Below are 461373 nucleotides of genomic sequence, written 5' to 3' on the forward strand. Positions count from 1 at the left end.
GTACGGGATCGTCTTCGAAGGCCACCCCGACCTGCGCCGCATTCTGACCGACTACGGTTTCATTGGTCACCCGTTCCGTAAAGATTTCCCTGTCTCCGGTTACGTCGAAATGCGTTACGACCCGGAAGAAAAGCGCGTCGTCTATCAGCCGGTGACGATCGAGCCGCGGGAAATCACGCCGCGCGTGATTCGCGAAGATCGCTATGGCGGTCTGAAACACTAAGAGAACGCCATGGCAGAGATCAAGAACTACACGCTCAACTTCGGCCCTCAGCATCCGGCGGCGCACGGTGTGCTGCGCCTCGTGCTCGAACTCGACGGCGAAGTCATCCAGCGCGCCGATCCGCACATCGGTCTGCTGCATCGCGCGACCGAAAAGCTCGCGGAAACCAAAACCTTCATCCAGTCCGTGCCGTACATGGACCGTCTCGACTACGTGTCGATGATGGTCAACGAGCACGGCTACGTGATGGCGATCGAAAAGCTGCTCGGCATTGAAGTGCCGCTGCGCGCGCAGTACATCCGGGTGATGTTCGACGAAGTCACGCGCGTGCTGAACCATTTGATGTGGATCGGCGCGCACGCGCTCGACGTCGGCGCGATGGCGGTGTTTCTGTACGCGTTCCGTGAGCGCGAAGACCTGATGGACGTGTACGAGGCAGTGTCCGGCGCACGGATGCATGCGGCCTACTACCGTCCGGGCGGCGTGTATCGCGATCTGCCCGAAGCCATGCCGCAATACAAGGCTTCGAAGATCCGCAACGCGAAGGCCCTGTCGAAGATGAACGAGAACCGTCAAGGTTCGCTGCTCGATTTCATCGACGATTTCTTCACGCGCTTCCCGACCTGCGTCGACGAATACGAAACGCTGCTGACCGACAACCGGATCTGGAAACAGCGTCTGGTCGGCATTGGCGTGGTCAGCCCGGAGCGCGCGCTGAATCTCGGCATGACCGGCGCGATGCTGCGTGGTTCGGGTATCGAATGGGATTTGCGCAAGAAGCAACCGTACGAGGTCTACGACAAGCTCGATTTTGACATCCCGGTAGGGGTCAACGGCGACTGTTATGACCGATATTTGGTACGCGTCGAGGAAATGCGTCAATCCACGCGGATCGTGAAACAGTGCGTTGAGTGGCTGCGCAAGAATCCTGGCCCGGTGATGATCGACAATCACAAGGTCGCGCCGCCGTCGCGCGTCGGCATGAAGTCGAACATGGAAGAGCTGATTCACCACTTCAAGCTCTTCACGGAAGGCTTCCACGTGCCGGAAGGCGAAGCCTACGCCGCGGTCGAACATCCGAAGGGCGAGTTCGGCATCTATCTGGTGTCGGACGGGGCGAACAAGCCGTATCGCCTGAAGATCCGCGCGCCGGGTTATGCGCATCTGTCCACGCTCGACGAAATGGCGCGCGGCCACATGATCGCCGACGCCGTGACGATCATCGGCACGCAGGACATCGTGTTCGGCGAAGTGGATCGCTAGGACGTATTCATCGCCGCGCGTCTTCAGATCGTACCGAGGCGCGCGTCAAGCAAAGGAACGCCGGGTCTGTCGCAGTATGGGTGAGCGACGGGTTTTCGTTCGGTAGGAATTGAAAGAGTCGTGTCTGAAAATGATCTCAGCTGAAGGCCTGAAAGAAATCGATCGTGCGATCGCGAAGTATCCCGCCGATCAGAAACAGTCCGCCGTGATGTCGGCGTTGGCCACTGCTCAGGAAGAGCATGGCTGGCTGTCGCCCGAACTCATGCAGTTCGTCGCGGACTATCTCGGCATGCCGGCAGTCGCCGTGCAGGAGGTCGCGACCTTCTACACGATGTACGAGACCTCGCCGGTCGGCAAATACAAGATCACGCTCTGCACGAACCTGCCGTGCCAGCTCGGCCCGGACGGCGGTTCGGACAGTGCCGCCGACTATCTGAAGCAGAAGCTCGGCATCGACTTCGGCGAAACCACGCCCGACGGCAAGTTCACCCTGAAAGAAGGTGAGTGCATGGGGTCGTGCGGCGACGCGCCGGTGATGCTGGTGAACAACCATCGCATGTGCAGCTTCATGAGCCGCGCGAAGATCGACCAGCTGCTCGAGGAACTTTCGAAATGACGTCTTTACACGATCGTCACATCAAACCGCTGATTCTCGCCGGCCTGAACGGCGACAACTGGCATCTCGAAGATTATGTGGCGCGCGGCGGTTACGCCCAGCTGCGCCGTATTCTGGAAGAAAAGATTCCGCCCGAGCAGGTGATCGCGGACGTCAAGGCGTCGGGTCTGCGCGGTCGTGGCGGTGCGGGCTTTCCGACCGGTTTGAAGTGGAGCTTCATGCCGCGTCAGTTCCCTGGCCAGAAATACCTCGTCTGCAATTCGGACGAAGGCGAACCGGGCACATTCAAGGACCGCGACATCCTGCGCTTCAATCCGCATTCGCTGATTGAAGGCATGGCGATCGGCGCCTACGCGATGGGTATTACGGTCGGCTACAACTATATCCACGGCGAAATCTGGGAAGTCTACAAACGCTTCGAACAGGCGTTGGACGAAGCGCGTGCCGCCGGGTTCCTCGGCGAAAACATCATGGGCTCGGGTTTCTCGTTCCAGCTCCATGCGCACCACGGTTACGGCGCCTACATCTGCGGCGAAGAGACTGCGTTGCTCGAATCGCTGGAAGGCAAGAAGGGGCAGCCGCGCTTCAAGCCGCCGTTCCCGGCGAGCTTCGGCGTGTACGGCAAGCCGACCACGATCAACAACACCGAGACGTTCGCGGCGGTGCCGTTCCTGCTCGCGATCGGTCCGCAGAATTACCTCGAAATCGGCAAGCCGAACAACGGCGGCACGAAGATTTTCTCGGTGGCCGGCGACGTCGAACGTCCGGGCAACTATGAAATTCCGCTCGGCACGCCGTTCTCGACGCTGATGGAACTGGCCGGCGGCATGCGCGGCGGCAAGAAGATCAAGGCTGTGATTCCTGGTGGCTCGTCGGCGCCGGTGATTCCAGGCGACATCATGATGCAGACCGACATGGACTACGACTCGATCGCCAAGCAAGGCTCGATGCTCGGTTCCGGCGCGGTCATCGTGATGGACGAAACGCGTTGCATGGTGCGTTCGCTGTTGCGTCTGTCGTATTTCTATTACGAAGAGTCGTGCGGTCAATGCACGCCTTGCCGCGAAGGCACGGGCTGGCTGTATCGCGTCGTGCATCGCATCGAGCACGGGCTCGGCCGTCCGGAAGATCTGGATCTGCTGAACTCGGTCGCCGAGAACATCATGGGCCGCACGATCTGCGCGCTCGGCGATGCGGCGGCCATGCCGGTGCGCGGCATGCTCAAGCACTACTGGGACGAATTCGAATATCACGTCGCCCATAAGCATTGCCTCGTCGGCGGTCATGCGGGACATGCGGCAGCGCCGGAAACCGTCGCGGCTTGAGCGCATCGGTACGCCGAGCGCACCACGTCGATACGCAGAAGAACACGTCATCCGCGGGATGCGGCGCCTGAAGCAGGCGCCCAACCGGGCGAACGATTGAGCGGTAACAGGTTAAGGAAGATTGACCATCATGGTTGAACTTGAAATAGACGGCAAGAAAGTCGAGGTGCCTGAAGGCAGCATGGTGATCCAGGCTGCGCATAAGGTCGACACGTACATTCCTCACTTCTGCTATCACAAGAAGCTGTCGATTGCGGCCAACTGCCGGATGTGTCTGGTCGATGTCGAAAAGATGCCGAAGGCCGTGCCCGCGTGCGCGACGCCGGTGTCGCCCGGCATGATCGTGCGCACCAAGTCGGATAAGGCCGTGAAGGGCCAGCAATCCGTGATGGAATTCCTGCTGATCAACCATCCGCTGGACTGCCCGATCTGCGATCAGGGCGGCGAATGCCAGTTGCAGGATCTGGCGGTGGGTTACGGCAAGTCGTCGTCGCGTTACAGCGAAGAAAAGCGCGTGGTGTTCCACAAGAATGTCGGCCCGCTGATCTCGATGGAAGAGATGTCGCGCTGCATCCACTGCACGCGTTGCGTGCGCTTCGGCCAGGAAGTGGCCGGCGTGATGGAACTTGGCATGCTGGGCCGCGGCGAGCATTCGGAAATCACGTCGTTCGTCGGCAAGACGGTCGACTCGGAACTGTCCGGCAACATGATCGACCTGTGCCCGGTCGGCGCGTTGACCAGCAAGCCGTTCCGCTACAGCGCCCGTACGTGGGAACTGTCGCGCCGCAAGTCGGTGAGCCCGCACGATTCCGTCGGCGCGAACCTCGTGGTGCAAGTCAAGAACAACCGCGTGATGCGTGTTCTGCCGTTCGAAAACGAATCCATCAACGAATGCTGGATTTCGGACAAGGACCGCTTCTCGTACGAAGGCCTGAACAGCCCCGAGCGTCTGACGCAGCCCATGCTCAAGCAAGGTGGCAAGTGGGTCGAAACCGACTGGCAAACCGCGCTCGATTACGTGGTCAAGGGCCTGAAGGGCATCAAGGGCGACCACGGCGCGAATGCGCTGGCCGCACTGGGTAGCGCGCACAGCACCGTCGAAGAACTGTTCCTGTTGAAGCAGCTGGCGCAGGCCGTCGGTACGCCGAACGTCGATTTCCGTCTGCGTCAGTCGGATTTCTCCGCGCCGGTGAACGGCGCGCCGTGGCTCGGCACGAACATCGCCGAACTGTCGAACCTCGACGCCGCGCTGGTGATCGGTTCGGATCTGCGTCGCGATCATCCGCTGTTCGCCGCGCGTCTGCGGCAAGCCGCGAAGAACGGCGCGAAGCTGACCTTCGTGCAGGCCAGCAACGATGACGCGCTGATTCCGCAGGCGCAGCGTGTCGTGGCCGCCCCGTCGGCATGGCTCGATGCGTTGGCGGGTATCGCTGGCGCGGTGTCGGAAGCGAAGGGTGCGGCGCTGCCGGAGGCGTTCTCCGGTACGCAGTCCACGGACGCTCACAAGCAGGTCGCGAAGTCGCTCGCCACCGGCGAAAGCCGTCTGGTGCTGCTGGGCAACGCGGCGGTCCGTCATCCGGATTTCGCGGCGATTCACGCCGCCGCGCAATGGATCGCGGAAGCGACCGGCGCGACGCTCGGCTTCCTCACTGAAGCGGCCAATACGGTCGGCGCGCATCTCGTGAACGCGCTGCCGGGCGAAGGCGGCTTGAATGCGCGTGAAGTGTTCGAGCAACCGCGTAAGGGCTATCTGCTGCTGAACGTCGAACCTGAGTTCGACACGGCCAATCCGGCGCAAGCTTTGGCCGCGCTGAACCAGGCCGAAATGGTCGTGGTGATGTCGCCGTTCCAGACCGGCGCCGAATACGCCGACGTGCTGCTGCCGATCGCGCCGTACACGGAAACGGCTGGTACGTTCGTCAATGCCGAAGGTACCGTGCAGGCGTTCAACGGCGTTGTGCGTCCGCTGGGCGACACGCGTCCGGCATGGAAGGTGTTGCGTGTGCTGGGCAGCCTGCTGGGCGCGCCGGGCTTCGAATTCGATACGGCCGAAGAAGTCCGCGCGGCGGCACTCGGCGACGGTGAACTGAATTCGCGTCTGTCGAACCGCACCAGCGTCGCGGTTGCACGCGGCAAGGCGGCCAAGGCGGCGGAAGGCAAATTCGAGCGGATCGCAAATGTGCCGATCTATCACGCCGACTCGCTCGTGCGTCGCGCGGAATCGCTGCATCTGACGGCGGCGTCGCGCGCGGCGAACTCGGTCGGTCTGCCGGCCGCGCTGTTCGACAAACTGGGTTTGAAGGAAGGCGACGCGGTGCGCGTGCGCCAGGGCGAGCAATCGGTGCAGTTGCCGGCCGTGCGCGACGCGAATCTTGCGGAGACGGTCGTCCGCGTATCGGCGGCTACGCCTGCCGGTGCAGCGCTGGGCAGCCTGTTCGGTGAACTGCTGGTGGAGAAGGCGTAAATGAGCTTGTTCGATACGATCAACTCGGGCGGCAGCCAGCTTCTCGGTGTGGCATGGCCCACGGTGTGGGCGCTCGTGCGCATCCTGGTGGTGGCCGTCGTGATCCTGCTGTGCGTGGCCTACCTGATCCTCTGGGAACGGAAGCTGATCGGCTGGATGCACGTGCGTCTCGGCCCGAACCGCGTCGGTCCCGCCGGTCTGCTGCAGCCGATCGCCGACGTGCTGAAACTGTTGCTGAAGGAAGTGATTCAGCCGGCGCAGGCGAGCCGCTGGATCTACATGATCGCGCCGATCATGGTGGTGGTGCCGGCCTTCGCGGTCTGGGCGGTGATTCCGTTCCAGGCGGGCGCGGTGCTCGGCGACATCAACGCCGGTCTGCTGTATGCGATGGCGATTTCGTCGATCGGCGTGTACGGCGTGATTCTGGCCGGCTGGGCGTCGAACTCGAAGTACGCGTTCCTCGGTGCGATGCGCGCCGCCGCGCAAATGGTCTCGTACGAAATCTCGATGGGCTTCGCGCTCGTCGTCGTGCTGATGACCGCCGGCACGCTGAACCTGTCGGGCATCGTCGGTTCGCAGGAACACGGCTTCTTCGCTTCGCACGGCCTGAACTTCCTGTCGTGGAACTGGCTGCCGCTGCTGCCGATGTTCGTCGTGTACTTCATCTCGGGCATCGCCGAAACGAACCGTCACCCGTTCGACGTGGTGGAAGGGGAGTCGGAAATCGTCGCGGGCCACATGATCGATTACTCGGGTATGGCGTTCGCGCTGTTCTTCCTCGCCGAGTACATCAACATGATCGTGATCTCGGCACTGGCTGCAACGCTGTTCCTTGGCGGCTGGAGCGCACCGTTCGGCTTCCTGTCGTTTATCCCGGGCATCTTCTGGCTCGTTCTCAAGGTTTTCCTGTTGTTGTCGGTATTCATCTGGGCGCGTGCCACGTTCCCGCGCTATCGCTATGACCAGATCATGCGTCTGGGCTGGAAGGTGTTTATTCCGGTCTGCGTGGTATGGCTGGTGGTGGTCGGCTTCTGGATCATGTCGCCGTTGAATATCTGGAAATAAAGGGCGGATGAACCCATGACCGCAATCCAAAACTTTTTCAAGACCTTCTTCCTGACGGAACTGCTGAAGGGTCTCGCGCTGACCGGACGTTACACGTTCCAGCGCAAGGTGACCGTGCAGTTCCCGGAAGAGAAGACTCCGATCTCGCCGCGTTTTCGTGGTCTGCACGCACTGCGCCGGTATGAGAACGGCGAGGAACGCTGCATCGCCTGCAAGCTGTGCGAAGCGGTGTGCCCGGCGCTCGCCATCACGATCGAATCGGAAACGCGCGCGGACAATACGCGCCGCACCACGCGCTACGACATCGACCTGACCAAGTGCATCTTCTGCGGCTTTTGCGAAGAAAGCTGCCCGGTCGATTCGATCGTCGAAACGCACATTCTCGAGTATCACGGCGAGAAGCGCGGCGATCTGTATTTCACGAAGGACATGCTGCTGGCCGTTGGCGATCGCTACGAAACCGAGATCGCCGCGAACAAGGCAGCCGACGCACCGTATCGTTGAAGCGCTTCACCCCGTACAGTTTCAGTTGTGGCGGTAAATGCGCAGTCAATGCGGCAGTAAATGCATGAGTAAAACGGCCTGTTGTCGGGCCGGGCGCCGCGGCTTGAACGCCGCGGCACGGCGCACCTGTGCGGCAGTTCCGGCGGTTCGTCCGCATGAACGGCCCCGAGTGCCAAAGAACAATGCCTGACGATGGCCTAACGATGAACCGGTAATCATGGAATTCACGACCGTACTGTTCTACATCTTCGCGCTGCTCCTGGTGGTTTCAGGGCTGAAGGTGATCACCTCGCGCAACCCGGTGTCGTCCGCACTGTTTCTGGTGCTGGCGTTCTTCAACGCAGCCGCGATCTGGATGCTGCTGCAGGCCGAGTTCCTCGCAATCCTGCTGGTGCTGGTCTACGTCGGCGCGGTGATGGTGCTGTTCCTGTTCGTCGTGATGATGCTGGACATCAACATCGACGTGCTGCGCAAGGATTTCAAACGCTTCGTGCCGATGGCGACCTTCGTCGGCGCGATCATCGTGATCGAAACCGCGCTGATCCTGTGGCACGGCTACGGCGCGACCGCCACCGTACTGCGCGATACCACGGCCGCCGCGAACGGCATGGGCGACTGGTCGAACACGCGCCTGATCGGCAAGGTGATCTACACCGATTACATCTTCGCGTTCGAAGTGGCCGGTCTCGTGCTGCTGGTCGCGATCATCGCGGCAATCGCGCTGACCACGAGCCACAAGAAGGACAGCAAGCGTCAGACGGTCAGCGAGCAGGTCAAGGTACGTGCTCAGGACCGTGTGCGTGTCGTGAAGATGAAGTCGGAAAAGACCGCGGCGACCCTCGCGGCGGAAGAAGCCGCCGCGGCAGCAGCAGCGGCGGCAGCAGCAGCCGACTCGGCGCCCGCGAAAAACAGCTGAGCGGACAGGAGATAGAAATCATGTTGACCCTTGCCCATTACCTCGTCCTCGGCGCGATCCTGTTTGCGATCAGCATCGTCGGCATTTTCCTGAACCGCCGCAACGTCATCATCATCCTGATGGCCATCGAACTGATGCTGCTGGCGGTGAACACCAATTTCGTCGCGTTCTCGCACTACCTCGGCGACGTGCATGGCCAGATCTTCGTTTTCTTCGTGCTGACGGTAGCGGCGGCGGAGGCGGCGATCGGTCTCGCAATTCTGGTGACCCTGTTCCGTAGCCTCGACACGATCAATGTCGAGGATCTCGATCAGCTCAAAGGTTAATTTCAGGAAAAGCGGTTATGTCCACGATACTCAATGAAAACCTGTTGCTGGCGATTCCGCTGGCACCGCTGGCCGGTTCCCTGATCGCAGGGTTGTTCGGAAAAGCGGTAGGACGAGCCGGTGCGCATTCGGTCACGATCCTCGGCGTCGCGATCTCGTTCATCCTGTCGGCCGTGGTGTTCTTCCAGGTACTGGACGGCGCGAGCTTCAACGCGACCGTCTACCAATGGATGACGATCGGCAAGACCAACTTCGAAATCGGCTTCCTGGTCGATTCGCTGACGGCGATGATGATGTGCGTGGTGACCTTCGTGTCGCTGATGGTGCACATCTACACGATCGGCTACATGGCCGACGACGACGGCTACCAGCGCTTCTTCTCGTACATCTCGCTGTTCACGTTCTCGATGTTGATGCTCGTGATGAGCAACAACTTCCTGCAACTGTTCTTCGGTTGGGAAGCGGTGGGCCTGGTCTCGTACCTGCTGATCGGCTTCTACTTCACGCGTCCCACGGCGATCTACGCGAACATGAAGGCGTTTATCGTCAACCGCGTCGGCGATTTCGGTTTTCTGCTGGGTATCGGTCTGCTGTTCGCGTTCGCCGGCTCGATGAACTACGGCGACGTGTTCGCGAAGCGCACCGAACTCGCGGCCTTGTCGTTCCCGGGCACCGATTGGGGCCTGCTGACGGTGGCGTGTATCTGCCTGTTCATCGGCGCGATGGGTAAGTCGGCGCAGTTCCCGCTGCACGTTTGGCTGCCGGATTCGATGGAAGGCCCGACGCCGATCTCCGCGCTGATTCACGCGGCGACCATGGTGACGGCCGGTATCTTCATGGTCACGCGCATGTCGCCGCTGTTCGAGCTGTCGGATACGGCGCTCTCGTTCGTGATGGTGATCGGTGCGATTACCGCGCTGTTCATGGGTTTTCTCGGCATCATCCAGAACGACATCAAGCGCGTGGTCGCTTACTCCACGCTGTCGCAGCTCGGTTACATGACGGTCGCGCTCGGCGCATCGGCCTATTCGGTCGCTGTGTTCCACCTGATGACGCACGCGTTCTTCAAGGCGCTGCTGTTCCTCGGCGCGGGTTCGGTGATCATCGGCATGCACCACGATCAGGACATCCGCAACATGGGCGGCCTGCGCAAGTACATGCCGATCACGTGGATCACGTCGCTGGTCGGTTCGCTGGCATTGATCGGCACGCCGTTCTTCTCGGGCTTCTACTCGAAAGACTCGATCATCGACGCGGTGAAGCTGTCGCATCTGCCGGGCTCGGGCTTCGCATACTTCGCGGTCGTGGCGAGCGTGTTCGTCACCGCGCTGTATTCGTTCCGTATGTACTTCCTGGTGTTCCACGGCAAGGAGCGCTTCCGTGGTCCGAAGCATCCGGAATCGCCGATGGGTATCGCCGCTGCCGCTCACGCGCATGACGGTCATGGTCACGACGCGCACGGTCATGATGCGCACGGTCATGATGCGCACGGCCACGGTCACGACGACCACGCTCACGAGCCGCACGAAACCCCGTGGGTAGTGTGGCTGCCGCTGGTGCTGCTGGCGATTCCGTCGATCGTGATCGGCGCGATCGGGATCGGCCCGATGCTGTACGGCGATTTCTTCCAGCACGGCGTGGCGTTCGACAAGGTGATCTTCATCGGCGAAAACCATCCGGCGCTGCATGAAATGGCGGAAGAGTTCCAGGGCTGGGCGTCGATGGGCCTGCACTCGGTGTCGGGTCTGCCGGTCTGGCTGGCTCTTGCCGGCGTGGTCGTGGCGTGGTTCCTGTATCTGGTCCGTCCGGATTTGCCGGCTGTCATCAAGCGCGCGTTCGGTCCGATCTACACGTTGCTCGATAACAAGTACTACATGGACAAGATCAACGAAGTCGTGTTCGCGCGGGGCGCCGTGGCAATTGGCCGTGGTCTCTGGAAGGAAGGCGACGTCGTGGTGATCGACGGTATCGTCAACGGCAGCGCGCGCTTCATCGCGTGGTTCGCCGGCGTGATCCGCTTCCTGCAATCCGGCTATATCTACCACTACGCGTTTGCCATGATTATCGGCATGTTGGGGCTCTTGACCCTGTTTGTAACGCTCGGCGGCAAATAAGGCGAAGACACTAATGCACGCTTATCCGATTCTCAGTATCGCTATCTGGTTGCCGATTCTCGTTGGCCTGCTGGTTCTGGCTATCGGTTCCGACAACAATCCGGCGCCGGCGCGCTGGATCGCGCTGATCGGCTCGGTCGTCAGCTTTCTGGTGACGATCCCGCTGATCACGGGCTTCGATTCGAGTACCGCCGATCTGCAATTCGTCGAGAAGGCGAACTGGATCGAGCGTTTCAACATTACGTATCACCTGGGTGTCGACGGCATCTCGATGTGGTTCGTCGTGTTGACGGCATTGATCACGGTCATCGTGGTGATCGCCGCGTGGGAAGTGATCACGAAGAACGTCGCGCAGTATCTGGCCGCGTTCCTGATCCTGTCGGGGATCATGGTTGGCGTGTTCAGCTCGGCCGACGGCATGCTGTTCTACGTGTTCTTCGAAGCTACGCTGATTCCGATGTACATCATCATCGGCGTGTGGGGTGGGGCGAACCGCGTGTATGCGGCGTTCAAGTTCTTCCTCTACACGCTGATGGGCTCGCTGTTGATGCTGGTCGCGTTGCTGTACCTGTATATCGAAACCGGCACGTTCGACCTCGCGACGTGGCAGCACGCGCCGATCGCGATGACGCCACAGATATTGATCTTCATCGCATTCTTCATGGCGTTCGCCGTGAAGGTGCCGATGTGGCCGGTTCACACGTGGTTGCCTGACGCCCACGTGGAAGCGCCGACCGGCGGTTCGGTCGTGCTGGCCGCGATCATGCTGAAGCTCGGCGCGTACGGTTTCCTGCGCTTCTCGCTGCCGATCGCACCGGACGCCAGCCATTTCCTCGCGCCGGTGGTGATCACGCTGTCGCTGATCGCGGTGATCTATATCGGTCTGGTGGCGATGGTGCAGGCGGACATGAAGAAGCTGGTCGCGTATTCGTCGATCGCGCACATGGGTTTTGTGACGCTCGGCTTCTTCATCTTCAATCAGCTCGGCGTGGAAGGCGCGATCGTGCAGATGATCTCGCACGGTTTCGTGTCGGGCGCGATGTTCCTGAGCATCGGCGTGCTGTACGACCGTATGCATTCGCGCCAGATCGCCGATTACGGCGGTGTCGTCAACGTGATGCCGAAGTTCGCGGCGTTCGTGATGCTGTTCTCCATGGCGAATTGCGGCTTGCCGGGTACGTCCGGTTTCGTCGGCGAATTCATGGTGATCCTGGCATCCGTCCAGTACAACTTCTGGATCGCGGGCGGGGCGGCGGTCACGCTGATTCTCGGTGCGGCCTACACGCTGTGGATGTACAAGCGTGTGTATTTCGGCGCGATCACCAACGATCACGTGAAGAGCCTTGTCGATATCAACCGACGCGAATTTTTCATGCTGGCAGTGCTCGCCGCACTGACGCTGTTCATGGGCCTGTATCCTAAGCCCTTTACCGATGTGATGCACGTATCCGTGGAAAACCTCCTCTCCCACGTTGCGCAATCGAAGCTGCCGTTGCCTCAGTAACGCCGAGCGGAGGAATTTAAACACCATGCAAAACGCCCCTATGACTGCTCTGTTGCCCGACGCGCTGGTGATGCTCGCCGTTGTCGTCGCGTGGCTCAACGACACGTTCGTCGGCCAGGCCGGTCGCCGCACCACCTACTTCATTGCGTTCTTCTCGACGCTCGTCGCCGGCATCTGGTTCGCGATGAACGCGTTCGATCCGCAGGTGCGCTACTACTTCGGCCACATGTACGTGGTGGACTCGTTCGCCAACGTGATGAAAGCGGTGGTGACGCTCGGTTATGCCGTGTCGATCGTCTATTCGCGCCGTTACCTCGAAGATCGCGGGCTGTTCCGCGGCGAGTTCTTCCTGTTGGGGATGTTCTCGTTGCTCGGCCAGCTCGTGATGATCTCCGGCAACAACTTCCTGACGCTGTATCTCGGGCTGGAACTGATGTCGCTGTCGCTGTACGGCGCGATCGCGCTGCGCCGTGACGCGGCGCCGTCGAACGAAGCGGCGATGAAGTACTACGTGCTTGGCGCGCTGGCTTCGGGCTTCCTGCTGTACGGCATCTCGATGCTGTACGGCGCGACCGGTTCGCTCGACCTGAACGAAGTGTTCAAGGCGATCGGCACGAGCCACTACGACCCGAGCGTGCTGCTGTTCGGCGTAATCTTCATCGTCGCTGGCGTGGCCTTCAAAATGGGCGCGGTGCCGTTCCATATGTGGGTGCCGGACGTTTATCAGGGCGCGCCGACGGCCATGACGCTGCTGGTCGGCGGTGGCCCGAAGGTTGCCGCGTTCGCGTGGGGGCTGCGCTTTCTCGTGATGGGGCTGTTGCCGCTGGCGGTCGAGTGGCAGGAAATGCTGGTGATTCTGGCGGCGTTGTCGCTGATCGTCGGCAATATCACCGGTATCGTGCAGCGCAACATCAAGCGGATGCTTGCGTATTCGGCGATCTCGAACATGGGCTTCGTGCTGCTGGGCCTGCTGGCCGGCGTGGTCGACCACAAGACGTCCGGCGCCGCCAATGCGTACGGCTCGGCGATGTTCTACAGCATCGTCTACCTGATCACCACGATGGGTACGTTCGGCGTCGTCATGCTGCTCGCACGCCGCGATTTCGAGGCCGACACGCTCGAAGACTTCAAGGGCCTGAACCAACGCAGCCCGGTGTTCGCGTTCGTGATGATGGTGATGATGTTCTCGCTCGCCGGCATTCCGCCCGCGGTCGGTTTCTACGCGAAGCTCGCGGTGCTGCAAGCCACCATGAATGCCGGTCTGACCTGGCTGACGGTGCTGGCGGTGATCACGTCGCTGTTCGGCGCGTTCTACTACCTGCGTATCGTCAAGCTGATGTACTTCGACGATCCGCAAGACAAGTCGCCGATCCACGCGGACGGTGGCACGCGTGCGTTGCTCGCATTGAACGGCGTGGCCGTGCTGGTGCTGGGTATCGTGCCGGATCCGCTGCTGAAGACCTGCCTGCAGGCCATCCAGCACACGCTGCTGCTCTGATGTCGGCTGCGGGTTGGTTTATCGTGTTGTTGGCGCTGGTCGGCGCCAACCTGCCGTTCCTGAATCAGCGCCTTTTCGCTGCTGTGCCGTTGAAGGCCGCGAAGAAAAGCGCGTGGATCAGGATCGGCGAATTGATCGTGCTGTATTTCGCGGTCGGCGCGCTCGGCTTTCTGCTCGAAGCGCGCGCGGGTAACCGCTTCGAGCAGGGGTGGCAGTTTTACGCAATCACGTTCGCTCTGTTCGTGGTCTTCGCGTTCCCCGGCTTCACCTTCCAGTATCTCGTCAAACGGCGCTGACGGCGTCCCGCCGTCGCGCACCAAGCTGTCCAGAGGTCCGCACATGGCTGAACTTCCCAATCACGACGCGGCGCTCAAAGAGACCTGTCTCGAGAGCGAAACGATTCATCAGGGTCCGTTTCTGACGTTGAAATGCGATACCGTCGAACTGCCGGACGGCAAGCAGGCCACGCGCGAATACGTTCAGCACCCCGGCGCGGTGATGGTGATTCCGTTGTTCGACGACGGGCGCGTGTTGCTGGAGAGCCAGTATCGTTATCCGATGGGCAAGGTCATGGTCGAATATCCGGCCGGCAAGCTTGATCCGGACGAAGGCGCGCTCGCGTGCGCGAAGCGCGAACTGCGGGAAGAGACTGGGTACACCGCGCGCGAGTATGTGTACCTGACGCGTATCCACCCGATCATTTCCTATTCCACCGAGTTCATCGACATTTATCTGGCGCGCGGGCTGACCGCCGGCGAGCGCAAGCTCGACGAGGGTGAGTTTCTCGAATTGTTCACCGCGAACGTCGCCGACGTTTCCGAATGGATTCGTACCGGCAAGATCACCGACGTGAAGACCGTAATCGGCACGTTCTGGCTGGAGAAGGTGTTGTCGGGAGCATGGCCGCTGGCACAGGCGCAATGAGGCGATAAAGCTACAACGGCTGAGTGCGAGCCGATCCGTTCCGTCAGGAAGTTGGCTGAAGCCCCTGTTGGTCTATGACCATCAGGGGCTTTTTGTTTGCTGCGCGGGACCTGTGTGAAGCCGAAGCTTTGCGCCGTGTCTGAAAAAATGTCTGCTCGTCCTATGCCATCCGGCAGACTCGCTCTGAGACACGCGCCACTCTAGTATGGATGCCGGTGATCGTCCTTGCGATTTAATTCGGATAGCGAATGGATCGCAGATGGTTGTTTTGCAATCGACAGTTTGAGTTGTCACTTGACAACCAGAATTGAACGCATTAAATTGGAGGGTATGGATGGCTCGTGGAACCCACTCCAAAAAGGAAATCGAAGCCGCACTGGCCTACGCCGAACTCAACGGCTGGCGTGTCGTGAGCGGCGGGAAAGGTCATGCGTGGGGAAAGATGTACTGTCCTCAGAACAGTGCGGAATGTCGCTGCGGAGAATTCTGTATATCCAGTGTCTGGAGCACGCCTCGCAGCCCAGGCAATCATGCCAGGCAGTTGCGGCGCATTGTCGATAACTGCACTGCGTCGCGTTGAAGTCAACGGCTTGGCATAGAGAACGGCAGCATCAAGAAAAGTAGGAGTCGCTATGGAATATTCGTTCACGTTGAAATTCAAACTCACCGCCGAAGACTGTGATCTCGACGCAATCGTCGAGCGTCTTGGTGAGGCTGGTTGCGACGACGCGACGGTCGGCGTCGGGCAACCAGGTCGTCTTGCGTTGTTTTTTTCGCGCGAAGGTTCGTCAGCGTTCGCTGCGCTCATCAGCGCGCTCGGAGACGTCAAGCGCGCGGTGCCGACCGCGCGTCTGGTGGAAGCGGGCCCGGATTTCGTCGGTCTGACGGACGTGGCGGAACTTGCCGGTGTATCGCGACAAAACATGCGCAAGCTGATGTTGAGTCATGCAATCGATTTTCCTTCGCCTGTTCACGAAGGCAGCGCTTCCGTATGGCACCTGTCGGACGTCCTGGCGTGGCTGATGGCGCGCGGCGGCTATGACATCAAGGCAGATGTGCTCGAAGTGGCGAAATCGGCGAAGCAGGTGAATCTCGCGAAGGAGGCGCGCGAGTTGGAGCCGAAGCTCAACCGGCAACTCGAACCTCTGGTTGCGTAGCGCTGAGGTGTAGGGCGCTTGGGCCGGCATCGCGGCAAGTCGAGCCAGTCATTGAACGAAACGTCATGGGATGATCAGATTCGCTTGGGCAGTCCTTTTCCCGAAGCGTTAAAATCGCCCACCGCGCCCGGAATCGTCCCGAGCGTCGAACTCCGGCGAGTCGAGCGTAATTAATGCGAACGACCGTTCACAAATTTTAGTTTTGCGCTAAACTGGCACGCAAGCCCTGATTCCCACATGAAGGTCCTCGACTTACAGTGTCCGCATGGCCATCGGTTCGAAGGCTGGTTCGCTTCGGCTGATGACTTCGAATCGCAGCAGTCCCGCAAGCTTGTCGAATGTCCCATTTGCGGTGCGAACGAGGTAAGCCGTTTGCCGTCGGCTCCGCGTCTGAATCTCTCGGGCGCGAGCGAGGCGAAAGCCCCGGCCGCTGCTGACGGTATGCAGGCGCGTGTGATGCGTGCGTTGCGCGAGGTACTGGAAAAGACCGAGAACGTGGGCGACCGCTTCGCCGAGGAAGCAAGGCGCATGCATTACAACGAAGCGCCTGCGCGCAATATTCGCGGTGTCACCACACCTGAAGACGCGCGAGCCTTGGTCGAAGAAGGCATCGAAGTGATGCCGCTGCCGGTCCCGGCCGCGTTGAAGGAACCGCTGCAATAGCGCAGTGGCTCACTGGCGGCGGGTGGTGGCGGCCAGGAGACACGACGCATGAATCTGGACTATTCCTCCGCTGATAACGCGTTCCGCGCGGACATCCGCAACTGGCTCGAAGCAAATCTGCCTCGCGAGCTCAGCGACAAAGTTCTCAACCACAAACGTCTTTCCCGCGAAGATTTCGCCGGCTGGCACAAGTTGCTCGGCACGCGCGGCTGGTCGGTGGTCGCCTGGCCCAAGGAATATGGCGGCCCCGGTTGGGATGCGACACAACGGCATATCTGGGACGAAGAGTGCGCGCGGATCGGTGCGCCATCCGTGCTGCCGTTCGGCGTGTCGATGGTCGCGCCGGTTCTGATGAAGTACGGCAGCGAAGCGCAAAAGCGCCACTACCTGCCGCGTATTCTCGACGGTACAGATTGGTGGTGCCAAGGCTACTCGGAGCCTGGATCGGGTTCGGATCTCGCGTCGCTGCGCACTCGTGCCGAACGCGTCGGCGATCACTACGTCGTCAACGGTCAGAAGACCTGGACCACGCTCGGGCAATACGCGGACATGATGTTCTGTCTTGTCCGCACCGACAGCGGTGCGAAGAAGCAGGAGGGCATTTCGTTCCTGCTGATCGACATGAAAACGCCGGGCATCACCGTGCGGCCCATCATCACGCTCGACGAAGACCACGAAGTCAATGAAGTCTTCTTCGAAGACGTGAAAGTGCCAGCCGACAATCTGGTCGGCGAGGAGAACCGGGGCTGGACTTACGCGAAATATCTGCTCGGCCACGAGCGTACGGGTATCGCACGCGTCGGCCAGTCGAAGCGGGAACTGGTATTCCTGAAGCGGCTCGCGCTGGATCAGCGGAAAAACGGCAAACCGCTGCTGCAGGATCCGGTATTCGCCGCGAAAGTCGCGAGCCTGGAAATCGAATTGATGGCGCTCGAAGTCACCGTGCAACGCGTGGTGGCCAACGAAACCGGCGGCCGCGGACCTGGCCCGGAGGCGTCGATGCTGAAAATCAAGGGTACGGAAGTCCAGCAGGCGCTGACCGAATTGATGTTCGAAGCGGTCGGGCCGCTTGCCGCACCTTTCGACGTGCCGTTCCTCGAAGGCGAACGCGCGCACAGCCTCGCCGGCGACGACGATGCCGCGCCACTGGCCGCGTACTACTTCAACTTCCGCAAGACGTCGATCTACGGCGGCTCGAACGAAATTCAAAAGAACATCATCGCGCAGATGATTCTCGGACTTTGAGGAGCGGCGCATGGACTTCACTTTCAACGACGAACAACAGCAACTCGCCGATGCACTGCGCCGCTACCTGGACAAAAACTACGGATTCGAAGCGCGTCAGGCGATCGTTCAGTCGGACGCAGGCGTTTCGGACGCGCAGTGGACCGCATTGAGCGAATTGGGCCTGACCGCATTGCCGGTGCCCGAGGCGCAAGGCGGTTTCAACGGCGGCCCGATCGACATGCTGGTGGTGATGCAGGAACTCGGCCGCGCGCTGGTCGTCGAGCCCTATTGGGCGACGGCGGTCGGCATCGAAGCGTTGCGGCTTGCCGGCAGCGGGCAGGGCGAGGACGCCGCATTGCTGGAGCGCGCGGCTCAAGGCGAGATCAAACTGGCGGTCGCATTTCACGAGCCACGCGCGCGTCATGACCTGTTCGAGGTCGCGACAACTGCGCACGGCGACGGCGCGCAGCAGACGTTGACGGGCACGAAATCGGTCGTCCTGCACGGCGCGCAGGCGCACTACTGGATCGTGCCGGCGCGGCTGGGTGGCGACATCGCGCTCTTCGTCGTCGCGCGCGATGCGGCGGGCGTGAAAGTCACCGATTACCGCACCATCGACGGTCAACGCGCCGCCACGCTCGAATTCAACGGCACGCCCGCGCGACGTTTGACCGGCCAGCATGCCGGTGCCGCCGCGCTCGAACATATCGCGGACTACGGCACGCTTCTGTTGTGCGCGGAAGCAATCGGCGCGCTGGACGCGCTGAACCTCGCCACTGTCGAGTACACCAAGACCCGCCAGCAGTTCGGCCAGCCGATCGCGCGGTTCCAGGCGCTGCAGCATCGCATGGTCGAGATGCTGATTCACGCCGAGCAGGCGCGTTCGGTCACGTATCTCGCCGCCATGCGCTACGGCAGCGAAGACGCCGACGAACGTCGCCGCGCCGTATCGGCTGCGAAGGTGCGGGTGGGGCAGGCCGCGCGCTTCGTCGGTCAGCAGGCGGTGCAGTTGCACGGCGGCATGGGCGTCACGAACGAAGTCGCGGCGGCGCATCTGTTCAAGCGGCTCGCGATCATCGAGACCACCTTGGGCGACGTCGATCATCATCTCGCGAGATTTGCCGCGCTGCCCGGTTTCATGAACGCCGAGGCCTGAGCGCAACGCCATCCGTAATCCGATCGCACGGCCATACCGCCCGATCGAAGACCGCGCAACGAACGGACACGAAGGAGACAGACAAATGGGTTTCAGCTACGAAGACATGGTTGCCGGCACGCGTTTTGAAGTCGGCAAACACACGTTCACGCGCGAGGAGATCGTGGAATTCGCGCAGAAGTTCGACCCGCAACCGTTTCATCTGGACGAAGAGGCGGCGGCCGCGTCGCCGTTTCGCGGGCTGGTCGCGAGCGGCTGGCACACATGCTCGGTGATGATGGGCATGCTCGTGCGCAATACGCTCGCCGGTTCCACGTCGATGGGCTCGCCCGGCATCGACGAGATTCGCTGGTTGAAACCGGTGCGCGTCGGCGACACGATCACGATGATCAACGTCGTGCTCGACAAACGCGTGCTGGAGAGCAAGCCGGATCGCGGCATCGTGCAGACACAGTGGGAAGGGATCAATCAGCACGGGGAAACGGTGATCACGGTGCGCTCGAAGGGCCTGTTCGGATTACGCAATCCGGGAGCCGCGTCATGACGGCTTCGACCGCGAGTACCGCGGCTACGGCCACCAACGCGACCATTCGTGATGCCGCCGCGCTGCGCGCGCTAGTAGGTGCCGCTGCCCTCGTCAGCGAATGGTTGATGGTCGATCAAGCCAATGTCGACCGCTTCGCGCAGGCCACCGGCGATCATCAATGGATTCACATCGATCCCGAGCGCGCGCGGCGCGAATCGCCCTTCGGTGGCCCGGTCGCGCATGGGTTTCTGACGTTGTCTTTGATCCCGGCGCTACTGGAAAAAACGGTGCCGTTGCGGCAGCGCATGGGCGTGAACTACGGCCTGAATCGTGTGCGTTTCACGTCGCCGGTGCCGGTGGGTTCGCAGTTGCGTGCGAGTTTCGCGGTGGAGTCCGTGAGCGATGTCGATAACGCCGGTGTGCAGGTCGTGTGGAATGTGACGCTGGAGCGGCAGGGCAGCGAGCGGCCTGTCTGTGTCGCGGAGTTCATCACGCGGCATTATTTCTGACGCGCAAACATACGGCGAACTCGAACGGATACATCAACGAAAAGCGCGGGCGGCCATGCATGTCGACACCGCCCCGCGCATTTTTTATGCGATCTAAAAAGCCGGTGAAACGCAATCAGGCGCGCCCGGCTAATCGCATCGCCGCACAATCACCGCTTCGCGTATTGCGTCGCGCCGAACAGCATTTCCTTCGCCTTGTCATCCATCACCGGCTGACGTTCGGACGCCAGCACGTCCACGCCGCGCACCGCCGCCGGCCGCGCCGCGATATCCTCGTGCCAGCGCTTCACGTTCGGAAACGCATCTAGATCGATGCCTTGGTTTTTCCACGAACGCGTCCACGGAAATGCCGCGATGTCCGCGATCGTGTAATCGTTGCCCGCGAGATAGCGCGTCTTGCCGAGTTGCGTATCCATCACGCCGTACAGACGCCGCGTCTCGTTCGTATAACGGTTGATCGCATAGTCGATCGGTTCCGGCGCGTAGACGCGGAAGTGGTGGGTTTGTCCGAGCATCGGAGCCAGACCGCCCATCTGGAACATCAGCCATTGCAGCGTCGCATAGCGGGCGGCCGGATCGGTCGGCAGGAACTGGCCAGTTTTCTCGGCGAGATACAGCAGAATCGCGCCGGATTCGAACAGTGCGAACGGTTTGCCGTCGGCGCTCTTCGGTCCTTCCGAATCCACGATCGCCGGAATCTTGTTGTTCGGGCTGATCGCGAGGAATTCGGGTTTGAACTGGTCGCCCGTGCCGATGTTGACCGCGTGCGCGGTGTACTCGAGACCGGTTTCCTCGAGCATGATGTGAACCTTGTGGCCGTTCGGCGTAGCCCAGCTATACACGTCGATCATTGTCGCTCCTTCGTTTCGTGAAAGCGGCGCCACGTAGGGCGCCGCTGTTGCCGAAAATTAGAGCATAGTTCGCGCGATGCTGCTGGCGGCGTCGCTCAACTCCGCGTGACCGGCGTTTCCACACGCGCGGCCGCATCCGCATCCTGATACCGCGCCAGTTCGAGTTTGGCGATCGCATTGCGATGCACTTCGTCGGGACCATCGGCGAAACGCAGCGTCCGCGCGCACGCATAGGCGTACGCCAGCGGAAAGTCGTCGCTGACACCGCCGCCGCCGTGCGCCTGGATCGCCCAGTCGATCACCTGACACGCCATGTTCGGCGCGACCACCTTGATCATCGCAATTTCGCCGCGGGCGCCCTTATTGCCGACCGTGTCCATCATGTACGCGGTTTTCAACGTGAGCAGCCGCGCCTGTTCGATCATGCAGCGCGCCTCGGCGAGCCGTTCCTGGGTGACGCCTTGCGCGGCAACCGGTTTGCCGAACGCGATACGCTGCAACGACCGTTTCGCCATCAATTCGAGCGCGCGCTCGGCGAGACCGATCAGGCGCATGCAGTGGTGAATCCGTCCCGGTCCCAGGCGGCCTTGCGCGATCTCGAAGCCGCGGCCTTCGCCGAGCAGCATGTTGCCGGCCGGCACGCGCACGTTATCGAGCGTGATTTCCATATGGCCGTGCGGCGCGTCGTCGTAACCGAACACGGAAAGCGGACGATGCACGGTGATGCCGGTCGCGTCGGCCGGCACGAGGATCATGGACTGCTGCGCGTGGCGCGCCGCTTCGGGATCGGTCTTGCCCATCACGATGTAGATCTTGCAGCGCGGATCGCCCGCGCCCGACGACCACCACTTATGACCGTTAAGCACGTAGTAATCGCCGTCACGCACGATGCTGGTCTGGATGTTGGTCGCATCCGACGACGCCACCTCCGGCTCCGTCATCAGAAAGGCCGAACGGATCTGGCCTTGCAGCAGCGGTTCGAGCCATTCGCGCTTGTTGTCCTCGCTGCCGTAGCGCTCGATGGTTTCCATGTTGCCGGTATCGGGCGCGTTGCAGTTGAACACTTCCGGCGCCCAGGGCACGCGTCCCATGATCTCGCACAGCGGCGCGTATTCCAGATTCGTTAGCCCCGCGCCGCGCACGGATTCCGGCAGGAACAGATTCCACAAGCCGGCGTCGCGCGCCTTCTGCTTGAGTTGTTCGACGAGTTCGGTCGGCTGCCACGCGTTGCCGTTGTGGCGATTGCGCGCGATCTCCGCGTAAAACGCCTGCTCGTTCGGGTAGATGTGCTCGTCGAAGAACGCGAGCAGTTTTTCACGCAACGCCTGGACCTTCGGGGTGTAATCGAAATTCATCTATGACCTTGCGAATCGTGGGATGTAGCGGGGTGGTGCGAGCGATTGCCCGCAGCGTCGATCAACCTGAATCGACGGAATGCTTCAACGTAATTCCATGCAACCCGGCGCGCTTTCGCGCAGCGTCGCATTCATCAATGCACTTTCTGAGCGTAACGCCAGGCAAGCTCCGCCATCGGCTTCGCGCGGCGCCCGGCATCGATCGCCTGCGCGCTTGCCGCGGTGCCGTCGACCACGCGTTTCATGATCCCTTGCAGGATCGCGGCGATACGGAACATGTTGTACGCGAGATAGAAGTTCCAGTCGCCCTGAATCTCGAAGCCGGTGCGCCTGCAATAGCGTTCGACATAGTCGGCTTCATCCGGAATGCCGAGCGCGGCCCAATCGAGTCCCGCGATGCCGCGAAACTGTGTTGGATCGACGTGCCACGCCATGCAGTGATACGCGAAGTCGGCGAGCGGATCACCGAGCGTCGACAGTTCCCAGTCGAGCACCGCGAGCACCTTCGGCTCGCTGGGGTGGAAGATCAGATTGTCGAGCCGGTAATCGCCGTGAACGACCGCGACGCGCTCGTTCGCCCCGGCCGGCATATGCTGCGGCAGCCAGTCGATCAGGCGCTGCATCGCGTCGATCGGCTCGGTTTCGGACGCGACGTACTGCTTGCTCCAGCGTCCGATCTGCCGGGCGAAATAGTTACCCGGTTTGCCGTAGCCGTCGAGGCCGGCGGCGCCTGCGTCGACGCCATGCAAGGCCGCGATCACGCGATTCATCTCGTCGTAGATCGCCGCGCGTTCGGTCGCCGTCATGCCGGGCAGGGATTGATCCCACAGCACGCGGCCCGCGACGAACTCCATCACATAAAACGCTCGGCCGATCACGCTTTCGTCCTCGCACAGCGCGAGCATGCGGGCGACCGGCACGCCGGTGCCGGCAAGCGCATGCATCACGCGATATTCGCGCTCCACCGCATGCGCGGACGGCAGTAGCTTCGCCGCCGGTCCGGGCTTCGCGCGCATCACGTACGCACGCGATGGCGTGACCAGTTTGAAGGTGGGATTGGACTGGCCGCCGGCAAACTGCTCGACGGTGAGCGGCCCGGCAAAACCATCGACATGCTGGGCGAGCCAGGCGGCGAGCGCGTCATGGTCGAAACGTTGCCGCTCGTTGACCGGGCGCGTGCCTTCGAACGCCGAGTAGTCGGTTTGGCGCGCGGGTTCGCCGGCGTGCGGGTCTTGGGCCATCTTGTCTCCTCCAGTTCGGGATCGACTACGGGGCATCTGCGCTTGTACCGAAAGACAACGCGGCGTCAGGACTATCGAACGATCGAAAGGCCGACGCCGCCCGCGCACTCACTTATAAACCGGCGCGCGCTTTTCGAGGAACGCGGAAATCCCTTCCAGACCGTCGCGATGATGCAGCGACGCGACGAAGCTGTCGCGCTCCGCGACCAGATGCGTGGCGAGCGTCTGCGAATTCGCCGCGCCGACCAGCCCCTTGATGCGCGCAACCGAGTTAGGCGAAATCTTGCCGATCTCGTCGGCCCATGCGACAGCGGCGTCGCGCACCGCGCCCGGTTTCGCCAGCCTGTTGACCACGCCGAGTTCATGCAGGCGCGCGGCGCCGATCGGCTTGCCTTCGATCAGCACCTCGGTGGCGAGCTGGCGCGGCAGCGCCTGGGCGAGGAACCACGAGCCGCCGCCGTCGGGCGTCAGGCCGACGCGTGCGTAGGACATCACGAACTTGGCGTCGTCGGCGGCGACGATCAGGTCGCAGGCGAGCGCGAGCGAAAAGCCGGCGCCGGCCGCGGCGCCATCGACGGCGGCGATCACCGGTTTCGACGACAGACGCAGCGCCGAAATCCACTCGCCGAGCAGATCGATGCTTTCAGCCTGCACCGAGGGATCTTTCGCGCGGTTTTCCAGCAGACGGTTCAGATTGCCGCCCGCGCAGAAAAAGTTGTCGGCGCCGTTGATCACGACGGCGCGAATCGACGGATCGCGCTCCACCGATTGCAGCGCCTCGATCCCGGCGGCGTACATGTCCGGATGCAGCGCGTTGCGCGCGCCCGGGTTCGACAGCGTGAGAATCAGCGTCGATTCGCTTTCGGTGGGGCGCGAGGTCAGCAGTTCGGCGCTCATGCGTGTGTCTCCGTTTGAATGTCGGCGGCGTCGCCTTGTGTGAGTGAGAGGCCCAGTTGGGCGCGCCGCGACAGCCACGGCGACGGGCGATAGCGCGGGTCGCCGAGGACCGCGAACATATTGCGCAGAATCGTGAGGATATGGGGTGCGCCGAGCGCGTCGCCAAGCGCGAGCGGTCCGCGCGGATAACCGAGGCCGAGCGTCACCGCGAGATCGATATCCGCGGGCGTGGCGATCTGCTTCTGCGCGATGTCGCAGCCGATGTTGACGATCGTCGCCACCACGCGTTGCGCGACGAAGCCGGTCGAATCGCGGATCACCGTGACCGGTACGCCGTCGGCGGCGAACAGCGCGTGCGCGGCGTCGCGCGCGGCGCGCGTGGTGGCGGGCGTGGTCATCAGCGTGCGGCGTGGCGCGGCGACGAGCGGGAAGAGGGCGTCGATCGCGACGGTGCGGCTGGCGTCGAGCGCTTCGTCGACCGCGGCCGTGGTTGCGTCGTGACCGAACGGCGTGACCACGATCAGCGAGCCGGAGGCGGGCGTCGCGTCGTCGTCGAGTTGTACGCCGGTTTTGGCGAGCAGTTGCACCACCGCGTCGCGGGCGTGCGGATAGCGCCGGCTGATCCACACGCTCGCTGGCAACGCAACGGCCGGCGCGGGCGCTTCGGCGGGAAGCTGCTGTTTGCCGTCTTCGTAGCGGTAAAAACCTTCGCCGGTCTTGCGGCCGATCAATCCGCCCGCGAGCCGCGTGCCGGTGACCGGCGACGGCGTGAAGCGCGGCTCTTCGTAGAACTGGTGGTAGATCGACTCCATCACCGGATGCGACACGTCGAGCGCGGTCAGATCGAGCAGCTCGAACGGGCCGAGGCGGAAGCCCGCCTGCTCGCGCATGATGCGGTCGATGTCGGCGAAACTCGCAACCCCCTCGCCGGCCACGCGCAGACCTTCGGTATTCATGCCGCGCCCGGCATGATTGACGATGAAGCCCGGCATGTCTTTCGCGCGCACCGGCGTGTGACCCATGCGGCGCGCGAGGTCCATCAGCGCGTCGCCCGCGGCGGGGTCGCCGCGCAAACCGTCGATCACTTCGACGACCTTCATCAACGGCACCGGGTTGAAGAAGTGAAAACCGGCCACGCGCGACGGATCGGTGCAGCCGGCGGCGATCGCGGTGATCGACAGCGACGAGGTGTTCGAGGCCAGCACGCAGCGCCCGCTCACCACCGTTTCGAGTTCGCGAAAGAGCGCCTGCTTCACATCGAGCTTTTCGACGATCGCCTCGACGACCAGATCGCAACCGGCCAGCTCGCCGATACCCTGCGCCCCGCTCACGTTGGCCAGCGCGGCGAGCGAGCGGGCCTGGTCGAGCTTGCCTTTGGCCGTCAGTTTCGCGAAGGTGTCCGCGAGGTAATCGCGCGCGGCGCCGACCGCCGCCGGGTTGGCGTCGTACAGACGCACCGTGAGCCCGGCCAGCGCGGCGATCTGCGCGATGCCGCGGCCCATGGCGCCGGTGCCGACAATGCCGATAGTCTCGATGCTGAAAGTGCGAGAGGTCATGGCGATGCTCGACTCCGTGGTTATTTTAGAATGGCACGTCCGTGCAATTTACCTGACGATGGCATGATGGCCGCCGCACGGAGGTTCCGGTGCACGGTCTCACACAATCGAACAAAGGAGAGTCCCGATGCTCAAGCTGTGCGGTTTTGCGCTGTCCAACTACTACAACAAGGTCAAGTTCGTGCTGCTCGAACACGGCATTCCGTTCGAGGAAGTCTTCGTGAAGCCGAGTCAGGACGATGCCGTGCTCGAGCATTCGCCGCTCGGCAAGGTGCCTTACCTGCAGACCGAGGACGGCGATCTGTGCGAGTCGCAGTGCATCGTCGAATATCTGGCCGCGCGCTATCCGGACAAGGCGATCTTCTCCGCCGATCCGTGGGCGGCGGCCAAGGAGCGCGAACTGATCACGTTCGTCGACGTGCATCTGGAATTGACCGCGCGCAATCTCTACAAGGAAGCGTTCTTCGGTGGCACGGTGACGAACGCGACCAAGGGGCGCGTCGAGAAACTGCTCGCGCATCACATCGCGGGTTTCAAGCGGATCGCGAAGTTCGCGCCGTATCTGGGTGGCGAGCGTTTCGGCGTCGCCGACATGGCGGGCTTCGTGAGCTTGCCGCTGGTGGGCATGACCACGCAAATCATCTACGGTCGCGATTTTCTGCTGGACGCGGGCGTCGACTGGAAAAGCTACGTGAAGACGATCGCCGCGCGCCCAGCCGCGCAGCGCGTGACCGACGACCGCAAGGCTTACGTTGCCGCGTCGCAGCCGACCTGATGCCGCGCGCGATGGCGGACAACATGGCGCTGTTCGCGGCATCGCGCGGGGCATGCTAGAGCCGCGCCAGCCGTTCGAGCGCGGTGGCCAGCGTACTTTCCTGCTTGGCGAAGCAGAAGCGCACCACGCCGGATTCATGCGCTTCGTGATAGAAGGCCGATACCGGAATGGCCGCCACGCCGATCTCGCCGGTTAGCCATTGCGCGAATTCGGCCTCGGGCAAGTCGCTGATCGCCGAGTAATCGACGCACTGGAAATACGTGCCCGTGCACGGCAGCAGCCTGAAGCGCGATTGCGCGAGGCGTGCGCGGAAGAAGTCGCGCTTGTGCTGATAGAACGCGGGCAGATCGAGATACGGCGCCGGGTCTTTCATGTAGTCGGCGAGGCCGATCTGCATCGGCGTATTGACCGTGAACACGTTGAACTGGTGGACCTTGCGGAACTCGGCGGTGAGCGCGGCGGGCGCGGCCACGTAGCCGACTTTCCAGCCCGTCACGTGATAGGTCTTGCCGAAACTCGATACCACGAAGCTGCGCCGCGCGAGTTCCGGATAGCGCGCCATGCTTTCGTGCGGCGCGCCGTCGAACACCATGTGCTCATACACCTCGTCGGAGAGAATCAGCACGTTGGTGCCGCGCACGATCTCTTCCAGCTTGCGCATGTCCTGCTCGCGCCAGACCGTGCCGGTCGGATTGTGCGGCGTGTTGATCATCAGCAGACGCGTTTTCGGCGTGATCGCGGCGGCGAGTCTGTCGAACGGGATCGCGTAGTCGGGTGCTTCGAGCGTGACGAACACCGGCTTGCCGCCGGCCAGTTCGATGGACGGCACGTAGCTGTCGTAGTTCGGCTCGATCACGATCACTTCGTCGCCCGGGTGGACCGTGGCCAGAATCGTGGTCAGCAGCGCCTGGGTGGCGCCGGCGGTGACGGTGATCTCGCTGTTCGCGTCGTAGCGGCGTCCGTACAGCGTGGCGATCTTGTCCGAAATCGCCTGACGCAGCGGCGCGGCGCCGGCCATCGGCGGGTATTGATTGTGGCCGTCGCGCATCGCGTTCGAGACCGCGTCGACAATGCGCGGATCGCAGCCGAAGTCCGGGAAGCCTTGCCCCAGGTTCACCGCGCCTTTCTCGGCGGCGAGCGCGCTCATCACCGTGAAAATGGTCGTGCCGACGTTCGGCAGGCGGGACGGAAACGAGGGCGTGGGCGTGTCGTGCGGTGCATTCATGGCGCGGTCCGGAGCGAGGTCGGGTGAAGAGGAGAATCGGTGGATGCGGGGTTCGCGGCGCAGACGGCTTCGACGAACGGCGCCGGCTGCGCGATCTGGAAACCGAAGTCGCGCGCGATCCGCTTCGCGAGTTTCAATACCGCGCGGTCTTTCGAGACGAGCCAGTCGGCCTGTGCCGCATGCGCGAGTTCGAGAAATTTCTGGTCGTCGCGGTCCTTGCATTTGGGCAAGGGCTTCGCGTCTTCGGCGGGCGCGGGCGGTTCGACGAGTTGCGCGAGCCGTTCGACGATCGCGAGCGCGGCCGCCTTGTCCACGTTCCGGTGCACGAACTGCGGATAGTCGAGCACGTAGGTCAGCTCGGCGAGACAGCGCGCGTCGATCAGCGCGGCGAGCGTGCCGCTTTCGAGCGCGGCGCGGATCGGCCGCGTATGCGGGTCGTCGAACACGAGAATATCGATCCACACGTTGGAATCGAGGACGACGCGCAAGGCGCCGTGTGAGGCATGAGAACCGGGCATTCGTTACAATCTGGCTTTCGTCTTTGACCGCCAGGCACGGCGTGCCTGCAAGCCTCTATGATAATCGTTCTGTCGCCGGCGAAATCGCTCGACTACGACACGCCTGCGCACATCAAGAAACACACCATCCCCGATTTTGTCGATGACGCGGCCGAATTGATCGGCGGATTGCGGCGTTTGTCGCCGCAGCAGATTGCCTCGCTGATGGATATCTCCGATCAACTCGCGCATCTGAATTTCCAGCGCTACGCCGACTGGTCGCCGAAGTTCGACACGCACAACGCCAAGCAGGCGGTGCTCGCGTTCAATGGCGACGTGTACGAGGGCTTCAACGCGAAGACCTTGTCGTCATCCGATCTGGATTATGCGCAGAACCATGTGCGCGTGCTCTCGGGCCTGTATGGTTTGCTGCGGCCGCTCGATCTGCTGCAACCGTACCGGCTAGAAATGGGAACGCGCTTCGTCAATCCGCGCGGCAAGGATCTGTACGCGTTCTGGGGTGAACGGATCACCCAGGCGCTGAACGCGCAACTGAAGAAGAACGCCGCCGCGTCGCGCGTGCTGGTGAATTGCGCGTCCACCGAATATTTCAAATCGGTCAAGCCGAAGCTGCTCGACGCGCCGGTCGTCACGCCCGTGTTCGAGGACTGGAAGGGCGGACGCTACAAGATCATCAGCTTCCACGCCAAGCGCGCGCGCGGGCTGATGGCACGCTACGCGGTGGAAAACCGCCTCGACCGGCCCGAGCAGCTGAAATCGTTCGACTCGGATGGCTATGGGTTCGACGCCGAGGCGTCGAACGACTCCACTTACGTATTTCGCCGCCGTATCGCCGACTAGGCAAACCCGGCGCGGCGCAACCAGGCAGGGAAGAACACGATGACGCTATCCATTACGAGCAACTTCGACGCGGGCGCGATCGACGTGCTGTCCTGCGAGAACGCGGGCAACATCCGTTTGCGCGTGCGTCCCGACACGCATGCCGACTTCGCGCAATGGTTTTATTTCCGCTTGTCCGGCGCGGCGGGCGAGCGCTGCGTGATGACGTTCGAGAATGCCGCCGAGTGCGCGTTCGCTGAAGGCTGGCGCGACTATCAGGCAGTCGCGAGCTACGACCGGGTGAACTGGTTTCGCGTGCCGACCTCGTACGACGGCCGCGTGCTGACGATCGATCACACGCCGGATTTCGACCGCATCTATTACGCGTACTTCGAGCCGTATAGCGAGGAACGTCATTCGGAGTTTCTCGGCGCGGTGCAGCAGTTGCCGCACGCCACGCTGACGGAGCTCGGCAAGACCGTCGAAGGGCGCCCCATGTCGCTGCTGACGCTCGGCACGCCGCCCACCGGCGACAAGCCGAAGAAGAACGTATGGCTGATCGCGCGCCAGCATCCGGGCGAGACGATGGCCGAGTGGTTCATCGAAGGGCTGGTCAAGCGTCTCGCGGGCTGGGGCGATTGGGCGGGCGATCCGGTCGCGCGCAAGCTCTACGACCATGTGGTGTTCCACATCGTGCCGAACATGAATCCGGATGGCAGTGTGCACGGCAATCTGCGCACCAATGCGACCGGCGCGAATCTGAATCGCGAATGGATGGAACCGGACGCCGAACGCAGTCCCGAAGTGCTGGTGGTGCGCGACGCGATTCACGCGATCGGCTGCGATCTGTTCTTCGATATTCACGGCGACGAGGCGTTGCCGTATGTGTTCGTGGCGGGCTCCGAGATGCTGCCGGGTTTCACGGAGCGGCAAGGGCGTGAGCAGAAGGCGTTCATCGAGGCGTTCAAGCATGCGAGTCCCGACTTCCAGGACAAGTATGGCTATGCCGCGAGCAAGTATCGCGAAGATGCGCTGAAGCTGGCGTCGAAGTACATCGGCAACGAATTCGGCTGCCTGTCGTTGACGCTCGAAATGCCGTTCAAGGACAACGCCAATCTGCCCGATGAACGCGTGGGCTGGAACGGCGAGCGTAGCGCGTCGCTGGGGGCGGCGATGCTGCAGGCGATCCTGCGGCACGTGGAGACGTTCGATTGAGCGGGTTCGGGCGGGGCTGATCTGCCCTGAGCGGAATGCCTCTTTGCTTTTTGCGACGCTGCTGTGTGCGTGTGCGTGTGCGCATGCGGACTTCGTGGCGCGACGGATTGCCGAGCGCCTGCGCGCCGCATGCGGTTGTTTTTTCTACTGGCTCTTCTTCTTCGCCGTGCTCTTTTTGGCGGTGGATTTGCCCGACGTCGCTTTCGACGTTTTACCCGAGCTCGCCTTGGACGATTTCGCGCTGCCTTTCTTCGTGCTCTTGCCGCTCGCCGTATGCTTGCCCTTCGCGCCCTTGTGTTTTCCCGCCACCGCGCGCGATCCCGAAGGCTCGCCGCTACGTGCGCGAGCTGGCGGCACCGGATCGTTCCAGCTGAACGCCAGCATCTGATTGCCGACGTAGCCGCAGCGGAATTTCAGATCGGACGGATCGCCGCTGCCGCCTTGCGGAATGCCGAGCCCTTCGACGATCACGATGTTCTCCACCTTGACGCGCTGCTTGCCCTCGTCGAACGAATCGTTCCACGGCGTGACGGAGGCGTGCGCGCTGTCGAAGGAGCTGGGTGGGAATTCGACGTGGTCGAAGGCGGTGGAGGTGCTGGCGACAAAATTGCCATGAGCGGCGCAGTCCGCGACGAGCGGATCCGCATGCATGTCATTGACAAATCTGTTGACGAGATCGTTGTGCTGTTCGAGTTGATCGGCGAATGCGGGCGCGGAGCAGATGAGCGAGAGACTCGCTGCAAGTGTCGCGAACCGGCCGACCAGCCGCAGCAATCGGCGCGGTACGTTGGTGCGATCCATCTAGTTCGTTAGACGCTAATGTGACATGAGGCACGTAAGATGCCCCGCGATAGGGTGGAGTTCAATCCTGACACAAATATTTTGCCGTCGAGCGCCGCTACGCGATCAGGTGCGAGGTCCGCCCAAACGATAGCGGCGCACGTCGTACGTGGTGACCCACGCGGGACGATAGACGGCGATCAATGCGGTCGACATACCCGTGAACCAGGCTTCGCCGGTGGCGAGCAACAGCACGCTGAACGCGTAACCGACAGGCACCACGGTCAGCGAGCCATCGGCGAGCGTGATGTGAATGCCAAGCGCCGCGGCGGCGGTCAGCGACACGACGATCGCCGGCGACACGAAACCCTGGCCGAAGATGAACATGAAGAGATTGCGCGGCAACCACCTGATGCTGGCCCGTTGCAGCAGCGTCGATATACCGACCGGCAACGCGCCATACACGAGGAACGTCAACGCGATGCCTTGCCAGGGTGCGTCGAAGACGACGGCCGCGAGCCCCGTGACGACCGCCATGGCGATCAGCGCGAGCGCCCAGTCGAACAATGTGACGACGAGCGTCGCGCCGAGCAGATGCATGACCGTGCCGTCGTCGAGCCACGCGTTGCTTGCCCACAGCACCGACACCGCGACGATGATCGCGAGCCAGACGTGCTGCAGGGTGCCGTCCTGAAGTCGTTTGAAAGGATTTTTCCACAGCGCGAGCGCGACCACTATCGCAGTGGCGATCCAGCCACCGACAGCGACCCAGAACGGAAGCGGTGTGTAGAGGAAACCCATGTATCTCATATTACTCGTTGGATGACAAAAGGTGTGAGCGGATTCCATGCCAGCGCGCGCGAACGCAATCGGGACGCATGTGTTCGCGGGCCGGCTCGCTCATCGTCGCGGCTCAGGCGTTCATGCGGAGCTGGGTGCCGGCAGGCTGGGTAGTGGTAGCGGCGGGTTGGCGGTCGGGTTCGGGTTCGGGTCCGGCGGCGGCGCGTCGCCGTATGGCGCAGCAGGTTCGGCGGCCATCGGCAGGGGAGCGGCAGTGTCGCTGGCGGGCAACGCATACTGGAAGCGCCGCCTCAGACGGCGCCGCAACGGCACGACGCTCGCCTGCCCCATGATCGGCCGCGCGCTGCCGTCGCGGCTATGGCGCAGCACTTCGAGCTGGCTCGACAGCCAGCCGTTGTACAGCGCGACCGCCGCCGCGCGATTCGGCGCGCCGAGTTGCTGGAATATGCTGGTCAAGTGAATCTTGACGGTGCCTTCGCTGATGCCGAGCGTGCGCGCGATCATCTTGTTGGTGCTGCCCATGTGAACGCAACGCATGATCTGCTCCTGGCGCGGCGACAGCACGCTGGACAATTTGGCGCGGCGCGGCGGCGGCGTCTTGACGTCGAACGGACGGATCACGAGATCCGGCGGCAGCGGCGGGTCCAGCGCCAGCGCGCCGGGCGGCACGTAATGGCCGCCCAGCAGCACCATTTCGAACGCGCGCACGATCAGGCACGGATCGGTTTCGCGCGCGACAACGCCGAGCACGCCTTCGTCCATCAGCGCGCGCACGTGGCTTGGCGAGATCTGATCGGTGAGTACCGCGATGCGCAGATCGGGATAGTGGCTGAGCAGATGGCGGGTATCGGCGACCGACATCCAGTCTTCCCAGTCGATCACGAGCAGATCGAGCCGTTGACGCTTGAGCGCGCGTTCGACCTGACGCCAGTCGTGCGCCTCGTGAAAGCGGGCGAGCCGGTCGATTTGCCGCAGCAGCACTTTGAGCCCATCGCGCCGTTCCGCGTCTGAGTTGAGAATCGAGAATCGCATGCATGTCTCCAGATGAATCGTGCGAGGTGGCGCGATGCGCGCACCCGGCAAACCGGCCGGGTGAACTGCGATGCGTCGCCGTGACTATGATGACAAATTCCCTTCAATTTGACGGCCTGTCCAAAAGGCATAGGAAGACTCAGGCAAAACTCAGACGACGTAAAAAAACCCCGCGCAGGGCGGGGTTCGTCGATCTCGTTGGCGGTCTGCCGTGGCGGCCGCGGTGGCGCGGAAGCGTCAGTGGAAGTGCGGCTGCGCGGGCTCCGCGTCTTCCGGCATTTCGGCATGGACGATTTCGCCGAGCGGATCCGCATAAAGCGGTACGCCGCAGTCGTCGCAATATTCAGGCTCGAAGCGTCCGGCATGGCGGCGCACATCGGTCACGCCGGTGTCCTTGAGCAGCGCGACGATTTCCTCGAGCGGATCGTCCGACGCGGCGGTTTCCTGCGGTTCCTCGTCGATGCCGGGCTCGCCGTTCTCGCGGCCGTAGAGCGGCCACACGACGCCGTAGATCACGTCGTTGCTGCCGCGGCGCGTGAAGCCGACGCGATACTCGTCGATACGACGCTCGCCGAAGCCCGCGACCACCGCGCGCAATTCCTGCGGCGCCGCGCCGATCGTGTCGAACAGATAACGCACGGCGGTGCGCACCGTGTGCGGACGTACGCGCTCATCGGCGTCGCGGCAGGCCGAGTAGTAGGCATCCGGCAGCAGGCATTCGAATTCGCAGCCCGGCAACACCAGCGACAGATTGGCGCCGCCTTGCGTGGTCCACTGTTCGAGACACTGACCACGCTCGATCCGGCTGCCGTGCTCCTCTTCCTGCCAGCGGAAGGTCGCCTCGCCGACCGGCGCCGCCACCACCGCCAGCAGGAAACGCGGGTCGGCCAGAATCGGCGAGGTTTCCGGCAGGTCGCCGAAATTGAGCTTGACGTTGCCGCCGCTCATTGCACCCTGCGCGAGCTGCTGCGCCAGACGCCACGTTTCGACGTGATGGCGCGGCAACTGGTCGATGCTGTACAGGAACGGCGCCATCGCGACGCGCGTGTTGGCCGCGAGCACGTGCGCCTGCAGATGCGCGCGCAGCGCGTCGGCGGCATCGGTCTTGAGCGGGCCGGACGGGATCATGTAGCGCGTCCACGCAAGCACGGGCGCCGCGATCAGCAGCGCTTCATAAGGCACGCCTTCGTGTTCGACGATGAACGACTCGCTGTGAGTTTCCGCCATATCGGCGAGCGCGCCGTAGGCATCGGGATGATTCTGCTGCAGATGATCGAGCGCGGCGTCCAGCGTGGTCTGGTTGGCATTGCGGACGATCCTGGCCAGCAGCGTGTCGAGCTTCGCTTCCCAGAAGCGGTCTTCGGTTCGGCTGCCCGACGCGAAAAGCGCGAGCGAGAGACCGACGAGCTTGTCGGCATCGGGGGGGAGACGTTTGGCGATTCGCGAGCGCATAAATCCGAGAGTTGGTGTGCACAGAACCTTATATTCTAGTCGTTTCCATGCCGCCATATCTTTTGACTGATTATGCGTGGCGAATATAGTCGTTTGCCGATCGGCAATCCGTTTGCCCGGCAGCGTGCAAAGCGCTTTGCCGATGGGCCTGGCCGGATGTTATAAGACGCCCCCGGAGGCAAGACTCGCTCCTATACTGATCGCTTTCAGCTGCTGGCTGACACGTGTGGGTTCATGCGTCGCCGTGGTCTGGCGCAACTGGAGATTCATTGTGAAATCGGACCAACTGATCGAACGTCTCGCCGCGGTATTCGCGTTGATTATTCTGGTGGGCGGATCGCTGCTGGTGCTCGCGCCTTTTACGACCGCGCTACTGTGGGGCGCCATTCTCAGTTATAGCTCGTGGGGCTTGTACCGGCGGTTGACCGCGGCTGTCGGCGGACGGCGCAAGTGGGCTGCCACGTTGATCGTGTTCATCATTCTGATCGTCGTGCTTGGGCCGTTCGTCTATGCGGGTTTTGCATTCGGTGCGCATGTGCATGAAATCGTCGCGCTGGTGCAGCGGCTTTTCGAGGCGGGGTTGCCGGATTTGCCGTCCTGGGTAAGCGGTTTGCCGCTGGTCGGTCCGAGTATCGAAACGTTCTGGGGGCATCTGACCAGCGGAAACTCCGAGTTGATCGCGCAATTGCATACACTCGCGGCGCCGGCCGGCAAATGGATTCTGGCCGCCGCGCTGGCGGTAACGCATGGGTTGGGGCTGCTCGCCTTGAGTATCGTGCTCGCGTTCTTCTTTTATACGGGGGGCGAGGGTGCCGCGGCCTGGTTGAATGCCGGCATGCGACGAATCGCCGGCGAGCGTGCCGACTATCTGCTGGCGCTGGCGGGCAGCACCGTGAAGGGCGTGGTGTACGGCATTCTGGGCACGGCGCTCGTGCAGGGGATTCTGGCTGGATTCGGCTGCTGGATTTCAGGCGTGCCGGCACCGGCGCTGTTGGGGCTCGCTACGTTCTTCCTCTCGGTCATTCCAGGTGGCCCGGTGGTCGTGTGGTTGCCCGCGGCGATCTGGCTGTATCACGGTGGCGCGACGGGTTGGGCGATCTTCCTGGTGGTCTGGGGCGTGCTGGTGGTCGGTATGTCCGACAACGTCATCAAACCGATCCTGATCGGCAAGAACAGCGACATGCCATTGATCCTCGTGATGCTCGGCATTCTGGGCGGCGCGTTTGCGTTCGGTTTCCTGGGCGTCTTCATCGGGCCAACGTTGCTGGCGGTCGCCTATACCGTTCTGCACGACTGGACGATCGGCGCACCGGCCGCCCGCGCGCTTGCGCCTGATGCGAAAGCACCGTTAGTCGACGAATCGGTGCATATAAAAAAGGCGCCTTGAATAAATTCCAGATAACGCTTGCAAGGCCCGTCCTGGGTCGCTAGAATCTCGCTCTTTCGTGCTCCGGACAGCGGGGCACGGAGAGCGGGAAAGCCAGTGATGGCAAGGCTTCCAGCGGTTTCGACAGGTTCAGTCAGTAACAAAAACCTGTTGACGGCGCAGCGGAAAGTCTTCATAATCTCGTTTCTCTGCTGCTGATGCAGCGACGCAGGAAGAAGTGGGCGGTGCAAGCCACCTGAATCTTTCCGCGAACGATCTTTAAAAATTAACAGCCGATAAGTGTGGGCGCTTGATGCGGAACGCGAGCCGGATTCTCCGGAGTCTGGCGTAAAGCAAAAGTATCAAGTCTCACACAGTAATGAAAGGAAGGTTTGACCGTCGAGAGATGGATCGAACAATTCGTCAGTACGTTGAGTGAGCGACCGGGTTCGAAAGAGCCCGAAAAACAGTAACAGGTTTGAACTGAAGAGTTTGATCCTGGCTCAGATTGAACGCTGGCGGCATGCCTTACACATGCAAGTCGAACGGCAGCACGGGAGCAATCCTGGTGGCGAGTGGCGAACGGGTGAGTAATACATCGGAACGTGTCCTGGAGTGGGGGATAGCCCGGCGAAAGCCGGATTAATACCGCATACGCTCTGTGGAGGAAAGGGGGGGATCTTCGGACCTCCCGCTCAAGGGGCGGCCGATGGCAGATTAGCTAGTTGGTGGGGTAAAGGCCTACCAAGGCGACGATCTGTAGCTGGTCTGAGAGGACGACCAGCCACACTGGGACTGAGACACGGCCCAGACTCCTACGGGAGGCAGCAGTGGGGAATTTTGGACAATGGGGGAAACCCTGATCCAGCAATGCCGCGTGTGTGAAGAAGGCCTTCGGGTTGTAAAGCACTTTTGTCCGGAAAGAAAACCATCGCCCTAATATGGTGGTGGGATGACGGTACCGGAAGAATAAGCACCGGCTAACTACGTGCCAGCAGCCGCGGTAATACGTAGGGTGCAAGCGTTAATCGGAATTACTGGGCGTAAAGCGTGCGCAGGCGGTTCGCTAAGACAGATGTGAAATCCCCGGGCTTAACCTGGGAACTGCATTTGTGACTGGCGGGCTAGAGTATGGCAGAGGGGGGTAGAATTCCACGTGTAGCAGTGAAATGCGTAGAGATGTGGAGGAATACCGATGGCGAAGGCAGCCCCCTGGGCCAATACTGACGCTCATGCACGAAAGCGTGGGGAGCAAACAGGATTAGATACCCTGGTAGTCCACGCCCTAAACGATGTCAACTAGTTGTCGGGTCTTCATTGACTTGGTAACGTAGCTAACGCGTGAAGTTGACCGCCTGGGGAGTACGGTCGCAAGATTAAAACTCAAAGGAATTGACGGGGACCCGCACAAGCGGTGGATGATGTGGATTAATTCGATGCAACGCGAAAAACCTTACCTACCCTTGACATGTATGGAACCCTGCTGAGAGGTGGGGGTGCCCGAAAGGGAGCCATAACACAGGTGCTGCATGGCTGTCGTCAGCTCGTGTCGTGAGATGTTGGGTTAAGTCCCGCAACGAGCGCAACCCTTGTCCCTAGTTGCTACGCAAGAGCACTCCAGGGAGACTGCCGGTGACAAACCGGAGGAAGGTGGGGATGACGTCAAGTCCTCATGGCCCTTATGGGTAGGGCTTCACACGTCATACAATGGTCGGAACAGAGGGTTGCCAAGCCGCGAGGTGGAGCCAATCCCAGAAAACCGATCGTAGTCCGGATCGCACTCTGCAACTCGAGTGCGTGAAGCTGGAATCGCTAGTAATCGCGGATCAGCATGCCGCGGTGAATACGTTCCCGGGTCTTGTACACACCGCCCGTCACACCATGGGAGTGGGTTTTACCAGAAGTGGCTAGTCTAACCGCAAGGAGGACGGTCACCACGGTAGGATTCATGACTGGGGTGAAGTCGTAACAAGGTAGCCGTATCGGAAGGTGCGGCTGGATCACCTCCTTTCTCGAGCTGACGTGTTCAACGTTGAGCGCTCACGCTTATCGGCTGTGAATTGCAGCAGTCTGGATGGACAATCCTCAGTGCGCAGTGTTCTGTGAAGAGCAGAGTACTTCGCATTGGCGATTGAGCCAGTCAGAGCGGGACGTGGTTATAGCAACCACGCGATCGGCTGTCGTTCTTTAACAATCAGGAAGAAGTAGTAAAGAGATTCACGAAAGCATACTTAGAGATGGGTGTGCGAGTAGGTGAATCAGGGTTGTGATTGTATCAATGTATGAAAAGGTGATCGAAAGATCGCCTTGGAATACGGCGCAACACGAATACTCAACCTGTAACGATGTGGCGAAGGCCGTGTTCCGAGTGAATGCGCCGAAGACACACCCGTTATAGGGTCAAGCGAACAAGTGCATGTGGTGGATGCCTTGGCGATCACAGGCGATGAAGGACGCGGTAGCCTGCGAAAAGCGGTGGGGAGCTGGCAAACGAGCTTTGATCCACCGATATCCGAATGGGGAAACCCACTCCTTATGGAGTATCCGTAGCTGAATACATAGGCTACGCGAAGCGAACGCGGTGAACTGAAACATCTAAGTAACCGCAGGAAAAGAAATCAACCGAGATTCCCAGAGTAGTGGCGAGCGAAATGGGACCAGCCTGTACTCTTTATCTTCATTGTTAGTCGAACGCTCTGGAAAGTGCGGCCATAGCAGGTGATAGCCCTGTAGACGAAAACAGCGAGGAAGAACTAGGTGTACGGAAAGTAGGGCGGGACACGTGAAATCCTGTCTGAAGATGGGGGGACCATCCTCCAAGGCTAAATACTCGTGATCGACCGATAGTGAACCAGTACCGTGAGGGAAAGGCGAAAAGAACCCCGGGAGGGGAGTGAAATAGATCCTGAAACCGCATGCATACAAACAGTCGGAGCCTCGTAAGGGGTGACGGCGTACCTTTTGTATAATGGGTCAGCGACTTACATTCAGTGGCAAGCTTAACCGATTAGGGCAGGCGTAGCGAAAGCGAGTCCGAACAGGGCGATTCAGTCGCTGGGTGTAGACCCGAAACCAGGTGATCTATCCATGGCCAGGATGAAGGTGCGGTAACACGTACTGGAGGTCCGAACCCACTAACGTTGAAAAGTTAGGGGATGAGCTGTGGATAGGGGTGAAAGGCTAAACAAACCTGGAAATAGCTGGTTCTCTCCGAAAACTATTTAGGTAGTGCCTCGTGTATCACCTTCGGGGGTAGAGCACTGTCATGGTTGTGGGGTCCATTGCGGATTACTACGCCATAGCAAACTCCGAATACCGAAGAGTGCAATCACGGGAGACAGACATCGGGTGCTAACGTCCGGTGTCAAGAGGGAAACAACCCAGACCGCCAGCTAAGGTCCCCAAATATGGCTAAGTGGGAAACGAAGTGGGAAGGCTAAAACAGTCAGGAGGTTGGCTTAGAAGCAGCCATCCTTTAAAGAAAGCGTAATAGCTCACTGATCGAGTCGTCCTGCGCGGAAGATGTAACGGGGCTAAGCCATATACCGAAGCTGCGGATGCACATTTATGTGCATGGTAGGAGAGCGTTCCGTAAGCCTGCGAAGGTGCATTGAAAAGTGCGCTGGAGGTATCGGAAGTGCGAATGCTGACATGAGTAGCGATAAAGGGGGTGAAAGGCCCCCTCGCCGTAAGCCCAAGGTTTCCTACGCAACGTTCATCGGCGTAGGGTGAGTCGGCCCCTAAGGCGAGGCAGAAATGCGTAGCTGATGGGAAGCAGGTTAATATTCCTGCACCATTGTTAGATGCGATGGGGGGACGGATCGCGGAAGGTTGTCCGGGTGTTGGAAGTCCCGGTCCTTGCATTGGAGAAGGCGCTTTGGCAAATCCGGGCGCGGAATTCAAGGGTGCGAGGCCAGTGATCTAGGTCACGAAGCAATCGGAAGTGGTTCCAGGAAAAGCCTCTAAGCTTCAGTCTAACAAGACCGTACCGCAAACCGACACAGGTGGGCGAGATGAGTATTCTAAGGCGCTTGAGAGAACTCGGGAGAAGGAACTCGGCAAATTGGTACCGTAACTTCGGGATAAGGTACGCCCCTGTAGCTTGATGCGCCTGCGCGCAGAGGGTGAAGGGGTTGCAATAAACTGGTGGCTGCGACTGTTTAATAAAAACACAGCACTCTGCAAACACGAAAGTGGACGTATAGGGTGTGACGCCTGCCCGGTGCCGGAAGATTAAATGATGGGGTGCAAGCTCTTGATTGAAGTCCCGGTAAACGGCGGCCGTAACTATAACGGTCCTAAGGTAGCGAAATTCCTTGTCGGGTAAGTTCCGACCTGCACGAATGGCGTAACGATGGCCACACTGTCTCCTCCCGAGACTCAGCGAAGTTGAAGTGTTTGTGATGATGCAATCTCCCCGCGGCTAGACGGAAAGACCCCATGAACCTTTACTGTAGCTTTGCATTGGACTTTGAACCGGTCTGTGTAGGATAGGTGGGAGGCTTTGAAGCTGGAACGCTAGTTTCAGTGGAGCCGACCTTGAAATACCACCCTGGCTTGTTTGAGGTTCTAACCTTGGTCCGTAATCCGGATCGGGGACAGTGCATGGTAGGCAGTTTGACTGGGGCGGTCTCCTCCCAAAGTGTAACGGAGGAGTACGAAGGTACGCTAGGTACGGTCGGAAATCGTGCTGATAGTGCAATGGCATAAGCGTGCTTAACTGCGAGACCGACAAGTCGAGCAGGTGCGAAAGCAGGTCATAGTGATCCGGTGGTTCTGTATGGAAGGGCCATCGCTCAACGGATAAAAGGTACTCTGGGGATAACAGGCTGATACCGCCCAAGAGTTCATATCGACGGCGGTGTTTGGCACCTCGATGTCGGCTCATCTCATCCTGGGGCTGTAGCCGGTCCCAAGGGTATGGCTGTTCGCCATTTAAAGAGGTACGTGAGCTGGGTTTAAAACGTCGTGAGACAGTTTGGTCCCTATCTGCCGTGGGCGCTGGATATTTGAAGGGGGCTGCTCCTAGTACGAGAGGACCGGAGTGGACGAACCTCTGGTGTACCGGTTGTCACGCCAGTGGCATCGCCGGGTAGCTATGTTCGGAAGAGATAACCGCTGAAAGCATCTAAGCGGGAAACTCGCCTTAAGATGAGATATCCCCGGGGCTTCGAGCCCCTTGAAGGGTCGTTCAAGACCAGGACGTTGATAGGTCAGGTGTGTAAGCGCAGTAATGTGCTCAGCTAACTGATACTAATTGCCCGTAAGGCTTGATCCTATAACAGGTGTGTGTCGGCAGCCGTTAGTGCTTCAGCACTTATGGATGCCCCACCCTGCGCTACGCGCAGGGTCTTATGCAGACCACACACAGGTTGAGATCAGTGTTGTGCCAGATAAAACAACACAACCCCCGCCACTGATGTCACATCATCAGAAACTACTTCTTCCGGATTGGTCGTGATGCCCCAAAAGGCGCCACGGCAACAAGTCATGCCTGATGACCATAGCGAGTCGGTACCACCCCTTCCCATCCCGAACAGGACCGTGAAACGACTCCACGCCGATGATAGTGCGGATTGCCCGTGTGAAAGTAGGTAATCGTCAGGCTCCCCAGCAGCACACTGCAGCAAACAGAAACCCCACCTACAACGGTGGGGTTTCTGCGTTTACGCGCCTGAAAGCACGACTTCAGAATGTAGTCAGGGGGTATCCGTTCTCACGCGACGACGGCAACCATTACCGGCCCCTGGCGACGCAGAGAACAACGCGACCACCTCCAGCGTCGAGCCCCGGTTGCAGAAAACCTCCGCCCTCACGGCCCCGGGCCCCCGATCCACAGTCTCTCGGCATAACCGGTCAATTCCAGATACGCCCGTCCCACATCCGCGCCATTCCGGCTTACGCGTACCGCTCCCTCCAAGTACACCACACCCTCCCAGTACACGCGCACCAGTCGATTGCCGCGAGTCGAGTTCCTGATCATTCATTCGTCACGCGCGAATCGAAGCCTGTCAGATCGAACAAGCGGTTAAAAAGAGCCAGATTGCGATCGACCGTTTAAGTGTAAAGTGCTGTATGCATATACAGTATTCGATCGCACTAAATGTCAGCCGCTGCTATCCATACCGAAGATATCCACCCATCGCTTTGGCGAGCTTCTCAGCTCGCGGGTGGGGGGGAGCGTACGGTGGATACAGGCTACCCCGTGCTGTCGACGGAATTGCCAGGCGGTGGCTGGCCGGTTGGCGTACTGGTCGATCTGCTGGTTCAGCAAGCAGGCGTCGGCGAAATGCGGCTTTTGCGGCCTGCGCTCAGTGCGTTAACTGCTCGGCCGGTCGCGTTGCTCCAGCCACCTCATATCCCAGACGGACTAGGGTTGGCCTACATAGGGCTGTCGCTCGATCGTCTGTTGCAAATCAAGACGGCTGGATCGGCCGACGCGTTTTGGTCCGCTGAACAGATTCTGCGAGCAGGAAGCTGTGATGCGCTCATTCTCTGGGCACAACACGCGAAAGCGTCATCGCTACGGCGTTTGCATCTGGCCGCCCAGTCATCCGGGACGCTGTTTGTCATGGTGCGGCCATTGACGGCGGCTCAAGATTCCTCGCCGGCCGTACTGCGACTGGCGCTGAGACCAGCGGCAGATGGCCTGATGGTCGAGATCGTGAAACGACGAGGTCCAACACGCGCAGAACCTCTGTCGATTTCTCTTCAACCCACTCCAGTTCTGTTTTCCCACCATGCGCGTCTTCCTCGCCGTCTACCTGCCGAAGTTGTCTCTCGAAGTCTTCCGGCCCAAGTGGTTGTCTGAACTGGCGCACGGTAGCGTGGTATTCGAGAAAGACAAGGTCGTCATCGCGGACCGCGCGGCACGGGTGGCCGGCGTACAGCCGGGCATGAAGCGCGGTGGAGTGATGACGCTATCGCCCGAAACCGTCTTGTACGAGCGCGATCTCGCACGCGAGACCGCGGCGCAATGCGAAGTCGGCATGTCGTTGATGAAGTTTTCGCCCAATGTCGCGCTGCTCGACGAGGCCACGATCATCGTCGAAGTCGGCGCAAGCCTGCGGCTTTTCGGCGGCCTGTTGTCGCTTTGCCGGCAGGTGAGGGCGCTGCTTGCCACGGTCGGCCTGACCGCGAACCTCAGCGCAGCCCCAACCGGCCAGGGCGCGTGGCTATTGGCGAAGCAGTACGCGAGTCGATCGGGTGTGCAGCGTGTATTGAAACTGGCTTCGCTAGAACGCGCGCTGTTGTCGTTGCCCATGTTCGCGGTGCCCGAAATTCGCCTGTTCGCGGACCTGTTTGATGGACTGGGTTGCAAGACGATCGCCGACGTACGCCGTCTGCCACGCGCCGGACTGCAGCGCCGCTGCGGCGAGCATCTGCTGGATTCGCTGGATCGCGCTTTTGGCACCGCGCCTGAACTGTACGACTGGCTCGAACTTCCCCCCACTTTTTCCGCGCATATCGAGTTGCCGGACCGTCTCGAACACGCGGACGGGGCATTGTTCGCCGCGCATCGTCTGATCGTGCAGCTCTGTGGCTGGCTTTGCGCGAAGCAGTTGGCGGTATCCGCAATCAGGCTGTCCATCGAACACGAACGGGGCAGGCAGGCCATTGCGCCCACGGTGATCGACATCGCGCTTGCTGAGCCTGCGTGGCGCGAAGAGCATTTGCTACGTCTTCTGAAAGAGCGACTGCATCGCGTGGAGCTTGCGGCGCCGGCCATTGCGTTGCGCCTTGATTCAGCGAAAGTCGATCCGGTCGAACCGGTTTCGGACAATCTGTTTCCCGAGCCCGGCGGAACGCCCGAGGATCTCGCTCGCTTGATCGAACTCTTGATTGCGCGTGTTGGAGACGAAAACGTGCTGCGTCCCGCACCGATCGCGGATTACCGTCCCGAGATCGCCAACCGCTGGGTGCCGGTCAGTCAGGCCACGAAGAAGATCAGGCTGCCCGACAGCCTGCCGAGGCCGACGTGGATGCTGGCCACGCCTGTGCGTCTGCTGATGCGTCGACATCGGCCGTTTTACGGTTCGCCGCTGCGGATAATGTCGCCGGCCGAGCGCATCGAAGCCGGCTGGTTCGACGGCGAACTCGTCACGCGCGATTACTTCGTCGCGCAGGCCGACGACCGCAGTTGCTACTGGATCTATCGCGAGAGGATCAGCAGCCGCGATGTCGAGGAAGAGCCGCGCTGGTTTCTTCACGGTCTGTTCGGATGACGCGCCATGGAAACGACCTTCACCACGCTGCCGGCGTATGCCGAACTGTTCTGCTTTTCCAACTTCACGTTTCTACACGGCGCGTCGCACGCGCAGGAACTCGTCGAGCGCGCGAAGCAACTCGGCTACTCGGCACTGGCCGTCACGGATGAATGTTCGCTTGCGGGCGTCGTGCGTGCGCATGTCGCAGCGAAGGAGGTGGAGCTGCCCCTTGTCATCGGCTCGTACTTCCGCTTGCGCAACGCGGATGGCTCGCCCGCATTCGAACTGATTCTTCTTGCGCAGAACCGTGAGGGCTACGGCAATCTGTCTGAGCTGATCACGCTTGCGCGGACCCGCGCGCCAAAAGGCGAATACCGGTTGACGCCGCAGGACCTGTCACGGCCGGACCGGGACAACGCGCATCTGCGCGGCATGCCCGATTGTCTTGCGATTCTGGTGCCGGCCTTTCCCGCGCAGGAAGAGATACTCGACGCGCAAATCGAGTGGCTCGGCGAGACTTTTCCCGGGCGGGCATGGGTGGGTCTGGTGTTGCATCAGCGTGCAATGGATGACATTCATCGCGGCGCGGTCGAATATGTCGCGGGGCAGCAGAACATGCCCGTCGTCGCGTTGGGCAACGTCGTGATGCACGTCCGTTCGCGCAAGCCGCTACAGGACACGATGACGGCGATCCGCGCCGGCAAGCCGCTGAACGAATGCGGCTACGAACTCGCGCCGAATGCCGAGCAGCATTTGCGTTCGCGGCTGCGCATCGCGAATCTTTACCCCGATCAAACGTTGAGCGAGACGATCGACGTAGTGGCACGCTGTGCGTTTTCTCTCGATGAACTCAAGTACGAATATCCTGACGAGCTCGTGCCGGCAGGCCATACCCCCACTTCGTATTTGCGGCAGGAGACGTATAGCGGCGCGCAGCACCGTTTTTCCGCGGGAATCCCGGATAACGTCCAGACACAGATCGAACGCGAACTGAAATTGATCGCGGAACTGCAATACGAGCCGTATTTTCTGACTGTCTACGACATCGTTAAATTTGCGCGTAGTCAGAACATTCTGTGTCAGGGGCGAGGGTCGGCCGCCAACTCGGTCGTGTGCTATTGCCTCGGCATTACCGAGGTGGACCCGGCGCGAATCAACATGCTGTTCGAGCGGTTTCTCAGCCGCGAGCGTAAAGAGCCGCCGGATATCGACGTCGACTTCGAGCATCAGCGTCGCGAAGAGGTGATCCAGTATATCTACGCGAAGTACGGCCGGCATCGCGCGGCGCTGGCTGCGTCGCTGATCACGTATCACGCGCGCAGTGCGCTGCGGGACGTCGGCAAGGCGCTGGGGCTCGACGCGTCGTTGATCGAGCGGATCAGCAAATCGCAGCAGTGGTGGGACGGCCCCGACGCGATCGCTACGCAGCTGGCGGAAGCGGGCTTCGACATCAACTCGCACATCACGCGCAATCTGATTCGTCTCACGAAGGAGTTGCGCGCGTTTCCGCGTCATCTGTCGCAACACGTCGGCGGCTTCGTGATCGCGAAGGACAAGCTGTCGCGGCTCGTACCGATCGAGAACGCGACGATGAAAGACCGCAGCGTGATCGAATGGGACAAGGACGACATCGACGCGCTCAAGCTGCTGAAAGTCGATGTGCTGGCGCTCGGCATGTTGTCGGCCATTCGGCGCGCGCTGGAATTCGTCGCGCTGAGGCGCGGCTTTCCGCGTTTCCGGATGCAGGACATTCCGCGTGAAGATCGCGCCGTCTACGAAATGTGCGGACACGCCGATACGATTGGCGTGTTCCAGATCGAGTCGCGTGCACAGCAAAGCATGCTGCCACGCCTGAAGCCGAATCAATACTACGACCTGGTCATCGAGGTGGCGATCGTGCGGCCCGGTCCGATTCAAGGCGGCATGGTGCATCCGTATCTGCGCCGCAAGCAAGGTCTCGAACCGGTCGACTATGCGAAGGAGGAGCTGAAGCCCGTGCTCGAGCGCACGCTCGGCGTGCCGATTTTCCAGGAGCAGGTCATGCATCTGGCGATGGTCGCGGCGGAATATACCGGCGAACAGGCCGACCAGTTGCGTCGCGCGATGGCCGCATGGCGGCGCAGCGGCAACCTCGCGAAGTATCAGCAGGATCTGAGCGATCGCATGTCGGCGCGTGGTTATGAGAAGCCGTTCATCGATCGCATCTGCAAACAGATCGAGGGCTTCGGTGAATATGGTTTTCCGGAAAGTCATGCGGCGAGTTTCGCGTTGCTCGTCTATCTGAGCGCGTGGCTCAAGCGTTACGAACCGGCGGCTTTTCTGGCGGCTTTGCTGAACAGTCAGCCGATGGGTTTCTATTCGCCGTCGCAACTGGTGCAGGACGCGAAACGCCACGGCGTCCAGGTGTTGCCGCCGGATGTGACGTTCAGCGATTGGGAGTCGACGTTCGAGCGTCGCGGCCACGAAGGGCGGCGTATTTCAGCGGAAGAGACCGGCCTGCAGCGTCAGTATGCCGAGTTATCCGCGCGGCGCTTGCGCGAGTTGGCGCCGCGTCATCTGACGCTGAGCCGGACGGTGCGCCGCGCGGCGCAGCGCATGAGCGGGCGCGTGTATCAGCCGTCGAATACGTATGGCGCGCGCGGTCCCGCGGTGCGCATCGGTTTGCATCTGATCAAGGGACTCGCGCAGGACGCCGCCGAACGCATCATGGCGGCTCGCCGCGACGCGCCGTTTACCGGCGTCGACGATCTGGCGCGGCGCGCGGCCTTGACGCGGCGCGATCTCGCCGCGCTGGCCGCGGCCAATGCACTGGTCAACATCGCAGGGCATCGGCGCGAGGCGTGGTGGGCCGTGACCGCGCAGCACACGGTGCCCCGCCTGCTGCGCGACGCGCCGATCGACGAAGCGCCGCTTGCACTGCCGCACGCCTCCGAGAGTCGCGAGATCGTCGACGATTACGCGAGCATCGGCCTCACGCTCAATCGCCATCCGCTTGCGTTGCTGCGCGGGCGACTGGCCGCGCAAAGGTTTCGTCCGGCCGCCGAACTCGCCAACTGTCGGCACGGCATGCTGGCACGCGTGTGCGGCATCGTCACCGTGCGGCAACGGCCGGGGACGGCGAACGGCACGGTATTCGTGTCGCTTGAAGACGAGACGGGGGCCGTGAATGTGATCGTCTGGCCGTCGCTGGTGGAGAAGCAGCGCAAGGTGTTGCTGGGGGCGTCGTTGCTGGCGGTGTACGGGGTTTTGCAGCGGGACGACGGTGTCGCGACGGGGAATGATCCCGCGCATTCCGCTGAACGCGAGAGGCGGGCGGCGAATGCCGCGGGGCGTGCCGCGGAAAAAGAGCGGGGCGCGAGACGCCCGGAGCGCGGCGGGCAGACAGGCAACGCGAAACGGAAGAATCAAGGCGAGGTGATTCATCTCGTTGCCCATCGTCTCGAGGACCTCAGCGAATGGCTAGGCGAACTCGCGACGACGAGCCGCGATTTTCATTGACGATGCGTCCCATCCCCGCGCCACGGAAATGCCGTCAACACCTGGCGGATACCTGCATCGAACGGCGTGCGCCGGCCGATGCCGAGCGCTTCGAGTTGCGTCGAGGCGAGATGGCAGTTATGCGGACGCGGTGTCGCATCGGCCGGCGTGTACTGCGGCGTCAAACGGGCGTCGACCTGCAAGGCTTTAGCGAGACGCAGCGCGATTTCGTACTTGGTCATCGGCTCGTCGCCCGACCATTGCACGATGCCGCGAATCGCCTCGCCACGCGCGTGACGCGTGAGCATCTGGCGGATCACGAACGCGACGTCCGGCGTGAAGGTCGGATAGCGGATCGCCCAGGCATCCATCACGGCGGGCTTGACCTGCGGCGCCGCGGATGCAGATGTCGATGCCGATGTCGATGCAGACGCAACGATCGCCGGCACCAGACTCGTCACCGCCGACTCCGTCCAATCGACGATCGGTCCATACAGCAGCGGCAAGCGCAGCACGCAGCCGAGTCCGGTCGCCTCCAGCAGCGCGCGTTCGCCTTCGAGTTTGCTGCGGCCATATGCGTTGATCGGCGACGGCGTGGCGTCGTGCCGGTAGGTGGGATGCGCGCCGTCGAAGACGTAGTCGGTGGAAATCGACAGCGTCCATGCACCGCGCCGGCCGGCTGCGGTGGCCAATGTGCGCACCGCATCGACGTTCAATGCGTGGGCCAGCGCCGGGTTGTGCTCGCACACGTCCGGGCGGCGTTCCGCCGCGGCGATCACGAGCGCGTCCGGCGCTTCGCGCTCGACGAATTGCTCGACCGCCTGCGCGTCGCGGATATCCAGCGTGAGCGTGTTTTGCGCCGGGCGGCTGAATGTCGTGGCGACGACTTGCCAGGCGGGCTCGCGCGCGAGTTCGTCGACGAGCGCGCGGCCGAGCAATCCGGACGCGCCGATCACGGCTACCTTGAACATGAGGCGAGCCCGCTTAGCCGAGCGACGCGCTGGGCGCGCCGCCGTCCGAGTTGCTGGCCGCCTTGACCGTATAACCCGCCTCGTCGATGGCCGCCTTCAGCGAGTCGAGCGACTGCGCCGATTCGACCACGACGCACCCCGAGGTCAGATCCACCCGAACCTGCGCGGCATCGTCGTGTTCGCGGATTGCGTTGGTCACCGCCGCGACGCAGTGCTGGCAGCTCATGCCTTCAACCTGAAGTTCGATGGTCATCGTGAAAGTCTCCGAAAAGTGATCAGGGCAATAGCCGGATTATGCCTGTCGATCCGTTCCCGAGTGGCTGACCTTCCCATCGTAGGAAGGTGTACGATCGACCCAGATCTTTGGGGGAACACTCATGAATATCGGCGAAGCGGCCCGCGCGTCGGGCGTCACGGCGAAAATGATCCGCTATTACGAGAGCGTTGGCTTACTGATGGCGAAGGCGCGCACGAGCGCCGGCTATCGGGTTTACGGCCCGCAGGAGGTTCATTCGCTGCGCTTTATCCGTCAGGCGCGCCGACTCGGCTTCCTGGTCGAAGACATCCGCCGGTTGCTGGCACTGTGGCACGACCGCTCGCGCGCCAGTGCCGAAGTGAAGGCGATCGCGCTGGAGCATGTCGCGGAACTCGATCGCCGTATCGCGGAACTCACCGACATGCGCGACACGTTGGCGCATCTCGCCGATCACTGCCATGGCGACGACCGGCCGGACTGTCCGATTATCGAGAGATTGGCCGACACGGATGTGGTGACAGGGCACGGGTGTCACCCGATAGAAGAGGCGTAAACGGTGCGGATACGACCTCGGAGCAACCGAAGTGGTTGCGCAGGTGCAACCCATGTTCAGTTTGCACATAAAAGGTGCAAAAAAAACGAGGGTGCGATTTGAACTGAGCTGAATTTTGCGTCGAAAGCAAAAAAATCAAAGACTTAATTGCACCGTTGTCGTGCACCATTCCAAAGCGGAATGCACGTCATGCGGGCATTTCATTGGTCAGGTTGCACCGGAGGGCTATAATTCGGGTTAACCCTTTTACGGGAAATCCCTGATGAAACGTGCACCGGGGATTCAATCTGATCCTTGGAGAACATCATGTTTGCATACATTCTTGAAAAGCTGAGCACCTGGTTTGAAGCTGCGGAACGTAACCGCCGTGAAGCCTACCTGGCATCGTCGTCGGATATCGTTCAGCTTGAGCAACGCATCCGTACGCTCGAAACCAATGGTTATTCGCTGTAAGCTGCACCCGCTTCACGTTTGACCGGCAGCGCCTGATTGCGCAGCCATCGCAGTAAGTGTTGAGCCCCGTATTGACGGGGCTTTGTCACATCTGGAGCCTGGAAAATCTCACGAGACGGCCGGTATGGCGTGCTCATGGCGAATCTCGACTAGCCTGACGCTGCACTGCGCGGTAAGGTAAGACGTTTGCGGCGCAGCCTGTTATCCGATTGATGATCTACCGCCAACGAAGACGTCTTCAAACCTAACCGGTCCGTTCCATGTCTACCGCCCGTTCGCTCAAATCCATCTTCGCCATGATCGTTGCGGTTTCGCTGACGACAGCGTGGGCCGAATCAAGTGCCTACGCCACGTCCAGCGCGAAGGATACGAAGAGCACCACAAAGCGAACGAAAAGTGCCAAGAGCACGAGGAACACGAAGCACGCGGAAAGCACGGAAAGCGCCGAAAGTGCGGCGCGCAAACCGCTGATTCTCGATTCGCAGAACGGCATCAGCGACGGTCAAAGCGGTACCGTCCTGCAAACCGCGCCGTTCTCGCACCAGCCGATCGTCGGCGCGCAGTCGATCGCAGCGCCTGCCGAACTCGCGCCGAACTCGTCGACGCCCTACGTCGTTGCGCCTTATATCGAACTGCCTACCGGCGGCGGCACATCGCAGCCGCCGAGGCCGCAGCCGCGACCCGTTCAGCGCTCGCAGTAAGCCCCGTCAGCGCTCGCGTGGGGCAGTGCGACGCGGCGCGCGAACTCAATCGCCGCGATACTCGACCTTGAACTGCGCGGCCTTATCCACGCCAAGCGCCTTCACCAGCCACGGCATCTGATCCTTCAGCGACTTCGCCAGCGTATACGGCGGGTTCAGAATGAACATGCCGCTGCCGAACAGTCCGAAACCGTCTTCCGGCGGATTGCTCACCGTCAGACTCACATGCAGCCAGTTGCGCTCCTGAAGCTTTTTCAACTGCTCGGGAAAGCGCTGCGACTCGGGGCGCCGCACCTGCGGATACCAGACCGCGTACATGCCGGTCGGAAAACGCTTCAGACTTTCTTCGACGCAACGGATCGTGCGCAGGTAATCGCGCTTGTCTTCATACGACGGATCGAGCAGCACCAGCGCCCGGCGCGGCGCCGGCGGCAGCAACGCGATGATGCCGTCGAAGCCGTCGCCGGCGTACAGCATTGCGCGGCGGCCGGCATCGCGAAAGTTGTGGCGCAGCACGTCGATTTCGGTGGTGTGCAGTTCGAACAGACGCAACCGATCCTGTTCGCGCAACTGCCGCCATGCAATGTACGGCGAGCCGGGGTAGTAGCGTAGTTGACCGTCCGGATTCAGCGCGGCGACTTCATCGACGTAATCGGCGAAGATCGGCGGCAGATCGTTGCGTTCCCAGATTCTGGCGATGCCGGTCTCGAATTCGCCCGTTTTGGTCGCGTAGCCTTCCTTCAGCGAGTAGACGCCCGCGCCCGCGTGCGTGTCGATATACCAGTAGGCTTTGTCCTTCTGGCCGAGATAGCGCAGAAGCTGCAACACGACGGCGTGTTTCAGAACGTCGGCGTGATTGCCTGCATGGAAGGCGTGTCGATAGCTGAGCATGATGAGGAGACGCTGAAAGAGGGCGTGCCGGGCCGAAGCCGGTTCCGGCGCTGCGGGTGCGGATGGCGGCAAACGCGGCTGCAAAACGCTGCAGCAGAAAAACGCGGCTGCAATACCGCTGCAATACCGCTGCGATACCGCTGAAATGCAAGGCTGCGCGGCGGACAATGAGCGCCGACGCGCAACGCGGCCGCGTATTGTACGCGACGCCGCGGCCTGTACCGTGCCAAACGCCGAGCGCGGTAACGCTTCGCTCCGCGTGACCGCGTATTTCACGGCACGGCACGACGCGGCCCACGCATGCAACGCGACGTATTTCAATCCACCCGCGCCATCCGCTGCATCGTGGATTACCTACCAACCGTCGCGTTGCCGCCGGCCCGCTCAATCGTACGCGTCGCCGATGATCTCTTCGATCTTCTGTTTGATCTCGGGCGTGATGCGCTCGGCCACCTCGGCGGACTGCATGTTTTCGCCAATCTGCTCGACCCGCGACGCGCCCGTAATCACCGTACTCACGTTGGGATTCTTCAGAATCCACGCGATCGCCAGTTGCCCGACCGTGCAATTCAGTTCATCGGCCACTTCGCCGAGCTTGCCGACCACATCGTTCCTGCCCGAGTCGGTCAACTGTTTGCGCAGCCAGTCGTAGCCCTGCAATTGCGCGCGGCTACCGGACGGCACGCCGTCGCGATACTTACCGGTAAGCAGGCCGGAAGCGAGCGGACTCCACGTGGTCAGGCCGAGACCGATGTCCTCGTAAAGCCGCCTGTATTCCTGTTCGACGCGCTTGCGATGAAACAGGTTGTACTGCGGCTGTTCCATCACGGGTTTGTGAAGATGATGCCGCTCGGCAATCTCGTAGGCCGCGCGGATCTCGTCGGCGCTCCATTCGGACGTGCCCCAGTACAGCGCCTTGCCGCGCGCGATCATATCGCTCATCGCCCACACGGTTTCCTCGACCGGCGTGTTCGGGTCGGGACGATGACAGAACACCAGATCGACATAATCGAGTTGTAGCCTCTTGAGCGACGCGTCGATCGCGTTCAGCAGATATTTGCGGTTCAGCGTGTGGTATTGATTCGGCTCTTCCGCAAGTCCCCAGAAGAATTTCGTCGACACCACATAGCTCACGCGCGGCCATGCCAGTTCCTTGAGCGCCTGACCCATGATTTCCTCCGACTTGCCGCCGGCATACACCTCGGCGTTGTCGAAGAAATTGACGCCGGCGTCACGCGCCGCGGCGAGCGATTCGCGCGCCGCGCCATGATCGACCTGATTGCCGTACGTGACCCATGAGCCGATGGACAGTTCGCTGACTTGCAGGCCTGAGCGGCCCAGACGTCGATAATTCATGCGTTGCTCCTTGTAGACGAGGCCGCAGGAAGGCCGCCGAAACATCCAGTTTAACGAGAGAAGTTTCGATGTGCGTTTTACCGGTGTAGTTCACACGCTTCATGCACAATAGCAGCGTTGGCCGCAGTGCAGCATTCAGCCGGATGGCCTATGCCGTTTGGCTGACTTCACGCCGCCCGCGGTCCGTGGTCTCATTGCTCATCAACTGCACGGAGGTTCTGGATGTCGTCACTGAACACGAATCTGAATGGCAAGGTCGCGGTCGTCACCGGCGCCGCGAGCGGCATCGGCAAACAGATCGCCCTCACGCTGTCCGCGGCGGGCGCGGCGGTCGCGATCGCCGACCTGAACCAGGACGGCGCGAACGCCGTCGCTGAGGAAATCAAAAAAGGTGGCGGCAAGGCGATCGGCGTGGCAATGGACGTCACGAACGAGGACGCCGTCAACCAGGGCATCGACAAGGTCGCGGCCGAACTCGGTTCGGTCGATATCCTGATCTCCAACGCCGGCATTCAGATCGTTAATCCGATCGAAAACTATTCGTTTTCCGATTGGAAGAAAATGCAGGCGATTCACGTGGATGGCGCGTTCCTTACCACCAAGGCCGCGCTCAAGCACATGTACAAGGACGATCGCGGCGGCATCGTGATCTACATGGGTTCGGTCCATTCGCACGAAGCATCGCCGCTGAAATCCGCTTATGTGACGGCCAAGCATGCGTTGCTGGGACTGTCGCGCGTGCTGGCGAAGGAAGGCGCGAAGCACAACGTGCGCTCGCATGTGGTGTGTCCGGGTTTCGTGCGCACGCCGCTCGTCGACAAGCAGATTCCCGAGCAGGCCAAGGAACTCGGCATCAGCGAGGAAGACGTGGTCAAGCGCGTGATGCTGGGCGGCACGGTGGACGGCATCTTCACCACGGTGGAAGACGTCGCGCAGACGGTCCTGTTCCTCTCCACGTTCCCGACGGCGGCGCTGACCGGCCAGTCCTTCATTGTGAGCCACGGCTGGTACATGCAATAAGGAGCCGCCCATGGCGCAACGCAATCTGAAGCGGGCGCGCGTGGGTGCGCCCGGCGACGGGGAAGGCGAGGGCGCCGGTCCGGCGCCCTCCGCGCATCCGGGCCGGCACCTTCATGTGCCCCATTACGAAACCGTCGCGGTGTTGCTGCAAGGCGGTGGCGCGTTGGGCGCTTACCAGGCCGGCGTCTATCAAGGGCTTTACGAAGCCGGCATCGAGCCTAACTGGCTGGCGGGGATTTCGATCGGCGCGTTGAACACGGCGATCATCGCCGGTAATCCGCCGGAGAAGCGCGTCGAGCGGTTGCTGCAATTCTGGGAAACGATCTGCCAGCCGGCGTTCGGTTTTCCGTTGCCGCCTTCCGTCGAACACGCGCTGTTCAATTCCAGCGAGGCGGTGCGCAAGGCGTTCACGGCCACTCAGGCGTTGGGTGCGATCGTCGAAGGACAGAAGGGCTTTTTCGTTCCGCGCTTTCCACCGCCGTTGCCCACCGTGTCCGGGCCGCCGCAAATGGCAAGCTACTACGACACCACGCCCCTGAAAGCCACGCTCGAAGCGCTGTGCGATTTCGACCGCATCAATTCGCGGGAGATGCGCGTGTCGGTGGGCGCGGTGAATTGCGGCACGGGGAATTTCGCGTACTTCGACAACACGCACATCACGCTGCGGCCCGAGCACTTCATGGCGTCGGGTGCGTTGCCGCCGGGCTTCGCGGCGGTGGAGATCGACGGCCAGTATTACTGGGACGGCGGCCTGATGTCGAATACGCCGCTCTACGAAGTGATTCAGTCCACGCCGCGGCGCGATACGCTCGCGTTCCAGGTCGACCTGTGGAGCGCGATCGGGCCGGTGCCGGATAACATCACCGACGTTCAAGGGCGCATGAAGGACATTCAGTATTCGAGCCGCACGCGTCTCGTGACCGACATGCTGCAACGTTCGCAACGGTTCCGGCACGTGCTGCGCGAGGTGCTGGATCGTGTCCCGGCCGAGTCGCGCAACGACCCGTGGTGCAAGATGGCCGACGATCTATCGTGCTCGAAGCGCTACAACGTGATCCACCTGATCTACCGGCAGAAAGAGTACGAAGGGCATTTCAAGGACTTCCAGTTCGGCCTGTCGACCATGCGCGAGCACTGGCAAAGCGGCCTCGAAGATATCCAGCGTTCGCTTGCGCAGCCCGACTGGCTGGAGATGCCGGATAACGATGCGGGATTCGTCACGCACGATATCCATCGGGATTCGCGTTGAGCGAAGACGGGTAGGTGGGGCGAGCAAGGACGCGACAAACGCGGCAAAGGCGATAAACGAACGGACACATCGCCCATTCGCAAACCCGCCCATTCGCAAACACACAAGCCCCAAAACGAAAAACGGCGCCCTGAAATTTCAGGGCGCCGTTTTTTTACCTGCGATCCGGAAACACGCGTCGATCGACGCGCGTACCGGCATCTGCCTATTACTTCAGCACGTGAGCGATCGCGTTCGCCACCGCGTCGAGGTTGCGCGTGTTCAGCGCAGCCACGCAGATACGACCCGTGCTGACGGCGTAAATGCCGAACTCTTCACGCAAACGGTCCACTTGCGGCGCCGTCAGGCCCGAGTACGAGAACATGCCGCGCTGCGCGTTCACGAAGCTGAAGTCGCGATCCACGCCGCTTGCCTTCAGACGCTCGACCAGACCGTCACGCATGGCGCGGATGCGATCGCGCATTTCGCCGAGCTCCGTTTCCCACGTCGCGCGCAGTTCCGGCGACGCCAGCACCGCGGCGACCACCGAGCCGCCGTGCGTCGGCGGGTTCGAGTAGTTCGTGCGGATCACGCGCTTCAGTTGCGACAGCACGCGGCCGGCTTCTTCCTTGCTCGACGTGATGATGGACAGCGCGCCGATACGCTCGCCGTACAACGAGAACGACTTCGAGAACGACGACGATACGAACACGTTCAGTTCCGATGCAGTGAACAGGCGCACTGCTGCCGCGTCCGCTTCGATGTTGTCGCCGAAACCCTGATAGGCGATGTCGAGGAACGGCACCAGATTGCGCGCCTTGACGACTTCGACGACCTGCTTCCATTGCTCGACGCTCAGATCCACGCCGGTCGGGTTATGGCAGCACGCGTGCAGCACGACGACCGTGCCGGCCGCGTAGCCGTTCAGCGCGCTCAGCATGCCTTCGAAGTTCACGCCGTGCGTGGCTGCGTCGTAGTACGGGTACGACACGACTTCGAAGCCGGCGCCTTCGAACAGCGCGCGGTGGTTTTCCCAGCTCGGATCGCTGATTGCGACCTTCGTGTTCGGGTTCAGGCGCTTCAGGAAGTCCGCGCCGATCTTCAGCGCGCCGGTGCCGCCAAGCGCCTGCGCCGTCACGACACGGCCGGCCGCGATCAGCGCCGAGTCGTTGCCGAGCAGCAGCGTCTGAACGGCGGCGTCGTAGGCGGCGATCCCTTCGATCGGCAGATAACCGCGCGGCAGCGCGGCTTCGACGCGCGCGCGCTCGGCGTCGCGCACGGCGCGCAGCAGCGGAATCTTGCCTTCTTCATTGAAGTACACGCCGACGCCAAGGTTGACCTTGGTGGTGCGCGCATCGGCGTTAAAAGCTTCGTTCAGGCCCAGAATCGGGTCGCGGGGAGCAAGTTCGACGGCGGAGAACAGAGACATGATGGGTGGGCAGCAGTAGTGAAAGAAGGACGGCGGCTTCGAGCGCGATGCGGTCCGGACGGCGGCGTCTGATGAAAAACACCGGCGGGCGATGGACGGCCGCGAGCGAGCGCAACTTCGTATTGTAACGAATTCATGGGCGTTTTTCGGGCGCCGCAGCCTGCCGCGGCCAATTAATTGCTTGAAAAACAGGCATTCCAGTGCCATGTGAGGATGACCCATCCCCGCCGGAAAAGCCGCGCAGCGGCCGCCGACACGGCCAAATGCACGCGCGCCCGAGACCACGACCGCGTATTCGGCACGCTCCGCCGACCCGCTCCGCCCGGCTTCCCGCAACCCGTTAGAATGATCCTTTGCCCAAGGCCCGATGCCGCTCCCCATGTCCGAACAACATCTGACTGAAGCCGACGACGCGCTCGACGAATCGAAATTCGTCACCTTCGAAGGCTCGCCGTTCCAGCTTTATCAGCCGTATCCGCCGGCCGGCGATCAGCCCACGGCGATCGACACGCTCGTCGAAGGCGTCGAGGACGGCCTGTCGTTCCAGACGCTGCTCGGCGTGACCGGCTCCGGCAAGACCTTCACGATGGCCAACACGATCGCGCGGCTCGGCCGCCCAGCTATCGTGTTCGCGCCGAACAAGACGCTCGCCGCGCAGCTCTACTCGGAGTTCCGCGAGTTCTTCCCGCGCAACGCGGTCGAGTACTTCGTTTCGTACTACGACTACTACCAGCCAGAAGCGTACGTGCCGCAGCGCGATCTGTTCATCGAAAAGGATTCGTCGATCAACGAGCACATCGAGCAGATGCGGCTGTCGGCCACCAAGAGCCTGATGGAGCGGCGCGACGTGGTGATCGTGGCGACCGTGTCGGCGATCTACGGTATCGGCAATCCGTCCGAATACCACCAGATGATCCTGACGCTGCGCACCGGCGACAAACTCGGCCAGCGCGACGTGATCGCGCGGCTGATCGCGATGCAGTACAACCGCAACGAGGCCGATTTCCAGCGCGGCTCGTTCCGGGTGCGCGGCGACACCATCGACATTTTCCCGGCCGAACATGCCGAGATGGCGGTGCGCGTCGAGCTGTTCGACGACGAAGTCGAGACGCTGCAACTGTTCGATCCGCTCACCGGCCGCGTGCGGCAGAAGATTCCGCGCTTCACCGTGTATCCGTCGTCGCACTATGTGACGCCGCGCGACACCGTGGTGCGCGCGGTCGAAACCATCAAGAGCGAGTTGCGCGAGCGGCTCGAATTCTTCTATAGCGACGGCAAGCTGGTCGAAGCGCAGCGGCTCGAGCAGCGCACCCGCTTCGATCTGGAGATGTTGCAGGAGCTCGGTTTCTGCAAGGGCATCGAGAATTACTCGCGGCATTTTTCGGGCGCGGCGCCCGGCGAGCCGCCGCCCACGCTGGTCGACTACCTGCCGCCGGACGCGATCATGCTGCTCGACGAGTCGCACGTGCTGATCGGGCAGTTGAACGGCATGTACAACGGCGACCGCGCGCGCAAGGAAAACCTGGTCGATTACGGGTTCCGGTTGCCGTCGGCGCTGGATAACCGGCCGCTCAAGTTCAACGAGTTCGAGCGCAAGATGCGCCAGGTCGTGTTCGTGTCGGCCACGCCGGCCGATTACGAGAAAAAGACCGCGGGGCAGGTGGCCGAACAGCTGGTGCGGCCAACCGGTCTCGTCGATCCGGAAATCGAGGTGCGGCCCGCGCGTAGCCAGGTCGACGACGTGCTCGGCGAGATCAACGAGCGCGTCAAGGCCGGCGACCGTGTGCTGGTGACGGTGCTGACCAAGCGCATGGCCGAGCAGTTGACCGAGTTCCTGGCCGATCACGGCGTCAAGGTGCGCTATCTGCATAGCGACATCGATACGGTCGAGCGGGTCGAAATCATCCGCGATCTGCGTCTGGGCACGTTCGACGTGCTGGTCGGGATCAACCTGCTGCGCGAGGGCCTGGATATTCCGGAGGTATCGCTGGTCGCGATTCTCGACGCGGACAAGGAAGGCTTCCTGCGCGCCGAGCGCTCGCTGATCCAGACCATCGGCCGGGCGGCGCGTAACGTGAACGGCAAGGCGATCCTGTACGCGGACAAGGTGACCGACTCGATGCGCCGCGCGATCGACGAAACCGAACGGCGGCGCGCGAAGCAGATCGCCTTCAACCTCGCCAACGGGATCACGCCGCGCGGGGTGGTGAAGCGGATCCGCGACATTATCGACGGCGTGTACAACGTCGACGACGCGCGCGCCGAACTGAAGGAACAGCAGACCCGCGCGAAATTCGAGGACATGTCCGAGAAGCAGCTCGCGAAGGAAATCAAGCGCCTCGAGAAGCAGATGATGGAGCACGCGAAGAATCTCGAGTTCGAGAAGGCCGCGCAGACTCGCGATCAGTTGGCGTTGCTGCGTCAGCGCGTATTCGGCGCGAACGTCGGCGATCACGTGTCGGGCGTTTGAGCGTCGCTTACGTCACCAACGTCACGTACTTCGCCGACATCGCGTAAGTTGGCATGAGCGCTTCGGGGCGCGGCTGATCGCCGCGCCTTTTTTATTGGGCCGGCCGCCCGCGATGCCTCGCCTGAAACCGCGCGCTTGAACCTCCACTTGCGCGTAGCCGACATCGCGCCGACATCCGCCCTACACAATCCCGCCAGGTACCGACAACCGCCCGACGCGCCGCCGTCGCGGCATCGCGCGACCGCTGTAGCCTTTGCTTAAGAAAACCTTAAGACCCCTGCTGCCACAAGGCTTTGCGCACGGCCTGATTTGTTCCAGCTAGCGATCGATGATAAACTCGCCCAATATTGAGAATGGTTCGCATTAACGTTCCGGTATGCGATTTGCTTACGATGGGTCGCTGATCTGAAAGGTCGCGGCACTCGCCGGAACAGGCGCGAACCTCCAGTTCCAACGGCTTTCCATTCCAGTCTCGTCTGATAAAAACAAGGAGTTTCGATGCGGATTTCTTCATTCGTGCGCGGCGGCGCAGCAGCAGTAGCCACGGTCGCGGCGCTTTCGGCAACGGCCGCCGAATACCCGATCGGCAAGCAGCAGATTCAGGGCGGCATGGAAATCGGCGCCGTCTACCTGCAACCCATCACGATGGAACCCGAAGGCATGATGCGCAAGGCGTCGGACTCGGACATCCATCTGGAAGCCGACATTCACGCGGTCAAGAACAATCCGACCGGTTTCGCGGAAGGCGACTGGATGCCGTACCTGCAGGTGCGCTACGAGCTGACCAAGGCCGGCTCGAACCAGACGCAGAAGGGCGACATGATGGCGATGGTCGCCAACGACGGCCCGCACTACGGCGACAACGTCAAGCTGCAAGGCCCGGGCAAATACCACCTGAAGATGATCGTCGAAGCGCCGATGCAAACCGGCCACATGGCGTTCGGCCGTCACGTCGACAAGGAAACCGGCGTGGGTCCGTGGTTCAAGCCGATCACGCTCGAATACGATTTCACGTTCGCGGGCATCGGCAAGAAGGGCGGCTACTAAGTCTTGCCTGAGCATCGCCTGAGCGCTGTGGCTGGAGCATGTACGTGCGTGGTTGCACCTGGTCTGCACCTGCACCGAAATGCGACCGCCAGCCTTGAATGAATGCAGCAGACGGCGCGCCGGAATCCGTTTCCCGGCGCGCCGCGTTTTCCGGAAAGGCCAATGAGAATTCATCGAACGATCGCGCTTGCCGGCGCCCTCCTGCTGGCGGGTGTGGCGCAGGTAGCGCAGGCAGCCGACCTGCCGACCTTCAAGCTGGAAATGAACGACGGCAAGCTGAACCCGGCCCGCATCGAAGTGCCGGCGGGGCAGCGCATCAAGATCGAAGTCCGCAACACCGGCAAGGGCGCGGCCGAATTCGAAAGCGTGCAGTTGCGCAAGGAGAAGGTATTGGCGCCGGGCGCCGATTCGTTCGTCGTGATCGCGCCGCTCGAACCGGGCGAATACAAGTTTTTCGACGATTTCCACCAGCAGGCGCAGGGCGTGATCGTCGCGAAGTAGCGGATTGAAATGCGGGCGTGCGCCGTCACCGGCGGCGTTGCGCTCGCCGCAGTCGTGGAGGAAAACCGGATGGGTCAGATTCTATTTATCGTGTGGCGGGAGAGTGTCGAGGCGCTGCTGGTCGTCGGCATCCTGTACGCATGGCTGAAAAATGGCGACGACGACGCGCGCCGCGGCTTGCCGTACCTGTGGGGCGGTGTGGCGGCGGGCGTGATCGCCGCCATCGCGCTCGGCGCGGCGCTGGTCGGCTTCACCGAGGTGCTATCCGGTGACGCGCAGGATTATTTCCAGACCGCGATGGTGCTGGTCGCCTGCGTGCTGATCGTGCAGATGGTGTTGTGGATGAAGCAGCACGGCCGCTCGCTCAAACGGGACATGGAGCAGTCGCTCGCGAAGAGTCAACGCGATTCGAACTGGTGGGGCGTCGCGTTGCTGGTGGCGTTGGCGATCGCGCGCGAAGGCAGCGAGACGGTGATCTTCCTCTACGGTCTCGGCTTCGGCCAGTCCGGTCATGTGGACGGCAGTCAGATGCTCGCGGTCGTGATCGGCCTCGGTCTCGCGTTCCTGACCTTCTACGTGCTGCAACTGGGCGGCAAATTCTTTTCGTGGCGGCTCTTTTTCCGCATCACCGAAATCATGCTGCTGTTTCTTGGCGCGGGTCTGTTCCAGACCGGCGTCGACAAGCTGATCGACAAGGAATTCCTGCCGACGCTCGTCGACCAGATGTGGAATTCGTCGGCGATTCTCGACGATTCGAGCACCTTCGGTTCGCTGGTCGCGACGCTCACCGGTTATCGCGCGCATCCGGCGTTGATGAACCTGCTCGCGTACGCGGTGTATTGGGCCGTCGTCTATCTGCTGGTGCGGCGCGCGAATCGCAAGCCGGCGCAGCAGGCGGCGGGGCGCGCGGCATGAGCAGCGTGATGTCCCGCCCTGGTCGCCTCGCGGCGGCCGGGCAATGGATGCAGCGCCACGGTGCCGTGATTCGCGGCATCCAGTGGATCGTGGTGGCCGTGTACGCGTTTCTGATCGTCGTGCCGGCGGTGATGCCGCTGCCGGACGACACCGCGCACCTGTGGACCAATCTGACGCTCGCCGCGCAGTTCGTGTTCTGGGGCATCTGGTGGCCGTTCGTGCTGCTGTCGATGGTGATGCTCGGGCGCGTGTGGTGCGGCGTGCTGTGTCCGGAAGGCGCGCTCGCCGAATTCGCCAGCAAATACGGCCGCGGCTGGGCGATTCCGCGCTGGATGCGCTGGGGCGGCTGGCCATTCGTCGCGTTCGGCATCACCACGATCTACGGCCAGATGGTGAGCGTCTACCAGTATCCGAAAGCCGTGCTGCTGGTGCTGGGCGGCTCGACTTTCGCGGCGATCGTCATCGGCTTGCTGTATGGGCGCGAGAAGCGCGTCTGGTGCAAGTATCTTTGCCCCGTCAACGGGGTTTTTTCGCTACTGGCGCGTCTCGCGCCGTTCCACTACAAGGTCGATGAAGAGGCATGGCGCCGTTCGTACACGAACGGCGAGCATGGGCATCGCGTGATTCCGATCAATTGCGCGCCGCTGGTGCCGTTGCGCAACATGAAGGGCGCGTCCGACTGTCATATGTGCGGCCGCTGCAGCGGTCATCGCGATGCGGTCGCGCTGACGTGGCGTGCGCCGTCGGCGGAAGTGGTGCAGATGGGCGACAAGCAGGCGAATGCTTGGGACACCGCGTTGATCCTGTACGGCCTGCTCGGCATCGCGATCGGCGCGTTTCACTGGACTGCGTCGCGCTGGTTCGTCGATCTGAAGATGTTCTTCGCGACGCGGCTGGTCGATCACGACATCACCTGGCCGCTCGACACCAACGCGCCGTGGTTCCTGTTCACTCATTACCCCGAGCAGAACGACGTGTTCTCGTGGCTCGACGGCTCGATGGTGATCGGCTACATCCTCGCGACGGGCCTGGTGTACGGGACGCTGCTGCTGCTGTTGCTGGCCGGTGCGACGCGTATGCTCGGGCGTTTTAGCGCGGTACGTCTGCATCATTTGACGCAGGCGCTGATTCCGATCGCCGGCGCCGGCGTGTTCCTTGGGCTATCCGCGACGACGTTGTCGCTGCTGCGCGCGGAACATGTGCCGCTGTGGTGGGCGTCGGATTTGCGCATCGCGATTCTGGCGATTGCCAACCTGTGGAGCGCATGGCTCGCGTGGCTCGTCACGCGCCGGTACAGCGAGCGTTTCGTGCGGCGTGGTCTCGCCATGCTGTGGTTCGTCGCGGCGCTGGCCGTGGTCGATAGCGCGTGGTGGTTGATGTTCTGGGGTTGGGCGTCGAAGTAAGCCGACCCCGCTGCTAAAAACCAGCCGGGCAACAAAAAGCCGTGAGAGGGAAACCCATCTCACGGCTTTGTCATTTCCTGAATGCGCGACACACGACGTTTCGTGTTGCCGCTTAGAGCGAGGACCAAAAAAGCGGCCTGGCTGGCTGCGACGGCTGGCTTGGTGTCTGCACGAAGGGGTCTAGTTCTCACGTGCAAGCCGTCGTTGCTGGCTAATGCCTAACACCTCTCGAGGAGGTGGTCCCCACAATACCCGGTACTTACTGCTGTGTTCGGTGTTACTTCGTCAGAATCAGCTTGCCGAGGCGCGTTGCCCGCAACTGATAGGTCTCGCCGTTGTGCAGGATGCTGATGTGGCTGTTGCCTTGGAGCAAGGCATCGCTGCGTAGGACCCGTTCCGTCGCGCCGGTCGAACCGTTGGCACGTTCCGCGCTGGGCTTCGCCGCGGGGGCCGGGGCCGCCGATGCTTTCGGGCGGCTGGTCAGCGCGGCCGCCGGACGGCGCAGGCTGAGTGTGGAAGGGCGCGTGAGATCGGTCATTCGTATTTTTGCTGTTCGTCGATTCGATGGATTAATTCTAAATGATAACTATTCCCATTTACAAGAAAGAGAAATTGATCGGTTTCCTGTTTCGATAGGCAAGTGGGAAGTGGGACGAAGACGAGGGTGAAGGGGAAGCGGAAGCGACTGGCCACTTCAGCCGGAGTGGCATCGTTCAGCGTTGTTGGACAGACGCGGACCACACGTCCGCGTCCATTCAAGATCTTCAATGCAAGGAACCCGGTTCCTGTCTGGTCTGCACATACTGACGGATCAGCCGCACGGTGTCGATATCGTTCTCGCGATACGCCGACTTGACGATTTCCTGGGTTTGATGCGCGTCGGGATCGGTCGATTCCGGCAGTGTCGTCGCGTATTCGAAGCGCAGGAACAGTTGCAATTCGTCCGGCTGCTCGATGGTCATGGTCAGCGAACCGCCGACGTGATCCGCCGTCGGCAGGATGTCGTAGCGCACGCTCTGACTGTCCTGCAACGTCACGCGGTCGCGCACGGTCGCCTGACCGTAATGCAGCTCGCGTTCCATGACATTGCCCTCGCGCGACAGAATCGTGCAGCTGTCGAGGCCCATCACGAACAACTGCGGCTGTTCGGCGCGGAGCACCAGACCTTCCCACAGTTGCTCGCGGGTCATCGAGTCGACAAACGGATTCAACGGATCGTTGATCTGGATAAGGTGTTCGAAATTCAAAACGACGGCTTCCTATGAAAGCGTTGCGATGCGCGATACGGCGGCGACGTCACGCGACGGCGAGACCCGAGCGTATCGAGATCGGATGCGTGAGGATCTTGTGAACTGGGCACGCATTGGCGATTTGCAAGAGACGTTCCCGCTGCTCGTCGGACAGATCGCCTTCCAGCACGATCTTGCGGTCGATGGTCGTGCCGGCGTCGCCGGTTTCGAGCGACAGCGTCACGTGCACGTCGGCGAGGGGCCAGCCCTTGCGCTGCGCGTACATCTTCAGCGTGATCGACGTGCAGGCGCCCAGGCTCGACAGCAACAGCGACACCGGCGCCGGGCCGCGATCGCCGCCGCCGAGCGACTCGGGTTCATCGGCGAACCACGTGTGTCGACCGTCGTCGAAAAGGACCTGGAAATTCGTCGAGCCGATGTGGGCGGTGACGTTGGACTCTGCCATGCGCGCTCCTGAACAGGGACGGAAATCGCCGCGCATCGCGCCGGTTTCCGTACGGCTGGAAAGGGCGGCGCGGCGCGCGGCATGAGTCGCTATTGTGAACGAAATCGGCAGGGTTGGCGGTGGGGAGCGGGCAGAGGCGGGCGCGGTGGCCGAGGCGGCCGACGCGAGCGGCGTTGCGCGCCGCTCCATGCATTCAATGCGTGATTGCGCCCATGCGTCCCGATTGATAGTCGATCACCGCCTGGCGGATTTCGTCTTCCGTGTTCATCACGAACGGGCCATAGCGCACCACCGGTTCCTTCAACGGCACGCCGCCGAGCAGCAGTACGTCGAGCGGTTCGTCGCCGGCTGTCAGCGTGACGGCATCGCCATCGTTTTCGAACACGACCATTTTTTGCGCGTCGATTTCCTGGCGTGCGTCGCCTTCGCCATACAAGCCCTTGCCCGCGAGGCTGTAGGCGAACACGCGATAGTCGGCCGGCACCGGCTGGCGGATCGTCGCGCCCGGTTGCAGCGTGAAATGCTGATACAGAATCGGCGTGCGCGTCTCGATCGCGGCCTTCACGCCGAGCGCTTCGCCGGCGATCACCTTGACGCGCACCCGGCCATCCGCCGAGGTCGCCACCGGAATGCTGGACGACGGAATCTCCTGATAGCGCGGCGCGATCATCTTGTCGCGGCGCGGCAGGTTGACCCATAACTGCAGGCCATGCACGCGGCCGCCCGTGCGCACGAACGACGGGTCCGGCATTTCGCTGTGCACGACGCCCGCACCCGCGGTCATCCATTGCACGTCGCCGGCGTGCAGCGTGCCGGAATGGCCCGCCGAGTCCTTGTGGCCGAACTGGCCTTCCAGCACATACGTGACGGTTTCGAAGCCGCGGTGCGGATGGTCGGGCGCGCCCTTGGCCTCGCCTGGCGCGTAGTCGATCGGGCCCATTTCGTCGAGCAGCAGGAACGGGTCGAAATCCATCAGCAGACGGGTCGGGAACGGACGGTGGACGATAAAGCCGCCGCCCTCGGTCGTGCGAACCGCTGGAAACGTGCGTTCGATCGTGCGGGTCGTGCTCATCAAAGTCACCTCAAAAAATGGGGAATAGCGTTATTTTTGAAACATGGAGCTATTATAGGGACCGTTTTACGGCGTGCCAGCCGCCGCCACGCAATGGATTGTTCTATTACTGGAACGATGAGATGAAGATCGATTCACACAATCTGAATGACCTGATGTATTTCTCCCAGGTCGTCGAACACGGCGGGTTCTCCGCGGCCGAGCGCGTGCTGGGCATCTCCAAATCGCGCTTGTCGCGCCGTCTGACCGAGCTGGAGGCGTCGCTCGGCGTGCGGCTGTTGCAGCGCTCCACGCGCAAGCTGGCGCTCACCGAGGCGGGCCAACTGTTCTATCAGCATTGTCAGGCGATGCTCGGCGAGGCTCAGGCGGCCGTCAACGTCGTGCAGCAGTTGCGCTCGTCGCCGCGCGGCACGGTGCGCGTAAGCGTGCCGGTGACGGTCTCGCAGACCATTCTGTCGACGATCCTGCCGGAGTTCATGCATCGCTACCCGGAAGTGCGCGTGGTGATGCGCGTGACCAATCGCGTGGTCGATCTCTTCGAGGATTCGATCGACGTCGCGTTGCGCGTGCGTTCCGATCCGCCGGAAAACGCCAACATTGTCGTACGGCCGCTGTGGCGCACCCAGCAGATGCTGGTCGGTGCGCCGAGCCTGTTGCAGCAGAATGCGCCGCCGCTGCTGCCGTCTGACCTCAGCCGCTTCGAGACGCTCGACGTCCCGAGCAGCGACGGGCGCCACGTCTACAACCTGATCTCGCCCGACGGCACGCGCCACGCGCACGAACACGAGCCGCGGCTCGTCACCGCCGATCTGATGATGATTCGCGAGGCGGCGTTGTCCGGCGTGGGCATCGCGGCGTTGCCGGAAATGATGTACGGCGCCGCGCTGCGCGCCGGCCAGTTGTCGCCGGTGATGCCCGGCTGGACCTTCCCGACGCCGCAGTTGTACGCGGTGTTCGTATCGCGCCAGGGCATGGTGCCGGCGGTGCGCGCATTCGTCGATTATCTGGTCGAAATGCTCGATCCGGACGAGGGCAAGCATATTGCAGGCGAGTGTCCGGCGCGCGAGGAAAAGGCCGCGGTGCGGCCGGTGCTCGCGATCGCATCCTAGCCGGCGCGCGCAGGCGCAGTTGTGCTCATGTCACGGCATCGCTTTTAGCATTTAAGCGCGGCCTGTCATGAGTACTTTCAATGACCGTTTCCTTGCTTGCGCGCGCTCCCGGACCTATATTGAAATCCCTTCGCTAAGGAGTCTCTTATGCGGAAACTCATGGCCGCTATCATAGCGAGCCTGATAGGGCTGACCGCGCTGTCCGTGTCGATCACGGCTGTCGCATGCAACGACGCGAGCTATCAAACTTCGAACGATGGCAAGTAGTCCTGCCGCCCGAAGGCGCCGAGTGCGCGCAAAAAAAGGCCTTCATCTGACGATGAAGGCCTTTTACTTTTAGCCCTTGTTTCAAGGACTATTTGCACGTTTTCCGAAGACGCTGCCGAAGCGCGGGGCGTGTCGCACCATGCAAGCGCCGCGGCGGCGTCATTTGCTTTTCGGCTGGGTCACGAATCCGATCTTCGTCAGGCCGCCGGCTTGCGCCGCCGACATCACCTGCGCCACTTTCTCGTACGCCACCTTGCGGTCGGCGTCGAGATGCAGTTCCGGTTGCGGCTCCGTTTGCGCGGCTTGCGCGATCTTCGCGGTCAGCGCGGCTTCGTCGACTTTCTGGTCGTCCCACAGCACGTTGCCGTCCGCGTCGATCGCGACCGTGACCTGCGCGGGCTTCGTGTCTTCCTTCTGACTGCTTGCATGCGGCAGATCGATCTTGACCGCATGACGAATCACCGGAATCGTCACCATGAAGACGATCAGGAGAACCAACATCACGTCGACGAGCGGCGTCATGTTGATTTCGTTCATCAGGCCGTCGTCATCGTCGCCGGCGAAGGGGCTCATTGCCATTCGGTGCCTCGTCGATCAGTTGGCGCGGGTCGCGAGACGCAGGCCGTCGCCGCGCTTGGACGACGACAGGCGCGCGCCCGTCACGAAGAATGCGTGCAGACCGTGTGCGAAGCGGCTCAGCTTGGCGACGATCGCCTTGTTCGCGCGCGTCAGCGCGTTATAGCCGAGCACCGCCGGAATCGCGACGAACAGACCGAACGCGGTCATGATCAGCGCTTCGCCGACCGGACCCGCGACCTGATCGATCGACGACTGGCCGCTCGCGCCGATGGCCAGCAGCGCGTGATAGATGCCCCACACCGTGCCGAACAGACCGACGAACGGCGCCGTGCTGCCGATCGACGCGAGAATCGCGAGGCCGCTCTGCATGCGCGCGACGCTTTCGTCCATGGTGTCCTTCAGGCAGCGCGTGACCCAGTCGGACACGTCCATGCGGTCATGCAGATGCGGCTGCGTCTGATGATGGTGATCCGCCGCTTCCTGGCCCGACAGCGCCAGCGCGAGGAACGGGTTGTCGAGCGGCGTCGACGATTCGGCGCCGAGTTTCTTCACGCCGTCGGCGAGATCGTCGGAATGCCAGAACGCCTGCTCGGCGTTCTTCGTGAGGCGTTTCAGGCGCATCACGTTCCAGCCCTTGATGACGATCACGCTCCACGACATCACCGACATGATCAACAGCGCGAGCGCGATACCGCGCGTCACAAAATCCCCTTGCGCCCACACGTGCGCCAATCCGTAGTTTTGCATTGCAATTCCTTGTTTTGAAATCTGCTTCAATCGTCGAGATTGAAGTTGTAAGGCTGGGTGTATGCCGCGCGAACCGGCTGACCGTTCTCGAGATAGGGCTTGCAGGTGCTCGCATGGACGGCGGCGATGGCCGCGTCGTCGAGCCGGCTGAAGCCGCTGCTTTTCTTCAATTCGATGTCTTCGATCCTGCCGCTCAGGCCGACCACGAACTTCACGTACGCGGTGCCGGTTTCGCCGCGACGCTTCGACAGCATCGGGTAGTCGGGCTTCACGATGTTGCAGTCGAGGTGCGAGACGTTTTTCGGCGCGGTGATTTCCATTGTCGGACGCGCGGCAGGCGGCGCGGCGGCGACCGGCGGCGCGGCTGGCGCAGCCGGTGCGGGCGGCGTCGGGTCTGGCGCGGCCACGGGCGTCGGCGACGGTGCGGCGGCTTGCGGCAACGGCGTCGGAGTCGGCTTGGGTGTCGGCGTTGGTTTGACCTTGGGCTTGGCGTGGACCTGCGGCGTCGGCTTGGGCGGCGGCGGTGCGATCGACTGCAGCGCAACCGGCGCGGCGACCGGCGCCGGTGGCAGCAACTGCGCGGTCATGACGTGCGATTCGAGAACCGGCTGGACCGGGTCGTGACGCAAGGTCAGAACCACCGCCAGCAACGCGATGTGAATCGCCGCAACCGCGGCGGTCGCGGTCAGCGCGCGTGAATTCATTCGGACGGATGACGCCGGCGTGACGCCGGCTGATGCGGTATGCGAGGCCTGCATGTTAGCGGAGTGGCGCGCCGCCGGGGCAGCGCGTCAGACAAGACATCGTCATGTTCGGAAGATCAGCAGCGAGATGAACAAAGTAGTCACGAAACCAATCAGCAATTCCATCTCAAACTCCTTTGACGGGTGAGCGGGGGTAGCTGGCTGGTACGGATACTGGCTTGCTGACGGCAGTGGGATAAAACGTGAAGCAGCGTGAAGCGTCTGAAACGGCGGGGCGGCTCGCGATACGGCGAACGCTCCGTGGCGCGGCCTCAGGCGGCCTTGCGCTCGTAAAACGTCAGCGGTACCGCCTGCGGGTGGTGCTCGAAACCGCAGCGGCTCGCGCATACGCCGCTTTGCATCATGACATCGCGCACCGACTCGGCACACTTGCCGCAACAGGACGCGACGCCGAGCTCGAATTGCAGCTCGTCGAACGAATCCATGCCTTCCGCGATCGAGGCACGGATCTTTCGGTCGGAAACAGACTTGCAGACACACACAATCATGGCAGGGCGCGATAGCTAACGTTAATGCGAATTATTATCATTTTGTTTGGAGCGTTTGGCAAGCGTCCTGCATGATTTTTTGTAACAAAACCAGACTCTTAGAAGGGTTTCGTCTATAGGTCGGAAACCGGCTTGTAGGGCTATTGAAGTGATGCAGGGGCCGATTTCGCAAGAAATCGCTCGAAAGCGATGGGCCGGGCGCGCCCGCGTCGCGAAAGACGGCAGGCTTGGGCAGATTTATGCGGCCTGGGAATCCGGCGCGGCCGTGCGGCGCGATGGGATGACCACTTGTGTGACCTCGGCGTCGAGGTGCAGCAAGGTGGCGGCGAGCTGCTTCTGGTGCTGGCCGTCGTCGGTGGAATAGAAGCGGGGGAGCGCGGCGGGGATGCCGGTGGCGGCGCGCAGGCCGTGCTGGTCCAGCACCCGTTCGAGCTGGCGGGCGATCGCCACGCTCGTGTCGATCAGCGTCAGCCGGTCGCCGACCAGATCGCGGATCGTCGCGTCGAAGAACGGGTAGTGGGTGCAGCCGAGCACCAGTGTGTCGGCGCCCGCATCGAGCATGGGCTCGAGATAGCTGCGCAGCAGCGCGCGCAGTTCGGCCGAACCGACGTCGCAACGCTCCACCGCCTGCACGAGACCATGGCCCGGCTGGCACAGAAAGCGGCAATCGGCGGCGTAACGGTCGAGCAGCGCCTGAAAGCGCGCGCTACGCAATGTCACCTGGGTGGCGAGCACACCGGCGACGCGCGTTTTCGATTGCAGCGCAGCGGGCTTGATGCCCGGTTCGACGCCAATCAGCGGGATGGACAGCTTTTCGCGCACCAGCGCGATGGATTGCGCGGTCGCCGTGTTGCACGCGACCACCAGCGCCTTCGCGCCTTGCTTGACCAGCCATTCGCCGATCGCGAGGGTGCGGTCGGCGATGAAGTCGTCGTCGCGTTCGCCGTAGGGGGCGTACAGCGAGTCGGCGACATACAGTAGCGCTTCGTCCGGCAGTTGCGCGCGCACCGCCCGCAACACCGAGAGTCCGCCCAGCCCCGAATCGAAGATGCCGACCGGCGCGGCATTCGCCTGCGCGTTCAGGTCGGCGCTAACGGTTCGAACACTCGGGGACGGCGTTTCGGTGGACATAGGCAAAACGGACTCGCGTGGCGCGGTGCTCGACGAAGTCACGGCGAAGTCGCGTTGAAAATTCGACCACGACCCGACGAAGATCCGGCACAAACCCGGCGAAGCATCGCAAAAACAGAAAGGTGCGCAAGTATATCGCCCGCGCGGCGCCGGTCGTGGCGAATGCCGTCGAAAACGCAAGCACTCGTGCGCCGCCGCGCGTCGTGACAGCCTGAATCGATCAGGACTCGATCGAGCCCATCGCGGTTTGCTGGTAGTTCTGGATGCCGACCTTGCCGATCAGATCGATCTGCGTTTCGAGCCAGTCGATGTGTTCTTCGGTGTCGTCAAGAATCTTCGTGAAGAGTTCACGCGAGATGAAATCGCGCACCGATTCGCAATAGGCGATGGCTTCCTTGCAGGTGCTCTGCGAAATCTGTTCGAGCTTCAGATCGCATTCGAGGATCTCTTTCGTTTCCTCGCCGATCAGCAGCTTGTGCAGGTCCTGCAGATTGGGCAGGCCGTCGAGCATGAAAATGCGTTCGATCAACCAGTCGGCGTGCTTCATCTCGCCGATCGACTCGTCGTACTCGTGCTTGCCGAGTTTTTCGAGGCCCCAGTGGCGATACATGCGTGCATGCAGGAAGTATTGATTGATCGCGGTCAGTTCGTTTTTCAACTGGGCGTTGAGATATTCGATGACCTTCTTGTCGCCTTGCATGTTGTGTCCTTGTAGGGGATTTGAATTTCCCAGAACAATAAACGGCGAAGCGCGAAAAGCCAAGGCAAAAATGCAGATTTATGCTTGATTTTGAAGGTTATTTTGCGTGATGAGTACCGTTCTCATTTCAGCAGAAAAAAAGCCGGGGCACGAGGCCCCGGCTTGCGGTTCTGGCGGACAAATCTGCCGGCGAGTCGATATCAGCGAGTCGAACCGCGAGCCGATCCGTCAGCGTGGTACGCCGATGCTCAAACCGTCGCGACCGGAATCTTGCCGATCTTCGCCTGCCATTCCTTCGGGCCGGTCTGATGCACGGAGGTGCCGTTCGAATCGACGGCGACCGTCACCGGCATGTCCTGCACGTCGAACTCGTAGATCGCTTCCATGCCGAGGTCTTCGAACGCGAGCACCTTCGCGCTGCGGATCGCCTTGGACACGAGGTACGCGGCGCCGCCCACGGCCATCAGATACGCGGCCTTGTGCTTCTTGATCGCCTCGATCGCGACCGGGCCGCGCTCGGCCTTGCCGATCATCGAGATCAGGCCGGTTTGCGCGAGCATCGTCTCGGTGAACTTGTCCATGCGCGTGGCGGTGGTCGGGCCTGCCGGGCCGACGGCTTCGTCGCGGACCGGATCGACCGGGCCGACGTAGTAGATCACGCGGTTCGTGAAATCGACCGGCAGCTTTTCGCCCCTGGCCAGCATGTCGGCGATGCGCTTGTGCGCGGCATCGCGGCCCGTGAGCATCTTGCCCGACAGCAGCAGCGTCTGGCCCGGCGTCCACGACGCGACCTGCTCCGGCGTGAGCGTGTTCAGATCGACGCGCTGGCTCTTCTCGGTGTCCGGTTCCCACTGCACCTTCGGCCATGCGTCGAGCGACGGCGCTTCGAGCTTCGCGACGCCCGAGCCGTCCAGCGTGAAGTGCGCGTGACGGGTCGCGGCGCAGTTCGGGATGATCGCGATCGGCTTGCTCGCGGCGTGCGTGGGCGCGGCCATGATCTTCACGTCGAGCACGGTGGCGAGGCCGCCGAGACCCTGCGCGCCGATGCCGAGCGCGTTGACCTTCTCGTGCAGTTCCACGCGCAGCTCTTCGATCCAGTCCTGCGGACCGCGGGCGATCACGTCCTGAATGTCGATCGGGTCCATCAGCGATTCTTTCGCCATCACCATGGCTTTCTCGGCGGTGCCGCCGATGCCGATGCCGAGCATGCCCGGCGGACACCAGCCCGCGCCCATGGTCGGCACGGTCTTCAGAATCCAGTCGACGATCGAATCCGACGGATTGAGCATCGCGAACTTCGACTTGTTTTCCGAGCCGCCGCCCTTCGCCGCGACCTGCACGTCGACCGTATTGCCCGGCACGATCTCGTAGTGGATCACGGCCGGCGTGTTGTCCTTCGTGTTCTTGCGGCCGCCTTCGGGCGGGCTCACGATCGACGCGCGCAGCACGTTGTCCGGGTTCAGGTAACCGCGGCGCACGCCTTCGTTGATCATGTCGGTGACGCCCATGGTCGCGCCGTCCCAGCGCACGTCCATGCCGACCTTCACGAAGACGGTGACGATGCCGGTGTCCTGGCAGATCGGCCGCTTGCCTTCGGCGCACATGCGGCTGTTGGTGAGGATCTGCGCGATCGCGTCTTTCGCCGCCGGGCTCTGTTCGAGCTCGTAGGCGCGGCCCAAGGCCTGGATGTAATCGAGCGGATGGTAGTAGCTGATGTATTGCAGCGAATCCGCAATGCTCTGGATCAGGTCTTCCTGTTTGATGACGGTCATGGCTAGCTCAGTGGGGAGTGGCGCTTGTTGTACCGATCGCGGGGCAGCGCGGTCAGTCGTGCGCCTTCAGGGGAGTGGAACCGGCGGAACCGAGCGCCTGCAAACTGGCGGGTTCCTGAAAATGTTTGGGATGCGTGCTGGTGGTGAGGCGGTCGACCGCCGCCATCACGAGCGCCGACACCAGGAAGGCGACGTGGATGATCACCTGCCACATGATGGTGTGCGTGGAATTCTGGTCGGGGCTGATGAAGGTCTTCAGCAGATGGATCGACGAGATGCTGATCAGCGCCATCGACAATTTGACCTTGAGCACGCCGGCGTTCACGTGGTCGAGCCATTCCGGTTCGTCCGGATGGCCCTCGACGCCCAGGCGCGACACGAAGGTTTCATACCCGCCGATGATCACCATGATCAGCAGGTTCGAGATCATCACCACGTCGATCAGACCGAGCACGACCAGCATGATGTTGGTTTCGTCGAGCGTCATGGACGCGGTGACGAGATGCCAGACTTCTTTCAGGAACAGCACCACGTAGACGCCCTGGGCGACGATCAGGCCCAGATAGAGCGGCACCTGCAGCCAGCGGCTCATGAAGATGATGGCGGGCAGCGGGCGCATGGGGCGGCGCTGACGGTCTGAGTCGGGGCGCGGAGCGGACATAGGCGGAGTCGACGGAACGCAGGTGACGGAAATGCGCCTCGCTGCGCCGGCCCGCCGCACGCAGCGCGCGGACTGGAGACGCAAACGGAAGACACTGACAAAACGCGGAAAGCGCGGACTGCCGGACAGACCAGCGCGCGGGGTCCGCGCATGGCCGGCCAGTCTCACGGCAGGCGCGCTATTGTACAGCGTCGCCGGGCTTTGCTGCCGTGCGGCGGGCAGGGCGCGAGCAGTGTGCGGCGTGCGCCTGGCGCGCCTTCACGACGCGACCGGCGGCACCCGTTTGACCTTCAGGCTGGCAAGCCCGATGCCCGTGACGACGCAGGCCAGCGCGACACCGTGCGCAAGCGTCGGCCGTTCGCCGAGAAACGCGATCCCATAGATCGCGGCGGCTACCGGCAGTACCGCGCTGAACACGCCCGCGAGGCTGCCCGGCACGTGCCGGATACCTTTCATCCACAGCCAGAACGAGAAGATGCTCGCCGACAGTCCGTACCACAGCACCAGCATCCACACGCCCGGCGGCACCGCGCGGTAGTCGAAGTGGAGCAGCGTGCCGGCGCCGAGCGGCAGCATCAGCAACAGACCGAAGAGATGCGTGTATGCGCAGATGTCGAGCGGCGCGAGCGTCTGCGTGAGACGGCGCGACAGGATGATGTAGAGCGATTCGCAGCACACCGCGCCGAGAATCATCAGATTGCCCGCGAACGAACTCTCGCCGCCCGCGTTGGGATCGGCATGCGCGAGATTGATCACGACCACGCCGGCGATCGCCAGCGCGATCGACGCGAGTGCGCGGCCGTTCGGCCGCTCCTTCAGGATCAGCCACGACAGCAGCGCGACGACCGCCGGAATCGTGCTGGTGATCACGCCGGCCGCGACCGCGCTGGTGCGCTGCACGCCGTTGAGCATCAGCAGCGTGAAGCCGAAGGTGCCGAACAGCGCCTGCAGGAACAGATTGAACCACTCGCCGCGCTTCACGCGCCGCAGTTTGGCGGCGCGCAGCAGCGGCCCCAGTACCGCCATCGCGATCACGAAGCGCAGCAGCGCGAACAGCGGAACGGGGACGAACCCGACGATCGATTTGCCGATGCCGACGTTGCTGCCGACCAGCAGCATCGAGGTGATGAGAAGCAGGGAATAGCGGTTCAAAACGGAAAGCCCGGATAGGTGGTGCGCGGCTGGTGCGCGGCGCGTCGCAGTTTACCGGAGTCAGCTCACGCGTGCGCCGCCGAACAGGTCGTAGCATGCCGCGCACGGCGCATCCGCGCCTGTATCCGCGGCCGCGTGCGCGAAGTGGACGATCGCGCGCTGCCGGCCGTCGCCCGCCGGCGCGGCGATCGCCACGAGGCGCAGCGCCTTCACGCGCAAACGCGTGCCGGGCGGCACGACGACGAGGTCCGTGCAGGCATCGGTGGAGAGATTCTTCTGCGGGACCGATTCGTCGAAGATCGAGTACAGCTCGCACAGACCGGCGTGTTGCGCTGGACGCGTCGCGCGCAGCGCCCAGGCGGCGGCGTTGCGCGGCAGCACGAATGCGCATTGCGCACCGAGATCCGTGAATTGCCGCGCGTGGCCGCGTTGCAGCGCGGCGAGCGCGGCGCGCATCACGTACGACACGCGATACGACGTGCCGGTGTAATCGGCGGCCTGCCGCAGTTCGTCGAGAAAACGGCGCACGGGATCGGAAGGTGGCGACGCGGCGCGCAGCACGCCGTTGATGGCGTGAAAACCGCCGGTGATGAAAGCGGTCAGCGCGGTTTGCGACTGCGCGTTGGCTTGCCGGATGAGAGCGTCGAGACGCTGGCGATCGGCGGGGTCGAGCCCGCGGAGAGTATTCATCGTGTTTCGCGTTGGAGGCGGGGGAGGCTGGGAAAAAGCGGAGTGGTTGCGGGTTACGCCCGGGGCGGCGTTGCGCCGCCCCGGATGCGGCCGCCGGCGTGAGCGCGGCGGCTAGTCGGTCTGCCTGGGCCGAGGCAGCGTTCAGGCGGCGCCGGCCCCTTGAGCGCCCTGGCCACCGATGCCGCCGATCATCGAACCGACCATGTTGAGCAGCGGGGGCGCGATTTGTGCGGCAGCCGTCAGCGCCGACTGAAGGATGCCGAGGAGGCCGCCCATCATCTGCGCACCGTTTCCACCGCTGCCGGCGCCACCCGCTGCGCCGGCAGCGTTACCGCCGCCGCCCAACGCGTGCGCGACGAGGCCCAGACCCTGGCCGGGCATGGCCAGCCGCGAAACTGGCGCACCACCCGCACCGCCCATGCCGCCGATACCACCCATGCCACCCATGCCACCCATGCCACCCATGCCACCGAACCCGCCCTGGTCCGGCGAATAGATAGGCACCGAGCGGATCTTCGCGTCGAGCTGGAACCCGCCTTGCGGTTGCGTCGCGAGCGTGTTGAAACCGGCCGGCATGCCTGCGCCGAAGTTGTTGATCGTATTCGTCATAGTCAAATTCGTTGATTGAAAAGTTAAACCGTTCCGTGGCGTTTCTTGCCTGAGCAATTGCGCGTGGTGATCGATTGCTGTCGTGTGCCGACATTCGGTTCTGTGATGGGATCGCTTCGATAGGTCTCCTTGTGTCGGAAAGTGTTAGGGGTTCGGGCCAGCAGACATTAATCATGCAAAACGAATAAATCACTCGGGCGCGATCGTTTTCATATCGATCGGGTAAGTGCGCTCGAGTATTTGCGTCACGCAGATAATTCTGATGAAGCCGGTGAAATTACAGATGGTTTCCTGCGTCATATCGATTTCAAGCGCCCATTTTGAAATCAGTTTCCCCACTGTCAGAGATTCCTGACGCGCGATTTCCTCGATGATTCGCCAGTAGATTTCTTCCAATCGCAAACATGTTGCAAATCCGTTAATCCGGATCGAACGCAATTTGGGGCGGGCAAGCCGAGGCGCGAAATTGCAATACCGTGTCAGCACCATAGGTAGATGCTTGTAGGAATCTGACATGATTCTGCGCTGTTTAATGCCGCTGTCTCGGTCAGATCATGGAGTAACAGCGAAAAGCGCAGTCTGGCGGAAAGCTTGTTCAGTGGGTCGTCGGTCATGATCGGATTAATCGGTGGGTTGGTTTGTCAATCCTCTCTCTCTGCGAACGAAGCGGGTCATACATGAATAAGACTTGCAGGTTTTTTCGCGGGCTTCGTGTTTTCAGGATAATTCGGCGTCTTTGCGGGGCGGACCGATATGCCGGCGACTTAAGCGTCAATAAAATGCGATAAACGCGTATCGGCGAATTCGCTGATCCGTTCCTGTACTACATGTGTAATACCTGGAATAGCGACGCCACCATTAAATTCCCTACAACGCTGTCAATCAACGTGGCCAGGGATTTTTAATGTTTATGATGTGGCGCAACTCCTCGATGATCAGAAAAGGCGACGCGATGGCACTCCGGTTGCCGCGTGCGACTCGCGCCGCCATGCGTCACCTCGCGGGTCCGTTCGGCGTCGTGTGCGTGCTGCTACCGCTGCGGTTTTCCACGGCGCAGGCCGCGACGCCGGACTGGCACGGCGCGCCGATGCACTACGCGGTCAACGGCGCGGCGCTGCCCGACGTGCTGCGCGACGTGCTCGCCGTCGAAGGTTTGAGCGCGAACATCGGCCGCGACGTGAAGGGGGTGGTCAACGGCCGCTTCGACGACACGCCGGGCAACGTCTTCACGCAACTGACCGAGGCCTACGGGCTGGTCTGGTATTTCGACGGCCGCGCGATGCACGTCGCGACCGCGGCCGACGTGCGCAGCCGCGTGATTCCGTTCGCGCCGATGACCCGCGAAGCGGTCGCGTCTTTGCTGCGCAATCTCGATCTCGACGACGCGCGTCTGCCGATCCGCTATTCCGCGACCACGATCAAGGTCGCGGGACCGTCGCGTTTCGTCGATGCCGTCGCCGATGCGATCGACAAGGCGCAGCGTCAGGCCACGGTCGAACCGGGCCCGGAAGAATCGACGATCCGCATTTTCCCGTTGCGTTATGCGCAGGCGCAGGACATTCGCTACATGGTCGGCACACAGGAGCGTGTGTTGCCGGGCGTCGCGTCCTTGCTGCGGCAGTTGATGTCGGATGCGGGGCAGGGTGGCGCGGCGCGCGCGCCGTCGGCCTCGTCCACGCCGCGCTCCGGAATCGACGACTCACGTGCCGCTGCCCGCACCGATGCCCGCGATGCACGCGGCGGGCCGCCGCCGCTGCCGAGCCTGCTCGGCCTCGGCCTCGCCGGCATGCCGCCGCCCGCCGACAACGCCGCCGCACCGCTGCCTGGCACCGATTCGAACGCACCGGGGGCACCGGGAGCGCCGGGCGCCGCATTCGCCCATCGCAACATCGTCGCCGATGCGCGCACCAACGCGGTCGTGATCAGCGACCTCGCGTCGATGATGCCCGCCTACGAACGCGCGATCGCGATGCTCGACCAGCCGCAGGAGCTGGTGGAAATCGACGCGTTGGTGATCGACGTGTCGTCGAACGCCGCGCGCTCGCTCGGCGTGGCCTGGGGCGGCGCGACCGGGCGCATCGACGGCGCCGTCGGCACGGCCGCCGCGCCGCTGTCGTTCGGTGCGGCGGCGCTGACCACCGCGGCGAGCGCCGCGAGCGGCCTGAATCTGGCGACGCTGGTGGGCAACTCGGCCCAGTATCTGTTCGCGCAACTGCATGCGCTCGAAACGAACGGCCAGGCGCGCGTGCTGTCGCGTCCGCGCGTGCTCACGCTGAACAACACCGAGGCCGCGCTGACTTCGCGCAGTTCGCTGTACGTGCGGGTGGCGGGCAATCAGGCGGTCGATCTGTACAACATCGATACCGGTCTGATGCTGAAGGTGACGCCGAACATCGAGCCGACGGGCGAGGCGCGCCGCAACATCCGGCTGAACATCCAGATCGACGACGGCGCATTCAATTCCACGACCTCCGTGGATGGCATTCCGCAGGTCGACAAGCACTCGGTCGTCACGCAGGCGATCGTGCGCGATGGCGAGAGTCTGCTGATCGGCGGCTACCAGTACGAACGCAGCGAGCGCACGACCTCGAAGGTGCCGGTGCTCGGCGACGTGCCGTATCTCGGCGCGCTGTTTCGCGATACCGGGACGACGCATGAGCGGCTGGAGCGGCTGATCCTGATCACGCCGCGATTGAAGCGGGCGGGCGGGGAAGGTGTGCCGAACATCGGTGCGGGCAGTTTGCCGGGCGCGATGACGGGTTCGATGGGCGGTGGACCTGAAGCGGTGCCCGCGTTGTCGACGTTGACGCCACCGGCAAGCGGCGGCATGGCGGCTAATGCGGCGACCGACGGCGCAGCGCCCAACGCTGCCGCCCCCGTGCCGCCGCGTAACGTCGACGCGGCGCTGCGCGCGCTCGCACCGGACAACGCGTCTGCGCCGTCGAGCTTGCCGGATTCGCCAGGCTCGTCAGGCTCGTCAGGCGCCGGGCAACTTGCACCGCCCCTGTTCCTGCCAGCGTCGCGGCTTGAGCCGCAGTCCGCGTCTCAGCCAGCGTCGCGGCCGGCGCCGCAGCAGGCGCCTGCACTCGTAGTCCAGCAAGCGTTACAAGCGCCGTCACCACCGCCGTCACCGTCGACGTCACCACTCCCGGCCGCGCATGCCTCATCCGCGCTGCCGCCCATGCAGACGTTGCCCTGGGAGCGTCGCGATGACCGCTGACGCGCAGATCGTCGTGCTGGACGGCGTGCACACCGGCGCGAGCATCGTGCTGTCGTCCAACCAGCCGCTGCGGATCGGCAGCGGCGCCGATGCCGAACTGCTCGTGATCGACGAAGGCGTCGAACCGTTGCACGCCACCGTCGAATTGCAGGGCGCGACGCTCGCGCTGTCCGCGCAGCATCCCGGCGTCGCGGTGTTCGGCCGGCGCGTGCTACCCGGACGCCGCGTCTCGCTGCGCTACGGCGCGTGGTTTTCCGTAGGCGGCGTGAGCTTCCGTTTCGGCGGCCGCGACACGCCCGGGCCGAACGTCGCGCGCGATGCCGAGCGGGCCTATCTGCTGCGCCACGCACCGCTCGCGTATGTCGGGAAGCGCTGGACCGATGCGTCGCCGGTGACGCGCGCGACCGTCCTCGGCACACCCGTCGCGTTCGCGATGCTGGCGTGGCTCGGCTCGCTGCCGCCGGCCGTCACGCCGCGTCCGGCGCGCCACGACGACACCTTCCGGCTGGTGAAGGCGCATCCCGACGCGAAGACCGGCACGCTGGTCTACGAGGGTTATGTGCAGTCGGCGGCGGATCTCGCTTCGTTGACCGCCTATGCATGGTCGCGCCAGCGCGCGCCCGTGATGCACGTGTTCGTGCTCGCGCAGATGCAGGAACAGCTCGGCGAATTCCTCGCGCGCTATTACCGCGGCGCCGAAGTGCGTCCCGCGCAACCCGGCGCATTCACCGCGCTGCTGCCCGACGCGCACGGATATCTATCGCCCGAGGCGTGGGACTACGCGCGTGTGACGCGGCTCGCGCAAGCCGAGATCGGCGGGCTGCGCGGTCTTGTGTTCCCTGGGCACGAGCCGTCCGGCGAACGGGTGCGCGTGCCGCTCGACGCGCTCGGCCTGAACCTGCTCGCGAGCCGCCACGCGGCCTGGCTGACCGATGCGCAAGGTGTGCGCTACTTCGTCGGCGCGCGCGTGCCGATGGGCCGCATCAGCCGGATTTCGGCATGCGCCGCCGAGATCACGCGCGACGACGACGGTTCGATCTACGAGTTCGTCGCGGAGGCCGGCCATGCCGCCAAAAGCTGCCGGTAAAAGCACGCTCGGCTCGTGCGGCGACCTGCCGCTCGAAGCGCAACTCGCCGAAGGCGGCGGCGCGGGCCGCGCGGCGATCGTCGCCCGGCTCACGGAAGAAATGGAACGGTTGAGCGCGGCGCTCGCGAATGCGCCGCCGGACGCACACAAGGAAGGAATGCTTCTCGTCGAGTGTTTGCGCGCGGCTCGGCGGGTGGTGGAACGAAGCGCGAGCTTCGTCAATGCGCGCGGTAAATCGTAAGGAGTCTCAACAATGAACGTAAGTGGAATCGGCAATTTTTATGGAGCAGGTGGCGGCAATTCGTCGATCAGCCCGAGCGGCAGCCTGTCGACCGGCGGCTTGCTGGGTCTGCTGGAGAAGATCCTTGCCAAGGAGAACAACAAGGTCAACGGTACGTTGCAACAGGCGGAAAACGCCGACGGTCTTCAGCAGGGCGGCGGCAACGCGATGGACGGCACCGGCGGCAACAACCAGGGCAACGTCGAAATGCTGCGCGCCCAGCAGGCGGTGGGTGAGCTGAGCACGTTCAACACCGCCGCGACCAACATGCTGCAGACGGTCAACGATTCGCAGAAGTCGGTCGCGCAGAACACCAAGTAATCCACCGGGAAATCCTCCGGGTAATCCTCATTAACCAGGACGAAGACGCCCGCGCGGCGTCTTCGCAAGCACATGAATACGCAGACGGGGCTACGGGAAGACACGCTGGAACTGCTGATCGCGATCGGTCATCTGGCGCGCGTCTACCGGTATTTCGACGAAGCGCGCTATCTGTTCGAGCGGCTCGCGACGGTGTATCCGCAGCGCGCCTTTCCCTATCTCGGGCTGGGGCTGATCGAGGTCGATCGCGCGAATTATCGCGGCGCCGCGCGGCTGTTCGGCCACGCGCTCGAACTCGTGCCGGACAACGCGCAGGCCTGCGCGTGGCTCGGCGCGTCCCAGGTGCTCGAAGGCCATTTCGCGCTCGGCGTGCGCACCTTGCTGAACGTGATCGGCAGCGACGAGCCCAGCGCGGCGGCGATGGCCGAGGCCTTTCTCAAGCTGCCGGAATGTGCGCCTTTCACCCGCGGCGTGCGCATCCATCGAGCCGCGCAGTCCGCGCCCGTGCCGTCGTTCTCCACCCTCAACCGACTGAATTTTCGAGGCCGTCACTGATGTTGCAACTTCCTCCCACCACGCCGCCGGCCTTTACCGGTGCATCGGATCCCAGCCTGTCCCTGCAGGCCAGCACCGGCGATCCGGGTTCGATGATGGATCGTCTGCTCGCACGCGCGCAGGACGCGCAGGACCTGTCGATCCAGCAATTGTCGAATCACCTCGACCAGCTCGGCTCCGGCCGCGTGTCGACCATCGACCTGCTGCGCATGCAGGCCGACATGGGCGCCTACTCGGTGCGCGTGCAGATGACGGTGCGCGTCGCCGACCAGATCGGCAACGCGATCCAGACGCTGTCGCAGCGAAGCTGATGCGCCGCGCCCTGTACGTGCTGCCGGTCCTGATGCTGCTCGCCGGCTGCAAGATCTCATTGTTCGAGGGACTGGACGAGGACCAGGCGAACCACATCGTCGCCGCGCTCAGTCATCACGGCATCACCGGCTACAAGGAGCGTAACGCGGATCGCACGTGGAACGTGTCGGTCGACGACGCCGACGCGGTGATCGCCACCGAACTCGCGAGCGCCTATGCGCTGCCGCGCGGCGGGCATGCGAATCTTGGCGACCTGTTCAGCCGCCAGGGCCTGATTTCGAGTCCCGAGGAAGACCGCGTGCGTTTCGTGTACGGCTTGTCGCAGGAGCTGTCGGAGACGCTCGAGAAGATGGACGGCGTGCTGCTCGCGCGGGTGCACATCGTGCTGCCGGAGAAGGACCCGATGGACCCCGCGCAGGACACGTTGCCGTCCGCGTCGGTGATGATGCGTTACCGCAGCGACTACAACCTCGAGCTGATGCGCGACCGGATTCGCTCGATGGTGGCGGGCAGCGTCGAAGGTCTGACGCCGGCGCGCGTGTCGTTGACGCTGCTGCCGGTGACGCCGGTGCTGACGTTTCCCGGCAATTGCGGTGGCGATGATGCCGACGGTCCTGCCGCCGCGGTGCCAGCGGGCGGGGTCGCCGCGACGGATTGTTCGCGCGCCGGTGGCGCGGGCATGTCACGCGTGACGGCGCTGCTGGCTGCGCTGGCGCTTGCGGTGATGGCCGGTAGCGGTTTCGCGTGGCTATGGCGGTCGGGACGGCGTAGCTGGTTCACGCGCAAGCCGCGCGGCCCGGCGGGTGGGGCCGCCGATGGTGCGAATCGGGCGAACCGGGCGAATGGCGGTAGCGGGGCGGGCGATCGGCCGGCCAGCGCTGCTGCGCAAACGGCGGTCGCGGTCGATGCCGATACCGCCGCTGCGAATGCCGCCAACGCTGCCGCTGCTGCCAACGCCGAGGCTGGTGCCAACGCCAACGCCAACGCCAACGCCAACGCCAACGCCAACGCCAACGCGCAAACCGAGGCCGCCGGCGGCACAGACCCCACCGATCCCACCGATCCCGCACCCGGCATGCACGCCGGAGGTCACGCATGACGCCCGCTCGAACACATCCCTATTTCCACGCTCCCGCGTGCTGGGCGCACCACAGTTGGCTGGAATCCGGCCGCCCGGTCCGTCACGAGTGGACCCTGCGCGCCGCTCACGCCTTCCTGTTCGACCGCTATCCGCAACTGCGCCAGGCGTTACCGGCCGACGCACCCGACGCGCTCCCCGCATGGTCACGCCCAGCCTGCGCGCGGCTGTGTCGCATCGCCGCGTCGCTGGCGCTCGCGCCGTCGTTGCGCCGCATCGTCGCGGCGTCCGCGCGCACGGCCTTCGCGGCCAGCGTCGCGCCGCGCGTGCTCGAAGCGCTGCAACGTCATCCGCGGGCCGCCTCGCGAGAACTGACGGTCGAGCCCATGCCATCGCCGTTCGACCGGCGCGAGATGACCGCGCTCGGCCTCGCGCTTGCGCAACAGGCAGGCACTGGTTCGGGTCACGCGTTCTGGTGGAGTCTGCGCTTGCCGCGCGAGATCGCCCAACGTGCGCTGACCTATCGCACCCCCCATTTGACGATGGCCGATGCGCGCGATCTGCTGATCGACGCACGGCGCTTGATGGAGACAACCCGATGCTGATCTGCCGGATGGGCGCATGGCATATCGAGTCCGACGGACATCTGAGCGCGCGCGAACTCGCGTCGCTCGACGGCCTGCGTGCCGTCGAGGCGCAGCGCGCGGCCGAAGCCGAACAGGAACGCGAACGCGTCGACGAACGGGCGCGCGAAATGAAACGGCGCGCGTGGCGTCACGGGCACGCGGCCGGCAAGCTCGAAGCGCTGCGCGAACACGCGGGACGCGAGGCCGCGGCGGCGTTCGTCGCGCATCGGCTGGAGGAGCGGCTCGCGCAGATCGTGCTGGGCGTGGTCAACGACATCGTCGGCGAATTGCCGCCGTCGGCCGCGCTTACGCATCAATTGCGGCGCGTGGTGGCGGTCGCGCAATCGCAGCGGCTCGTGTCGATCCGCGTGGCGCCGGCCGTGTTCGACGACACCGCGCAGCTCGCGTCGACGCTCGAACGCGAGTTCGGCGCGCCGCTGTGCACGGTGCTCGCCGATGCGGGATTGCCCGCGCATTCCTGCGTGGTCGAGACGGAGGCAGGCGTGATCGACGGCGGTCTGGCCGTGCAGTTGCGGGCGCTGGAACGCGGCGTTCGCGAGGGCATCGCCGCGGTGTTGCGTCGCTACGACCTTGCGGACAGCGCGGGACGCACGACGATCGACGTGATCGAGGAGGGCGTGCGCGAGACGCTGGTGGCGCTGGCCGCGCCGATGCCGATGCCGATGTCGATGCCGATGCCGGTGCCGGTGCCGATGCCGATGCGAAGGGCCGGGCATAAGGCCGAACACAACGCCGAACACAACGCCGAACACAACGCCGAACACAACGCCGAACACAACGCCGAACACAACGCCGGGCACATGGCCGGACTCGAGGCTGGACACACGGCTGGACACCAGGCCGTGCCTACCCCGCCCGCCACCTCGATCGACCCCCAAGCAATCCACGCGCCGCCGCGACCACGGCGATCCGGCGTCTTCATCCGGGGCGTCGCATGACCCTCTGGCCCGATCTCCCGACCCTGACGCGCGCCGACGCCGAACGCCACAACCTCGCGCTGCAACACTTCGGCCGGCCGCGCGCGGTGCGCGTCGGCGCGCGCGCATTCACGCTCGAATTCGAGCCGAGCCGCGCGCGCTATCCGCTGCGTCTGTCCGGCACGGCGGCGCAGGCGCCGTTCAGCGCGGTCTGCGATGTCGGCGCGTTGCTGCCCGAACTTGCGCCGACGGTGCTCGACGCGCTCGGCGACGCGGCGCCCGCGCACGTCGCCGCCGCGTTGAGCGAATGGCTGTGCGCGCTCGAAGGCCTGTTCGGCTTCACGATCGAACTGAACGCGATCGGCTTCGACGCGCTACCCGAAGCGGGCGCCTACGGCCTCGCCGTCACGCAGACGACGAGCGGCCGCACCGCCCACTTCTCGTTCCATTGCCCGGCGGTCGATGCGTGGCTACATCGCCACGTACTCGCCGCACCGCCCGGCGACGCGCTGCTGCGCCGCCTGATGGTGCGCATGCCGATCTGCATGCCGGGGCCGTCGCTGTCGCTGCCGCGTCTGCGCCGGCTCGCGGTCGGCGACGCGCTGCTGTTCGACCGTCACGCGCGCTATCTGCGGCTGCCGCTGCGGCTCGGCGCGTGCCGGATTCTATTGAAGTTCACTGAGGAGCACACCTTGATAGACCAAGTCCTGAATGATGAAACGCCTGCCGTCGAAGTGACCAGCGAACTGCTGCCCATCGACTCCCTGACCTTCGCGTTCGACGCGGTGCTCGGCACGCTGTCGCTGTCGGTCGCCGAACTCGCGCATCTGCGTCAGGGCTCGATCGTCGCGTTCCGTTTGCCCGCGAGCGAACGCACGGTGACGCTGCTGTGCCAGGGCATTCCGTTCGCGCGCGGCGAGCTGATCGAGATCGAAGGCTCGCTCGGCGTGCGCGTGACCCGGCTCACCCAGGAGGACCGCCCGGCATGAACGGTCCCGAACTCGACCAGTTGCCGGTCATCAGTCTGTTCTTCATGCTGGGGCTGCTGCCGCTCGCGGTCGTGATGACCACCTCGTTCACGAAGTTCAGCATCGTGCTGACGCTGCTGCGCTCCGCGCTCGGCGTGCAGCAGGCGCCGAGCAATCTGGCGATTTCGGGCATCGCGCTCGCGGCGACCCTGGTCGTGATGGCGCCGACCGTCGCGAAGATCGACGCGGCCTTACCCGCGACCGACAACGGCGAGTTCAAGCTGCCGCGTCCGGGCGAACTGGTGCAGGCGGTGCGCGGACCGCTCGGCGAATTCATGCTCGCGCATTCGCGGCCCGACGAGCGCAAGTTCCTGGTGGGCGCGGCCAAACGCATCGACCCCGCGCGCGACGCGCGGGAGACCGACCTCAGTCTGCTGATTCCGGCATTTCTGATCGGCGAGATCTCGAGCGGTTTCGAGGCGGGCTTTCTGCTGTACATCGCGTTTCTCGTGGTGGATCTGGTGGTCGCCAACGTGCTCACCGCGATGGGCATGGTGATGCTGTCGCCGAGCACGGTATCGATTCCGTTGAAGCTGTTCATCTTCGTGTCGGTGTCCGGCATCTCGAAGCTGATGCATGCGCTGATCGTCGGATACGTGAAATGACCGCGCATCCTTCTCTTGCGACGCTCTCGGCCGACGCGCTGCTGCTGGTGTTCTGGCTGTCGCTGCCGGCGCTCGCGGTGGCGACGATCGTCGGTCTGCTGGTCGGGCTGTTGCAGTCGATCACGCAGATTCAGGATCAGAGCCTGCCGTATGGCGCGAAGATCATCTGCGTGGGCGTCGTGCTGATTGCGACCGGGCCGTGGGCGAGCCGCGAACTCGCGCGTTTTCTGGCGCACGTGTTCACCTACGTCGCGGCGGGGCGTCTGCATTGAACCCGGACTTCATCGGCTATCTGCAGGGTTTCGCGTTCTGCACGATCCGGCCCGCCGTCGCGCTGTTCCTGATTCCGTTCGGACAGAAAGGCTCGCTCGGCATTCTGCTGCGCGTGCCGATGCTGCTCGCGCTGGCGATGCTGCCGCAACAGACCGGCTGGCCGGCCGAACCGTGGCCGGCGTTCTGCATGGAACTGGCGACCGGCGCCGCGCTCGGTCTGCTGCTCGGCACGATCTTTCACGCGGCGGCTGCGGCCGGCGCGGTGCTCGATCAGCAGGGCGGCTATTCGAGCGCGGCGATCTACGACCCGCATTTCCAGCAGGAAGCGGCGCTGTTCGAAACGCTGTTCTCGCAGTTCGCCGCGCTCGTCGTGTTCACCGGTCCCGGCATGCCGCTCGTGTTCGGCTTCTTCGCCGATGCCTGGGCTTTGTGGCCGCCGGGCCGCTGGCGCACCGATCTGCTCGACGTGTTTCAACGCATCGCGCTCGACGGCACGCGCGCGTCGCTGGCCGGGTCGTTCGCGCAGGGCGTGCGGCTCGCGAGTCCGCTGCTCGGTCTGGTGTTGCTGATCGACGTGGCGTTCGGACTGATGACGCGTCACGCGAAACGGCTCAACCCGTTCGCCACCGCGCGCGCGGTCAAGGCGATGGTGCTGTCGTTCGCGGCGATGCTCGGCGTGCCGCCGCTGTTCGAACAATTGCGGCTGCTGTTCGAGCGTCTGATTCATCTGCCGTGAGCGAGAGCAATGAGCGACAAGACCGAAGCGCCTACTCCCAAGCGACTCCGTCGTGCCCGTCAGGACGGCGAGACCGCGAAGAGCTCGCATCTGACGATCGCGTTCAGCGGGCTGTGCTGGTGGCTGTATCTGTTCATCGCGGCACCGCATCTGTATGGGTTGCTCACGCGCCTGATCGAGGGCGCGGCGACGCTCGACGCGAGCCTGCCGTTCCGCGCGCGGCTCGCGTCGACGATCGGCATGTCCGCGTCGTTGCTGCCGTCGCTGCTGGGCGCGCTGGGCGTCGGTGCGCTCGCCGTGCTGGTGCCGGAACTCGCGCAGACGCGCGGCCTCGTGTCGCTCAAGCGCGCGATGCCCGATCTGAAGCGTCTCGATCCGGTCAAGGGATTCAAGCAGATGTTCAGTCTGCGCCTCGTGTGGGATACGGCGCTGACGCTGCTGCAATTCGCCGTGCTGCTGTTTCTGTTCGGGCAGGCGCTGATCGCGTGGCTGCGGCAACTCGCGCCGCTTTACGGCTATGCGCTGCCCGCGCACCTCGGCTTTATCGCGGCCGCGCATTCGCATCTGCTGGTGTGGATGGCCGCGTCGCAGATCGCGCCGGCGGTGGCCGATTTTGTCATTCAACGGTTCTTGTGGCTGCGCAACCTGCGCATGGACAAGAACGAAATCAAACGCGAATACCGCGACGACGAAGGCGATCCTTACGTCAAGGGCCGGCGTCGCGCGCTTCATCGGGAGCTTGGTCAATAACATGCTGAACCGTTCCATTCTGAGCCGCTACGACCTGTCGGCGTTTTTCGCGCGGCATGCGGACCTTGCCGTCGCGGTCGGCTTGCTGGCCGTGCTCGCGCTGCTGATCGTGCCGGTGCCGCCGTTCGTGCTCGACCTGTTCATCTGCGTGAGCTTCGCGTCGAGTCTCACGATGCTCGCCACCACGCTATACGTGACGAAAGCGGTGGACCTCGCGAGCTTTCCGTCGCTGCTGCTGATTACCACGCTGTTGCGCCTGTCGCTCGCCATCGCGTCGACCAAGATGATCCTGCTGCATGCCCACGCCGGGCAGATCATCGGCGCGTTCGGCGAACTGGTGGTGGGCGGCAACGTCGCGGTTGGGCTCGTGGTGTTCATCGTGCTCGCGGCGATCCAGTTCATCGTGGTGGCGAAAGGCGCGGACCGGGTCGCCGAAGTCGGCGCGCGCTTCACGCTCGACGGCATTCCCGGCCGGCAGATGAGTATCGACGCGGATCTGCGCACCGGCGTGATCTCGCCCGCGCAGGCGAGCCGGGCGCGCGCGGCGCTCGAACGCGAGACGTATTTCTACGGCTCGCTCGACGGCGCGATGAAGTTCGTCAAGGGCGATGCGGTCGCGGGGCTCGTCGTCGCGCTGGTGAACATCGTGGGCGGCCTCGCGGTCGGGATCGCGCAGCGCGGCATGTCGTTCGGCGATGCATTGCGCGCGTACACGATCCTGACCGTCGTCGATGGTCTGGTGTCGCAGATTCCGTCGCTGATCGTGTCGGTGTCGGCGGGCATTCTGGTCACGCGCGTAGCGGCCGCCGACAGCGCGAACGCGCATCTCGGCGGCGACATCTACCGGCAGTTGACCGTGCATCCGAAGGCGCTCGGCATGGCCGGCGTGGCGTGCTGTGCGCTCGCCGCGATTCCGGGTTTTCCGCATCTGCAGTTCCTGCTGGCCGGCGGGCTGCTGGTCGTGCTCGCGCTCACACTGATGCGCAACAACACGCTCGCCACCAACTCGCAGCGCGCGCTGATGCCGGGCATGACGCGCGACGGCGGCAACTACGTGCCGCGCATCCTCGACGATGTCGAACTGGGCACGAGCGCGTCGCTGCGATTGCGGCTCGGCGTGCAGGCGTTCGAAGCGCTGCGTCCCGAGGCGCTGAACCGTCAGCTCGGGCAGTTGCGGCGCCGCCTGATGGTGGAGCTGGGCGTGCCGTTTCCGGGGCTCGCGTTGCTGCGCGACGCGCGGCTCGCGCCGGAGCGCTACATCGTCGATATCGAGGACGTGCCGTTCGCGAGCGGCACGCTGGTCGCCGCGCACACGCTGGTCAGCGGCGACGCGGGCCGGATCGGGTTCGATGGTGTCGGCGGCTATCGTCCGCATGCGGAAAAATCGGTGTGGGTGCCGAACGCGCAGGCCGCGTCGATCGACGACCCCTCGATTGCGAAGGCCAGCGTCGACGAAGCGTTGTGCGAGCACCTGGGCGAAGTGTGCGAGCGCTCGGCGGCGGATTTTCTCGGCACCCAGGAGACGCGCTTTCTGCTCGATCAGCTCGGCATCGAGTTTCGCGAGCTGGTCGGGCAGGCGACGCAATCCGTCAGTGTCGTGCAGATTGCGGGCGTGCTGCGGCAACTGTTGCAGCAGCGCGTGCCGATCCGCAATCTGCGCGCGATTCTCGAAGCCGTGGTGCGTGTGCCGGGCGGCGAGCGCACGCTCGACCGGATGGTGCGCGATGCCCGCATTCAGCTCGGCCGGCAGATATCGCGCATTTATGCCGATCTGGAAACGTGGACCATCGTCGCGGCCGTGCTCGATCCCGCGTGGGAAGCGAGCCTCGAAGCGCAGATACGCAGCGGCATGGACGGCGAGCCCGTGTGCGTGTTGTCGGCGGAGGAACTGGAGCGCGCGCAGCAGGTGCTCGGCGGCGATCTCTCCGGGATCGGACTGGTGGTCACGAACGCGGTGCTGCGCCCGCATCTCGCGCGGTTGTTGCGCGACTTCGGCTGGCGTATCGACGTACTCGCGGTCGAGGAGATTCCGTTCGATATCTACCGGATCAGGACGATCGCGACGTTGGGCGCGCAATGATGGAGGGCGGCATTGAAGCGAAGTATCGAGGTATCGACGTCTCGACGTATCGACGTATCGAAGGAGAAGCGGATGAAAGCGTCGCATGAGAGGGTGCCGGTTTTTTCCTCCACGCCGTCCTTGCGTGGACGGGTTGTCGAAGCGCGCGGCGTGATCGCGCGCGTGGTCGGCGTGTCGTTGCGGATCGGCGAGAAGGTGCGATTGGTGCGGCCCGATACGCTCGAAGCGCAATACGGCGAAGTGATCGGCTTCGCGCAGGAAGGCGCGCTGGTGATGCCGCTTGCTGGGCTCGCGGGACTGTCGGATATCACCGAGGTGCAGGGTTGCGGGACGAGTTGGGGCAGTGTGGACGCACTCGGCTTGCTTGGGCGAGTGGTGGATGGTCTGGGTAATCCGCTCGATGGCGGCGCGTTGCCGGCGGCGGTTGGCGTGGCGAATGCGGAGCGCGTCGCCGCGGACGCGCTCGCGCGTGTTGCACGCGGCAGGGCTGGCGCGATGGATACGCGGCGTTCGTCAGGTTCATCGCGTTCATCCGGCGACGGCGAGACGAGCCTCAATCTGCTCGAACGTCCGGTGATTTCGACGCCGTTCGCGACGGGCGTGCGCGCGATCGATGGTCTGTTGACCTGCGGCGTCGGCCAGCGCACGGGCATTTTCGCGCCGGCTGGCGGCGGCAAGAGCACGATCATGGGCATGATCGCGAACGGCGCATCGACCGATGCGATCGTGGTCGCGCTGATCGGCGAGCGCGGCCGCGAGGTCGGCGAGTTCATTCACGACCACCTCGCGCATCGGCGCGAATCGACGGTGGTGATCGCGGCCACTTCGGACCGGCCGGCCGCCGAACGCATCAAGGCGGCCGAACTCGCTTCCCAGGTGGCGGCGGGCTTGCGCGCGAGCGGCCGTCACGTGCTGCTGCTATTCGATTCGCTCACGCGTTACGCGCGGGCGTTGCGCGAACTGGGCCTCGCGGTCGGCGAGCCGCCGTTGCGCGGCGGTTTTCCGCCGAGCGTGTTCGCACGGTTGCCGCGTTTGATCGAAACCGCGGGCGTGACCGCGCAAGGCAGCATCACCGGTTTCTACACCGTGCTCGCGGACGAGGCCGATCTGTCCGATCCGGTGGCGGAAGAAGCGCGCTCGCTGCTGGATGGGCATATCCAGTTGTCGTCGAAGCTGGGGGCGTCGGGCCACTATCCGGCGATCGACATTCTGCGCAGCCGTAGCCGTTTGATGAATCGTGTCGCCGAAGCAGGGCATCGTGACGACGCGAATTGCGTGCGCGACTGGCTCGCGCGTTATGAGGAGGTGGAGATGCTGCTGCAGATCGGCGAGTACGAGCACGGCCACGATACCGCGACCGATCTGGCGATCGCGCGGCGTCCCGCGATCCAGCAGTTCCTGCGGCAACCGTATGACCGCAGCAGCGAGTGGGGCGATTCGCTCGCGCAGTTGCATGCTTTGTGCGCCGATGGTCGTGCGGCGTGATGCGCGACGCGACGCGGGAGGTGGCCTTGTGGCGTCTGCTCGTCAGGGTGCGCGGTCTGCGGGTGCGGCGCACGCTGCGCGCGCTGGCCGGGATGCGGCGAAACGAACGGCAGGCGGCGGCCGTCGTCGAGCAACAGGTCGCGGCGTTGGAACAGCATGCGCGGCAGCGGTTGCATGTGCTGGACTTCTGCCGGCGCGACGTGCGTGCCGGCGCACAATGGCACGCAACGTTACGCGCGCACGACGCGCAGTTGCCGGCGCTGCGTCAGCGCCGCGACGAAGCACAGGCGGCGCACGACGCCGCGCGCGACGAGGCGGCGCGGGCGTTGCGCGCGTGGCAGGTCGAACGGACCCGCGCCGACGATGCGAAGGACAGGTTGAGAGCGGCGCTTGCGGCCGTTGCCGTGAGAGGCGCGCACAGTTAAGGACTGCGGGTGTGAATGGGCGCGGTGATGTTCGCTCGCGCGATGGGACGTCGTTTGCGTTTCCGTCCAATGGTAGCCACCGTGCCGGTTTTTTCGACTGACGGATTGCCGCGAGCCTGTCTTCCGATTGGCTCGCGGCAATCCCGAGGCTGACCGCCGTCGCTGTTGACCCCGTTTCGCGCGGTCCGCCTAGCCCGCTTTCTTCAGGTCGGCGGCGGTCGGTTGCCGGCCGGTCGCCGGGTCCACGAAGCCGTTGCCGTTGGGATTCGCCACCACGGTGTAGCCGTGCGGCGTGGCGTTATCCAGCGCGCGACCGTCGTTGCTCCTCTGCACGGTGAGCGGCGCCGAATTCTGCTGGCTCAGCCCCTTCACCTGATATGCCTGATTGCCCTTGGTGATCGTCACGTTGTCCGCGAACGAGACCTTCGAATTACCCTTGGCCGGCTGCGTGCCGACCGTGACCTTGGTGCTGTCGGGCAACTGGAATGTCATCGTGCCGTTGAACATATTCGACGTCTTGCCTTTGCTGTTCGCATGCTGATCGAGATGCGGGTCGCCGTGAATACTCGTTTGATCGCCGGTCCTCTTGTCAGTCAGGAGCATCGACGATTTGGCCTTGTCGAAATCGAGCTTGTAGTCGCCGAGGTCGATGCTGGCTTTTTTGCCGGACACGCCGGTGTCGGTCCATTGCGTTTGATTCGTGCGGTCCGACCGGTCGCAGTTGCCGCGCTGCATCGGCGGCATGTGCGGCACTTGCGACGAGGCAGTGCCGCAACGTGACGAACTGAACGAACTCTGGGTGTCGAAGTTGCCGGCATTGCCGGCATGGCGGAAGCCGGCCTGCATCTGACTCGCGCCGGGGCCTCGGTTGGTGATGGTGGTCTTCGCGTAGTACGACGAGGTCTGCCCGTTCGATGTGTTCTGTCCGCTGAACGTGAACGAGGCGCGCGAGTAGTTGTCGGCCATCTGCGACATCGGGCGCGATGCGTTGAAGCCGTTGTTGAAGCTACCGTTGAAGCCGCCGTTGAAGCCTTTGTCGATGCCGCCGGCGCGGGAGTTCGACTGTTGCGCGCCGTCGTACGGCGAGTACAGATTGGGGTTGAACGTCTGCGCGAAAACCTGATGCTGCGTCACTGTCTGCATGGTGTGATCTCTTGAGTGAATAAGTCGGCGTGAGAGTCGACGTGGTTCGATATTTTTCCTGCGCGGCGAAGCCCGTCCAGTCGCATCGAAACGAATGCGATTCGACGGCGGCGTGCAAGCGCCGGACTGCGCCGCCGGACGAGTCGTGTTCGACCGTTCGCGCGGCGAGTCGATGCGATATCGAACCACCTCGTGTCGGGCGGTTCGCCTAGCCGGCTTTCTTCAGGTCGGTAGCGGTCGGCTGCTTGCCGGTGGCCGGGTCCACGAAGCCGCTGCCGTTGCGATTCGCCACGACCGTGTAGCCGTCCGGCGTGGCGGCATCGAGCGCGCGGCCGTTGTTGCTCTTCTGCACGGTGAGCGGCGCCGAGCTTTGCTGGCTCAGACCGCTCACCTGATACGCCTGATTGCCCTTCGTGATCGTCACGTTATCCGCGAACGAAATCGACGCGTTGTTCTTTGCGGGCTGCGTGCCGACCGTGACCTTGGTGCTGTCGGGCAACTGGAACGTCATCGTGCCGTTGAACATATCGGACGTTTTTTTGCCGCTGTTCGCGTGCTGCTCGAGGTGCGGGTCGCCGTAGATGTTCGTTTGGTCGCCGGTCTTCTTGTCGGTCAGCAGCATCGACGAATTGGACTTGCTGAAATCCAGTTTGTAGTCGCCGAGGTCGATGCTGGCTTTGTTGTTCGACACGCCCGTATCGGTCCATTGCGATTGATTCGTGCGGCCGGAGCGGTCGCAGTTGCCGTGCTGCGTCGGCGGCATCTGCGGCACTTGCGAACCGGGATACGCGTGTTGGGTGTGCGCAAATGGGCCTTGATTGCCGATGTTGCCGAAGCCCGGCTGCATCTGACCGGCACCTGGACCGCGGTTGGTGATGGTCGTTTTCGCGTAGTACGACGAGGTCTGGCCGTTCGACGTGGTTTGTCCGCTGACCGTGTACGAGGCCCGCGAGAAGTTGCCGGCCATTTGCGACATCGGGCGCGATGCGTTGAAGCCGTTGTTGAAGCCGTTGTTGGCGCCACGGCTGAAGCCGGTGTTAAAGCCGTTGTTGAACCCACCATTAAAGCCGTTGTTGAAGCCGCCGATCCGCGAGTTTTGTGGCTGCTGCGCACCGCCGAACGGCGAGTACAGATTGGGGTTGAACGTTTGCGTGAAGAACTGGCTTTGCGTCACTGTCTGCATAGTGTGATCCCTTGAATGAACGAGTCGGCGTGAGGTTGCGAGCCGGGTCCGCGTTGCCGACGGTCTTGATGCGGCTCCGGGAGTTCATTAGTAGAGAGATCGGAAATTGATTCGAGATACTTATTTATAGTTTGGGAGACGAAGATGAATTTCTCTGCGCTGGGTCGCGAAACGAGTGTGGGCGCGCTGAAATAGATACGACCTGTCGATGTTGCAGATGCGTTGCAATGACCTGCCCAGGTAGCCGTTTTGACTGTTTAACCGAAAAGGAAGCAGCGCGATGAAAATCTCTTCTGGTAGTCATTTGCCGCACGAACGCAGTCCAATCGAAGGCGGGCGGCGCGATGCGGGTGAGGGTGTCGATGCGTCGTCCCGACCTGCGACGCTCGATGCGCCAGGCGAAATCGGCGCGCGCCTGCCTCTGCGCGGCACGGATCGTAGCCCGGAGCAAGGCGCTGACGTAGCCTCGCAAACCTACGCCGTGCTGCAAAAGTATGCGAGCGCGCCGGCCGCGGACCTGCGCGCCGATTCGCGGACAGCAGGCCTGTATCGGGACGGCAAAGGTAACGCGTACATCAACGCAAACGACCGGGCATACGCGGTCAGATACGACCGGGACAACGGCACGTGGCGTCTTCATCACTCCGCCGAGCCGGCGAAGGCACAGTATCCGGTTAGAAGCGACGGGCGGGGCAACTGGGAAATCCACCACGAAGTCGGTTTGCTGGGCGGCGGCCCGCGAATATCCCACGAGATAAAAGATCAGATTGCGGCGTTGCTGCGTGACGGATGGTCCAACGCCGCCGTGATGAAGATGTTTTCAATCAGCCAATCCGTGGTCTACGCGGTAAGGGACAGGATTGCCATGCCGCCAGCAGTGCCTCTCGCTTCGTTCGAATTCAGGGAAAACGTCGCGACACGACTGGCCGCCGGGACGCCGGCAGCGCAGATCGCGCGCGAGCTCGGTGTGCATCCGCGAACGGTGCTGTTGATAGAGGAGGCGCGGCGAGCGACGACTCCGCGACTGAGGGATATCCGACTGCCGGGGCCGTCAACCGGTGGCGAAGCGAGTGTCCGTGGCGAAGGAGACGGGACCGTATCGCCGACGCAAGCCACTCGTCGTTTGCAGATGCACGAAATCCTCGATCGTAATATCACGCGCCCCCCGCCGCGTGTCGCGACAATTTCGGATGTATGCGCGATGCGCAATGGCGGCTGGAGTGACACTGCCATTAGAAATGTACTGAAGTTATCCGACGAGCGATGGGAGGCCTTGGGGCTGCGTCGGCCCTCGGGCAGTAGCACCCCGTCGGCGCCACAGCAGTTGCGCCCCGACCTGGTTGCCGGGACAAGCGGTCGGATGTCCGACGCACAGGTAGCGCGAGAATTGGGCGTGCAGCAGCAAATGGTCCGTTTGCCGGGCGATGCGCAGCCGGAGCGAACGCCGGCTCTGGCGTCGCGAATGCCGTTGGCCCCGGTGGGCGCGTTGCCGGCTCGTGCCGTGCCCTCATCGACCGTGTCGCGGCGGCCGCCGTCGCCTCAGCCAGGCACCTCGACGGGCGGCGAGACGTATCCGCGACTGGGAAGCGGAGGTAGCGGACAGTCCGATTCCGCGCCGCCACCAAAACGTTTGCGGACCGAAAGCGTGCCGCCGGACGGGGCGCAGGCGCTGAACTTCGCGGTCATCAAGCGGCTGGGGCAGGGTGTCGAGAGCGGGCAGGTCGCACGGGAACTGCGCATTCCAGAGCGTGACGTCGTGCGCATGGGCATCGCGCATCTGGAACGGTTGATCGGGATGCACGAAGGGCCGGGCCACGATGCGCGCCCCGGCGATGCCGCGCGATCGCACACCGTGTCTCGTGCATCGACGGAGCCCGAGCCGCAGCGGATGCGCGTGCCGCCAGAGGCGGTCGCGAGAAGCGATCGTGCGATGCTGGACCGGCTGCTCGACGAGGAATTCTCGGATCTCGACATGACGGCGTTCAAGGCGTTGATCGGCGAGTCTCCTGAACATTCTCCCGAGCAGGGTTGAGCAACTGGCCCTGACCGACGTTGTGCTTCGCGGCGGATCGACCGGTCACCCACGGGTTAACACGGAGCGGCGCGAAGAAAGGCCGCTCGCCCGTCCTCCGGTTTAACCCTGGTATCCATCACGCGCTTCGCGCCAGGCCGCGCATGCCGCATCCCCCAGCCCCGCGCCATTGCCGGCCTGCATCAGCTAACATGACAATCCCAGCGTCTCCAACGACGCCTTGCCTTGCGGCGCATGTAAGTGACGGGTAAGTTGCGGCCTTTATTTTGGCGACATGCCGTCCCGTTTGCATGACGCGGCGCGCCACGCGCGCCGCCACAGGTTTTACGTTTCATCTTCACCAAGGGGTTGTCGATGTCTGCGATTGAATCCGTTCTTCAGGAACGCCGTGTTTTCCCGCCCTCCGCCGAAGCAGCGGCGGGCGCCGCGATCTCCGGCATGGATGCGTACCGGGCGCTCGCCGCCGAGGCGGAACGCGATTACGAAGGTTTCTGGGGGCGCCTCGCCCGCGAAACGCTGAGCTGGAACACGCCGTTCACCAAGGTGCTCGACGAGTCGAACGCGCCGTTCTATACGTGGTTCGAGGACGGCCGGCTGAATGCGTCGTACAACAGCCTCGACCGTCACGTCGAAGCCGGCAACGGCGAGCGCGTCGCGATCGTGTTCGAGGCCGACGACGGCACCGTCACCAATGTCACCTATCAGGATCTGCTGCAGCGCGTGTCGCGTTTCGCCAATGCGCTGAAGGCGCGCGGCGTGAAGAAGGGCGACCGCGTGGTGATCTACATGCCGATGTCGATCGAAGGCATCGTCGCGATGCAGGCCTGCGCGCGGATCGGCGCCACGCACTCGGTGGTGTTCGGCGGCTTCTCGTCGAAGTCGCTGAACGAACGTCTGGTCGACGTGGGCGCGGTTGCGCTGGTCACCTCCGACGAACAGATGCGCGGCGGTAAAGCGCTGCCGCTGAAGAACATCGCCGACGAAGCGCTCGCCATGGGCGGCTGCGACGCGGTGAAGAGCGTGATCGTCTATCAGCGCACCGGCGGCAAGGTCGCGTGGCACGAAGGCCGCGACGTGTGGATGCACGAACTCACGCAGGCCGAATCGGATCAGTGCGCGCCCGAGTGGGTCGAGGCCGAGCATCCGTTGTTCATCCTGTACACGTCCGGTTCGACCGGCAAGCCGAAGGGTGTGCAGCACAGCACCGGCGGCTATCTGCTGTGGACCGCGCAGACCCTGAAGTGGACCTTCGACTGGAAGCCCACCGACGTGTTCTGGTGTACCGCCGACATCGGCTGGATCACCGGCCATAGCTACATCACGTACGGGCCGCTGACGCTCGGCGGCACCCAGGTCGTGTTCGAGGGCGTGCCGACCTATCCGAACGCCGGCCGCTTCTGGGACATGATCGCGAAGCACAAGGTCACGCTGTTCTATACGGCGCCCACCGCGATCCGTTCGCTGATCAAGGCATCCGAGGCCGATGCGAAGGTGCATCCGAAGAGCTACGACCTGTCGTCGCTGCGCATCATCGGCACGGTCGGCGAGCCGATCAATCCGGAAGCGTGGGTGTGGTATCACGAGAACGTCGGCGGCGGCCGCTGCCCGATCGTCGATACGTGGTGGCAGACCGAAACCGGCGGCCACATGATCACGCCGCTGCCGGGCGCCACGCCGCTGGTGCCGGGCTCGTGCACGTTGCCGCTGCCGGGCATCATGGCCGCGGTCGTCGACGAAACCGGTCAGGACGTACCGAACGGGCAGGGCGGCATTCTGGTGGTGAAGCGTCCGTGGCCGTCCATGCTGCGCAACGTGTGGGGCGATCCGGACCGCTACCGGAAGAGCTACTTCCCCGACGAACTCGGCGGCAAGCTGTACCTCGCGGGCGACGGCGCGGTGCGCGACAAGGAGACCGGCTACTTCACGATCATGGGCCGCATCGACGACGTGCTGAACGTGTCGGGCCACCGTCTCGGCACGATGGAGATCGAGTCGGCGCTGGTGTCGAATCCGCTCGTCGCGGAAGCGGCGGTGGTGGGCCGGCCGGATGCGACCACCGGTGAGGCCGTGTGCGCGTTCGTCGTGCTCAAGCGCGCGCGTCCGCAGGGCGAAGAGGCGGTCAAGCTCGCGAACGAATTGCGCGCGTGGGTCGGCAAGGAGATCGGTCCGATCGCGAAGCCGAAGGACATCCGTTTCGGCGAGAACCTGCCGAAGACGCGTTCGGGCAAGATCATGCGCCGCCTGCTGCGTTCGCTCGCGAAGGGCGAGGCGATCACGCAGGACGTGTCGACGCTGGAGAATCCGGCGATTCTCGATCAGCTCGGCGAGTCGCTGTGACCCTCGAACCGGCGTAGCCCGCTGACGCGGACCACGCCACTCGCAAAGCCACCGCGCGGACAATCCCGATTGCCTGCCCGGTGGCTTTTTGATACATAGGCGCATGGCCGCGCCGCACTCCTCCTCTCACGCAACGCTGAATCCCACGCCCGAACCGCCGACGGTCTCGGCGGCGATGGCGCACGCGCATCGAAAGTACTGGCGCTTCAACGTCGTGCTGATCGCGGCGTTGATGACGCTCGGCTTCGTCGTGTCGTTCGTGGTGCCGTTGATGGCGTCTTCGCTGGATGCGGTGCGAGTCGGCGGCTTCAGGTTGCCGTTCTATTTCGGCGCGCAGGGCGCGATCCTGATCTACGTGGCGCTGATCGTCGTGTATATCGTGCTGATGCAGCGCGCGGATCGTCGTTTGCAGCGTGCGTTCGAAGCGGATGCGCGAAACGTTGGCGAGATGCGTGATGACGGCGATGCGGGTGCCGACTTGAGCGCGGCGACTTCCAACTCTGTCCCGGCTTCCACCGCCATGCAAGCTCGCGCCGCGGCGCCGCGCGGACGCCGAACCGAATGAAGCTCACGAACCGGCTGATCCGTTCCTACGCGTTCTACACGCTCGGCTTTCTGCTGTTCATCTATGTGATGTGGCGGATCGAGCGCACCACCGGTCCGGGCGTCTGGATCGGCTATGTGTTCCTGTTCGTGCCGATCGCGGTGTATGCGGTGATCGGTCTGCTGTCGCGTACGTCCGATCTGGTCGAATACTACGTCGCGGGGCGACGCGTACCGTCCGCGTTCAACGGCATGGCGACGGCGGCCGACTGGTTGTCGGCAGCGTCGTTCATCGGGCTTGCCGGGTCGATCTATGCGACCGGCTACGACGGCCTTGCGTATCTGATGGGCTGGACCGGCGGCTATTGCCTCGTCGCGTTCCTGCTCGCGCCGTACGTGCGCAAACTGGCGCGCTATACGATTCCGGATTTTCTCGGCACGCGTTTTTCGAGCAATGCGGTACGCGGTCTTGCCGCGTTGGCGGCGATCCTGTGTTCGTTCGTCTATCTGGTCGCGCAGATTCAGGGTGTGGGCTTGATCGCGACGCGCTTCATCGGCGTCGATTTCGCGGTGGGGATTTTCTGCGGACTCGCGGGGATTCTGGTGTGCTCGTTTCTCGGCGGCATGCGCGCGGTCACGTGGACGCAGGTCGCGCAGTACATCATCCTGATCGCCGCGATCCTGATACCGGTGTCGATGATCGCGCACAAGGACGGCCTCGGCTGGCTGCCGCAATTCAACTACGGCCGCTTGATGGAGCGCGTGGAGGGTCTCGAGAAGCAGGTGCGCGACGCGCCGCTCGAACAGACCGTGCGCGACGACTACCGGCGCCAGGCCGCGCAGATGCAGACGCGGCTCGATACGCTGCCGCAATCGTTCGTCGCGGAGAAGGCGCGGCTCACGCAGGAGGTCGCGGACATGCGGCGGCATAACGGGCCGTTGCGCGACATCAAGGAACGCGAGAAAGCACTCGATCAGTTTCCACGCGATGCCGCCGCCGCGCAGATCGTCTGGACCCAGCGCCGCGACGAGATGCTGCTGCGCGCTGCCGCGCCGGTGCCGATGCACGAGCCGTTTCCCGCCGCCGGCGACGACGAGCGGCGCATTCACGAACGCAATTTTCTGTCGCTGCTGTTGTGTCTGTCGCTCGGCACGGCGAGCCTGCCGCATATCCTGACGCGCTACAACACGACGACCTCGGTCGCTTCCGCGCGACGTTCGGTGGGGTGGACGCTCTTCTTCGTCGCGCTGTTCTATCTGACGGTGCCCGTGCTGGCCGTGCTGATTAAGTACGAGATGCTGACGAACCTGGTGGGGCATCACTTCGCCGATCTGCCGCAATGGTTCACGCAGTGGAGCAGGGTGGAGCCGCGGCTGATCAGCCTGAACGATACGAATGGCGACGGCATCGTGCGCTGGAGCGAAATCCAGATGCAGCCCGATATGGTGGTGCTCGCCGCGCCGGAAATCGCGGGGCTGCCGTACGTGATGTCGGGCTTGATCGCGGCGGGCGCGCTGGCCGCGGCGCTCTCGACGGCGGATGGTTTGCTGCTGACGATCGCCAACGCGTTATCGCACGATGTGTACTACCACATGGTCGATCCGAACGCGTCGAGCCAGCGGCGCGTGACGATCTCGAAGATTCTGCTGCTGGGGGTGGCGTTGTTCGCGTCGTATGTGGCGTCGCTGAATACGGGGAACATTCTGTTCCTGGTGGGCGCGGCGTTTTCGCTGGCAGCGTCGAGTCTGTTTCCGGTGCTGGTGCTCGGCGTGTTCTGGAAGCGCACCACGCGGGCCGGCGCGGTCGCGGGAATGGTGGCGGGGCTGCTGGTGTGCATCTACTACATCGTGTCGACGTATCCGTTCTTCACGCAGATGACGGGTTTCGCGGGGCCGAGGTGGTTCGGCATCGAGCCGATCAGCTCGGGCGTGTTCGGCGTGCCGGCGGGGTTTCTGGTGGCGATTGCCGTGAGTCTCGCGGACCGTCCGCCGGATGCTTATACGCGGGCGCTGGTGGACTACATCCGGCATCCTTAGGGCGGTTTGCAAGAGGGTGTGGCGCAGGGCGCGAAGTTTGCTATAATTCGGCTCCCCGCCGGAGAGATGGATGAGCGGTTTAAGTCGCACGCCTGGAAAGCGTGTATAGGTTAATAACCTATCCGGGGTTCGAATCCCCGTCTCTCCGCCAGAAAAGTATCCAAGGCCCTGCAAGTTCAACGACTTGCGGGGCTTTTTGTTTTTCAGCCCATCAGCGGGCCCATCATCGAGCATCAGCTTGTCAACTGTCCACCTAGCCCATCGCTCAGGCGGTGAAGGGCAGGCCGTTGGCGAACTTGCTGTGCGTGTGCGTGGCCAGTTTGGCTCGAGGAGGACGTCGGAACATTCCCGCTCACTTATACTCGCAGAACTCACGAGAACAATCCAACGGGGTCCAAGTGCAAGGTCGCGTCAAACTTCCATCCGGTCCGCTCATCGAGTATTGGAGCTTCTGCATGGCCATTGCCGAGGCTGTGCGTCCAACGAGCGAGGCGCACTACCGAGGTATCGAGTGCATTGTCGGCAAGCTGGTGAAGCATCGCGGTTGGATGGCGCCGCCAGCAGACAACGAGAAATGGTCGACCCCGGCCGAATACCAGCCGGTACTCGTCCCCGATGGTGGGCGAACGCTGGATCAACTGCTTCCGCCTGACACGGACCAAATGAGCGCACTCGAATTTCCGGTTGACGCGGCCTCGCCGCGTCAACTGGTTGAGCTGCCGGCGCCTTATTCGCTTAACGAAGACGATCGGCGCATATTGCGGAAGATTTTGCCCGGCCTGCCTCCCCTGCGACATCCGGTTTCGGACGCCGAAAAGGCGGCGTTTCTCGATGCCTGGTTCGATTCAAATGAGCGACCCTTGTGGGAGCCTATTCTGGTGACGGCCGCGGATATCAAGCGATACGAGATGGAGCAGAAGGAGATTCAGAAGCGCCATCAACAGGCCTTACGCGACGAGCTTGCGCGCGGTCAGCTCAAGGCTGTCGATGCTGGATATGCCCCCGTAGCGTCACTGGTGCCGGACAGCTTCATTCCGAGAGAGTCTGCAATTGCCTATTTGAACCGTTGTGGCCTTATGCCCGACGACGGTGATGTAGGCGTCGATATTGAGCGCAATGACCAATCGCCGGAGTCGACGTACCGTCGGCCTCCGGCGATTATGCCCGTTGCGGGTCAAGCGCTGGCGGTAGAGGAATCCGTGGCGTCGGAGAGGGATGAGTCTGAACGCCTCGTTGTCGCTGTCAAAGAGAGCGGCCTTGGTTCGAGGAGTGGTCGAGCTGATGCGACTGGATTGCTGCAGCCTACCCCCAGCCCCGATAGGCGGAAGATCGGCAAGGTTGCGCGATTGCCGCGCGTCATTGAGCTAACCGGCCTCGGGCGCAGTTCGATCTACAATCGCATGGATTCACATTCGCGGTACTACGATCCGACTTTCCCTCGGTGCTTTTCTCTCAGTATCAGCGACACCGGCGCAGTGGGATGGGACGAAGAGCAGGTCTGCGCGTGGGTGGCGGCACAAGCGAAGCGCGCGCGGGGTTGAGCAGCGCGAACCGTTCCTAATGTCGCTAGGTGGACTTCGACTGATTGGCTGCGTTTCAATCTTCTGGCTTGCTGACGTAAGTTCTCTTTTTTCTAACTTCGACCTTTACGTGTTCACGATTAGTATCGTGTTCCTTGGGCTTTCCGGGTTGCCGTTCCAGTTGAATCGGGCGATGAGGCGCTGCCGGTTTGTCGCCACGTGATGACGAGTTCGACGCAGGGGCGGGCGATTGATTTTGTTGCGCGTCCGTCCGGCGAGCGGGCTCGCGCGAATTCATTGGACTTCCTCCGACATCGTAGCTCGGGTTATTGGACTCGTCGTTGGCGGCGTCGATCCGCGCGAAGCGAACTGCCGTCATGTACGTCGGGACAGGTGCTGATGCCGTGATGTTTTGGCTACCCTTTCGCCGTGAGCGCGTCTTGGCCGCTTTTTTTCTTCTCTCCGCAATCTTTGCGCCGTGTCTCTCCCTCGCCTGTACCCAGCGGGGATCAAGCATAAGCTCCCGGTTGGCCAGCGCGGCTTCCTGTAGACGGCTTACTGGCGAGCTTGGAGCCTTGGCGGCACGCTTCTTTTCTGTTTCCCGGCGTTTGTTTTGTCTTGTCCGTTCGGCAAGCTTTCCAACCGGTGACTGCGTGCACCAGAAGCGATGCAGACCTTCCGCCGACACCCGGCAATAGAAGTTGGGTTCGGTTACAAGGACGATTCGTTCCAGGGTCTGGCTGTAGCGCTTATCGGCGCCCGAGTGTGCTTGAAATAAAATTTCGCCAACGCAGCCTGCGCGGCCCAGACCGATCTCGCCGTTCCAGCGGTTGACGAGTTTAGCTAATACATCCGCGTCCTGTACGAGGGCGTTCTTGGTAAAAAAAACGAACGTTTCCATCCAGCACCCCAATATCGCGTCCCGCTTGAGTAGGATTGCATGCCCAAGATAATCGCTGTCCGGAATCTCGCGCTTGATGTGCTTGACGAGTTTTTTTCGCAACTCTTCGGATTTACTTCGGGATATAGGCGGGTCCCCACCGATTACCTTAATATCTCTTCGGATCGTAAGATGAGCAATGACAGTCTGCGATTCGCCATCCAGCAAATGACACGCAAATTGCATCAAGCTGCGCCTATTATCGAGTGGCGTTCGACGGAAAGATTTTGCCTTCTCCCTCGAATTTCGAATTGATTGATAAAAACCCGCAAAGAAATAATTGAGATCGTCGCGAATTTGATAGATGCGAGTGTGATTAAAAAATCGCTGGCGTGATTGCTCAAAAAAATACTCGTCGGCGATTTTTTCAACTTCATAGTGCCAACCATCAATTTCAAAACTTGGTCGGGAGCGGAGCGCGTCCAATAAGATCTGAAAATAAGGATGTAAATCACATCCTGGAAAATGCTCCATGACTGTAAGAAGCCTACTGCAGGCAGCCTTGGTAAAAAGTTCGAACATCAAGATGCCCGGCGGCCTTACGTCAAGATACCGATTTCCTTTTGCGTCAATAGACACCGAAAAAAATCCCTGTTGCCAGCGTTGCACGCTGGCGAGTTTCTCCAGTCGCTGAACGATATTCCGGATGGAGATCAATAAATCGAATCTGTCGGCCCCATAACGGTCCGCTATTTCCCGAGTCGGGAGCCTTAGGCTCTCCCATGCGTTTTCTTCGGCCGCGAACGAGGCCTTGCCCGTCAGAAGCTGATATGCAGCGCCGGGCGGCGCTGTTCGCTTTTGTCTGATTGGAGGGCGCGGCAGCCTTATAGCGGCGCGATGATCGGGCATGGGATCAAAAAAGTGATGGTTCGCAAGGATTGTAACCGGACGGCGAACGTGCAACAACTATGTTCCCCTTTGCTGAATAGTTACTTCCCTTAGTCTATCTGAAGGGGTAAAGCTCGGATTTCCTTCTGACGATCATTTGCGCGAGCTGGCTGGGCTAGGACTAGGAGCGGCTCACGAAAATCGGGCTCCGTCGGGTATCGGTGAGAGGGACGCCGCTGCTGCAGCTCCAGTGAGCGAACGTCGATGGTTGATATTAGTTGCCATCTCCGCACGGATGGCGTTGCAGGCATCGGCGGGGCGATAAACGAGCGTCCGTCCGCACCCGCACGTGGCGAGTGGATGTTGTAAATAATCAGCGAAGCAACCTGAAGTGAGGAAGGGGGTCCTATTGATCTTGAGAACGTATTTTGCGCGCAGGCCCAAAGATGTGGGCAAAAATTGACTGGATAATTCCGAATAGTATGTGAGGTAAATAGTCGCGTGGTTGACGGAGTTTCTGGGGTCGAACGCCTGGTGCTGTCGAGGTATTAATTTCGATTGAATTTAGGTATGTAGTAAGGTTACTTATTATTCTAATCAAGAAAATGATAGTTCGAGTCATCGTAACCATGCAAACGTATAGATCTTCCTATCTCCGTGAATGTATCAATGGCATCTGAACCGCTGATATTGCTAGGTGAATGGCGAGCATCCCGCGAAGCAAGGAGATGCACGTCATGCGAGAGTAAGCTACCTCGTCATGCGATAACCTCACAGTGCGAGATAGCGCTCCTTAGGCGCAATTGGTCTTTACATTGATGTCGAATTTTATATCGACGCTAAGTTATTTGAGGTGACATCATGAGCTTTGCTCTACGAGAGCAGGTTTTTGCGAACACATTGACCTTTGAGAATCTGGGATACGGTGCTTGGGACGTAATTGGAATCGGAGATCGTGTTTGGGCCCGTGGTGAATATTCCGCCGTGTTCACGAAGTTGACTACGTTTCTGAAGCTCGTACTGAACACTCACGACATCGCCTACGATGTCGTGATGAAGGGAAGGCGAAAGCATGTGCGCAAACTCTCGGCGGGATTGGCGAGTTGCTTTCAGCGGCTGAACTGGCTTCCAGACATCTGTCTGCCAGGCTGGGCGTGCTCGCCCGACATCAGGCTGTTTCTCGACTGTTACGCCTCGCATCCCGATATTAGGCGCTGTGCGTGTATCGATCCCGCTGAACTGGTCAGAAACGATCTGATCGAGGCGGAGGTGTTCAATGATTTTGTCGTCTACGTGCGTAGCGAGGCGAAGCAGCGTGGCGTGAAGAAGGCGATGCGCAACTGGGTGTACGGAGGGACTGCGGTAGAGAAAAGGTCGATCCAGCACTACTTGAAGACCATGCCGAACGCCTCGACGAAGCTGTTGACGGTCCGCGCCGAGTTCCAGTACCGGGAGGAGGCGGTGTCTGAAGCCGACGTCATGATTCGCCCTTCGCTTACGTCGTTGTCGGGGCAGTTCCACGATCGTCGTCGGGAAAGGCGCGTGCCGGAGTGCGCGGCTCGGTTCGATCCGGAGCGTGCGATGGCGGACCGCGATAGTTTCGTTGCGAATCAGTTCGGCAAGGACAAGGAACTGTTCGCACGCCTTGTCGGCTATGTGTGGAAGATCGAGCAGGACGAGAGCGGGATTATTCACCACCACGTTCTATTCATCTTTGACGGTCAATGGGTCAAGGACGAATTCGCAGCCCTCGATCGGATGGCTGTCCGGTGGGAAGCAATCACGAAGGGGGCGGGCTACCTGAGTAGCAGCCACTACCGCAAAAAGTCTTTCAAGGAGAAGGGCCGGTGGTATTACGGATTCATCGATTGCCACAAGCCCGGGCTGCTTGAACTGATGATCGAGGACGCGTCGAGCTATTTCACGAAAGACAAGCAGTTGCTGCGATTCAAACCGACGCTCGGTTCTCGGACGTTGACAAAGGGACGGCGCCGCAAGCTGCGGGAAGGCGGCCCTGGGCGACCACGCAAGCAGGGCGAGGTTGTCTAAATGCTTTGCGGATTGGATTGGTTGCAAGTAGTTTCATTGGACTTCAAAATGCTGAAATTGTTTGCAATCAACTCGCCGTCATGTCAACAAAAGAAGCTTTATTGGAAGGACTTCGCGATCTTGAGCAACGGGAGATGCCGGGAACAGCGATGGCGCAGCTCAGGCAGATCAAGGATGAGATCAAGGCCCTTCGAACGAAAGGCTACACTCAGAAGCAGGTGTGGAGCAGCTTGAAGAAGCAGGGACTGGAGCTGACGTTCAGCGGCTTCAAGACCTTTCTGTACCGGATGCAGGAAGAAGTCGATCGGTCGCAAAAAGTTTCAAAGAGTCTCAAAAAGTGTCCGCACTGTGGTAGTGAGATAGTCGGCGTCGCGAGCGCCGTCGATGAACAAGCTGGCGCTGCATCGGCAACGGGCGTAGAGACGCTGGTTCAGCCTACGGAGCAGTCCGCTAATGTGAACGAGCGGGGGGAGAGTATGGGCAGCGTCTTTGCCCAACGCCTTGAAGACGGCAGCTTGAATAAGGGGTTTGGGGGTGGTGACCGTCGCTCGGACTCTGGTAGCAACTAAGGTGTAGAGATGCCGCGCGGCGTATCGCGAATTCACCCGGCATTGCACATATCCGCAGGTCGCTGATGGCCAGAGATGACAATGTACGACGTGGGGTGTCGAAATGCTCGCGACTCTATAGAGCCTGCAATACCCGGTTGCCGCGGATGGTTTGGGAGGCCGGCGGCGTGCGTCGTTTGAAGTGGGCCGGCCGTCTGCAGCGATTGCGATCAGTCGAGCCCGGCGCGCCGCAGCCCGATCGGCAGATACTTCGACAGTGGTTTTCCACTGAGGTTGGTGATTGCGCGATTGCGTCCGTCCGCGTCGTTCACCTGCTGATGGGCGTCGTCAAGCAGTTCCTGAAATGTAGCCTGCTCGGCGGACGATGCGTTTTCGGCGCCGTACGTTGTGAGCGCCATGACTATCGCTAGATCCTGATCGTAGAGGCTGCTCAGCAGGTCGGCAATTCGATTGAGTTCGCCGAAGCGAACATTTCGCATCTGGAGACCATCGGGTGAGAGGTGAATGCTGCTAATGATTCCGTCCGCTCCAGATACTTGGCGCGAAGCATCGGCAGCAATTAGCGCGTCAATTGCTTGACGGAGGCTTGTGGTTAAGTTCATGCGTTGTTCCATGTAAGGTTTTCGGAAGGCCGAACATGGACCCTAAATCGCACTTTTCAAGGGCGAGATAGATTGCGGACAGGAGCTCGCTCCAGATATCTTGTTGTTCATCAAAACCGCTAAGTTCTTTCCTCTCGGAGGGACGCCTGAGCGGCAGCACCAGCGGCGTCGCATTTGATGACCCATTATTGTGCCTCGACGATCGGTGCAGCGCGTTGCGAAGCGACTGGCTATCGAGCCTGCACCCCGATGAGCTAGCGCCACGGCGGACAACAATATAGAAACGTAGCGCGGAGAGGGTAACGAAGCGGAAAGCCGCCGCAGCAACCGTTGTTCCGAGCAAAGATGTTATCCATTTTCCCTAAGAGGACTCATTGGTACCGGCGTGCGTGGTGCATCGCGCGATTTTGATTCATCAATTCGTTCCAGTTGCCGGTCAGCCGGGAAGCGAAAAGGCTGGGACTACCACCGCGGGAAAGAAAATGAGCGAGACCTGGAAGAACAACGAATGGCCCATCGAGCGGATCAGAACGCTGACGCGCGAAAGCGTCAATGTTCTTCGAGGGAATTGCCTCACACGTAATCGGGCTGTCGCGGAACTCTGTGATCAAGTGCTTGCCGATGGTTCCTATGCGCCTGATCCGGGGAAGCCGGTCAGGAGGAAGCGTGGTGCGTCGAAAACCACGATCAAGGATGGCAAAAGGGGCGGAAAACAGTCGGAGTTCGTCCTGCCGCTCAACGCTGTCGACTTAGTCTCACAATTGCTCCGCAAGCTACCGTTCGCAGATACGGTCGCTAACGGACGACAACGCCGAGAGCTGCAGCAGTCGCCCGTGCAGACGCTTGGTGACCTCTGGAGGCTCTTCGTTGTATGTGGCTTCTCCAGTCAGGAGAACGCCGAAGACGACGGCAAGCTGGCGGCTTTTCTTCACGCGGACGGTCCGCTCCTGCGTCTTGACAAGGTTCGAGCAAACTACTGCGACCCCGCTTGGGTCCTATCCAAAATTAGCGGGCGTGGGCTACGCTTTCCCGAGAAAAAGGCGGATCTCGTGATCGGCAATTATGCTCACTTTGTCGAGGCTGGGATGGAGAGCGAGCGACTTGCCGACCGATGCTACGACAATGAAAAGCTCAAGATTTTCTGTGAACTCGCGCGTGGCACAGTGGATGATCATGATCTTGCAGGATCGGCGGTGTTCAGCAAGCACCTCAAGGCCGAACCGTTCGTGCAAATTGGCCCCAAGCAGTTGCGAAACATCCTCGTGAACGGTGGCTTGGCGCACAACATCGTGCCACTCGATTCCCGTTGGCTGGCATACCTAAAGGGGATCGTGCCGGAGGACGGTGCTCTTACACTCGCACGCTACCTCCTCATTGAAGACCTGTTGCGTCAAGCGCTGCTGAGCGTACAGGATAAACGCGCTGATTTGACCAACCTTGCCGTGCTTGATGCGGTTGTTTTCGCCAGCCAATCAAAGAAAGGCATTTCGCCAACGGCATGGTACGGAATGCCTCGTTCGGATGATGGGGCGCTTACGGGACTCGGCGAGGCGGCAGCAGCTTAACTTCCGAGACAGTACGCACTGATTGGAAGCGCGCACTCTTCACGAGGTGCAAGGCGGTTGCGCCCGAGAGATATGGGTGCGTGCGGCCGGTCTGCGTAGATATAGTGCGGCGGATTCGAACCGATCGAGGCCTAATCGGATTCGACCGGTCAAATGACCAACCCTTACAATAGCAGCGGTTCGGCACGGGGCTCGGGCGATGACACCCGGGACGTTTTTAGGAACCACACAGCCTTATAACGACTACGAGACTGCCTTGACAAGTCGCTTTCACTATTGGCTCCCCAAGCCGCGAGCCATGGCCTCCACATCAACTAAGACGAAGACGTTCCCGTCCCACTTTCCCAAGGATTTCGATTCGATTAAGACATGCCCGTTCGACGCAACACACAAACCACAAGTGCGCTCGCGCGTGTCCCGCGCCGAAGTGGCTCGTGCGGCGTTCGAGACTGGGTACGGCCCAAAGAAGGACTGGCCATCAACGCTCCTGATGAGCGGGCCGGAACGCGCTGCGCTCTGCTCGTTTCTCGGGGCGCGGGTCGCATGGGTGTTGAGCATGTTCGAGTTTTCGGCCGGCACGGTCGTGCCGCAGCAGTTCTCTCGATATGTCGAAACGTCTGAATGGAGTACCGTGTCCTATTACATGGGACAGATCGCGACGCGACTTGCTGCGGATCGTTGGTTGCCGCCGGCCAGGAGGCCTTGCAAGGTGCTGCATCAAGCGATCTTCACTTCAGCCGCGTTCGTTCGATCGGCTGCGGTAATCGGGACTAGAGGCAAGAAGACTGTCGCCACGCGCGCGCGCCCGAGCGCCCGCATTGGCAAGGTTCCGGACTTGCTTGTTCTGGACCAACTTGACGAGTGGCACCTTTTCGAAGCCAAGGGAGGGCGCACCAACTATCGCTCACCGGCGGTCATCAAGGCTCTGGACCAGTTGGACGCAATAACACGGATTGGGCGACCGGGAGCGCTTTCCAGGCCGGTCAGTAGCGTATGCGCATTTGCGAAACTAAACCGGCCGCGCAAAGCGGCGAAACCGGTCGAGTTCGACGTAGTCGACCCACCTTCCAGCGAAACTGGGGACGAAGGACTCGAGGTATTGGTCGAGGTTGTGGAACTGCTCACAGCATCGTTGCAATACGACATCCTCGAGACGCTCGTACGACCGCCTGAACCGCCTGATGTACTTGCGGACTTCATCGGCTCATGGGACATTCGCCAGATCGGTCTTGGCGACGCCTATATCGCACTACCTGATCGAGCGTTGATCGACGCGTTCGCATTCGAGATCGGAATTTACCAACGTGTGCGTCAACGCTTGGAAGTGCCGGGCGGGTTCGATGATCTCGCGAAGCCGGAATGGATCGAGGAGACGTTTCGGGCGGCGGCATCTCCTACGCGACGTGCGAACGTAGTGCCGGAGCGCGGTCAAAAGGCGCGAGAGGCGATTAACCAGTCCATGAAATCTGCGCAAACGGACCGGCAGCAGCCCGACGTATTGCTGGTTGAATTGGTCAAGCACCTCGACATCGCGAGCCTTTACACGCAGTTCGACGAGCAGCGCAGCAACTACTTTCGGCAATTTAGCGAGAAGATTCCGCCTGCGGCCGGCGCTGCGCCGGTACTAGGCCAAAGCGGCGCCGTATTTTTTGCTCCCAATGACCGGGACACAATGTCGGAAGATTCGCAAATCGCGACGCGGCGGTTACGCCGGCGCCAACGCAGTTGACAGCGCTTGGGGCCAATGGCGCCAAGCCGTATCGGGCATTGATCTTTACGAGCTCAAGCAGTTGATTGAAGCACTTGCAATTTCGAAAAGTGCCGACCAGTTCCCCTGGGCGGCAAAACGGTTCCGGCGAATCCGAGGGCTTATACCGGAACCGGTGCTGCACTTTAGAGCCGTCCGGTCCGAGCAAAAAAATGGTGGGTGGGTACGAGGCGCGCCTCGATATGTCGGCTTATCGTTGAACTCGCGTCTCGGGAGGAGTTATTGCGGGACTCCTTACCGATCCTCTTGCCAACCGTTGTCTGTTTTCGTCATCGCGATTTTGCCGTTGAAGATTTCTTCGATTCCGTCGGCGTACGCTTCGACCGGCTCGTTCCCATTGAAGAAGTTGTCGAGCAGCGACGAGTTGACGTTGGGGCAGCTTTGCCGCATGGCGCGCTCCATCGCCGCCTTGGCTGTTCGCGGAGCATTGCTCACGAGTTGGTCACCGCCGAGAAGCAGTGGCACGACCTTCTGATAGTCGGCCCAGCCGTCCTGATGGGCGACTTCGTATGCGCTCGCATCCTGGCCGGGGTTGGCCTGTATCCACGCCTGCTCTGCGGTCTTCCATGCGTTTTCGACGTCATGTGCGTGAGCGACCTGCTGCTTCAGATTGTCGACCTCCTGCGCATATTTTTCACCGGAGTATGCCTTGATGTCGGGCGTTGGCTTCATCTTGATCGTGTATTTCACGTCGACCAGATAGCGATTGTCACCCTGTGGCGTGCCGTTGACCTTTTCGAAGTGATCGACGGAAAGGTATTCACAGCCGCCAAGGGATGTCTGGATAGCGGCCTTCGCATCGTTCTCGGATGGACCGTTCGAGCAGGCGGAAAGTGCGACAGCGGTGGCGAGCATGAGAGGTGTAGCGGGAAGACGAAAGAACTGTTTCATGATGATCGGATATAGAAAAAGAAATCGCTTTGTAGTCTTCTGGAAGCGAGTGAGAGACCTGCGCGCTCAAGGGTTCTGCGGGAATGCCCGGACTCGACGCCGCGGCCAGCATCGAGGCCGCGATGGTGTCGGTGAAGGCAGCCAGGCAATCATGTTTGTCCTCATCAGGACAATGGAAGAAAGCGCAGGAAGGGAGGGGCCGAAACCCCTCCTTCCCTATGCATGACTCACTGCGGTGAGGTTGCTGACTGCACGCCTGCGAGCAGTTGTGCGTTGAGCGCACCCGTGAACTGATAGGTGCGTTGCGCGTAGGTCGACGGGTAAAGCCAACCCATGCGTAGATGGCCATTGCGCAGCGCGATCACGAGCTTCGCGCCATCGTTCAGCGGGGAGAGTAGCGGGTCCGTACCGATAGCCGACAGGGCAGCGCTCGAGAGATCGAGCACGAGGACATTGCTGTTGCGGCTGTAGACCGACCACGTACCACCTTGATTTACGGTGGCGGTGCCGCTTTGGTCATACGTGGTGTAAGTGATCTTGCCATCGGCCGTGATGGTCATGCCAAAACCACCGGCGCGACCTTCCAGCGAGAGACCGACAGCCTGTTGCACAGAGGTATAGGTCGTAGCTGCATCGCCAGTGATGAGAGAGATTACGCCGTCTTCGATCACTGCCGGTTGCGAATCGTCGCAAACCTGACCATTAACGATCGTGGGATTGTCGCAAGCAGGCGTCCACACCGGCAGGATGACCTGATCGGCGCTGTAGGACAGCAGACCCAGATACACCTTCGTACCGCTTGCAAAGGTGGTCGTGGTCAGCGGCGGTAGTTGCCACAGGTTATTGATCGCGTAGTTCGTCGGCACAGCCGTTGCCAACGTCTGGCCTGAGAGGTCGGCTTGACGGAACTCGTCCGTGTAGGTGATACCAGTCGTTGCGTCCGTGCCCGAGAGCACGGCGCCATTAACCGTCACCGGCAGCGGAGCGCGATATGTCGACACCGGAACAAAGTTCGACCAGGAAGCGTCGCTCTTCATTTCGTACGCGCCGTACATCGTTTCGTACTTGCCGTTCGTAACCGGCTGCCATGTGCCCGAGGAAAGCTCCTGCTGCTGGGTCACGACGGTGCCGTTGCTGATCGAGCGCACGTCCTGCACGATCGATTGCACCGGTGAGCTGTTGTAGTTCGCGAAGTATGGCAGGTAGCCGTAGAGCGCGTACGTCGTTTGCGAAAGCACCTGCGAGGCGTCAACGCCGGCGCAGACCGGCTTCGACGCTTGCGCTGCGATCTGGTCAGCCGTGACGTCCGTGGTGTTGTTCGCGACCATGGCGTTCGCTGCATTGCGAACCATTGCCGGATCGGTGACCCCATTCGTCGCGAGCGAGGTCAGTTTGTTCACGATCGCCGTCGCCGTCGAGAGAGCCTGAGCGTTACCCGATGCGATGTAATCGGCGTTGGGGTCGATGCCGCCGAGCATTGCGGTCACTGCCGCCGTTGCCTGTTGCTGCGAAAGGCCCGTTTCCATCTGGGCCGTGATCAGTGTCGACAAGGGGCTGATGTTCTGCGAACCCGTAGCCGTCACGATCTGGCTGAGCGTGATGGTAGCCGGGAAGACATAGTTCGGGCGTGACAGGTCTTTGGTCTGCGGCGTGATGATCACGAGCAGCGTCTTGCCGAGCAGGCCGCCGGTATCCGGCAGACTGTAATTGCCGTTGGCATCAGTCGTCGCGGTGGGTAGAGATGCGTCACATGCACCCTGCCCATTGTCGAAACAGACGGTCGCGCCCACGAGGTAGCCGTCGATCGCCTTACCGGTGAGTTGCGCATTCTGCGTCGGATTACCAGCGCTGCCAATTGAAGAGGGGGCGGAAGGGCTCCCGCCTCCGCCTCCCCCACACGCGACAAGTGATGCGGTAACCGATGCGCACAGCATCAGTTTCACAAATCCAGCACTCTTCGGAGTCTTCATTTATTGCCCTCGTTTGGGTTTATCTGTGTTCGTACAACCAGGCCGTCAGGCTCTCTCTCGCATCTATCCATCAACCGGACATCCAGGTTGCCTTGCGAAATGTTCGGCGCGCCGGCCATGTGGGTCGGGCCGTATTGCTCACTGGCTGCGCTGACAGACTGGAGCGCCGTGGACAGACGGTATAACGGCAAATAAAAAAGAGTCTTAAATACCGTGGTCGTAAAAACACTAAAAATTCATGTGTTAGCCCTAAAAGCTGCAAGTGCCGGGGTGCGCTCCGGTGTTTGTGGTCAAAGCTGCCCCAGCTCCGGCCGTTCTTGAAACACAAAGGATTCGCTAGCACAATTTCATTTGGTCCGTAAATACCGTGGTCGAAAAAACCCTCTCGACCGAGGATACGGGCTATGAACAGAGTGTCCGGAAAGCAGGATAAAGACCGTTACCTCGTCCGATTCGGCGAGGCGGTCCGCGCTCGCCGGAAGGCCTTGGAGTTGTCACAGGAAGCGCTAGCTGACTACGCGGATATCGATAGATCTCATATGGGAAAGATCGAACGGGGGGAGCGCAACATAACGTTTCTCAATATCGTTCGGATCGCGGCAGCCGTCGAATGCAAACCATCCGATCTACTTATCGACGCTGGCCTGTAATCGGAGCAGCTTCGAGTTGCCAATGAAATGCGCTGAGGACGTTTTAACCAATTGACGCACTCATCCTGTCGTTTTTTCTCCCCCGTCCGTAAAGCTTTCACAATTCTGCGCAAACCGTCAGTAATCGTCCGGCAGCAGGATAGTTGTGACCGTGCGGTCGGCCTCGGTGATGACCCAGACCCTCCCGCCTCCCGGTATCACATAGCTCGACAGCAGGCGTCTGTGAATCAGCAGGGCCAGCTCGTTGCTGGCGATGTCGGCAATATCAAGCTCACCCCAGTCCCCACGGAGATGCCGTTCCAGCAGGATGGTCGGCGAAATCCCGGCTTCTTCCAGCATGGACTGGGCGCCCGGAGTAATGACGGGTTGGCCCATCAGGAAGCGTGGGCGGTTGCTCATACCCGCCTCCCGACCGGGTAGCCGGTCATCGGCCACTTCGGGTAACAGCCATGAACAGGTGCGGGTGCGCGCGGCGGTTCATGACGGGATACCAACTGTCCGATCAGCTCAATAGTAGTGTTCGAACGATCCCATTCGGTGACCACGATGATGCGCGCGCCATCTTGCAGCGGGTAGATCGACAGCAGGCGCAGGCCGTTCGCGATCGACAGGTCGTTCTGCGACTTGTCATCGTCGGACACGATGCCCCAGTCGCCGACAATGTGGCGCAGCATGACGCTGATGACGGGAATCTGGCTGGCGCGTAGTTTTTCCAGTGCTTCGGGCGTGACCAGCAGCCGGCCCGGATGAAACCGCGGTTTGAGACGGATGGTGTTGCTCATGGAGGTGACTCCAGAATCAGGACGAACACGGGCCTCCGGAAGAACCGGATGCGTGATCGCAGAATGTGAAGGGAGGGAGACCGGGCGCAGTGGCGCGCCCGGTTTATGCAGTTCGCTCGATGACCAGCTTGCGCAGCGCGGCGGCTTTCGCCTGCGAGCAGCCGAGATGCTTGCGGATGCTCGCGACGGTCGGGCGCAGGAGATCGGCCTCGATGTCGCGTCGCAGCTTCGTGACTTCGGTTTCGGGTTCGGTCATGACAGGGGCCGGCGGCGCGTCAGCCGTAGTCACGTCGGATAGGTCGGCCGTGACTGTGGGTACGGCTTCGGGATGATTCGTGACGGACGATGTGTCCTGCGGCAGCAGCGCAATCGACCACAGCAGGCAGGCCATGCCTTCGAGAACCGCCGCAAACACGAGACTCGTGAGCAGTTCGAGCCGTGCATCCGCGACGCCTCGCAGCGCGGCCATCCACGCCGTGACCGGATCGTCACGGGCGGCGTCACGATGCGACGCGTTACTGTCTTCGATGACCTGATACCGGCGCACGTCAGTCGCTTCGGCGTCAAGTGCATCGAGCCGGACAGCCAGCGAGGTTCGCCGCACCCGTAGCGCCGGACAGTCGCGAATGCAGTGCCGGGCATCGGCCGTTGCCAGATCGGCCGCAACCGATGCGCGCTCCGCCATTACGGCCGTCAGTGCGCGATGAGCCGGCACGCTGGCGACTGACATGGCCGACACCCTGACCTCGCCCGCATGAAATTGCGACAGCAGGAAGAACGTCGCGTGTCCCCATGATGCGGCAGCCATGCAGCCGAGCCATAGCAGCGTACCGATACCGCGTACCGCGAGCGGCGCGGACCGGCATAGCGCGGGCAGCAGGTGAGCGCCGGCAATCAGCACGACGCTCACCGCCACCCACACGAGACGTTCCGACAACCACCCGCCGCGCTGCCAGCCGGCAAGCACCGACATGCAGACAGCCGTGGCGGTTGCCGCGACGGCCAGCGCGAGTTCCAGACGACGGATCATGCGGCCTTCCCGCGGAGCAGCGTGGCACGCTGATCCAGCCGGTCCTTCAGACTGGCTGCCGCAGGTGCTCCGCCACCAGCATCGGCATGAGCGCTAGAGTCACCTTGACGATGACCGTCACCGGACTGGGTCGGATAGAACTCGTCCGCGACTGCGGCGACATCCTCGATACTGTCCTCGAATGCACCGTTACCGAAGCCAGCCCGTGCGGCGGTATCGAGTGCGATCTGATCGAACCCGGCCGCGCGACGTCGCGCATCAAGCTCGCGCGCTTCGGTGATAGCTGTTTCGAGCGAGCTGCCCGCGCGCACGCAGAGATCCACGTAGTAGATCGCCGAACGGTAGCTCTGCGTGGTGGACTTGCCGCGCAGCTTGAGTTCCAGCGGCAGGCAGGCGAGCAGGTTGCCCGATACCGCCGCGAAGTAGTCAAGGCGCGCGGCGAGCGTGCGGATCGAGTTGTACGAGGTGGTGCGGAAGATGAACGAGCCCATCTCGTCTTCATCGCCGATCAGCACATTGAGCCGGCCGTAGGGCTTGCAGGCGCCTCCCTGACCGAACGCACAGCCGTCCGGCGACGGGCATGGCAGCTCCTCGATACCGGCGTCACCCGCCCGGCGGCAGGTCTCGCCGTTACCAACGCATACTGGCCGCCCGGTCTCGCGGTCGAAGCACGAGTATTCGGCGCGCAGGTTCAGGTCGGGATCTTTGAATAGGAATCGGACAGGGATCGAACGGAGCTTGCCGGCATTAGCCTTGCGCAGCGATTCATTGAGCGGATGCAGTAGCCATCCGTCGCGGTTCTGGATCTGGGTGGTAAGAGTGAACTGGTCGTCCTTCTCGGGTAGTCGTTTGCCGTTCTTCTCGACAAGTTTCCCGATACTGATGCGGCCGATAACGGGCGGAGTGATGCTCAAGCCTTTCAACATGGACTTCTCCTGTATACGTAAACAGAGGGGAATGAGGCAGGGAGGGGAGCGGCGGAGTTTCAGGTATTCACGAGAAACCGGCGCGAGCCGGGTTTCGTGATGGCGTACTGCGCGGCAAGCTCGGGGTGATCGGCTAGCAACTGCTGCAGGTCGATGCCGGCGCTGTCCCTGCTGCGTCTGAACGACACCGAACCCGTCTCGAACTCGGCTCGGTCGGCGTCTCTCATCGCCTGCTGGATGGTCTGCTTCAGCTTCGCCTCGATGGCCTGGTGGCCCTCGATCTCGGCACGTACGGCGACCAGATCGGAGAACACCGACGACAGGTGACGGTCGTCTGTGAAATCGACCGCGCCCCCTGAGCCCGGATACAGACAGCGCAACGCACGATCGGCGGATTCCGATCCGTCGGCGGCCGGCGGCGTATCGGTCTCTACGTGCCGCCAGAACGCGGCTTCGAGTTCGATCAGGTGGCCAATGAGTCCGTCGTCACGCTCGATTCGATGCACCTCAAGCTTCTGGCCGCAGATCAGCACGGCCACGTCGGCAGAGGACTTGCCCGTGACCGCGAGCTGGTGCTGAACCTGCAACTGCACGTACTCGGGCACACCGTCGCGCCACAGCGGTGCCCCGAACGCGCCCGCTGTCTTGCATTCAAGCAGTTGCACGTCGCGGTTGCCGACGACTTCCCGATCTACGTTAGCCAGCATGAACGGCACCGTTGGATGCTGGAGTACCGCATTGACCCGTCGCACGCGGTTGCCGGTCTGTTTCGTGTACGACGCGGCGACAATCGGCTCCAGCAGCGTCCCCCAGTACACCGGCTCGGTCGTGTCGTTCGCGTCTGGCTTCGGCAGGTTCGCATCGCGGCCGGTCTTGATGAGCCACAGTTCAAGTGGGCTCAAGTGCGGCGACAGCCCCACGGCGGCAGCCGCATCCGAGCCACCGATCCCGTTCTTCCTTACCGACAACCAGTCCTCGCGCGAGAGAGATTTTGTGTCGACTAGCCGTAGCGCAGGCCGATGCCGACCGCGCCCGGCCGATTCAGACAAGGCCATTTGCATCCTCCAGAAAGCAGAAGGCCCGGCGGGAAGATCCCGGCCGGGCCGTATGACGTCATGGACATGGGTTCAGGCAACCAGCTTCATTGCCTCGTCCCACGCGCGCAGTTTGATCGCGGCACCAGCGCCGAACCAGGCGGCGTCGCGCCGGTGGTCTTCGCTGCGCGCACGGCGCTGGTGATCGACGAATTCCGTGATCGAATTCACAAGACCCCATGCCGTACCGGACGCCGTGCAGAGCGTCGCGCCCTTGCCGCGACCGGCATACAGGCATTGCACCACCTTGATCGCGCTGTCGTTGGTGGCCGGCATCGGGACACTGGAACTGGCCGGATAGGTCAGCACGCGGCGGAAGAACGCCTCGGCCGCTGCGTCGTCCACTTTGCGATCTGCCAGGGCTTTCATGCGGACCATGAAACCGTCCCACGAGGACGTAGCGATTCCCAACTGGCGCTTGACTGCGGCAGCGTCGAACTGGGTGCGGTGCGGTACCTTCACGCAGCCTGCAGAATCGTCGAGTGCGACTTGTAACGTATTCGAGCAGACCACGCGAATTGACGTGAACTGTGCGGTGGTCGCGAGGGTGCCATCGCAGGCGGTAGCGAGCAGCAGGTAGCCATTCACCTCGTCGCGCCCCTTGAGCGAGACGGACTGGCCGGTACGGGCGAGCGCCCACAGTTTCTTGCCGTCCTTGAGCACGCCGGCCGTCTCCAGCTCGAAGCCGCCGACCTCGGTAAGGTCGCGATAGAACTCCAGCACGTCGCGGGGCTGTACGACCTGATAGCGCGACGACACGACGGACAGTGGAGCTTTCGTATCGCTTCGGTACAAAACGCGCTGTTCGGGAAACGCGTGAATCGAACCGAGGCCGGAACCGGCTTGTCCTGCGACAAAGCGAACATCGGCCGATTCGATCGTCCAGTCCATGCCGGCCTGTTTCTGCCAGGTCTCGATCGACTGTTTCGGGGAAAGCGGATTGCCAAGGCCGTGCCACGGGGTGTCGCCGACATAGGCCATCGATTGAACCAGGTGCATTTAAAACCTCCAGACAAGTGCATAAAGCCCGGCACACGGCCGAGCATTAAGGGAAACGACAGGAAAGAGGAAAGTGGAAGCCCGATCAGTCTGGACAGGTTGAGAAGAGATGCCCGCACGCGCGGCAGCACCGGTTAGCGAGCACTTTCCGGTCGATGGTTTCGCCAAGAGCCGCGCCTGTCGCGCAACCCGCAGCCGCGCCGGCCAGGCCCGCGATAATTGCGCCAGCGATGCTGCCGCACAGTGCGCCGAAGGGGCCGCCGAACGTGCCGGCCGCCGCGCCTACCTCAGCACCGGACAGTGCTGCTGCGGCGGCGCTCGTTGCGCCGGCAGCAGCGCCAATCGCACCGCCGATGCGTCGCGCAACATGGCGGGGCTCCGTGCGGAGCGATTCACAGGCCGGACAGGCGTAGATCATGTCGTCCGCGCGGGGGAGGTAGCGAGGCCGCTCCTGGCCAAACGGACGGTGCGGTGACTGCTCGGGCTCGCGCTCGTGCAGATACAACTGTTCGGCTAGCCATTCGTCTTCGTCTTCGTCGTCATCGTCGAACGGTGGATAGGGCAGGCGGCGATCAGGCATGGCAGGCCGTTGCCTTTCGCCGGACGTGACCGACGTAGCAACCGGCGCACATCGCCCACAGTGTGCCGAGCGCGAAGCAGATCACGTATGCGACCAGATAATCGAGGGGTGGGGTGGGAAGCATCACCGGACTCCTGAGGAGGGTTCGCCGGTGCGCAGTCGCAGCGGCGGAGCGGCAGGCTGCTGCCGTGCTCGGGTCGGTGATATAGGTTTGATTTTCGTTTGGATCGAGACTGGTAAGCGGCGTAGGTGCTCTGCCTCAGTCCGACCCGGAGCAGTAGTCGGACAATGTCCCGCCAACGTCCGCTTCCGTTAAAAAAACGACCTCACTGCCAAGCGCTAACTTCGCGGCCGGCCATAAGCGAGATCGCTAACAGCGCAATCAGAACATTGCGGCCACGGCGCGGCGCGACTGTCTTGAGGACGAACGCGGCCGAATCCTTCGCACAGTCGTCGCGGCGGGGTCCTTGGCCGAGTCGCTGCATCGCAGTAATATCGCTGTTCCACAGAAGAATTAGACAGAGAGCGAGAAATGAGATATTCGATTGGGGATTTCTGGCAGGCGCATCTGAGTGCCGTCCAACCGCAGCAAGTTGCACAGTCCATGACTGGATGGATTGCTCACTGCGAACAGCTTGACTCCTATGTAGAGGCAAACCTTGTGCTGCGTTCCGATAAGTCGTCCCTCAACGAGCCGGTCTGGTTGATAGCAGCGCCCGGAGCCGTCGGCAAATCGACTCTCGCAAAGGAGATCTGTTCCGTTACACGCGCAGTTTACGTCGACCTCGCGGCAGCGGCGACAGTCGCTGGCAACTATTTGACCGGTGGCTTGGTAAATGCAGGACTTCTCGCAGCGTGGCAGGCCGGCGCCACGACTCTTTTGATCGATGCGCTCGACGAAGCACGGCTACGCGTTACCCAAGCCTCCTTTGAGGATTTCCTCCGGGATGTCGCACAGATCGCCCGTGGCCGCTCCTTGCCAGTTATCTTGCTTGGGCGTGTCGGTATTGTCGAGGAGGCGAGGAAGTATCTCGATGAGCAATGTGGGCTCTCTTCCCCAATTTTCGACATTGAGCTCTTCGATCTCGACCAAGCTCAGGCCTTCGTCTGGAGCGCGCTCGGCCGACTTGCAAAGCTCAATCTGGCGTCCTCAAATCGCCTCGCTTATCCGCATTTGGCTAGCGCGAAGAAACAACATGCGGACGTATACCGAGGTGCGATAAAAGACTTCGTCAACCACCTTGCCGAAGCGACAAGCAAGGACGGGCGGCAGTTCGTCGGGTATGCTCCGGTGCTCGACGCTGTTGCGACTGTCATCGCGGCTGAAAGCAATGTGGCAAAGGTGGCTAACGCGGTGGAGGCAGTCCTTGCCGGGAAGGTGCTCACGGGCGTGACGCGTGAAATCATGGAGCGCGAGTCAAAGAAAGTCGCAAACCAAGTTGCGGCTGCCGTTCCAGGGCTTGCAATTGATGGCCTCTACGGCTCGGAAGAGCAGCTCGAACGTCTCGCATCACTCCTGTTTCAGGTCGGAAAACCGGTTTCATTGCCACCGGGACTACCGGCCCATGCGATTTCTGCGTACGAAGAGGCTGTCGAGAGCCTGCTTCCACAGCACCCCTTCCTAGATGGCATTGATCCGCCCTCTCCCTCGAGCGCAGTGTTTGGTGCATTCATTGTCGCCGCCTCGCTGCGGAGTGCGGAGACAACCGTAATTCGATCCGCCGAACGCTACGCCCAGACGGGGGCGCACGCGCCAAATCCGTTTCTCTTGGACTTCTACAAGGCCGACGTAGCGTCGGGCTCGAGCAGCATCCCTGCGGCGCACGTAGGCCTTCTATACGAATCGCTACAGGCGAAGACTAGTGCCGGCGAGGTCGCTCGGCTATCGGTAGAGGGTGACTCCGCAGGAGAAACATTGGAATTGGACATGGCACTTGTGTCCACGGAAACAGGAAACCTCTCTGACGAATCCGCATTCACCGTGGTCGTTGACGGCCCTCTGAAGTTTGGTCGACGCGTGAGCGGTATCAACATCGATGCAGAGAACGCTGACGTTGAAATCGGGGGCGGCGGCCAACTTGAAATGATCGCTCCGATTAGCATCCGTGCGAGCAGTCTGATACTGACTTGCGATCAGATGGTGGTCAAACCCGACATGTCTCCTGGGGCTCGAGACCAAGTTGTGCTTCTGGAGGCAGCTGAAGCCTTGACCGACATCTCCAGAGGCGCTCCCATTGTGAGGCAGGGAGCAGAACTGTTGGTTTCCTGGCCAGGAAACAGCGGTTATCCCTGGTCAAACTTCGCGTCTCAAGGAGGGGAAGACGATGACCCGCGAATCGCTGATGCTCAGAGAGCACTGCGACGGCTGTGTATATCCTTCCGCTCGCATAGTAAAGGACAACTCGCGCGCTACGTCGGGAAAGTTGAGCACTTTCGGATGACAAAGGGCGACCTTGGTGTGGCGCTTCGCGAGAAGCTTCTCGAAGACAAGGTTCTAAGCATCTTAGGCACGATGTACATACTGGACCCGGATGCGCTCGGAGCGATGGTCGGCCTCAGTTTTCAGGACCTAAAGCTAAAGCGCTACCCAGCGGCCACGAACGCTTACTTGTCGGGCTTGCTTGCCGATTGAGACGGTGCTGCGCGGTAGAGGCCGACTATGGATTTTTGCTAGTCAGCGGCGGCATTCATGCCTAGGCAAGTGGAAGGTGCCATCTCAGGTGGGCACAACCATCTGAGATGATGCATGTGCTCTTTTTGGCATGCACGCGCGCTCGTCGTTAGCTGACAAAAGACGAGCGCTGCATGCAAGCCTGGAGCGGACGTTCGATGACGTTAAGTCAATGCCCGCTCCTGTGGCGCCTACCGCCGCCCGGCTGGGTCTATAGCCTCGCGCGGGCTCAGTGCAAGCGGCACAATCCATCCCTTTTTTGCTGTTCGCAACCTCTCATCTGGCCAACAGCAGCTTCTGAAGGGGGCAACCGCGACAACTGGATAACGAACTCAACGCCTGATCGCCTACGCCGAGGAACGCGGCCACGTCGTGGTGCTATCCGTCGCCGGCCTATGCGGAGCAATACTCCCGCGTGTTCTCGTGCCCGGTGCGGTTCGAACAGGAGCAGAACCTGTTTTCATTTGACGCCGCGTTCGGCAACCGCCCGATCGCAGTCGACGATCCGCTCGCCCATCGCCAGGTGCTCGAGGTCCTGCAGCACGTGCTGCCGCCCGAACCTGAAGGCACTGAATTTCTCGAATCGATCGAACGAACTATGCGGCGCGACCTGCGGCATGCTCCGTCGCTCGCGGCAATCGCCGCGCAATTGTGCATGAGCGAGCGCACGCTGCGGCGGCGACTCGCCGATCAGGGCGTGTCGTACCAGACGGTGATCGACACGATCCACCGCAAGCGCGCATTTACGCTGCTGAGCAACCCGAGGCTGTCGATCGAGGACGTCGCGCGCGAAGTCGGGTCAGCGACGCACACAACTTCCGGCGCGCGTTCAAGCGGTGGACCGGGCACGGGCCGCGCGAGGGGCGGTCCGAAACGCGTGTTCATCTTCCAGAGATCCGTGTGCAGCCCACCGAAACGGTTCCTCACTCCGCCGAAATGCGTGTTCGGTGGACCGAAACGAAAGACGCGGTTCGGTCGGTGGTACTGCGGATAGCGCAATTGGCTAGCGGTTAACGTGATTCTTTTTTGAGGTTATCCTCGACGAGGAACCCGGCTTCCTGGAGGCATGCGGCGCTCAGGCCGTTAGCTGTCAGGTTGAAGCTGCCGACCGCTGCGCCGTGCTCTCCGAGGTAGATCTTGGCATGCAGGTTGTCGAGGAAGTGGACATGTTCCCAGCCGATTGCCTCCGCGATCTCGACGATCGCAACGGGGTTGGTGCCGATGGTTGGCGACAGTACGATGTCTTGGAGCTTCTCGGGAAGAATATAGGCTTTCCAATCGATGCCGACGTATGCAACTGCAATCTGGCTCGGTGAAATCTTGCGCAGCCCGCGCTGAATGTCGTTACCGTGAACGAATTTCATGTTGTAGAACCCCGTATAGCTCGATATGTTGTCGTGTTGCCTCGATGGGCTTGCTGCCAATCGTCAACAGCCCGCGGCACAAGAAAGGGCGACTCCACGAGGTCGGCGGGAGAGTCGCGAGTTGATCCGGTCGCGACCCTAATGATGCGTCATGAAGTGCCGTCCGACAGGCAAGTGCCCAACGAAGTAGATCCGACGAATCGACTATAGAATCGTGGCGGTGCTTTCCCCGATGCTGTGCCGGCGCCTCGCGAATTCAATGTGCTCAACCATGATGCTCACGCTGGGACATTGCGATGCTGAAGCGACATTTGTAGCATGTGCGCGTAGATCTGTTGATGTCGGGAAGATCGCATGCGGGTCGCATATGGAAACGGGGGGAAAGTTGTCTATCGACCAGTTGGAAAGACTACGCGAAGCGCTCGTGCCTTACGGACTTGATCTGATGGAGTCAGAATGGCGCGGCTGGACCGCCCAGTACCAGTTTCGTTGCGAATACGGACACGAGCTGTCGCGCTCGGGATCGCAATTGCTCTACAAGCTTGTGGAATGCCCTGGCTGCCGGGATGATCGTGCGCTTGACCGATTAGCGGAGCGCGCGCGTCGTGTGGGCGGACGCTGTACTAGTGAGTATTACGCTGGAAGATCGGCAAATTACCAATTTGTCTGCCGGGAAGGGCATGTCTTCGAAAAGACGGCCGTCAATCTCCTGAAAGGCTCGTGGTGCGTCCAATGTGCACGTGCACGGCACACGAAATTCATGACCGATTCCGCAGGTCTGAAAGGTTTGAGAGCTATTGCGAAGGCGCGCAGTGGCCGATGCCTGTCAAAACAGTTCACAAAGCTGACTGACCGCTACAGGTTCCGGTGCGGACGCGGACATGAATGGACTGCTTCCGGTTACGAAGTCAAGCGGGGTGCGTGGTGCCGCATATGCGCCAACGTGCATAAGGTTCAGGCGTATAGGGACCCGGATGGGCTCACGCGGTTACATCGATGCGCGGCAGATCGCGGCGGAGTCTGTCTTGCTCCCGAGTATGAAGGAAGCAAGGCGTATTACATGTTTCGTTGCAGCGAAGGCCATGAATGGGAGACACAGGGAGCGAGAATTGTGCGAGGTTCGTGGTGTCCGCGATGCCGGTATCAGGCGTTGAGATTTGGAATAGACATGATGCACACGATCGCCAGTGAGCGCCTTGGCCGCTGCCTGTCTACGACTTATCACAATACGTCGACCCGGCTGGAATGGGAGTGTCAGCAAGGTCATCGCTGGTGGGCGCTCCCGAGCGCAATTGTTCGAGGACACTGGTGCGCAACGTGCAAAAGTGAATCACTCAAACTTGGCATTGAACTGATGCGAAACATTGCGGCGGAGCGAGGTGGATTGTGCGTTGCTGACGTCTATGTGAACAGCTCCACCCGCCTCGAGTGGGAGTGCGCCCGCGGGCACCGCTGGCTGGCGACGCCAAACACAATCCGGAGCGGGCATTGGTGCGCGCGCTGTCATTTCATTACAATCACCACAAATCCGAAGACCCGACGCAGGAGGCGACACGAAGCGGTGTGACGATGGGAGCAGGGACTGGTATCCGGTATCCCACAAATGTTTATCGTGAGCTTCTTTCGCCTCGTGCCTTTCATGATCGTCCAAGGTAAGAAGAGGCTAACAGGTTGAGTAAATCCAAGCGCAATGATTATTGCAGATGCTGCTGTTCAGTTGGATACCTCCGAATTTTTTCGGTCTTTTCTGATCGCCGGTAATCGAATTGCGGGTGCTGGTTTCCTGCGGTCATTCGGCAGTGGCAGCCTCGGGACGGGATACGGAAAAAGCCGACGCGATAATGCTTCTCGTTATCGACTCAGCAAAGACGAATGGATGGGCGAGCTCTGCATCAACGGGGATGTTGTTGCCTCAGAGGATCGGGGATGTGCCCGCATGCGGGAGCCCGCGAATCAGTACATGGTCCGAGCCGGCCTCCCGAATTACACACTGCACAAAGCCGTTGGTGGACGCGTAATGGGCAAAAAACGGTTCGAGCAGGCGATTGCATGCGTACAGACTGACGGTGGCAAGCGCCGATGTTTCGATCGTCACCGTGATTTCAAGGCCGCGAACGAACGTTGGCATCGGTGGGATCGACAGCCATTGCATGGCCGATTTATGCGAGACGTCCGTGATAGCGTCGACGAGAGTGCGTGAGCCGTTGATGTCGGAAGACAGCAAACGGAGCAGTTCCTTGAACGCCCCGACACTCACCGATCGCAACATAAGCACGTGTGGCGAAAGGCCGGCAATTAATTGCCATAGTGCGCCGTGCTCTTTTTGACTGGCATGGACGCTTGTGGGCGCACGCAATAGCGAGACCGGGCCCGGAAGATTTTCTGCCTCGTTGTACAGATCTCCATCCGGGTGGCCCACCGGTAGGGTCTGCGGAAAATTGCCATTGGTACAGGTCAGGCGGACCAGAAGCTGGCCTGCGGCATGCGGAGCCGGCTGTCCGTCGAGATCGACAAGCATTATCCGTGTGCGGTGCCGGACTTCACGCATTTCTGCCTGGTCACATGCCAGCCAGTAAAGCGACGTGGTATTGCTTGCATATTGGTGAACAAAACCGTGATACGGAGATAGAGTTGTTTCCCCCATGGCGTCCGGCGAAAGGTCTTTTGTCCACCGGACGGCATCGATCGAACGCACGGTGATATCCCGCATGCCCAGCATTTGCGGCGCGACCGTGTAAGTTGCTGCTTCTGACGTGAGGGTAACGGGCGTGGCATCGCGACCGAACGCATTCACGATAGGGGTGCAGCCGAGCTGAAAGTGATCGACTGTAACGGCATCGAGCTGCGAGCGCAGGCGTGTGGCTTCGGCAACGTCGATCACCGGAAGGTGCAAGGTTATTTGCCGACACGGTCCTGCGACACGCGCCAGCATCGCCATATCCAGATCCACGAAAGCAAATTTGTCCGGGAAAGCGAAGTATTCGCGTAACAGTCGCCATGGGGCATGTGCCTGCCCGCTGTCAGGCATCAGGGCGTCCTGCTCCTCGTAGCCGGCGGCGGCGAGCGGTACCTTCGTCAAGGCTTTCCATCGATCGTTCGTGTCACTCTCGATAAAAGCCTTGGGCACGTGTAGCAGGAGCGCGTCAGTCAACGCGGCAACGAATGCCGGTGCGCCATGAAGGTGTAGACGCAGCCAGTCCGGCATGGCATCACGAAAGGCCGTCTCGTCTGTCAGTGACGCGAATGTGATCGAGAGCAGGACTGAGGTGTTCGAAGGAAGTTGTCGCGCCGGTGATGCGGCGGACGCAGGCGTGACGCGGACCGCCTTGATCGTGATGGGCGCAAGCGTGACGTCGTACCCGGTCCGGAACCGGCAGGTGCCATTGCGATCCTCCAGTTCGGTGCCGCGCGGCACGATCAGCGGCGCAGTCAACTGGCTCGCTGTGGTACCGATATGGAACTGTGCAATCGAGCAGGATGGGACAGGACGCAGCTGTTCGGGAAAGAGCGTGTCGATCAGCGCTTCACTGAACTGCGGGTAGTCGTCATCCAGCCTGGCGCTTATCCGGGCGCCGAGCAGCGCAAAGGACTGCAGCAGCCGGCCGACATGCGGATCGGCTATCTCGCCGTCCGTTAGTCCCAGTCGCGCAGCGATTTTCGGATAACGCCCGGCGAAATCGTGCATCGAGCGGCGTAGGAGCGCCAGCTCGCGCTCGTAATGGGGCAGCAGTTCATCCATCGGCGATCAGTTCAGCGCTGCCGGAACGGCGGCTCCCATTCATGGGGTAGCGAATCGGGGTCAAGCCAGCGCAATTGGCGGAACGCGCGATAGATCACGACAAGACACGGCAGTTTGACGACGGCGAAAGCAAACATCACCCAGGCGAGATCCGCATCGACAGGTGTCGGCCCTGACTTCAGATAGAAGGCTAACGCCAGCAACGGCAGATAAAGTGCCATGGCGCCAAACGATAGCCAGCGAAAGAAGCGGACCGCCCAACGCTTGCCGCTTCCGACGCCGATGCCGACGGTAAGCATGAGAATCGCGAGAACGATCCAGGCCGGCAGGAAAATGTCGTCGTCGGTCATGCCCTTCAACGCGGCGGCGCTATCGACGAGCTCGACGAACGTCAACCCGGCCCCGAGGAAAAAGGCCCCTCCGGCGACGGCTGCCTGCTTCGGCGCGCCCGGCGGCCGATTACCCGGTCGCTCGGTCGGAATGGCCTGGCCGGTGTCTGTCGCAGCGCGTTGATCGGGGGGCGTCATTGAACGTACTCCGGATGGTGGCTGACGCCAACCTGAAATTGCAGAACGGGCGCGGGCTGGCCGGTCCGGTCCGCGTTGTTCAGACGTTGCGGCATGAGCAGATGGGCTGGGTGATCGGAATCGCGCCGTGAAGGCTCGGTTATCCACTCGAGACTGTGCGTGAGCATATCGGGCGGATCGACGCCGTACACGCCGGTACCATAGATCGTGGCCATGTAAGCGGGTGCTTCGATGGTTCGTAGCAGTATCAGCTCGTGACGGGCGGCGAGGAGCTTTTGCTGCGCTGTGCGTACGCTGTTGGCGAGGCTGCTGGCTTGTTGCCGCATCTGGTTGGCCTGCTGGCGCATCTTCAACTGATCGGGATTGTCGAGGTTTGCGTGAGTGAAGCGATCGATGGCCTGGCGTTGATCTGCCAGCCGCCGGCCTGCCTGGGTGACTTCTTCGGCTGCTTCACCGACTTCGCGGGCAGCTTTGGGCATTGACGCGAGCGTGCGCGCGCCACTAACCGCGAGATCCGGTAAGACCAGAATCGGGCCGACCGTCTCTACCATCTTGTAGTGCCAGGAGTTTTCGAGCTGCTTTTTTCGTACCTCGTCACCCCGTAGTTCGTAGGTGAGCATCCTGCTGTCTTCTGCCAGCAGCAGGAGCGCTGCCGCCCCGGCGACCACGCCGAGAACCGGCGCAAGCGCGACACCGGTCGCAAACAGGGCGCCTAACGAGACGACACCTGCAAGGACACCGAACGTGTCGCCTGCGACCGCTGCGGCATCGAAACCAGTCTTGTGGTTTTCGATGAAGGTGCGTGCTTTCGCCAGGCCCTGTCCGAAGCCCGAGGGGCCATTTGTACTGCCGCTCGCTGCCGATGTAAGCCGTTTCGTCCACGCCTGTGACAACTGATGGATGGTTTGCGGATCGGCGCTGCTGAGCGGATCGGGGACACCGAGGGGAAGACGCGACGACGTGACGACGAGGGTCACCGCATCGCCGTCACGATCCGGGACGGAAGGTCTCAACCGGACGGCACACAGGCCATCAAAGAAAATCACACCGGCTTTGGCGCCAAGCACGCGGTCAGCAAATTTCGACAAATGAAATTCGGCGTCAGGTCGATGACAATATGGTTCCCACAATGCGACTGACTTCGGCATGGCGTCGAATTAATAATGCTGAATAGATGGCTTTGAAAATAACTGCGTTTGGCGAGCCGGTCCGTTAGCCGCGGACGTCAATATAATCCGGAGTCGCCGGGGAGGCTAGCTGTTAGCCTAACTCGGGCGTTAAATTTCGATGACACCGGGCGGTCAGGGTAAAAATGCCGAATATTTCTGAAAGCCGGAAATTATTTCGATGTCTGTTTCGGTAGCATGTGAAGATGCATTTTGAATGGGAGATGTCAAATATTTTATCCTGATACCCCGCGCGCGCGATTCGTGGATTATCATTTCGCCGCTTGAATGCCATTAACAAGGACGAAGGCATTCTGAGGGGGCCATGTGCAGCTGTCAGATATCGCGGGTTTCATGAATCTGCAAAACAGTCGTTTGCTGACTGTCAAAACACCGCTCTCGGGGACGTCGGAACTTGTTCTCGGGGACTTCCAGTGCAGCGAAGGGCTGTCGACGCTGTTCGACATACAGCTTGGGCTGGCGTCGCGCAATGCCAACATCGAGCTGAAGCAGATGATCGGCCAACCCGTGACGGTGTCGCTGCAATTGACGAACGCGTTGAGCAGCAGTGAGGCCCGGTATTTTCACGGCTACGTGACGCATTTTGCGCATGTCGGTACTGACGGCGGACTCGCGAGCTATACCGCATCGGTGCGCCCGTGGCTCTGGATGCTATCGCGACGCGTCGATTCGCGCATCTATCAGGATCAGAATGTCCAGGACATTCTCGGCAAGGTTTTTTCCCAGTACGCGAAGCTCGCGTCGTACGAGTTCCGGGTCCCTCGCGCGATCAAGCCTTATAGCTATTGCACGCAGTACCGCGAAACAGATCTCAACTTTGTCCTGCGCCTGATGGACCAGGAAGGGCTGTACTTCTATTTCGAGCATACAAAGGATGGCCATAAGCTGATCGTGACGGATACGTCTACCAATGCGAAGCCGATCGACGGGCAGGTCGCACTGCGCTATGCGGCCGGCGAGACGTTTGAAGATGAAGCGGTAATCACACAGTGGGTCTCACAACGCCAGCTTTCCTCGGATACCGTTAGCGTCAAGACATTCGACTACAAGGTGCCGAATGCGCGGCGCTACGTCTCGGGTGATACGCCGATCGAACAGGGCGACGTCGACCATTACGAGGTGTATGACTACCTGGGATTGCACGGCTTCGATTCGACGGATCGCGGTGAGGAACTCGCGCGCTTTCGCCTGGAAGCGCTGGCGGCTAGCGGCAAAGCGTTCTCGGGTTCGACCAATAGCCGCACGATGGCCCCGAACCGGTATTTCGAGCTAACCGATCACTACGACCCGGGCAGTGGCAGCAAGGAAGACCAGCAGTTCCTGATCACGGCCGTCCGGCATCATGGGGTGAACAACTACCAGTCGAACGAAGGTTCCGCGTCTTACTCGGCAAGCTTCCAGTGCATCCGCAAGAAGATACCCTACCGGATGACGTCGTCGATTCCCCGTCCTGTCATTGCGGGACCGCAGACAGCCATCGTGGTAGGCCCCAAAGGCGAAGAGATCTTCACCGACAGCCTCGGGCGGGTGAAAGTGCAGTTCCATTGGGATCGGTTGGGCCAGAAGAACGCGAGCAGTTCGTGCTGGGTGCGCGTAGGGCAACCGTGGGCGGGTGGTGGTTTCGGCGCAGTTCAGATTCCCCGCATCGGTGACGAGGTGGTGGTTTCATTCCTCGACGGCAACCCTGATCGTCCCCTCATCACATCAAGGGTTTACAACGCGCAGAACATGCCTCCGTGGACACTGCCGGCCAACGCGACGCAGAGCGGCTTTCTGACGCGTTCTAGCAAAGGGGCGACGGCCGCGAACGCGAATGCGATCCGCTTCGAGGACAAGCTTGGGCAGGAAGAGGTCTGGATTCATGCGGAGAAGGATCAGCGCATCGAGGTTGAAAACGACGAGTCCCATACGGTTGGGCGTGATCGGAGCAAAACGATCGATCGGGATGAAACCACCCAGGTCTTACGGAACCGTACTGAAACGGTGGACGGTAACGAAACCATTACCGTGCACCAGAATCGTACCGAGCGAGTCGATCTGAACGAGACCATTTCAATTGGCGAGAACCGGACCGAAACGGTCGGTGCCAATGAAACCGTGACGATCGGCGGCGCGAAGGCCGAGACCGTGGCGTTGGCCAAGGCGGAAACCATCGGACTCGCCAAGGCCCTGACCATCGGCGCGGCTTACCAGGTGACTGTGGCCGGCGGCATGAATACGAGTGTCGGTCTCGCTCAAGGAGAAGAAGTCGGGCTCAGCAAGCAGACTATGGTCGGCAAGACGTATGTCATCGAGGCCGGCGACCGCTTCGAGGTTCGGGTGGGTAAATCGGTGCTCGTCATGACCTCGGATGGAACAGTCACGATCAACGGCAGTACCTTCGATTTTTCCGCGAGCGGGCCCGTGCAGATCAGCGGTAAGGACGTCGACATCAACTGACCGACCCATCGCATGGAATTCCGTAATCTCACACCCTTTGATGCGCTGTGCTTCAGTGCGCTGGATGTCGACGACCGCGAACATCGCGTCATCGCGATGAAGGTGGGTTACAGACTGGCTGCGCGGGACGGTGCTGGTTTCGTGGCCGAAGCGCTCGACGAAGAACCCGTTCCCCTCTGCATGGCGGACGAATACGAAGGCGAAGTGGGCGAATCCTGTGTGCGTGAGGAGAGCGACCTCGCTCCGTACAAGCCACGCTGCGATGTCGTGCTGCGCGGCGCGGCTTATGCACCTGGCGGACATCCCGTGCCACGCTGGGATGTCCGGATACGCGTGAGCGAACCGTTGCCCGAGCCCGCAACATCCGTCGATGTTCCCCACCCGTTGTCGCCAGGCATGGCTTTGAATGCGCGGCAACGCGATGAGCTTGAACGTGCACGAATCGACGAACAGCGTCGACGTGACGAAGCGCCGCGGTTTCGCGCTTTGCTGGACAAGACGCTACGCGTGACCGGACCGCGCCGCTTTCAGCGCGACGCGTTCACCCTGTGGCGTGGATGGCGATTGATGGAGCCGGAAGCCACGTCGAGTGTATCCATGACGTGGGAGCATGCCTTTGGTGGGCGCAGCGTCGTTCGTAACCTCGAGCATTCGCGAGATCCGAAGTTGCCGGAGTTCCTGCTCAACGAAGTGTGTTTCAGTAATCCGCTGGGCTGTGGCTGGCTCGACCACCGGTATTTTCAAACAGCCGGAAAGAACGGGCAGGCCTTGCCACGCGCGATACCGGCGCCGCGGATTGAAGCGATCAACGCACCAACGCGGCATTTGCTGTTTTGCAAACACCCCGAAGGCGATTCGACCGCGGCGCAAATGGCCGAAATCGCCCGGACCTACGGTGCAATACCGGCGGGATTCGGAGCCGTGGGGCGCGCCTGGGCGCCCCGCCTCGCCCTCGCGGGAACCTACGACGACGCGTGGCTGAAGCATCGGTGGCCTTATCTCCCGAAAGATTTCGACTTCGGCTACTGGAATTGTGCTCCGGCGGATCAGCAGATTCCGTATCCGTCACCGAACGCTCGCATCGAATTGTGGAATCTCACCTCCCCCGATCTCACGCCGGATGGTCGTCTTTCGGTGGCGTTGCCTGGCCACCGGCCGTTCGTCTTACTGCGCTTCAAGAATGGCTACATGCTGCCGTTCCGGATGCTGCTCGATACGTTGATCGTCGATACCACGCAAATGATGCTGGTCTGTACCTACCGGATTCGCGTCCCCGCCGATGCGCCGGTGCGCGTCGCCGAGTTGCGCTATGAGACCGACCCGGCGGCGCCGCTCGTCGCCGCGCCAGCGCCGGCGAATGCGAACCTGACCCAGCAGGAGACCGTCTAGTTATGGCCGAAAACTATGTGGCCCGCCAGGAGAGCGGATGGCGTGTCGTCAGCATTGTTCCTGATGTCTGCAAGACCCCGATGGGCGGCGCTACACCACCTGTGCCGTATCCCGTCGTCGCGGAGCTCGGCGATGCGGTCCAGGTCGCGAAAAGCGTGCGCGCCAATGGATACCCAGTGGTGGTGTTCGATATGAGCAAGGTGCCGAGCACCAAGGGCGACGAAGCCGGCAAGGCAATGGGCGTGAAGAGCAACACGGACGCGGGCAACTGCTATCCGAAAACGCACAGCTCGACGGTACGTGCCGAGGGAAAACTCGTGATTCGTCACGACGACCTGTTCTGGATGAATGGGCCATAAGAAGAAATGCCAGACACGATACCGACACTCAATATCACGATCAGCAAGGGGTTCCGGAAGTTGCCGAATGGCAACACGCTGGGCTTCTGGCCGGAACCGGACGGCGTGGTTATGCAGGAGTGGCAGGGGCAGGATGGGAAGGGAGACCTGCTGAGTCAGGAAACCTACGATTACGGTAAGTACGCGCAATACCGGGCGCAGCATCCCGATCTGAAGTTGCCTGACCTGTCTGCGCCGAAGACTGGCAACACCGTCGGCAAGGTGGTGGGCGAGACGTCGGTGACGTTGCCGACCATTACGGTGACCGCTAACCCGCCGCCCAAACCCGAGACGGCTACCGAAGTTGGGTTTTGGGGGGCTGTGGGTGGATGGGTGCACGGCGGGCTTGATGCGGCCGGATTGATTCCCGGGCTGGGTGCGGTTCCTGATCTGCTCAACGCGGGTATCTATGCTGCTGAAGGCGATTTCGTCAATGCGGGGATCTCCGCCGTGGCCGCTATTCCGGTTGTAGGCGATGCGGCGTTGGCTGGAAAATATGCGGTGAAGGGCGCGGAGCTAGCCGTCAAGGAAAGCGAGAAGCTTGCTGCCAAGGAAACAGAGAAGCTGGCGGCACAAGCCGCAAAAGAAGCTGAAGAAAAAGCAGCGAAGGAAGCCGAGGAGAAAGCGGCGGAGCAGGCGGAAAAGAAGGCAGGAAAGGACGCAGAAAAGGAAGCGGGCGAGGAGAAGACCGGTGACGGAAAGAAGGTCAAGCAAAAGAAGAAGATGAAGTGCGGCGAGTACGGTCGCTACGGTAAGCTCAAGCAGAAGACAGGCGACAACAAATTCGACCGCGATCACATTCCGTCGAAGGCAGCGCTAAAAGAACGCGCGAAGAGTCTGCTACCGCCGGGTAAAGAGCTATCGCCGAAGCAGGCCAAGGCCATCGACGACTGGGGCGAGGCGATTGCCATCCCTCGTCAGGCGCACATCGATGTCAGTCCGACCTACGGTCAGACGCTGAAAGAAGCGGCTGGCGATGCAAAGGATCTGGCCGGCTCCGCGAGGCGAGATGTAGAAGCCATGTTGGGCCAGATTGACGAGTACGATGCAGATGGAGGGTGTAGGAAGAAATATCAGAAAGCGGCCGCCAAAATTATGCGAATGGATAACGCCGCCTTCGACAAAGCGCTCAAGGAAATCGTCAAGCGGGTGAAGTAAGCTGTTCGCGTTGCGCGAGCGCCTGATCGATGGCAAATTTGACGCCGGGAATGTGTGGCACTGCAGTGCCAACTTTCGGTTGCTAAAAACGCACCGCATGCTCACCTGCAAGTAGGAGTAGATATGTTGGAAATGGATAAACTGGTAGAAATCGTCGGCAAGCAGGCAAACCATCCTGCCGTGCAGGCTTTTTTGTCGCTTGCGCAACTTCCGTTACGCCCAAAGATTCCCCGTTCCGATTCGAGTGTTTATCTCAACAAGGAATCCGTGGGACTGAGCGCACTGTTCAAAGAAGCGGACTATGTCGCGGAGGAGCATGGACTAACGATTGAAGGAGATGCACCGATCCTGACCGCGATTTTTCTCTATGGACCTGGTGACGACGATTTCGCCGCGTACCCAGGGGCGTTATTAAATGGGATTTCGTTCCACATGGATCGTGCGGCGATCGCGAGTCGCTTGGGCCCGTCGGTGTTGTTTGACGAAGAATTCAACACGGAAGCTTGGGATATTGAGAAGGGCGTGAGAATTTTTCTTGATTACGACGACGCACGTCAACACGTTCGGCTGATTCAGATCGGCCTTACACCCGCATCCTGATCGGCTCCGGTGAATGGTCATGTCGATACCGGATCTTGAGCGCTTCCTGGGATTGTCGGCTGAGTCGATGGAGGCGAACAATTTGTTTGACGAACTCGGTACCTTCCAGCGTCCCGAACTGGACGTTTTAGACGAGTACATGTGGTATGACTGGTTATTGTTGAAGAAGCACGGCGTTGAGCTGGGTTTTGTCAGTCAGCCATATTTTGATGCTCAGCCGCGCTATGACTGGAAGCGTGGTCCACTGCTGTGTCATCAGGTGTATTTCTATTCGGAAGGCTTTAACGGTCGAAGCGATATTCGTGGCTATGCAGGTTCGCTTCCGTTCGGACTCGGCTTTGACGATTCCCGCGACGTGGTGCGTGGGAAGATGGACCGCTTTTCATTGCGTGGCGCGGCGCAAACAGATTGTTGGCATACCGATTCCCATGAATTGCACGTTCGATATGCGCCGCCGAATAATGCGATCGACAGCGTGGTCGTCACACTGCCGATTCGGCCATGGCCGGAGAGTGGACGAACCGCGCTGTTTCTTGGAGCTGGCCGTTGGCGCGCTCTGTTTGGCGAATCTCCGTCGTCCCCCGTTCTAGCCGAGGCGCTCTCACCGCTGAACATTGCGGTGCGCATGCAGGAAAACGAAGACGAGCGCGAAGCGGATTTCGTCCGTGAATGCGGGCTTGAACTGTATTTTGAAGACGTGCGTCAATTGCGGTTGCCTGCGAAAGGTGCGGGGAAACTTGGCTTAGGCGCTGTCAAATTCTTTCGTGCGCGCGACCGCGAGGCACGCGAATGGCAAGGTGAACTGCCGAACGGTTTGTTTTTCGATGACAGCCCAGATGAGCTTTTGGCGAAACTAGGTCGTCGCCCCGATTTGCATCGGGACGGCCGGCTCACAGGCTTCGCACTCTGGCATTTCGACGACGTAAGTCTGCACGTGCTGTACAGCAATTTCGAAAATCATATTCTGCGGGTCACATTAATGTCGGCGGGGTATTGGTTGGATTCAATGGAGCTGAATGACCGTTGAGTGGGTGGTTCAGATAAGTATGTTTCACCGTCACGTTGTGGTGATGTGTCCGGTGGTTTTCGACTCAATGACCCGCTACGCTACCTGCTTGCCTTGCCACGAGCAGCGGGTATGGAACGATCATGTGCTGCCTCTTCAACCTCGCTCGAGGAGAAGCGTAACCCGGTCGCCATTCTCCGGAGCCTGAATTTCCTGCACAGCGTGTACTACACGACGCCTGCCTAGCTCGAACGCTAGTAATAGCTGGCTGTGCGTATCATTCGCTGCGCCGAGTTCTTTGCGTACGATTTGGGCGGGCAAGGCGAAAGCACAATATCCCCACCCGAATCCATACGCGGAAAACACATTGAACAGTCATCCCGGACAATAGGTAGGGTGAGGCTAGGCAGCGTCAGATCCATACTTATCCTCGCCTTTTGTCAGTGGAATTTGGCTCTCGCACTAGGCCACTAAGAAGCAACGGTCACATCCGAGTTGTGGCATGCAGCGCTGTGAAAGGCGGCTAGGGTCGTGTTTTCGATATCAGCGCAATAAACGAGAAAAAGGCCGCCGAAAGGGGCTCTCGGCCTCGCGACGGTTCTCGGTGCGGCCATAAGTGTGCGGGCATCCCGGATTCGCCAGCCTGCGAACAGATGTAGCGCGCCTGCGAAGGCGGGTTCCGCTTGACATTTTCGTGTGGAAGGCTGACTTCCAGGCGGTACCGCGCGCGATAGCGATACAGGTCGAGAGGGACGGAAACGCGGGCCTCGGCCTTGCCGCGAAAGACCCTATGGCGAAGTTGTATTGCCTATCGGACAAACCTGATGCCTTCGACGCGGGCGGCCTTTATGAACACTGCGGTCCGTCTGCGCGCGGCGCGGTACATCCGCATGTCGACGGAGCACTAGGAGTACTCGCCGGTTTTCCAGCGGCAAGCCATCGCTGAGTACGCGGCGGCCCACAACTTTCGTATCGTGCGCGACTATGAGGATGCCGGCATCAGCGGCCTGACCCTGCGTGAACGCCCGGCTCTTGGTCAGTTGCTGCTTGACGAAGAGAATCCACCGCGCAAATTTGCCACCGTGCTTTTGTACTATGTAAGCCGGTAGGGACGCTTCCAAGACGTCGACGAGGCGGCTTTCTACGAATATGCATGCCGCCGGGCCGAGAAGAGCTTGGCCTTCGTCTACTATTCGCCAAATCCGGCACTGGCTCGCAGTGCCACCCTACAGTACGGATGGTTCGAACAAGACGAGGTCGAACAACTGAATCGACGCAGCCTATCCCGTAGCGACTGGTCTGCAAGTCGCTCGCTATTTCAGGGGCGTCAATAAGCCATTGAAGAAAAAGGCAACCTTCCATGAAACGCCAGCTGTCTCGTTGTCTTACGACCTATTTTATTCAAAATGAATTTTAGGGTGTTGATGATTTAAAATTCTTGTCGTGCGTAATATTTTTGTAAATATTTTCTCAAAAAATTCTGGCCACTTCCCCTAAAGAACTTGCTGATTCACGTCGATATTAGTCTTATGAAAGACGCAGCTTGTTGTAAGCCGCGCAAAAAGACCACACCGATAAAGCGAGCCCGCAACGAAAAGTTGCGTGAAAACAAGAATGTACCGGAGTATTCGGGGAATCGGCGCAGGCGTCGGGAGCCTGCGTTCGCACTGCCATCCAGCCAGACTGACCGTTGTGCTGCTGACCGCCGCGCCCTTGTGCGCAGGAGCGGTTGGTATTGCTGTGGACGGTGGAACGGCCACGTCCGTTTCAACCAGCGCGAATGGGCATCAAACGGTCAATATCGCACCGGCTTTCGCGGGCGTGTCGAATAATACCTACAGCAGTTTCAGCGTCGACGCGGCCGGGGCGTCGCTCAATAACGTTGGTATCAATGCGCGAACAATTGTCAACCAGGTAACTAGCACCAGTCCCAGCATTATCAGTGGGCGGATCGACGTGCTCGGTCCGCGGGCGAACGTGATATTGGCCAATCCGAACGGCATTACGGTCAATGGCGGTTCGTTCGTTAATACGGGCCGCCTTGCCCTTACCACCGGCCACGTCGGTTTCAAGGACACCATACCGGTGGCCGGTTTGCCGGAACGGGACATCGTGCTCGATACGAGCACGGGGACCATCGTGGTCGGTCCGCAGGGATTAGCGAGCGCGCTGATCGGACTCGATCTGATCGCTAAAAATGTGCAGATCAACGGCCCTCTCGCCAATACCTTCGACAACGGCAATGCCTATACCCGTATCGTGGCCAGCACCAGCAACGTCACGCTGAATACCGCCGTGTCGCCGAACGACAACGGCAACGACTGGCTCACGCTGAGTCCGTCCACCAACCCGGCCACCGCGAGGTCGTTTGCCGTCGACATCACCGCCGCCGGCAGCCTGTCGAGCGGCCGCGTGCAGTTGATCGTCACCGACAAGGGGCCGGGCGTGCGCAGCGCCGGTCCGATGAACGCGACTTACGGCGACTTCACGCTGGCATCGAACGGCTCGGTGCAGTTCCTGAATACGTCTCTGACCGCGGCGAACAATATCAACCTGCAGGTGCAGGACGGCATCGCGGCGACCGATACGAAGATGAAAGCGAACGGCGGCTCGGCAACGTTCTCCGCCACCGGTGCGGTCACGCTGACGGGCAGCAGCCTGCTGACGAACACCGGCATCGACATCAGCGCGGCGAGTATTGCGTCGCTGCAGGATGCGTTCGCGCAATCCGTGATCGCATCGACGACCAGCGGCGTGGTGTTGGCGAGCGGCAGCGACATCGTGAACGTCGGGTCGCTGATTCAAGGCCATCAGACCAACAGCGCCGATCCGGCCTCGCTCGGCGCGGTGACGTTGAATGCGAAGGGCAACGTGCTAAATCAGTCGCTGGCCGGCGCCGCGCTCGGGAACGTCTACGGCGAAGCCGGCGATATCTCCGTGACTGCCGGCGGATCGGTGACGAACCACAACGCCCGCTTCGGCGCCAACGGCAACATCGCGATCACGGCGGGCGGCGACTTCGACAACATCGTCGATCATTCGAGCGGTACGAACGGCGGCGCGCCGGTGAGCTACGCGGACAGCAGCTGGCGGCTGATCTTCGTCAAGCATCGCGATAACGGCTTCACGATCGACTATGGCGAGCTGGCCGATCCGAACGAGCTGGCGTATGTGAACGCCGGCATCGGCAACGTGACCATCGCGGCGCAGAACGTGCATAACGTCGGCGGCACCATTCTGGCGGACGTCGACAAGACGACCGGCGCCGGCGGTTCGGTCACGATTACCGCGCGCGACCAGTTGCTCACGCAGGCCATCTTCACCGGACAGGCGTCGTTCCGGCAAACCTGCTTTTTCTTTTGCAGTTCGAGTTCGTCGAGCACGGTCGCGGCGTATGGCGGCGTCATCGAGGCGACGGAAAACATCAAGCTGAAAGCGGGTACGCAGATCACCAATACCGGCGGCGTCGTGGATGCCGTCAACGGCACGCTCGCGCTCGATGCGCCGCGCACCCTCGCGCAAGCCGTGCTCGGCTACAGCGCGATCAACAGCACGCACAACCTGAAGGCGTGGTTCGGCAATTCGTGGTCGGCGATTTTCGCGTCGGACACTGGGGGCATATTCAGCGGCGGCAGCGGCCAGGTCGAGCTGACCGGCGAAGCGGACATCGAGGGCGGTTCGTTCAACGCGCCGGCGGGCATCAAGGCGGCCGGCGGCGTCAACACGATCCGCGTGCCGTACCGCATGCCGGTCACGATCGGCAATCACAACCATCTCGGGCTGGTGTCATGGTTCGGGCTGTGACGCGCGCCATCAGCCGCTCGCTGAAATGCGGCATCACGAGGACGGTCGAATGCGCGGTCAAGCGCCGTGCGCCGCGTCTCGCGCATTGCACGCTTGCGATCCTCGCCGGCACGGCCGCGGCGCGCGGTTTCGCGCAAACGCCGCCAGGCCTGCCGAACGCCGGGGCGCTGGCCGGCTTGCCGTTCGGCTCGCGCGCCGAACAGGACCCGGCGCAACGTCTTCTGCAGGAACAGCGCGACCGCCAGCGGCGCGACGAAATCCAGCAGCCGCCGGCGCAGATCGAAGTCCAGCAGCCGCCCATCGCGAATCTGCCGGAAGGCGCGGACGTCGAAACGCTGCCCGACGTCGAGCCGCTCTTCAAGATCGACCATATCGAGTTCACCGGCGATACGGTGCTCGGCAAGAGCGCGCTCGATGCGATCGCCGCGCCGTTCATCGGCAAGCACCTCGGCCGCAATCGCATCAACCTGCTGCTGCGACGCGTGACCGAGGCGTTTATCGCGCGCGGCTATATCACGACGCGCGCCTACCTCGGCGCGCAAAATCTTGCTTCCGGTACGCTGAAGATCAATCTGGTCGACGGCAAGGTGTCGGCCTTCACGTTGAACGGCCACCCGCTGCGTCCGCGCGACCCGAACGAGCCGTGGTACCGCACGCATGGCGGCGGTCTGCTGACGGATGCCGGCACCGCGTGGGCGTTCGCCGATAGCAGCGGCGACGTGTTGCGTCTGCCCGATCTCGAACAGGGCGTCGACCAGATCAACCGGCTGCGCCGCAATCAGGCCGAGATCCAGATCATGCCGGGCGAAACGCCGGGCGACTCCGTCGTGGCGATCACCAATCACTACGGCGACCGGGTCTTCTGCGATCTCGGCATCGACAACTACGGCAGCTCGCAAACCGGCACGCTGCGTTATCGAGCGGGTGTGGAGGCGGACAACCTGATCGGCCTGCAGGAGTCGCTGTCGTTCAACTACGTCGGCACGGAAGACAGCAATGCGGTGGTGTTTTCCGCCGCCGCGCCGTACGGCTATCAGACTTTCAGCTATACGACGTCGATCTCCGAATATCAGCAGACCATCAGCGACGTCGCGCTGCTCCAGGGGCGCACCTTCAGTCAGATTCTCGGCTGGAACGACGTGCTGACACGCTCGCGTGCCGGGCGCACCAGCGTCGACGTGACGTTGACCAAAATGCGCACCGAACGCTCGCTGAACGGCATGGAACTGACGCCGCAGGATCTCACGGTGCTGCGCGTCGGCGTGAACGGTTTGCGCCGCTTCGTCGCGCACGATCAGCCGGCCGCCGCGACGTGGGACGTCGGCATCTCGCAGGGTCTGCCGTGGCTGTCCGCGAGTCACGACGGTTCCGACATCGACGAGAGCGATGCGCACAGCCAGTTCACGAAGCTCGATGCGACCGCCACGCTGCAAGTGTCGCTCGGCACGCTGGCGGGCACGCAATGGGGCTATCGGGCCACCTTGCGCGGACAGTACAGCCATGTCGCGCTATTCGGCAACGAGCAGATCTTTCTCGGCGGCATGGACTCGGTGCGCGGCTTCACCGAAGGCGGTATTGCCGGCGACTGCGGCTTCTATCTGCGCAACGAGGCCGCCTGGCAAAACGTGCCGGCGTGGCATGACGTGCAGCTGGAACCCTACGTTTTTCTCGACGGCGGCAAGTCGCACCTGGTCGCTCAGGGCGGCTGGCCGACGCTGATGGGCACCGGCGTCGGCACACGCCTGCAATGGCGTCACAACGCACGCACCGTCACCAGCGAGGTGCTGCTCGGGCAGGCCTTGCTCCAACCGGCCGCACTCGGCAAAAAAGCCACGGTGCTGCTCGCCACACTCAACTGGTCACTCTGAAGAGGTTCATATGAAACATCGTCCGTTTGCTGTCGGAATGCGTCGCGCTGCGCTGGTCGTCGCGCTGGGTCTGGGCGCGGGTGTGTTGCCGGCCGCTCAGGCAGCCAACAAACCGAGCCCGAAACCTTCCGCCGACAAGGCCGTCGATGCGGCCGGCGGTCCGCTGCCGGCCAATGCCGTGGCACGCGTGAACAACGTGCTGATCACGCAGGATCAACTCGACCAGGCCGTTCACGCGGTGAACGCGCCGGATACGCCGGCATTGCGCGCGTCGCTGAAGAATCAGCTGATCGCGCGCGAGTTGTTCCGCCAGGCTGCCGAGAAGCAGCACTACGAGTCGCGTCCGCAGGTCGCGGCCGCGGTCGAGCAGGCGAAGACGGCGGCGATGACCGCTGCGTATCTGCGCGACCAGGTGAAGCCGACGCCGGTTACCGATGCCGACGTAAAGGCGAAATACGACGCGATCGTCGCGACGCTGGGCGAGAACGAATACAAGCCGAGCGCGATTGCGGTGAAGGATGCGGACACCGCGCAGACGGTGCTCACGCAATTGAAGAAGGGCACCGATTTCGCGCAACTGGCCAAGCAATACAGCCAGGGTCCGGGCGCGGCGCAAGGCGGCGCGCTCAACTGGATTTCGTTCAAGACGCCGATTCAGGCGGGCAACACGCAGAACTGGCCGCAGCCGCTGGCCGAAGCGCTCGTCAAGCTGCCGCAGGGCGGCGTATCGAGCGCGCCGGTGCAGATCGGCGACGCGTACTGGATTCTGCGCGTCGACGAAAAGCGTCCGACGCAGGTGCCGCAATACGACCAGATCAAGGACGTGCTGCGCAAACAGCTCGAACAGGTCGCGCTGGAGAAGGCGACCGCGCAGGTGGTGGTCGATCTGATGAAGAACGCGAAGATCCAGCAGCAGTAAAGGCGGCGCCGATGCCGCCGCGAAAGTGCTGCGGCGGCACAAAAAAATAGTCCTTCAACAAACCGGACAGACAGGAATCGGGGAAATGAAATTCAACGTCAAAGGAACGCTTTTCGCTCTTGCGACCGTGGCATGGGTATCGACGCTCGCGGGCTGCACGACCGCTTATCAGGCGTCGGGCGCGACGGGCGGCTACAAGGACAGACAGATCGACGACCAGACGCTGCACGTCGAGTTCAGGGGTAACGGGTACACGACCCGCGACACGGTCCACAAGTACTTTATGTATCGATGCGCGGAGCTGACGCAACAGCACGGTTTCAAGTACTTCATGATTATTCCGACGGCCTTGACAGGCGCGCTTGCGCCGACCGACAACCTGGTCGGAAGCCGTGGTTTCGACCGCAGCATGATGCGCAAGGTCCATAGCGCCGCGCCGATCGTGATTTACAGCGGCGGAGTCGGCAGTGTCTCTTACCCCAGCGACGCGGGGGACATACGCATGTTCAACGACGACGCCGTGATGCCCGCGAAGATCACCGGTTGGGATGCCGCGGAGATAGTCGATCAACTGGGGACGTTCGTTCACAGCAACGGCAAGACGCCCGCCGCGCTTCCCATGGGCTGGGTATTTGAACCCGGTCATCCGAAGGTGCGTGCGCAGGATCTGTTGCCGAGCGCGCCTAAAAGCAGTGTGGTTTCCGGAGCCTGATCCGGACGACGGGAGCGGCGGCCGCGGAATGCCGCCGTCATCCCCGGGGCAGGCAGGCCAGCCTGCGGCACGTTAAAAAACGAAGAAAAAAGAGAACACCATGAACAGGTCAGTGCGTAACGCGTTGAGGCAGCTTGAGCAGAGTCGCCGGGTGCGGGATGAACAGGTCGACATCGATCGCCAGCCGGTACGGCCGTGGTGGTTCGTCGGCACGTCGCCGCGTCCGTACGGTCTCTGGCAGCGCGCCGTCTCCGCGCTGGTCGCGCTGACGCTGTTCGCCGGTCCGCTGTCGATCACGTTCGAACAGAGCCGCGACGCGGCGGGCGTGCTGGCTGCCGGCAGCCGTCGTCTGGATGACGATGCATGGCAACGCATCGTCGATCTGAGCGCGGTGCGTATCCGCTTCGAGATGCAGATGGCGCAGGCCACGCCGATCGTCGATCCGAACGCGCCCATCACGTTTCAACCGAGAATCACGCAGACCACCGGCGCCAACGGCGGCGTGCCCGTGGTCAACATCACCGCGCCGAACGCGGCCGGTATTTCGCTGAACAAGTTCCAGACCTTCAACATCGACCCGGTCGGGTTGATTCTGAACAACAGCCTCGTGGGCGGCACGTCGCTCACGGGCGGCAATCTGCAGGCCAATCCGAACCTGGCGGGACGCACCGCGAGCGTGATCGTCAACCAGGTGACGTCGACGGGCAGCGCATATGCGAGCCTGTTGAACGGTCCGCTCGAAGTATTCGGCGCGCCGGCCACCGTGATCATCGCGAACCCGAACGGCATCACGACGAACGGCACGGGCTTCACCAATACCATCGGCGTGACGTTGACGACGGGCACGCCGCAATTTCTCAGCGACCTGAAAGGCACCGTCACCGACTTCGATCATGCTCAGGCGATCGGCTACAGCGTCGCGGGCGGTCATATCCAGATCGAAGGCAACGCGGGCGTGAACGGTCCCGGCGCGGGTATCGAGGGAACGGTCGGCACGATCGACCTGATCGGCGAGACCATCGGCATCAATGCGCCGCTGTATGCCGGGTCGCGGATCAACGCGATTGCGGGAGGGCAGTTCGTGTTGCCGTCGGCGGTGGGCGATAACGGGACGACGTACGCGACATCGTCGAACGGATCGACCAATACTGCTGCTGCGATCAACGGCGCGAATGGCCGCGCGAACAACGGCCTCGCGATCGATGCCACCGCCTTCGGCGCGATGACCGCCGGCCAGATCCAGGTGATCGGCACGGCCGCGGGCATGGGCGTGCGCACCGACGCGCAGATGGCTGCGAACACCGGCGATCTGCTGTTGTCGTCGAACGGCGATCTGACGGTGAACGGCTCGGCCGCGCAGCAGCAAGCGACGCTCCAGGCGAGCGGCAATCTGTCGATGACCGGCGCGCACGTCGGCATCGCCGGCTACACGATCAACGCGAACGGCGACGTGAGCTCGACGGGCACGATTCAGTCGGGCGGCAAGCTGGCGGTGACGGCGGGCGGCAACGTCGATCTGGCCAATACGCAATCGACTGGCGATACGTCGGTGACGGGCGGCGCCAGCGTCACGCTCGGTAACGTGCAGACGGGTGGTGTGCTGGCGGTTAGCGCGCAAGGCAATGACGGTAGCGGCGATATCAACCTGAACGGCACGTCGGTGATGACCGGCGCGACGAGTTTGCAGGCGGCGCGCGATGTCAATGTGAATGGGCAGACGAGCGGGAGCACGTTGCAGGTGGTGGGGCAGCGCAACGTCAACGTGAGTTCGAGCGGCGCGATACGCGCGACTGGTGATCTGACGGTGACGGCCACGCAGGGCAGCCTCACGTCGAGCGGCAGCATCGCGAGCGGCGGTCAGGCGACGTTGACGACGGGCCAGGACGTGCTGTTTACCGGCGCGTTGCAGGCGAATCACGACTTGCAGGTGAACGCGGGCAATAACGCGACGTTCGCGGATACGCAGGTCGGCGGCGCGTTGCGGGTCACGGCAAACGGTGCAAACAGCGGAGCGGCAGGCGGCCCAGCCACCAGCGGCGACGCGACCTTCAACGGCAATACGCAGATCGCGGGTGCGGCGACCGTGCAGACAGCTCGCGATGTCGTCGTCAACGGCACGCTTGCGGGCGGCGCACAGGTCGCACTGACCGGCCAGCGCAACGTCACGATCGCGAGCACGGGGACCGTGCAGGCCGGTGGCGATCTGAATATCACCGCGACGAACGGTAACGTCACCTCCGCCGGCACGCTGACCACCGCCGGCAATCTGAACGCGACGGCGGGGCAGGACGTGGCGCTGACCGGCTCGACCGGCGCGGTCGCGAATACGACCTTGCAGGCCGGCCGCGATCTGACGATCGGCGGCACGCTGGCAAGCCAGGGCGCGGGCAAGCTGACAGCCGGGCGCGACGCCGTGCTCGGCGGCACCAGCGGCTTCTCGCACGACGTGACCGTCGATGCGGCGAACAATCTCACCGTGAGCGGCACGCTGGTCGGCATGGCCACGCTGACGCTAACCGCCGGTCAAGCGGCGACGCTGAACGACGTGCAATCCACCTCGGCCTTGCAGATCGCCGCGAACGGCGGTCCGTTGACGGTCAACGGCACGGTGACGTCGCTGGCGGGCGCATCGCTGACGTCGGCGGCCGATTTCACGGTGAACGGCACGTTGCAGAGCACGGCCGCGCTGAGCGTGGCGAGCGGCGGCAATCTGTCGGTGGCGGGCACGGTCAACACGCTTTCGACGGGCGCGTTCACTGCCGCGCGCGACTTCACGATAGCGGGCACGTTGCAGACGAGCCAATCGCTCAGCGTCACGAATGGCGGCAACACGGTGATCGCGGGCACTGTCAATTCGCTGGCGGACGCGTCGATCACAACGGGCGGCAATGTCGCCGTCAATGGTTTGCTGCAAGGCGTGGGCGCGCTGCTCGTCGCGAGCGGCGCCGATACCTCGGTGGGCGGGACGGTGCTGTCGACAAGCGACGTCACGTTGCGCAACGCGACCGGCTCGATGACGAGCACCGGCACGTTGCAGGCGGGCGGCAAGCTGCTCGTCGATGCCGCGCAATCGGTCGACCTCGGACACGGCACGACCGCCGCGCAAGGCGATCTCAGCATCAAGGCCGGCCAGAACCTGACCCTGAACGGCACCGTGACGGGCCAGGGCAACGGCACGCTGACGGCGGGCGGTGCGCTGGCCGGTTCGGCGGTGGCGGCTTTTGCCGGCGCGGCGACCTTGCAGTCCGGCGGCGACACGACGCTGACCGGCTCGCTGCAGGGCAACACCGTGCAGACCAACGCGGGCGGCTCCGCGTCGCTGCACGATGTCACGGCGGCATCGACGCTCGCGCTTTCCGCGGCGAACGATCTCGCCACCACCGGCACGGTGCTGAGTCACGCAACGGTCGATCTGAACGCGGGCCGCGATCTGACGACGAGCGGCGCGGTGCAGTCGATCGGCAACACGACGTTGACGGCGGGCCGCGATCAGAACGCGACCGGCGCGCTGACCGTGCAGACCGACGATCTGCGTATCACGGCGGGCAACAACGCGAGCATCGCGGATGCGCACGTGGGCGGCGCATCGACGATCGTCGCGAACGGCGTGAGTGGCGTGGGTGGTCCGAACGGCGTGAACGGCGGCGACGTGACCTTCAACGGCACGACGACGATGGTCGGCACGCTGACCACGCAGGCGGCGCGGGATGTGGTCGTCAACGGCAAGGCGTCGGTGGGCGGCGCGACCGCTTTGCAGGCGGGCCGCGATGCACTGATCAACGGCACGCTCGCGAGCGCATCGTCGACCATGCTCGACGCGCAGCGCAACGTGAATGTCGCGGCGAGCGGCACCGTGCAGGCCGGCGGCAATCTGGCGATCACGGCCCACACCGGCAACGTCACCTCGACCGGCACGCTGCAAGGCGCGGCGCAGCTCAATGTGAACGGCGCGCAGGACGTCGCGCTGACCGGCTCGACCGGTTCGATCGGCAACGCGACCCTGCAGGCGGGCCACGATCTGACGATCGGCGGCACGCTGGCCGGCCAGAGCGGTGCGACGCTCAACGCGGGTCACGACGTGACGGCGGGCGGCAGCATCGGCTATATGGGCGACGTCGGCGTGACGGCGGGCAATAACCTCTCGGTGACCGGCTCGATGGTGGGCGCGGGCGTGTCGCTGACCGCCGCGCAGGCGGTGACCCTGAACAACGTGCAATCGGATCGCGCGTTGCAGGTTGCGGCCAATGGCGGCGCGTTGACCGTGAACGGCACGGTCACGTCGTTGTCCACGGCCACGCTGAATTCGGCGGGCGATTTCGCCGTGAACGGCACGCTGCAAAGCGCCGATACGCTCGCGATGACGAGCGGCGGCAAGACCTCGATCGGCGGCACGGTGACCTCGCTCGCCACGACTTCGCTGAACTCGGCCTCCGACGTGAGCGTCGGCGGCGCGTTGCAGAGCACGGGCGCGTTGAGCGTCGTCAGCGGCGGCAATACGTCGATCGTTTCGCCCACGGGCGTCGTGCAGTCGAACGGCGATCTGACGCTGCGCAATGCGTCGGGCTCGCTGACGAGCGTCGGCACGATTCAGGCGAACGGCAATCTGCTGATCGATGCCGCGCAGTCGGTGGATCTCGGCACGCAAAGCACGACGGCGCTCGGCAACCTGACCGTCGATGCCGGACAGAATCTGACGATGAACGGCGCGGTCGGCGCGCAAGGCAACGGCACGCTGAACGCGGGCGGATCGATCGCGGGCGCGGCGAGCGCGGCATTCGGTCAGGCAGTCAACGTTAACTCCGGCGCGAATACGACCCTTAGCGGATCGCTGCGTGGCAATACCGTGCAAACGGTCGCGGGCGGATCGGCATCGCTGAACAATGTGGTGTCGGCATCGACGATGTCGCTCGCCGCCAACGGCGACCTCGCGACGACGGGCGCGTTGACCAGCGGCGCGACGCTGGCGCTCAACGCGGGCGGCAACCTTGGCGTCGGCGGGCCGGTGCAGGCGATCGGCGATACGAGCTTCATCGCGCAGAGCGGCAATGTCGTATCGACGGGAACGGTCGCGACGAACGGCGCGTTCAGCGCGCAGGCCGGCACCGACATCACGATCGGCGCGGCGGCGGCCGCATCGCTCGGCATGACGTTGACAGCCGCGCACGACGTGAACGCGACCGGTGCGCTGAGCGTGCTGGCCGGCGACATGCAGGTCACGGCAGGCAACAGCGTCACGCTGACGGATACGCATGCGAGCGGCGCATTCGGCGTCGTTGCGAAAGGCGTGAACGGCGCGGCGGCGGGTGGCGACGTGACGTTCAACGGCACCTCGATCGCGCTCGGCGCGACGAACGTGCAGGCCGCACGCGATGTGATCGTGAACGGCACGCTGGCCGGCGGCGGCGACGGCACACCAGGCGCAAGCGCGGCGAGTAACAGTCCGACGACTGTGCAGGCCGGCCGCGATGTGAACGTGGCCGGTTTGCTCGCGGGTGGCGCGCAACTCGGCGTGACCGCGCAGCGCAATGTCGCGGTGGCTTCGACCGGCACGGTCGAAGCCGCGAGCGATCTGACGGTGGCGGCGACTACCGGCAGCGTGACCTCGACGGGGACGCTGAACAGCCAGTCCAACCTCAAGGTCAACGCGGCGCAGGACGTGGCATTGACCGGCATCGCGAGCGTGGTCGGGAACACGAATCTGGCGGCCGGTCACGATCTGACGGTCGGCGGCACCTTCGTCGGTCAGGGCGGTGCAACGCTCGACGCGGGGCACGATGTCACGCTGGGCGGAACGAGCACCTTCTCCGGCGACGCCACGGCGAACGCAGGCAACAACCTTGCGGTCAGCGGCGCGCTGGTCGGCGCGAACGTGTCGCTGACGGCCGCGCAAGCGGTCACGCTCAACAACGTGCAATCGAACAACGCGTTGCAGGTCGCCGCGAACGGCGGCGCGCTGGCGATCAACGGCACGGTGGCGTCATCGTCCACGGCGACGCTGACTTCCGTGGGCGATCTGTCCGTCAACGGCATCCTGCAAAGCGCGGGTGCGCTCAACGCGACGGGCGGCGGCCAGTTCAGCGTTGCCGGTACGGTCAATTCGCTGACCGGCGGCACGTTCAAATCGAACGGCGATTTCACGGTGGCCGGCAGCTTGCAGACCACCAGCGCGTTGGGGATCGTCAGCGGCGGCAATACGTCGATAACAGGGGCGGTCAATTCGCTCGCGGGCGGTACGCTGAACGCGGCCGGCAACGTGTCGGTCACGGGGACTTTGCAGACCGCGCAGGCGCTCGACGTGACGAGCGGCGCGAACACGACGAACGGCGGCACGGTCCGTTCGACCGGCGGCAACGTCGGCCTGCACAACGCGGCGGGCTCGCTGACCAGCACCGGCACGCTGGAAGCCGGCGGCAATCTGGCGATCGACGCCGCGCAGTCGGTGGATCTTGGTACGCAGGGCACGACGGCGCTCGGCGACGTCACGGTCAACGCCGGCCAGAATCTGACGATGAACGGTTCCGTCGCGGCGCAGGGCAACGGCACGTTGACGGCCGGCGGCGCAATCACCGGCGCGGCGAATCTCGCGTTCGGCCAGGCGGCGGTACTCGGCTCGGGCGGCGATACGAATCTCACCGGCTCGCTGCGCGGCAACACCGTGCAGACGAATGCGGGCGGGTCTGCTTTCCTGCACGACGTGCTGTCGGTATCGACACTTTCACTGGCGGCGAATCAGGATCTCAACGTAAGCGGTGCCGTGACGAGCGGCGCGACGGCCGTGTTGCAGGCTGGCGGCAATCTGAATCTCGGATCGTCGAGCGTGGTCCAATCCGCCGGCGACATGACGCTGGGCGCGACGAACGGCAGCATCACGGCGACGGGCACGTTGACAAGCAACGGCGCGCTCGGCGCGAAGGCCGGCACGGACATCGATCTCGGTGGCTCCGCCAACGTGACGCGCGATACGACGCTGAACGCGGCGAACAACGTCAATCTGAACGGCGTGTTCGCAAGCAACGGCGCTTTGACGGCGCAGGCGGGTTCAGCGATCAACCTTGCGAGTACGGCCAGCGCAACGACTTCCCTCGATACGACGCTGAAGGCAGGCAGCGACATCAACCTGGCCGGCACGCTTACCAGCCACGGCGGTTTGAATGCGCAGGCCGGTCGCGATGTCGTCGTGAGCGGCACGACCACCACGGCGCTCGATACGAGCGTCAATGCGGCGCGCGACGTCAACGTCACGGGGACGCTTGCCGGTGTCGGCGCGGGCAATGTCGCGTCGGGGCGCGACATCAACGGCGCGGGGACGATCGCGTTCGGCCAGGCGGCCACGCTCGGCGCAGGGCGCGATGTCGTGCAGGGCGGTTCGATTCAGGGGCAAACGGTTCAGGTCATCGCAGCGGGCAATGCGACCGTGACCAACATCACGTCGGGCGGGACGCTTTCGCTTGCCGCCAACGGCACGAACACGGCGACAGGGCCGGGCAATCTTGTCGTCAATGGGACGGCGACGGCGTTGGGCGCGGTGACCGCGACCGCGCAGAATGATGCGTCGATTGCGGGCAAACTCGAAAGTGGGTCGAGTCTTGGCCTTAATGCTCAGCAGGACGTGACGATTGCCGGCGCGATGCAGTCCGTCGGCGACATGAACGTCACCGCGCAGTCGGGGAGTTTGACGGCGACGGGCGGCATCAGCAGCGGCGGCAAGCTGGCCGTGTTGACCGGCCTCGATCTTTCGCTCGGCACGGCGTCGAGCACCAGCGCCGTGAGCGACATGACGCTCAACGTAGGCCGCGACGCGACGCTGAACGGTCTGCTGATCGGTGGCACCAGTGGCGTGATCGATACGGGCCGCGATCTTGGCGGCGCGGGTACGCAAGCCTTCACGGGCGCTGCCACGTTGAATGCACAGCGCGAGCTTGCATTGAGCGGCGCGCTTCAGGCGAACGCGATCAGCGCGACGGCCGGCGACAGCGCGAGCCTCCACGACGTCAATTCGGCGACGACGCTTGCGCTCACCTCGCAAGGTAACGCCGGCGCGGGCGATGCGTCGATCACCGGCACGGCGACGGCAGCGGGTACGGCGAATGTCAACGCCGCGCGCGACGTGCTGGTGAGCGGATCGCTCGCCAACGGCAGCACGCAGACCTTGAGCGCAGCACGCAACGTTTCGGTGACGGGTACGGCGCAGGCGGCCGGCGATCTGAATGCGACCGCGACGAGCGGCAGCATCGCGCTATCCGGTACCGCGACGACGGCGGGCGCGCTGAATCTCACGTCCGGACTCGATACGCAACTCGGCGGCCAGGTGGCCGCGGCGAATCAGGTCACGGTGCAGGCTGGCCGCGACATCGATCTGAATGGCGTGCTGGCAGGACAGATGGGCGCGACGCTGAACGCGGGCGGCGATATCGCGGGCGCGGGTTCGACCGCGTTCTCGCAGGCCGCGACGCTGGCGGCGTCGAACAACATCGCGCTGACGGGTGCACTGCAAGGCGGCAGCCTCACGCTGACGGCCGGCAATAACGCGGCGCTTGCTGGCATCCAGGCGGTGACGGGCGACCTTAGCGTGAAGGCGAACGGCACGGCGGGCGGCGGGGACATCACGGTGAGCGGCGCGGCGACCGCGTTCGGCGCGCTGTCGATGCAGGCCGCGCGCGATGCGAGTGTGAGCGGCGCCATCAATACCGGCGGCACGACCACGGTGAACGCGGCGCGCAACGTCGCGCTCGCCGGCGTCAACTCGTCCGGCGATATCGCGTTGACGGCGACGAGCGGCAATCTCGGCACCGGCAACCTCACGACACAAGGCAACCTGAACGCGATCGCCGGGCAGGCGCTGACGGTTGCGGGTACAACGGTCGCGGGCGGTGGCGCGCAACTGAAGTCCGGCGGCGACATGACGCTGACCGGCAGCATCGCCGCGCAGAATGCCGGTTCGTTGAATGCGGGCGGGTCGATCAACGCGGCATCGGTCGCGTTCGCGCAGCAGGCGACGCTTAATGCAGGCGGCAGCATCGGCGTGACCGGCAGCGTCGCGACGAATGGCGCATTGAGTGCGACGGCGGGTAACGATCTGTCGGTCGGCTCCGCGCAAGCGGGCGGCACGTTGTCGTTGCAGGCACAAGGGCACAACGGCGCGGGCGACGTGACCGTGGGCGGCACGCTGGCTTCCGGCGCGGCTACCACGGTGACGGCGGCGCGCGACGTGACGCTCGGCGGCAACGCGACCAGCGCCGACAAGTTCAGCGCAACGGCTGGCCGCAATCTCAGTGCGAACGGCACGATCGGCGCGAACGGCGATGTTGCATTGACGGCGACGAGCGGCAATCTCGGCGTGGGCGGTGCGATCACCACGCAGGGCAATCTCGGTGCGAACGCGGGTGGCGCGTTGTCGCTGGCCGGTGAACTGGTCAACGGCAACACGACGCTGAGTTCGGGCGGCAATACGAACCTCAGCGGCGCATTCCTCGGTCTGGGTACGGCGACGTTCAACGCGGGCGGATCGGTGGCGGGCGGCGGCGCGTCGTTGACGTTCGGCAAGGACATCACGATCGGCGCGGGTGGCGGCGTGACGCTCGGCGGCATTCAGGGCGCGGGGCAGTTCAGCGCGACATCGAACGGCGACATGTCGCTTGGTGCGACCACGGCCGTCGGCAATGTGACGGCGAAGTCCAACGCGGGCAGCGTGAGTTTTGGCGGTGCGGTGCAATCGGGCGGCAATGTGCAGATCGTCGCGGCGAATAGCGCGTTGGTGGCGGGCGCGGTGTCGTCGATGGGTACGGTGAATATCACCGGCACCACAGGTAGCGTGAATGTGGCGGGCGTGTCGTCGAACGGCGATACGACACTGACTGCGGGGCAGACGCTGACGTTGAGCGGCACGACCACGGTCGCTGGGCAACTCGCGTTGAACGGCAACAACGTCACGTTGACCAGCTCGCAAAGCGGCTCGAAGAACGTGACCGTGAAGGCGAACGGTACGCTCGATGCGAGCCACAGTTCGCTGGTGTCGACGCAGAACATGCAGTTGAACGGTGCTTCCGTGCTGCTGGGTAATACGGTGGTCGGCGGGACGTTGACGGCGGCCGCGACGAATCAGTTTTCGATCGCGGGGAACAGTGCGGTGGATGTGGTCGGTGCAGCGACGTTGACTTCGCAGAGCGGGTTCTATAACGCCGGGAATGTGCTGGCGGGCGGGAATCTGTTTGTGTCGGCGCCGAATTTGACGAATGCGGCGAATTCGTCGCTGGCGTCGACGGCGGGGACGACGGTCAATGCGACGAATTTTACGAATGCGGGGTTGGTGAATGGTGCGACGACGACGGTCAACGTCGCGAACAATCTGACTAACACCGGCGGCTCGTTGATGGGCGTGAACGCGTTGTCGATCACGGCGCTGTCGATGTCGAATCAGAACGGCGTCGTGTTCGCCGGTAATCCGAATACGCCGAACGGTCCGACGACCGGCGATGTTTCGTTGACGATCAACGGCGGCGCTGGTTCGTTCTATAACGCGGGCGGTCAGTTGCTCGCGCAACGGAACATGACGCTTGGCATGAATGGCGTGACGTTCGATCTGTCGCAAGGGACCATTAGCCAGGGCGGCGCGCTTTCTATTTCCGCGGCTCAGATCAGCAATAGCGGGACGTGGAATTACGGTGGGCAGAGCGTCAGTATTTACGGCGTGTACGGGATGACCAACAACGGCGTGATGACGGGCACCGCGCCGTTGACGCTGGGAACGGGTGGGCAGTTTACGAACTACGGGCAGGTCACGGGTAACAACGTCACGTTCAATGGGACGCTGTACAACGTTGCCGGCGCGGTGATGCATGCGGACAGTACGCTTGCGCTGAATGGGAATACGACTAATCGCGGGACGGTCGAGGCCGGCGGCACGCTGTCGGTGACGGGTGGGAATTACGATAACCAGGGGGCGACGACGCAGTCGAAGGGGGACGTTAACTTCAATATTGGGGGGACGCTTACTAATACCGGCGGGTCGATTTTCGCGGGGAATAACGTCAATATCAATGCCGGGGCGGTGGTTAACGACCAGACGGCGCCGACGGGCGCCAGCACGCAGTCGACGACGGTCGTCACGAATCCGGCCCTGTTGTGGTCATCTGCCGCGGGTACCCAAACCAACTGGTACGACCAGACTTACGGTGGAGAAAATGGCTTCCTGCAGGTCGCTTCGAGCACGGTTAGCGCAACGCTTGGCGATATTCTCTCTCCGACGGGAACCCAGGCAACCGGTGTCAACGCGTCAGCTCCAAACGCGTCTCAACCGGTAACGGGCTCCGGCTCGGTGACGTTCTATGAGCACCAGGTTCAGGTTGGGTCGAGTGGAGACAACAGTAATCCCGTCTACCAGAACTTCTGGTTCGTCGGCACGGGGCCGGACCCGACGGCGCTGGCGGCCGTCACGCTCAACCTGCCGACGATTTACCAGACGACGACCACGCAGCAACCCGGCACGTCGGGCGTTATTTCCGCCGGCAATTCGATTTCGCTGACGGCTGGCTCCTTGTCCAACCGTGGCGGCCAGATTGCCGCTCAGGGCAATGTGACGTTGAACGTGCAGTCGCTGAGTAATGGCGCGGTCGCGTCGGCATCGTTGAATCAATCGATTCAGACCATCGATCAGGGGCAATACTCCGCGTTCTTTGCGCAACTTAAGTCGCTCGGTACGATAGGTGTGCAAGGGACGGGGAATTCGACCGGCACGAGTTGCGATAGCCAAAACTATTGCGCCATCGTCGATTTTCTTCCGCCAAACGAATTTAATATCGCGCCTGGCGCGGCACCGACTGCTAGCGGCTATACGACGAGTGCTTTCCCGACCGGCATGATTGCGGCGGGCAGCAACCTGACCGTGTATGGCGGCAATCTGGTCAACGCCGGGTTGCTGTATGCCGGCAACAACGTGCAGATCGGCGCGGCCAGTTTGACCAATCAGGGCGGCAACCAGCAAAACTATTCGACGCAGACGGGTTGCGCGGCAGGCGTGCCGAACTCGGCATGCGGTACTGCCGGCTATACGCGAGGGGCCAACCCGACCACCACGACTTTCGGTTACACCCAGAACGACGCGACGATTTACGCGGGCAACAATCTGGTGATTGCCGCAGGCCAGATCAATAACACCTTTGGCAATCTGCTCGCGGGGCACGACATCGTGATCGGTGGAGTCGGCTCGACCGCGAGTTCCACGACACCGGCTACCAGCCTGAATAACACGTCGGGCAACATCGTCGCGGGCAACAACATCACGCTGAATGTGTCGGGCGCGATCACCAACAACTTGCCGCCGCCGGTACCGGTGCATGAAAACTATGGCTCGAAGGAACAGTACTCGGGCTGTATGACGGCGGGTGGTTACAAGGAAAGTTACTGCGAAGGGTACGTCGATCAACAGTCGGGTAGCTCGTCGGTAATCAGCGCAGGGAATAACCTCCAGATCAACGCAGGCAGTCTCACGAATATCGGTAGCCTGATCGCGGCGGGTAATAGCGCGACGATTTCCGTTGCCGGTCCGGTGGTGAACGAAGCGCAGACGCTGAATGCTTACTGGCACTCGCATTGGGTGCAGGAAACCAGCATGTTCAGCAGCGACAAGCGCCATGACGTGTGGGCTTGCGGATCGCCGGAGGAGTGCACTGCACTTTACGGTAGCGCATACACGAGTACGGGTGGCACGATCGATCCGCCGCAACCGGTAGGCAATATTGCCGCGACGATTCAGGCGCCAAATCTATCGGTTACTTCCGGTGGTCAGATTCAGAACATCGGTAACGTGATCGGTACGTCCGTCACTTTGACTGGGCAAAAGCTGATCAACGGTATCACGACGCCGAACACTTACACGCCACGTGTCAATTCGCCGTCGCAGGTGATTTCGCTCAGTCCGGTGAGCTTACCTGGACTGAATCTGTCCATGCCGCGCGCGGTGGGAGGGACGCTGCCGACGCCGGTCGCCGGTAAGGCGTCGTACGTCGACAATTCGCTCGGTGCGTCGGCACTCGGAAATCTGGGGCCGCAGGATCTTTTGACGGCGCTGCCTCCCAACTTGCAACCAAGTTCGACGCTGTTCTACTACAACCCGCAGGAAGAAGATCTGATGCTGCAGCAAGCCTCGCTGCAGCAAACGGGAAAGGCGAGCTTCATCGATGGGTTGACGTACGACAGCAAGACCAATACGTCGGTGACGGAGCAGGAGAAGGAATACCTGTATCAGAACTCGCTCGATTACGCGAAGGCGAACAACCTGCAACTCGGCGACGCGCTGACGCAAACGCAGATCAATGCGCTCGACAAGCCAATGCTCTGGTATGTCGAGCAGACTGTGCCGGACCCGTCGTGCACGACCACCGGTACGGCTACGTGTCCGACGATCACCGCGTTGATGCCGCAGGTTTATCTGCCGAGCAGTACGAGCGCGATGTCGGCGGGCGGGAATATTACCGGTCAGGATGTCACGCTGAACTTCGGTAAGGGAGACGGCGGTAGCGTTCTGAATACGGGCAGCATCGATGCGTCCGGTACGCTGACGGTCAATACCGATTCGCTGACTAACCAGGCCAATCAGGTCGACGTCGGCCAGATCTGGAGCAAGGTCAAGGGCGGCTACGTCGACACGACGGGGACGACGGTGCAGCCGGGCGGCTTCATGAGTGCGGCCAACATGGATCTCAACGTGCAGACGTTGAGCCAGATTGGCGGCGCGTTGCAGAAGCTTAATCCCGATGGGACGGTTGATCAGGCCGGTACGCAGCAGATGCTGGCTGCGCTTCAGCAGCAGCTCGGCGCTAACTTCACGCAGACTTCGATTAGCGACAACCTCCATACGGACTTCGTGAAGGAAGGGGGGCTGGGCGTTTTCGGACAGATCGCGGAGATGGTCGCCGCTATCGCACTGTCTTACTTTTTGGGGCCGCTAGCCGGCGCGATGTTGTCAGCCGCGCTCGACGACGTGGTGAACACCGGTAGCCTGAATTTCGGGGATGTGCTGAAGGCCGGCGCGCTTGCTGTTGCAACTTACGGTATTAATGAGGTAGTTCCTGACAGCGGTAGCCTTGTGCTGAATATCGGCGAGCGTAGCGTTGCCCAAGCGGCGGCCTCGACTGTCGTATACGGCGGTAGTTTCGGGCGGGCTCTTGTCAACAACCTGGCCACGAATGCTGCGGCAGCAGGAGCTAATTTCATTGGAAATGCTGCGACGAATCCGAGTTCTACCATTGCTGTTGGAACGCCGGGTTACTGGCTTGCTCACGCGGCATTGGGGTGTGCCGCCGGAGCAGCGGAAGGTACTGGTTGCGCCGGTGGTGCCATCGGCGGCGCCACGAGCGCATTGGTTGCGCCGTTGCTTGTTCAGCAGGCAGGTGGCTTGGAAAACCTGACGGACGGACAGCGCGTAGCGATCGCTGGGGCTGCGACGTTGCTGGGCGGGTTGACGGCTGGCCTTGCCGGGCAGAATGCAGCGAGCGGTGCAAACGCTGCAACGAACGAGTCGCTGAACAACTCGACAAACCCCGAAGATATCGCTCATGGCAAAGATCTGATACCACTTGAGAGCGGTGGCGGAAACGGGATTGGTACTGGTGGTAACAGTAGCGATAATGCAGCGCTGGGAGATATCGCCAGTGAGCTTGGCAGCGCCGTAAGCAGCAAGGTCAGCAGTGCATGGAATTCAGCTGCTGAATGGGTACAGACCGAGTTCGGATTTACTACCACTCCCGCACCAAACAGCGCAATGTCAGCGTCGCAGGAGCAGGCCTATGCAGCGGGGCGTGCAGCACAACTACAATCAGAATTGCCTGCTGGTTCACAAGGTAGAGTCACGATGGGAGTTGGAGTCTTGCAGGACGCCAACGGCAATCAGATTACAGTCGTTTCTACGAGCGAGCCGAATGGCTATCTGCGACCGGGCGTGACATTAAATCCTGGCGAGGTTGTTGTGCCGGGAACGGGACATGCCGAGGCAGACATCGTAAACTGGGCTGCTCAGAACGGTTATACAGTCCGAACGATTGGTGCTGGAAGACCTATCTGTCCTTCCTGTGCTTCGGCGATAGGCGGAGCCAATGCGGTACCTGCAACCCCGTTGAAGGTTACAAAATGAACACGAATACGCGGCTAACTACCGTAGCGCCGGATCTGGTCGAACTTGGAAAAGGATTGCCCGCGAGCAAGCGAAAGGCCTTAGCTCGCCTAATCGCAGAATGGGCTTGCCGCGAAACCGGCACAATGACTTTGTTAGGCGAGGATCGAGTAAAGCTCTTGCTAGACGATGCACATACGGTTACGCAACAAGATAGAGATCGTCTCGCTGGCGATGTGGACGATCTAGATGAAAAATACTTCGCCATTGTTGAGCAGCACGACGGTCTGGATGATGAAGGAGATGCTTTAAAGTGGTTCCGCAAAGCAAGAGCTGCGGCTTCATTGCTTTATTCGCTCGATTCGGACTCGGTACCAGAATTCTGCGAAACTCTGTACGAAGCACAAGCGGCGACGGACGATCTGGACAATCTGAAGGCGTTGTGCCGACGATAGACTCGTTTGGGCAATTTGCCTAGTCAGTGGAATTGATCGGAGTAAACCAAACCCGGCGCGTGCGCTGGGTTGTTCATTATGGCGTCGGAGACCGCCGCGGAGATGTTGCCCGATTCGTGCAATTCGTCGTCGGTCGAGCGTTCGTCGTACGGTGCTAAAAAATCCTTTGTGCGACTTCCCTGCGGGCGTCCTCGCTGCTGTGCATTTCCCTGATTCCGTTGATCGTGCGCCTTAGCCACTCGTCGGCAATAACGCGATGCGCATCGTGTTGCCGGTCGGCCGGTGGAAGCGCTGCATGGCGCAACTGCCCGTCGCGGTTTGCCATCGAAGTCGGCCTGTTTAGAGTACAGACATTACGCATGCAACAAAGCGCGTGCCGATCGGTCTGCAAACCCTGCCGGTATTGGGTTTGAGGAGTCACACAAAAAAGTGTAGCAGGCCGGTACCGGGAGCGGGCGAATTGCCCGAAGCTCAGACGGGGTAACGACTGGCCGGGTGTTTCAGATTGAAACGTCAAGTGTTCGGCGTGGAATGCGGATGGCGTGCCGCACGCCGGCGCGCGTCGCCCATGCTGTTTCCCTTTGAATGGCAGAAAAGCCGTCCCCAACTTCGGCTGTGCCATTCCTTTGGCGGCTAGGAGCCGCGGTGTAGCCGGTCAGCGCTGCGCCTGTGCGAGCACCGAATCGAGCCCTTGGGCGACGAACTACTGTTTGGCCTTAGGCCTGTCGCGAGATGGCCTCGATCTGCGTCTGCCACTTCGGTGCGGAGCTGCGTTTGCGCGGTGAACGGTCCGACTTACTGAACAGGTCTGCCAGCGAAACGGACAGCATGCGCGCGATGATGGGCAGCGTGAAGCATTCCGTATCACTAGGGCAGGATAGGCATGTGGTGCCAAAGTGTCGGACAAGGGATGCTGTTTCGCTGGAAGCGCAACGTTCATTGCGAGCGTTGAGTGAATGTCTTTAGAGAGTAGAAAGACATCCTCCCCCCGGACCCGAGCACCGGGAGGTAGCCGCTACAGGAAGGCGCGGCGCGCAGTGTAGCTTCTCCGATGCACTTCGATCAATCCGACGCGCGGCGTGCTCGGCACTGACTTGACACGGTTCGGCTCGCAGATCCAACCCCGTCCAGCTCTATCCGAACTGCTTGGTCGACGAGGCCAAGGTCGACCAGAACATCGGTGGCGTACGTTTCTCGTCCAGTCGGAGTAACGTGCAGTAGCCGAGCTGGTCACGGCGAGGCCGCAGACACGGAAAAGAAGATGCAATGCCGGCACCCGCCGATTCTCACGGAACACGCATTGGTGAAGCGCCTGGCGGCGAAAGTCGACCCCAAGCACGCGACGCATCGTAGCGCCACACGGAGGGCTTTCTCCTGGCGGCAAGGAAATACATGGTCGCCGTTATGGCGTCAGGTGGAATAGACGTGTCTCGCCCAAGCTTCCATAAGCGGACGACGCTGTTCAAGCAAATCGGTGCGGTGGTACGCGGCCTCGACCTTGTTCGCGACGGTATGTGCGAGGGCACGTTCGGCGAGGTCGCGCGCGTAGCCCTGTTCGCTCGCCCAATCCCGGAAGCTTGAACGAAAACCATGAGCGGTTGCCACGCGTCCGACTGTGTCGCTCTCGGCCTTGACGCGGCGAAGCAAAGCGGTCAGCGTCATGTCACTCAGTACCTTCTCTCGCGGCGATGGAAATACCAGAGTGTCATGCAGCCTCTGTTCCTTGAGCGTTTTCACCAGCAAGGTGGCCGCGGCTGACAAGGGCACACGATGCGGCTCTTTCGCCTTCATTCTGTCTGCAGGAATTCTCCAGATTCGTCCTTCAAGGTCAAATTCACCCCATGTCGCACCTCGTACCTCACCACTACGCGTACTCGTGAGGATCAACAACAGCAGGGCTGCGCGAGTGCTGTCGGTCGGTTGATGGCCGGCAAGATGTGCCGTGACGAATTTTGGAATCGCCGCCCATGGCATTGCGGGTTGGTGCTCCGGCTTGCTCGACTGTTTGGGTAGGATGTGGTCCACAACGGTAACCGGATTTGCCGTGATGTGGCCGTGCGCCCACGCCCACTGCATCACAGCGTGCATCCTCTGCCTTGTGCGACTGGCAGTTTCAGCTTTGGTGAGCCAGATGGGGCGCAGCACATCAGCACAATCACCGGGGTTGATCGCGTAAAGCTTACGGTTTCCGAGTTTGGGAAAGACGTAGGTCTCAAGCGTGCTGATCCATTGCGCGGCATGCTTTTTGTTCTTCCAGCCTGGCTTGAGTTCTTCGTGAACTTTTCGGGCAGCTTTCTCAAACGTGAGCGCTTCTATGGCGACAGCGGCCGCTTCGCGCGCACGGTTGCGCTGATCAATTGGGTCTTCGCCATTGTCCACGAGCTTGCGCATGGCTAGCGCTTTTTCGCGGGCTTCGGCAATAGACGTTTCAGGATAGGTGCCGAGGCCGGCGTCGCGCCGCTTGCCCGTTAAGGGACTGGTAAAGCGCAGGGTCCATTTGCAGCCGGATTTGGACGGCGTCAGAAGTAAGCCGGTGACTTTTCCATCAAAGACCGGTTTGCTATCCGGTTTGAGTGCTTTTGCTTGTTTGTCGGTTAGCATCGATATTCAGCCCATCATCTAGCCCATCGCAAAGTGTCGGATGGGTTTGGAAAATTCTAGCGTAAATTGGATGGAGGGATGCGGCAAGTCATTGAATAAAATAAAATTATTGAAGTGGATTTGGATGGAATTGGAGGCCATTGGATTTGTATTTGGCGGCCCGTCTCTCCGCCAGAATACCAGCAAGGGTTTGCGGCATTTTTCAAACTGCCGCTGTACCCTTAAAACCTCGCTGTACCCCAAATCAGCCTATCGGAGTGGTCTTGCGCGCTCCGGTTTTCGGCGATAAATCCTCTGTGTCAGCTTGGCATCTGCGTGCGTAAGCAGCGCTTGAGCGTGCTCCAGTATCTCGGCGTCGCTGGCGCATTTCGCTCGCATGTCGTGCTCCGTGAAGTGATCTTTCAGGTTCGTTTCCCGTAAAACGCCGGTCATGAATCACGTGGATTCCGTCGTCGAGGAGGTCGGACATCGTTAGGCGCAACAGATCGCCGCGGCGCATGCCGGTCAGCAATTTGATGCGCTTATACGCCTGGACCGCCAGCACACTGCCTTTCTTCCGTCGCGAGTCGATCGACAGGTATTCGACAATCTCCCAGTCTTCAACATATCGGGTGCGCGCTTTCTCACCATCCAGCCGTACTTCGCCTTTGAACGGATGCCGGTCAAGGTAGCCCGACTGGACGGCCTTTGTGTACGCGTGCGACACCACCTCGATCTCCCGATATGCAGCAACCCTGACGGGCTCAAGCGCTCACATCAGTGCGCGGCAGACCGGGGTGGGGTGTGTCTCGTTTCCGGGTACGAGAGTGGCAAGGCGTATTACCTGTTTCGTTGTAGCGAAGGGCATGAATGGGAGACACAGGACGCGAAAATTGTGCGCGGTGCGTGGTGTCCGCAATGTCAGTATCAGGCTTTGAGATTTGGAATAGGCATGATGCGCACGATCGCCAGCGAGCGCCGTGGCCGCTGCCTGTCAACGACTTATCACACTACGTCGACCCTGCTGAAATGGGAGTGCCAGCAAGGTCATCGCTGGCGGACGCTCCCGAGCGTAATGGTTCGAGGATACCGGTGCGCAACGTGCAAACGTGAATCTCTCAAACTTGGCATTGAATTGATGAGAAACATCGCAGCGGAGCGAGGCGGCTTGTGCGTTTCGGACGTCTATGTGAACAGCTCTACCCGCCTTGAGTGGGAGTGCAGCCGCGGGCACCGCTGGCTAGCTACGCCGAACACGATCCGGAACGGACATTGGTGCGCACGCTGCCGTTTCATCGCAATCACCACAAACCCAAAAGACGCAGCGCAGGCGGCGGCACGAAGTAGTGCAACGATGATCGGAACGACACGTTGCAACAGATCGTCGACACGATTGCGGGTATGTCTCGGCAATGCGGGTAATGACATGCCGCGATGCGGGTATTCCTCGGGATCAAGGCCATTCATGGCTGCGTTACTACTATGTAGCTTATTACTCGTGTCGGTGCGTATCGCTAAGCGACTACGTGGATATCGTCAAGTAAAGTGCTTCGATTTCTCTTGAACATTAAATTGCTTTGGAAATCCAGTCGCAGGATGGGGTATGGCCGCCTCATAGCAGCGCAGATGTGCCTGGATGCGGGAGCCCGCGAATCAGTACACGGTTCGAGTCTGCCTCCCGGATAACGCATTGTACATAGCCGTTGGCCGGCGCGAAGTGGGCGAAAAACGGTTCGAGCAGGCGACTGCATGCGTACAGACTGACGGTGGCGAGCGCCGATGTTTCGATCGTCACCGTGATTTCAAGGCCGCGAACGAACGTTGGCATCGGTGGGATCGACAGCCATTGCATGGCCGATTTATGCGAGACGTCCGTGATAGCGTCGACGAGTGCGCGTGAGCCGTTGATGTCGGAAGACAGCAAACGGAGCAGTTCCTTGAACGCCCCGACACTCACCGATCGCAACGTAAGCGCGTGTGGCGAAAGGCCGGCAATTAATTGCCATAGTGCGCGGTGCTCTTTTTGACTGGCATGGACGCTTGTGGGCGCACGCAATAGCGAGACCGGGCCCGGAAGATTTTCTGCCTCGTTGTACAGATCTCCATCCGGGTGGCCCACCGGTAGGGTCTGCGGAAAATTGCCATTGGTACAGGTCAGGCGGACCAGAAGCTGGCCTGTGGCATGCGGAGCCGGCTGTCCGTCGAGATCGACAAGCATTATCCCCGTGCGGTGCCGGACTTCACGCATTTCTGCCTGGTCACATGCCAGCCAGTAAAGCGACGTGGTATTGCTTGCATGTTGGTGAACAAAACCGTGATACGGAGATAGAGTTGTTTCCCCCATGGCGTCCGGCGAAAGGTCTTTTGTCCACCGGACGGCATCGATCGAACGCACGGTGATATCCCGCATGCCCAGCATTTGCGGCGCGACCGTGTAAGTTGCTGCTTCTGACGTGAGGGTAACGGGCGTGGCATCGCGACCGAACGCATTCACGATAGGGGTGCAGCCGAGCTGAAAGTGATCGACTGTAACGGCATCGAGCTGCGAGCGCAGGCGTGTGGCTTCGGCAACGTCGACCACCGGAAGGTGCAAGGTCATTTGCCGACACGGTCCTGCGACACGCGCCAGCATCGCCATATCCAGATCCACGAAAGCAAATTTGTCCGGGAAAGCGAAGTATTCGCGTAACAGTCGCCATGGGGCATGTGCCTGCCCGCTGTCAGGCATCAGGGCGTCCTGCTCCTCGTAGCCGGCGGCGGCGAGCGGGACCTTCGTCAAGGCTTTCCATCGATCGTTCGTGTCACTCTCGATAAAAGCCTTGGGCACGTGTAGCAGGAGCGCGTCAGTCAACGCGGCAACGAATGCCGGTGCGCCATGAAGGTGTAGACGCAGCCAGTCCGGCATGGCATCACGAAAGGCCGTCTCGTCTGTCAGTGACGCGAATGTGATCGAGAGCAGGACTGAGGTGTTCGAAGGAAGTTGTCGCGCCGGTGATGCGGCGGACGCAGGCGTGACGCGGACCGCCTTGATCGTGATGGGTGCAAGCGTGACGTCGTACCCGGTCCGGAACCGGCAGGTGCCATTGCGATCCTCCAGTTCGGTGCCGCGCGGCACGATCAGCGGTGCAGTCAACTGGCTCGCCGTGGTACTGATGTGGAACTGTGCGATCGCGCAGGATGGGACAGGACGTAGCTGTTCGGGAAAGAGCGTGTCGATAAGCGCTTCACTGAACTGCGGATAGTCGTCATCCAGCCTGGCGCTAATACGGGCGCCGAGCAGGGCAAAGGTCTGCAGGAGCCGGCTGACATGCAGATCGGCGATCTCACCGTCCGTTAGTCCGAGTCGCGCGGCGATCTTCGGATAATGTCCCGCGAAGTCCTGCACCGAGTGACGTAATAGCGCCAGCTCGCGCTCGTAATGGGGCAGCAGTTCATCCATCGGCGATCAGTTCAGCGCTGCCGGAACGGCGGCTCCCATTCATGGGGTAGCGAATCGGGGTCAAGCCAGCGCAATTGGCGGAACGCGCGATAGATCACGACAAGACACGGCAGTTTGACGACGGCGAAAGCAAACATCACCCAGGCGAGATCCGCATCGACAGGTGTCGGCCCTGACTTCAGATAGAAGGCTAACGCCAGCAACGGCAGGTAAAGTGCCATGGCGCCAAACGATAGCCAGCGAAAGAAGCGGACCGCCCAACGCTTGCCGCTTCCGACGCCGATGCCGACGGTAAGCATGAGAATCGCGAGAACGATCCAGGCCGGCAGGAAAATGTCGTCGTCGGTCATGCCCTTCAACGCGGCGGCGCTATCGACGAGCTCGACGAACGTCAACCCGGCCCCGAGGAAAAAGGCCCCTCCGGCGACGGCTGCCTGCTTCGGCGCGCCCGGCGGCCGATTACCCGGTCGCTCGGTCGGAATGGCCTGGCCGGTGTCTGTCGCAGCGCGTTGATCGGGGGGCGTCATTGAACGTACTCCGGATGGTGGCTGACGCCAACCTGAAATTGCAGAACGGGCGCGGGCTGGCCGGTCCGGTCCGCGTTGTTCAGACGTTGCGGCATGAGCAGATGGGCTGGGTGATCGGGATCGCGCCGTGAAGGCTCGGTCATCCACTCGAGACTGTGCGTGAGCATATCGGGCGGATCGACGCCGTACACGCCGGTACCGTAGATCGTGGCCATGTAAGCGGGTGCTTCGATGGTTCTCAGCAGTATCAGCTCGTGACGGGCGGCGAGGAGCTTTTGCTGCGCTGTGCGTACGCTGTTGGCGAGGCTGCTGGCTTGTTGCCGCATCTGGTTGGCCTGCTGGCGCATCTTTAACTGATCGGGATTGTCCAGGTTGGCGTGAGTGAAGCGATCGATGGCCTGGCGTTGATCTGCCAGCCGCCGGCCTGCCTGGGTGACTTCTTCGGCTGCTTCACCGACTTCGCGGGCAGCTTTGGGCATGGACGCGAGCGTGCGCGCGCCACTAACCGCGAGATCCGGTAAGACCAGAATCGGGCCGACCGTCTCTACCATCTTGTAGTGCCAGGAGTTTTCGAGCTGCTTTTTCCGTACCTCGTCACCCCGTAGTTCGTAGGTGAGCATCCTGCTGTCTTCTGCCAGCAGCAGGAGCGCTGCCGCCCCGGCGACCACGCCGAGAACCGGCGCAAGCGCGACACCGGTCGCAAACAGGGCGCCTAACGAGACGACACCTGCAAGGACACCGAACGTGTCGCCTGCGACCGCTGCGGCATCGAAACCAGTCTTGTGGTTTTCGATGAAGGTGCGTGCTTTCGCCAGGCCCTGTCCGAAGCCCGAGGGGCCATTTGTACTGCCGCTCACTGCCGATGTAAGCCGTTTCGTCCACGCCTGTGACAACTGATGGATGGTTTGCGGATCGGCGCTGCTGAGCGGATCGGGGACACCGAGGGGAAGACGCGACGACGTGACGACGAGGGTCACCGCATCGCCGTCACGATCCGGGACGGAAGGTCTCAACCGGACGGCACTCAGGCCATCAAAGAAAATCACACCGGCTTTGGCGCCAAGCACGCGGTCAGCAAATTTCGACAAATGAAATTCGGCGTCAGGTCGATGACAATATGGTTCCCACAATGCGACTGACTTCGGCATGGCGTCGAATTAATAATGCTGAATAGATAGCTTTGAAAATAACTGCGTTTGGCGAACCGGTCCGTTAGCCGCGGACGTCAATATAATCCGGACTCGCCGCAGAGGCCAGCAGTTAGCCTCGCTCAGGGGGAAATTCTCGATGATACGAGGCGGCCAAGGTAAAGATACCGAATGTTTCTGAAAGTCGGAAATTATTTCGATGTCGATTTCGATAGCAGATGACGATGCATTATAGATGACAGTGTCAAATATTTATCCTGATGCTCCGCGCGCGCGATTCGTGGATTATTATTTCGCCGCTTGAATGCCATTAATAAGGGCGAAGGCATTCTGAGGGAGGCATATGCAGCTGTCAGATATCGCAGGTTTCATGAATCTGCAAAACAGTCGTTTGCTGACTGTCAAAACACCGCTTGCAGGGACGTCGGAACTTGTTCTCGGGGACTTCCAGTGCAGCGAAGGGCTGTCGACGCTGTTCGACATACAGCTTGGCCTGGCGTCGCGCAATGCGAACATCGAACTGAAGCAGATGATCGGCCAGCCCGTGACGGTGTCGCTGCAATTGACGAACGCGTTGAGTAGTAGTGAGGCCCGGTATTTTCACGGCTACGTGACGCATTTCGCGCACGTCGGCACTGACGGCGGACTCGCGAGCTATACCGCATCGGTACGCCCGTGGCTCTGGATGCTGTCGCGACGCGTCGATTCGCGCATCTTCCAGGATCAGAATGTCCAGGACATTCTCGGCAAGGTTTTTTTCCAGTACGCGAAGCTCGCGTCGTACGAGTTTCGCGTCTCGCGCGCGATCAAGCCGTACAGCTATTGCACGCAGTACCGTGAAACGGATCTCAACTTTGTCCTGCGCCTGATGGATCAGGAGGGCTTGTACTTCTATTTCGAGCACACGAAGGACGGCCACAAGCTCATCGTGACGGATATGTCCACTAATGCGAAGCCGATCGACGGACAGGTCGCGCTGCGCTATGCGGCCGGCGAGACGTTCGAAGATGAAGCGGTAGTCACACAGTGGGTCTCACAACGCCAGCTTTCCTCGGACACCGTCAGCGTCAAGACTTTCGACTATAAGGTGCCAAATGCGCGGCGCTACGTCTCGGGTGATACGCCGATCGAGCAGGGCGACGTCGACCATTACGAGGTGTACGACTACCTGGGATTGCACGGCTTCGATTCGACGGATCGCGGTGAGGAACTCGCGCGCTTTCGCCTGGAAGCGTTGGCGGCTAACGGCAAGGCGTTCACGGGCTCGACCAATAGCCGCACGATGACGCCGAACCGGTATTTCGAGCTCACCGATCACTACGACCCGGGCAGTGGCAGCAAGGAAGATCAGCAGTTCCTGATCACGGCTGTTCGGCATCATGGGGTGAACAATTACCAGTCCAACGAAGGCGCCGCGTCGTACTCGGCGAGCTTCCAGTGCATCCGCAAGAAGATTCCCTACCGGACTACGTCGTCAATTCCCCGTCCTGTCATTGCGGGACCGCAGACAGCCATCGTGGTGGGCCCCAAAGGCGAAGAGATCTTCACCGACAGCCTGGGGCGGGTGAAAGTGCAGTTCCATTGGGATCGGTTGGGCCAGAAGAACGCGAGCAGTTCGTGCTGGGTGCGCGTGGGGCAACCGTGGGCGGGCGGTGGTTTCGGCGCCATCCAGATTCCGCGGATTGGCGACGAGGTGGTGGTTTCATTCCTTGACGGAAATCCAGACCGGCCCCTAATTACATCGCGCGTCTATAACGCGCAGAACATGCCGCCTTGGGCACTGCCGGCTAACGCGACGCAGAGCGGCTTTCTGACGCGTTCGAGCAAGGGGGCGACAGCCGCCAACGCCAATGCAATCCGCTTCGAGGACAAGCTTGGCGAGGAAGAAGTATGGATTCACGCGGAGAAGGATCAGCGCATCGAAGTCGAGAACGACGAATCGCATACGGTAGGCCGTGACCGCACCAAAACGATTGACCGGGATGAAACCACCCAGGTCTTGCGGAACCGGACTGAAACGGTGGATGGTAACGAAACCATCACGGTGCACCAGAATCGCACCGAGCGGGTCGATCTGAACGAGACCATTTCAATTGGCGAGAACCGGACCGAAACGGTCGGTGCCAATGAAACCGTGACGATCGGCGGGGCGAAGGCCGAAACCGTAGCGTTGGCGAAGGCGGAAACCATCGGACTCGCCAAGGCCCTGACCGTCGGCGCGGCCTATCAGGTGACGGTGGCCGGTGGCATGAATACGAGTGTCGGCCTGGCCCAGGGAGAGGAAGTCGGGCTCAGCAAACAGACGATGGTGGGTAAAACGTATGTCATCCAGGCTGGCGACCGCTTCGAGGTTCGGGTCGGTAAATCGGTGCTCGTCATGACGTCGGATGGCGCGGTCACGATCAACGGCAGTACCTTCGATTTTTCCGCGAGCGGGCCGGTCCAGATCAGCGGTAAGGACGTCGACATCAACTGACCGGCCTGCTCATGGACTTTCGCAACCTCACGCCTTTCCAGGCGCTGTGTTTCAGCGCGCTGGATGTCGACGACCGGGAGCATCGCGTCATTGCGATGAAGGTCGGTTACAGGCTGACCGCGCGGGACGGTGCCGGCTTCATGGCTGAAGTGCTCGACGACGAACCCGTTCCGCTTTGCATGGCGGACGAATACGAAGGCGAAGTAGGCGAGTCCTGTGTGCGTGAGGAGAGCGACCTCGCTCCCTACAAACCGCGCTGCGACGTCGTGCTGCGTGGCGCGGCTCATGCGCCAGGCGGACACGCCGTGCCGCGCTGGGATGTCCGGATGCGCGTCAGCGAACCGTTGCCCGAGCCCGCAACATCCGTCGATGTTCCCCACCCGTTGTCGCCAGGCATGGCTTTGAATGCGCGGCAACGTGATGAGCTTGAATGCGCACGAATCGAGGAACAGCGGCAACGTGACGAAGCCCCCCGGTTTCGCGCTTTGCTGGACAAGACGCTACGTGTGACCGGACCGCGCCGTTTTCAGCGCGACGTGCTCACCCTGTGGCGTGGATGGCGCTTGATGAAACCTGAAGCCGCCTCGAGTGTATCCATGACGTGGGAGCATGCTTTTGGCGGGCGCAGCGTTGTTCGTAACCCGGAGCATTCGCGAGATCCGACGGCGCCGGAGTTCCTGCTCAATGAAGTGTGTTTCAGTAATCCGCCAGGCTGCGGCTGGCTCGACCAGCGGTATTTTCAAAGGGCTGGGAAGAGCGGCCAGGCTCTGCCACGCGCGATGCCGGCGCCGCGGATTGAAGCGATCAACGCACCAACGCGGCATTTGCTGTTTTGCAAACACCCCGAAGGCGATTCGACCGCGGCGCAAATGGCCGAAATCGCCCGGACCTACGGTGCAATACCGGCGGGATTCGGAGCCGTGGGGCGCGCCTGGGCGCCCCGCCTCGCCCTCGCGGGAACCTACGACGACGCGTGGCTGAAGCATCGGTGGCCTTATCTCCCGAAAGATTTCGACTTCGGCTACTGGAATTGTGCTCCGGCGGATCAGCAGATTCCGTATCCGTCACCGAACGCTCGCATCGAATTGTGGAATCTCACTTCCCCCGATCTCACGCCGGATGGTCGTCTTTCGGTGGCGTTGCCTGGCCACCGGCCGTTCGTCTTACTGCGCTTCAGGAACGGCTACATGCTGCCGTTCCGGATGCTGCTCGATACGTTGATCGTCGATACCACGCAAATGATGCTGGTCTGTACCTACCGGATTCGCGTCCCCGCCGATGCGCCGGTGCGCGTCGCCGAGTTGCGCTATGAGACCGACCCGGCGGCGCCGCTCGTCGCCGCGCCAGCGCCGGCGAATGCGAACCTGACCCAGCAGGAGACCGTCTAGTTATGGCCGAAAACTATGTGGCCCGCCAGGAGAGCGGATGGCGTGTCGTCAGCATTGTTCCTGATGTCTGCAAGACCCCGATGGGCGGCGCTACGCCACCTGTGCCGTATCCCGTCGTCGCGGAGCTCGGCGATGCGGTCCAGGTCGCGAAAAGCGTGCGTGCCAACGGGTACCCAGTGGTGGTGTTCGACATGAGCAAGGTGCCGACCACCAAGGGCGACGAAGCCGGCAAGGCAATGGGCGTGAAGAGCAACACGGACGCGGGCAACTGCTATCCGAAAACGCACAGCTCGACAGTCCGTGCCGAGGGAAAGCTCGTGATTCGTCACGACGACCTGTTCTGGATGAATGGGCCATAAGAAGAAATGCCAGACACGATACCGACACTCAATATCACGATCAGCAAGGGGTTCCGGAAGTTGCCGGATGGCAACACGCTGGGCTTCTGGCCGGAATCGGACGGCGTGGTCATGCAGGAGTGGCAGGGGCAGGATGGGAAGGGAGACCTGCTGAGTCAGGAAACCTACGATTACGCTAAGTACGCGCAATACCGGGCGCAGCATCCCGATCTGAAATTGCCTGACCTGTCTGCGCCGAAGACTGGCAACACCGTCGGCAAGGTGGTGGGCGAGACGTCGGTGACGCTGCCGACCATTACGGTGACCGCTAACCCGCCGCCCAAACCCGAGACCGCTACCGAAGTTGGGTTTTGGGGGGCTGTGGGTGGATGGGTTCACGGCGGGCTTGATGCGGCTGGGTTGATCCCCGGGCTGGGTGCGGTTCCTGATCTGCTCAACGCGGGTATCTATGCTGCTGAAGGCGATTTCGTCAATGCAGAGATCTCTGCGGTCGCTGCGATTCCAGTCGTGGGTGATGCAGCCTTGGCAGGCAAGTATGCCGTCAAGGGTGGAGAATTGGCGGTAAAGGAAGGAGAGAAGCTAGCTGCCAGGGAAGCAGAGAAAGTGGTGGCAAAAGAGGCCGAGGAGAAGGCGGCGAAGGAACTGGCCGAGAAGGAAACCAAGCAGGCAGAAAAGGATGCCGAGAAGTCTGCTGGTGAAGAAGCTTCCAAACCGCCATCGGGTAAGGACGGGGGCAAGGTCAAAGGCGGCCCGTGTGATCATCTGAAACAGGGTTCTGGGAAAGGTCCGTACCGCGGCGGCGCGCACAGTAAGACCAGCAAACCTGCCAATGACGGCAAGGACTCGCATCACATGCCTGCCGATGATGTGAGCTCACTCAAACGAAGCGACGGCCCCGCGATTCAGATGGAGCCTGACGACCATGCTGCGACTAGTAGCAATGGCCAGAACGGCAATTTGGGCAAAGCCTACCGAAACATGATCAAAGGCCTTTTGCAGGATGGCAAATGGCGCGAGGCGATGCTGAAGGAAATTCTGGATGTCCGTCGAATTGCCGCAGGAATTGACGATCCCCGAAAGTACAATGAGGCGATGCTCGAAATGCTGGAGTATTTCAAGTGTCTGGAGAAGAATGGTTTGTTACCAATGAGATGAGCCATGGATCGCAAGAAGGTATATGAGATTTTCCCGCAAACCGGTGTTGCCGAGATTCGCTTCGGCATGTCGCCTGACGAAGTCGAACGCTTCTGGGGTGCGCCGTCGCGCAAGTTGAAAAATTTCCTAGGAAACAGATCCGAGGTGCGTGATGCGGAGTTGATGACCTATGCCGCAGATGAGACCGTGGCAGAGATCGGTTTCCCGTCGTCGTATGCAAACGTGACCGTCCAAGGGGTGCAGATTTTCCAACAGGCACACAGCCGAACGATTTCGGAATTGCACGCCCTCGACTCTGATGCGTACGAGGGCGATGGCTTCATTGTCTTCAGGACGCTCGGTGTTAGTCTTTCGGGCTTCCGCGGAGATGATTTCAAGGCGCTCACCGTGACAGCGTTCAGGATCGGATGGTGGGATGAGTCATTGAAAGACATGGCACCCATGACCGCTTAACGTTCCCGTCGACAGTTTGAGTGCCCGCTCGAAGCTACGGCGGTCGATTGGTCTTTGAAGAGCGTTTAGATTACGTTCGTTTCCTGTTATGCGATCAACGGCGATATGTTTTCTGTTTCAATGCTTCCAGTGTCGGACACGTTCGTTTGGATAGCGGGAGTAAAGGCACCCTTCTGAAAGGCAATGCTCATGACGGATGCAACGCGGTCGCGCGGAAAAATTTAGCCACGGATTTTTACTCGTTGGCGACATTTCAGGGGTGCCTTTTTATTGGGGCTAGAGATGGAATCTACGAGCTAGGAGACGCGGGGCCGTTCCGCCTGCCTGCGAGCGATAAATGCCGTCTTGAAGGGGTTGCGAGCATGGAGTCAAAGGATGGTGTGCTTTGCGCGTTGTCTTCGCCCAAGCTGGCAAGGTATGACGGCAATACATGGGAGATTTTTGAGAATCCCCACAATTTTCCCTGATTGCGTCGGTGGCGCTCATCTGCGTGGATGCAATGTCGAGGAATTTTATTCTTCGGCGGATCCTCAATTGAATAAGGGACCAGTCGCATGGGTACCTGGATCGTCGATGAAGCGAAGGGCAGCAAAAATTCGTAATCGTCTTCAACGTCACAAGGCGGGCGAAAATTTTCTGAGAAAATATGAGGGATGGACTGTTAAGATAATTAACGCGTGAACTTGTCGCTTGCGCAACTTCCGTTGCGCCCAAAGATTTCTCGCTCCGATTCGCGTATTTATCTCAACAGAGAGAAAGTGATATGCAAGTTCAAGAGTTGATTGTTTTTTTTTTGGATTACCGGCTCAAAGTCTGAATTTTGATAAATTCTTGACGGAGCATGAAATTTATGAAAGGCCGGTTTTTGACCACGAGTCAGGTAATCCCGCCGAGCGAATTTCATTGGAAAAGCTGGGCTTGTCTCTTGAGTTTATGCGGCCTGGTGCTTACAAGGAGCAATACGGAAGCACTCGGGAAGATGGTGAAATGATATTTTCATCAATTTTTATCTATGCCGTGCCGGAGGATGGTTTCGATGCCTATTCCGGTGAGGTTTTTCCCGAGTTATCGATAAGCGTGACCCAGCAAGAAGCGGTGAAGCAATTTGGGCCGGCAGCGCGTGTCAGGGATGAAGGTGATCGATTCGGGCGACCGAATAACATCGAGCTTACATGGAATGATGTCAATGGCTTTAGTATTTTCATCCGCTTTCTGAAGAATCCACCTGCCGTGAGGCATATGGTTATTTCGCCGGCCGAAATCTGACGGGAAATGTCGAGAGGTTCTATGAATATTCAAGAAATCACGAATGCTCTCGGGGTGAATGTTGTTGATGCGGTACAGACACTCGGGCTTGTTGCCACGCAAGGTAGTAACCCATCCTTTGCTTTCGAAGGGGAATGGGTAGGGTACTCGTTTTTTCAACAGCAGGGATTTGCATTGTCGTTCTGTGATGGCTCTTTCTATCGAGACGATGATGCAGTTTTGGGTGATGAAAAAATACTGACCACCATTCTGTTTTACAACGATGAGAGTTACTACCATCACAAAAATTACCAGGGTGGCTTACCGCAAGGTGTTGTATTCACCGACGATCACGTCGGGGTGGTGGCCAGGTTGGGCCCACCCCAGTGGCGATTCGTCGAACAGGGATGTGTCGTTTGTGCTCGATGGGATGTCGAAAACTACTGGATATTGATTTTCTACGACGTGTCAGGCAGCGCTATCAAACATCTTCAGATCGGCTGGATTCTGCCGCTGCCTCCGGCGCCGAGCGCCTTGAGAGTCCAGTTGCACGGCCATCCCGAATTTGATCTGGCTCGTTCGCTTTTCAGAAAGCCCGTGTCGGACGCAGGACTTGCGCGCGCCCTGTCAGGATTTGACCTGTCGGACGTCGCGTCAGCCAAGCCAACTGACTGGTACGTACAGATAGATCACACGGCTGACAAGGGGGGCGAGCTGTTTTTTGATCAGCCGCGCTTTCCCGACCCGCCGGGGAGTTTTTTGTTCTCGGGCATCAAGTATTTCCGCCGAGGCATATTTGGCTCCCCGGGGTTCGTGGGACAGCTTCCACATGGGATCCATTTTTCCTTCAAACCAGAAAACTTCTCGATCTGCTGGGCAAGCCAGTGACGGGTAGCGTGAAAGAGTACTCCGGGTACTATGTCTGGAATTTTGAAAGCTATCTGCTTCACGTTATGTTCAGCGTCCAGGAGCAGCGGGTGGATCGCGTGACGATCATGCTTCATCTATACCACTCAGAGAGTTTCTTGACGGATCACCCAATTGTTGACGCTCAGACTTGATCCTTTAAAAGTATCGAAACAAACAAGCTTATGTTGGAAATGAATAAGCTGGTAGAACTCGTCGGCAAGCAGGCGAGTTACCCTGCCGTGCAGGCTTTTTTGTCACTTGCGAAACTACCATTGCGTCCAGAGATTCCCCACGACGATTCAAGTGTTTATCTCAACAAGGAATCCGTGGGCCTGAGTGCACTGTTCAAGGAAGCGGACTACGTCGCGGAGGAACATGGACTAACGATTGAAGGAGGTGCACCGATCCTGGCCGCGATTTTTCTCTTTGGACCTGGCGATGATGATTTCACCGCATACCAGGGGGCACTATTGAATGAGATTTCGTTCCACATGGATCGTGCGGCGATCACGAGTCACTTGGGCCCGTCGGTGTTGTTTGACGAAGAATTCAACACGGAAGCTTGGGATATTGAGAAGGGCGTGAGAATTTTTCTTGATTACGACGATGCACGTCAACAGGTTCGGCTGATTCAGGTCGGCCTTACACCCGCATCCTGGCCGGCACCGATTGACGATGCCACGAGATAAGCGAAGAATGTCGGGGAAGTATGAAAAATAGACCGTTGAGGTAGGCGGGGAGGCGAACGCGGAATATTGAAGTGATCTCATCAAGCTAATCGAGCAAGTTTTTACAAAGAGAAATCATCGTGGGAATCGATGATTTGCTGAAATATTTTGGACGGCCAGTAACCAATCCGGCATTCGACGATTTCCTTTCGAGGAACGGCGTCGAGGAGCGCTTCGAGTACTCCTCTGATTCCGGAATACCCTTTGCCTTGCTGGAGATTCCCGTGTCTGGAATTTCCATGGAATTCATCAAGCCGCGTGAATTTGCGGATGACTTCGGGGCGGTTCAGGAGGACGGTGATCTGCTTTTCTCGAAAGTATTTCTCTACATAGCAGCCGAGGATAACTATTACGCATATTCTGGTGCCTGGCCGAGTGTGGTACCGAAACCGACATTGCCGGAGGCATGCATTTCGAAACTTGGTCACCCCGACTTCATTCGGGACGAGGATGATGATTTTGGTCAGACGAATACCGTTGAATACACATGGGACCAGACGAATGGATACTCGGTTTTCGTTCGTTTCACCAAGCAGCCTCTCGCCGTCCGACACATCGTCATCACGCCTGCCAGGGTTAGAGGAACGTTGAACGCGAGTCACCATGATTGAACTGTTGTCCTTTCTTGGACACGCCTCCGCCGATCCGACCTTCGATGACTGCCTGTTGAGCATTGGGATCGAGGCACGGCCAAAAAAGAATGAGAGCACGGTTTACGTCGATTCGAATGACGGCAAGCTGGTGCTCACTTTTCAGGGCTATAAGTTTTACGAAGAAGAGAGCCTCGCTCCGCCGAGGAGCGAAGGGAAATTCATTTTTCGGACGGCCACCTTCAAGCGGGGGTTCTCCGATGCGCTTCCTTACGGGCTTAATTTTGACAATGATCCGGAGTTTGTTACGGCGCTTCTTGGTCGACCCAAAAGACTTTAAGTTTGGCAAATGGCGAGAAATCAATTACCTACTTCTATGATGCGTTGGTTATCGCGATTCGATTTGCCAGTGGCGGTTGGGGGCATCGATTGGGTGTCGGCTGGAATTCCGGACGTTTATAACAAGGAACACGGTCTTGTAGATTAGATACTTGTTCGATGCCCGTCGCAGCAACGGCGATCAAGGTGTCAATCAATGTCTGCTTTGCAGTACCGAACGACATACCTACAGGTAACTGAGCAGAGTAGGGCTCAAAGTCATCAGTCTTAATCCCATAAAAACGAACGTTGGATAGCACGAGCGCACCCTCTGGATATTCACGGGTAACGATGTCCAACGCCTCGGAATCTCGAAATGTAACCTCTATACCTGCATCTCCGTTGGTAACGATGGCAGTCGTATCGCCACGCTTCAGCTTCGGCGTGTCAGTGATGCCAACGTTCGATAAGAATCCGGTGATTTCGTCTTCACCAGGTAGTGGCCGAGCAGGCTCGGCAGATCATTTACGCCAGTCATAAACACCTCACTGCAACTTTTGCAAAGTCTTGGTTAATGCATTCGTCGAATGCTTTGTTATCCGTACGCATGATCTTTGCAGTGGCCTTCTGATAGGCACTCTTACAGCCTCCGTCAGCATCATATTCTTCAATCTTACCTAGCATGGCTTCCACATCCCGACGTGCCGAGCCGGCCGGATTCTTCGCATCCTTCGCTGCTTCAGCGGCCGTTTGACCGTAAGTCGGGCTAACATCAATATGCGGCTGGCGCGGAATTGCAATAGCTTCACCCCAATCGTCGATCGCCTTCTTCTGCGCAGCAGTCAGATCCTGACCATCATTCAGAGACTTCGCCCGCTCTTTCAACGCTGCTTTGGATGGAATGTGATCCCGATCGAACTCGTTGTCGCCCGTCTTCTGCTTAAGTTTGTCGTAGCGACCGTACTCGCCGCACTTCATCTTCTTCTTTTGCTTGACCTTCTTTCCATCACCGGTCTTCTCCTCGCCCGCTTCCTTTTCGGCGTCCTTCCCTGCCTTCTTTTCCGCGTGCTCCGCCACTTTCTCATCGGCTTCCTTCGCGGCATTTTCTTCGGCTTCTTTTGCGGCTTGTGCCGCGAGCTTCTCTGTTTCCTTGGCGGAAAGTTTCTCGCCTTCTAAGCCACGCTAAGCGTAGTTGCCAAACTACTCGATCGGTTTTTTTCAGCTTATGCGCCGGTAAACGGCTACGTGCAACTGATCCTGCTTTCCTCACAAAGCGGTAACGAACTACCGCGTTGCGCTCCGCAATCGCGAACGCGACCGCTTATTTAACTGCCGCTGTGAAGTGGATATGCGCTGATGGCTTCGTGCAATAGGGGCGATTTGTTATGCTTGAACTATCGCAGTTAAAAACCGTAGAGAGGCGACACAGCTAATGGAAGACATCGAAAAAATTGGCAACGCCTCGAAGGGAATCATTTTTTTGCTCATCGGCGCGGCGGCCCTCGCTGCCGCCTGCATGTCGACCTCGGACACAATTGATTTTCTCAGGACATCAATCGTCGCACCTGCGCAGGTAGTCACCCTGAATCACGGCGGAAGTCACCCAGAAATCGCCTTTGTAACGACTCGGGGACAAAACGTTTCCTATCCGCAAGGCGGCTTTGTTTTTGGCATGAAAGTGGGTGATCAAGTTCAGGTACGTTATCTTCCCGACGCGCCCAGAGCGACAGCCAGACTCGACCAGTTTGGCGCCATCTGGTCATGGCCGATTGGTTGGGGCCTGCTAGGAATTCCATTCATGTTCGGCGGCTTAGGCTATGTAATGAGGCTTCGGTCGAAAGGAGCCCGGTAATGTTCGCACTAAGGCCCAGCAACTGGAGTTATGACACGGGGCAACACGCGGACTGGGAGTAGGAATGCTTCTCGCGTCAGGCGGCACTATCTTTCTCCAAGATCCGTCCGGGCAGGATCAACGGTTCCACTACGGTGGTTGCGGCATTGGGTTGGGTGGAACCTGGCGGATACCGAAAATACCGGAGATACGCCTTCTCAATCTTTTGTCGAAACCACGTGAGGGAGCAGGCACCAGTTCTGCCACAACCTTTAGTAGAGACGGCTCCGTCTATATGACCAGCACCGTTCGCGGCGAGGAATTGAAACGTTCAGATCTCGCGGGCGGCACTATCTATATCGACGCAGGCGTGGGGATCATGGCCGATGGATACGGTGCTTCCGTCATGTTGCTGGGCCGTAACCCCGCACTGCTCATGATGGGGATCGGCATGCCGCAACTGCCGTTTTTCAGGCTGGCGATCAGCCAGGCAACTGCGGTGCTGGTCATGCGCGGTCGAGACAGTCCTCGATTCGGCGGACTTTGGTCTGGAATGCACAATGTGCAGACCCGCACCGAGCCGGCATTTTCAAATTGCCAACCTATGTTTTCGACAACCGTAATGACCGAACGACTGCGCCTCAATATTGCCGCGCTTCGTGCGCTTGAAACAGCTGAACGCTGCCGCAGCTTCACCCCGGCCGCGAATGAGCTGAGAAGGCACGATCACCCTGGCCGCGCCGCCGACACCACGCCCCCATTCCCGCCCTTCGACCGCCCCACAAACGGCCGCTCCACCACCACATAACTCACAAAACTCAGCACAAACAACCCCGCAAGAAACAGCATGGCCATCGGCAGCTTCTCGCGGGGCGTTCGATAAGCGCTCGCATCGCTCCAGACCTGCACGAACACCCAGAAAATCGACACTACGATCAGATGCAGCATGTAGATGCTGAAGCTGACCTCTCCCAGCAAGCGCAACGGCTTGATCGACAACAGCGCGCGATGTCCGAACAGCAGCGCGGGAAAACCGATCGTGCACAAGGCCATCTGCTTGAGCCCATAGATCGGCGCATCGAGACTCAAGGAAACGACGAACGCAAATACACCGATCATCGTCAACACAACCCGCGTAGTTCCAGCAGGCCGGACCCGTTTCTCCAGCAACGCACACACAATGCCCGGCAGAAAGAACGCGCCCGGCAGCAAACTGCCGTCGAACGTCGCGACCAGCGACGCGACGATGACCGCCAAAGCCGCCATGACCCACCACGGACGCGCGAGCAGCGCGGCCATGAACGGCACGAGCGCATAGAACCACCATTCCCAGCCGAGCGTCCAGATCTGCCCCAATTGCCCGCCAACCGACATGCCGGCCACCGACGGCATGCGTGGCGCGACGAAGCCGAACGCGTACACGCTCACGACTTCCCGCACCGTCGCTGCCGGTGCGCCGGGCACCGAGCGCGCGATATAGATCGTCAACGTAATCCCGAGCGTCATGGCCACGAGATAGAGCGGCATGATGCGTCGAACGCGCGAGGACATCAGGGCATTCACGTCGACGGGACCGTTCATCGCTTTGCGCGTGAACAGAAAGCCGGTAATGCAGAAGAAGATCTGCACGCCGACGGCACCGAAAGTCAGGCCGAGCGCGTTGTCGACGGGCCGGTCGATCACCATGCCGGCATGCGGCAGATAGTGCGCGCAGACAACCATCAAGGCGGCCATTGCGCGCATGCCGTCGAGATGCGTATAGCGGCCGGGAAGCAGATGAACCTTGAACAACCAGCCGAGCGGCACGGCAAGCAGAACGGCAGATCCAAAAATAAATGCAATCGCTAGAGCAGTAACCATCGCTTAATCATGCGGCCGAATAGAGTCGCACGCAAACGATTGGGCGAGAAAATTTCAGATGAATTCTTTAGCACCCGGTCGCGTGTTTCGTTATTACGTCGAGATGTTTTTGGGTACGCGCTTAACGGTAATACGTGCTGATGCCAGCTGAAAACGCACAAGGCATTTCGACCGAAGAACGCCTGCTCGTCCACAAGAGAATCAGTTTTACCGGCGCTGCATTCGAGCGCCCATGTCGGTGTATCGCCAGTGCGCGAAGGCCGGTGCCGTCGGTTCACGCGAACCGATTCTGCCCGCGTCGTAGCGTCTCGCCAGACCTATCGCCGTCGCGTCATTCCACCTCGTCGACAATGCTCGCAAATTGCGTATCGCTTGACGGCGATTTCATCGAATCGACCGCTGAAAAAGCATTTAAATATGCTATTCGCATAACTAAAGGCAAACCCGCCCCGCATCGAACGCCGCTTTGAAATCGCCCGCTTAAAAGAAACCATTTTCCGCAGTCAGTCTCCCGCGCTTTTCCTGACAAGTCATAAATGACGGGCTCACTATGGACCCGCTGACCGCTACTGGCAGCTAAACCATTAGGAGCTGATATGAAAAACGTTTCCGATTCCCTGGTACAAGGGCGAGGATATCAACACGCCGCATTGCCGGAATTCGTGACCTCGCGCGTCGAACGTTACTACCACGAGCGCGTGCGCGAGACATGGGCCGGCGGCCACATCATGCGCGGCCGCATGCCTGGAGCTGACGCATTGCATCTGTCGAGCAACGACTACCTGGCGATCGCGCGTCATCCAGACATCATCAACCGGATGGCGGACACGCTGTACGCGGATGGCAGCGGCCTCTTGATGTCGGCGATCTTTCTGCACGGCGACTGTCCGCTGCTGCAGTTCGAGAACCGTCTGGCGAGGTACATGCGCGCGGAGTCCGGCGTGCTGTGCCAGTCCGGCTACGCGGCGAACACCGGCCTGATCCAGTCGATCGCGTCGGCGCGTACGCCGGTCTACGTCGACATGAAAGCGCACATGTCGTTGTGGGAAGGTGTGCGTAGCGCGGGCGCCGAGCCGGTCGCGTTCCGTCACAACGACGCGACCCATCTGGAGCAGCAGATCGCGCGGCACGGGCAGGGCGTCGTGCTGGTCGATTCGGTCTACAGCACGGACGGCAGCGTCTGTCCGCTCGTCGAGTTCGCGGATGTGTGCGACCGCACCGGCTGCGTGTTCGTGGTCGACGAATCGCATTCGCTCGGCACGCATGGTCCGCGCGGCGCGGGGCTCGTTGTCGAACTCGGACTCGAATCGCGCGTCGCCTTCCGTACCGCGAGTCTCGCGAAGGCGTTCGCCGGACGGGCGGGTTTCATCACCTGTGCCGCCGATTTCCAGGAGTACTTCAAGTTCGAGTCGAACCCTGCGATCTTCAGTTCGACGTTGCTGCCGCACGAAATCGCCGGACTCGACGCGACGCTCTCCGTGATCGAAAACTCGGACGACCGCCGCGCGACGTTGAGCGCGAACGCGGCGTGGCTGCGCGAGCGCCTGACGGAATTGGGCTACAACCTGAACGGCAGCGAGACGCAGATCATCGCGCTCGAAGCGGGCACCGAACAACGCACGATCATCTTGCGTGACGCACTGGAAGCGCGCGGTATTTTCGGTTCGGTGTTTTGCGCGCCGGCTACCGCGCGTAATCGTGCGCTGATCCGGCTGTCGATTCACGCGGCCTTGACGCACGCGCAGGTCGAGAGAATCGCGACCGTGTGCCGCGATATCCGCGACGAGGTGGAACTCGACAAGTGGGCCTCGACGCGGCGGCTGGGCGACGAACTGTCGCCGCGTCGTCGTGGTCGCGAACGCGCTGGCGCGGATAACGCCGTAGCGGCCTGATAGGTAGCGGACGTGGGGCTCAGCTTTTCGAGCTCCATGTCCGCTCCATGTCGCGGTCGAGCTTGTCGAGGTAGGCGTCGTAGCTGGTGACGCGTTCGAGGTCGAGCCCCGGCGGATTCGAAATCACCGCGTACACGTAGTCCTGGCGGCCGCTCAGTGTCGTCGCGGGATGCATGTAGTCCTCCCACGACGCGCACTGATCGGGGTAGTTGCCCTCGGTCTCCCAGAAATACGGCACACTGCGCCGGCTGTCGAGCGCCGCGAGGAACGCGGCCGGCGCATCCTGCTCGACGGCGATCTCGCGCACGCCGCGCAAGGTCTCGGGCGTATGGATGATCAGCAGATACGCGTGCCCTCGATTGTCCAGCATCAGCAGTCCGTTCGGGCAGTACGAGATGTAGTGCTCGACGATGCCGAGCGAAGCGGACAGCTCGGCCACGCGTTCGGCCAGTACTTCGTCGCGCAGAAACGCGTATTCGGACAGCGCGAGCGTATCGACGATCGAATGGCAAACGTTGTCGAAATAGGCGCTCTGCAATTCGCGCACCGCGCGGTTCAGCGCCGGAATCGCCGCCGCATCCTGCTTGCGGATGAAGCGATGAATGATCCCTTCGTTGAAACTTTGCACCGCGATGTGCTCGTCGGCCTTGCCCGTCAGCATGATCTTGCGTACGGCTGGGTCGGTCATGCGGCGGCAGAATTCGAGGCCGTTCATGCCGGGCATGTCGTAGTCGACCACCACCACCGACATCGCGCGAAAACGCAGCGGGTTGTACACCTGATTGCGCACGGTGTTTACGCTCAGCGAAATGACCTGCTGCGCGACGTCTTCGTCGGTACGGTCGCGAAACGGCGCGAACAGCGGCTCCTCCGCCGAACCGGGCCGCGGCGCGTTGTTCACCGCCTGCAGCGCTTCGGCCGGCGAGCTGAACAGTTGAAACGCGAGTTGCGGGTCGAGTTGCAGACAGAGATTCGACAGAAACGTCGGACTGTCGTCGACGAACGTCGCCGTCGTCGGAAAGTAGAAAGGCTTGATCGTGCTCATGTAGCGGCTCGGGGGAAGGTCAAGGTGAATTCGGTGAACATGCCTTCGACGGACTGGCAGTCGATGGCGCCGCCCATCGCGCGCATCACGTCGCGGCAGAAGGCAAGGCCGATGCCGGTGCCGATCGACGCGTCGTCGATACCGGCCGGCGAGGTGTAGAAGCGCGTGAAGATGTGCGGCACGACATCGGGCGCAATGCCGACACCGGTGTCGCGAAACAGCAGCTGATTCGCGCGCGGCCCCGTGACGAGGCGGATCGAGATCAACGCGCTGTCCACGCTCGCCATCCCGCGCAGCGCGTTCTTCAGCAGATTGAACAGCACGTGGGTCATCAGCATGTCCGAGCCATGGAAGGTGAAGTCCGTGGCGAGATCGGTGAGCACGCGCTCGCGTTCGCCGTCGCGAAACGGATAGCGTTCGAGCGCGGTCCGGACCGCCTCGGCGATCGAGCAATGATCGGCGCCGTGCGAGAAGCCGCCGGTGAATCGCGCATTCGCGAGCAGCATGTCGATGATCGCGTTCGAATGCAGCGCTTCCTGTTCGATGCGCGAGATCACGCCGTCCATCGACTGCAGATGCACGCGGCGGATCTTCGGCACCGGCATTTCGCCTTGCTGGGCGATCGAATACGTTTCGAGCAGCGCCGGCAGATAGCGGCCAAGACCCAGCGCGCCCGCGCGAATCGCCAGCAACGGGGTGCGCAACTCATGCGCGATGCTGCCGGCGGTGGCCAGCATCGCGCGCTCCTGTTCGATGCGGATGCGGTCCATGTCGTAATTCGCGACCACGCCGATCGCGACCGCGAACGAAAAGATCGCCAGATGCGCGGAGTAGGTCGCGGCGAAAAAGACGGGATCGGTGGTCAGCCAGTAGGCGAGACACGCGACACCGATGCCGAGCACGAAGTTGAGCATCAGCATCAGCCAGTCGAGCAGCAGCACCATCACGAACGCGGCGATCAGCGCGCTTTCGATCCACACGTTGGAGCCGTTGTTCTTCAACAGCATGAAGGTGAAGAAGAACGGCAGCGAGTAGAAGACGGTCGCGTACCAGTAGTACGGCAGGAACTTCTTCAGCGGCGTGGGCCAGCGGTCGGAGAACAGCATCGGCACGAACAGCGCGGAACCGACGAGCCGCAGCGGCAAATTCTCGTACGTCTGCGGAAACAGGTTGTGCCAGATGTAGTAGTAAAGCGGGAAACCGACGATCGCGATCGCCGCGAACGGCCGCATCCTGCGCTGCATGTATTGCAGATTACGTGCAGCGGGGACGAATGCCTGCGCGAGAAAGGCGCGCAGCGACGTGAGCTTGCGCATGCCCCACGGCGAAACTCGGGTTGTACTCATCTGTATGGAATTGAAATCTGCCTGCCATGTGCGGAGCGGCGCCCGGCCCAGTCTCCTTTTCTCTACCCCGCGCATTGCGAACGGCGGAGTAGGTCGCCGTGGCGCCCGATCCAGCCATTACATCATATTTAATCCACTTTTTTGAGGACGAATGATGGGGCGATTCACCGCGTAATGAGTCAATCGATGAACGTTGATGCAATTTGCATGAAATTGTTTTAAACCGGATTAAAGCGGCAGGGGAAGATCAGGGAAAGCCGCGTCCCGGGGCCGGACGCCGCCGACAGCGCGTTGGCCGGTCATGCTCTACACTAGCTGCCGCCCGCCAGCCACGTGAAGAGCAAGACCTCGATGCCCGACGAACCTCCTTTATCCGCCGAACCCTCATCCATCAGTTTGCCGAAACACCCCGCGTTTCAACGTTTCTGGTGCACCCGGATTCTTTCCTCGCTGTCGTTCCAGATGCTCGCCGTGGCGATGGGATGGCACATCTACGCGCTGACCCATAGCGCGTTCGCGCTGGGCCTCGTCGGCCTCGCGCAGTTCCTGCCGATGTTCGTGCTGACCCTCGTGGTCGGCCAGGTCGCCGACCGTTACGACCGCCGGCGTATCGCGGCGATCTGTCAAAGCCTGGAAGGCATCGCCGCCTTGCTGTTCGCGTGCGGCACGTTCGGCGGCTGGTTGAACGCGCCTGTCATCTACGTGCTGGCGGCCTGCGTGGGCGCGGCGCGGGCGTTCGAGTCGCCGGCGGTCGCGTCGCTGCTGCCCGCCGTGGTGCCGCGCGGCCAGTTGCCGAAGGCGACCGCGTGGGCCACCTCCGCGAATCAGACCGCGCAGATCGCCGGGCCGGCGCTCGGCGGTCTGCTCTACGGCATCGGTCCGGGCGCGGCGTACCTCGCGTGCATGCTGTCGTTCGCGGCGGCGGCCACGGCCGTGTGGGGCATTCCGTTGCAGGCGAAGCCCGCGCAGCGCGCGCCGGTCACACTCGATTCGGTGTTCTCGGGCATCGCCTTCATCCGCAAGGAACCGGTGATTCTCGGCGCGCTGTCGCTCGATCTGTTCGCGGTGCTGTTCGGCGGCGCGACCGCGCTGCTGCCGGTGTTCGCGCGCGACATCCTGCACACCGGGCCGCTCGGGCTCGGCTTGCTGCGCTCGGGCACCGCGATCGGCGCGCTCGCGGGCACCATCTGGCTCGCGCATTTTCCGCTGCGCAACCGGCCCGGCGCGGCGATGTTCGGCGGCGTGATCGCGTTCGGCGCGGCGACGGTGGTGTTCGGGCTGTCGCACGATTTCCTCGTGTCGCTGTTCGCGCTTATGGTGCTCGGCGCGTCGGACACCATCAGCGTGGTGGTGCGGCTATCGCTCGTGCAATTGCGCACGCCGGAGGAGATGCTGGGACGTGTCAGCGCGGTCAACTCGCTGTTTATCGGCACGTCGAATCAATTGGGCGAATTCGAATCCGGCGTGACCGCGGGTTGGTGGGGCGCGCAACCGGCGGTGCTGGTCGGCGGCGTCGCGACGATCGCCGTGGCGCTGCTGTGGATGCGTCTGTTTCCGGCGCTCAAGCGCACGCGGTCGCTGGACCGGGAAGAGCAGGAGGAAGGGCTGGCGGCGAGTCATTGAGTGTTGCGGGTCAGGGCGCGCGGCCACGCCGGCGCACCGCCACGGCGCCACGGCACAACGGCACAACGGCACAACGGCACAACGGCACAACGGCACAACGGGGCCAGGTAGCCATGCCACCGCGCGGCCCCGCCGCCAGGCAACTACCGCTTCAGGCGTTCGCCGCGCTCACCCGCCACGCGCGCCAGCGCACCGTCGCGAGCACCGAGGCCGCGACGATCATCGCGCCGCCGATCCACGCCGTCAGCGAAATCCGCTCGCCCAGCCAGAGCCAGGCGAACAGCGCGCCGAACGCCGGTTCGCTGCCCATCAGCAGTGATACGCGCGTCGGACTGCTGCGCTTGATCGCGAAGTTTTGCGCGAAGAACGCGAACAGCGTGCACGCCAGCACCAGATAGACGATGTAACCCCAGAACGCCGGGTGCCCCGCCAGCGACGGCAGCGGCCGCCACTGACCCGCCGCGAACAGCCACGCCGCCGCCGCGCTGCCGAACGCCACCACGCCGGATTGCACCGCCGTCACCGACAGCGGCGGCAACGCCGAATCGCGCATCACCCGCTTGGTCACGCAGACGATCAACGCACGCAGCAGCGCCGCCGCCAGAATCAGCGCATCGCCGGGATTGAAGGCGAACGTACCGTCGCCAGCCAGCAGCCACGCGCCCAGCAGCGACAGCGCGACCGCAATCCACTCGACGCGGCTCGGCCGGCGCTTGAGCATCCACCATTCGACCAGCGGCGTCAGCACCACGCACAGGCTGATCAGAAACGCCGCGTTGGCCGCGCGCGTCAACAGAATGCCGAAGGTTTCGCACAGGTAGATACCGAGCAGCAACGCGCCGGCGAGCGTCACGCCGCGCAGCGCGCGGAAATCGGCGGAACGCAGATGACGCAGCGCTGGCGACAGCAGCACGAAGGTGATGCCGAAGCGCAGCGCCAGCAGCCCCAGGACCGGATAGAACGCGAGCGCGCTTTTGACGACGCCGTAGCTGGTGCCCCACACCACGGCGACTGCCAGCAGCATCAGGTCGGACATCAGGAGCAGGCGTTCTTGCTGGGACTGGCGGGGCATGGCGGTTCTCCTACGGATAAGCGCGTATTGTCGATCTTTGCTCCTGGCGCGATAATCGGGTCGCCGTGCACAACGTTTATGTTTTGAATGCATTAATCATGCATTGGTCGCGCATCGGTCGCGCGTTCACGACGCGCTGGCAATGCATTCGCGATCCGACCCACCGCCAACCAGGTTGCCGCGCCATGACGCCCACCGAATTGTTCGATCTGCTGCCGGACATGGCGGTCTTCGCGCGCGTCGTCGATGCGGGCAATTTCTCGCTGGCCGCGCGTCAGCTGGGCAGCACGCCGTCCACCGTGAGCCGCCAGATCAAGCGGCTGGAAGAGGCGCTCGCCACGCGCCTGCTCGAACGCTCGACGCGTAGCGTGCGCGTCACCGAATCGGGCGCCCAGGTCGCGCGCTATTGCCGCGACATGCTGAGCGCGGCGGCGGCCGCGGTCGATGCCGCTGGGCAACTCGCCGCGCATCCGCAAGGCAAGGTGAGCGTGAGCGCGCCGACGCAGTTCGCGCGCAGCGTGCTGCATCCGCTGATGCCGGCGTTTCTGCGCATGTATGCCGAGGTCGACGTGCAACTGCTGTTCGCCGATCACGACATCGATCCGCTCGCCGACGATGTCGATCTGGTGATCCGGCTGACCGAACATCCGCCGCAGACGCTCGCGGGACGGCGCGTGGGCGTGGTGCGCTGGTTGCTGGTGGCGTCGCCGGCGTATCTGCGCGAGCGTGGCACACCCATGCAACCGCGCGATCTGGCGCGGCACGCGTGCATCCACCTCGGCGAAACCGCCGACGACAACCGCTGGCGTTTCCGGCGCGGCGAGCAGACGCAGAGCGTCGAGGTGAAGGGGCGTTACATCGCCAATCATGCGGGCGCGCGGCTCGAAGCGGCGCAGCAGGGGTTCGGCGTGGCGAGCGTGCCGGAGTTCGCCGCCGCGGACGCGTTGCAGCGCGGCGAACTCGTGCAGGTGTTGCCGGAATGGCGGCTCGAAGCGCGCGCGTACGAGGGCTCGGTATGGCTGCTGTATCCGCCGAACCGCTTTCTGCCGCCAAAGGTGCGGGTGCTGATCGATTATCTGGTCGAGCATCTGCGGGAGGCGGCGTGAGCGGTGGTGCGAAGCGCGCGGTGGCGCATGCGCGGACGCGGACTCGGACGCGGACGCGGCTGTCAGGATATCGATGGCATGCGGCTTCTTGCCGGCACGCGGCAGGCGCGTGCAACGTGCGACACCGGTAAGCCGCGCCCATCATTCAATCAATGTCGATCGCAACGCTCCGGCGATCGGGAGGAGACGGAACATGAATGTGCAGTCACGGGCGCCGATCGCGGCGACGGTCTATCGCGGCGACATCGTCGAGAACACGCATGTCGCGCACATCGCGGTGGTGGATGAAGCGGGGCGTTTGCTGTATTCGTTCGGCGATCCGTCGCGCGTGACGCTGGTGCGCTCGGCGGCGAAGCCCGCGCAGGCCCTCGCGCTGATCGAGACGGGCGCGCTGGCGCGCTTCGGGTTCGACGAAGCGGATCTGGCCTTGATGTGCGGCTCGCACAGCAGCGAGCCGCGGCATATCGAGCGAACCCAGCGGATGCTCGCGAAGGTCGGGGCGAACGAAAGCGATCTGCGCTGCGGCGGCCATGCGCCGCTGTCGGATGCGGTGCATGAGGACTGGCTGAGGCGCGGCTTTACGCCCGGCGCGGTATGCAGCAATTGCTCGGGTAAGCACGTCGGCATGTTGGCGGGCGCGCGCGCGATCGGCGAATCGTTCGATGGCTATGAACGGCCCGAGCATCCGTTGCAGGCGAGGGTGAAGCGCACGGTCGCGAGCGTCTGCGATCTGCGCGAGAACGACGTGCATTGGGCGACGGATGGCTGCAATCTGCCGACGCCCGCGTTTGCGCTGGACCGGCTCGCGCGGTTGTTCGCCAAACTGGCCGATGCGCAGGATCGCGTGGACGCGGCGGATAGTGCGGGGGAGCGTGCTTCGGACACCGCTTCAGGTACTGCCGGGGGCAACGCGGCAAGCAACGCAGCAAGCAACGCAGCAAGCAACGCAGCAAGCAACGTAGCCACCAACGCAGCGACCAACGCAGCCACCAACGCAACCACCAACGCAGCCACCATCGACGCACACACCGCCGCGCTGTCGCGCATCTATCGCGCGATGACCACGCATCCGGAACTGGTCGGTGGCGAAGGGCGTTTCTGTACCACGTTGATGCAGGCGTTCGACGGCGCGCTGGTAGGCAAGGTCGGCGCGGAAGGCAGTTACGCGATCGGCGTGCGGGCTTGCGCGCAGACTGCCGCGCTCGGCGCGCATGGCGCGCTGGGCATCGCCGTGAAGATCGAGGACGGCGGGATCGGCGTGCTGTACGCGGTGGTCGCCGAATTGCTGGAGCGGCTTGCCATCGGCACCGCCACTCAACGCGCGGCGCTGGCGCGTTTCCGGGCGCCGAAAGTTCTCAGCTCGACCGGCGTCGAGACCGGCAGGCTGGCCTGCCATTTCGAACTGGACGGCACTGCCGCTACGAGCCCGCCTCGTTCCAGTCCAGCGGCTTGACCTCGCGCTGCAACTCCTTGAACAGCCAGTCGCGAAACACCTTCACCGTGCGCGTGCGGCTTTTCTCCGGCGTGCAGACGAAGTGAAAATAAAGGCCGGTCGCGATCTCCGGCCCGAACGGAATCGTCAGGCGTCCGGCCCGCACGTCCGGCGCGGCCAGCACGCGCCGGCCCAGCACGATGCCCGTGCCTTCCACCGCGGCCTGCAGCGCGTGATCGGCGTGATTGAAGAACATGCCGCGCGTGGCGTCGCCTTTCACGCCCGCATGCTTGAACCACTCTGACCAGCCGGTGGCTGCCGGATCGACCATGCGCAGCGACTCGTCGTGAATCAACGGCATGCCGGCGAGATCGGCGGGCGTCAACGCGCCGCCCTGCGCGTTACGCAGCGCCGGACTGCACATCGGCGCCACGGATTCCTCGATCAAGCGTTCGACATGCAACCCGGCCGCGTCGATCCGGCCGAAGCGGATCGCCACGTCCACGCCTTCCTTGACGAAATCGCAGAGCGCGAGCGAAGCGGAGACCCGGGTCTTGATCTGCGGATGCAGGTCGGTGAAGGTGGACAGGCGCGGCACCAGCCATTTGGTCGTGAAGGCCGGTCCCGCCGTGATGACGAGCCGCTCGGCATCTTGCGCCGTATCGACCCAGGTCATGGCGCGCGTGAGATGCGTGAAGCCGAGGCTGACTTCCTGAAAGCAACGCTTGCCGTGTTCGGTCAATTCGATCGAACGGTTGGAGCGGCAAAACAATTCGACGCCCAGGTATTCCTCGATGGTGCGGATCTGGTGACTGACGGCGGCCGGTGTGACGCACAACTCCTCGGCGGCCTTCTTGAAACTCATGTGACGCGCGGCAGCTTCAAACGCACGCAACGCATTCAACGGCGGCAATCGATATTTCATCACACCCGGTTTAGCCAAAGTATCGCAAGCGCAAGGATTATTGACGTTTTTCCAAAGATTAGAAAGTGATATTTAAATCGCATAATGCGATAGCCAAACTAATCCGATAACGAGAAAAAATCACTTTTATGCACCCGGCAAAAAAAGCACACTGCGATGCGCCGTGGCTGACCGCCTTGCCACGCGGATAACACGAACGAGCTTGCGCAACATCCAATCCTTCTTCGGGACTCCCATGGTAACAACCGTTCTTCGCGATCTTGATCCGGTGGCGACTGCCCACAAACGTGCCGGCCGTGTCTCCGACATCGCAGATTTTCACGTACTGCAAATTTCCAATGCCGCTCGCGCGCTTGCACAGCAAGGTCACGACGTGATCCGGATGGAAATCGGCGAACCGGATTTTTCGACGCCGAAACCCGTGATCGCCGCCGCCGAGGCCGCGTTGCGCGATACCCCGCTCGGTTACACCTGCGCGCTGGGGATTCCGGAGTTGCGCGAGGCGATTTCTCGCTTTTACGCGACCCGCTTCGGCGTGGATGTGCCGGCCAGTCGCGTGGTCGTCACCAGCGGATCGAGCGCGGCGCTGCTGCTGGTCTGCGCGATGCTGTTCTGCCGCGACGACGAAGTGCTGGTCTCGGACCCGAGCTACCCGTGCAACCGCCAGTTCATCCGCACCATGGAAGCGCGTGCGGTCGGCGTGCCGGTCGGTCCCGAGTCGCACTACCAGTTGACCGCCGAACTGATCGAGCAGCACTGGAACGAACGTACCCGCGCGGCGCTCCTGACCACGCCGTCCAATCCCACCGGCGCGCTGATTCCGCAGGACGCGCTCGAACGGATGGCGGCCGTGGTGCGGGCGCGCAAGGGCGCGCTGATCGTCGATGAAATCTACCAGGGGCTGGTGTACGACGGCGCGGCATCGACCGCGCTCAGCGTGACGGACGACGCGTTCGTGATCAACAGCTTCTCGAAGTACTTCAACATGACCGGCTGGCGTCTGGGCTGGATGGTCGTGCCGGACGGCGCGCAGAAGGACATCGAAAAGCTCGCGCAAAACCTGTTCATCTGTCCGCCGACGCTCGCGCAGAAGGCCGCGCTCGCGTGCTTCGAGACGGAGACGCTCGAAATTCTCGAATACCGCAAGAGCCAGTTCCGCGCGCGGCGCGATCTGCTGGTGCCCGCGCTGCGCGAACTCGGCTTTCGCATTCCCGTCGTGCCGGGCGGCGGCTTCTATATCTACGCCGATTCGTCGGAGCTTGCGACCGACAGCCAGGCGTTCTGCGCCGACATGCTGGCGCGCACGCACGTCGCGTTCACGCCGGGGATCGACTTCGGCACCTATCGCGCGCGCGAACACGTGCGCTTCGCGTACGCCGCGCCGTTTCACAAGCTCGAGGAAGCCGTCGAGCGCATCGAACTCGCGCTGCGTACCGCGGTGCCGTGCTGAAAACCCGTCGCCTTACGCCATCCAGCTTCAATTCAACTTCAATCAGAAAAAACGTCCGATATGGAAGTCATTGCCTTTCTCGACCGTAGTACGTTGCCTGGCCCGATGCGCATGCCGGAGCTGCCGCACGAATGGCGCGAGTATCCGCTGACCGCGCCCGCGGAATTGATCGAACGGATCTCCGACGCGACCATCCTGATTTCGAACAAGGTCACGCTGAGCGCCGACGTGCTGGCGGCCGCGCCGCGGCTGAAGTTCATCGCCGCCTGCGCGACCGGCACCAACCATATCGATCTGAACGTGTGCCGCGAGCGGCGCATTCCGGTGTCCAACATTCGCGACTACGCGTCGGACGCGGTGCCCGAACACGTGATGATGATGCTGTTCGCGCTGGCGCGGAATCTCCTCGCGTATCGCACCGATCTGCAACGTGGCGAGTGGCAGCGCTCCAGCAACTTCTGCATCGCGACGCACCCGATTCGCGACCTGTCGAGCATGACGCTCGCCGTGGTCGGCGCCGGCAGTCTGGGGCGCGGCGTCGCGCGGCTCGCGAAGGGCATCGGCATGCGGGTGTGGCAGGTCGAGCGCAAGCATGCGAAGGGCGTGCGCGACGGTTATGTGTCATGGGATCGCGCGATCGCCGAGGCCGATGCGATCACGCTGCATTGCCCGCTGACCGCGGAGACGCACAACCTGATCGGCGAGGCGGACATCCGCGCGATGAAGCCTGGCGTTCTGCTGATCAACACGGGCCGCGGCGGACTGATCGACGAAGCGGCGCTGGGCGAGGCGCTGCTGAGCGGGCGCATCGGCGGGGCGGGTCTGGATGTGTTGCAGGAGGAGCCGCCGCGGCGCGGCAATCCGCTGCTGGATCTGAATCTGCCGAATCTGATCATCACGCCGCACAACGCCTGGACCTCGCGCGACGCCGTCACGCGCATGGCCGATCAACTGACCGCGAATCTGGAAGCGTTCGCCGCCGGCTCGCCGCGCAACTGCGTGTGCTGAAAACGCGCTGGAGCGTGCGTGCGCCGGCTTCCGTGGCGGCGCGCGCACGGTAACGGGCGGTCGGCAAAACCCGTGAGCAAAACTAACCCGAGGCTGCGAATTCCTCGCTTTTCCGGCTCACCGGCGAATGCCATAGTCGTACCTGTCCGGCGCCATCGTGGCGCCGCTTCGGATAGAGAGTTCCGTCATGTTCGGTTTCGCGTTTTATATCGCCATGTATCTGGTCGGCAATTACCTGTCGACGCGCTTCGCGCTGCCGGTGCCGGGCGCGATCATCGGACTTGGCCTCGTGTTCGCCATGCTGAGCGCGCGCGGCAGGATCGACGCGCCGCTCAAGGCGTCGTCCGACACGTTGCTGCGCTATCTCGCGCTGATGCTGGTGCCGACCTGCGTGGGCGTGGTCAAGCTGATTCACAGCGTGCCGCCGGGCATCCTGAGCCTGATCGTGGTGCTGGTGCTCGCGCTGGTGGCCGGCTGTCTCGCCGTCGCGTGGATCGCCAATGCGCTGCTCGGGCGCCGTCATGCGGCGGCGCGGGCGGTGACGCCCTGAAGCACAGTTGAGTTGCCTCTGAATGGCGGACGGGTCGCTGCGGGGTCGAACCCGCCCTGCACCCAGCCGCACCCAGGTTTCAACGGAAATTACGCCATCAATCTGGAACAACCGATGTTCGCCATGCCCATATTCGCCAGCTCGCTGGGTTTCATCGCACTCACCATCGCCGCCTATTCGGCCGGCAACTGGCTATATCTGCGCTCGGGGAAACTGCCCGTGCTGCAACCGGTGATGCTGGCCACCGCCGCGCTCGTCGCGTTGCTGCTCGGCACGGGTTTGCCGTACAGCCAGTATTTCGACGCCACCAGTCCGCTGCATACGCTGCTGGGACCGGCGGTGGTGGCGCTGGCCGTGCCGCTTTACGAGAACGTTCACAAGGCGCGCGCGGTGCTGTTGCCGATTCTCCTGGCCACGCTGCTCGGCGGTCTCGCCGTGACCGGCAGCGCGCTGCTGCTCGGGCATCTGTTCGGCTTGAGCCCGCTGATGGAGCGCGCGCTCAGCACCAAATCCGTGACCACGCCGATCGCGCTTTCCGTGGCCGACAAGATCGGCGGATCGGTGCCGCTCACCATTCTCGGCGTGTTCGTCACCGGGCTGGCCGGCGTCACCCTGACGCCGTACCTGCTGAAGGCGATCGGCGTCGACAGTCCGGCCGTAAAGGGCTTCACGCTGGGCGTGACGGCCCATACCTTCGGCATCACGCGTGCCGTCGAATTCGGCTCGGAGGCGGTGGCGTTCGCCACGCTCGGCATGGCGCTGATGGGTTGTGCGTCGGCCGTCCTCGTTCCCGCGATTTTCCGCTTGTTCTGACCGACCAAGCCGGGCTTTGCCCTTCGATCGCGAGCTAGCCACCGCGATCGGAGGGCGGCCCATCTCTCGTGGTTTCCCGGCGCCGTTCGTGTCTGTCTGCTCTTTTCAGGCGGCAGGCTGGGCGCCGCTTTGTCTGCCGTCACGTCGACCCGTCGCCATGCCGTTGCGTCGTATGTCGCCATGCCGGTGGGTTCACCGGCATATCTGGAGTCGGGATGACATCCCATTTCGAGCAGGAATATCAAGCGCTGTTCACCGCGGAGCCGTCGGCCGCGAACGGCAAGCAGGTGCTGGACGATCCTTATCTGCATCGTTTGCAGCGCCGACATTTTTATCTGTTCGACGTGCTGCCGACGATCGGCACGCTGGTCGCGCTGGCCTCGCTCGCATGGCGAGCGCCCGGCGTGGCCGAATTGCTGGCCTGCTTCACGCTGTGGCTGGTCTCGGGACTCGGCATTTCCGCCGGCTACCACCGGCTGTTCGCACATCGCTCGTGGCAGACCGGCCGCGCGATCCAGACGCTGCTGGCCATCGCCGGGTCGATGGCGGGGCAGGGCGGCGTGATCTCGTGGGTCGCGATGCACCGGCGGCATCACGAACGCGGCGACCGCGAGGGCGACATGCATTCGCCGAACCTGCACGGCAACGGCGTGCGCAATAAATTGCGCGGTTTCGTGCATGCGCACTTCACGTGGATGATCGCGCATCCGTATCCGAACGTGCTGCACTACGCGCCGGACCTGCTGCGCGAGCGGCATCTCGTGTGGGTCGGCCGTCGCTATCACCTGTGGGTCGCGCTGGGCTTCGTATTGCCGGCGCTGGCGTGCGCGCTGCTGGAACGGTCGTGGAGCGCTCTGGTGGGCGGGTTTCTGTGGGGCGGCATGGTGCGCATGTTCATCCTCGCGCAGGGCATCTGGTCGCTCAATTCGTTTTGCCATCTGATCGGCCGGCGCTGTTTCGTCACGCGCGATCAAAGCCGCAACATCGGCTGGCTGGCGCCGCTGATTTTCGGCGAGTCCTGGCATCACAACCATCATGCGTTTCCGGGCTCGGCGTCGTTCGGTCTCGCGTGGTACCGGATCGATCCGGGCTACTGGTTCATCCGTTCGCTCGGCGCGCTCGGTCTCGCGCGCCGCATCAAGGTGCCCTCGCGCGAGCAGATCGGCGCGCGCGTCGTGACTCACGCAGCCTCGTGGCCCGCTCACGCCGAATGACGAATCGCACACAGGCGGGCACGCGCGCCGCGCGAACCCGCCACGGCTTCAATGGAGAGGAAATCAGATGAACGCGGTCATGCAGGACAGTCAGCAGCAACGCATCGTTTACTGGTGCGCGGATTTCATCGGCAAGGTGCTCAACGTCGATCCGATCTCGATCGGGCCGGATGACGAGTTCGATTCGTTCGGTCTCGACTCGGCGTTGACGACGTCGATGATCATCGAAATGGAGAACTGGCTGAATGCCGAGGTGTCGCCGTCGGTGTTCTTCGAGCAGGTCACGCTCGGCGATATCGCGGCCGAGATCGCGCGGCGCGTGCGGGCCTGACGCGCTTCCACACCGACGCGCACATCACAGGAGACGAGCTTGCACGCAACCGACGCAACCGACGCCATGGAAACATCCGGCACCACCGCCGCAACCCGCACGCCCGGCGCGGCCAGCACCGGCCGCGCGCCGCTCACGGCGACGCTCACCGGTCCCGCGACGCTGGAGCCGGCCTACGGCGGTTCCGCCGACGCGGTGAAGTACCACTACGACGTGAGCCGCGCGTTCTACCAGCTCTGGCTCGACGACACGATGAGCTACTCGGCCGCGCTGTGGGACGAAGCCGCCGGACCGGCGGACACGCTCGAAGCGGCGCAGCGCCGCAAGATCGCGTTTCACCTGGACCACGCGCGCGCCGGTTCGGCGCGGCGGCTGCTCGACATCGGCTGCGGCTGGGGCGGGCTGGTCGGCGCCGCCGCCCGCCTGCCGACAATGCGCGAGGTCGTCGGCCTGACGCTCAGCGACGACCAGGCGCACTACGTCCGCGCGATGCAGCTCGCCAACGCCGACATCCGGCTGGAGAGCTGGGTCGATCACGCGCCCGCCGAACGCTACGACTCGATCGTGTCGATCGGCGCGTTCGAACACTTCGCGAAGCCTGCCGATACGGTCGAGGAAAAGATCGCGGTGTATCGCGACTTCTTCGAGAAGTGCCGGGGCTGGCTCGCGCCCGGCGGCCGCATGTCGCTGCAGACCATCGCTTACGGCAGCATGCGCCGCGAGGAGGCGAGCGCGTTCATCAACAACGAGATCTTCCCGATCGCCGATCTGCCGCGTCTCGCCGAGATCGCGCAGGCGGCCGACGGCGTGCTCGAAATCAGCGCGGTGCGCAACGACCGCCTTCACTATGCCCGCACGATGGAGCGCTGGGCGGGTAATCTGCGGCAACGTTTCGGCGAAGCGGTCGAGCTGGTCGGCGAGACGACGGCGCAGCGTTACCTGACTTATCTGACGCAATCGTCGGTGGGGTTCTACATGGGCAAGATCGGCCTGCTGCGCATCGCGTTGCGGCCGATCTCGACGCGTTCGACCGAAAATCGCGAGGCCTGAGTGTCGAGCCGCTTCTCTTCGAACCCGGCGCCGCCGGCGGCCGACGCGACGGAGCGTCTGCGCTTCAATCCGCTGGAGGCCGGCTTCCGGCAGGATCCGTATCCGCTGTATGCGCGTCTGCGGGACGAGGCGCCGTATCTGCGCACGCTCGGCATGCTGGTGCTGACGCGTCATGCCGACGTGCGGGCGGCGCTGCGCGAGCGGCGCCTGAGCGTGGACCTGATCCCGGCGACGCTTTCCGCCGGCGCCGCCCGGCTGAAGATCGACGGCGCGCAGCAGGTCGAGCGCTTCATTCGTAATTCGATCGTGTTCACCGATAGTCCCGAGCATCTGCGGCTGCGCCGATTGATCAACCAGGCGTATACGCCCGCGGCGCTGGCGCGGCTCGATGCGGTCATCGCCCGCGAGGTCGATGCGCTGCTCGCGCCCGCGCTCGCGGCGGGCTGCGTCGAGGCGATCGGCGAGCTGGCCGCGCCACTGCCGCTCCATGTCCTATGCGCGTGGATGGGCGTGCCCGCCGACGCGCGCGCGTCGATCGGCACGCGGATCGGCGCGCTGCGCGCACTGCTGGACCCCGGCATGATGACGCGCGCGCACTACGGCCAGGCGATCGCCTCGACCGCTGATCTGACGCGATGGTTCGTCGCTCACGCGCGCGACGGCGCCGCGTCGCGCGACGGCGACTCGCTGATCGCGCGGCTCGCCGCGGCACGCAGCGACGGCGACCGTCTGAGCGAAACCGAGGTGGCGTTCGCCTGCATCATGTCGTTCGTGGCGGGCAACGAAACGACGCAGTGTCTGGTCGGCAATACGCTCGACATGCTGCTGTCGCGTCCTGACGACCTTGCCCGTCTGCGCGAACGGCCCGAGCTGATCGATGCGGCGATCGAAGAGAGCATCCGTTATCAAAGTCCATTGCAACTGACCAAGCGGGTCGCGCCGCAGGCGCTCGAAATCAATGGTCATGGGGTCGCACGGGGCGAGCAGATCCTGCTGTGTCTCGGCGCGGCGAATCGCGACGCGAGCGTGTTCGACGCGCCCGACGAGGTACGTATCGAGCGCGAGCCCGGCGCGCAACTGGGCTTCGGCAGCGGCATGCACGCGTGTCTGGGCGGCGCGTTGGCGCGGCGCCAGGCGCGGGCGTGTCTCGTCGCGTTGCTGGAACGCACGGAGACGATCGAGCGGGCCGGCGATGCAGGGCGTTGGCAGACTCGCAGCCTGATTCTGCGTGGGCTCGACGGGTTGCCGATACGGCTCGTGCGGCGTGGTGCCAGTCTGGGTGCGGGCACGTATATGGGCATGGGCGCGGTTGCGGACGTGGACGTGGACGTGGACGCTGGCGGACGCGAACGGGCCGGATGCCTGGTCGGGGAGAGCGGTGCGGATATGAGGCCGCCGCTTCTGTGCGCGGCCGGTAGCGCCGCTACGCCGAGCACGCTGGCGAGCCTCGCGCGGTATTGGGCCACGCATCGGCCTGAACGGCGCGCATTCGTATTTCTCGGTGCGGACAACCAGGAAATCGAAACCTTGAGCTTCGCGCAACTCGACGCGGCCGCGCGCCGGGTCGCGTTGCAACTGTCGACGGGCGCCGCGCCGGGCAGCCGTGCGTTGTTGATGTTTCCGTCGGGACTGTCGTTCATCGTCGCGTTTTTCGCCTGTCACTATGCGGGGCTCGTCCCCGTGCCGCTCGCGGCGGGGCAGGGGCTACGCCTGCGCGATGCGGTGCTGTCGATCGCGCTCGACAGCCAGCCCGCGCTGCTGCTGACCACGCCCGCTTCGCTCGATGCGTGCATCGCACGCTTTGCCGACGAACCCGCATTGCGGACAGTGCGCTGCATGAGCGTCGCCTGGCGCGATCACGCTGATCGCGCCGAACACGCGCGCGTCCGTGAACACGTCGAAAACGTCGAACACGAAAATTGCGCCGATCGCGCGATCAACGTCCCATGCACTGAAGTCTGGCGATCCGGCGCGTCGTCAAACGCCTCGGCCGCCGACGACGATCTCGCGTTCATTCAGTACACCTCGGGCTCGACGTCCGCGCCGAAAGGCGTGTGCGTCACGCATGCGAATCTGTTCGCCAATCTGCGGATGCAGCGCATCGCGATGGGCCATGCGTGGGGATCGGCCTTTGTCGGCTGGGCGCCGCTTCATCACGACATGGGGCTGATCGCGAACGTGCTGGAGCCGTTCTATCTCGGCGGTCTCGCCGTGCTGATGTCGCCGGCGCAATTCGCGCAGTCGCCATGGTTGTGGCTGCGCGCGATTTCCCGCTATCGCGCGCGCGCCAGCGGCGGTCCGGACTTTGCGTTTGCGCTGTGCGTTGCGCGCAGGCAGCGGATTCTCGACGAAGCGCCCGACCTGTCGTGCTGGCGGCTCGCATTCAACAGCGCGGAACCGGTGCGAGCCGACACGCTGCGCGCGTTCGCCGCCGCGTTCGCGCCGCTCGGCTTTCGTGCCGAAGCGCTGTACCCGTGCTATGGAATGGCCGAGGCAACCTTGCTGGTCTCGGGCGGCGCGCCACGCGCGTTGCCGGCGATCGTCGCGTTCGACAAGGCCGCGCTCGAACGAGGCAAGGCGCTCGCGGCGCATGACGCGTCGCCCGCGCGCGAACTGGTCGGATGTGGACAGGCTTTGTCCGGCGAGCGGCTGGCCATCGTCGAGCCGCGCACGTCGTGTCGTCTGCCCGAGGGCAGGATCGGCGAAATATGGGTGCACGGTCCGCATATTCCGCACGCGTACTGGAATCAGCCGGCGGCGTCGGGCGCGACGTTGCGCGCGCGGCTTGCCGACGAAAACGCATCGGCCGACACGGGGTCTGCCGCAACAGCATCTCCTTCAGCCAACGCTCCCACCTGGCTACGCACCGGCGACCTCGGTTTCCTGCTCGACGGCGAACTGTTCATCACCGGCCGTCTGAAGGACGTGCTCGTGCTGCGCGGCAGGAACCTCTATCCGCAGGATGTGGAGCGGCATGCCGAGCAGGCTTTCGCCGGACTCAGGCCGAATGCATCGGCGGCGATTGCGGGCGATGCCGGGCAGATTGTGCTGATCCAGGAAGTCGAGCGCTCGGCGCGGCGAAACATCGATGTGCAGGCGGCCGTTCGCACGATCCGGCGTGCGGTGCTGCACGAGTTCGAGTTCACGCTGCACGACATCGTGCTGGTCGAGCCGGGTTCGATTCCGAAGACATCGAGTGGAAAAATCCGCCGCGCCGAGACACGCGCGCGTCTGCTGGCGGGGACGCTCGACCGCCTCGCGCCGATACGGACCTCCCCAGCGATGTCCACGCGCGCGCCGCCGCAGGTTTTCACGTATGCACCGGCGCATGAGCCGGCAGACAAGCGGGCGGATCAGCCAACGCACGACGCGCCCGACGGCACGCGTGCAACGATTCAAGACGCCGCCTGAGGCGGCCAGACGACGGGGGACAAGGGCATGGAAAGCGTTCAGCGGAGCCGGGCACCCAGCCCGGGAGAAGTCCACGTGTTGCCGGTCGCGCGCGGAGCGGCGGCGTGGCGCGGCGGGCCCGAGGCCGGCGGCTATTCGCGCGAGCAACTGGAGGCGGTGATCGCGCGCACGCCGTTCGCGAGCTGGCTCGACGCGAAGCTCGAAGCGTACGGCAATGGTCACGTCGCGCTATCGGTGCCGTTGCGGCGCGAGTTGACGATGCATCACGGTTTCGCGCATGGCGCGGTGATCGGTTTTCTGGCTGACAGCGCGTGCGCATGGGCGGCCACTTCGCTGGTCGGTGACGTGCTGACCGCCGAGTACAAACTCAATCTGATGGCGCCCGGCGCCGGCGACGTGCTGATGAGCGTCGGCGATGTGATCGACGTTTCGGGCCGCCAGGTCGTGTGCCGCGCCGACGTGTTCAGCGTACTCGGCGAGCGCACGCGTCTGGTTGCCACCGCGCTTGCCACGCTGGCCCGCTACAAGTGAACGCAAGGGCACGCGGCCATACGCCGATCACGCTGTCCGGACAAAAACCATCGAGAACCCCATGATCGCTTTCGAGGAAATGCCGCCCACCGCACCGCACGCGCCGCTGGTCTGGCACATCACGCACGGCCAGCATGCCGATGCGGCAACCGTGCGTGACTGGCTCGCCACGCAGCGCACGCTGTACGACGCGCGGCTCGACCGCTACGGCGCGGTGCTGATTCGCGGCTTCGCCGCGCTGCGCGCCGCGGAAGATTTCGCCATCGTGCTCGGCGCGACCGGCGCGGATCTGCTCGACTACGTGGGCGGCACGTCGCCGCGCCGCGCGGTGTGCGGACGGATCATGACCGCCACCGAGGTGCCGTCCGACTACTCCATTCCGATTCACCAGGAGATGTCGTACACCGCGCACCCGCCGGCGCGGATCGCATTCTTCTGCGAGCGGCCGGCTGATGCCGGCGGCGAGACGACGCTCGCCGACATGCGCGAAGTGACGCGGCGCATCGGCGAGGACGTGTTGCAACGTTTCGCGTTGAAGGGCGGTGTGCAGTTGCGGCGCAATCTGCCGCTGCCGGAGCAGGCGGTATTGCGGCCCGGCGTGCCGAAACCGTGGACGGAGGTGTTCGGCACGACCCGGCGCGACACGGTCGAGACGACGGCCGCCGCGCGCGGCTGGCGCACCGGATGGCTCGACGACGGTTCGCTGCAACTGTGGCAGGAGGTGTTGCCCGCGACCCGCGTGCACCCGCGTACCGGCGACGAACTGTGGTTCAACCAGTTGCATATCTTCGCGCCGCTCGCGGCGCTGCGCTGGGCGCGCAAGGACGGCCGCCACGCGCTGGCCGGCCGGCTCGACGCCGCGTTGCGTGACACCCCCGAACGCGTCGACGGGATACTGCACGGCGACGGCACGCCGGTCGCTGACGCCGACGTGCTACATGTCGCGGAAGTGCTCGACGCGTGCGCGTTGCCGCACGCGTGGCAGGCCGGCGATCTGCTGATGCTCGACAATCTGCTGACCGGCCATGGCCGCAGGCAGTACCACGGCGCGCGCTCGATACTGACCGCGTTGATCGGTCCACGCGACCTATGCGATGCACGCGGGCCTGCCGATCCACCCGATGCGAACAGTCACGTGAACAAGGACTATCCGAACCCGGCGCACCGGACCGCAACCGCGCTCGACGAGGCGAACGCATGACACACGCATGGAAAACGCCCGGCGCCGGTCCGGTCGACGCATGGCTCGCCGACGATCACGCGGCGATCGACCCGGACTACGCGCACTCGCTCGCCTTGCTCAATCGCTGCCGGGCAGGCCAGAGCTGGCACAAGCACGGCACCTTCCGCGACCATCTGACGGGCGTCTACCGGATGCTCAAACTGTGGGGGCAGGACCGCGAGACCTGTCTGTGCGGGCTGTTTCACAGCGTGTATTCGAACGAGTACGTGGACCTCGCGCTGTTCGATCCGCAACACGGGCGCAGCGTGCTGGCCGAACATCTGGGCGCGGATGTCGAAGCGACCATTCATCTGTTCTGCACGATTCCACGGACCGCGTTCGTCAACGAACTGCTCGCGTGCGATGCGGTCCCCGCGCAAGGGCTACGGCTCACGCGTGCCGACGGCGAGACCTTCGGGTTGACGCGCCGGCAAACGGCGATGTTTCTCGTCGTCACGGTCGCCGATCTGGTGGAGCAATGGTATAGCTGGCAGGAGGATACGATGGCCGGCTATCCGCATACCGGCCACGTACCGGCCGCGCCATTGTGGAGCGTGACGCTGTGGCCGGGGCCGTTCCGTCCCGGTTCGTCGGCGTTGCATCTCGCGTCGCGGCTCGCGCGTCATCTGCCGGCGCTCGGCGTGCCGGTGCCACCGGTTTTCGAGGCCTGCACGCGGACGCTCCCGCAAGCGGACGAAGCCGCCGCCAGCGCACTCTACTGGCAGGTCAGCGCCCAAGGCATGCCGCTGGTGCAGCCGCGTGCCGCGCGGCATCTGCTCGAGGCCGCCATCGAGCGGAACCCGTGGGTCGGCGAGCCGTATCTGCTGCTCGCGCAGCTCGATCTGATGGCAGGGGAATTCGATGCGGCGCGCGAGGCCGCGCTTCGCGGACTCGCGCTGTTGAGCGGATGGGGCGTGTCGTGGGATAAACGCGTGTCGTGGCAGGGATGGATCGTGTGGGGGCGTTTGCTCGCGCAGAAGGCCGCTCGCCGCGAGTGGCCCGACACGCTGCGCGATTTCAACAACCTGGGCTGGGTCGATCCCGAGCCAGTGGTGCAGGCGTCGTAGCCACAACGGTAGCGATAGCTTTCGCCATCGCCATCGCCATCGCCATCGCCATCGCCGAAAAACTCAGCCCGCCGCTTCCACCAGCGCGCCACGCCCGAGCGCGTTGCGAATCGCCTCCGCGAGTTCGGCGGCGGCGAACTTCGCCACATAGCCGTTCGCGCCCGCGTTCTTCACGTGCGCTTCGTTCGCCGCGCCAGTCAGCGACGAATGGATGATCACCGGAATGTCCCGCGTCCTTTCGTCGGCCTTGATCTGCCGGGTCAACATGAAGCCGTCCATCTCCGGCATTTCCAGGTCCGTCAGCACCAGCGCGATCGAATCCTTCGCGCGTCCGCCGTTCGCCTGGGCTTCGCGCGCGACCTGCTGCAACGTGCTCCACGCTTCCTCGCCGGTCTTCGTCATCACGTAGTCCGCGCCGATCGCGGTCAACGCCTGCTCGATCAGCTTGCGTGCGAAGCCGGAGTCGTCGGCTGCAAGAATCTTCGCGCCGCGCCGGATACCCAGCGCATCGCCCATCACCGATTCCGGATCGACGCTCGGATGCTGCGACGGGAAGACGTCGCGCAACACCTGCTCGACGTCGATCACCTGCGCGAGGCGCGAATCGCCGGTGTTGCCGTCGATCCGCGCGATGCTCGTCACCAGATTGCCGCCCGCCGCGCCTTCGGCCGACAGCACCTGGTTCCATTCGAGCCGCACGATATCGTCGACTTCTTCCACCGCAAACGCTTGCGTCGACCGCGCGAACTCCGTCACCAGCAGAATGTTCAGACCGCGCGTCGGCTCGCAACCCATCAGGCGCGGCAGGTCGATCACCGGAATGATCTGCCCGCGAATGTCCACCGCACCCATCACGAACGGCGACGAACCGGCGATCGGCGTCACCTGCGGCATCGTCGAGATTTCCCGCACCTTGAAGACGTTGATGCCGTAAAGCTCGTGCTGATCGCTGCCGGGAACCGAACCCAACCGGTACAGCAGCAGCTCGAATTTGTTGGAACTCGTCAGGTTGGTGCGTTCGTCGTTCGCGCGGTGATCTACTGCCATCGGCTTTCTCCAGAATTGCGGTGCGCGTGGTTACGCCAGTCAGCCGCGTCGTTCGGCGCTGGTGCGCGCCCTACCTTTCCGTTATCGGCGTCGGCGGCAAAAAATTCAGCGCTCGCGAGCCGTTTCGCGTGCATTTTCAGTATTTCTGATGGTTAACACCCAGGCGGCTCGAAGCGGGTCCGGCAAATTGCCGCGAAGGCCATGCCGATAAGGCTGTAGCGGCCTATTCATATGAAGGTTACCTAAGGTTACAGAAGCGACAGCGTCGTATCACATGGTGCGCAACGCGCCTCCTAGAATTTCCAGCGAATCGGGGCGTGGCGCAGTCAGTGTCTCGCAAGCTGACTGCAAGGTCCGCGATGTGTTCGCGCGTCGTTCGGGCCTGCAGGCCGCGCCATCGCTTTCACCGGCTTCCGCCTGCTTTCACTACAAGGAGAACATATGATCCGCCTGCCTCTCGCCACCCTCACCAGTGCCTGCATGGCCAGCCTGCTCGTCGTCGCCACGGCGGCCCACGCGCAGAATGCCGCACCGGCCGCCGACGCGAGCCGTCTGCATGCCGCCGATCAGACCTTCATCGCCGACGGCACCCAGGTCGTCGCCACCCAGCGCGACGCCGCGCGCATCGCGACCGCACGTTCCAGCGACCGCGACGTGAAGGCCTTCGCCGAACGCGTGTCGACCGACAACGCGAAGATCACCGCCGCGTTGCGCGCCGCCAGCCCGCGCGGCGTCGACGTGCCGAAGAACGATCCCGATGCGGCGACGCTCGCGAGCATCAACAACCTGCGCGGCGCCGATTTCGACAAGGCGTACATCGAGCAGGTCGCGCTCGCCGGCGAGCAGAAGGCGCTGTCCGCATTCCAGGCTGAAATCGCCTCGGGCCGCGACGAACAGTTGAAGGCGGTCGCGAAGCAGTCGCTGCCGGCCATCCAGGCGCAATACGCGGCGGCGCAGGATCTCGCCAAACGCAAGCATCTCGCCACGAACGCGCAATAAGCGGCGAGGCCGCGCGTCGCGTTGCGGCGTGACGCGCGGTTTTGCCTGATGGGTGTGACGCGACGCGTCGCCCATTTCGGCGATAATCGGCCTCTTTCTTTCGATGCCGATGCGCACGCGAAGCTGATGTCGAGTTCGTGTGCGCCGTCCTGGTAGAAGGAAAACGCCCTCAACGTTTCCATCGCATTCACTTCAAGCTCACCGTATGGGCAAGCCTGCCAATCTGCCGCAACAGTTGGACTCGATGCTTCGGCAAGCCGTCGCGCTTCAGCAGAACGGCGCACTCGCCGAAGCCGGAGAACTCTATCGCGAGATCCTCGAACTCAAACCGCGCCACTTCGACGCGCTGCAACTGCTCGGCGCGCTCGCGCTGCAGGCGGGGCGTCTGGAAGAGGGCGTCGAGTTGCTGAAAAAAGCGCTCGCGGTCAACGCGAGACAGGCGCCGATCCATTCGAATCTCGCCTATGCGCTGAATGCGCTGCGGCGCTTCGACGAAGGCCTCGCCAGCGCCGAACGTGCGCTCGCGTTGCAGCCGGATTTCCCCGATGCATTGAACAATCGCGGTAACGCCCAGGCGGGCCTCGACCGCCCGCTCGACGCGCTCGGCAGCTTCGATCGCGCGATCGTGCGCACGCCGGCTTTCGCGCAGGCCTGGAACAATCGCGCGTGCGTGCTGCGCGATCTCGGACGGCCGGAAGATGCGCTTGCCAGTTGCGACCGCGCGCTCGAATTGCAGCCCGGCTATCCGGACGCATGGAGCAATCGCGGCAACGCGCTCAGCGACCTGAACCAGCCGCAACAGGCGGAGCAAAGTTACCGGCGCGCGCTCGAACTCGCGCCGTCGTTCGCGGATGCGTGGAATAACCTGGGCCTCACGCAGATCGATCTCGACCGCCATGCGGACGCGCTCGCGAGCTACCAGCGCGCATTGGCCGTGAATCCCGATGCCGCCGAAACGCACTGGAACGAGTCGCTGTGTCTGCTGCAGATGGGGCAGCTCGAAGCGGGCTTTCGTGCATACGAATGGCGTTGGGAGCGCGATCGCATCAAGGCGGGCCGCCGCGTGTTCGCGCAGCCAGTATGGCTCGGCGATTTTCCGCTGGAAGGCAAGACGATTCTGTTGCACGCGGAGCAGGGGCTCGGCGATACCTTGCAGTTCTGCCGCTACGCGGCGCTCGTGTCGAAGCTCGGTGCGAAGGTCGTGCTCGAAGTGCAGCCGGAGTTGCTGCGTCTGCTGACGACGCTCGACGGTGTGGATCAATTGATCGAAGCGGGCCAGCCGTTGCCGCCGTTCGACTGCCATTGTCCGCTGCTGAGTCTGCCGCTCGCGCTTGGCACGAAGCTCGATAGCATTCCGTCGGCCACGCCGTATCTGTTCGCGCAAACGCGCGCCGCCGAAACCTGGCGCGTGCGGCTGAACGACGGCGCGCAAGGCCGGCTCAAGGTCGGACTCGTATGGGCGGGCGGCAACCGGCCGCACGTCGCCGAGCTGCGCAAGAACGATGCGAGACGTTCGATCGCGTTCGAACGTCTGGCGCCGCTGCTCGACGTGCCGCACGTGCAGTTCTTCAGCCTGCAGAAAGGCGCCGCCGCGCGGCAACTGGCGGACAGCGGCATGGGTCATGCCGTGATCGATTACACGGAAGAACTGCACGATTTCGCCGACACCGCCGCGCTGGTCGCGCAACTCGACCTGGTGATTTCCGTCGACACGTCCACCGCGCATCTGGCCGGCGCGCTGGACCGTCCGGTGTGGATCCTGAACCGCTTCGACACCTGCTGGCGCTGGATGCTCGAACGCAGCGACACGCCGTGGTACCCGAGCGCGCGGCTGTTCCGTCAGCCGGAACTGGGCGACTGGGGCAGCGTGATTCTCGCCGCGCGCGACGCGCTGGCCGGGCTGACCAGGCTGACTGCAACGCGAGCCTGACCTGCCGCGCTCGCCGACGTGTGCGGGTGGACGCGCGTAGACTGGACGTCCGTTCATCGACGGCTAGGCCACGGAGATTCATCAATGGAATACAGACATCTGGGTGCTTCCGGCTTCAAGGTGCCGGTACTGAGTTTCGGCACCGGCACATTCGGCGGCAAGGGCGAGTTTTTCGAGGCATGGGGCAACAGCGACGTCGCCGACGCGCGTCGTCTGATCGACATCTGTTTCGACGCGGGCGTCACCATGTTCGACACCGCGGACATCTACTCGAGCGGCGCTTCCGAAGCGGTGCTCGGCGAGGCGCTGAAGGGCAAGCGCGATCAAGCCATCATTTCGACCAAGGCGACCTTCCGTTTCGACGACGGTCCGAACAACGTCGGCTCGTCGCGCTTCCATCTGATCCAGGCGGTGGACGCCGCGCTCAAGCGTCTGCAAACCGACTACATCGACCTGTTCCAGCTGCACGGTTTCGACGCGCGAACGCCGGTCGCCGAAGTGCTGTCCACGCTCGACGATCTGGTGCGTGCGGGCAAGATCCGCTATACCGGCGTGTCGAATTTTTCCGGCTGGCATCTGATGAAATCGCAGGATGTCGCCGATCGTTACGGCTATCCGCGCTATGTCGCGAATCAGACGTACTACTCGCTGGTGGGACGCGATTACGAGTGGGAGCTGATGCCGCTCGGCATCGATCAGGGCGTCGGCGCGGTGGTGTGGAGTCCGCTCGGCTGGGGGCGTCTCACCGGCAAGATCAAACGCGGCCAGCCGTTGCCCGAGACGAGCCGTCTGCACAAGACGGCCGACATGGGGCCGCCGGTGCCGGAAGACTATCTGTTCCGCGTGCTCGACGCGATCGACGAGGTCGCCGCCGAAACCGGCAAGACCGTGCCGCAGATCGCGCTGAACTGGCTGCTGCAGCGTCCCACCGTGTCGACCGTGCTGATCGGCGCGCGCAACGAGGAGCAACTGCGGCAGAACCTCGGCGCGGTAGGCTGGAATCTGACGCCGGAGCAGGTCGCGAAGCTCGACGCGGCGAGCGCCGTGCGGCCCGTGTATCCGTACTGGCATCAGGAAGGGTTCACCGAACGGAATCCGAAGCCGGTCTGAGCGCCGCCTGATTAGCGGCCGTCATTCAGCGCGTCGCCGCGCGCTCCGCTCGCACGCGATCTCGCGTGATCGGGTGGGGCGCGCGGCGATTTCGTTTTTCCGCCGCGGCGCGTATGAAGGGCACGCGCTGCAAGGGTGACGCGATCAGTTGCGGTAGCCCCGGCTGGCGAAGTGTCTGCTATGTGGCGTCGATATGACGTGACGGCGTGGGATGATACGCGCCGTGCCGGACCATGCGGGGTGTTGGATCCGGCAAACATTGAATACGACGCGCCCTGACGGCGCGTCACGACAGGAGCAGGGCGATGATAGATGGACTGGTGGGCGGACGTTTGTATGGCGAAGCGCAGATCCGCACCGGACAGAACGGCAGCCGTTACGTTACGTGCAAGGTCCGCGCGACGACCAACGACGGCGACACGATCTTCGTCAACGTGATCGCGTTCGACGAGGGCGTGCAAACCGCGCTGCTCGCGTTGAGCGATGCGGACAGCGTCGCACTGAGCGGCACGCTGACGCCGAAAGTGTGGACCGACAAGAATGGGCTCGTGAAACCGGCGATCGACATGGTCGCGCACCGGGTGCTGAGTGCCCACGAAGGGCGCCGCGACGACGAAGCCTGAGCGACGCTGCGCGGCTCGCCGCCGCGCCGCTTCGTTATGGCGGAAATACGCCGAAATGTGTTCTTCGTGGTTAACCCCACGTCATACTCGCGCGACATAGTGTCATTCTCGAACGCGCAAGAAATCGTCCGCGTATCGAGGGACGAGAAAAAATGACCGCACGCGGGTGCACGGAATCGGCGCCGGCGGCAGCGTTGAAAACGTCAATGCGTTGCAACGCTTGTCGCCCACCGGCCCCGCGTGATGCATGGGGGAAATCATGAATCGCAATCGTTCGCTCGGCGTCGTGACCGGCGCGGCGCAACTCGCCAGCGCCGACGTGCTGTGCCGTATCAGCGCGGCCTCGCGCCGGCCCGGCGCGGTTAAACCGTTCGATCTGCTGCTGGAACAGCGAAGCTGGCAAGGTCCGGCGTCGCAGAGCGCGGCGAGCGCCGCGTTCAAGATTCATGTGTTCGATGCACTGCGCGCTTTCGAGAAACGGGGCGTCGATGCGATCGTGCTGCCGTGCTTTCTCAGTCATACCTTCATCGACGAACTGACGGCGAATCTCGCCGTGCCGGTCGCGAACCTGATGAGCGCGCTGGCGGCGCATGTGCGCCGCACGTTTCCGACGGCGCGCCGGATCGGCGTGCTGACCTCCGACGCGATCCGCGCGGACGGTCTCTTCGAACGTTATTTCGATGCACGCAGTTACGACGTGCTGCATCCGCTGAACGAAGCGGGCGTGGACTGCGTGACGAGCGCGGTGCATGGCGACGACGGCATCAAGCGCGGCTGTTTTCACGGCCGGCCCATCGCGTTGTTGCGCGCGGCTTGCACGGACCTGATCGCGCAGGGCGCCGATCTGATCCTGCCGGGGCTCACGGAAATCGCGCTGCTCGCGCGCGCAATCGGCGAGCTGCCGGTGCCGTTCGTCGACGTCAATCTGGTCTACGCCCGCTACATCGCCACCGCGCAATTCGCGCAGCCCGCCGAGCTGCAGCGGCGGCGTTTCAAGGTCGGCGTGCTGGGCGGCGTGGGGCCGGCGGCGACCGTCGACTTCATGGACAAGCTGGTGCGCAATACGCCCGCCGCGCGCGATCAGGATCATCTGAAGGTGATGGTCGAACAGAATCCGCAGATTCCGGACCGCACGGATGCGCTGCTCGGCCGCGGCGCCGATCCCACGCTCGCGCTGTACGCCGCGTGCCGAACGCTCGAGGAGGGCGGCGCGGATCTGATCGCGATTCCGTGCAATACCGCGCATGCGTTTGTCGAACGGATCCAGCCGTCGCTGACGATTCCGATCGTGAATATGCTCACCTGTACCGTCGATTTCGTGCGCAGTGCGTTTCCGGACGTGCGCGAGATCGGCGTGCTCGCGACCAGCGGCACGCTGGCGAGCGGCGTGTACGCGGCGGCGCTCGACGCGCGCGGCTGTGTGCAGGTGGCGCCGCGCGCGGCCGCCCAGGCGCGCCTGATGAACGCGATCTACGGGCCGCGCGGCGCGAAGGCGGGTTTCTGGTCGGGTGAGTGCCGCGACGACTTCCGCGCCGCGATCGACGATCTCGTCGCCCAGGGCGTGCAAGTGATCGTGCTGGGTTGCACGGAGCTACCGCTGCTGATGGACGACCTGTCGACGCTCGACGCGCTGGGGCAGGCGGTGCGCTTCGTCGATCCGACCGAGGTGCTGGCGCGGCGTTGCGTGGCTTATGCGTTGGGGGCGGATGCCCCCGCGCCGGCGGTTTTTGCTTTGGAGCCGTCGGCTTTGCCGGGCGTGACGATGACGCCCGCCGTCGCGCCCGCGCCGGCGCTGGCGCCCAGAACGCGGCGTGGGCGTGTTCGCGATGGGGTTTGCGCACGTTCCCGCGTGCGTGCCACCGGACTGTTCAGCTAGTCCCGCTGTCCGGGCCGGCCGTTCGGACGGGGCCGCGCAACGCGGCTGGACGAACCGGATCGGGATGCGGGTCGGGATGCCCTACATGGCGCAAGGACAATCGTGCGGCGTCATGGAAAACTGTATAAACATACAGTATAGTATCCCGTTGCAACCGGGCGTCCGGCGTGTGATTCCGCCGGCCCGGCTGCCCCGAACTTGCGCGGTCGCGAGGCGTCCGTGAGAGGTGGCCCACTCCTTCAGACGGTCGGACAAATTGGCATCCAACGGTATTAACGGCAAAAGCGGCGGCAAAAGCGGCCGCAAGAGCGAAAGCGGCGGCGTGAGCGGCAAAAACGGTGCTGGCGGTGCTGGCGGCCCGGACCACGCAACCCGCGCCAACGGCATCATCAGGATTCGCGGCGCGCGCCAGCACAACCTCAAGAACGTCGACCTCGACGTCCGCACCGGCGAAATGACGGTCGTCACCGGGCCGTCCGGCTCCGGCAAGTCGAGCCTCGTGTTCGACACGCTCTACGCGGAAGGACAGCGGCGCTACGTCGAAACCTTCAGCGCGTACGCGCGCCAGTTCCTCGACCGCATGGACCGGCCGCAGGTCGACAAGGTGGACGGCGTGCCGCCCGCCATCGCGATCGACCAGACCAATCCGGTGCGCAGTTCGCGCTCCACGGTCGGCACCATGACGGAGCTCAACGACCATCTGAAGCTGCTGTACGCGCGCGCGGCCGAGCTGTTCGACCGGCAAACCGCGCTGCAGGTGCGTCACGACACGCCGGAAACGATCTACGCCGAATTGCAGGAGCGCATCGCGCGGCACGGCGAGGAACCGCGTCTCGTCGTCACGTTCCCGGTGGAATTGCCGGAGTCCGCATCGGAACAGGAGGTGGAGCAATGGCTGTCGGCAAGCGGCTATACCCGCGTGCAGGCACAGCGCGAAGTCGATTCGCCGACCGGCCGGCGCAAGCTGCTCGACGTGGTGGCCGACCGCTTCCGGCTGAGTTCGGTCGACAAGGCGCGCGTGGTCGAGGCGATCGAGGCGTCGCTCAAACGCGGCGGCGGGCGCGTGAATGTCTATGTGCTGCCGGCGTCCTCATCCGCGGCGGATGAAGCGCAGGGCGGCTCGGCGGCCGAGCCGGTCATCTGGCGTTTCTCCACCGGCCTGCATAGCCCGGAAAGCGATCTGCGCTACGCCGACCCGCAGCCGGCGCTGTTCTCGTTCAATTCGGCCTACGGCGCATGCGAAGTCTGCCGCGGCTTCGGCCGGGTGATCGGCGTCGATCTCGGGCTGGTGATTCCCGACGCGCGCAAGACGCTCAGCGAAGGCGCGATCAAGCCGATGCAAACGCCCGCGTGGAAGGAGTGCCAGGACGACCTGATGCGCTACGCGGCGAAGGCCGGCATCCGCCGCGGCACGCCGTGGGGCGAGCTGACCGACGCCGAGCGCGACTGGGTGATCAACGGCTCGCCGGACTGGAACGGCACGTGGCAGACGCATTGGTACGGCGTCAAACGCTTCTTCGATTATCTGGAGTCGAAGGCGTACAAGATGCACATTCGCGTGCTGCTGTCCAAATACCGCAGCTACACGCCGTGCGAAACCTGCGGCGGCGCGCGGCTGAAAACGGAATCGCTGCTGTGGCGTCTGGGCAGCAAGGCGAATGCCGACGAGGTGCTGCCCGAGGGCCGGCGCTTCATGCCGCGCGGCGTCGAATGGAACCGTGCGCAACTGGAGGCGCTGCCGGGCCTGACCGTGCACGATCTGATGCTGTTGCCGATCGAGCGCATCCGCCGTTTCTTCGACGAAATCAGTCTGCCCAGCGCGTTGCTCGACGACGCGCTGAAGCTGTTGCTCGCCGAGGTGCGCACGCGTCTGAAGTATCTGTGCGACGTCGGCCTCGGTTATCTGACGCTCGACCGGCAAAGCCGCACGTTGTCCGGCGGCGAGGTGCAGCGGATCAACCTGACCACGGCGCTCGGCACGTCGCTGACCAAGACGCTGTTCGTGCTCGACGAGCCGAGTATCGGTCTGCATCCGCGCGACCTGAACCGGATCGTCGAGGCGATGCACCGGCTGCGCGACGCGGGCAATACGCTGGTGGTGGTCGAGCACGATCCGTCGGTGATGCTCGCGGCGGATCGTTTGATCGACATGGGGCCGGGCCCGGGCGAACGCGGCGGCTCCATCATTTACGACGGCGCGCCGGAGGCGATCCGTTCGTCCGGCACGCTGACCGGCGAGTATCTGGGCGGGCGGCGCCACGTCGCGGATGCCGCGCACTGGGCGCGCCGTCCGGTGGATGACACCACGCCGCGCATCGTGCTGGAAGGCGCGACCGAACACAATCTGCGCGACGTCACGGTCGAGATTCCGCTGCAACGGCTCGTCTGCGTGACGGGGGTGTCCGGCTCCGGCAAGTCCACGCTGCTGCAGGACGTGCTGTATCCGGCCATGGCGCGGCACTTCGGCATTGCCACCGAATCGCCGGGCGCATTCCGCAGTCTGACGGGCGCGGATCAGGTGACCGACGTCGTGTTCGTCGACCAGTCGCCGATCGGCAAGACCGCGCGCTCGAATCCGGCGAGCTACGTCGGCGCATTCGACGAAATCCGCAAGCTGTTCGCCAAGGCGCCGCTCGCGCAGCAACGCGGCTACGGTCCCGGCATGTTCAGCTTCAACTCGGGCGACGGGCGTTGCCCGACCTGCGGCGGTTCGGGCTTCGAGCACATCGAAATGCAGTTCCTGAGCGACGTGTATCTGCGCTGTCCGGATTGCGATGGGCGCCGGTATCGCGCGGAACTGCTCGAAGTGAAGATCGAACGCGGCGAGCCGGCGCGCGCGCTGAGCATTGCCGACGTGCTTGAACTGACCGTCAGCGAGGCGGCCGCGTACTTCGCGAAAGACGCCGAGGTGTTGCGCGTGCTGCAACCCATCGTCGATGTCGGTCTCGAGTACGTGAAGCTCGGCCAGCCGGTGCCCACGTTGTCCGGCGGCGAAGCGCAGCGGCTCAAGCTGGCCGGTTTCCTTGCGGAATCGGCGCAGGCGGGGTCCGCGCGCAGCGCAAGGCAAGCGGTCGCGAAACGGTTGTTCATGTTCGACGAGCCGACCACCGGTCTGCATTTCGACGACATCGCCAAGCTGATGCGAGCGTTCGGCAAGCTGCTCGCGAGCGGTCATTCGCTGATCGTGATCGAACACAATCTCGACGTGATCCGCGCGGCGGACTGGCTGATCGACCTCGGGCCCGAGGGCGGCGACGGCGGCGGCCGGGTGTTGTGCGCGGGCACGCCCGAAGCGGTCAAGCAGTGCCCGGAGTCGCATACCGGCGAGGCGCTACTGCACTACGACCAGGCCATGGATGCGGCGGCCGAACCGGTGTCGCAAGGTCTGCCGTTGCAGAAGGCGCTGAGCGCGGCGCGCGCGCGCCGGGCGATCGAGGGCGAAGACGTGGTGCGCATCGTCAATGCGCGCGAGCACAACCTGAAAGCGCTGGACGTGGACATTCCGCACGGCAAGTTCAACGTGATTACCGGCGTGTCCGGTTCGGGCAAGTCCACGCTCGCGTTCGACATCCTGTTCCACGAAGGGCAGCGCCGTTATCTCGAGTCGTTGAACGCGTATGCGCGCTCCATCGTGCAACCGGCCGGGCGGCCCGAGGTCGACGCCGTGTACGGCATTCCGCCGACCGTCGCGATCGAGCAGCGGCTCTCGCGCGGCGGCCGCAAGAGTACCGTCGCGACCACGTCCGAGGTGTGGCACTTCCTGCGTCTGCTGTATGTGAAGCTCGGCTTGCAGCATTGCATTCACGACGGCACGCCGGTCACGTCGCAAAGCGTCGAGTCGATCGCCGCGCAACTGTTGCGCGATCACAAGGGGCAGCACGTCGGTTTCCTCGCGCCGCTGGTGGTGAACCGCAAAGGCGTGTACACCGATCTCGCGAAATGGGCGAAGGCGCGCGGCAACACGCACCTGCGCGTGGACGGCGAATTCGTGCCGGTGGACCCGTGGCCGAAGCTCGACCGTTTCCGCGAACACACCATCGAATTGCCGGTGACCGACCTCGTCGTATCGGCGGATCATGAAGCCGAGTTGCGCGCGGCGCTCGACCAGACGCTGGAGATCGGCAAGGGCGTAATGCATCTGCTGGCGCCGCTCGACGGTCTGCACGCCGCGCTCGGCGGCGGCAAGCCGACCGCGGCGCTCGGCGAAGTCAAGGTGTTGTCCACCAAGCGCGCGTGTCCGGTATGCGGCACCAGCTATCCGGAACTCGATCCGCGCATGTTCTCGTACAACAGCAAGCATGGCTGGTGTACGACGTGCGTCGGCACCGGCCTGGCGTTGACGCGCGAACAGCGTGCCGCGTACGACGACACGATCGTCGTCGACGACAATCGCGGGCGCGAGCAGAGTTTGCCATCGGAAGAACAGGAGCCCGAAGGTCTCGTCGACGAGCCGTGTCACGATTGCGGCGGCACGCGTCTGAATCCGACCGCGCGCGCGGTGACGTTCGACGCGCACGCGATCGTCGACGTCGCGCAATGGACCGTGTCCGATACGCGCGCGTGGATCGCCACGCTGGAAATGACCGGCCGCGACGCGGAAATCGCGCGTGACGTGATCAGCGAAATCGGCAGCCGGCTGCAGTTTCTCGAAGAAGTCGGGCTCGGCTATCTGAGCCTGGATCGCGCGGCGCCGAGCCTCTCCGGTGGCGAAGCGCAACGTATCCGCCTGGCCGCGCAACTGGGCAGCAATTTGCAAGGCGTGTGCTACGTGCTGGACGAACCGACCATCGGTTTGCATCCGCGTGACAACCAGATTTTGCTGAACGCGCTGCGCAAGCTGGGCGATAAGGGCAATACGCTGGTGGTCGTCGAGCATGACGAAGATACGATTCGGCGTGCCGACCATATCATCGATATCGGCCCCGGCGCGGGTAAGCGCGGCGGGACGCTGGTCGCGCAGGGCAGTGTCGCCGATCTGTCCGCGCAACCCGATTCGCTGACGGGTCAGTTTCTCGCGAACCCGATCGTGCATCCGTTGCAGCCGCGTCGCGAAGTCGTCGCCGCGGGCAAACGCGCGGCGGCCGTGCCGGACAACTGGCTCACCGTGCATCGCGCGAATCTGCACAATCTGCGCGACGTTACCGTGGGTATCCCATTGTCGCGGCTGGTCGCGATCACCGGCGTCAGCGGGTCCGGCAAGTCGACACTCGCGCGCGACGTGCTGATGACCAATCTGCTGGATGCGGTGGGGCGCTCGGTGCTGTCGTCGCCGGCCACGCGCCGGGCGCGCGCGGCGGCCGAGGACAAGCCGGCTGCGAACCGTCGTTCGAGCGTGCTGGCGCGGTCGGCGCCGCGCGCGCAATTGAACGTCACGCATGCGTGGCAAGGGTGCGAATCGATCACGGGTTGGGAGAGTATCGACCGTGTGCTCGAGGTCGATCAGACGCCGATCGGCAAGACGCCGCGTTCGTGTCCGGCCACGTATATCGGCGTGTGGGACGCGATCCGCAAACTGTTCGCCGGCACGCTCGAGGCGCGTGCGCGCGGCTATACGGCCTCGCGCTTCTCGTTCAATACCGGTGAGGGCCGCTGCCCCGCCTGCGAGGGGCAAGGCGTCCGCACGATCGGCATGAGCTTCCTGCCCGACGTGAAGGTGCCGTGCGACGTGTGCCACGGTCAGCGCTTCAATCCGGAGACGCTTGCGGTCACGTGGCGCGGCAAGAATATCGGCGACGTGCTGACCATGGAGATCGACGAGGCGGTCGAGTTCTTCGCGCCGATCTCGAACATCGCGCATCCGCTGCAATTGATGAAAGATGTCGGGCTGGGTTATTTAACGCTGGGGCAGCCATCGCCCACGTTGTCGGGCGGCGAGGCACAGCGGATCAAGCTGGTCACGGAACTGAGCAAGGTGCGCGACGACATCACGCGGCGCGGTCAGAAGCCGCCGCATACGCTGTACGTGCTCGACGAACCGACGGTCGGTCTGCATATGGCGGACGTCGCGAAACTGATTCGCGTGCTGCATCGTCTCGCGGATGGCGGCCATAGCGTCGTCGTTATCGAGCACGATCTGGATGTGATCGCCGAGGCGGACTGGATCATCGACCTGGGTCCGGAAGGCGGCGTCGGCGGCGGCGCGATCGTCGCGGCTACCGATCCCGAAGGGCTGGTTCGCGCCGCCGCGAGCCATACCGGCGCCGCGTTGCGGCCTGTGCTTGCGCGAACGCAGAACGGCGAGACGTCGGCGGTGGGCGAAGGCACGAACGGTTGAGGCGGCGCGGGCGATTCAGGCGGTCGTGGCGATTGATACCGCTGCAGAAGTTGTGGCGACAACGCTGACAAAGCAGAGCAGGGCGGTGCGATGGCAATGCGAATTGCCGTTGCACCGCTGCGCTTCAGTCCGCCAGCGCGAATCGCGAGTTGCGTCGGGAATGTCATCCGTCACAGGGCAAAAAACCAATACGCATCACGCAGCAAACGGATTATCTGTTCTGTCGGCTATATGTAATAAATCCGTATAAATTTGTAATTTAATAGCGTGCGCAATTGAAAACTTTATTCGCGGTGTCGTAAATACCGCTAAAAGTTTTTTCAAACACGCTTTCCGTTCTGCTATCTTCTCGCCTTCGGTGGCGGCGTCGTTCCGTCGACCGGTCATCAATAGTCCTTGCTGTTCACGCATCACGACGGTTACTTTGTGATCGTCGAGAAAGCCAAGCCTGACGGGCGTTGCAGCCCGATGGCAAGGCGTCGCGAGAACCCTCGAAGGACACCTCAATGCCGCTTGCATGAGCTGCGGCATCGCTATTGTCGGGCGTCGAAAGTCGCTTTTATATCCGTTCGACATACGCTAATTCTTTTAAAGCGGTGCAATTCCGGCATGAGTTAGAGTTACCTCTCTAAACTTAGTATGCTGACATCAAAAAAAGTTTGACCGCGCATTTTTTGTCCTGCTATCGTTCCCTCCCATGAAACGCATGTGACGTTGGCGCGGAAAATTCCTCGCGCCGCAGCGAACCTCGTTCGAGTCGTCGGATGCGTGGATGCGAAAAAGAAATCCGCGAGACAAATTTAATCTATTAGTACATCTACTTAGACTGGGCGAAGAATATCGCGGGACTCGTTACGTCCGTATCCCGTGACAGCTTGTGTATGCCGGATCTGAGCTGGAGAGCATGACAGTCGTTTTGTACTGCAAAGCGACTGCGCGTGCTATCGACCGGCTCGGCCGAAGTGAATGGAGAACGGTGCATGGTGGTCGCGGCACCCAGGCTCACTGCAGTTACAGCAATGGACGGTTCACGCCGGAGGAGTAAAGGTGGGTACGAAAGTTGAAGCACGATTTCCGGCAGCAGCGGCCCGCATGGAAAGGCCGGGGCGCCCGCGCGAGTTCGGGCGCAAGCAGCAGAATCCAGTACGCCGCTTCGGCGGCATCGCCGTCGTTCTGCTGCTGCACGTGGTGCTGATCTACGCACTCGTGAATGGCCTCGCCACCAAGGTCGTTCAGGTCATCCAGCATCCGATCGAAACCAAGATCATCGAGCCGGTGAAGCCGCCGCCGCCGCCTCCGCTGCCGACCGTGCAGTTGCCGCCGCCGAAGTTCGCGCCGCCGCCGCCGCCGTTCGTGCCGCCACCGGAAGTGCAGGTTCAGACGCCGCCGCAGCCGACCATCACGCATCAGGCCGCGCCGGTCGTTTCCGCGCCGGCAGTGGCTGCACCGACTCAGGCGCCGCCCGCGCCCAGCAAGCCGGTCAGCACCGAGGTCGGCGTGGTGTGCCCGAATTCGGATCAGATCCGCTCGTCGATCAAGTACCCGAAAGAAGCGCAGGAAAACAACGTAACGGGCGATGTGCTGGTCGAGTTCGTCGTGGACCCGCAAGGTCATATCACGAACGAGCGTGTCGCCAAGTCGTCGGATGATTCTTCACTCGATCGTGCAGCGTTCAACGCGGTCAAGCAGTTCACGTGCGTTTCCCAAGGCCAGGCTGTCCGTGTGCAAGTTCCGTTCTCGTTTAATCTGAACTGAGTGCACAGGCTGTTCGGTACCGGTAGCGATTTATCAGTCTTGGTTTAGCAGTTGTACTAATGAACATGGAGCAGGCATGAAGAAGCGTACTCTCGCCGCACTGGCGGCAACCCTGTTGTTCGCCGTAACCACGGTGGATACCTTTGTCGCACCGCATATGGCGCAGGCGCAGGCTAGCGACGCCACCGCGTCGGCAGCCGCCACGGCTTCGGCGGCTCCCGCCACGGCGGCCACCGCCGCGCCGCAGACGGCCGGCTCGGCCACGGATGAAGCCGTGCCGCCGCCGCAACCGGCCGCGAACGAAACCGTCAACAACCCCTACGGCCTCGGTGCGTTGTGGAAGAACGGCGACTTCGTCGCGCGCTTCGTGCTGATCCTGCTGGTGCTGATGTCGATGGGCAGCTGGTACATCATGATCACCAAGTTCTTCGAGCAGTTCCGTGCGAACCGCCGTGCGAAGAGCGCCGACGAGCAACTGTGGACGGCGCCGTCGCTGGTCGAAGGCACGAAGCTGCTCGACGAAGCGTCGCCGTTCCGCTTCATCGCCGAGACGGCGATCGAGGCCGGCGAACATCACGACGAAGCGCTGCTCGAAGCCGTCGATCGCAATACGTGGATCGACAACTCGGTGGAGCGCGCGATCACCAACGTATCGAACCGTCTGCAGGACGGCCTGGCCTTCCTCGGCACGGTCGGCTCGACTGCACCGTTCGTCGGTCTGTTCGGCACGGTGTGGGGTATCTATCACGCGCTGACCGCAATCGGTATCGCTGGTCAAGCATCGATCGACAAGGTCGCGGGTCCGGTGGGCGAGGCGCTGATCATGACCGCGATCGGTCTGGCGGTCGCGGTGCCGGCGGTGCTCGGCTACAACTTCCTGGTCCGCCGCAACAAGTCGGTGATGGAGCGGGTGCGTGCGTTCGGCGCCCAACTGCATACCGTGTTGCTGGCCGGCAGCCGTCGTTCGGCGCGTGCCGCATCGCGTGAAACGTCGCTGGCCCAATAAGCGGAGTCCGTCATGGCAATGAGCGTCGGGCAGGAAGACAACGACGAGGTGATCTCCACGATCAACACCACGCCGCTCGTGGACGTGATGCTGGTGCTGCTGATCATCTTCCTGATCACGATTCCGGTGGTCACGCACACGGTGCCGGTGCAGTTGCCGAAGGAGACGATCCAGCCGTTGCAGACCACGCCGAAGAGCATCGTCATCGCAATCAACAAGGATGGCGATCTGTTCTGGAACGAGAAGCAGGTCGATGCGCCGACGTTGCTGGCACGCCTGAAGACCGTGTCGGTGCAGACGCCGCAGCCGGAAGTGCACGTGCGCGGCGATCAGATGACGCGGTATGAGTTTATCGGCCGGGTCATCACGCAATGCGAGCGTGCGGGGATTGCGAAAGTTTCGTTCATCACGGAGCCGCCGGCGCGCGGCGAGTGAGATCGACAGGAGTCAAGAATGGGAATGAACGTATCCTCGGGCGGCGGCGAGCCGGACGTGATGGTCGACATCAACACCACGCCGTTGATCGACGTGATGCTGGTGCTGCTCATCATGCTGATCATCACGATCCCGATCCAGACGCACGCGATCAAGATGAATCTGCCGGTCGGCAATCCGCCGCCGCCGATCACGCAGCCGGAAGTCGTCCAGATCGACATCGATTTCGACGGCACCACCACCTGGAACGGGCAACCGGTTCCGGATCGCGCCGCGCTCGAATCGCGGCTCGCGCAGGTCGCGGCCGAGCCGGTGCAGGCGGAAATTCATCTGCGGCCCAACAAGCTGGTGCCGTACAAGGACGTCGCGGCTGTGATGGCGTCCGCGCAACGACTGGGCGCGACCAAGATCGGCCTGATCGGCAATGAGCAGTACATGCAATAGGAAAGGGCAATGCTAACGATCCATCAACGGTTCAGGCGCGCCGTCATCACGGCCGCGGTCGGCGGGTTCACCACGCTCGCGTTGCTGCCCACCGCCGCGCACGCGGCCGATACGTTGCGGCCGGATGTCGCGAAGCCGCTGAACGCCGCGCAGGATCTGTACCGCGCGCACAAGTACAAGGACGCGTTGACGAAGATCGATCAGGCCGCGGCCGTGCCCGGCAAGACGCCGTACGAAAGCACGATGATCGAGGAGATGCGCGGCGCGGCTGCCGCGGCCGCCGGCGAATCCGGCGTCGCCGCCCAGGCGTACGAAACCTTGCTGAGCTCCGGCAAGCTGAGCGGCGCGGACGAGCAGCGCACCAGCGCGGCGCTTGCGGGCATCTACTTCCAGGAAAAGAACTACGCGCAGGCGGCCAAGGTCGCGCAGCGCTATCTGAAGGCGGGCGGCGGCGATCCCGACATGCGCACGCTACTGGTTCAGTCTTACTACCTGTCGAACGATTGCGCGAGCGTGGTGGGTTTGCTGAAGCCCGCCGTCGACGCACAGGTGCGCGCCGGCCACGCACCGGATGAATCGCAACTGCAATTGCTGGGCACGTGCGCGCAGCGCGTGAAGGACGACGCGACGTATCGCGGCGCGCTTGAAAAGCTGGTGGCGTATCACCCGAAACAGTCCTACTGGGACGATCTGTTCTCGGCGATCCGCAACAAGCCGGGTTATTCGTCGGCGCTCGACATCGATACGTATCGTCTGCGGCGCGCCACCGGTTCGCTGAGCAGCGCGGACGACTACATGGAGATGACGCAACTCGCGATCGTTGCGGGCACAACCGCCGAGGGCAAGCAGGTCATCGATCAGGGTTTCTCGTCGGGTGTGTTGGGACATGACGCGCAGGCCGACCGAGAGAAACGCCTTCAGGCGCTCGCGGCGAAACGCGCGCAGGCGCCGGCCGATCCGGCCAATCCCGTGCCGCCCGTCAACGCCGGCTTCAATCAGGTGTTCGCGGGCCAGGCGAAGCAAGGTCTGGCGGCCATGGATGCGGCCATCGCGAAGGGCGGTCTCGATCATCCGGACCAGGCGCAACTGCATCTTGGCGAAGCCTATTACATCGCCGGCGACAAGACCCGCGCGGTGCAAACCTTCCGCGCGGTGAAGGGCACCGACGGTTCAGCGGACCTCGCGCGTTTGTGGGTACTGGTGGCGTCGAAGTAACGAACGTGTAGCGGGCCGGTTCGAACGGGCGCTGCGCGCTCGATCGAACCCGGTCGTAACGAGGCGCGAAAAACGCACTCGCTGGTTAGTGCTCAGGTACTCGCTGCTGCCTGAACATGGTTGGGCGCGCAACGATCGCGCAACGATCGTGCGAATCGCGAAGAGCGTGGATGTCCCGGTCATACCCATCCGGTCGACTGATCCATGGCGGCATCTCATCACGCTTATCCAGCGTGTTTAAACGGAGGGTGTTGCAAACGATGAAACATAATTAGCTTTTATCAAACTATTTTTGACTACGGGATTCTGTCTTGCTATGGTTTTGCCACTCGATAACAAGGCACAGGTAGCAGTCTCAATAGGCAGCAAAATCCGCGCGCTTCGCCAACGGCTCAAGCGCACGCTGGACGAAGTGGCAACGACCGCGGGGATATCCAAACCCTTTCTGTCGCAGGTGGAGCGGGGTCATGCAACCCCGTCGATTACATCGCTGGTCGGTATCGCGCGAGCGTTGGGCGTCACGGTGCAGTACTTCGTCGATACGCCGACGGAAGACCGTTCGGTACGGCGAGGCAGCGAATTGAAGTACTTCGGCTTCGACGGAAGCGCGAATCTTTTTGGACGGCTGACGAACCTGTCGGTCGGCAGCAAGCTGGAAGTCATTCTCGTCAGAATGCCGGTGGGGCAGAACCCGTCGGAGGTCACGACGCACGCGGGTGAAGAGTTTCTGTATGTGATGAGCGGCGAAATCGCCCTCACGCTGGAGGGTAAGACCTTCGTATTGCAGGCCGGTGACACCGCGCATTACGAGTCCACCGTGCCGCATGCGTGGGCTAATACCGCCGGAGAAGAAGCGGTGATCGTCTGGGTGGGGACGCCGCGATTGTTCTAGTGCCGTAGTCCACGTTTTGTCGAAAACCTGGTTTATTTATATCTGTAAGCATGCCTTAAGGTGTCGTGGCTGGATCGACCGTCTGGAATCGCCCGTCGCCCCACATACGTTGTATTGAACAAGAGCTTGAATAAATTAGAAAGCGCTGCGCATTTCGTTTGTAATAAATAAGTAGTCCGACATTGAGCATTTGAAGTGCTCCGTGTGTCCGGCTGTTTTTTCATTCCGGCAGATCGAATGCCGGTTCGAAAGGACGGCAATGGGCATGGGGCGGCTTTAACGGAGCGCGGCGCAATGATCGCCGTATATCGAGTGGAGAGGTTCATAAGACCTCGCCTCACATACAGCTGTGGCCTTACTGACGAGCGAGAAGGGGAAAAATGAAACAAAGGGCATTGGCGTTGGCCATCAAAAGAATAATCTGGGCGGAACTGGCGTTGTCGGCCGCAATCGCCGTTCCGGCGTTTGCGCAAAGCCAGCCGGCCGCGACCGGTTCCACGGCGGGCACCGCCACCACCAGCACGCCCGCTGCTGCTGCACCGGCTTCGGGCGCGGCGGCCGCTGCGTCCGCGGACAATTCCACTGCGACGACCGGCAAGGGCAACGTCCAGCAGTTGAAGAAGTTCGAGGTGACGGGCTCGCTGATCCGCCAGTCGGACAAGACCGGCTTCCAGGCGATGCAGGTGGTCTCGCAGAAAGACATTCAGGCCAGCGGCGCCGCCACGGTGTCCGACTTCCTGCGCTCGACGGCGGCCAACTCGGCCAGCAGCTGGGGCGACAACTATACGTACAGCACGGCGCCGGGCGGCGCGGGTATCGCACTGCGCGGCCTGAGCGAAAAGTACACGCTGGTGCTGATCGATGGTCAACGTGTCGCGCCTTACGCGCTCAACACGAACTTTACCGACTCGTTCGTCGATCTGAATTCGCTGCCGTTGAACATGATCGACCGCATCGAAATCGTGAAGACGGGTGCGGTTTCGCAGTACGGCTCCGACGCAATCGCGGGTGTGGTGAACATCATCACCAAGCACAACTACCAGGGGCTGCAACTGGACGGCAGCCTGGGCGGCGCGCAGCACGGCGGCGCAGGCACGGACAAGTTCAACATTCTGGGCGGCTTCGGCAACCTGACCTCGGACGGCTATAACTTCACGGCCGCCGCCAGCTATTCGCACACGAGCGGCATCGACCTCTCGCAGCGCGATACGACCTCGGGCCAGATCTTCCCGTACGGCAACAATCAGCCGACCTCCTACTGGCTGACGGGCAACGGCCCGGTCGCGGTGGGCAATTGCGCGGGCGGCAAGACGATCTCGACCGCGACCTCGACGACGGCGGCATTCCAGCCGGGCACCGCGTGCGCGTACAACACCAGCAGCATCGATTCGCTGGCGCCCGAGAACGAACACGCGAACGTGAAGATCCACGGCGACTTCAAGATCAACGACAACGTCCAGGCGTTCGCCGACATCTGGGACAGCTATTCCACCAGCTCGATCACGACCGGCGTCGCAGGCTTCAACGGTCTCAGCTCGCCGCTCTCGTATTCGCCGGCAACCGGCCCGGTGGCGAACAACAACTCGGTGGCAGCCACCAATCCGTACAACCCGTTCGGCGTCGCGACGCCGATCAACTACACGTTCCCGAACGTGCCGGAAGGCATTCAGTCGACCGCGAACTTCTGGTCTTTCTCGACCGGCCTGAAGGGCCAGTTCGACACCACGAAGTGGGGTAGCTGGAACTGGGCGACGAGCTACGGCCATTCGCAAAGCGTGGTGGCGGTCACGGACACGAACGTGATGAACGCGGCCGCGTATCAGAACGTTCTGGCGGGCGGCTTCGATTTCGCCAATCCGTCGGCCACGCCGAATGGCTTGAACGGTCTGTTCAGCAACGCCGAGTACCTCGCGATCTCGAAGCTCGACGTAGTCGATGCCACGATTTCGACGCCGAACCTGTTCCACCTGCCGACCGGCGACGTGGGTATCGGTTTCGGTTCGCAGTTCCAGCATCAGAGCGAATCGATCGAGAATCCGACCGGCGTGGGCACGGGGCAGAACCTGATCGCCGGCATTCCGCTGCAGCAGGCAGACGCGAGCCGCAACGTGGCCGCGGTGTTCTACCAGATCGATATTCCGATCATCAAGAACCTGACGTTCAGCCAGGCCGGCCGGTACGACCACTACAACCAGTTCGGCGGCGCGTTCTCGCCGCGCTTCGCCCTGCGCTATCAGCCGCTGCAGGCATTCACCGCCTACGCGTCGTATAACCGCGGCTTCCGCGCGCCGACGCTGGTCGAATCCGCACCGGGCGCATCGCTGGGTTCGCAGTCGGCCATCGATACGTACGCAGGCAGCGCGCAGTACAACCAGAACGTCAACGTGCCCGAGTTGATGCACGGCAATCCGAACTTGCAACCGGAACGCACGCGCAACTACAACGTCGGCTTCGAGTTGTCGCCGGCGCGTAACACGGACTTCGGCTTCGACTGGTACAAGATCGACGTGTCGAACGTGATCGGGATCGCCCCGTTGCAGCCGACGGTGGATGCGAACAACCCGGCCAACGTGATCCGTAATCCGAACTCCGGCACGATCGACTACATCAACTCGCAGCTGGTCAACTTCTCGTATCTGCATACGGACGGTTTCGAGGCCAACTTCCATCAGGCGCTGCCGACCAAACTCGGTACCTTCGCGCTGTCGACGGACTGGGGCTACATCTGGCACTTCCAGACCAGTGGCCTCGCCAATGGGTCGACGGATGCCGCGGGCAACAACAGCTCGCTGTCGCTGTCGTTCGGCGGTTCGTTCCCGCGCTGGAAGGGCAATACGACAGTCAGCTGGCAGTCGCCGAACCGCAAGTGGAATACGGCGCTGACGTGGAACTACACGGGCCCGTACAACAATACGACGCTCGAAGGTCTGGTCGGCTCGACCCCGGGCATTCCGGCGGAAATCGGTTCGCTCAGCGTGTTCAACCTGACGGCAAGCTATACCGGCTTCAAGAACTGGACCATCTACGGCGGCATCAACAACATCTTCAATCGTGCGCCGCCGTACGATCCGAACTTCGTGCAGTACCCGTACTATCAGACCGGGTACGACACGTCGCTGTACAACTTCATTGGCCGTTACGCGCAGATTGGCGCAACCTACAAGTTCTGATCGCTTGATTCCTGAAGCCTGACGAACGGTCCCGCTCCGGTTTTCGACATTGAAAGCCGGAGCGGGTGTCTATCGAGTACCCGTCTTTCGGACGCATTCGGCCGGCTCGCTACCGCGAGCGGACGAATCGTGCCTTTGGTCATAAACCGGAGCATCCGTACCGAGCGATGAAGTCACAACCGATGTGCCAGCATTCGAGCACGCTAACGAACACGTTCGTGGGCGTCGTGGCGAACCTGCTCGCGGCCAACCTGGTGGAATGAGGACAACCATGCTTGACCGCCTCAACTCGAGATTCGCGCTGACAGCGGCGGCGTGCGTCGCGCTGTTCGGTCCGCTCGGCCCGCTTGCGGCGCCGGCTCACGCGAAGCCCTCGATCGCGCAATACGATCAACCGAAATATCCCGCCGGTTTCACGCACTTCGATTACGCGAACCCTGATGCGCCCACTAACGGCTCGCTCAGTTTCGAGAACTACAACGAACTGCAAACCTACGATTCGCTGAATCCGTTTCTGCTACGTGGCGCGCCCGCGCCCGACATCCAGATTCTGATGTTCGACACGCTGATGCAGCGCAGTTGGGACGAACTCGCCTCCGAATACCCGTTGATCGCCGACGACGTGGACGTCGCGGCCGATCTGACTTCCGCGACTTTCCACATCAATCCGGCCGCGCGCTTTTCGAACGGCGATCCGATCACGGCAGCGGACGTCAAGTACTCGTTCGACACGCTGACGAGTTCGAAGGCCTCGCCGATTTTCAACGCGCAGTTCTCGGTGATCAAACGCGCGACCGTGATCGACAACAGCACGATCCGCTTCGACTTCAAGCACGCCGAACGCGACGCGCCGCTGATCGCCGGCGATCTGCCGATCTTCTCGCCGAAGTGGGGCATGGGCGCCGATGGCAAACGTCCGGCGTTCGACCAGATCGCGACCGTGCCGCCGATCGCGAGCGGCGCGTATCTGATCGAGGACCGCAAGAACGACAAGCAGATTTCGTATCGCCGCAACCCGGACTACTGGGCGGCGAATCTGCCGTCGCGGCGCGGCATGTTCCGTTTCGAGCGCATCGTATTCAAGCTGTACCGCGACCACTACACGCAGCTCGAAGCATTCAAGGCCGGCGACGCCGACGCGATCGTCGAATACAGCGCGGCCCAATGGGCGCGCAAATACGTCGGCAAGAACTTCGACAACGGCTTGCTGAAGAAAGGCGAATTCGCCGACGGCCCCGCGCAGATGCAGGGCATGCTGATGAATCTGCGCAAGCCGATGTTCCAGGACCCGCGCGTGCGTCATGCCCTGTCGCTCGCGCTGGACTACGACTGGATGAACCGGATGATGTTCTACGGACAATACCGGCGCACCAACAGTTATTTCGAGGCGAGCCCGTTCGGCGCGACCGGCATGCCGGGGCCGAAGGAACTGGCGCTGCTCGAACCGCTGAAAAACGAGGTGCCGCCGGAAGTGTTCGGTCCGATGCTCAAGCAGCCTGGCACGATTGCCCCGGACTCGTTGCGCGCCAATCTGCGCGCCGCGCGCGATCTGCTCGCGCAGGCCGGCTGGCACTATCGCGACGGCGCGTTGCGCGACGCCAACGGCACGCCGATGACGATCGAGATCATGGACGATCAGCCCGGCATGGACCGCCTGATCCTGCCGTATATGCAGGCGCTCGGCACGCTCGGCATTCAGGCCCACATGCGCGAGATCGACAGCGCGCTGTACGAGAAGCGGTTGAATAACTTCGAGTACGACATGACCACCTTCATCTATCCGCCGGTGACGATTCCAGGCGCGGAGTTGACGCGCCGCTTCGGCAGCGCGGCGGCGTCGGAAGTGGGTTCGGAGAACTACCCCGGCATCCGTTCGAAGGCGGTCGATTCGCTGATTCACGCGGCGCTGTCGGCGGATAACCTCGACGACCTGGAAGCGGCGACCAAGGCACTCGACCGCGTGCTGTCCTATTCGTTCTATCTGGTGCCCGAGTACTACGCGCCGAATGCGCGGATCGGCTACAAGACCACGCTCGGTCATCCGCCAACCGTGCCCATGTCGTACCAGTACGAAGATTGGGTGATCAACTACTGGTACGCGAAAGACCCGAAAGACCCGAAAGACCCGAAAACGCCGCCGGTCCCGAGCGCGTCGAACTCCACCGCAGTCGTGACTGTCAGCGCCACGACAGCGGCTACGGCTCACTGAGGCTCCGCATGCTTGCCTACATTCTCAGACGTTTGCTTTTGATGGTGCCGACGTTGCTCGGCGTGGTCACCCTGACCTTTGTCGTCACGCAGTTCGTCCCGGGTGGGCCGGTCGAACAGGTGATGACGCAACTCCGCCACGGCACTGGCCGTGGCGGAGAGGCGGGGGCGGGCGGGGGCGGCTACCACGGCAGCCAGGGCGTGGACCCGCAGCAGATCGAGCAGATCAAGAAGCAGTTCGGCTTCGACAAGCCGCCGCTCGAACGCTATCTGCTGATGCTCAAGCATTACGCGACCTTCGATCTCGGCCAGTCCTACTACGAGCACGAAAGCGTGTGGGGCGTGATCCGCTCCAAGCTGCCGGTGTCGATCACGCTCGGTCTATGGACGGTGCTGCTCACCTATCTGATCTCGGTGCCGCTGGGGATTTCGAAGGCGATCCGCAACGGCTCGCGCTTCGATGCCGTGACGAGCGTGCTGGTGCTCGCCGGCTACGCGATTCCCGGCTTCGTGCTAGGCGTGCTGCTGCTGATGCTGTTCGGCGGTGGCACCTTCTGGCAGGTGTTCCCGATGCGCGGCCTCACGTCGGATAACTTCGGCGATCTCAGCGTGTTCGGCAAGGTGCTCGACTATCTGTGGCATATCGTGCTGCCCGTCACCGCGTCGGTGGTGGGCAACTTCGCGATCGTCACGATCCTGACCAAGAACACCTTCCTCGAAGAGATCGGCCGCCAGTATGTGCTGACCGCGCGAGCGAAGGGCGCGCCGGAGCGCGACGTGTTGTGGAAACACGTGCTGCGCAACGCCGCGATTCCGCTGCTGACCGGTTTGCCGGCGGCTTTCGTCGGCGCGTTCCTGAACGGCAATCTGCTGATCGAAACGCTGTTCTCGCTCGACGGCATGGGCCAACTGTCGTACGACTCGGTGATCCGCCGCGATTACCCGGTCGTGCTCGGTTCGCTGTTCCTGTTCACGCTGATCGCCCTCATCACCAAACTTATCGCAGACGTCTGCTATGTCCTCGTCGACCCCCGCATCCAATTCAACCGGCTGGACCGCTGACGCGGCCGGCGCGGCGCACGCGGCGTCGCCGTCTCCCTGGCGCCGGACGTGGCTGCGATTCAAGCGGCAGCGTCTGGGCTACTGGAGCCTCGTGATCTTCGTGACGCTGTTCGTCGTCAGCCTGTTCGGCGAGGTGCTGTCCAACGACCGGCCTTTGCTGGTGCGCTACGGCGGCCACTACTACTTCCCGATCGTGAAGGAGTATCCCGAGACGCTATTCGGCGGCGACTTCCCCGCGAAGGCGAATTACCTCGATCCGTATATCCGCTCGCGGCTCGAATCGAACGGCAACTTCGCGATCTATCCGCCGAATCATTTCAACTACGACACGATCGACTACTTCGCCGCGCATCCGTATCCGGCGCCGCCGACCGCGAGCAACTGGCTCGGTACCGATCAGTTCGGCCGCGACGTGCTGGCGCGTCTGCTGTACGGCTTTCGCCTGTCGGTGCTGATGGCGCTCGCGCTGACGGTGTCGGGCGTATTGATCGGCGTGCTGACCGGCGCGGTGCAGGGCTTTTACGGCGGGCGCACCGATCTGATCGGCCAGCGGCTGATCGAAATCTGGAGTTCGATGCCGGACCTGTATCTGCTGATCATCTTCGCGTCGATTTTCGAACCGACGCTGTGGCTGCTGTTCATCCTGCTGTCGATGTTCGGCTGGCTCGTACTTTCCGACTATGTGCGCGCCGAATTCCTGCGCAACCGCTCGCTCGATTACGTGAAGGCGGCTCGTACGATGGGACTGTCGAACTGGCAGATCATGTGGCGCCACGTGTTGCCGAACAGCCTCACGCCGGTCATCACGTTCTTGCCGTTCCGCATGAGCGCGGCGATCCTGTCGCTGACGAGTCTGGACTTTCTCGGCCTCGGCGTACCGCCGCCGACGCCGAGCCTCGGCGAGTTGCTGCAGGAGGGCAAGAACAATCTGGACGCGTGGTGGATTTCGGTGTCGGCATTCGCGGCGCTGGTGATCACGCTGTTGCTGCTGACTTTCATGGGCGACGCGTTGCGTAACGCGCTCGATACCCGCTCGCGGGGTTCCGCTTTCGGTGGAGGTCCGCGATGAGCGCCACTCAAACCCCGGCGGCAAAAAGCCGGCCACTGCTGGAAATCGACCGCTTCTCCGTGCGCTTCGGCGACAAGGTCGCGGTGCAGGATCTCAGCCTGTCGATCGCGCGCGGCGAACGCGTCGCGCTCGTCGGCGAGTCGGGATCGGGCAAGAGCGTCACCGCGCTGTCGATCCTGCGCCTCGTCGAACATGCCGAGTTGAGCGGCCGCATGTTGCTCGACGGCGAAGACCTGCTGCAAAAAACCGAGCAGCAGATGCGCGGACTGCGCGGCGCGGACGTGGCGATGGTCTTCCAGGAGCCGATGACCGCGCTCAATCCGCTCTACACGATCGGCAAGCAGATCGCCGAGAGCCTGCGACTGCACGAAGGCCTGCGGCCCAATGCGGCGCGCCAACGCGGCATCGAACTGCTCAGGCGCACGGGCATTCCGGAACCGGAGCGGCGCATCGACAGTTTTCCGCACCAGCTGTCCGGCGGCCAGCGTCAGCGCGCGATGATCGCGATGGCGCTCGCGTGCCGGCCGCGTCTGCTACTCGCCGACGAGCCGACCACCGCGCTCGACGTCACCGTGCGCCAGCAGATCGTCGACCTGCTGATCGCGTTGCAGGAACAGGAAGCCGCGGCGCGCGGCATGGCCGTGCTGCTGATCACGCACGACCTGAATCTGGTGAAGCGTTTCGCGCAACGTGTCGCGGTGATGGAGAAAGGCGTGCTGGTCGAGACGAACACGACCGAAGCACTGTTCTCCAATCCGCAGCATCCGTACACGCGGCGTCTGCTCGACAGCGAGCCGAGCCGCGCGGTCGAACCGGTCGAGGCGAACGCGCCGCGTCTGCTCGACGTGATGGGACTGGCGGTCGACTACCGGATGGCCGCGCAAGGCTGGCGCTCGCTGTTCGGCCGCTCGACGTTCCGTGCGGTACAGGATGTCGATCTGAGCGTGCGGCGCGGCGAAACGCTCGGCATCGTCGGCGAATCCGGCTCGGGCAAATCGACCCTGGCTGCGACCGTGCTCGGTTTGCAGCAGCCGGCGGCCGGCGCGATTCATATCGACGGACTGCCGCTCGCCACGCTGAAAAACGCGAAATCGCGCCGTGCGCTCTATGCGCGCATGCAGGTCGTGTTTCAGGACCCGTTCGGCTCGCTGTCGCCGCGCATGACGGTCGAGCAGATCATCGGCGAGGGGCTGAGCGTGCATCGGCCGGAGGTCGATGCGAAAGCGCGGCGCGCGCGTATCGGCGGTTTGCTGGAGGAAGTCGGCATGCCCGCCGACGCGATGCTGCGCTATCCGCACGAGTTTTCCGGCGGGCAGCGGCAGCGGATCGCGATTGCTCGCGCGCTTGCCGTCGAGCCGGAACTGCTGGTGCTCGACGAACCGACCAGCGCGCTCGACGTGTCGATCCAGAAACAGGTGCTGAATCTGCTGACGAGGTTGCAGAAAAAGTACAAGTTGAGTTATTTGTTCATCACGCACGATCTTGCGGTGATGCGGGCCATGGCGCACCGCGTGATCGTGATGAAGTCGGGGCGCATTGTCGAAGCCGGTGATACGCTCGACGTGCTGCACGCGCCGTCGCACCCCTACACGCAGGCGCTGCTGGCTTCCTCGATGATCGAGGCGGAGCCGGCCGCGCGCTAGTTTTTGACGAGAGCACTGAATGATTGACGAACGTTGGGCGCAGGCCGCCCGTACGCTGACCAGCCGCGCGGCGTTCTGGTCGCTGCGCATTGTCGACGAACAGATCGACGATCACGAGATCCGCAACGACATCGCGCAGCCGCTGCGCACCGTGCGCGATCGCGGCGCGATGTTGATCGCGTGGGTCGGCGCCGGCGCGGGTTACGCGGCGACCGCGAATCTCTCGGCGGCCGGTTTGCAGGCCGCACTCGACATCGCCACCGCGCGCGCCGAGGCGTGCGCCGCGTTGTCGCTGATCGATCATCGCGAGGTCGCGCGACCCGCCGCGAGCGGTGAGTACGTGTCGCCGAATGCGCAACGCGCGTTGCCGAGCCGCGCCGAATGGCTCGACCTGCTCGGCGCCGAATGCGCGGGCGCGAAGCTCGGCGAGGCCATCGTCGAGCGGGTGGCGAGCGTGCAGATCATCCGCACGGATCAGTTCTATCTGACCAGCGACGGCGTGCGCATCGACCAACGTTTCCGCTTCGTGATGCCGCAGTTGAGCGTCACCGCGCACGCGGACGGCGATACGCAGATGCGTACGCTCGGCGGCCATTACGGCACGCTGGGGCAGGGCGGGATCGAAGTGCTCGCGCGCTTCGGCTTCGAAGGCTCGGGCGCGCGGGTCGCCGACGAGGCGCTGCAACTGCTGGCCGCGCCGAATTGCCCGTCGGGCAAACGCGACCTGTTGCTGATGCCGGACCAGATGATGCTGCAGATTCACGAGTCGATCGGACACCCGCTCGAACTCGACCGCATTCTCGGCGACGAACGCAACTTCGCCGGCTGGAGTTTCGTCAAGCAGGACATGTTCGGCTCTTACCGTTATGGTTCGGAGCTGCTGAACGTCACGTTCGATCCGGAACTGCGCGAGGAAGCCGCCGCCTATGCGTTCGACGACGACGGCACCGTCGCCGACAAGCAGTACCTGATTCGCCACGGCGTGCTCGAACGGCCGCTCGGCGGCGCGCTGTCGCAGCAACGCGCGCACCTGCCCGGCGTCGCCAATTCGCGGGCCTCGAACTGGAACCGTCCGCCGATCGACCGCATGGCCAATCTGAACATCGAGCCGGGCGACAGTTCGCTCGCGCAGATGATCGGCAACATCGAACACGGCATTCTGATGCGCACCAATACGTCCTGGTCGATCGACGACCATCGCAACAAATTCCAGTTCGGCTGCGAGTTCGGTCAGTTGATCGAAAACGGCCGGCTCACGCAGGTCGTCAAGCAGCCGAACTATCGCGGCATCTCGGCGAATTTCTGGCGCAGTCTGAGCGCGGTCGGCGATGCCGGCACGCGCGAAGTGTTCGGCACGTCGATGTGCGGCAAGGGCGAACCGGCGCAGATCATTCGTGTCGGGCACGCGTCGCCGGCATGCGTGTTCAGCGACATCGACGTGTTCGGAGGCGCCTGATGAGCGAGCCGATCAAAGCCGTCGCCTGGCAGGCGCATTTCACCGCACTCGCCGACGCGCTCGACGAATTGCAGCGCGAGGGCGAGACCACGCTCGCGTCGTTTGCCGGCGAGCAGTCGGACTTCATCCGCTTCAACGCGGGCAAGGTGCGGCAAACCGGCAGCGTGTCGCAAGGCAAGCTGACTTTGCGGTTGATCGACGGCGCGCGTCAGGCGTATTCGACGCTGACCGTGTGCGGCGATCTGCACCAGGATCTCGACGACGTGCGGGCCGCGCTGTCGACGTTGCGCGAGAGCTTGCGCGACGCGGCGGACGATCCGCATCTGCTGTTCGACACGTCGAGCTGGACGCGCACCACGCAGCGCGCCGGCAGATTGCCTGACCCGGACGGCTTGCTGGGCACGGTCGCGCAGGCCGCGGAGGGTTTCGATTTCGTCGGCTTTTACGCGGGCGGCACCATCGTGCGCGGCTTTGCATCGACACGCGGCAGCCGCGGCTGGTACGAGGTCGACAGCTTCAACTTCAGCTGGTCGCTGTACGACCCGAGCGGCCGCGCGATCAAGACCAGCTACGCGGGCGACGACTGGAGCGACGCGGTATTCGCGCGCAAGGTCGAACAGGCCGCCGCGCGTCTTGGCGTGCTGGCGCGCGCGCCGCGCGTGCTGGAGCCGGGACATTACCGCGCGTGGCTCGCACCGGCCGCGCTCGCGGAACTGCTGGGCGTCACTGCATGGGGCGGTTTCTCGGCGCGTGCCCAGGCCAACTCGCGTAGCGCGTTGTACAAGCTGCATGTGGGAGAAATCGTAGTCGACCCGCGCGTATCGATCAGCGAAGATCTGAGTCTGGGCATCGCACCGGCTTTCAACGACGACGGTTATCTGCGCGACAGCGTGCCGTTGATCGCAGCGGGTCGCGGCGCCGAACGTCTGACCAACGCGCGCAGTGCGCGCGAATACGGGTTGACGCCGAACGGCGCATTGCCGGACGAATCGCCGGTCGCGTTGTCGATGCAGGCGGGCGATCTCGCGGAAGAAGAGGTGCTCGCGAAACTCGGCACGGGCATCTACATCGGCAATCTCTGGTATGTGAATTTCTCGGACCGGATGAACTGCCGCCTCACCGGCATGACGCGTTTCGCGACCTTCTGGGTGGAGAACGGCGAGATCGTCGCGCCGCTCGAAGCGATGCGTTTCGACGACAGCCTGTATCGCGTGCTCGGCAGCGAACTCGAACAGATCGGCGCGCAGGCCGAACTGCTGTTGAGCGATTCGACCTGGGGCGAGCGCGCCACCGGCGGCATGCAATTGCCCGGCATTCTGGTGAGGGCGTTCGAATTGACGTTATAGGCCGATATGGATCGACAGGATTCCACCCCCTCTCTCTGACCGGATCACTGCGTGCCTTTCTTTTTCATCGACCGTCCGGTTTTCGCGTGGATCGTCGCGCTTGCCATCGTCGTGGCGGGCGCGCTGGCGATTCCGCAACTGCCGGTCGCGCAGTATCCGCGTCTCGCACCGCCACGCATCGTCATTTCCGCGACCTATCCGGGCGCCTCCACCGAGGTGGTGGATGCGAACGTCGGCAGCATCATCGAGGAAAGTCTCGATGGCGCCGACAACATGCTCTACTACGAGACCACCAGCGACAACCTCGGTGAACTCGAAATCGACGCGACATTCGCACCCGGCACCAATCCCGACATGGCGCTGGTCGACATCCAGAACCGTCTGAAGCAGGTCGAGCCGCGTTTGCCGCAACAGGTCGTGCAGCAGGGCATCAGCGTGTTCAAGGCCGCCAACACATTCCTGATGCTGGTCGCGCTGACCTCGACGGACGGCACGCGCGACTCGGTGCAGTTGAGCGACTACCTGAGCCGCTACGTGTTGCGCGAACTGAAGCGCGCGCCCGGCGTGGGCGCCGCGGAACTGTGGGACGCCGACGAAGCGCTGCGTGTCTGGGTCGATCCGATGAAGCTGCGCGAATACGGCATCGGTCCCGCCGAGGTGAACGCCGCGATCGCCGCGCAGAACGCCACCGTCACGGCGGGCGCGCTCGGCGACGCGCCGTTCGTGCCGGGTCAGCAGCTCACCGCGTCGGTGAGCGTGAAAGGGCAGTTGATCTCGGCTGACGAGTTCGGCCAGATCGTCATCAAGGCGCGGCCCGACGGTTCGTCGGTGCGGCTGCGCGACGTCGCGCGGGTCGAACTCGGGCGCGACAACTACACGTTCTATTCGCGGCTGAACGGCAAGGCCTCCGCGACGGTCGGCATTCAGCTCGGGCCGCGCGGCAATGCGCTCGAAACGTCGAACGCGATCCGCGCGCGACTCGCGGAACTGTCGAAGGGATTGCCGCCGGGCGTCGCCGTCGAGATTCCCTTCGACAACGCGCACTTCGTGCAGATCGCGATTCACGAGGTACTGGTCACGCTGGTGGAAGCGGTGGTGCTGGTGTTCTTCGTGATGTGGCTGTTCCTGCGCGATCTGCGCTATACGCTCGTGCCCACCGTGGTGATTCCGGTCACGCTGATGGGCGCGTTTCTCGCGATGTACATCTGCGGGCTGTCGATCAACGTGTTCACGCTGTTCGGGCTCGTGCTCGCCATCGGCATTCTGGTCGACGACGCGATCGTGGTGGTGGAAAGCGTGCATCGCGTGATGGAAGACGAAGGCCTGCCGCCGCGCGAGGCGACCCGCAAGGCGATGTCGCAGATCGGCGGCGCGATTGTCGGCGTGACCGCGGTGCTGACCGCCGTGTTCGTGCCGATGGCGTTTTTCCCCGGCGGTGTGGGCGGAATCTACCGGCAGTTCGCGGTGGCGATGATCGCATCGATGCTGGTGTCGTCGTTCATGGCGTTGTCGTTGACGCCCGCGTTGTGCGCGAACCTGCTTAAGCCGCATTCGAAGTCGGTGCGCCAGCGCGACGCACGCATCGGCCTGCTGGGTTTCGCGGCGCGCGCGGCGAGCCGTTTCACCACCGGTTTCGATCGCGCCGCGAGCGGCTATCGCGGCCTGACCGCGCGCACGCTGCGTCGCATCGGTCCGATGCTGGCCGTGTATGTCGTGCTGGTCGGCGTGTGCGGTGCGTTGTACTGGCACATGCCAGGCGGCTTTCTGCCGAGCGAGGACGAAGGCCAGTTGCAGGTGATGGTGCAGTTGCCGGCGGGCGCCACGCAGGCGCGCACGCTGGCGGTGGTCAAGCGCATGGAGGCGATCCTGCACGCGGAGCCGGCCATCGCGAACGTGACCAGCGTGATCGGCTGGAGCTTCGCCGGCAGCGGGCAGAACGTGGCGATGGGTTTCGTCGAACTCAAGGACTGGGGCAAGCGCGACACCAACGCGCTGGATCTGCGCGAGCGGCTGAATGCGAAATTCGCCGACATTCTGGACGGCGACGTGGAAGCGCAATTGCCGCCGTCGGTGCCGGGCATCGGACATTCGGACGGTTTCGTGTTCCGCCTGGAAGATCGCGGCGGCGTCGGGCTCGACGCGCTGAAGGCCGCGCGCGAGCAGTTGTTCGCGCAGGCGAAGGCGAGCCCCGTGCTGGCCTCGGTGCATTCGGAAGATCTGCCAGACGCGCCGCGCGTGGAACTGGTGATCGACCGGGCCAAGGCCTACGCGCTCGGCGTGCAGTTCGAGCGCATCACCGACGTGCTGGGCAGCACCTTCGGCTCGACCTATATCGACGATTTCCCGACCGGCGGCCGCATGCGGCGCGTGGTGATTTCCGCGGACGCCGCGACCCGCATGACGGAAGACGATCTGCTCGCGCTCGCCGTGCCCAACACGACGGGCGGCATGGTGCCGCTGTCGGCGATCGCGACGCGTCACTGGACCATCGGCCCGGTGATGCTGACGCGTTATAACGGCTACCCGTCGCTCGATGTGAGCGGCCACGCGGCGCCGGGCTACAACTCGGGCGCGGCGATGGCCGAGATGGAACGGCTTGCGGCGTCGCTGCCGGTGGGCGTGCGTTACGACTGGGTCGATGCCGCGCGCGAGGAAACCGCGGCGGCGCAACTCACGCCGCTGCTGATCGGTTTGTCGCTGCTGGCCGTGTTCATGGCGCTCGCCGCGTTGTACGAAAGCTGGACCATTCCGCTCGCGGTACTGATGGTCGTGCCGCTCGGCGTGATCGGCGCGGTCGGTGCGGTGCTGTTGCGCGGCATGCCCAATGACGTGTATTTCAAGGTCGGCATGATTACCGTGATCGGCCTTGCCGCGAAGAACGCGATTCTGATCGTGCAGTTCGCGCGCGATCTGGTGCGTGGCGGCATGCCGTTGACGCGTGCCGTCACCGAAGCGGCGGGCGCGCGTTTCCGGCCGATCGTGATGACGTCGGCGGCATTCCTGCTTGGCGTGGTGCCGCTGGTGGCGTCGAGCGGCGCGGGCGCGGAAAGCCGCCGCTCGATCGGCACCGGCGTGTTCGGCGGCGTGCTGGCCGCCACGCTATTCGGGCTGGTGTTCGCGCCGGTTGCGTTTCATGCGGTCGCATCGCTCACGCACGGCAAACGGCGGCTCGCCGAGTTGCGGCGGCGGCGCGCGGAGCGGCGTGCCTTGCGTGCTCGTCCGGACGATAGCGGGAAGGGCGAGCGCGGGCAGTTGACGAATGGCCGTTAAGACCTCCCGTAAAACCCACCCGTAAAGCCGCGCGCTTCCCGTCTCCTCAACCTGCCGGCTGATTCGCCGTCGATGCGGCCGGCGCCTGCGTCTGCCCCGCGCTCGCCGACACATGCGGCGCGGCCGGCATGCAGTCCGCGTGATATTCCGCCTGCAACTTCTGTTCGGCCGTTTCCAGATCGTTCGGATAGTTGTCGTCGTCGTTGCTCGGGCTGTAGCCGACCGCTTCCAGTTCGCCGAGTTCATTCATCAGCTGCTTGTGCGTGACTTCGCCCTTCAACTGCTTGAACGGGTAGTCGTTGCATTGCTGCTGCGTGAGGCCTGGGGCGGCCATCGCCGAGGCGCTGCCGATCAGCAGCAGGGACGTGAGCAGGGTTCGGGTTACGAGCTTCATTGTTTGCCATCCACGATAAGGGTCGAGTCGGACCGCCTGATTGCGTGATTCAGCGGCGGGATGACGACAGGCTAGTGGAGGCGATATACCGAAGCGGCGTCGGCAAAATGAAATTTGTTTTATCGTGCGCGACGCCCCGGCTGACAAGGGGTTTAACGAAGCTTGCGGCGAACTTAAATATTTCTTCATGAAGCGGACAGGCTTGCGTCATGCGCGCACGCGTAGCCTGCTGAACTGTACCTGGGCACAGCGCCGGCAGCCGCCGCTGCGCGCGCCGGGGTTCTGAATGCGCAAGCCGAATATGGCATCATGTCCTTCTACTGATAACCGGTCGCGCCCGCCGCTTGCATCGGTAGAGCTGGCTGCGGCGCATGCATTGATCATGTCGCGAGTACTGACGATCGAAGACGATGAAATTACCGCGAATGAAATTGTCGGTGAATTGAAAAGCCGCGGCTTCACCGTGGATTGGGTCGCCAACGGCCGCGACGGCATGGCCCGCGCGATCAGCGAAGACTACGACGTGATCACGCTCGACCGCATGCTGCCCGGCGTGGACGGTCTGACGATTCTCACCACCATGCGCAGCATCGGCATTCAGACGCCGGTGCTGATGCTGAGCGCGCTCGGCGACGTCGACGAACGGGTGCGCGGCCTGCGTGCCGGCGGCGACGACTATCTGACCAAGCCGTTCGATCCCGAGGAAATGACCGCGCGCCTCGAAGTGCTGCTGCGCCGCAGTCAGACGCCGGCCGCGCAACTCGAAACCCATCTGCGGGTCGGCCCGCTCGAACTCGATCTGATTTCCCGCAAGGTGCAGCGCGACGGCGAGGAAATCGTGTTGTTGCCCACCGAATACCGCGTGCTCGAATTCATGATGCGCCATGCGGGTCAAACGATTACGCGCACCATGCTGTTCGAGGCGGTGTGGGGCTATCACTTCGATCCGGGCACCAATCTGATCGACGTGCACATGGGCCGCCTGCGCAAAAAAATCGACCCCCCCGGGCTTACGCCGCTGATCCAGACCGTACGCGGCTCGGGCTATATCCTCGCATGAGCGAACCTTCCTGATGGACACGACCTTACCCGCTCAATCTGCGCTCGGGCGGCGCTGGCATTCCACCACGTTTCGCCTCGTCTCCGTTTACGCCGTGATTTTTTCCTTGTCGGTGATGCTGCTGCTCGGCTTCATCGGCTGGGCCGTGACCGGCGACATGGAGCGCGAAACCGACACGGTGATGAACTGGCAGCTGATCTATTTCAACTCGCTGCCCGACTCCGGTCTTGCCGACGCGATTCACCGGCGCATCGAACATGAGCGCATGCACACCAACTACTACGGCCTGTTCGCACCGGACGGCCGCCTGATTGCGGGCGACGTGCTGGTGTATCCGTCGCAATTGCCGACCACGCGCAAGGGCAAGACGCTCGACCTTGCGTTGTCGATGGGCCGCAACGATCAGGCGCCGGTTGTGCGCGCGATGGCCGAGCGCCGCAACGACGGCTCGACGCTCGTGATCGCGCGCGACCTCACGCATATTCTGCGGATTCGCGAGGCGGTGATCGACGCGCTGGTGAGCGGCGGCATCGTCTGCCTGCTGGCGGGCGTGGCCGGCGGTCTCGCGTTGAGCGTGCGGCAGATGCGCCGGCTGAAGGCGATCCGCCGCGTCACGCTGCGCATTGCGCAGGGCGATCTGGCGCAGCGTCTGCCGATCGGCGGACGCGACGAAGTGGATATGCTCGCGCATCTGGTGAACCACATGCTCGCTGAAGTGGAGCGCCTGATGAACGAAGTGAAGGGGGCCTGCGACGGCATCGCGCACGACCTTCGCACACCGCTGGCGCATGTCCGCACCTTGCTCACGCATGCGGCCGAGCACACCGGGAAGCTCGACGACGGCGAACTGTCGCAACTGGTGGAGCGTGCCCGCACCGAGACCGATGCGTTGCTCGACCGTTTCCGCGCGATGCTGCGGATCTCGGAGATCGGCACCTTGCAACGGCGCGGCGGTTTTGGCGAGGTGCAACTGGAGACCTTGATTCAGGAAGTCGGCGAGTTGTATGAACCGCTCGCGGAGAGCCGGTCGATTCAATTGACGGTGCACGCGCAGACGGTGGATGCGATTCACGGCGACCGTGCGTTGCTGTTCGAGGCGTTGAGCAATCTCGTGGACAACGCGATCAAGTTCACGCCCGAGGGTGGCGCGGTGCGGATGGAGCTTCGGCAGACTTCCGCGGGACCGCAGGTCGACATTCTCGACAACGGTCCCGGCATTGCGGCGGATGAGCGCGATGCGGTGTTGCAGCGCTTTTATCGCGGCGAGAGCACCCGGCATCTATCGGGGTCGGGATTGGGGTTGAGTATCGTGTCGGCGGTGATGCGGGTGCACGACTTTACGTTGAAGATCGGCAACGCCGAGCCTGGCGCGAGGATATCGATCGAATGCTGGTCCAGGACGTTGGCATGAGTATGGGTTGTATTGCAGTCGTGATGGAGGAATGAATGCGCGTCCTGTTCGTGGGGCCGTCTCATCCGGAAGCGGCATGGTTATTCAAGGCGCTGCAGGAGAGCGCGCACAGTTTGCAGCGGGCCGATGATCTGCGGGACGGGGTTTTTCTGGCGGGGCAGGAGCCGTTCGACGCGATCGTGTTGATGGTGCTGGAGGCGGGGGCTTATTCGTCGCTGCTGGAATTTGTGACGGAGTTCGCCGCGATTGGGAGTGGGGCGGCGATCGTTGCCGTGATGGGGAGCGCTTCCGCGCAGGAGCGGACGCGGGTGTTGCGGGCGGGCGCTGACGCGTGTTTTTGCCAGCCTTACTCGTTTATCGAAATGCACGAGAGGATGCAGGCATTGCAGAGGATCGGCGGGGGTGGGGCTGCAGCGCCTTCCGCTGGGGTGGTTGCGGGTGGTTTTTCTTCTTCTTCTGGCGAAGTGCCGGTGCTTGATGCCGCTACGCGGGAGCTGGTTTTTCGTGGGCGGCGGGTGGCCGTCACGCGGCGGGAGTTTTTGTTGATCGAGTGCCTGCTGAGGCAGGTTAATGCGCCTGTGGCGCGGGATCAGCTTATTCGCTACGCGTGGCCTGAGAAGGATGATGTGGATCCTTCGTCGGTCAATCTGGTTGTTTCCAGGCTCCGCAGGAAGATTGATGCGGTTGTGCCTGAGGTTAGGATTGAGACGGTTAGCCGGTTTGGGTATCAGGTTTGTGTTGGTTAGTGATCTGGATTGTTTTTCTGGTTTTCTGATTTTTTTTGGCCTTTCCTTGTGTTCTTAGTGGTCTATTAGCATTGCCCCTGTGCGGGGCGGCACCTACTTCTCTTTGCCGCGGCAAAGAGAAGCAACCGTATTGGAAGTCAAGCGACGGGTATCGGGTGGGCGGCGGATCACATGTCGATCCGCCGGCGACGTACAGGCGAGCGCATGCCGCACGATCTCCGATCGCGCCTTCGGTAAGAACGCTTGAAGAAGTTCAGATGATCGACGGCCTCCAGTGCGTGTCATGCTGGACCATCGTATTGAGTGTGACGATGAGCTTGCGGATGCACGCCGTGATGGCGACCTTGAACGGCTTGCCCGCCTCGCGTAGCCGGTCATAGAAAGCGCGAATGGTCGGATTGAAGCGCAGCGCGGGCACGCAGGCCATGTAAAGAGCGCGCCGTACGACGGCTCGCCCGCCCTGAATGCGACGCCTGCCGATGTGTTTGCCGCTGTCGCTATTGAACGGAGCGACGCCGGTGAGCGCGGCGATCTCGCGGCGGTTCAGCGAACCCAGTTGCGGCATGAAGGCGATCAGCGTTGCGGCGGCGCCGGGACCGATACCGGGCACGGAGCGCAGCAGATCTTCCTTCTGACGCCACGCGGGAGACGAGCGCAGGAACGAGTCGATATCGTTGTCCGCGATCCTGATCTGCTGCTTGAGCCATTTGATGTGGTCATTCAGGCTTTCGCGGGCGGCGGCGTGGGCGCGCTCAAGACGGGCCTTCTCGGCCACGAGCATGTCCACGAGCTGGGCGCGGCGCAGCAGCAGGGCCTGCAACTGCTCGGTCTGCACATCGGTGAGCGGGCGCACCACGGGCTTGATGACCGCGGCGAAACGGGCGATGGCAAAGGCGTCGATGCGATCGGTCTTGGCCCGCATGCCGGTCGCGCGGGCGAAGTCGCGCACCTGCCGGGGATTCACGGCGACAGCGGGCAGACCCGCCTCGCAGAGGGCTCTGAGCACGGCGAGTTCGAGCTTGCCGGTGGCCTCCATCACGATCAGGGTGGGGTTCAACGCGATGAGACGTTGTACCAGTTGATCGATGGCGGTCTGCTCATTGTCGACACGAAAATGGTCGGTCGTGTCGTGAATGGCGATGTCGAGCGTTGTGCCGCTGACGTCGATGCCGATATAAACGGAAGAAACAGGATTCATCGTGGTACCCATACTTGCAGGAAAATACGAGCTCGAGGCTCCGTCAACTGTTCGGGTTATGAGGATGAAAAGGACAGTCGCTCAAGCTTCTCTGCGTGCTCGAAGCACTGAAGGCAGACGAGCTGACTGTCCCTGTGGCGACAACTGATCGGGTCGTCGTCACAGGAGGGAATATACAAGTAGGCAAGAGAAAGCCGCTCACACCGCTAATTCTTAAGCGGGCCCCTCGCACAGTATTGTTAGTGGTCCATCTGGAATCCGTGCCCTCGCACACTCCGCGCTCGTGACACAGGGCTCATTCATCCCGTCTCGCGCTGCGCGCGCGCCGGCGCGGTGCATCCAAAAACAGCGGGATCGTTTTTCGTAGGGGGGCCATCGGCTGCGCCTCGGCGAAGCGCTGAAAAAGCGGGGGGAGAAGTGCCGCCCAAAATCTGGAGGGCGGCGTTTGGTAAATGCGGGGGCGCGCGCAGCGCCGCCGGAAGAATGACTGCTGTGTCACGAACGCGGAGTGCGCGAGAACACGGATTCCAGATGGGCCACTACTGTGGCTGTGCGGGGGACCCGCTTAAGAATTAGCGGTGTGAGCGGCTTTCTCTTGCCTACTTCTCTTTGCCGCGGCAAAGAGAAGTAGGTGCCGCCCCGCACAGGGGCAACGCTAATAGACCGATAAGACTACAAGGAAAGGCCAAAATTCCAGACCAAAAAAATTCCAGAACAACAACCAGACCAACACCCACCCCCAGGTCAACGCCCCCGTAATAAAAACCCAACGCAAAAACTGAAACACAGCCTTGCACCTACAAAAAATAAAGTCCTAGCTATATTCCACCCCGTGGCAACAAGAAAAAAACCACCAAAACAAACCCATCAGCGATCCTTATTTAAACAGAAAAGGCATTTCATGAACCAGAAGATGAAACTGGCGAAGCTCTCCGCAGCAGCGCTGCTATTCACGACAATGTTGTCCAGCGCGCACGCGCAAAGCAGCGTGACCCTCTATGGCATCCTCGACACCGGCATCGACTTCGCCAGCAACGTCAACGGTAACCACCTCTATCAAATGGCCAGCGGCGTCAGCGCCGGTAGCCGCTGGGGCGTGCGCGGCAAGGAAGACCTCGGCGGCGGTCTCGCCGCGATCTTCGATCTCGAAAGCGGTTTCAATTCCAGCAACGGTAACCTCGGCAGCGGCCTCGCTTTCTCCCGTAACGCCTACGTCGGCCTGAAAAGCGATACCCTCGGTACGCTCACGCTCGGCCGTCAATGGGACCCGCTCGTCGACCTGATCGAACCGTACTCGCTGAACGACAGCTACGGCGGCTGGTATTTCTCCCACCCGAACGACATGGATAACCTCGACAACGGCTTCGCGATCAGCAATGCCGTCAAGTACACGAGCCCCACCATCGGCGGCTTCACCGGCGAAGCGCTCTATTCGTTCGGCGGCCAGGCCGGCCAGTTCTCCAACAACTCCGCGTATAGCGCCGCGGCGTCGTACACCAACGGCCCGTTCTCCATCGGCGCGGGCTATCTGCGCGTCAACGATCCGGAACAATCCATCCAGAGCTATCAGAACGGCGCGGGCTTCACCAATGCGGTGTACGGCAACTACCTCGCCAATGCCCGCAGCCAGGGTATCTTCGCGGCCGGCGCTTCGTATGCGCTCGGTCAGTTCAAGCTGATGGGCAACTTCACCAACGTCGACTTCCAGCAAGGCGACGCCGGTCAGGACGTCAAGTTCCAGAACTACGAAATCGCCGGCACGTTCGCCGCGACCAGCCAGCTCAATCTCGCCGCCGGCTACACGTACACCGACGGCCGTGATCACGCGACCAATCAGGAACCGAAGTATCAGCAGCTGAACCTGAGCGCCGAATACGAACTGTCCAAACGCACCGCAGTCTATGTCCTCGCCGCGCTGCAGAAGGCAAGCGGTGGCGCGGTCGCACAGATCGCCGGTTTCGATCCGTCGTCCAACGGCAAGCAGGTGGTCGGCCGCGTTGGTCTGCGTCACTCGTTCTGATAGCACCGTCAGCGTCGATTGATCGACGCTTCAAGCAAAAAGAGCGCGATGCCGGAAGGTATCGCGCTCTTTTTTCATGAACCAAAATAAATGTTGCAGTAACTGGGCGGACCCACGCAATTGTCGGCGGAAGTCGGTGTCGGGTTCGTCGCACAGCCGGACAACAGCAGTCCGGCGACGACCGCGGCGGCGGTAAGCGACAGGCGCCATGCGGCGCGCCGTCGCGTCTGTTTCTGTGGATGCATCTCAGTGTGCGTACAGGGTCGAGTTCAGGTAAGCGAGTTGGCCGTCCTGCTCCGCATGCACCAGTTCCTGATAGACCTGCGCGCGCGTCTTGCCTTGCGTCGGCTGGCCGTACGGTGCGACCCACGAGCCCGTCGCATTCGACGTGGTCGGCGTGGGGTTGGCCGCGACCTGCATCGCCGGTGCGCTGTTCTGCGTCGGCGCGGTGGTCGTTTGGGCGAAGGCCGATGCCGTTGCGGTGGCACCGATGAAAGCGATGGCGAGCGTCAGAGATTTCATGTCGTAATCCTCATAAATCAGTTTGGTTGGGACCGAGGCGCGAACCGCGTTGCGTTCGTGGATCGGTTGATGAGAAGGATAGTCAACCGGCTTTAGCGGATCGGCCGTGTGTGCATGAAAAGATATTTATCTGTTATCGCGGCGGCGAAGCGCTGATTCACACGTCTTTCAAGGACGTGTCGCAAACATAAAAAACGTTTCATGAAACGACCGGTTTTGATCACGGGTGTGTCATTGCCGCTATTTACATTGCGGCTACCCGTACGGCGTGCGGGACCGGTTCTCTCTGCATGGACCGGCGCCTTCTCTTACCCGGAATCAAACATGAATAAAGCATTCGCAACCACACTTGTCGCGCTGGCCAGCGCACTCAGCACGGCAGCGCACGCGCAAAGCAGCGTGACGCTCTACGGGACGCTCGACACCGGTCTCGACTACATCAGCAACCAGAAGACAGCGAACGGCGGCAAAAGCAACTGGCTGATGGAAAGCGGCAACGTCAGCACCGATCGCTGGGGCCTGCGCGGCAACGAAGATCTGGGCGGCGGTCTCAGCGCGGTGTTCGATCTGGAGAACGGTTTTAATGTCGACAGCGGCAAGTTGAACAACGGCGGCGATCTGTTCGGCCGTCAGGCATGGGTCGGTATCGCGAGCAAGCAGTGGGGCACGGTGACGCTCGGTCGTCAGTACGACTTCCTCGTCGACTTCGTCGCGCCGTTGTCGGCGACCGGTTCGGGCTTCGGCGGCAACATCGCCGATCATCCGTTCGATAACGACAACCTGAACAACGATCTGCGCATGAACAACGCGCTGAAATTCCGCAGCGCGACCTACGGCGGTCTGACGTTCGGCGGCGCGTACGCGTTCAGCAACGCGGCCGGCGGCTTCAGCGACAACAACGCATACAGCCTCGGCGCGCAATGGGCAGGCGGTCCGTTCAACCTGGCACTCGCGTACCTGCAGATCAACCAGCCGGGCGGCGTCAATCAACCGGCCAATGCCGGCGGCGCGGTCAGCAGCAGCGACGGCGACGCGGTGTTCACCGGCGCGCGTCAACGCGTGCTCGGCGCGGCAGGCCGCTACACGTTCGGCGCGGCGACGCTCGGTCTGGTGTTCACCCGCACCATGCTCAACGATCCGCACCAGATCACCCAGGGCGGCGCGTATTCGACGCTCAACGGCAACCTGCTGACCTTCAACAACTACGAGCTGAACGCCCGCTATGCGATCACCCCGGCGATCTCGCTGGGCGGTTCGTACACGTTCACGGATGGCCACTTCAGCACCGGCGGACAGAGCTACGCGCCGAAGTGGAATCAGTTCATGCTGCAGGCGGACTACGCGCTGTCGCGCCGCACCGATCTCTATCTGGAAGGCACGTACCAGCACGTGAGCGGCGCGAACGGCGTCGCGGTGCTCGGCAATGCGTCTATCTACTCGCTGGCGGCTTCGTCGAGCGACCGGCAGGCGGTCGTGGCGGTGGGCGTGCGTCACAAGTTCTGATCGAGGAGACGGGCGCGGCATCGAGCGCGCCCGAAACGGAAAAAGCGTCGCGGGTTCGAAAGAACCGGCGACGCTTTTTTTCTTGCACCCACAACGAGCCACAACGATCGATGTGCGAACGCGTACTTTAAGGAGCCGCTAATCCAGCCAGGCCATCAACCCGCGGAGGGGTGAGCGACCGAAGCGCCGGAAGCATTCGAAGCACTGGACGCGGCCGTGGCGGCGTCCGTCGACCAGCCGCCCCCCAATGCCTGGATCAACCCCACCGAGGCCAGCAACCGCCGCGTATTGAGGTTCAACGCATCGATCTGCGTGGTCAGCTCGGTGGTCTGCGAGGTCACCACGTCCAGATAGCTGACCACGCCGTCGCGATAACGCGACATCGACAGCGTCAGCGTGCGCTGCGCGGCAACCAGCGCGGCATTCTGCTGCGTGGCTTCGTCGCCGAGATGGTGCAGTTGCGCGAGATTGTCCTCGACCTGCTGGAACGCGAGCAGCACCGTCGCCTTGTACTTCGCGCCGTTCTCGGCGAGCTTGGCGCGCGCCTGCTGGGTCATCGCCTCGCGGCGTCCGCCGTCGAACAGCGTGAACACGAGGCTCGGGCCGACCGACCAGATTTCGTTCGGCGCCATCAGCCACGGCGACAACGTATCGCTTTGATAGCCGCCGTCGAGGCCCAGCGAGATATCCGGGAAGAACGCCGCCTTCGCGACGCCGATCTGCGCGTTCGCCTGCGCGACGCGCCGCTCGGCGGCGGCGATGTCGGGCCGCCGTTGCAGCAGCGCGGCCGGCACGCCGGCCGGAATGGACGGCAGATACGCCGCCGTGGTATCGGATGCGAGCGCGAAGTTCGACGCGGGTTGACCGGTGAGGCTCGCGATCGCGTGCTCGTAGAGTGCGCGGCGCGCGGCGATGTCGTCGGCGGAGGCGCGTGCGGTGTCGAGCTGCGTTTGCGCGCGCGACACGTCGAGTTCCGACGCGATGCCGCCCGCGTGACGGCTCAGCGTCAGCGTGAGCGCACGCTGATAGGTGGCGATGGTGTCGGCGAGCAACTGCTGCTGCGCATCGAGGCCGCGCAGATTGAAATACGCGCTGGCGAGGTTCGCCTGCAAGCTCAGCCGCACCGATTCGAGATCCGCCTCGCTGGCCTGCGCGGCCGCGCTGCCGGCCGCCACCTCGTTGCGGACCTTGCCCCACAGATCGAGGTCGTAACTGATGCCGACATCGACGTTATTGGTGCCGTACACCGAAGGCTGACCCGCGCCGCGCAGCGGCCGGTTGTCCGACTGCCGCTGACGTTCGACCGAAGCCTCGGCGCCGATGGTCGGGAACAGACCCGAGCGGGCCTGCGCGACATACGCGGTGGCTTCGTCGTGACGCGCGACGGCCGCGGCGACGTTCGGATTGGCCGCCGCGACCTGCTGTTCGAGCCGGTCGAGCACGGGGTCGCGATACACCTGCCACCACGCGTCGCGCGGCGCGCGATCGGCGGGGCGCGCGAGTTGCCATGCGCCGCCTTCCTTGAAGGTGGTCGGAATCGCGGTGGGCGGCGCGTGATAGACCGGCGCGAACGAGCAGCCGCTCATCAGCAGCGCGGCGGCCACCGCCACGCAGAGTCGGCGTTTATCCATGGGCGCTCTCCGCCGCGCGGTGTTCGGCCAGCGCGGTGCCGGGCGTGCCTTGCAGGCGCACTTCGTCGCCCGAGGACAGCGAGTCCGGCGGATTGTCGATCACGCGGTCGTCCGGGTTCAGACCGGAGGCGATCTCGACGTGCGTGCCGAGATCGGTCGCGATCGACACGGGCTTCAGCACCGCGCGGTTGTCCTTGCCGACCACGGCGACCTGCAAGCCGCTTTGCCGGAAGATCAGCGAACTCGCCGGAATCGACAACGCGTGCGCGTTGGTCGGCAAATCGAAGTGCACCTCGGTGTACTCGCCGGGGATCAGCAGGCCGTCCTTGTTGTCGACCGCGAGCTGCACGAGCAGCGTGCCGGACGACGGCGTGATCGCATCGTCGGTATCGACCAGCTTCGCGCTGAACTTCATGCCGGGACGCTCCGGCACGGTCAGCGTCGCATTCATGCCGGGCTGGATCGCCGCCGCTTCATCCTGCGGCACGCTGACGTAGACACGCAACTGCCGCGCGTCCGAGACCGAGAACAGTTCCGGTCCGTTGCCGCCGCCGGCGTTGATCAGCGCGCCGATGTCCGTGGTGCGCGCGGTGACCACGCCGTCGAACGGCGCGGTGATGCGCTTGAACGATTCGAGCGCTTCGAGTCGGCCGACATTCGCCTGCGCGGCCGCGACGGTCGCCTGCTTGGCGACGAGGTCGCTGGTCTTCTCGTCGGCATCCTGCTGCGAGACGGAGTCCTGCTTCAGCATCGCCGTCCAGCGATGCGCGGTGGACGCCGCGAGTTTTTCGTTGGCGACCGCATTCTGCAGATCCGCGCGCGCCTGCTGCAACTGCTGATCGAGATCGGGCGTATCGATCACGCCGAGCAGCTGGCCGGCCTTCACGTGCGTGCCGATATCGGCGTACCACGCATGCAGATAGCCGGACACGCGCGCATAGATCGGCGCGTTGACGAACGCCGACAGATGGCCGGGCAGCACCAGCTTCTGCGCATCGAGGTCGTGTTTGGGCGTGTACGCCACGACCGTCGGCACCGCCTGCTGCGCGGACCAGGTGGTCAACTCCTGCCTTGCGTGCACGCGGCTCGCGATGCCGCTCGCCACGATGCCCGCCGCGACCAGCAACGCGACGATGCCGGCCAGCTTCAGATGACGCAGGCGTTTGGGCGAATTGATCTCGATCTCAGTGGACATGTTGGACTCCGGATTCGGAAGAAGAGTGGTCGTGCGAGTTGTCGTGGTCGTGCGAATGGCCGTGACCGTGCTCCGCGTCGTGCGGCGCGCCGTCGCGCCGGTGCACCAGGCTGAACACCACCGGCACGAACAGCAGCGTCGCGAAGGTCGCGCAGAGCAGGCCACCGATCACCGCGCGGCCGAGCGGCGCGTTCTGTTCGCCGCCGTCGCCGAGACCGAGCGCCATCGGCGCCATGCCGATGATCATCGCGAGCGCGGTCATCAGCACCGGGCGAAAGCGCGTGAAGCCGGCTTCCATCGCCGCGACCAGCGCATTGCCGTTGGCGGCGAGCCGTTCGCGCGCGAAGCTCACCACCAGAATGCTGTTGGCGGTCGCCACGCCCATGCAGAGAATCGCACCGGTCAACGCGGGCACGGAGAGCGGCGTGTGCGTGGTGAACAGCATCCACACGATGCCGGCCAGCGCCGCGGGCAGCGCGCTGACGATCACGAACGCATCGCTCCACGAATGGAAGTTGACGACGATCAGCAGGAAGATCAGCAGGATCGCGCCGAGCAGACCGAGCGACAGACCCGTGAACGCGCTGTTCATGGTCTGCACCTGGCCGCGCAGCGTGACGACCGACCCTTTCGGCACGTCCTTCGCGGTGGCGTGCACGATGGTCTGGATCTTCGCGGCCACCGCGCCCAGATCCTGGCCCTGCGTGGTCGCGTACACGTCGTACAGCGGTTCGATGTTGTAGTGCGAGACCACCGAATCGCCGACGCCGCGCGTGATCGTCGCGATGCCGCCGAGAATCTGCGCGTCGCCGCTCTTGCCGGTGACCGGCAGGTTGCTGAGATTCGACAGCGAGGTCATCCGGTATTGCGGCGTCTGCGCGACGATCGGATACGACACGCCGTTCTTCGGATTGAGCCAGTAGGTCGGCGACACCTGGCTCGTGCCGGACAGGCTGGCCACCACGGAATTGGTGACGTCCTGCTCGGTGATGCCGAGCTGATCCGCACGCGAACGGTCCACGGATACGGTGAATTGCGGATACGTGGAAGCCTGCTGGATGCGCGTATCGGCAATGCCCGGAATCATGCGCATGCGTCGCATCACCTCGTTCGCGTAGCGATGGTTGGCCGCCTGGTTCGGCCCGGCCACCTGCAGATCGATCGGTGCAGGCGCGCCGAAGTTCAGGATCTGGCTAACGATGTCGGCCGGCAGGAACGCGAACGAGGTGCCCGGAAATTCGCGCGGCAGCGTTTCGCGCAGCGTGCGCACGTAATCGGCGGTCGGCTGGTGGTTCTCGTTCAGCGAGATCAGAATGTCGCCGTCCTGCGGACCCGCGGTGCCGCTGTTGTTATAGGTCAGGTTGATGCCGCTGTTCGGCAGGCCGATGTTGTCGACGATACTGCGCAACTGGTCCGGGGGCACCGCGCGGCGCACCGCGTTTTCGATCTGGTCGAACTGCGCGGCGGTGTCCTCGATCCGCGTGCCGATCGGCGCGCGCACATGAATCGCGATTTCACCCGAGTCGATGTTGGGGAAGAAGTTGCGGCCGAGCCACGGCACAAGCAGGAACGACGCGCCGACCACGATCAGGAAGCCCGTCACGAAGCGCTTGCGATGCGTGAGCGCCATCCCGAGCACGATCCGGTAGACCCCGCGCACGCGTTCGAAACGGTGCTCGAAGCCGCGCTGGAACCGCACCAGCGGATTGCGCGACGGCGGCGCACGATGGTGGCCGCCGTGCGGGTCCATCGCCGCGGCGAGTTCGCCGGATGCGTGGCCGCCCGAGGCGTGCGGGCGCAGCAGATACTGCGCCATCATCGGCACGAAGGTGCGCGACAGCACGAACGACGCGATCATCGCGAAGATCACCGCCTCGGCCATCGGCACGAACAGGAAACGCGCGATGCCGTCGAGCAGCAGCATCGGCACGAACACGATGCAGATGCACAGCAGCGACACGAAGGCCGGCGCGACGATCTGCGCGGCGCCGTCGAGGATCGCGCTTCGCACGTCCTTGCCTTGCTCCAGGTGCCAGTTGATGTTCTCGATCGTGACGGTCGCGTCGTCGACCAGAATCCCGACCGCGAGCGCGAGGCCGCCTAGCGTCATCACGTTGAGCGTTTCGCCCATCGCCGCGAGGCCGGCGATCGCCGCGAGCACCGCGAGCGGAATGGAAGCCGCGATGATGAGCGTCGAGCGCCAGCTGCCGAGGAACAGCAGGATCATCAGCGAGGTGAGCGCGGCCGCGATGATGCCTTCGCGCGCCACGCCGCTCACCGCGCCCTTCACGAAGGTCGATTGATCGCCCATCGTGACGAGCTTGAGCCCCGGCGGCAAGGTCGCCTCGATGCGCGGCAGTTTCGCCTTCACGCCGGCGATGATGTCGAGCGTCGACGCCGAGCCGTTCTTCAGGATGCTCATCAGCACCGCGCGGTGACCGTCCACGCGCACCACGTTGCCTTGCGGCGGATAGCCGTCGCGGACGTGGGCGACGTCGCGAATATAGATGGTTGCGCCGTCCACCGTCTTGATCGGCAGATTATTCAGTTCGTCGAGCGCGAGCGGGCTGTTGTTCAGCTTGATGTTGTATTCGAAGCGGCCGATCTTCTCGGTGCCTGCCGGAATGATCTGGTTCTGCTGCGCGAGCGCGGTGGCCACATCGTTCGCCGACAGCTTCTTCGCCTGCAACGCCTGCGGGTCCAGGTCGATCTGCACTTCGCGCGTCTTGCCGCCGTACGGCGTCGGAATCGCGACGCCCGGCACGCTCAGCAATTGCGGGCGGATGAAGTTTGTCGCGTAGTCGGCGAGCTTCTGTTCGTCGAGCGTGTTGCTGGTCAGCGCCAGTTGCAGCACCGGCACGGTGGACGCGTTGTAGTTCAGGATCTGCGGCGGCGTGGTGCCGGGCGGCATCTGCTTGAGCACCGTCTGCGAGACCGAGGTGACCTGCGCGGTGGCGGTGCGGATATCCACGGTCGGCTGGAAGAAGATCTTCACGATGCCGTAACCGCGGAACGACTGCGACTCGATGTGCGCGATGTCGTTGACGGTGGTGCCGAGCGTGCGCTCGTAGTAGGTGACGATCCGACCGGACATGTCGTCCGGTTGCAGACCCGCGTAGTTCCAGACCACGCTGATCACCGGAATGCGGATGTCGGGAAAGATATCCGTCGGCGTGCGCAGCGCGCTCAGCGGGCCGATCAACAGGATCAGCAACGCGAGCACGATGAACGTGTAGGGCCGGGTTAATGCCAACCGGACTATTTTTAACATCGAAGGCTGCTCCGTTCAGAGGCGCGATTGAATCTGCGCGGGCGTGTGTCAAGTGGGGATCGCCCTTATCGCGCGACCCGGTACCGGCATTCTGGAGAGCGGGGCCTAACAGGCGCGGACTATTCAAATGAAACTAGTTTTAGGAAGCGGCGGCGGCTCTTCCTCATGCGATACGTGCGCGCGAATACGGCTTTAGCGCTGCATGCAGCGCTAAAGTCCGTCGCTCGAAACAGCGGGAACGTGTCAGCCGAACAGATAGCCCGAGCCGCGTATCGTGCGGATCAGCGGCCGTTCGCCGGGCATCTCGACTTTCTTGCGCAAGCGGCCGACGTGCACGTCGATCAGGTTCGTCCCCGGATCGAAACGGCAACCCCACACGGCCTCGAAAATCATCGTGCGTGTGAGCACCTGGCCGGTGTGACGCATCATGAATTCGAGCACGCGGAATTCGGTCGGCTGCAGATCGAGTTCGCGTTGCCGGTGCATCACCTTGCGGCGTACGAGGTCGAGTTCGAGCGCGCCGCTGCGCAGCAGGGTTTCGGCTTTCGCGTGACGCGGGCGGCGCCGCAGCAACACTTCGATGCGCGCGAACATCTCCTCGGGCGAGAAGGGCTTGGTCAGATAGTCGTCGCCGCCCGCGCGCAGACCTTGAATGCGCTGATCCACGTCGGACATCGCGCTCATCACCAGCACCGGCGTTTCCATGCCGACGCCGCGCATCGTCGCGACGATGGTGAGGCCGTCGAGATCGGGCAGCATGCGATCGAGCGTGACGACGTCGTAGTCGCCCGCCATCACTTTCGCCATGCCTTCGCGGCCGGTGCGCGCGACCTCGACGGAGAAGCCGCTGGCGCTGAGCGTGCGCACGATGTCGTCGGCAATCAATTGATCGTCTTCGATCGTCAGGATTCTGGGCATGATGCGCGCCCGCGTCAGGCCACGGCGCGCAACGCGACCTGACGATCCGGCGCGCGATACTGGGCGACCGCGAAATCGATGAAGCTGCGCACGCGCATCGACAGATAGTTGCGGCCGGAATAGAGAATCGAGATCTGTCGCGGACCGCCGTTGATCTCGAACTGTTCGAGCACCGGCACAAGCGCGCCGCGCGCGAGATCGTCGGCGATGATCGGCTGCGGCAGCAGTGCGATACCCATGTGGCTCAACGCGGCCACGCGCACCATCGCGCTGCTGGTCGCGGTAAGCGCGCTGCCGGTGTTCACGCGATATACGCCGTCGGCGTCGCTGAATTCCCACGCGCGCGACGTGCCGTCGGACACCGTCAGCAGGCCGTGACGGTTCAGCGCGGACGGATCGCGCGGCGTGCCGTTGCGCGCCAGATAAGTGGGGGACGCCACCGTGATTTCGTCGACGCTCGTCAGCGTGCGGCTTACCAGGGTGGAGTTGGTCAGGCGCCGGTCGTCGGAGAAACACACGTCGAAGCCGCCTTCCACCAGATCGATATGCGTGTCGAACGTCGTGACGTCGAAGTCCACGCGCGGATGCAGCACGCGGTATGCGGCGAGCAATGCGCCGAGGCCGGCGCTCGCGAAGGTCATGGGCGTGGCGATACGCAGCGTGCCTTGCGGATCGCGCGTGGTCTCCAGCAGATTCGATTCCATCTCGTCGAGCTTTTCGATGATCGCGCGGCAACCGTCGAGGTATTCGCGGCCCACGTCGGTCAGCGACAGACTGCGCGTGGTGCGGTTCAACAGACGCATGTTCAGATGCGCTTCCAGCGTGCCGACGCTGCGCGTGACCGCTGCCGCGGACATGCCTAGCTGACGGGCCGCGAGATTGAAGCTGGCGAGATCGACTACGCGGGTGAAGACACGCATCGCTTGTAGCTGGTTCATGTTGGAACAGTAGAGAAGGGCGATGGGATGCATCATCGGCGATCGCGAGTAAAACCGGACAGCTAGGTGGATTAAGTCTTTTTTAATTTTATGAAATGTTCATGAAGCGAGGCTGACGTCTAGCTGTCGGCCATCTCGCAAAATATACGGATGACTAAATGAGTGGGCAAAAAAAGAGCGCGGACGGAGCCGCGCTACGGAAAGAGACTTGAATGAAAGTAGCCGCTGCCACGCGGCTGGGCCGAAGTATAGGCGGGATGCGCGGCGTGTGGAGCGTGGATTCTGAAACGCTGTGCTGCGTGAGTTGCAACAAGCTATGCAACGAGCTGTGCGACAAGCTGTGCAACGAGCGGTGCAACAAACGTCGCGACGAACGCGGCACGATGCGCGTCGTGGCGTGTCGTCAGTTCAGCATGCCGTGCTGCACGTCGAGCGATGCTTCCAGATGCCGGGACAACGCGTGATGCATCTGCGCGAGACTTTCGACGGGCAAGGCGAAACCGGCCCACCCGAGTCCCGAATGACGCAGGAACAGCATCGCGCCGTCGTGCAGCGGATGCTTCTCGGTGTGCCAGCATGGATCGACTTCGATCACATATTGATGCGTGCGCACCGGTGTCTTGGGCACTTCGGGGCGCATCATCGCGCGCAGTGCGCTGAGGTGTTCGATCACGGCGTCCAGATCGGACGCGTCGAGCAGAACGGCGCGGCCCTCGATGTCGATACGAACCGCGTTGTGTCCGTACTCGTTGACCTTCTCGATGTTCATGGGGCGTGTCATGGCGATGCTCCTTGCGGCTGTCACGGTCCGCGGATTATGGCGCCGCGTTCCTTAGACGAGTCTTAAAGTGCACGATCAGCGGATGAAACTTTGTTTAAGGAGCCGCACGAGCGTGCGCATTTCGCGAGGTGCAAGCGCCTGACCCCGTGGCGGATAAATGCTTTATCGCGCGCTTAAGTCAGACGTAATACAACTTCGATGTTTCAGAATAGAAACGTTTTTAATCGTGCCAGAAAATCCCGCCGAAATGCGTCGCCAGATAATCGAGGAAATTAACGGGGATGAATCGGCGAACGAATGGAAAACTTCCCGCTTTGCGAATAAAAAAGGCCATTGAAACTCATTATTTGCGAAGTCCGGTGTTCAGGTTTGAAACGTTTTTGAACGCGCTGTGAGGCCGTAAGCGCCGTGAGGTGGAGCTTCGCGTTTCATATGAAACGCCGGATAAGATTTATCTTCATACATGGCCTTTTTCGATGAAGATTTGTTTTTCAAATTTACTATAGCGAAGCATTCCGCTAACATCACGATTAATCCGTTAAGCGGCGTTATCGGCGGTTTCTTTCTTTTAATAACATGGGTTGCCGGTGTGAGGGGCTAGCGGAGCGGCGGGGTCGACAATGCACGACAGTTTGAGGAAGAATCATGCCGCACATGCATCTGGATTCTGCGAGGATCACCTGGTTACAGTCGCCTGCCTTGAATGTGCGCACCGCGGCGCGGCGAATTGGCGTATTGCTGTTCGACGGGTTCTGGCTGTTAGGGCCTGGCACCGTGATCGAAATGTTCCAGACCGCCAATGAACTGTCGGGTTCGCCCGCTGGCGAGGAACCACCTTACGAAGTGCAATTTTTGTCGATGGACGGCGGCAGCGTCGCCAGTTCATCGTCGGTGCGCATCTGGACCGACCGGATCGACACGCGTTACGGCAACGGCTTCGACGTGCTGTTCATCGCCGGTGGTCAGGGCGCGCAGGCCGCCGCGCGCGACGAGCGTTTGCTGAACTGGCTGCGTTCCGTGCAATCGCGCACCCGGACCATCGAAACGATCGGCGAGGGCCGTCTGGTGCTGGACGCGGTGCGGCCCAGCGAGTCCGACACGCCGCCGCTGAATGGTCTCGCGCACGGCGCAGTGTCGGACCGTGCATTCGGCAACGCGAACGACCGCAATGACTGCGCACGCAGCGCGCTGATGTTCATCAAACGCGATCTGGGCGCGGAACTCGCGCGCAGTGTCGCCGATCGCGTGATGCCGGGCATGGCGGCAACCTGGGTGCCGCTGCCCGCGGAGGGCGGCACGCTCAGCGTCGCCGAGAAGATCCGTGCGGCCGCGCGCTGGATGGAGGCGAACTGCGATCGTCCAGTATCGGTTGCCGACGCCGCGCAGGTCGCCGCGATGAGCGAGCGCAATTTTCTGCGGCGCTTCAAGCATGAGATGCAACTCACGCCGTCCGACTATCTGTTACAGGTGCGGTTACGGATTGCCTGCAACTTCCTGACCGAAACCGAATTGCCGGTGGACAAGATCGCCCGCCGCAGCGGCACCGGTAATGGCGATCGTCTCGCGAAGATCTTTCGAAAACGGATGGCGCTGTCGCCCACCGAGTATCGCGCGCGCAGCCGGGTAACGAGTGAGGCTTAGCGGCGAAGGTTAGCGCAGGTTTTTTACGAGTACAGCGGTAATGGGCAACAAGGTCATCGCGACGGCATTGCCGGAGGTGAAACTCATCGAGCCCGAGGTGTTCTGCGACGAGTTCGGGTTCTGCTTCGAAAGCTTCAGCGCGGACGAGTTCAGCGAAGAGGTCGCGCAGGATTTCACGTTCTTGCAGGACCGGCATCTGCGGGCGGTGCGCGGCGTGTTGCGCGGCCTGCACTATCAGGTGCAGCGTCCGCAGGGTCGTCTGATGCGGGTGGTGGTCGGCGAGGTGTTCGACGTCGCCGTCGACGTGCGCCTCAATTCGCCGAGCTTCGGCAAATGGACCGGCGCCTATCTGAGCGCGGCGAATCATCGGCAGATGTGGGTGCCGCCCGGGTTCGCGCATGGCTTCGTGGTGCTCTCGCCGGCGGCCGAATGCCTGTGGAAGACGACCGAGTACTGGTTTCCCGAACTCGAACGCTGCATGCTGTGGAACGATCCGGACATCGGCATCGAATGGCCGATCGATTTTCAGCCGACCCTGGGCGTCAAGGATGCGGCCGGGCGGCGGCTTTACGAAGCGGAGAATATTGCGTGAGGGGTGCTTGAGCGGTGCGGTGCGAGTGCTCGGCTTCGACGCGCGTTTCGCGCCTCAGTGGCAGCCCAGAGGTAGCGCAGCGCCGGATTCGCGGCCGGAATCGACACTCGCTTCGACACCGCTTCAACGCTGCTTTCCAACACTCACCCTATCGCGCGGCCACCACCGCGCCGACACTCGCCGTAACGACCAGCAGCGTTCCCGCGATCTGCAACACCCCCATCGGTTGATGCAGCACCACGAAACCGGCAAGCGCGCCGATCGCCGGCTCGACACTCATCAGTATCCCGAACGACGCCGCCGGCATGTGCCGCAACGCCACCATTTCGAGCGCATACGGCAACAGCGGCACCAGCAACGCGAGCCCCGCGGTGGCGGCGATCTGCGCGACCGCGGGATGCCCGGCACTTTGCGCGAGGCCGAACGGCGCGGCGATCAACGCGGCGGCGAGCAGGGACACCGAGAGTCCTTCGAGTCCCGCGAACAGCGCGCCGGTCTTTTTCATCAACACGATATAGCTGCCCCAGCCGAGCGCCGCGTCGCACGCGAGCAGCACGCCGAGCGGTTCGCCGATCCAGCCGCCGCGATCGCGCGACAGCAGCAACACGCCCGCGATGGCCAGCGCCGGCCACAGCAACGCACGCGCACGGCGCACCGCGAAGGTGGCCACCGCGAGCGGCCCGAGAAAGTCGATCGCGACGGCCAGCCCCAATGGAATCCGCTGCAGGGCCGCGAAGAAACACAGCGTCATGCCCGCCATCGCCGCGCCCAGCGCACCGGCGGCGAACCAGTGCGCGCGTGAATACCGCGTGAGACGCGGGCGCACCAGCACGAGCAGCACGATCGCCGCCCAGCTCAGGCGCAGCCATGTGGTACTCAGCGAGCCGTAGCGCGCCATGGTCGGCGCGGAGAGCGCGGCGCCGAACTGCACGCTCGACATCGACAGCACGCACAGCAGCACGGCCCACGGCGAGCCGGCGGGTTTCAGCGCGGCGGGCGAGGGATGAGCGGGCTGAGCAGCGCTCAGCGCGGGTTCGAGAGTGGTGTCCTGCATGGTCATGAGGTTGCGTCGTCGCGCTCGTTCGGGTGGCTGAACGCTATCTTATCGGCGCGCCGGGTATTAAGATAACTTGATAATTCTTATGGCCACTTCAGGAAATCTGATGACCCGCGATCTCGACAGCAGTCTGCTGCGCGCCTTCGTCACCGTGGCGGAGACCGGCGCGGTGGGCGTGGCGGCGGCGCGCCTTTCCCGCACGCAGGCGGCGGTCAGCATGCAACTGCGCCGTCTCGAGGAGGAGCTGGGCGTGCGCTTGCTCGACCGCTCGCCGCGCGGCGTGCAACTCACCGAGGCCGGGCATCTGTTGCTGCCGTACGCGCACACCATCCTCGGTGCGGGCGCCGACGCGCGGCGCGCATTGAGCGCGGGTCTGGTGTCCGGCACCGTGCGACTCGGGCTGCTCGAAGATATCGCGGTGGGGCGTTTGCCGCGAGCGTTGCAGCGGTTTTCGAGCGCGAATCCGCAGGTCGCGCTGGAGATCGTGGTCGACAGCAGCGAAGTGTTATCGACGCGACTCGCGGAGGGCGCGCTCGATGTCGTGGTCGGCGATCCCGCGCTCGTCGACGCGACGCCGCTGCTCACGTGGACCCAGCCGCTCTTCTGGGTCGGCGCGCGCGGCTTCGTGCGCGATGCGCGGATGCCGTTGCCGGTGGTCGCGTTCGGTGGTGCGTGTCTATGGCAGCAACTCGTGCTGACGGCGTTGCGCCGCGCGGAGATCGCGTGGCGGATCGTGTGCACGAGCACCAGTTTGCCGGCGGTGCAATCGGCGGTGGAGGCGGGGCTGGGCGTATCGGTGCTGCTCGACGGCAATATCCGCGCGGAGTCGATGCGCGTGCTCGGTCAGGCCGATGGTTTGCCTGAGGCGCCTACCGCGGACTTCGGTCTCTTCATGCGCGAGGTGCCGGGCGCGCACGCGGCGGCCGTGCGGACACTGCTGACGTTTTTACGCGAGGAGTGGCATCTCGGTCAGCGCGACAGCGAGCCGATGCTCGCGGCGGCGAGTTAGGGAAGGGACATCGAATCGGGAAGGCTCCACGAACCGCGGGAGCCGATGCAGGAAAAAAAGCAGCAAAAAAAGCAGCAAAAAAACTGCACAAGAAAAAACCGCATAAGAAAACCCCGCCGCGGCCAGCAACTATTGCAATGAATCGTGGCAACTATTGCAACGCGCATTGCAACGAGCCGCTGCCCGCGGCGGGGCCTCGCGCATCCGCATCGGCGACATCAACCTCGCATCGCCGTTGCGAACGCGGACGCAAGCGCCGCCTTCAGCGCCGCATCACGCCCATCAGCAAGGTGACGAGGAAGATCACCACGAAGATGAAGAACAGCACCTTGGCGATTTCCGTCGCGCCGGCGGCAATGCCGCCGAAACCGAATACCGCGGCGATGATCGCGATGATGAAGAAGATGACAGCGTATCGAAGCATGGGGCCTCCCACCGATGGATTGCTGGATTGAAGAACGGCGACGCGTCGCGAGCACGGAGAGTCCGGTTGTGCTTTGACGCTTGTGTGCCGGCGTGCGGAGTCGAGCAATAGGTGTGCCCAGCAGGTGCGCCCCACCGGTGCGCCGGCGCCGATCGCCAGGGAGTGGCCCGGATCGGCCTGCCTGCCGCGTGCTGTTACCATCGCGAATCGTCGATTTCCGCACTCCTTCGCCATGCAATCCAATCCGCTCAGCGAGATCTCCCTGATCCGCAAGCTGAAGCTCAATCAGCTCATGATCTTCGAACGCGTGCTGGAGACCCGTTCGGTCGTGCGCGCGGCCAACGAAATGCGTCTGACGCAACCGGCCGTGACCAAGGTCATTCACGAACTCGAATCCTGCTTCGACGGCGCGTTGTTCGCGCGCTCGAATCGCGGCGTGGTGCCCACCGATCTCGGCCTGCTGCTCGGGCGGCGTGTCAAGTCGCTGATGGCCGAGCTGCGCTATATGACCGACGAGCTGAACGATTTCCGCCTCGGCACCAGCGGCCATGTGATCGTCGGCACGCTGATCTCGGCGTCGGCGCGGCTGTTGCCCACGGCCATCGCGATGCTCAAGGCGCGCACGCCGAACGTGCTGGTGACGGTGCGCGAGGGCACCACCGCCCATCTGTTCCCGGCGCTCGCCACCGGCGATCTGGACATCGTGGTCGGTCGTCTGCCGGAGCGCGAACTGCCGATCGCCAGCGCGTTTCCGCTGACGCACGAGGCGCTGTTCGACGAGTCGCTGTGCGCGGTGGTCGGCAAGGGCTACGGCCCGGCGCCGGCGGGCGTCACGCATCTGTCGGAGCTGGTCGGCTCGCCATGGATTCTGCCGACGCCCGATTCGCCCGCGCGCCTCTCGGCGGAGCATCTGTTTCGCGCGGCCGGTCTGCCGCTGCCTACCGATATCGTCGAGTCGTTGTCGCTGCTCACGAATATCGGCTTGCTGCTCGACACGCCGCGCATCGCGCTGATGCCGCGCGCCGCGGCGCAGCAATTCGAGGATGCGGGTCTGCTGCGGATTCTCGATCTGCCGGAAACCGGCTCATTCGGCACGGTCGGTTTTTCGGTGCGCACGCACAAGGAGCAGAGCGCCGCGTGCCAGGCTTTCGTCGCGTGCCTGCGCGAGGCGGTCAGCGTGGCCGCGCCGGCCGTCGATACCCCGCTGTAAGGGCCGCCGGCAGCGTATCCGGCGGCCCGTTTCTGGTATTCCCCTTTAGCATACCCACCGTCCAATCTTTGATTACCGCCGCGCGCGGCCCCGACCGTAGACTCCTGCCCATACTTCAATCGAGCAGGAGACGTCGTGACCTTCATCCCGGCCGCCGCGCAGCGCGCTCAATCCTCATCTTCCGCGGTTCCGCTGCTGCGCCATTACGTCGATGGCGAATTCATCGCCAGCGCCGCCACCTTCGCTAACATCAGCCCGGTCGACGGCCGCGAACTCGCGCAGGTGTGCGAGGCCGACGCCGCCACCGTCGACGCCGCCGTGCGTGCCGCGGTGGCCGCGCAGCGCGCCGGCTGGCGCGACACCACGCCGGCGCAGCGCGCCGACTGGCTGCACAGGATCGCCGACGGCATTCAGGCGCGTTTCGACGAATTCGTCGCCGCCGAAGTCGCGGACACCGGCCGCCCGCTCGAGCAGGCGCGCAAGCTCGACATCGCGCGCGGCATCGCCAACTTCCGCACTTTCGCGGACCTGATCCGCACGGCCAACAGCGAGTTCTTCGAAACCCACGCGGCGGACGGCAGCGAGCTGATCAACTACGTGACGCGCAAACCGCTCGGCGTGGTCGGCATCATCTCGCCGTGGAATCTGCCGCTGCTGTTGTTCACGTGGAAAGTCGCCCCGGCGCTCGCGATGGGCAACTGCGTGGTCGCCAAGCCTTCCGAGGAAACGCCGGGCTCGGCGACGCTGCTCGCCGAGGTCATGCACGACATCGGTCTGCCGCGCGGCGTGTTCAATCTGATCCACGGTCACGGGCCGAATGCGGCGGGCGAATTCCTGACGCGTCATCCGAAGATCGACGCCATCACGTTCACCGGCGAATCGCGCACCGGCAGCACGATCATGAAGACCGTCGCCGACGGCGTGAAGGGAATCTCCTTCGAACTCGGCGGCAAGAACGCGGCCGTGGTGTTCGCCGACGCGGACTTCGACGAGGCGGTCGCCGGCGTGCTGAAGTCGAGCTTCACGAACGCGGGCCAGGTGTGTCTGTGCAGCGAGCGCGTGTATGTCGAGCGGCCGATCTTCGAGCGCTTCGTCGCGGCGCTGAAGGAGAAGACCGAGGCGCTGCGCGTCGGCGCGCCGGACGATCCCGCTACCACGATGGGGCCGCTGATCTCGCGCGGCCATCGCGAGAAGGTGCTGTCGTATTTCCGTCTCGCGGTCGAAGAAGGCGCCACGGTCGTCACGGGCGGTCAGGCGCCGCAATTCGGCGATGCGCGCGACCACGGCGCGTTCGTGCTGCCGACCATCTGGACCGGTCTTGCCGACGACGCCCGCTGCGTGAAGGAAGAAATCTTCGGACCGGTGTGCCACATCGCGCCGTTCGATAGCGAAGACGAAGTGATCGAGCGCGTGAACGACAGCGCGTACGGTCTTGCGGCCAGCATCTGGACCACGCATCTCGCGCGCGGTCATCGCGTGGCGCGGCGGATCGAAACCGGCATCGTGTGGGTCAACGCGTGGTTCGTGCGCGATCTGCGTACGCCGTTCGGCGGCACCAAGCTGTCGGGGATCGGCCGCGAGGGCGGGCGTCATTCGCTCGACTTCTATTCGGAACTGACCAACGTTTGCGTGAGGATCGCATGACCACCGTCGACCTGAAAGCCGCGCTCGAGATCGCGACGGCGCTGTGGCAGGCACAGCAGAGCGGCGTGCCGGTCGCGCCGGTGCGCGGCGCGATCGAGGCGCTCGGCGGCGATCCGCTGGAAGCGGCGTACGCGGTGCAGCGCCTGAACACCGAGCGCAAGCTCGCGAGCGGGCGGCGTCTCGTGGGCCGCAAGATCGGCCTGACCTCGAAGGCGGTGCAGACGCAACTCGGCGTCGCTCAACCGGACTTCGGCATGTTGTTCGACGATATGTCGATCGCCGACGGCGAAGAGATCGACATGTCGCGCACGCAGCAGCCGAAGGTGGAGGCGGAGATCGCGCTGGTGCTCGGCCGCGATCTGCCGCACGAGCGTCATACGATAGCCGACCTGATCGGCGCGACGGCCTACGCGTTGCCCGCGATCGAGATTGTCGGCAGCCGCGTCGCCAACTGGGATATCCGGTTGACGGATACGGTGGCCGACAACGCATCGAGCGGCCTGTTCGTACTCGGCAACCGCCCCGTCAAACTCGACGCGTTCGACGCGATCCAGTGCGGGATGGTGATGGAACGGCGCGGCGACCAGGTGAGCGTCGGCGTCGGCGCGGCCTGTCTCGGCAATCCGCTGTACGCGGCGGTGTGGCTCGCCAACACGATGACGCGCGTCGGCGCGCCGCTACAAGCCGGCGACATCGTGCTGACCGGCGCGCTCGGTCCCATGGCGGCCGTCAATGCAGGCGACGTGTTCACCGCCCATATCGAAGGACTCGGCTCCGTGAGCGCGAGTTTCGCCCACCATTCCAACGCGCAGTCGTGACCGGAAACGCCATGCTCGATCAAACTCAACAGGACAAACAGGCCGTCGCCATCATCGGCTCCGGCAATATCGGCACCGATCTGATGATCAAGGTGCTGCGCCACGCGAAGCATCTGAAGATGGGCGCGATGGTCGGCATCGACCCGGCCTCGGACGGCCTCGCGCGCGCCGAGCGGCTCGGCGTGCCGACCACCGCGAACGGCATCGACGGTCTGGTCGCGCTGCCGGATTTCGGCGACATCCGCATCGCGTTCGATGCCACCTCGGCCGGCGCGCATCACCGGCACGCGGCGGTATTGCGCGAGCACGGCGTCACCGTGATCGATCTGACGCCGGCCGCGATCGGACCGTTCGTGGTGCCGGTGGTCAACCTGTTCGCGCATCTCGATGCGCCGAACCTGAACATGGTGACCTGCGGCGGCCAGGCGACGATTCCGATCGTGCATGCGGTGTCGCGCGTCGCGCCGGTGCGCTATGCGGAAATCGTCGCATCGATCGCGAGCCGTTCGGCCGGCCCCGGCACGCGCGCCAATATCGACGAGTTCACCGAGACCACTTCGAAGGCGATCGAAACGGTGGGCGGCGCCGCGCGCGGCAAGGCGATCATCGTGATGAATCCGGCCGAGCCGCCGCTGATCATGCGCGACACCGTGTACTGCCTGACCGACGAAAACGCCGATACCGACGAGATCGAAAGCTCGATCCACGCGATGGTGGCGGCGGTCGCGAGCTACGTGCCGGGCTATCGCCTGAAGCAGGCCGTGCAGTTCGACCGCTACACGGCGGCGAATCCGCTTGCGCTGCACGCGAACGAGCGCCGCGCGGGACTGAAGGTCAGCGTGTTTCTCGAAGTGGAAGGCGCCGCGCATTACCTGCCTTCGTATGCGGGGAACCTGGACATCATGACGTCGGCGGCGTTGGCCGCGGCCGAACAGATCGCGGCCAGCCGCGTCGCGGCGTAGCGACGCCCGGCGTAGCGACGCCGGGCGTCGCTACGCAAACAAGGACATGAGGACGAAGGCAATGAGCGATAGCAACAAGAAAATCTACGTGTCGGACGTGACGCTGCGCGACGGCATGCACGCAATCCGCCATCAGTATTCGCTGGACCATGCACGCGCCATCGCGCGGGCGCTCGACGAAGCGGGCGTGGACAGCATCGAGGTCGCGCACGGCGACGGTCTGTCGGGGTCGAGCTTCAACTACGGTTTCGGCGCGCACACCGATCTCGAATGGATCGAGGCGGTGGCCGCGACCGTGCAGCGCGCGAAGGTCGCCACGCTGCTGTTGCCCGGCATCGGCACCGTGCACGATCTGCGCGCGGCGTACGACGCCGGCGCGCGCGTGGTGCGGATCGCCACGCACTGCACCGAGGCGGATATTTCGAAGCAGCATATCGAGTACGCGCGCTCGCTCGGCATGGACACTGTCGGCTTCCTGATGATGTCGCATATGACCACGCCCGACGCGCTCGCGAAACAGGCGAAGCTGATGGAGAACTACGGCGCGCAGTGCGTGTACGTGGTCGATTCGGGCGGCGCGCTGAACATGCGCGACGTCGCCGAGCGTTTCGACGCGTTCAAGGCGGTGCTCGATCCCGCCACGCAGACCGGCATGCACGCGCACCACAATCTGTCGCTCGGCGTGGCGAATTCGATCGTCGCGCTCGAACGTGGTTGCGACCGCATCGATGCGTCGTTGACCGGCATGGGCGCGGGCGCCGGCAATGCGCCGCTCGAAGTGTTCATCGCCGCGGTGGACCGCATGAAGCTGAATCACGGCTGCGACGTGAAGAAGCTGATCGACGCCGCCGAGGACATCGTGCGTCCGTTGCAGGAGCGGCCGGTGCGGGTGGACCGCGAGACGCTGGCGCTGGGTTACGCGGGCGTGTATTCGAGCTTCCTGCGCCACACGGAAGCGGCGGCCGCCAAATATGGCCTGTCGGCGTTCGAGATCATGGTCGAACTGGGCAAGCGGCGCATGGTGGGCGGCCAGGAAGACATGATCGTCGACGTCGCGCTGGATCTGCTGAAGGCACGCGAGCTCGCGCAGGAGGCCGCATGATTTCGCTGGACGCACTCGCCGAGCGCATCGACGACGCCGCGCGCCACGCGGACCCGATCGCGCAACTCACCACCGGCACGCCGTTTTCGCTCGACGACGCGTACGCGATTCAACGCGCGTCGATCGAACGGCGCATTCATCGCGGCGAGAGCATGGTCGGCGTGAAGCTCGGCTTCACGAGCCGCGCGAAGATGATCCAGATGGGCGTGGATAGCCTGATCTGGGGCTGGCTCACCGACGCGATGCTCGACGAAGACGGCGGCCGCGTTGCGCTCGACCGCTTCATCCACCCGCGCGTGGAACCCGAGGTCTGCTTTCTGACGAGCCGCGAGATCGACCGGCCGCTGACGCTGCTCGAAGCGTCGCGCTATCTGGAAGCCGCCGCGCCCGCGATGGAAATCATCGATTCGCGCTACCGCGACTTCAAGTTCACGCTGGAAGACGTGGTGGCCGACAACTGTTCGTCGGCGGGGCTCGTGGTCGGTCCGTGGAGCCGCCGTTTCGACGGCTTGCGCAATGCGGGCGTGACCATGCGGATCGACGGCCGCGTCGTGCAGGCCGGCTCCACCGCCGCGATTCTCGGCGATCCGTTGCGCTCGGTCGTGCAGGCGTCGCGGCTGATTTCACAGAGCGGCCTCGTGCTGCCCGCCGGTTCGCTGATCATGGCGGGCGCCGCGACCGCCGCTCATCCGTTGCCGCGCGACGCGCACGTGCATTGCGTGGTCAACGGCCTCGGCAGCACTGAATTCACTACCCATCGACTGTCATGAACAACGCACAAAAAACTGAACTGAAAGGCGAAGCCGCGGTGCAGGGGCGCGTCGTGCCCGGCAAGGCGAAACCGCGCGGCCGCTTTCCGCACGTGACGCGGGCCGGCGACTTCCTGTTCGTGTCCGGCACCAGCTCGCGCCGTCCCGACAATACGATCGCGGGCGCCAGCGCCGACGAACTCGGCACCGTGCAACTCGATATCCGCGAGCAGACGCGCGTGGTGATCGAGAACATTCGCGATATTCTTCAGAGCGAAGGCGCGGATCTGTCGAACCTCGTCGAGATCTCGTCGTTCCTCGTCAACATGAACGACTTCGGCGGCTACAACGCCGTGTACGGCGAGTACTTCGACGAAACCGGCCCGACCCGCACCACGGTCGCCGTGCATCAATTGCCGCATCCGCATCTGTTGATCGAGATGAAGGCGGTTGCGTACGCACCGAAACGCTAGGCCCGCCCCGCGCGCACAAAAACCAGATTAGAGACAGCCATGCTCACGTACGGCAAACCGTTCAATTTCCAACGCTGGATCGACGATCACGCCCATCTGCTGAAGCCGCCCGTCGGCAACCAGCAGGTCTGGCAGGACAGCGACTTCATCGTCACGGTGGTGGGTGGACCGAATCACCGCACCGATTATCACGACGATCCGCTGGAGGAGTTCTTCTATCAGATGCGCGGCAACGCGTATCTGAATCTGTGGGTCGACGGCAAACCCGAGCGCGTCGATCTGAAGGAAGGGGACGTGTTTCTGTTGCCGCCGCACGTGCGCCATTCGCCGCAGCGTCCGGAGGCGGGCAGCGTGTGCCTCGTGATCGAGCGGCAACGTCCGGCGGGCGTGCTGGACGGCTTCGAATGGTATTGCGATCACTGCGGCGGGCTCGTGCATCGCGTCGAGGTGCAGTTGAAGAGCATCGTCAACGATCTGCCGCCGCTGTTCAACGCGTTCTACGCGTCCGAGGAACAGCGCCGCTGCGCGCATTGCGGTCATGTCCATCCCGGCAAGGCCGCCTGACTCAATCGATACCCGACAGAATCACGATGACACTTCGAATCGACATGCATTCCCACTTCTTTCCGCCGATCACGCGGGAAGAGGCCGCGCGCCTGGACGCGGACAACGCGCCGTGGCTGAAGATCGACGCGGACGGCGAACGCGGCATGATCATGACCGGCGAGAAGAGTTTTCGCCCGGTGTATCGCGCGCTGTGGGACCCGGCGCTGCGGATCGCCGAAATGGACGCGCTCGGCGTCGACATCCAGTTGATGTGCGCGACGCCGGTGATGTTCGGCTATCGCCATGACGCGGCCGCCGCGCACGCCTGGGCCGAGCGGATGAACGACCGCGCGCTCGAACTCTGCGCGTACGCGCCGCAACGGTTGATGGCGCTCGCCCAGGTGCCCTTGCAGGACGTCGATCTGGCGTGCCGCGAAGCGAGCCGTGCGCATCGCGCCGGGCATCGCGGCGTGCAGATAGGCAACCACCTCGGCCCGCGCGATCTCGACGACGAACATCTCGTGACCTTCCTCACGCACTGCGCGAACGACGGTATTCCGGTGCTGGTGCATCCGTGGGACATGATGACCGACGGCCGCATGAAGAAGTGGATGCTGCCGTGGCTCGTCGCGATGCCGGCGGAAACTCAACTGAGCATGGTGTCGCTGATTCTCTCGGGCGCATTCGAGCGGATTCCGACAACGCTCAAGCTGTGTTTCGCGCATGGCGGCGGCAGCTTCGCGTTCCTGCTCGGCCGCGTGCAGAACGCGTGGGAACAGCGCGATATCGTGCGCGAGGATTGCCCGCATCCGCCAGTGTCGTATCTGGACCGCTTTCACGTGGATAGCGCGGTGTTCGACGAAGGCGCGCTGCGTCTGCTGGTCGACACGATGGGCGAGGACCACGTGCTGCTCGGCTCCGACTATCCGTTCCCGCTCGGCGAGCAGAAGATCGGCGATCTCGTCGCGCGGCATCCGCGGTTGAGCGAGACCGCGAAGACGAAGATTCTCGGCGCGAATGCGCAGCGGTTCTTCGATCTGCCGGTCAGTGTCGCGAGCGCGGTCTGAAGCACAGACCAGAGCGCGAACTGAAGCGCGGCCTAAACCGTTTCAGGCAAGGCGGCGCGTCGCGTCTGCTTTGCCTCAATCGAATCATTGCAACAAGACATCACAGGAAACAAGCCAGATGATCACCCGGGAACACTGCGCCGCGCTCGATGCGGCCGATACCTTGGCACACTGCCGCGCGCGCTTCGATCTGCCGGCGGACACGATTTACCTCGACGGCAACTCGCTCGGCGCGATGCCGGCGAATGTGCCCGCGCGTATCGAGGTGGCCTTGAAACAGGAATGGGCGCATGGCCTGATCCGTTCATGGAACGACGCCGACTGGTACCCGGCGCCGCAACGCACCGGCAACAAGATCGCCAGGTTGATCGGCGCGGGGCAGGACGAAGTGATCGTCGCCGATTCGACCTCGGTGAATCTGTTCAAGGTACTGGTGGCCGCCACGCGCATGCGCCCGGGCCGCAATGTGATTCTGGCCGAGCGCACCAATTTCCCGACCGATGTGTATATCGCGCAGAGCGTCGCCGAGATGACCGGCTGCGAATTGCGCTGCGTCGATCCGGACGAGATCGTCGGCGCGATCGACGACAGCGTCGCGATCGTTTCGCTCACGCACGTGAACTACAAGAGCGGCAAGCGCTACGACATGGAAGCGGTGACGCGTCAGGCGCATGAAGCAGGCGCGCTGATCGTGTGGGATCTGTGCCATTCGGCGGGCGCGATGCCGGTGAACCTGAACCGCTGCGACGCCGACTTCGCGGTGGGCTGCGGCTATAAGTATCTGAACGGCGGCCCGGGTGCGCCCGCGTTCGTGTTCGTGGCCTCGCGCCATATCGAGGCCGTGCGTCAGCCGCTGACCGGTTGGCATGGTCATTCGAAGCCGTTCGAGTTCACGCACGATTACGCGCCGCATCCGGGTATCGACCGGATGTTGACCGGCACCGCGCCGCAGCTCGGCGTGCTGGCGCTGGAGAGCGCGCTCGAAGCGTTCGACGGCGTCGATCTCGACGTGCTGCGCGAGAAAAGCGTGGCGCTCGGCAATCTGTTCATCGAACTGAGCGATCAGGAATTGCAGGGTCTCGGCTGCACGCTGGCGTCGCCGCGCAACGCGGACGAGCGTGGCAGCCAGGTGTCGCTCGCGCATGCGCAAGGCTACGCGATCATGCAGGCGCTGATCGATCGCAACGTGATCGGCGACTTCCGCGCGCCGGATATTCTGCGCTTCGGTTTTGCGCCGCTGTATGTGCGTTACGTGGACATCTGGGACACCATCGCGCAACTGAAGGACATCATTGCGAGCGACGCGTGGAATACCGAGGCGTTCAAGGCACGCAAGTCGGTGACCTGAGCAGGAAGAAGCCGCGGGGCATGAACGGAACGCGAGCGCCGCGGCTCGACGAATAACGGCAACACGACAGCGCGACACCGGCGCGCGCGTGCAAGACACGCGGGCGCAACCAGGAGGAGACACGAAATGACGCAAGAGCAGCGAGGCTTCGACACGATTGTCGAACGCGAGAAGGGATTGCACCGCGGGTTATCGACGGGGCAGTTGTCGATGATCGCGATTGGTGGAGCGATTGGGACCGGGCTCTTTCTCGGCAGCGGATTCGCGATCGGATTTGCCGGGCCGAGCGTGCTGGTGAGCTATGCGATCGGCGCGCTGATCGCGTTGCTGCTGATGGGGTGTCTGGCGGAGATGACGGTTGCGCATCCGACTTCGGGTTCGTTCGGGGCGTATGCGGAGCACTATATCGCGCCGTGGGCCGGGTTTCTGGTGCGCTACGCGTATTGGTCGTCCATCGTCTTCGCCGTGGGGACCGAGGTGACGGCGATCGCCGTCTATATGAAGTACTGGTTTCCCGCGGTGCCTGGGTGGTATTGGATCGTGGGGTTTTCGGCTGCCCTGATCGGCGTCAATTCGGTCAGCGTGAAGGTGTTCGGCGCAGTCGAGTATGTGTTTTCGATGCTGAAGATCGTGGCGATCGTCGGGTTTATTCTGCTTGGGGCGTATGTGGTTTTTGGTGCGCCGGCAGGGTCGCCGATCGGGTTCGGTAACTATTCTTCACATGGCGGGTTCTTTCCTAAAGGCATGTGGGGGACGTGGGTTGCCGTCATCGTGTCGATCTTCAGTTACCTCAGCATCGAGATGATCGCCGTTGCGGCAGGCGAGGCGCGCGATCCGCAGAAGGCCATTACCCAGGCGTTTCGGGCGACGATGTTCCGGTTGGTGTTCTTTTATCTGCTCACGCTGGCGTTGATGCTCGCTATCGTGCCGTGGAATGCGGCTGGGACCGATGAGAGTCCGTTCGTGCGTGTGATGGCGGCGACGCATGTGCCGGGGGCGGCTGGGGTGATTAACTTCGTGATTCTGGTTGCTGCCTTGTCTGCGATGAATAGTCAGCTCTATATCACTACCCGGATGATGTTCTCGCTTTCGCGAGCAGGGTATGCGCCTCGGCGGCTTGGCGCCTTGAGTGCCAAGGGGGTGCCGGTTGCGGCTTTGTGGCTTTCTACTATCGGGATTGCTCTCGCTACCGTGCTGAATGTGGTTTATCCGGATGCTTCGTTTGTTTTGATGATGTCCGTCTCTATGTTTGGGGCGATGTTTACCTGGTTGATGATCTTTGTTACGCATCTGTTTTTTCGGCGCGTTCATGCGAAGGAGTCGCTGGCGTTTCGGATGTGGGGGTTTCCTTTTACTTCGTTGCTTGGGGCTGGGTTGATGGTCGCTGCGCTTGTGACTACCTGGTTTACTCGGGAGTTCAGGTTGACGTTGGTGATTGGGGTGCCGTTTGTTGTTGCGTTGTTTGTTGTTTATTTTGTTTGGTATCGGGGGAGGGTGGTTGCCGGTGGGCAGGTTGAAGTGGTTTGATTTCTTTTTTTCTCTTGTGGTTTGCGTGGGTTGCCCCTGTGCGGGGCGGCACCTACTTTTCTTTGCCGGCCGTGTATGGACCGGAGACATAGGTAACGGGTGTACGGAGACATGGGTAACACTCTTGGCGAGCGAATTGCCTGGAGCCGGTCATGCCCTGGAATCCGAGAGACACCATGAATCTGCGTCTGGAATTCGTCCATCTGGCCTTGCAGGAAGGCGCCAACCGTCGCGACCTGTGCCGGCGCTTTGGCATCAGTCCGAAGACCGGCTACAAGTGGCTTGAGCGCCACGCGCAGGGCGGCGTTGCCGCGCTGACAGATCACTCGCGCCGCCCCCTGCAGAATCCGGCGCGCACGCCACCGTCAGTCGAGCAGCAGGTAGTCGAACTGCGGCGGGCACACCCCGCCTGGGGTGGACGCAAGATCAGCCGGCGTCTGTGCGACCTGGGCCACAGGGACGTGCCGGCCCCGAGTACCGTGACGGACATCCTGCATCGTCACGGGCTCATCGACCCGGCTGCCTCCGAGGCCGCCACGGCCTGGCAGCGCTTCGAGCATGCACAGCCCAACGATCTCTGGCAGATGGATTTCAAGGGCTGGTTCGACCTGCAGGACGGCCGCCACTGTTCGCCCCTGACCCTGCTGGACGATCATTCGCGCTACAACGTGACGCTCGATGCCTGCATTCGCACCGACACCCGGATCGTGCAGCATCATCTGCAGCGCACCTTCCGCCGCTATGGGCTGCCGCGGCGCATCAACGCGGACAACGGTTCGCCGTGGGGCAGCCCCAGCCAGCCGGGCCAGTTGACCGAACTGGCCATCTGGCTCATCCGGCTGGGTGTGCGCCTGTCACACAGCCGCGTGGCGCATCCGCAGACCAACGGCAAGGAGGAGCGGTTTCACCGCACGCTGAAGGCCGAGGTGATCGCCGGACGCCACTTCAGGAATCTGTCCAGCGCGCAGCAGGCGTTCGATGAGTGGCGCACGGTCTACAACCATCAGCGCCCACATCAGGCGCTGGACATGGCGACCCCGGTTACGCGTTATCGACCGAGTCCGCGCGCCTATCCGGAGATCCTGCCGCCAATCGAGTACGGCGAAAACGATCACGTGCAGTGCGTGAAGTGGAACGGCGAACTACGCTTCAGGAACCGGCGATTCAAGGTATCAAATGCATTGCAGAACCTGCCCGTGGCCATCCGCGCGCGCGTCGATGAAGAGAACTGCTACGACCTGTTTTTTGCGCATCACCGCTTCGGAACCATCAACCTGAACCAGCAGGAATGAGCGGATCATGTGTTACCCATGTCTCCGCACATCTGTTACCTATGTCTCCGGTCTAAACACCGGCCGCAAAGAAAAGTAGGCAAAAGAAAGCGGCTCACACCGCTAATTCTTAAGCGGGTTTCTTGGTCTGCTTCTGGTAGTGGTGCATCTGGAATCCGCGCGCTCGCACACTCCGCGTTCGTGGTACAGCCGTCATTCATCCCGCCTTGCGCGGTGCGCGGCGGTTGGGTTTGCTGGAGGTGGTTGGGGTTTTTTTGGTGGATTCTCCTTTTTGGGTTGGGTGCTGGGCGTGATGTTTTTTTTCCGCTGCGGTGCATAGGGTGTCGAATTCGCTTGCGAGGTCCGCCAGCGAAATCGTGCCCAAGCGGGTCGTCAAGATTGCTTCCGCTTCCCTTAACGCGCCGTCCAGCGCTGCATTTACCACACGCTCCACCCCGCACTCGGGATTGTCTGTCTCGTTTCCAATCGCGAAAATCTTCGGGCCCCCCACCGCTCGGTGCACGTCCAGTAACGTCACTTCCCGTAAATCGCACGCTAACGTCCATCCACCCCCGTGCCCCTTCTCGGAACTCACGTATCCCGCCGTTCGTAATCCCGCCATCGTCCGGCGTACCACCACCGGATTCGTATTCAACATCCTCGATAACGCCTCCGAGGTGAACGGCTCATCCTGTCGCGCCATGTGCAACAACACATGCAACATCCGCGATAACCGGCTGTCACTTCTCATCTGCTTTCCTCCCGTCCCTCATGCACGCGTGGTTCGTCTTCTTCAGTCATGCAACATTATAAGTTGCGCAAGTTCGGCGCTCTGTTTTATCATGCAACATCAAGAGTTTCGTGAGATGGCGCTGAGAGGTTTTGTTCGCGGCGGGGTTGTCGCGGTTGATGCGACTCGTCGGGCGGGCGTCATTTCGTGCGTTTTTTTTGTTTGCGGGCGCAACTGTCCGGAGGAGCGGCATTCATGGAGTACGACGTTATCGTGGTGGGTGGGAGTTATGCGGGTCTGGCGGCAGCCATGCCGCTCGCGCGGGCGCGGCGTCGGGTGCTGGTCGTCGATGGCGGTCTGCGGCGCAATCGCTTTGCTCATCATTCGCACGGCTTTCTCACGCAGGACGGAACGCCCGCCGCGGCCATCGCGGCGACCGGGCGCGAACAGTTGCTCGCCTATGACACCGTTCAGTGGCTCGATGGTAAGGTCATCCACGCCCAGCGTATCGAGCACGGGTTTCGTGTCGAGATCGAAGGCGATGGGCATCGCGAAGCAAAACGCCTCGTGCTGGCAACCGGTGTCGTCGATCACCTGCCACCCGTGCCAGGTCTTGCCGAACGCTGGGGCACGCACGTGTTTCATTGCCCCTATTGCCACGGCTACGAGCTGAATCAGGGAAAGATCGGCGTGCTGGCAACGTCGCCCGCGTCCATGCATCAGGCGCTATTGCTGCCGGAATGGGGCCCCACGACGTTTTTTCTCGACGGCGCTTTCGATCCCGACGACGAGCAACTCGCGAAGCTCGACGCGCGCGGCGTCACGGTGGAACGCGAGCGTGTCGAACGGATCGATGGTGAACTCGATGTCGTCCTGTACAGCGGACGCACCCTTGCGCTCGCGGGACTGTTCACGATGCCGCGCCTCGACATCGCCAGCCCGATCGCCGCGATGCTCGGCTGCGAATTCGACGACACGCCAATGGGCCGCACCGTCAAGACGGATTTCATCAAGGCGACCACGGTCCCCGGCGTGTTCGCGTGCGGCGATGCGGCCCGCCTCGGTGGCTCGCTGCCGCTCGCCGTCGGCGACGGTACGATGGCCGGCGCAGCCACGCATCAGTCGCTCGTGTTCGGGCAGATTTGATCGGCGTGCGAGTCCGGCGTGACGGCTATTTCAAGGAGGCACGCGGTTGTCGTTCAAGGTGACCGGTTTGTTTGTCAGGCGGCGTCGTTGACGTCGCACATTGCCCCTCGCCGGCGTCAACCGAAACGGTAGCCGGAACCCCGCACTGTCCGGATCATCTGCCGGGCGCCGAGTTCGCCGACTTTCTTGCGCAGACGCGCGACGTGCACGTCGATCAGATTCGTGTCGGGATCGAAGTGACGATCCCAAACCGCTTCGAAAATCATGCTGCGCGTGAGCACCTGGCCGGCGTGGCGCATCATGAATTCGAGCAGGCGGAATTCGGTCGGCTGCAACGCAAGCTTGTCCTGCTGGAATGTCAGGGTTCGCCTGATCAGATCGAGCCGAAGCGCGTCGACGCGCAGCGTGGCCGGCATGTCCTTGCGGATCGCCGGGCGTGCGCGTAGCAGCACTTCGACGCGCGCGAGCAGTTCGTCGAACGAGAAGGGCATCGACATATAGTCGTCGGCGCCCGCTCGCAAACCTTCGATGCGTTCGTGCACGTCGGCGGTTCGACTGACCATCAGCACGGGCGCCTGCGCGCCGATGCCGCGCAGCATCGCGAGTACATGGAGCCCGTCGATATCGGGCGGCGTCCGGCTCAACACCACGGCCGCATAGTCGCCGTTCATCAGACGCGCGATGCCGTCGCGGCCGCGCGTCGCGACATCGACGCAGAAGCCGCCCGCATCGAGCGTATGGACGATGGGCTGGGCGATGCACGGGTCGTCTTCGATGATCAGTAGAGTCGACATATCGGCGTAATGGCGTGAACGAGCTTTAACGTACTTGAACGCAATCGGAACGAAGAGCCGCCCGGGAGAAAGGGCGGCCCACATAGCGCTAAACACAGGCTGCCGGCTTTTTATTCCACCGCGACGAATCAGAAGCCGTTTCTTCCGCACGTCTTGACGGTGGCGAGAGCGTCGTTGACCTTGCCGGTGAAGGACGCAAATGACGGTGACTGCGGCTTGAACTGTTGGGGCGAGTTATCCATGTTGCTGACGCTTCCCACGTAACCGGTGACAGGCAGGCCGGTACGATTGGCGAGCATCTGGGCGTTCGAGAAGGGACCGCCGGTTGCGCTATGGCAGGAAAAGAGGTCGATACGGCGAGTATCGGAGGGAACGTCCTTGGCCCACTCTTTGGCGGCTGAATATCCGCTTGCACAATCGTGCGACTCCAGACGCTTCTCGACGACAAACGGTGCGCCATGAACGGTGATTCTGTGTGTGTACATGTCAGGTTCCTTGTTAGTGCGACGCTGCCATCGGAAGATGAAGGCATTGAAAACGAATTGCACGTCGACGGAGCAAGCCTAACGAGCCAAGGTGCAGGCAAGGTGCTAAACAGGTAACGTGACGTCGATGGAAGGCGTTCGTTCGAGCAGTCAATAAAAAAGACCGGCCCGTTGCAGGCCGGTCTTTCGTGCGTGCAGCGCTGCTATGCGCGCACGAAGTCGGCGCGTTGCCGGACCGGTGTCGAAGTCATGCCGATCACACGTCCGGAAACCCCGATCACGTCAGCCCAACTTCGACAGACAGACGTAGACGAAGGGACCGCCCGCGCCGCGGTTGAGGTCACCGGTTGCACGCTGGAAGCCGTACGGCGGATCGGTATCGGGACTCGCCGAGCCGTACGCGGTCACGTCCTTGACGGACGTTTCCGGCTTGTAGTCGTCCAGTTTGTAGCAAAGGTAAATGAAATCACCCCCCGCGCCCTTGGTCACGTCGACGTTGATTTTTGTATAGCCGACCGGTGGCATCTCGTCGTTGTAGACGGCGGTAATGTCCACCACCGCCGGTTTGTTGCCGCCGTAGGGAGAATAGGACGACTTGTGGAAGCACAGATAAATGAACTGTCCTTTCACACCGGTGTTCAGATCGTAGGGAACCTTGGTATAGCCGGTGGGCGGCGCGATCGACGAGCTGTCGCCATCGATGACCGTGAGCGCGTCGATGTAGTCGCAATACAACTGGTTGAGCTTCGACTGCTTCAGTCCCCATGTCTGGAAGAAATAGTCTTCCAGCTTGCTGGCCTTGTCGTCGGTTTCGCAGAGAACCCAGATGCCGGCCAGCGGGTTTTTCGACACGAAGTCGATGAACGCCGGCAGATCCTTGACCGACTCCTTCCATTCGCTAAAACCTTTTTTCCCATCGAATGCGGACAACGCCTTGACGCCATCACCGCCTTTCACGCTTCTACGGCTCTCGGACGTACTGTTGAAACTGTCGATCGAATTCGAGTACTTGGTCTGGTCTTTTACATCGAGCTGGCCCACCAGACTTTTATAGCTGGCTTCGGCGGTCACGCCGATCGAGTAGCTGCGATCGACAGTGAGCTTGTTGGTCGACGACGACAGAACCGCCCGGCCACCCATTTCGATGGCACTCAGAAAATGACTGCCGTACTGATCGAACAGCGCATCGCGCTTCGCATCGGTGTCTGCACCGTCCAGTGCCGCGAGGAAATCGGGTCTCGCGTACTGACGCAACGAGCGCGCCGGATTGAGTCGCAACGCCCAGAGTTTGACCGTCTGTTGCACGCGCGAAAACGAATTCTCGCTCTTGACCAGCGATTGCGACGAAAAGTCGACCTCGAGCGATCCGCTGAAATAGTTGTAGCTGCCACTGACGCTCGTGCTGGTCGCGAGATTGGTTTGATACGAACTGATCGTCTCGCCGGTGATGGTGAACACGTCGGCGGACTGGTCAGTCGTCACGTCGAGTACTTTGGGGTACCGATAGACTTTCCCTTCGATCGTGACCGACGCGGTGTCGACCTTGCTCCAGTCGAACAGCGGAAAGGTGGCGCTTTCGTCGTCCGCATAGTTGCCGAAGATATCGTATCCATATCCCATCCATGCGACGCCCGGTAGTGCGTCTTCGGACAGATGTTGCTGGAGTTCGACCAGACGTTGCTTCTGGTCGCCTTTGAAACTCACTCGATTCGCTACGGTTTTCATATTTTTTCCCGTTGGATTGAAGTCGGCTGGCCAGGCCGTAAGCGGTTCGTGTTCGAGAACCGCCGGACACGGCAATTCACTGCCGCCCAGGAAAAATATCGCAGCCGCAGGTTCAGGGTAAATACTGCATATGTAGTATTTTTCAGAGGAAAGAGCCGGCCCGGCAAATGACGATGCTCGGCGTATCCGGCGAATGCTTCAGTCGGCAAGCGCGTCGATCAACTTTTTGAGTTCTTGCGGATCGAGGGGTTTGTGCAGCACCCGGAAACCGCTCGATAGTGCTGCGTTGATGCCTCTGCTCGACGTATCGCCGGTGATGATGACGGCAGGCACCGCACGCCCGATGGTGTGGAACACCGAGTGAACGACGTCGGTGCCATTCACGTGCCGGGCCAGTCTGAAGTCGGTCAGGACCATTTCCAGTTCGCCGCGATACGAGCTGGCGGCGGCGAGCGCCTGTTCCCGCGACTGCGCGGCGATCACGGTATGCCCCCATGCGCGCAGCAGGGTCTGCATGCTGGACAGGACGTCGCAATCGTCGTCGATCACCAGAATCGTTTTGGGCGCGCGGGCCGAAAGCGGATCGCGGCGCGGTTCGACCGTTGCGGCCTGTGGGTATTCGACAGGTTGGTGGGCCGGCAGCCGCACTGAAAAGCGTGAACCACGGCCGGGTACCGATTCGACCTCGATGCGGGCGCCGAGCAGCGTGGCCGTGCGCTGCACGATCGCGAGGCCGAGCCCGAGACCCTGCTCGCGGTCCCGGGCGGCGTTGCCCACTTGATAGAACTCGCGAAAGATGTTCTTGAGTTGACTGTCCTCGATGCCGATGCCTGTATCAAAGACCTGGATATCCACATCGTTCCCGCGACGCCGGCAGACGACGAGGATTGCGCCCCGGTCGGTATAACGCACCGCGTTCGACAGCAGGTTGGCGAGCACGCTATGCAGCAGCACGGCGTCTGTTCGCAACCAGACCGGCGTCGAGCGGATGCGTAGATGGAGCCCCTTGGATGCCGCGGCGTGGGCGAACTGGTTCTCCAGGGCCAGAAACTCGTGCTGCAACGAAAACACGCGCGGTTCGACATCGACCACGCCCGCATCCAGCCGCGAAATATCCAGCAACACATTCAGCAATTGGGACATGCCTCTCAACGCGGTCTGAAGTCGTTGCGCGATGTCGTTTACCGCGGCGCGTTCGATGGTCGGTGCCTGGGCGATGGCGCGCAGTGTCGCGAGATAGAGCCCCAATGCGTGTGTCGGTTGACGCAGATCGTGACTGGCTGCCGCGAGAAATTGCGATTTGCTTTGATTGGCCGTTTCGGCGCGTTCTTTTTCCTCGGTCAACTGCCGGATCAGGCTGACGTTTTCGAAGCGCAAGCGCACGGCGTCGCGCACCGTGCGTTGCAGGGTTCGGCTGAACGCCAGGTTGACGCCCAGCAGGAACAGGGAAAGAAATCCGAGCACGGAGAAAAGGGCATTGCCGTATAGAAACGAGCGAATCGCAAACGGCAGCACGGTCGGCAATACGAAGGCGAGATAGGTGGGCCACCAGGACGATAACGAGGCGACTGAACCGCCGGTCATGCCGGCAAGCACGATGCAGATCAAAGCTGTGACGGTCGTATTGCCGGGCGAGAAAAACAGAATGCCCATGGAACCCCACAGACAGCCCGACAAGGCGGACAGCACAACATAGCGCCACGCGCGCCGGCTCGCGGTGCCGGCGAGGTGAGGCGCAGTGCGACGGTCCCGCCATACGATAGCCGCGCGGATAGTGGTGAGGACATAGATCGACATCGCCCACGCCAGCAGATCGCGATGCGAGACATCGCCCCAAAGCAGGAAGACGGTGAGACTGACCACGGCGATATTGCCGACGAGGATAGGCGGCGACTGACGATACAGCGTGTTGACAAGTTCCAGCCGCACGTTGGCATCGGATTCCCAGGCGATTTTTTTCCCCATATTGAACGTGGACCTTCGATCTTGATTAAAGTCGGGTTTCTTGACCATCCGCTCGTCATTCATGATGCATAAGACGATCGGAGGTTATCTGTCATTGGTGGGAAATAGGGGGTTCGCGAGTACTCGGGAAAGCGATGAAAGAAAAATGAAAAGAATTGTACTTGCGGAAGACCACGCCATTATTCGCGACGGGTTGAAGCTCTTGTTGATGACGCGGGGAAACTGGTGCGTATCGGCCGAGACGGGGGATGGGTTACGGGTGGTGGGGATGGTATTGGAGACGCGAGCGGATCTGGTTTTACTGGATCTGGACTTACCGGGATGTTCGGGCATGGGGCTGATCGAGCAGATCAGGGCGCGGTCACCGCAGACGAAGATTCTGGTTTTGACGGCCAGCCAGAATCACGCGACGGCGAGACTGGCGATGGCGGCCGGCGCGGACGGATATATGCTCAAACACGAGGAGGGGGATGAACTATTCCATGCGATTTCGCTGGTCTTATCGGGCATCCGGTACGTGAGTAAGGCGCTCATCCAGTCGACAGAGCCGTTGGAGATCGGAGCATCACCATCGATCACCACGCGGGAGAAAGAGATTTTGGGTTTGATAGCGAATGGCTACTCGAGCCAGGACATTGCGGTAAAACTGAACGTAAGCGTATTGACGATCCGCAAGCACCGCCAGAACCTGATGACGAAGTTATCGCTACACAACGTAGCGGAGGTAACCGCCTACGCGATCCGAGACGGCCTCTCAGTAAAAAGAAGAGGAGAAGAATAACAAGGCTACGACGCCCGAAATCGCCCAGCGGAGCGGAACTAACCGCCACGGCGCGCGCAGCGCCGCCGGAAGAATGACTGCTGTGTCACGAACGCGGAGTGTGCGAGAACCCAGATTCCAGATGCACCACTACCAGAAGCAGACCAAGAAACCCGCTTAAGAATTAGCGGTGTGAGCCGCTTTCTTTTGCCTACTTTTCTTTGCGGCCGTGTATGGACCGGAGACATAGGTAACGGGTGTACGGAGACATGGGTAACACTCTTGGCGAGCGAATCGCCTGGAGCCGGTCATGCCCTGGAATCCGAGAGACACCATGAATCTGCGTCTGGAATTCGTCCATCTGGCCTTGCAGGAAGGCGCCAACCGTCGCGACCTGTGCCGGCGCTTTGGCATCAGTCCGAAGACCGGCTACAAGTGGCTTGAGCGCCACGCGCAGGGCGGCGTTGCCGCGCTGACAGATCACTCGCGCCGCCCCCTGCAGAATCCGGCGCGCACGCCACCGTCAGTCGAGCAGCAGGTAGTCGAACTGCGGCGGGCACACCCCGCCTGGGGTGGACGCAAGATCAGCCGGCGTCTGTGCGACCTGGGCCACAGGGACGTGCCGGCCCCGAGTACCGTGACGGACATCCTGCATCGTCACGGGCTCATCGACCCGGCTGCCTCCGAGGCCGCCACGGCCTGGCAGCGCTTCGAGCATGCACAGCCCAACGATCTCTGGCAGATGGATTTCAAGGGCTGGTTCGACCTGCAGGACGGCCGCCACTGTTCGCCCCTGACCCTGCTGGACGATCATTCGCGCTACAACGTGACGCTCGATGCCTGCATTCGCACCGACACCCGGATCGTGCAGCATCATCTGCAGCGCACCTTCCGCCGCTATGGGCTGCCGCGGCGCATCAACGCGGACAACGGTTCGCCGTGGGGCAGCCCCAGCCAGCCGGGCCAGTTGACCGAACTGGCCATCTGGCTCATCCGGCTGGGTGTGCGCCTGTCACACAGCCGCGTGGCGCATCCGCAGACCAACGGCAAGGAGGAGCGGTTTCACCGCACGCTGAAGGCCGAGGTGATCGCCGGACGCCACTTCAGGAATCTGTCCAGCGCGCAGCAGGCGTTCGATGAGTGGCGCACGGTCTACAACCATCAGCGCCCACATCAGGCGCTGGACATGGCGACCCCGGTTACGCGTTATCGACCGAGTCCGCGCGCCTATCCGGAGATCCTGCCGCCAATCGAGTACGGCGAAAACGATCACGTGCAGTGCGTGAAGTGGAACGGCGAACTACGCTTCAGGAACCGGCGATTCAAGGTATCAAATGCATTGCAGAACCTGCCCGTGGCCATCCGCGCGCGCGTCGATGAAGAGAACTGCTACGACCTGTTTTTTGCGCATCACCGCTTCGGAACCATCAACCTGAACCAGCAGGAATGAGCGGATCATGTGTTACCCATGTCTCCGCACATCTGTTACCTATGTCTCCGGTCTAAACACGGCCGGCAAAGAAAAGTAGGTGCCGCCCCGCACAGGGGCAACCCATGCAAACCAGAAGAAAAAAAAGAAAACCCCCTTCACCGAACACTCAAAACCCACTTAGCAAACCGTTCAGCCTCAGCAACAGAAACATCATTAGGTGGCATCTGCGCCCCGGTATTCCACTTCCCGGCACTCCCATGAAGAATACTGAATTGCAGCTTGGCAACTGCATCAGCCTGCCCACGATACCGTTCAGAGATAGCCCGAAAACCCGGCCCAACTTTAGTTGAATCGATGGTATGACAAGCCCGGCAGGTTTGTTCACTAGCAGAAGCCGCAACATGGGCGGCCGAAGCACTATCAGCGGAAGCAGCGTACGCCCCCTGAGCCGCGACCAGAACAGCCATCAAAATCCCAACCGAAATCCCCTTCACAACGCCTCCAAAAAAAGCAGAGAAAAACAGAAAAAAGCAGAGAAAAACAAAAAACCCTGCCAACGAATCCCGCCGGCAGGGCAAAGCGCTCACTTCAAGGAAAAGAACACAAAAAGATCAGCCCACCTCACCGCGGCGGCCAAGGCTTAGCCGGCGCCCCCATCACAGGCTTGCCGAGCAGCGGCGTAGACAGCGCATAAGCCCCATTCTCGGTAAACGCCCAGATGATATTCCGGTCGTACTCCGTATAAATAGCAAGCACCCCCTTACCAAGGGTATAGCTGGGCAACTCACTTTCATCAGCAAGCGCAGGCACAAAATACCCGGCAATCGTCGGCTTCTCCGGATTGCGCACATCGAAAATCTGCACGCCGGCGTTATAGAACGAGTAAGGAATCACCCCTTGCCGCGAGCCGCCAGGCTGCCCGATCGCATTCGAGCGCTTCGGCCCGAAGTTCCCGCCGCGCTGGCAGAAGCTGGTGAACGGCGCACCTTCAGGCGGCGTAGGCTGCGGCAACTTCGCCGCGACCTTCAGATGCGAAGGATCGCGCGCATCGACGACGAAAATATCCTTGTAGGGCTCATAGCAATCCCGATTCATCGGATACCCGCTCGTCAGCACGAAGCCGGTGCGTTCGTACTGGCTGACGTCGGCGTTGTCATACTCGGTGCCCGCGAAACTCGGTGCCGTGTTCACATTGCCCAGCACCTTCGGCCTGGCCGGATTCGACAGATCGAACGAGTAAAGCCCCAACCCACCCATCGCGCCGAAGCCGATCTTGCCGCCTTGCTCCAGCGGCTTCGGCAGGAAGATGGGAATACGCGAGCCCATCCACGACGTACGATTGCCCGCGCGCGGATTCTGCAGATAAGCCTGCTCGTGCGCTTCATTGCCGACGATCTGCCCCGGCACCGCGATCTGCGACACGAACTTCGGGTCCGCCGGGTCCGACATGTCCCACACCTGATAGCCCGGCGAATACAGATAGTTCGGGTACTCGGTCAGCGCATAGCTATCGTCCGGCGCGGCCGAGAGAATCATGTACTTGCCGCCGTAGTACTCCGGCGCGTCGAGCGAACCCGAACCCTGCTGCTGGCCGACCGGTGCATCGGGATGCTTGTAGTCGGTCGTGCGCGTCGCGATCAGTTTCCACTGGCTCGGCAACGGGCCGTCCATTTCGAAGACCTTGAAGCCCTTCAGCGAGTTGTAGTGACGCTGGGCTTCGACCTTGTCCGGCTGGTCCATCTTTTCCGTCATCAGACCGTAGCGGCCGATCTCGAACGACGCGACCAGCACCGGCTTGCCGAGCTTTTTGCTCCACGCGATGGTGGCGCCGCCCAGATAGTTGTGCACGTTGTTCGGATCGAAATGCTCGGTCGGGCCTTTCGGGCCCCACGTGCCGCCTTGCGAGAACACCACCTTGCCGTTGGACGGATCGGTCACGTCCATGATGCGCAGATAGTCGCGGTCATGAATGTACAGATAACGGCGGCCGTCGAAGTCGGCGATGTTGTTCCACGCGTGAAAGGGCGAATCGACCAGCGGATAGAACGCCAGCACCTTCACGTCCTTCGCGTAGCTCTTCTTGTCCCAGGTCGTCATTTCGCCGGGGAAGTGCTGGCCCTGATGCACTTCGGGCGTCGCCTTCGGCCACACGAACTGGCCGGTCGCCGGGTCCATCCCGTAGTCGACGCCGGGCTTCAGCGGCGCGGGCCGGCGATCGGGCGTCAGACGCAGCCATTGCGCGAGATACGGGTCCTTGACCGCCGGCGTGCCGGGCGTCAACTGCGCGCCGGAAGCGGCCGCAGCCGCGGCATCCGCGCTGGGCGCCGAGGCCGGCGCCGCCGCTTCGCCGCTCGCGTACGCGGCGGCCGACAGGAACGCCAGCAGGGCGCCGGTCGCGAGAGTTGATTTCAGAGTGCTGGGTCGAAGCATGGGCTTCCTCCTTTTTGTATTAGAACGCGTGACGGATGCCGAACTGGAAGCCGCTCGGATTCTGTCCCGCGTTCGGGTAGACCTGGAAGGTCACCGGGTACGCGACAGGCACGTCGTGCTGACTCTTGACGTGCGCGAATGTCGCGTACAGGTCGGTGCGTTTCGACAGGCCGTAGATGTAGCCGATCACCCCGCCGGTCGCGCTGGATATGCTGGTGTTGTTGTCGTCGTGACGATGCACCACGCTGACATACACGCGATTGCGTCCGTCGATATTCCAGCGCGCGCCGACCTGCGCGTCCCAACCCTGCGAGTTGAACGCGACGTACGGCGGATACGCGTAATACCCGTTATACGTGTGATAGATCAGCGTCGGTTCGAAGCCGCCGAACTTGTAGACGGCGGCGAAATAGTTGTCGCGCGACGAGTGGATCTGCGACGAGCGGAAGATGTCGCGCGTGTACTGCAGCTCGCTCACGGCGCCGAGGAAAAGCGGCCCGTGGCGATAGTCGATGCTGGTGCTCAGGAAGCGTCCCGCGCGCGTGCTGTCGCCCACGCCGGTGGTGGCCATGATGCGGCCGGTGAAACCGTAGAAGCTCGGCGTCTTGTACTGGATCGCGTTATCCACGCGGTACGACGCGTAGAAAAACTCCATGTTGTTGACCATGCTGAAGTCGGCCGCCCACGTCGGATCGGCGTAACCCGCGATCCAGTACGACGGCGTGAATTGACGCCCCATCGTCACTTCACCCCAGTTGCCTTTCAGGCCGACGAACGACTGGCGGAACTGCGTCGACTGCACGCCGGTGTTCGCGGAGAACATCGGCTCGATGGTGAACACCGCCTTGTTGCCGCCACCCAGGTCTTCCACGCCGCTCAGGTTGAAGCGCGAATTGTTCAGCCCGCCGCTCGACATGCGCGTGACGTTGCCGCCCGAGCCTGACGAGATCAGATGTTCGATGTTCATGTCGACATAACCGGACAACCAGACGCTGCTCGACTGAGCATGTGCGCCGGCACACGCGAGCATCACGGCGCCGGACAACAGAGTCTTCTTTTTCATTCCATCTCCAAACAAATCGTCGTTCTTTTTCGTTTCGTAGAGAGTGCTGTCGTCGCGCGCGACAGCCGCGGTTGCTTCCGTTTTGTCGTGTATACACAAACTGGAAAAAATTATACGCATAGCAAAATTTGGATTCGTAGCTTTATTTTTTTATACAAAACGGCGGTTTGGTTATAGCGGGTTGACCCGAATGGCATAGCGCGTCAAAACAGATGCCGGATTCCGGTCGCATAGGTCATCGCCGTGCCATTGCCGGAAAGCCGGTCGTAGACGGTGAGCAGGTACAGATCGGTGCGCTTGGAGAGGAAGTAATCGAGCCCTGCGGAGCCCGTATTGCGCCCGCTGACGGCGTTTTTCGGCCCGCTGCGGCGCGTATACGCCCATTCGGCGAGCGCGCTCAGCTGTGCGGTGAGAGGCACGAACAGGCCCGCTTCGAAGGTATGCGCGCCGAGACCGGCCGACGCGGTGCGCAGTCCCTGCAGCGCGCCGTAGAGTTTGAACAGGGAAAAATCGTACGAACCGCCGAGCAGATACGCGTTCTGTGTCGGCGACGCGACACCGGCCACCACGCGCGTACGTTGCACGGTCGCGACAGCGCTCAGCGCGCCGCCGTTATAGGTGGTCGACAAGGCCGCGTTGTACACGCCGTTCGAACCGGCGAAACCGCCAGGCGCATACACGGCGGTCGCGCTCAAGCCGCGCAGGTTCGGGCTCGTGTACTGGATGCCGTTGTTCCACACCGTATCGCCCGCGATGGCGCCGCCGTACGGGGCCGTGAAGGTCTGCATGACGAGCGGCGAAAACAGGATCGATGCCTGAAACGGATTGACCGCCTGTTCGGCCAGGTAGAGCAGATTGGTATGGCGGCCGAACGTCACGCGGCCGAACGGTCCGGCGATGCCGACATAGGAATTGCGTCCCCAGAACGGATCGGCGGCGGTGCGGCCAAGGCCGCCGTTGGCCGGCTGGAAGAAGCTTTCGAGCACCGCGATCGCGCGATAGCCCGCGCCGAGATCCTCGTTGACGCGAATCCCCCAGAACGGCGCGGTGAGGCCCGGGCTCTGTTCGGCCAGCGCGGCGGCCGGTCCGCCGCTGCGTTTGGTGTCGGCGATGTCGAGGCCGACGAGCCCATACAGCGCGACGGACGTCTGCGCGCGGACGGCGCGGGACGCGAGGCCCCAGGCGGTGACGCAAATGAGCGCGAGCGCGCCCAACGATCGAACGTTCATGGCGGATCCTTTCCTGTGCGAGTGGCGATGACGGGGAACGGCGGAACAACGGAACAACCGAACAACCGAACGAAGTGGGCAGGCCGGTATGACGGCAGGCGGCGCGCGCACGCGCCGCCTTCGTTCAGGCCGTGGGGACGGCGAATTCGACGGCGGTTCGCGTGAAGTGCTGGTCGAGGCTTGCAAGCAACGCGTCGCGCTGCGCGAGCCACGAAGCGGGCGAACGTCCCGCGATATGCGGCGTCAGCAGCACGCCGGGATGATCGAGCAGCGCGCGCGGCACCTCCGGCTCGTGCTCAATCACGTCGAGCCCCGCGCCCGCGAGCGCGCCGTCGGCGAGCGCGTCGATCAGCGCCTGGGTGTCCAGCACGGAGCCGCGCGCGACGTTGACCACGTACCCGTGTGGCCCGAGCGCGCGCAGCACGTCGCGATCGATCAGATGATGCGTCGCCGCGCCGCCGTTGCAGGCGATCACCAGAAACTCGCTGGCGCGCGCGAGTTCGAGCAGGTCCGCGTAGTGACGGCCCGGCGCGTCGTCGTACGCGCGGCGCGTGTGATAGCCGGTCGTCACGTCGAAGCCCCGCAGGCGCGCGGCGATCAAACGCCCAATCCGCCCCATGCCGACGATGCCTACGCGCGCGCCCGTCAGCGTCGGCCGTTCGGCGCGCGAGCCGCGCCAGCGGCCGGCGCGCACCGCGTCGGTGAGCGGCGCGTAGCCGCGCGCGAGCGCGAGCAGCAGGCCGATCGCGTGATCGGCGACGGTCGCCGCGTTGGCGCCCGGTGCATGCGTGACGACGATTCCGCGCCGTTGCGCGGCGGCGACGTCGACGTTTTCATAACCCGCGCCGAATGCGCTGATGATTTCCAGCGCGGGCAAGGCGGCCATCTGCGCGTCGGAGAAACCGGTCGAGCCATTGGTCACGACCGCGCGCACGGCTTGCAGTGCGGTCATTGCGCCGGGAGCGTCCGCCGTCAAGCCGTCCGGATGGTAGTGCAGCGTGTAATCGCGCCGCAGCGCATCCAGCGTCGCGTCGGGCAGCGCGATCAGCGCAAGCACGGCGATCGCGTCGATGCCCGCGCTCACGGCTGCGAACCGGAAGCGGGCGCGTCGGCGGAACCCGCCGCCGCCGGCGCCACTTCCTTCACCGCGCCTTTCCAGCCGTTCTCGGTGATGTCGAACACCGTGCCGTCCGGCATCCGGTACTTCACTTCGTAGAACACGTTCGGATCTTTCTCGTGACGTCCCGTCAGATAGGTGCCGCCCGCGGCGACCACGCGCGCGGCGGTGTCCTCGACGTTGTCCACCCACATGCCGAAGTGGATCACGCCGCGCACGTCCTTCAGGCCCGCGTAGCCGGGCACGGTCTCGTCCTTGAAGTTCAGCAGCGCCACGTTCATCGTGCCGTCGGTCATATAGATGCCGCGCATCGCGTTGCCCGCGCGACGCATGCCGAACGCCTGCTCGAAGAATTGCGCGGCGGCCTCCGGATCCTCGACCGAGAGCGCGATATGACGGAGCTTGTCCATGAAATGTCCTTAGGTTGTCCTGACGATGAATCGCCCGCAGGCGAAGGGAGGGTTGTCGTGACTGTGAATCAAGTGTGTCCGCAACTTCACCAGGTATACTACGGATAACAAATGTATACACAAAAACAAATTGATATACCAGAATGGTCTTCATCCGAGGAACGGGGCGGGTTGCAGGTGACCGGCCCCGTTCCAGCGCCGCGATGTATGAGGACCACCGATGCACATCTCGCAGGAACCGTTGGGTAGTCTGTCCGCCGCTCTCAGGGAGCGCTTTGCGCGGATCGGGCCGGTCTGGGGCAGCGATATCAATGCGCACCGCGATCTGGTGATCGCGGCGTACTCGCCGCTGGTGGCGGCGGCGCGCGATGCGGGCCCGACGCTCGAAGCGGCGCGCGACGTGCCGTATGGCAGCCACGAACGGCAACGGCTGGACGTGTTCGCGTCGGCGGAAACGCAGCGCGCGGGCCATGCCGACGTCGTGCTGTTCGTCCACGGCGGCGCATTTCTGCGCGGCAGCAAGAGCTTCAATGGACTCATCTACGACAACGTGGCGCGCTGGTTCGCGCGGCAAGGCTGCGTCGCGCTCAACGTCGAATACCGGCTCGCGCCGCAAGCGCCATATCCCGCGGGCGCGGACGATGTCGCCGCCGCGCTGGCGTGGGCGCGAACGCATGTCGCCGGATTCGGCGGCAATCCGGAGCGGATCTTTCTGGTCGGCCATTCGGCGGGCGGCGCGCACGTCGCCACCTATCTGTGCGATCCGCTGTTCGCCGATGTGCGCGATGGCGAAGACGCACGCGCAATCGCCGGCGCGGTGCTGATCTCGGCGCGGCTCGCCGCCGACGTCTTTTCCGACAACCCCAATGCGGCCGGCGTGCGCGCCTATTTCGGCGACGACGAATCGCGCTATGCGGCGCGCTCGCCGCTGACGCACGCGCAGCATCTCGACACGCCGCTGATGGTGGTGGTCGCCGAATACGAAAACCCTTATCTGGACGCGTACGGTGCGGCATTTTTCGAGCGCGTGCTGATGGCGCGCCAACGCGCGGGCGACGCCAGGCCGCAACGCGCGCCGCGTTTCGTGCAGATGCCGCGGCATAACCACACCTCGGTGGTCGCGCACTTCGATTCGGGCGAGACGCTGCTGGGCGACGCGATGCTCGATTTTTTCCGCGCGTGATCCGCTCGCGCTTTCATTGACCGACAGGGAGTACCGCATGGCCAGCCAATCGTCCGCGACGTTTGCGACATCCGCCACGTCCGCGAGCCGTTCGTCCGCTTTCGCGAAACCGCGCGTTTTCGCGCCGGTGATCACGCCGTTCAACGCGGATGCGAGCGTCGACGCGCCGCGCCTCGTCGCGTTCTGCCGCTGGCTGGTCGGGCAGGGCGCGGGCCTCGCGCTGTTCGGCACCAATAGCGAGGCGAATTCGCTGAGTCTCACGGAGCGGCATGCGTTGCTGGATGCCGTGCTCGACGCCGGACTCGATCCCGCGCAGATGCTGCCCGGCACCGGCGCCTGCGCGCTGCCCGATGCGATCGCCCTGACGCGTCACGCGAGCGAGGCCGGCTGCGCGGGCGCGCTGATGCTGCCGCCGTTCTTCTACAAGGGCGTCGGCGACGACGGTCTGTTCGGCTATTACGCCGACGTGATCGAGGCGGTGGGCTCGGCCCGTCTGCGCGTGCTGCTGTATCACATCCCGCAGTTCACCGGCGTGCCGATCACGCACACGCTGATCGAACGGCTGATCGCCGCGTATCCAGACACGGTGGTGGGCATCAAGGACAGTTCGGGCGATTGGGCGAATACGGCGGCGATGCTGGAGAAGTTTCCCGGTTTCGCGGTGTTTCCCGCATCCGAGGCGCTGCTCGGCAAGGCGCTGCCGCTCGGCGCGGCGGGCTGTATTTCGGCGACCGCGAATATCCAGCCGCATGCGATCGCGAGTCTGCTGAACGCGACGACGGCGGAGGAACGCACCGGGTGGGAAGGGAAGGTGGCCACCGTGCGCCTCGCGGTGCAGGCGCAGCCGATGATTCCCGCGCTGAAAAGCATCGTCGCGCATTACACGAACGACGCCGCGTGGCAGCGCGTGCGTCCGCCGCTCACGTCGATGGGCGGCGCGCAGTCGGGCGCGTTGTTGCAGCAGTTGGAGACGTTGGGGTTCGCGATGCCGTCGATCGCAACGGCGCTGAAGACGGTGGCCGCGTGAATGGCCTACTCGGCGGGCGACGCGGTGGCCAATGCCATGGCCGCTTCAGCGGTCACCTCGGCGGCCACTTCAATGGCCACTTCAGCGGCCGGTTCAGCGGCCGGTTCAGCGCGCGACGCCGCGCGCCCGCCGCCTCACGCGTTCTCGCGTTCCGCGCGCTGGCGCTTCAGACGCCCGAGCACGACGATCGACAGCCGTGCGGTGTGGTCGCGCATCGCGTTGTATGCGCGTTCCGGTTCGGAGTTGAGGATCGCGTCGACGATCTCGCGGTGCTCGTCGGTCGCGGCTTCGAAGCGCGACGGCGAAGCCGGCTGTGCCGCGCGAAAGCCCGCCAGACGCTGGCGCTGCACCGCCATGATCGACGCCAGCGACTTGCTTTGCGCGCCCTTGCAGATCAGTTCGTGGAAGTCGCGATTGAGTTCGAAGTACTCCGCTTCATCGCCGCGCGCGATCGCGGCGTTCATTTCCGTTTGCAGTTCTTCGAGCTGTTTCTTCTCGACGAGGCTCATGCGCTGCGCGCTCAGGCGGCAGCACAGCGCTTCGAGTTCGCACATCGCTTCGAGCATGTCGGCCAGTTCGTCGATGCTGAACTGCGCGACCACCACGCCTTTGCGCGGGGTCAGCTCGACCATGCCGCGTGCCGCGAGTTCGCGCAGCGCCTCGCGGATCGGTGTGCGCGACGCGTTGAAACGTTCGGCGAGCGCGGCTTCTTCGAGCTTCTGGCCCGGTTCGAGCGTGCCGTCGATGATCTCGTCGCACAGCAGGCGGTAAATCTTGGAGGAGAGCGTGGTCATCGTGAGGGTCGTGGGGTGAGCGAAACCGTGGGCAGGCGGCCCACATTATGCGCCAGCGACCTAACCGCCTCAATCGCCAACGCGCATATCCGGCCTGTGCAAGCTCATGCAGTGTACGCGCGAACGTGTTTTGCTCCCGATAAGTGTATACGAGGATTTTAATAAGAATACATGAGTGACTGAATGTATACGAGTGGCGGAGACAATCCAGTCCGCTTCTTTCGAGTCCCGGCAAGCAGACGAATCACCCCTACAAACGCAAATAAGCGAGGCAACACGTGACCTGGTTTGGTATCGCAACTTACGAATCGAATGGCCGCCGTGCCACGGGACTGGCGGTCGGCGGCAAGCTGTACGACGCGCAGGCCGCGCTGGCGCAGGCGGGTCTGGCGGCGGGCAGCGCCGCCATCGCCGAGCTCGGCAATGTCGCCGAGCTCGGCAGCCTTATCGCCGCGTGGCACCGCGACGGCGCGGATGTCGTCGAACGCTTCGGCGCCGCCGCGCGCGCGATCGAGGACGGCAGCTCGACGCTCGCGCCGCTCGCCGGTCATACGCTGTGCGTGCCGTACCAGCCGCGGCGGATTTTCGCGGCGGCATCGAACTACTACGAGCACGCCCGCGAGATGGGCACCGAGCTGGCGCCGCGCGAGGAAAGCACGCCGTACATGTTCATGAAGGCCGAAACCAGCGTGGTGCCGACGCTCGCCGACGTGGTGATTCCGCCGCACGCGGAACGGGTCGACTGGGAGGTCGAGCTGGCCGTCGTGATCGGACGCAGCGGCCGCCATATCGCGCAGCGGGACGCGTACGACTACATCGCCGGCTACACGATTCTCAACGACGTGAGCGCGCGCGATCTGAATCGCCGCAGCGACTATCCGTTCAAACACGACTGGTTTCGCGGCAAGAGTTTCGATACCTTTGGTCCGCTCGGGCCGTGGTTCGTGCCGCGCGCGTGCATCGCCGAGCCGCAGAATCTGCGCATGCGCCTCGCGGTGAATGGCGAGACCATGCAGGACGGCAATACGTCCGGGATGATCTTCAACATCGCCGAGCAGATCGAATATCTGTCGACGATCCTCACGCTGCAGCCCGGCGATCTGATCGCGACGGGCACGCCGACCGGCGTCGGCATGGGGCGCGGCATCTATCTGAAAGCGGGCGACGTGATGGTGGCGTCGATCGACGGCATCGGCTCGATCGAGAATCCGCTGGTGGCGGGCTAAGCGTCGCGGCGCGGGCCGCGCCTCCTTTTTCACTCCATTGACGGACGGGAATACGACATGTTGCAGCGGGTATGGCGCGCGTTGTCACGGCGGATCGTGCAGCGGATAGAGGAGGGACGCGGAGCGCGGCGGCCCGGGATGGCCAGGGCATCGCGCGGAATGCTGGAAACGGGCCGGGGCACGCTTGCCGTGGTCGCGCTGCTGGCGGCCACGCACGCGCAAGCCGCGGACGCCGTGCGCGTCAATCTCGCGTGGCTGCCGCAAGGCAGCACCGGCGGCATCCTGCTCGCGCTGGCGAAAGGTTACTACCGCGACGCGGGCCTCGACGTCAGCGTGATGCGCGGCTACGGCGGCCAGCGCACCGTCAACGAAGTGGACGGCGGCCTGTTCGAGTTCGGCTACGGCGACCCGGTGAGCGTGATGTTGAATCGCGCGCACGGCGGCCATGCGGTGATGGTCGGCGCGATCAACACGCGCTGGCCGGGCGCGATGTGCTATCTCGAACGGCCCGGTTTCAAGGTCAACTCGCTGAAGGATCTGGCCGGGCTCACGCTCGGCGGCGGCGGCGCGTCGCCGGTGCAGAACATCATGCCCGCGTGGTTGAAGCAGAACGGCCTCGCGCCCGATGCGATCAAGACCGTGCGGCTCGACCCGGCCGTGATCAACACCGCGCTGCTGCAGAAGCGGATCGATCTGTCGGAGTGTTGGGAAGGCGCGAGCCTGCCGGTGCAGGCCGCGCTCGCGAAGCGCGCCGGTCAGCAGCTCGGCCGCGTGTTCTATCGCGACTATGGGCTGGACATGATGGGCAACGGCCTCGTCACCACCGACACTTACGTGGCCCAGCATCCCGATGTCGTCAAGCGCTTCGTCGCCGCGACGTATCGCGGTTATGCGCTGATGCGCGAGCATCCGCAGGAAGCCGCCGACGCCATCGCCGCGCAGTATCCGGTGCTGGACAAGGCGATCCTGCTGCAGCAGATCGTCGAGACCAATGGCCTGATCGCCGACGATCCCGCCGGACATAAGACCGGCTGGCTGCGGCCGGCGCGCATGGAGTCGACGGCGGCGTTCGTGTCGCGCGCGTTCGGCACCGGCGCGAAGGTGAAGGCCACGGACGTGTACACGAACCGGTTTGTGGAGTGAAACCCGATCGGGGGCGTGCGTTTCGCCGAAGCGAAGGCGGGCGGGCGCCCCAACCAGCCCGCTAAAAACATGGGCAAAAGCCATCGACACATGGCATGGAGAGACAACGATGAACAGTTTGCGTCCGAAACGGCTTGGACACATGGTCCTGATGGTGCGCGACATCCACAAGTCCGCGCAGTTCTATACCGACGTGCTGGGCCTCAAGGTGTCCGACTGGATTGGCGACCAGATGGTTTTTCTGCGCGCCGGCAGCGATCACCACGACCTGGCGCTCTCGCAGTTGCCGAAGGATTCCGCCGACTTCGACGACCTGCCGCGTTATTCGCGGCCCGGTCTCGAACACTTCTCGTATCTGATCGACAGCTACGAGGAAATGGAGCGCTCGGTGAAGGTGCTGCAGGAGCACGGCGTCGAGATCGTGCGCGGCATCGGCCGGCATGGGCCGGGCAATAACCTGTTCCTCGTGTTCAAGGACCCGGACGGCAACAACGTCGAGGTCTACTGCGAGATGACGCAGATCGGCGAGCGCGATGCGTACGAACCGCAGGTGTGGGAGCGCACGATCGAATCGTTCGATCAGTACCGTTTCGAGCGCTTCGTCGTGCCGCCGCCGCCGCATCTGGTCGCGCAGAAAGCGGGGCAGGCCGCGGCCGGCGAAGCCGCCGGGCACGCCGCCGGGACGCCGGCCGCGGCGAGCCCCGACGCGACCGATCCGTCCGCCCGCTCATAATTCGGAACCCTCATGAAACGATTGCTCGAAACCGTGGCGTTCTGGATCGTGATCGGCCTGATCTGGGAATTCGGCGTGCGCTGGACCGGCACGCGCGATTACGTGCTGCCGGCGCTCTCGCAGGTGTTCGCCGCCGGCTGGGAAATGCGCGGGCAGTTGCTGTCCGACACGCTTGCCACCGCGTGGGAAGTGTTCGCCGGTTTCGCGCTCGCGCTGGTCGGCGGGCTGACCATCGGCCTGTTCGCGAGCATGTCGAACATCGCGCGGCGCACGTTGTTTCCGCTCGTCACCGCGTTGCAAAGCATGCCGAAGATCGCGCTCGCGCCGTTGCTGATCGTGTGGTTCGGGTATGGCTTCGCCTCGAAGCTGGCGGCGGCCGTGCTGTTCGCGTTCTTCCCGATCGTGATCGCGACGATGGGCGGTCTCGCGGGCGTGCCGCGCAATCTCGACGAACATTTCCGCGCGCTCGGCGCGTCGCCGGCGAAGACGTTCTGGCATCTGCGGCTGCCCGCCGCGCTGCCCGCGCTGATCGACGGACTGAAGATCGCGATGCCGCTGGCGGTGATCGGCGCGATCGTCGGCGAGTTCATCGGCTCGGAATCGGGGCTCGGCCATCTGATCGTGTTCGCCACGTCGAATGCGCAAACGGCGCTGTCGTTCGCGGCGATCCTGATGGTGACCGTGCTGGCCATGCTGTTTTACTGGGCCGTCGAACTCGTGTCGCGCGGCGTGTGGTGGAGAGGAGTGACGGTCTGATGGCAATGGTCGATAAATTGCGTATCGTGCAGCGGGGGCCGGCCGGCGCGCAGGCCACTGCGCTGGCAACTGATGTGGCAACCGGAGTGGCAACCGGTGTGGCCTCGCAGGCTTCGCGGGACAGCGGCGCGGCGCCCGCGCTGATCGCGGTCGAGCAGGTCGGCAAGCGGTTCGCGGCGCGCGGCGGCGCACAGGCATTCAGCGCGCTCGACGACGTCTCGATGACGATCCGCCAGGGCGAGTTCGTGTCGATCCTCGGACCGAGCGGCTGCGGCAAGAGCACCTTGCTGCGGATGGTGGCGGGTCTCGTGCCGTGCGACGCGGGCCGCATCCTGCTCGGTCCGGAGCCGGTCGCGAAGCCGGTGCCGGACATCGGCGTGGTGTTCCAGACCAGCAACATGCTGCCGTGGCTGACGGTCGGCGCGAATATCCGGCTCGGCGCGAAGCTGCGCGATCTGCCGCGCGCCCAGGTCGAGGCACGGCTGCCCGCGTTGCTGGAAACGCTGGGTTTGACGGCTTTCGCCGATCGCTACCCGCACGAGCTGTCCGGCGGCATGCGGCAACGCGCGGCGATCGGCCAGATCCTGCTGCTGGAACCGCGCGTGATGCTGATGGACGAACCGTTCGGCGCGCTGGATGCGCTCACGCGCGACCGTCTGAACGTCGAGTTGCTGCGCATCTGGCAGCAGAGCACGCTGACGGTGCTGCTGGTCACGCATAGCATTCACGAGGCGGTGTTTCTGTCGGACCGCGTGCTGGTGATGTCCGAACGGCCGGGCCGCGTGATTCACGACGTGCGCATCGACCTGCCGCGCCCGCGCGAGCCGGATCAGGTGAAAAGCGATCCGGCGTATGGGGAGTATGTTGCGCAGTTGTCGAAGTTGATGGGAGTGTTTTGAGGTCTTCGGAGAAGAGGCCTTTGGGCGGGTAGCGTGAATCGACGAAGACGCCCGGGTGTCCGAAGCTGACGAAGCCGCTGGGCCACCGCTGCGGCCGAAGTTCAGGCGCGAGGCCTTACAATCCCCCACCCGAACTCCGCCGCGCGGCGCGCAAAAAAAGCAGCGCGCCTGTTCACCCCATGCTGAAAATCCTCGTCAGCGCCTGCCTCGCCGGCTATCCCGTGCGCTACAACGGCGCGGCCAAACCCACGCGCGACGCGTGGCTCGCCCGGTGGCGCGCCGAAGGCCGCCTCGTCACCGTGTGCCCGGAAGTCGCGGCCGGTTTCCCGACCCCTCGCCCGCCCGCCGAAATCCAGTTGCATCGTGGGGGCGCCGACGTGCTCGCCGGCCGCGCGACGATCCTCGACAACACCGGCGCCGACGTAACCGCGCTCTTCATCGCCGGCGCCCGGCACGCGCTCGAACGCGCGCTGGCGGAAAACTGCCGCTACGCGTTGCTGGCTGACGGCAGCCCCTCGTGCGGCAGCACCTTCATCCACGACGGCAGTTTCAGCGGCCGCACCCACCCGGCGACAGGTGTCAGCGTTGCGCTGCTGCAACAGCACGGCATCCGGGTATTCGCCGACTCGCAGATCGACGAACTGGCGGCGGAAATCGCCCGCGAACCGTCGTGCTGAGACGCCCGGTCAAGCCGTCCCCAAACTATGTGCTAGTGCCGCATCGAAATCGATTGATTCGGTAACGTTTGCGAGTTTTAATCAGCAGACCATTAAAGTTTCCGATTTGCGAATGTTAAATGTTAAATAAAACTTTGCGGTTCGCGAATTCAGGTAATTGTTTTTCGCTTTAAACGCTTGCAAGAACGTAAGGAAAACGTTTGCTTCTGGATAACCGCCTGTCTACGGCAGCAAACGTGCCTGTTTGCACCGGACAGCCTAGTGTGCGGGAGCCGGCATATAGTCACAATCGGTCACGAAATTGGGCAAAAAGCGCGTTAGAATGCGCGTCGATTCACGCTGCATGGCCTGACAGGGTGCAAAACAGGCAGCGCGAATCGCGCAAATTTTTTGCATCCGATCGATGTGTTCCCGCGTAATGGGAACTGCCGGTAATATCGGCCGGGGGGCAAAAGTCGGACCGGTAAATGTGGGGCGCGAGTAAATACACTCCTTTCCCGCAAAGCCCACCACATAAAACCATTCAAAAAAGACCACGACTTATGGCACTGAGGATTCTGTCGATATTTGGCACGCGGCCGGAAGCTATCAAAATGGCGCCGCTGGTCAAGCAACTGGACGCCTGTCCCGAAATTGACTCGGTTGTGTGCGTGACCGGCCAGCATCAGCAGATGCTGGATCAGGTGCTCGATCTGTTCCAGATCGTGCCGCATCACAATCTCGCGCTGATGACCGGCAACCAGACCCTGAACGGTCTCGCATCGCGTCTGATCGCGTCGCTCGACGACGTGCTCGCGACCGTGCAGCCCGATCGCGTGCTGGTGCACGGCGACACGACCACCGCTTCGGCGGCGGCGCTGGCGTCGTTCCATCGGCGGATTCCGATCGGCCACGTCGAGGCGGGTCTGCGCACCGGCAACCTCATGCAGCCGTGGCCGGAAGAGATGAACCGGCGCGTGGTCGATGTGATGAGCGACCTGATGTTCGCGCCCACCGCGAGCTCGAAGGCCAATCTCGAACAGGAATCGCTGCACGGGCGGATCATCGTCACCGGCAACACGGTGATCGACGCGCTGAATCTGACCACCGCGCGCATCGACGCCGATGCGGCCTTGCGCGCCGAACTCGACGCCCGTCTGCCGTTCCTCGACGGCGCGTTGCCGGTGCTGCTCGTGACCGGCCACCGGCGCGAGAGCTTCGGCGAAGGCTTCGCGAACATCTGCGCGGCGCTCGCGGATCTCGCGAAAACCAACACGGTGCAGATCGTCTACCCGGTGCATCTGAATCCGAATGTGCGTGGCCCGGTGCAGGAAACCCTCGGCGCGGCGCGCAACGTGCACCTGATCGAGCCGCTCGATTACCTCGGCTTCGTGCGTCTGATGCAGCGCGCGTCGATCATTCTCACGGACTCCGGCGGCGTGCAGGAAGAAGCGCCGGCGCTCGGCAAGCCCGTGCTGGTGATGCGCGACGTGACCGAGCGTCCGGAAGCGGTGGAAGCGGGCACGGTTCGTCTCGTCGGCACGCAGCGCGAAGCGATCGTGCGCGCGGTGAGCGGCCTGCTCAGCGACGCGCGCGAGCGCGACGACTTCGCGCATCGCATCAATCCGTACGGCGACGGTTACGCGTCGCAGCGGATCGTCGCAGCGCTCACCGGCCGTCCGTTCGATGAATTCGCGAGCGCGGCGCCGGGCGCCGCCGCTCAGTTGCCGCGCGTCCATCACGGCGCGACGGTGCACTAGCACCGCGCGCGGGCGCCTCGCCCGCGGCGCGCACCCGCCGGTCTGCCCGACGCAGCCGGCGCGCGCCGGGCGGGCGCACCACGCACCGCCCGTCGAGGCGAGTCCGCTGAAGTCCCGCCGTGTAGGCCACGGCCGGGGCAGACGGACAACACCGCCGGGCCAACCGCCGGGCCAACCGCCAGGCCGACCGCCAGGCAAAGCGCCGGTGAAACGACGCCGGCGGGAACCGCCAGCGAAAACCGCCGGCAAAAAACACCGGTCAGATCCGCGCGGCGCATCCCACCGCGCCGGGCTGACCACCCCAGACAATCGCTGTCGCGCATGCCGGCTTCGCCGTTTGCGCGCCAATTTAGAGACAAGACGACGTGACCTCCGATCAACCTCTGCGCCGCCTCGCGCATCCCCGTTTGACCGCGCTTGCCCTGCTGCTGACGCTCGCCGGCGCCGTCCACGCCCAACAACCGGCCGATCTCGCCGGCAGCTTCGCGCAGCTCGGCAGCGGGCGGCTCGCGACGCGCACGGTGTCGCTCGCCGAACTCGGCATGCGCGACCCGGTCGTGCTGCGCGCGCCGGATGGACGTCAGGAACTCTATCTGCCGGTGCCGGCCGGCGTGCCGCTGACCGACGCGGCCTTGCAGATCGACGGTAGCTATCTGCGCGGCAACGGCGGTCGCACGACCATGCTGGTGTCGCTGGACGGCTCGCCGGTGCTGTCGCGCACGCCGACCCAGGATCAGGGCGATGCGTCCGCGAGCCTCGGCGTCGACGGCGGCGCGCGTCCGACCGGTTTCGTGCGCGTGGGGCTCGACTGGTCGTCGGTGATCAGCGACAACATCTGTACCGATCAGACCGCGATCGGCAACGTCTGGCGGATCGCGCCGACCTCGCGTCTGACCTATCACTACGATCCGGACGCGATCGTCGATCTGCGCGGCGCGTGGAGCGCGCTGTCGAACAAGCCGGTGGTGATGCTCGGCGCGCGCACGCTCGGCGCGCCGGCCTTCGATGCCGGCTGGCGCGTCGAAGCGCTGCTGCAACGCGAAGGCCGCACGCCGGCGACGCGCACGTGGCCGGCGGTCGGCGATACCGTCGATCTCGGCAACGTCGAGGTGCCCGCGCCGCTGCGCGCGCTGCCGGCCTTCGCCGCCCTGGCCGCCGGCGGTTCGCACAAGCTCGCGAATCCGGCGGAAGTCGGCGCGCTGATCGCGCTGACGCCGCGCACGGCCTTCGCGCCCGATCTGATCGTGGCCGACGACGCTTTGCGTAACGCGCTGAAGAGCTCCCTCGACGCGCTGCGCGAGCAGGCGGCCAGCGCCGGTCCCGGCGCCGCCGGGGCGTTCGACGCATGGCGCGCCCGCTCGTTCGACGCGATCGCCAAACCGCTCGCCGCCGGCGAAGTGCGCCTCGCGCACCTCGGTGGCCAGACCGCGATCGTGGTCGGCGACAACGACGCGGTCGCGGTGCTCGCGCGCGCATGGCGTCCGATCGACGTGACGAGCCGCCTCGTGGTTCACCAGATCGACGGTGCGCCGAACGCACGCGGCGACGAAATCGCGCTGTCGCTGCTCGGCGGCGAACCGCGCACGCTCGACGTGCAGGGCCGCGCCACCTGGGACGCGAACTTCGACCTCGGCGCGGCCTCCGGCAACGGCAAGCTGCCGAGCGCCGTGGTGCTCGACGTGGCCGCCTCGCCGACCGCCAACAACACCGCGCAGACCGCATCGATCTTCTTCAACGACGTGCTGATCGGCTCGCAACTGCTGAGCGCGAACGGCAAGCCGCAGCGCATCACCGCGCGCGTGCCGCACTACGCGCTCGCACCGAACAACCTGCTGCGCGTGGTGTTCCAGCGCCAGCCGGAAGGCGGCTGCCAGCCGCGCAGCCTCGGCCATCCGATCGCGGTGCTGCCGAGCAGCCATCTGACGCTCGCCGATGCCAAGGTGGACGACGACTTCACCGGCATGGTCGCGCGCTTCGCGACCGAGGCCAACGTGATCGTGCCGGCCGCCTATCTGAACGACGCCGCGGACGTCATGTCGCGCGTCGCGCGCCTCGCCAACGCGAGCGGCATCGCGCCGACCCGCGCGAACTTCAGCGTCGCGCCGGACGGCCAGGCGGTGACGCCGAAGGGCGCCTTCCTCGCCGCCGACGTCACGCTCGCCGACGAAAAGAGCCTCGCGCAACTGTCGAAAGACCGTCTGACGCTGACCGACGCCTCCGGCAAGATGCTCGCCGACGTGTCGGGCCTGAACCGCGTCGGCGTGATCGAAGCGGTGAAATCGGGCAGCGTGCCGGGCATCGTGTACCGCACGGTGGGCGACACCGCCGCGATCCTGCCGGCCACGCTGCAACTGTCGCGCGGCGACGTCGCGATCGTCGACGGCAGCGGCACGCTGCGTCAGTTCGACACGCGTCATCCGGGCGAAGTGCTGGATAACGACGACGTCGCCGGCCCGTGGTACATGCAGACGTGGGTGCGCTGGGGCGTGCCGGCGGCGCTGATCGCGTTGCTGATCCTGCTGCTGCTGGTCGCGAACGTGGCGCGCGGCAGGAACAAGGACAAGTCGTGAGCATCGCGGCGCTTAAATGGTATGCGGGCTACGGGATAGTTCACTACTACCAGTGGCTCGAATACGCGGCCGCGCTGGTGGCGGTGATCATCCTGCTGTCGAGTCTCGACGATCTGTTCATCGATCTGTGGTACTGGACCCGCACGATCTATCGCCGCTTCACGGTGCAGCGCACCTACAAGCCGCTCACCAGCGCGCAGCTCTATCAGCGCGACGAGCAGCCGATCGCGATCATGGTGCCCGCGTGGCACGAGTACGACGTGGTCGCGGCGATGATCGAGGACCTGGTGCGGGTGATGGACTACCGCAACTATGTGGTGTTCGTCGGCACGTATCAGAACGACCCGCAGACCATCGCCGAGGTCGAACGGATGCGCCGCCGCTACAAGCAGCTGCGCCGCGTCGAAGTGCCGCACGATGGTCCGACCTGCAAGGCCGACTGTCTGAACTGGGTGATCCAGGCGATCTTCAAGTACGAAGCGGAAGCCGGCATCGAATTCGCCGGCGTGGTGCTGCATGACAGCGAAGACGTGCTGCACCCGCTCGAACTGCGCTTCTTCAACTACCTGTTGCCGCGCAAGGACATGATCCAGCTGCCGGTGGCCTCGCTCGAACGCAACTGGTTCGAGCTGGTGGCCGGCACCTACATGGACGAGTTCGCCGAGTGGCACGCGAAAGATCTGGTGGTGCGCGAGAGTCTCGCGGGCGCGGTGCCGTCGGCGGGCGTGGGCACGTGTTTCTCGCGACGCGCGCTGCTCGCGCTGAACGCGGAAACCGACAACCAGCCGTTCAACACCGAGAGTCTCACCGAGGACTACGACGTCGGCGCGCGTCTCGGCAAGATGGGCATGCAGTCGATTTTCGCGCGCTTTCCCGTGCAGTTCGCGACGCGCCGCAAGGCGTGGTTCGGACTCGGCAAGGAACGCGATATCACCGTGACGATGCCACTGTGCGTGCGCGAATTTTTCCCCGACACGTTCCGCACCGCGTACCGGCAGCGCGCGCGCTGGACCCTCGGCATCGGTCTGCAAGGCTGGAAGCAGACCGGCTGGAGCGGGTCGCTCGCGAATCGCTATCTGCTGTTCCGCGATCGCAAGGGCGTGGTCACCGCGTTCGTCGGAATTTTCGCGTACGTGCTGGTCGTGCAGTTTCTACTCTTCGCCGGCGCGGATCTGCTCGGCTGGATGCCGGATCTGATCGCCTCGCCGTTCTCCGATTCGGGCTGGCTGCCGACGCTGCTGCTGCTCAACGGCTGCGCGCTGCTGCTGCGCGTGGTGCAGCGGGTCTACTTCGTCACGCGTTTGTACGGCTGGGAACACGGCGTGCTATCCGTGCCGCGGATGGTGGTGGGCAACTTCATCAACTTCATGGCGGTGTCGCGTGCGTGGAAGATGTTCCTCACGCACCTCGTGACGGGCAAGCGTCTCGCATGGGACAAGACCATGCACGACTTCCCGTCCGCCGACGGCTTCAACAACCGCCGTCAGCGGCTCGGCGAACTGCTGCTGTCGTGGCAGGCGATCGATTCCGACAAGCTCGAACAGGCGCTCGGCGAAAGCCATGCGCGCGAGGCGCCGCTCGGCCGCGTGCTGATGGCCAAGGGCTGGCTCGACGAGGAAACGCTCGCGGAAGCGATCGCGTTCCAGGCCGATCTGCCGCGCGGCCGGTTGCGCGTCGAACAGCTTCACGCCGATGCGACGCGTCTGCCGCTCGATGCGATCGTGCGGCATCGCGTGTTGCCGCAGGCGGATGCGAGCGGCGAGCGCACGATCCTGCTGGCGGCGAGTCCGCTCGCCGAATCGGCGCTGGCCGAATTGAGCGCGTTGATCGCCGGGCCGGTCGCTCAGGAGATCGTGCGGGAAGGCGAAATCGCGGCGGGTCTGCGGGTGTTGCGCGGCGTCGAGATCGGCGTGCCGGTGAACTTGCAGACCGAACCGGCGGTCGATGCAACGGGCCAAGCCGTAGCACATGCCGCTCATGCCGCACACGCCGCTCATGCCGCCGACGGCGCGCCCGCGCCAGTGCCGGTACGCAGCGTGCCCTTGATCGGCGATCTGCTGATCGAGAACGGCTTCGTGCGGCGCGAGGTTTTCGAAGCGGCCATGCAGCACTACCGTCCGGATCGCCATGGTTTGATCGGCGACTACATGGTGGCGTGCGAGGTGATCTCGCGCGCTTCACTCGAGAACGTAATCCAGCAACAGCGCCGCCTGCAAAGCGCTCTGACGGCATCCGAATGATCGAAAAATTTTGCATCCGGCGCGCGGAAACGACGCGCGCTTTTGGGGTTGACGACTTGCCGGGGACGGGGAACGCAGCATCGGCGATGCGGCGGGACGAGTCGTCGGCGGCGCGGTCGCGGGCCGGCGTTGCCGCAGCGGCGGGTTTGACGACGACGTCGCGCGCGGCTTCGGTCCTGACTTCGGCGTGCGCCGGGACAGCAGGGCGCGCCTTGCGTCCGGCGCTGCGCGCGCTGATGGCCGCATGGCTTGCGGGCGCGCTGGGTGTGAGCGGCGCGGCGTATGCGGCGCCCACGGCATTAACCTCGCCGACGGCATCGGCATCGGCATCGGCATCGGCATCGGCATCGGCATCGGTTCGCACGCCGACACCGGCCGCCGCCGACGTCTCGACCGCGCAGAATCCGCTGCCCTTGAGCGGCGCCGCCTATCGCGTCGCGCAGGAGGCGTACACCGCCTACGGCAGCGGCGACTACACGACGGCCGTCGCGCGAGCCCGCGAAGCGATTCGCCAGCGGCCCGACGTGGTGTCGTTGCGCGTGCTGCTCGCCAACGCGCTCGCCGCGCAACGCCGCTACAGCGAGGCGAGCCGTTCGCTGAACGACGCGATCGCGAAGCTCGGCCGCAATCCCGAACTCGTGTCGCGCCGCAAGCAGATCGATACGCTGAGCGCGTCGACCCGCGCGGTCGCACGCGGCGGCAAAGCACTGCCGGCCGATCCGAACGCGCTGACCGGCCCCGCGCTGGTCGCCGCGCAGCAGGCTTACAAGGCGTACGCGGCGAAGGACTTCGCGGGCACCGTCAAGTACGCGAACGAAGCGATCGCGCTGCGGCCCGATCTGCTGCGTCTACGCCTGTTGCTGGTCGATGCGGCGAGCGCCGCCGGCCAGGACGCCGATGCGTGGACTGCCGATCTCGACGCCGTCAAACGCTTCGGCGACAACGAGGATCTGCGTGTGCGCCGCAGCTTCATCGGCAGCCGGCTGGCGCCGAAGTCGTCCGGCGCGTCGTACGCGGCACGCAAGCAGGGCGATTTCACCCGCGCGACCGCGCTCGCGCGCGAGGCGGTGGCGTATGCGCCGGATCTGGTCGGCTACCGCATTCAATTGATCGACACGCTGTTCGCCGCCAACGACCTGCCCGGCGTGCAGGCCGCGGCGAGCGACGCGATCGCCGCCGACGACACCGAAATCATGCCGTTGACGCTGCGCGGTTACGTGCTGGCGGCGCAGGGCAAAGACGACGCGGCGGAAGCGGACTTCGCCAAGGCGCTGCAGGCGAAGGATGCGACCCAGCGCAACAAGCGCGTGGCCCGCGTGATCATCGCGGATGTGTGGATCGCCGAAGGGCAGCCGCAACGCGCGCTCGATCTGCTCGCGCCGCTGAAGACCAACGGCGACGACACCGATCCGCCGATCGCGCTGCGGCGCGCGCAGGCGCGTCGACTGCTGGCGCAAGCGTCGATTCCCAAAACCCAGCTCGACCCGACGCGCCGTCCGATCATCGACTGCGTGGTCGATCAGTTCGGCGCCAGTTGCGACGTCTACGCGGCCGACCCCGGTTTCGCCGCCGCGCGTGCCTACGTGAGTGCCGCCGCTGCCAACGACAAGACCGGCGCGGTCGGTTACGCGCGCGAAGCGGTGAAGGCCGCGCCCGACGATCCGCAGCATCGCGTGGAACTGATCAACGCGCTCAGCACGGCCGGCGACGATCGCGCCGCCTCGCGCGAGGCGCAGCGCATGATCGATTCCGGCATGCTCGACGCGATGCCCGACATGAGCGCCGCGTACATCGCGCAGCGCGCCGGCAACAATCGCGTCGCGTACCAGCGCTTCAGCATGGCCGACAAGGCCGGCTCGATGCCGACCAGCGCCTACGCCGATGCAGGCTATGCCGCTGTCGACGCGCATCGCAACCACGAAGCCGCGCAGTACTTCGAACGCGCGATCGACGCCAGCGCGAAGCCGAGCGACGACGGCACGCCGCCCGCGACGCCGGCGCAACTGAACGAGATGCGCAGCGCGCATGCCGAGGCGACCCGCAACTGGGGCTTCGACACGTCGCTGAACTATCGCGGCGCGGGCCTGCAGCCAGGCTATGTGTCGTCGCCGACGCCGTCGGGCACGTCGAATAACTGGCAGGCCGGCGTGGAAGCGTACTGGCGTCCGTTCGGCAGTCTCGGCGACCGCATGTTCGAGGTCTACACGCGCGGCTACGAAAGCTTCGGCGTGAAGAACGGCAGCCCGAGCGGCGTCGATACATTGCAGGCCACGCTCGGCGTGCGCGCGAAGCCGCTTTCGCAGCTCGACGCGATCGTCGCCTTCGAACGGATCTTTCCGATCGGCTCGCAGGTCAATCCCGACTGGCTCGCGCGTCTCGCGTATTCGGGCGGCTACGGGATCGAACGGCGCGTCGACGTACCGTCGTGGTGGACCGCGCAGGTCTACGCGGAAACCGGCACGTATCTGAACGCCGGCTCGGTGTACGCGACCAGCAACATCGAAATGGGCCGTACCTTCCGCATGGATCGCTACAGCCCGAAGTGGACCGTGTTCCCGTATGCGGTGATCGGTGCGGACTACGACTCGAGCGTGGACCACAGCATTCCGCTCGGCGCGGGCGTGGGCATTTCGACGCGTTACTGGTTCCGCGACAGCAAGTACGACGCGCCGCGCTCGTACGTCGATCTGTCGGTGCAGTACCGCTGGAAGATCACCGGCGACGATCGTGCGCGCGGCGTGTTCTTCGGCGCGATTTACTCGTATTGAACTGGATGGTGCTTATGAAAACGGTTGAGCGGGATCACTTCAGGCAGGCTAACTTCAGGCGCGCGGTGCCGGCGCTGTTCGTCACGGCGGCGGCGCTGTGCGCGGCGAACGCGGCACATGCCGCCGCCGACGACGTCGCGAGTCTCTACGGCCCGCAGCCGCCCGCCAACGCGTCGTATCTGCGCGTGTTGAATGCGTCGTCGCAGGCGGTGCGCGTCGCGCTCGCCGGCAGCGAGGCGCCGCAATCGGTCGCGCCTGGCGCGGCGACGCGCTTCAGCGTACTGACGCAGGGCACGCCCGCGCGCGTGAGCGTCGACGGCAAGGTGCTCGCCGAGGCGAGCGGCGCACCGGCCAACGCCGGCGATGCGGTGACCGTCGCGTTGCGCCACGATGCGCAGGGCTGGCACGCGACGCGGATCGTCGGCCGCTATGAACGCGCGGATGGCCTGAAGGCAACCTTGCGCGCCTTCAATTTCGCCACCGGATGCAGCGCGAAGATCGGCCTCGACGGCAATGGCCCGACGGTGTTCGCGCAGGTCGCGGCGGGCGCGCAGGATTCGCGCGCGATCAATCCGGTCAGCGCGAAGCTGGTGGGGCAGTGCGGCGCGGCCGCGAGCGCCGCGCTGGCGTTGCCGACGCTGGCCGCCGGCGACAGCTACAGCCTGTTCGTGACCGGCGACGCCGCTAAGCCGGTGTTGAGCGGCGTGCGCGACGCGCTCGCGTGGCCGCCGGCCGCGAATTGAGCGCCCGGCGCGCAACGTAAACGGTTCAGCGGGAAGCCGGCAGCAAGCATGACGCACGGCATCGCGTAGTAACACGACACGTAGTACCGCAGTACCGCATTACCGCAGTACCGCAGTACCGCAGTACCGCATTACCGTAGCATCACGAGAAGATCGCAACGCGAGCCGTGACGGAGGGTCCGACTGTCCGCGCCGCCGCCGCCGTTGCGTCACGAGAGAAGCTTTACATCAGTCACGGGGTATCACGACATGACCGACCACAGCCATACGCTCTTTCAACCGTCCGCGCAAAGCGGACCGATCGACGGCACGCGTCGCCGTCTGCTGCTCGCGCTCGCCGCGGCGCCGCTTGCCGGCACGCTGTCGCTACTGCCGCGCCGCGCCAGCGCCGCCGCGTCCACCAGCGTGATCGAAGGCCGCAATCTGTGGCTCTATCCCGGCTGGGAGAGCCTCACCGACGACGCCACGCCCGCCTGCCTGAAGGCCGTCGACCTGATCCACGAGACCACCGGCAAGCTGGCCGCGCACGGCATTCAGAGCGTGATCGTGATCGCGCCGCTGAAGGCGCGTTGCTGCGCCGAGAATCTGCCGGACGGCATGACGATGTCGGCGGGCGTCGCGGCCCGCTACGACGCGATGCGCTCGCACGCCACGTCGATCGGCTTGCCGCTCGTCAACGCGGTCGAAGCGATCGCCGGCGTCGATGCCGCGCAGGAAAAATACATCCGCGCCGATTACCACTGGAGCGGTCACGCGTCGGAAGCGGTGGCCGCGCGCGTCGCCAAACGTCTGACCTCCGCCGGTCCGCTGAAGGGCACGGCGGGCGCGGGCACGCGCCTGGGCAAATGGAACGAAGAGGTCCGCTACGGCGATCTCGCGGCGCTGCTGCCGCCGGATCGCAAGAAGGCGGTCGGCAAGGATCACTTCATCGTGCGCACGGCGGGCGCCGCGGCGGGGCTCGTCGATGGCGGGCCGCCGGTCGTGCAGGTGGTCGGCAACAGCATGGTGCAGCCGTACCTCGGTTTTCCGCAGAAGCTTTCGAATGCGATCGACCGCACCGTGGGCTTGACGTGGACGTTCGGCGATACCGGGCCGTGGAAAACGCTGCTCAATTATCTGGAGTCGCCGGCTTTCAAGGCGAATCGCCCGCAAGCGCTGGTCTGGCAATTCAACGAAGGGCAGATGATGAATCTGCCCAGCGCGGCCGGTCAGTGGGACGCCGCATCGGTGATGGCGGACGACGCCTTTCTCGACCGCGTGTCGAAGGCTATCGCCTGATGAGCGAGTCGGTCGGACAACGCGCGGCGCGCGCCACGGGCACGGAAGGCGGGCAGGGAGGCTCGGGCGCGGCTTCGGCCGCCGGCACGGGGGCGAACACGAACACGAGCGCGAGCGCGGCGTCGGCGAAGACGGCAGGCTCGACCACGGCCTCGCGTCCTGCTCCGGCCGCGGATGCGCCCTCGCTGCTGCGCGCGCACACGCGCGTCGCGTGGCTGGTCGGGTTGCTGCTGGCGCTCGGCTTTGGCGGCGCATTGACTTCGCTCGTCGTGCAAACGCGCGACGGCGCGTCGTTCGACGCGCACGGCTGGCGCGACGGTAGTCTCGGCCACAGCCTCGATCGCGCGATCGACGTGCCGTACGCGCCCGCCTTGCATCGCTGGCAGGCCGCGGTGCGCTACACGCTGTTCGGCGATCTCGGTCATCAGGTGCGCGAAGGCTGTCCTGGCTGGCTGTTCTACGCGGACGGCTTGAGCGCGCCGGTGCAGCCGGGCCACGATCCGGTCGAACGCGCGGATGGCGGCGACGTGCTGACCGACGCACGCATCGCCACGCTGCGGCGTTATGCGACCGCGCTGCGCGGCATGGGCATCCAGCTCGTGGTGGCGACGGTGCCGGACAAGGCGCGCGTGCAGAGCGACAGGCTGTGCGGGCTGCGCCAGGACGCGCGCATGACGCAACGTCTGACTGTCTGGAATCGCGCGCTCGACGCGAACCACGTCGCGCACGTCGATCTGTTGCCGGCGCTGCAGGCTGCCCGGCCGTCGTTCTTCCGTACCGACGTGCACTGGAATGCGCGCGGCGCGCAGGCCGCTGCCCAGGTCGTCGGCGCGGCCGTTTTGCCGCTGCTCGATAGCGGCAAGCCCGGCAAACCCGGTGATACGAAATTCACGCACACGACGGCCGCGCCGGCCCCGCGCATCGGCGATCTGCTGACGCTCGCCAATCTGGATCGCGTGCCGGACGGCTTGCGTCCCGCGCCCGACGTGGTTGCCGCCGAAACGTTGCAGGCGCAACGAAGCGGCGGCTTGCTCGACGACGGTCCTTCCGCCGACGTGCTGCTCGCCGGCAGTTCGTTCTCGCGTCGCAGCGCGTTTGCCGAACGCCTCGGCGAACAGCTCGGCGGCGAAGTCTGGAACGTGAGTCTCGACGACGGCCAGTTCGACCGCGCGCTGGCCGCCGTCTGGCGCGACCGCGCGACGTGGCCCAAGAGCGTGCGCGTGGTGGTGTGGGAGATGTCGGAAGACGCGCTGTCGATGCCGCTCGATGCGGCAGCGACGGCAGCGCAGGGGGCGCAGGGCGCGGTGACGAATCCCGCGGCCGGCGTGCCGACCTCGACGGAGAGCGGTGCGGGTGCGAGTGTGGGCGTGAACACGAACACGAACACGAACAAAGCGGCCGCCGCGCCCGCCGCCTCCACGACCGCGCGGCAGGACTGACCACGATGCTATTCAACTCCTTCATCTTCCTCACGCTGTTCCTGCCGCCCGCGCTCGCCGGCTACTACCTGCTCGGCCAGCGCATGCCGCGCGCGGCGGCAGCGTGGCTGTGCGGCGCGTCGATCGTGTTCTACGGCTGGTGGAATCCGGCTTTCGTCGGTTTGCTGGCCGGCTCGATCGTCTTCAACTACGCGATGAGCTGCGCGATCGTCGCCGCGCCCGCGCAGTCCGCGCGCCGCCGCTGGCTGCTCGGTCTGGCGATCGCCGCGGACCTCGCCCTGCTGGTGCGCTACAAGTACCTCGCGACGCTGCTCACCGCGCTGGTCCACGCGAGCGGCGTGGCCCCCGCCGACTGGCTCGCGCAGGGCATGCACGACGTGGTGCTGCCGCTCGGCGTGTCGTTCTTCACGTTCACGCAGATCGGCTATCTGCTCGACTGCAACGCGGGCATCGTCAAGGAACGCGACGCGCTCGGCTACGTGCAGTTCGTCACTTTCTTTCCGCATCTGATCGCCGGTCCGATCCTGCATCACAAGGAAATGATGACGCAGTTCGCGCAGCCGTCCACCTACCGGCTGCGCGCCGAAAATCTGTCGATCGGCGCCTTCGTGTTCACGATCGGCCTTGCGAAGAAAGTGCTGTTCGCCGACACCATCGCGCCGTTCGCCGATGCGGGTTTCTCCGCGCCGCACGAGTTGCAGTGGCTCGCCGCGTGGGGTACCTGCCTCGCGTACGCGTTGCAGCTGTACTTCGATTTCTCCGGCTACTCGGATATGGCGTTGGGGCTCGCGAAGATGTTCGGCGTGCGCTTCCCGCTGAATTTCAACTCGCCGTTCAAGGCCGCGAGCATCATCGATTTCTGGCAGCGCTGGCATATGACGCTCACGCGTTATCTGACCGCCTACCTGTACTATCCGCTGGCGATGCGCATCAACCGGCGCCGCGCGCAACGCGGTCTGCCGATCGGCCGTCTCGCGCAGCGTTCGACGAGCGGTTTTCTCGCGACGGTCGCGCTGCCCACGTTCTATACGATGGCGCTCGCCGGTATCTGGCACGGCGCGGGCTTGCAGTATCTGATTTACGGCTTGCTGCATGCGTCGTATCTGACGGTGAATCACGCGTATCGCGCGTGGCGGGCGAGTGCGGCCCCAGCGGCGGGTGCTGCTGGTGGTGCCGGTGCTGCCGGCGCGGTGAAGGCCGCGGGCGCGGCGGCTTCGTCGAACGGCGCGCAAGCCGCGCCTGCTTCGTCCACCTCGTCCGCCGCGCGCTGGACCCGCGCCTTCGCGGCGCGTGCGCGCCACGCGGGCAACGTGCTGCTGACCTTCGTCGCGGCGCTGGTCGCATTTGCGTTCTTCCGCGCGCACGGCGTCGGCGATGCGCTCGCGCTGTTGCAGGGCATGGCCGGCCTGCGCGGCATCGAAGCGCTCGACTGGCCCGCCTGGGACGCGTCGAACCTGGGCTTCGGTGCATGGCTGCACCTCGTCGCCGGGCGCTCGACGCTCGCGTTGCAGATCGTCGCGCTGCTGGCGATCGTCTGGTGCACGCCGAACTCGCATCAGCTGATGGGCCGTTTCTCGCCAGCGCTCGAACGCGCGGCCGAGGGGCTGCCCGCCGCATTGAGCTGGCGGCCGTCGCTGCGCTGGAGCGTCGCGATGCTCGGCGTGCTGGTGTTCTGCGTCGCGCAGTTGCACGGCGAAGTGCGTTTTCTCTATTTCCAGTTCTGATTGCGGGGCAATCGGAACGTATCGAACGACGTGTGCGTAAGGACGACAACAATGACTCAAAACGAAACGTTACATGCCGAAGTGGCGGCGCTGGTCGAATCCGTCGTGCTGCGGCCGGTGAGCGGCGACGAAGCGCTGCTCGAAACGGGGCTGGTGGACTCGGTGCTGGCCGTCGAGATCGTGATGGGCGTCGAGATGCAGTTCGGCGTGCGGATTCCGCCGACCGAAATCGCCGAACATCTCGCCTCCGTCGATGCGCTGAGCGCATTCGTCGCCGCGCACCGCTAGGCCGCGCATCATGCGATTCGATCTGACGGCGAGCCGCTTCGTCGACACCGACGTACGCGCCGATGCCTGGGCGGTGATCGGCGCCGACCGCTCGTTGCGCTGGCATCAACTGGCGAGCGAAGCCGAGGCGTGGGCCGCGTCCGCGCGCGAACAGGGTTTCGCCGCCGACGTGCCGGTGATCGTGCGCGGTCACAAGGAAGCGGCGTTTTTCGTCGCGATGGCGGGCGCGCTGCTGCTCGGCGCGCCGTTCGTGCCCGTCGATACGATCTATCCGGATGAACGGATGCGGCGTATCGCGGCGACGCTCGCCGCGCGCACCTATTTCGACGCGCAGAGCGGGCGCTTCGTGTCGCTGGACAGCGGGCCGGGCACGCAGATCGCGCAGGACGATCACGGTGAAGATGGCGGCGCCCACCGCGCCGCCGCGCCGCTGCACGAGAAAAACCTCGCCTACGTGCTCTTCACCTCCGGCACGACGGGCGAGCCGAAAGGCGTGCAGATCGGCCGCGAAAGCGTGGCCGCGCTCACCCGGTGGATGTCGGCCGATTTCGCGCTCGGCGACGCCCCGGTCTTCCTGAACCAGGCGCCGTTCAGCTTCGATCTGTCGATGTACGAGGTGTTCGGTACGCTCGCGCTCGGCGGCACGGCGGTGCTGGCGTCGCGCGCGTTGACCGCGCAGGGCGCGGCCTTTCTTGCGACGATCGAACGCCACGGCGTGACGACATGGGTGTCGACGCCGTCGTTCGCGCAGCAGCAACTGCTGAACCCGCAGTTTTCGCAGGCGGGTTTGCCTGCGCTGAAGACCTTCCTGTTCTGCGGCGAAGTGTTGCCGGTCACGCTTGCGCGTCAGTTGCGCCAGCGCTTTCCGGCGGCCCGCATCGTCAATACGTATGGCCCGACCGAGGCGACGGTGGCGACCACCTGGATCGTCGTCGACGATGCGGTGCTCGCGCAGCACGCGCGCCTGCCGATCGGTCACGCGAAGCGCGATGCCGAGGTGTTCGTCGAGTCCGGCGAGCTGTGCATTGCCGGCGCGCACGTGATGCGCGGCTATCTGAACCGCGACGACCTGAACGCGGCGCGTATGTTCACGCACCACGGTCAGCGCGCATTCCGCACCGGCGATCTCGGCGCGGTGGAAGGCGACGGCCTGCTGTTCTGTCATGGCCGTATCGACGATCAGATCAAGGTGGGTGGTTACCGGATCGAGCTGATGGAAATCGACGCGGCGCTGCGTGCGCTGCCGGGCGTTTCGAGCGCGGCGGCGGTGCCGTTGCGGCGGCCGGACGGTTCGGTCGCGCGGATCGTCGCGTTCATTGCGACCGGCCACGACGACGCCCGTTTACCCGACGCGCTGCACGACTGGAAGGCGCTGCTCGGCGCGCGTCTGCCACCGTATATGATCCCGTCTGAATTGCTCGCGTGCCGCGCCTTGCCGGTGTCGGTCAACTTCAAGATCGATCGCGTGCAGCTTGCACAGGATTACCGTGACTCACATCTCAAAGCACAGCGGCCGGCGAATGCATGATTCGCTAGACGTTCACGCATCGCACCCGGCGCTTGCCTCACCGTCATCGTTCGCGTGTGATGCGGCGGGTCCGTGCATGGACCGGCCGCGTTCGCCGCGCCGGCGCAGCCTGCTCGCCGCGGGCGTGGGCCTGTGCGCGGCGCTGCTCGCCGGATGCTCGGCGCAACCGGGTTCGGGCGACGCCGGCGCGCTCGCGCAGGGCGTCGTGTGGCAACTCGATACCGATCACGCCAATCCGCACGGCGACTGGAACCGCCTCGGCGTGACCGACCTGCTGGTGCAGTGGACGGGCGTCGACGACACCGCGTTTCTGGCCGGCAACGATCCGTCGGCCACCGGTCTGCAAACGGCCGACACGCTGCCCGACTGGACGCGGATCGCCGGCGAGCCGTGGGCGCGCAACGTGATCGTCGGTCTGGCGGGTCGTTTCGACGAAACCACCGCGCGCGCGCAGGTGGCGCAACTGATCGCGCAGTCGAAGAAGCTCGCCGAGGTGCGGCCGCCGGTGCACGTGGACGGCTATTACTTTCCGGTGGAAGTGGACCCGACGTGGAAGGATGCGGCGACGCTCGGGCTCCTGCTCGGTCAGTTGCCGCGGCCGCTGTGGATCAGCGTGTACGACAACTCGAACATCGGCGGCGCCGCGCTCGCGGCTTGGCTGGACGGCTGGCTGCCGAAGGACGTCGGGGTGTTCCTGCAGGACGGCTGCGGCGTCTATGCACGCGGCCCGGTGGCGGCGCGCGAATACGCGGATGCGCTGAGCGCGCGGCTCGGCAAGGAGCGCGTGCGGATCATCGCGGAGGCGTTCCGGCCGGCGGCGGGTGGGCTGTTCCGTGCGGCCACGGCGGCTGAGCTGGAGCCGCAACTGCTTGCGTATCGTGGGTACCGGACCTATCTGTTCGACGGTCCGCACTATGTGTCCGCGCAACTGGTGCAGGATCTGCTCGATTTACAGCAGAAACAGAACCGGCAGTAGCGCGATAAAAGTGCGATAAAGCGCGATAAAAGCGCAGCAAGGCGGTGCAGTGCGGTGGGGCGACAAAAGACAGTCAAGCGGTGAGGCGCGCAACGCGCCCCGCCGCGCCTACCGCAATTGCGTCACCGCGAGCAGCAGCACCATGCTGCCGATCGCGCCGTCCAGCACGCGCCACGCGGTGGCGCGGCGAAACAGCGGCGCCATCGCCCGCGCGCCGTAACCCAGTCCGACGAACCAGACGCCGCTCACCGCCATCGCGCCGAGCGCGAACGCGACCCGTGCGCCTTCCGGCTCGCGCGCGCCGGCCGTGCCGATCAGCAGAAACGTATCCAGATACACGTGCGGATTGAGCCACGTGAACGCGAGTGTCATCAGCACGATGGGCAGCGCGCGTTGCACGGGCGCCGCGCCGCTCGCCTCGGCATCGAGCGCCGCATGATCGGGGCGCACCGCGCGGCGCAGCGCATTGAAGCCGAACCACGCCAGATACGCGAGCCCGACGTACAGCATCGTATGCACGAACACGGGGAAGCGCTCCACCAGCACCGACGCGCCGCCGACGCCCGCGCCGATCAGAATGAAGTCCGACAGCGCGCACAGCGCGACGATCTTGCCGACGTGCGAGCGCATGATGCCCTGGCGCAGCACGAAGGCGTTCTGCGCGCCGATGGTGACGATCAGCGAGGCGCACAAGGCCGCGCCATGGGAAAAAGACAGCCAGTTCATGAGTCGATCCAGTAGACGGGAGAAGCGTACGGCGCTAGTCTGCTGGGTTGAAAGACATAAGAGAAGCTAATTTACTTAATGCCGATTAAGGAACGCTAATGCTCGACTACGCCTTGCTCGATGCACTCGCCGCCGTGGTGCGGCACGGTTCGTTCGACCGCGCGGCGAGCGAGCTGAACGTGACGCCGTCCGCGGTGTCGCAACGCGTGAAGCTGCTGGAGGAGCGCGTGGGGAGCGTGCTGGTCAAACGCGGCCAGCCGTGCGTGGCGACCACCTCGGGCGCGCTGTTGTGCCGCCACACCGAGCGGGTGCAGTTGCTGGAGGCGGAGCTGAACGGCCGTCTGCCGGCCCAGCCCGGCGCGCTGGTCGAACCGTGGCCGGCGTTGCGCGTGGCCGTCAACGACGACAGCGTCGGCACCTGGTTTATCGACGCGGTGGCGCCGTTCTGCGTCGAACGGGAGATGCTGCTCGACCTCGTGATCGACGATCAGGACCATACCGCCGAGCGGATCCGCGACGGCAGCGTGCAAGGCGCCGTCACCACGCAGGCCGAGCCGGTGCAGGGTTGCCGCTCCACGCGGCTTGGCCGCATGCGCTATCTGGCGGTGTGCGCGCCGGCGTTTCGCGAGCGCTACTTTCCCGACGGCGTGACGCGGGAGAGTCTGCGCCGCACGCCGTGCGTCGACTTCAATCCGAAGGACCAGTTGCAGAAGCGCTTCATGCGCCGCATCACGCGCGCCGAACTCGATCCGCCGCTGCACTGGATTCCCCACGTGGCGGGTTTTCTACGCGCGTGCGTGACCGGTCTCGGCTGGGGCATGTGCCCCGAACGGATGATCGCCGCGCATCTGGCCAGCGGCGAACTCGTCGAAATCGCGCCGGGCAAGCATATCGACGTCGATTTGTACTGGCAGAGCTGGCGTCTGTCGATCGGCTGGCTCGACGATTTCGGCGCGGAGCTGCGCCGCCGCGCCACGGAGTTTCTGGATTGATGCGGCGAACGCTTCGGCAATCGCGCGTCGCGCGTCAATCGGCCGCGCGTGGTTCCAGCGACGGGTCGCGCTCGTCGAGCACGTAGCCGACGCCGCGTACCGTGTGAATCAGCTTCGGCTCGTAGTTGGCGTCGACTTTCGCGCGCACGCGGCGGATCGCCGCTTCGACCACGTTGGTTTCGTAGTCGAAACTCATGTCCCACACCTGCGAGGTGATGGTCGAGCGGGCGAGGACTTCGCCGCGCCGGCGCATCAGCAGCCAGAGCAGCGAGAACTCCCGCGTGGTCAGCTGGATCGCATCGCCCTGGCGGATCGCCTTGCGGCCCAGCAGATCGAGCGCGAGGTCGCCCACGCGCAGCGACGAGCCGGTTTGCGACGGATCGCGCAACAGTGCGCGCACGCGCTTGAGCAGTTCCTCGAAATCGACGGGTTTGACCATGTACTCGTTGGCGCCCATGGCGAGTCCGCGCGCCTTCTGGTCCGGATGATCGTCGGCGTTCAGCAGGAAGACCGGCGTGGGCAACTGCACGCGCAGCTTGCCGAGAACGGTCCAGCCGTCCAGCACCGGCAGCGCGACGTTCAGCATGATCAACGCGTAATGTCCGGTCAGCGCCAGCTTCAGGCCGGTTTCGCCGTCCTGTACCCAGTCGGTGACGTAACCCACATCGGACAGTCCCTTACGTACATGGATGCCGATTCTCGTGTCCTCGTCGACGATCAGAATTCGCATGATATGACGGTATCCTTATTGAAGTGAGTGTCGTTATGCCACGGTGGAATCCGGGCGGGTCGCCTGCGGCGCGCTGGCCGGCACGCAGAAATTCTCGCGCCGCGGCACCGCGCCGTCGAACAGGTGATCGGGCTGGTTGAGCCAGAACGCGAGCGCGCCGATCACGATCGCGGCAATGCTGCCCGCGAGCGAAAGCGTCTCGCCCAGGCGTTCGCGGATCAAACGGCGCATCGCCGCCGATGCCGATGTCGATGCCGATGCGGCATGGCCGGCCGAGGTGTCGTTCGACGGGCGCGGCGCGAAGCCGCGGGTGGGCTGCGTTGGTTGCATAAGTTTCACCCCGAAGTCACATACATTCATCGTAGGAGGTGAGAGGGGGGACATGGATGAAATGAACATGACATTTTCGTCATTTGGGCAAAAAAGGCGGATTCTCGCGATCCGCATCGACGTTTGCCGCCGGCAGCGCCCGCCGAAGGTCCTGGAACGGTCTGTCGGGTGCGCCTGAAAGCCTTGCTGGCCGGTCGTTCCGGCTTACATCGCCGGATATCGAAGTGAAGGTTGGGCGGGCGGTATTTTTGCCTGCGCGGATTGTCTTTACAGTGGCGTCCAGACATCTCAGAAAAGTGGACGCCGCGGCCCCGTGGCGAGCCATCGTGATTGACCTGGCCGTCACAGGAGTCGGAGACAATGAGCAGCAACGGCATTACCCAAGTCGAAACATTCGGTTTCGAACGTATCCCGGACCGGTCGCGCTATGCGCGGCCCATCGATCTGTTCCGCCTGCTGTTCGGCGGCTGCAACACTTTTTCGACGTCGGTGCTGGGCAGTTTTCCCGTGCTGCTCGGACTGTCCTTCAAGGCCGGCGTCTACTCGATCGTGCTCGGCGTGCTGATCGGATCGTGCATCCTCGCGCCGATGAGTCTGTTCGGCCCGCGCAACGGCACCAGCGACCCGGTGTCGTCCGGCGCGCATTTCGGCATCCACGGGCGGATCGTCGGCTCGTTCCTCGCGTTGCTGACGTCGGTGGCGTTCTTTTCGCTGGCCGTGTGGAGTTCCGGCGACGCGCTGGTGGGCGGCGCGCATCATCTGCTCGGCTTGCCGGTGAACGGGTTCACGCTGAGCCTCGCGTACGGGCTGTTCGCGGTGCTGGTGCTGACGGTGTGCATCTACGGCTTCCGCTTCATGCTGTGGGTCAACAAGATCGCCGTATGGGCCGCGAGCCTGCTCTTCGTGGTCGGCATCGCGGCATTCGCGGGACCGTTCGACAGTGCCTACGCAGGCAAGGTCGCGCTCGGCTCGGTGGGTTTCTGGCCCGCGTTCGTGAGCGCGGTGCTGGTCGCGATGAGCAACCCGGTCTCGTTCGCGTCGACGCTCGGCGACTGGGCCCGCTATATTCCGCAGAACACGCCGCGGCGCAGCACGATTGTCGCGGTGATGCTCGCGCAGCTGGCCACCTTCGTGCCGTTCTTCTTCGGTCTCGCCACCGCGACGATCATCGCGGACAAGGCGCCGCAGTTCATCGCGTCGAACAACTACGTGGGCGGTCTGCTCGCGATCTCGCCGAACTGGTTCTTTCTGCCGGTGTGTTTGATCGCGATCATCGGCGGGATGTCGACGGGCACCACCGCGCTGTACGGCACGGGGCTCGACATGTCGAGCATGTTCCCTAAACTGCTGAACCGCGTGCGCGCCACGCTGCTGATCGGCAGTCTCGCGATCGGGTTCATCTTTCTCGGGCGGTTCGTGTTCAACCTGGTCGAGAGCGTGTCGACGTTCTCGGTGCTGATCAACACCTGTAGCTGCCCGTGGATGATGATCATGATCATCGGCTTCGTCACGCGGCGCGGTTTCTATCTGTCCGACGATCTGCAGGTGTTCAATCGCGGCGGACGCGGCGGCCACTACTGGTTCACGCACGGCTGGAACTGGCGCGCGATGGGCGCGTGGATTCCGAGCGCGTTGATCGGGCTGTGCTTCGTGAATCTGCCGGATCAGTTCGTCGGTCCGCTCGGTCAGATTGCGGATGGACTCGACATCAGCATGCCGGTTTCGCTGACGCTGGCCTGCACGCTGTATGTGATCCTGCTGCAGTCCTTTCCGGAACCGGACGGCGTGTATGGACCGCAAGGACGACGCTGGCTGCGTGGCGGATCGATGGGGAATGCGGGCGTGCAACCGGTCGTGCCGGCGGCTAAGCTGGACAGTACGCGCAAGGCAGCGGCTGCGGGCGCGCGGGTGCAGACACCGGCGGCGCAACCGGGACGCGCAGCGCGCGCCGGCCGCGACTGCGAGCGCGAAACCGCGCTGGACACGCAGGACGCGGGCTGACCGGCGAGTCGCGTTGCAAGCGCGTCGCGAAAGCGCTGAAGCAGCCGGCAAGGCAACGAGGCGACAAGCCACCAGGCCGACACGTATCAAGAACACGCATCAAGCAAACACGTATCAAGCAATGGCATTCAAGTTGAGCAGGCACACAAGATGAACGACCCGATAAAGCGCGCATTCGAAGGAGTCAAACTGTTTCCGTTCTGGCTGGACAATCCGCGTGCGCCGGCGGTGGAACGCGAATTGATCGGGCCGACCTCGGCGGATCTGGTGGTGGTGGGCGGCGGCTTCACGGGCCTGTGGGCCGCGATCCAGGCGAAGGAGGCCGACCCGTCGGCCGATGTCGTGCTGATCGAGGCGGGCAAGATCGCGTACGGTGCATCGGGACGTCCGGGCGGCATCATTTCGACCTCGGTGATGCACGGGCTGCCGAACGCGACCCGCGTGTTTCCGCAAGACCTCGACGTGCTCGAAAAACTCGGGCAGGACAACCTCGACGAGTTCAAGGCCTCGTTGACGCGCTACGGCATCGAGGCGGACGTCGAATGGAACGGCGAGATGACGGTCGCGGTCGATCCCGGTCACCTCGATCATCTGAAGGGCGACTACGACCTGCACGTCGCGCATGGTCACGACGTGGTGCTGCTCGATAGCCAGGGCGCGCGCGAGCAGCTCGATTCGCCGCTGTTCGCCGGCGCGATGTGGTCACGCAACCGCAGCGGCACGATTCATCCGGCCAAGCTCGCGTGGGGATTGAAAGCGGCCGCGTTGAAGCTCGGCGTGCGGCTGCACGAGCATTCGCCGCTCACGCGTCTCGAGGATCGCGGCGCGACGATGCTGGTGCATACGCAGGCGGGCTGCATCGAAACGCCGCGCGTGCTGCTCGGCACCGGTACCGCCGATGTCGGCGTGACCGACATCAAGCGCCGCGTGATGCAGGTGCGCGATCACATCATCGCGACCGCGCCGCTCACCGGCGAGCAGATGGCGCGCATCGGCTGGAAGAACCGGCAGGGCATCTACGACACGCGTACGCAGCTCAACTATTTCCGGCTGACCCAGGACAACCGCATCATCTTCGGCGGCCGCGTGAGCTATCACTTCGGCGGCGATCCGAATCCGGCCGCGGATCGCGACGAAAGCACCTATTACAAGCTCGCCGAAGCGTTCTATCGCACCTTCCCGCAACTCGACGACGTGCGCTTCACGCACGCGTGGGGCGGTCCGATCGACTACTGCTCGCGCGGCGCGGTGTTCGCGCGCCGCTATCACGGCGGCAAGAGCGTGTTCGTCGCCGGGTACACGGGCTTCGGCGTGGCGGGCAGCCGCTTCGGCGCGAAGATGGGGCTCGACATGCTGTGGAATCGCGACACGGTGATCACGTCGCTCGATATTTCGCGCAAGGGGCCGTCGTATATTCCGCCCGAGCCGCTGCGCTGGATCGCCGCGAAGATCACCTTCAACGCGTTCGACGGCGCGGACGATCGCGGCGGCTGGCGGCGTCTGTGGATCAACTCGATCAAGGCGCTGGGTTTTCCGATGTAACTCGCGCAAAAAAACCGCGCCCGGAAAGGCGCGGTTTCATGGTTTCACCGTCTCACGATGACAAGCGACGCCGCGCTAAACGCGGCGCCCGCCTCAACCGCAGTAGACGATGCTGTACTTCTTGGTGGCGACCGGCATATGCCACGTACCCGAGAAGCCCTTGTGCAGAATGAAGGCATCGCCGGCGGCATAGCGTTCGCTGCGGCCGTCGTCGCTGGTGATCACGACTTCGCCTTCGATCAGCACGCAGACTTCATGGATCGGCAGGTCGGCGAGCTTCAGCGTGCCCGCGTCGCATTGCCAGACGCCCGCGGACAGCATGTTGGTCGCGTCGGAGTACGCATTGAGCGCGTGGGGCGCCTTGGCGCCTTCCAGAATGACATCGGCCGGATCGTGCAGGGCCGGATTCAGACCGGTGGCGCCGGGGCCCCTGGCGTCGATGCGGGTGAACGTGATGGTGCTCATGAGTCTCTCCTCGTGAATGGATGGGGGGATTCGATGCGCCACGGAACACGCGGAACTGCGGCTGGATCGAAGCTGAACGGGAGTCTGAGCCAAAGCGGCGTAGCGGTGAATTTCGATTTGAAGACATTCAGATTGAGCGGCGTCGATGTAACGCAGTCGAGGCCGCCATCCGACTCACAACATTTCAGGTAAGGGGCACACCATGCAACACGCCAGGCAGTTTTATATCGACGGTCAATGGGTCGATCCGCTCGACGCGGGCGAGGCCGCCACGCTCGACGTGATCGATCCGTCCACCGCGCGCGCGTTCGAACGCATCGCGCTCGGCAGCGCGGCGGACGTGGACCGCGCGGTCGCCGCCGCGAAGCGCGCGTTCGTCACCTACGGCGAGACCACGATCGCGCAACGCATCGACCTGTTGCAGGCGATTCTCGACGTGTACCGCAAGCGCTACGACGACATGGTCGACGCGATCAGCCGCGAGATGGGCGCGCCGCGTCAGTACGCGAACGACGCGCAGGCCTGGACCGGCGTCGCGCATCTGGAAACCATGATCCGCACGCTCGACAGCTTCGAGTTCGAGTCGCTGAAGAACGGCATTCTGATCCGCAAGGAAGCGGTCGGCGTGTGCGGTCTGATCACGCCGTGGAACTGGCCGGCCCTGCAGATCACGACGAAGGTCGCGCCGGCGCTCGCGGCCGGCTGCACGATGGTGCTCAAGCCGTCGGAACTCGCGCCGCTGTCGGGTCTGATCTTCGCGGAGATTCTTCACGAGGCGGGCGTGCCGGCCGGCGTGTTCAACCTCGTGAACGGCGAGGGCCGCACGGTGGGCGAGGCGATGTCGCGTCATCCGGACATCGACATGATGTCGTTCACCGGTTCGACGCGCGCGGGCGTGCAGGTCGCGAAGGCGGCGGCCGACACCGTGAAGCGCGTGCATCAGGAACTGGGCGGCAAATCGGCCAACCTGATTCTCGACGACGCCGACCTGAAGCAGGCGGTGATGCGCGGCACCCGCGCGTGCTTCGACAACAGCGGGCAATCGTGCGATGCGCCCACGCGCATGTTCGTGCCGCGCGCCCGCGAAGCCGAAGCGCTTGCCTACGCGAAGGAAGCGGCCGGCGCACTGAAGGTCGGACCGGCGGATGCCGACGGCGTCGACCTCGGCCCGGTGATCAGCGACGCGCAGTTCGACAAGATCCAGCGTCTGATCGGCGTGGGCATCGAAGAGGGCGCGACGCTGGTGGCCGGCGGGCTGGGTCGTCCGGAAGGGTTGAACGACGGCTACTTCGTGCGCCCGACCGTGTTCGGCAACGTCACGCCGCACATGACGATCGCGCGCGAGGAAATCTTCGGCCCCGTGCTGTCGATCCTCGCGTACGACGCCGAGGACGACGCGATCGCGATGGCCAACGACAGCCTCTACGGCCTCGCGGGCTATGTCCAGTCGGCGTCGATCGAACGGGCGCGCGCGGTGGCCCGGCGTCTGCGTACCGGCACGATCTACCTGAACTACGCGGACTACAACCCGGATGCGCCGTTCGGCGGCTTCAAGCAATCGGGCAATGGCCGCGAGTACGGCGAGTTCGGCCTGGAAGACTTCCTGGAGATCAAGGGCGTGGTGGGTTACTGATCGACGTGCTCGCCGATCTGCTCGCGTGCGTATTGATCACAGCAGCAGTTCGATCGAATGAAACAGGCGGCGTTGCTCGGGTTCCCGCGAGCGCGCCGCTTCGTCGATCGCCTCGCGCAGACATTCCAGAAAACACGCGGCCGCCGGACTCGTCGGCGCGCCACGCCGCGACGTGATGCTGACGATGGTTTCGTCGACCGTCTCGCGCAACGGCAACGCCCACAGGTTTTCCTTCGCGAGCGTCACCTCGGCGAGCGGCCACGGAAAGATGCTGAGCATGTCCGTGTGCGCGAGCAGGCCCAACACCACCGCCAGCGAATGCGCGAGATGGATGGTGTGCGGCACACGCATGCCGCGCTTGCGGAACAGGTTGTCCGCGATCGATTCGCGGCTGGCGGGGTCCCAGTTCAGCACCCACTCAGAGTCTTCCAGTTCGAGCAGCGAGCGGCAACCCGCCTTCGGATGATCGCGCCGCGCAACCACCGCCGAGTGCGTGGAGAACAGCGGCACGTTATGAAACTCCGATTGCGGCGATGCGGGTGGCGGCCGGCCGATCGAAAAATCCAGACTGCCGTCGCGCAGACGCGGTTGCACGACCGCGAGCAGACCTTCGAAAAATTCCAGCTGCACTTCCGGCATGCGTTGCCGGAAGCGGTTCACGGCGGGCGGCAGAAACGTCAGCGCGACCCAGGGCGTGACGCCGATCGACAGCTTGCCGGCGGCCGCGCCGCGCAATGCGTCGATCTCCGATTGCGCGCGTTGCAACTGCCCCAGCACGACCCGCGCATGCACGACCAACGTGCGGCCGAATTCGGTGAACGCGACGCCGCTCGCGCTGCGGATCACCAGCGGCGCCTGCAGGTCCGCTTCCAGTTCGCGCACCGCCTTCGTCACCGCGGCCGGCGACAGGCCTAGCGAGCGGGCGGCGGCGCGGATACTGCCGGTGTCCGCGATGGCCGCGAGCGTGCTGAGTTGATGCAGTTTCATCCGATGAGTCGCGCAGAGGGTGGCAACCACAGGTTGCCGGCGCAACGATTCTACGCCTGCCGCTGGAAATTCGGCGTCGCTATGCTGGGTCACGCATTCATCGATGGAGACGACACGTGAACACCATGGCCATTCCGGCGGGCATCGCCGAACTCGAAGACGAAATGATCGCACTGCGCCGCCGTATTCACGCGCAGCCGGAGCTGGCGTACGAAGAGTTCGCCACTGGCGATCTGGTCGCCGAACGCCTGCGGGAGTGGGGCTATACGGTGCATCGCGGGCTCGGCCGAACGGGCGTCGTCGGGCAACTGAAAGTTGGCTCGGGCAGCCGCAAGCTGGGTCTGCGCGCCGACATGGACGCGTTGCCGATTCACGAAACCACCGGCCTGCCGTACGCGAGCAAGGTGCCCGGCAAGATGCACGCATGCGGCCACGACGGCCACACCGCGATGCTGCTGGCCGCCGCCAAACATCTGGCGCGCGAGAAAGATTTCGACGGCACGCTGAATCTGATTTTTCAGCCGGCCGAGGAAGGCCAGGCCGGCGCGCGCGAGATGCTGAACGACGGGCTGTTCGAGAAGTTTCCGTGCGACGCCGTGTTCGCGATGCACAACATGCCGGGCTTTCCCACCGGCAAGTTCGGCTTTTTGCCGGGCTCGTTCATGGCCTCGTCGGATACGGTGATCATCACGGTGACGGGACGCGGTGGGCACGGCGCCGTGCCGCACAAGGCGGTCGATCCGGTGGTGGTGTGCGCGCAGATCGTGCTCGCGTTGCAGTCCATCGTGTCGCGCAACGTCGCGCCGCTCGACATGGCGATCATCACCGTCGGCGCGATTCACGCGGGCGAAGCGCCGAACGTGATTCCGGAGACGGCCGAGATGCGCCTCTCGGTGCGCGCGCTGAAACCCGAGGTGCGTGACTATCTGCAGGAGCGCATCACGGCCGTGGCATGCGGCCAGGCGGCAGTGTTCGGCGCGCGTGCGCACGTCGATTATCAGCGCCGCTATCCGGTGCTCGTCAACGATGCCGGCATGACGTCGCTGGCACGCCAGGTTGCCGTCGACTGGCTCGGCGAGGACGGCCTGATTCAGGACATGCAGCCGCTGACCGGCAGCGAGGATTTTGCGTTCCTGCTCGAACGGTGCGCGGGCAGCTATCTGATCATCGGCAATGGCGATGGAGAAGGCGGCTGCATGGTGCACAACCCGGGCTACGACTTCAACGACGACTGCCTCGCGACGGGCGCCGCGTACTGGGTGCGCCTGGCGCAGACGTTCCTCGTCTGAACGGGGTGAGGGCGGCGGGCCAGGGGCTCGCGCGTGCGCCTTGCGGTTCAGGCGCGGACATCATGCATGGCATGGAGACACAGATGGGTTATTCAGGCACACCGTCGACCACATCACTTTCCGCCGACGCCCAGGCACCGGCAGGGCAAGGCGCGACGACAGCGCAGCCGGCTGGAAAAGCGGGCCACGCGAAAGCGATTGCCGCGATCACGCTGGGCAATGGCCTGGAGTTTTTCGACTTCACGATCTACAGCTTCTTCGCGACGATCATCGGCAAGCTGTACTTTCCGGTGGAGGGGCAGCTTGCGCAGTGGATGCTGGCGGCGGGCACGTTCGGCGTGGGCTTCATCATGCGGCCAGTGGGCGGGATCGTGCTGGGCGCGTATGCGGACCGTGCCGGGCGCAAGGCCGCGATGAGTCTCACGCTGTGGCTGATGACGCTCGGCTCGGCGCTGATCGCGTTTGCGCCGACGTATGCGGCGATCGGCCTCGCGGCGCCGGCGCTGATCATCGTCGCGCGGCTGGTGCAGGGGTTTGCGCTGGGCGGCGAGGTGGGGGCATCGACATCGCTGTTGCTGGAATATGGCAGCGCCAGAACGCGCGGCTTTTACGGCAGCTGGCAGTTCGTGAGCCAGGGGTTGAACACGGTGGTTGGATCGCTGCTTGGGGTGGCGTTGGCGGCGGCGCTGTCGACGGCTGCGCTGGAGAGCTGGGGGTGGCGGGTGCCGTTCGTGATCGGCATGGCGATGGGGCCGATCGGGATCTATATCCGGCGTCATCTGGATGAGACGTTGCCGGGGGTGGAGGGGGCGTCTTCGGTTGAAACTGTTGCTGCCGCCGTCACTGCCGCCGAGGTTTCGATGCCGGTGCGCAGGTTGTTTCGCGAGCATTGGCGGGTCATCGCGACGGGTGTGTTGACGACGATCGGCGGGACGGCGGCGAACTACATCGTGCTGTTCTATCTGTCGACGTACGCGATCCGGATTTTGCATCTGCCGATGTCATCGGCGTTGTGGGCCGCGTGGACGGCGGCGATCGTGACGGTGATCTGTTCGCCGTTCGCGGGGGCGTTGTCGGATCGGGTGGGGCGCAAGTGGGTGCTGGGGGTGTCGCGGGTGATGTTGATACTGGCGGTTTATCCGGCGTTTTTCGTGATCAATGCGATGCCGACGGTGCCGGTTTTGCTGGCGGTCGTTGCCGGGTTGGCGGTGTTGGTGGCGTTTACCGCGGTGCCGAATATCGTGATGTTGCCGGAGATGTTTCCGAGGCGGATTCGCGCGACCGGGATGTCGGTTGTTTATTGTCTTGGGGTGTCGATTTTCGGTGGGTTTGCGCAGTTTTTTGCGACCTGGTTGATTCAGGTTTCGGGGAGTCAGTTGGCGCCAGCGTGGTATTTGATTGCGTGTGGTGGGGTTTCTTTGTTGGCGTTGCCGTTTGTTGGTGAGACGGCTGGGCGGGATATTGGGTAGGGGGTTTTGCCTGTTCGGCGTTTTGGTGGGTTTTGGTGTTGGTTTTGGTTTTGGTGTTAGTTTTGGCCTTTCCTTGAATTGTTAGTGGTCTATTAGCGTCGCCCCTGTGCGGGGCAGGCACTTACTCTCTTTGCCGCGGCAAAGAGAGTAAGCAGAGAAAGCCGCTTCACACCGCCAGCTCATAAGCGGGCACCTCGCACAGCCACGGTAGTGGCCCATCTGGAATCCGTGTTCTCGCGCACTCCGCGCCTGTGACAAGGCAGTCATGCTTCCGGCGGCGCTGCGCGCGCCCCGGGGTCCATCACACGCCGCCCTCCGGTATTCGGGCGGCGGTGCTTTTTGCCCCCGTCTTTTTTCAGCGCGTCGCCGAGGCGCAGCCGATGGCCCCACCGCAAAGGACGAACCCCTGGTTTGGGATGGACCGGGCCGGCGAGCGCGCAGCGCGAGGCGGGATGGATGAGCCCTTTGTCACGAGCGGGGAGTGTGCGAGGGCACGGATTCCAGATGGGCCACTACCGTGGCTGTGCGAGGTGCCCGCTTATGAGCTGGCGGTGTGAAGCGGCTTTCTCTGCTTACTCTCTTTGCCGCGGCAAAGAGAGTAAGTGCCGCCCCGCACAGGGGCAACGCTAATAGACCACTAACAATTCAAGGAAAGGCCAAAACCAACACCAAAACCAAAACCAAAACCACCAAAGCGCCGCGCAGGCAAAAAACAAAAAAACTACCTCACAGCCTCCCCATCCACAGCCCCCCCTTCAACCCTCACCGCATCGCGAGTCTCCGGCATAGCCGCCCAAACCAGCAACACCGCCAAGGCGCCAGCCGCAGCCAACCCAAAGAAACTCACCGCATTCCCAAAGTGATCCGCCACAAACCCCGCCGCCGTGGTACTGAGCGTCGCCCCAATCCCGGCGGCCAGCCCAAACAACCCGATACAAAGGTTATACCGCCCCTTACCGCCCGCAACATCGGCGGCAATCAACGGCAACATCACGCCGAACACCGCCGCGCTCAATCCGTCGAGCACCTGCACCGGCACCAGCAGATACGGACTGCTGATCCCCGCAAACAGCAACGCCCGCACCGGCAACGCCGAAAACCCCAACAGCAGGATCGGCCTGCGTCCCCAGCGCTCGGCGGAACGCCCCACCCACGGCGACATCATCGCGACGATCGCCTGCGGCACGATAATGCACGCGGCAATCACGAGCTGAACGTTATCGCCCATCCCCGCGGTCACTTCGCCCGCGGCCAGATTCAACATCGCCGCGTTCGACAGATGGAACAACACGATGCACGCCGCGAACAACAACATCCGCCGGTCGCGCAGCAACGCCCGCAAACTCTCGCGACGCTCGACCTGCTGCGGCGTCGGCGCGGACTTCGGCAATTCGATCGTGTCGGTGCGCTGGATCATCGTCAGCGCAATCAAGGCGGGGACGGCCAGCGCCGCCGTCAGCCAGAACACCGCGCGCGGCGAATAGTATTCGCCGAACACGCCCATCAAGCCCGCCGCGACCGCGCTGCCGATCGACGCCCAGCGCGCGTTGCGTCCCAGCCGGTCGCCGAGATTCGCCCGTCCGACCAGCGCGAACGAAATCGCCGCCAATGCCGGCGTCAACATGCAGCTGGCAAAGCCGTGGAAAACCTCGGCGGCAATCACCGGCAGCACCGTCGGACTCACGGCCAGCAACACCGCGCTCAGAATGATCGCGAGAATCGCCCACGCAGCCGCGCCTTTCTTGTTGCGCAACGCGTCGACGGCGGCGCCGCCCGGCACCTGGCTCACCATCGCGGTGATCGTGCCCACCGACAGCGCCATGCCGATCTCGCCCTGGGTCCACTTGTGCGACGCCAGGTACGACGCGATGAACGGCCCGAACCCCGTCTGCACATTGGCGACGAAGAAGTTCATCCAGTCGAGAGCGCGCAGGCTACGCGCGGTGACCATCGTGCGGCCGGTCATCGGGCCGCCCGTGCATTGGAACCGGCCGCGGCAGGCGCGCCGGACGCGCTTGCCGCTGGTGCCGCCGTGGCGGCCGCGGGCGGCGGCGCGGGCGACACCGCGCGCACCGGTTTGTCGCTCGCGTACGGCGGCGTCGCGTTGATCTGCGCGTCGCTGAGATCGATCTGCGGATGCAGTTCCTTGTCCTTCGTGACGAAGCGCAGCGCGGACCAGTTCGCGGCAATCGTGCGGCGCTCGGTGCTGACCATGCCGTTGACGTCGAGCACGACCGCCTGCGGTTGCGCGTTGCCGTCGATCAGCACGTCGATCACGCGGCCCACCTTGGCGCCGTTCGCGCGCTCGACCGTCGCGTCGATCAGCGGCAATTGCACGCCGGCCGGTTTGGCCGCGTTGGCGGGCACGGCGGACGCATTCAGCGTGACGGGCGCCGTCTTCGCGCCCGGCGTGAAGCGGATCGCGCCCCACGGGAAATTCACCTTGCGGTCGCCCACGCCCAGAAAGCCCTGCAGATTCACGACCATCTCACGCGGCTTGCCGGCCGCGTCCGCGATCAGATCGACCGCGCGGCCGACCACCTTGCCGTCGGGCTTCTGCACTTCGCTGTCGAGCAGCGTGCGCGCCTCGCTGCGCTCGATCGTGCGCAGCACGATCAGCGGCGCGGGCGGCGGCGGAGGCGGCGGCGTCACCACCACGGGCGGCGGCGGCTCGACCTTGTGCGGCTTCACCACCGGCCTGGGCGGTTTCTTCGGCTGCTCGGGACGGGCCGCCTCGGTTTCGACGGGTTCGGGCTCGGAGGCCGCCACCGGCGCGCTCGCGGGCTCGACGGGCATCACCGTGGCATCGACGATCGGCGCCTGCTGCGGGCCCCACAGCGGGCTGCAACCGGACAGCGCGAACAGCGCGAATACAGCAAGAATCAGCCAACGCCAGGCAGGACGCGAGAAACCGCCACTCATCAAAAAGGACTCCATGGGCCAGTGCGGACGGCGGCCGGAAACCGCCGGGATCAGGACAGATACGGGCCAGAGTGTAACCCGCGAGGCCGGGCGCCCCCGGTTTTGCAGGCTATCCGACAGGTTTGCGCCAGCAGGGTTCATGCCGCGAATAGGGCGCCCACGCCGGAATCGATTTCATTTCGCGCCATGCAGGCCCTTAAAACACGCTCACAGCTTCATGACAGGACGTAGGTGTAAACGCTCGGACGCCCTGCCAGATTTGCCGCTGCGCAAAAGTTATAAGCATCTCGACATGTCCGGCATGCCATTCATGCGATGGGAGACATATTTGAGTTGCCCTACATTTCGAGACAGCAAAAAAAGACGACATTCCCCAATAAACCAACGCAACGAGACGAACCTGATGGTGGTCATCGCAATGACCGCTTCAGCACGCTGATAAAGGAGGCACTCATCATGATGGAACCCCACGCCCAACCGATTTCGGAACCTGTCGAATCCTTCGACGGCAAGGGCTTTCTGGACCGCTACTTTGAAATTTCCTCGCGCGGCAGTTCGCAGCGCCAGGAAATCGTCGCGGGTATCACGACCTTCCTCGCGATGGTCTATTCCGTATTCGTCGTGCCGGGCATGCTCGGCAAGGCGGGTTTCGACACCAGCGCGGTGTTCGTCGCCGTGTGCCTGACCACCGCCTTCGGCTCGCTGCTGATGGGCATCTGGGCGCGTCTGCCGATCGCGATCGGCTGCGCGATTTCGCTGACGGCATTCACCGCGTTCGGACTCGTGCTGGGCAAGGGCCTGCATCCGAACGTCGCGCTCGGCGCGGTGTTCCTGATGGGCGTCGTGTTCACCGCGATCTCGGTGACGGGCGTGCGTTCGTGGATTCTGCGCAATCTGCCGACCGGCATCGCGCACGGCACGGGGATCGGCATCGGCCTGTTCCTGCTGCTGATCGCCGCCAACGACGTCGGTCTGGTCGTGAAGAACCCGGGCGCCGGTCTGCCGGTCGCTCTCGGCAACATCACGGCGCTGCCGGCGATCATGTCGGTCGCGGGTCTCGCGGCGATCTTCGGTCTGGTGCGCCGTCGCGTGCCGGGTTCGATCCTGATCGTGATCATCGCGATCTCGGCGATCGCTTTCTTCATCGATCCGGGTATGTCGTTCCACGGCGTGTTCGCGGTGCCGTCGCTGAGCGCGCCGGGCCACGCTTCGCTGATCGGCGCGATGGACATCAAGGGTGCGCTGTCGATGGCGGTGCTGCCTAGCGTGCTGGCACTGGTGATGACGGCGGTGTTCGACGCCACCGGCACGATCCGCGCCGTCGCGGGCCAGGCCGGTCAGCTCGACGAAAACGGCCGCATCATCAACGGTGGCCGTGCACTGACCGCCGACTCGCTGAGCTCGATCTTCTCGGGCCTGCTGGGCGGTGCGCCGGCTGCGGCGTACATCGAATCGACGGTCGGCGTGGCGGCGGGCGCGAAGACCGGCATGGCGGCGGCGGTGGTCGGTCTGCTGTTCCTGGTGGTGATGTTCTTCTCGCCGCTGGCCGGTCTGGTGCCTTCGTACGCAACGGCGCCGGCGCTGATGTACGTCGGTCTGCTGATGCTGTCGAACGTGAGCAAGCTGCACATGGACGACATGGTCGACGCGATGTCGGGCCTGATGTGCGCAGTGTTCATCGTGCTGACCGCGAACATCGTCACGGGCATCATGCTCGGCTTCGCGACGCTGGTGATCGGCCGCGTGATCAGCGGCGAGTATCGCAAGCTGAACATCGGCACGGTGGTGATCGCGGTCGTGCTGGTCGGCTTCTACCTGGGCGGCTGGGCGATCTGATCCGCTCGCTGTACCCAGTCCTGATTCAATCGATGTTTGTTCTATTTTTGCTGTAGCGGGAGAGCGGGGTCGTCCTTCATGGGCATCCCGTTCGAACGTGTAGTCGTTGTTCTCCACCTTGACGCGATGCGTCGCAGGGATGTTTCTGCGGTGCGTCGCGTATCTTTTTTTGTGGCGGCGTGTTTGTCGTGCCGGCCGATTCCGTCGTGTCGACAGTCTCAGGTGTTCTGACGTCCCGCTTGTCCCCCTTCGTAAAACAGCGCGAACAACTCCGACTGCGAGTTGACGTTCAGCTTCGTATAGATGTGCTTCTTGTGCGCGCGCACGGTCTCGAACGAGATCGCGAGTTTCTCCGCGATTGCGCGCGTCGAAAAACCGCTCAGGGTCAGCATGGCCACTTCGACTTCGCGCGCGGTGAGCGCCGCGCGTCCACCCGTCGAGGCGACCTGATTGAAACGCGCGGCGTAGGCGGGCGTGTCGGCGGACATCGATGACGGCGTCGCGTTGCCGGTCGCGGTTTCGTCGGGCGACGGCGTGTGTTTGCGCGCTGTGCCGGTGTTCGCGGTGGTTGCGTTCGCTGCGTTCGCCGTGGCCGTGTCGAACCTCTCGAAGGTCTCGTACGGCAGACGTTGCCGCAACAACGCGATCACCCACGGCGCGCATAGCGCCAGCACCGCGAGGTCGCGCTCGCCGTAGCGCTGCGTCGCGCCGAGCGAGAACGCCAGCGTGTGACGTGCGTCGATCATGTAGTTGAAATGCACCTCGTCGCCGACGATGTTCTTGCGGAAGTAGCGCTGGTAGTACTCGGTCATCGTGAAGTTGTCGGGCGCGACGTCGGCGAGCGTGACGAAGCCCGATGCGGGCCGGTCGGTCGCGGCGAGATAGAACGGATCGAGTTGGTATAGCGCGGCCAGATAGTCCTGGAACATCGCGTCGACGGTGCCGTCGGGCGTCGGCGATTCGGCGCAGACGAGCGGCGCCTCGCCGGCGGTGAAGCGCAGCGCGACCCAGTTGTCGAAGGCGACGTAGCGTTCGAGCGCGCGCGTGAGACGGGTCCAGAATTGCGCGCTGTCGAGCGCTTCGATGACCGCGCCGATCTCGCGATGAAAGGCCAGATCGCGCCATTCGAGTTCCATGCGTGCTCCGATGAGGGTAACCCTGCCGGGTAATTACAGACAAAAATATGTCTGGTAATAATAGGCCCACACATCGGTCAGGAAATAGCGGAGACAAAATTGCTGCAACTAGAGCTAGCCCAGATCCCAGTCACAGACGGCCTCTCAGGCCCCGACAGCGCGAACGTGCAACGCGTATTGCACACCATCAATCAACGCGCCGCGGGCACCGATCTGATCGTCTTCCCGGAAACCACGCTGTCCGGTTTCCCGACGCGCGAGAACATCCACACGGTCGCGGAGCCGCTCGACGGCCCATCCCTCACCGCCGTGCGTCAGGCGGCGCGCGAAGCACGCGTCGGCGTCGCGGTCGGTCTCGCCGAGCGCGACGGTCAGCGTTTCTTCAATACCACCGTACTGATCGACGACCACGGCGAGATCGCGCTGCGCTACCGCAAGACGCATCTCTGGGCGTCCGACGTGGGCGTGTTCGAACCCGGTGACCGCTACGAAGTGTGCAGCTTCAAAGGCCTGACCGTTGGCCTGCTGATCTGCTACGACATCGAGTTTCCCGAAACGGCGCGCGCGGTCGCGTCGCTGGGCGCGGATCTGCTGATCGTCACGAACGGCAACATGGACCCGTTCGGCCCCGTGCATCGCCGCGCCATCGTCGCGCGCGCGATGGAAAACCAGATGTTCGCGGCGCTCGTCAACCGCATCGGTTCCGGCGACGACAACCTGACGTTCCCCGGCGAATCCGCGCTGATCGATCCGCTCGGCGACGTGGTGAGCGACGCCGGCCAGCAGGAAACCGTGCTGCGCGCCACGCTCGACCCGGCACGTCTCGAAGCCGCCCGCGAGCATTACCGCTATCTGCACGACGCACGCATCGCACTCGACCTCGCCACCGAAGACAGTACCGACGGCCAGCGCATCCGCGTGATCCGCCCGCGCTGAATTTCACCCGCAAGTCCGCACGACCCGGCTCGACCGATGCGCCACAAGCCGCGCATCGGCGACGCTCGCCCATTCGCATGAGGAGACACCGTATGACTGCACCCTCCACCGCCGATGCGTCGGCCTCTCGAAGCGGGCACGCCGCCCACCTGAAGCGCACGCTCGGCCTGCCGTCGGTGCTGCTGTTCGGCCTCGCCTACATGGCGCCGCTGATCGTCTACGGCACCTACGGCGTTCTCGCGGCGGCGAGCAACGACACCGCCGCGCTCGCGTATCTGATCGCGCTCGTCGCGATCGCGTTCACCGCGCTCAGCTACGGCAAGCTCGCGCGACGCTTTCCGGTGGCCGGCTCCGCTTACACGTACACGCGCAAAAGCTTCAACCCGCATCTGGGCTTCATGATCGGCTGGGCGACGTTGCTCGACTACTTCTTCCTGCCGATGGTGATCTGGCTGATCGGCGCCGCGTATCTGAGCGCCGCGTTCCCGCATGTGCCCAGCTGGATCTGGATCGTCGCGTTCATCGTGTTGACGAGCGCACTGAACATTCTCGGCATCGAACTCGCGAACCGCTTCAACATCGTGCTGATGGTGGTGCAACTGGCGATCGTCGCGTTGTTCGTCGTGCTGTGCTGCCACTACGTGACGGCGGCGGTTGGCCCCGGCGGACTGCTGTCGGCCGAGCCGTTCTTCAAGCCGCACGTGCCGCTCTCCGCGACCATGGCGGGCGCCGCGATCGCCGCGTATTCGTATCTCGGCTTCGATGCGGTCTCCACGCTCACCGAGGAAACCATCGCGCCGGAAAAGACCATGCCGCGCGCCATCGTGTTGATCGCGCTGATCGGCGGCGCGATCTTCGTGATCGCGGCCTACACCGTGCAACTCGCGCATCCGGGCGCGGTCTTCAAGGACCCCGATTCGGCCGCGTTCGAAGTCGCGCGCAAAGTGGGCGGCGATCTGTTCGTCACGGTGTTTCTCGCCGGGCTGATTCTCGCGCAGTTCGCGTCGGGCATTTCGGCGCAGGCGAGCGTGGGGCGTTTGCTGTATGCAATGGGGCGCGACGAAGTACTGCCCAAACGCATCTTCGGTTTCGTGCATCCCAGGTTCAAGACGCCGGCGCTGAACATCGCGATCGCGGGCGCGATCGGTCTCATCGCGTTGAAGCTCGACGTGGCGACCTCGACGTCGTTCATCAACTTCGGCGCCTTCCTCGCGTTCACCGCGGTGAACCTGTGCGTGATCCGCCAGTTCTTCAACGCGAAGGGCACGGCGGATGCCATGGGCGTGGTGGGCGGCGTGCTGTTTCCGCTCGCCGGCGCGATTGCCGATTTGTGGTTGCTGGTGAGTCTGGAGAAGACCGCGCTCGTGCTCGGCGCGGTGTGGTTCGTGCTGGGCTTGTGCTATCTCGGCTGGATCACGCGCGGGTTTCGCGAGGCGCCGCCGGAAGTCGCGGTGTGACGATGCACAAGGCCGTGAATGTGAAACTCGTGTGACGTGGCGCGCGAACGAATCCTCGACCCGGTATTCAAAGCGCCATGTCGAAAGCGGGTTTGAGAAACAGCTCCATCGCCATCACGGCGAGTCCCATCGCAGCGGCTGCGAGCGTCAACGTGCCGTACTCGTCGTAGCGTGCATCGTATAGGCACGCGACGACGAACAGAATCGCCAGCAGGTTGGTCAGCCAATCGAAATTCAACGCCAAGGTCATCGCTCAAATCCGGGCTCATGGGCGGCTCGCACAATCGGATCGCCCCATCAGATGAGCGCGATTCTAGCGAGTTGAGCTTACGGATTCGCAACGGCGGCGCTTACACGGATTACGTTTTCGCGGGGACGTCCCCCGCGAAAACCGGCCCGGCGGTCTCGCGGCCGGGCGTTACTGCATCTCGTGTTCGATCCAGTCGATCACCGAGTTGCGCTTCGGCTGCCAGCCGAGCAGTTCGCGTGCGCGCACGCCGCGCACGCGGCTGTTCGAACCGAGGCCGTACGAGGCCATTTCATAGCCCCATTCCTGTTGCGCGTCGGCGAGCGGCCAGTCCTGCGCGTCGCCGAGTTTCATCACGCGCGCGATAGCCGCGCTCATCTCGCGGAACGAGGCTTCGCCGCTTTCGACGAAATAGAACATGCCGGCCGGCGTTTTCTCCAGCGCGAGGCGATACAGTTCGGCGACATCGTCGATATGCACGTTCGACCAGATGTTGCCGCCGCTGCCCACATGGCGCACCACGCCGCTCTTCTGCGCCTGACGCACGAGACGCGGCAACTGCAAGCTCGCGCTGCCGGCCACCGCGCCGTTGCCGTAAATCAACGTATTGCACAGCACCGCCGAACGGATGTTGCGCCGAGCCGCGTCGAGCACCTGCTGGTCGATCGCGACGCGCGCCGCTTTATCCGCGGTCGGCGTGGGCAGCGCGTCTTCGCGATAGATGCGCGCGTCTCCCGCGGTGCTCGAAGCTTCCCCGCCCGACGCATCGCCGACGATGCTCGAACCGCTCGTATGCAGCAGCACCTTGCCGGAACCGGCGAGGCCTTCGATCAGCGCCTGCACCGCGCCTTCGTGGTCGCTGCTCGCGGCGTTGATCACCGCATCGGCGGCGTGCGCCTCGGCGATCAGCAGGGCGCGATCGTCGAGCGTGCCGATCACGGGTTCGATGCCGAGGCGTTGCAATTCGGCCGCCTGGTCGGGTTTGCGGATCAGGCCGCGCACTGCGTGACCGGCGCGCACCAGATGCGCCGCGATCGATCCGCCGATAAAACCGCCGGCGCCGGTAATGAAAATCTTCAAGACGTTCTCCTGATGGGAAGGACGAGGGAAACATGCGGGAAGCACGATGACAGGTCAGCAGTATCCGTCGTCTGGATTTTCGCAAAAAGCGTGTTAGTCTCAAATCAATATTGACTGGGAATCAACAATGAAGACGTCCACGGACGAATTGCTGGTGTTCGCCACCGTGATCGACAGCGGCTCGATCACCGCGGCGGCGGAGAAGCTGGGGCAGACGGTGTCCGGCGTGAGCCGCGCGTTGACGCGTCTGGAGCAGAAGCTCGACACGGCGCTGATACGCCGCACGACGCGCCGTCTGCAACTGACGGAGGAGGGCGATGCATTCCTGCAGCGCGCCCGCGCGATTCTTGCCGCGATGGAGGAGGCGGAGGAATCCGTCACGCGCGGGCGGGGGCGGCCGTCGGGGCGCTTGCGGGTCGATGCGGCGTCGCCGTTCATGCTGCATTGCGTGGCGCCGCATATGAAGGCGTTTTCCGCGCTTTATCCGGAGGTGCGGCTGGAGTTGACCAGCAACGAGCGGATCGTCGATCTGCTGGAGCACAAGGTCGACATCGCGATCCGCATCGGCGCGCTGCAGGATTCGACGCTGCATGCGCGCGCGTTGGGCGCGAGCCGGTTGCGCGTGCTCGCGAGCCCGGCGTATCTGGCGGAATACGGCGAGCCGAAGTCGGTGGAAGCGTTGCGCGCGCATCGATTGATCGGCTTTACCGCGCCCGAGCATCTGAACCGCTGGCCGCTGCGCGAAGGACGCAAGGCGGGCGCCGAAGCGCCGCGGATCGAACCGTCGATCACCGCGTCGAGCGGCGAAACGCTGCGGCAACTGGCGCTGTCGGGCTGGGGCATCGCGTGCCTCGCGGATTTCATGACCACCGCCGACGTTCGCGAGGGACGCCTCGTGCCGATTCTCGGCAACCTGCTGCGCGACGAACGGCAGCCGGTGAGCGCGGTGTATTACCAGAGCGCATCGCTGACGGCGCGCGTGCAGTGCTTTCTGGATTTCATCGCGGCGCACGTTCTCCTATAACTCCACCATCGGAGAACGAAAGCGCACGTGCCCGCCGATTTTTGTCCGCATGGCGGCGCGCATTTTGGACGTGTATATACAAGTTACGGCGAAACCGGCCGGGCGACGGGCCGCATCCGCAAGCCCCCGCGCCAGCCGGGAAACGTGCGAAGCAGGCTCTTGATACGCGTCCCTAATGGAAACCCCTAAGCCCGACCGGTTAAAAACAAGTTGTATATACAAGGCCGGGTCGCTAGACTTCTCTGAAATTGTATAGACAGGAACACACACCATGATGATTCTGAAGCCCGGCCACCTGACCCTCCCGCAACTGCGCCAGATCGCACGCGAACACGTCGCGCTGCAACTCGATCCCGCCAGCCACGCCGCGATCGACGCCTGCGCGCAGGCCGTCGCCGACATCGCCGCCAAGGGCGAACCGGCCTACGGCATCAACACCGGTTTCGGGCGTCTGGCCAGCACGCACATCCCGCACGACCAGCTCGAACTGCTGCAACGCAATCTGGTGCTGTCGCACGCGGTCGGCGTGGGCGAGCCGATGTCGCGTCCGGTGGTGCGTCTGCTGATCGCGCTGAAGCTGTCGAGCCTCGGCCGCGGCCATTCGGGCATCCGCCGCGAAGTGATGGACGCGCTGATCACGCTGTACAACGCCGACGTGCTGCCGGTGATTCCGGTCAAGGGTTCGGTCGGCGCATCGGGCGATCTCGCGCCGCTCGCGCATATGTCGGCGGTGCTGCTCGGCGTCGGCGAAGTGTTCGCGAAGGGCGAGCGCATGGCCGCCACCGAGGGTCTCGCGCTGGTCGGCCTGAAGCCGCTCACGCTGCAGGCGAAGGAAGGTCTGGCGCTGCTCAACGGCACCCAGGCATCGACCGCGCTTGCGCTCTACAACATGTTCGCGATCGAGGACCTGTACCGCACCGCGCTGGTGGCGGGCGCGCTGTCGGTCGACGCGGCGGCCGGCTCGGTCAAGCCGTTCGACGCGCGCATTCACGAACTGCGCGGCCATCAAGGCCAGATCGACGCGGCGGCGGCGTACCGCTCGCTGCTGCAAGGCTCGGCGATCAACGTCTCGCACGCCGATTGCGACAAGGTGCAGGACCCGTACAGCCTGCGCTGCCAGCCGCAGGTGATGGGCGCCTGCCTCGACCAGATGCGTCACGCGGCCGACGTGCTGCTGCTCGAAGCCAACGCCGTTTCCGACAATCCGCTGATCTTCCCGGACACCGGCGAAGTGCTGTCGGGCGGTAATTTCCACGCGGAGCCGGTGGCCTTCGCGGCCGACAACCTCGCGCTCGCCGCCGCCGAAATCGGCGCGCTCGCCGAACGCCGCATCGCGCTGCTGATCGACGCGACGCTGTCGGGCCTGCCGCCGTTCCTCGTGCGCGACGGCGGCGTCAACTCGGGCTTCATGATCGCCCACGTGACGGCGGCCGCGCTCGCGTCGGAGAACAAGACGCTCGCGCATCCGGCGTCGGTGGATTCGCTGCCCACCTCGGCGAACCAGGAGGATCACGTGTCGATGGCGACGTTCGCCGCGCGCAAGCTCGGCGACATCGCCGACAACACGGCCAACATTCTTTCCATCGAACTGTTGGCCGCCGCGCAGGGCGTCGATCTGCGCGCGCCGCACAAGACCAGCCCGAGCCTGCAGAAAGCGATGGACGTGGTGCGCAAGGACGTCGCGCATTACGAACTCGATCACTACTTCGCGCCGGACATCGCGGCAGTCACGCGTCTCGTGCAGGACGGCACGATCGCGAAGCTGAGCCCGTTCTCGTTCGTGTCCGAACAGTAAGAGTAAGCCGCACGACCTCACGCCACCCACTTCGAGCACGGCAATGAACGCACCCGCCTATCAGGGCATCAAGGACTTCATCCTCGCGCGCATTCATGCGGGCGAATGGGCGGAAGGCGACCAGGTGCCGTCCGAAAACGAACTCGCGCGCGAGTTCAACGTGGCGCGCATGACGGTCAACCGCGCGTTGCGCGAGTTGACCTCGGAGCAGGTGCTCACGCGCGTGCAGGGCTCGGGCACGTTCGTCGCGCGGCCCAAATACGAATCGACGCTGGTGGCGATCCGCAGCATCTCCGACGAGATCGTCGCGCGCGGTCATCGCTATCAGGCGAAGGTGCTGCACATCGGCGCGAGCATCGCCGACGCGGCGCTGGCCGAGGAAATGCAGGTGAGCGCGGGCAGCCCGGTGTTCCACTCGCGCGTGCTGCATTTCGAAAACGACGAACCGGTGCAGCTCGAGGAACGCTGGGTCAATCCGGCGGTGGCGCCGGAATACGCGTTGCAGGACTTCACCAACACCACGCCGAACCAGTACCTCGTGCGGGTCGCGCCGTTGCAGCGGGTCGAGTACCGCATCGAGGCGCTCGCCGCCGACGCCGACACGCGCGAGCTGCTGACCATGGACGAACTCGAACCCTGCCTCGTGCTGCATCGGCGCACGTGGTCGCAAAGCCAGGTCGCGTCGATCGCGAATCTCTGGCATCCCGGCAGCCGCTACCGCTTCACCGGACATTTCTGAAACACCGTAATTCGACCGCTTTCCCGAACCTCTCCCGACCATCTTCAAGCTTTTGAGGGCCATCATGAACAACCCGAAGCACATCGACCCGCGTCTCGATCCGACCCGTACCATCCGCGCACCGCGCGGCGCGGACAAGACCTGCAAGACCTGGATCGCGGAAGCCGCGTACCGGATGATCCAGAACAACCTGGACCCGGAAGTCGCCGAGCATCCGCACGCGCTGGTCGTGTACGGCGGGATCGGCCGGGCCGCGCGCAACTGGGATTGTTTCGACCAGATCCTCGCGTCGCTGAAGGATTTGAACGAAGACGAGACGCTGCTGATCCAGTCGGGCAAACCGGTCGGCGTGTTCCGCACGCATGCCGACGCGCCGCGCGTGCTGCTGGCGAATTCGAATCTGGTGCCGCACTGGGCGACGTGGGAACACTTCCACGAACTCGACCGCAAGGGCCTGATGATGTACGGCCAGATGACGGCGGGCAGCTGGATCTACATCGGCAGCCAGGGGATCGTGCAGGGCACTTATGAAACCTTCTTCTCGGTCGCGAACCAGCATTTCAACGGCGACCCGACGGGCCGCTGGATTCTCACCGGCGGTCTCGGCGGCATGGGCGGCGCGCAGCCGCTCGCCGCGACCATGGCCGGCTTCTCGATGATCGCGGTGGAATGCGACGAGACGCGGATCGACTTCCGTCTGAAGACGCGCTACGTCGATAAAAAGGCGACCACGCTCGACGAAGCGCTCGCCATGCTCGACGAAGCGAAGCAGGCCGGCAAGCCGGTATCGATCGGTCTGCTGGGCAATGCCGCCGACGTGTTCGCCGAGTGCGTGGCGCGCGGCATCACGCCGGACTGCGTGACCGACCAGACCAGCGCGCACGATCCGATTCACGGCTACCTGCCGCAAGGCTGGAAGCTGGAAGACTGGCGCGAGCGTCAGAAGACCGCGCCGGACAGCATCGTCACGCCGGCCAAGCAGTCGATGGCGAAGCAGGTTCAAGCGATGCTGACCTTGCAGGAGCGCGGCGCGGCCACGCTCGACTACGGCAACAACATCCGCCAGATGGCGCTGGAAATGGGCGTCGAAAACGCGTTCGATTTCCCCGGCTTCGTGCCCGCGTATATCCGGCCGCTGTTTTGCGAAGGCAAGGGTCCGTTCCGCTGGGTCGCGTTGTCGGGCGATCCGGAGGACATCTACAAGACGGACGCCAAGGTCAAGGAACTGATCCCCGGCGATCCGCATCTGCACAACTGGCTCGACATGGCGCGCGAACGCATCGCGTTCCAGGGCTTGCCCGCGCGGATCTGCTGGGTCGGTGTGAAGGACCGCTACCGCCTCGGCCAGGCGTTCAACGAGATGGTGAAGAACGGCGAACTGAAAGCGCCGATCGTGATCGGCCGCGATCACCTCGACACCGGCTCGGTGGCGAGCCCGAATCGCGAAACCGAATCGATGAAGGACGGCTCGGACGCAGTCAGCGACTGGCCGCTGCTCAACGCGCTGCTGAATACGGCGGGCGGCGCGTCGTGGGTGTCGCTGCATCATGGCGGCGGGGTCGGCATGGGCTTCAGCCAGCACTCGGGTGTCGTGATCGTCGCGGACGGCACGGACGCCGCGAAGGAACGCCTCGGCCGCGTGCTGTTCAACGATCCGGCGACCGGCGTGATGCGTCACGCGGATGCGGGCTATGAACTCGCGCAGGAAACGGCTCGCGAAGCGGGTCTCAACCTGCCGATGCTGGGCCGCTGATCGTGGCGCGCCTGGGCGACATGAGTGACATGAGTGACGTGAGCAACGTGAGCACGGTCACGCTGATTCGCGGCGTCGATCTGGTGGCGGCGCCGTGGAAGAACGGCGGCGGCGTCACGCGCGAAGTGGCGGCCGTGCCGGAGCAGGCCGGGCTCGACAGTTTCGTCTGGCGCGTGAGCATCGCCGACGTCGCGCAGGCCGGGCCGTTTTCGCGTTTCGCGGGCATCGACCGTACGCTGGTGCTGTTGTCCGGCGCGGGCATGATGCTCGACGAAATCGCGCAGCCTGACCACGCGGCGGCGGATGACGCGACGAGCGTCGCGCATACGCATGCGTTGACCCGTCCGCTCGACGTCGCGCGTTTTGCCGGCGAGACCGCGATCGATGCGCGACTCGTCGACGGCGCGACGCGTGACTTCAACCTGATGGTGCGCCGTGGCGCGGCGCGCGGCGAACTCGACGTGTGGCACGGCCCCGCGCACCATGAACTGAGCGCCGACGTGGCGCTGTTGTACTGCGCGCAAGGCGCCGTGTCGATCAACCTTGGCGACGCGCCGCCGCACGCGCTCGCGGAAGGCGACACGCTGCGCGTGAACGCGCCCGACGCGCTGCATTGCGCGATCGGCGGCACGGGCGCGCTGCTCGCCATCCGCCTCCATTACGAACGATGATCTCGCGACGCGCGTCGGTCTGACCATGGCATGGCGCGCGCACGCGAACCCCACGGACACGCAACGAGCTGCAATGAGCACGCGATGAAGCAAACCGTCTGGCATCACCTGAAACTGTGCCCGCAGGGCGACCCTCATCACACGCTGGCGGATGCCGCGATCGCCGTCGAGGACGGCCGCATCGCGTGGCTCGGCGCGGCGTCCGGACTTCCCGGCGATTACGCCGCGTGGCCGCGCGAAGATTTGCAGGGCGCGTGGGTCACGCCGGGTCTCGTCGACTGTCATACGCATCTCGTGTACGGCGGCCAGCGCGCCGATGAATTCGCGCAACGGCTCGCGGGCGTCAGCTATGAGGAGATCGCGCGGCAGGGTGGCGGCATCGTGTCGACGGTGCGGGCGACGCGCGCCGCCGACGAAGCGACGCTGTTCCGTCAAGCGGCCGCGCGGCTCGAACCCTTGCTCGCCGAAGGCGTGACGGCGATCGAAATCAAATCCGGCTACGGCCTCGATCTCGCGAGCGAACGCAAGATGCTGCGCGTCGCGCGGCAACTCGGCGAGCGTTATCCGGTGACGGTCTACACGACGTTTCTCGGCGCGCATGCGTTGCCGCCGGAATTCGCGGGCCGCGCCGACGCGTATATCGACGAAGTCTGCAACGTCATGCTGCCCGCGCTCGCCGACGAAGGACTCGTCGATGCCGTCGATGTGTTCTGCGAGCGCATCGGCTTTTCGCTCGCGCAGAGCGAGCGCGTGTTCCATGCCGCCGAACGCTACAAGCTGCCGGTGAAAATGCACGCCGAGCAACTATCGAACAGCGGCGGCACGGCGCTCGCCGCGCGTCATCGCGCGCTGTCCGCCGATCACCTCGAATTTCTCGACGAAGCCGGCGTCGCCGCGATGCAGGCAGCCGGCACGGTCGCCGTGCTGTTGCCGGGCGCGTACTACTTCATCCGCGAGACGCAGTTGCCGCCGCTGGAATTGCTGCGGCGCTATCAGGTGCCGATCGCGATTTCGACCGATAGCAATCCGGGCACGTCGCCCACCACGTCGCTGCTGTTGATGATGAACATGGCGAGCACGCTGTTCCGCATGACCGTGCCCGAGGTGCTGCAAGGCGTGACCGCGCATGCGGCGCGCGCGCTCGGCAAGGCGGACGTGCACGGAGCGCTGGCGGTCGGACGCGCGGCGGATTTCGCCGTGTGGCCGGTCGATACGCTGGCCGAGCTGGCTTACTGGATTGGACGTCCGCTGTGCGCGCGCGTGGTGCGCGCGGGCGAGACCGTTTATACGCGGCGGGAGTCGAGCTAGGGCTCGCCGGATGATTTAAACGACCACGCAACCGCAACCGCAACCGCAACCGCTGATGCAACCGCAAACTCAAATGAACACGCAGGCACACTCGCAAACCACTCCATCGAATCGCGCGCTGTTCGCCGGGCATGCGTATCTCGCGGACGGCTGGCGCCGCAACGTGCTGCTCGAATGGGACGCAAACGGCACGCTGACCAAGGTCGCGCCGGATACCGACACGGCACCCGCCGGCGTACCGCAAGCCGCTGGCCCGATCCTGCCCGGCATGCCGAACCTGCACTCGCACGCGTTCCAGCGCGCGATGGCCGGCCTCACCGAATATCGCGCGAACGCCACCGACAATTTCTGGAGCTGGCGCGACCTGATGTACCGCTTCGCCGCGCGCATCGCACCGGAAGGGCTCGCGGCGATCGCGCAGTGGCTGTACATCGAAATGCTGAAGGCGGGCTATACGTCGGTGTGCGAATTCCACTACGTGCATCACACGCAGGACGGCAGCCATTACGCGAATCAGGCCGAACTCGCGCAGCGCGTGGTGGACGCCGCGACGGCGAGCGGCATCGGCATGACGATGCTGCCGGTGCTGTATCAGTACAGCGGCTTCGGCTCGCAACCGCCGCGCGACGATCAGCGGCGCTTCCTCAACACGCCGGAGAGTCTGCTCGATCTGCTCGGCACGCTGCGCACGGCGCGGCCCGAGAGCGCCGCGCTGCGCTACGGCGTGGCGCCGCATTCGTTGCGCGCGGTGTCGGCGCAATCGCTGCATACGCTGCTGGGCGGAATCGATGCGAGCGCGCCGGTGCATATCCATATCGCCGAACAGACCGCCGAGGTCGACGCGTGTGTCGAGACCGAGGGCGCGCGGCCGGTGCAATGGCTGCTGGATCGCTTCGACGTCGATAGCCGCTGGTGCCTCGTGCACGCCACCCATGTCGATGCGAACGAAACGCTGGCGCTCGCGAAGAGCGGCGCGGTGGCCGGTTTGTGTCTGACCACCGAGGCCAATCTCGGCGACGGTATTTTTCCGGCGCAGGACTATCTCGACGCGGGCGGACGTATCGGCGTGGGGTCGGACAGCCACATCGGCGTCGACTGGCGCGCGGAATTGCGGCTGCTCGAATACGGCCAGCGCTTGACGCGCCGGCAACGCAACGTGCTGGCCTCGGCACAGGCGACTCATGTGGCCGACCGTCTGTTCGACGCGTCGCTCGACGGCGGCGCGCGTGCCACGGGCCGCGCGGTCGGCGCGTTGCAGGCCGGACATCGCGCGGACTGGCTGGTGCTCGACGCGGATCATGCGAGCATTGCCGAGCATGCGCCTGACGCGTGGCTGTCGGGCGTTGTATTCTGCGAGCACGGCGAGACGCCGGTGCGAGACGTGTACGCGGGCGGCGTGCGGGTGGTCGAGAACCGCCGGCATCGTGACGAAGCGGGCGCCTACGCGCGCTATCGCGCGGCGCTCGCCGACCTGCTCAAGTGAACGGCTCGACTCAACCTCTCAATCGATTCCGGACTGACATGACTGCCTCGACCACTTCGCCGGTTTTCTCGCTGCAACGAGGAAGCCTGCCGCTCCTGATCTCGATCCCGCATCTGGGCACGCAAATTCCCGCCGATATCGCCGCGACGATGACGCCGGTCGCGCAACGCACCGACGATTGCGACTGGCACCTCGACCGTCTGTATGGCTTCGCGAAGCGCATGGGCGCATCGATTCTCGCGCCGGTCAACGCGCGCTACGTGATCGATCTGAACCGTCCGCCCGACGGCGCCAATCTCTATCCGGGGCAGGACACCACGGGTCTGTTGCCCATCGATACGTTCGACAAGGAACCGCTGTACCGCGACGGCTATTTGCCCGACGAAGCGGAAATCGCCCGCCGTCGCGATGCGTACTGGAAGCCGTATCACGACGCGCTCGTGAACGAACTGGCCGCGCTGAAAGCGCAACACGGCAAGGTGCTGTTGTGGGAAGCGCATTCGATCCGCTCGCACGTACCGCGTTTCTTCGAAGGCCGCTTGCCGGATTTCAACTTCGGCACGTCGAACGGCGCCAGCGCCGCGGCGGGGCTCGGTGAAGCACTGACTGCGGTGGTCGAACGTCACGGCGGTTATTCGGCGGTCGCCAATGGACGCTTCAAGGGCGGCTACATCACGCGCGAATACGGCAAGCCCGCGCAGGGCGTGCATGCGGTGCAGCTCGAACTTTCGCAGATCACGTATATGGAAGAGCAACATCCGTATGCGTATGACGAAACGCTGGCCGCGAAGGTCGAACCTTTGCTCGAAGCATTGGTGACGACCGCGCTGGAGCGGGTCAGGGCGGCTTAGACGACGGCTTAAGCGCTCGCGTAGGCATTCGCCGATCGCGTCACGCATACTGCGCGGAAATCTACCGCGCGGGATTTGACAATTCACTCTCCGTTTTTCATGCGGCTCAGGATGTTGCGCTATCGCGCAGCGTCTTGGGCCGCATCTGTTTGGTGACGCCAAGGTGTAACAGCATGTGTCCGTCGTTGCGCGTTAACGTTTTCACGCTGAACGTATACGGCGTCATGCGGCCCGCGTGTTGCTCCCGGCTATCCCGCGCACCATGAAAAAAGCCCCGCTCGTGACGGGGCTTCCTGAATGTGCGAGTGCGCCGTCAGGCGCCGTCGTTCATCAATGGCAGCGTTTTTCCCAGTGATGATGAACACGCACCTTGTGGCAAACCGGGTGGTGTTCGTAAGCCTGTGCGGGAGCAATGGCGCTCAGCGCGACGATGGCGGCGGCAACGGAGAGAACGAGTTTCTTCATTACAGAATCCTTAATTCAGAGTGGTGGCGCTATCACCTCAGCACGATGCATGCCTCGGCGATGCATAAGCATGCCACATCGCGCGCGACCGGCATATGAACGTGCGGTGATGGTGGAGGTCAATGAAAAACGATGGCGCTGACGATGGCGCCGATCAGGCCGATGATCGACCCGATCAGGCCGATCGACCCGATCAGGTCGATCAAGCCATTCGGGCCGCTGGCAACGCCGCTTTGTCGTCCGGCGACCGGCGCGGGCGTGTAATTTCGACACGTCGGCGGCGATGACGAACCGGCCGCCGGCGATTGCGGCGCGATCGCCGGGATTGCACGCCGGGCCGTCAAGCGGCTACCCTTTCAAAACGATGACGCGCCAGGCGCGGCGTCACATAATCGGGCAAAAAGATGGATGACCCAGCGATGGAAGATTCCGACGAATTGCTGCTCCCCGTCTGGCGAGCGAACCTGGTGCTGTTGACCCGCGAGGTCGGCGCGGCGACCCGTCTCGCGCGCATGATGACCTTCTCCGCGAGCTATCTGAAGCTGATGTTGTCCGGCCAGCGCGAATTCAGCGAGGAATTCGTGCGCGGCATCGAAGCGGTCACGGGTTTGCCGAATGGCTGGATGAACGTGCCGCACACCGAACAAGACATTCCATCCAACGCGCGCGAGGCGATCGACAACGAACAACCGCTCGCGCGTTTTCGCGGCACCGCGCATCCGGTACGGAAGAAGACGGTGCTGCGGCCGCCTGAACCGATCTTCGGTCAACCGGGCCCGGCCAAACGCGTCGAAGAAGAAACGCTCGATGCCGAAGCGCATCGGCGTCAGGCGCATTTCCGCAAGGTCCGCGATCTCGCGGTGCAGGACGTGCGGCGCTTCGAGCGGCATCTGAGCCACGCGCCGGTCGAACTGGCGAGCCTGCGCGCGAAAGTGGAGGACGTGATCGCCGCCGCGGATCTCGACGGTCCGATCCAGGCCGACCTCGCGGGGCGGCTCGAACAGATCGACAAGCATCGTCATCTGCTGCTGCGGCATGTCGAGCGGTTGCAGGCGCTGCTCACGCAGCTCGGCGAAAGCGACTGAGCGCGCATGAGGCGGCGAATCGGTGTGATCGGCTTCATGGCCGCGTTGACGTGGATGGGCGCGTGCGCCGGTTCTTCCGCTTTCGCCGCATCCCCCGGCGACCTCGCGCCTTCCACGATGGAAAGCGACGTCCATCTGTTCACGATCCAGAAAGACGGTTCCATCGAGGAACACGACGATACGGTGTTGCGCGCGAACACGACGAGCGGCGTCGACGATATCGCCCAGCGCTACGTGTGGTTCAACAAGGACATCGAGCAGGTGCAGCTACTCGCCGCCGAAACGCTCGACCCGGACGGCGCCGCGCATCCGGTCGGACCCGAGGCGATTCGCGACGTGCAGGAACCGCGTTCGGCCGGGGCACCGAGTTTCGAGGACGGCGTATTGCGCACGGTGATTTTCCCCGGCGTCGAGCCTGGCTCGCGCGTGCATCTGGCGTTTCGCAAGACGCGCACGAAGCCTTTGCAGGCCGGCACCTTCGCGTACCTGGTCGAGCCGACGCGCGAGCCGGTCGAGTTGCAGCGGCTGATCTTCGATCTGCCCGCCGACGTGCCGCTGTACGCCGATGCGCGCGGCTACACCGCGTTGCCACCGGTCACGGCCAACGGCCGCACACGTTACGAGTTCGACTACCGGCACGGCCCGTATGCGCCGCTCGAAGCGGGCGCGGTCGGCTACGCGAACTGGGGCGACCGGCTGATGGTATCGACGGTGCCGGATTTCGCGAGTTTCGCCGCGCGCTATCGTGGCCCCGCCGTCGACGCGACGATGAACGATCCCGCCATCGTGCGGCTCGCCCGGCAATTAACGCAGGGGCTGAACAACGGCAACGCCACGCCGCGCGAAAAAGCCCGCGCGCTGTACGACTGGATGCGTTTGAACATCCGCTACGTCGCGCTGTTTCTCGGCGAGACGGCGGCGATCCCGCACAAGGCGATCGATATCCTGCATAACCGTTATGGCGACTGCAAGGACCACGTCGCGTTGTACAGCGCGCTGCTGGCGGCGGTGGGCATCCGCAGCGAAGCGGTGCTGCTGAACCTCGGGCCGTACTACAGTCTGCCGGATGTGCCCGGTTACGGCAGCAGCGCGATCAATCACGCTATTGTGTGGATTCCTGATCTGTCGTTGTACGCGGACACCACGGCAGGCGGCATCGCGTTCGGCTATCTGCCGCCGAGCGTGATGGATCGCCCGGTATTGCTGGTCGACGACGGCGTGCTGGCGCGCACGCCGGCCACGCAAGCGCGCGAGCGCAGCGCGCGCATACAGATCGACGTCGACGAACACGGCACCGCGAGTTATGCGTACCGCGCGGAAGATACGGGCTATACGGCGGAACTCGAACGCAACACGTTTCGCCGCGCGACGCGGCAACGTACGCAACTGATCGCCGCGAACCGTTTGTTGACGACAGGCCTGCACGGTACCGCCCAACTGCATGCCGGCGACGTGAACGCCACCGACGGCCCGTTCGCCACGTCGATGCAGGGCACGGTCGCGCATTTCGTGTGGAACGACGGCAGCACGGCGGTGCCGGCGCTGACGAGTCTGTCGGGCGGGATGGACTCGCAGGTGCAGGCGTGGCTTGCGGAGCCGGCGCGCACGCAGCCGTGGGCGTGCATCGGCGGCACGTTCGACGAGACCCTGGAGATGACGCTGCCGCGCTTTGCGCGCGTGACCGATCTGCCCGTCGATGCGAACGCGCAAGACCGTTTTCTGACCTTCTCGTCGCGCTACGTGTTCGATCCGTCGACTCGCGTGTTGCAGGTCCGGCGGCAACTGCGCGCCGCCTTCGATCATCAGATGTGTTCCGCCGACGACTTCGCCGCGATGAAGGATGACCTCGTGCGGATCGAGCGGGATCTGGATGCGGTAGTGGTGGTCAAGGCGGGCAATGATGCGCGGCCCTGACTCTCACCCCATCCTCACGTTTGAGCGCTCACGCCCCCACGCCGAAGCTTCGACGCGGTGCCGTGAGCCTCGGCGTCAACTCCCGCTCTTCGTCACGATCGGCACCCACGCGCCGTTCTTCACCTGATACAGCGTCGACGATCCGCTCTTCAACGCGCCGGTACTGTCGAACGAAATCTTGCCGGTCACGCCGTCGAAATCGATCGCCTTCAGCACCGGACGGTACACGTTCGGCGAGCTGGATTTGGCCTGCTGCATCGCCTTGATCGCGGCCCACGCGCCGTCGTAGCCGAACGGCGCATACGACAGGATGTCCACCCCGAAGCGCTTCTTGAACTTCGCGGAGAAATCCTTGCCGCCCGGCAACTGCGCGAGCGGGCGGCCGTATTCCCAGGCCTGCGCGCCTTCGGCCGCATCGCCCGCGAGCTTGATGAAGTCCTCGTCCATCACGCCGCCGCCGCCCACCAGCTGGGCGTTCAGGCTCAACTGCTTCATCCGTTTCGCGAAACCCGCGGCCTGGGTGTCGAGTCCACCGAAGAACACCAGGTCGGCATTGGTCGATTTGATCTTGGTGATCTGCGTGCTGAAGTCGACCGCCTTGTTGTCCGTGTACTCGCGCGTCACGATCGTGCCGCCATGCGCCTTGACGGCCTTCTCGAACTCGTCGGCCTCGCCCTGGCCGAACGCGGTGCGGTCGTCGATGATCGCGATGCGCCTGGCCTTCGTCACCTCGACCGCGTAGACGCCCGCGTTGCCGGCATTCTGCGCGTCGGTGGAGATCACCATGAAGGTGTTCGCGAAGCCGCGGCCGGTGATGATCGGGTTGGTGGCGGCCGGGTCGATCACCGGAATGCCGGCCTGCTCGTACACCTGCGAAGCCGGAATCGTCGTGCCCGAGTTGAAGTGGCCGACCACCGCCGACACGCCCGAGTCGACCAGCTTCTGCGCCGCCTGCACGCCGATGCGCGGGTCCGCCTGGTCGTCCTGCGAAACGATCTGGAATTGCGCGACCTGATCGCCGATCTTGATCTTCTGCGCGTTGGCTTCCTCGATGGCGAGGCGCACGCCGTTTTCAAGGTCCTTGCCGTAGCCGGCGTTGGCGCCGGTCAGCGGCGCGGCGAAGCCGATCTTCACGACCTGGTCGGCGGAACTGGCGAGCGGCGCGACGGCGAACACGGCGCTTGCGATCAGTGCGAGTGGTTTCAGCGTGCTGCGAAGACTCATGGTCTCTCTCTCCTTACATCGACAGTTTCAGGGTGTGTGAAAGCGGCAAGGCAAAAACGCTGGATCGGCGCGCGAGTCGAGGGGTGTCGTTCGCGCGTATCGCAAGCCTACGGAGGATCGGTCGCCATAAACAATGCTGGAATACGCGCAGTCGCCGTCACACGCCGGTCAATCTGGCGCGAATATAGAAAGCCAATTTGCCGTCGTCTTGGCAATTCATGGCGCTTTGAATGAGCATTTCGGCACAGGGCGCGCAGCGCGTTCGCGGGCGGCCTGTCGCTGCGGGCATGCAGGTGCCGATTACGGCACATGCTTAAGAGGCGGACGAGGGTAGGGAGAGGAGGGAGGACGCGCGGCGCGCGATGCGCCGCGACAGTCAACTGAAAGCAGACCGCGTGGTACGAGGTTTAACGCTCGCCTTGCTGACGCAACAACTCTTCGCGCAGACGCAGCAGCGGCGCCTTGGTGTCTTCGTCGGCCCACGTGTCGAGGTCGTCGATCGCGCGCTGGCAACCGTCGAGCACCAGATCGATATCCACCGGCACGCCGTTGTTCAACGCGAACTCGATCGTCTCGGCGAACTGCTGGCACTCGTCTTCGCCGTACGAGATATCGAGGTTGTCCGCGATGACTTCGGCGATGTTGCTGCGCGCGCGGTCGTCGGGCGTGACCATTTCGATGATGCCGCGCGCCACCGCCGGCGAGTAGTACAGCGCAATGTCGAGCCATTGCGCGGGATCGAAGTCGGGCTGATCGAACTGATTCTCGAAGAACTCGATCGCTTCCTGTTCGTGGGTTTCGTCGGCGTCGACGCTGACGCACAACTGCTCAAAATATTCTTCCCGCTCGCTGCGGATGTAGCCGTCCATCGGTGCCTCGTGTGCTGTGCTGAATGCTGGTTGCCTGAAAGTGGCAGGCGGACGAGGGTAGGCCTCGTCCACGCGGCAGCATTATAGGACGCGCCGATGGCGCCGACATGGTTGCGTGGATTTGCGTGACGAGGTGCATCAGTACGCGAATGAATAACGCGCATGAATTACGCGCACGACGACGCGTGTGCGTACCGCGCCTTTACGCGCTGTCCGCCACCCAGGCGTCGAACCACTCGCGCGGCTGCGCGATTTCGTTCTGCGCGGCCACCAGTTCCAGTTCGTAGCGCCCGGCCTGCCAGGTCGTCTTGACGACCGCGTTGACCGCCGCGAGCGTATGTTCGAACGCCGCGCGGATCGAGTCGCCGAGCAAGGTGCGCGCGACGAACACCGCGCTCGTCAGATCGCCGACGCCCACCGGCTGCCGTGCGAACGGATAGAGCGGGCGCTGACCCATCCACGCTTCGCGTTCGGTGACGACCAGCATGTTGAAGCGGTCGGCGGGACTGTTGCGGTCGAGCAGGTGTTTGACCAGCACCAGCTTCGGCCCGCGCGCGAGGAGTTCGCGGCACGCGACCACGGCTTCTTCGAGCGTATCGATTTCGCGCCCGACGAGGCGCTGCAACTCGGTGTGATTCGGCGCCATCGCGTCGGCCATTTCGGGCATGGTGCGCACGAGGAATTCCTGAATGCCGGGCTCGACCTTGCAACCGCTCGCCGCGCCCATCACCGGATCGCAGAAGTACCATGCGCGCGGATTGACGGCCTTCACCGCCTTCACGATTTCCAGCACCGATTGCGCCTGTTCCGGGGTGCCGAGATAGCCCGACAGCACCGCATCGCAGCGCGGCAGCATGCCGATCGCGCCGATGCCTTCGACGAGGTCTTCCATCTGCGCGGCGTCGATCGCGCTGCCGGTCCAATGGCCGTATTGCGTGTGATTCGAGAATTGCACGGTATTGAGCGGCCACACGTTCACGCCGAGCCGGCGGATCGGAAATTCGGCCGCGCTGTTGCCGGCGTGCCCGAATACCACATGGGACTGGATGCTCAGAACGTTTTTCGTCATGGTGTGGCCCGCGCAACCCGATGTGCGCGATCGATGGAGAGGGGAACGTGCGCCGCGTCGATGCGAACCGGCGTGGTACCGGACGCTTCACGCCTGCTTCGCGCGTGCTTCGGATAGTGCTGGAAACCCGCATGCACTGCATGGTCAGGCAACGATACAGGAGTTTGCCGCGCGCGAGTTGATCCGGCCCCGGGTTGTTGCGTCGAACCATCAGACGGGAGGCGGCGTGCGAGGCGCGAGGGCATCGCCTCATGCGCGCCTGGCGCACGGCAAGCGTGCCTTGAACGCACCTGACTTGACTGCGCGTCGGGGACACGCGTTGCACGCGCCTTAGACCAACTCCCGATACAACGCCAGGTAACGCTCGGCCGAAGCTCCCCAGCCGAAATCCTGGCGCATCGCGCGGCGCTGGGTCGCCTTCCACTCGGTGCGCCGCTCGTACAGCGCGAACGCACGGCGGATCGCGGCGTTGATGCCTTTGGGCTCGAAGCGTTCGAAGACGAAGCCGGTCGCGAGATCGTCGGCGAGGTTTTCCAGCGACGCATCGACGACCGTGTCCGCGAGGCCGCCGACGCAATGCACGAGCGGCAGCGAGCCATACGCCAGCGCGTACAGCTGCGTCAGTCCGCACGGCTCGAAACGCGACGGCACCGCGATCACGTCGCTGCCCGCGACGATCGTGTGCGCGAGCGTTTCGTCGAAGCCCAGTTCCACCGCCACTGCTTCGGGGTGCGCTTGCGCGGCCCGTCTCAGGCCATTTTCGAGCGCGGGGTCGCCGGTGCCGAACACCACCAGTTGTCCGCCGCGTTTGACGATGTCGGGCACCGCTTCGAGCAGCAGGTCGAGGCCTTTCTGTTCGGTGAGGCGGCTCACCACGCCGAACAGCAACGCGTCGCTTTTCTGCGCGAGGCCGAAGCGCTTTTGCAGCGCCTCCTTGCAGGCCAGCTTGCCGGCGAGGCGGGTGGCGTTGTAGTGGCTGTCGAGCAGGGCGTCGCCGGCGGGATTCCAGACCGCGTAGTCGACGCCGTTCAGGATGCCGCTCAGATCGTGCGAGCGATGCCGCAGCAATCCGTCGAGTCCGCCACCTTGCGCGAGCGTCTGGATCTCGCGCGCGTAGGTTGGGCTGACGGTCGTGATGCGATCGGTATAGAACAGGCCCGCCTTGAGGAAGGACAGCTGCCCGTAGAACTCGATGCCGTGCATCGTGAAGAAATCGTCGGGCAGGCCGAGCTGGCCGAACTGCTGTGCGGGAAACACGCCCTGATAAGCGAGGTTGTGCACGGTGAAGACGCTGCGCGCGAGCGGGCGGCCGGCCTGGCGTTCGGCCGCTTTCAGATAGGCGGGCGCGAGACCCGCGTGCCAGTCGTGCGCATGGACGATCTGCGGTGCCCAGGCCGGGTCCAGCCGCTGCGCCAGTTGCGCGGCGACCCAGCCGAGCAGCGCGAAACGCAGCGCGTTGTCGCCGTACGGCACGTGTTCGTCGTTCAGATACGGATTGCCGGGCCGGTCGTACAGCGTACCCGCGCGGATCGCGTAGACGACGAGGCCGTTGGCCGGCAACGTGCCGCGTTCGAGTGTCACGTTCGGCGCGTCGAAACAGCGGCCCAGCTGCGCGACCGGCTGCAGGTCGGCGAGACCGGCGACGACCGCCGGAAAGCCGGGCAGCAGCACCCGCACGTCGGCGCCGCGTTCGATCAGCGCGGGCGGCAGCGCGCCCGCGACATCGGCGAGACCGCCTGTTTTGAGGAGGGGATACAGCTCGCTGGCGACGTGCAGGGCGCGTATCGTCATGGGCTTTCGTCTCGTTCCTGTGGATGAGTGCCGCGGGCGCGCCGCCGCCTCGGGTTGGGGGGAATGCACAGTCGTGAGCGGCGGCGCGCCGAGGGTTTTACGTCGTCTTCTGCCGCAGCGCGTCGGGCGTCACCAGCACCACGCCGTCGTCGGTCCGGTAGAAACGTTCGGCGTCGCTCACCGGATCTTCGCCGATCACCGTGCCGTCCGGAATCACGCAGCCGCGGTCGATCACCACCTTCTGCAGGCGGCAACTCGTGCCCACCGTCACCTGTGGCAACAAGACTGCCTCACTGATGTGACAGAACGAACTCACCTTGACGTTCGACGACAACACCGAGCGCGACACCTGCGAGCCGGAAATCACGCAGCCGCCGCATACGATCAGGTTGTTGCCGCTGCCCTGCAAACCCTTCAGATCGCGCACGAATTTGGCCGGCGGCAACTGTTCCTGGTATGTCCAGATCGGCCAGTTGCGGTCGTACAGGTCGAGCGTCGGAATCGTCGAGGCGAGGTCGAGATTGGCGGCCCAGTACGCATCGATGGTGCCGACGTCGCGCCAGTACGGCTCCACGTTCGGGTCCGACGACACGCACGACATGCTGAACGGATGGGCGATCGCGGTGCCCTGGGTGACCACGCGCGGCAGGATGTCCTTGCCGAAATCGTGATCGGTCTCGACGCTCGAGATGTTCTCCTCGAGCAGCGAATACAGGTAATCCGCGTTGAACACGTAGATGCCCATGCTCGCCAGCGCGGTATCCGGGCGGCCAGGAATCGCGGGCGGGTCGGCGGGTTTTTCGACGAAGCCGGTGACGCGGCGGTGTTCGTCGACGGCCATCACGCCGAAGGCCACCGCGTCCATGCGTGGCACCTCGATGCAGCCGACCGTGCAGTCCGCGCCGCTTTCCGCGTGGTCGGCGATCATGCGCGTGTAGTCCATCTTGTAGATGTGGTCGCCGGCCAGCACCACGACGTATTTCGGGCGGATCGAACGGATGATGTCGAGGTTCTGGAACACCGCGTCGGCGGTGCCGCGATACCAGTGCGCGCCTTCCACGCGCTGCTGCGCGGGCCACAGGTCGATGAATTCGCCGAATTCGCCGCGCAGGAAACTCCAGCCGCGTTGCATATGGCGCAGCAGCGAGTGCGCCTTGTATTGCGTGACCACCGCGATGCGGCGGATGCCGGAGTTCAGACAGTTGGACAGCGCGAAATCGATGATCCGGTATTTGCCGCCGAAGTGCACCGCGGGTTTGACGCGCTTGTTGGTGAGCGGCCCGAGCCGCGTGCCCCGTCCGCCCGCGAGGACAATGGCGAGGGTGGTGCGTTGCAGATCATTCAGCCGTGACGGCGTGTCCATGTCTGTCTCCTTTGTCGGCCGGGGGCGGGCGCTGCGGCGACGGCTCCGGCCTGGGCAAGTTAGCTGCTGATTGGTATTCCCCGGTTCATCTGGTTGTGTAGTCGTCTGGTGGTCCGATTGGTCCGTCTGCTATTTCTAGCACCGTTTGGGCGTGAACGCGCAAATGAATTGCGCGGGCGGCGATGACGCGCCCGGCCACCGTTCTCCTTTTGCGCACGATCGGCCGTCGTACGGTGACCCTCCGTGCGGCACGCCACATAGAGCGTGAGGTGGCGCGCCGCAATATGCGTGCCACGGGGTGTCGTCGTGCCGGATTGCGTGGAAATGCGTGGCGGGCGCGAGGGGTGGAACGAATCAATGCGCGCGTCGCGGCAGAGTCAGGCGGGGCGTCGTAGAATCGGTCGCTTCCGGCTGCGCTTTCATCTGCTTTCATCCGCTTTATTCGCGATGCTTCCTCCGATGCTTTCCGCCACGCTCCGTTTGCAAAAAATCCCGATGAAATTTCGCTGCCGTTCGCTGTTTGCGATGTCGAGTGCTGTCGCCTTGATGGTGGGTTCGTCGCTGGTCGCGCGGCCCGTATTCGCCGCGTCGCCGGGGTCGGCCGCGGCGGCCACCGCCAGCGCCGCCGATGCCCCGAGCGCCGCCGCGGCGCCGACACCGCCTGGTGCGCCTGGCCGGCCGGGTCCGGCCGCGGGCGCGGCGGCCGCTGCCGCGATTGCCGCCGACAATGCCGGCCCTGCGTACGGTCCCGAACTACAGGGCTTCGACTATCCCGCGCCGGTCGAACGTTTCGATTTCATGTCGCAAGGCGTGGCGTTGCGGATGGCGTACATGGACGTCAAGCCGGCCAATCCGAACGGCCGCACGGTGGTTCTGCTGCACGGCAAGAACTTCTGCGCGGCGACGTGGGACACGACGATCCGCCGCTTGAGCGATGCGGGATACCGGGTGATCGCGCCGGATCAGATCGGCTTCTGCAAATCGAGCAAGCCCGAGCACTATCAGTACAGCTTCCAGCAACTCGCGCGCAATACGCATGCGCTGCTCGATTCGCTCGGCGTGAGCGATGCGACGGTGATCGGCCATTCGACCGGCGGCATGCTCGCGATCCGCTATGCGTTGATGTATCCGCACGACACGCAGCAGCTGGTGCTGGTGAATCCGATCGGGCTGGAGGACTGGAAGGCGAAGGGCGTGCCGTCGCTATCGGTCGATCAATGGTACGAGCGCGAGTTGAAGACGACCGCCGATGGCATTCGCCGTTACGAACAGGTCACGTATTACGCGGGACACTGGCGCGCCGATTACGAACCGTGGGTGCAGATGCTGGCGGGCATGTATCGCGGATCGGGCAAGCGGATCGTCGCGTGGAATTCGGCGTTGCTGTACGACATGATCTATACGCAGCCGGTGGTGTATGAGCTTGGGCAACTGAACATGCCGACGCTGCTGCTCATTGGTCAGAAGGACACCACGGCAATCGGTAAGGATGCGGCGCCGCCCGAGTTGCGCGCGACGCTCGGGCGGTATCCGGAGTTGGGTAAGGCGGCCGCGAAGGCGATTCCGCATGCGACGTTGGTCGAGTTCGCGGACCTGGGGCACGCGCCGCAGATGCAGGACCCGCAGGCGTTTCATAAGGCGCTGCTGGATGGGTTGGCGGCGGTCCCGGGGAATCGGTGAGGGCGCGACGGCTGCGTGGCTTTTTGACTATGCGGTTCGGTGATTCCGCTAATGCCGCAGTGCCCGGGACCGGTAGTGTCCGCCCCCGCGTCAAAATAGCCGCCACATCGAATGCGGGCGAACCTAACCTCGCCGCTAGTCGACTTTAAGACGTCGCGCTACTCAAGCGATTCAGTTCAGCCCGAGCGGATTGGCGATCAGCAACCGCCACCCACCGTCGCGCCCCTTTTCCAGAACCTGCGTTGCTGTACCGCGTTCCTCGCGATTCTGGCCGTCCGGCAGTGTCACGTTCAAGGACCAGTCGAGAAGGACGAGGGCGATGTCGCCACTCGTCAATACAAGACGCACTTCGTTGCGGATATGCGGGCGCAGTGCCAGTAATTCAGCGAGCGCGCTTCGCAATTCGGCGGGGCTCTCTCGTAGCACCTTGCCGCTGGTCAATCGCATCGTTGCGTGATGGCTGAACATGCCAAGTAGCGCATCGAGATCGGCAGCGTTCAGTGCTGCGTCGAAAGCGACTGGAACCTGCTCAGGGGAGTGACATGCAACTGAGCCATTCTCGATCGCCGCAACGAATCGTGCGATTAACTGTGCCACTTCGGCAGGCGCTTCCAGCGGCGACAAGTGTCCCGTTCCGGGCAGCACGTGCAGCGCCGCGTGCGGGATGCGAGGCAGCAGTTCCGCCTGCAGCGTTGCGACCGTATCCACCTGATCGAGCGCGCCGGAGATGACCAGGGTCGGGGCGTCGATCGACGTCACTTCCGCCGTGATGTCTTCACGCAGCGCCACGTTGGGCCAGCCGGCCTTGGCTTGCGGTGCGCCCCGCAGGCTGTCTTCGATGACCTGCTCGCGGCGAGCGGCTTCGAGCGGCTTGGCGGTGAGGACGTGATCGACAACGAATTCGACCGATTCGCGCGATTGATACGCGCCGGCCAAGGTCGCACGCTGCTCGTCGGACAGAAGCATCGGCGACGGCGGTGACGGCGCGACGAGCACCAGTCCTTCAAGCCCCTTCGGCCGACGCGATGCGATGAGCTGCGCCACCTTCCCGCCCATTGAATGGCCAACGAGCACGTAACGCCGTAGCCCTAATGCTTCGATGACGCCTTCGGCATCGGCGGCAAGGTCGGCAATGCGGTAGCCGTCAGCCGGTGCCTCGGAATCGCCCCAGCCGCGATGATCGGTGGCGACGATTCGATAGCGGTCGGCCAGTTCGCCGGCCACCGCTTCCCATGTCCGCGACGAACCGCCGTAGTAGTGCAGAAACACCAGCGCCAACTCGCCGCTGCCGCGCTGCGTGACGTGAATCCGTGTGCCGTTCGACCTGATTTCCATGTCGGTTTTCATTTCCGTGTCCTCTCTGTCATCGCTCCATAGCGGATGACGACATCGTAGATTCAAGTCTTTGGTTTGATAATTGGTCAATTGGTGTTTTCAGTCGATAATCTCGTTATCGAATTGGAGGGCAAAAATGGACCGGCTCACGAGTCTTGGGGTGTTCGTCGCCGCGGTCGAGGAAGGCAGTTTTGCCGCGGCGGCGCGCCGCTTTGGTCTATCGGCGGCAATGGCTGGAAAGCATGTGAGCGCGTTGGAGTCGGAGCTGAATGCGCGGCTACTTCAGCGCACCACACGGCGGTTGAGTCTGACCGATACCGGGCAGACCTATTACGAACGCTGCAAGCACATTCTCGAAGCCTTCGACGAAGCCAGACGCGAAGCGAGCGATTCGCAGGGCGCGGCGCGTGGTTTGCTGCGTGTCGCGGCGCCGGTCACATTCGGCGCGATGCATCTTGGCGAGGTGGTGGCGCGCTATCTGGCGGATCATCCGCACGTCAACGTGGAAGTGGTGGTTGGCGACCGCTACGTCGATCTGATCGACGCGGGCGTCGATGTCGCGATCCGGATCGGGCGGTTGGACGACCCGGGACTTGTGACGCGCCGGATCGCGCCGTGCCGGATGGTGGTGTGTGCGTCGCCGGCCTACCTCGAACGCCATGGAACGCCGCGCAAGCCGGCCGATTTGATGCGTGCGCAACGACTCGCTTTCAGCGAGGCCGTCTCGGCCGGCGACTGGACATTGCTGGATGCAAAAAACCGCGCGCATGTGATCGACGGACCCAGCCGGGTAGTGGCCAACAATACGCAAATGCTGCTCGCCGCCGCACTTGCCGGTGCGGGTATCGCGTACGGTCCGACGTTCGTGTTCGGCGAGCACCTGCGGCGCGGCGAACTCGTCGCGCTGCTGCCGGCGTATCGCACGACCAGTCTCACGATTCAGGCGGTTTATCCCAGCGCGCAGCGCATACCGCTAAAGGTGCGCCGGTTTGTCGATTACCTTGTCGAGACGTTTGGCGACGAGCCGTCGTGGGATCGCGAGTAACGGTCTTTTTGGGGCTCTGCTGTTCTGGCTTTCGGGAGCGTTGGGTTGCGATTGTTACGAATGTCATGGCCCGGTTCGAAAACAAACATCTCCCGTCTCGTCGTAAACAATCGTGTCGAAGCCTTCGTCCGGAACTGGCGGCACGAAATAGCGGGAGATCTGGTCGTATTGCTCTTCCGATGTGTGAAACGGATGCTCGCCCGATACGTTCCGCGCCGCCAGACGAGATTTGCAAATCTCGTCGCTCACGTCGAGATAGTGGAGCCGATGCTCGCAACCGGCAGTCTGGAATAGCGAGCGACCCCACCGGCGTGCGCTGACCGTATTGAATGGAAAGTCGAGTACCACGGATATATTCGCCGCGAGGAGCGCCTCGATGTGGCCAGTCAGCACCGCTCGGATGCGCGCGGTGCGGCTGATATAGTCGGCCAGCGTTTGGATCTCGTCCGGGTATAGGCAGGCGATCCATTTGTCCTCGCTAATGAGGACGGCGCGCGAAGTGTTGACGAGACGCGTCGTCAATGTGGATTTGCCGGACGCGATTTTTCCGCAAACCATATGCAGAACCGCTGTCTCGTGATGACCTGTTGCGTCGGCTACTAAACTTTCACTCGTCATTTTCTGGCGCTCCGGGTAGCGCCCAGAAAGCAAAAACCCGCCTTCTGGGCGGGTTGTGATTGCATATTGTCAACTCAATAGCTATCCCGCCGGACTTGTCGCGGCGCTAATAATCGAGTTGATGAGAAATTGGTTCATGTGTTGGAGCTTACTTGAGGTGGTGGAGTTGGACAAGTATCGATAGAAAGCCGGAACGGATCGACCGCCCACATCTCGCCTGCGCAGAGGTGTGAGTCGAACCGCGCGAGCCAGTCGTCGAGCGGCGTCAGACTGATGCCTTGTAACACGGCACCACCGAACGACTCGGAGACGAAGGGCGCGCCATCTTCCAGGCGGCGCACGATCTGAACGATGTGAGTTATCCCGCGAATCCGAGGATGGTTGCTTGCCCACGACGGGTTTCCCATTTTCAATCCAATGGTGGCGCAGCGCGGAAGACTATGTGTCGCGATCTCACTCCCTACAAGGATAAAGCCCGTGCGATGATCGATCTCCTGGATGATCCGATCTGACCACGTGTGCAGAGCTTGCATGTCCTCGAGCTTGAACAACTCGCGACCCGTCGCTTCGTTCTCGGCTTGCATTGCCGTGGCGAGAAGCAACGCGGTCCACCCTGAGCAATCGATGACCGGCGGCTCAGCGGATAAGCCTTCCGACTTCACGCCGCGCTGATAGCCGACCCGGCCTGTATAGGCTTGCACGAGTTCCCACATCGTTCTTTCGGCTGCGTTGAATGGCATGACGTCCTCGGAATTGCCGATGTCCATGTCTATTATCACCAGTTGCCGGGTGTCGTCCACAGACAACCCGTCGACAGATGAGCGCGAATTGCCGACAATCCAGCCTGATTGTCGGCGCTACCGGCCGATTGCCGCTACGCAAGTTTTCGCATCACTAGCAAAGGACCGCTTCATATGCATGATTTGAACTTCCGCGATCAAACTTTTGACACCCTGATTGTCGGCGCGGGCTCGGTGGGCATGGCCGCGGGTTATTACCTGAGCAAGGCAGGCAACAAGGTGTTGTTGCTCGATGCCGACGACCCACCCCATGCAAATGGTTCGCACCATGGCGGCACTCGCCTTATTCGTCACGCCTACGGAGAGGGCGCGGCGTATGTTCCACTCGCACTGCGGGCGCAACAGCTTTGGCTGGACCTGGAGCAGGAAGCCGGCGCGAAAATTTTCGAGCGCACCGGTATCGTCAACATTGGACCGCAGGGTGCTTCCTTTATGCAGGAAGTCCAGCGAAGCGCATCCGAGTACAAGTTGCCGGTGGAATTTCTCGACGGCGCCGAGGCCAGTCGGCGTTGGCCCGCATGGCGATTGTCGAAAGAGCAACTGGTGAGTTTCGAGCCCGATGCTGGCGTGCTTTACTGCGAGGAAGCGGTCAGGAGCTATCGTCATCTCGCGAGTACGTTGGGCGCAACGTTGCGAACGAACACTGTGATCACAGGCATCGAGGTGCACGGCGAAGGGAGCGTGAGCGTCGTCACGAATAAAGGCGAACGCTTTCGCGGCCAAGATCTGATCGTGTGCGCCGGCAAATGGAGTCCTGCTTTACTACAATCTTTTGGAACGCGGATTCCGGTTACGCGCGTGCGCAAGACGTTCGCATGGTTCGACGTCGCCCCGAACCTGTTCGAGCCGGGTTCTTTTCCTGGCTTTGCCGTCGCCTCCGATAGGGGCCAATTCTATGGGTTCCCCAGTCTTGACGGCGCGGGTCTGAAAGTCGGGCGCCACGACGGTGGGCAACCTGTTGCCGCAGATGCGTCGCTTGTGCCTTTCGGTCAGGAGCCGACCGATTTATCCGACCTCGAAGACTTCCTGCGCGAGTATCTGCCGGCGTCCGGGAAACTGCGGATGGGTAAAACCTGCGAGTACGACGTGACGCCGGACGAACATTTCATCATCGATCAATTGCCGGTCTGTCCGCATGTCTACCTGGCAACAGGTTTCTCGGGGCATGGCTTCAAATTCGCGAGTGCGATCGGCGAGGCGTTGGCGGAGCGGATAACGCAAGGTGCTAGCCGTTTGGATATTTCGGCTTTTTCGCTTGGGCGGTTTGGGGGACAAGCTTGAGATCTTTGACGGTGATTGCATCATTCGTATGACCGGCGTGGTTCTCGCGCTGGTTTGTGAAATACTTAGTGCCGGGAGTCGAATCGATGCTGGCGCGTTGTCGTGTCCGGTATTGCCTCCGCCGATCGGGGAGTGGGGTAGCGGATGAGTGCTTTGTACAGATGGCGGTGACCGGGTGGGGTGATCAGAGCCAGCCGGTGTAGCGCTCACTCTGGCCACAAGCGGTCAGTCGACGTTGCTGTTTAGATCAACGGAATAAAGCGAAACGTCAAATGCCGAAATCCGATAAAAGGCGTTCACTCGCGATCGGCAGCTGGAATGGAATTGGATTCTTCAGTCTGTGGGCGGCCGCATGCGGCCACCTTGCTACGCAAAAAACGGCCAGGAGCAGTTTGTGGCATAAAGCGCAACAAGGCAGTTCTTCAATAAATCGTACCAACGGTTAAGTCACTTCAAAATCCATGACACACTTGAGTCATTCTTTCAGCGGAGCGCTGAGAACTTTCGCTTACTTCATGGCAAGTGGTACGCAATATACTCTCGAAGGTGTGAATTACCTCGACCTGTATGGCAACGAGCCAAGCGCGATTGAGCAGGTCTATGCCATCTTCGCGAATGTCCTGGAGTTGAATGAGGACGGGCAAGTGCTCAATGCGCACTATGCGCAGAAGAGAGCAACCGACTATTTGCGTGCGTATTGCGACCCGAGCTTTAAGGTTGACCCTCCCTATCAGGACTGGGAGCTTGAATTGCATGAGCCGCCGCCGCCGATGGATTTGCTATGACCATGGCATGGTCTGGTCATTCCCGACAGTCAGTTCACGTCGGTGAGTAGCCGATCGAGGCTCTGCTTCAACGTTGAATGTCCGCTTTTCTAGTTTTTGGCTGGGCGTTCAGGGTCGAAAGCTGGCGCAGCAATCTGCCGTGTCGATGGGCGGGAATGGGTCGCCTGCTGTCGACCGCGTCGGTTTCAGATTCGCGCAATTCCATGCTGCATGCACGAGGCAGTGATCGGTCACAACCGGTTATTCGACAACGGTGACTAGATCGTCAACAATTCACGGGAGATGTTCGGAATCAAGGTAAAGAACGGACGCACAAGCATTGAACTCGTCCGACGTCATCGATAGCAGTACAACAGGAAGAGCGATGCCAAATTTCTCATGGGAACCGTTGGACTTTCTTGAGGCTCTCGATGTGGTACCAATCGAGGAAGAGTATGGAATTTCGTATCGATACCTCGTTTCGAGAGCGCCTGTGCTTTTGAGTCTAACGATATGGCCACTGAACTGCGACGTGGAGCTTTTGATTAAGAATGAAGGAATAGCGGAGCCGTTAGTCCGGCTCAATTTGTTGGATTGTCCAGGGGCACGTGTCGTGCGAGACGATTGTCGTGTGTATATCGAGTTTTCTGCCGCAAAGTTGTTCAACGGGCGTTACGATTGCGCGGACGCGCCGCCTTACGGATTCCGATTGCAAATCCAGCCGTCTATCCAGGTCTCAACATTTTCCTACCCCGCCTAATAGAATCTGAGCATCTGCGACGGGTGGGCAACGTTCGATCAAGCAGGATGGTCTGCGGCCAAAAAGGGACTTTCGACTGCGGCGATCAAATCGTCGACAATCGAACAGCAACACCCGACTGCGGAGTAAATGTGCCGTCTGTGTGCTGAGCGCAATGTGGAGAGCGACTATGATCACAAAGCGAAAAAAATCCCGTCTGGCAGGCGATATCGGCCTCTTTGTCCAGCAGTACAGCCGCAAAGCTCAGAAGGGCATTGAGCCTAACGATCGGCAGTACGATCACAAGATCGAACAAAAACTGAAACGGCTCTCTCCATTGGATCTATCTGATCTTCTTTTGGATGAGGATGAGTACGTCGAACCGAGCAGCGACCAGGATTAAAGGCAGCGCTGCTGTTTCGTCGATTGGTCGTTATCAAGACTGTCGGCGGGCCTGGTTCGGGTCGCGTGCTGCCGATCACATCGATCAACGATTCATCCAGAATCATTGCCGACCAACATTTGTGAAAGTGCCTCTATGAAGAATGCCTGTGCTTTCGTTGCATGTGTTTCTGCGACAACGTTATCGTTTGCGAGGCCGCACCCCGAGAATCCACCTCTTCCAGACGTTTCGTGTTTCTCCGGAGTATGGAGTGTCTATACACGCGTCAACCTTTCCTTCGAGATGCGGTGTATTGCTTCGGACGAACGGCTTCGGAGCCGAGGTGAAAATATGAAGTCCGTCTATCCATTTCATGAACCGTCCTTTAATCGCAACGCCAACTGAAGTCGTATGGCCTCGCGGTGGCCGTCCGCTAGCGAGAGCGCCGAAGGGCCCATTCGGGTCAAAACCTGACGTAGCAATCGTGCCGCGTCGATGGTCGGAAATGGGTCCCCTGCTGTCGACCGCGGCGGTTTCAGATTCGCGCGAGTCCATGCTGCGTGCATGAGACAGCGATCGGCCAACTTCGAACGTTCGACATCGAAGCCACATTCGTCGACAATCGCTTCGCCGATGGGGGCACCCACGCTCATCAAAAGGACGACAATGCGCCAAGTACACTGGATCATCCAGGAGAATCGCGGGGTAGTTTCCAATGTTGCTGATATGGCTGCGGCACTGAAGGAACTCGGCCATGTTCCGCATCTCGTTCAACTACAACGCGGAGCTGGAGTACCTGAATTGACAGATGTGCCGCCCGATGTGCCTGTGGTTTGCCATGGCCCCGGGTTCGTGACTCGCGCAGTCGGTCATCCGAGGCTTGGTTCCGGCATCTATTACGATGCGGCGGTATTCCGCTGGTCGAAGTTTCACGAGAATTGGAACGCGGCTATGCTGGCCGAAGACGGGCATCTCACCTCGCTGGGTGATGCAGCGTCCTTGCTCGCCACGGGTACACGATTCTTCGTGCGGCCTGACGCCGATTCGAAAGACTTTGACGGCAACGTTTACGATGCCGAAGGCCTGGCCGCGGCAACGATACGGAAGCCGTTGCCGCCGGATTTGCCTGTCATCATCGCAAGCCCGCTGGTGATTGACGCCGAATGGCGCTTTTTTGTCGTACAGCGCGAAGTCGTCGCCTGTTCGGCTTATCGGCGAGGCGGTCAGCCTGCAATCGACGATCACGTTCCATACGCTGCCATCGAAATGGCAATAAGTCTGGCAGAACAATGGTCTCCTGCCGACGTCTTTTGCCTCGACCTTGGGGCATGCGAGGGGCGCTTTGGTGTGATCGAAGCCAATTGCTTTAACGCTTCTCGCTTCTACGCTGCAAATGGCGTCAGGATCCTGCAGGCGGTTAGCGATTACGCTGCGCGCCAGTTTTCTTCCGCTGTCCATCCGGGGCTCTGAAGGGACAAGCTTGTAGTATTCGAACAGACAGACTAAATCGACGCCACCAAAAACTCCCCACCCACCCATAACAGCACCACAAAAAAAGAAGCGGCCCACCAGGCCGCCCCTCCCACCATCCACCCCCGCAATTACAGCGCGGAAGCCTCCCGAGCCAACTCCTCCCTAACTTCCGCCCCAATCTCAAACGACCTCAACCTCGCCGCATGATCATAAATCTGCGCGGTCAACATCAGCTCATCCGCGCCGGTCTGCGCGATCACCGACTTCAGCCCCTCACGCACCGCGTCCCGATCGCCGATCACCGTACACGCGAGCGAGTGCGCGACGCTATTCAACTCCATCTCTGAAGCCTGCAATTGCTCCACCGGCGGCTGCAATTGCCCCGGCGTACCGCGCCGCAGGTTGATGAACTGCTGCTGCAACGAAGTGAACAACCGCCGCGCTTCCTCGTCGCTATCAGCCGCGAACAGATTCACCCCAACCATCGCATACGGCTTCTCAAGCGTCGCCGAGGGCCGGAATTGCGCGCGATACATCTGCAACGCGGTCAGCATGTAATCCGGCGCGAAGTGCGAGGCAAACGCGAACGGCAGCCCCAGCGAAGCCGCCAATTGCGCGCTAAACAACGACGACCCGAGCAGCCACAGCGGCACATGCAAGCCCGCGCCCGGCACCGCGCGAATCCGCTGCCCCGGCACCGGATCGGCAAAATACCGCTGCAACTCGACTACATCATCGGGAAACGAATCGGCACTGCCTTGCAGATCGCGCCGCAACGCCCGCGCGGTGCTTTGATCCGTCCCGGGCGCGCGCCCGAGCCCAAGATCGATCCGGCCGGGATACAACGACGCCAACGTCCCGAACTGCTCCGCAATCACCAGCGGCGCGTGATTAGGCAGCATCACGCCGCCCGAGCCGACGCGAATCGTCTTCGTGCCGCCGGCCACATGACCGATCACCACCGAGGTCGCCGCGCTCGCGATCCCCGTCATGTTGTGATGCTCGGCGAGCCAGAAGCGCCGGTACTGCCAGCGCTCCGCGTGCTGCGCGAGGTCGAGCGTGTTTCTGAAGGCGTCGGCGGGCGTGGCGCCGGCGATCACCGGCGAAAGGTCGAGGACCGAGAAGGGGATCATTGTCTGTTCGTTCGTGAGTTTCGGCGCTTTCGCGCGATGGGGCATTCTCGCAAAGCCGCCGTTTTTCTGCTGACGGCGCGCGGAAGCCCACATCGTCGGAGGGGTGTTTGCAAGCGCGCCTCGTGCCGTACCGCAAACGTGCGACATGCGGGCAACGTATCGGGCCATGCATGAGCGTCAGCCGTTACATGCAAACCCGATATAGATATGGCCGATCAATATTTAACAAGCGCATGTCGCGCTGCTACCTTAAACCCCTCGAAACCGCCCGCAATCGTGCGGCGCGCCGCCGTCCCGCAGGACGGACCACATTCCGGGAGCTCCCCACGTGTCCATCGAATTCATCGGCATGATCCAGACCCGCAAGGTCTCCGAAATCCACGCGCCGCAAGGTCCCGTGATCGATCTCGCGTACGTCGGGCAGTTCGCGCGCGTGCACGAGGAAGCGGGCTTCGACCGCATTCTCGTGCCGCACCATTCGACCAGTCCTGACGCCGCGCTGACCGTCGCGCACGCGGCCAGCGTGACGCAGCGCGTGCACTTCATGCTCGCGCATCGTCCGGGTTTCAGCGCGCCGACCCTCGCCGCGCGCCAACTGGCCACGCTCGATCATTTCTCGCGCGGCCGCCTCGCGGTGCACATCATCAGCGGCGGCGACGACGCCGAGCAGCGCCGCGACGGCGACTTCCTGTCGCACGACGAACGCTATGCGCGCACCGACGAATATCTGCACATCCTGCGCCGCATCTGGACCGAGACGAAACCGTTCGATCATCAAGGCACGTACTACCGTTTCGAACAGGGCTTCTCCGAAGTGAAACCGGTGCAGCAGCCGCATATTCCGGTGTATTTCGGCGGCGCGTCGGCGCCCGCGCTCGAAATCGCCGGCCGTCACGCGGATGTCTACGCGCTGTGGGGCGAATCGAAGGCGCAGGTGCGCGAGCAGGTGACGCGCGTGCGCGCGGAAGCCGCCAAACACGGCCGCAGCGTGCGTTTCTCGGTGTCGTTCCGGCCGATCCTCGCCGCCACGGAAAGCGCCGCGTGGGAACGCGCGCATCACATCCTCGACGAAACGCGTCGGCTGCGCGCGGCGCAGGGGCTCGGCGTCGGCGGTCCGGCGCAGAGCGAAGGCGCGCGGCGTTTGCTCGCGGCATCGGGCGATTCGGATCGTGTCGACGAACGGCTGTGGACCGGCATCGCCAAGGAAATCGGCGGACGCTCGAATTCGACGGCATTGGTCGGCACACCGGAACAGGTCGCCGACGCGCTCGCCGAGTATCACGCGCTCGGCGTCAGCACCTTCCTCATTCGCGGTTTCGATCCGCTGGACGATGCGATCGATTACGGCCGCGAGTTGATCCCCGCGACGCGCGAGCGGATCGCACGCACCGAACGCGTGGCGGCCTGAGCGGAGCGACGATGACGGATCTGTCCATTGCACGCCCCAACGCCCACGCCAACGTACTCACCACCGGCCACGTCGAACGCCACGCGCCGCTGCGCAAATTCTGGTTCGACGATGTTCCGCCGCGCGACAGCATCGCCGCCGAACGACGCCACCGGCAGGAGCGCCTGGCCGTCGCGTTCCGTCTGTTCGCGCGCTACGGTTTTGATCAGGGCCTCGCGGGCCACATCACCGCGCGCGATCCCGAATGGCCGGATCACTTCTGGGTCAATCCGTTCGGCAAGCATTTCAGCCGCATCCGCGTGTCGGATCTGCTGCTGGTGAATGCGCAGGGCGAGATCGTGGTCGGCGAGGGACCGCTGAATCAGGCGGCGTTCGCGATTCACGCGGCGATTCATGAGGCGCGTCCCGATGTGATCGCGGCGGCGCACACGCATTCGCTGTACGGCAAGGCATGGTCGACGCTCGGCCGCACGCTCGATCCGCTGACCCAGGACTCGTGCGCGTTCTATCAGGACCACGCGCTGTTCGACGACTTTCGCGGCGTCGTGCTGGATACCGATGAAGGCGCGCGAATCGCCACGGCGCTTGGCGAGCGCAAGGCGGTGATCCTGAAGAATCACGGCATCCTCACCGCGGGGCCGACGGTGGAAGCGGCCGCGTGGTGGTACATCGCGCTCGACAACGCGTGTCATACGCAATTGCTTGCCGAGGCTGCCGGCACGCCGCAAGCGATTCCGCCCGAGGTCGCCGCGCTCACGCACGAGCAGGTAGGCCGGCCGGGCGGCGCGCTGTTCGCGTTCGAGAGCCTGCTTGCGGGGCTTGTCGAAGCGGAGCCGGATGTGTTGTCCTGAGCGGCGCGGTAGAGGCGTTGCAGAGGCGCTGAAAAGGTTTTTCAAAGGCCCGCACAACGCTCCGGCAACGCAATGCCACACCACCAACGCGCGAGCCGGCCATCCGTTAATCGGTAAATTTGCAAACCGCACCACCGTGGACCACAAACGCACAGCACCACGCGCGTCCACGGTGCGCGACCGCTTGCCGCCGTCCGCATCCCATTCACCCTATCTTCCGATCAATCGATGACCCCATCCCTGAGGCCGGACCGTCTGCGCGCGTTCGTCGGCCGGATCGCGTCGCTCGTCGACGCCGCCGTTCCCGAAGCGCATCTGCTGGACGCCGGCGGCGCTGCACTGCGCGAGCTGATCGCGCACGACGACTGGTTACCCGACGCCTTCGCGCAACCCGACCCCGAGCGTTACCAGCAATTCCTGCTGCACGCGGACTCGCGGCAGCGTTTTTCCGTCGTCAGTTTCGTCTGGGGTCCGGGTCAATCGACACCGGTGCACGACCACACCGTATGGGGGTTAATCGGAGTGCTGCGTGGCGCGGAAATTGCGCAGGGTTATCACGTCACGCCGGATGGCGCGCTGCACGAACGCGGCGCGGCCCAACGTCTGAACACGGGCGACGTCGATGCCGTTTCGCCCGAGGTCGGCGACATCCATCGCGTGAGCAATGCTTTTAGCGACCGTACGTCGATCAGCATTCACGTGTACGGTGCCAATATCGGCGCGGTGAGCCGCTCGGTCTATCCCGACGGCGGCGGCCGCAAGACGTTTATCTCCGGCTATTCGAACGACCTGTTGCCGAATATCTGGAATGTTTCGAAGGAGTCTGCAATTCCATGACCGTCGTAACCCGTTTCCGTACCCGTTCATTCGACGACGTGCGCCGCACACTGCTCGACCGCGAGGAAATCGCGCTGGTCGACGTGCGCGAGGAAGATCCGCACGCCCGTAGTCATCCGCTGTTCGCCGCCAATCTGCCGCTGTCGCGGCTCGAACTCGACGCGCCCGTGCGCCTGCCGCGCCGTGCGGTGCCGGTCGTCGTGTTCGATGCCGGCGAAGGCCTCGCCGAACGCGCGGCGCACAAGCTCGGCGAACTCGGCTATACCGATGTCGCGTTGCTCGAAGGCGGCCTGCAAGGCTGGCATGCGGCGGGCGGCGAGCTGTTCCGGGACGTCAACGTGCCGAGCAAGGCATTCGGCGAACTGGTGGAAAGCGAGCGGCACACGCCGTCGCTGACGGCGCCGCAGGTGCAGGCGCTGCTCGATCATGACCATCATGCCGGCGACGTGGTGGTGCTCGACGCACGCCGCTTCGACGAATATCACACGATGAACATTCCCGGCAGCATCAGCGTGCCGGGCGCCGAGCTCGTGCTGCGCGCGCGCCAGCTCGCACCGAATCCGGCGACGAAGATCGTCGTCAATTGCGCGGGGCGCACGCGCAGCATCATCGGCGCGCAGTCGCTGATCAACGCGGGCGTGCCGAATCCGGTCGCGGCGCTGCGCAACGGCACGATCGGCTGGACGCTCGCGGGCCAGGCGCTCGCGCACGGCAGCACGCGGCGCTTCGACACGCGCGTCGACGACGCGCTGCGTCTCGCCGCCGCCGATGCGGCGCGAACCGTCGCGGACCGTGCCAGGGTGGGCCGCACCTCGCGCGACGAAGCGCGCCGCTGGGCCGACGAAGCGGTGCGTACCGTGTATCGCTTCGATGTGCGCACGCCCGAGGAATTCGAAGCGGGCCACGTACCGGGTTTTCGTAGCGCGCCGGGCGGCCAGCTGGTGCAGGAAACGGACATGTTCGCGCCGGTGCGCGGCGCACGCGTGATCCTCGCGGACAACGACAACGTGCGCGCCAACATGACGGCTTCATGGCTCGCGCAGATGAACGTCGAGGTCTACGTGGTGGATGGCCTGACGCCCGCCGATTTCGCCGAGAAGGGCGCGTCGCCCGCCGCGCGTTTCACGGCGACGCCGCCCGACGTCGACGAGCTCGCGCCGGCCGGACTCGTCACGCTGCTGCAAACGCCGGGCACGGCGGTGCTCGATTTCACCACCAGCGCGAACTACGTGAAGCGGCACATCCCGGGCGCGTGGTTCGTGATTCGCTCGCAGCTCGAACAGGCATTGCATAAGGTGCCCGCCGCGCAGCGCTACGTGGTGACCTGCGGCAGCAGTGTGCTCGCGCGTTTTGCCGCGCCGGAACTCGCGGCGCTGACCGGCAAGCCGGTGCAGGTGTTGAGCGGCGGCACGGCGGCGTGGATCGAGGCGGGCCTGCCGGTGGAGAGTGGCGAGACGCGGCTCGCGTCCCCGCGCATCGATCGTTACCGGCGTCCGTACGAGGGCACCGACAACGCACGCGAAGCGATGAACGCGTATCTGGAGTGGGAATACGGACTCGTCGCGCAGCTTGGGCGCGATGGCACGCATGGGTTCCGGGTGATTTGAAAACCCGGCGCGCGTATCGACGCGGAATGACGTGAGTCGACGTGCATTGGCGTGAATCGACGTGAATCGATCAAAGCGGCCGGCCCTTCGTCAAGCCGCGCGCTGTCCGCGCGTCTCCTTGAATTGCCGCTCGATCGCCGCGCCGAAGCGTGCCACCGGCTGCCGCAGTTTACCGAGCACACGCGGCTGCACCAGCCAGATATCGATCAGCGGCTTGAAGTCGCTGATCGTCACGACATCGAGCGTGTCGGCGTGCGCGCTGGCCTGCAACAGCGGCAGGGGCACGAGACCGAGACCGTTGCCGTCCGCGACCAGTTGCAATTGCAGTTCGGTGCCGAGCGTTTCCAGATTCAGTCTGAGCGCGAGGCCGAGACCCGTCAGCGCGCGTTGCAAACCGTCGCGGAAACCGCAGCCATCCGGATTCAACACCCAGCCGATCGACTGGCATTCCGCCAGCGTGTGCGCGCGTTTCTTCAGCAAACCCTTCTGTGCGACCACGGCTAGTTTGACGCGGCCGAGCGAACGCGCGGACAACGTATCGTCGAAGGTCTTGTTGGTGGGCAGCAGGATCGCGGCGGCGTCGAGTTCGCCCTGTTCGAGCCGTTGCAGCAACTGGCTGCCCCATCCGGTCGATGCGCGCGCCTGGAGATCGGGGTAAGCCGCTTTCAGATCGCGCATCGCCTCGCTCAGCGCGATATCCGCGATCGTCTGCGCGACGCCCAGGCGCAGCGCGCCGACCGGCGGCGTGTCGCTCGCGACGATCTCGCGCAGCACGTCCAGCTCGCGCTGGATCACCCGGCATTGTTCGTAGACCACGCGGCCGGTGGCGGTCGCCTTCAGCGGACGCGTGTTGCGGTCGAGCAGTTCGACACCGAGCGCCTCCTCGAAATTCTGCAGACGGCGCGTGATGGCCGGTTGCGTGAGGCCAAGCGACAGCGCTGCCTGTTGCAGCGACTGACAGCGAATCACGGTGACGTAGGCGTCGATTTCGTCGATCTTCATGGCGAGCAGGGTGAGTCGGGTAAGCGATGACGGAGTGCGGCGAATCGAACCGGATTCGCCCGCGCATGCGTTCGGTGCGCACGATGATACCTGCAACGTCCCTGATCCACGCTCGGCCGTCGAAGAAAATCCGCATATTTGCTTAGCAGAATAATGCGTTTGTCTTATACAGGGGGCTGCCTTATCGTCAACGGCCAGAGAGCGTGACAAGCGCTCGACCCCTCTTTTGCATCGGCATACCGGCCTTCATGACGACCTCCTCTTTCTCTGCACTTCGACTCGATATTCAACGCGTGTTCGTCAAACCGCTCGGTGCGACGGCGATGGCGTTAGCGCTAGCGTTCTCGGCAGGGTGGCGCGCATCGGCTGCTCACGCGGCCGACTTGCCGGTGCTCAAGGTCGGCGATCAGGCCTTGCAGACGCGCGGCATTCTCGAAGCGTCGGGTCAGTTGAAAGACCTGCCGTACAAGATCGAATGGTTCAACTTTCCGGCCGCGCAGCCGCTCGGCGAGGCGTTGAACGCGGGCGCCGTCGATGTCGGCGGTCTGGGCGATGCGCCGCTCGTCTTCGCGCTGGCGGCGGGCGCACGCGTGCGGGCCGTCGCCGCGACGCGTTCGACGCCGCTCGATCTGGCGATCGTCGTCGGCGAACATTCGCCGCTCACCAGCGCGGCGAGTCTGAAGGGCAAACGCATCGCGACCACGCGCGGTTCGATCGGCCACTACCTCGCGCTCGCCGCGTTGAAGAAGGCTGGCATCGCGCCGGCCGACGTCACCTTCGTGTTTCTCGCGCCCGCCGATGCCAAGGCCGCGCTGGCCTCGGGCAGCGTCGATGCATGGTCGGTGTGGGACCCCTACACCGCGCTCGCCGAAGCGCGCGATCACGACCGTCTGATCGCGAATGGCGTCGGGCTCTCGGAAGGGCTCAGCTATCAGGTCGCGACCGAACGCGCGATCGCCGACAAGCGCGCGCAACTCGCGGACTTTCTGCGCCGCGTGGCGATCGGTCAACGCTGGGCGCTGTCGCATCCGGATGAAGTCGCGGCCATGCAATCGCGCGTGACCGGCTTGCCGACCGACGTGCTGAAGACCGTCTATCAGCGCGGCCAGGTGCATCCGGTCGCGATCGACGACAGCGTGGTGGCCGCGCAGCAACGCACAGCCGATACCTACGAAGCCGCCAGCGTGATCCGCGCGCATGTGGACGTGCGCGCGAGTTTCGACCGCAGTTTCCCGTTGCCCTGATACCTGACGCCTGATACCTGATGCCTGATGCGGTTCGCCGGAGTGCGCCCATGAATGCCCCGATCCCCGATAGCGCCGTGACGCGGCGTCATCCACCGCTGGACAGCGATGCGTTCGACGCATTGCTCGCGCAACTCACGGCCGAGTTCTCCGCGAGCGCCGCGCACCATGATCGCAGCGCGGAATTTCCGCACGCCAATCTCGCGCGGCTGCATGCCTACGATCTGTTGTCGCTGACGGTGCCCGCGTCGCTCGGCGGCGGCGGCGCGAGTCTGCCGCAAGCGCTGAAGGTGATACGCGCGGTCGCGCGCGGCGAGCCGTCCACCGCGCTCGTGCTGGTGATGCAGTACCTGTTTCAACAACGTTTGCAGAGCAATCCGCATTGGCCGGCCGAACTGCGTGAACGCGTCGCGCGCGATGCGGTTCAGCACGGCGCGCTGATCAACTCGTTGCGTGTCGAACCCGAGCTGGGTTCGCCGGCGCGCGGCGGGTTGCCTTCGACCGTCGCGACGCGTAGCGGCGATGGTTGGCTGATCGACGGCAGCAAACTCTATTCGACCGGCAGCCCCGGTCTCACGTGGCTCGCGGTGTGGGCGCGCAGCGACGAGACGCCACCGCGCGTCGGCGTCTGGCTCGTGCCGCGCGGTGCGCCCGGCGTGCGCGTGGGCAGCGAGTGGAATCATCTCGGCATGCGTGCGACCGGCAGCCACGAACTGATTTTCGACAAGGTGTTCGTGCCCGCCGATCACGCCGTGGACGTGCATCCGGTCACCGCTCCGAACGCGGGACTCGATGCGGCTGGGCTCGCTTGGATGAGCGTGTTGCTGTCGGCGATCTACGACGGCGTCGCGCACGCCGCGCGCGACTGGTTCGCGCAGTGGGCCGCGACGCGCCGTCCCGGCAGTCTCGGCGCGCCGCTCGCGAGCCTGCCCGCGTTCCAGCAGACGCTCGGACGGATCGATGCGCTGCTGTTCAGCAATCGCGTGCTGCTCGATGCGAGCGCGCACGCGCAACACGTGTCGCTCGACGAAGCGCCGCTGGTCAAATACACGGTGACGAATCAGGCGATCGAAGCGGTGCAACTGGCGGTGGAGGCGACCGGCAATCCCGGCCTCACGCGCGACAACCCGCTGGAGCGTCACTATCGCGACGTGCTGTGCGCGCGCATTCATACGCCGCAGAACGATTCGGTATTGCAGGGCGCGGGGCGGGCAGGGTTCGCCGCGTTTGCGCCGGTTTGATCCACGCCGTTCGCCCCTGACGCATCGCCGGAATCCTCTGCCGATTCGGTGTAAACGCCCTCTCGTACAAAGCGTCCATTCCATTTAGATTGAGGCCATCAGGAAGGCTTATCGAGGGACCAGGGCGGCCACACAGGCAGCGGTTCGTCACGCCGTCGCGAGCGCAGGTCAGCGGCCACGGTCGCTGACCGCATCGTGCGGACCGGACCGCTGCGCGTCGTCCCTCGCGGCGATGGCTTGCGTGAACCACGCTTGCTTCGCGCTTGCTTCGTGTTTTTTCGATTTCCCCGGTTGACCATATCGACCGCCGGCGACGCTTTGCACAGCGTCGCCTTTTTTGCGTGGCGTGGCCCACCGTCGCGCTGCCTCCCTCGCTCGCGGTTTTCTCCTCACACGGTTATCCTGTAGTACACCCTACACAACGCGTACCGCGAAGCGGGCTTTGACATTGCCGCATCCGCTGGACACGAAACAGGACTTTCGCCGTGAGCCTCAAACTGTCCCTTGCCGCCGCACTGGCCGCGTGTCTCGCGCTCGGCGGCTGCGATCAACAACAGAGCGACCAGGCCGTGCAAAAACTCAAGGCATTCTTCAACGCCGTCAAACCGGACGCGCTGCTGCTGAAGGACATGACGCCCGGCGTCACGACCGAGGCGCAGATCCGCGATCAGATGGGCAAGCCGGAAACCGAGCGCACCTTTACCGACGGCTCGAAGCGCTTCGAATATCCGCGCGGCCCCGAGGGCTTGAACACCTATATGGTCGACATCGACAGTAGCGGGAAACTGCAGTCCATCACCCAGGTGCTGACCGCGGCCAACTTCGCGAAGATCCACGTCGGCATGAGCGAGGACGAGGTACGGCGTCTGCTCGGCAAACCGGGGCAGGTGGCGGTCTATCCGCTGAAGCCCGAAACGGTGTGGAGCTGGAAGTGGCGCGAAGGCGGCGTGACCCAGGAAGGCTTTTTCAACGTGCACTTCGATCAGTTTCACAAGGTCTATACGACATCGCGCTCGGACGTGATCCGCGGGCGCTAGACGAAACAGACACAGATTCAGACACGGATTCAGACGCAGACTCAGACACACGAACACATAACGGACGGGGACAACAATGATACGTCGACGTCGCTACAGCCGGATCGGGCTGGTATTAGGGGGCGGGGCCGCGCGCGGCTGGGCGCATATCGGCGCGATTCGCGCGCTGCACGAAGCGGGCATCAAGCCGGACGTGGTGTGCGGCACCTCGATCGGCGCGCTGGTCGGCGCCGTCTATGCGAACGGCGACCTCGACTGGCTGGAAGAGTGGGTGTCGCGGCTCACGTGGCAAACGGTGGTGCGCCTGCTCGATCTGCGTTTCTCGGGCGGCCTGCTGGGCGGACGCAAGGTCATCCAGCTGTTCGCCGATAAATTCGCCGGCCGCTCGATCGCGCAACTGGGGCTGCCGTTCGCGGCGGTCGCCACCGAACTCGACACGGGGCGCGAGAGCTGGCTGCAGGACGGCAGCGTCACCGACGCGGTGCGTGCATCGATCGCGATTCCCGGCATCTTCACGCCGGTCTGGCACAACGGCGTATGGCTGGTGGACGGCGGCCTGAGCAATCCGGTGCCGGTGTCGGTCGCGCGCGGCATGCGGGCCGATTGCGTGATCGCCGTCGATCTGAACAACGACATTCTGAACGGCCGCGACTTCGGCGGCGCGGTGGTGGACACGCCGGCCATCGATCCGGCCGCGCCGCCGCCGGTCGCGCTGCGCCGCAACGGCAAGCCGTGGCCGCGCTGGCTGGCACCGGCCGACACGCCCGTCACCGACGACGTGCGCGTGCCGCCCCCGCCGAGCGCGCGCGTTCCGTCGATGCTGAGTTCGATCGCGCAAAGCATCGACATCATGCAGGTGCGCATTACGCGCAGCCGGCTGGCGGGCGAACCGGCCGACATCCTGATCCAGCCGCGCCTGGGCGGCATGGGAATCTTCGATTTCCATCGCGCGGCACCGGCGATCGAAGAGGGGCGGGCGGCGGTCGAATACATGCTGCCGGCGATCCGCTCGCGGCTCGGCATGGAGTGAGGCGCAAACCGAACGAGGGCTCGGGCGGCCGCCCACGGGAGGCTCCGGGCTGCAAAGACATCCGCGCCACGGGCCGAAGCCAGGGTTAATACCAAGACCAGATCGGCCCGGCAGTCTATCGAAAAAGCGACCCGAAACTTGCTAAATCGCGGCGGCGCCCGCCGCCCGCGCCGCGCCTTACAAACCCATATCCCCTGCAAAACCAAGCGCTGCCAGCACCTCCTGGCCGTCGACGGGGCGATGTTGCGTCGCAACACGCGCGCCATCCACCATTTGAGCAATTCATTTTCGCTTGGGAGACTCCGCGCCATGCTGGATGCGTCGAACGAGCGGCTCAGCGAAGCCGCCGGCGCGTATCCCAGCCATCCTCAAACCACCTGGATGGAGACACGCGTGTTCCTTTACGGCTTTGGTCCGGTGTTGCTGGCCGGCACGATCCAGACGATCGAGCTGTCCGTCCTGTCGCTGGCGGTGGCCGTGCTGCTCGGCCTCGCGGGCGCGGCGGCAAAACTCTCGTTCAACCGGCCGCTGCGTGCGCTCGCGACCGGCTACACCACGCTGATCCGCTCGGTGCCCGACCTCGTGCTGATGCTGCTGCTGTTCTACAGCATCCAGATCGCGGTCAACAACGTCACCGACGCGCTCGGCTGGGAGCAGATCGATATCGACCCGTTCGTGGCCGGCGTGCTGACGCTCGGCTTCATCTACGGCGCGTATTTCACCGAGACGTTCCGCGGCGCGTTCCTCGCGGTGCCGCGCGGCCAGCTCGAAGCGGGCAGCGCGTACGGCATGAGCGGCGCGCGCGTGTTCACGCGCATCCTGTTTCCGCAGATGATGCGTTTCGCGCTGCCGGGCATCGGCAACAACTGGCAGGTGCTGGTCAAGGCGACCGCGCTGGTGTCGATCATCGGTCTCGCGGATGTCGTGAAGGCCGCGCAGGACGCCGGCAAGAGCACCTTCAACATGTTCTTCTTCATCCTGGTCGCCGCGCTGATCTATCTGGCGATCACCACCGCGTCAAACCTCGTGCTGATCTGGCTGGAACGGCGCTATTCGACCGGCGTGCGCCACGCGGAGCTTTAAGACCATGATCGACATCCTCAATCAATTCTGGCAAGCGTTCCTGTTCTGGGACGGCCAGCGTCTGTCGGGTCTCGCGGTCACGCTGTGGCTGCTGGTGGCGTCGGTGGGCATCGGCTTCTGCGCGGCGGTGCCGCTCGCGGTGGCGCGCGTGTCGAAAAAGCGCTGGCTGTCCACGCCCGTGCGCCTCTATACCTACGTGTTTCGCGGCACCCCGTTGTACGTGCAACTGTTGTTGATCTACACCGGCATGTACAGCCTCGAATTCGTGCGTTCGCATCAACTGCTCGACGCGTTTTTCCGCAGCGGTTTTCACTGCGCGATTCTCGCGTTCGCGTTGAACACCTGCGCTTACACCACCGAGATTTTCGCCGGCGCGATCCGCTCGACCTCGCATGGCGAAGTGGAAGCCGCGCGCGCCTACGGAATGAGCTGGTTCACGATGTACCGGCGCATTGTGATACCGTCCGCGCTGCGCCGCGCGCTGCCGTTGTACAGTAACGAAGTGATCCTGATGCTGCATGCCACCACCGTCGCGTTCACGGCGACCGTGCCGGACATCCTGAAGGTGGCGCGCGACGCGAATTCGGCCACGTACCGTTCGTTCGATTCGTTCGGCCTCGCGGCGCTGATCTACCTCGTGGTGTCGTTCGCGCTGGTGGCGTTGTTCCGCCGCGCCGAGCGTCACTGGCTGGGCTACCTCGCGGTGCGCACGCACTGACCTCGTTGGCGGCGCGATACCTCAGCGGTCAGCGTCACGCAGATTGATCCGTATTTTCACAGGGAGAGCATCTTGCTCCACACGACTCAAACCGAAGCTTGCAAGCTGGCCGTACAGGACATTCACAAGCGCTACGGCGATAACGAAGTGCTCAAGGGCGTCTCGCTGAACGCGAACAAGGGCGACGTGATCAGCATCATCGGCGCGAGCGGATCGGGCAAGAGCACCTTCCTGCGCTGCATCAACTTCCTCGAACGGCCGAACGCCGGGCAGATCGTCGTCGACGGCGAAGCGGTGAAGACCCGGGCCGACCGCGCCGGCAATCTCGAAGTGGCCGATCACAAGCAATTGCAGCGCATCCGCACCAAGCTCGCGATGGTGTTCCAGCACTTCAATTTGTGGGCGCACATGAACGTGATCGAGAACATCGTCGAGGCGCCGATTCACGTGCTCGGCATGTCGCGCCGCGAAGCCGAGGAGCGCGCGCGCGAATACCTGGAGAAGGTCGGTCTCGCGCCGCGTCTGGAAAAACAGTATCCGTCGCATCTGTCGGGCGGCCAGCAGCAGCGCGTGGCGATTGCCCGCGCGCTGGCGATGAACCCCGACGTGATGCTCTTCGACGAGCCGACCTCCGCGCTCGATCCCGAACTCGTCGGCGAAGTGCTGAAGGTCATGCAGAAGCTCGCCGAGGAAGGCCGCACGATGATCGTCGTCACGCACGAGATGGGTTTCGCGCGCAACGTGTCGAACCACGTGATGTTCCTGCATCAAGGGCGCACCGAAGAAGAAGGCTTGCCCGCCGAGGTGCTGAGCGCGCCGCGCAGCGAACGGCTCAAGCAGTTCCTGTCCGGCAGCCTGAAGTAACGCGCCGAGCCAGGCCGCGCTTTTTCGCGCTTTTAGCCGCGCCTGTTGCCGCGCGTTCTTACCACCCCGACCCACCTCAAGCCGTTTCAGCCGATGGCCCGTACGTCCAGCCCGGCCCGCACCACGCAGGTCGCGATCGTTGCCTTGCCGCCCGTTTCGATGTCGGGCGTCGGGCCGATCGTGGACGCGCTCAACCTCGCCAACGAGATCGACGGCCGCGCGCTGTACCGCGTGCAGGTCTGTTCGTGGGACGGCCGCCCGGTGCCGCTCGCGGGCGGCGCGCAGTGGCCCGCCGACGCCGCGTTCGGCGACGCGATGGCGTGCGACTGGCTGATCATCGTCAGCGAGCGGTTTCAGCAGTTCGCCGACTACCGGCTTTTTCTCGCCAGCCTGTCGCGCGTCGGGCAGCGCACGCCGCTCGTCACCGGCATTCATCACGGCGTCTGGTGGCTGGCGATGGCGGGGCAGTTGTCCGGCTATCGCGTCAGCGTCAACTGGGAAACCTACCAGCAGTTCTCCGAGCAGTTCGAACGCTCCATCGTCACCCAGCAGATCTTCGAAATCGATCGCGATCGCGCGACCTGCGCGGGCGGTCAGGCCACCGTCGACTTCATGCTGGCGATGATCGGCCGCGAACACGGTCCGGAACTGGCCGAGCGGATCGCCGACACGCTCGGCGTCGGCGTGCTGCGCGCGGGCGAGGAGCGCCAGCGCATTCCGTTCGTCACCGCGCCGGGCGAACGGCATCCGCGTCTGAACGACGCGTTGCTGCTGATGGAAGCGAATATCGAAGACCCGCTCACCACCGACGAAATCGCGACGCTCGTCGGCGTGTCGCGACGGCAACTGGAGCGGTTGTTTCGTCAGTATCTCGGCTCGATGCCGTCCAAATACTATCTGGGCCTGCGCCTGTCGAAGGCGCGCACGCAGTTGCAGCGCACCAGCAAATCCGTGGTGCAGATCAGCCTGGCGTGCGGGTTTTCGTCGGCGGCGCATTTTTCGAATGCGTACCGCGAGCGCTTCGGCGTCACGCCGCGCGAGGACCGGCGTAACTGGATCGACAAGCAGACCGGCGCGAGCGGCGCCGCCGGCGCGGCGAGCGAGCCGCGGCCAGGCGCGCTGATCGAACGGCCGGACCAGACGGATTGAAAGCGAGCCGACAGCGCCGTCAATGCCATCAGATGCCGGCAACGCCGGGACGGTCGCGGCGCAGCGGCACAACGGCACAACGGCACAACGGCACAACGGCACGCTGGCGGCGGGCCGTGGCGCGGCGCGTAGGTACCACGGGCCGCCGGTTCGCACGGAACCTCATAGAAAGCGTCGCGTATGCGCAAGACGTATCGCAAACGGTTTCCTACACTACCTGTACTCCCTCTCACCTGTAACGAGGATTTGCCATGAACGACCTGACAGTGACACGCCAGACCTTCGACGAAGTCATGGTGCCGGTGTTTTCGCCCGCCGCCTTCGTGCCGGATCGCGGTCTCGGCTCACGCGTCTGGGATACGCAAGGCCGTGACTATATCGACTTCGCCGGCGGCATTGCCGTCACCGCGCTGGGTCATGCCCATCCCGAACTGCTGAAAGTGCTGCACGAGCAGGGCGGCAAGCTGTGGCACATCGGCAATGGCTACACCAACGAGCCGGTGCTGCGTCTGGCCAGGCGTCTCGAGGCACTGACCTTCGCCGACCGCGCGTTCTTCGCGAACTCCGGCGCCGAAGCGAACGAAGCCGCGCTGAAGCTCGCGCGCCGCGTCGCGTTCGAGCGTCATGGCGCCGACAAGACGGAGATCGTCTCGTTCACGCAGTCGTTCCACGGCCGCACGTTCTTCACCGTGAGCGTGGGCGGGCAGCCGAAGTATTCGGAAGGCTTCGGCCCGGTGCCGGCCGGCATCGTCCACCTGCCGTACAACGACATCGAGGCGGCGAAGCAGGCGATCGGCGCGAAAACCTGCGCGGTGATCGTCGAGCCGATCCAGGGCGAGGGCGGCGTGATTCCGGCGGATCCGGCCTTCCTGAAGGCACTGCGCGAAGCCTGCGACGCGCACGGCGCGCTGCTGATTTTCGACGAGGTACAAACGGGCGTGGGCCGCAGCGGTTACTTCTACGCGTACCAGGAAAGCGGCGTGACGCCGGACATCCTGACCACCGCGAAGGCGCTCGGCAACGGTTTCCCGATCGGCGCGATGCTGACCACCAACGAACTGGCCGCGCATTTCAAGGTCGGCGTGCACGGCACCACGTACGGCGGCAATCCGCTCGGCGCGGCGATCGCGGAGAAGGTGGTCGAGTTGATCAGCGATCCGAAGGTGCTCGAAGGCGTGCATGCGCGTAGCGACGCGCTGAAGGCCCATCTCGCGAAACTCGACGAGCGTTTCGGCCTCTTCAGGGAAGTGCGCGGCAAGGGCCTGCTGATCGGCGCGGAACTGAACGACGCGTTCAGGGGCCGTGCGAAAGACTTCGTCACGGCAGCCGGCCAGCATGGCGTGATCATGCTGATGGCGGGTCCGGACGTGCTGCGTTTCGTGCCGTCGCTGATCATGCCGCTCGACGATATGAACGAAGGTTTCGAGCGTCTCGCGAAGGCGGTCGAATCGATCGTCGGCGCGAAGGCCGAAGCGGCGTCGAAGTGATTGTCCGCAATGCGTTCAAGCCGATGAGCGAGCACACCAGCGAGCACACCAGCGCGCATCACACTCAACAGGAACGATGATGCTCTTCGTACGCCCCAGCCGCCTCGCCGATCTCGACGCGCTCGAACACATGGCGCGCACCGCGCAACCGGTGCTGCATTCGCTGCCGCACGACCGGAGCGCGCTCGAAGCGCGCATCGCGTTGTCGGAAGACTCGTTTCGCGCGGACGTCGATTTCCCCGGCGAGGAGTTCTACCTGTTCGTGCTGGAAGACGCGTCGAGCGGCACGCTGCTGGGCACGGCGAGCATCGTCGCCGCGGCCGGTTACGCGGACCCGTTCTACGCGTTCCGCAACGACGCGCTGATCCATGCGTCGCGCGAACTGCATGTGAACCGCAAGATTCACGCGCTGACCATGTCGCACGAACTGACCGGCAAAAGCCGCCTCGCCGGCTACTACATCGACCCGTCGTTGCGCAACGACGCCGCCGCGCACCTGATGTCGCGCGCGCGGATGATGTACATCGCCGCGAATCGCAAGCGCTTCACGCCCGAGGTGTTCTCGCTGCTGCTCGGCGTGACCGACGAGCACGGCGTGTCGCCGTTCTGGGAAGCGGTGGGGCGCAAGTTCTTCGGCCGCGATTTCGCCGACATCGAAATCGAATCGGGCGGCCGCAGCCGCACCTTCATCGCCGAGGTGATGCCCACCTATCCGGTGTACGTGCCCTTGCTGCCCGAAGCGGCGCAGCGCGTGCTCGGCGAGCCGGATTCGAAAGCGCTCCTCGCGTACGAGATTCACCAGGAAGAAGGCTTCGAAACGGACCGCTACATCGATATCTTCGATGCGGGTCCGGTGCTGACCGCGCAGGTGGATCGCAGCGCCTGCGTGACGCTCAACGAAACGCGCGTGGTGCACGACGCGCCCGCCGCCGTCGCCGATGGCGCGACGTATCTGATCGCGCACAACGGCGCGGACGGCGAATTCCGCTGCGTGCTCGGCGAACTCGCCGCGGGCAAGGATGCGGGCCGGGACGCGGGGCGAATCGCCGCAAGCGACCCAGGCAGAACCGCCGGCGCGGCGCTGCCGCACGCGACACGCGCCGCGCTCGGCGTGGCGGAAGGCGACACGGTGCGCTGCGTGCCGCTGCATCGCGCGCAACAGGACGAACACATGGGAGACGCACGATGATCGTCGTTCGCGTTGTGCAACGAGGCGATGTGGACGCATTGATGCGGCTCGCGCAGGAAACCGGCCCGGGTCTCACCACCTTCAAGCCGGATCGCGACGCGCTGGCGGCGCGGGTGGAACGCGCGCGCCGCACGATGGAAGACGAGGCCGCGCCGCACGAAGCCGGCTACTTCTTCGTGATGGAAGACACCGACACCGGCGATGTGGCCGGCGTGTGCGGGATCGAAACCTCGGTCGGACTGCAGCAGCCGTTCTACAACTATCGCGTGAGCACGGTGGTGCACGCGAGCCAGGACCTCGGCATCTGGACCCGCATGCGCGCGCTGAACATCTCGCACGACCTGACGGGTTACGCCGAAGTGTGCTCGCTGTTCCTGAGCCCGCGCTATCGCACGAGCGGCGTGGGCGGTCTGCTGTCGCGCTCGCGCTTCATGTTTCTCGCGCAGTTTCGCGAGCGCTTTCCGCAGCGGCTGTGCGCGGAACTGCGCGGCCACTTCGACGCGCAAGGCACGTCGCCGTTCTGGCGCGCGGTCGGCTCGCATTTCTACCAGATCGATTTCAACGCGGCGGACTATCTGAGTTCGCACGGGCGCAAGGCGTTTCTGGCGGAACTGATGCCGCGCTATCCGGTGTACGTCGAATTGCTGCCGCAGGAAGCGCAGGACTGCGTGGGCCTCACGCACAGCGACACGATTCCGGCGCGCCGCATGCTCGAAGCGGAAGGGCTGCGCTACGAGAATCACGTCGATATCTTCGACGCCGGTCCGGTGCTCGAATGCCATATCGCCGACTTGCGCACGGTGCGCGAAAGCGTGCTGGCGTCGGTTGAAATCGTCGCGGCTTCCAGCACGTCTACTGCGTCCGGCGGCGGGACCGCACCGCAGGATGGGCCGAAGTCGATGGTATCGAATACCTCGCTCGGCGATTTTCGCGTCGGCGTGGTCGCGGGCGTGCCGCACGACGGCGTGTTCCGCCTGAGCGCCGCCGAAGCCGCGGCGCTCGACGTCAAGGCAGGCGATCTGGTGCGCGTGCTGCCGCAGAAACACAAACAAGGATGATCATGAGCGAGCTTTTCATCGACGGCGAATGGGCCGCCGGCACAGGACCCGTTTTCGCGTCGCGCAACCCCGGTACGGGCGCGACGGTGTGGGAAGGCCATAGCGCATCGGCGGAGGACGTCGATCGCGCCGTGCGCGCCGCGCGCCGCGCGTTCGCCGCGTGGTCGGCGCTGAGTCTCGACGAGCGTTGCGCCGTGGTGCGCCGCTTCGCCGCGCTGGTCACCGAGCGCAAGGAAGCGCTCGCCGAGGCGATCGGCCGCGAGACCGGCAAGCCGTTGTGGGAAGCGCGCACCGAAGCGGCGTCGATGGCCGCCAAGGTCGAGATCTCGATTCAGTCGTACAACGAACGCACCGGCGAGAAGCGCTCCGCGATGGCCGACGGCACCGCCGTGCTGCGGCATCGTCCGCATGGCGTGGTGGCCGTGTTCGGGCCGTATAACTTTCCTGGGCATCTGCCGAACGGCCACATCGTGCCGGCGTTGATCGCGGGCAATGCGGTCGTGTTCAAGCCGTCCGAACTCGCGCCCGGCGTCGCCGCGCTGACCGTGCGGATCTGGCGCGACGCGGGCCTGCCGGCCGGCGTGCTGAACCTCGTGCAGGGCGAGAAGGACACGGGCATCGCGCTCGCGAATCACAGGCAGATCGACGGGCTGTTCTTCACCGGCAGCTCGGATACCGGCACGCTGCTGCACAAGCAGTTCGGTGGCCGTCCGGAGATCGTGCTGGCGCTGGAGATGGGCGGCAACAATCCGCTCGTGATCGGCCCGGTCGCCGATCTCGACGCCGCCGTGCATCACACGATCCAGTCGGCGTTTCTGTCGGCGGGGCAACGCTGCACCTGCGCGCGGCGCATCTTCGTGCCGAACGATGCGTTCGGCGAGCGCTTCCTCGCGCGTCTGACCGAGGTCACGGCACGTATCGCCGTCGGCGAATACAACGCCGAACCGCAGCCCTTCATGGGCGCGGTGATCTCGGCGCGCGCGGCCTCGCGCCTTGTCGCCGCGCAGGACCGTCTGCTCGCCGACGGCGCGCGCGCGTTGCTGAAAATGACGCAGCGCGATCCGAACCTCGGCTTCGTCACGCCCGCGATTCTCGACGTCACCGGCGTGAAGAACCTGCCCGACGAAGAGCATTTCGGCCCGCTCGCGCAGATCATCCGCTACGACACGTTCGACGAGGCGCTGACGCTCGCCAACGACACCGAGTTCGGTCTGTCCGCCGGCCTGCTCGCCGACGACGACACCCTGTGGACGCATTTTCAGCGCACCATCCGCGCCGGCATCGTCAACTGGAACCGGCCGACCAACGGCGCTTCGTCGGGTGCGCCGTTCGGCGGCCCGGGGCGTTCCGGCAACCATCGGCCGAGCGCGTACTACGCGGCCGATTACTGCGCGTTCCCGATGGCGTCCGTCGAAAGCGCGCAACTGAACATGCCCGCGAGCGTTTCGCCGGGCCTCCAATTCTAAGGATCGACGATGCAAGCCACTGAAGCCAATTTCGACGGCCTGGTCGGCCCGACCCACAACTACGCGGGCCTCTCGTTCGGCAACGTCGCGTCGCAGAACAACGAGAAGTCGGTCGCGAATCCGAAGGCCGCCGCGAAGCAGGGGCTGCGCAAGATGAAGCAGCTCGCCGAGCTGGGTTTTCATCAAGGCGTGCTGCCGCCGCAGGAGCGTCCGTCGATGCGTCTGCTGCGCGAACTCGGCTTCTCCGGCGACGACGCGACGGTGATCGCGCGGGTCGCGAAAGACGCGCCCGAGCTGCTGGCCGCGGCGAGTTCCGCCTCGGCGATGTGGACCGCGAATGCGGCGACCGTGAGCCCGTCCGCCGATACGCACGACGGCCGCGTGCATTTCACGCCGGCCAATCTGTGCAGCAAGCTGCATCGCGCGATCGAGCATGAATCGACGCGCCGCACGCTGCGCGCGATTTTCAGCGACGCCGAACGCTTCGCGGTGCACGAGGCGCTGCCCGGCACGCCCGCGCTCGGCGACGAAGGCGCGGCGAATCACACGCGTTTCTGCGCGGAGTACGGCACGCGGGGCGTCGAGTTCTTCGTGTACGGGCGCTGCGAGTATCGTCGCGGGCCGGAGCCGAAGCGCTTTCCGGCGCGCCAGACCTTCGAGGCGAGCCGCGCGGTCGCGCAGCGTCACGGTCTCGACGAAGCGGCCACCGTGTATGCGCAACAGACGCCGGACGTGATCGACGCCGGCGTGTTCCATAACGACGTGATCGCGGTCGGCAATCGCAACACGCTGTTCTGCCATCAACTGGCGTTCGTCGAACAGAACGCGGTGTACGACGAATTGCGTGCGAAGCTCGCCGGCTTCAAGTCCGAATTCAACGTGATCGAAGTGCCGGACGCGCAGGTCAGCGTGGCCGACGCGGTCGGCTCGTATCTGTTCAACAGCCAGTTGCTGACGCGTCCGGACGGCAAGCAGGTCCTCGTGGTGCCGCAGGAATGCCGCGAAAATCCGCGTGTGGCCGCGTATCTCGACGATCTGACCTCGCACAGCGGTCCGATCGACGACGTGCTCGTGTTCGATCTGCGCGAAAGCATGAAGAACGGTGGCGGCCCCGCGTGTCTGCGTCTGCGGGTGGTGTTGAACGACGCGGAACGCGCGGTGGTCAACCCGGGCGTGTGGATCGACGACACGCTGTTCGGCCGTCTGGATGCGTGGATCGAAAAGCACTATCGCGATCGTCTCGCGCCGACCGATCTGACCGATCCGCAACTGCTGACGGAATCGCGCACCGCGCTCGACGAGCTGACGCAGATTCTCAAGCTGGGTTCGCTGTATGACTTCCAGCGCTGATCACGGCATGCCCATGCTCGACGATTTTCTCGCCTACACGCTGGCGGGCGCGCGGCCTGCCGCGAGCGAAACCCAGGGCGCCTGCGCGCACGGCGCGCGCTGGTCGTGGCTGGACGACGGCGTGTTGTCGATCGAGCCCGCGGTGAGGGAAGCGGGCACGCGCAGCGTGCTGGTGTCGGCCGGCATTCACGGCGACGAGACCGCGCCGATCGAACTGCTGTCGCTGCTCGTGCGCGATATCGCGAACGGCGCCGCCGCGCTGACGTGCCGCCTGCTGGTGATTCTCGGCAACGTCGATGCGATGCGCGACGCGTGCCGTTATCGCGACGACGATCTGAACCGGTTGTTCAGCGGGCGTCATCTGCAGGTGCCCGAAAGTCACGAAGCGCCGCGTGCGGCGGCGCTGGAACAGGCCGCGTTGCAGTTCTTCGCGGCGGCTTCGTCCGCGCCCGGCGCACGCTGGCATCTCGACATGCACACGGCGATCCGCGCGTCCGCGTTCGAGCAGTTCGCGCTGCTGCCGCATACCGGCAAGCCGTTTTCGCGCGCGATGTTCGAGTGGCTCGGCGCGGCGCGCATCAGCGCGGTGCTGCTGCACACCACCAAGGGCAACACGTACTCGCATTTCACCGCGCAGGCTTGCGACGCCGAAGCCTGCACGCTCGAACTCGGCAAGGTGCGGCCGTTCGGCCAGAACGATCTGACGCGCTTCGCGGGCGCGGACGAAGCGGTGCGTGCGCTGCTCGCGGGTACGCATGGCGATGCGCCGGCGCAACTGCCGCGCGTATTCACCGTGATCGATCAACTCACCAAACAGAGCGACGCGTTCGAACTGCTGGTCGCCGCCGACGTGCCCAACTTCACGCCGTTCGCGAAAGACACCTTGCTCGCGCGCGACGGCGACTATCGCTATACGGTGCGCCACGACGAAGAGCGTCTGGTGTTTCCCAACGCGACGGTCAAGCCGGGGTTGCGCGCCGGTCTGCTGGTCGTCGACACCACTGACGACACGCTGTCGAAGCTCGTTTGATTGCCTGAACGCGACATCAATTTGCACGTTCGCGGTGCATCGTTGCGCGCGGAGTCGAGGCGGGCCTCTGCCCGCGCCCGCCAGGCGTGGCCGGCGGAGCCTGTACAATCCCGGCCGCGCGGCTGTTGCGCTGCACCACACCGGCCGCACGAGTTTGAATCGGTTTTTTGGCGCGGCAATCATGCCTGCCCGGATTCGGCTCCGTCTTATTCAATACCGTAGAGGAACACCCGTAATGAAGATGAATTGGCGAAACATGGCTGCGCTCGCGCTGTTCGCGACGGTCACGGCAGCGGCAGGCAACGCTTCGGCGGCGGATATCAAGGAAGTGCGCTTCGGCGTCGAGGCGTCGTATGCGCCGTTCGAATCGAAGTCGGCGTCGGGCGAGTTGCAGGGTTTCGATATCGATGTCGGCAACGCCGTCTGCGCGAAGCTGAAGGCGAAGTGCGTGTGGGTCGAGAACGCGTTCGACGGTTTGATCCCGGCGCTGCAGGCGCGTAAGTTCGACGCGATCAACTCGGACATGACGATCACCGAGCAACGCCGCCAGGCGATCGACTTCACCGACCCGATCTACACGATCCCGAATCAGATGATCGCGAAGAAGGGCAGCGGTCTGCTGCCGACGCCGGCCTCGCTGAAGGGCAAGCACGTCGGCGTGCTGCAGGGCACGATCCAGGAAACGTATGCGAAGGCGCGCTGGGCGCCGGCCGGCGTCGACGTCGTGCCGTATCAGACGCAGGACCAGATCTACGCCGACCTGGCCTCGGGTCGTCTGGACGCCGCGTTCCAGGACGGTGAAGCGGCCTCCAAGGGCTTCCTGACGAAGCCGCAGGGCGCGGGCTTCGCCTTCGCCGGTCCGGCCGTCAGCGACGAGAAGCTGCTCGGCGCGGGCGTCGGCTACGGTCTGCGCAAGGGCGACAAGGCGCTGAAGGATGCGCTGAACCAGGCGCTGAAGGAACTGAAGGCGGACGGCACGATCGACCGTCTGGCGGCGAAGTACTTCGACGTGAAGGTCGTGTTGAAGTAAGCCGCGTGGCAGTCGCAGGGTCGATGTCAAGCAAACGGCCGCCTGTCGAAAAACAGGCGGCCGTTTGCGTTTCGAGGCGGATGATGGCTCGCGGCGTGTTCTCGACGAAAACGCGCCGCGGGTATCGCCGCGTTCAGCGCAGGTTTTCCTTCGGCTGATCGAGATAGTCGAACACCACTTCGCCGAGGCCGAGCGTCAGGTCGGCCAGCAGATGGCGCGCCTCGACGATTTCCAGCACCGGCAACTCCGCGACCGGCGCGAGCGCATGCGGCGCGAGTTCGAGCGCGGCCGGACCGGTCCATGCGCCTTTCAGGTCGATGTCCTGCAGGTAGTAACGCACCAGCTCGCAGATGCGCGGCGTGCCGTCCACATGCGGAATCACCTTGAGCAGGAAGTTCGGCGTTTCCAGCCGCTTCTTCTGCTGCGCGAGATCGAGCTGCCGATGCTTGTAGCCCATCGTGCCGGTGGCGATGCGCACCGGACCGTAGTCGAGCGTGCCGACCAGCGTGTCGGTATGCACCGACAGCACCGGATTCGCCAGCTTCTTCGGAAAGCCCCACAATTCGCGGCCGCCGGCGATCGGCGGATGGTCGTCCAGATACATCGCGAGCGTGTAGCCGCCCGCCACGCCCTGGTACGACACCGGAATCACCTGGCCGCTTTCCGTGTAATCGCCGAAGCCGGTCGAGTCCGGCATGCGGATGAATTCGTAGTGCACCAGCGGCTCGCCGATCTCCAGCGGCTCGGGCACCACCGCGCGCAGTTTGTCCGGGTCGGTGCGGTAGGTGATGATCAGGAATTCGCGATTGATGAAGCGATACGGGCCCATGGGGAATGCCGGGCTCGTGATCGGCATCGCGAAGGCATTTGACAGCACGCTTTTGACGTCCATATTTTTCCTTGGTGGTTAAAGGCAGGTGGAACGCTATTGCACTGCACCACAGTATCGTCGATTCCGTGCGGCTTATCTTTCGGAGACGTCACGAATTATTTCGAGTTATTGCTTCAATGACATGTCCGCGCCTGGCGCGCTGCGCTAAAATCCCCGGGCGCTTTGCGGCACGCCGCATGCCGGCGCGCCGAGGCCCGCAGCGTGTGCGTGTGAAAAATGCGCGAAATACGCGCAACGCGTGCGGCATGGGTGAGCACCCACCACGGCGTTGCGGCAAAGCGGCAAAAATTCGAACTACAGCCAACAAATACAGCGGCAAGCGCCGGTCGGCGCTGAGCGGGGGATGGAATGACCAACGTCGCAATCGGGAATCCGGGCCAACCAGGCGTTACGGACGATGCGCAACTGAATGCCAGCTTTGCGCGGCAACCGATCCTGAACCGGGACGGCATGCTGTGCGGGTATGAGATCAAGGTGCTTGCGCCGAGTGTGCCGGCCTTGCCGGAAGCGGGGGAGACACCGGGCGCACCGGAGGCTGCAAGCGCGGCGAACGGCGCCGGCCTTGACGCAGCACACACGAACGCCGATACCGGCGCTTCGCCGGACGACGCCCCGACTACACCCGCCGCCCCCACTCCCGCGCAGTTACTCGCGCGCGCCGTGGTGCGCGGCCTGATCCACAGCGACCTGCGCGGCGCGCTCACGGGCCACCCGGCTTACGTCGATGTAAGCCGCGACATGCTGCTCGACGATTCGATCCTGCGTCTGCCGGCCGAACGTTTCATGCTGGAGCTGGCGCCGTCGATCGAAGTGGATGAAGCGTTGATCGCGCGCATCGTGCAACTGCATGGCCGCCGCTATCGCTTCGTGCTCGACGATGTCACGCAACCCACCGACAGCTTCGCCAGGCTGCTGCCCTACGCGGAGGTCGTCAAGATCGACGTGACGCGCGCGCCGGCCGCGCTGCTGCCGAAGCTCGCGAGCGTGCTGAAGTCGGCGGGCAAGCTGCTGGTCGCGTCGGGGCTCGACGCGCAGAGCGACTTCGAAACCGCGCACGGTCTCGGCTTCGATCGTTTCCAGGGGTACTTCTTCGCGCGTCCGCAGACCTCGCTGACGCGTCGCGTGAGCGCGCCGCGTCACGCGCTGCTGAACCTGCTGCAATTGCTGGCGGGCGAGCCGACCGTCGCGCAGCTCGAAGCGGAACTGAAGCTCAACCCGGTGCTGGTGATGCACCTGATGAAGCTGGCCAATTCGAGCGGCCTCGCGGTCGGCCACAAGGTGACGACGCTGCGCGAAGCGATCAACGCGACGGGCACGGACCGCATCGCACGCTGGACGCAGCTGCTGCTCTACGCCGATGGCCGCAAGGTCGCGCTCGAAGACGATCCGCTGCTGCAACTCGCGGCGACCCGCGCGCGCTTCATGGAACTGGCGATCGAGCGTCTGCCCGAAGCCGGCCGCGACGAAGCCGACGCGGCGTTCCTGACCGGTGTGTTCTCGTTCGTCGATGCGGTGTTCGGCGGTTCGCTCGAAAGCACGTTGAACGTGCTGACCTTGTCGCGTCCGATCCAGTCCGCGATCCTGCAACGCGAGGGCGTGCTCGGTTTGCTGCTGAGCGCGGTCGAGGCGCTGGAGCGCGGCGCGTGGGACGAGATTGCGATGCTGTGCGAGCGCCTGCAGCCGTTGACCGTGGAAGAGGTCGCGCGCATGGGGCTCGCCGCGGGCGCGTGGGCCGGTGTGGCGGACCGCAGCGCCGAAGGGCTGGAGCGGATCGAGGACTGAGCGCAAGCAGCGCCAATAACACAGGCGACAGAAACGACAAAGCCGGCATGCAATGCATGCCGGCTTTGGCACATCTGTTGAAACCTGGCGTCGGGCAAATCCAGGATCAGGAGAGTGAAGCGGCGAGATCAGCGATCCCGCCAGGTCTTCACATCGTCTCCATTTCCCGCATCTGCCCCAGGCCGAAAAAACGGCCTAACTCCTTGGCCAGTTCATTCAGGACGCTCATTTCCTTTTGTGAAATTCGTCGTGGCTCCTGCGTATGCGACCAGTCGCCGTAGAGTAGTGCAACGGTCTGATCGCTTTCGTCGACCACCGGCAGCAGCACGAACGCGCGGGCATCGTCGAACGAGCGGCGGAACCACTCGGGCAGACGCGCGACCATTTTCGGATCGCGCGCGTTTTCGATGAAGATGCCGACCGAGTTGGCGATCGCGAGATGGAACACGTCGGGCTCGAACGCGGTGTTGAAGGTGAGCTTGGGCAGCGCCGCGTCGATCTTCGGACCCAGGCCGAGACGCGCCTTGAAGGTGCCGTTGCTGTGCTTGACGAACACCACCGTGCGCGCGAAGCCGAGGCCGGCAAGCACGGTCTCGGCGGCCATCGCGAGGGCCGGGGCGAGCGGGCTGCCGTCCGGCAGGCCGCGCAGATCTTCGACGCCGACCGCGATGCGGTCTTCCGGGCTGAGCGCTTCGCGCGCGATCGCATCCGCATTCGCGCGCAACTCGACGATCTCGGCCATCACGCCGTCGCCGCCTTCCTCGCGGGCGAGCGCGAGGCTCATTTCGAGCAGCACGTCCGGATCGGTGTTCAGCACGCGGCTGTATTCCTGCGCGAGTTCGCCGATGCGCTGCTCGCGTTCCCAGTCCGGCATGTTCTGCTGGGTGAGCACGTCGGCGACCGCCGTCGAGTAATTGGTGATGGCGCGCAGCCATTGCACCTGACGCGGCTGCTCGGTGTCCTGCGGATCGAACTCGCCCATGCCGGAGCGGATCATGTCCGGCAGACGCCAGCGCACGGCCGCTTCCTCGCCGATTTCGTCGAAGGTCACGCCGAGCACCAGCACGCAGGCATCGGCCTCGAGCGTGCCGCCTTCGATGTGACGGCGGATCTGATCCCACTCCGCGTCGAGATAGAACACCACCAGCAGCTTGCCGATCTGCCGCATCAGCGTGCAGACCACCGCTTCCTCGCCGGCGCGCAGATCGCCGCGCTCGGTCAGCTTGCGCGCGACGCAGCCCGAAAGCAGCGTGCGGTTCAGTTCGAGTTTCGCGTCGATGCGGCGCGGTGCGCTGTGATGGAAGTGATCGACGATCTTCAGGCCGACCACCAGATGACCGACCGCGTCCATGCCGAGCACCATCAGCGCGCGCGACACGGTGGTGATGTTGCCGCCGAAGGCCATGTACATCGCCGAGTTGGCGAGCCGCAGCACTTTTTGCGTCAGCGCGAAATCGGACAGCACCACCTGCACGAGGCCGGTGAAGTCGAGGTCGTCATTGTTCATCGCCGCCATGGTGGTGCGCAGCGATTGCGACAGCATGGGGAAATCGCCGCGCTCGCTCATTCGCGTCCAGAGCCGGTCGAGCACCGCCGCCTTTACCATGTGAGTCCCGCCAAAGCCATACATGTTCCAATGAGTGCCACGCCGGCGCGAAGCCGGCTTGTTCCGCTGCATGATCCACTACATGAGCGCTTCACGTGCATCGTTACGCGGTATGCAGATGAAGCGTGCGCGCTTCGAAACGCTGCGCAAGTTCCTCGGAGGGCAACGCCTTGCAGACGAGCCATCCCTGAATATGGTCGCATCCCATCTCGGTGAGCAGCGTGCGTTGGGCTTCCGTTTCGACGCCCTCGGCCACCAGTTCGAGATCGAGCGTTTGCGCGAGCCCGACGACCGCGCTAACGATTGCCTGATCGTTCCGGGAGGTTAGCAGATTCTCGACGAAACTCCTGTCGATCTTGAGCTTGGCCAGGGGGAATCGTTGCAGGTAGGCCAGACTCGAATAGCCGGTGCCGAAATCGTCGACCGCGAAACGGATGCCCATCGCCGTCAGTTCTTCCAGCAGACCCTTGGCATGCGCCGGGTCATGCATCAGCAGGCTTTCGGTGATCTCGAACACGAGGCGGCGCGGGTCGATGCCGGTCAGCTCGATCGCCTCGCGTACCGAATCCTTGAAGCGCGGATCGCGGAACTGCTGCGGCGACACGTTGACGGCCACGTATTGCAGCGAGATGCCCTTGGCGTCCCACTGGATCAACTGCATGCACGCGACCTTCAACACCCAGTTGCCGAGGAAGTTGATCAGGCCGATCGATTCCGCGAGCGGGATGAACATCGACGGCGGCACCAGGCCGTGGACCGGGTGCGACCAGCGGATCAACGCCTCGACGCCGACCACGCCATGCGTGCGGCTGCTCGTGATCGGCTGGAAGTGTAGCGAGAACTCGCCGTTGCGGACCCCGTCGTAGAGGTCGGCCTCCAGCTTCAGGCGTTCGGCGTCGGCGGGATTGTCGTCCGGCACGTAGAAGGCGAGCGTGTTGCCGCCGGCCGCCTTGGCCTGCAGCAGCGCGTGATCGGCCCAGCGCAGCAGATGCGTGTCGTGACCGGCGTTGTCGTTCGCATGACGCACGTCCGGGTAGAGCGCGATGCCGATGCTCGCCGACAGGTGCACCTGCTGGCCGTTATACACATAGGGCTGCTGGATCGCGGTCAACAGGCGGCGCGCCAGCGCTTCGGCGGCGGCGGCCGCGTCGGTGCGGCTCGCGGCGGGCTTGACGAGGATCGCGAACTCGTCGCTGGCGACGCGCGCCACCGTCTCGTTCGGGCTCGTCATGTTCAGCAGACGACGCGAGGTATCGCGCAGCATCTCGTCGCCGGCGTCGTAGCCGAGCGCGCGGTTCACGCGCTGATAGTCGTCGATGTCGAGCAGCAGCAGCGCGGTCGGCGTGCCGTGCGCGTCGGCCTGCTGTTGCGCTTCGAGCAGCGCGGGCACCAGCGCCGACTGGTTCGCGAGATTGGTCAGGCGGTCCAGATGCAGCGCCTGGGTCAGGCGTTCCTCGGTGGCGCGCCAGGCGGACACGTCGAAGCCGGCGATCGCGTAGCCGTCGACGCCGTCATGGCTGCTGCGCACCACGCGCAGCTCGACGGTGATCGGATAGGTCAGCGACTTGATCAGGCCGAGCGTGGCCTTCTCGACGTTGCCGGTGGTCGCGGCGCGCGTGAGCAGCGCGTCGAGGCGCGGCACCTCGGACGGCGCCACCAGATCGTGCAGCGTGACCGTCTCCAGATACTCGCGGTGATAGCCGATGAAGCGCAGGCTGGCGTCGGACACGTAGATGAAGCGCAGCTCGTCGTTGACGTGCGCCAGCAGATCGACCGCGCCGACCACCTGTTCCAGCTGCGCCGTGCGGCTCGGGGCCAGCTGCGGTTTGATGTCCGCGCGCCGGCCGAACGCGCGCAGCCGGTCCATGACCGTGCGCAAGGAGCCCCGGCGGGGCGCGGTGATCCTGTTCGCTTCCATGTTTGTCGCTGGCAACCTTATTCGTCTGCACGCGGGGCGCATTGCCCGCCGCCCGGTTCGGACGGCTGGGAGGTAGCAGGCCGCCCCATCAGAACGAGATAACGACCCCCAGCGGGAAATCTTTAGGCGCTATTTAGCCGCTACTAAAAAAAACAATGGGTAAGGGACCCGTTACAAAGCACGCGACGATTCCATTAAAGTGCGGCGAACTCGCGTCCGTTAAATAGGCAGACCCGCAAACAGACCGGAATCCGGACTGGCTCCGAACCGGTCGAACCGTTGTGTGGCAAGGCTGACAGCCCGCTGCCGCTTTGCTTTCCGAATACTTGCACTGCACCTGTGATCCATGTCTGAACGCCATTCCGTCAGGGCCATCCCCCGACTCGAGGTGCACGACTCACCCGCCGACCTCGCCGATCCGGCAAGCGCGGCGCGGTTCGTCTACCTGGGCCGCCAGCCAATCCTCGATCGCCATGGCGCGCTGAGCGCCTACGAGCTGCTGTTCCGCGCCGGTGCGCACAACTACGCCGAAGTCACCGACGACGCCCAGGCGACCGCCCAGGTGGTCGCCCGCGCGATCGGCGGGATCGGCGTGCAGGCGGCGCTTGGCACGCACCGCGGCTTCGTCAATATCGACCGGGCGCTGCTGTTCAACGACATCGTCCATCTGATGCCGCCCGAGCGCTTCGTCCTCGAAATCCTCGAAACCGTGAAGTTCGATGCGCAACTCGGGCGCCGGCTCGCCGAGTTGCGCCGCGCGGGGTTTCAGGTGGCGCTCGACGACGTCGTCGAGCTCTCGGACGACGTGCTGGCCGCGTTGCCGTACGCGGACATCGTCAAGGTCGACTTCCTGCTGACCGAACGTGCGGCGCTGCCCAAGCTGGCCTCGATGCTGCGCGCGCAGGGCAAGACCCTGATCGCCGAGAAGGTCGAGACGCGCGAGGACTTCGAGCTGGCGCGCGATCTCGGCTTCGATCTGTTCCAGGGCTATTTTTTCGCGCGGCCGCAGGTGCTGGCCGCGCCGCGCAACCGCTCGCCGCGGCCGGGCCTGCTGCGCCTGCTGGCGCTGCTGTCGCGCGATGCGGGCATTTACGAGCTCGAAGCGGAGCTGAAGCTCAACCCGAGCGTGGTCGTGCAATTGATGCGGCTGGTCAATTCGAGCGCGTTCGGGTTGGGCCGCAACATCTCGTCGCTGCGCGAGGCGATCATCGCAACCGGCACGCGGCAGATTGCGCGCTGGGCGCAACTGCTGCTGTATGCCGACAGTGGCGACCTGCCATGGCGTGCCGATCCGCTGGTGCAACTGGCGGGCACGCGCTCGCGCTTCATGGAACTGGCGGCGGGCGTACTGCGCCCGTTCGACGACGATTTCGCCGATGCCGCGTTCATGACCGGCATTTTTTCGCTGGTGCACGTGGTGGTGGGCAGCACGCCGGCCGCCGTGCTGGAGAAGCTGGGACTCGCGCCGCAGATTCGCGAGGCGATCGTGGCGCGCAGCGGGCCACTCGGCACCTTGCTGCGGATGGCGGTGGCGGCCGGCGAGGGCGGGGATGCCGCGCAGTATGCGGCGGCGGTCGATGCGCCGGCGGGGTTCGCGGCGCTCACGCCGGAGGTGGTGGCGGAGTTGAACCTGGCGGCGGCGGTGTGGTTCGGCGCGCATATCGAAGAGGCGGCCTGAGGGCGGCGGTCGCGGTCGGTCGTTCGGTTCGTTCGTTCGGTCGGTCGGTTCGTCTTTCGCTGCATCCGTGCCGGGTTGGCGTGCGTAATCTGGAGGTACGTGGTCCAATGGCGTGCCTGGGTCGCGCTCGTGAAGGCGAGCGGCGCGGCCGGACCTCGTTGAACCCCTGCATGCCCCTACGCTCGGAGGAACCGCTCATGAAGAAGAGATTCGTACCGATGGCGCTCGCCGCTGTCCTGTCGGCTGGTTTTGCTATCTATTCGCTGAGCGCTTGCGCGACGCTCAAGCCTGGCGATGTGGCGCCGGCGTTTACCGCCGAGGCTTCGCTGGGCGGAAAGACTTATACCTATTCGCTGGCCGACGAGCTCAAGAAGGGGCCCGTCGTGCTCTATTTCTATCCGGCGGCGTTCACCAAAGGTTGCACGATCGAGGCGCATGAGTTCGCCGAGGCCGTCGACGAGTACAAGAAGTACGGTGCGACGGTGATCGGGGTGTCGCATGACAATATCGATACGTTGACCAAGTTCTCGGTCAGCGAGTGCCGGAGCAAGTTTCCTGTCGCGGCGGATGCCGATTCCAGGGTGATCGGCGCTTACGATGCCGGGCTGCCGATGCATGCTTCGATGGCCAATCGCGTGTCGTATGTGATCGCACCGGATGGGAAGATCATTTACGAGTACACCAGTCTGTCGCCCGAGAAGCATGTGGAAAATACGCTCAAGGCGGTGAAGGAGTGGGCGGCGGCGCATCCTCAACAGTAAGCGGGTTTCTCGATATGCCTATTGTTGTGGGGTTGGCTGCGCTTGGCGCTTTGGTTTATGGCGTTGTGTGGGCGTTTGGGGCGCTGCGCGCGGCTTTTGGGGTGGGGGTGGCGGTTGGGGTTGCCGTCCTGGCGGCCTTGCTGGTTGCTGCCGGTTTGGCTTACTGGTTGCGGCGGCGTAAAGAGGTCGCGCCTAATGTGCGGGATGGGGATTGGACTCATTCGCTTCAGAGCGATTGGGGGTCTGTTCGTATTGCTGCGGTTAAGCGGTTTCTTGAGATTCGTCTTGGTAGTGAGGTTGGGAGTTATATTTTTGCCGATCTCGTGAAGGTTGATCTGCGAGCGCAGGATGGAGGGTGGCAGGTCGTGCTTCAGGTTAAAGATGCCAGGCATGGTGTTTGGGTTTTGCCCATGCGGGATAAGGGAGAGGCTACGCGGTGGTGGCGGGTTCTTGGGCTTGCTGTGCGGGAGAAGCTCTGACTTTTTTTGCTGTTGCTGTTGCTGTTGCTGTTGTTGGCCTTTCCTTGTTTTGCTTGTGGTCTATTAGTGTCGCCCCTGTGCGGGGCAGGCACTTACTTTCTTTGCCGCCGCAAAGAAAGTAAGCAAAGAAAGCGGCTTCAACCCGCCAGCTCATAAGTGGGCACCGTGCCCCGCCCCGCCGTAGTGGTGCATCTGGAATCCGTGTCCTCGCAAACTCCCCGTTCGTGACACAGCAGTCATTCCTCCAGCGGCGCTGCGCGCGCCCTGTGGTCGTTCTTTTATCCCCCCCTCGTCGTTTTCTTCCGGCTTCCTGCCTTGTGTGCGCGTGTCTTGATCCGCAGTTATGCGCGGTATTTGTTTTTCTTCTCATTGTTAAATCGGTGGCTGTTAATTGTTAAGGGATTTAACATAGTTTCGTTTCTGGTTGTTTTAAATTAATGTTTTATGCCGGTGGGATTTATTTGTGCGGCATAAATGTTGGGGATTCTATAAATAATCTTCTTCTTATTCGATTCGTCTGCTTATACTTGCCTTGCCCCGTCTGGGTCTGGATTGGTGGTGTCTGGTGTGTCGTATTGGGCGGGGCGTTATTGCGTTGGGTATTTTTATCTAAAAAACATTCTTTTTATTGAGGTGCGCTTTGGGTAACGTTCTCAAATTCGGCGATACGGTTGCGCTTCGTAATGGGCAAGATAATTTCTCCGGCTACTTTCTTTCGCTTATCTGGAAAGGCGTCCAGAATCCCGAGAAATTCGACAAGCTCTGGACCGAGGTCGCGCAGCCCGGCAAAAACTTTGCCTCGGACTATGTCTGGAAAATCATTCCTCCCGCAAACTCGGCGAAGAAAGCCGGCGATCCCGTCGCTAACTTCGAAGAGGTCTGGATCACCGTGCAGGATGACGCAGGCGCCACGCGCTATCTCGCCATCAATAACGTCGACAACACCTACGTCATGGCCAGCGATAATTCCGTGGCCACCAATCTGAAAACCTGGGTCATCTCCGGCTCGACAGCCGTCGGCCCCAGCAATCAGGCATCCGGCGATCTTAAAGATCCCCTCGAATATGGGATGTTCGTCAACCTGCTCAACAAGTCCCTCGAACGCACCGCCAACGCCCATAACGACGCCAATCAAACCGATGCGTTCAAGCACGTCCTGCGCACCGCATCCCTCAACTCGCCGCCCGATATCACCGGCTGGTGGCGCATCGATAAAACCGTCACCGATCCCGGCACCAGCGATAACGGCGGTGGCGACAACGGCGGCGGCGGCGAACGCGACGGCTGGTTCAATCTGCCACCCAACATCCGCTTCGGCGTCACCGTGCTCGTCAACTCGGCCGCGGAACAAACTGTCAAGGTGTTCGTCGACGATCCCGCCAACCCAAGCGCAACCTTCAAGGGCGCCGGCGTCGACGACAAAAACCTCCAGACCCAAATCATCAACTCGGGCAAAGGCAAGGTCCACGTCGTCGTCGAAGCCAACGGCAAACAGTCCAAACTCGGCTCGCGTCAGGTCGATATCTTCAAGAAAACCTACTTCGGCCTAGTCGGCTCCGAAGACGGCGGCGATGACGACTACAACGACGCCCTGGTGATCCTGAACTGGCCGCTTGGCTGATAAGTCGACCCTCCGCTCCAGTCTTCGAATGACCTATGTCGAACGCGAAGATCGGAGCGGAACAACTCGACGCCCAACGCTGACCGCAAGCGCGTACGCCGGCAGTGCAGATGCTGCCGGCGACGCGCTTTCTATCATCTTCCCCCTGCAATGACCGCTCCATCCGCCATTCGCGACTACCTCCAATTCCGACACGCGCGTTGGGAAATTTCGGAAAAGTGGTTGGCGTGCTCAATTTAGCCCGGACGGGTGATCGATCGGGATGCCTGACGATTTAGACTCGTTTTGTTGTGTCCTTCACAACAAACGGGTTTCACAGCCCGTCAAGCACAGTACCCCGCGAGCTTGCCGATGCGAGCGAGCGGCTGCCTTCGCGCGTCTCTATGGGCGGGCCTTGGCGGGGGAGCCTCGCGGCTCGCCGGTTTGTGGTACTGCGCACCGGTCTGTGAACCTCGTCAATGCGCCCGCTCACCATCTTTGCAAGCTAGTGTCGGGCGATCCGAGTCAGGAAACTGGAGATCGCAGATGAGTAAAACCCCGAAGAAAACTCGAACGGCGTCGCGTGCTGCTGTGGATGGTGATCAATATGAGCGGCTTGCGTTGTCGGCGTTCCGGATGATTGAGCGGCAGATGACGCAACTGGACAATTTGCTGACGTTGGCGACATCGATCTACCAGAACCCGGCGACGACGATGGATGAGCGGGCGCGTCAACGTACGTTGCTGGGTTTATGGATCGAGACGGGGGAGGCGTACCGGCGGGAGGTGGAGATTGACCGCGAGTTGTATGGGATTGTGGCGTTGGACGCACGTGGCGTTCCGCAATCGCAACTGAGTGCACGCTACGCGACGAAGTTGCTGGCGAAGGCGGCGGAGACGTCGATGGCAGGCGAAGAGGGCGCGCTGCCGAATTCGATGGCGGCGTGTGCAAGCGACGCAAAAACGCTAACGCGCCGAACGGCGGTAGCACATTGAAGCGGCTATGAGCCGCCACGAAAAAACGGCGCGACCCACGAGACTAAGGCGAGCGGAGCACGTCCATAGCGCGGCTGCTTGACGACGTTTAAGCACGACGATTGAGGCACCGCATTTGTACGTGCTGCGTCGTAACGTGTTGAAACTTCCGAGTGATGTGACGAGTGGGAAGGGCAATCCAGCGACAAAGCCACGGTCGAGAAGCGCCCCGGTGACCGATTCGAGAACGACCGCACCGGCGCGCGCAGCGCTGCCGAAAGAATGACTGCTGTGTCACGAACGCGGAGTGCGCGAGAACACGGATTCCAGATGGGCCACTACCGTGGCTGTGCGGGGGACCCGCTTAAGAATTAGCGGTTTGAGCGGCTTTCTCTTGCTTACTTCTCTTTGCCGCGGCAAAGAGAAGTAAGTGCCTGCCCCGCACAGGGGCGAGCCTAATCGACCACTAACAATACAAGAAAAGGCCAACACACCAAGCGAACCACCAAAAGCGCCGCACAGGCAAAAAAACCAAAACAAACCTCAAACCGCCGCCGTCCCTGCCCTCCGGGCCTTCCTGTCCTCCCACCTCACCCGAATCCGATCCATATAAAGATAAACAACCGGCGTCGTATAGAGCGTAAGCATCTGACTAACAATAAGCCCACCGACAATAGCAATACCCAAAGGCGCCCGCAGCTCAGCCCCTTCGCCATTCCCAAAAGCCAACGGCAGCGCCCCAAGCAGTGCGGCGAACGTCGTCATCATAATGGGCCGAAACCGCAGCAAACACGCCTGATAAATAGCATCCCGCGAAGAAAGCCCTTGCCGCGAAGCCTCAATAGCGAAATCGACCATCATGATCGCGTTCTTCTTGACGATACCGATCAGCAAGATCACACCGATAAGCGCAATGATGCTGAACTCCGTCTTGAACAACAGCAGCGCCAGCAACGCCCCCACCCCAGCCGAAGGCAAGGTAGAAAGAATCGTGAGCGGATGAATATAGCTCTCATACAGCATCCCAAGCACGATATACACGGCAGCCAGCGCAGCGAGAATCAGAATGGGTTGATCGGACATCGACTGCTGGAATGCCTGAGCCGTGCCCTGGAAACTGCCATGAATGGTGCCAGGCATGCCGATCTGCGCCATCGTGTCGTAAATCGCCTGCGTCGCCGTCGACAACGAAACCCCCGGCGGCAAGTTAAACGAAATAGTCGACGCGACAAACTGACTCTGGTGGTTCACCGACAACGGCGTATTCCCCGGACCAAAGCTCGCGATAGCCGACAACGGCACCATCGTTTCCTTGGACGTCGACACCGCCGCACCGGAAGACGCACTCGACTTCCCGCTCGCGGCAATCGAATTGATCGCCTGATTCCGCGCGGAGTCGGCCGCGATACTGGCCACGCTCGACGCCGTCGTCCCACCCGCACCGCCGGTAGCAGCGCTCGTACTGGTGGTCGACGAAACGGCCGCCGCCGCAGTCACGGTCCCCGCCGGCGCGTTCGTCGTCTGCGCGCCGCTAGCGCTCCCGCCCGACGTACTCACGTAAATCTGCTTCAGCATGTCCGGGCTCTGCCAGTACTTCGGCGCGACTTCCATCACCACGTGATACTGATTCAGCGGGTTGTAGATCGTCGACACCTGCCGCTGCCCGAACGCGTCGTACAGCGTGTTGTCGATCTGCGCCGGCTTGATCCCCAGGCGCGATGCGGTCGCGCGATCGATCGTCACCATCGCCTCGAGGCCGCCTTGCTGCTGGTCCGAATTGACGTCGGCGAGTTCGGGGCGCGCCTGCAACGCCTCGGTCAGCAACGGCCCCCACTTGTACAGATCGGGCGTCGAATCGGCCAGCAAGGTGAACTGATACTGCGCGTTCGACTGCCGTCCGCCGACGCGAATATCCTGCACCGCCTGCAAGAACGTCCGCGCGCCGGCCACGTCGCCGAGCGGCGCGCGCAGTTGCTGAATCACCTGATCGGCGGACAGCTTGCGCTCGCTCTTCGGCTTCAGCGTGACGAACATGAAGCCGGAGTTGGTCTGCCGGCCGCCGGTAAAGCCGGCCACGCTATCCACCGCCGGATTCTTGCCGACAATCTCCATCATCTGCGCGAATTTGCCCTTCATCGCCTGGAACGACGTGCTCTGGTCGGCCTGAATCCCGCCGATCATGCGCCCGGTGTCCTGCTGCGGAAAGAAGCCCTTCGGCACGATGATGTAGAGCCACACGTTCAGGCCGATCGTCAGCAGCAGAATCGTCACGATCAGCCGTGGATGCAGCAAGGCCCAGCCGAGCGTGCGTTCATAACCGTGCTGCATCCGCGCGAAGTTGCGTTCGAGCCAGCGGCCAACACGGCCTTCTTCCTTCTTCTCATGCGCTTCGCGCAGCAAACGCGAACACATCATCGGCGTGAGGGTGAGGGAGACGATCAGCGAGACGCCGATCGCCAGCGACAGCGTCAGCGCGAATTCGCGGAACAGCCGGCCGACGATCCCGCCCATCAGCAGAATCGGCAGGAACACGGCGACCAGCGAAATACTGATGGACAGCACCGTGAAGCCGACTTCGCGTGCACCGAGAAACGCGGCCTTCATGCGCGGCACGCCGTTCTCGATGTGCCGCGAAATGTTCTCCAGCACGACGATCGCGTCGTCGACCACGAAGCCGGTCGCGATGGTCAGCGCCATCAAGGACAGGTTGTCGATCGAAAAGCCCAATAAATACATCGCGCCGAAGGTGCCGATGATCGAAATCGGCACGGCAATGCTCGGAATCAGCGTGGCGCGCCAGTTGCGCAGGAACAGGAACACCACCATCGTGACCAGCGCGACCGCGATCAGCAGCGTGTGTTCGGTGTCCTTCAGCGATGCGCGGATCGTCGTCGAGCGGTCGCCGGCCGGCGCGATGTCGACGTCGGCGGGCAGCGACGCGTGCAATTGCGGCAGCATCGCCATCACGCGGTCGATCGTATCGATGATGTTCGCGCCCGGCTGACGGTACAGAATCACCAGCACCGAACGCTTGCCGTTGAAGAGCCCCAGGTTGCGCAGGTCTTCGACCGAATCGACCACCTCGGCGACATCGGACAGCTTCACCGCCGAGCCGTTGCGATACGCGATGATCAGATCCTTGTACTGCGACGCCTTGCTGGCCTGGTCGTTGGTATAGATCTGCACGCGGTTCGCGCCGAACTCGATCGACCCCTTCGGGCTGTTCGCGTTGGCGGCGGCGAGCGCCGCGCGCACGTCTTCGAGACCGATGCCGTAGTGCGACAGCATATTCGGCTCGAGTTCGACGCGCACGGCCGGATTGGCCGAGCCGCTCACGTCCACTTCGCCGACGCCGTCCACCTGCGAGAGCGACTGTTGCAGCACCGTCGCGGCGGAGTCGTACAACTGGCCGGCGGTCAGCGTCTTCGAGGTGAGCGCGAGAATCAGGATCGGCGCATCGGCCGGATTGACCTTGTGATACGTCGGGTTGCTGCGCAGGCTCGCCGGCAGGTCGGCGCGGGCGGCGTTGATCGCCGCCTGCACGTCACGCGCGGCGCCGTCGATGTCGCGGTTCAGGCCGAACTGCAGCGTGATGCGGGTCGAGCCCACCGAGCTCATCGACGTCATTTCCGTCACATCGGCGATCGAGCCGAGGTGCCGTTCGAGCGGACTGGCCACGCTGGTGGCCACCGTGTCCGGGCTCGCGCCCGGCAAGGAAGCCTGCACCGAGATGGTCGGGAAATCGACCTGCGGCAGCGGCGCGACCGGCAGCCTGGTGAACGCGAACACGCCGGCCAGCGCAATGCCGATCGCCAGCAGCGTGGTGGCGACCGGGCGGGAGATAAACGGACGCGATAGATTCATCGGTCAGTTCCCTGCGTCGGTGGCGGGCGGTGTCGCGTCGTGGGACGGTCCGCCGCGATTGAAGCGCGCACGCGCACGGCGGCCCAGCGAGTCGAACGCGAGATAGATCACCGGCGTGGTGAACAGCGTCAGCAACTGGCTGACGATCAGGCCGCCGGCAATCGCGATACCGAGCGGGCGGCGCAGTTCCGAACCGGCGCCGGTGCCGAGCATCAGCGGCAGCGCGCCGAGCAGCGCGGCGAGCGTGGTCATCAGGATCGGCCGGAAACGCAGCAGGCACGCCTGGTAGATCGCCTCGCGCGGCGCCTTGCCTTCCTCGCGCTCCGCGTAGAGCGCGAAGTCGATCATCATGATCGCGTTCTTCTTCACGATACCGATCAGCAGCACGATGCCGATGATGCCGATGATGTCCAGGTCGTGCCCGGTGATCAGCAACGCCAGCAATGCGCCGACGCCGGCCGAGGGCAGGGTCGACAGAATCGTGATCGGGTGGATGAAGCTCTCGTACAGCACGCCGAGCACGATGTACATCGTGACGATCGCCGCGAGAATCAGGAACAGCTCGTTCGACAGCGACGCCTGGAACGCCAGCGCCGCACCCTGATAGCGCGTCTGGAACGACGCCGGCAGGCCGATGTCCTTCTCCGCCTGATCGATCGCCTTGACCGCCGCGCCCAGCGACGAACCCGGCGCGAGGTTGAACGACACCGTGGTGGCCGGGAACTGGCTCAGGTGCGTGACCAGCAGCGGCGCGGGCTTCTCGATGAAGCGCGCGATCGACGACAGCGGCACCTGCCCGCCGGACGAGGTGGAGGAGGGCAGGTAGATCGAATTCAGCGAGTCGGTGTAATGCTGCATCGACGGCTGCGCTTCGAGGATCACGCGGTACTGGTTCGACTGCGTGAAGATGGTCGAGATGATGCGCTGGCCGAACGCGTCGTACAGCGCGCTGTCGACGGTGGCCGGCGTGATGCCGTAGCGCGACGCGGTGGCGCGGTCGATCTCGATGTACACCGACTGGCCGTTGTCCTGCAGATCGGTCGCGACGTCGGCGAGTTCCGGCGACTGCTTGAGCCGGTCCACCAGCTTCGGCACCCACGTGGTGAATTCGCCGATATTCGGATCGGTCAGCATGAACTGGTACTGCGTCGGGCTGACGGTCGAATCGATCGTCAGATCCTGCACCGGCTGCATGTACAGCGACGCGCCCGGAATATGCGCGACGTCCTTCTGCAACTGGCGGATCACGTCGCTCGCGGTGTTGTCGCGGTCGTCGCGCGGCTTAAGGTTGATCAGCATGCGGCCGCTGTTCAGCGTGATGTTGCTGCCGTCCACGCCGATAAACGAGGTCAGGCTTTCCACGTCCGGGTTCTTCAGGATCTGCGCGGCGAGTTCCTGCTGACGCTCGGCCATCGACGCATACGACACCGACTGCGGCGCCTGCGTGATCGCCTGGATCACGCCGGTATCCTGCACCGGGAAGAAGCCCTTCGGAATGAACACGTACAGCAGGCCGGTCAGCACCAGGGTGAGCAGCGCGACGAACAGCGTGGAACGCTGCCGGTTCAGCACCCATGTCAGCGCGACCGCGTAACGGGCAATCACCCAGTCGATCGCGCGGTGCGCCTTCGCCTCGAAACGGTGGCTCTCGTGCGGCGGCGTGTGGCGCAGCAGCTTCGCGCACATCATCGGCACCAGCGTGAGCGAGACCACGGCCGAAATCACGATCGTCACCGCCAGCGTGATCGCGAATTCGTGGAACAGGCGGCCGACCACGTCGCCCATGAAGAGCAGCGGAATCAGCACGGCGATCAGCGAGACCGTCAGCGAAATGATCGTGAAGCCGATCTGCTTCGAGCCTTTCAGCGCGGCTTCGAGCGGCGCTTCGCCTTCCTCCACGTAGCGCGCGATGTTCTCGATCATCACGATCGCGTCGTCGACCACGAAGCCGGTCGCGATGGTCAGCGCCATCAGCGACAGGTTATCGAGCGAGAAGCCGCACAGATACATGACCGCGAGCGTGCCGATCAGCGACAGCGGCACCGACAGACTCGGGATGATGGTTGCGTAGACGTTGGCGAGGAACAGGTACATCACCAGCACGACCAGCACGACCGACATGGCCAGTTCGAACTGCACGTCGCGCACGGACGCGCGGATCGTGGTGGTGCGGTCGGTGACGATCTGCACCTCCAGCGCGGCGGGCAGCGACTGCTGCAACTGCGGCAGCAGCGCCTTGATGCTGTCCACCACCTGGATCACGTTCGCGCCCGGCTGGCGCTGCACGTTCAGGATGATGGCCGGCGTGCCGTCGACCCACGCGCCGAGCTTGGTGTTCTCCGCGCCCTGCACGATGGTGGCGACGTCCGTCAGCATCACCGCGCGGCCGTTCTTGTACGCGACCACGGCGCTCTTGTACGCGTCGGCGTCGGTGAGCTGGTCGTTGGCGTTGATCGTGTAGTTGCGCGTGGGGCCGTCGAAGTTGCCCTTCGGCGTATTGACGTTCAGGTTCGAAATGGTGGTGCGCAGATCGTCCAGGTTCAGACCGTACGCGGCGAGCGCGCGCGGGTTCGCCTGAATCCGCACGGCCGGGCGCTGGCCGCCCGACAGGCTCACCAGACCCACGCCCGCGACCTGCGAGATCTTCTGCGCGAGACGCGTGTCGGCCAGATCCTGCACCTGGGTCAGCGGCATCGTCTTCGACGTGATCGCGAGCGTGATGATCGGCGCGTCGGCCGGGTTGACCTTCGCGTAGATCGGCGGCGCGGGCAGGTCGGACGGCAGCAGGTTGCCCGCCGCGTTGATGGCGGCCTGCACTTCCTGCTCGGCGATGTCGAGCGGCAGATCGAGGCTGAACTGCAGCGTGATGATCGACGAACCCGCCGAGCTTTGCGACGACATCTGGTTCAGCGACGGCATCTGCCCGAACTGCCGTTCGAGCGGCGCCGTCACCGACGAGGTCATCACGTCCGGGCTCGCGCCCGGATAGAAGGTCTGCACCTGGATGGTCGGATAGTCGACTTCGGGCAGCGCGGACAGCGGCAGGAAGCGCAGCGCGACGAGACCGACCAGCATGATCGCCGCCATCAGCAGCGCGGTGCCGACGGGACGCAGAATAAAGGCGCGGGATGGATTCATGCGGTAAGTGCCGTGCCTTTATTGCGAGTCTTGTGTCGCGTGTTTGCGATGATGCCCGTGTGTGCCGGAGGCGCCCGACGCGGCGGCCGCGCTACTGGCGCCGCTCGCGCCATGCGCGCCGCGCGCGCCCGATGCGCCGCGTGGCTTGTCCGCCGGAATCGTGATCTTCGCGCCTTCCTTCAGGCGGTCCGAACCGTCGATCACCACGCGCTCGCCGACCTGCACGCCGGACTTGATGCTGGTGCGTTCGCCGTCCACCGGGCCGACCTTGACCGGCCGCACGGTGACCGTGTTGTCCGGCTTAACGACGTAGACGAACTGGCCCATCGAGCCGTTCAGCACCGCGGTGGTCGGCACGATCACCGCGTCCTTGATCGTATCGACCAGCAGGCGCGTGTTGACGAACTGATTCGGGAACAGCAGGTTGTTCGGGTTCTGGAAGATCGCGCGCAGCTTGACGGTGCCGGTGGTGGTGTCGATCTGGTTGTCCAGCGTTTCGAGCGAGCCGCCTTCGAGCGACGTGGTGTTGCTGCGGTCGTACGCCGTGACCGACAGCTTCGCGCCCGACTGGGTCTGCTGGATGATCTGCTGCAGGTTGTCTTCGGAGGTGGTGAAGATCACGCTGATCGGCTGCAACTGCGTAATCACGACGAGGCCGTTGGCCAGGCTCGGCGTCACGTAGTTGCCCGGATCGACCTGGCGCAGACCGACGCGGCCCGACACCGGCGCGGTGATGCGCGCGTACACGAGGTCGAGCTTGTAGGTATCGATATTCGCCTGATCGGACTTCACCGTGCCTTCGTACTGGCGCACCAGCGAGGCCTGCGTATCCACCTGCTGACTCGCGATCGAGTCCTGCGCGAGCAGCGTCTGGTAGCGCTTCAGGTCGAGGCGCGCGGTTTGCAGCAGCGCCTGGTCGCGGGCCAGCGTGCCCTGCGCGTTTTCCAGCGAGATCTGGTAAGGCCGCGGGTCGATCTGGGCGAGCACGTCACCCTTCCTGACCATCTGGCCTTCCTTGAAATACACGTCCTGCAGCGTGCCGCTCAACTGCGGCAGCACCGTGACGTTGGCGAGCGGCGTGACCGTGCCGAGCGCGGTCAGCACGACCGGCATTTCGCCTTGTGTTGCCGTTGCCACGTGCACGGGTTGCGGCTGGTTGCCGAGCGCCGCGCCGCGGCCCCCACGACCGCCGCTGTGACCGCTCGCCGCGCTGCCGCCCGCTGCGCCGCCGGGGCTACCCCACGGATGCCAGCGCCACAGCACGATGCCGAGAATGACCAGCGCCGCCACGATCAGCGCGATGTTGCGGCCGCGATGCCGTTTGACCGCACCGGGTGCGGCGGATGGGCCGGTTGAGCGCGCCGGACCGCTGGTGGACGGTTGGGAAGCCGGGGTGACAGGGCGTGTGGTATCCGAATGCTTTTGTTGTTCGTCCATCGGTTCGGTCTGGTGGCTGACTTGGATGTGAGCCGTTCGCGCGTTCGAGCCGCTCGGAATTGCAGCGGGCCGGCGCGCGGACGGCGTGACAGGCGGTTTCGACAGCGGGAGCGTCGTGCTTGTTCTGCGCGATGCTACCCGAGGCGCGGGACAAAGATGTTAACGCAATGCGGCGTGAAAAAAGACTGGCCGGCGAATGATGACCGGGCATAACGCCCAGCCGGAGCCGCGCCCCGCGACGGGAATGCATGATCCTACGTCGTCGCCTCTGTAACAGTCCACCCGTGTTTTTTTCTTTTGATTACGAAGGTTACAGGATGTCTTCAAGTGGGCATCGAGGTTGAAGGGAAGATGACAGCGGCTCAGCCTCGGGCATCCGTCAGGTATCCAGCCTCAGATATCCGGCCTCAGGTATCCAGCCTCAGGTATCCAGCCGGCGCCCCGGCGTGCCGCCGATCTCCAGCACGATCCGCGCGACGCATTCCAGCAGGGCCGGTGCCGCGCGCGAGATCAGCCAGTCGCGCGGACACTGGTCGGCCGAGCCGCCGCAGTTGACCGCATAGCGCTCGCCCGACGGACCGGTGAAGCCGAGTGCGATCGCGTTCAGACCGTCGTACCACTCGCCGGTCGCGATCGCGAAGCCGCGTTCCATGGTCTCCTGCAGCGCGCTGTCGAGCCGGCTGCCGACGTGGCCCCAGTCGTCGCCCTCGGCGGCTTGCAGGCCGATCAGCAGCTTTTCCCGATCGGCGGGCGCGAGCGCGGCAAGATAGGCGCGGCCGATCGCGGTACGGCTGATATTCATGCGCGAGCCGATTTCGAGACGCGACACGAGCACCGCCGAGCGCGGCCGGATCGCGTCGATCACGACCATGTCGAGCCGGTCGCGCACCGCGAGGTGCACGGACAGCGCGGTACGTTCGGCGAGTTCGATCAGGAACGGCCGTGCGCGGGCCCGGATGTCGAAGTTGCGCAGAAAACCGTTGCTCAATTCCAGTACCGACGACGTCAGCACGAAGCGCTCGCTGTCCGGCAGGCGGAACAGGAAGCCCGCGCCGACGAGGGTCGCGGTGATGCGCGACACGGTCGGCTTCGGAATGCCGGTCAGTTCGGTCAACTCGCGATTGCTGAGCGGCGCGTCGGCGGCGGCAACGGCGCGCAACACGGTCAAACCGCGCGCCAACGCGGTGACTTCGTCGCCGGACGCGTCTTTATCCTTGAGCGGGTCTGCTTCCAGCCGGGTCGACTTGGGTCTGATCATGTGTTTTTCTGGAACTTTATTTCAGTTTTTTGTACACGGCAGCGGAGATGAGCGATGCAAAACGGGTCGCCGGTGAGCCCCAAAATGGGGCATTTAATGGAATTTTCCTCAGAAGATTCATTGTATCGGAATATTTTGCCGGTGCGACGAATGGCTCTTTAGATTTTGCTTGACTTAGTCAGCATAACCATAAAAAATGGAATCTCATTTCGAAAGACGGTTTCAGGTTCGGTTATTTGCAAGTGTAGAACCTGCCGTGGCCCGCGCAGTGTCTGGTCGAGTGTCCTTAAACAGTCCACCTTTACAGTCTGTGCCGCGCGCTCTTCGGGGCGCTGTAGTGTTGGGTCAACGCTTTCGGATCCCGTCTCTCAGGTTCTAGCACGGCCCTCGGAATGGCTAGAACTTTTTAAGGCGTCACGGCAACGTGACGCCTTTTTTTTCGCCCTCGGTTTTTCCCTCCTTTTCCCAATTTCTTTCGTGCTGTCGGCATAACTACGACGCTGCTTCCTCAACGCGTGCACCGCCGCCCCGGCGTAGAATCTGTCGCGCTCGCAGGGGCGACGCGTCGTCACAGGACCGGATATGGAAATCAAATGGGTTGAGGATTTCATCGCGCTTGCCCGATATCAGAGTTTTTCACGGGCAGCGGAATTTCGTAACGTGACCCAGTCGGGTTTCAGCCGGCGAATCCAGTCGCTCGAACAGTGGGTGGGCGCGGACCTCATCGACCGCAGCAGCTTTCCTCCGGTGCTGACGCTAGCGGGGCGGCTGTTTCAGGAGGCCGCCGAGGACATCATCGAGAAGCTGTTCGATACGCGCGCCATCATCCGGACCGAGCAGCGAATGGCCGGCAAGGGCCTGCAGATCGCGGCGGGCCACACCATCGCGCTCAGCTTCCTGCCGGCGTGGCTGAAGACGCTCACCGCCCATTTCGGCGAAGTGCGTGCCCGGGTCGTCCCGACGAACGTGCACGACTCGATCCTGATGCTCGTCAACGGCAACTGCGAACTGATGTTTGCCTACCATCATCCCGAGTTGCCGTTACACCTCGACCCCGCGCGATATCAGCATCTGACGGTCGGCGTGGATACCTTCATGCCGGTGTGCCGGCCCAATCAACGTTCGGGGCCCGCGTACCGGTTGCCTGGCACCGCCAACCGGCCGCTTCCTCTCATCTCCTATACCGAGACGAGTTACTTTGGCCGCTGCCTCGCGTTGCTGCTGGCGCGCGCCGCGTCGACGCCGGCGCTGCAACTCCATTACGAATCGGACATGGCCGAGGTGCTGAAGAAACTCGTGCTGGAGGGTGAGGGCGTCGCGTGGTTGCCGAGGAGCTCCATCGTTGCCGAACTGGACTCGGGCGCGCTGGTGCCGGCGGGGCGCGCCGAGTGGCAGCTTGAAGTCGAGCTTCGGGTGTACCGCGACGCGTCGAATCGCAGCGAGTTTATCGAGAACCTCTGGAGCCACCTTCGAGCGGCATCACAGCCGTCGTAGCAGGGTTTTCATGGGTTATGCGAGTCCCGCATAACCACATGCAGCACTCGCATCGCGATTTTTTTGTCTCTCCCTATTATCCGTCCCATACGGGATCCAGCTGATCGACTGGGTTCCGCCACTCACGTGTCGGGCGCCGTCGCGCGCGTGCCTCGCACTATCCACTGGACGGATGCAAATGAAGAATCGCCTCACGCTCTATATCTTTGCCGGCATGGTGCTCGGCATTGTGGTCGGCTACGTGTGTCACCGGTCGGCCGGCGATGTTAATCAGGCAAAAGCCATTGCCGCGTATTTCTCGGTCATCACCGACATCTTTCTTCGCCTCGTGAAGATGATCATCGCGCCGCTCGTTTTCGCGACGCTGGTGTCGGGCCTCGCCGGCATGGGCGGAACGAGCGAGGTCCGGCGAATCGGCTTGCGCTCCGTCGGCTGGTTTCTGTGCGCTTCGCTGTTGTCGCTCGCGCTTGGGCTGCTGCTTGCCAACGTGCTTCAGCCGGGTGCGGGCTTGCATATGGTGCAGACCAGCGCCGATGTCAGCACGGGTCTGAACACCGCCGGTCTTAACTTCAAGGATTTCGTGACCCACGCGTTTCCGACCAGCATCGTCGACGCGATGGCCCGCAACGACATTCTGCAGATCCTCGTGTTCTCGGTGCTGTTCGGCGTCGTCCTGAGCGTGCTCAAGGCCGATCCGCGCGTTGCGCCGCTGATCGCCGGTGTGGATGCGCTCGTGCCCGCCATGCTGAAGCTGACGGACTACGTGATGCGTCTTGCGCCGGTTGGCGTATTTGGCGCGCTCGCCTCGGCGATCACGCTTCATGGGCTGGACGTGCTGACCACTTACGGCAAGCTGATCGGCAGTTTCTATGTCGGTCTGGTGCTGCTCTGGACCCTGCTGATCGCCTTCGGCCACGTCTTTCTCGGGCGCTCTATCTGGGCGCTGCTGAAGGCGGTTCGCGAGCCGGCGATGCTCGCATTTTCGACGGCCAGCAGCGAGGCCGCCTATCCTAGCCTCAGCGAAAAGCTCGAGGCGTTCGGCGTCGACAAGAAGGTGGTGGGTTTCACCTTGCCGCTCGGCTATGCGTTCAATCTGGATGGTTCGATGATGTACCAGGCGTTCGCCGCGATTTTCATCGCGCAGGCGTTCGGCATCGACATGCCGCTGGGCGCGCAGATCATGATGCTGCTCGTCCTGATGATCAGCAGCAAGGGGATGGCCGGTGTCGCGCGCGGCTCGGTGGTGGTCGTCGCGGCGGTGGCGCCGATGTTTCATCTACCGGCTTCCGGCGTCGTGCTGATTCTCGCGATCGACCAGATTCTCGATATGGGGCGAACGGCCACGAACGTGATCGGCAACAGCGTCGCGACGGCGGTCATCGCGAAGTGGGAAACCCAGCGTGCGGTCAAGCGCGCGACCGTGGTCGAGGACAGCGCGTTCGCCCGGCTGCGGAGCGAGCCGAAATGACCGCAGCGCAGACCAGGGCCGGGCGGAAGTTCGGCGTAGTCGGCGGTCTTGGGCCGCTGGCGGGCGCGGACGTTTTCTTCAAGCTGATCAAGTCGCTGTCGGCCACCTGCGAGGCTGAGCATGCCGACGTGATCGTCGAACAGCACCCGTTCGGCACGGCAGGTTCGAGGGCGGAAGCGTCCACCGGGCGGATGCTGTACATCTTCGACATGATTCGCGGCTTCGAGAAACGAGGCGTGACGACGGTGCTGCTCCCGTGCTTCGTCAGCCATACCTTCATCGACGAATTGAAGGCCAATTCGCCGCTGCAGATCGTCGACATGATGGAGGGAATCCGGCGCCATGTACGGCGTCGTTTCCCGGCCGTCCGTCGAATCGGCGTGCTCGCGTCTGAGTACATACAGCGCCGGGGGCTGTTCGAGACGTACTTCACGTCACCCGGTTTTGACGTCATGTATCCGCGGTTGCGGGAGGGCGTCGACCTCGTCGCCGAGGCGGTTTATGGGCCTGACGGGCTAAAGAGCGGTTGCCTGAGCGGCCGGCCGGTCGAACTCCTGCGTGTCGCGTGTGATGACCTGATCTCGCAAGGGGCCGACATCATCGTTCCGGGGCTGACCGAGATCGCGCTGGTCGCGGAAAGTATGGGCCCGTTGACGGTGCCGTTGCTGGACTCGAACCTGGCTTATGCGCAGTACGCGGTATCCGGCCGGTATGCGTTGCCGGAGACGCCGTTCAAGGTCGGTGTGGTCGGCGGTGTCGGGCCGGCCGCAACCGTCGATTTCATCGAAAAGGTGGTGCGCAATACGCCCGCGGCGAGAGACCAGGACCATATCAAACTGCTGGTCGAGCAGAACCCGCAGATTCCCGATCGAACCGAGAGCCTGATCGGCGATGGAGCGGACCCAACCCTTTCGCTCTATGCGACGTGCAAGAAGCTCGAACATGGCGACGCGGACATCATCGCCATTCCGTGTAATACCGCGCATGCGTTCGTCGACCGCATCCAGCCGTATCTGCGCATTCCGATCGTGAATATGCTGACCGTGACGGTGCGCCATCTGCGCGAGACTTTTCCCGCGATGCGTTGCGTCGGCGTGCTGGCGACGTCCGGCACGGTCGAGAGCGGGGTCTACGCGAAAGCGCTGGCGTCGCAAGGGTTGGAGCAGGTGGTGCCGAGTCCGCCCCTGCAGGCGCGAGTGATGGAGGCGATCTACGGGAAGGAGGGCGTCAAGGCCGGCTTCACGACTGGTCAGTGCCAATCCGATATCGCCGCGGCGATGGAGGAACTCATCGCGCGAGGCGTGGATGTCGTCATTCTCGGCTGCACGGAATTGCCGCTGCTGCTGCCTCAGCCGACCTATGCCGGTGCGAACGGCGCATCGGTTCGTCTGGTGGACCCGACCGATGTGCTCGCGAGACGGTGCGTGGCGTACGCCACCGCGCGAGCGGAACCGCATCACGCGTGACCGGCTCGCTGAACGCCGTGTTCGTCGCGACACGATTGAACCGGCCGCCCTTGCCTGAAGGTGCGATTCGTCGATCGTTCAGCGCGCGACCAGCGAAACGGTCGCGATGCCGAGCACCGTCATCAGCAGCGACGCGCCGACATGAATCGCGATTTCGCCGGCCGCCCAGCCGAGCCGTCCGTCCTGCAGACGCTGCACGACTTCCGCCGAAAACGTCGAGAAGGTGGACAAGCCGCCCATCAAGCCCGTGATGACGAAAAGCCGCCATTCCGGCGCGATCTGCGGCGCCCGTGCGAAGCCGGCGACCGCCACGCCGATCACGTAGCCGGCAATCACGTTGGCGGCGAAGGTGCCGAGCGGCAAGCCGGAGAATAGTCCGTTCAGGCGGATGCCGAGGATCCAGCGGAACAGGGAACCGAGTGCGCCGCCAATGCCGACGGCAAGAATGGACCAATACATGGCAGGAGACCTGGCGATTCGGAGTGTCGATGAACCGGGCTCGGCGGGCGAGAGGATGCCGCGTCCGCGGTGATCCGGGCGTAGCAGGCATCATCAGCCACGAGGGCGGTTAGGGAGATGCCATCTCCAGCGGTCCAGTCTAACATCGCCGATCGCATGTGGGGACAGGGCAGCGCGGCGGTCCGTGAGCGCTGCCCGCAGGCGTCCCGCGCGGGTGTTTCCGCTCATGTTCCCGCTTATGTTCCCGCTCAGGTTCCCATTTATTCCGAGGTCGCCGAAATCCGGTGAATCGACAGGTCCGCGCCGTTGTATTCCTCTTCCTGATCGAGCCGCAGCCCGACCGTCAGGCGGATCGCGCCATACACCAGCGTGCCGCCGAGCGTCGCCACCGCGATGCCGCCGAGCGTGCCGACCAGTTGCGCGCCGAACGACACGCCGCCGATCCCGCCCAGCGCCCGCAGCCCGAAAATCCCCGCCGCGATGCCGCCCCACGCGCCGCATAGACCGTGCAGCGGCCACACGCCGAGCACGTCGTCGATGCGCCAGCGGTTCTGCACGCAGGTGAACATATAAACGAACAGCACCCCGGCGATGCCGCCCGTCACCAGCGCGCCGAGCGGATGCATCAGGTCGGACCCGGCGCACACCGCGACGAGTCCGGCCAGCGGCCCGTTGTACGTGAAGCCCGGATCGTTGCGGCCCGCGAACCACGCGGTCAGCGTGCCGCCGACCATCGCCATCAGCGAATTGACCGCCACCAGACCGCTGATCTTGTCGAGCGTCTGCGCGCTCATCACGTTGAAGCCGAACCAGCCGACCGCCAGTACCCACGCGCCCAACGCGAGAAACGGGATGTTCGACGGCGGATGCGCGGCGATCCCGCCATCACGATGGTAGCGGCCGTGCCGGGCGCCGAGCAGCAACACGGCGGGCAACGCGACCCAGCCGCCGAACGCGTGCACCACGACGGAGCCGGCGAAATCGTGGAACGGCACGCCGAACACGTGCGTCAGCCAGTCCTGAATGCCGAAGCGGTCGTTCCACGCGATCCCTTCGAAGAACGGATAGACGAAGCCGACCAGCACGAAGGTGGCGAACAACTGCGGGTTGAATTTCGAGCGCTCGGCGATGCCGCCGGACACGATCGCCGGAATCGCCGCCGCGAAAGTCAGCAGGAAGAAGAAGCGCACCAGCGCGTAGCCGTTGTGCGCGGCAAGCGCCTCGGCGTTGCCGAAGAATTGCACGCCGTACGCGATCGTATAGCCGATGAAGAAGTACGCGATGGTCGAGACGGAAAAGTCCACCAGAATCTTCACGAGCGCGTTGACCTGATTTTTCTTGCGCACGGTGCCGAGTTCGAGAAAAGCGAAACCCGCGTGCATCGCCAGCACCATCGCGGCGCCTAACAGGAGGAAGAGGGTATCGCTGCCGCTTTTCAGACTTTCCATCGATGTGTCCCGCTCATTTGGCAAAAAGCGGGCAGTGAACGCAAGAAGTGGGCCAAATTTGTGCTGTCCTGTGCGTTGGCGGTGCAATTGCGCACCGCGATGGGATTTCATGTCGAAGACGGGGATTTGCCGTCGCGACCGTCATGCACCTCGAAGCGGCTGGAAGGCACTTAAAAAGTGCGTCGATGTCCAGCGTGGAAAGGATTGATCCAAAATCGTGCATAACCTTCGAAAATGCTTACTTCGCATTCAAACGCCCAACGATTTATGCGCATTCGCGGCGCGCACCAGTTATGTTTGGCGCGCGAGGCCTGGAACATGGCGGCGGCGCTTTGTTTCCCGCGCAAACGCCGACATAATGTGCCGTTCCGTGCGGTATCCCGCCGGCCACCGATTTCCATCGCTCACGCATGAGACTGACCACCAAAGGCCTGTTGCTGATCGCAATTCCGGCCCTCTTCGAACTCGCGCTGCTGTCCGGGCTGGTCAAGGCGCAGTCCGACGCGGCGGAGGCGGAGCGCTGGGCGATCCACAGCGAAGACGTGCTGCGCCAGACCACCGCGATTCTCGATCCGGTGCTGGGCGAATCCGTCGCGCTGCGCGGCGCGGTGCTCGCCGGCGACAGCCGTTTCGTCACGCCGGTCACGGTGTGGATGGATGTCGATCGTCGTATCGACCGGCTGGCCGAACTGGTCGCCGACAATCCCGCGCAGGTCGAACGTGTGGTGCAGGTGCGCCAGGCGGCGCAGGCGTACCGGCAATGGTCGGACCGGGTGCAGGACCTGCTGCATTCGGGCCGGCGCCGCGACGTGCTCGACCGCTTCCGCAATCTCGCCCCTGCCGACGTGCTTGATCGTTTCAGGCAGCAGGTGGCCGCCTTCCAGGCGGAGGAGCGCCGCCTCGACACGCAGCGTTCGAACGCCGCCGAAGCCGCGCACGAGCGCCAGCAGACCCTCGTGGTCGCGGCCGTGCTCGGCTCGCTGCTGTTCGTCGCGCTGGCCGTGTGGCTGTTCACGCGCGGCGTGCGCGGCCGGCTCGCGCTGCTCTCCGATAACGCCGGCCGGCTTGCCGGCAACGAGCCGCTGGCGCCGATCGCGCCCGGCCATGACGAGATCGCCCGGCTCGACCTGACCTTGCACGAGACGAGCCGTCGTCTGCTCGAAGCCGAGCGCATCCAGGCGCGCTTTCAGGCGGACCTCGCGCGCCGCACCGACGAACTCGCGCGCATCAACGAGACGTTGCGGCAGCAGACCCAGGAAAACGAAATGTTCATCTACAGCGTGTCGCACGATCTGCGCGCGCCGCTGGTGAACCTGCAGGGTTTCTCGAAGGAGCTGATCCGCGCCTGCGACGAACTGCGCGCGGCGGTGCGCGAATCGTCGCTGTCGGTGCCGACGCGCGAGCGCATCGAGCGGGTCGTCGACGAGGATATCGGCGAAGCGCTGCACTATCTGCAGACGGCGGTGCTGCGCGCGTCGCACATCATCGACGCGTTGTTGCGGCTGTCGCGCGTCGGGCGCGTCGAGTACCGGCAGCAGAAAGTCGAGGTGGCCGACATCGTGCCGCGCGTCGTCGATGCGATGCAGGGCTCGATTCGCGCGAAGCAGGCGCATGTCACCATCAACGAGCTGCCGGCGGTGTGGGGCGATCCGACCGCGCTCGAACAGGTGTTCGCGAATCTGATCGGCAACGCGGTCAATTATCTGGACCCGGCGCGTGAAGGCCGCATCGAGATCGGCACGACGGCGGCGCCGCCTGGCGTGCATTCGCTGCGGATCTTCTACGTGCGGGATAACGGGTTGGGGATTCCGGCGGTCGCCTTGCCGCGTCTGTTCAACGCGTTCCAGCGCCTGCACGGCAATTCGACCGCGGGCGAGGGCATCGGCCTCGCGCTTGTGCGGCGCATGGTGGAGCGGCACGGCGGGCGCGTGTGGGCGGAATCGAAAGAAGGTGTGGGCACGACGTTTTATCTGTCGTTGCCTGAAGCCGAAGGGCGTGTCGCGCAACCGGTCGAGCCGCGTAGCGCGCCGGCGGCGCCGCCCGGCATACATCTGATTCGCGATGCGCGCGAGCGGCCGGCGGATCTGGCGGGACGCGATCGGCCGGATCGGCAAGCGGCGTTGAACGGCGGGGCGACGACGCGTGTCGCCGAGGCCAGGACGGGGATCGGCGCGGGGTGATGTTCGATGAAACGCGGGCTCGGTACGCGCTCGGTACCTGCTCAGTACCCGGTAAACAGCCGCCGGGGTTTCAGCAGTTTGCCGGCGCGAATCGACCAATAGCCGCCGCATGCGGCCAGCATCGCGACACTCGTGAGCGCCTGAAGCGGACCGGGATGCCAGCCCGCCAACCCTTGCAGCGTGAACACGCTGCGCTCGACGATCAATAACGCCGCCCACACCGAGCACGCAGCCTGGGCGAGCAACCGGGTGCCTGTCAAACGCCGCGCGCGGTTCTCGCGCGACCAGTCGGCCGACGTACGTGCACAGAAAAAAGCAATCGCCATCAACGTGACGGCGAGGATGACGATCCAATCGGTCAATTCCATCGAAAGACGCTCCCAAGTCGAGCGGCGACTATAGGAACGCGCTCCCGTGCGAACTATCGGACTAGTCTCAAAATTGGGATGAAATGACGACGCCTGAAACGAAAACGCGCGCTGCCGCAAGGGCCGCGCGCGCGTCGTGTTGTGTCGTTTGATGGAGGTCGAGCTGACGCGTCGACCAGCGCGATGCCGAAGACCGGTTCGATCAACAGATCGAGCCGATCGAGCCGGTCCACCCAATCGAGCCGCTCAGAGTTCGATGCGTGTGCCCAGCAGCACGAGGAACTGCCGCAGCCATTCCGGATGCGCGGGCCATGCCGGTGCGGTGACGAAATTCGCGTCGGTGACGGCGGCATCGACCGGAATGTCCGCATAGTCGCCGCCGGCCAGTTTCACCTCGGGCGCGCAGGCCGGATAAGCGGAGATGCGCTTGCCGCGGATCACATCGGCGGCGGCCAGCAGTTGCGCGGCGTGGCAGATCGCGGCGATCGGCTTGCCGGCTTCGGCGAATTGCCGGACGATCTCGATCACCTTCGGGTCGAGCCGCAGATACTCCGGCGCGCGGCCGCCCGCGATCGCCAGCGCGTCGTACTGACGCGGATCGGCGTCGTCGAACGAGGCGTTCAGCGTGAATTGATGACCCGGCTTCTCGGTGTAAGTCTGGTCGCCTTCGAAATCGTGAATCGCCGTCTTGATGCGGTCGCCGGCCTTCTTGTTCGGACACACGGCATCGACGATATGGCCGACTGCCTGCAGTGCCTGGAATGGCACCATCGTTTCGTAATCCTCGGCGAAGTCGCCGGTCAGGAACAGGATCTTCTTTGCTGCCATCGCATGCCTCCAATTGATCAACGGAACGGATCGAACGCGGAAATACGCTTCGGCAGTCTACTCCAACCCGTTTGACAGAACCGCGACGGCGCTATGTACCGCGTCCCCGGCGCCCGACAGCGTATGATGAGCGCGTTTTCGCAAGCGGAAGCCGCTCGACGCGGCTCACATCTCATCATGAATGCATTGATCCGTTCACCTTTGTTGCGCCGCGCCGCGGTGGTCCTCGTCGTGTTCGGCGGACTGGCCGCCTGCCAGAAGAACGACGCATCGGCGGGACAGGTTGCCGGCAAGCTCGACGACGCCGCCCAGGTCGCGAGCCAGAAACTCGATCAGGCCGCGAGCTACGTCGGTCAGCAGGTCGACGCGACGAAAAACGCCGCGCAGCAGAACCTCGAATCGGCCGCCTCCGCGCCGACCATCACGATCGATCCGAACGCGTTGGCGTCGACCGCGCAGGCGAATCTGCAGAACGCGGCGAGCGCGACCCAGGCACAACTCGGCAAGGCCGCGTCGCTGACCGGGCAGAGCCTGGAAAACGCCGGGCGCAAGCTGCAGGAATGGTCGGCGCAGAGTTCGGCGTCGGCGGCGAATGCCTCGGCGTCGCCGTCCTCGGGCGATGCGAGCGACGCGCAGAAGCAGATGGACAAGTGATGCGCGGCATCGGCTCGAACCTCGGCCGGGAGGCCGTCCTGTCGGCGAATAGGGTGGCGTGCGCAAACCTGTCCAACGTTTCGACGGTCAATTTGACAGGCCGATTAAATGTAACTACCATGGTTGCACTTTGTCGTCGCCGGGCAGGTTTGTCGTGAATACGAGTAGCCGGTTTGCCTTTGCGGTGCACGTGCTCGCGCTGCTGTCGTTGCAGGACGGTGTGCCGCTGTCGTCGGAGATGATCGCGGGCAGCGTCAACACGAATCCCGCGCTGATCCGCCGGTTGTTGACCATGCTCGCGGAGGCGGGGCTCACCACGTCGCAACTCGGTGCGGGCGGCGGTGCGCTGCTCGCGCGCGCGCCGGAGCAGATCAGTCTGCTGGAGGTGTACCGCGCGGTGGACGACGCGCAACTGTTCGCGCTGCATCGCGAGGAGCCGAATCCGGCGTGCATGGTCGGGCGGCATATCCAGGGCGTGCTGCGCGGCATCGTCGACGATGCGCAGCGGGCCATGGAAGCGTCGCTCGGCGCGCGCACGCTGGCCGATGCGACGGCGGACGTGGTGCGGGCCGAACGGCAGCAGGAACGCAGGCGGCGCACGCACGGCGAGGTGGCGAAGCGAGGCTAGCGCGACGGGTAGCGGGGAGCGCCGAGGTCTGGCGCAAGCCGGAACCGGGTAGAAACAAGTCGCAGCGGTAAGACTCAAGGGCGCGGCGGTCGTCGTCAGGACGCACGTGCTCGATCACCAGACGGGGCTCACGCCCCTCTTTTTTCCACGATATATGTAATCAACATAGTTACACATTGATCCATAACAGGAGTATCGAGATGAGCAAGCAACTGAAGATCGCCTTGTTTGGCGCCACCGGCATGATCGGTTCGCGGATTGCCGTGGAAGCGGCGCGTCGCGGGCATCAGGTGACGGCGCTGGTGCGCAACCCGGCGCGCGTGCCGGCCGATGTCGCGAACCTCACGGCGGTGCAGGCCGATCTGCACGACGCCGCGAGCATTGCCGCGGCGGTGCGCGGGCACGACGTGGTGGCGAGCGCGTATTCGCCGCCGAAGGGTGACGAAGCGGCGGTGGGCACGACGAGCCGGGCGCTGGTCGATGGCGTGCGTGCGGCGGGGCTCAAGCGTCTCGTGGTGGTGGGTGGCGCGGGTTCGCTCGAAGTGGCGCCCGGCAAGCAACTGGTCGACACCGACGGTTTCCCCGACGCGTACAAGCCCGTCGCGCTTGCGCACCGCGATGCGCTGACGTATTACCGCGGCGTCGGCGATCTCGACTGGACCTTCTTCGCGCCGGCCGCGCTGATCGCGCCGGGCGAGCGCACCGGCACCTTCCGCACCGGCACCGACACGCTGATCGCCGATGCCGGCGGCAATAGCCGCATTTCGGCGGAAGACTACGCGGTTGCCTTCGTCGACGCGCTGGAGCAGGGGCGTTTCGTGCGCCAGATCGCCACGGTCGCGTATTGAGGCTGGCAGGCCGGGCGCGGAGAATCGGACGCAACGCGGCAGCCGCACACGGCGGCCGCAACACGCCGGTCGCGAACGCCGCGCCGCGCAAGCGTCCTAACATTCGGTTACGCATGTTCGGTCGCGCCCGATAAAACTGCGGCTACACTGGCGCCTCCCGTTTTCCTACGGATTGCCATGCAGTCATGCCCATCGCGGCGTGAGTCCGAGGCTGCGCCGTTTAACGGCGGGCAGCCGGCGACTCGCGCCGTGTTTCATTCTTCTTCGCCAGGCGACGCTTTCGACGCCGGCTTTCACGCCCGTCGTGACGGCTCCGCGCGCTCGCTTCACAGCGGCTTCCCTCATGGCCGCTCGCTTCACGCCCGCGTCGCCGCGTGGTTGCGTCATCTGTCGTGGCTCGCCGCGTGGCTGCTGTGCATCGGTTGCCTGCCCGCGAGTGCGTGGGCGGCCGGCGTCGTCACCAGCACGCCCGTGATTCCCGCGCTGCAAAGCCTGATCAACAGCGCGACGGCGACGCCGGCGGCTGCCTCGGGCGCGTCGGCGGCCGACGCGGCGTCCGCGCCGACGCCCGCGAGCCAGGCGGAACTCGCGCGCTCGCTCGACAGCGTGATCGCCACGCTCGACAACGACCGCCAGCGCACCGCGCTCGTCGCGCAGCTCAAGAAGCTGCGCGCGGTCTCGCAGAACGTCACGCCGCCCGCGCCCGCGCAGCCGAGCCCCGGCCTGCTCGGCGCGATCGCGTCGGGCATCGCGTCGTTCGAATCCGACGTGCATCAGGGCCGTACGCCCGTGCGCTACTGGGGCGGCCGCTTCAACGCCGCCGGCAACGAGCTGTACACGATCGTCTCGGGGCAGGGGCAGGAGAGCTTCGGCCGCATTCTGTTCTCGATGATCGCGATGCTGGCCGGCTGGGGCGCCTGCGCCGGCGCGCTGATCTACGTGCAGCACCGGCTGTACCGGCGGTTCGGCATCGTGCTGGGCCTCAATCCGAATCCGACCACGCGCGAGTTGCTGATTTTCGCGCTGCGCCGCGTCGGCCCGTGGATCGTTGCGTTTCTCGCCGCGCTGCTGTTCGTCCGCGCGATGCCCGATGCGCTCGGCCGCACGCTGGGCATGGTGGTCGCGTATGCGATCGTCGCCGGCGCGGTGTTTTCGGCGATCTGCCTGATCATGTTTTCGCTGTTCGGCTCGGGGCATCGGCGCGTTGCGGTGCGCCTGCTGATCGACCACGCGCGGCGCGCGCTGTTCATGGTCGGCGTGTGCGGCGCGCTCGGCGATGCCGCGGTCAATTACGACGTCGCGCATCAACTCGGCTCGAACCTCGCCGCGCTGATATCGACGGCGGCCAACATGACCGCCGCGATCCTCACCGGCTATTTCGCGCTGGCGTTCCGCCGGCCGGTGGCGCACCTGATCCGCAACCGGCCCTACGAGCAGCGCAACGACCACAAGGCCGCCACCGATGCGTTCGACGTGCTCGCCGCGCTCTGGCACGTGCCCGTGCTGGTGCTGGCGACGGCGTCGGTGGTCGCGACGCTCGGCGGCTCGGGCTCCAGCGAGAACGTGCTGCAGATTTCGGTGGTGACGGCCTTGCTGCTGGTGCTGGCGTTTTTCCTGTCGGCGATCGTGCTGCGCATGACGCGGCCGCGCAGTGCCCGCGCCCGCCGTCGTTCGCCCTACCTGACGCGGCTGCTGCGCTTTTGCGGCACGCTGCTGACGCTGTTCATCTGGCTGTTTTTCTTCGAACTGGCCGCGCGTCTGTGGGGCGTGTCGCTGGCGGCCGTGATCGAGGAAAACGTCGCGGCGCGCGGCATCGCGCATGCGGTGACGGCGATCATCGCGACGGTGTTCATCGCGTGGCTGCTGTGGATTCTGGTCGATACCGCGATCACCGAGGCGCTCAGTCCCGGCGGGTCGCGCAACAAGGGACGCGGCCCGAGCATGCGCGCGCGCACCATGCTCCCGCTCGTGCGCAACGTGCTGCTGGTATCGATCATGACGATCGCGGGCATCGTCACGGCCGCCAACCTCGGCATCAACGTCACACCGCTGCTGGCCGGCGCCGGAGTGATCGGCCTCGCGATCGGTTTCGGCGCGCAGTCGCTCGTGACCGATCTGATCACGGGGCTTTTCATCATCATCGAGGACACGATTTCGGTGGGCGACTGGATCGACGTGGACGGCGGCCATGCGGGCACCGTCGAACATCTGTCGATTCGCACCGTGCGATTGCGCGACGGCCAGGGCGCGATCCACGCGATCCCGTTCTCGCAGATCAAGATCGTCAAGAACCTGTCGCGCGATTTCGCGTATGCGGTGTTCGAAGTACGGATGTCGTTCTCCACCGACGTCGATCAGATCACGCAATTGATCCGCGAAGTCGGCGCCGATCTGATGGCTGACTTCCGCTACCGTCGCGAGATGCTGGGTCCGATCGAGGTGTGGGGACTCGATCGGTTCGATCCGAACTGGATGGTCGTGAAAGGGCAGATCAAGACGCGGCCGTTGCAGCAATGGAGCGTGGCGCGTGCGTTCAATCTGCGGCTGAAGCGCAAGATGGACGAGGCGGGTATCGAGATTCCGGTGCCGCAGATGCGGGTGTACACGTCGTCGAAGGATAGCGAAGGGCAGCCGCTGCAGGACGACGAGATGTCGGGGTTCGTGCCTCATGTGCATGAAGCGGTGCACGAAGCGGCTCACGACGCGATGCATGCGCAGGCGGAGAAAGCGGCTGCCGCGGGGCCGGCCACGCGGGGCGGACCGCATGCGCCGCTGGCGATGGCGCGCGATGTGTCGCACGAGCCAAGGCCGGCGCCGCCGCCCACCGGACAGACCGCGCCGGTTCCGCCGCAGATTCCGACGGCCGGCGATGCGGGCGGGAAGAGTTGACGAGGAAGCCCGGCGGCGTGGCCGATTAAACCTTTGAAGCGTTAAAGCGTTAAAGCGTTAAAGCGTTAAACCAGCGCCGGCGCCTCCGCCACACGCACGATGTCGTTCACATGCGTGGCGATCTGCGCGCCCGCGACGCCGTAGATATGCAGCGAGACAGCCGGCGTGGCCGTGGCCGGATCATCCGCCATCGCCCTGTTTCCCAACCGATGAATCCCACCGCGCCCGCCGCGCACGAAGGACACCGCGCCCTGCTTGCGCGCCTGCGTGCGGGCAGCGCTCGCGCAATGCCGCGCGTCGTCCCATTCGAATACGGTTTCGCTCAGCGTGCCGTCCAGCACCGTGTAACCGCACCACGTGTGATGCGCGTGCACCGGACTCGCCTGTTGCGGCAACCACACCAGCGACGCGATCGCATAACGCCCTCGCGGATCGGCAGCCAGCAGATGACGACGGTAGTTGTCCGTCGAGCTTTCGCGTTGCGCCGGGCTCAGCAGTGCGGGGTCGGCGGCGGCTTCGGCGAGCACGATGCGCATGCTGCGCGCGAAGAACGTCGAATTGGATGGCTCGGGGAAGGCCGCGCAGGCGTCGAAGATCGCGTCGAGCGCGTCGCACAGACGTGCGATCGATGCGCTGCGTCCGGCGGAAGACGGGGCGAGAGGCGTGGAAAGCGGCGTGGAAAGAAGGGCTTGGCTCATGGTCGTCGCGCGGCCCGTTGGCGGCGCTCGCGGTTATTTTCGGGTAGCGATATTTATACCTGTTTGCGCTGAGAAAGAGTTTCCATATAATTCCCTCCAGAGTCGCAAAAGTAGAATAATTTCCTATGGGGGTGTCATGGTGGGAATGGATATCATCGACCGGAAGCTGCTGGAGCTGTTGCAGGAAGACGCGACCATGCCGATCGCCGAACTCGCGCAGCGCGTGAATCTGTCGCAAACGCCTTGCTGGAAGCGGCTGCAGCGCTTGAAGGAGGCCGGCGTGATCCGCGCGCAGGTGGCGCTATGCGACGCGCGCAAACTCGGCGTGGGGACCACGGTATTCGTCGCGGTACGCACGAATCAGCATACCGAGGCGTGGGCACAAACCTTCACGCGCGCGGTGCAGGATATACCGGAGGTGGTGGAGGTTTATCGGATGAGCGGTGAAACCGATTATCTGTTGCGCGTCGTGGTATCGGATATCGACGACTATGACCGGGTTTATAAGCTGTTGATCGCGGCTGTCCCGCTTTACGACGTGAGCTCCAGTTTTGCGATGGAGCAGATCAAGTATTCGACCGCCTTGCCGGTGCGTTATACCGCGTGACACCAAATTAAGCGGCTGGCCTCGCCGACCTGAGCGCGGCTGGCCACGCGTCGGTGCGGCCAACCTGACCAAATGCTTTCTGGTGTAATAGAACTGAATGGTTGACTAATTTATCTCGCATAGAAATATCCGGGATTTCATTTTCTTGACACTTATTTGCTGTTTGCCGATTTTCCCGCCAGGTATTGGTCTGTAGAATCCCGGGCTTCGGACTGAAAAATAATGTCAGGTGCGGGATGGATACCCAGAACATAATCGGGGCGATAAAAGGCGGACTGCTTCAGCAGGACCGCCTGATTAAACTGGATACCCCGGCGGGGAATAACGTTTTGCTGCCGCAGCGCGCGCTCGGCAGGTCGAGAATCGGGCGTGATTTCGGCTGGACCGTCGATCTCGTGTCCACCGCCGCCTCGGGCGACGTCCAGTTGAAGACCTTGATCGCGCAGCCGGTGACGCTGTGGATCCAGCAGTCCGACCGCTCCTATCGTCCGCATCACGGTTACGTGCACACGGCGCGCCGGCTTGGCGGGGACGGCGGGTTGACGTCGTATCAGATCGGTTTCGCGTCATGGATGCACTTCTTGCGGTTCCGTCGCGACCAGAAGTACTGGCAGGACAAGAGCGCCGACGAAATCATCACGGACGTCTTCAATCAGCATCCGCAGGCGCAGGGGATGTTTCGTTTCGCGCTGTCGCAGCCGCTGCCGTCCCGCTCGTATTGCCGGCAGGATGAAACCGACTGGAACTTCGTGCATCGACTGCTGGAGTCGGAAGGACTTTATGGTTTCTGGCAGCAGGCCAGCGACGGCAAGTCGCACACGTTGGTGATCACCGACCGTCTGCAAACGCTCACGCCGCTCGCACCGGAGCAGGTCGATTTCTATCGTGCCGGAACCGGCAGCGAGACGGATGCGCTGGTGCAATGGTCGGGCACGCGCACGCTGCAATCGGCGTTGCTGTCCACGCGCACGTTCGACTACAAGAATCCGTCGACGCCGTTCAATCCGAAGGCGACCAGCGTGCCGACCCTCGCGAATCAGGGGGCGTTGCCGTCGCAGATGGAGGTGTACGAGTACACCGGCGGCTACACCTATCCGGAGCAGACGCGCGGCGATCATCTGTCGAAGATCCGGATGGAGGAATGGGAGTCGCGGGCCAAGCGCTTTCATGGCGAAGGCGGGTTGCGTGCGATCGATGCAGGGGTGCGCTTTACCATCGCCGGCCATCCGGAGCACGACAACGATGCAGCGGGACAGCGCGAATTCGCGGCCATCGAGGTCACGTGGACGATCGCCAACAATCTGCCGTTGTCCGGACATGAAGCCGACTTTCCGCACAGCCTGCATCACGAACTTGCACAGGCCCAGGCCGGCGATACGGGCGGCGCGTTCAGCGTGTCGCATGCCGACGGGTCGAGCGGCTTCTATCGCGTCGGCATCGAAGCGCAGCGCACGACGGTGCCGTTCCGCAGTCCGTTCGATCATCGCAAGCCGGATGCGAAGCTGGAGACGGCGATCGTCGTCGGGCCGAAGGGCGCCGAGGCCTACACGGACGGATTGAACCGCATCAAGGTCATGTTCGTGTGGGACCGCGTGAATCAGGGCGACGAGCGCGCGTCGTGCTGGGTGCGCGTCGCGCAGTCCGATACGGGCGATGGTTACGGCGCCGTGCACATGCCGCGCGCGGGCGAGGAACTGCTGATCGGCTATGTCGGCAACGATATCGACCGGCCGATCGCGCTGCATCGCGTGTATAACGGCGCGGCGAAACCGCAGTGGCATTCGAACGGCTTGCTGTCGGGGTATCGCTCGAAGGAGTTCTCGGGCGAGGGGTACAACCAGATGGTGATGGACGATTCGACCTCGCAGAATCGCGTGCATCTGTATAGCTCCAGCAGCAATGCGCAATTGCACCTCGGGTATCTGATCGACCAGACGGGCAATACGCGCGGCGGTTATCTCGGCAGCGGCTTCGATCTGAGTTCGCAGGCGTATGGTGCGTTGCGCGCCGGCCGCGGGTTGTATGTGTCGGCGCATCCGGTCACGAGCCAGCCGCTCGACGCGAGCGAGGCGAGCCGGCAACTCGCGGGATCGACGGGCGTGCTCGAAGCGGCGTCGCAGGCGAGCGAGGCTTCGCAGGCCGAGAGCCTGAAGGAGGGGCAGGACGCGTTGAAGAGCTTCGGCGATGCGACGCGGCATAGCACGACGGGGACGACGGGCACAGGCGGCGTCACGGCCGGCGGCGGCACGGGCAATGCGAATGCGTTCTCGCAGCCGGTGATGCTGTTCGCCGCGCCGGCCGGTATCGCGTTGTCGACGCAGAAGTCCGCGCATGTCGCCGCGGATCAGCACATCAACCTCGTCAGCGGGCAGAGCACGCATATCGCGACGGGCAAGTCGCTGGTGGCGAGCATCACGAACCGGTTGAGTCTGTTCGTGCAGAACGCGGGGATGAAGCTGTTCGCGGCGAAGGGGAAAGTGGAAGTGCAGGCGCACGCGGACAACGTCGAGGTGACGGCGCAGAAGTCGCTACTGCTGGCGTCGGTGACGGAGAAGGTGCAGGCGGCCGCGCAGCAGGAGATTTTGCTGACCTCGGGCGGCGCGTATATCCGCATCAAGGACGGCAACATCGAGATTCACGCGCCGGGCAAGATCGATATCAAGGGCGCGCAGCATGCGTTCAGCGGGCCGACGCGGATGGATGTGACGAACCCGGCGTTCAAGGATATGCCGACGCGGAAGTTGATGTTGAATACGATGGCGTCGCCGTCGGCGACGAATGTCGTTCCGGCGGGCATGCCTTATAAGCTGTTCGCGGACGGGGCGTTGGTGAAGCAGGGGGTGTTCGATAAGACCGGACAGTTGCCGATCGATCATCAGGTGACGACGAAGCGGTATACGTTGGAGATGGCGAATGGGGTGACGCATGAGATTCCGGTGCCGGGGGAGTACCGGGATGCGGCGAATGGCGCGCTTGCGAATCAGGGGTTTCAGTTTCATGAAGTGCTACCAGACGGCGAGACGCCCGCGCCTGACCGTGCGTTGCATCGGCAGACCTACAGCGATCTTCTCAATCCTCCTTCGGACACGTAGACATGGCAACACCTAACACGACGATCACGACACCCATCGCGCAAAACCAGACGAACACCTGCCGAGTTGCGTTACCTTGGTTCGTTCAGAATACCGAGTACTCTCCCGCGTCGTGTACTTACCTCCCGTTGGTCAACGGAGAGGAAGCGTTTGGCGCCGTGTATGACGCGATCCTTGCCGCGAAGCACTCGGTCGATATCATCTGCTGGGGGTTTCAACCATCGATGTATTTCAGACGAGGTAGCGGCGGTACGCGAACAATTGGTAGTCTGCTTGTGCAGAAGGGCAAGCAAAACGTGAAAGTTCGCCTGCTGTGCTGGCACGATGACTATTATTTATCGCAGTTGGGTGAGACCAACATGCCGGGCGAAAACTTCGAGACGTGGTTCAAGGCGGTAATTCCTGATTGGGTCTACAAGAAAGTCTCACTGCTTGCGCGCGACTATCAAACGTTGTCTGAGCGTGTTTACGACACGGTGTGGTATTACTGCGCCAACTTGAACAATGTCACGATGGCGGGGATGTGGGAGACGATCTCGCGCAAATGGAACTGGCTGACCCAATACCCTCTTACCTTCTCAAATGTCGAGTTCGCGACGCGCGATTTTCCGCTCATGGAACGAAGTGAAAGCGTGTGGCGACTGTACTTGCACGGTAAGGATACCGAGCGTGATCCTCGAACAAAGTTGACGAACGCGTCCGTGACGGGGTTCCTGACTCCCTCTCATCACCAGAAAATGGTGCTGATCGACTATGAGGATCCGAAGCTGGCGACAGGTTTTGTGATGGGGCATAACATGCTCGATCAGTACTGGGACAAAAGCGATCACAGCGCCACGCGGCACGAGCCCGAGCAAGGTCGCAACGGACCCTATCCATGGCAGGATGTCTCCAGCCGGGTGACCGGGCCAATTCTGGAGTTTCTTAACAAGAACTTTTGTCAGGCGTGGGACCTCGCGACGGGTCAAAGTCTGGGAGCGTCGCGCCAAGGTATGGCAAAGTCGCTGATTCCTCGACCTGACGGTGGATCGGGTCCGAAGGTGATGGCGCAGATCCTTCGTACACAGTTGCAGACTGGTAAGGACAAAAGTGGCAAGGCGTTGGCGAACGTCGCAGACATCGAGAAGATGTACCTTCAGGCGGTGAACAACGCGACAAGATACGTTTTTATTCAGAACCAGTATTTCCGGTTCGTGCCGCTCGCCAACCAGATCAAACAGTCAGTGGCGCAGCAGATTAAATGTGGGCGCAACGTAAGTAGGGATGGTTCGGTTCACCTGTTTGTAATCACGAACTCTATTGACGACGGAGTGGGGCCCGGTAGTCTCAACACCTATCGAATGCTGGACGCATTAGGACAGAAAAATGCCATGCCGGGTGTTGAACGGGCACCGAAAGATGCTGCGCTGGATGCGCAACAGAGCGCGCTTGAGAAAAAGCTCGCGAGCGACCTGAATCAGCGGACAAAGCTGGAGGGCGGGCAGGGTCCGCAATTGGGTTCTTTTGATCCAATGGAAGCACAGAGTGCTTTGTCGGCTTTCAGTCAGAACGAAGATGCTCTTCAGAAGGATCAGCAAGATTTGGAAGAGTTGCAAAGACGCAGAACCGAAATCAGTCGCAAAGAAATTGAGAACGTGGACGTGCCGTCAATGAGCATTCCAGGTCTAAAGGTTCACGTGTGCACATTGGTTGCGCCTGACTCGCCTGCGGGGAACTGGCTTCCAGTGTACGTGCACGCAAAGGTGATGACTATAGACGATGCGTTCACGACGCAGGGTTCCGCTAATCTGAATTCCCGCAGCATGGAGAACGATAGCGAAATGAACATCTGTACTGATGATGCGGGCGTAGCGCATTCGTTGCGGGTGAAGCTGTGGAACCTGCATACAAAGGGGCAGGGAGCCCAGGATGATCCGGCGGTCGCGTTCGATCGTTGGTCGACAATTATCAAAAATAACAATGACCTTTTGAACGTAGGGAAACAATCTCCTATGGCCTCGCTTGTGGGCTTTCTTCGTACATCAGCTACCCTCAGCGGCGTAGATTAAATTATGAAAAAAAACGCACTGGTCATCGTTCTGGCATTTGTTCTATGCGCTTGTACGAAAAAGGATACTCCGTTGGCCCCATTACCTGACACAAGCGCCGTACGCGCCAATCTTGCCTTCACTTGCGTGCATGAAGCGGACCGTCTTCCTGCACTTGATCCTGAAGCGGACAAGCTGTTCAAGTATGCTCGTTATCTGGAAAAAAAAGACGGGCCGAAAGATTTCAACAACGTTTCCCGCTACTATCGGATTGCCGCAGCCCATGGACACTACAAGGCCAATCGAAATCTGCAATTGTTGATTGCACAGGGGCTCGCCGACTCGCCGGATGCGCCAAAGGAGTCGGTCGATCTTGCCATGCAATTGGTTATCGAAGGGGTGCCGAGCGGCTACTATGATATCGGTCACTATCTCGAAACTGGTTATGGCCTGAAACCTGACATAGAAGCTGCATTGAGCTACTTCCGTAAAGCAGCGGATCTGGGAAATCCAGAAGCACAGGCATATGTGGCTGAACAACTCGCTCCTCACGATCGAGCCCCTGACATCGCGAAACAGATGCGCCAGTGTGCGGCGGACCAGGGATATGGGGATGCCGCGAATTCGTTGGCGATCAATCTAAAGAACAGCGGGCTCTACCCGGAAGCCGTCGTCGCGTATCAAAAGGGTGTGGAAGCTGGCGATATATTGTCGGCAATGGCTTTAGGGGACGGATTTACAGCGCCGCCTAGCTCTGATCGTCTTACGTACCTTGCCTTGCCAAGCGATCCCGAGCGTGCGCGACGATATCGCGAAATTGAGCATTTTATTCGCAGCAACGACGGCAACAATCCCAAGATTCCTGACATTGACAAAATCGTACCTTTACCTCCGGCCCAGCTCCCTCCTTGGGACGGAAATTTCCTATGGCAGAAGCAGCGGGACGCCGCCGCGCTGCCAGTGAAACCCTCGGATGAGCTTGTCGAACAGATGGCAAAAGCGAAAGCTCTTGATCCAGTAACCGGCCTCCCGTTAAAAGGGTTGCCTGAGAATACGCCCGCCATAGATCAATCCGCGGCCGTGACGCCACGCGTCCCAATCGGAACGATTGCCGCAACTGGCGAGGTATGTCCGGAGGATGGTCAATGGTGCGCGAGGCTCGGCAAAGGTCAGACAGGCGATTCACAGCGCCGCTTCCTGAAGGGTGACGTGTTGCCTTCGCTCGTCGTGCACGAGTCGCGCAAACTCGCATTGCTCGACAAACTGATGGAACCGCGTCAGCAGATGTCGAAGGTGGAATGGGAACTGGTTGGCTATCTCGATCACCAGGCCTGATTGTTCGCGCTGAACGGAGCCAGCTATCACGATGAAACGCTACATGATCCTGACCGGCGACAAGACGACGGCTAACGGCACGGTACTCGCCCAGTCGACGTCGCTCGGTTTGAACGATAAAAACATCGCGCATGAAAACGATGAAGTTTCGTGTCCGGCATGTCACTCGACAGGCAAGATCCAATGCGACGGTCCGCGCATTCCGATGACGGGACCCGATGGTCGTCGTGTCGCGCTGAGCGACGATCTGTGCATCTGCAAATGCAATCCACCGCCGAAGCTTGTCGCTTCCCAGCAGGCGATGTCGGTGGATGCTTGATGGCTGATAGATTGATCAGGGGCAGGCAGGGCAGGCGTCGTCTGGCTATCTCGCTCGCTCTGCTTGTTTGCGGGTGCACGCAGAAAGATGCTGCGACAGCCCAGTTGCCTGACTTGAGCGCCGTGCGCGCCAATCTTGCGTTCACTTGCGCGCACGAGGCTGATCATCTGCCACCGCTTGATCCAAACGTCGACAGCGTTTTTCAGTACGCTCGCTACTTGCAAAAAAAGGATGGACCGAAAGACTTTGACGATATCCTGCGGTACTACCGAATCGCGGCAGCAAACGGCCATTACAAGGCTAACGAGAACGCGCAGCTATTGATCTCGCGGGGACTTGCGCTTTCGCCTGACGGAGCCAAAGAGGTAGTAGACCTTGCCGCACAACTAGTCGCTCAAGGTGTTCCAGGAGGGTACTACGATATTGGCTACTATCTTGAAACGGGTTACGGCCTGAAGAAGGATCCAGAAATGTCGTTGCGCTACTTCCGGAAGGCTGCAGATCTAGGCAATCCCGATGCGCAGTATCGTATCGGTGAACTGCTTGCCCCGGTGGATAAGGCGCCGGACATTGCAAAGCAGATGCGCGAATGCGCGACCGACCAAGGGTACGGCAAAGCAGCAAAGATGCTAGGCATTGATCTGAAGACTGACGGACACTACGCAGAAGCGATCAAGGCTTTCCAAAAGGGGGTTGCAGCGGGGGATAGCCTGTCGGCTTCTTTTCTTGAATCCGGTTTTAAGGACCCTCCGAAAACTGATCAACTGGATTACCTCGCATTGCCCAATGACCTCGAACGAGCAAGGCGTTATAACTTGATCGGTAAATTCCTTGACCGTCACGAAAGCCGCAACCCCAAAGTCCCCGACATCGACAAAATCGTTCCATTGCCACCTGCAAAACTCCCACCGTGGGACGGCACGTTCCAATGGCAGAAGGAACAGGACGCCGCGGTGCCGCCGCAGAAGCCTTCCGACGAACTTATCAACGAGCTCGCCAAGGCGAAGAATCTGGATCCGGCAACCGGGCTACCGCTGGCTGCTTCTTCGAGCAAGACCTCGTCTGAAGATCAACCCGCGACGCTCGCATCCCGAGTGCCGATCGGTACGGTTGCGACCACGGGTCAAATGTGTCCTGAAGACGGCGTGTGGTGCGCGAGGCTCGGCAAAGGTCAGACAGGCGATTCACAGCGCCGCTTCCTGAAGGGTGACGTGTTGCCTTCGCTCGTCGTGCACGAGTCGCGCAAACTCGCATTGCTCGACAAACTGATGGAACCGCGTCAGCAGATGTCGAAGGTGGAATGGGAACTGGTTGGCTATCTCGATCACCAAGCCTGATTGTTCGCGCTGAACGGAGCCAGCTATCACGATGAAACGCTACATGATCCTGACCGGCGACAAGACGACGGCTAACGGCACGGTACTCGCCCAGTCGACGTCGCTCGGTTTGAACGATAAAAACATCGCGCATGAAAACGATGAAGTTTCGTGTCCGGCATGTCACTCGACAGGCAAGATCCAATGCGACGGTCCGCGCATTCCGATGACGGGACCCGATGGTCGTCATGTCGCGCTGAGCGACGATCTGTGCATCTGCAAATGCAATCCACCGCCGAAGCTTGTCGCTTCCCAGCAGGCGATGTCGGTGGATGCTTGATGGCTGATAGATTGATCAGGGGCGGGCAGGGCAGGCGTCGTCTGGCTATTTCGCTCGCTCTGCTTGTTTGCGGGTGCACGCAAAAAGAAGCTGCGACAGCCCAGTTGCCTGACTTGAGCGCCGTACGCGCCAATCTCGCATTTACGTGTACCCACGAATCCGATCATCTTCCGCCACTCAAGGCAGAACCTGACAGCCTATTCCGATATGCTCGTTATCTGCAGAAGAGGTCTGGACCGAAGGACTTTGACGATATCCTTCGCTATTACAGAATCGCAGCGGCGAACGGCCACTATAAAGCGAATGAGAACGCGCAGTTGCTGATCTCGCAGGGCCTTGCCCTCTCACCTGAAGGTGCAAGGGAAGCCGTTGATCTGGCCACGCAGTTGGTTGCGGAAGGCGTGCCCGGCGGGTACTACGATATTGGTTACTACCTCGAGACAGGTTACGGTCTTAAGCAAAACGAAGTCGTATCCTTGCGATATTTCCGCAAAGCGGCCGATTTGGGAAATCCTGATGCGCAATATCGTATCGGTGAGTTGCTTGCACCGATCGATAACGCGCCGGCGATTGCGAAGCAGATGCGTCAGTGTGCGGCAGATCAGGGTTACGGCAAAGCCGCAAAGATGCTAGCGCTCGACCTGCAGGTCGACGGTTTTTATGCAAACTCAGTTAGAGCGTTCCAGAAGGGAGTCGAGGCAGGCGACTTGCAATCGGCCTCGTTCCTAGAAAACGGCTTCAACGGTGTTCCGCAAAGCAATCGCCTTTACTATCTAGCGCTACCAGAAGACTCCGAGCGTGTGCGGCGTTATAGCCTTATCGGCGATTTTTTGAGTCGCCGAGAAAATCAAAATCCCAAGCTCCCCGACATCGACAAGATCGTTCCGCTGCCGCCTGCAAAGCTGCCGCCATGGGACGGCACATTCCAATGGCAAAAAGAACAGGACACAGCGACGCCGCCGCCCAAGCCCTCCGACGAACTCATCAACGAACTGGCAAAGGCAAAAGATCTCGATCCGGCAACCGGCTTGCAGCTAAAGACTAACTCCGGTGCAACGCCTTAAGCATCAGCTCGCCATGTCGCTGAAAAAACTCGCCCGTTTTTCTTGCGTTCGTTCACGTTCCATCTAGCATCTAAAAGCCGCAAGGGTTGCTTTTAGTAAGTCGCGTCAGCACCGCCGTTGGTGCAATTTCCCCTGAACGCGGCTCGTTCAGGTACATCGTATTGACAGTTGGGCAATGAGCATCGACATAGTTGCCAAGGCCACGCAGATCGGCTTCACTGATCGACGTACCGCCGTGCGCAACGCAATAGTCATGTTCTGTTTCAGCCAAGCAGACCTGATGGTTCCAGGCCGCACGCTGGAACCTCATGCCACCTTCCTGCGTTTGTTCGAGGTCAGCCAGATTGGCGCACGGAGAACCCGAGCGAAACGTAAACGAAAGACGGGTCCCAATATCGTCATTCGTTTGGCCAGCGTAGCCGATGAACGACGTGGTCATGCCGCCACCGACCGGATGCGCCGCAGGCAGCGCGTGAGAGATGTCTTCTTTGGTGATACACGCGTACACCTGCAACGAAGTAAATTTCAGATCGGCTTCGGTAGTGTTCTGCATCCGAAAACGATCAGAGCACCGAATGATGTGATCAACCGAGTACTGAATCGACGGAGGGTCAACGCCAGGCGGCAGCGCCGCGCTCCATCTCGCGTCGGCGAAATGGGTATGCGTGTACCAGCTTTTGTCATCGGCAAAGACTGTTGTTCGGATAACCTGCCTAGGACGCCAATCGCCGCGGCAGTCGGGCGGCATCGGGATCCCGTCGCCTGTCCGAGACTGGAAGCCGACGCCGAGCACACGCATCGTCGCGTCGACGTCGAACATCGAGCCAGAATCGGCCACAGTAGCTAGCCTTTTCACGAAGCGGTCAATCATCAATGTCCGACTATCACCGGATGAGTCTGGCGAGGGGGTTCCGTTATCCGTGTCGCCAGAAGAATTGAGCGTGTGCGACGCGCTCCCAGCTTGCGAACGAGGCTCATGCACGCTGTTCGAGCATGCGCATAGCAGCATTGCTGCTATCAAAAACATTGCGAAAAATCGCATCGTCGAAGGCTGTGGGATGTTTGGTTGCGGCTGATAATATCAGCCTGCGTGGTCGATCGCATCGGCGTTCGAGAGACACAACTTAGCGCTCGCCGTTTTCACCGCAAAATCCCCTCAATCCCCGCCGCCGCCGCCCGCGCCACCTTCACCAACCGCGCCTCTCCCATCCCCTCACGAGCGTTCGCCGACAAACCCGACATCACCGTCGACACAAGATCCGTGACAACCCCCGCGACCTTCGGATGCGTCGCCGCAACAAACGTCTTAACCTGCGCGCGCCGGCCTTCCGCGGTCCGCCGCGCCAGCAATGCGCTCTCGCTGTCGCCGTGCCCACGCGCCGCTTCAAGCACGAGACACCCCGGACGTTCCGGGTCGCGCGCATAGGTCCGGGCAGCGCGCACGAGCAATTCGCCAAGCGCTTCAGCCGGCGCCCGTCCCGCTCGCAGCACATCACCCAACGGAATCTCGGTCTGCGCGTAGCGTTCCAGGACGCGTTCGAAGAAAGCCGCCTTGCTGCCGAACGCCATGTAAAAGCTGGGCGGCTTGATACCGAGCGCTTCCGTCAGCGCACTCAGCCCCACACCGTCGTAACCCGACGCATGGAACAGACGTTGCCCGACTTCCAGCGCCGCATCGGGATCGAAGGCGCGAGGACGTCCCCGTCCAGGTCTTGCTCCAGAATTTAATGTAGTGGGCACTATAAAAATCCATTGCGTTGTCGTGACCTGAAATATATAGTGACCACTACTTTAATTCAATGGATCTTTGACGATCCGACGCATAGTGCGCGCCGTACGGCGAAATTCGGGTCCGCGGCCACGCAGGAGTGCGTCATGAATGCACAAAGAAACCCGCAACGGGTCATGTAGAAGGCCACCCATAAGGAACACGCATATGAAAATCGGCATGATTGGTCTCGGCGCAATGGGCCGGGCGATGGCGCGTAATCTCGTGCAGGCGGGTCACACAGTAAGCGCATGGAACCGCTCGGGCGGTTCGGTCGACGGCGTGACGATGATCGCATCGCCGGTCGACGCGTTCCAGTGCGACGCGGTTCTCACGATGCTCTCCGACGACCGCGCAATCCGCTCCGTGCTGCTCGATGCCGGCGTGCTGAAGCATGCGAAGCCGGGCCTTGTGCACGTCGTCACGTCGACGATATCCGTGGCGTTCGCACGGGAACTCGTCGCGTTGCATGACGCGGCGGGGATCGACTATGTGTCGGCGCCGGTGCTCGGGCGACCGGACGTCGCGGACAAGGGCGAGCTCAACGTGCTGGCCGGCGGCGCGCCGCACGCGGTGGACAAGGTGCGTCCGTTGTTCGACGCGATCGGCAAACGCGTGTGGGAGATGGGCGCCGACGCGCACGCCGCGAACGCCGGCAAGATCGCCTGCAACATGATGATCACGATGGCGATCGAGGCGATGGCGGAAGCCGTGGTGTTGACCGAAGCGAACGGACTGACCCGCGAGCGGTTCTTCGACCTGATCCTGAACACCTTGTTCGGCAGCCGTTCGTATCAGATCTACTCGGCGAATATTGCCGCCGGTAACTATGAGCCCGGTTTCAAGGCGTCGCTGGGTTTGAAGGACGTCGGTCTTGCGGCCGAGGCGGCGAAAGAGGCGGGACGTACGCTACGGATGCTCTCGGCCGTGCACGCGCAGATGGCGGCGACCGTCGCGGCAGGCATGGGCGAGCGGGACTGGTCGGCCATGGCAGCCTTGACGATCGAATCAAAAGATTGAACGTGACGCAGAGCTTCACCGTCCCACGCCGCCCGATGACCGACTGTTGAAAAGCGCAAGCTGAGCGTCGAATGCACGATTGTACGCGGGCCGACCTTCACCACGAGCAACATAGGCGGCAAGGTTCGGACTTTCGTCGAGCAATCCCGACGCTCTCAACCTCAGCAGCACCGACACCATCAACAGATCGCCCGCGCTGAAAGCACCGTCGAGCCATTCGGCGTCGCCGAGTCGATCGGCAAGTTCGCCCAGTCTGCCGCGGATGCGGTCCTCGACCATCGGCAGGCGTTGCGCGTACCAGGGCTGGTCGCGCTCCTGGAATTTGACGGTCTGGAGATCGAGTATCGGCGGCTCGACGGTGTTGAGCGCGGCGAACATCCACGTGACCGCGCGGGCCCTTGCGTGCGGATCGTCCGGTAGCAGACCCGTGCGCGTGTTCGCGAGATGGAACACGATCGCGCCCGATTCGAACAGGGTCAGCCCGTTCTCCTCGTAAGTCGGAATCTGTCCAAACGGATGCCGCGCGCGATGCGCGGGTTGCTTCATCGCGTCGAACGAAACCAGCTGAACCTCGTAGGGCTGACCCGCCTCTTCGAGCGCCCAGCGCACGCGCATGTCGCGCGCCAGACCCTTGCCACGATCCGGCGAACGTTCGAACACGGTAATGACGGGAGGCAGGGACGCGGCCATGCTGGTTTCTCCTGGGTCGCCTAGGTCATCGGGCGCGGGACGCAAGTCGCCGCGCACACATTGACTCGACGTTCGAGGCCGGGCTGAATCGACATTCGTCTGCGACTTTTTTTGCAGCAGCGCGCTAAACGTGTCGAATCGCGTGCATCCGTTCAGCTTCGACTCATTGCCCCGGCGCTGCGACGGTCGCCGTTTTCTTCAGCGCTGCGTCGCCTTGGGGTGATGGCATCGCCGAGTCGACCAGTTGATCGTCGATCGCATACAACCGGCAACCGATGCCGTTGACTTCCGTGCAGAAATTCATCGCTTTCGTTTGAGCGTCCTTACCCGTCGCGAACCCATTGTGACCGTTCGGCGCGATCGCGATCGCGCGACCCGCACGCGGGTCCGCATGCAGAAAATGCTCCATGCCGGCGCCGATGCCCGGATTGACGTCGCGATACGGCACGATGTCGATGTTGTCGATCGCCACGGTCTTGCCCTGATGCGGGTCGGCATAGCGGATACGCCAGTTCAGACCCAGCGACTCGAAGAAACGGCCGACTGGCGGCAACCAGATGCGCTCGCCCGCGTAGTGGTGAAAGATCATGTGCGAGTTGCCGTCGGCGGCGACGCCTTCGTCGACATACTGCGTGTTGGGATTGCCTTCGCGATAGGCATCGAAGAAACGTCGCGACAGTTCGCCGTTGCCCCAGTACGAATCGTTGTCGCCGTACAGGAAAATTGCCGGCACGGTCGAGCGGCTGCCGAACTCGCGATAGTCGCGCACGAGCGACTCCTGCCAGCCCGTGCATTTGTCGTCGCGCATGCCGCCCGCGATATTGACGATGCCGAGTACACCGGGCAGGTTGCGTTCGCCGAGCGCGATTGTCGTGATGCCGCCTTGCGATTGTCCGATCACCACGATGTGCGTGCTGTCGACGTAAGGCAGCGTGCGCGCGTAGCCGATCGCGGCCTCGACGCTGTTCGCCCAGTGCCGTGCGGCGTCGGCCACGTTGCAGTTATCCGAGACGTACCTGCCGCCGGACGTGCCGAAGCCTTCGCGCGTCGGCACGATCACCGCGTAGCCGCGGCGCACGAATTCGAGCGACTGGCCATAGAACGATTCGTCGTTCTGGAAGGCTGCATTGCCTGGCGACTTGCCGTGATTGATGACGACAAGCGGAAACGGTCCGTCGCCCGGTGGCGTGTAGATGCGCGCGGTCAGATTGACGGCGAACAGGCCGGCGCGCAGCGGCACCTGGACTGTTTCGTCGCGCATGCCGGCGGCGTGCGCGACGTGGCTAAGGGTGGAGAGCAGGGTGGAGAGCGCGGCAGCCAGGAGTGTGCGGCGGATTGTTTTCATTTTTGTGGGGCGGCGTATTGTTAGAACCGAATGCGTTGCGTGTTTGCAAGCCCGAACCAGTGGGTCAATGCTGTCGCTTTTGGTACTAATTCGTTAACCAATCTTTACAGACTCCTGTGTTCTGAGTGATAGCGTTTTGATCCCGCTTCTGGTCATGCGGGAAAAACGACAAGTCAACTTTGCTCGGGTACACATAATGCCAGTCGTCTGCTTTTTCACGCTTAACTCGCAACAGATGTCCGCTTTATTTTGCCCAGGCTTTGGCGTTGTACCGGCGTTTTCCGGTAAGGACAGGTACGTCAATGATCCCGGGGCGACGGACGTGGCGGGCAAAGGCCCGTTGCCTGTTGGAACATACTATATTGTCGATCGCCAGAGTGGCGGCCGCCTCGGCAAACTGGAAGATGAACTGCGCAACCTGATATCGGGTACACGCCGGGATGAATGGTTCGCTCTTTATCGCAGCGATGGCGTGATAGATGACTACACGGTCGTCAACGGGGTGCGTCGCGGAAATTTCCGCATTCACCCGGTGGGTTATTGGGGTGAAAGCGATGGCTGTATAACGGTATCCAATCCGGAGGTTTTCAAGCGTCTGCGGGCGTGGATCAGGCGGCAGAAGACGGCGAAGATCCCCGGTACGCAAATGGACTATTACGCAAAGGTCGTGGTTAGATGAAACGGGCATTTATCTCCCTCGGGTTCGCCTTAGTACTTACGCTTCCGCTATCCATCGCCATTGGCCGAAACCCATGGTTCGCCGATTGGATGGCAAGCGGCAACGGCTGGCACGCGTTCGAGCCGTTGCTTCGACTATGCGGCGCGGTTGGCGTAGAAGATGATGAGAACATCGTCATCAACGTCATTCTTATCGTCAGCTTTGCGTTATCGTTGGTGCTGGTCGGACTCGCGCGACGAATTGCCGGCCGTTACAAAAGCGGGCGAGGCGCGCGCTAGCGCGGTACTCGTGTCTAAGTCATGCGATCCTCACGCGGCACGCGGCACGCGGCATGCGATCCCTCACAACGACCCATCCCCACCGCAAACCGCAAGCCTCCCGCAAGCTCACCCAGCGTAGAATGCCGCCTTCCCCGACACTAACCGCGATCCGTTCGCGAACCGAGTCCGCCTCATGAACAAACCGCCGCGCAAGAAGAACCCGACCCTCGGCATCGCCATCTTCATCGTGGTCGCGGTATCGCTGGTGATTGCCACGCTGCTCTACAACGCCATCACCGAGAAGCGCGAGTTCGACAGTCAGAACGCGCCGGCGCCGTCGATCTCATCGGACGCGGCCGCCGCGGCCGCCGTCGCGAAACCGGCGAGCGGCGCCGCGCAGTAAACGCCAACCGTCTGGCGCGGCATCGCGTCGCATCACTCTTCCGGCAGCCGGATCACGCTCGCGTCCTTGCGAATCAGCGCCGCTGCCGACAGCATCTGCTTGCACTGATGCGCGAGCAGCTTCATGTCGTGCACGGCATCGGCCGAATATTCCGCCGACTTCTCCGTATCGACCACCATCGCATCCAGTTCGCGGTTCAGCAGCTTGATCTGCTCGCCTTGATCGGCGGGCGGCGCGCTGCCCGCTTCGGCCTCGGTCAGATTGTCGCGGATCGCGCTCAGCGCGCGCTGCAGCGGCTGTAGCGACACGCCGTCGGTCTGCTGATTGGCCGACGTGCGCAACAGCGGCGCCGCCGCCGAGATCTGCGAGGCGAGCACGTGGCTGCGCACCAGCAGCCCGTTCAGTTCCGGCACGAACTTCTGCGCGGACCGCGGCTCGAGCATCATGCGCTGGAACGCCTGCCCCAGATTCGCAAACGCGACGTGCACGTTCTTGCGCGCGAGCCGGTAGCGGTAATCGCGGTCGAGCGCCACGGCCGCGGCGCTCGCGGCGGCGGATGCGCCGGCGGCCGGTTTGGCGGCGGTCGGGTTGCTGACGGTGGTCGTGCCGGCATCGGCCGCCACATTTAGCGTAGTAGCCGCATTAGCCCCATTAACCCCAGCAGCCGCGCCCGCGGTCTCCAGCGCCGCATCCGCCATCGCGGCCGCCGGTGCGCGCGCGCCGGCTTCGGTCACGGTCGCCGCCACCGCGGCGGCGGGTTTGCCGCTCCACCACCAGCTTGCCTCCAGATACTGCCGCGTGGCGCCGATCATGTTGTTGACGAGCTTGCCCATCAAGCGATATTCCCAGTACGGGAACAGATGGCTCGCCGCGATCGCGATCGCGCAGCCGACCACGGTGTCGATCGCGCGTTCGCCGATGATGCGCATGCTGCCCGGCGCCAGCAGATGGAACATCAGCAGCACATACGACGACGTGAACACCACGCTCGCGGTGTAATTGAACAGCAGCAGGCTGTAGCTCATCACCATCGACGCGAACATCACCACCATCAGGATGTGCGGATCCTTCACGAAGATCATCAGCGCGATACTGACCGCGCAGCCGATCAGCGTGCCGACGATCCGCTGACCGTTGCGCTGCTTGGTCAGCGAATACCCGGGCTTCAGGATGATGACGGTCGTCATCACGATCCAGTACGCGTTGGTGAGGGGCAGCAGGCGGCCGAGCCAGAAACCGACCGCCACCGCGATCGTCACGCGCAGCGCGTGGCGGAAACTCGGCGAGGCCATGGTCAGGTTCGAGAAGATCTGCCCGAACGGCACGCGCCGGCTCGATACGAAACGGTTGAGCGCCTGGTCCAGCCGCAGTTCGGTCTCGCCGGTACTCGGGTCGCTCGACAGGCTCTTGCGCATCTTGTCGATCAGCCGCGTGGCGCTCCAGATGCGCCGGAAGTTCGCCGACACCGCCGAATACGCCTCGGGATTCTTGCTCGGCAGCTCGTGCTTGCGCATCAACTCGATCTCGAACTCGATCGCGCGCAGTTCGGCCTTCACGTTCGAACGCTTGCGCGGCGGATGATTCTGCAGCACCGCGAGCCCGATCTCTTCGAGATCCGCGGCCGCCTTGCGGATCAGGTCACGGTAGAACACCAGCAGATCCGACCCGCCGAACGTGCTGCGCACCAGCGAATAGTCCGTGTGCGCGCCGACGAACAGCTCGTGCAGGTCGACGGTGTTGATGAACAGATTGAACAGCATCGCGCGGCGCGGTTCGAGCTTGCCGCTCTTGAGCTTCGGCAGGTTGCGCAGCACGATGTCGCGCGCGGCGTCCTGACGGTCCACCGCGGCGATCTGCCGGTCGACCAGGTTGCGGTAGCACTCGTCGAGATCGTTATCGAGGTCGTAGAAGGCGGCGCGCGCGAGCAGATAGTCGGCGCACGCGAACACGCTTTCCGCGAGCGCCTGCTGTTCGATGCGATGCATCATCCAGCGGCTCACGAAGGTCGACCAGTACGTGTACCAGAGTCCGCCCACCAGAATCCACGACGCGTTGACGAGCGCCTGCATTGGCGTGAAATGCTCCTCCAGCGTCATGATCATCATGAACAGCGTGGCGAAGCTGATCTGCGGCCAGCGGTTGCCGTACACCACGATCAGCGAGAGCACGAAGGTGAGCGGCACCACCGTGCACCACAGCGCCACCGGATTCACCGTGGCGAGCCCGGTGGCGAGCGCGGACAGAAAGCCGATCACCGTGCAGGCGAGCATCTCGTTGTGCTTGTACTTCAGCGGGCCGGGCATGTCGACCACGCACGCACCGAGCGCGCCGGTCGCGATCGTGAAGCCGAGGTCGCGATCGTGAAACACGATCAGACACAGAATGGCCGGTAACGACACGCCGACCGCGATGCGCAGGCCGCCATAAAAGTACTGGCTGTAGAGGAATTTTTTTATCTCAACCGAATAGCGCATCGACTGCCTGGATTCCACTTGCTGAGAACACCGCGGTTGAAGGGACCATCAGGGACGAGGGACAGACTCGAACTGCCGACGAGTCTAACTGATTTTGACGGGGTTTCGACCTAGGCCATTCGGCCAGGTTCTGCTCGGATGGCGCGTTTGCTATGCTGTCGCTTCCATGACCGGCGCGCCTTGCGGGCGCGGCTCGCGTCGACCGTTTCCCCAGGATCCATGCTCCAGCTTTTCTATTCGAACCGCTATGAAACCCTCGTCGGCGCGCTGCTCGACGACCTGGCCAGCGCACCGTCCGATCCCTGGACCGCGCAACCGGTCATCGTCCCCAGCGCGGCCGTGAGGCGGCGGCTCGAACTCGACATCGCCGCGCGTCGTGGCATCTGCGCGAATGTCAACTTTGGTTATCTCGCGCAGTGGCTGTGGGCGCAGATCGGCGGCGTGATCAAAGTGCCGAAGCACTCGCCGTTCGCGCCCGACCGGCTCGTATGGCGCTGCTACCGCCTGCTCGGCGACGCCGGCGAGGCGCTGCCGTGGAACGCGTCGCCGCGTCTGCGTACGTACCTCGATGCGGCGGATGCGTCGATGCGCTACGAACTGGCGCGGCGCGTCGCCACCGTGCTCGATCACTATCTGACCTATCGTCCCGAATGGCTGCGGCAGTGGCAGAAGGGCGGGTCGATCTTCGCGAGCGGCGCGGCGGACGATACCGGTCCGCGGCTGGCCGGCGCAAGCGAAGCGGCGCGCGAAGACGAGCGCTGGCAAGCCGCGCTGTGGCGCGCGGTGCTCGCCGAACTCACGGAAACGCTGGACACCTCCGCCGCCACGACGGCCGCCGCGTTGCCGCCCGCGTACCGGTTCCTGGAAGACATCGGCACGCTGGATCTCGAAGCCATTTCGAACGCACGCTGGCCCGAGGCCGTGAGCGTGTTCGCGCTGCCGACCATGCCGCCGCTGCACGTCGCGCTGCTGCGCGCGCTGTCGCGCTGGATCGACGTGCGTCTGTACGTGATGAATCCGTGCCGCGAGTTCTGGTTCGACGTGGTGAGCGCCGGCCGCGTCGAAGCGCTCGACGCGGCCGGCCAGCTCGACTATCAGCAGGTCGGTCATCCGTTGCTCGCCGAGTGGGGGCGTCAGACCCAGGCGCAGTTGCACATGCTGCACGAGTTGACCGAAAGCGCCGCGTCGGCGGAGACCGGCGACTTCACGGAGAATCCCGAACCGAGCTGGCTCGCGGCGGTGCAGAACGGCATTCTCGATCTGCGCGCGGAAGCGGAGGCCGACGAGTGGCCGGTCGAGCGCGGCATCGAAGTGCACGTCTGTCATAGCCTGTCGCGGCAACTGGAAGTGCTGCACGACCGTCTGCTCGGCTGGTTCGACGAGTTCGACGATCTGCAGCCGTCGGGCGTGCTGGTGGCGGTGTCCGACCTTGCCGCCGCCGGTCCGTTGATCGACGCGGTGTTCGGCACCACGCCCACCGGCGACACGCGCCGCATTCCGTATCGGATCACTGGCTTGCCGCCGTCGCAGGCCAATCCGGTCGCGCGTCTGCTGCTCGACTGGCTGGCCTTGCCGGAGCGCAGCGTGGGCGCGCCGGATCTGATCGAGTGGCTGCGCGTCGATGCGATCGCCGCGCGTTACGAGATCGACGCCGCGTCGCTCGAAGCCGCGCAGGAATGGCTCGCGGCGGCCGGCGCGCGGCGCGGTCTCGCGCCGGTTCCGCCGAGCGGCGAGCACGTGCCGGTCGCGCGTCACACGTTCGCGGATGCGCTCACGCGTCTCTATCTCGGCTACGCGATGCCCGAAGGCGGCGAACCGGTCGACGCGTGGTTGCCGGTGGAAGGCGCGGGCGGCTCGGACGCGGAACTGCTCGGCCGCCTGTCGCGTTTCGTCGACGACGTCGAGGCGTTCGCCGCGCAGTGCGCGATCGAACGCACACCGGTCGAATGGACGCAACTGCTGCTCGAAACGCTCGCGCAGAGTTTCGACGGCGGCGTCGAGTTCGCCGATTCGCTGGCCGCGGTGCGCGACGCGATCGACAAGATGGGCGACGCGATGCAGGCCGGCGCCCACGACGTGGCGCTGCCCGCTGCCGTGGTGCGCGGCGCGCTGACGGAAGCGCTCGACGACCCCGCGCGCGGCGGCGTGCCGTGGGGCAGCGTGACGTTCTCGTCGCTCACCAGCCTGCGCGGCCTGCCGTACCGGATCGTCTGCCTGCTCGGCATGGACGACGGCGTGCTGCCGAGCCTCGCGCGCGCCGACGAATTCGACCTGATGGCCGCGTTCGGCAAGGCCGGCGACCGGCAGCGCCGCGACGACGAGCGCAATCTGTTTCTCGACCTGCTGCTGGCGGCGCGCGATCAGCTCTTCATCGCGTACACCGGCCGCAGCATTCGCGACAACGCGCCGCTGCCGCCGGCCGCGCTGGTCGACGAATTGCTCGACCATCTCGCGCAGGTGTCGGCGGGCGAGGGCGCGAGTCCGCAGCAGGTGGAAAGTGCGCGGCATGCGTTTATCGTCGATCATCCTTTGCAGGCGTTCGCGTCGGACTACTTTGCCGCGCGCGGCGAACTGTTCAGCTACGACGCCGATCGCGCCGAACTGGCCACGCTGCTCGCCGCGCCGCAGCGGGCGGCCGCCGCGCCGTTCTTCGACCAGCCGTTGCCGGCCGAGGAAGTGCAGCCCGTTGCCTTCGACGAATTCGTGCGCTTCTGGCGGCATCCGGCGCGTTCGCTGCTGCGCGACCGCCTGGGCATCGTGCTGTCGGACGCGCAAGGCGAACTGCTCGACACCGAACCGTTCGACCTGGACTACGCCGGCCGCGATGCGCTGGCGGACCGTCTGCTGCCGGTCCTGCTCGACGTCGATGCCGACGACGACGTGATGGCCGAGCGCGTGCGCCGGCTCGCCGTGGCGAGCCCGGAGTTGCCGGGCGGCGCGACCGGCGCGGTCTGGCGTGCGCGCGAACTCAACGCGCTGCGCCAGCTTGCGGACAGCGTGCGGCGCGAAGTGGCGGCGGGCGTCGAACGTTTGCCGTTCGTGCTCGACATCGTGCCGCGCTGGCCCGATGGCCCCGACCTCGCCGGTGCGCTGTTCGGTCCGCACGACGCGACGCTGCGCGAGGATGCGCAAACGCCGCTGCAACTGCACGGCACCTTGAACCTGCTGACCGAAACGGGCCAGGTGATTTTCCGGTACGCCAAGCCCAGTGCACGCGACTATCTGTCCGCGTGGCTTGCGCATCTCGTCTATTGCGCGGTGCGCCCCGAAGGGCCGCGCCGCACCGTCTGGCACGGCAGCGGCGAGAGCTTCGAACTCGCGCCGGTCGCCGCGCCGCTCGACGAACTCGCGCCGCTGGCCGCGCTGTTCAGGGCAGGGCGCCGCCTGCCGCTGCGCTTCTTTCCGAAGAGCGCGTGGAGCCGGGTGAGCGAGAGCGAGTCGGCCGCGCAAGGCGTGTGGATCAACGACCGCGTGCGCGGCGAGTCCGACGACGCCGCATTGCGCATCGCGCTGCGCGGCACGCCACTCACGCTCGATGAACCGTTCGGCAGTCTCGCGTCGATCCTGTTCAAACCGTTGCTTCAGCATCTGCGGAGCGCGTCATGAGCGGCGCCGCGCACAACTACGCGCTGGTGGCCGAGGAGCTGGACGTATTCGGCTGCTCGCTCGACGGCGTGAACCAGATCGAGGCGTCGGCGGGCACCGGCAAGACGTGGAATATCTGCGCGCTGTACGTGCGTCTGCTGCTCGAAAAGAACCTGAACGCCGATCAGATTCTCGTCGTCACGTTCACCAAGGCGGCCACCGCCGAACTGCACGAACGCATTCGCGGCCGGCTCGCGGAACTGCATCGCGCGATCGAGCTGGACGACGACGGCGGCGACCCGTTTATCCGCCGGCTGTTCGACACCACGCTGGCGCCGGAGCGCGGGATCGCGCGCGACGCGGCGTTGAAGGTGGTGCGGCGCGCGCTGCGCACGTTCGACCAGGCGGCGATCCACACCATTCACGCGTTCTGCCAGCGCGCGCTGCAGGAAGCGCCGTTCGCCGCCGCGATGCCGTTCGCCTTCGAGATGGAAGCCGACGACGCCGCGCTGCGTTTCGAACTGGCCGCCGATTTCTGGCGCGAGCAGGTCGAACCGGTCGCGCATGCGCACCCCGCGTTTGCCGCGTGGCTGGTGGCCAAACGCGCCGGCCCCGCATCGTTCGACGAGCAACTCGCGCGGCGTCTGAAAAAGCCGTTGGCACAATTACGCTGGGGCGCGGTGGACGCGAGCGGCGGCCACGCCGATCCGCAGGCCGGTTTCGACGCCGCGTGCGAAGTCTGGCAGGCCGAACGCGATGCGATCGTGCGCCTGCTCGCCGACGCGCAGGAGCGCCTGAGCAAGACCACGCACAAGCCCGATCACGTGAGCGCCGCGATTGCCGCATGGAGCGATTATTTCGCGCAGGGCGATTGCCATGCGCCGCCACCGCGTGCTGCGCTGAAGCTCACGAAATCGGCGTTGAAAAAGGCCACCAAGGTCAAGTTCGAACCGCCCGAGCATCCGTTCTTCGAGCACGCGGAAGCGCTCGCGGCGGCCGTGGTCGCCGCCGAGGCCGCGCAACGCGCGCGCTGGCTCGCGCTCGTCGAGACCTGGCTCGACTACGCGCCCGACGAACTGGTGGCGCGCAAACGCACGCGCCGGGTCGTGTCGTTCGACGATCTGCTGTCGAACCTGTACCGCGCGCTGGCCGCGCATCCATGGCTTGCCGATGCGTTGCGCACGCGCTATCCGGCCGCGCTGATCGACGAGTTCCAGGACACCGATCCGCTGCAGTTCGCGATCTTCAGCCGCATCTTCGCGCCGGCCGGTCCGCTGTTTCTGGTCGGCGATCCGAAGCAGGCCATCTACAGTTTTCGCGCGGCGGATCTGCACACCTACCTGGCCGCGCGCAAGGCGGCGTCCGCGTGCTACACGCTGGCGGTCAATCAGCGCTCGACCGCGCCGATCGTCGCGGCGTGCAACCGTTTCTTCGAGGCGAATCCGCAGGCCTTCGTGCTCGACGGTCTCGACTACCAGCCGGTGCGCGCGGGCGAGCGGCGCCGCGCGCCGTTCGTCGATGCCGATCCTGATACGGGCGCGGGCGCGGGAGACTTCCGTGTCTGGACCTTGCCGCAAGGCGAAACCGCGCTGACCAAACGCGAAGCGCAGCGCGAGGCGAGCGAGGCGTGTGCCGCCGAGATCGTGCGTCTGCTGCGCGGCGCGCGCGAGGGCACGGTGACGATCGGCGACGCGCCGCTCGCGCCGGGCAACATCGCGGTGCTTGTGCAAACGCATAAGCAGGGCAGTCTGATCAAGCGCGTGCTGGCGGCGTGGGGCGTCGGCAGTGTCGAGCTGGCGCAGGCTTCGGTATTCGCCACGCTGGACGCCGAGCAGATCGAGCGCGTGCTGGCGGCAGTCGATACGCCCGGCGATCTGCGCCGTCTGCGCGCCGCGCTGGCCACCGACTGGCTGGGTCTCGACGCCGCCGCGCTGTGGCGTCTCGAACAGGTCACGGACGCCCCCGCACCCGCCGACGATCCCGCCCACGCCGCCGATGCGATGGGCTGGGTCGAGCGTTTCTCGCGCTATCGCACGCTGTGGCACGAGCGCGGCTTCGCGGTGATGTGGCGCACGCTGATGCGCGAGCTGCGCGTCGCGCAACGGCTTGTCGCCGGTCTCGACGGCGAGCGCCGGCTGACCAATGTGAACCATCTCGCCGAGCTGGTGCAGGCGCGCGCCGCGACCCAGCCCGGCATCGCGCCGACGCTGCGCTGGCTGGCCGCGCAACGCACGCAGGGCGGCGGCGAGGATGCGCAGTTGCGGCTCGAATCGGATCGCAATCTCGTGCAGATCGTGACCGTGCATAAATCGAAGGGGCTCGAATACGCAGTGGTGTTCTGCCCGTTCCTGAACGACGGCGCGTTGCGCGAACCGCCGTCGTCGGGGTTGCCCGATGCGCGCGAGTATCACGACGACGACGGCGCCGCGGTGCTGCATTACGGCTGCGACGATGACGAGGCCGAACGCGCGTCGCGCTACGCATCGCGCGAGCAGGCCGCCGAGCGCGCGCGGCTCGTGTACGTGGCGCTGACGCGCGCGGTGTATCGCTGCTATCTGGTCGCGGGCACCTATGTGTCGTCGCGGTCCACCAAGGAATCGCGCCGCAGCGTGCTGAACTGGCTCGCGGGCGGCGTCGCTCACGACTTCGACGACTGGCTCGCCGAGCCGCCCGACGAAGCTGCGCTGGCCGCGAGCTGGCAGGCGCTGGCGGGCGGTCCGCTGACCTTGCATCCGTTGCCCCGGGTGGAGCGCCGCGTGCCGTTGGAGAGCCTGCAGGATCGTGCCGAGCGTCTGCGGGCGCGTGCGGGCCGGCGGGCGCTGCGCGATCAGTGGCGCATGGCGAGCTTCAGCGGACTGATCGCGGCCGGCAGCAAGGCCGAGGAGCTGCATGCGGCGGCGGAAGAGGTGCGCCCTGATCACGATGAGATCGCGGACACGTTGAGAACGGCGGCGGTGGTCCCCGCGTCTTTGCCTGGGCCTGTGCCGGGACCTCTACCGGGATCGTTGCCTGCGCCGGCCGGTGCAGCGCCGGCGCCGGCATCGCCGGCAACCCACGCCGAGGACGACATCCTCGCGTTCCCGCGCGGCGCGGCGGCGGGCGAGTGCCTGCATCGCATGTTCGAGCTCGCGGATTTCAGCGAGCCGGCCACATGGTCCGACGCGATCCGCGGCGCGCTGCGCGAGCGGCCGGCGCCGGCCGCGCCCGAACTCGCCGCGCGCCTGCCCGCCATGATGCACAACCTGCTGACCGACATCGTCGGGACAGAGCTCGTGCCCGGCATGACGCTCGCGAAGCTGAACCCGGCGCGCCGGCTGAACGAACTGGAGTTTCTGTTCGCCGCGCCGTCGCTGGATTTTCCGGCGCTGCGCGCGTTGCTGATCGAACACGGCTATCCCGACGTCGCATTGGAGCCGGGCGTGTTGCGAGGCTTCGTCAAAGGATTCATCGACATGATCGTCGAGCACGACGGACGGTTCTGGGTGATCGACTGGAAGTCGAACCACCTCGGCGACAGCGTGGCCGATTACGCCGCCGCGCCGGTAGCGGCCGCGATGGAAAGTCACGCGTATCACCTGCAGGCCTTGTTGTACACGGTCGCGCTGCATCGCTATCTGAAGACGCGGGTGCGCGATTATGCGTACGACACGCATATCGGCGGCTATCTGTATCTGTTCGTGCGCGGCGTGCGTCCCACGTGGTGCGACGCGGGCGGGCCGGCGGGCGTGCACGTGCGGCGGCCCGCGTTCGAACTGGTGGCGCTGCTCGACGCCGCGATGATCGGAGCCGGCGCATGAGCACGTTCGACGACAACGCATCGCAGCCGCCGCGCATCGACGATATCGGCGTGACGCTGCCCGCGCCGGCCGATTTCAGCATTGCGCTCGCGGAGGGTTTCGCGCGCCGTATCGGCACGCTCGCGCGGCGCGGCGGGGCCACGACGGATGCGGTGAAATGGGCCGCTCGCGGCGCCTTCGCCGCGAGCCGCGCGACCGACGAGGGCCACGTGTGCGTGCCGCTGACGGTGCTCGCGCGCCGCTTCGACGCAACGAGTGCGGAAGTGCGCGCGGCCTTGTTCGCGAGCGGCATGGCGAGCGATGCGTCGCAAAGTTCGGCGGCGTTGCGGCCGCTAGTGATCGACGGGCAAGGGCGTTTGTACCTCGCGCGTTATTTCGATTACGAGCGGCGGCTGGCGCGTTCGCTGGTGATGCATGCGGGCGTCGGAGCGGCGAGCGGCGAGCCTGAAGGCGATGTGGATGCCAACGCCAACGCCAACGCCGCCTCGCTCAACGAGCGTCTGCTGCGGTACTTCGGTCCACCGAAAGACGACGAGGTCGACTGGCAGCGCGTCGCGGCCGTGATGGCCTTGTCCGGACACCTGACGATCGTCAGCGGCGGTCCAGGCACGGGCAAAACCACCACCGTGGTCGGCGTGCTCGCGTGTCTGCTGGATGCCCACGCCGATCTGCGCATCGCGCTCGCGGCGCCGACCGGCAAGGCCGCGCAGCGCATGCAGGAAGCGCTGCTCGCGCGCGCCGGCGACCTGCCGCCCGAACTGGCCGCGCGTTTGCCGCAGACCTCGTACACGCTGCATCGTCTGCTCGGGTCGGGGCCGGGCGGGCGCTTCCGGCATCATCGCGACAATCCGCTGCCGTACGACGTGGTGGTGATCGACGAGGCGTCGATGATCGACGTCGCGATGGCCGCGCATCTGCTCGACGCGATCGCGCCGCGCACGCGTCTGGTGATGCTCGGCGACAAGGATCAGCTGGCCGCGGTCGAAGCGGGCGCCGTGTTCGCCGAACTCAGCGCGCGGCCGTCGTTCACGGCGGCCGGCTTGCAGCGGATCGCCGACGCGCTGGGAATCGCGCGGACGCGTCTCGACCAGGCGTTGCCGGATGTGTCGCGCGGGGACGATGGATACGACGACGCGTTCTTCGCGCTGGACGCGTCGGACGACCCGGCGTCCGCATCCGGCGCCGCGAGTCCGCTCGCCGATCGCGTCGTCTGGCTCGAACGCAATTATCGTTTCGGCCTGGATTCGCCGATCGGCCGTCTGTCGCTGGCGATCCGCAGCGGTTCGGCGAACGCCGCGCTCGACGTCCTCGTGACCGATCCCGATACCGTGTGCGCGGCGGCGCTGCACGAAGACACGCACACCACGCTCGCGGAACGCACTGTCGCACGCCTCGCCGCGGGCTTCGCGCCCTACGCCGACGCGCTCGCCACGGCGCTTGCTGAAGACACTCCCGACCCGCTGCCGTTGTTCGACGCGCTGAACCGCTTCCGGATTCTGTGCGCGACGCGCTCCGGGCCACGCGGCGTCGATCAGGTGAACACGCTGATGGCCGCGCAGGTGCGCCGCGCGGCGGGCGTGACGTTGGCCGTGGGCGCGCACTGGTTCGCCGGCCGTCCGGTGATGGTGACGCGCAACGATTACGCGCTGGGGCTGTTCAACGGCGATATCGGCATTGCGTTGCCGGGCGCGGGCGGCGCCTTGCGCGTCTATTTCCGCACCGGCGACGGCAGTCTGCGCGCGGTGTCGCCGGCCGCGCTGCCGCCGCACGACACCGCGTTCGCGTTGACGGTGCACAAGTCGCAAGGCTCGGAGTTCGAGCACGCGGTGTTGATGTTGCCGGCGGTGTTCAGCCGCGTGTTGTCGCGCGAGCTGGTCTATACCGCGATCACGCGGGCGCGCGAGCGGGTTGAGGTGATCGGTGCGCGCGGCGTGCTGGCGCAGGCCATCGCCACGCCCACGCAGCGCGATTCAGGCCTCGCGGCGCGAATCGCGGAGGCGTGGCGAGGGGAAGAGCGATAGACGGCGGCGCTGCATTGCCGCCTCATTCAACTCATCCGCCTCACTCCGCCGCGACACGCTGCGCCGGCCCGCTTGCCTCGCCACGCTGACGCAGCGTTTTGCGATACCAGACCGTCCACGCGGTCAGCGCGCCGTAAATGCCGTAACCGATGAACGGCGACACCACCAGAAATCGTTCGATCGGCCAGGTCAGCGCCATCCAGGCGCGCAGCGCGGTTTCGCCGGTGAGGCCGACGCCCCACACCAGCGTCATCATCCGCAACGCGCCGGACAGACCCGGACGGTCCGCGAACAGTTGCTCGAAGCGCGCGGCGCCGCCTTCCATTTCCCGCGCGACGCTGGCTCGCGCGAGATAGAAGATCAGCGGACGGCGCATCGGCAGCGATAGCAGGAACGCCACGCCGATCGCGCCAGAGACCAGCGACTCGCGCAACAGCAGCATGCGCGGACTGCCGCCCACGGCCATGGCCGCGATCGACAGCACGATGCCGGCCACGACCATCACGCTGAGCGCGTCGACGCGCCGGAAGCGCACGAGCTCGACGAGGCTCCAGAGTATCGGCGGCACCGCCGAGGCGATCAGCGCGCCGGTCTCGCCCAGTTGCGGATGCGAGTACCGGTACACGAGCCACGGCAGCAGAAAGTTGACGACCAGTTCCAGCACAAAACCAGCACGGAGTTTCATTTGAATTTACGCTGTAAGCGGAAAGCGCAGTATCCACGAACTGGCCGCGCCGACGCAAATGCTTTTTCGCATCGGACGAACTGTCCGATAGTCCGTAACCCATGCCAGGCTGCGCGCCGCGCGCGTCGCTGTGTACACTGACGTCTCTTTGCCCAGACCCGCCCCATGACTTCCCGTTATCCGATCCCGCCGAACGAAATCGAGTTGACCGCAGTGCGCGCGCAAGGGGCGGGCGGCCAGAACGTCAACAAGGTATCGAGCGCGATTCATCTGCGCTTCGACGTGCACGCTTCGTCGCTGCCGGACGTGTTGAAGATGCGTCTGCTCGCGCTGTCCGATCACCGTCTCACGCGCGACGGCGTGGTGGTCATCAAGGCGCAGCAGCATCGTACGCAGGAGATGAACCGGGCGGCCGCGCTGGCGCGGCTCGACGAGTTGATCGAAAGCGTCAGCGTGACGCGCAAGACGCGTGTCGCGACCCGGCCGACGCGCGCGTCGAATCGGCGGCGCCTCGACAGTAAGGCCAAACGCAGCGAGATCAAATCCGGCCGTGGCCGGGTGGATGAGTAAGCGGGAGAACCTGGGCGAGTTGGGCTGCGGGGCTGACTAATTTTTAGCGCTTCACGGTAACGCGCGCGTCGGCGTCTTCATCGCGTCATCGCGTCATCGACAAAAACAGAACACCCCGTTAGCGCTTGCCGCCGCGCCCATGACGCCGCGTGTCCGACCGCACCGCGCTCGGCACGAAATCGACGCACAACACATGCGTGCTCCCGCCGTGTTCGAACGCAATGGCGGCGGTGTAGCAGTCCTGGCCGTCCGCGAGCGAATAGTGCGGACCCATCATCGCGACACGTCCCGGCGCGGCCAACGCGTGCTTGAAATACGCGCGACGCGACCAGTTGCTGCGCGTGTCCGCGTAGAGCGGCGCGAGCCGCAGCGGCGGGGGCGCCACCGAGGCGGCGGTCACCGAGGGCTGTGTCTGTTCGCCTTGACCATCGGTGATGAACACCCGCCGCGCTTCCCGCAGATGCCAGACTTTCTGCGCGGCCTGTTGCAGGTCGCCGGTGGTCTTGAAGGTATCGACGGCCGCCAGCACCGCTTCCGCGAAACCCTCGAAGCCGAGCCGCTGATGACCGGCGTGCTCGCGTTCGTACGCGGCGAACTTGTCCCACATCGACCCGATCAGCGCCGGCACCTTGGCGCATGCGGCCTGCACCGAACCTTGCGGCTGGCCGAGCCAGAAACCCTGTACGAAATCGACGTCGGCCTGCATCAGGATCATCAGCTCTTCGTCGGTCTCGACGCCCTCGGCCAGCACCAGCGTGCCGGACTGATGCAGCATCGCGATCAGATGGCTGATCAGCGAATCGTCGCCCTCGCGTCGGCCCGCGCGCGCCACCAGCGAGCGGTCCAGTTTCACGATGTCGGGACGGAAGCGCCACACGCGGTCGAAGTTCGAGAAGCCCGTGCCGAAGTCGTCGATCGCAATCAGGAAATCGCGCGGCTGCGACGCGGCGAGCATGCTGGCGACGGCGGATTCATCGTCGGCCGGCTGTTCGAGCACCTCGATCACGATGCGTTCCTGCGGCAGCCCGAAGTGCGCCGACAGCTCGTCGATGAACGCGCGTTGCGGCCAGCCGGTCTCGAACACCTGCGGCCGCGTGTTCAAAAACAGCCAGCCGGTGTCGATGCCCTGTTCCATGAAATTCGCGACATGCAGGCAACGCGCGATGCGGTCGAGTTCGCGCGCCTCGGCGTCGGAGCGGGTGCCGGCGAACAGCACGTCGGGCGAGACGGGCAGGCCGACCGGATCGAACGCGCGCAGCAGACCTTCGTAGCCGACCACGCGTTGATGCGTGACCGACAGCACCGGCTGGAACACGCTGTGCAGGGTGAGCGCGCGCCAGCTCGCGGTCCATCCGCCGGATTCGTCCCGGACCAGATGCGGGAGCAGGCCGCTCAGGCTCAATTCACTGACGGTGGGCTTGGACGCGGTCATAGACACGGGCACGAGAGCGGACATGGCGACATCGCGGCAAGCGGGTGACGGGACGCGCGCAGCACCTCGGCGCGCGACGAATGCACGGCCGGAACGGCGGCGCGGCGCGGATACAGCCCAGGAACGCACAGCGCGATGCCAGCCATGCCGGACTCCGGCGGAGATTCAAACCAGTCTAGCAGCTTGCAATTCGCATGAATGTGCGGGTAATCACAGACGCGCGGCCTGTATCGATGGCCGCGCGGACCGGCTTTCGCGAACGCGTCCGGTGTTCGCCGGATCGATCGTCGCGCCCCGTCCATCGCGCGAATGGCTTGCGCGCTTGCAATGCATGAGGACGGATCGCGCACTGCGCAATCAAGCGTCCGTATGAAACCGAGGGTAGCAGTGCGGCCGGCGGCCACCCGCCAAACTCCAGGCCAGGACGGTGCACTGACGTTTGGCGCGGCGACGCTATTCGTCAGGCTAGACCGGCCGCTGTCTGCACGATCGGCGATCGGCGGGTATCCTGCTGCTTTTCGTGAAAGGGAGGTCGAGGATGTCGGAAATCGCGGTGGTCGCAATCTCGGTGGCCAAGCCGGGGCACGAGGAGCAGGTGCTGGCGGCGCTCAAAGGTCTCATTGCACCGACGCTTCAGGAAGCGGGCGCGCTTCAGTACGAGCTGCATCGCGATGTGCAGGAGCCGCGCCGGTTCGTGTTTATCGAGCGATGGGCCAGTCAGGAGGCGCTGGCCGTGCATGCGAAGTCCGCGCATGTGGAGGCCTTCAAGAAGACCATCGCGGATTGGGTCGAACACGTCGAGATTCGCGCGGTGTCGAAAATCGCTTAAGTGTTCGGCGGCGGGCAGTGGGCGCTTCGCGGTGCCCGCGGTGTCTGCAGGTGCCTGCCAGGTCGAACGCTTTAAAACTGCAACGGCGAGCTGCCGGCGGCCCACGAGGGTCCGCGCGGCGCTCGCCGTTTGTCGTTCAATGCGCGGCTTGCGGGACGTCGAGGATCAGGATGATGGTCCAGTCCGCGTCGCCATCATGGTGATACTGCCGCTCCACGACGATGAACGGTTGCTGCTTGCCGTCCGGACCGAGGAACAGCACGTCGCCTTCCATCGGCAGGCACTCGACGGGCGGCAGCGCGAGAAACGCTTCCTGACCGCCGCGCGGCATCAGTTTTTCGATTTTGCGAGATGCTGCTTCCGTCCATTCGATATCAAGCTGGATGTTGCTCATGCTGTCCTCCGCACCAGGGTGCGCACGGGTTAGGGGAGTCCGGCCGGCCGCCGGTTGGTGCGCGACTGTAGCACACCGGACGTCGCGCGCCGGCCGCATCGGCGCGATTCGCTTGCCGGCCGCGCGACGGTTCTTCAGCCGGCCCTTCAGTCAGCCCGTCAGTCGGCTCATTAGACAACAAAAAAGCCGAAACCGGCGATGCCGGCTTCGGCTTTTCACCCGTGCGGCGAGGCCGTGGGTGAGGGTGTCGACCGCGCGGGCGAACCGCGCTGCCGGACGGCGCGGCGGCGCCGCGCTTACGAGCTGGCGGCGTCGGCCTTGGCGGCCTTCTTATGGTGATGCGGAGCCATCTTGTGATGCTTCATCGGCGCGGCCGGCGCGTTGTCCATCGCCTGCTGACGGTTTTGCAAATCTTGCGCACGCTGTTCGACGTCGGCGGCCTTGGCCGGATCGGTGCTCATCATGACGCCGTTGTCCTGCGCATACGCCGCGCCCGTTACGGCACTGAGGGAAACCAGGATCGCCAGGGACACTTTCTTCATCGTTACCTCCGCAGAGTGGTTTATGGACCCGAGTATTTGCCTGTCCAATCGGAAAGACAATGCATTCTAGCGAGCAATATCCGCTCCAGCAGATGCTTTTGTAACTGCATTGACAATTCGTTACATCTGGTTACTTTCTGCGCCGATGCGGGCGGGACGGGTCCGCGTCCGTCCCGATGATCGCTTGATGGAACGCATGCGATGCGCGACAGATCCGCCACACGCATCCGCAATACGTGGAACATTCGTATCGCTAACTAATTCTTTTCGCTGCTTGCAGCGCGGATGGCCGACGTCCGACGCATCGTCGATGCGCTAGAACCACCCGATCGCGCGGTACACATGAAACTGCGCAATGCCGATCAATTCATGCAGCGCGGTTTCCGCGCTCACCAGATTGTCATAACGCGGGAGTACACCGAACTGAATGTGCCGCGCGTTCGAGATCACCGGCTGCGGCGCGAGCCCGAAACGCGCGAAATCGAGCAGTGCGCGCGGCATCTGATACGCGGAGGTGACGAGGATCAACGCGTCGTAACGCGAGCGGCCGAGAATGGCCGAGACGTTGCGCGCGTTTTCGTACGTGGTACGGCTGGTGTTCTCCAGCACGATGTCCTCGCGCGGCACCTGATCTCGCAACAGATAGGGCAGGTAAGTATCCGCCTCCGACGCGCTATGCCGCTGCGGATTGCCGCCGCTGACGATCACGTGGCAGACCGGCGCGGTTCGCTTGCAGTCCGCATAGCTGCGGGCGCTCGCGGCGATGCGCGCGAGCACGTCGCGCGGCGGAACCAGCACGTGATCGTCGTTGTAACGCGTGCCGCCGCCCAGCAGGATGATCGCGGTGCGCGGCGCGAAGTTCGCGGGCGCCGCGTTCTGTACGCGCGGCTGCGCGAGGTCGAGCAAAGGCGCGCTGAGCCAGCCCGCGCCGAGCAGCCAGAACACGGCGGCGGCACCGATGACGAGCGGTCGGCGAGCCCGCTTCCATAGCACGATTGCTGCAAAAAAAAGCGCCAATAAAGTGAATAGAATCAATTTAAATGGGGTAACGTATGACTTTCGGGATAATTCCGCGAGCTTGCTATCGCGCCGCAGCGGTTGCATCGTCGGCACGCGGATGGAACGCTAACATGCCGTTCATACGGGGGTCCCAAAAACAAAGTCAGGCAGCATCTGGCGGAAATCGGCGCACGAGGTGCGGCCAGCTTCCGGCCAGACGCGGGTGCTGAGCGCGTCGCTGGTGGCGCGGTGACGTGTTGGGCGTAGATGTGTCATAGCTGCACTTTAAGAAAGAAGTGAGATGACCACGTATTCCAACGAAGCGGTACTTGAAGCGCTGCGGCGGGCGCAATATCGCCAGGTTCCCTGGGCCAGAAGGCCGGGCGTTTTCCAATATCTTCGCGCGCTCGGTTTGATGGACACCGTGCGACAGCGAACCGTCGCGCCGGCGCCGGGATTCCATGCGCCGGTCGACATCGCCGTGCTCACCGAGCGCGGCCGGGCCGAATTCGAGCGACTCGCGCACGACGAACGGCTGATGACCTGGACCGCGCAGCGCATGAACGACTATGTCGTCACGCCTGCCGACACGCGGTCCACCGCGGCGCTCGAAGTTCGCTCCTAGCGAACCGGCGCAGGCCGGCAGGCCGCTACCGAATTCCGGCCGCTCGCGCGGCCGGAGGCGGCATTGTTGATTCCAATCCTGCTTTTCTCGACATGCGGTGCGTGGCGCGACGTGGTGCTTGCCGGCAATGGCCCTCGGCCGTCACTTGTACAAAAAAACCGCCCCAAAAAAAAGCCCGTATCGCGAGGATACGGGCGTACCGGATTTACTACTGCCACGCTGTGCTAATGGCGTTAAATCAGACTAGCGCAATGCAAGGTGGTTCCCGGTCATTCGATTCGAGTTAATCCTGGGTAGGTGACTTCGCTAAAGTTCATTTGGCTCATTCGGCTTATTGTGCGCGCCACGTGGCCTACGCGGCCTACCGGCGCCGCGGCGGCCCTTCACGCGGAAACTCCGGCCGCTCGCGCACATTGCTCGCGATATCGCCGCGCAGGTCGCCACGCGGCGCTGGCGGCGTGAATTCGCGGCCGCGCGCGTCGCCCTGTTGCCAGGCTTGCAGGCTGGCAGCCCGGTCGGGCCGCCAGTTCCATCCATCGGGGCGCTGCTGGGCAAGCGCCGGTGCGGCCATCGCTGAAATCACAATGCCGCACAGAAGCAGTGACATTGGTTTCATGCTGAGCTCCCGTCAAGCCCATCGACTCAAGGCCTGTTTGCATAGCCATAAGGTATGCCGAGTCGCGAAAGCACGCTGTAAGTAATAGTAAATGGATGTTTCACTGCGCGCGTGCTGCTTGCCCGCGCGGGGCGTGCGCACGACGCCGGACGCCCGGAGCCGGGCATCGGCGGGTTCGATTCAGCGAAGGGGACGACTGCGCTGGGCGCGCCAGACGGCGGTGCCCATGATGGCTACGGCGAGCGTCGACATCGACGCCCGGCGGTCCAGATACACGCCGGGCGC

Annotated in this window: 379 protein-coding genes, 1 tRNA gene, 3 rRNA genes, 1 pseudogene and 1 riboswitch (1 of these 385 running past the window's edge); of the genes and pseudogenes, 252 read left to right on the forward strand and 132 right to left on the reverse strand. The window is 63.4% G+C overall.

Annotated elements, in window-relative coordinates; translation table 11 throughout:
* From LFL96_RS05750 to LFL96_RS05850, 21 genes are all read left to right on the forward strand, one after another.
* Positions 1-223: the 3' portion of an NADH-quinone oxidoreductase subunit C gene (locus LFL96_RS05750; RefSeq protein ID WP_105511585.1), read on the forward strand. 380 nt of this gene lie to the left of the window's left edge; the window shows 223 of its 603 coding nt (coding positions 381-603); its start codon lies beyond the left edge, outside the window; the stop codon is at positions 221-223.
* 9 nt (positions 224-232) lie between these two features.
* Positions 233-1486, forward strand: coding sequence for an NADH-quinone oxidoreductase subunit D (locus LFL96_RS05755; protein WP_280999049.1), 1254 nt, complete (start codon positions 233-235; stop codon positions 1484-1486).
* Between the two features lie 130 nt (positions 1487-1616).
* Entirely contained in the window at positions 1617-2102 is a 486-nt protein-coding gene (gene nuoE, locus LFL96_RS05760) for an NADH-quinone oxidoreductase subunit NuoE (RefSeq protein ID WP_280999051.1), read from the forward strand.
* Complete coding sequence (nuoF, locus tag LFL96_RS05765) at positions 2099-3427, forward strand: NADH-quinone oxidoreductase subunit NuoF (protein WP_280999053.1); 1329 nt, start codon at positions 2099-2101, stop codon at positions 3425-3427. Before nuoE ends, nuoF begins: the two co-directional genes overlap by 4 nt.
* A 130-nt stretch (positions 3428-3557) precedes the next feature.
* Positions 3558-5891, forward strand: coding sequence for an NADH-quinone oxidoreductase subunit NuoG (gene nuoG, locus LFL96_RS05770; protein ID WP_280999055.1), 2334 nt, complete (start codon positions 3558-3560; stop codon positions 5889-5891).
* Complete coding sequence (gene nuoH / locus LFL96_RS05775) at positions 5892-6956, forward strand: NADH-quinone oxidoreductase subunit NuoH (RefSeq protein ID WP_280999057.1); 1065 nt, start codon at positions 5892-5894, stop codon at positions 6954-6956.
* Between the two features lie 15 nt (positions 6957-6971).
* Positions 6972-7460, forward strand: coding sequence for an NADH-quinone oxidoreductase subunit NuoI (gene nuoI / locus LFL96_RS05780; protein WP_007175608.1), 489 nt, complete (start codon positions 6972-6974; stop codon positions 7458-7460).
* A 217-nt stretch (positions 7461-7677) separates the two neighbouring features.
* Entirely contained in the window at positions 7678-8376 is a 699-nt protein-coding gene (locus LFL96_RS05785; protein WP_280999062.1) for an NADH-quinone oxidoreductase subunit J, read from the forward strand.
* 20 nt (positions 8377-8396) lie between these two features.
* Entirely contained in the window at positions 8397-8702 is a 306-nt protein-coding gene (nuoK, locus tag LFL96_RS05790; protein ID WP_006052894.1) for an NADH-quinone oxidoreductase subunit NuoK, read from the forward strand.
* A 17-nt stretch (positions 8703-8719) separates the two neighbouring features.
* Positions 8720-10816, forward strand: coding sequence for an NADH-quinone oxidoreductase subunit L (nuoL, locus tag LFL96_RS05795; RefSeq protein ID WP_280999073.1), 2097 nt, complete (start codon positions 8720-8722; stop codon positions 10814-10816).
* 13 nt (positions 10817-10829) lie between these two features.
* Positions 10830-12320 (forward strand): NADH-quinone oxidoreductase subunit M, encoded by a 1491-nt coding sequence (locus tag LFL96_RS05800; RefSeq protein WP_280999075.1) that lies wholly within the window; start codon positions 10830-10832, stop codon positions 12318-12320.
* Between the two features lie 25 nt (positions 12321-12345).
* Positions 12346-13818 carry an NADH-quinone oxidoreductase subunit NuoN gene (gene nuoN / locus LFL96_RS05805; protein WP_280999077.1) on the forward strand — a complete coding sequence of 491 codons (1473 nt, stop codon included), beginning with the start codon at positions 12346-12348 and terminating at the stop codon, positions 13816-13818.
* Complete coding sequence (locus LFL96_RS05810; RefSeq protein WP_280999079.1) at positions 13818-14114, forward strand: DUF2818 family protein; 297 nt, start codon at positions 13818-13820, stop codon at positions 14112-14114. Before nuoN ends, LFL96_RS05810 begins: the two co-directional genes overlap by 1 nt.
* Before the next feature lie 43 nt (positions 14115-14157).
* The gene (locus tag LFL96_RS05815; RefSeq protein WP_280999081.1) at positions 14158-14742 is read left to right on the forward strand and encodes an NUDIX hydrolase; all 585 of its coding nucleotides are present in this window, start codon (positions 14158-14160) and stop codon (positions 14740-14742) included.
* 334 nt (positions 14743-15076) lie between these two features.
* Complete coding sequence (locus tag LFL96_RS05820) at positions 15077-15322, forward strand: hypothetical protein (RefSeq protein ID WP_280999083.1); 246 nt, start codon at positions 15077-15079, stop codon at positions 15320-15322.
* A 52-nt stretch (positions 15323-15374) separates the two neighbouring features.
* Positions 15375-15899: a DNA-binding protein gene (locus tag LFL96_RS05825; protein WP_280999085.1), complete on the forward strand. Its 525-nt coding sequence runs from the start codon at positions 15375-15377 to the stop codon at positions 15897-15899.
* Positions 15900-16136: 237 nt separating this feature from the next.
* Positions 16137-16562, forward strand: a complete 426-nt coding sequence (locus LFL96_RS05830) for a DUF1178 family protein (protein WP_280999087.1) — start codon at positions 16137-16139, stop codon at positions 16560-16562.
* Positions 16563-16610: 48 nt separating this feature from the next.
* On the forward strand, positions 16611-17807 hold the full coding sequence (locus LFL96_RS05835; RefSeq protein WP_280999089.1) for an acyl-CoA dehydrogenase family protein: 1197 nt from the start codon (positions 16611-16613) through the stop codon (positions 17805-17807).
* Positions 17808-17817: 10 nt separating this feature from the next.
* Positions 17818-18945 carry an acyl-CoA dehydrogenase gene (locus LFL96_RS05840; protein ID WP_280999091.1) on the forward strand — a complete coding sequence of 376 codons (1128 nt, stop codon included), beginning with the start codon at positions 17818-17820 and terminating at the stop codon, positions 18943-18945.
* Between the two features lie 85 nt (positions 18946-19030).
* Positions 19031-19489 (forward strand): MaoC family dehydratase, encoded by a 459-nt coding sequence (locus LFL96_RS05845; RefSeq protein WP_280999093.1) that lies wholly within the window; start codon positions 19031-19033, stop codon positions 19487-19489.
* The gene (locus tag LFL96_RS05850; RefSeq protein WP_280999095.1) at positions 19486-19980 is read left to right on the forward strand and encodes a MaoC family dehydratase; all 495 of its coding nucleotides are present in this window, start codon (positions 19486-19488) and stop codon (positions 19978-19980) included. The genes LFL96_RS05845 and LFL96_RS05850 overlap by 4 nt, the downstream gene beginning before the upstream one ends.
* A 149-nt stretch (positions 19981-20129) precedes the next feature.
* On the opposite strand, the gene LFL96_RS05855 is transcribed toward LFL96_RS05850, so the two are convergent.
* The 5 genes from LFL96_RS05855 to LFL96_RS05875 all read right to left on the reverse strand — a co-directional run bounded on the left by LFL96_RS05855 (position 20130) and on the right by LFL96_RS05875 (position 25880).
* On the reverse strand, positions 20130-20831 hold the full coding sequence (locus tag LFL96_RS05855; RefSeq protein ID WP_280999097.1) for a glutathione binding-like protein: 702 nt from the start codon (positions 20829-20831) through the stop codon (positions 20130-20132).
* A gap of 95 nt (positions 20832-20926) precedes the next feature.
* Positions 20927-22186: an acyl-CoA dehydrogenase family protein gene (locus LFL96_RS05860; protein ID WP_280999099.1), complete on the reverse strand. Its 1260-nt coding sequence runs from the start codon at positions 22184-22186 to the stop codon at positions 20927-20929.
* A gap of 134 nt (positions 22187-22320) precedes the next feature.
* The gene (locus tag LFL96_RS05865; protein WP_280999101.1) at positions 22321-23427 is read right to left on the reverse strand and encodes a phosphotransferase; all 1107 of its coding nucleotides are present in this window, start codon (positions 23425-23427) and stop codon (positions 22321-22323) included.
* A gap of 108 nt (positions 23428-23535) precedes the next feature.
* Positions 23536-24324 carry an enoyl-CoA hydratase gene (locus LFL96_RS05870; protein ID WP_280999103.1) on the reverse strand — a complete coding sequence of 263 codons (789 nt, stop codon included), beginning with the start codon at positions 24322-24324 and terminating at the stop codon, positions 23536-23538.
* Positions 24321-25880, reverse strand: coding sequence for a 3-hydroxyacyl-CoA dehydrogenase (locus LFL96_RS05875; RefSeq protein WP_280999105.1), 1560 nt, complete (start codon positions 25878-25880; stop codon positions 24321-24323). Before LFL96_RS05875 ends, LFL96_RS05870 begins: the two co-directional genes overlap by 4 nt.
* Positions 25881-26007: 127 nt before the next feature.
* On the opposite strand from LFL96_RS05875, the gene LFL96_RS05880 reads away from it, so the two are divergent.
* A complete protein-coding gene (locus tag LFL96_RS05880) occupies positions 26008-26655 on the forward strand; it encodes a glutathione S-transferase (RefSeq protein ID WP_280999107.1) in 648 nt (215 codons plus the stop codon).
* Between the two features lie 55 nt (positions 26656-26710).
* Here the strand turns inward: LFL96_RS05880 and LFL96_RS05885 are convergent, their stop codons facing one another.
* Both LFL96_RS05885 and LFL96_RS05890 read right to left on the reverse strand, forming a co-directional pair.
* Complete coding sequence (locus LFL96_RS05885; protein ID WP_280999109.1) at positions 26711-27880, reverse strand: pyridoxal phosphate-dependent aminotransferase; 1170 nt, start codon at positions 27878-27880, stop codon at positions 26711-26713.
* Positions 27877-28398 (reverse strand): putative toxin-antitoxin system toxin component, PIN family, encoded by a 522-nt coding sequence (locus LFL96_RS05890; protein WP_280999111.1) that lies wholly within the window; start codon positions 28396-28398, stop codon positions 27877-27879. The genes LFL96_RS05885 and LFL96_RS05890 overlap by 4 nt, the downstream gene beginning before the upstream one ends.
* A gap of 57 nt (positions 28399-28455) precedes the next feature.
* Between LFL96_RS05890 and yaaA the strand changes: the two genes are divergently transcribed.
* Together yaaA and LFL96_RS05900 are read left to right on the forward strand one after the other, a co-directional pair.
* The gene (gene yaaA, locus LFL96_RS05895) at positions 28456-29238 is read left to right on the forward strand and encodes a peroxide stress protein YaaA (RefSeq protein ID WP_280999113.1); all 783 of its coding nucleotides are present in this window, start codon (positions 28456-28458) and stop codon (positions 29236-29238) included.
* Between the two features lie 39 nt (positions 29239-29277).
* Positions 29278-30432 carry a M14-type cytosolic carboxypeptidase gene (locus tag LFL96_RS05900; protein ID WP_280999115.1) on the forward strand — a complete coding sequence of 385 codons (1155 nt, stop codon included), beginning with the start codon at positions 29278-29280 and terminating at the stop codon, positions 30430-30432.
* 144 nt (positions 30433-30576) lie between these two features.
* On the opposite strand, the gene LFL96_RS05905 is transcribed toward LFL96_RS05900, so the two are convergent.
* From LFL96_RS05905 to LFL96_RS05920, 4 genes are all read right to left on the reverse strand, one after another.
* Complete coding sequence (locus tag LFL96_RS05905) at positions 30577-31233, reverse strand: hypothetical protein (RefSeq protein WP_280999117.1); 657 nt, start codon at positions 31231-31233, stop codon at positions 30577-30579.
* A 105-nt stretch (positions 31234-31338) separates the two neighbouring features.
* Positions 31339-32013, reverse strand: coding sequence for an energy-coupling factor ABC transporter permease (locus LFL96_RS05910; protein ID WP_281000584.1), 675 nt, complete (start codon positions 32011-32013; stop codon positions 31339-31341).
* 120 nt (positions 32014-32133) lie between these two features.
* Positions 32134-33045: a response regulator transcription factor gene (locus tag LFL96_RS05915; protein ID WP_280999119.1), complete on the reverse strand. Its 912-nt coding sequence runs from the start codon at positions 33043-33045 to the stop codon at positions 32134-32136.
* A 237-nt stretch (positions 33046-33282) separates the two neighbouring features.
* Positions 33283-34497 (reverse strand): DUF2863 family protein, encoded by a 1215-nt coding sequence (locus LFL96_RS05920; RefSeq protein ID WP_280999121.1) that lies wholly within the window; start codon positions 34495-34497, stop codon positions 33283-33285.
* A 271-nt stretch (positions 34498-34768) separates the two neighbouring features.
* Between LFL96_RS05920 and LFL96_RS05925 the strand changes: the two genes are divergently transcribed.
* The 4 genes from LFL96_RS05925 to rrf all read left to right on the forward strand — a co-directional run bounded on the left by LFL96_RS05925 (position 34769) and on the right by rrf (position 41470).
* Entirely contained in the window at positions 34769-35884 is a 1116-nt protein-coding gene (locus tag LFL96_RS05925; protein ID WP_280999123.1) for an AI-2E family transporter, read from the forward strand.
* A 459-nt stretch (positions 35885-36343) separates the two neighbouring features.
* A 16S ribosomal RNA gene (locus LFL96_RS05930) occupies positions 36344-37874 on the forward strand.
* Between the two features lie 387 nt (positions 37875-38261).
* Positions 38262-41141, forward strand: a 23S ribosomal RNA gene (locus LFL96_RS05935).
* Positions 41142-41356: 215 nt separating this feature from the next.
* Positions 41357-41470: ribosomal RNA gene (rrf, locus tag LFL96_RS05940) — 5S ribosomal RNA — on the forward strand.
* Together the 16S, 23S and 5S rRNA genes form the textbook arrangement of a ribosomal RNA operon.
* 205 nt (positions 41471-41675) lie before the next feature.
* Here rrf and LFL96_RS05945 read toward each other — a convergent pair.
* Positions 41676-41850: pseudogene (locus tag LFL96_RS05945) on the reverse strand (lipocalin family protein); the annotation flags it as partial.
* A gap of 116 nt (positions 41851-41966) precedes the next feature.
* On the opposite strand from LFL96_RS05945, the gene imuA reads away from it, so the two are divergent.
* Genes imuA through LFL96_RS05960 form a run of 3 tightly spaced genes read left to right on the forward strand, consistent with a single transcriptional unit; the run spans position 41967 to position 47568 of the window.
* Entirely contained in the window at positions 41967-42674 is a 708-nt protein-coding gene (gene imuA / locus LFL96_RS05950) for a translesion DNA synthesis-associated protein ImuA (protein WP_280999124.1), read from the forward strand.
* Positions 42604-44088 (forward strand): DNA polymerase Y family protein, encoded by a 1485-nt coding sequence (locus LFL96_RS05955; protein WP_280999126.1) that lies wholly within the window; start codon positions 42604-42606, stop codon positions 44086-44088. Before imuA ends, LFL96_RS05955 begins: the two co-directional genes overlap by 71 nt.
* 6 nt (positions 44089-44094) lie before the next feature.
* The gene (locus LFL96_RS05960) at positions 44095-47568 is read left to right on the forward strand and encodes an error-prone DNA polymerase (protein WP_280999128.1); all 3474 of its coding nucleotides are present in this window, start codon (positions 44095-44097) and stop codon (positions 47566-47568) included.
* Here the strand turns inward: LFL96_RS05960 and LFL96_RS05965 are convergent.
* Together LFL96_RS05965 and LFL96_RS05970 are read right to left on the reverse strand one after the other, a co-directional pair.
* On the reverse strand, positions 47562-48518 hold the full coding sequence (locus tag LFL96_RS05965) for an SDR family oxidoreductase (RefSeq protein WP_280999130.1): 957 nt from the start codon (positions 48516-48518) through the stop codon (positions 47562-47564). The two genes, LFL96_RS05960 and LFL96_RS05965, sit on opposite strands and share 7 nt — an antisense overlap.
* A gap of 13 nt (positions 48519-48531) precedes the next feature.
* Positions 48532-48771, reverse strand: a complete 240-nt coding sequence (locus tag LFL96_RS05970; protein ID WP_280999131.1) for a cation transporter — start codon at positions 48769-48771, stop codon at positions 48532-48534.
* Positions 48772-48895: 124 nt separating this feature from the next.
* Between LFL96_RS05970 and cueR the strand changes: the two genes are divergently transcribed.
* The 3 genes from cueR (at position 48896) to LFL96_RS05985 (ending at position 50481) form a co-directional block, all read left to right on the forward strand.
* On the forward strand, positions 48896-49327 hold the full coding sequence (cueR, locus tag LFL96_RS05975) for a Cu(I)-responsive transcriptional regulator (RefSeq protein WP_280999133.1): 432 nt from the start codon (positions 48896-48898) through the stop codon (positions 49325-49327).
* A gap of 306 nt (positions 49328-49633) precedes the next feature.
* Positions 49634-49780, forward strand: a complete 147-nt coding sequence (locus tag LFL96_RS05980; RefSeq protein WP_081935903.1) for a DUF3563 family protein — start codon at positions 49634-49636, stop codon at positions 49778-49780.
* A 260-nt stretch (positions 49781-50040) separates the two neighbouring features.
* On the forward strand, positions 50041-50481 hold the full coding sequence (locus tag LFL96_RS05985) for a hypothetical protein (RefSeq protein WP_280999136.1): 441 nt from the start codon (positions 50041-50043) through the stop codon (positions 50479-50481).
* 45 nt (positions 50482-50526) lie between these two features.
* Here LFL96_RS05985 and rlmJ read toward each other — a convergent pair whose 3' ends face one another.
* Both rlmJ and LFL96_RS05995 read right to left on the reverse strand, forming a co-directional pair.
* On the reverse strand, positions 50527-51372 hold the full coding sequence (rlmJ, locus tag LFL96_RS05990; protein ID WP_280999138.1) for a 23S rRNA (adenine(2030)-N(6))-methyltransferase RlmJ: 846 nt from the start codon (positions 51370-51372) through the stop codon (positions 50527-50529).
* Positions 51373-51756: 384 nt separating this feature from the next.
* Positions 51757-52728 carry an aldo/keto reductase gene (locus LFL96_RS05995; RefSeq protein WP_280999140.1) on the reverse strand — a complete coding sequence of 324 codons (972 nt, stop codon included), beginning with the start codon at positions 52726-52728 and terminating at the stop codon, positions 51757-51759.
* A gap of 222 nt (positions 52729-52950) precedes the next feature.
* On the opposite strand from LFL96_RS05995, the gene LFL96_RS06000 reads away from it, so the two are divergent.
* Both LFL96_RS06000 and LFL96_RS06005 read left to right on the forward strand, forming a co-directional pair.
* A complete protein-coding gene (locus LFL96_RS06000; RefSeq protein ID WP_280999142.1) occupies positions 52951-53748 on the forward strand; it encodes a 3-hydroxybutyrate dehydrogenase in 798 nt (265 codons plus the stop codon).
* 10 nt (positions 53749-53758) lie between these two features.
* Positions 53759-54997 (forward strand): patatin-like phospholipase family protein, encoded by a 1239-nt coding sequence (locus LFL96_RS06005; protein ID WP_280999144.1) that lies wholly within the window; start codon positions 53759-53761, stop codon positions 54995-54997.
* A gap of 208 nt (positions 54998-55205) precedes the next feature.
* Here LFL96_RS06005 and LFL96_RS06010 read toward each other — a convergent pair whose 3' ends face one another.
* Positions 55206-56405 carry an amino acid aminotransferase gene (locus LFL96_RS06010; protein ID WP_280999146.1) on the reverse strand — a complete coding sequence of 400 codons (1200 nt, stop codon included), beginning with the start codon at positions 56403-56405 and terminating at the stop codon, positions 55206-55208.
* A gap of 379 nt (positions 56406-56784) precedes the next feature.
* Here LFL96_RS06010 and uvrB point away from each other — a divergent pair, with 379 nt between their 5' ends.
* The 5 genes from uvrB to LFL96_RS06035 all read left to right on the forward strand — a co-directional run bounded on the left by uvrB (position 56785) and on the right by LFL96_RS06035 (position 62741).
* Entirely contained in the window at positions 56785-58875 is a 2091-nt protein-coding gene (gene uvrB, locus LFL96_RS06015; protein WP_280999148.1) for an excinuclease ABC subunit UvrB, read from the forward strand.
* A gap of 498 nt (positions 58876-59373) precedes the next feature.
* On the forward strand, positions 59374-59922 hold the full coding sequence (locus LFL96_RS06020; RefSeq protein ID WP_280999150.1) for an iron transporter: 549 nt from the start codon (positions 59374-59376) through the stop codon (positions 59920-59922).
* Between the two features lie 162 nt (positions 59923-60084).
* Complete coding sequence (locus LFL96_RS06025; protein WP_280999152.1) at positions 60085-60423, forward strand: cupredoxin domain-containing protein; 339 nt, start codon at positions 60085-60087, stop codon at positions 60421-60423.
* 69 nt (positions 60424-60492) lie between these two features.
* Positions 60493-61338 (forward strand): FTR1 family protein, encoded by an 846-nt coding sequence (locus tag LFL96_RS06030; RefSeq protein ID WP_280999154.1) that lies wholly within the window; start codon positions 60493-60495, stop codon positions 61336-61338.
* Entirely contained in the window at positions 61335-62741 is a 1407-nt protein-coding gene (locus tag LFL96_RS06035; protein WP_280999156.1) for a 4Fe-4S binding protein, read from the forward strand. Before LFL96_RS06030 ends, LFL96_RS06035 begins: the two co-directional genes overlap by 4 nt.
* Before the next feature lie 277 nt (positions 62742-63018).
* On the opposite strand, the gene LFL96_RS06040 is transcribed toward LFL96_RS06035, so the two are convergent.
* The 4 genes from LFL96_RS06040 to LFL96_RS06055 form a co-directional block, all read right to left on the reverse strand.
* The gene (locus LFL96_RS06040; RefSeq protein WP_280999158.1) at positions 63019-63279 is read right to left on the reverse strand and encodes a hemin uptake protein HemP; all 261 of its coding nucleotides are present in this window, start codon (positions 63277-63279) and stop codon (positions 63019-63021) included.
* 226 nt (positions 63280-63505) lie between these two features.
* A complete protein-coding gene (locus tag LFL96_RS06045) occupies positions 63506-63988 on the reverse strand; it encodes an SRPBCC family protein (protein WP_280999160.1) in 483 nt (160 codons plus the stop codon).
* 49 nt (positions 63989-64037) lie between these two features.
* Positions 64038-64436, reverse strand: a complete 399-nt coding sequence (locus tag LFL96_RS06050; RefSeq protein ID WP_280999162.1) for an OsmC family protein — start codon at positions 64434-64436, stop codon at positions 64038-64040.
* A gap of 193 nt (positions 64437-64629) precedes the next feature.
* Positions 64630-65508, reverse strand: a complete 879-nt coding sequence (locus LFL96_RS06055; RefSeq protein WP_280999164.1) for a pirin family protein — start codon at positions 65506-65508, stop codon at positions 64630-64632.
* Between the two features lie 122 nt (positions 65509-65630).
* On the opposite strand from LFL96_RS06055, the gene LFL96_RS06060 reads away from it, so the two are divergent.
* Positions 65631-66617, forward strand: a complete 987-nt coding sequence (locus LFL96_RS06060; protein WP_280999166.1) for a LysR family transcriptional regulator — start codon at positions 65631-65633, stop codon at positions 66615-66617.
* Between the two features lie 426 nt (positions 66618-67043).
* Here LFL96_RS06060 and LFL96_RS06065 read toward each other — a convergent pair whose 3' ends face one another.
* The 12 genes from LFL96_RS06065 to LFL96_RS06120 form a co-directional block, all read right to left on the reverse strand.
* The gene (locus LFL96_RS06065; RefSeq protein WP_280999168.1) at positions 67044-67463 is read right to left on the reverse strand and encodes a biopolymer transporter ExbD; all 420 of its coding nucleotides are present in this window, start codon (positions 67461-67463) and stop codon (positions 67044-67046) included.
* Between the two features lie 15 nt (positions 67464-67478).
* The gene (locus tag LFL96_RS06070) at positions 67479-68210 is read right to left on the reverse strand and encodes a MotA/TolQ/ExbB proton channel family protein (RefSeq protein ID WP_280999170.1); all 732 of its coding nucleotides are present in this window, start codon (positions 68208-68210) and stop codon (positions 67479-67481) included.
* A 26-nt stretch (positions 68211-68236) separates the two neighbouring features.
* Complete coding sequence (locus tag LFL96_RS06075) at positions 68237-68968, reverse strand: energy transducer TonB (protein WP_280999172.1); 732 nt, start codon at positions 68966-68968, stop codon at positions 68237-68239.
* 257 nt (positions 68969-69225) lie between these two features.
* Positions 69226-69462 carry a (2Fe-2S)-binding protein gene (locus tag LFL96_RS06080; RefSeq protein ID WP_280999174.1) on the reverse strand — a complete coding sequence of 79 codons (237 nt, stop codon included), beginning with the start codon at positions 69460-69462 and terminating at the stop codon, positions 69226-69228.
* A gap of 237 nt (positions 69463-69699) precedes the next feature.
* Positions 69700-70593 (reverse strand): glutamate racemase, encoded by an 894-nt coding sequence (gene murI / locus LFL96_RS06085; RefSeq protein ID WP_280999176.1) that lies wholly within the window; start codon positions 70591-70593, stop codon positions 69700-69702.
* 220 nt (positions 70594-70813) lie between these two features.
* Positions 70814-71293: a bacterioferritin gene (gene bfr, locus LFL96_RS06090; protein WP_280999178.1), complete on the reverse strand. Its 480-nt coding sequence runs from the start codon at positions 71291-71293 to the stop codon at positions 70814-70816.
* A gap of 248 nt (positions 71294-71541) precedes the next feature.
* Positions 71542-73065 carry a fumarate hydratase gene (locus LFL96_RS06095; protein ID WP_280999180.1) on the reverse strand — a complete coding sequence of 508 codons (1524 nt, stop codon included), beginning with the start codon at positions 73063-73065 and terminating at the stop codon, positions 71542-71544.
* 52 nt (positions 73066-73117) lie between these two features.
* Positions 73118-73684, reverse strand: coding sequence for a TIGR00645 family protein (locus tag LFL96_RS06100; RefSeq protein ID WP_280999182.1), 567 nt, complete (start codon positions 73682-73684; stop codon positions 73118-73120).
* Between the two features lie 300 nt (positions 73685-73984).
* A complete protein-coding gene (locus tag LFL96_RS06105) occupies positions 73985-74878 on the reverse strand; it encodes a DMT family transporter (protein WP_280999184.1) in 894 nt (297 codons plus the stop codon).
* 60 nt (positions 74879-74938) lie between these two features.
* A complete protein-coding gene (locus LFL96_RS06110) occupies positions 74939-75568 on the reverse strand; it encodes a hypothetical protein (RefSeq protein WP_280999186.1) in 630 nt (209 codons plus the stop codon).
* A 141-nt stretch (positions 75569-75709) separates the two neighbouring features.
* Positions 75710-76177, reverse strand: a complete 468-nt coding sequence (locus tag LFL96_RS06115; protein ID WP_280999188.1) for a hypothetical protein — start codon at positions 76175-76177, stop codon at positions 75710-75712.
* A 189-nt stretch (positions 76178-76366) separates the two neighbouring features.
* A complete protein-coding gene (locus LFL96_RS06120) occupies positions 76367-76693 on the reverse strand; it encodes a ribbon-helix-helix domain-containing protein (RefSeq protein WP_280999190.1) in 327 nt (108 codons plus the stop codon).
* A 436-nt stretch (positions 76694-77129) separates the two neighbouring features.
* Here LFL96_RS06120 and sctC point away from each other — a divergent pair, with 436 nt between their 5' ends.
* The 17 genes from sctC to LFL96_RS06205 all read left to right on the forward strand — a co-directional run bounded on the left by sctC (position 77130) and on the right by LFL96_RS06205 (position 91976).
* Positions 77130-79397: a type III secretion system outer membrane ring subunit SctC gene (gene sctC / locus LFL96_RS06125; RefSeq protein WP_280999192.1), complete on the forward strand. Its 2268-nt coding sequence runs from the start codon at positions 77130-77132 to the stop codon at positions 79395-79397.
* Complete coding sequence (locus LFL96_RS06130) at positions 79387-80484, forward strand: FHA domain-containing protein (RefSeq protein WP_280999194.1); 1098 nt, start codon at positions 79387-79389, stop codon at positions 80482-80484. Before sctC ends, LFL96_RS06130 begins: the two co-directional genes overlap by 11 nt.
* On the forward strand, positions 80462-80725 hold the full coding sequence (locus tag LFL96_RS06135; protein ID WP_280999196.1) for a hypothetical protein: 264 nt from the start codon (positions 80462-80464) through the stop codon (positions 80723-80725). The genes LFL96_RS06130 and LFL96_RS06135 overlap by 23 nt, the downstream gene beginning before the upstream one ends.
* A gap of 12 nt (positions 80726-80737) precedes the next feature.
* A complete protein-coding gene (locus LFL96_RS06140) occupies positions 80738-81085 on the forward strand; it encodes a hypothetical protein (RefSeq protein ID WP_280999198.1) in 348 nt (115 codons plus the stop codon).
* 72 nt (positions 81086-81157) lie between these two features.
* Positions 81158-81640, forward strand: a complete 483-nt coding sequence (locus LFL96_RS06145; RefSeq protein ID WP_280999200.1) for a hypothetical protein — start codon at positions 81158-81160, stop codon at positions 81638-81640.
* Positions 81640-81951: an acyl carrier protein gene (locus LFL96_RS06150; RefSeq protein WP_280999202.1), complete on the forward strand. Its 312-nt coding sequence runs from the start codon at positions 81640-81642 to the stop codon at positions 81949-81951. Before LFL96_RS06145 ends, LFL96_RS06150 begins: the two co-directional genes overlap by 1 nt.
* Positions 81951-83051, forward strand: a complete 1101-nt coding sequence (sctJ, locus tag LFL96_RS06155) for a type III secretion inner membrane ring lipoprotein SctJ (protein ID WP_280999204.1) — start codon at positions 81951-81953, stop codon at positions 83049-83051. Before LFL96_RS06150 ends, sctJ begins: the two co-directional genes overlap by 1 nt.
* Positions 83048-83635, forward strand: a complete 588-nt coding sequence (locus tag LFL96_RS06160) for a hypothetical protein (protein WP_280999206.1) — start codon at positions 83048-83050, stop codon at positions 83633-83635. The genes sctJ and LFL96_RS06160 overlap by 4 nt, the downstream gene beginning before the upstream one ends.
* Positions 83629-84615: a FliH/SctL family protein gene (locus LFL96_RS06165; RefSeq protein ID WP_280999208.1), complete on the forward strand. Its 987-nt coding sequence runs from the start codon at positions 83629-83631 to the stop codon at positions 84613-84615. The genes LFL96_RS06160 and LFL96_RS06165 overlap by 7 nt, the downstream gene beginning before the upstream one ends.
* Positions 84612-85583: a FliM/FliN family flagellar motor switch protein gene (locus tag LFL96_RS06170; RefSeq protein WP_280999210.1), complete on the forward strand. Its 972-nt coding sequence runs from the start codon at positions 84612-84614 to the stop codon at positions 85581-85583. Before LFL96_RS06165 ends, LFL96_RS06170 begins: the two co-directional genes overlap by 4 nt.
* Positions 85580-86227 carry an EscR/YscR/HrcR family type III secretion system export apparatus protein gene (locus tag LFL96_RS06175; RefSeq protein WP_280999212.1) on the forward strand — a complete coding sequence of 216 codons (648 nt, stop codon included), beginning with the start codon at positions 85580-85582 and terminating at the stop codon, positions 86225-86227. The genes LFL96_RS06170 and LFL96_RS06175 overlap by 4 nt, the downstream gene beginning before the upstream one ends.
* Positions 86224-86499 carry a type III secretion system export apparatus subunit SctS gene (gene sctS, locus LFL96_RS06180; protein WP_280999214.1) on the forward strand — a complete coding sequence of 92 codons (276 nt, stop codon included), beginning with the start codon at positions 86224-86226 and terminating at the stop codon, positions 86497-86499. The genes LFL96_RS06175 and sctS overlap by 4 nt, the downstream gene beginning before the upstream one ends.
* The gene (locus LFL96_RS06185; RefSeq protein ID WP_280999216.1) at positions 86496-87236 is read left to right on the forward strand and encodes a flagellar biosynthetic protein FliR; all 741 of its coding nucleotides are present in this window, start codon (positions 86496-86498) and stop codon (positions 87234-87236) included. Before sctS ends, LFL96_RS06185 begins: the two co-directional genes overlap by 4 nt.
* A gap of 9 nt (positions 87237-87245) precedes the next feature.
* Positions 87246-87986: an EscU/YscU/HrcU family type III secretion system export apparatus switch protein gene (locus LFL96_RS06190; protein ID WP_280999218.1), complete on the forward strand. Its 741-nt coding sequence runs from the start codon at positions 87246-87248 to the stop codon at positions 87984-87986.
* Between the two features lies 1 nt (position 87987).
* Positions 87988-90066, forward strand: a complete 2079-nt coding sequence (locus tag LFL96_RS06195; RefSeq protein ID WP_280999220.1) for a flagellar biosynthesis protein FlhA — start codon at positions 87988-87990, stop codon at positions 90064-90066.
* Positions 90067-90138: 72 nt separating this feature from the next.
* Complete coding sequence (locus LFL96_RS06200; protein WP_280999222.1) at positions 90139-91551, forward strand: FliI/YscN family ATPase; 1413 nt, start codon at positions 90139-90141, stop codon at positions 91549-91551.
* A complete protein-coding gene (locus LFL96_RS06205) occupies positions 91551-91976 on the forward strand; it encodes a hypothetical protein (RefSeq protein ID WP_280999224.1) in 426 nt (141 codons plus the stop codon). Before LFL96_RS06200 ends, LFL96_RS06205 begins: the two co-directional genes overlap by 1 nt.
* 189 nt (positions 91977-92165) lie before the next feature.
* Here LFL96_RS06205 and LFL96_RS06210 read toward each other — a convergent pair whose 3' ends face one another.
* Complete coding sequence (locus LFL96_RS06210; protein WP_280999226.1) at positions 92166-93119, reverse strand: DUF1521 domain-containing protein; 954 nt, start codon at positions 93117-93119, stop codon at positions 92166-92168.
* A gap of 208 nt (positions 93120-93327) precedes the next feature.
* Positions 93328-94302, reverse strand: coding sequence for a DUF1521 domain-containing protein (locus LFL96_RS06215; protein WP_280999228.1), 975 nt, complete (start codon positions 94300-94302; stop codon positions 93328-93330).
* A gap of 280 nt (positions 94303-94582) precedes the next feature.
* Between LFL96_RS06215 and LFL96_RS06220 the strand changes: the two genes are divergently transcribed.
* The 6 genes from LFL96_RS06220 (at position 94583) to LFL96_RS06245 (ending at position 102792) form a co-directional block, all read left to right on the forward strand.
* Entirely contained in the window at positions 94583-96334 is a 1752-nt protein-coding gene (locus LFL96_RS06220; protein WP_280999230.1) for a DUF6543 domain-containing protein, read from the forward strand.
* Positions 96335-96688: 354 nt separating this feature from the next.
* The gene (acs, locus tag LFL96_RS06225) at positions 96689-98671 is read left to right on the forward strand and encodes an acetate--CoA ligase (RefSeq protein WP_280999232.1); all 1983 of its coding nucleotides are present in this window, start codon (positions 96689-96691) and stop codon (positions 98669-98671) included.
* A 103-nt stretch (positions 98672-98774) separates the two neighbouring features.
* Complete coding sequence (locus tag LFL96_RS06230) at positions 98775-99236, forward strand: DUF4212 domain-containing protein (protein WP_280999234.1); 462 nt, start codon at positions 98775-98777, stop codon at positions 99234-99236.
* Positions 99233-101251 (forward strand): sodium:solute symporter family protein, encoded by a 2019-nt coding sequence (locus LFL96_RS06235; RefSeq protein WP_280999236.1) that lies wholly within the window; start codon positions 99233-99235, stop codon positions 101249-101251. Before LFL96_RS06230 ends, LFL96_RS06235 begins: the two co-directional genes overlap by 4 nt.
* Before the next feature lie 60 nt (positions 101252-101311).
* Positions 101312-101402: transfer RNA gene (locus tag LFL96_RS06240), tRNA-Ser, on the forward strand.
* A gap of 304 nt (positions 101403-101706) precedes the next feature.
* Positions 101707-102792: an AlpA family phage regulatory protein gene (locus LFL96_RS06245; RefSeq protein ID WP_280999238.1), complete on the forward strand. Its 1086-nt coding sequence runs from the start codon at positions 101707-101709 to the stop codon at positions 102790-102792.
* A 55-nt stretch (positions 102793-102847) separates the two neighbouring features.
* On the opposite strand, the gene LFL96_RS06250 is transcribed toward LFL96_RS06245, so the two are convergent.
* Positions 102848-104617, reverse strand: a complete 1770-nt coding sequence (locus LFL96_RS06250; RefSeq protein ID WP_280999240.1) for a hypothetical protein — start codon at positions 104615-104617, stop codon at positions 102848-102850.
* Between the two features lie 783 nt (positions 104618-105400).
* Here LFL96_RS06250 and LFL96_RS06255 point away from each other — a divergent pair.
* Both LFL96_RS06255 and LFL96_RS06260 read left to right on the forward strand, forming a co-directional pair.
* Positions 105401-106588, forward strand: a complete 1188-nt coding sequence (locus LFL96_RS06255) for an inovirus-type Gp2 protein (RefSeq protein ID WP_280999242.1) — start codon at positions 105401-105403, stop codon at positions 106586-106588.
* A 17-nt stretch (positions 106589-106605) separates the two neighbouring features.
* Positions 106606-107157: a hypothetical protein gene (locus LFL96_RS06260; RefSeq protein WP_280999244.1), complete on the forward strand. Its 552-nt coding sequence runs from the start codon at positions 106606-106608 to the stop codon at positions 107155-107157.
* 209 nt (positions 107158-107366) lie between these two features.
* Here the strand turns inward: LFL96_RS06260 and LFL96_RS06265 are convergent, their stop codons facing one another.
* On the reverse strand, positions 107367-107759 hold the full coding sequence (locus LFL96_RS06265) for a hypothetical protein (protein WP_280999245.1): 393 nt from the start codon (positions 107757-107759) through the stop codon (positions 107367-107369).
* Positions 107760-108241: 482 nt separating this feature from the next.
* On the opposite strand from LFL96_RS06265, the gene LFL96_RS06270 reads away from it, so the two are divergent.
* Both LFL96_RS06270 and LFL96_RS06275 read left to right on the forward strand, forming a co-directional pair.
* On the forward strand, positions 108242-109324 hold the full coding sequence (locus tag LFL96_RS06270; protein WP_280999247.1) for a hypothetical protein: 1083 nt from the start codon (positions 108242-108244) through the stop codon (positions 109322-109324).
* A gap of 298 nt (positions 109325-109622) precedes the next feature.
* Positions 109623-111053, forward strand: coding sequence for a hypothetical protein (locus tag LFL96_RS06275; protein ID WP_280999249.1), 1431 nt, complete (start codon positions 109623-109625; stop codon positions 111051-111053).
* 273 nt (positions 111054-111326) lie between these two features.
* On the opposite strand, the gene LFL96_RS06280 is transcribed toward LFL96_RS06275, so the two are convergent.
* Together LFL96_RS06280 and LFL96_RS06285 are read right to left on the reverse strand one after the other, a co-directional pair.
* Entirely contained in the window at positions 111327-111983 is a 657-nt protein-coding gene (locus LFL96_RS06280) for a hypothetical protein (protein WP_280999251.1), read from the reverse strand.
* A 227-nt stretch (positions 111984-112210) separates the two neighbouring features.
* Positions 112211-113953: a hypothetical protein gene (locus tag LFL96_RS06285; RefSeq protein WP_280999253.1), complete on the reverse strand. Its 1743-nt coding sequence runs from the start codon at positions 113951-113953 to the stop codon at positions 112211-112213.
* 404 nt (positions 113954-114357) lie between these two features.
* Between LFL96_RS06285 and LFL96_RS06290 the strand changes: the two genes are divergently transcribed.
* Entirely contained in the window at positions 114358-114603 is a 246-nt protein-coding gene (locus LFL96_RS06290) for a helix-turn-helix transcriptional regulator (RefSeq protein WP_280999255.1), read from the forward strand.
* A gap of 117 nt (positions 114604-114720) precedes the next feature.
* On the opposite strand, the gene LFL96_RS06295 is transcribed toward LFL96_RS06290, so the two are convergent.
* The 7 genes from LFL96_RS06295 to LFL96_RS06325 form a co-directional block, all read right to left on the reverse strand.
* Positions 114721-115002 (reverse strand): hypothetical protein, encoded by a 282-nt coding sequence (locus LFL96_RS06295; RefSeq protein WP_280999257.1) that lies wholly within the window; start codon positions 115000-115002, stop codon positions 114721-114723.
* Positions 114999-115385 (reverse strand): hypothetical protein, encoded by a 387-nt coding sequence (locus LFL96_RS06300; protein WP_280999259.1) that lies wholly within the window; start codon positions 115383-115385, stop codon positions 114999-115001. Before LFL96_RS06300 ends, LFL96_RS06295 begins: the two co-directional genes overlap by 4 nt.
* A 103-nt stretch (positions 115386-115488) precedes the next feature.
* Positions 115489-116415, reverse strand: a complete 927-nt coding sequence (locus tag LFL96_RS06305) for a hypothetical protein (protein WP_280999261.1) — start codon at positions 116413-116415, stop codon at positions 115489-115491.
* Entirely contained in the window at positions 116412-117341 is a 930-nt protein-coding gene (locus LFL96_RS06310; RefSeq protein ID WP_280999263.1) for a phage capsid protein, read from the reverse strand. The genes LFL96_RS06305 and LFL96_RS06310 overlap by 4 nt, the downstream gene beginning before the upstream one ends.
* Before the next feature lie 59 nt (positions 117342-117400).
* The gene (locus tag LFL96_RS06315) at positions 117401-118396 is read right to left on the reverse strand and encodes a lambda-exonuclease family protein (RefSeq protein ID WP_281000586.1); all 996 of its coding nucleotides are present in this window, start codon (positions 118394-118396) and stop codon (positions 117401-117403) included.
* 72 nt (positions 118397-118468) lie between these two features.
* The gene (locus LFL96_RS06320) at positions 118469-119434 is read right to left on the reverse strand and encodes a DUF932 domain-containing protein (protein ID WP_280999265.1); all 966 of its coding nucleotides are present in this window, start codon (positions 119432-119434) and stop codon (positions 118469-118471) included.
* Between the two features lie 85 nt (positions 119435-119519).
* Positions 119520-120014: a hypothetical protein gene (locus LFL96_RS06325; RefSeq protein WP_280999266.1), complete on the reverse strand. Its 495-nt coding sequence runs from the start codon at positions 120012-120014 to the stop codon at positions 119520-119522.
* Between the two features lie 532 nt (positions 120015-120546).
* Here LFL96_RS06325 and LFL96_RS06330 point away from each other — a divergent pair.
* Together LFL96_RS06330 and LFL96_RS06335 are read left to right on the forward strand one after the other, a co-directional pair.
* On the forward strand, positions 120547-122646 hold the full coding sequence (locus LFL96_RS06330; protein WP_280999268.1) for a hypothetical protein: 2100 nt from the start codon (positions 120547-120549) through the stop codon (positions 122644-122646).
* A gap of 469 nt (positions 122647-123115) precedes the next feature.
* Positions 123116-123679 (forward strand): AraC family transcriptional regulator, encoded by a 564-nt coding sequence (locus LFL96_RS06335; protein WP_280999271.1) that lies wholly within the window; start codon positions 123116-123118, stop codon positions 123677-123679.
* A 16-nt stretch (positions 123680-123695) separates the two neighbouring features.
* On the opposite strand, the gene LFL96_RS06340 is transcribed toward LFL96_RS06335, so the two are convergent.
* The 4 genes from LFL96_RS06340 to LFL96_RS06355 all read right to left on the reverse strand — a co-directional run bounded on the left by LFL96_RS06340 (position 123696) and on the right by LFL96_RS06355 (position 129463).
* Positions 123696-124049: a phospholipase D family protein gene (locus tag LFL96_RS06340; RefSeq protein WP_280999273.1), complete on the reverse strand. Its 354-nt coding sequence runs from the start codon at positions 124047-124049 to the stop codon at positions 123696-123698.
* A gap of 1912 nt (positions 124050-125961) precedes the next feature.
* Complete coding sequence (tssF, locus tag LFL96_RS06345) at positions 125962-127788, reverse strand: type VI secretion system baseplate subunit TssF (RefSeq protein ID WP_280999275.1); 1827 nt, start codon at positions 127786-127788, stop codon at positions 125962-125964.
* An 11-nt stretch (positions 127789-127799) separates the two neighbouring features.
* Positions 127800-128315, reverse strand: coding sequence for a hypothetical protein (locus tag LFL96_RS06350; RefSeq protein ID WP_280999277.1), 516 nt, complete (start codon positions 128313-128315; stop codon positions 127800-127802).
* Positions 128312-129463 (reverse strand): hypothetical protein, encoded by a 1152-nt coding sequence (locus LFL96_RS06355; protein ID WP_280999279.1) that lies wholly within the window; start codon positions 129461-129463, stop codon positions 128312-128314. The genes LFL96_RS06350 and LFL96_RS06355 overlap by 4 nt, the downstream gene beginning before the upstream one ends.
* Before the next feature lie 345 nt (positions 129464-129808).
* Between LFL96_RS06355 and tssI (LFL96_RS06360) the strand changes: the two genes are divergently transcribed.
* From tssI (LFL96_RS06360) to LFL96_RS06420, 13 genes are all read left to right on the forward strand, one after another.
* Positions 129809-131941, forward strand: coding sequence for a type VI secretion system tip protein VgrG (tssI, locus tag LFL96_RS06360; RefSeq protein ID WP_280999281.1), 2133 nt, complete (start codon positions 129809-129811; stop codon positions 131939-131941).
* 12 nt (positions 131942-131953) lie between these two features.
* Complete coding sequence (locus LFL96_RS06365) at positions 131954-133330, forward strand: DUF2169 domain-containing protein (RefSeq protein WP_280999283.1); 1377 nt, start codon at positions 131954-131956, stop codon at positions 133328-133330.
* Between the two features lie 2 nt (positions 133331-133332).
* The gene (locus tag LFL96_RS06370; protein WP_280999286.1) at positions 133333-133689 is read left to right on the forward strand and encodes a DUF4150 domain-containing protein; all 357 of its coding nucleotides are present in this window, start codon (positions 133333-133335) and stop codon (positions 133687-133689) included.
* A gap of 6 nt (positions 133690-133695) precedes the next feature.
* Positions 133696-134886 (forward strand): hypothetical protein, encoded by a 1191-nt coding sequence (locus tag LFL96_RS06375; RefSeq protein ID WP_280999288.1) that lies wholly within the window; start codon positions 133696-133698, stop codon positions 134884-134886.
* Between the two features lie 123 nt (positions 134887-135009).
* Positions 135010-135486: a hypothetical protein gene (locus LFL96_RS06380; protein WP_280999290.1), complete on the forward strand. Its 477-nt coding sequence runs from the start codon at positions 135010-135012 to the stop codon at positions 135484-135486.
* Between the two features lie 19 nt (positions 135487-135505).
* Complete coding sequence (locus LFL96_RS06385) at positions 135506-136513, forward strand: hypothetical protein (RefSeq protein WP_280999292.1); 1008 nt, start codon at positions 135506-135508, stop codon at positions 136511-136513.
* A 953-nt stretch (positions 136514-137466) separates the two neighbouring features.
* Complete coding sequence (locus tag LFL96_RS06390) at positions 137467-137601, forward strand: hypothetical protein (protein ID WP_280999294.1); 135 nt, start codon at positions 137467-137469, stop codon at positions 137599-137601.
* 505 nt (positions 137602-138106) lie between these two features.
* The gene (locus LFL96_RS06395; RefSeq protein ID WP_281000588.1) at positions 138107-140296 is read left to right on the forward strand and encodes a filamentous hemagglutinin N-terminal domain-containing protein; all 2190 of its coding nucleotides are present in this window, start codon (positions 138107-138109) and stop codon (positions 140294-140296) included.
* A complete protein-coding gene (locus LFL96_RS06400) occupies positions 140281-142164 on the forward strand; it encodes a ShlB/FhaC/HecB family hemolysin secretion/activation protein (protein WP_280999296.1) in 1884 nt (627 codons plus the stop codon). The genes LFL96_RS06395 and LFL96_RS06400 overlap by 16 nt, the downstream gene beginning before the upstream one ends.
* Before the next feature lie 10 nt (positions 142165-142174).
* Positions 142175-143083 carry a peptidyl-prolyl cis-trans isomerase gene (locus LFL96_RS06405; protein WP_280999298.1) on the forward strand — a complete coding sequence of 303 codons (909 nt, stop codon included), beginning with the start codon at positions 142175-142177 and terminating at the stop codon, positions 143081-143083.
* Positions 143084-143108: 25 nt separating this feature from the next.
* Positions 143109-143795 (forward strand): hypothetical protein, encoded by a 687-nt coding sequence (locus tag LFL96_RS06410; RefSeq protein ID WP_280999300.1) that lies wholly within the window; start codon positions 143109-143111, stop codon positions 143793-143795.
* Positions 143796-143895: 100 nt separating this feature from the next.
* Positions 143896-158922 carry a filamentous hemagglutinin N-terminal domain-containing protein gene (locus tag LFL96_RS06415; protein WP_280999302.1) on the forward strand — a complete coding sequence of 5009 codons (15027 nt, stop codon included), beginning with the start codon at positions 143896-143898 and terminating at the stop codon, positions 158920-158922.
* Complete coding sequence (locus LFL96_RS06420) at positions 158919-159356, forward strand: replication initiation protein (protein WP_280999303.1); 438 nt, start codon at positions 158919-158921, stop codon at positions 159354-159356. The genes LFL96_RS06415 and LFL96_RS06420 overlap by 4 nt, the downstream gene beginning before the upstream one ends.
* A 1410-nt stretch (positions 159357-160766) precedes the next feature.
* Here the strand turns inward: LFL96_RS06420 and LFL96_RS06425 are convergent.
* From LFL96_RS06425 to LFL96_RS06445, 5 genes are all read right to left on the reverse strand, one after another.
* Complete coding sequence (locus LFL96_RS06425) at positions 160767-161957, reverse strand: tyrosine-type recombinase/integrase (RefSeq protein ID WP_280999304.1); 1191 nt, start codon at positions 161955-161957, stop codon at positions 160767-160769.
* A 244-nt stretch (positions 161958-162201) separates the two neighbouring features.
* The gene (locus tag LFL96_RS06430) at positions 162202-162666 is read right to left on the reverse strand and encodes a hypothetical protein (protein ID WP_280999306.1); all 465 of its coding nucleotides are present in this window, start codon (positions 162664-162666) and stop codon (positions 162202-162204) included.
* A gap of 882 nt (positions 162667-163548) precedes the next feature.
* Positions 163549-165375 carry a type VI secretion system baseplate subunit TssF gene (gene tssF / locus LFL96_RS06435; protein ID WP_280999308.1) on the reverse strand — a complete coding sequence of 609 codons (1827 nt, stop codon included), beginning with the start codon at positions 165373-165375 and terminating at the stop codon, positions 163549-163551.
* An 11-nt stretch (positions 165376-165386) separates the two neighbouring features.
* On the reverse strand, positions 165387-165902 hold the full coding sequence (locus LFL96_RS06440; RefSeq protein WP_280999277.1) for a hypothetical protein: 516 nt from the start codon (positions 165900-165902) through the stop codon (positions 165387-165389).
* A complete protein-coding gene (locus tag LFL96_RS06445) occupies positions 165899-167050 on the reverse strand; it encodes a hypothetical protein (RefSeq protein WP_280999310.1) in 1152 nt (383 codons plus the stop codon). The genes LFL96_RS06440 and LFL96_RS06445 overlap by 4 nt, the downstream gene beginning before the upstream one ends.
* A 343-nt stretch (positions 167051-167393) precedes the next feature.
* On the opposite strand from LFL96_RS06445, the gene tssI (LFL96_RS06450) reads away from it, so the two are divergent.
* From tssI (LFL96_RS06450) to LFL96_RS06495, 10 genes are all read left to right on the forward strand, one after another.
* Positions 167394-169526, forward strand: coding sequence for a type VI secretion system tip protein VgrG (gene tssI / locus LFL96_RS06450; protein ID WP_280999312.1), 2133 nt, complete (start codon positions 167394-167396; stop codon positions 169524-169526).
* 11 nt (positions 169527-169537) lie between these two features.
* On the forward strand, positions 169538-170914 hold the full coding sequence (locus LFL96_RS06455) for a DUF2169 domain-containing protein (protein WP_280999314.1): 1377 nt from the start codon (positions 169538-169540) through the stop codon (positions 170912-170914).
* A 2-nt stretch (positions 170915-170916) separates the two neighbouring features.
* On the forward strand, positions 170917-171273 hold the full coding sequence (locus LFL96_RS06460; RefSeq protein ID WP_280999316.1) for a DUF4150 domain-containing protein: 357 nt from the start codon (positions 170917-170919) through the stop codon (positions 171271-171273).
* 6 nt (positions 171274-171279) lie between these two features.
* Entirely contained in the window at positions 171280-172428 is a 1149-nt protein-coding gene (locus LFL96_RS06465) for a hypothetical protein (protein WP_280999318.1), read from the forward strand.
* Positions 172429-172431: 3 nt separating this feature from the next.
* A complete protein-coding gene (locus LFL96_RS06470; protein WP_280999320.1) occupies positions 172432-172881 on the forward strand; it encodes a hypothetical protein in 450 nt (149 codons plus the stop codon).
* Positions 172882-173712: 831 nt separating this feature from the next.
* A complete protein-coding gene (locus LFL96_RS06475) occupies positions 173713-174147 on the forward strand; it encodes a hypothetical protein (protein WP_280999322.1) in 435 nt (144 codons plus the stop codon).
* Between the two features lie 21 nt (positions 174148-174168).
* Positions 174169-175014 (forward strand): hypothetical protein, encoded by an 846-nt coding sequence (locus LFL96_RS06480; protein WP_280999324.1) that lies wholly within the window; start codon positions 174169-174171, stop codon positions 175012-175014.
* Between the two features lie 212 nt (positions 175015-175226).
* Positions 175227-175724: a hypothetical protein gene (locus LFL96_RS06485; protein WP_280999326.1), complete on the forward strand. Its 498-nt coding sequence runs from the start codon at positions 175227-175229 to the stop codon at positions 175722-175724.
* 119 nt (positions 175725-175843) lie between these two features.
* The gene (locus LFL96_RS06490; RefSeq protein ID WP_280999328.1) at positions 175844-176374 is read left to right on the forward strand and encodes a hypothetical protein; all 531 of its coding nucleotides are present in this window, start codon (positions 175844-175846) and stop codon (positions 176372-176374) included.
* Entirely contained in the window at positions 176367-176693 is a 327-nt protein-coding gene (locus LFL96_RS06495; protein WP_280999332.1) for a hypothetical protein, read from the forward strand. Before LFL96_RS06490 ends, LFL96_RS06495 begins: the two co-directional genes overlap by 8 nt.
* Before the next feature lie 512 nt (positions 176694-177205).
* On the opposite strand, the gene LFL96_RS06500 is transcribed toward LFL96_RS06495, so the two are convergent.
* A complete protein-coding gene (locus LFL96_RS06500) occupies positions 177206-177748 on the reverse strand; it encodes a hypothetical protein (RefSeq protein WP_280999334.1) in 543 nt (180 codons plus the stop codon).
* 355 nt (positions 177749-178103) lie between these two features.
* Here LFL96_RS06500 and LFL96_RS06505 point away from each other — a divergent pair, with 355 nt between their 5' ends.
* Together LFL96_RS06505 and LFL96_RS06510 are read left to right on the forward strand one after the other, a co-directional pair.
* The gene (locus tag LFL96_RS06505) at positions 178104-178523 is read left to right on the forward strand and encodes a DUF3592 domain-containing protein (RefSeq protein ID WP_280999336.1); all 420 of its coding nucleotides are present in this window, start codon (positions 178104-178106) and stop codon (positions 178521-178523) included.
* A 274-nt stretch (positions 178524-178797) separates the two neighbouring features.
* Positions 178798-179310 (forward strand): hypothetical protein, encoded by a 513-nt coding sequence (locus LFL96_RS06510; RefSeq protein ID WP_280999339.1) that lies wholly within the window; start codon positions 178798-178800, stop codon positions 179308-179310.
* On the opposite strand, the gene LFL96_RS06515 is transcribed toward LFL96_RS06510, so the two are convergent.
* Positions 179229-180362, reverse strand: a complete 1134-nt coding sequence (locus tag LFL96_RS06515) for an acyltransferase (protein WP_280999341.1) — start codon at positions 180360-180362, stop codon at positions 179229-179231. The genes LFL96_RS06510 and LFL96_RS06515 overlap by 82 nt on opposite strands.
* Positions 180363-180958: 596 nt before the next feature.
* Here LFL96_RS06515 and cqsA point away from each other — a divergent pair.
* Positions 180959-182254: an alpha-hydroxyketone-type quorum-sensing autoinducer synthase gene (gene cqsA / locus LFL96_RS06520; RefSeq protein WP_280999343.1), complete on the forward strand. Its 1296-nt coding sequence runs from the start codon at positions 180959-180961 to the stop codon at positions 182252-182254.
* A gap of 19 nt (positions 182255-182273) precedes the next feature.
* Here cqsA and LFL96_RS06525 read toward each other — a convergent pair whose 3' ends face one another.
* The gene (locus tag LFL96_RS06525) at positions 182274-183299 is read right to left on the reverse strand and encodes a response regulator (protein WP_280999345.1); all 1026 of its coding nucleotides are present in this window, start codon (positions 183297-183299) and stop codon (positions 182274-182276) included.
* Entirely contained in the window at positions 183296-184645 is a 1350-nt protein-coding gene (locus LFL96_RS06530; protein WP_280999347.1) for a HAMP domain-containing sensor histidine kinase, read from the reverse strand. The genes LFL96_RS06525 and LFL96_RS06530 overlap by 4 nt, the downstream gene beginning before the upstream one ends.
* 351 nt (positions 184646-184996) lie before the next feature.
* Between LFL96_RS06530 and LFL96_RS06535 the strand changes: the two genes are divergently transcribed.
* Positions 184997-186268: an MFS transporter gene (locus LFL96_RS06535; protein WP_280999349.1), complete on the forward strand. Its 1272-nt coding sequence runs from the start codon at positions 184997-184999 to the stop codon at positions 186266-186268.
* A gap of 151 nt (positions 186269-186419) precedes the next feature.
* Here the strand turns inward: LFL96_RS06535 and LFL96_RS06540 are convergent, their stop codons facing one another.
* A complete protein-coding gene (locus LFL96_RS06540) occupies positions 186420-187340 on the reverse strand; it encodes an EamA family transporter (protein ID WP_280999351.1) in 921 nt (306 codons plus the stop codon).
* A 185-nt stretch (positions 187341-187525) separates the two neighbouring features.
* On the opposite strand from LFL96_RS06540, the gene LFL96_RS06545 reads away from it, so the two are divergent.
* Positions 187526-188446, forward strand: coding sequence for a LysR family transcriptional regulator (locus LFL96_RS06545; RefSeq protein WP_280999353.1), 921 nt, complete (start codon positions 187526-187528; stop codon positions 188444-188446).
* Between the two features lie 193 nt (positions 188447-188639).
* Positions 188640-189899 carry an asparaginase gene (locus tag LFL96_RS06550; protein WP_280999355.1) on the forward strand — a complete coding sequence of 420 codons (1260 nt, stop codon included), beginning with the start codon at positions 188640-188642 and terminating at the stop codon, positions 189897-189899.
* Here the strand turns inward: LFL96_RS06550 and gcvA are convergent.
* Both gcvA and LFL96_RS06560 read right to left on the reverse strand, forming a co-directional pair.
* Positions 189865-190743, reverse strand: coding sequence for a transcriptional regulator GcvA (gcvA, locus tag LFL96_RS06555; RefSeq protein WP_280999357.1), 879 nt, complete (start codon positions 190741-190743; stop codon positions 189865-189867). The two genes, LFL96_RS06550 and gcvA, sit on opposite strands and share 35 nt — an antisense overlap.
* A 118-nt stretch (positions 190744-190861) precedes the next feature.
* Positions 190862-191173, reverse strand: a complete 312-nt coding sequence (locus LFL96_RS06560; protein WP_281000904.1) for a hypothetical protein — start codon at positions 191171-191173, stop codon at positions 190862-190864.
* Between LFL96_RS06560 and LFL96_RS06565 the strand changes: the two genes are divergently transcribed.
* From LFL96_RS06565 to LFL96_RS06615, 11 genes are all read left to right on the forward strand, one after another.
* Positions 191072-192253, forward strand: a complete 1182-nt coding sequence (locus LFL96_RS06565; RefSeq protein WP_281000590.1) for a pyridoxal phosphate-dependent aminotransferase — start codon at positions 191072-191074, stop codon at positions 192251-192253. The two genes, LFL96_RS06560 and LFL96_RS06565, sit on opposite strands and share 102 nt — an antisense overlap.
* Before the next feature lie 60 nt (positions 192254-192313).
* Positions 192314-193261: a D-2-hydroxyacid dehydrogenase gene (locus LFL96_RS06570; RefSeq protein WP_280999359.1), complete on the forward strand. Its 948-nt coding sequence runs from the start codon at positions 192314-192316 to the stop codon at positions 193259-193261.
* 187 nt (positions 193262-193448) lie between these two features.
* Positions 193449-193811: a CidA/LrgA family protein gene (locus tag LFL96_RS06575; RefSeq protein WP_280999361.1), complete on the forward strand. Its 363-nt coding sequence runs from the start codon at positions 193449-193451 to the stop codon at positions 193809-193811.
* A gap of 123 nt (positions 193812-193934) precedes the next feature.
* Positions 193935-194624 (forward strand): LrgB family protein, encoded by a 690-nt coding sequence (locus LFL96_RS06580; protein WP_280999362.1) that lies wholly within the window; start codon positions 193935-193937, stop codon positions 194622-194624.
* A gap of 215 nt (positions 194625-194839) precedes the next feature.
* A complete protein-coding gene (locus LFL96_RS06585; RefSeq protein WP_280999364.1) occupies positions 194840-195838 on the forward strand; it encodes a fatty acid desaturase in 999 nt (332 codons plus the stop codon).
* A 67-nt stretch (positions 195839-195905) separates the two neighbouring features.
* Positions 195906-196169, forward strand: a complete 264-nt coding sequence (locus tag LFL96_RS06590) for an acyl carrier protein (protein ID WP_280999366.1) — start codon at positions 195906-195908, stop codon at positions 196167-196169.
* A gap of 39 nt (positions 196170-196208) precedes the next feature.
* Positions 196209-197219 carry a cyclopropane-fatty-acyl-phospholipid synthase family protein gene (locus LFL96_RS06595; RefSeq protein WP_280999368.1) on the forward strand — a complete coding sequence of 337 codons (1011 nt, stop codon included), beginning with the start codon at positions 196209-196211 and terminating at the stop codon, positions 197217-197219.
* On the forward strand, positions 197220-200630 hold the full coding sequence (locus tag LFL96_RS06600; RefSeq protein WP_280999370.1) for a cytochrome P450: 3411 nt from the start codon (positions 197220-197222) through the stop codon (positions 200628-200630).
* A gap of 27 nt (positions 200631-200657) precedes the next feature.
* Entirely contained in the window at positions 200658-201161 is a 504-nt protein-coding gene (locus tag LFL96_RS06605) for a PaaI family thioesterase (protein ID WP_280999372.1), read from the forward strand.
* Positions 201162-201222: 61 nt separating this feature from the next.
* Complete coding sequence (locus tag LFL96_RS06610; protein ID WP_280999374.1) at positions 201223-202362, forward strand: TauD/TfdA family dioxygenase; 1140 nt, start codon at positions 201223-201225, stop codon at positions 202360-202362.
* Positions 202359-203450, forward strand: a complete 1092-nt coding sequence (locus LFL96_RS06615) for a tetratricopeptide repeat protein (RefSeq protein WP_280999376.1) — start codon at positions 202359-202361, stop codon at positions 203448-203450. The genes LFL96_RS06610 and LFL96_RS06615 overlap by 4 nt, the downstream gene beginning before the upstream one ends.
* Before the next feature lie 63 nt (positions 203451-203513).
* Here LFL96_RS06615 and LFL96_RS06620 read toward each other — a convergent pair whose 3' ends face one another.
* On the reverse strand, positions 203514-204497 hold the full coding sequence (locus LFL96_RS06620) for a chemotaxis protein (protein WP_280999378.1): 984 nt from the start codon (positions 204495-204497) through the stop codon (positions 203514-203516).
* A gap of 441 nt (positions 204498-204938) precedes the next feature.
* On the opposite strand from LFL96_RS06620, the gene LFL96_RS06625 reads away from it, so the two are divergent.
* The 6 genes from LFL96_RS06625 (at position 204939) to uvrA (ending at position 217309) form a co-directional block, all read left to right on the forward strand.
* Positions 204939-205496, forward strand: coding sequence for a DUF4142 domain-containing protein (locus LFL96_RS06625; protein WP_280999379.1), 558 nt, complete (start codon positions 204939-204941; stop codon positions 205494-205496).
* A gap of 205 nt (positions 205497-205701) precedes the next feature.
* A complete protein-coding gene (locus tag LFL96_RS06630) occupies positions 205702-207426 on the forward strand; it encodes a tetratricopeptide repeat protein (protein WP_280999381.1) in 1725 nt (574 codons plus the stop codon).
* 84 nt (positions 207427-207510) lie between these two features.
* On the forward strand, positions 207511-208536 hold the full coding sequence (locus tag LFL96_RS06635) for an aldo/keto reductase (RefSeq protein ID WP_280999383.1): 1026 nt from the start codon (positions 207511-207513) through the stop codon (positions 208534-208536).
* Positions 208537-208841: 305 nt separating this feature from the next.
* A complete protein-coding gene (locus tag LFL96_RS06640; RefSeq protein ID WP_280999385.1) occupies positions 208842-209159 on the forward strand; it encodes a single-stranded DNA-binding protein in 318 nt (105 codons plus the stop codon).
* A gap of 259 nt (positions 209160-209418) precedes the next feature.
* On the forward strand, positions 209419-211035 hold the full coding sequence (locus LFL96_RS06645; protein ID WP_280999387.1) for an amino acid racemase: 1617 nt from the start codon (positions 209419-209421) through the stop codon (positions 211033-211035).
* Between the two features lie 385 nt (positions 211036-211420).
* Positions 211421-217309 (forward strand): excinuclease ABC subunit UvrA, encoded by a 5889-nt coding sequence (gene uvrA / locus LFL96_RS06650; protein ID WP_281000592.1) that lies wholly within the window; start codon positions 211421-211423, stop codon positions 217307-217309.
* A 195-nt stretch (positions 217310-217504) separates the two neighbouring features.
* On the opposite strand, the gene LFL96_RS06655 is transcribed toward uvrA, so the two are convergent.
* Positions 217505-217840 carry a hypothetical protein gene (locus LFL96_RS06655; RefSeq protein ID WP_280999389.1) on the reverse strand — a complete coding sequence of 112 codons (336 nt, stop codon included), beginning with the start codon at positions 217838-217840 and terminating at the stop codon, positions 217505-217507.
* A 561-nt stretch (positions 217841-218401) separates the two neighbouring features.
* Between LFL96_RS06655 and LFL96_RS06660 the strand changes: the two genes are divergently transcribed.
* From LFL96_RS06660 to LFL96_RS06725, 14 genes are all read left to right on the forward strand, one after another.
* Complete coding sequence (locus LFL96_RS06660; protein ID WP_280999391.1) at positions 218402-219064, forward strand: energy transducer TonB; 663 nt, start codon at positions 218402-218404, stop codon at positions 219062-219064.
* 76 nt (positions 219065-219140) lie between these two features.
* Positions 219141-220070 carry a MotA/TolQ/ExbB proton channel family protein gene (locus LFL96_RS06665; protein ID WP_280999393.1) on the forward strand — a complete coding sequence of 310 codons (930 nt, stop codon included), beginning with the start codon at positions 219141-219143 and terminating at the stop codon, positions 220068-220070.
* Between the two features lie 12 nt (positions 220071-220082).
* A complete protein-coding gene (locus LFL96_RS06670) occupies positions 220083-220505 on the forward strand; it encodes a biopolymer transporter ExbD (RefSeq protein ID WP_280999395.1) in 423 nt (140 codons plus the stop codon).
* Between the two features lie 18 nt (positions 220506-220523).
* Positions 220524-220949: a biopolymer transporter ExbD gene (locus LFL96_RS06675; RefSeq protein ID WP_280999397.1), complete on the forward strand. Its 426-nt coding sequence runs from the start codon at positions 220524-220526 to the stop codon at positions 220947-220949.
* Between the two features lie 9 nt (positions 220950-220958).
* Positions 220959-222164: a tetratricopeptide repeat protein gene (locus LFL96_RS06680; RefSeq protein ID WP_280999399.1), complete on the forward strand. Its 1206-nt coding sequence runs from the start codon at positions 220959-220961 to the stop codon at positions 222162-222164.
* Positions 222165-222480: 316 nt separating this feature from the next.
* Positions 222481-223056, forward strand: coding sequence for a cupin domain-containing protein (locus LFL96_RS06685; protein WP_280999401.1), 576 nt, complete (start codon positions 222481-222483; stop codon positions 223054-223056).
* 380 nt (positions 223057-223436) lie between these two features.
* Positions 223437-226226: a TonB-dependent receptor gene (locus LFL96_RS06690; RefSeq protein ID WP_280999403.1), complete on the forward strand. Its 2790-nt coding sequence runs from the start codon at positions 223437-223439 to the stop codon at positions 226224-226226.
* A gap of 271 nt (positions 226227-226497) precedes the next feature.
* On the forward strand, positions 226498-228435 hold the full coding sequence (locus LFL96_RS06695) for an extracellular solute-binding protein (protein WP_280999405.1): 1938 nt from the start codon (positions 226498-226500) through the stop codon (positions 228433-228435).
* Positions 228436-228443: 8 nt separating this feature from the next.
* Positions 228444-229496 (forward strand): ABC transporter permease subunit, encoded by a 1053-nt coding sequence (locus tag LFL96_RS06700; RefSeq protein ID WP_280999407.1) that lies wholly within the window; start codon positions 228444-228446, stop codon positions 229494-229496.
* Entirely contained in the window at positions 229450-230565 is a 1116-nt protein-coding gene (locus LFL96_RS06705; RefSeq protein ID WP_280999409.1) for an ABC transporter permease, read from the forward strand. Before LFL96_RS06700 ends, LFL96_RS06705 begins: the two co-directional genes overlap by 47 nt.
* Positions 230562-232208 carry a dipeptide ABC transporter ATP-binding protein gene (locus LFL96_RS06710; protein ID WP_280999411.1) on the forward strand — a complete coding sequence of 549 codons (1647 nt, stop codon included), beginning with the start codon at positions 230562-230564 and terminating at the stop codon, positions 232206-232208. Before LFL96_RS06705 ends, LFL96_RS06710 begins: the two co-directional genes overlap by 4 nt.
* Positions 232209-232227: 19 nt before the next feature.
* Entirely contained in the window at positions 232228-233664 is a 1437-nt protein-coding gene (locus LFL96_RS06715; protein WP_280999412.1) for a TldD/PmbA family protein, read from the forward strand.
* Entirely contained in the window at positions 233664-235010 is a 1347-nt protein-coding gene (locus LFL96_RS06720; RefSeq protein WP_280999414.1) for a metallopeptidase TldD-related protein, read from the forward strand. The genes LFL96_RS06715 and LFL96_RS06720 overlap by 1 nt, the downstream gene beginning before the upstream one ends.
* A gap of 51 nt (positions 235011-235061) precedes the next feature.
* Positions 235062-238280 carry a multidrug efflux RND transporter permease subunit gene (locus LFL96_RS06725; RefSeq protein WP_280999416.1) on the forward strand — a complete coding sequence of 1073 codons (3219 nt, stop codon included), beginning with the start codon at positions 235062-235064 and terminating at the stop codon, positions 238278-238280.
* 46 nt (positions 238281-238326) lie between these two features.
* Here LFL96_RS06725 and LFL96_RS06730 read toward each other — a convergent pair whose 3' ends face one another.
* Positions 238327-238674: a DUF4148 domain-containing protein gene (locus LFL96_RS06730; RefSeq protein WP_280999418.1), complete on the reverse strand. Its 348-nt coding sequence runs from the start codon at positions 238672-238674 to the stop codon at positions 238327-238329.
* 382 nt (positions 238675-239056) lie between these two features.
* On the opposite strand from LFL96_RS06730, the gene LFL96_RS06735 reads away from it, so the two are divergent.
* The 3 genes from LFL96_RS06735 to LFL96_RS06745 are packed head-to-tail and all read left to right on the forward strand — an operon-like array spanning position 239057 to position 241891.
* Positions 239057-239734 carry a response regulator transcription factor gene (locus LFL96_RS06735; protein WP_280999419.1) on the forward strand — a complete coding sequence of 226 codons (678 nt, stop codon included), beginning with the start codon at positions 239057-239059 and terminating at the stop codon, positions 239732-239734.
* Between the two features lie 13 nt (positions 239735-239747).
* Positions 239748-241145 carry a HAMP domain-containing sensor histidine kinase gene (locus LFL96_RS06740; protein WP_280999420.1) on the forward strand — a complete coding sequence of 466 codons (1398 nt, stop codon included), beginning with the start codon at positions 239748-239750 and terminating at the stop codon, positions 241143-241145.
* Between the two features lie 35 nt (positions 241146-241180).
* Positions 241181-241891: a response regulator transcription factor gene (locus LFL96_RS06745; protein ID WP_280999421.1), complete on the forward strand. Its 711-nt coding sequence runs from the start codon at positions 241181-241183 to the stop codon at positions 241889-241891.
* A gap of 253 nt (positions 241892-242144) precedes the next feature.
* Here LFL96_RS06745 and LFL96_RS06750 read toward each other — a convergent pair whose 3' ends face one another.
* The gene (locus tag LFL96_RS06750; RefSeq protein ID WP_280999422.1) at positions 242145-243089 is read right to left on the reverse strand and encodes an IS110 family transposase; all 945 of its coding nucleotides are present in this window, start codon (positions 243087-243089) and stop codon (positions 242145-242147) included.
* A gap of 958 nt (positions 243090-244047) precedes the next feature.
* On the opposite strand from LFL96_RS06750, the gene LFL96_RS06755 reads away from it, so the two are divergent.
* On the forward strand, positions 244048-245109 hold the full coding sequence (locus LFL96_RS06755) for a porin (protein ID WP_281000594.1): 1062 nt from the start codon (positions 244048-244050) through the stop codon (positions 245107-245109).
* 246 nt (positions 245110-245355) lie between these two features.
* On the opposite strand, the gene LFL96_RS06760 is transcribed toward LFL96_RS06755, so the two are convergent.
* A complete protein-coding gene (locus LFL96_RS06760) occupies positions 245356-245631 on the reverse strand; it encodes a DUF4148 domain-containing protein (RefSeq protein WP_280999423.1) in 276 nt (91 codons plus the stop codon).
* A 324-nt stretch (positions 245632-245955) separates the two neighbouring features.
* Here LFL96_RS06760 and LFL96_RS06765 point away from each other — a divergent pair, with 324 nt between their 5' ends.
* Positions 245956-247134, forward strand: coding sequence for a porin (locus LFL96_RS06765; RefSeq protein WP_280999424.1), 1179 nt, complete (start codon positions 245956-245958; stop codon positions 247132-247134).
* 155 nt (positions 247135-247289) lie between these two features.
* Here the strand turns inward: LFL96_RS06765 and LFL96_RS06770 are convergent, their stop codons facing one another.
* From LFL96_RS06770 to LFL96_RS06795, 6 genes are all read right to left on the reverse strand, one after another.
* Positions 247290-248765, reverse strand: coding sequence for an efflux transporter outer membrane subunit (locus tag LFL96_RS06770; RefSeq protein WP_280999425.1), 1476 nt, complete (start codon positions 248763-248765; stop codon positions 247290-247292).
* The gene (locus tag LFL96_RS06775; protein WP_280999426.1) at positions 248758-249960 is read right to left on the reverse strand and encodes an efflux RND transporter periplasmic adaptor subunit; all 1203 of its coding nucleotides are present in this window, start codon (positions 249958-249960) and stop codon (positions 248758-248760) included. Before LFL96_RS06775 ends, LFL96_RS06770 begins: the two co-directional genes overlap by 8 nt.
* Positions 249950-253231 (reverse strand): efflux RND transporter permease subunit, encoded by a 3282-nt coding sequence (locus LFL96_RS06780; protein ID WP_280999427.1) that lies wholly within the window; start codon positions 253229-253231, stop codon positions 249950-249952. The genes LFL96_RS06775 and LFL96_RS06780 overlap by 11 nt, the downstream gene beginning before the upstream one ends.
* A gap of 243 nt (positions 253232-253474) precedes the next feature.
* Complete coding sequence (locus tag LFL96_RS06785) at positions 253475-254149, reverse strand: response regulator transcription factor (protein WP_280999428.1); 675 nt, start codon at positions 254147-254149, stop codon at positions 253475-253477.
* A gap of 14 nt (positions 254150-254163) precedes the next feature.
* Positions 254164-255087 carry a LysR family transcriptional regulator gene (locus LFL96_RS06790; RefSeq protein ID WP_280999429.1) on the reverse strand — a complete coding sequence of 308 codons (924 nt, stop codon included), beginning with the start codon at positions 255085-255087 and terminating at the stop codon, positions 254164-254166.
* A 403-nt stretch (positions 255088-255490) separates the two neighbouring features.
* Positions 255491-255868, reverse strand: coding sequence for a hypothetical protein (locus LFL96_RS06795; RefSeq protein ID WP_280999430.1), 378 nt, complete (start codon positions 255866-255868; stop codon positions 255491-255493).
* 645 nt (positions 255869-256513) lie between these two features.
* Between LFL96_RS06795 and LFL96_RS06800 the strand changes: the two genes are divergently transcribed.
* Complete coding sequence (locus LFL96_RS06800; RefSeq protein WP_280999431.1) at positions 256514-257509, forward strand: helix-turn-helix domain-containing protein; 996 nt, start codon at positions 256514-256516, stop codon at positions 257507-257509.
* Positions 257510-257549: 40 nt separating this feature from the next.
* The gene (gene rfbC, locus LFL96_RS06805; RefSeq protein ID WP_280999432.1) at positions 257550-258101 is read left to right on the forward strand and encodes a dTDP-4-dehydrorhamnose 3,5-epimerase; all 552 of its coding nucleotides are present in this window, start codon (positions 257550-257552) and stop codon (positions 258099-258101) included.
* Positions 258102-258249: 148 nt separating this feature from the next.
* On the opposite strand, the gene LFL96_RS06810 is transcribed toward rfbC, so the two are convergent.
* Positions 258250-259155: an EamA family transporter gene (locus tag LFL96_RS06810; RefSeq protein ID WP_281000596.1), complete on the reverse strand. Its 906-nt coding sequence runs from the start codon at positions 259153-259155 to the stop codon at positions 258250-258252.
* Between the two features lie 109 nt (positions 259156-259264).
* Here LFL96_RS06810 and LFL96_RS06815 point away from each other — a divergent pair, with 109 nt between their 5' ends.
* The gene (locus LFL96_RS06815; protein WP_280999433.1) at positions 259265-260167 is read left to right on the forward strand and encodes a LysR substrate-binding domain-containing protein; all 903 of its coding nucleotides are present in this window, start codon (positions 259265-259267) and stop codon (positions 260165-260167) included.
* A 262-nt stretch (positions 260168-260429) separates the two neighbouring features.
* Here LFL96_RS06815 and LFL96_RS06820 read toward each other — a convergent pair whose 3' ends face one another.
* Positions 260430-260591, reverse strand: a complete 162-nt coding sequence (locus LFL96_RS06820) for a DUF1328 domain-containing protein (protein ID WP_035551387.1) — start codon at positions 260589-260591, stop codon at positions 260430-260432.
* 232 nt (positions 260592-260823) lie between these two features.
* On the opposite strand from LFL96_RS06820, the gene LFL96_RS06825 reads away from it, so the two are divergent.
* The 12 genes from LFL96_RS06825 (at position 260824) to LFL96_RS06880 (ending at position 273329) form a co-directional block, all read left to right on the forward strand.
* Positions 260824-261801 (forward strand): LysR family transcriptional regulator, encoded by a 978-nt coding sequence (locus LFL96_RS06825; protein WP_280999439.1) that lies wholly within the window; start codon positions 260824-260826, stop codon positions 261799-261801.
* A gap of 135 nt (positions 261802-261936) precedes the next feature.
* Positions 261937-263445 (forward strand): 2-hydroxymuconic semialdehyde dehydrogenase, encoded by a 1509-nt coding sequence (locus LFL96_RS06830; protein ID WP_280999440.1) that lies wholly within the window; start codon positions 261937-261939, stop codon positions 263443-263445.
* Positions 263442-264263 carry a fumarylacetoacetate hydrolase family protein gene (locus tag LFL96_RS06835; RefSeq protein WP_280999443.1) on the forward strand — a complete coding sequence of 274 codons (822 nt, stop codon included), beginning with the start codon at positions 263442-263444 and terminating at the stop codon, positions 264261-264263. The genes LFL96_RS06830 and LFL96_RS06835 overlap by 4 nt, the downstream gene beginning before the upstream one ends.
* A gap of 11 nt (positions 264264-264274) precedes the next feature.
* On the forward strand, positions 264275-265225 hold the full coding sequence (locus LFL96_RS06840) for an acetaldehyde dehydrogenase (acetylating) (RefSeq protein ID WP_280999445.1): 951 nt from the start codon (positions 264275-264277) through the stop codon (positions 265223-265225).
* 61 nt (positions 265226-265286) lie between these two features.
* On the forward strand, positions 265287-266327 hold the full coding sequence (gene dmpG / locus LFL96_RS06845; RefSeq protein ID WP_280999447.1) for a 4-hydroxy-2-oxovalerate aldolase: 1041 nt from the start codon (positions 265287-265289) through the stop codon (positions 266325-266327).
* On the forward strand, positions 266324-267097 hold the full coding sequence (locus tag LFL96_RS06850; protein WP_280999449.1) for a fumarylacetoacetate hydrolase family protein: 774 nt from the start codon (positions 266324-266326) through the stop codon (positions 267095-267097). Before dmpG ends, LFL96_RS06850 begins: the two co-directional genes overlap by 4 nt.
* On the forward strand, positions 267094-267549 hold the full coding sequence (locus LFL96_RS06855) for a RidA family protein (RefSeq protein WP_280999451.1): 456 nt from the start codon (positions 267094-267096) through the stop codon (positions 267547-267549). Before LFL96_RS06850 ends, LFL96_RS06855 begins: the two co-directional genes overlap by 4 nt.
* A 39-nt stretch (positions 267550-267588) precedes the next feature.
* Positions 267589-268113 carry a 3-hydroxyanthranilate 3,4-dioxygenase gene (locus tag LFL96_RS06860; RefSeq protein ID WP_280999454.1) on the forward strand — a complete coding sequence of 175 codons (525 nt, stop codon included), beginning with the start codon at positions 267589-267591 and terminating at the stop codon, positions 268111-268113.
* A 26-nt stretch (positions 268114-268139) separates the two neighbouring features.
* Positions 268140-269162 carry an amidohydrolase family protein gene (locus LFL96_RS06865; protein WP_280999456.1) on the forward strand — a complete coding sequence of 341 codons (1023 nt, stop codon included), beginning with the start codon at positions 268140-268142 and terminating at the stop codon, positions 269160-269162.
* A 118-nt stretch (positions 269163-269280) separates the two neighbouring features.
* Positions 269281-270510 carry a kynureninase gene (gene kynU, locus LFL96_RS06870; protein WP_280999458.1) on the forward strand — a complete coding sequence of 410 codons (1230 nt, stop codon included), beginning with the start codon at positions 269281-269283 and terminating at the stop codon, positions 270508-270510.
* A 126-nt stretch (positions 270511-270636) separates the two neighbouring features.
* Positions 270637-272037 carry an amino acid permease gene (locus LFL96_RS06875; protein WP_280999461.1) on the forward strand — a complete coding sequence of 467 codons (1401 nt, stop codon included), beginning with the start codon at positions 270637-270639 and terminating at the stop codon, positions 272035-272037.
* A gap of 152 nt (positions 272038-272189) precedes the next feature.
* Positions 272190-273329: an IS481 family transposase gene (locus tag LFL96_RS06880; RefSeq protein ID WP_280996340.1), complete on the forward strand. Its 1140-nt coding sequence runs from the start codon at positions 272190-272192 to the stop codon at positions 273327-273329.
* A gap of 196 nt (positions 273330-273525) precedes the next feature.
* Here LFL96_RS06880 and LFL96_RS06885 read toward each other — a convergent pair whose 3' ends face one another.
* A complete protein-coding gene (locus tag LFL96_RS06885; protein ID WP_280999463.1) occupies positions 273526-274059 on the reverse strand; it encodes an Rrf2 family transcriptional regulator in 534 nt (177 codons plus the stop codon).
* A 234-nt stretch (positions 274060-274293) separates the two neighbouring features.
* Between LFL96_RS06885 and LFL96_RS06890 the strand changes: the two genes are divergently transcribed.
* Entirely contained in the window at positions 274294-275184 is an 891-nt protein-coding gene (locus LFL96_RS06890; protein ID WP_280999465.1) for an NAD(P)/FAD-dependent oxidoreductase, read from the forward strand.
* A gap of 116 nt (positions 275185-275300) precedes the next feature.
* Here the strand turns inward: LFL96_RS06890 and LFL96_RS06895 are convergent, their stop codons facing one another.
* From LFL96_RS06895 to LFL96_RS06910, 4 genes are all read right to left on the reverse strand, one after another.
* Positions 275301-275978, reverse strand: a complete 678-nt coding sequence (locus tag LFL96_RS06895) for a response regulator transcription factor (protein ID WP_280999467.1) — start codon at positions 275976-275978, stop codon at positions 275301-275303.
* Between the two features lie 128 nt (positions 275979-276106).
* The gene (locus LFL96_RS06900) at positions 276107-276463 is read right to left on the reverse strand and encodes a hypothetical protein (protein ID WP_280999469.1); all 357 of its coding nucleotides are present in this window, start codon (positions 276461-276463) and stop codon (positions 276107-276109) included.
* A gap of 282 nt (positions 276464-276745) precedes the next feature.
* On the reverse strand, positions 276746-278188 hold the full coding sequence (locus LFL96_RS06905; RefSeq protein WP_280999471.1) for an MAC/perforin domain-containing protein: 1443 nt from the start codon (positions 278186-278188) through the stop codon (positions 276746-276748).
* A 198-nt stretch (positions 278189-278386) separates the two neighbouring features.
* Complete coding sequence (locus LFL96_RS06910) at positions 278387-280201, reverse strand: ATP-binding protein (RefSeq protein ID WP_280999473.1); 1815 nt, start codon at positions 280199-280201, stop codon at positions 278387-278389.
* A gap of 97 nt (positions 280202-280298) precedes the next feature.
* Between LFL96_RS06910 and LFL96_RS06915 the strand changes: the two genes are divergently transcribed.
* Both LFL96_RS06915 and LFL96_RS06920 read left to right on the forward strand, forming a co-directional pair.
* Positions 280299-280934 carry a response regulator transcription factor gene (locus tag LFL96_RS06915; protein WP_280999475.1) on the forward strand — a complete coding sequence of 212 codons (636 nt, stop codon included), beginning with the start codon at positions 280299-280301 and terminating at the stop codon, positions 280932-280934.
* A 289-nt stretch (positions 280935-281223) separates the two neighbouring features.
* Positions 281224-282363: an IS481 family transposase gene (locus LFL96_RS06920; RefSeq protein WP_280996340.1), complete on the forward strand. Its 1140-nt coding sequence runs from the start codon at positions 281224-281226 to the stop codon at positions 282361-282363.
* Between the two features lie 137 nt (positions 282364-282500).
* On the opposite strand, the gene LFL96_RS06925 is transcribed toward LFL96_RS06920, so the two are convergent.
* The 6 genes from LFL96_RS06925 to LFL96_RS06950 all read right to left on the reverse strand — a co-directional run bounded on the left by LFL96_RS06925 (position 282501) and on the right by LFL96_RS06950 (position 288594).
* The gene (locus LFL96_RS06925; RefSeq protein ID WP_280999477.1) at positions 282501-282902 is read right to left on the reverse strand and encodes a c-type cytochrome; all 402 of its coding nucleotides are present in this window, start codon (positions 282900-282902) and stop codon (positions 282501-282503) included.
* A 64-nt stretch (positions 282903-282966) separates the two neighbouring features.
* Positions 282967-284775, reverse strand: a complete 1809-nt coding sequence (locus tag LFL96_RS06930; RefSeq protein WP_280999479.1) for a hypothetical protein — start codon at positions 284773-284775, stop codon at positions 282967-282969.
* A 19-nt stretch (positions 284776-284794) separates the two neighbouring features.
* Positions 284795-285838 carry a porin gene (locus LFL96_RS06935; protein WP_280999480.1) on the reverse strand — a complete coding sequence of 348 codons (1044 nt, stop codon included), beginning with the start codon at positions 285836-285838 and terminating at the stop codon, positions 284795-284797.
* Positions 285839-286041: 203 nt separating this feature from the next.
* A complete protein-coding gene (locus tag LFL96_RS06940; protein ID WP_280999482.1) occupies positions 286042-287067 on the reverse strand; it encodes a porin in 1026 nt (341 codons plus the stop codon).
* Between the two features lie 124 nt (positions 287068-287191).
* Entirely contained in the window at positions 287192-288151 is a 960-nt protein-coding gene (locus LFL96_RS06945) for a 2-hydroxyacid dehydrogenase (protein WP_280999484.1), read from the reverse strand.
* Positions 288148-288594, reverse strand: coding sequence for a VOC family protein (locus LFL96_RS06950; RefSeq protein ID WP_280999486.1), 447 nt, complete (start codon positions 288592-288594; stop codon positions 288148-288150). Before LFL96_RS06950 ends, LFL96_RS06945 begins: the two co-directional genes overlap by 4 nt.
* A gap of 220 nt (positions 288595-288814) precedes the next feature.
* On the opposite strand from LFL96_RS06950, the gene LFL96_RS06955 reads away from it, so the two are divergent.
* Complete coding sequence (locus LFL96_RS06955; protein WP_280999488.1) at positions 288815-289777, forward strand: alpha/beta fold hydrolase; 963 nt, start codon at positions 288815-288817, stop codon at positions 289775-289777.
* Positions 289778-289814: 37 nt separating this feature from the next.
* Positions 289815-290804 carry a dihydrodipicolinate synthase family protein gene (locus LFL96_RS06960; protein ID WP_280999490.1) on the forward strand — a complete coding sequence of 330 codons (990 nt, stop codon included), beginning with the start codon at positions 289815-289817 and terminating at the stop codon, positions 290802-290804.
* Positions 290805-290938: 134 nt separating this feature from the next.
* Here LFL96_RS06960 and LFL96_RS06965 read toward each other — a convergent pair whose 3' ends face one another.
* Positions 290939-291598, reverse strand: coding sequence for a GntR family transcriptional regulator (locus tag LFL96_RS06965; RefSeq protein WP_280999492.1), 660 nt, complete (start codon positions 291596-291598; stop codon positions 290939-290941).
* 278 nt (positions 291599-291876) lie between these two features.
* Here LFL96_RS06965 and LFL96_RS06970 point away from each other — a divergent pair, with 278 nt between their 5' ends.
* From LFL96_RS06970 to LFL96_RS07050, 17 genes are all read left to right on the forward strand, one after another.
* Positions 291877-292824: a fumarylacetoacetate hydrolase family protein gene (locus LFL96_RS06970; RefSeq protein WP_280999494.1), complete on the forward strand. Its 948-nt coding sequence runs from the start codon at positions 291877-291879 to the stop codon at positions 292822-292824.
* Positions 292825-292962: 138 nt separating this feature from the next.
* Positions 292963-293967, forward strand: coding sequence for an ABC transporter substrate-binding protein (locus LFL96_RS06975; RefSeq protein ID WP_280999496.1), 1005 nt, complete (start codon positions 292963-292965; stop codon positions 293965-293967).
* A 109-nt stretch (positions 293968-294076) separates the two neighbouring features.
* Positions 294077-294700 (forward strand): VOC family protein, encoded by a 624-nt coding sequence (locus LFL96_RS06980; protein WP_280999498.1) that lies wholly within the window; start codon positions 294077-294079, stop codon positions 294698-294700.
* Between the two features lie 12 nt (positions 294701-294712).
* Positions 294713-295456, forward strand: a complete 744-nt coding sequence (locus LFL96_RS06985; RefSeq protein ID WP_280999500.1) for an ABC transporter permease — start codon at positions 294713-294715, stop codon at positions 295454-295456.
* Complete coding sequence (locus tag LFL96_RS06990) at positions 295456-296355, forward strand: ABC transporter ATP-binding protein (protein ID WP_280999502.1); 900 nt, start codon at positions 295456-295458, stop codon at positions 296353-296355. The genes LFL96_RS06985 and LFL96_RS06990 overlap by 1 nt, the downstream gene beginning before the upstream one ends.
* 179 nt (positions 296356-296534) lie before the next feature.
* Complete coding sequence (locus tag LFL96_RS06995) at positions 296535-297032, forward strand: DUF523 domain-containing protein (RefSeq protein ID WP_280999504.1); 498 nt, start codon at positions 296535-296537, stop codon at positions 297030-297032.
* Between the two features lie 542 nt (positions 297033-297574).
* On the forward strand, positions 297575-298771 hold the full coding sequence (wecB, locus tag LFL96_RS07000) for a UDP-N-acetylglucosamine 2-epimerase (non-hydrolyzing) (protein WP_280999506.1): 1197 nt from the start codon (positions 297575-297577) through the stop codon (positions 298769-298771).
* Between the two features lie 365 nt (positions 298772-299136).
* The gene (locus LFL96_RS07005) at positions 299137-301341 is read left to right on the forward strand and encodes a cellulose biosynthesis cyclic di-GMP-binding regulatory protein BcsB (protein ID WP_280999508.1); all 2205 of its coding nucleotides are present in this window, start codon (positions 299137-299139) and stop codon (positions 301339-301341) included.
* On the forward strand, positions 301338-303581 hold the full coding sequence (locus LFL96_RS07010; protein WP_280999510.1) for a glycosyl transferase family protein: 2244 nt from the start codon (positions 301338-301340) through the stop codon (positions 303579-303581). The genes LFL96_RS07005 and LFL96_RS07010 overlap by 4 nt, the downstream gene beginning before the upstream one ends.
* A 212-nt stretch (positions 303582-303793) precedes the next feature.
* Entirely contained in the window at positions 303794-306349 is a 2556-nt protein-coding gene (locus tag LFL96_RS07015) for a tetratricopeptide repeat protein (protein WP_348638416.1), read from the forward strand.
* A 14-nt stretch (positions 306350-306363) separates the two neighbouring features.
* Positions 306364-307092 (forward strand): alginate O-acetyltransferase AlgF, encoded by a 729-nt coding sequence (locus tag LFL96_RS07020; RefSeq protein WP_280999512.1) that lies wholly within the window; start codon positions 306364-306366, stop codon positions 307090-307092.
* A gap of 249 nt (positions 307093-307341) precedes the next feature.
* A complete protein-coding gene (locus LFL96_RS07025) occupies positions 307342-308370 on the forward strand; it encodes a twin-arginine translocation pathway signal (protein WP_280999514.1) in 1029 nt (342 codons plus the stop codon).
* Positions 308370-309809 carry a cell division protein FtsQ gene (locus LFL96_RS07030; protein ID WP_280999516.1) on the forward strand — a complete coding sequence of 480 codons (1440 nt, stop codon included), beginning with the start codon at positions 308370-308372 and terminating at the stop codon, positions 309807-309809. The genes LFL96_RS07025 and LFL96_RS07030 overlap by 1 nt, the downstream gene beginning before the upstream one ends.
* Before the next feature lie 5 nt (positions 309810-309814).
* Positions 309815-311533, forward strand: a complete 1719-nt coding sequence (locus LFL96_RS07035; protein ID WP_280999518.1) for an MBOAT family O-acyltransferase — start codon at positions 309815-309817, stop codon at positions 311531-311533.
* A gap of 51 nt (positions 311534-311584) precedes the next feature.
* The gene (locus tag LFL96_RS07040; RefSeq protein WP_280999520.1) at positions 311585-311821 is read left to right on the forward strand and encodes an acyl carrier protein; all 237 of its coding nucleotides are present in this window, start codon (positions 311585-311587) and stop codon (positions 311819-311821) included.
* A 10-nt stretch (positions 311822-311831) separates the two neighbouring features.
* The gene (locus LFL96_RS07045) at positions 311832-313349 is read left to right on the forward strand and encodes an AMP-binding protein (RefSeq protein WP_280999522.1); all 1518 of its coding nucleotides are present in this window, start codon (positions 311832-311834) and stop codon (positions 313347-313349) included.
* A 76-nt stretch (positions 313350-313425) separates the two neighbouring features.
* Positions 313426-314325 (forward strand): hypothetical protein, encoded by a 900-nt coding sequence (locus LFL96_RS07050; RefSeq protein WP_280999524.1) that lies wholly within the window; start codon positions 313426-313428, stop codon positions 314323-314325.
* Between the two features lie 108 nt (positions 314326-314433).
* Here the strand turns inward: LFL96_RS07050 and LFL96_RS07055 are convergent, their stop codons facing one another.
* Positions 314434-315051: a LysE/ArgO family amino acid transporter gene (locus tag LFL96_RS07055; protein WP_280999526.1), complete on the reverse strand. Its 618-nt coding sequence runs from the start codon at positions 315049-315051 to the stop codon at positions 314434-314436.
* A gap of 98 nt (positions 315052-315149) precedes the next feature.
* Between LFL96_RS07055 and LFL96_RS07060 the strand changes: the two genes are divergently transcribed.
* The gene (locus tag LFL96_RS07060) at positions 315150-316043 is read left to right on the forward strand and encodes a LysR family transcriptional regulator ArgP (protein ID WP_280999528.1); all 894 of its coding nucleotides are present in this window, start codon (positions 315150-315152) and stop codon (positions 316041-316043) included.
* 34 nt (positions 316044-316077) lie between these two features.
* On the opposite strand, the gene LFL96_RS07065 is transcribed toward LFL96_RS07060, so the two are convergent.
* Complete coding sequence (locus LFL96_RS07065; protein ID WP_280999530.1) at positions 316078-316773, reverse strand: winged helix-turn-helix domain-containing protein; 696 nt, start codon at positions 316771-316773, stop codon at positions 316078-316080.
* A gap of 33 nt (positions 316774-316806) precedes the next feature.
* The gene (locus tag LFL96_RS07070) at positions 316807-317103 is read right to left on the reverse strand and encodes a hypothetical protein (protein WP_280999532.1); all 297 of its coding nucleotides are present in this window, start codon (positions 317101-317103) and stop codon (positions 316807-316809) included.
* Between the two features lie 360 nt (positions 317104-317463).
* Here LFL96_RS07070 and LFL96_RS07075 point away from each other — a divergent pair, with 360 nt between their 5' ends.
* Positions 317464-319104 (forward strand): cytosine permease, encoded by a 1641-nt coding sequence (locus LFL96_RS07075; RefSeq protein ID WP_280999534.1) that lies wholly within the window; start codon positions 317464-317466, stop codon positions 319102-319104.
* A gap of 150 nt (positions 319105-319254) precedes the next feature.
* On the forward strand, positions 319255-320646 hold the full coding sequence (locus tag LFL96_RS07080; RefSeq protein WP_280999536.1) for an FAD-dependent oxidoreductase: 1392 nt from the start codon (positions 319255-319257) through the stop codon (positions 320644-320646).
* 93 nt (positions 320647-320739) lie between these two features.
* On the opposite strand, the gene LFL96_RS07085 is transcribed toward LFL96_RS07080, so the two are convergent.
* The gene (locus tag LFL96_RS07085) at positions 320740-321111 is read right to left on the reverse strand and encodes a cupin domain-containing protein (RefSeq protein ID WP_280999538.1); all 372 of its coding nucleotides are present in this window, start codon (positions 321109-321111) and stop codon (positions 320740-320742) included.
* A 202-nt stretch (positions 321112-321313) separates the two neighbouring features.
* Here LFL96_RS07085 and LFL96_RS07090 point away from each other — a divergent pair, with 202 nt between their 5' ends.
* Positions 321314-322744, forward strand: coding sequence for an aldehyde dehydrogenase family protein (locus LFL96_RS07090; RefSeq protein WP_280999540.1), 1431 nt, complete (start codon positions 321314-321316; stop codon positions 322742-322744).
* A gap of 36 nt (positions 322745-322780) precedes the next feature.
* Here the strand turns inward: LFL96_RS07090 and LFL96_RS07095 are convergent, their stop codons facing one another.
* Entirely contained in the window at positions 322781-323731 is a 951-nt protein-coding gene (locus LFL96_RS07095) for a LysR substrate-binding domain-containing protein (RefSeq protein WP_280999542.1), read from the reverse strand.
* A gap of 116 nt (positions 323732-323847) precedes the next feature.
* Between LFL96_RS07095 and LFL96_RS07100 the strand changes: the two genes are divergently transcribed.
* Together LFL96_RS07100 and LFL96_RS07105 are read left to right on the forward strand one after the other, a co-directional pair.
* Positions 323848-325020 carry a M20 aminoacylase family protein gene (locus tag LFL96_RS07100; RefSeq protein WP_280999544.1) on the forward strand — a complete coding sequence of 391 codons (1173 nt, stop codon included), beginning with the start codon at positions 323848-323850 and terminating at the stop codon, positions 325018-325020.
* Between the two features lie 83 nt (positions 325021-325103).
* Positions 325104-326489: an MFS transporter gene (locus LFL96_RS07105; RefSeq protein WP_281000600.1), complete on the forward strand. Its 1386-nt coding sequence runs from the start codon at positions 325104-325106 to the stop codon at positions 326487-326489.
* A gap of 721 nt (positions 326490-327210) precedes the next feature.
* Here LFL96_RS07105 and LFL96_RS07110 read toward each other — a convergent pair.
* Together LFL96_RS07110 and LFL96_RS07115 are read right to left on the reverse strand one after the other, a co-directional pair.
* The gene (locus LFL96_RS07110) at positions 327211-328455 is read right to left on the reverse strand and encodes an MFS transporter (protein WP_280999546.1); all 1245 of its coding nucleotides are present in this window, start codon (positions 328453-328455) and stop codon (positions 327211-327213) included.
* Complete coding sequence (locus tag LFL96_RS07115) at positions 328452-329411, reverse strand: PRC-barrel domain-containing protein (RefSeq protein ID WP_280999548.1); 960 nt, start codon at positions 329409-329411, stop codon at positions 328452-328454. Before LFL96_RS07115 ends, LFL96_RS07110 begins: the two co-directional genes overlap by 4 nt.
* A gap of 456 nt (positions 329412-329867) precedes the next feature.
* On the opposite strand from LFL96_RS07115, the gene LFL96_RS07120 reads away from it, so the two are divergent.
* Positions 329868-331247, forward strand: coding sequence for an NCS2 family permease (locus tag LFL96_RS07120; RefSeq protein ID WP_280999550.1), 1380 nt, complete (start codon positions 329868-329870; stop codon positions 331245-331247).
* Between the two features lie 218 nt (positions 331248-331465).
* Here the strand turns inward: LFL96_RS07120 and LFL96_RS07125 are convergent, their stop codons facing one another.
* Positions 331466-332383 (reverse strand): helix-turn-helix transcriptional regulator, encoded by a 918-nt coding sequence (locus LFL96_RS07125; RefSeq protein WP_280999552.1) that lies wholly within the window; start codon positions 332381-332383, stop codon positions 331466-331468.
* A 102-nt stretch (positions 332384-332485) separates the two neighbouring features.
* Between LFL96_RS07125 and LFL96_RS07130 the strand changes: the two genes are divergently transcribed.
* Together LFL96_RS07130 and LFL96_RS07135 are read left to right on the forward strand one after the other, a co-directional pair.
* Complete coding sequence (locus LFL96_RS07130; RefSeq protein ID WP_281000602.1) at positions 332486-333319, forward strand: carbon-nitrogen hydrolase family protein; 834 nt, start codon at positions 332486-332488, stop codon at positions 333317-333319.
* 92 nt (positions 333320-333411) lie between these two features.
* Positions 333412-334776 carry an APC family permease gene (locus LFL96_RS07135; RefSeq protein ID WP_280999554.1) on the forward strand — a complete coding sequence of 455 codons (1365 nt, stop codon included), beginning with the start codon at positions 333412-333414 and terminating at the stop codon, positions 334774-334776.
* 67 nt (positions 334777-334843) lie between these two features.
* On the opposite strand, the gene LFL96_RS07140 is transcribed toward LFL96_RS07135, so the two are convergent.
* On the reverse strand, positions 334844-335026 hold the full coding sequence (locus tag LFL96_RS07140; RefSeq protein ID WP_035551199.1) for a hypothetical protein: 183 nt from the start codon (positions 335024-335026) through the stop codon (positions 334844-334846).
* Positions 335027-335194: 168 nt separating this feature from the next.
* Positions 335195-336103, reverse strand: coding sequence for an NAD-dependent epimerase/dehydratase family protein (locus LFL96_RS07145; protein ID WP_280999558.1), 909 nt, complete (start codon positions 336101-336103; stop codon positions 335195-335197).
* A 127-nt stretch (positions 336104-336230) separates the two neighbouring features.
* On the opposite strand from LFL96_RS07145, the gene LFL96_RS07150 reads away from it, so the two are divergent.
* The 8 genes from LFL96_RS07150 to hutG all read left to right on the forward strand — a co-directional run bounded on the left by LFL96_RS07150 (position 336231) and on the right by hutG (position 345727).
* Complete coding sequence (locus tag LFL96_RS07150) at positions 336231-337127, forward strand: LysR family transcriptional regulator (RefSeq protein ID WP_280999560.1); 897 nt, start codon at positions 336231-336233, stop codon at positions 337125-337127.
* Between the two features lie 271 nt (positions 337128-337398).
* Positions 337399-338922 (forward strand): histidine ammonia-lyase, encoded by a 1524-nt coding sequence (gene hutH, locus LFL96_RS07155; RefSeq protein WP_280999562.1) that lies wholly within the window; start codon positions 337399-337401, stop codon positions 338920-338922.
* A 43-nt stretch (positions 338923-338965) separates the two neighbouring features.
* Positions 338966-339661 (forward strand): histidine utilization repressor, encoded by a 696-nt coding sequence (hutC, locus tag LFL96_RS07160; protein WP_280999564.1) that lies wholly within the window; start codon positions 338966-338968, stop codon positions 339659-339661.
* A 64-nt stretch (positions 339662-339725) separates the two neighbouring features.
* Complete coding sequence (hutU, locus tag LFL96_RS07165; RefSeq protein WP_280999566.1) at positions 339726-341414, forward strand: urocanate hydratase; 1689 nt, start codon at positions 339726-339728, stop codon at positions 341412-341414.
* A 29-nt stretch (positions 341415-341443) separates the two neighbouring features.
* The gene (locus LFL96_RS07170) at positions 341444-342085 is read left to right on the forward strand and encodes a HutD family protein (protein WP_280999568.1); all 642 of its coding nucleotides are present in this window, start codon (positions 341444-341446) and stop codon (positions 342083-342085) included.
* An 84-nt stretch (positions 342086-342169) separates the two neighbouring features.
* The gene (gene hutI / locus LFL96_RS07175) at positions 342170-343393 is read left to right on the forward strand and encodes an imidazolonepropionase (protein WP_280999570.1); all 1224 of its coding nucleotides are present in this window, start codon (positions 342170-342172) and stop codon (positions 343391-343393) included.
* A gap of 73 nt (positions 343394-343466) precedes the next feature.
* Positions 343467-344876 carry a formimidoylglutamate deiminase gene (locus LFL96_RS07180; protein WP_280999572.1) on the forward strand — a complete coding sequence of 470 codons (1410 nt, stop codon included), beginning with the start codon at positions 343467-343469 and terminating at the stop codon, positions 344874-344876.
* Positions 344877-344914: 38 nt separating this feature from the next.
* Entirely contained in the window at positions 344915-345727 is an 813-nt protein-coding gene (gene hutG, locus LFL96_RS07185) for an N-formylglutamate deformylase (RefSeq protein ID WP_280999575.1), read from the forward strand.
* 330 nt (positions 345728-346057) lie between these two features.
* Here the strand turns inward: hutG and LFL96_RS07190 are convergent, their stop codons facing one another.
* Positions 346058-346192, reverse strand: a complete 135-nt coding sequence (locus tag LFL96_RS07190; RefSeq protein WP_280999577.1) for a hypothetical protein — start codon at positions 346190-346192, stop codon at positions 346058-346060.
* 132 nt (positions 346193-346324) lie between these two features.
* On the opposite strand from LFL96_RS07190, the gene LFL96_RS07195 reads away from it, so the two are divergent.
* From LFL96_RS07195 to LFL96_RS07205, 3 genes are all read left to right on the forward strand, one after another.
* Positions 346325-346456 carry a hypothetical protein gene (locus tag LFL96_RS07195; RefSeq protein ID WP_280999579.1) on the forward strand — a complete coding sequence of 44 codons (132 nt, stop codon included), beginning with the start codon at positions 346325-346327 and terminating at the stop codon, positions 346454-346456.
* Positions 346457-346611: 155 nt separating this feature from the next.
* Complete coding sequence (locus LFL96_RS07200) at positions 346612-347277, forward strand: hypothetical protein (RefSeq protein WP_280999581.1); 666 nt, start codon at positions 346612-346614, stop codon at positions 347275-347277.
* A 54-nt stretch (positions 347278-347331) separates the two neighbouring features.
* Complete coding sequence (locus LFL96_RS07205; protein WP_348638420.1) at positions 347332-349191, forward strand: DUF3857 domain-containing protein; 1860 nt, start codon at positions 347332-347334, stop codon at positions 349189-349191.
* Positions 349192-349266: 75 nt separating this feature from the next.
* Here the strand turns inward: LFL96_RS07205 and LFL96_RS07210 are convergent, their stop codons facing one another.
* The 5 genes from LFL96_RS07210 to glgC form a co-directional block, all read right to left on the reverse strand.
* Positions 349267-350415 carry a branched-chain amino acid ABC transporter substrate-binding protein gene (locus tag LFL96_RS07210; protein ID WP_280999584.1) on the reverse strand — a complete coding sequence of 383 codons (1149 nt, stop codon included), beginning with the start codon at positions 350413-350415 and terminating at the stop codon, positions 349267-349269.
* Between the two features lie 407 nt (positions 350416-350822).
* Entirely contained in the window at positions 350823-351284 is a 462-nt protein-coding gene (locus LFL96_RS07215) for a hypothetical protein (protein WP_280999586.1), read from the reverse strand.
* A 202-nt stretch (positions 351285-351486) separates the two neighbouring features.
* On the reverse strand, positions 351487-352353 hold the full coding sequence (pdxY, locus tag LFL96_RS07220; protein ID WP_280999588.1) for a pyridoxal kinase PdxY: 867 nt from the start codon (positions 352351-352353) through the stop codon (positions 351487-351489).
* A 330-nt stretch (positions 352354-352683) separates the two neighbouring features.
* Positions 352684-354144: a glycogen synthase GlgA gene (gene glgA / locus LFL96_RS07225; RefSeq protein ID WP_280999590.1), complete on the reverse strand. Its 1461-nt coding sequence runs from the start codon at positions 354142-354144 to the stop codon at positions 352684-352686.
* A gap of 97 nt (positions 354145-354241) precedes the next feature.
* Positions 354242-355507, reverse strand: coding sequence for a glucose-1-phosphate adenylyltransferase (gene glgC / locus LFL96_RS07230; RefSeq protein ID WP_280999592.1), 1266 nt, complete (start codon positions 355505-355507; stop codon positions 354242-354244).
* Between the two features lie 495 nt (positions 355508-356002).
* Between glgC and LFL96_RS07235 the strand changes: the two genes are divergently transcribed.
* A complete protein-coding gene (locus tag LFL96_RS07235; RefSeq protein ID WP_280999594.1) occupies positions 356003-357187 on the forward strand; it encodes an alpha/beta hydrolase in 1185 nt (394 codons plus the stop codon).
* A 171-nt stretch (positions 357188-357358) separates the two neighbouring features.
* On the opposite strand, the gene LFL96_RS07240 is transcribed toward LFL96_RS07235, so the two are convergent.
* Positions 357359-358522, reverse strand: coding sequence for an alpha/beta fold hydrolase (locus LFL96_RS07240; protein ID WP_348638421.1), 1164 nt, complete (start codon positions 358520-358522; stop codon positions 357359-357361).
* 136 nt (positions 358523-358658) lie between these two features.
* On the opposite strand from LFL96_RS07240, the gene LFL96_RS07245 reads away from it, so the two are divergent.
* Entirely contained in the window at positions 358659-359567 is a 909-nt protein-coding gene (locus LFL96_RS07245) for a LysR family transcriptional regulator (protein WP_280999598.1), read from the forward strand.
* A gap of 63 nt (positions 359568-359630) precedes the next feature.
* Here LFL96_RS07245 and LFL96_RS07250 read toward each other — a convergent pair whose 3' ends face one another.
* Both LFL96_RS07250 and LFL96_RS07255 read right to left on the reverse strand, forming a co-directional pair.
* Entirely contained in the window at positions 359631-360185 is a 555-nt protein-coding gene (locus LFL96_RS07250; protein ID WP_280999601.1) for an ATP-binding protein, read from the reverse strand.
* A 134-nt stretch (positions 360186-360319) separates the two neighbouring features.
* Positions 360320-360952, reverse strand: coding sequence for a hypothetical protein (locus LFL96_RS07255; RefSeq protein ID WP_280999603.1), 633 nt, complete (start codon positions 360950-360952; stop codon positions 360320-360322).
* 147 nt (positions 360953-361099) lie between these two features.
* On the opposite strand from LFL96_RS07255, the gene solA reads away from it, so the two are divergent.
* From solA to LFL96_RS07275, 4 genes are all read left to right on the forward strand, one after another.
* Complete coding sequence (solA, locus tag LFL96_RS07260) at positions 361100-362266, forward strand: N-methyl-L-tryptophan oxidase (RefSeq protein ID WP_280999605.1); 1167 nt, start codon at positions 361100-361102, stop codon at positions 362264-362266.
* A gap of 515 nt (positions 362267-362781) precedes the next feature.
* Positions 362782-363051, forward strand: a complete 270-nt coding sequence (locus LFL96_RS07265) for a hypothetical protein (protein ID WP_280999607.1) — start codon at positions 362782-362784, stop codon at positions 363049-363051.
* 908 nt (positions 363052-363959) lie between these two features.
* Positions 363960-364172 carry a hypothetical protein gene (locus tag LFL96_RS07270; RefSeq protein ID WP_280999609.1) on the forward strand — a complete coding sequence of 71 codons (213 nt, stop codon included), beginning with the start codon at positions 363960-363962 and terminating at the stop codon, positions 364170-364172.
* Between the two features lie 645 nt (positions 364173-364817).
* Positions 364818-365621 (forward strand): ATP-grasp domain-containing protein, encoded by an 804-nt coding sequence (locus tag LFL96_RS07275; protein WP_280999611.1) that lies wholly within the window; start codon positions 364818-364820, stop codon positions 365619-365621.
* A 131-nt stretch (positions 365622-365752) separates the two neighbouring features.
* Here the strand turns inward: LFL96_RS07275 and LFL96_RS07280 are convergent, their stop codons facing one another.
* Positions 365753-366757: an LLM class flavin-dependent oxidoreductase gene (locus tag LFL96_RS07280; protein WP_280999613.1), complete on the reverse strand. Its 1005-nt coding sequence runs from the start codon at positions 366755-366757 to the stop codon at positions 365753-365755.
* A gap of 328 nt (positions 366758-367085) precedes the next feature.
* On the opposite strand from LFL96_RS07280, the gene LFL96_RS07285 reads away from it, so the two are divergent.
* From LFL96_RS07285 to LFL96_RS07300, 4 genes are all read left to right on the forward strand, one after another.
* Positions 367086-368165, forward strand: coding sequence for an LLM class flavin-dependent oxidoreductase (locus LFL96_RS07285; protein ID WP_280999615.1), 1080 nt, complete (start codon positions 367086-367088; stop codon positions 368163-368165).
* An 11-nt stretch (positions 368166-368176) separates the two neighbouring features.
* Positions 368177-369016, forward strand: coding sequence for a class II aldolase/adducin family protein (locus LFL96_RS07290; protein WP_280999617.1), 840 nt, complete (start codon positions 368177-368179; stop codon positions 369014-369016).
* Between the two features lie 228 nt (positions 369017-369244).
* Entirely contained in the window at positions 369245-369853 is a 609-nt protein-coding gene (locus LFL96_RS07295) for a cysteine dioxygenase (RefSeq protein WP_280999619.1), read from the forward strand.
* Entirely contained in the window at positions 369850-371460 is a 1611-nt protein-coding gene (locus LFL96_RS07300) for a rhodanese-related sulfurtransferase (protein WP_280999621.1), read from the forward strand. Before LFL96_RS07295 ends, LFL96_RS07300 begins: the two co-directional genes overlap by 4 nt.
* A 90-nt stretch (positions 371461-371550) precedes the next feature.
* On the opposite strand, the gene LFL96_RS07305 is transcribed toward LFL96_RS07300, so the two are convergent.
* Positions 371551-372462, reverse strand: a complete 912-nt coding sequence (locus LFL96_RS07305; RefSeq protein WP_280999623.1) for a LysR family transcriptional regulator — start codon at positions 372460-372462, stop codon at positions 371551-371553.
* A gap of 248 nt (positions 372463-372710) precedes the next feature.
* Between LFL96_RS07305 and LFL96_RS07310 the strand changes: the two genes are divergently transcribed.
* From LFL96_RS07310 to LFL96_RS07380, 15 genes are all read left to right on the forward strand, one after another.
* Positions 372711-373706, forward strand: a complete 996-nt coding sequence (locus LFL96_RS07310) for an ABC transporter substrate-binding protein (RefSeq protein WP_280999624.1) — start codon at positions 372711-372713, stop codon at positions 373704-373706.
* A gap of 50 nt (positions 373707-373756) precedes the next feature.
* Positions 373757-374947 carry an acyl-CoA dehydrogenase family protein gene (locus tag LFL96_RS07315; RefSeq protein WP_280999625.1) on the forward strand — a complete coding sequence of 397 codons (1191 nt, stop codon included), beginning with the start codon at positions 373757-373759 and terminating at the stop codon, positions 374945-374947.
* Between the two features lie 485 nt (positions 374948-375432).
* On the forward strand, positions 375433-375984 hold the full coding sequence (locus LFL96_RS07320) for a hypothetical protein (RefSeq protein ID WP_280999627.1): 552 nt from the start codon (positions 375433-375435) through the stop codon (positions 375982-375984).
* Between the two features lie 76 nt (positions 375985-376060).
* Entirely contained in the window at positions 376061-377014 is a 954-nt protein-coding gene (locus LFL96_RS07325; protein ID WP_280999629.1) for a patatin-like phospholipase family protein, read from the forward strand.
* A gap of 393 nt (positions 377015-377407) precedes the next feature.
* On the forward strand, positions 377408-378097 hold the full coding sequence (hisQ, locus tag LFL96_RS07330) for a histidine ABC transporter permease HisQ (RefSeq protein WP_281000604.1): 690 nt from the start codon (positions 377408-377410) through the stop codon (positions 378095-378097).
* A gap of 4 nt (positions 378098-378101) precedes the next feature.
* Positions 378102-378815, forward strand: a complete 714-nt coding sequence (locus LFL96_RS07335) for an ABC transporter permease (protein WP_280999631.1) — start codon at positions 378102-378104, stop codon at positions 378813-378815.
* 72 nt (positions 378816-378887) lie between these two features.
* Positions 378888-379679, forward strand: a complete 792-nt coding sequence (locus LFL96_RS07340) for an ATP-binding cassette domain-containing protein (protein ID WP_280999634.1) — start codon at positions 378888-378890, stop codon at positions 379677-379679.
* Between the two features lie 93 nt (positions 379680-379772).
* Positions 379773-380828 (forward strand): GlxA family transcriptional regulator, encoded by a 1056-nt coding sequence (locus LFL96_RS07345; RefSeq protein WP_280999636.1) that lies wholly within the window; start codon positions 379773-379775, stop codon positions 380826-380828.
* A gap of 251 nt (positions 380829-381079) precedes the next feature.
* Positions 381080-382315: an aspartate aminotransferase family protein gene (locus LFL96_RS07350; protein ID WP_280999638.1), complete on the forward strand. Its 1236-nt coding sequence runs from the start codon at positions 381080-381082 to the stop codon at positions 382313-382315.
* Between the two features lie 79 nt (positions 382316-382394).
* Positions 382395-383504, forward strand: coding sequence for an arginine/ornithine succinyltransferase subunit alpha (gene aruF / locus LFL96_RS07355; protein ID WP_280999640.1), 1110 nt, complete (start codon positions 382395-382397; stop codon positions 383502-383504).
* On the forward strand, positions 383501-384562 hold the full coding sequence (gene astA, locus LFL96_RS07360) for an arginine N-succinyltransferase (RefSeq protein ID WP_280999642.1): 1062 nt from the start codon (positions 383501-383503) through the stop codon (positions 384560-384562). The genes aruF and astA overlap by 4 nt, the downstream gene beginning before the upstream one ends.
* Before the next feature lie 2 nt (positions 384563-384564).
* Entirely contained in the window at positions 384565-386028 is a 1464-nt protein-coding gene (gene astD / locus LFL96_RS07365; protein WP_280999644.1) for a succinylglutamate-semialdehyde dehydrogenase, read from the forward strand.
* A 9-nt stretch (positions 386029-386037) separates the two neighbouring features.
* Positions 386038-387378: an N-succinylarginine dihydrolase gene (gene astB, locus LFL96_RS07370; protein WP_280999646.1), complete on the forward strand. Its 1341-nt coding sequence runs from the start codon at positions 386038-386040 to the stop codon at positions 387376-387378.
* Positions 387362-388408 (forward strand): succinylglutamate desuccinylase, encoded by a 1047-nt coding sequence (astE, locus tag LFL96_RS07375; RefSeq protein WP_280999648.1) that lies wholly within the window; start codon positions 387362-387364, stop codon positions 388406-388408. The genes astB and astE overlap by 17 nt, the downstream gene beginning before the upstream one ends.
* Before the next feature lie 235 nt (positions 388409-388643).
* Positions 388644-389438 carry an ABC transporter substrate-binding protein gene (locus LFL96_RS07380; protein ID WP_280999650.1) on the forward strand — a complete coding sequence of 265 codons (795 nt, stop codon included), beginning with the start codon at positions 388644-388646 and terminating at the stop codon, positions 389436-389438.
* 133 nt (positions 389439-389571) lie between these two features.
* On the opposite strand, the gene LFL96_RS07385 is transcribed toward LFL96_RS07380, so the two are convergent.
* The gene (locus LFL96_RS07385) at positions 389572-390330 is read right to left on the reverse strand and encodes an acetoacetate decarboxylase (protein ID WP_280999652.1); all 759 of its coding nucleotides are present in this window, start codon (positions 390328-390330) and stop codon (positions 389572-389574) included.
* Between the two features lie 348 nt (positions 390331-390678).
* On the opposite strand from LFL96_RS07385, the gene LFL96_RS07390 reads away from it, so the two are divergent.
* The gene (locus LFL96_RS07390) at positions 390679-392112 is read left to right on the forward strand and encodes an EAL domain-containing protein (protein ID WP_280999654.1); all 1434 of its coding nucleotides are present in this window, start codon (positions 390679-390681) and stop codon (positions 392110-392112) included.
* 148 nt (positions 392113-392260) lie between these two features.
* On the opposite strand, the gene LFL96_RS07395 is transcribed toward LFL96_RS07390, so the two are convergent.
* The gene (locus LFL96_RS07395; RefSeq protein ID WP_280999656.1) at positions 392261-393718 is read right to left on the reverse strand and encodes an HDOD domain-containing protein; all 1458 of its coding nucleotides are present in this window, start codon (positions 393716-393718) and stop codon (positions 392261-392263) included.
* Between the two features lie 103 nt (positions 393719-393821).
* On the reverse strand, positions 393822-395636 hold the full coding sequence (locus LFL96_RS07400) for a sensor domain-containing phosphodiesterase (protein ID WP_280999658.1): 1815 nt from the start codon (positions 395634-395636) through the stop codon (positions 393822-393824).
* Between the two features lie 346 nt (positions 395637-395982).
* On the opposite strand from LFL96_RS07400, the gene LFL96_RS07405 reads away from it, so the two are divergent.
* The 5 genes from LFL96_RS07405 (at position 395983) to LFL96_RS07425 (ending at position 401150) form a co-directional block, all read left to right on the forward strand.
* Positions 395983-397314 (forward strand): EAL domain-containing protein, encoded by a 1332-nt coding sequence (locus LFL96_RS07405; protein WP_280999660.1) that lies wholly within the window; start codon positions 395983-395985, stop codon positions 397312-397314.
* A gap of 197 nt (positions 397315-397511) precedes the next feature.
* Positions 397512-398075 (forward strand): peroxiredoxin, encoded by a 564-nt coding sequence (locus LFL96_RS07410; RefSeq protein WP_280999662.1) that lies wholly within the window; start codon positions 397512-397514, stop codon positions 398073-398075.
* 14 nt (positions 398076-398089) lie between these two features.
* Positions 398090-398554 (forward strand): hypothetical protein, encoded by a 465-nt coding sequence (locus tag LFL96_RS07415; protein WP_280999664.1) that lies wholly within the window; start codon positions 398090-398092, stop codon positions 398552-398554.
* Between the two features lie 640 nt (positions 398555-399194).
* Positions 399195-400175: a fucose-binding lectin II gene (locus LFL96_RS07420; RefSeq protein ID WP_280999666.1), complete on the forward strand. Its 981-nt coding sequence runs from the start codon at positions 399195-399197 to the stop codon at positions 400173-400175.
* A 525-nt stretch (positions 400176-400700) separates the two neighbouring features.
* Positions 400701-401150, forward strand: coding sequence for a hypothetical protein (locus LFL96_RS07425; RefSeq protein WP_280999668.1), 450 nt, complete (start codon positions 400701-400703; stop codon positions 401148-401150).
* A gap of 522 nt (positions 401151-401672) precedes the next feature.
* On the opposite strand, the gene LFL96_RS07430 is transcribed toward LFL96_RS07425, so the two are convergent.
* The 4 genes from LFL96_RS07430 to LFL96_RS07445 all read right to left on the reverse strand — a co-directional run bounded on the left by LFL96_RS07430 (position 401673) and on the right by LFL96_RS07445 (position 410826).
* Positions 401673-404993, reverse strand: a complete 3321-nt coding sequence (locus tag LFL96_RS07430) for an efflux RND transporter permease subunit (protein WP_280999670.1) — start codon at positions 404991-404993, stop codon at positions 401673-401675.
* Between the two features lie 3 nt (positions 404994-404996).
* On the reverse strand, positions 404997-408131 hold the full coding sequence (locus tag LFL96_RS07435; RefSeq protein ID WP_280999672.1) for an MdtB/MuxB family multidrug efflux RND transporter permease subunit: 3135 nt from the start codon (positions 408129-408131) through the stop codon (positions 404997-404999).
* An 18-nt stretch (positions 408132-408149) separates the two neighbouring features.
* On the reverse strand, positions 408150-409568 hold the full coding sequence (locus tag LFL96_RS07440; protein WP_280999675.1) for an MdtA/MuxA family multidrug efflux RND transporter periplasmic adaptor subunit: 1419 nt from the start codon (positions 409566-409568) through the stop codon (positions 408150-408152).
* Between the two features lie 421 nt (positions 409569-409989).
* Entirely contained in the window at positions 409990-410826 is an 837-nt protein-coding gene (locus tag LFL96_RS07445) for an IclR family transcriptional regulator (protein WP_280999677.1), read from the reverse strand.
* 47 nt (positions 410827-410873) lie between these two features.
* Between LFL96_RS07445 and LFL96_RS07450 the strand changes: the two genes are divergently transcribed.
* The 4 genes from LFL96_RS07450 (at position 410874) to LFL96_RS07465 (ending at position 415254) form a co-directional block, all read left to right on the forward strand.
* Complete coding sequence (locus tag LFL96_RS07450; protein ID WP_280999680.1) at positions 410874-410999, forward strand: hypothetical protein; 126 nt, start codon at positions 410874-410876, stop codon at positions 410997-410999.
* A gap of 409 nt (positions 411000-411408) precedes the next feature.
* A complete protein-coding gene (locus LFL96_RS07455; protein ID WP_280999709.1) occupies positions 411409-412320 on the forward strand; it encodes a LysR substrate-binding domain-containing protein in 912 nt (303 codons plus the stop codon).
* Positions 412321-412498: 178 nt separating this feature from the next.
* Positions 412499-413788 (forward strand): dicarboxylate/amino acid:cation symporter, encoded by a 1290-nt coding sequence (locus tag LFL96_RS07460; RefSeq protein ID WP_280999711.1) that lies wholly within the window; start codon positions 412499-412501, stop codon positions 413786-413788.
* On the forward strand, positions 413785-415254 hold the full coding sequence (locus LFL96_RS07465) for an amino acid racemase (RefSeq protein ID WP_280999713.1): 1470 nt from the start codon (positions 413785-413787) through the stop codon (positions 415252-415254). Before LFL96_RS07460 ends, LFL96_RS07465 begins: the two co-directional genes overlap by 4 nt.
* Positions 415255-415332: 78 nt before the next feature.
* Here the strand turns inward: LFL96_RS07465 and crcB are convergent, their stop codons facing one another.
* Positions 415333-415713, reverse strand: coding sequence for a fluoride efflux transporter CrcB (gene crcB / locus LFL96_RS07470; RefSeq protein ID WP_280999715.1), 381 nt, complete (start codon positions 415711-415713; stop codon positions 415333-415335).
* A 77-nt stretch (positions 415714-415790) separates the two neighbouring features.
* A riboswitch (Fluoride riboswitch) is annotated at positions 415791-415850 on the reverse strand.
* A gap of 123 nt (positions 415851-415973) precedes the next feature.
* Positions 415974-417161 carry an ammonium transporter gene (locus tag LFL96_RS07475; RefSeq protein ID WP_280999718.1) on the reverse strand — a complete coding sequence of 396 codons (1188 nt, stop codon included), beginning with the start codon at positions 417159-417161 and terminating at the stop codon, positions 415974-415976.
* Between the two features lie 410 nt (positions 417162-417571).
* Here LFL96_RS07475 and LFL96_RS07480 point away from each other — a divergent pair, with 410 nt between their 5' ends.
* Positions 417572-419341, forward strand: coding sequence for a sensor histidine kinase (locus tag LFL96_RS07480; protein WP_280999720.1), 1770 nt, complete (start codon positions 417572-417574; stop codon positions 419339-419341).
* Between the two features lie 41 nt (positions 419342-419382).
* Here LFL96_RS07480 and LFL96_RS07485 read toward each other — a convergent pair whose 3' ends face one another.
* Both LFL96_RS07485 and LFL96_RS07490 read right to left on the reverse strand, forming a co-directional pair.
* Positions 419383-419709 (reverse strand): hypothetical protein, encoded by a 327-nt coding sequence (locus LFL96_RS07485; RefSeq protein ID WP_280999722.1) that lies wholly within the window; start codon positions 419707-419709, stop codon positions 419383-419385.
* Positions 419710-419955: 246 nt separating this feature from the next.
* Positions 419956-420537 carry a DJ-1/PfpI family protein gene (locus tag LFL96_RS07490; RefSeq protein ID WP_280999724.1) on the reverse strand — a complete coding sequence of 194 codons (582 nt, stop codon included), beginning with the start codon at positions 420535-420537 and terminating at the stop codon, positions 419956-419958.
* 177 nt (positions 420538-420714) lie between these two features.
* Here LFL96_RS07490 and LFL96_RS07495 point away from each other — a divergent pair, with 177 nt between their 5' ends.
* The 4 genes from LFL96_RS07495 to LFL96_RS07510 all read left to right on the forward strand — a co-directional run bounded on the left by LFL96_RS07495 (position 420715) and on the right by LFL96_RS07510 (position 425556).
* Positions 420715-421191, forward strand: coding sequence for a hypothetical protein (locus tag LFL96_RS07495; RefSeq protein WP_280999726.1), 477 nt, complete (start codon positions 420715-420717; stop codon positions 421189-421191).
* A gap of 154 nt (positions 421192-421345) precedes the next feature.
* Positions 421346-421819: an Rrf2 family transcriptional regulator gene (locus LFL96_RS07500; RefSeq protein ID WP_280999728.1), complete on the forward strand. Its 474-nt coding sequence runs from the start codon at positions 421346-421348 to the stop codon at positions 421817-421819.
* 200 nt (positions 421820-422019) lie between these two features.
* On the forward strand, positions 422020-422667 hold the full coding sequence (locus tag LFL96_RS07505) for an NAD(P)-dependent oxidoreductase (protein WP_280999730.1): 648 nt from the start codon (positions 422020-422022) through the stop codon (positions 422665-422667).
* A gap of 177 nt (positions 422668-422844) precedes the next feature.
* Entirely contained in the window at positions 422845-425556 is a 2712-nt protein-coding gene (locus tag LFL96_RS07510; protein ID WP_280999732.1) for a mechanosensitive ion channel family protein, read from the forward strand.
* A 65-nt stretch (positions 425557-425621) separates the two neighbouring features.
* Here the strand turns inward: LFL96_RS07510 and LFL96_RS07515 are convergent, their stop codons facing one another.
* Complete coding sequence (locus LFL96_RS07515; RefSeq protein WP_280999733.1) at positions 425622-426254, reverse strand: cysteine dioxygenase family protein; 633 nt, start codon at positions 426252-426254, stop codon at positions 425622-425624.
* Between the two features lie 139 nt (positions 426255-426393).
* Between LFL96_RS07515 and LFL96_RS07520 the strand changes: the two genes are divergently transcribed.
* The 8 genes from LFL96_RS07520 (at position 426394) to LFL96_RS07555 (ending at position 436354) form a co-directional block, all read left to right on the forward strand.
* A complete protein-coding gene (locus tag LFL96_RS07520; protein ID WP_281000606.1) occupies positions 426394-426861 on the forward strand; it encodes an Lrp/AsnC family transcriptional regulator in 468 nt (155 codons plus the stop codon).
* 236 nt (positions 426862-427097) lie between these two features.
* Positions 427098-429953 (forward strand): type VI secretion system Vgr family protein, encoded by a 2856-nt coding sequence (locus LFL96_RS07525; protein WP_280999734.1) that lies wholly within the window; start codon positions 427098-427100, stop codon positions 429951-429953.
* Between the two features lie 2 nt (positions 429954-429955).
* On the forward strand, positions 429956-432001 hold the full coding sequence (locus LFL96_RS07530; protein WP_280999736.1) for a phosphatidylserine/phosphatidylglycerophosphate/cardiolipin synthase family protein: 2046 nt from the start codon (positions 429956-429958) through the stop codon (positions 431999-432001).
* A 3-nt stretch (positions 432002-432004) separates the two neighbouring features.
* A complete protein-coding gene (locus LFL96_RS07535; protein WP_280999737.1) occupies positions 432005-433315 on the forward strand; it encodes a sel1 repeat family protein in 1311 nt (436 codons plus the stop codon).
* A 31-nt stretch (positions 433316-433346) separates the two neighbouring features.
* On the forward strand, positions 433347-433634 hold the full coding sequence (locus tag LFL96_RS07540; RefSeq protein WP_280999738.1) for a PAAR domain-containing protein: 288 nt from the start codon (positions 433347-433349) through the stop codon (positions 433632-433634).
* Positions 433634-434971 carry a sel1 repeat family protein gene (locus tag LFL96_RS07545; RefSeq protein WP_280999739.1) on the forward strand — a complete coding sequence of 446 codons (1338 nt, stop codon included), beginning with the start codon at positions 433634-433636 and terminating at the stop codon, positions 434969-434971. Before LFL96_RS07540 ends, LFL96_RS07545 begins: the two co-directional genes overlap by 1 nt.
* 31 nt (positions 434972-435002) lie before the next feature.
* Positions 435003-435290, forward strand: coding sequence for a PAAR domain-containing protein (locus LFL96_RS07550; RefSeq protein ID WP_280999741.1), 288 nt, complete (start codon positions 435003-435005; stop codon positions 435288-435290).
* Positions 435290-436354 (forward strand): sel1 repeat family protein, encoded by a 1065-nt coding sequence (locus LFL96_RS07555; protein ID WP_348638417.1) that lies wholly within the window; start codon positions 435290-435292, stop codon positions 436352-436354. The genes LFL96_RS07550 and LFL96_RS07555 overlap by 1 nt, the downstream gene beginning before the upstream one ends.
* A 70-nt stretch (positions 436355-436424) precedes the next feature.
* On the opposite strand, the gene LFL96_RS07560 is transcribed toward LFL96_RS07555, so the two are convergent.
* The gene (locus LFL96_RS07560; RefSeq protein ID WP_280999743.1) at positions 436425-437225 is read right to left on the reverse strand and encodes a hypothetical protein; all 801 of its coding nucleotides are present in this window, start codon (positions 437223-437225) and stop codon (positions 436425-436427) included.
* A 269-nt stretch (positions 437226-437494) separates the two neighbouring features.
* Positions 437495-438094 carry a TetR/AcrR family transcriptional regulator gene (locus LFL96_RS07565; protein WP_280999746.1) on the reverse strand — a complete coding sequence of 200 codons (600 nt, stop codon included), beginning with the start codon at positions 438092-438094 and terminating at the stop codon, positions 437495-437497.
* Positions 438095-438290: 196 nt separating this feature from the next.
* On the opposite strand from LFL96_RS07565, the gene LFL96_RS07570 reads away from it, so the two are divergent.
* Positions 438291-439142 (forward strand): NAD(P)-dependent oxidoreductase, encoded by an 852-nt coding sequence (locus LFL96_RS07570; RefSeq protein ID WP_281000609.1) that lies wholly within the window; start codon positions 438291-438293, stop codon positions 439140-439142.
* Between the two features lie 15 nt (positions 439143-439157).
* On the opposite strand, the gene LFL96_RS07575 is transcribed toward LFL96_RS07570, so the two are convergent.
* Both LFL96_RS07575 and LFL96_RS07580 read right to left on the reverse strand, forming a co-directional pair.
* Complete coding sequence (locus LFL96_RS07575) at positions 439158-439832, reverse strand: glutathione S-transferase family protein (RefSeq protein ID WP_280999748.1); 675 nt, start codon at positions 439830-439832, stop codon at positions 439158-439160.
* 163 nt (positions 439833-439995) lie between these two features.
* On the reverse strand, positions 439996-441177 hold the full coding sequence (locus LFL96_RS07580) for a CocE/NonD family hydrolase (protein ID WP_280999750.1): 1182 nt from the start codon (positions 441175-441177) through the stop codon (positions 439996-439998).
* A gap of 196 nt (positions 441178-441373) precedes the next feature.
* Here LFL96_RS07580 and LFL96_RS07585 point away from each other — a divergent pair, with 196 nt between their 5' ends.
* From LFL96_RS07585 to LFL96_RS07595, 3 genes are all read left to right on the forward strand, one after another.
* The gene (locus LFL96_RS07585) at positions 441374-441856 is read left to right on the forward strand and encodes a DUF2778 domain-containing protein (RefSeq protein ID WP_281000611.1); all 483 of its coding nucleotides are present in this window, start codon (positions 441374-441376) and stop codon (positions 441854-441856) included.
* Positions 441853-442134, forward strand: a complete 282-nt coding sequence (locus LFL96_RS07590; RefSeq protein ID WP_280999752.1) for a hypothetical protein — start codon at positions 441853-441855, stop codon at positions 442132-442134. Before LFL96_RS07585 ends, LFL96_RS07590 begins: the two co-directional genes overlap by 4 nt.
* Positions 442135-442309: 175 nt before the next feature.
* Positions 442310-442519 (forward strand): hypothetical protein, encoded by a 210-nt coding sequence (locus LFL96_RS07595; protein ID WP_280999754.1) that lies wholly within the window; start codon positions 442310-442312, stop codon positions 442517-442519.
* Positions 442520-442551: 32 nt separating this feature from the next.
* Here the strand turns inward: LFL96_RS07595 and LFL96_RS07600 are convergent, their stop codons facing one another.
* On the reverse strand, positions 442552-444993 hold the full coding sequence (locus LFL96_RS07600) for an FUSC family membrane protein (RefSeq protein WP_280999755.1): 2442 nt from the start codon (positions 444991-444993) through the stop codon (positions 442552-442554).
* A gap of 219 nt (positions 444994-445212) precedes the next feature.
* Between LFL96_RS07600 and recC the strand changes: the two genes are divergently transcribed.
* The 3 genes from recC to recD are packed head-to-tail and all read left to right on the forward strand — an operon-like array spanning position 445213 to position 454396.
* Positions 445213-448599 carry an exodeoxyribonuclease V subunit gamma gene (gene recC, locus LFL96_RS07605; RefSeq protein WP_280999756.1) on the forward strand — a complete coding sequence of 1129 codons (3387 nt, stop codon included), beginning with the start codon at positions 445213-445215 and terminating at the stop codon, positions 448597-448599.
* The gene (gene recB, locus LFL96_RS07610; protein ID WP_280999757.1) at positions 448596-452375 is read left to right on the forward strand and encodes an exodeoxyribonuclease V subunit beta; all 3780 of its coding nucleotides are present in this window, start codon (positions 448596-448598) and stop codon (positions 452373-452375) included. Before recC ends, recB begins: the two co-directional genes overlap by 4 nt.
* Complete coding sequence (recD, locus tag LFL96_RS07615) at positions 452372-454396, forward strand: exodeoxyribonuclease V subunit alpha (RefSeq protein WP_280999758.1); 2025 nt, start codon at positions 452372-452374, stop codon at positions 454394-454396. The genes recB and recD overlap by 4 nt, the downstream gene beginning before the upstream one ends.
* Positions 454397-454436: 40 nt before the next feature.
* Here recD and LFL96_RS07620 read toward each other — a convergent pair whose 3' ends face one another.
* Complete coding sequence (locus LFL96_RS07620) at positions 454437-455081, reverse strand: VC0807 family protein (RefSeq protein WP_280999759.1); 645 nt, start codon at positions 455079-455081, stop codon at positions 454437-454439.
* Between the two features lie 165 nt (positions 455082-455246).
* Here LFL96_RS07620 and arfB point away from each other — a divergent pair, with 165 nt between their 5' ends.
* On the forward strand, positions 455247-455651 hold the full coding sequence (gene arfB / locus LFL96_RS07625; RefSeq protein ID WP_280999760.1) for an alternative ribosome rescue aminoacyl-tRNA hydrolase ArfB: 405 nt from the start codon (positions 455247-455249) through the stop codon (positions 455649-455651).
* A 118-nt stretch (positions 455652-455769) separates the two neighbouring features.
* Here the strand turns inward: arfB and LFL96_RS07630 are convergent, their stop codons facing one another.
* Positions 455770-457107 (reverse strand): EAL domain-containing protein, encoded by a 1338-nt coding sequence (locus tag LFL96_RS07630; protein ID WP_280999762.1) that lies wholly within the window; start codon positions 457105-457107, stop codon positions 455770-455772.
* Positions 457080-457229: a hypothetical protein gene (locus LFL96_RS07635; protein WP_281000906.1), complete on the reverse strand. Its 150-nt coding sequence runs from the start codon at positions 457227-457229 to the stop codon at positions 457080-457082. The genes LFL96_RS07630 and LFL96_RS07635 overlap by 28 nt, the downstream gene beginning before the upstream one ends.
* A 392-nt stretch (positions 457230-457621) precedes the next feature.
* Here LFL96_RS07635 and LFL96_RS07640 point away from each other — a divergent pair, with 392 nt between their 5' ends.
* Positions 457622-457912 carry a putative quinol monooxygenase gene (locus tag LFL96_RS07640; RefSeq protein WP_280999763.1) on the forward strand — a complete coding sequence of 97 codons (291 nt, stop codon included), beginning with the start codon at positions 457622-457624 and terminating at the stop codon, positions 457910-457912.
* Between the two features lie 136 nt (positions 457913-458048).
* On the opposite strand, the gene LFL96_RS07645 is transcribed toward LFL96_RS07640, so the two are convergent.
* From LFL96_RS07645 to LFL96_RS07655, 3 genes are all read right to left on the reverse strand, one after another.
* Positions 458049-458306, reverse strand: coding sequence for a DNA-binding protein (locus LFL96_RS07645; protein WP_280999765.1), 258 nt, complete (start codon positions 458304-458306; stop codon positions 458049-458051).
* A gap of 296 nt (positions 458307-458602) precedes the next feature.
* Positions 458603-458848, reverse strand: a complete 246-nt coding sequence (locus LFL96_RS07650; protein ID WP_280999766.1) for a hypothetical protein — start codon at positions 458846-458848, stop codon at positions 458603-458605.
* A 315-nt stretch (positions 458849-459163) separates the two neighbouring features.
* On the reverse strand, positions 459164-459883 hold the full coding sequence (locus LFL96_RS07655; protein WP_280999767.1) for a YdcF family protein: 720 nt from the start codon (positions 459881-459883) through the stop codon (positions 459164-459166).
* A gap of 265 nt (positions 459884-460148) precedes the next feature.
* Here LFL96_RS07655 and LFL96_RS07660 point away from each other — a divergent pair, with 265 nt between their 5' ends.
* Positions 460149-460472, forward strand: a complete 324-nt coding sequence (locus tag LFL96_RS07660; RefSeq protein ID WP_280999768.1) for a hypothetical protein — start codon at positions 460149-460151, stop codon at positions 460470-460472.
* A 361-nt stretch (positions 460473-460833) separates the two neighbouring features.
* Here LFL96_RS07660 and LFL96_RS07665 read toward each other — a convergent pair whose 3' ends face one another.
* Entirely contained in the window at positions 460834-461088 is a 255-nt protein-coding gene (locus LFL96_RS07665) for a hypothetical protein (RefSeq protein WP_280999769.1), read from the reverse strand.
* Between the last annotated feature and the right edge of the window lie 285 nt (positions 461089-461373).

Origin of the sequence: Paraburkholderia sp. D15 (genome assembly GCF_029910215.1) — a bacterium.
Taxonomy (GTDB): Bacteria; Pseudomonadota; Gammaproteobacteria; order Burkholderiales; family Burkholderiaceae; genus Paraburkholderia.

Coding starts and splice junctions, on each gene's coding strand:
- LFL96_RS05905 (WP_280999117.1), bottom strand. CDS start 31,233: ATGGATCGCACCAACGTACCGCGCCGATTGCTGCGGCTGGTCGGCCGG.
- LFL96_RS05920 (WP_280999121.1), bottom strand. CDS start 34,497: ATGCGCTCGCGAATCGCCAAACGTCTCCCCCCCGATGCCGACAAGCTC.
- astA (WP_280999642.1), top strand. CDS start 383,501: ATGATCGTCGTTCGCGTTGTGCAACGAGGCGATGTGGACGCATTGATG.
- LFL96_RS06965 (WP_280999492.1), bottom strand. CDS start 291,598: ATGACCACGCTCTCCTCCAAGATTTACCGCCTGCTGTGCGACGAGATC.
- LFL96_RS06980 (WP_280999498.1), top strand. CDS start 294,077: ATGAACAGTTTGCGTCCGAAACGGCTTGGACACATGGTCCTGATGGTG.
- LFL96_RS05900 (WP_280999115.1), top strand. CDS start 29,278: ATGACGCTATCCATTACGAGCAACTTCGACGCGGGCGCGATCGACGTG.
- LFL96_RS06675 (WP_280999397.1), top strand. CDS start 220,524: ATGGGAATGAACGTATCCTCGGGCGGCGGCGAGCCGGACGTGATGGTC.
- LFL96_RS07090 (WP_280999540.1), top strand. CDS start 321,314: ATGCAACACGCCAGGCAGTTTTATATCGACGGTCAATGGGTCGATCCG.
- LFL96_RS07475 (WP_280999718.1), bottom strand. CDS start 417,161: ATGGAAAGTCTGAAAAGCGGCAGCGATACCCTCTTCCTCCTGTTAGGC.
- LFL96_RS06700 (WP_280999407.1), top strand. CDS start 228,444: ATGCTTGCCTACATTCTCAGACGTTTGCTTTTGATGGTGCCGACGTTG.
- crcB (WP_280999715.1), bottom strand. CDS start 415,713: ATGTATTGGTCCATTCTTGCCGTCGGCATTGGCGGCGCACTCGGTTCC.
- LFL96_RS06330 (WP_280999268.1), top strand. CDS start 120,547: ATGAGATATTCGATTGGGGATTTCTGGCAGGCGCATCTGAGTGCCGTC.
- LFL96_RS06990 (WP_280999502.1), top strand. CDS start 295,456: ATGGCAATGGTCGATAAATTGCGTATCGTGCAGCGGGGGCCGGCCGGC.
- cueR (WP_280999133.1), top strand. CDS start 48,896: ATGAATATCGGCGAAGCGGCCCGCGCGTCGGGCGTCACGGCGAAAATG.
- LFL96_RS07170 (WP_280999568.1), top strand. CDS start 341,444: ATGAGTGACGTGAGCAACGTGAGCACGGTCACGCTGATTCGCGGCGTC.
- LFL96_RS06230 (WP_280999234.1), top strand. CDS start 98,775: ATGGCCGCGCCGCACTCCTCCTCTCACGCAACGCTGAATCCCACGCCC.
- LFL96_RS07085 (WP_280999538.1), bottom strand. CDS start 321,111: ATGAGCACCATCACGTTCACCCGCATCGACGCCAGGGGCCCCGGCGCC.
- LFL96_RS06820 (WP_035551387.1), bottom strand. CDS start 260,591: ATGCTTCGATACGCTGTCATCTTCTTCATCATCGCGATCATCGCCGCG.
- LFL96_RS06075 (WP_280999172.1), bottom strand. CDS start 68,968: ATGCAGGCCTCGCATACCGCATCAGCCGGCGTCACGCCGGCGTCATCC.
- LFL96_RS06425 (WP_280999304.1), bottom strand. CDS start 161,957: ATGCTAACCGACAAACAAGCAAAAGCACTCAAACCGGATAGCAAACCG.
- LFL96_RS07065 (WP_280999530.1), bottom strand. CDS start 316,773: ATGCGAATTCTGATCGTCGACGAGGACACGAGAATCGGCATCCATGTA.
- LFL96_RS06635 (WP_280999383.1), top strand. CDS start 207,511: ATGGAATACAGACATCTGGGTGCTTCCGGCTTCAAGGTGCCGGTACTG.
- LFL96_RS07245 (WP_280999598.1), top strand. CDS start 358,659: ATGGACCGGCTCACGAGTCTTGGGGTGTTCGTCGCCGCGGTCGAGGAA.
- LFL96_RS07275 (WP_280999611.1), top strand. CDS start 364,818: ATGCGCCAAGTACACTGGATCATCCAGGAGAATCGCGGGGTAGTTTCC.
- nuoF (WP_280999053.1), top strand. CDS start 2,099: ATGACGTCTTTACACGATCGTCACATCAAACCGCTGATTCTCGCCGGC.
- imuA (WP_280999124.1), top strand. CDS start 41,967: ATGTCAGCCGCTGCTATCCATACCGAAGATATCCACCCATCGCTTTGG.
- LFL96_RS06270 (WP_280999247.1), top strand. CDS start 108,242: ATGAGCGAGACCTGGAAGAACAACGAATGGCCCATCGAGCGGATCAGA.
- LFL96_RS07250 (WP_280999601.1), bottom strand. CDS start 360,185: ATGACGAGTGAAAGTTTAGTAGCCGACGCAACAGGTCATCACGAGACA.
- LFL96_RS07215 (WP_280999586.1), bottom strand. CDS start 351,284: ATGGACGGCTACATCCGCAGCGAGCGGGAAGAATATTTTGAGCAGTTG.
- LFL96_RS07150 (WP_280999560.1), top strand. CDS start 336,231: ATGAAGACGTCCACGGACGAATTGCTGGTGTTCGCCACCGTGATCGAC.
- LFL96_RS07545 (WP_280999739.1), top strand. CDS start 433,634: ATGGCTGATAGATTGATCAGGGGCAGGCAGGGCAGGCGTCGTCTGGCT.
- LFL96_RS07540 (WP_280999738.1), top strand. CDS start 433,347: ATGAAACGCTACATGATCCTGACCGGCGACAAGACGACGGCTAACGGC.
- LFL96_RS07395 (WP_280999656.1), bottom strand. CDS start 393,718: ATGGTAAAGGCGGCGGTGCTCGACCGGCTCTGGACGCGAATGAGCGAG.
- LFL96_RS06235 (WP_280999236.1), top strand. CDS start 99,233: ATGAAGCTCACGAACCGGCTGATCCGTTCCTACGCGTTCTACACGCTC.
- LFL96_RS07050 (WP_280999524.1), top strand. CDS start 313,426: ATGGACCGGCCGCGTTCGCCGCGCCGGCGCAGCCTGCTCGCCGCGGGC.
- LFL96_RS06150 (WP_280999202.1), top strand. CDS start 81,640: ATGTTGCAACTTCCTCCCACCACGCCGCCGGCCTTTACCGGTGCATCG.
- LFL96_RS05995 (WP_280999140.1), bottom strand. CDS start 52,728: ATGAATTATCGACGTCTGGGCCGCTCAGGCCTGCAAGTCAGCGAACTG.
- LFL96_RS07505 (WP_280999730.1), top strand. CDS start 422,020: ATGAGCAAGCAACTGAAGATCGCCTTGTTTGGCGCCACCGGCATGATC.
- LFL96_RS06900 (WP_280999469.1), bottom strand. CDS start 276,463: ATGTACACACACAGAATCACCGTTCATGGCGCACCGTTTGTCGTCGAG.
- LFL96_RS07095 (WP_280999542.1), bottom strand. CDS start 323,731: ATGAAACTGCATCAACTCAGCACGCTCGCGGCCATCGCGGACACCGGC.
- bfr (WP_280999178.1), bottom strand. CDS start 71,293: ATGCAAGGCGACAAGAAGGTCATCGAATATCTCAACGCCCAGTTGAAA.
- LFL96_RS06130 (WP_280999194.1), top strand. CDS start 79,387: ATGACCGCTGACGCGCAGATCGTCGTGCTGGACGGCGTGCACACCGGC.
- LFL96_RS06660 (WP_280999391.1), top strand. CDS start 218,402: ATGGAAAGGCCGGGGCGCCCGCGCGAGTTCGGGCGCAAGCAGCAGAAT.
- LFL96_RS07530 (WP_280999736.1), top strand. CDS start 429,956: ATGGCAACACCTAACACGACGATCACGACACCCATCGCGCAAAACCAG.
- LFL96_RS06840 (WP_280999445.1), top strand. CDS start 264,275: ATGCTCGATCAAACTCAACAGGACAAACAGGCCGTCGCCATCATCGGC.
- LFL96_RS07465 (WP_280999713.1), top strand. CDS start 413,785: ATGACCGCAGCGCAGACCAGGGCCGGGCGGAAGTTCGGCGTAGTCGGC.
- LFL96_RS07335 (WP_280999631.1), top strand. CDS start 378,102: ATGATCGACATCCTCAATCAATTCTGGCAAGCGTTCCTGTTCTGGGAC.
- LFL96_RS05755 (WP_280999049.1), top strand. CDS start 233: ATGGCAGAGATCAAGAACTACACGCTCAACTTCGGCCCTCAGCATCCG.
- cqsA (WP_280999343.1), top strand. CDS start 180,959: ATGAAAAACGTTTCCGATTCCCTGGTACAAGGGCGAGGATATCAACAC.
- LFL96_RS07490 (WP_280999724.1), bottom strand. CDS start 420,537: ATGGCAGCAAAGAAGATCCTGTTCCTGACCGGCGACTTCGCCGAGGAT.
- LFL96_RS07425 (WP_280999668.1), top strand. CDS start 400,701: ATGAGTAAAACCCCGAAGAAAACTCGAACGGCGTCGCGTGCTGCTGTG.
- recB (WP_280999757.1), top strand. CDS start 448,596: ATGAGCGGCGCCGCGCACAACTACGCGCTGGTGGCCGAGGAGCTGGAC.
- LFL96_RS05800 (WP_280999075.1), top strand. CDS start 10,830: ATGCACGCTTATCCGATTCTCAGTATCGCTATCTGGTTGCCGATTCTC.
- LFL96_RS07040 (WP_280999520.1), top strand. CDS start 311,585: ATGACTCAAAACGAAACGTTACATGCCGAAGTGGCGGCGCTGGTCGAA.
- LFL96_RS05865 (WP_280999101.1), bottom strand. CDS start 23,427: ATGGCCCAAGACCCGCACGCCGGCGAACCCGCGCGCCAAACCGACTAC.
- LFL96_RS07310 (WP_280999624.1), top strand. CDS start 372,711: ATGACGACCTCCTCTTTCTCTGCACTTCGACTCGATATTCAACGCGTG.
- LFL96_RS06525 (WP_280999345.1), bottom strand. CDS start 183,299: ATGAGCACGATCAAGCCTTTCTACTTTCCGACGACGGCGACGTTCGTC.
- glgC (WP_280999592.1), bottom strand. CDS start 355,507: ATGGACACGCCGTCACGGCTGAATGATCTGCAACGCACCACCCTCGCC.
- kynU (WP_280999458.1), top strand. CDS start 269,281: ATGATCACCCGGGAACACTGCGCCGCGCTCGATGCGGCCGATACCTTG.
- LFL96_RS07590 (WP_280999752.1), top strand. CDS start 441,853: ATGAAACGGGCATTTATCTCCCTCGGGTTCGCCTTAGTACTTACGCTT.
- LFL96_RS06960 (WP_280999490.1), top strand. CDS start 289,815: ATGGCCAGCCAATCGTCCGCGACGTTTGCGACATCCGCCACGTCCGCG.
- LFL96_RS06985 (WP_280999500.1), top strand. CDS start 294,713: ATGAAACGATTGCTCGAAACCGTGGCGTTCTGGATCGTGATCGGCCTG.
- acs (WP_280999232.1), top strand. CDS start 96,689: ATGTCTGCGATTGAATCCGTTCTTCAGGAACGCCGTGTTTTCCCGCCC.
- LFL96_RS06875 (WP_280999461.1), top strand. CDS start 270,637: ATGACGCAAGAGCAGCGAGGCTTCGACACGATTGTCGAACGCGAGAAG.
- LFL96_RS06940 (WP_280999482.1), bottom strand. CDS start 287,067: ATGAACGTTCGATCGTTGGGCGCGCTCGCGCTCATTTGCGTCACCGCC.
- LFL96_RS06535 (WP_280999349.1), top strand. CDS start 184,997: ATGCCCGACGAACCTCCTTTATCCGCCGAACCCTCATCCATCAGTTTG.
- LFL96_RS07455 (WP_280999709.1), top strand. CDS start 411,409: ATGGAAATCAAATGGGTTGAGGATTTCATCGCGCTTGCCCGATATCAG.
- LFL96_RS06935 (WP_280999480.1), bottom strand. CDS start 285,838: ATGAAAAAGAAGACTCTGTTGTCCGGCGCCGTGATGCTCGCGTGTGCC.
- LFL96_RS07080 (WP_280999536.1), top strand. CDS start 319,255: ATGAACGACCCGATAAAGCGCGCATTCGAAGGAGTCAAACTGTTTCCG.
- LFL96_RS06095 (WP_280999180.1), bottom strand. CDS start 73,065: ATGACCGTCATCAAACAGGAAGACCTGATCCAGAGCATTGCGGATTCG.
- LFL96_RS07585 (WP_281000611.1), top strand. CDS start 441,374: ATGCCAGTCGTCTGCTTTTTCACGCTTAACTCGCAACAGATGTCCGCT.
- LFL96_RS07495 (WP_280999726.1), top strand. CDS start 420,715: ATGAATGCATTGATCCGTTCACCTTTGTTGCGCCGCGCCGCGGTGGTC.
- LFL96_RS06320 (WP_280999265.1), bottom strand. CDS start 119,434: ATGCACCTGGTTCAATCGATGGCCTATGTCGGCGACACCCCGTGGCAC.
- LFL96_RS06030 (WP_280999154.1), top strand. CDS start 60,493: ATGGGTCAGATTCTATTTATCGTGTGGCGGGAGAGTGTCGAGGCGCTG.
- LFL96_RS06195 (WP_280999220.1), top strand. CDS start 87,988: ATGCTGAACCGTTCCATTCTGAGCCGCTACGACCTGTCGGCGTTTTTC.
- LFL96_RS06920 (WP_280996340.1), top strand. CDS start 281,224: ATGCCCTGGAATCCGAGAGACACCATGAATCTGCGTCTGGAATTCGTC.
- LFL96_RS06950 (WP_280999486.1), bottom strand. CDS start 288,594: ATGGACAAGCTCCGTCATATCGCGCTCTCGGTCGAGGATCCGGAGGCC.
- LFL96_RS06615 (WP_280999376.1), top strand. CDS start 202,359: ATGACACACGCATGGAAAACGCCCGGCGCCGGTCCGGTCGACGCATGG.
- hutC (WP_280999564.1), top strand. CDS start 338,966: ATGAACGCACCCGCCTATCAGGGCATCAAGGACTTCATCCTCGCGCGC.
- LFL96_RS06930 (WP_280999479.1), bottom strand. CDS start 284,775: ATGCTTCGACCCAGCACTCTGAAATCAACTCTCGCGACCGGCGCCCTG.
- LFL96_RS06315 (WP_281000586.1), bottom strand. CDS start 118,396: ATGGCCTTGTCTGAATCGGCCGGGCGCGGTCGGCATCGGCCTGCGCTA.
- LFL96_RS06695 (WP_280999405.1), top strand. CDS start 226,498: ATGCTTGACCGCCTCAACTCGAGATTCGCGCTGACAGCGGCGGCGTGC.
- LFL96_RS06865 (WP_280999456.1), top strand. CDS start 268,140: ATGACACTTCGAATCGACATGCATTCCCACTTCTTTCCGCCGATCACG.
- LFL96_RS07575 (WP_280999748.1), bottom strand. CDS start 439,832: ATGGCCGCGTCCCTGCCTCCCGTCATTACCGTGTTCGAACGTTCGCCG.
- LFL96_RS06370 (WP_280999286.1), top strand. CDS start 133,333: ATGGCCGAAAACTATGTGGCCCGCCAGGAGAGCGGATGGCGTGTCGTC.
- LFL96_RS07600 (WP_280999755.1), bottom strand. CDS start 444,993: ATGCGCTATTCGGTTGAGATAAAAAAATTCCTCTACAGCCAGTACTTT.
- LFL96_RS06955 (WP_280999488.1), top strand. CDS start 288,815: ATGCACATCTCGCAGGAACCGTTGGGTAGTCTGTCCGCCGCTCTCAGG.
- LFL96_RS07570 (WP_281000609.1), top strand. CDS start 438,291: ATGAAAATCGGCATGATTGGTCTCGGCGCAATGGGCCGGGCGATGGCG.
- LFL96_RS06440 (WP_280999277.1), bottom strand. CDS start 165,902: ATGACGCCCCCCGATCAACGCGCTGCGACAGACACCGGCCAGGCCATT.
- LFL96_RS06580 (WP_280999362.1), top strand. CDS start 193,935: ATGCCCATATTCGCCAGCTCGCTGGGTTTCATCGCACTCACCATCGCC.
- LFL96_RS06080 (WP_280999174.1), bottom strand. CDS start 69,462: ATGATTGTGTGTGTCTGCAAGTCTGTTTCCGACCGAAAGATCCGTGCC.
- LFL96_RS06170 (WP_280999210.1), top strand. CDS start 84,612: ATGACCCTCTGGCCCGATCTCCCGACCCTGACGCGCGCCGACGCCGAA.
- LFL96_RS07635 (WP_281000906.1), bottom strand. CDS start 457,229: ATGGCTGGCATCGCGCTGTGCGTTCCTGGGCTGTATCCGCGCCGCGCC.
- LFL96_RS07535 (WP_280999737.1), top strand. CDS start 432,005: ATGAAAAAAAACGCACTGGTCATCGTTCTGGCATTTGTTCTATGCGCT.
- LFL96_RS07280 (WP_280999613.1), bottom strand. CDS start 366,757: ATGATCCCCTTCTCGGTCCTCGACCTTTCGCCGGTGATCGCCGGCGCC.
- LFL96_RS06905 (WP_280999471.1), bottom strand. CDS start 278,188: ATGAAAACCGTAGCGAATCGAGTGAGTTTCAAAGGCGACCAGAAGCAA.
- LFL96_RS07400 (WP_280999658.1), bottom strand. CDS start 395,636: ATGGAAGCGAACAGGATCACCGCGCCCCGCCGGGGCTCCTTGCGCACG.
- LFL96_RS06460 (WP_280999316.1), top strand. CDS start 170,917: ATGGCCGAAAACTATGTGGCCCGCCAGGAGAGCGGATGGCGTGTCGTC.
- LFL96_RS05785 (WP_280999062.1), top strand. CDS start 7,678: ATGGAATTCACGACCGTACTGTTCTACATCTTCGCGCTGCTCCTGGTG.
- hutG (WP_280999575.1), top strand. CDS start 344,915: ATGACTGCCTCGACCACTTCGCCGGTTTTCTCGCTGCAACGAGGAAGC.
- LFL96_RS06570 (WP_280999359.1), top strand. CDS start 192,314: ATGGAAGTCATTGCCTTTCTCGACCGTAGTACGTTGCCTGGCCCGATG.
- LFL96_RS07525 (WP_280999734.1), top strand. CDS start 427,098: ATGGATACCCAGAACATAATCGGGGCGATAAAAGGCGGACTGCTTCAG.
- LFL96_RS07595 (WP_280999754.1), top strand. CDS start 442,310: ATGAACAAACCGCCGCGCAAGAAGAACCCGACCCTCGGCATCGCCATC.
- LFL96_RS06720 (WP_280999414.1), top strand. CDS start 233,664: ATGAGCGAGCCGATCAAAGCCGTCGCCTGGCAGGCGCATTTCACCGCA.
- LFL96_RS06685 (WP_280999401.1), top strand. CDS start 222,481: ATGGTTTTGCCACTCGATAACAAGGCACAGGTAGCAGTCTCAATAGGC.
- LFL96_RS06305 (WP_280999261.1), bottom strand. CDS start 116,415: ATGATCCGTCGTCTGGAACTCGCGCTGGCCGTCGCGGCAACCGCCACG.
- LFL96_RS06495 (WP_280999332.1), top strand. CDS start 176,367: ATGATTGAACTGTTGTCCTTTCTTGGACACGCCTCCGCCGATCCGACC.
- LFL96_RS07630 (WP_280999762.1), bottom strand. CDS start 457,107: ATGTCCGCTCTCGTGCCCGTGTCTATGACCGCGTCCAAGCCCACCGTC.
- LFL96_RS07270 (WP_280999609.1), top strand. CDS start 363,960: ATGATCACAAAGCGAAAAAAATCCCGTCTGGCAGGCGATATCGGCCTC.
- LFL96_RS06825 (WP_280999439.1), top strand. CDS start 260,824: ATGCAATCCAATCCGCTCAGCGAGATCTCCCTGATCCGCAAGCTGAAG.
- LFL96_RS06455 (WP_280999314.1), top strand. CDS start 169,538: ATGGACTTTCGCAACCTCACGCCTTTCCAGGCGCTGTGTTTCAGCGCG.
- LFL96_RS06380 (WP_280999290.1), top strand. CDS start 135,010: ATGTTGGAAATGGATAAACTGGTAGAAATCGTCGGCAAGCAGGCAAAC.
- LFL96_RS06665 (WP_280999393.1), top strand. CDS start 219,141: ATGAAGAAGCGTACTCTCGCCGCACTGGCGGCAACCCTGTTGTTCGCC.
- LFL96_RS07035 (WP_280999518.1), top strand. CDS start 309,815: ATGCTATTCAACTCCTTCATCTTCCTCACGCTGTTCCTGCCGCCCGCG.
- LFL96_RS07110 (WP_280999546.1), bottom strand. CDS start 328,455: ATGACCGGCCGCACGATGGTCACCGCGCGTAGCCTGCGCGCTCTCGAC.
- LFL96_RS06355 (WP_280999279.1), bottom strand. CDS start 129,463: ATGCCGAAGTCAGTCGCATTGTGGGAACCATATTGTCATCGACCTGAC.
- LFL96_RS06775 (WP_280999426.1), bottom strand. CDS start 249,960: ATGTCCACTGAGATCGAGATCAATTCGCCCAAACGCCTGCGTCATCTG.
- LFL96_RS06680 (WP_280999399.1), top strand. CDS start 220,959: ATGCTAACGATCCATCAACGGTTCAGGCGCGCCGTCATCACGGCCGCG.
- LFL96_RS06055 (WP_280999164.1), bottom strand. CDS start 65,508: ATGAGCACGACCCGCACGATCGAACGCACGTTTCCAGCGGTTCGCACG.
- LFL96_RS07205 (WP_348638420.1), top strand. CDS start 347,332: ATGGGCGCGTGCGCCGGTTCTTCCGCTTTCGCCGCATCCCCCGGCGAC.
- nuoI (WP_007175608.1), top strand. CDS start 6,972: ATGACCGCAATCCAAAACTTTTTCAAGACCTTCTTCCTGACGGAACTG.
- nuoL (WP_280999073.1), top strand. CDS start 8,720: ATGTCCACGATACTCAATGAAAACCTGTTGCTGGCGATTCCGCTGGCA.
- LFL96_RS06745 (WP_280999421.1), top strand. CDS start 241,181: ATGCGCGTCCTGTTCGTGGGGCCGTCTCATCCGGAAGCGGCATGGTTA.
- LFL96_RS05860 (WP_280999099.1), bottom strand. CDS start 22,186: ATGAATTTCGATTACACCCCGAAGGTCCAGGCGTTGCGTGAAAAACTG.
- solA (WP_280999605.1), top strand. CDS start 361,100: ATGCATGATTTGAACTTCCGCGATCAAACTTTTGACACCCTGATTGTC.
- LFL96_RS05915 (WP_280999119.1), bottom strand. CDS start 33,045: ATGCGATTCTCGATTCTCAACTCAGACGCGGAACGGCGCGATGGGCTC.
- rlmJ (WP_280999138.1), bottom strand. CDS start 51,372: ATGCTCAGCTATCGACACGCCTTCCATGCAGGCAATCACGCCGACGTT.
- LFL96_RS06835 (WP_280999443.1), top strand. CDS start 263,442: ATGACCACCGTCGACCTGAAAGCCGCGCTCGAGATCGCGACGGCGCTG.
- LFL96_RS05835 (WP_280999089.1), top strand. CDS start 16,611: ATGAATCTGGACTATTCCTCCGCTGATAACGCGTTCCGCGCGGACATC.
- sctS (WP_280999214.1), top strand. CDS start 86,224: ATGACCGCGCATCCTTCTCTTGCGACGCTCTCGGCCGACGCGCTGCTG.
- LFL96_RS07410 (WP_280999662.1), top strand. CDS start 397,512: ATGAAGAAGAGATTCGTACCGATGGCGCTCGCCGCTGTCCTGTCGGCT.
- LFL96_RS06880 (WP_280996340.1), top strand. CDS start 272,190: ATGCCCTGGAATCCGAGAGACACCATGAATCTGCGTCTGGAATTCGTC.
- LFL96_RS06855 (WP_280999451.1), top strand. CDS start 267,094: ATGAACAACGCACAAAAAACTGAACTGAAAGGCGAAGCCGCGGTGCAG.
- dmpG (WP_280999447.1), top strand. CDS start 265,287: ATGAGCGATAGCAACAAGAAAATCTACGTGTCGGACGTGACGCTGCGC.
- LFL96_RS05825 (WP_280999085.1), top strand. CDS start 15,375: ATGGAATATTCGTTCACGTTGAAATTCAAACTCACCGCCGAAGACTGT.
- LFL96_RS06975 (WP_280999496.1), top strand. CDS start 292,963: ATGGCCAGGGCATCGCGCGGAATGCTGGAAACGGGCCGGGGCACGCTT.
- LFL96_RS07450 (WP_280999680.1), top strand. CDS start 410,874: ATGAGCGATGCAAAACGGGTCGCCGGTGAGCCCCAAAATGGGGCATTT.
- LFL96_RS06220 (WP_280999230.1), top strand. CDS start 94,583: ATGAAAATCTCTTCTGGTAGTCATTTGCCGCACGAACGCAGTCCAATC.
- LFL96_RS05810 (WP_280999079.1), top strand. CDS start 13,818: ATGTCGGCTGCGGGTTGGTTTATCGTGTTGTTGGCGCTGGTCGGCGCC.
- LFL96_RS06255 (WP_280999242.1), top strand. CDS start 105,401: ATGAGCTTTGCTCTACGAGAGCAGGTTTTTGCGAACACATTGACCTTT.
- LFL96_RS05870 (WP_280999103.1), bottom strand. CDS start 24,324: ATGAGCGCCGAACTGCTGACCTCGCGCCCCACCGAAAGCGAATCGACG.
- LFL96_RS06610 (WP_280999374.1), top strand. CDS start 201,223: ATGATCGCTTTCGAGGAAATGCCGCCCACCGCACCGCACGCGCCGCTG.
- LFL96_RS06705 (WP_280999409.1), top strand. CDS start 229,450: ATGTCCTCGTCGACCCCCGCATCCAATTCAACCGGCTGGACCGCTGAC.
- LFL96_RS07560 (WP_280999743.1), bottom strand. CDS start 437,225: ATGATTGACCGCTTCGTGAAAAGGCTAGCTACTGTGGCCGATTCTGGC.
- LFL96_RS06275 (WP_280999249.1), top strand. CDS start 109,623: ATGGCCTCCACATCAACTAAGACGAAGACGTTCCCGTCCCACTTTCCC.
- LFL96_RS06050 (WP_280999162.1), bottom strand. CDS start 64,436: ATGGCAGAGTCCAACGTCACCGCCCACATCGGCTCGACGAATTTCCAG.
- LFL96_RS06785 (WP_280999428.1), bottom strand. CDS start 254,149: ATGCCCAGAATCCTGACGATCGAAGACGATCAATTGATTGCCGACGAC.
- LFL96_RS06165 (WP_280999208.1), top strand. CDS start 83,629: ATGCTGATCTGCCGGATGGGCGCATGGCATATCGAGTCCGACGGACAT.
- LFL96_RS07190 (WP_280999577.1), bottom strand. CDS start 346,192: ATGAAGAAACTCGTTCTCTCCGTTGCCGCCGCCATCGTCGCGCTGAGC.
- LFL96_RS07055 (WP_280999526.1), bottom strand. CDS start 315,051: ATGAACTGGCTGTCTTTTTCCCATGGCGCGGCCTTGTGCGCCTCGCTG.
- LFL96_RS07665 (WP_280999769.1), bottom strand. CDS start 461,088: ATGAAACCAATGTCACTGCTTCTGTGCGGCATTGTGATTTCAGCGATG.
- LFL96_RS06210 (WP_280999226.1), bottom strand. CDS start 93,119: ATGCAGACAGTGACGCAGCATCAGGTTTTCGCGCAGACGTTCAACCCC.
- LFL96_RS05815 (WP_280999081.1), top strand. CDS start 14,158: ATGGCTGAACTTCCCAATCACGACGCGGCGCTCAAAGAGACCTGTCTC.
- LFL96_RS07460 (WP_280999711.1), top strand. CDS start 412,499: ATGAAGAATCGCCTCACGCTCTATATCTTTGCCGGCATGGTGCTCGGC.
- LFL96_RS07120 (WP_280999550.1), top strand. CDS start 329,868: ATGATGGAACCCCACGCCCAACCGATTTCGGAACCTGTCGAATCCTTC.
- LFL96_RS06585 (WP_280999364.1), top strand. CDS start 194,840: ATGACATCCCATTTCGAGCAGGAATATCAAGCGCTGTTCACCGCGGAG.
- LFL96_RS06300 (WP_280999259.1), bottom strand. CDS start 115,385: ATGAGCAACACCATCCGTCTCAAACCGCGGTTTCATCCGGGCCGGCTG.
- LFL96_RS06190 (WP_280999218.1), top strand. CDS start 87,246: ATGAGCGACAAGACCGAAGCGCCTACTCCCAAGCGACTCCGTCGTGCC.
- LFL96_RS06690 (WP_280999403.1), top strand. CDS start 223,437: ATGAAACAAAGGGCATTGGCGTTGGCCATCAAAAGAATAATCTGGGCG.
- LFL96_RS06215 (WP_280999228.1), bottom strand. CDS start 94,302: ATGCAGACAGTGACGCAAAGCCAGTTCTTCACGCAAACGTTCAACCCC.
- LFL96_RS05970 (WP_280999131.1), bottom strand. CDS start 48,771: ATGACCATCGAACTTCAGGTTGAAGGCATGAGCTGCCAGCACTGCGTC.
- nuoN (WP_280999077.1), top strand. CDS start 12,346: ATGCAAAACGCCCCTATGACTGCTCTGTTGCCCGACGCGCTGGTGATG.
- LFL96_RS06120 (WP_280999190.1), bottom strand. CDS start 76,693: ATGTCAGATTCCTACAAGCATCTACCTATGGTGCTGACACGGTATTGC.
- LFL96_RS06365 (WP_280999283.1), top strand. CDS start 131,954: ATGGAATTCCGTAATCTCACACCCTTTGATGCGCTGTGCTTCAGTGCG.
- aruF (WP_280999640.1), top strand. CDS start 382,395: ATGCTCTTCGTACGCCCCAGCCGCCTCGCCGATCTCGACGCGCTCGAA.
- LFL96_RS06445 (WP_280999310.1), bottom strand. CDS start 167,050: ATGCCGAAGTCAGTCGCATTGTGGGAACCATATTGTCATCGACCTGAC.
- LFL96_RS07020 (WP_280999512.1), top strand. CDS start 306,364: ATGAAAACGGTTGAGCGGGATCACTTCAGGCAGGCTAACTTCAGGCGC.
- LFL96_RS05820 (WP_280999083.1), top strand. CDS start 15,077: ATGGCTCGTGGAACCCACTCCAAAAAGGAAATCGAAGCCGCACTGGCC.
- LFL96_RS07235 (WP_280999594.1), top strand. CDS start 356,003: ATGAAATTTCGCTGCCGTTCGCTGTTTGCGATGTCGAGTGCTGTCGCC.
- LFL96_RS06760 (WP_280999423.1), bottom strand. CDS start 245,631: ATGAAATCTCTGACGCTCGCCATCGCTTTCATCGGTGCCACCGCAACG.
- LFL96_RS07660 (WP_280999768.1), top strand. CDS start 460,149: ATGACCACGTATTCCAACGAAGCGGTACTTGAAGCGCTGCGGCGGGCG.
- LFL96_RS05965 (WP_280999130.1), bottom strand. CDS start 48,518: ATGTTCAAGGTAGCCGTGATCGGCGCGTCCGGATTGCTCGGCCGCGCG.
- LFL96_RS06205 (WP_280999224.1), top strand. CDS start 91,551: ATGCGCGACGCGACGCGGGAGGTGGCCTTGTGGCGTCTGCTCGTCAGG.
- LFL96_RS07255 (WP_280999603.1), bottom strand. CDS start 360,952: ATGGACATCGGCAATTCCGAGGACGTCATGCCATTCAACGCAGCCGAA.
- LFL96_RS06400 (WP_280999296.1), top strand. CDS start 140,281: ATGGTTCGGGCTGTGACGCGCGCCATCAGCCGCTCGCTGAAATGCGGC.
- LFL96_RS06285 (WP_280999253.1), bottom strand. CDS start 113,953: ATGAAGACTCCGAAGAGTGCTGGATTTGTGAAACTGATGCTGTGCGCA.
- LFL96_RS06620 (WP_280999378.1), bottom strand. CDS start 204,497: ATGGCAGTAGATCACCGCGCGAACGACGAACGCACCAACCTGACGAGT.
- LFL96_RS07180 (WP_280999572.1), top strand. CDS start 343,467: ATGAACACGCAGGCACACTCGCAAACCACTCCATCGAATCGCGCGCTG.
- LFL96_RS06590 (WP_280999366.1), top strand. CDS start 195,906: ATGAACGCGGTCATGCAGGACAGTCAGCAGCAACGCATCGTTTACTGG.
- LFL96_RS06605 (WP_280999372.1), top strand. CDS start 200,658: ATGGAAAGCGTTCAGCGGAGCCGGGCACCCAGCCCGGGAGAAGTCCAC.
- LFL96_RS07305 (WP_280999623.1), bottom strand. CDS start 372,462: ATGAAGATCGACGAAATCGACGCCTACGTCACCGTGATTCGCTGTCAG.
- LFL96_RS06890 (WP_280999465.1), top strand. CDS start 274,294: ATGGAGTACGACGTTATCGTGGTGGGTGGGAGTTATGCGGGTCTGGCG.
- LFL96_RS06040 (WP_280999158.1), bottom strand. CDS start 63,279: ATGACCGATCTCACGCGCCCTTCCACACTCAGCCTGCGCCGTCCGGCG.
- recC (WP_280999756.1), top strand. CDS start 445,213: ATGCTCCAGCTTTTCTATTCGAACCGCTATGAAACCCTCGTCGGCGCG.
- tssI (WP_280999312.1), top strand. CDS start 167,394: ATGCAGCTGTCAGATATCGCAGGTTTCATGAATCTGCAAAACAGTCGT.
- LFL96_RS07240 (WP_348638421.1), bottom strand. CDS start 358,522: ATGGAAATCAGGTCGAACGGCACACGGATTCACGTCACGCAGCGCGGC.
- LFL96_RS06175 (WP_280999212.1), top strand. CDS start 85,580: ATGAACGGTCCCGAACTCGACCAGTTGCCGGTCATCAGTCTGTTCTTC.
- LFL96_RS06115 (WP_280999188.1), bottom strand. CDS start 76,177: ATGACGAATACGATCAACAACTTCGGCGCAGGCATGCCGGCCGGTTTC.
- LFL96_RS06645 (WP_280999387.1), top strand. CDS start 209,419: ATGAATCGCAATCGTTCGCTCGGCGTCGTGACCGGCGCGGCGCAACTC.
- LFL96_RS06420 (WP_280999303.1), top strand. CDS start 158,919: ATGAACACGAATACGCGGCTAACTACCGTAGCGCCGGATCTGGTCGAA.
- LFL96_RS07060 (WP_280999528.1), top strand. CDS start 315,150: ATGCTCGACTACGCCTTGCTCGATGCACTCGCCGCCGTGGTGCGGCAC.
- LFL96_RS07210 (WP_280999584.1), bottom strand. CDS start 350,415: ATGAGTCTTCGCAGCACGCTGAAACCACTCGCACTGATCGCAAGCGCC.
- murI (WP_280999176.1), bottom strand. CDS start 70,593: ATGTCCACCGAAACGCCGTCCCCGAGTGTTCGAACCGTTAGCGCCGAC.
- wecB (WP_280999506.1), top strand. CDS start 297,575: ATGGCACTGAGGATTCTGTCGATATTTGGCACGCGGCCGGAAGCTATC.
- LFL96_RS06625 (WP_280999379.1), top strand. CDS start 204,939: ATGATCCGCCTGCCTCTCGCCACCCTCACCAGTGCCTGCATGGCCAGC.
- LFL96_RS06800 (WP_280999431.1), top strand. CDS start 256,514: ATGCCGCACATGCATCTGGATTCTGCGAGGATCACCTGGTTACAGTCG.
- LFL96_RS06515 (WP_280999341.1), bottom strand. CDS start 180,362: ATGGTTACTGCTCTAGCGATTGCATTTATTTTTGGATCTGCCGTTCTG.
- LFL96_RS07135 (WP_280999554.1), top strand. CDS start 333,412: ATGACTGCACCCTCCACCGCCGATGCGTCGGCCTCTCGAAGCGGGCAC.
- LFL96_RS07430 (WP_280999670.1), bottom strand. CDS start 404,993: ATGAATCTATCGCGTCCGTTTATCTCCCGCCCGGTCGCCACCACGCTG.
- astD (WP_280999644.1), top strand. CDS start 384,565: ATGAGCGAGCTTTTCATCGACGGCGAATGGGCCGCCGGCACAGGACCC.
- LFL96_RS06750 (WP_280999422.1), bottom strand. CDS start 243,089: ATGAATCCTGTTTCTTCCGTTTATATCGGCATCGACGTCAGCGGCACA.
- LFL96_RS06545 (WP_280999353.1), top strand. CDS start 187,526: ATGACGCCCACCGAATTGTTCGATCTGCTGCCGGACATGGCGGTCTTC.
- LFL96_RS06630 (WP_280999381.1), top strand. CDS start 205,702: ATGGGCAAGCCTGCCAATCTGCCGCAACAGTTGGACTCGATGCTTCGG.
- uvrB (WP_280999148.1), top strand. CDS start 56,785: ATGTCCGAACAACATCTGACTGAAGCCGACGACGCGCTCGACGAATCG.
- LFL96_RS07295 (WP_280999619.1), top strand. CDS start 369,245: ATGACCCCATCCCTGAGGCCGGACCGTCTGCGCGCGTTCGTCGGCCGG.
- LFL96_RS07445 (WP_280999677.1), bottom strand. CDS start 410,826: ATGATCAGACCCAAGTCGACCCGGCTGGAAGCAGACCCGCTCAAGGAT.
- LFL96_RS07200 (WP_280999581.1), top strand. CDS start 346,612: ATGGAAGATTCCGACGAATTGCTGCTCCCCGTCTGGCGAGCGAACCTG.
- LFL96_RS07290 (WP_280999617.1), top strand. CDS start 368,177: ATGACGGATCTGTCCATTGCACGCCCCAACGCCCACGCCAACGTACTC.
- LFL96_RS06810 (WP_281000596.1), bottom strand. CDS start 259,155: ATGCAGGACACCACTCTCGAACCCGCGCTGAGCGCTGCTCAGCCCGCT.
- LFL96_RS06140 (WP_280999198.1), top strand. CDS start 80,738: ATGAACGTAAGTGGAATCGGCAATTTTTATGGAGCAGGTGGCGGCAAT.
- LFL96_RS07140 (WP_035551199.1), bottom strand. CDS start 335,026: ATGACCTTGGCGTTGAATTTCGATTGGCTGACCAACCTGCTGGCGATT.
- LFL96_RS06340 (WP_280999273.1), bottom strand. CDS start 124,049: ATGAAATTCGTTCACGGTAACGACATTCAGCGCGGGCTGCGCAAGATT.
- LFL96_RS07025 (WP_280999514.1), top strand. CDS start 307,342: ATGACCGACCACAGCCATACGCTCTTTCAACCGTCCGCGCAAAGCGGA.
- LFL96_RS06915 (WP_280999475.1), top strand. CDS start 280,299: ATGAAAAGAATTGTACTTGCGGAAGACCACGCCATTATTCGCGACGGG.
- nuoK (WP_006052894.1), top strand. CDS start 8,397: ATGTTGACCCTTGCCCATTACCTCGTCCTCGGCGCGATCCTGTTTGCG.
- LFL96_RS06265 (WP_280999245.1), bottom strand. CDS start 107,759: ATGAACTTAACCACAAGCCTCCGTCAAGCAATTGACGCGCTAATTGCT.
- LFL96_RS05980 (WP_081935903.1), top strand. CDS start 49,634: ATGTTTGCATACATTCTTGAAAAGCTGAGCACCTGGTTTGAAGCTGCG.
- LFL96_RS06795 (WP_280999430.1), bottom strand. CDS start 255,868: ATGACACGCCCCATGAACATCGAGAAGGTCAACGAGTACGGACACAAC.
- LFL96_RS07385 (WP_280999652.1), bottom strand. CDS start 390,330: ATGGACGTCAAAAGCGTGCTGTCAAATGCCTTCGCGATGCCGATCACG.
- LFL96_RS06350 (WP_280999277.1), bottom strand. CDS start 128,315: ATGACGCCCCCCGATCAACGCGCTGCGACAGACACCGGCCAGGCCATT.
- LFL96_RS06280 (WP_280999251.1), bottom strand. CDS start 111,983: ATGAAACAGTTCTTTCGTCTTCCCGCTACACCTCTCATGCTCGCCACC.
- LFL96_RS06670 (WP_280999395.1), top strand. CDS start 220,083: ATGGCAATGAGCGTCGGGCAGGAAGACAACGACGAGGTGATCTCCACG.
- LFL96_RS06790 (WP_280999429.1), bottom strand. CDS start 255,087: ATGAACCAGCTACAAGCGATGCGTGTCTTCACCCGCGTAGTCGATCTC.
- LFL96_RS07515 (WP_280999733.1), bottom strand. CDS start 426,254: ATGAGCCAAGCCCTTCTTTCCACGCCGCTTTCCACGCCTCTCGCCCCG.
- LFL96_RS07645 (WP_280999765.1), bottom strand. CDS start 458,306: ATGAGCAACATCCAGCTTGATATCGAATGGACGGAAGCAGCATCTCGC.
- LFL96_RS05850 (WP_280999095.1), top strand. CDS start 19,486: ATGACGGCTTCGACCGCGAGTACCGCGGCTACGGCCACCAACGCGACC.
- LFL96_RS06005 (WP_280999144.1), top strand. CDS start 53,759: ATGGCGCAACGCAATCTGAAGCGGGCGCGCGTGGGTGCGCCCGGCGAC.
- LFL96_RS06310 (WP_280999263.1), bottom strand. CDS start 117,341: ATGTTGAAAGGCTTGAGCATCACTCCGCCCGTTATCGGCCGCATCAGT.
- LFL96_RS06245 (WP_280999238.1), top strand. CDS start 101,707: ATGGCCATTGCCGAGGCTGTGCGTCCAACGAGCGAGGCGCACTACCGA.
- LFL96_RS05830 (WP_280999087.1), top strand. CDS start 16,137: ATGAAGGTCCTCGACTTACAGTGTCCGCATGGCCATCGGTTCGAAGGC.
- LFL96_RS06200 (WP_280999222.1), top strand. CDS start 90,139: ATGAAAGCGTCGCATGAGAGGGTGCCGGTTTTTTCCTCCACGCCGTCC.
- LFL96_RS06540 (WP_280999351.1), bottom strand. CDS start 187,340: ATGCCCCGCCAGTCCCAGCAAGAACGCCTGCTCCTGATGTCCGACCTG.
- LFL96_RS06910 (WP_280999473.1), bottom strand. CDS start 280,201: ATGGTCAAGAAACCCGACTTTAATCAAGATCGAAGGTCCACGTTCAAT.
- LFL96_RS05955 (WP_280999126.1), top strand. CDS start 42,604: ATGCGCGTCTTCCTCGCCGTCTACCTGCCGAAGTTGTCTCTCGAAGTC.
- LFL96_RS06025 (WP_280999152.1), top strand. CDS start 60,085: ATGAGAATTCATCGAACGATCGCGCTTGCCGGCGCCCTCCTGCTGGCG.
- LFL96_RS06070 (WP_280999170.1), bottom strand. CDS start 68,210: ATGCAAAACTACGGATTGGCGCACGTGTGGGCGCAAGGGGATTTTGTG.
- LFL96_RS06730 (WP_280999418.1), bottom strand. CDS start 238,674: ATGAAGCTCGTAACCCGAACCCTGCTCACGTCCCTGCTGCTGATCGGC.
- LFL96_RS07620 (WP_280999759.1), bottom strand. CDS start 455,081: ATGAAACTCCGTGCTGGTTTTGTGCTGGAACTGGTCGTCAACTTTCTG.
- LFL96_RS07550 (WP_280999741.1), top strand. CDS start 435,003: ATGAAACGCTACATGATCCTGACCGGCGACAAGACGACGGCTAACGGC.
- LFL96_RS06710 (WP_280999411.1), top strand. CDS start 230,562: ATGAGCGCCACTCAAACCCCGGCGGCAAAAAGCCGGCCACTGCTGGAA.
- LFL96_RS06415 (WP_280999302.1), top strand. CDS start 143,896: ATGAACAGGTCAGTGCGTAACGCGTTGAGGCAGCTTGAGCAGAGTCGC.
- LFL96_RS07650 (WP_280999766.1), bottom strand. CDS start 458,848: ATGAAGAAAGTGTCCCTGGCGATCCTGGTTTCCCTCAGTGCCGTAACG.
- LFL96_RS07195 (WP_280999579.1), top strand. CDS start 346,325: ATGGCGCTGACGATGGCGCCGATCAGGCCGATGATCGACCCGATCAGG.
- nuoE (WP_280999051.1), top strand. CDS start 1,617: ATGATCTCAGCTGAAGGCCTGAAAGAAATCGATCGTGCGATCGCGAAG.
- LFL96_RS06885 (WP_280999463.1), bottom strand. CDS start 274,059: ATGAGAAGTGACAGCCGGTTATCGCGGATGTTGCATGTGTTGTTGCAC.
- LFL96_RS06655 (WP_280999389.1), bottom strand. CDS start 217,840: ATGCCGCAGCTCATGCAAGCGGCATTGAGGTGTCCTTCGAGGGTTCTC.
- LFL96_RS07390 (WP_280999654.1), top strand. CDS start 390,679: ATGACCAACGTCGCAATCGGGAATCCGGGCCAACCAGGCGTTACGGAC.
- LFL96_RS07315 (WP_280999625.1), top strand. CDS start 373,757: ATGAATGCCCCGATCCCCGATAGCGCCGTGACGCGGCGTCATCCACCG.
- LFL96_RS05885 (WP_280999109.1), bottom strand. CDS start 27,880: ATGAATGCACCGCACGACACGCCCACGCCCTCGTTTCCGTCCCGCCTG.
- LFL96_RS06110 (WP_280999186.1), bottom strand. CDS start 75,568: ATGAATACTCTCCGCGGGCTCGACCCCGCCGATCGCCAGCGTCTCGAC.
- LFL96_RS07640 (WP_280999763.1), top strand. CDS start 457,622: ATGTCGGAAATCGCGGTGGTCGCAATCTCGGTGGCCAAGCCGGGGCAC.
- hutH (WP_280999562.1), top strand. CDS start 337,399: ATGATGATTCTGAAGCCCGGCCACCTGACCCTCCCGCAACTGCGCCAG.
- LFL96_RS05840 (WP_280999091.1), top strand. CDS start 17,818: ATGGACTTCACTTTCAACGACGAACAACAGCAACTCGCCGATGCACTG.
- LFL96_RS06640 (WP_280999385.1), top strand. CDS start 208,842: ATGATAGATGGACTGGTGGGCGGACGTTTGTATGGCGAAGCGCAGATC.
- arfB (WP_280999760.1), top strand. CDS start 455,247: ATGACTTCCCGTTATCCGATCCCGCCGAACGAAATCGAGTTGACCGCA.
- LFL96_RS06060 (WP_280999166.1), top strand. CDS start 65,631: ATGAAGATCGATTCACACAATCTGAATGACCTGATGTATTTCTCCCAG.
- LFL96_RS06290 (WP_280999255.1), top strand. CDS start 114,358: ATGAACAGAGTGTCCGGAAAGCAGGATAAAGACCGTTACCTCGTCCGA.
- pdxY (WP_280999588.1), bottom strand. CDS start 352,353: ATGACGAAAAACGTTCTGAGCATCCAGTCCCATGTGGTATTCGGGCAC.
- LFL96_RS07435 (WP_280999672.1), bottom strand. CDS start 408,131: ATGAATCCATCCCGCGCCTTTATTCTGCGTCCCGTCGGCACCGCGCTG.
- LFL96_RS06550 (WP_280999355.1), top strand. CDS start 188,640: ATGAATGTGCAGTCACGGGCGCCGATCGCGGCGACGGTCTATCGCGGC.
- LFL96_RS06480 (WP_280999324.1), top strand. CDS start 174,169: ATGAATATTCAAGAAATCACGAATGCTCTCGGGGTGAATGTTGTTGAT.
- LFL96_RS06010 (WP_280999146.1), bottom strand. CDS start 56,405: ATGTCTCTGTTCTCCGCCGTCGAACTTGCTCCCCGCGACCCGATTCTG.
- astE (WP_280999648.1), top strand. CDS start 387,362: ATGACTTCCAGCGCTGATCACGGCATGCCCATGCTCGACGATTTTCTC.
- LFL96_RS06530 (WP_280999347.1), bottom strand. CDS start 184,645: ATGAGTACAACCCGAGTTTCGCCGTGGGGCATGCGCAAGCTCACGTCG.
- LFL96_RS05890 (WP_280999111.1), bottom strand. CDS start 28,398: ATGCCCGGTTCTCATGCCTCACACGGCGCCTTGCGCGTCGTCCTCGAT.
- LFL96_RS05875 (WP_280999105.1), bottom strand. CDS start 25,880: ATGACCTCTCGCACTTTCAGCATCGAGACTATCGGCATTGTCGGCACC.
- rfbC (WP_280999432.1), top strand. CDS start 257,550: ATGGGCAACAAGGTCATCGCGACGGCATTGCCGGAGGTGAAACTCATC.
- sctC (WP_280999192.1), top strand. CDS start 77,130: ATGGCACTCCGGTTGCCGCGTGCGACTCGCGCCGCCATGCGTCACCTC.
- LFL96_RS07030 (WP_280999516.1), top strand. CDS start 308,370: ATGAGCGAGTCGGTCGGACAACGCGCGGCGCGCGCCACGGGCACGGAA.
- LFL96_RS07075 (WP_280999534.1), top strand. CDS start 317,464: ATGAGCAGCAACGGCATTACCCAAGTCGAAACATTCGGTTTCGAACGT.
- LFL96_RS07345 (WP_280999636.1), top strand. CDS start 379,773: ATGGCCCGTACGTCCAGCCCGGCCCGCACCACGCAGGTCGCGATCGTT.
- LFL96_RS06035 (WP_280999156.1), top strand. CDS start 61,335: ATGAGCAGCGTGATGTCCCGCCCTGGTCGCCTCGCGGCGGCCGGGCAA.
- LFL96_RS07415 (WP_280999664.1), top strand. CDS start 398,090: ATGCCTATTGTTGTGGGGTTGGCTGCGCTTGGCGCTTTGGTTTATGGC.
- LFL96_RS06000 (WP_280999142.1), top strand. CDS start 52,951: ATGTCGTCACTGAACACGAATCTGAATGGCAAGGTCGCGGTCGTCACC.
- LFL96_RS07115 (WP_280999548.1), bottom strand. CDS start 329,411: ATGAGTGGCGGTTTCTCGCGTCCTGCCTGGCGTTGGCTGATTCTTGCT.
- LFL96_RS05985 (WP_280999136.1), top strand. CDS start 50,041: ATGTCTACCGCCCGTTCGCTCAAATCCATCTTCGCCATGATCGTTGCG.
- LFL96_RS07045 (WP_280999522.1), top strand. CDS start 311,832: ATGCGATTCGATCTGACGGCGAGCCGCTTCGTCGACACCGACGTACGC.
- LFL96_RS07485 (WP_280999722.1), bottom strand. CDS start 419,709: ATGGAATTGACCGATTGGATCGTCATCCTCGCCGTCACGTTGATGGCG.
- LFL96_RS06505 (WP_280999336.1), top strand. CDS start 178,104: ATGGAAGACATCGAAAAAATTGGCAACGCCTCGAAGGGAATCATTTTT.
- LFL96_RS06860 (WP_280999454.1), top strand. CDS start 267,589: ATGCTCACGTACGGCAAACCGTTCAATTTCCAACGCTGGATCGACGAT.
- LFL96_RS06395 (WP_281000588.1), top strand. CDS start 138,107: ATGTACCGGAGTATTCGGGGAATCGGCGCAGGCGTCGGGAGCCTGCGT.
- LFL96_RS05880 (WP_280999107.1), top strand. CDS start 26,008: ATGCTCAAGCTGTGCGGTTTTGCGCTGTCCAACTACTACAACAAGGTC.
- LFL96_RS07510 (WP_280999732.1), top strand. CDS start 422,845: ATGCAGTCATGCCCATCGCGGCGTGAGTCCGAGGCTGCGCCGTTTAAC.
- LFL96_RS06135 (WP_280999196.1), top strand. CDS start 80,462: ATGCCGCCAAAAGCTGCCGGTAAAAGCACGCTCGGCTCGTGCGGCGAC.
- sctJ (WP_280999204.1), top strand. CDS start 81,951: ATGCGCCGCGCCCTGTACGTGCTGCCGGTCCTGATGCTGCTCGCCGGC.
- LFL96_RS06995 (WP_280999504.1), top strand. CDS start 296,535: ATGCTGAAAATCCTCGTCAGCGCCTGCCTCGCCGGCTATCCCGTGCGC.
- LFL96_RS06735 (WP_280999419.1), top strand. CDS start 239,057: ATGTCGCGAGTACTGACGATCGAAGACGATGAAATTACCGCGAATGAA.
- tssF (WP_280999308.1), bottom strand. CDS start 165,375: ATGGATGAACTGCTGCCCCATTACGAGCGCGAGCTGGCGCTATTACGT.
- LFL96_RS06755 (WP_281000594.1), top strand. CDS start 244,048: ATGTTGTCCAGCGCGCACGCGCAAAGCAGCGTGACCCTCTATGGCATC.
- LFL96_RS06780 (WP_280999427.1), bottom strand. CDS start 253,231: ATGTTAAAAATAGTCCGGTTGGCATTAACCCGGCCCTACACGTTCATC.
- LFL96_RS07555 (WP_348638417.1), top strand. CDS start 435,290: ATGGCTGATAGATTGATCAGGGGCGGGCAGGGCAGGCGTCGTCTGGCT.
- LFL96_RS06295 (WP_280999257.1), bottom strand. CDS start 115,002: ATGAGCAACCGCCCACGCTTCCTGATGGGCCAACCCGTCATTACTCCG.
- LFL96_RS07105 (WP_281000600.1), top strand. CDS start 325,104: ATGGGTTATTCAGGCACACCGTCGACCACATCACTTTCCGCCGACGCC.
- LFL96_RS06770 (WP_280999425.1), bottom strand. CDS start 248,765: ATGGATAAACGCCGACTCTGCGTGGCGGTGGCCGCCGCGCTGCTGATG.
- LFL96_RS06385 (WP_280999292.1), top strand. CDS start 135,506: ATGTCGATACCGGATCTTGAGCGCTTCCTGGGATTGTCGGCTGAGTCG.
- LFL96_RS06325 (WP_280999266.1), bottom strand. CDS start 120,014: ATGCCTGATCGCCGCCTGCCCTATCCACCGTTCGACGATGACGACGAA.
- LFL96_RS05960 (WP_280999128.1), top strand. CDS start 44,095: ATGGAAACGACCTTCACCACGCTGCCGGCGTATGCCGAACTGTTCTGC.
- LFL96_RS05910 (WP_281000584.1), bottom strand. CDS start 32,013: ATGGGTTTCCTCTACACACCGCTTCCGTTCTGGGTCGCTGTCGGTGGC.
- LFL96_RS06160 (WP_280999206.1), top strand. CDS start 83,048: ATGACGCCCGCTCGAACACATCCCTATTTCCACGCTCCCGCGTGCTGG.
- LFL96_RS06465 (WP_280999318.1), top strand. CDS start 171,280: ATGCCAGACACGATACCGACACTCAATATCACGATCAGCAAGGGGTTC.
- LFL96_RS07325 (WP_280999629.1), top strand. CDS start 376,061: ATGATACGTCGACGTCGCTACAGCCGGATCGGGCTGGTATTAGGGGGC.
- LFL96_RS07265 (WP_280999607.1), top strand. CDS start 362,782: ATGGCAAGTGGTACGCAATATACTCTCGAAGGTGTGAATTACCTCGAC.
- LFL96_RS06850 (WP_280999449.1), top strand. CDS start 266,324: ATGATTTCGCTGGACGCACTCGCCGAGCGCATCGACGACGCCGCGCGC.
- LFL96_RS07380 (WP_280999650.1), top strand. CDS start 388,644: ATGAAGATGAATTGGCGAAACATGGCTGCGCTCGCGCTGTTCGCGACG.
- tssF (WP_280999275.1), bottom strand. CDS start 127,788: ATGGATGAACTGCTGCCCCATTACGAGCGCGAGCTGGCGCTCCTACGC.
- LFL96_RS07125 (WP_280999552.1), bottom strand. CDS start 332,383: ATGGAACTCGAATGGCGCGATCTGGCCTTTCATCGCGAGATCGGCGCG.
- LFL96_RS06815 (WP_280999433.1), top strand. CDS start 259,265: ATGACCCGCGATCTCGACAGCAGTCTGCTGCGCGCCTTCGTCACCGTG.
- LFL96_RS07070 (WP_280999532.1), bottom strand. CDS start 317,103: ATGCAACCAACGCAGCCCACCCGCGGCTTCGCGCCGCGCCCGTCGAAC.
- LFL96_RS06375 (WP_280999288.1), top strand. CDS start 133,696: ATGCCAGACACGATACCGACACTCAATATCACGATCAGCAAGGGGTTC.
- LFL96_RS07300 (WP_280999621.1), top strand. CDS start 369,850: ATGACCGTCGTAACCCGTTTCCGTACCCGTTCATTCGACGACGTGCGC.
- astB (WP_280999646.1), top strand. CDS start 386,038: ATGCAAGCCACTGAAGCCAATTTCGACGGCCTGGTCGGCCCGACCCAC.
- LFL96_RS06470 (WP_280999320.1), top strand. CDS start 172,432: ATGGATCGCAAGAAGGTATATGAGATTTTCCCGCAAACCGGTGTTGCC.
- LFL96_RS07350 (WP_280999638.1), top strand. CDS start 381,080: ATGAACGACCTGACAGTGACACGCCAGACCTTCGACGAAGTCATGGTG.
- nuoH (WP_280999057.1), top strand. CDS start 5,892: ATGAGCTTGTTCGATACGATCAACTCGGGCGGCAGCCAGCTTCTCGGT.
- LFL96_RS06145 (WP_280999200.1), top strand. CDS start 81,158: ATGAATACGCAGACGGGGCTACGGGAAGACACGCTGGAACTGCTGATC.
- LFL96_RS06100 (WP_280999182.1), bottom strand. CDS start 73,684: ATGCGCCCGCTGCCCGCCATCATCTTCATGAGCCGCTGGCTGCAGGTG.
- hutI (WP_280999570.1), top strand. CDS start 342,170: ATGAAGCAAACCGTCTGGCATCACCTGAAACTGTGCCCGCAGGGCGAC.
- glgA (WP_280999590.1), bottom strand. CDS start 354,144: ATGACGATACGCGCCCTGCACGTCGCCAGCGAGCTGTATCCCCTCCTC.
- LFL96_RS06020 (WP_280999150.1), top strand. CDS start 59,374: ATGCGGATTTCTTCATTCGTGCGCGGCGGCGCAGCAGCAGTAGCCACG.
- hutU (WP_280999566.1), top strand. CDS start 339,726: ATGAACAACCCGAAGCACATCGACCCGCGTCTCGATCCGACCCGTACC.
- LFL96_RS06065 (WP_280999168.1), bottom strand. CDS start 67,463: ATGGCAATGAGCCCCTTCGCCGGCGACGATGACGACGGCCTGATGAAC.
- yaaA (WP_280999113.1), top strand. CDS start 28,456: ATGATAATCGTTCTGTCGCCGGCGAAATCGCTCGACTACGACACGCCT.
- LFL96_RS05855 (WP_280999097.1), bottom strand. CDS start 20,831: ATGATCGACGTGTATAGCTGGGCTACGCCGAACGGCCACAAGGTTCAC.
- LFL96_RS07405 (WP_280999660.1), top strand. CDS start 395,983: ATGTCTGAACGCCATTCCGTCAGGGCCATCCCCCGACTCGAGGTGCAC.
- LFL96_RS07480 (WP_280999720.1), top strand. CDS start 417,572: ATGAGACTGACCACCAAAGGCCTGTTGCTGATCGCAATTCCGGCCCTC.
- LFL96_RS07440 (WP_280999675.1), bottom strand. CDS start 409,568: ATGGACGAACAACAAAAGCATTCGGATACCACACGCCCTGTCACCCCG.
- LFL96_RS06765 (WP_280999424.1), top strand. CDS start 245,956: ATGAATAAAGCATTCGCAACCACACTTGTCGCGCTGGCCAGCGCACTC.
- LFL96_RS06575 (WP_280999361.1), top strand. CDS start 193,449: ATGTTCGGTTTCGCGTTTTATATCGCCATGTATCTGGTCGGCAATTAC.
- LFL96_RS06740 (WP_280999420.1), top strand. CDS start 239,748: ATGGACACGACCTTACCCGCTCAATCTGCGCTCGGGCGGCGCTGGCAT.
- LFL96_RS06485 (WP_280999326.1), top strand. CDS start 175,227: ATGAATAAGCTGGTAGAACTCGTCGGCAAGCAGGCGAGTTACCCTGCC.
- LFL96_RS06405 (WP_280999298.1), top strand. CDS start 142,175: ATGAAACATCGTCCGTTTGCTGTCGGAATGCGTCGCGCTGCGCTGGTC.
- LFL96_RS07580 (WP_280999750.1), bottom strand. CDS start 441,177: ATGAAAACAATCCGCCGCACACTCCTGGCTGCCGCGCTCTCCACCCTG.
- LFL96_RS05845 (WP_280999093.1), top strand. CDS start 19,031: ATGGGTTTCAGCTACGAAGACATGGTTGCCGGCACGCGTTTTGAAGTC.
- nuoG (WP_280999055.1), top strand. CDS start 3,558: ATGGTTGAACTTGAAATAGACGGCAAGAAAGTCGAGGTGCCTGAAGGC.
- LFL96_RS06510 (WP_280999339.1), top strand. CDS start 178,798: ATGACCAGCACCGTTCGCGGCGAGGAATTGAAACGTTCAGATCTCGCG.
- LFL96_RS06715 (WP_280999412.1), top strand. CDS start 232,228: ATGATTGACGAACGTTGGGCGCAGGCCGCCCGTACGCTGACCAGCCGC.
- recD (WP_280999758.1), top strand. CDS start 452,372: ATGAGCACGTTCGACGACAACGCATCGCAGCCGCCGCGCATCGACGAT.
- LFL96_RS06895 (WP_280999467.1), bottom strand. CDS start 275,978: ATGTCGACTCTACTGATCATCGAAGACGACCCGTGCATCGCCCAGCCC.
- gcvA (WP_280999357.1), bottom strand. CDS start 190,743: ATGAGTTTCAAGAAGGCCGCCGAGGAGTTGTGCGTCACACCGGCCGCC.